At 45.7% G+C, this 461,373-nt stretch carries 385 protein-coding genes, 17 tRNA genes, 3 rRNA genes, 22 pseudogenes, 2 CRISPR repeat arrays, 8 riboswitches and 3 other annotated features (1 of these 440 running past the window's edge); of the genes and pseudogenes, 122 read left to right on the forward strand and 305 right to left on the reverse strand.

Translation table 11 applies throughout. The annotated features are described in order from the left end of the window. From eno to fdhF, 12 genes are all read right to left on the reverse strand, one after another. On the reverse strand, window positions 1-954 hold the 5' portion of the coding sequence (gene eno / locus NSU00_RS11615) for a phosphopyruvate hydratase (RefSeq protein ID WP_013860184.1). 342 nt of this gene lie to the left of the window's left edge; the window shows 954 of its 1,296 coding nt (coding positions 1-954); its start codon is at window positions 952-954; its stop codon lies beyond the left edge, outside the window. A gap of 399 nt (window positions 955-1,353) precedes the next feature. Then, on the reverse strand, window positions 1,354-2,889 hold the full coding sequence (gene gpmI, locus NSU00_RS11620; protein WP_340703708.1) for a 2,3-bisphosphoglycerate-independent phosphoglycerate mutase: 1,536 nt from the start codon (window positions 2,887-2,889) through the stop codon (window positions 1,354-1,356). Further along, the gene (gene tpiA / locus NSU00_RS11625; RefSeq protein WP_340703709.1) at window positions 2,882-3,643 is read right to left on the reverse strand and encodes a triose-phosphate isomerase; all 762 of its coding nucleotides are present in this window, start codon (window positions 3,641-3,643) and stop codon (window positions 2,882-2,884) included. The genes gpmI and tpiA overlap by 8 nt, the downstream gene beginning before the upstream one ends. 26 nt (window positions 3,644-3,669) lie before the next feature. After that, window positions 3,670-4,854, reverse strand: a complete 1,185-nt coding sequence (locus NSU00_RS11630; RefSeq protein ID WP_340703710.1) for a phosphoglycerate kinase — start codon at window positions 4,852-4,854, stop codon at window positions 3,670-3,672. Between the two features lie 89 nt (window positions 4,855-4,943). Continuing rightward, on the reverse strand, window positions 4,944-5,951 hold the full coding sequence (gene gap / locus NSU00_RS11635; protein ID WP_340703711.1) for a type I glyceraldehyde-3-phosphate dehydrogenase: 1,008 nt from the start codon (window positions 5,949-5,951) through the stop codon (window positions 4,944-4,946). 65 nt (window positions 5,952-6,016) lie between these two features. Further along, on the reverse strand, window positions 6,017-7,045 hold the full coding sequence (locus NSU00_RS11640) for a sugar-binding transcriptional regulator (RefSeq protein WP_017551321.1): 1,029 nt from the start codon (window positions 7,043-7,045) through the stop codon (window positions 6,017-6,019). Window positions 7,046-7,180: 135 nt separating this feature from the next. Continuing rightward, entirely contained in the window at window positions 7,181-7,426 is a 246-nt protein-coding gene (locus NSU00_RS11645) for a glutaredoxin family protein (RefSeq protein WP_340703924.1), read from the reverse strand. A 199-nt stretch (window positions 7,427-7,625) separates the two neighbouring features. Further along, a complete protein-coding gene (rpoN, locus tag NSU00_RS11650) occupies window positions 7,626-8,960 on the reverse strand; it encodes an RNA polymerase factor sigma-54 (protein ID WP_340702853.1) in 1,335 nt (444 codons plus the stop codon). Between the two features lie 194 nt (window positions 8,961-9,154). Beyond that, complete coding sequence (locus NSU00_RS11655) at window positions 9,155-9,280, reverse strand: hypothetical protein (protein WP_013860193.1); 126 nt, start codon at window positions 9,278-9,280, stop codon at window positions 9,155-9,157. 14 nt (window positions 9,281-9,294) lie between these two features. After that, window positions 9,295-9,513, reverse strand: coding sequence for a heavy-metal-associated domain-containing protein (locus NSU00_RS11660; RefSeq protein WP_013860194.1), 219 nt, complete (start codon window positions 9,511-9,513; stop codon window positions 9,295-9,297). Beyond that, window positions 9,506-10,012: a DUF1641 domain-containing protein gene (locus NSU00_RS11665; RefSeq protein ID WP_285958805.1), complete on the reverse strand. Its 507-nt coding sequence runs from the start codon at window positions 10,010-10,012 to the stop codon at window positions 9,506-9,508. The genes NSU00_RS11660 and NSU00_RS11665 overlap by 8 nt, the downstream gene beginning before the upstream one ends. Window positions 10,013-10,083: 71 nt before the next feature. Then, window positions 10,084-13,077, reverse strand: coding sequence for a formate dehydrogenase subunit alpha (fdhF, locus tag NSU00_RS11670; protein WP_340702854.1), 2,994 nt, complete (start codon window positions 13,075-13,077; stop codon window positions 10,084-10,086). Window positions 13,078-13,205: 128 nt separating this feature from the next. Between fdhF and NSU00_RS11675 the strand changes: the two genes are divergently transcribed. Then, window positions 13,206-13,388, forward strand: coding sequence for a PCI domain-containing protein (locus NSU00_RS11675; protein WP_340702855.1), 183 nt, complete (start codon window positions 13,206-13,208; stop codon window positions 13,386-13,388). Window positions 13,389-13,731: 343 nt separating this feature from the next. Here NSU00_RS11675 and NSU00_RS16075 read toward each other — a convergent pair. Together NSU00_RS16075 and NSU00_RS11690 are read right to left on the reverse strand one after the other, a co-directional pair. Beyond that, window positions 13,732-14,046: pseudogene (locus tag NSU00_RS16075) on the reverse strand (DUF4351 domain-containing protein); the annotation flags it as partial. A 204-nt stretch (window positions 14,047-14,250) separates the two neighbouring features. After that, window positions 14,251-16,347: a transglycosylase domain-containing protein gene (locus NSU00_RS11690; protein WP_340702857.1), complete on the reverse strand. Its 2,097-nt coding sequence runs from the start codon at window positions 16,345-16,347 to the stop codon at window positions 14,251-14,253. A 227-nt stretch (window positions 16,348-16,574) separates the two neighbouring features. Between NSU00_RS11690 and NSU00_RS11695 the strand changes: the two genes are divergently transcribed. Together NSU00_RS11695 and NSU00_RS11700 are read left to right on the forward strand one after the other, a co-directional pair. Then, window positions 16,575-17,078 carry a universal stress protein gene (locus NSU00_RS11695; protein WP_017553697.1) on the forward strand — a complete coding sequence of 168 codons (504 nt, stop codon included), beginning with the start codon at window positions 16,575-16,577 and terminating at the stop codon, window positions 17,076-17,078. A gap of 317 nt (window positions 17,079-17,395) precedes the next feature. Continuing rightward, window positions 17,396-17,473 (forward strand): annotated as a pseudogene (locus tag NSU00_RS11700) (YjcZ family sporulation protein); the annotation flags it as partial. A gap of 142 nt (window positions 17,474-17,615) precedes the next feature. On the opposite strand, the gene NSU00_RS11705 reads toward NSU00_RS11700, so the two are convergent. The 7 genes from NSU00_RS11705 to NSU00_RS11735 form a co-directional block, all read right to left on the reverse strand. Next, on the reverse strand, window positions 17,616-18,632 hold the full coding sequence (locus NSU00_RS11705) for an ABC transporter ATP-binding protein (protein ID WP_061566471.1): 1,017 nt from the start codon (window positions 18,630-18,632) through the stop codon (window positions 17,616-17,618). Window positions 18,633-18,768: 136 nt separating this feature from the next. After that, window positions 18,769-19,677: a C40 family peptidase gene (locus tag NSU00_RS11710; RefSeq protein ID WP_118498937.1), complete on the reverse strand. Its 909-nt coding sequence runs from the start codon at window positions 19,675-19,677 to the stop codon at window positions 18,769-18,771. Between the two features lie 162 nt (window positions 19,678-19,839). Next, window positions 19,840-21,450, reverse strand: a complete 1,611-nt coding sequence (locus NSU00_RS11715) for a peptide ABC transporter substrate-binding protein (RefSeq protein ID WP_013860204.1) — start codon at window positions 21,448-21,450, stop codon at window positions 19,840-19,842. Window positions 21,451-21,547: 97 nt separating this feature from the next. Continuing rightward, window positions 21,548-22,555, reverse strand: a complete 1,008-nt coding sequence (locus NSU00_RS11720; RefSeq protein WP_017553692.1) for an ABC transporter ATP-binding protein — start codon at window positions 22,553-22,555, stop codon at window positions 21,548-21,550. 5 nt (window positions 22,556-22,560) lie between these two features. After that, window positions 22,561-23,514, reverse strand: a complete 954-nt coding sequence (locus NSU00_RS11725) for an ABC transporter permease (protein WP_302469445.1) — start codon at window positions 23,512-23,514, stop codon at window positions 22,561-22,563. Between the two features lie 170 nt (window positions 23,515-23,684). Then, on the reverse strand, window positions 23,685-24,614 hold the full coding sequence (locus NSU00_RS11730; RefSeq protein WP_029142223.1) for an ABC transporter permease: 930 nt from the start codon (window positions 24,612-24,614) through the stop codon (window positions 23,685-23,687). 253 nt (window positions 24,615-24,867) lie between these two features. Then, window positions 24,868-25,572 (reverse strand): gamma-glutamyl-gamma-aminobutyrate hydrolase family protein, encoded by a 705-nt coding sequence (locus NSU00_RS11735; protein ID WP_019721259.1) that lies wholly within the window; start codon window positions 25,570-25,572, stop codon window positions 24,868-24,870. A gap of 273 nt (window positions 25,573-25,845) precedes the next feature. Between NSU00_RS11735 and corA the strand changes: the two genes are divergently transcribed. Further along, entirely contained in the window at window positions 25,846-26,796 is a 951-nt protein-coding gene (corA, locus tag NSU00_RS11740; protein ID WP_017553687.1) for a magnesium/cobalt transporter CorA, read from the forward strand. Window positions 26,797-26,878: 82 nt separating this feature from the next. Here the strand turns inward: corA and NSU00_RS11745 are convergent, their stop codons facing one another. Then, the gene (locus NSU00_RS11745; RefSeq protein ID WP_013860210.1) at window positions 26,879-27,148 is read right to left on the reverse strand and encodes a YhdB family protein; all 270 of its coding nucleotides are present in this window, start codon (window positions 27,146-27,148) and stop codon (window positions 26,879-26,881) included. Between the two features lie 355 nt (window positions 27,149-27,503). On the opposite strand from NSU00_RS11745, the gene NSU00_RS11750 reads away from it, so the two are divergent. Further along, window positions 27,504-28,913, forward strand: a complete 1,410-nt coding sequence (locus NSU00_RS11750) for a SpoVR family protein (RefSeq protein WP_340702858.1) — start codon at window positions 27,504-27,506, stop codon at window positions 28,911-28,913. Between the two features lie 95 nt (window positions 28,914-29,008). Here NSU00_RS11750 and NSU00_RS11755 read toward each other — a convergent pair whose 3' ends face one another. Continuing rightward, entirely contained in the window at window positions 29,009-29,992 is a 984-nt protein-coding gene (locus NSU00_RS11755) for an acyltransferase family protein (RefSeq protein WP_340702859.1), read from the reverse strand. A gap of 308 nt (window positions 29,993-30,300) precedes the next feature. Then, on the reverse strand, window positions 30,301-31,002 hold the full coding sequence (locus NSU00_RS11760; protein ID WP_327076414.1) for an SGNH/GDSL hydrolase family protein: 702 nt from the start codon (window positions 31,000-31,002) through the stop codon (window positions 30,301-30,303). Window positions 31,003-31,305: 303 nt separating this feature from the next. On the opposite strand from NSU00_RS11760, the gene NSU00_RS11765 reads away from it, so the two are divergent. Both NSU00_RS11765 and NSU00_RS11770 read left to right on the forward strand, forming a co-directional pair. Further along, window positions 31,306-31,734, forward strand: coding sequence for a disulfide oxidoreductase (locus NSU00_RS11765; RefSeq protein WP_035184051.1), 429 nt, complete (start codon window positions 31,306-31,308; stop codon window positions 31,732-31,734). Between the two features lie 19 nt (window positions 31,735-31,753). Continuing rightward, window positions 31,754-32,236, forward strand: coding sequence for a thioredoxin family protein (locus tag NSU00_RS11770; protein WP_237348414.1), 483 nt, complete (start codon window positions 31,754-31,756; stop codon window positions 32,234-32,236). Between the two features lie 64 nt (window positions 32,237-32,300). Here NSU00_RS11770 and NSU00_RS11775 read toward each other — a convergent pair whose 3' ends face one another. Then, complete coding sequence (locus tag NSU00_RS11775) at window positions 32,301-32,696, reverse strand: YhcU family protein (RefSeq protein ID WP_029141326.1); 396 nt, start codon at window positions 32,694-32,696, stop codon at window positions 32,301-32,303. Window positions 32,697-33,024: 328 nt separating this feature from the next. On the opposite strand from NSU00_RS11775, the gene NSU00_RS11780 reads away from it, so the two are divergent. The 4 genes from NSU00_RS11780 (at window position 33,025) to NSU00_RS11795 (ending at window position 35,615) form a co-directional block, all read left to right on the forward strand. Continuing rightward, window positions 33,025-33,645 (forward strand): DUF47 domain-containing protein, encoded by a 621-nt coding sequence (locus NSU00_RS11780; protein ID WP_340703712.1) that lies wholly within the window; start codon window positions 33,025-33,027, stop codon window positions 33,643-33,645. Between the two features lie 12 nt (window positions 33,646-33,657). Then, entirely contained in the window at window positions 33,658-34,656 is a 999-nt protein-coding gene (locus NSU00_RS11785; RefSeq protein WP_340702861.1) for an inorganic phosphate transporter, read from the forward strand. A 129-nt stretch (window positions 34,657-34,785) separates the two neighbouring features. After that, window positions 34,786-35,346, forward strand: coding sequence for a GNAT family N-acetyltransferase (locus tag NSU00_RS11790; RefSeq protein ID WP_340702862.1), 561 nt, complete (start codon window positions 34,786-34,788; stop codon window positions 35,344-35,346). 32 nt (window positions 35,347-35,378) lie between these two features. Further along, window positions 35,379-35,615, forward strand: coding sequence for a hypothetical protein (locus NSU00_RS11795; protein WP_061566479.1), 237 nt, complete (start codon window positions 35,379-35,381; stop codon window positions 35,613-35,615). A gap of 99 nt (window positions 35,616-35,714) precedes the next feature. Here NSU00_RS11795 and yhbH read toward each other — a convergent pair whose 3' ends face one another. From yhbH to queG, 5 genes are all read right to left on the reverse strand, one after another. After that, window positions 35,715-36,881, reverse strand: a complete 1,167-nt coding sequence (gene yhbH / locus NSU00_RS11800; protein WP_013860219.1) for a sporulation protein YhbH — start codon at window positions 36,879-36,881, stop codon at window positions 35,715-35,717. A 209-nt stretch (window positions 36,882-37,090) separates the two neighbouring features. Further along, window positions 37,091-38,986, reverse strand: coding sequence for a PrkA family serine protein kinase (locus tag NSU00_RS11805; RefSeq protein ID WP_017554414.1), 1,896 nt, complete (start codon window positions 38,984-38,986; stop codon window positions 37,091-37,093). A 507-nt stretch (window positions 38,987-39,493) separates the two neighbouring features. Then, on the reverse strand, window positions 39,494-39,967 hold the full coding sequence (gene trmL, locus NSU00_RS11810; RefSeq protein ID WP_026104866.1) for a tRNA (uridine(34)/cytosine(34)/5-carboxymethylaminomethyluridine(34)-2'-O)-methyltransferase TrmL: 474 nt from the start codon (window positions 39,965-39,967) through the stop codon (window positions 39,494-39,496). A gap of 35 nt (window positions 39,968-40,002) precedes the next feature. After that, window positions 40,003-40,884: an amidase domain-containing protein gene (locus NSU00_RS11815; RefSeq protein ID WP_340702863.1), complete on the reverse strand. Its 882-nt coding sequence runs from the start codon at window positions 40,882-40,884 to the stop codon at window positions 40,003-40,005. A 274-nt stretch (window positions 40,885-41,158) separates the two neighbouring features. After that, window positions 41,159-42,289, reverse strand: coding sequence for a tRNA epoxyqueuosine(34) reductase QueG (gene queG / locus NSU00_RS11820; protein ID WP_340702864.1), 1,131 nt, complete (start codon window positions 42,287-42,289; stop codon window positions 41,159-41,161). 320 nt (window positions 42,290-42,609) lie between these two features. Between queG and NSU00_RS11825 the strand changes: the two genes are divergently transcribed. Then, window positions 42,610-43,233, forward strand: coding sequence for a MarC family protein (locus tag NSU00_RS11825; protein ID WP_017554411.1), 624 nt, complete (start codon window positions 42,610-42,612; stop codon window positions 43,231-43,233). A 562-nt stretch (window positions 43,234-43,795) separates the two neighbouring features. On the opposite strand, the gene NSU00_RS11830 is transcribed toward NSU00_RS11825, so the two are convergent. Beyond that, window positions 43,796-44,725 carry a manganese-dependent inorganic pyrophosphatase gene (locus tag NSU00_RS11830; RefSeq protein ID WP_118498921.1) on the reverse strand — a complete coding sequence of 310 codons (930 nt, stop codon included), beginning with the start codon at window positions 44,723-44,725 and terminating at the stop codon, window positions 43,796-43,798. A 172-nt stretch (window positions 44,726-44,897) separates the two neighbouring features. Here NSU00_RS11830 and NSU00_RS11835 point away from each other — a divergent pair, with 172 nt between their 5' ends. From NSU00_RS11835 to NSU00_RS11850, 4 genes and pseudogenes are all read left to right on the forward strand, one after another. Beyond that, entirely contained in the window at window positions 44,898-45,362 is a 465-nt protein-coding gene (locus NSU00_RS11835; protein WP_258921196.1) for a ferritin-like domain-containing protein, read from the forward strand. A 195-nt stretch (window positions 45,363-45,557) separates the two neighbouring features. Next, window positions 45,558-46,355 carry an amino acid ABC transporter substrate-binding protein gene (locus NSU00_RS11840; RefSeq protein ID WP_340703713.1) on the forward strand — a complete coding sequence of 266 codons (798 nt, stop codon included), beginning with the start codon at window positions 45,558-45,560 and terminating at the stop codon, window positions 46,353-46,355. Then, window positions 46,342-47,035 (forward strand): annotated as a pseudogene (locus NSU00_RS11845) (amino acid ABC transporter permease). Before NSU00_RS11840 ends, NSU00_RS11845 begins: the two are co-directional and overlap by 14 nt. Before the next feature lie 12 nt (window positions 47,036-47,047). Next, window positions 47,048-47,785, forward strand: coding sequence for an amino acid ABC transporter ATP-binding protein (locus tag NSU00_RS11850; protein WP_328193474.1), 738 nt, complete (start codon window positions 47,048-47,050; stop codon window positions 47,783-47,785). Between the two features lie 65 nt (window positions 47,786-47,850). On the opposite strand, the gene NSU00_RS11855 is transcribed toward NSU00_RS11850, so the two are convergent. Then, a complete protein-coding gene (locus NSU00_RS11855; RefSeq protein WP_013860230.1) occupies window positions 47,851-48,687 on the reverse strand; it encodes a formate/nitrite transporter family protein in 837 nt (278 codons plus the stop codon). Window positions 48,688-48,844: 157 nt separating this feature from the next. On the opposite strand from NSU00_RS11855, the gene NSU00_RS16080 reads away from it, so the two are divergent. The 3 genes from NSU00_RS16080 to pflA all read left to right on the forward strand — a co-directional run bounded on the left by NSU00_RS16080 (window position 48,845) and on the right by pflA (window position 52,748). Continuing rightward, the gene (locus NSU00_RS16080; RefSeq protein WP_367587342.1) at window positions 48,845-49,255 is read left to right on the forward strand and encodes a DUF2705 family protein; all 411 of its coding nucleotides are present in this window, start codon (window positions 48,845-48,847) and stop codon (window positions 49,253-49,255) included. Between the two features lie 400 nt (window positions 49,256-49,655). After that, window positions 49,656-51,920, forward strand: a complete 2,265-nt coding sequence (gene pflB / locus NSU00_RS11860) for a formate C-acetyltransferase (RefSeq protein ID WP_340703714.1) — start codon at window positions 49,656-49,658, stop codon at window positions 51,918-51,920. Between the two features lie 90 nt (window positions 51,921-52,010). Further along, entirely contained in the window at window positions 52,011-52,748 is a 738-nt protein-coding gene (gene pflA / locus NSU00_RS11865) for a pyruvate formate-lyase-activating protein (protein ID WP_340702869.1), read from the forward strand. A gap of 267 nt (window positions 52,749-53,015) precedes the next feature. Here the strand turns inward: pflA and NSU00_RS11870 are convergent, their stop codons facing one another. The 5 genes from NSU00_RS11870 to NSU00_RS11890 form a co-directional block, all read right to left on the reverse strand. Beyond that, the gene (locus NSU00_RS11870; RefSeq protein WP_340702870.1) at window positions 53,016-53,573 is read right to left on the reverse strand and encodes an NADPH-dependent FMN reductase; all 558 of its coding nucleotides are present in this window, start codon (window positions 53,571-53,573) and stop codon (window positions 53,016-53,018) included. 18 nt (window positions 53,574-53,591) lie between these two features. Beyond that, entirely contained in the window at window positions 53,592-54,125 is a 534-nt protein-coding gene (locus NSU00_RS11875; RefSeq protein WP_017551797.1) for a DUF6241 domain-containing protein, read from the reverse strand. Window positions 54,126-54,243: 118 nt separating this feature from the next. After that, complete coding sequence (locus NSU00_RS11880) at window positions 54,244-55,224, reverse strand: ABC transporter permease subunit (RefSeq protein ID WP_035189491.1); 981 nt, start codon at window positions 55,222-55,224, stop codon at window positions 54,244-54,246. Next, a complete protein-coding gene (locus NSU00_RS11885; protein ID WP_340703715.1) occupies window positions 55,221-55,409 on the reverse strand; it encodes a hypothetical protein in 189 nt (62 codons plus the stop codon). Before NSU00_RS11885 ends, NSU00_RS11880 begins: the two co-directional genes overlap by 4 nt. 244 nt (window positions 55,410-55,653) lie before the next feature. Continuing rightward, complete coding sequence (locus NSU00_RS11890) at window positions 55,654-57,069, reverse strand: ISLre2 family transposase (protein WP_265115626.1); 1,416 nt, start codon at window positions 57,067-57,069, stop codon at window positions 55,654-55,656. 365 nt (window positions 57,070-57,434) lie between these two features. Between NSU00_RS11890 and NSU00_RS11895 the strand changes: the two genes are divergently transcribed. Then, a complete protein-coding gene (locus NSU00_RS11895; RefSeq protein ID WP_340703716.1) occupies window positions 57,435-58,595 on the forward strand; it encodes a transposase in 1,161 nt (386 codons plus the stop codon). A 228-nt stretch (window positions 58,596-58,823) separates the two neighbouring features. Here NSU00_RS11895 and NSU00_RS11900 read toward each other — a convergent pair whose 3' ends face one another. Both NSU00_RS11900 and NSU00_RS11905 read right to left on the reverse strand, forming a co-directional pair. Continuing rightward, window positions 58,824-59,054, reverse strand: a complete 231-nt coding sequence (locus NSU00_RS11900; RefSeq protein ID WP_237348429.1) for a hypothetical protein — start codon at window positions 59,052-59,054, stop codon at window positions 58,824-58,826. A 387-nt stretch (window positions 59,055-59,441) separates the two neighbouring features. Beyond that, window positions 59,442-59,877: pseudogene (locus NSU00_RS11905) on the reverse strand (DUF2935 domain-containing protein). A gap of 490 nt (window positions 59,878-60,367) precedes the next feature. Between NSU00_RS11905 and NSU00_RS11910 the strand changes: the two are divergent. From NSU00_RS11910 to NSU00_RS11920, 3 genes are all read left to right on the forward strand, one after another. Continuing rightward, window positions 60,368-61,678 carry a transposase family protein gene (locus NSU00_RS11910; protein ID WP_013858128.1) on the forward strand — a complete coding sequence of 437 codons (1,311 nt, stop codon included), beginning with the start codon at window positions 60,368-60,370 and terminating at the stop codon, window positions 61,676-61,678. Window positions 61,679-62,020: 342 nt separating this feature from the next. After that, entirely contained in the window at window positions 62,021-63,064 is a 1,044-nt protein-coding gene (locus tag NSU00_RS11915) for a sensor histidine kinase (protein ID WP_237348447.1), read from the forward strand. Further along, on the forward strand, window positions 63,036-63,722 hold the full coding sequence (locus NSU00_RS11920) for a response regulator transcription factor (protein WP_237348448.1): 687 nt from the start codon (window positions 63,036-63,038) through the stop codon (window positions 63,720-63,722). Before NSU00_RS11915 ends, NSU00_RS11920 begins: the two co-directional genes overlap by 29 nt. A gap of 179 nt (window positions 63,723-63,901) precedes the next feature. On the opposite strand, the gene NSU00_RS11925 is transcribed toward NSU00_RS11920, so the two are convergent. The 11 genes and pseudogenes from NSU00_RS11925 to NSU00_RS11975 all read right to left on the reverse strand — a co-directional run bounded on the left by NSU00_RS11925 (window position 63,902) and on the right by NSU00_RS11975 (window position 75,433). Continuing rightward, complete coding sequence (locus NSU00_RS11925) at window positions 63,902-64,921, reverse strand: thiazole biosynthesis adenylyltransferase ThiF (protein ID WP_237348449.1); 1,020 nt, start codon at window positions 64,919-64,921, stop codon at window positions 63,902-63,904. Then, a complete protein-coding gene (locus tag NSU00_RS11930) occupies window positions 64,918-65,685 on the reverse strand; it encodes a thiazole synthase (protein ID WP_237348450.1) in 768 nt (255 codons plus the stop codon). The genes NSU00_RS11925 and NSU00_RS11930 overlap by 4 nt, the downstream gene beginning before the upstream one ends. Window position 65,686: 1 nt before the next feature. After that, window positions 65,687-65,890 carry a sulfur carrier protein ThiS gene (gene thiS / locus NSU00_RS11935; RefSeq protein WP_237348451.1) on the reverse strand — a complete coding sequence of 68 codons (204 nt, stop codon included), beginning with the start codon at window positions 65,888-65,890 and terminating at the stop codon, window positions 65,687-65,689. Between the two features lie 10 nt (window positions 65,891-65,900). Continuing rightward, window positions 65,901-67,028, reverse strand: a complete 1,128-nt coding sequence (thiO, locus tag NSU00_RS11940) for a glycine oxidase ThiO (protein WP_340703717.1) — start codon at window positions 67,026-67,028, stop codon at window positions 65,901-65,903. After that, the gene (locus NSU00_RS11945) at window positions 67,012-67,617 is read right to left on the reverse strand and encodes a thiamine phosphate synthase (protein ID WP_340702879.1); all 606 of its coding nucleotides are present in this window, start codon (window positions 67,615-67,617) and stop codon (window positions 67,012-67,014) included. The genes thiO and NSU00_RS11945 overlap by 17 nt, the downstream gene beginning before the upstream one ends. Window positions 67,618-67,747: 130 nt before the next feature. After that, a riboswitch (TPP riboswitch) is annotated at window positions 67,748-67,857 on the reverse strand. Window positions 67,858-68,126: 269 nt separating this feature from the next. Continuing rightward, the gene (locus tag NSU00_RS11950) at window positions 68,127-69,353 is read right to left on the reverse strand and encodes an MFS transporter (RefSeq protein WP_237348453.1); all 1,227 of its coding nucleotides are present in this window, start codon (window positions 69,351-69,353) and stop codon (window positions 68,127-68,129) included. A 121-nt stretch (window positions 69,354-69,474) separates the two neighbouring features. Further along, a complete protein-coding gene (locus tag NSU00_RS11955; RefSeq protein WP_133537499.1) occupies window positions 69,475-70,860 on the reverse strand; it encodes an MFS transporter in 1,386 nt (461 codons plus the stop codon). A gap of 530 nt (window positions 70,861-71,390) precedes the next feature. Beyond that, a pseudogene (locus tag NSU00_RS11960) lies at window positions 71,391-72,274 on the reverse strand (DMT family transporter). Window positions 72,275-72,695: 421 nt separating this feature from the next. Continuing rightward, the gene (locus tag NSU00_RS11965; protein ID WP_133537497.1) at window positions 72,696-73,823 is read right to left on the reverse strand and encodes a zinc-dependent alcohol dehydrogenase family protein; all 1,128 of its coding nucleotides are present in this window, start codon (window positions 73,821-73,823) and stop codon (window positions 72,696-72,698) included. Window positions 73,824-74,214: 391 nt separating this feature from the next. Next, window positions 74,215-74,296, reverse strand: a tRNA-Leu gene (locus NSU00_RS11970). Window positions 74,297-74,413: 117 nt separating this feature from the next. Next, window positions 74,414-75,433, reverse strand: a complete 1,020-nt coding sequence (locus tag NSU00_RS11975) for an LLM class flavin-dependent oxidoreductase (protein WP_133537495.1) — start codon at window positions 75,431-75,433, stop codon at window positions 74,414-74,416. Window positions 75,434-75,609: 176 nt separating this feature from the next. Between NSU00_RS11975 and NSU00_RS11980 the strand changes: the two genes are divergently transcribed. Continuing rightward, window positions 75,610-76,074 carry a DUF421 domain-containing protein gene (locus NSU00_RS11980; RefSeq protein ID WP_237348454.1) on the forward strand — a complete coding sequence of 155 codons (465 nt, stop codon included), beginning with the start codon at window positions 75,610-75,612 and terminating at the stop codon, window positions 76,072-76,074. A 242-nt stretch (window positions 76,075-76,316) separates the two neighbouring features. On the opposite strand, the gene NSU00_RS11985 is transcribed toward NSU00_RS11980, so the two are convergent. The 19 genes from NSU00_RS11985 to NSU00_RS12075 form a co-directional block, all read right to left on the reverse strand. Then, a tRNA-Leu gene (locus NSU00_RS11985) sits at window positions 76,317-76,398 on the reverse strand. A 9-nt stretch (window positions 76,399-76,407) separates the two neighbouring features. After that, window positions 76,408-76,481: transfer RNA gene (locus NSU00_RS11990), tRNA-Cys, on the reverse strand. A 5-nt stretch (window positions 76,482-76,486) separates the two neighbouring features. Beyond that, window positions 76,487-76,561 (reverse strand) — tRNA-Gly (locus NSU00_RS11995). Window positions 76,562-76,564: 3 nt separating this feature from the next. Further along, window positions 76,565-76,636: transfer RNA gene (locus NSU00_RS12000), tRNA-Gln, on the reverse strand. A gap of 8 nt (window positions 76,637-76,644) precedes the next feature. Further along, a tRNA-His gene (locus NSU00_RS12005) sits at window positions 76,645-76,720 on the reverse strand. Between the two features lie 8 nt (window positions 76,721-76,728). Further along, window positions 76,729-76,802 (reverse strand) — tRNA-Trp (locus NSU00_RS12010). Window positions 76,803-76,809: 7 nt separating this feature from the next. Then, window positions 76,810-76,891: transfer RNA gene (locus NSU00_RS12015), tRNA-Tyr, on the reverse strand. 8 nt (window positions 76,892-76,899) lie between these two features. Then, window positions 76,900-76,975: transfer RNA gene (locus NSU00_RS12020), tRNA-Thr, on the reverse strand. 3 nt (window positions 76,976-76,978) lie between these two features. Further along, window positions 76,979-77,054 (reverse strand) — tRNA-Phe (locus NSU00_RS12025). A 20-nt stretch (window positions 77,055-77,074) separates the two neighbouring features. Continuing rightward, window positions 77,075-77,150, reverse strand: a tRNA-Asp gene (locus tag NSU00_RS12030). 12 nt (window positions 77,151-77,162) lie between these two features. Then, a tRNA-Met gene (locus tag NSU00_RS12035) sits at window positions 77,163-77,236 on the reverse strand. Window positions 77,237-77,245: 9 nt separating this feature from the next. Next, window positions 77,246-77,321: transfer RNA gene (locus NSU00_RS12040), tRNA-Val, on the reverse strand. An 11-nt stretch (window positions 77,322-77,332) separates the two neighbouring features. Continuing rightward, window positions 77,333-77,407, reverse strand: a tRNA-Glu gene (locus NSU00_RS12045). A gap of 13 nt (window positions 77,408-77,420) precedes the next feature. After that, window positions 77,421-77,510, reverse strand: a tRNA-Ser gene (locus NSU00_RS12050). Window positions 77,511-77,514: 4 nt separating this feature from the next. Beyond that, window positions 77,515-77,589 (reverse strand) — tRNA-Asn (locus NSU00_RS12055). 7 nt (window positions 77,590-77,596) lie between these two features. Beyond that, window positions 77,597-77,712, reverse strand: a 5S ribosomal RNA gene (gene rrf, locus NSU00_RS12060). Window positions 77,713-78,124: 412 nt separating this feature from the next. Beyond that, window positions 78,125-81,056: ribosomal RNA gene (locus tag NSU00_RS12065) — 23S ribosomal RNA — on the reverse strand. Between the two features lie 319 nt (window positions 81,057-81,375). After that, window positions 81,376-82,931, reverse strand: a 16S ribosomal RNA gene (locus tag NSU00_RS12070). Together the 16S, 23S and 5S rRNA genes with 15 tRNA genes alongside form the textbook arrangement of a ribosomal RNA operon. A gap of 216 nt (window positions 82,932-83,147) precedes the next feature. Then, on the reverse strand, window positions 83,148-84,020 hold the full coding sequence (locus NSU00_RS12075) for a nucleotidyltransferase-like protein (protein WP_013860246.1): 873 nt from the start codon (window positions 84,018-84,020) through the stop codon (window positions 83,148-83,150). A gap of 139 nt (window positions 84,021-84,159) precedes the next feature. Here NSU00_RS12075 and NSU00_RS12080 point away from each other — a divergent pair, with 139 nt between their 5' ends. Beyond that, entirely contained in the window at window positions 84,160-84,519 is a 360-nt protein-coding gene (locus NSU00_RS12080) for a YgzB family protein (protein WP_445684491.1), read from the forward strand. Window positions 84,520-84,642: 123 nt separating this feature from the next. Here the strand turns inward: NSU00_RS12080 and budA are convergent, their stop codons facing one another. Together budA and alsS are read right to left on the reverse strand one after the other, a co-directional pair. Next, on the reverse strand, window positions 84,643-85,392 hold the full coding sequence (gene budA, locus NSU00_RS12085; RefSeq protein WP_019720807.1) for an acetolactate decarboxylase: 750 nt from the start codon (window positions 85,390-85,392) through the stop codon (window positions 84,643-84,645). An 81-nt stretch (window positions 85,393-85,473) separates the two neighbouring features. Next, a complete protein-coding gene (alsS, locus tag NSU00_RS12090; protein ID WP_029713893.1) occupies window positions 85,474-87,162 on the reverse strand; it encodes an acetolactate synthase AlsS in 1,689 nt (562 codons plus the stop codon). A gap of 191 nt (window positions 87,163-87,353) precedes the next feature. Here alsS and alsR point away from each other — a divergent pair, with 191 nt between their 5' ends. Beyond that, entirely contained in the window at window positions 87,354-88,241 is an 888-nt protein-coding gene (gene alsR / locus NSU00_RS12095; RefSeq protein ID WP_328197938.1) for an acetoin biosynthesis transcriptional regulator AlsR, read from the forward strand. A gap of 46 nt (window positions 88,242-88,287) precedes the next feature. Here the strand turns inward: alsR and NSU00_RS12100 are convergent, their stop codons facing one another. The 4 genes from NSU00_RS12100 to NSU00_RS12115 form a co-directional block, all read right to left on the reverse strand. Further along, complete coding sequence (locus NSU00_RS12100; protein WP_340702881.1) at window positions 88,288-88,815, reverse strand: Crp/Fnr family transcriptional regulator; 528 nt, start codon at window positions 88,813-88,815, stop codon at window positions 88,288-88,290. Between the two features lie 446 nt (window positions 88,816-89,261). After that, window positions 89,262-89,717 carry a peroxide-responsive transcriptional repressor PerR gene (perR, locus tag NSU00_RS12105; protein WP_017551387.1) on the reverse strand — a complete coding sequence of 152 codons (456 nt, stop codon included), beginning with the start codon at window positions 89,715-89,717 and terminating at the stop codon, window positions 89,262-89,264. A 202-nt stretch (window positions 89,718-89,919) separates the two neighbouring features. After that, window positions 89,920-90,474, reverse strand: a complete 555-nt coding sequence (locus NSU00_RS12110; protein WP_340703718.1) for a cob(I)yrinic acid a,c-diamide adenosyltransferase — start codon at window positions 90,472-90,474, stop codon at window positions 89,920-89,922. Between the two features lie 318 nt (window positions 90,475-90,792). Then, entirely contained in the window at window positions 90,793-91,197 is a 405-nt protein-coding gene (locus NSU00_RS12115) for a potassium channel family protein (RefSeq protein ID WP_013860258.1), read from the reverse strand. Window positions 91,198-91,340: 143 nt separating this feature from the next. On the opposite strand from NSU00_RS12115, the gene NSU00_RS12120 reads away from it, so the two are divergent. After that, window positions 91,341-92,633: a glutamate-1-semialdehyde 2,1-aminomutase gene (locus NSU00_RS12120; protein WP_013860259.1), complete on the forward strand. Its 1,293-nt coding sequence runs from the start codon at window positions 91,341-91,343 to the stop codon at window positions 92,631-92,633. A gap of 418 nt (window positions 92,634-93,051) precedes the next feature. Here the strand turns inward: NSU00_RS12120 and NSU00_RS12125 are convergent, their stop codons facing one another. After that, window positions 93,052-93,684, reverse strand: coding sequence for an MFS transporter (locus tag NSU00_RS12125; protein ID WP_328014285.1), 633 nt, complete (start codon window positions 93,682-93,684; stop codon window positions 93,052-93,054). Between the two features lie 130 nt (window positions 93,685-93,814). Here NSU00_RS12125 and NSU00_RS12130 point away from each other — a divergent pair, with 130 nt between their 5' ends. Further along, window positions 93,815-94,195, forward strand: coding sequence for a hypothetical protein (locus tag NSU00_RS12130; protein ID WP_327077038.1), 381 nt, complete (start codon window positions 93,815-93,817; stop codon window positions 94,193-94,195). A gap of 218 nt (window positions 94,196-94,413) precedes the next feature. Here NSU00_RS12130 and NSU00_RS12135 read toward each other — a convergent pair whose 3' ends face one another. Beyond that, a complete protein-coding gene (locus NSU00_RS12135; protein WP_328193284.1) occupies window positions 94,414-94,689 on the reverse strand; it encodes a YqhV family protein in 276 nt (91 codons plus the stop codon). A gap of 236 nt (window positions 94,690-94,925) precedes the next feature. On the opposite strand from NSU00_RS12135, the gene NSU00_RS12140 reads away from it, so the two are divergent. After that, window positions 94,926-96,005: an aromatic acid exporter family protein gene (locus NSU00_RS12140; protein WP_234969646.1), complete on the forward strand. Its 1,080-nt coding sequence runs from the start codon at window positions 94,926-94,928 to the stop codon at window positions 96,003-96,005. Window positions 96,006-96,158: 153 nt separating this feature from the next. Here NSU00_RS12140 and NSU00_RS12145 read toward each other — a convergent pair whose 3' ends face one another. From NSU00_RS12145 to NSU00_RS12190, 10 genes are all read right to left on the reverse strand, one after another. Further along, window positions 96,159-97,025, reverse strand: a complete 867-nt coding sequence (locus NSU00_RS12145; protein ID WP_340703719.1) for a MurR/RpiR family transcriptional regulator — start codon at window positions 97,023-97,025, stop codon at window positions 96,159-96,161. Further along, window positions 97,025-98,494 (reverse strand): PTS transporter subunit EIIC, encoded by a 1,470-nt coding sequence (locus NSU00_RS12150; protein ID WP_340703720.1) that lies wholly within the window; start codon window positions 98,492-98,494, stop codon window positions 97,025-97,027. Before NSU00_RS12150 ends, NSU00_RS12145 begins: the two co-directional genes overlap by 1 nt. 17 nt (window positions 98,495-98,511) lie before the next feature. Beyond that, window positions 98,512-99,399, reverse strand: coding sequence for an N-acetylmuramic acid 6-phosphate etherase (gene murQ / locus NSU00_RS12155; RefSeq protein WP_019721552.1), 888 nt, complete (start codon window positions 99,397-99,399; stop codon window positions 98,512-98,514). Next, window positions 99,390-100,469, reverse strand: coding sequence for a DUF871 domain-containing protein (locus NSU00_RS12160; protein ID WP_340703721.1), 1,080 nt, complete (start codon window positions 100,467-100,469; stop codon window positions 99,390-99,392). Before NSU00_RS12160 ends, murQ begins: the two co-directional genes overlap by 10 nt. Before the next feature lie 626 nt (window positions 100,470-101,095). Further along, window positions 101,096-102,844 carry an ABC transporter ATP-binding protein gene (locus NSU00_RS12165; RefSeq protein WP_265114863.1) on the reverse strand — a complete coding sequence of 583 codons (1,749 nt, stop codon included), beginning with the start codon at window positions 102,842-102,844 and terminating at the stop codon, window positions 101,096-101,098. Window positions 102,845-102,945: 101 nt separating this feature from the next. Next, complete coding sequence (gene ntdP, locus NSU00_RS12170) at window positions 102,946-103,476, reverse strand: nucleoside tri-diphosphate phosphatase (protein ID WP_061566747.1); 531 nt, start codon at window positions 103,474-103,476, stop codon at window positions 102,946-102,948. Window positions 103,477-103,630: 154 nt separating this feature from the next. Beyond that, a complete protein-coding gene (locus tag NSU00_RS12175) occupies window positions 103,631-103,885 on the reverse strand; it encodes a YgaB family protein (RefSeq protein WP_017551406.1) in 255 nt (84 codons plus the stop codon). 147 nt (window positions 103,886-104,032) lie between these two features. Beyond that, window positions 104,033-104,263 (reverse strand): gamma-type small acid-soluble spore protein, encoded by a 231-nt coding sequence (locus tag NSU00_RS12180; RefSeq protein ID WP_017551407.1) that lies wholly within the window; start codon window positions 104,261-104,263, stop codon window positions 104,033-104,035. A 95-nt stretch (window positions 104,264-104,358) separates the two neighbouring features. Continuing rightward, a complete protein-coding gene (fabL, locus tag NSU00_RS12185; protein ID WP_013860274.1) occupies window positions 104,359-105,108 on the reverse strand; it encodes an enoyl-[acyl-carrier-protein] reductase FabL in 750 nt (249 codons plus the stop codon). Window positions 105,109-105,295: 187 nt separating this feature from the next. Further along, the gene (locus NSU00_RS12190) at window positions 105,296-106,201 is read right to left on the reverse strand and encodes a LysR family transcriptional regulator (protein WP_206691610.1); all 906 of its coding nucleotides are present in this window, start codon (window positions 106,199-106,201) and stop codon (window positions 105,296-105,298) included. Window positions 106,202-106,334: 133 nt separating this feature from the next. On the opposite strand from NSU00_RS12190, the gene gltB reads away from it, so the two are divergent. Both gltB and NSU00_RS12200 read left to right on the forward strand, forming a co-directional pair. Then, the gene (gene gltB / locus NSU00_RS12195) at window positions 106,335-110,900 is read left to right on the forward strand and encodes a glutamate synthase large subunit (protein ID WP_340702886.1); all 4,566 of its coding nucleotides are present in this window, start codon (window positions 106,335-106,337) and stop codon (window positions 110,898-110,900) included. A 289-nt stretch (window positions 110,901-111,189) separates the two neighbouring features. Then, on the forward strand, window positions 111,190-112,647 hold the full coding sequence (locus tag NSU00_RS12200) for a glutamate synthase subunit beta (RefSeq protein ID WP_340703722.1): 1,458 nt from the start codon (window positions 111,190-111,192) through the stop codon (window positions 112,645-112,647). A gap of 270 nt (window positions 112,648-112,917) precedes the next feature. Here NSU00_RS12200 and NSU00_RS12205 read toward each other — a convergent pair. From NSU00_RS12205 to NSU00_RS12225, 5 genes and pseudogenes are all read right to left on the reverse strand, one after another. Then, window positions 112,918-113,100, reverse strand: a pseudogene (locus tag NSU00_RS12205) (IS1380 family transposase); the annotation flags it as partial. A gap of 154 nt (window positions 113,101-113,254) precedes the next feature. Further along, window positions 113,255-113,509: a hypothetical protein gene (locus NSU00_RS12210; protein ID WP_003352739.1), complete on the reverse strand. Its 255-nt coding sequence runs from the start codon at window positions 113,507-113,509 to the stop codon at window positions 113,255-113,257. A 33-nt stretch (window positions 113,510-113,542) separates the two neighbouring features. After that, complete coding sequence (locus NSU00_RS12215) at window positions 113,543-113,869, reverse strand: phospholipase A2 family protein (RefSeq protein WP_328014282.1); 327 nt, start codon at window positions 113,867-113,869, stop codon at window positions 113,543-113,545. A 582-nt stretch (window positions 113,870-114,451) separates the two neighbouring features. Continuing rightward, complete coding sequence (locus tag NSU00_RS12220; protein ID WP_014097362.1) at window positions 114,452-114,610, reverse strand: small, acid-soluble spore protein K; 159 nt, start codon at window positions 114,608-114,610, stop codon at window positions 114,452-114,454. An 86-nt stretch (window positions 114,611-114,696) separates the two neighbouring features. Beyond that, window positions 114,697-115,677: a metal-dependent hydrolase gene (locus tag NSU00_RS12225; RefSeq protein WP_328014283.1), complete on the reverse strand. Its 981-nt coding sequence runs from the start codon at window positions 115,675-115,677 to the stop codon at window positions 114,697-114,699. Between the two features lie 177 nt (window positions 115,678-115,854). Here NSU00_RS12225 and mutY point away from each other — a divergent pair, with 177 nt between their 5' ends. Next, the gene (gene mutY, locus NSU00_RS12230; RefSeq protein WP_328014284.1) at window positions 115,855-116,973 is read left to right on the forward strand and encodes an A/G-specific adenine glycosylase; all 1,119 of its coding nucleotides are present in this window, start codon (window positions 115,855-115,857) and stop codon (window positions 116,971-116,973) included. A 209-nt stretch (window positions 116,974-117,182) separates the two neighbouring features. Here the strand turns inward: mutY and NSU00_RS12235 are convergent, their stop codons facing one another. Continuing rightward, a complete protein-coding gene (locus tag NSU00_RS12235; RefSeq protein ID WP_013860285.1) occupies window positions 117,183-117,500 on the reverse strand; it encodes a YfhH family protein in 318 nt (105 codons plus the stop codon). After that, the gene (gene recX, locus NSU00_RS12240) at window positions 117,481-118,296 is read right to left on the reverse strand and encodes a recombination regulator RecX (RefSeq protein WP_340702888.1); all 816 of its coding nucleotides are present in this window, start codon (window positions 118,294-118,296) and stop codon (window positions 117,481-117,483) included. The genes NSU00_RS12235 and recX overlap by 20 nt, the downstream gene beginning before the upstream one ends. A gap of 87 nt (window positions 118,297-118,383) precedes the next feature. On the opposite strand from recX, the gene NSU00_RS12245 reads away from it, so the two are divergent. Next, window positions 118,384-118,506, forward strand: a complete 123-nt coding sequence (locus NSU00_RS12245; protein WP_073193833.1) for a YfhE family protein — start codon at window positions 118,384-118,386, stop codon at window positions 118,504-118,506. Window positions 118,507-118,586: 80 nt separating this feature from the next. Beyond that, complete coding sequence (locus NSU00_RS12250) at window positions 118,587-118,769, forward strand: YfhD family protein (protein ID WP_061566697.1); 183 nt, start codon at window positions 118,587-118,589, stop codon at window positions 118,767-118,769. A 259-nt stretch (window positions 118,770-119,028) separates the two neighbouring features. Here the strand turns inward: NSU00_RS12250 and trpA are convergent, their stop codons facing one another. From trpA to NSU00_RS12295, 9 genes are all read right to left on the reverse strand, one after another. After that, window positions 119,029-119,820, reverse strand: a complete 792-nt coding sequence (gene trpA, locus NSU00_RS12255; RefSeq protein WP_340702889.1) for a tryptophan synthase subunit alpha — start codon at window positions 119,818-119,820, stop codon at window positions 119,029-119,031. A gap of 131 nt (window positions 119,821-119,951) precedes the next feature. After that, a complete protein-coding gene (gene trpB, locus NSU00_RS12260; protein ID WP_340703186.1) occupies window positions 119,952-121,157 on the reverse strand; it encodes a tryptophan synthase subunit beta in 1,206 nt (401 codons plus the stop codon). Further along, entirely contained in the window at window positions 121,135-122,559 is a 1,425-nt protein-coding gene (gene trpCF / locus NSU00_RS12265; protein WP_340703723.1) for a bifunctional indole-3-glycerol-phosphate synthase TrpC/phosphoribosylanthranilate isomerase TrpF, read from the reverse strand. Before trpCF ends, trpB begins: the two co-directional genes overlap by 23 nt. 114 nt (window positions 122,560-122,673) lie before the next feature. Then, window positions 122,674-123,699: an anthranilate phosphoribosyltransferase gene (trpD, locus tag NSU00_RS12270; RefSeq protein ID WP_340703724.1), complete on the reverse strand. Its 1,026-nt coding sequence runs from the start codon at window positions 123,697-123,699 to the stop codon at window positions 122,674-122,676. Further along, window positions 123,683-124,282 (reverse strand): anthranilate synthase component II, encoded by a 600-nt coding sequence (locus NSU00_RS12275; protein ID WP_340702892.1) that lies wholly within the window; start codon window positions 124,280-124,282, stop codon window positions 123,683-123,685. Before NSU00_RS12275 ends, trpD begins: the two co-directional genes overlap by 17 nt. Beyond that, window positions 124,263-125,645: an anthranilate synthase component I gene (trpE, locus tag NSU00_RS12280; RefSeq protein ID WP_340702893.1), complete on the reverse strand. Its 1,383-nt coding sequence runs from the start codon at window positions 125,643-125,645 to the stop codon at window positions 124,263-124,265. The genes NSU00_RS12275 and trpE overlap by 20 nt, the downstream gene beginning before the upstream one ends. A gap of 172 nt (window positions 125,646-125,817) precedes the next feature. Next, window positions 125,818-126,067 (reverse strand) — a binding site (T-box leader). A 45-nt stretch (window positions 126,068-126,112) separates the two neighbouring features. Further along, window positions 126,113-126,355: a binding site (T-box leader), on the reverse strand. 272 nt (window positions 126,356-126,627) lie between these two features. After that, complete coding sequence (locus tag NSU00_RS12285; RefSeq protein ID WP_315958997.1) at window positions 126,628-127,053, reverse strand: ABC transporter permease; 426 nt, start codon at window positions 127,051-127,053, stop codon at window positions 126,628-126,630. A 228-nt stretch (window positions 127,054-127,281) separates the two neighbouring features. Next, the gene (locus NSU00_RS12290) at window positions 127,282-129,693 is read right to left on the reverse strand and encodes a glycogen/starch/alpha-glucan phosphorylase (RefSeq protein WP_340703725.1); all 2,412 of its coding nucleotides are present in this window, start codon (window positions 129,691-129,693) and stop codon (window positions 127,282-127,284) included. 519 nt (window positions 129,694-130,212) lie between these two features. Beyond that, window positions 130,213-132,189, reverse strand: a complete 1,977-nt coding sequence (locus tag NSU00_RS12295; RefSeq protein ID WP_340702895.1) for a methyl-accepting chemotaxis protein — start codon at window positions 132,187-132,189, stop codon at window positions 130,213-130,215. 246 nt (window positions 132,190-132,435) lie between these two features. On the opposite strand from NSU00_RS12295, the gene NSU00_RS12300 reads away from it, so the two are divergent. The 3 genes from NSU00_RS12300 (at window position 132,436) to serA (ending at window position 136,563) form a co-directional block, all read left to right on the forward strand. Beyond that, a complete protein-coding gene (locus tag NSU00_RS12300; protein ID WP_340703726.1) occupies window positions 132,436-133,398 on the forward strand; it encodes a D-2-hydroxyacid dehydrogenase in 963 nt (320 codons plus the stop codon). Window positions 133,399-133,784: 386 nt separating this feature from the next. Further along, window positions 133,785-134,945 (forward strand): pyridoxal-phosphate-dependent aminotransferase family protein, encoded by a 1,161-nt coding sequence (locus NSU00_RS12305; RefSeq protein ID WP_061566745.1) that lies wholly within the window; start codon window positions 133,785-133,787, stop codon window positions 134,943-134,945. Then, window positions 134,938-136,563 (forward strand): phosphoglycerate dehydrogenase, encoded by a 1,626-nt coding sequence (gene serA / locus NSU00_RS12310; protein WP_013860303.1) that lies wholly within the window; start codon window positions 134,938-134,940, stop codon window positions 136,561-136,563. Before NSU00_RS12305 ends, serA begins: the two co-directional genes overlap by 8 nt. Window positions 136,564-136,654: 91 nt before the next feature. Here serA and NSU00_RS12315 read toward each other — a convergent pair whose 3' ends face one another. From NSU00_RS12315 to ilvD, 11 genes are all read right to left on the reverse strand, one after another. Continuing rightward, window positions 136,655-137,683, reverse strand: a complete 1,029-nt coding sequence (locus tag NSU00_RS12315) for a PTS transporter subunit IIC (protein ID WP_340702898.1) — start codon at window positions 137,681-137,683, stop codon at window positions 136,655-136,657. Window positions 137,684-138,041: 358 nt separating this feature from the next. After that, a complete protein-coding gene (locus NSU00_RS12320; protein WP_017552850.1) occupies window positions 138,042-139,172 on the reverse strand; it encodes an HAD family hydrolase in 1,131 nt (376 codons plus the stop codon). A 147-nt stretch (window positions 139,173-139,319) separates the two neighbouring features. Continuing rightward, window positions 139,320-140,372: a threonine ammonia-lyase gene (gene ilvA / locus NSU00_RS12325; protein ID WP_237349397.1), complete on the reverse strand. Its 1,053-nt coding sequence runs from the start codon at window positions 140,370-140,372 to the stop codon at window positions 139,320-139,322. Beyond that, window positions 140,329-140,919, reverse strand: a complete 591-nt coding sequence (leuD, locus tag NSU00_RS12330) for a 3-isopropylmalate dehydratase small subunit (RefSeq protein WP_013860307.1) — start codon at window positions 140,917-140,919, stop codon at window positions 140,329-140,331. The genes ilvA and leuD overlap by 44 nt, the downstream gene beginning before the upstream one ends. An 84-nt stretch (window positions 140,920-141,003) precedes the next feature. Beyond that, window positions 141,004-142,419: a 3-isopropylmalate dehydratase large subunit gene (leuC, locus tag NSU00_RS12335; RefSeq protein ID WP_340703727.1), complete on the reverse strand. Its 1,416-nt coding sequence runs from the start codon at window positions 142,417-142,419 to the stop codon at window positions 141,004-141,006. A gap of 163 nt (window positions 142,420-142,582) precedes the next feature. Continuing rightward, a complete protein-coding gene (gene leuB / locus NSU00_RS12340) occupies window positions 142,583-143,683 on the reverse strand; it encodes a 3-isopropylmalate dehydrogenase (RefSeq protein WP_340703728.1) in 1,101 nt (366 codons plus the stop codon). A gap of 19 nt (window positions 143,684-143,702) precedes the next feature. Further along, a complete protein-coding gene (locus tag NSU00_RS12345) occupies window positions 143,703-145,244 on the reverse strand; it encodes a 2-isopropylmalate synthase (RefSeq protein ID WP_340703729.1) in 1,542 nt (513 codons plus the stop codon). Further along, complete coding sequence (ilvC, locus tag NSU00_RS12350) at window positions 145,231-146,259, reverse strand: ketol-acid reductoisomerase (RefSeq protein ID WP_013860311.1); 1,029 nt, start codon at window positions 146,257-146,259, stop codon at window positions 145,231-145,233. Before ilvC ends, NSU00_RS12345 begins: the two co-directional genes overlap by 14 nt. A 29-nt stretch (window positions 146,260-146,288) precedes the next feature. Beyond that, window positions 146,289-146,810 (reverse strand): acetolactate synthase small subunit, encoded by a 522-nt coding sequence (ilvN, locus tag NSU00_RS12355; RefSeq protein ID WP_013860312.1) that lies wholly within the window; start codon window positions 146,808-146,810, stop codon window positions 146,289-146,291. Then, a complete protein-coding gene (ilvB, locus tag NSU00_RS12360) occupies window positions 146,807-148,522 on the reverse strand; it encodes an acetolactate synthase large subunit (protein ID WP_340703730.1) in 1,716 nt (571 codons plus the stop codon). Before ilvB ends, ilvN begins: the two co-directional genes overlap by 4 nt. Window positions 148,523-148,871: 349 nt before the next feature. Continuing rightward, on the reverse strand, window positions 148,872-150,572 hold the full coding sequence (ilvD, locus tag NSU00_RS12365) for a dihydroxy-acid dehydratase (RefSeq protein WP_013860314.1): 1,701 nt from the start codon (window positions 150,570-150,572) through the stop codon (window positions 148,872-148,874). 468 nt (window positions 150,573-151,040) lie between these two features. Beyond that, window positions 151,041-151,282: a binding site (T-box leader), on the forward strand. 57 nt (window positions 151,283-151,339) lie between these two features. Here ilvD and brnQ point away from each other — a divergent pair. Then, a complete protein-coding gene (gene brnQ, locus NSU00_RS12370) occupies window positions 151,340-152,686 on the forward strand; it encodes a branched-chain amino acid transport system II carrier protein (RefSeq protein ID WP_340703731.1) in 1,347 nt (448 codons plus the stop codon). Between the two features lie 220 nt (window positions 152,687-152,906). On the opposite strand, the gene NSU00_RS12375 is transcribed toward brnQ, so the two are convergent. Together NSU00_RS12375 and NSU00_RS12380 are read right to left on the reverse strand one after the other, a co-directional pair. After that, window positions 152,907-153,764, reverse strand: coding sequence for an STAS domain-containing protein (locus NSU00_RS12375; protein WP_061575748.1), 858 nt, complete (start codon window positions 153,762-153,764; stop codon window positions 152,907-152,909). 432 nt (window positions 153,765-154,196) lie between these two features. Beyond that, window positions 154,197-155,456, reverse strand: a complete 1,260-nt coding sequence (locus NSU00_RS12380; RefSeq protein ID WP_340703732.1) for a hypothetical protein — start codon at window positions 155,454-155,456, stop codon at window positions 154,197-154,199. A gap of 322 nt (window positions 155,457-155,778) precedes the next feature. On the opposite strand from NSU00_RS12380, the gene NSU00_RS12385 reads away from it, so the two are divergent. Continuing rightward, entirely contained in the window at window positions 155,779-156,012 is a 234-nt protein-coding gene (locus NSU00_RS12385) for a hypothetical protein (RefSeq protein ID WP_340703733.1), read from the forward strand. Window positions 156,013-156,138: 126 nt separating this feature from the next. On the opposite strand, the gene NSU00_RS12390 is transcribed toward NSU00_RS12385, so the two are convergent. After that, window positions 156,139-156,774: a Bax inhibitor-1/YccA family protein gene (locus NSU00_RS12390; protein ID WP_061086829.1), complete on the reverse strand. Its 636-nt coding sequence runs from the start codon at window positions 156,772-156,774 to the stop codon at window positions 156,139-156,141. Between the two features lie 151 nt (window positions 156,775-156,925). Continuing rightward, a riboswitch (SAM riboswitch) is annotated at window positions 156,926-157,028 on the forward strand. A 138-nt stretch (window positions 157,029-157,166) separates the two neighbouring features. Between NSU00_RS12390 and NSU00_RS12395 the strand changes: the two genes are divergently transcribed. Further along, the gene (locus tag NSU00_RS12395; protein WP_133537503.1) at window positions 157,167-158,270 is read left to right on the forward strand and encodes a 5-methyltetrahydropteroyltriglutamate--homocysteine S-methyltransferase; all 1,104 of its coding nucleotides are present in this window, start codon (window positions 157,167-157,169) and stop codon (window positions 158,268-158,270) included. Between the two features lie 103 nt (window positions 158,271-158,373). Here the strand turns inward: NSU00_RS12395 and NSU00_RS12400 are convergent, their stop codons facing one another. The 4 genes from NSU00_RS12400 to NSU00_RS12415 all read right to left on the reverse strand — a co-directional run bounded on the left by NSU00_RS12400 (window position 158,374) and on the right by NSU00_RS12415 (window position 163,768). Beyond that, entirely contained in the window at window positions 158,374-159,609 is a 1,236-nt protein-coding gene (locus NSU00_RS12400; protein ID WP_328004862.1) for an L-lactate MFS transporter, read from the reverse strand. Between the two features lie 447 nt (window positions 159,610-160,056). Beyond that, window positions 160,057-160,806, reverse strand: coding sequence for a LytR/AlgR family response regulator transcription factor (locus NSU00_RS12405; protein ID WP_340703734.1), 750 nt, complete (start codon window positions 160,804-160,806; stop codon window positions 160,057-160,059). Continuing rightward, window positions 160,766-162,466, reverse strand: a complete 1,701-nt coding sequence (locus NSU00_RS12410; RefSeq protein WP_340703735.1) for a sensor histidine kinase — start codon at window positions 162,464-162,466, stop codon at window positions 160,766-160,768. Before NSU00_RS12410 ends, NSU00_RS12405 begins: the two co-directional genes overlap by 41 nt. Window positions 162,467-162,772: 306 nt before the next feature. Further along, a complete protein-coding gene (locus NSU00_RS12415) occupies window positions 162,773-163,768 on the reverse strand; it encodes an asparaginase (protein WP_013860323.1) in 996 nt (331 codons plus the stop codon). A gap of 240 nt (window positions 163,769-164,008) precedes the next feature. Here NSU00_RS12415 and NSU00_RS12420 point away from each other — a divergent pair, with 240 nt between their 5' ends. From NSU00_RS12420 to NSU00_RS12430, 3 genes and pseudogenes are all read left to right on the forward strand, one after another. Then, window positions 164,009-165,577, forward strand: coding sequence for a multicopper oxidase family protein (locus NSU00_RS12420; protein ID WP_340703736.1), 1,569 nt, complete (start codon window positions 164,009-164,011; stop codon window positions 165,575-165,577). A gap of 295 nt (window positions 165,578-165,872) precedes the next feature. Continuing rightward, window positions 165,873-166,022 (forward strand): annotated as a pseudogene (locus tag NSU00_RS12425) (TetR/AcrR family transcriptional regulator); the annotation flags it as partial. An 8-nt stretch (window positions 166,023-166,030) separates the two neighbouring features. Then, a complete protein-coding gene (locus tag NSU00_RS12430) occupies window positions 166,031-166,372 on the forward strand; it encodes a YhgE/Pip family protein (protein ID WP_259299114.1) in 342 nt (113 codons plus the stop codon). Window positions 166,373-166,717: 345 nt separating this feature from the next. Here the strand turns inward: NSU00_RS12430 and NSU00_RS12435 are convergent, their stop codons facing one another. From NSU00_RS12435 to NSU00_RS12480, 10 genes are all read right to left on the reverse strand, one after another. Further along, the gene (locus NSU00_RS12435; protein WP_340703737.1) at window positions 166,718-168,013 is read right to left on the reverse strand and encodes a TIGR02679 family protein; all 1,296 of its coding nucleotides are present in this window, start codon (window positions 168,011-168,013) and stop codon (window positions 166,718-166,720) included. A 131-nt stretch (window positions 168,014-168,144) separates the two neighbouring features. After that, entirely contained in the window at window positions 168,145-172,257 is a 4,113-nt protein-coding gene (locus NSU00_RS12440; protein WP_340703738.1) for a TIGR02680 family protein, read from the reverse strand. Next, a complete protein-coding gene (locus NSU00_RS12445) occupies window positions 172,254-173,417 on the reverse strand; it encodes a TIGR02678 family protein (RefSeq protein WP_340703739.1) in 1,164 nt (387 codons plus the stop codon). The genes NSU00_RS12440 and NSU00_RS12445 overlap by 4 nt, the downstream gene beginning before the upstream one ends. After that, window positions 173,417-173,542, reverse strand: coding sequence for a hypothetical protein (locus NSU00_RS12450; protein WP_017554812.1), 126 nt, complete (start codon window positions 173,540-173,542; stop codon window positions 173,417-173,419). The genes NSU00_RS12445 and NSU00_RS12450 overlap by 1 nt, the downstream gene beginning before the upstream one ends. Then, the gene (locus NSU00_RS12455) at window positions 173,542-175,032 is read right to left on the reverse strand and encodes a TIGR02677 family protein (RefSeq protein ID WP_061564997.1); all 1,491 of its coding nucleotides are present in this window, start codon (window positions 175,030-175,032) and stop codon (window positions 173,542-173,544) included. Before NSU00_RS12455 ends, NSU00_RS12450 begins: the two co-directional genes overlap by 1 nt. A gap of 483 nt (window positions 175,033-175,515) precedes the next feature. Continuing rightward, window positions 175,516-177,207, reverse strand: coding sequence for a methyl-accepting chemotaxis protein (locus NSU00_RS12460; RefSeq protein WP_340703740.1), 1,692 nt, complete (start codon window positions 177,205-177,207; stop codon window positions 175,516-175,518). A 222-nt stretch (window positions 177,208-177,429) separates the two neighbouring features. Beyond that, window positions 177,430-178,281 carry a DUF817 domain-containing protein gene (locus NSU00_RS12465; RefSeq protein ID WP_340703741.1) on the reverse strand — a complete coding sequence of 284 codons (852 nt, stop codon included), beginning with the start codon at window positions 178,279-178,281 and terminating at the stop codon, window positions 177,430-177,432. Between the two features lie 2 nt (window positions 178,282-178,283). After that, window positions 178,284-178,499 (reverse strand): helix-turn-helix domain-containing protein, encoded by a 216-nt coding sequence (locus tag NSU00_RS12470; RefSeq protein WP_017554817.1) that lies wholly within the window; start codon window positions 178,497-178,499, stop codon window positions 178,284-178,286. Between the two features lie 10 nt (window positions 178,500-178,509). After that, complete coding sequence (locus tag NSU00_RS12475; RefSeq protein ID WP_061565000.1) at window positions 178,510-178,992, reverse strand: DUF2975 domain-containing protein; 483 nt, start codon at window positions 178,990-178,992, stop codon at window positions 178,510-178,512. A gap of 243 nt (window positions 178,993-179,235) precedes the next feature. Beyond that, on the reverse strand, window positions 179,236-179,598 hold the full coding sequence (locus NSU00_RS12480; RefSeq protein ID WP_061565001.1) for a hypothetical protein: 363 nt from the start codon (window positions 179,596-179,598) through the stop codon (window positions 179,236-179,238). A gap of 141 nt (window positions 179,599-179,739) precedes the next feature. On the opposite strand from NSU00_RS12480, the gene NSU00_RS12485 reads away from it, so the two are divergent. Beyond that, entirely contained in the window at window positions 179,740-181,152 is a 1,413-nt protein-coding gene (locus tag NSU00_RS12485; RefSeq protein ID WP_340703742.1) for an L-cystine transporter, read from the forward strand. 74 nt (window positions 181,153-181,226) lie between these two features. Here the strand turns inward: NSU00_RS12485 and NSU00_RS12490 are convergent, their stop codons facing one another. The 9 genes and pseudogenes from NSU00_RS12490 to NSU00_RS12530 form a co-directional block, all read right to left on the reverse strand. Beyond that, entirely contained in the window at window positions 181,227-181,709 is a 483-nt protein-coding gene (locus NSU00_RS12490) for a DUF456 domain-containing protein (protein ID WP_017554820.1), read from the reverse strand. Window positions 181,710-181,781: 72 nt separating this feature from the next. Next, window positions 181,782-183,248 carry a PH domain-containing protein gene (locus NSU00_RS12495; protein WP_340703743.1) on the reverse strand — a complete coding sequence of 489 codons (1,467 nt, stop codon included), beginning with the start codon at window positions 183,246-183,248 and terminating at the stop codon, window positions 181,782-181,784. Then, the gene (locus NSU00_RS12500) at window positions 183,245-183,739 is read right to left on the reverse strand and encodes a PH domain-containing protein (RefSeq protein WP_026104894.1); all 495 of its coding nucleotides are present in this window, start codon (window positions 183,737-183,739) and stop codon (window positions 183,245-183,247) included. The genes NSU00_RS12495 and NSU00_RS12500 overlap by 4 nt, the downstream gene beginning before the upstream one ends. 93 nt (window positions 183,740-183,832) lie before the next feature. After that, window positions 183,833-184,336, reverse strand: a complete 504-nt coding sequence (locus tag NSU00_RS12505; protein WP_340703744.1) for a kinase — start codon at window positions 184,334-184,336, stop codon at window positions 183,833-183,835. Between the two features lie 20 nt (window positions 184,337-184,356). After that, on the reverse strand, window positions 184,357-184,563 hold the full coding sequence (locus tag NSU00_RS12510; protein WP_017550109.1) for a zinc ribbon domain-containing protein: 207 nt from the start codon (window positions 184,561-184,563) through the stop codon (window positions 184,357-184,359). 320 nt (window positions 184,564-184,883) lie between these two features. Further along, window positions 184,884-185,879, reverse strand: coding sequence for a tRNA dihydrouridine synthase (locus NSU00_RS12515; RefSeq protein ID WP_029713771.1), 996 nt, complete (start codon window positions 185,877-185,879; stop codon window positions 184,884-184,886). A 190-nt stretch (window positions 185,880-186,069) separates the two neighbouring features. Next, entirely contained in the window at window positions 186,070-186,282 is a 213-nt protein-coding gene (locus NSU00_RS12520; protein ID WP_328192496.1) for a LysE family transporter, read from the reverse strand. Between the two features lie 103 nt (window positions 186,283-186,385). Further along, a pseudogene (locus NSU00_RS12525) lies at window positions 186,386-186,520 on the reverse strand (zinc ribbon domain-containing protein); the annotation flags it as partial. 17 nt (window positions 186,521-186,537) lie between these two features. Continuing rightward, window positions 186,538-187,242, reverse strand: coding sequence for an alpha/beta fold hydrolase (locus tag NSU00_RS12530; RefSeq protein ID WP_340703745.1), 705 nt, complete (start codon window positions 187,240-187,242; stop codon window positions 186,538-186,540). A gap of 92 nt (window positions 187,243-187,334) precedes the next feature. On the opposite strand from NSU00_RS12530, the gene NSU00_RS12535 reads away from it, so the two are divergent. Continuing rightward, window positions 187,335-188,497, forward strand: a protein-coding gene (locus NSU00_RS12535) for an IS3 family transposase (protein WP_371862244.1) whose coding sequence is annotated in 2 segments (ribosomal slippage) — window positions 187,335-187,578 and window positions 187,578-188,497 — 1,164 coding nt in all. Because the reading frame shifts where the segments join, the coding sequence is not laid out codon by codon here. Between the two features lie 285 nt (window positions 188,498-188,782). Here NSU00_RS12535 and NSU00_RS12540 read toward each other — a convergent pair. From NSU00_RS12540 to NSU00_RS12560, 6 genes are all read right to left on the reverse strand, one after another. Next, entirely contained in the window at window positions 188,783-191,119 is a 2,337-nt protein-coding gene (locus tag NSU00_RS12540; RefSeq protein ID WP_340702915.1) for a histidine kinase, read from the reverse strand. Between the two features lie 87 nt (window positions 191,120-191,206). Beyond that, window positions 191,207-191,815 carry a potassium-transporting ATPase subunit KdpC gene (gene kdpC / locus NSU00_RS12545; RefSeq protein WP_328192572.1) on the reverse strand — a complete coding sequence of 203 codons (609 nt, stop codon included), beginning with the start codon at window positions 191,813-191,815 and terminating at the stop codon, window positions 191,207-191,209. A gap of 32 nt (window positions 191,816-191,847) precedes the next feature. Then, a complete protein-coding gene (gene kdpB, locus NSU00_RS12550; RefSeq protein WP_328192571.1) occupies window positions 191,848-193,878 on the reverse strand; it encodes a potassium-transporting ATPase subunit KdpB in 2,031 nt (676 codons plus the stop codon). Window positions 193,879-193,891: 13 nt separating this feature from the next. After that, on the reverse strand, window positions 193,892-195,574 hold the full coding sequence (gene kdpA, locus NSU00_RS12555; protein ID WP_340703746.1) for a potassium-transporting ATPase subunit KdpA: 1,683 nt from the start codon (window positions 195,572-195,574) through the stop codon (window positions 193,892-193,894). Window positions 195,575-195,606: 32 nt separating this feature from the next. Beyond that, window positions 195,607-195,684, reverse strand: a complete 78-nt coding sequence (locus NSU00_RS16085; RefSeq protein ID WP_080612102.1) for a potassium-transporting ATPase subunit F — start codon at window positions 195,682-195,684, stop codon at window positions 195,607-195,609. Between the two features lie 161 nt (window positions 195,685-195,845). Then, on the reverse strand, window positions 195,846-196,253 hold the full coding sequence (locus tag NSU00_RS12560) for a hypothetical protein (RefSeq protein WP_161655352.1): 408 nt from the start codon (window positions 196,251-196,253) through the stop codon (window positions 195,846-195,848). 111 nt (window positions 196,254-196,364) lie between these two features. Then, window positions 196,365-196,526: riboswitch (cyclic di-AMP (ydaO/yuaA leader) on the reverse strand. 447 nt (window positions 196,527-196,973) lie between these two features. Here NSU00_RS12560 and NSU00_RS12565 point away from each other — a divergent pair. The 5 genes from NSU00_RS12565 to NSU00_RS12585 all read left to right on the forward strand — a co-directional run bounded on the left by NSU00_RS12565 (window position 196,974) and on the right by NSU00_RS12585 (window position 201,883). Next, the gene (locus tag NSU00_RS12565) at window positions 196,974-198,542 is read left to right on the forward strand and encodes an ATP-binding protein (RefSeq protein ID WP_017551733.1); all 1,569 of its coding nucleotides are present in this window, start codon (window positions 196,974-196,976) and stop codon (window positions 198,540-198,542) included. Next, window positions 198,529-199,230: a response regulator gene (locus NSU00_RS12570; protein WP_328192570.1), complete on the forward strand. Its 702-nt coding sequence runs from the start codon at window positions 198,529-198,531 to the stop codon at window positions 199,228-199,230. The genes NSU00_RS12565 and NSU00_RS12570 overlap by 14 nt, the downstream gene beginning before the upstream one ends. 207 nt (window positions 199,231-199,437) lie before the next feature. After that, window positions 199,438-199,596: riboswitch (cyclic di-AMP (ydaO/yuaA leader) on the forward strand. A 113-nt stretch (window positions 199,597-199,709) separates the two neighbouring features. Then, window positions 199,710-200,174, forward strand: a complete 465-nt coding sequence (locus tag NSU00_RS12575; RefSeq protein WP_061575815.1) for a hypothetical protein — start codon at window positions 199,710-199,712, stop codon at window positions 200,172-200,174. 68 nt (window positions 200,175-200,242) lie between these two features. Further along, on the forward strand, window positions 200,243-200,548 hold the full coding sequence (locus tag NSU00_RS12580) for a Na-translocating system protein MpsC family protein (protein ID WP_340703747.1): 306 nt from the start codon (window positions 200,243-200,245) through the stop codon (window positions 200,546-200,548). An 81-nt stretch (window positions 200,549-200,629) separates the two neighbouring features. Beyond that, the gene (locus NSU00_RS12585; protein ID WP_227277956.1) at window positions 200,630-201,883 is read left to right on the forward strand and encodes an aspartate kinase; all 1,254 of its coding nucleotides are present in this window, start codon (window positions 200,630-200,632) and stop codon (window positions 201,881-201,883) included. Between the two features lie 266 nt (window positions 201,884-202,149). On the opposite strand, the gene NSU00_RS12590 is transcribed toward NSU00_RS12585, so the two are convergent. Beyond that, window positions 202,150-202,428 carry a transposase gene (locus tag NSU00_RS12590; protein ID WP_041819479.1) on the reverse strand — a complete coding sequence of 93 codons (279 nt, stop codon included), beginning with the start codon at window positions 202,426-202,428 and terminating at the stop codon, window positions 202,150-202,152. A gap of 233 nt (window positions 202,429-202,661) precedes the next feature. Here NSU00_RS12590 and NSU00_RS12595 point away from each other — a divergent pair, with 233 nt between their 5' ends. Beyond that, window positions 202,662-204,227, forward strand: coding sequence for an IS5 family transposase (locus NSU00_RS12595; RefSeq protein WP_340703748.1), 1,566 nt, complete (start codon window positions 202,662-202,664; stop codon window positions 204,225-204,227). A 25-nt stretch (window positions 204,228-204,252) separates the two neighbouring features. Here NSU00_RS12595 and rlmD read toward each other — a convergent pair whose 3' ends face one another. From rlmD to cax, 6 genes are all read right to left on the reverse strand, one after another. After that, on the reverse strand, window positions 204,253-205,635 hold the full coding sequence (gene rlmD / locus NSU00_RS12600) for a 23S rRNA (uracil(1939)-C(5))-methyltransferase RlmD (protein ID WP_340703749.1): 1,383 nt from the start codon (window positions 205,633-205,635) through the stop codon (window positions 204,253-204,255). Between the two features lie 13 nt (window positions 205,636-205,648). Next, complete coding sequence (locus tag NSU00_RS12605) at window positions 205,649-206,512, reverse strand: DNA-3-methyladenine glycosylase family protein (protein ID WP_340703750.1); 864 nt, start codon at window positions 206,510-206,512, stop codon at window positions 205,649-205,651. An 860-nt stretch (window positions 206,513-207,372) separates the two neighbouring features. Then, window positions 207,373-208,161 (reverse strand): delta-lactam-biosynthetic de-N-acetylase, encoded by a 789-nt coding sequence (gene pdaA, locus NSU00_RS12610; protein WP_013860352.1) that lies wholly within the window; start codon window positions 208,159-208,161, stop codon window positions 207,373-207,375. A 142-nt stretch (window positions 208,162-208,303) separates the two neighbouring features. Then, window positions 208,304-208,501, reverse strand: coding sequence for an SE1561 family protein (locus tag NSU00_RS12615; RefSeq protein ID WP_017554110.1), 198 nt, complete (start codon window positions 208,499-208,501; stop codon window positions 208,304-208,306). 142 nt (window positions 208,502-208,643) lie between these two features. Further along, on the reverse strand, window positions 208,644-209,438 hold the full coding sequence (locus tag NSU00_RS12620) for a YfkD famly protein (protein WP_017551475.1): 795 nt from the start codon (window positions 209,436-209,438) through the stop codon (window positions 208,644-208,646). Between the two features lie 425 nt (window positions 209,439-209,863). Beyond that, window positions 209,864-210,925: a calcium/proton exchanger gene (cax, locus tag NSU00_RS12625; RefSeq protein WP_340703751.1), complete on the reverse strand. Its 1,062-nt coding sequence runs from the start codon at window positions 210,923-210,925 to the stop codon at window positions 209,864-209,866. 113 nt (window positions 210,926-211,038) lie between these two features. Here cax and NSU00_RS12630 point away from each other — a divergent pair, with 113 nt between their 5' ends. Continuing rightward, window positions 211,039-212,223, forward strand: a complete 1,185-nt coding sequence (locus NSU00_RS12630) for an MFS transporter (RefSeq protein WP_265114824.1) — start codon at window positions 211,039-211,041, stop codon at window positions 212,221-212,223. Between the two features lie 305 nt (window positions 212,224-212,528). Here NSU00_RS12630 and NSU00_RS12635 read toward each other — a convergent pair whose 3' ends face one another. Further along, window positions 212,529-213,371, reverse strand: a complete 843-nt coding sequence (locus NSU00_RS12635) for a YihY/virulence factor BrkB family protein (RefSeq protein ID WP_061566596.1) — start codon at window positions 213,369-213,371, stop codon at window positions 212,529-212,531. A 125-nt stretch (window positions 213,372-213,496) separates the two neighbouring features. Between NSU00_RS12635 and NSU00_RS12640 the strand changes: the two genes are divergently transcribed. Continuing rightward, entirely contained in the window at window positions 213,497-213,721 is a 225-nt protein-coding gene (locus NSU00_RS12640) for a DUF1128 domain-containing protein (protein WP_026104843.1), read from the forward strand. Between the two features lie 109 nt (window positions 213,722-213,830). Here the strand turns inward: NSU00_RS12640 and map are convergent, their stop codons facing one another. From map to NSU00_RS12665, 5 genes are all read right to left on the reverse strand, one after another. After that, window positions 213,831-214,583 carry a type I methionyl aminopeptidase gene (gene map / locus NSU00_RS12645; RefSeq protein ID WP_017554106.1) on the reverse strand — a complete coding sequence of 251 codons (753 nt, stop codon included), beginning with the start codon at window positions 214,581-214,583 and terminating at the stop codon, window positions 213,831-213,833. Window positions 214,584-214,733: 150 nt separating this feature from the next. Next, window positions 214,734-215,249: a type 1 glutamine amidotransferase domain-containing protein gene (locus tag NSU00_RS12650; protein WP_013860360.1), complete on the reverse strand. Its 516-nt coding sequence runs from the start codon at window positions 215,247-215,249 to the stop codon at window positions 214,734-214,736. A 134-nt stretch (window positions 215,250-215,383) separates the two neighbouring features. After that, window positions 215,384-216,208: a flagellar motor protein MotB gene (gene motB, locus NSU00_RS12655; protein WP_013860361.1), complete on the reverse strand. Its 825-nt coding sequence runs from the start codon at window positions 216,206-216,208 to the stop codon at window positions 215,384-215,386. Beyond that, on the reverse strand, window positions 216,201-217,004 hold the full coding sequence (gene motA, locus NSU00_RS12660; protein ID WP_013860362.1) for a flagellar motor stator protein MotA: 804 nt from the start codon (window positions 217,002-217,004) through the stop codon (window positions 216,201-216,203). The genes motB and motA overlap by 8 nt, the downstream gene beginning before the upstream one ends. Window positions 217,005-217,271: 267 nt before the next feature. Beyond that, a complete protein-coding gene (locus NSU00_RS12665; RefSeq protein WP_118497915.1) occupies window positions 217,272-217,646 on the reverse strand; it encodes a DnaJ family domain-containing protein in 375 nt (124 codons plus the stop codon). Between the two features lie 97 nt (window positions 217,647-217,743). Between NSU00_RS12665 and NSU00_RS12670 the strand changes: the two genes are divergently transcribed. After that, the gene (locus tag NSU00_RS12670; RefSeq protein ID WP_315958710.1) at window positions 217,744-217,902 is read left to right on the forward strand and encodes a hypothetical protein; all 159 of its coding nucleotides are present in this window, start codon (window positions 217,744-217,746) and stop codon (window positions 217,900-217,902) included. Between the two features lie 34 nt (window positions 217,903-217,936). On the opposite strand, the gene NSU00_RS12675 is transcribed toward NSU00_RS12670, so the two are convergent. Next, the gene (locus NSU00_RS12675; RefSeq protein WP_013860366.1) at window positions 217,937-218,287 is read right to left on the reverse strand and encodes a DUF488 domain-containing protein; all 351 of its coding nucleotides are present in this window, start codon (window positions 218,285-218,287) and stop codon (window positions 217,937-217,939) included. A gap of 114 nt (window positions 218,288-218,401) precedes the next feature. Here NSU00_RS12675 and NSU00_RS12680 point away from each other — a divergent pair, with 114 nt between their 5' ends. The 4 genes from NSU00_RS12680 (at window position 218,402) to mreBH (ending at window position 222,562) form a co-directional block, all read left to right on the forward strand. Beyond that, a complete protein-coding gene (locus NSU00_RS12680) occupies window positions 218,402-219,655 on the forward strand; it encodes an MDR family MFS transporter (RefSeq protein ID WP_013860367.1) in 1,254 nt (417 codons plus the stop codon). A 182-nt stretch (window positions 219,656-219,837) separates the two neighbouring features. Continuing rightward, window positions 219,838-220,605 carry a TraR/DksA C4-type zinc finger protein gene (locus NSU00_RS12685; protein WP_340703752.1) on the forward strand — a complete coding sequence of 256 codons (768 nt, stop codon included), beginning with the start codon at window positions 219,838-219,840 and terminating at the stop codon, window positions 220,603-220,605. Window positions 220,606-220,772: 167 nt separating this feature from the next. Beyond that, complete coding sequence (locus NSU00_RS12690; RefSeq protein ID WP_017553460.1) at window positions 220,773-221,288, forward strand: acyl-CoA thioesterase; 516 nt, start codon at window positions 220,773-220,775, stop codon at window positions 221,286-221,288. Window positions 221,289-221,551: 263 nt separating this feature from the next. Beyond that, window positions 221,552-222,562, forward strand: a complete 1,011-nt coding sequence (gene mreBH, locus NSU00_RS12695) for a rod-share determining protein MreBH (protein ID WP_013860371.1) — start codon at window positions 221,552-221,554, stop codon at window positions 222,560-222,562. A gap of 71 nt (window positions 222,563-222,633) precedes the next feature. Here mreBH and NSU00_RS12700 read toward each other — a convergent pair whose 3' ends face one another. The 6 genes from NSU00_RS12700 to NSU00_RS12725 all read right to left on the reverse strand — a co-directional run bounded on the left by NSU00_RS12700 (window position 222,634) and on the right by NSU00_RS12725 (window position 228,192). Then, window positions 222,634-224,148, reverse strand: coding sequence for a flotillin family protein (locus tag NSU00_RS12700; protein ID WP_029142371.1), 1,515 nt, complete (start codon window positions 224,146-224,148; stop codon window positions 222,634-222,636). Between the two features lie 12 nt (window positions 224,149-224,160). Further along, window positions 224,161-224,721 carry a hypothetical protein gene (locus NSU00_RS12705; RefSeq protein ID WP_340703753.1) on the reverse strand — a complete coding sequence of 187 codons (561 nt, stop codon included), beginning with the start codon at window positions 224,719-224,721 and terminating at the stop codon, window positions 224,161-224,163. Between the two features lie 271 nt (window positions 224,722-224,992). Next, window positions 224,993-226,123: a bifunctional cystathionine gamma-lyase/homocysteine desulfhydrase gene (locus tag NSU00_RS12710; protein ID WP_133536734.1), complete on the reverse strand. Its 1,131-nt coding sequence runs from the start codon at window positions 226,121-226,123 to the stop codon at window positions 224,993-224,995. A gap of 18 nt (window positions 226,124-226,141) precedes the next feature. After that, on the reverse strand, window positions 226,142-227,056 hold the full coding sequence (locus NSU00_RS12715; RefSeq protein WP_340703754.1) for a PLP-dependent cysteine synthase family protein: 915 nt from the start codon (window positions 227,054-227,056) through the stop codon (window positions 226,142-226,144). Window positions 227,057-227,074: 18 nt separating this feature from the next. Further along, a complete protein-coding gene (locus NSU00_RS12720) occupies window positions 227,075-227,545 on the reverse strand; it encodes an S-ribosylhomocysteine lyase (RefSeq protein WP_013860376.1) in 471 nt (156 codons plus the stop codon). 5 nt (window positions 227,546-227,550) lie between these two features. Then, window positions 227,551-228,192, reverse strand: a complete 642-nt coding sequence (locus NSU00_RS12725; RefSeq protein ID WP_340703755.1) for a class I SAM-dependent DNA methyltransferase — start codon at window positions 228,190-228,192, stop codon at window positions 227,551-227,553. Between the two features lie 159 nt (window positions 228,193-228,351). On the opposite strand from NSU00_RS12725, the gene NSU00_RS12730 reads away from it, so the two are divergent. Next, the gene (locus tag NSU00_RS12730; RefSeq protein ID WP_013860378.1) at window positions 228,352-228,915 is read left to right on the forward strand and encodes a beta-class carbonic anhydrase; all 564 of its coding nucleotides are present in this window, start codon (window positions 228,352-228,354) and stop codon (window positions 228,913-228,915) included. 602 nt (window positions 228,916-229,517) lie between these two features. On the opposite strand, the gene NSU00_RS12735 is transcribed toward NSU00_RS12730, so the two are convergent. Continuing rightward, a complete protein-coding gene (locus NSU00_RS12735) occupies window positions 229,518-230,207 on the reverse strand; it encodes an N-acetylmuramoyl-L-alanine amidase family protein (protein ID WP_328005021.1) in 690 nt (229 codons plus the stop codon). Between the two features lie 470 nt (window positions 230,208-230,677). Between NSU00_RS12735 and NSU00_RS12740 the strand changes: the two genes are divergently transcribed. Further along, a tRNA-Arg gene (locus NSU00_RS12740) sits at window positions 230,678-230,750 on the forward strand. A gap of 127 nt (window positions 230,751-230,877) precedes the next feature. Here the strand turns inward: NSU00_RS12740 and NSU00_RS12745 are convergent. After that, on the reverse strand, window positions 230,878-232,413 hold the full coding sequence (locus tag NSU00_RS12745) for a response regulator transcription factor (protein WP_340703756.1): 1,536 nt from the start codon (window positions 232,411-232,413) through the stop codon (window positions 230,878-230,880). 288 nt (window positions 232,414-232,701) lie between these two features. Between NSU00_RS12745 and NSU00_RS12750 the strand changes: the two genes are divergently transcribed. The 3 genes from NSU00_RS12750 to NSU00_RS12760 are packed head-to-tail and all read left to right on the forward strand — an operon-like array spanning window position 232,702 to window position 234,672. Further along, window positions 232,702-233,304, forward strand: a complete 603-nt coding sequence (locus NSU00_RS12750; RefSeq protein WP_340703757.1) for a DUF6230 family protein — start codon at window positions 232,702-232,704, stop codon at window positions 233,302-233,304. Window positions 233,305-233,328: 24 nt separating this feature from the next. Continuing rightward, a complete protein-coding gene (locus NSU00_RS12755) occupies window positions 233,329-233,751 on the forward strand; it encodes a DUF6114 domain-containing protein (protein ID WP_013860384.1) in 423 nt (140 codons plus the stop codon). Window positions 233,752-233,778: 27 nt separating this feature from the next. After that, on the forward strand, window positions 233,779-234,672 hold the full coding sequence (locus tag NSU00_RS12760; protein ID WP_258432769.1) for a hypothetical protein: 894 nt from the start codon (window positions 233,779-233,781) through the stop codon (window positions 234,670-234,672). Between the two features lie 22 nt (window positions 234,673-234,694). Here NSU00_RS12760 and NSU00_RS12765 read toward each other — a convergent pair whose 3' ends face one another. Then, window positions 234,695-235,609: a DUF1002 domain-containing protein gene (locus NSU00_RS12765; protein ID WP_340703758.1), complete on the reverse strand. Its 915-nt coding sequence runs from the start codon at window positions 235,607-235,609 to the stop codon at window positions 234,695-234,697. Between the two features lie 334 nt (window positions 235,610-235,943). Here NSU00_RS12765 and NSU00_RS12770 point away from each other — a divergent pair, with 334 nt between their 5' ends. Further along, window positions 235,944-236,795 (forward strand): MurR/RpiR family transcriptional regulator, encoded by an 852-nt coding sequence (locus NSU00_RS12770; protein WP_340703759.1) that lies wholly within the window; start codon window positions 235,944-235,946, stop codon window positions 236,793-236,795. A 155-nt stretch (window positions 236,796-236,950) separates the two neighbouring features. On the opposite strand, the gene NSU00_RS12775 is transcribed toward NSU00_RS12770, so the two are convergent. Then, the gene (locus NSU00_RS12775; protein ID WP_340703760.1) at window positions 236,951-238,096 is read right to left on the reverse strand and encodes a metallophosphoesterase; all 1,146 of its coding nucleotides are present in this window, start codon (window positions 238,094-238,096) and stop codon (window positions 236,951-236,953) included. A 227-nt stretch (window positions 238,097-238,323) separates the two neighbouring features. Then, window positions 238,324-239,625: a cation:dicarboxylate symporter family transporter gene (locus NSU00_RS12780; protein ID WP_061566115.1), complete on the reverse strand. Its 1,302-nt coding sequence runs from the start codon at window positions 239,623-239,625 to the stop codon at window positions 238,324-238,326. 204 nt (window positions 239,626-239,829) lie between these two features. Further along, window positions 239,830-239,977: riboswitch (cyclic di-AMP (ydaO/yuaA leader) on the reverse strand. Between the two features lie 228 nt (window positions 239,978-240,205). Here NSU00_RS12780 and NSU00_RS12785 point away from each other — a divergent pair. Then, window positions 240,206-240,826, forward strand: a complete 621-nt coding sequence (locus NSU00_RS12785) for a histidine phosphatase family protein (RefSeq protein WP_340703761.1) — start codon at window positions 240,206-240,208, stop codon at window positions 240,824-240,826. Window positions 240,827-241,510: 684 nt separating this feature from the next. Then, the gene (locus tag NSU00_RS12790; RefSeq protein ID WP_013860392.1) at window positions 241,511-241,930 is read left to right on the forward strand and encodes a helix-turn-helix domain-containing protein; all 420 of its coding nucleotides are present in this window, start codon (window positions 241,511-241,513) and stop codon (window positions 241,928-241,930) included. 119 nt (window positions 241,931-242,049) lie between these two features. Here the strand turns inward: NSU00_RS12790 and NSU00_RS12795 are convergent, their stop codons facing one another. Beyond that, entirely contained in the window at window positions 242,050-242,325 is a 276-nt protein-coding gene (locus NSU00_RS12795; protein ID WP_187287463.1) for a hypothetical protein, read from the reverse strand. Between the two features lie 325 nt (window positions 242,326-242,650). Continuing rightward, a CRISPR array of direct repeats spans window positions 242,651-242,943; the repeat unit is 30 nt; unit sequence ATTTAAATACATCCAATGTTAAAGTTCAAC. Between the two features lie 152 nt (window positions 242,944-243,095). Here NSU00_RS12795 and NSU00_RS12800 point away from each other — a divergent pair. Then, window positions 243,096-244,433, forward strand: coding sequence for an IS1380 family transposase (locus tag NSU00_RS12800; RefSeq protein WP_340703762.1), 1,338 nt, complete (start codon window positions 243,096-243,098; stop codon window positions 244,431-244,433). Between the two features lie 211 nt (window positions 244,434-244,644). Then, window positions 244,645-248,480: direct repeats of the CRISPR family, unit length 30 nt; unit sequence ATTTAAATACATCCAATGTTAAAGTTCAAC. Window positions 248,481-248,660: 180 nt separating this feature from the next. Here NSU00_RS12800 and cas2 read toward each other — a convergent pair. The 9 genes from cas2 to NSU00_RS12845 form a co-directional block, all read right to left on the reverse strand. Continuing rightward, window positions 248,661-248,954, reverse strand: a complete 294-nt coding sequence (gene cas2 / locus NSU00_RS12805) for a CRISPR-associated endonuclease Cas2 (RefSeq protein WP_017554269.1) — start codon at window positions 248,952-248,954, stop codon at window positions 248,661-248,663. Then, a complete protein-coding gene (gene cas1b / locus NSU00_RS12810) occupies window positions 248,954-249,955 on the reverse strand; it encodes a type I-B CRISPR-associated endonuclease Cas1b (RefSeq protein ID WP_118497898.1) in 1,002 nt (333 codons plus the stop codon). The genes cas2 and cas1b overlap by 1 nt, the downstream gene beginning before the upstream one ends. A gap of 436 nt (window positions 249,956-250,391) precedes the next feature. After that, window positions 250,392-250,886, reverse strand: a complete 495-nt coding sequence (cas4, locus tag NSU00_RS12815; protein WP_340703763.1) for a CRISPR-associated protein Cas4 — start codon at window positions 250,884-250,886, stop codon at window positions 250,392-250,394. Beyond that, the gene (cas3, locus tag NSU00_RS12820) at window positions 250,883-253,429 is read right to left on the reverse strand and encodes a CRISPR-associated helicase Cas3' (RefSeq protein ID WP_340703764.1); all 2,547 of its coding nucleotides are present in this window, start codon (window positions 253,427-253,429) and stop codon (window positions 250,883-250,885) included. Before cas3 ends, cas4 begins: the two co-directional genes overlap by 4 nt. A gap of 18 nt (window positions 253,430-253,447) precedes the next feature. Continuing rightward, a complete protein-coding gene (gene cas5b, locus NSU00_RS12825; protein ID WP_118497896.1) occupies window positions 253,448-254,197 on the reverse strand; it encodes a type I-B CRISPR-associated protein Cas5b in 750 nt (249 codons plus the stop codon). 14 nt (window positions 254,198-254,211) lie between these two features. Further along, window positions 254,212-255,159: a type I CRISPR-associated protein Cas7 gene (locus NSU00_RS12830; protein ID WP_013860399.1), complete on the reverse strand. Its 948-nt coding sequence runs from the start codon at window positions 255,157-255,159 to the stop codon at window positions 254,212-254,214. Further along, window positions 255,143-257,041 (reverse strand): hypothetical protein, encoded by a 1,899-nt coding sequence (locus NSU00_RS12835; protein ID WP_340703765.1) that lies wholly within the window; start codon window positions 257,039-257,041, stop codon window positions 255,143-255,145. Before NSU00_RS12835 ends, NSU00_RS12830 begins: the two co-directional genes overlap by 17 nt. Before the next feature lie 154 nt (window positions 257,042-257,195). Further along, the gene (locus NSU00_RS12840; protein ID WP_035188656.1) at window positions 257,196-257,903 is read right to left on the reverse strand and encodes a CRISPR-associated protein Cas6; all 708 of its coding nucleotides are present in this window, start codon (window positions 257,901-257,903) and stop codon (window positions 257,196-257,198) included. Between the two features lie 582 nt (window positions 257,904-258,485). Next, window positions 258,486-261,731 (reverse strand): DEAD/DEAH box helicase, encoded by a 3,246-nt coding sequence (locus NSU00_RS12845; RefSeq protein WP_340703766.1) that lies wholly within the window; start codon window positions 261,729-261,731, stop codon window positions 258,486-258,488. Between the two features lie 149 nt (window positions 261,732-261,880). On the opposite strand from NSU00_RS12845, the gene NSU00_RS12850 reads away from it, so the two are divergent. The 3 genes from NSU00_RS12850 to NSU00_RS12860 all read left to right on the forward strand — a co-directional run bounded on the left by NSU00_RS12850 (window position 261,881) and on the right by NSU00_RS12860 (window position 263,483). Further along, window positions 261,881-262,468: a nitroreductase family protein gene (locus NSU00_RS12850; RefSeq protein ID WP_019722097.1), complete on the forward strand. Its 588-nt coding sequence runs from the start codon at window positions 261,881-261,883 to the stop codon at window positions 262,466-262,468. 279 nt (window positions 262,469-262,747) lie between these two features. Then, window positions 262,748-263,242 carry a DoxX family protein gene (locus NSU00_RS12855; RefSeq protein WP_017554259.1) on the forward strand — a complete coding sequence of 165 codons (495 nt, stop codon included), beginning with the start codon at window positions 262,748-262,750 and terminating at the stop codon, window positions 263,240-263,242. 118 nt (window positions 263,243-263,360) lie between these two features. After that, on the forward strand, window positions 263,361-263,483 hold the full coding sequence (locus tag NSU00_RS12860) for a hypothetical protein (protein ID WP_013860405.1): 123 nt from the start codon (window positions 263,361-263,363) through the stop codon (window positions 263,481-263,483). A gap of 54 nt (window positions 263,484-263,537) precedes the next feature. Here the strand turns inward: NSU00_RS12860 and fni are convergent, their stop codons facing one another. The 6 genes from fni to NSU00_RS12890 form a co-directional block, all read right to left on the reverse strand. Further along, window positions 263,538-264,569 (reverse strand): type 2 isopentenyl-diphosphate Delta-isomerase, encoded by a 1,032-nt coding sequence (gene fni / locus NSU00_RS12865; RefSeq protein WP_340703767.1) that lies wholly within the window; start codon window positions 264,567-264,569, stop codon window positions 263,538-263,540. 93 nt (window positions 264,570-264,662) lie between these two features. Continuing rightward, on the reverse strand, window positions 264,663-265,331 hold the full coding sequence (locus NSU00_RS12870; protein WP_340703768.1) for an N-acetylmannosamine-6-phosphate 2-epimerase: 669 nt from the start codon (window positions 265,329-265,331) through the stop codon (window positions 264,663-264,665). A gap of 21 nt (window positions 265,332-265,352) precedes the next feature. Continuing rightward, a complete protein-coding gene (locus NSU00_RS12875) occupies window positions 265,353-265,583 on the reverse strand; it encodes an excisionase family DNA-binding protein (protein WP_013860408.1) in 231 nt (76 codons plus the stop codon). Window positions 265,584-265,806: 223 nt separating this feature from the next. Then, window positions 265,807-267,846 (reverse strand): Na+/H+ antiporter, encoded by a 2,040-nt coding sequence (locus NSU00_RS12880; RefSeq protein WP_340703769.1) that lies wholly within the window; start codon window positions 267,844-267,846, stop codon window positions 265,807-265,809. 309 nt (window positions 267,847-268,155) lie between these two features. Continuing rightward, entirely contained in the window at window positions 268,156-270,054 is a 1,899-nt protein-coding gene (locus NSU00_RS12885; protein WP_237348531.1) for a PTS fructose transporter subunit IIABC, read from the reverse strand. A 128-nt stretch (window positions 270,055-270,182) separates the two neighbouring features. After that, window positions 270,183-270,941, reverse strand: a complete 759-nt coding sequence (locus NSU00_RS12890) for a DeoR/GlpR family DNA-binding transcription regulator (protein WP_237348532.1) — start codon at window positions 270,939-270,941, stop codon at window positions 270,183-270,185. Window positions 270,942-271,204: 263 nt separating this feature from the next. Between NSU00_RS12890 and NSU00_RS12895 the strand changes: the two genes are divergently transcribed. Next, on the forward strand, window positions 271,205-272,308 hold the full coding sequence (locus tag NSU00_RS12895) for a glycerol dehydrogenase (protein WP_340703770.1): 1,104 nt from the start codon (window positions 271,205-271,207) through the stop codon (window positions 272,306-272,308). A gap of 47 nt (window positions 272,309-272,355) precedes the next feature. Here NSU00_RS12895 and NSU00_RS12900 read toward each other — a convergent pair whose 3' ends face one another. Continuing rightward, window positions 272,356-272,889, reverse strand: a complete 534-nt coding sequence (locus NSU00_RS12900; RefSeq protein ID WP_133536463.1) for a hemerythrin domain-containing protein — start codon at window positions 272,887-272,889, stop codon at window positions 272,356-272,358. A 165-nt stretch (window positions 272,890-273,054) separates the two neighbouring features. Here NSU00_RS12900 and NSU00_RS12905 point away from each other — a divergent pair, with 165 nt between their 5' ends. Next, window positions 273,055-273,234, forward strand: coding sequence for a hypothetical protein (locus NSU00_RS12905; RefSeq protein ID WP_340703936.1), 180 nt, complete (start codon window positions 273,055-273,057; stop codon window positions 273,232-273,234). A 39-nt stretch (window positions 273,235-273,273) separates the two neighbouring features. Here NSU00_RS12905 and yidA read toward each other — a convergent pair whose 3' ends face one another. From yidA to rlmN, 5 genes are all read right to left on the reverse strand, one after another. Further along, on the reverse strand, window positions 273,274-274,083 hold the full coding sequence (gene yidA / locus NSU00_RS12910; RefSeq protein ID WP_017554285.1) for a sugar-phosphatase: 810 nt from the start codon (window positions 274,081-274,083) through the stop codon (window positions 273,274-273,276). A gap of 110 nt (window positions 274,084-274,193) precedes the next feature. Then, window positions 274,194-274,511 carry a nitrous oxide-stimulated promoter family protein gene (locus NSU00_RS12915; RefSeq protein ID WP_340703771.1) on the reverse strand — a complete coding sequence of 106 codons (318 nt, stop codon included), beginning with the start codon at window positions 274,509-274,511 and terminating at the stop codon, window positions 274,194-274,196. A gap of 165 nt (window positions 274,512-274,676) precedes the next feature. After that, window positions 274,677-275,159 carry a PTS glucose transporter subunit IIA gene (locus tag NSU00_RS12920; RefSeq protein WP_013860418.1) on the reverse strand — a complete coding sequence of 161 codons (483 nt, stop codon included), beginning with the start codon at window positions 275,157-275,159 and terminating at the stop codon, window positions 274,677-274,679. Window positions 275,160-275,337: 178 nt separating this feature from the next. Then, on the reverse strand, window positions 275,338-276,867 hold the full coding sequence (locus NSU00_RS12925) for a sugar porter family MFS transporter (protein WP_340703772.1): 1,530 nt from the start codon (window positions 276,865-276,867) through the stop codon (window positions 275,338-275,340). 159 nt (window positions 276,868-277,026) lie between these two features. After that, a complete protein-coding gene (rlmN, locus tag NSU00_RS12930) occupies window positions 277,027-278,094 on the reverse strand; it encodes a 23S rRNA (adenine(2503)-C(2))-methyltransferase RlmN (RefSeq protein ID WP_340702947.1) in 1,068 nt (355 codons plus the stop codon). Window positions 278,095-278,260: 166 nt separating this feature from the next. On the opposite strand from rlmN, the gene NSU00_RS12935 reads away from it, so the two are divergent. Further along, window positions 278,261-278,506 carry a hypothetical protein gene (locus NSU00_RS12935; protein WP_014097178.1) on the forward strand — a complete coding sequence of 82 codons (246 nt, stop codon included), beginning with the start codon at window positions 278,261-278,263 and terminating at the stop codon, window positions 278,504-278,506. A 291-nt stretch (window positions 278,507-278,797) separates the two neighbouring features. Here NSU00_RS12935 and NSU00_RS12940 read toward each other — a convergent pair whose 3' ends face one another. Continuing rightward, entirely contained in the window at window positions 278,798-279,235 is a 438-nt protein-coding gene (locus tag NSU00_RS12940; protein WP_179234675.1) for a YwnF family protein, read from the reverse strand. Then, a complete protein-coding gene (locus NSU00_RS12945) occupies window positions 279,232-279,990 on the reverse strand; it encodes a GTP pyrophosphokinase (protein ID WP_014097176.1) in 759 nt (252 codons plus the stop codon). Before NSU00_RS12945 ends, NSU00_RS12940 begins: the two co-directional genes overlap by 4 nt. Before the next feature lie 289 nt (window positions 279,991-280,279). On the opposite strand from NSU00_RS12945, the gene gabT reads away from it, so the two are divergent. After that, complete coding sequence (gene gabT, locus NSU00_RS12950; RefSeq protein ID WP_013860425.1) at window positions 280,280-281,638, forward strand: 4-aminobutyrate--2-oxoglutarate transaminase; 1,359 nt, start codon at window positions 280,280-280,282, stop codon at window positions 281,636-281,638. 154 nt (window positions 281,639-281,792) lie between these two features. Here the strand turns inward: gabT and NSU00_RS12955 are convergent, their stop codons facing one another. The 4 genes from NSU00_RS12955 to dhaK form a co-directional block, all read right to left on the reverse strand. Next, entirely contained in the window at window positions 281,793-282,782 is a 990-nt protein-coding gene (locus NSU00_RS12955; RefSeq protein ID WP_014097174.1) for an aldo/keto reductase, read from the reverse strand. A gap of 523 nt (window positions 282,783-283,305) precedes the next feature. Beyond that, window positions 283,306-283,683, reverse strand: a complete 378-nt coding sequence (dhaM, locus tag NSU00_RS12960; protein ID WP_014097172.1) for a dihydroxyacetone kinase phosphoryl donor subunit DhaM — start codon at window positions 283,681-283,683, stop codon at window positions 283,306-283,308. Then, entirely contained in the window at window positions 283,676-284,266 is a 591-nt protein-coding gene (gene dhaL / locus NSU00_RS12965) for a dihydroxyacetone kinase subunit DhaL (protein WP_340703773.1), read from the reverse strand. The genes dhaM and dhaL overlap by 8 nt, the downstream gene beginning before the upstream one ends. A gap of 13 nt (window positions 284,267-284,279) precedes the next feature. Beyond that, a complete protein-coding gene (gene dhaK, locus NSU00_RS12970) occupies window positions 284,280-285,272 on the reverse strand; it encodes a dihydroxyacetone kinase subunit DhaK (RefSeq protein ID WP_340703774.1) in 993 nt (330 codons plus the stop codon). Between the two features lie 407 nt (window positions 285,273-285,679). Here dhaK and NSU00_RS12975 point away from each other — a divergent pair, with 407 nt between their 5' ends. Then, window positions 285,680-286,717: a PTS transporter subunit IIC gene (locus NSU00_RS12975; protein WP_029141834.1), complete on the forward strand. Its 1,038-nt coding sequence runs from the start codon at window positions 285,680-285,682 to the stop codon at window positions 286,715-286,717. Window positions 286,718-286,828: 111 nt separating this feature from the next. Here NSU00_RS12975 and NSU00_RS12980 read toward each other — a convergent pair whose 3' ends face one another. The 8 genes from NSU00_RS12980 to NSU00_RS13015 are packed head-to-tail and all read right to left on the reverse strand — an operon-like array spanning window position 286,829 to window position 292,491. After that, window positions 286,829-287,497 (reverse strand): HoxN/HupN/NixA family nickel/cobalt transporter, encoded by a 669-nt coding sequence (locus NSU00_RS12980; protein ID WP_019722117.1) that lies wholly within the window; start codon window positions 287,495-287,497, stop codon window positions 286,829-286,831. A gap of 43 nt (window positions 287,498-287,540) precedes the next feature. After that, window positions 287,541-288,359, reverse strand: coding sequence for an urease accessory protein UreD (locus tag NSU00_RS12985; RefSeq protein WP_328192285.1), 819 nt, complete (start codon window positions 288,357-288,359; stop codon window positions 287,541-287,543). Further along, window positions 288,356-288,970, reverse strand: coding sequence for an urease accessory protein UreG (gene ureG, locus NSU00_RS12990; RefSeq protein ID WP_013860432.1), 615 nt, complete (start codon window positions 288,968-288,970; stop codon window positions 288,356-288,358). Before ureG ends, NSU00_RS12985 begins: the two co-directional genes overlap by 4 nt. Window positions 288,971-289,005: 35 nt before the next feature. Next, window positions 289,006-289,689 (reverse strand): urease accessory protein UreF, encoded by a 684-nt coding sequence (locus NSU00_RS12995; RefSeq protein ID WP_029141836.1) that lies wholly within the window; start codon window positions 289,687-289,689, stop codon window positions 289,006-289,008. Beyond that, the gene (gene ureE / locus NSU00_RS13000) at window positions 289,682-290,131 is read right to left on the reverse strand and encodes an urease accessory protein UreE (protein WP_013860434.1); all 450 of its coding nucleotides are present in this window, start codon (window positions 290,129-290,131) and stop codon (window positions 289,682-289,684) included. The genes NSU00_RS12995 and ureE overlap by 8 nt, the downstream gene beginning before the upstream one ends. Window positions 290,132-290,144: 13 nt before the next feature. Then, entirely contained in the window at window positions 290,145-291,854 is a 1,710-nt protein-coding gene (gene ureC, locus NSU00_RS13005; RefSeq protein WP_340703775.1) for an urease subunit alpha, read from the reverse strand. Further along, on the reverse strand, window positions 291,851-292,174 hold the full coding sequence (locus tag NSU00_RS13010) for an urease subunit beta (RefSeq protein ID WP_013860436.1): 324 nt from the start codon (window positions 292,172-292,174) through the stop codon (window positions 291,851-291,853). The genes ureC and NSU00_RS13010 overlap by 4 nt, the downstream gene beginning before the upstream one ends. 14 nt (window positions 292,175-292,188) lie before the next feature. Beyond that, entirely contained in the window at window positions 292,189-292,491 is a 303-nt protein-coding gene (locus NSU00_RS13015) for an urease subunit gamma (RefSeq protein ID WP_029141391.1), read from the reverse strand. Window positions 292,492-292,972: 481 nt separating this feature from the next. Between NSU00_RS13015 and nfsA the strand changes: the two genes are divergently transcribed. From nfsA to NSU00_RS13035, 4 genes are all read left to right on the forward strand, one after another. Then, complete coding sequence (nfsA, locus tag NSU00_RS13020; RefSeq protein ID WP_340703776.1) at window positions 292,973-293,716, forward strand: oxygen-insensitive NADPH nitroreductase; 744 nt, start codon at window positions 292,973-292,975, stop codon at window positions 293,714-293,716. Window positions 293,717-293,958: 242 nt separating this feature from the next. Further along, window positions 293,959-295,293: an amino acid permease gene (locus NSU00_RS13025; RefSeq protein ID WP_340703777.1), complete on the forward strand. Its 1,335-nt coding sequence runs from the start codon at window positions 293,959-293,961 to the stop codon at window positions 295,291-295,293. A 311-nt stretch (window positions 295,294-295,604) separates the two neighbouring features. Further along, window positions 295,605-295,712, forward strand: a riboswitch (SAM riboswitch). 88 nt (window positions 295,713-295,800) lie between these two features. After that, window positions 295,801-296,757 (forward strand): sulfite exporter TauE/SafE family protein, encoded by a 957-nt coding sequence (locus NSU00_RS13030; protein ID WP_445684492.1) that lies wholly within the window; start codon window positions 295,801-295,803, stop codon window positions 296,755-296,757. A 484-nt stretch (window positions 296,758-297,241) separates the two neighbouring features. Continuing rightward, on the forward strand, window positions 297,242-297,631 hold the full coding sequence (locus tag NSU00_RS13035; protein WP_340703778.1) for a purine/pyrimidine permease: 390 nt from the start codon (window positions 297,242-297,244) through the stop codon (window positions 297,629-297,631). Between the two features lie 89 nt (window positions 297,632-297,720). On the opposite strand, the gene NSU00_RS13040 is transcribed toward NSU00_RS13035, so the two are convergent. Continuing rightward, window positions 297,721-298,839, reverse strand: coding sequence for an RNA-guided endonuclease InsQ/TnpB family protein (locus NSU00_RS13040; RefSeq protein ID WP_340702557.1), 1,119 nt, complete (start codon window positions 298,837-298,839; stop codon window positions 297,721-297,723). Window positions 298,840-298,926: 87 nt separating this feature from the next. Here NSU00_RS13040 and NSU00_RS13045 point away from each other — a divergent pair, with 87 nt between their 5' ends. Both NSU00_RS13045 and NSU00_RS13050 read left to right on the forward strand, forming a co-directional pair. Continuing rightward, window positions 298,927-299,067: a ribbon-helix-helix protein, CopG family gene (locus tag NSU00_RS13045; protein WP_003352379.1), complete on the forward strand. Its 141-nt coding sequence runs from the start codon at window positions 298,927-298,929 to the stop codon at window positions 299,065-299,067. Window positions 299,068-299,172: 105 nt separating this feature from the next. Beyond that, window positions 299,173-300,108: pseudogene (locus NSU00_RS13050) on the forward strand (purine/pyrimidine permease); the annotation flags it as partial. Between the two features lie 234 nt (window positions 300,109-300,342). On the opposite strand, the gene NSU00_RS13055 reads toward NSU00_RS13050, so the two are convergent. The 5 genes from NSU00_RS13055 to NSU00_RS13075 all read right to left on the reverse strand — a co-directional run bounded on the left by NSU00_RS13055 (window position 300,343) and on the right by NSU00_RS13075 (window position 306,640). Beyond that, entirely contained in the window at window positions 300,343-302,514 is a 2,172-nt protein-coding gene (locus NSU00_RS13055; protein WP_340703779.1) for an ATP-dependent helicase, read from the reverse strand. 517 nt (window positions 302,515-303,031) lie between these two features. Next, window positions 303,032-303,217 carry a type Z 30S ribosomal protein S14 gene (locus tag NSU00_RS13060; RefSeq protein WP_013860453.1) on the reverse strand — a complete coding sequence of 62 codons (186 nt, stop codon included), beginning with the start codon at window positions 303,215-303,217 and terminating at the stop codon, window positions 303,032-303,034. A gap of 820 nt (window positions 303,218-304,037) precedes the next feature. After that, complete coding sequence (locus tag NSU00_RS13065; RefSeq protein WP_019721639.1) at window positions 304,038-304,601, reverse strand: FAD-dependent oxidoreductase; 564 nt, start codon at window positions 304,599-304,601, stop codon at window positions 304,038-304,040. A gap of 103 nt (window positions 304,602-304,704) precedes the next feature. Beyond that, window positions 304,705-305,151, reverse strand: coding sequence for a GNAT family N-acetyltransferase (locus tag NSU00_RS13070; protein WP_340703780.1), 447 nt, complete (start codon window positions 305,149-305,151; stop codon window positions 304,705-304,707). A gap of 277 nt (window positions 305,152-305,428) precedes the next feature. Next, window positions 305,429-306,640, reverse strand: coding sequence for an ornithine--oxo-acid transaminase (locus NSU00_RS13075; protein WP_340702955.1), 1,212 nt, complete (start codon window positions 306,638-306,640; stop codon window positions 305,429-305,431). A 165-nt stretch (window positions 306,641-306,805) separates the two neighbouring features. On the opposite strand from NSU00_RS13075, the gene NSU00_RS13080 reads away from it, so the two are divergent. Further along, on the forward strand, window positions 306,806-308,152 hold the full coding sequence (locus tag NSU00_RS13080) for a sigma-54 interaction domain-containing protein (protein WP_340703781.1): 1,347 nt from the start codon (window positions 306,806-306,808) through the stop codon (window positions 308,150-308,152). 95 nt (window positions 308,153-308,247) lie between these two features. Here NSU00_RS13080 and NSU00_RS13085 read toward each other — a convergent pair whose 3' ends face one another. The 3 genes from NSU00_RS13085 to hsdR all read right to left on the reverse strand — a co-directional run bounded on the left by NSU00_RS13085 (window position 308,248) and on the right by hsdR (window position 314,855). Next, the gene (locus NSU00_RS13085; RefSeq protein WP_340703782.1) at window positions 308,248-309,699 is read right to left on the reverse strand and encodes a restriction endonuclease subunit S; all 1,452 of its coding nucleotides are present in this window, start codon (window positions 309,697-309,699) and stop codon (window positions 308,248-308,250) included. Then, window positions 309,696-311,126 carry a class I SAM-dependent DNA methyltransferase gene (locus NSU00_RS13090; protein ID WP_340703783.1) on the reverse strand — a complete coding sequence of 477 codons (1,431 nt, stop codon included), beginning with the start codon at window positions 311,124-311,126 and terminating at the stop codon, window positions 309,696-309,698. Before NSU00_RS13090 ends, NSU00_RS13085 begins: the two co-directional genes overlap by 4 nt. Window positions 311,127-311,642: 516 nt before the next feature. Continuing rightward, the gene (gene hsdR / locus NSU00_RS13095; protein WP_340703784.1) at window positions 311,643-314,855 is read right to left on the reverse strand and encodes a type I restriction-modification system endonuclease; all 3,213 of its coding nucleotides are present in this window, start codon (window positions 314,853-314,855) and stop codon (window positions 311,643-311,645) included. Window positions 314,856-315,391: 536 nt separating this feature from the next. Here hsdR and NSU00_RS13100 point away from each other — a divergent pair. After that, entirely contained in the window at window positions 315,392-316,873 is a 1,482-nt protein-coding gene (locus NSU00_RS13100) for an amino acid permease (RefSeq protein WP_340703785.1), read from the forward strand. Between the two features lie 181 nt (window positions 316,874-317,054). Here NSU00_RS13100 and NSU00_RS13105 read toward each other — a convergent pair whose 3' ends face one another. From NSU00_RS13105 to NSU00_RS13120, 4 genes are read right to left on the reverse strand one after another with little or no spacing between them, the layout of a single operon-like run. Continuing rightward, window positions 317,055-317,708: a TetR/AcrR family transcriptional regulator gene (locus NSU00_RS13105; protein ID WP_340702961.1), complete on the reverse strand. Its 654-nt coding sequence runs from the start codon at window positions 317,706-317,708 to the stop codon at window positions 317,055-317,057. 13 nt (window positions 317,709-317,721) lie between these two features. Then, window positions 317,722-318,945, reverse strand: coding sequence for an ABC transporter permease (locus NSU00_RS13110; RefSeq protein WP_340702962.1), 1,224 nt, complete (start codon window positions 318,943-318,945; stop codon window positions 317,722-317,724). Beyond that, the gene (locus NSU00_RS13115; protein ID WP_014097127.1) at window positions 318,942-319,046 is read right to left on the reverse strand and encodes a hypothetical protein; all 105 of its coding nucleotides are present in this window, start codon (window positions 319,044-319,046) and stop codon (window positions 318,942-318,944) included. Before NSU00_RS13115 ends, NSU00_RS13110 begins: the two co-directional genes overlap by 4 nt. Further along, window positions 319,043-319,768, reverse strand: a complete 726-nt coding sequence (locus tag NSU00_RS13120; protein ID WP_340702963.1) for an ABC transporter ATP-binding protein — start codon at window positions 319,766-319,768, stop codon at window positions 319,043-319,045. Before NSU00_RS13120 ends, NSU00_RS13115 begins: the two co-directional genes overlap by 4 nt. A 323-nt stretch (window positions 319,769-320,091) precedes the next feature. On the opposite strand from NSU00_RS13120, the gene NSU00_RS13125 reads away from it, so the two are divergent. From NSU00_RS13125 to NSU00_RS13140, 4 genes are all read left to right on the forward strand, one after another. Beyond that, entirely contained in the window at window positions 320,092-320,985 is an 894-nt protein-coding gene (locus NSU00_RS13125) for a fructose bisphosphate aldolase (RefSeq protein ID WP_340702964.1), read from the forward strand. A gap of 169 nt (window positions 320,986-321,154) precedes the next feature. After that, window positions 321,155-321,469, forward strand: a complete 315-nt coding sequence (locus NSU00_RS13130) for a hypothetical protein (protein ID WP_340702965.1) — start codon at window positions 321,155-321,157, stop codon at window positions 321,467-321,469. 373 nt (window positions 321,470-321,842) lie between these two features. After that, a complete protein-coding gene (locus tag NSU00_RS13135) occupies window positions 321,843-322,442 on the forward strand; it encodes a DUF6609 family protein (RefSeq protein ID WP_340702966.1) in 600 nt (199 codons plus the stop codon). After that, a complete protein-coding gene (locus NSU00_RS13140; protein WP_017554043.1) occupies window positions 322,442-322,576 on the forward strand; it encodes a hypothetical protein in 135 nt (44 codons plus the stop codon). Before NSU00_RS13135 ends, NSU00_RS13140 begins: the two co-directional genes overlap by 1 nt. Here NSU00_RS13140 and NSU00_RS13145 read toward each other — a convergent pair. Beyond that, a complete protein-coding gene (locus NSU00_RS13145) occupies window positions 322,571-322,960 on the reverse strand; it encodes a hypothetical protein (RefSeq protein WP_019720136.1) in 390 nt (129 codons plus the stop codon). The two genes, NSU00_RS13140 and NSU00_RS13145, sit on opposite strands and share 6 nt — an antisense overlap. 658 nt (window positions 322,961-323,618) lie before the next feature. Here NSU00_RS13145 and NSU00_RS13150 point away from each other — a divergent pair. After that, complete coding sequence (locus tag NSU00_RS13150; RefSeq protein WP_013858128.1) at window positions 323,619-324,929, forward strand: transposase family protein; 1,311 nt, start codon at window positions 323,619-323,621, stop codon at window positions 324,927-324,929. 189 nt (window positions 324,930-325,118) lie between these two features. Then, a pseudogene (locus tag NSU00_RS13155) lies at window positions 325,119-326,039 on the forward strand (IS110 family transposase); the annotation flags it as partial. A 713-nt stretch (window positions 326,040-326,752) separates the two neighbouring features. On the opposite strand, the gene ptcA reads toward NSU00_RS13155, so the two are convergent. The 5 genes from ptcA to NSU00_RS13180 all read right to left on the reverse strand — a co-directional run bounded on the left by ptcA (window position 326,753) and on the right by NSU00_RS13180 (window position 332,584). Next, window positions 326,753-327,763, reverse strand: coding sequence for a putrescine carbamoyltransferase (gene ptcA / locus NSU00_RS13160; protein WP_340703786.1), 1,011 nt, complete (start codon window positions 327,761-327,763; stop codon window positions 326,753-326,755). 61 nt (window positions 327,764-327,824) lie between these two features. Next, the gene (gene arcC, locus NSU00_RS13165) at window positions 327,825-328,775 is read right to left on the reverse strand and encodes a carbamate kinase (protein ID WP_340703787.1); all 951 of its coding nucleotides are present in this window, start codon (window positions 328,773-328,775) and stop codon (window positions 327,825-327,827) included. 82 nt (window positions 328,776-328,857) lie between these two features. After that, on the reverse strand, window positions 328,858-329,925 hold the full coding sequence (gene aguA, locus NSU00_RS13170) for an agmatine deiminase (RefSeq protein WP_445684503.1): 1,068 nt from the start codon (window positions 329,923-329,925) through the stop codon (window positions 328,858-328,860). Window positions 329,926-329,994: 69 nt separating this feature from the next. After that, window positions 329,995-331,365 (reverse strand): APC family permease, encoded by a 1,371-nt coding sequence (locus tag NSU00_RS13175; RefSeq protein WP_340703789.1) that lies wholly within the window; start codon window positions 331,363-331,365, stop codon window positions 329,995-329,997. Window positions 331,366-331,789: 424 nt separating this feature from the next. Continuing rightward, window positions 331,790-332,584 (reverse strand): MurR/RpiR family transcriptional regulator, encoded by a 795-nt coding sequence (locus NSU00_RS13180; protein ID WP_340703790.1) that lies wholly within the window; start codon window positions 332,582-332,584, stop codon window positions 331,790-331,792. 1,287 nt (window positions 332,585-333,871) lie between these two features. Between NSU00_RS13180 and NSU00_RS13190 the strand changes: the two are divergent. After that, window positions 333,872-335,184: pseudogene (locus NSU00_RS13190) on the forward strand (IS1380-like element ISBco1 family transposase). Between the two features lie 227 nt (window positions 335,185-335,411). Here the strand turns inward: NSU00_RS13190 and NSU00_RS13195 are convergent. From NSU00_RS13195 to NSU00_RS13235, 9 genes and pseudogenes are all read right to left on the reverse strand, one after another. Further along, window positions 335,412-336,913 (reverse strand): annotated as a pseudogene (locus NSU00_RS13195) (IS5 family transposase). 341 nt (window positions 336,914-337,254) lie between these two features. Beyond that, the gene (mcrC, locus tag NSU00_RS13200) at window positions 337,255-338,325 is read right to left on the reverse strand and encodes a 5-methylcytosine-specific restriction endonuclease system specificity protein McrC (protein ID WP_340703792.1); all 1,071 of its coding nucleotides are present in this window, start codon (window positions 338,323-338,325) and stop codon (window positions 337,255-337,257) included. Further along, a complete protein-coding gene (locus NSU00_RS13205) occupies window positions 338,312-340,726 on the reverse strand; it encodes an AAA family ATPase (protein WP_340703793.1) in 2,415 nt (804 codons plus the stop codon). Before NSU00_RS13205 ends, mcrC begins: the two co-directional genes overlap by 14 nt. Window positions 340,727-340,773: 47 nt before the next feature. Beyond that, complete coding sequence (locus NSU00_RS13210; RefSeq protein WP_340703794.1) at window positions 340,774-343,857, reverse strand: type I restriction endonuclease subunit R; 3,084 nt, start codon at window positions 343,855-343,857, stop codon at window positions 340,774-340,776. A 14-nt stretch (window positions 343,858-343,871) separates the two neighbouring features. After that, on the reverse strand, window positions 343,872-345,026 hold the full coding sequence (locus NSU00_RS13215) for a restriction endonuclease subunit S (RefSeq protein WP_340703795.1): 1,155 nt from the start codon (window positions 345,024-345,026) through the stop codon (window positions 343,872-343,874). Continuing rightward, complete coding sequence (locus NSU00_RS13220) at window positions 345,026-347,590, reverse strand: type I restriction-modification system subunit M (RefSeq protein WP_340703796.1); 2,565 nt, start codon at window positions 347,588-347,590, stop codon at window positions 345,026-345,028. Before NSU00_RS13220 ends, NSU00_RS13215 begins: the two co-directional genes overlap by 1 nt. A gap of 324 nt (window positions 347,591-347,914) precedes the next feature. Continuing rightward, window positions 347,915-348,223 carry an N-6 DNA methylase gene (locus NSU00_RS13225; RefSeq protein ID WP_071452125.1) on the reverse strand — a complete coding sequence of 103 codons (309 nt, stop codon included), beginning with the start codon at window positions 348,221-348,223 and terminating at the stop codon, window positions 347,915-347,917. A 309-nt stretch (window positions 348,224-348,532) separates the two neighbouring features. Further along, window positions 348,533-348,730 (reverse strand): hypothetical protein, encoded by a 198-nt coding sequence (locus tag NSU00_RS13230; protein ID WP_035189966.1) that lies wholly within the window; start codon window positions 348,728-348,730, stop codon window positions 348,533-348,535. A gap of 152 nt (window positions 348,731-348,882) precedes the next feature. Further along, window positions 348,883-349,527 carry a LysE family translocator gene (locus tag NSU00_RS13235; RefSeq protein WP_265114766.1) on the reverse strand — a complete coding sequence of 215 codons (645 nt, stop codon included), beginning with the start codon at window positions 349,525-349,527 and terminating at the stop codon, window positions 348,883-348,885. Between the two features lie 388 nt (window positions 349,528-349,915). Between NSU00_RS13235 and NSU00_RS13240 the strand changes: the two genes are divergently transcribed. Then, complete coding sequence (locus NSU00_RS13240) at window positions 349,916-350,389, forward strand: glutathione peroxidase (protein WP_340703926.1); 474 nt, start codon at window positions 349,916-349,918, stop codon at window positions 350,387-350,389. A 169-nt stretch (window positions 350,390-350,558) separates the two neighbouring features. Here the strand turns inward: NSU00_RS13240 and NSU00_RS13245 are convergent, their stop codons facing one another. After that, on the reverse strand, window positions 350,559-351,047 hold the full coding sequence (locus NSU00_RS13245) for a PTS sugar transporter subunit IIA (RefSeq protein WP_340703797.1): 489 nt from the start codon (window positions 351,045-351,047) through the stop codon (window positions 350,559-350,561). Between the two features lie 552 nt (window positions 351,048-351,599). Next, window positions 351,600-352,430 (reverse strand): annotated as a pseudogene (locus tag NSU00_RS13250) (family 4 glycosyl hydrolase); the annotation flags it as partial. Between the two features lie 109 nt (window positions 352,431-352,539). Here NSU00_RS13250 and NSU00_RS13255 point away from each other — a divergent pair. Continuing rightward, window positions 352,540-353,583 (forward strand): annotated as a pseudogene (locus NSU00_RS13255) (IS1380-like element ISBco2 family transposase); the annotation flags it as partial. Here NSU00_RS13255 and NSU00_RS13260 read toward each other — a convergent pair. The 4 genes from NSU00_RS13260 to NSU00_RS13275 form a co-directional block, all read right to left on the reverse strand. Then, complete coding sequence (locus tag NSU00_RS13260) at window positions 353,558-354,169, reverse strand: YqcI/YcgG family protein (protein ID WP_340702983.1); 612 nt, start codon at window positions 354,167-354,169, stop codon at window positions 353,558-353,560. The pseudogene NSU00_RS13255 and the gene NSU00_RS13260 sit on opposite strands and share 26 nt — an antisense overlap. Window positions 354,170-354,444: 275 nt before the next feature. Next, the gene (locus NSU00_RS13265) at window positions 354,445-355,020 is read right to left on the reverse strand and encodes a tyrosine-type recombinase/integrase (RefSeq protein ID WP_013860497.1); all 576 of its coding nucleotides are present in this window, start codon (window positions 355,018-355,020) and stop codon (window positions 354,445-354,447) included. 188 nt (window positions 355,021-355,208) lie between these two features. Further along, complete coding sequence (locus tag NSU00_RS13270) at window positions 355,209-357,344, reverse strand: heavy metal translocating P-type ATPase (protein ID WP_340702984.1); 2,136 nt, start codon at window positions 357,342-357,344, stop codon at window positions 355,209-355,211. After that, the gene (locus NSU00_RS13275) at window positions 357,337-357,705 is read right to left on the reverse strand and encodes an ArsR/SmtB family transcription factor (RefSeq protein WP_013860499.1); all 369 of its coding nucleotides are present in this window, start codon (window positions 357,703-357,705) and stop codon (window positions 357,337-357,339) included. The genes NSU00_RS13270 and NSU00_RS13275 overlap by 8 nt, the downstream gene beginning before the upstream one ends. A 223-nt stretch (window positions 357,706-357,928) precedes the next feature. On the opposite strand from NSU00_RS13275, the gene NSU00_RS13280 reads away from it, so the two are divergent. Then, window positions 357,929-358,825, forward strand: coding sequence for a LysR substrate-binding domain-containing protein (locus tag NSU00_RS13280; protein WP_340703798.1), 897 nt, complete (start codon window positions 357,929-357,931; stop codon window positions 358,823-358,825). A gap of 395 nt (window positions 358,826-359,220) precedes the next feature. On the opposite strand, the pseudogene NSU00_RS13285 reads toward NSU00_RS13280, so the two are convergent. From NSU00_RS13285 to NSU00_RS13325, 9 genes and pseudogenes are all read right to left on the reverse strand, one after another. Further along, window positions 359,221-359,381: pseudogene (locus NSU00_RS13285) on the reverse strand (SDR family oxidoreductase); the annotation flags it as partial. A gap of 83 nt (window positions 359,382-359,464) precedes the next feature. After that, entirely contained in the window at window positions 359,465-359,941 is a 477-nt protein-coding gene (gene nrdG, locus NSU00_RS13290) for an anaerobic ribonucleoside-triphosphate reductase activating protein (protein ID WP_328004743.1), read from the reverse strand. Continuing rightward, the gene (locus NSU00_RS13295) at window positions 359,938-361,809 is read right to left on the reverse strand and encodes an anaerobic ribonucleoside triphosphate reductase (protein ID WP_237348560.1); all 1,872 of its coding nucleotides are present in this window, start codon (window positions 361,807-361,809) and stop codon (window positions 359,938-359,940) included. The genes nrdG and NSU00_RS13295 overlap by 4 nt, the downstream gene beginning before the upstream one ends. 723 nt (window positions 361,810-362,532) lie before the next feature. Beyond that, window positions 362,533-363,612: a PRK06851 family protein gene (locus NSU00_RS13300; protein WP_340702986.1), complete on the reverse strand. Its 1,080-nt coding sequence runs from the start codon at window positions 363,610-363,612 to the stop codon at window positions 362,533-362,535. Window positions 363,613-363,749: 137 nt separating this feature from the next. Then, window positions 363,750-364,799, reverse strand: coding sequence for a 2,3-butanediol dehydrogenase (locus tag NSU00_RS13305; RefSeq protein WP_013860504.1), 1,050 nt, complete (start codon window positions 364,797-364,799; stop codon window positions 363,750-363,752). A gap of 295 nt (window positions 364,800-365,094) precedes the next feature. Continuing rightward, on the reverse strand, window positions 365,095-366,558 hold the full coding sequence (locus NSU00_RS13310) for a transposase (RefSeq protein WP_326242223.1): 1,464 nt from the start codon (window positions 366,556-366,558) through the stop codon (window positions 365,095-365,097). A gap of 786 nt (window positions 366,559-367,344) precedes the next feature. Beyond that, on the reverse strand, window positions 367,345-368,490 hold the full coding sequence (locus tag NSU00_RS13315) for a glycerate kinase family protein (protein ID WP_258922244.1): 1,146 nt from the start codon (window positions 368,488-368,490) through the stop codon (window positions 367,345-367,347). Window positions 368,491-368,627: 137 nt separating this feature from the next. Then, the gene (locus NSU00_RS13320) at window positions 368,628-368,861 is read right to left on the reverse strand and encodes a zinc ribbon domain-containing protein (protein WP_437177876.1); all 234 of its coding nucleotides are present in this window, start codon (window positions 368,859-368,861) and stop codon (window positions 368,628-368,630) included. A gap of 205 nt (window positions 368,862-369,066) precedes the next feature. Beyond that, the gene (locus NSU00_RS13325) at window positions 369,067-370,404 is read right to left on the reverse strand and encodes an IS1380 family transposase (protein ID WP_081355869.1); all 1,338 of its coding nucleotides are present in this window, start codon (window positions 370,402-370,404) and stop codon (window positions 369,067-369,069) included. Window positions 370,405-370,930: 526 nt separating this feature from the next. Here NSU00_RS13325 and NSU00_RS13330 point away from each other — a divergent pair. Together NSU00_RS13330 and NSU00_RS13335 are read left to right on the forward strand one after the other, a co-directional pair. After that, window positions 370,931-371,887, forward strand: coding sequence for a hypothetical protein (locus NSU00_RS13330; protein WP_340703799.1), 957 nt, complete (start codon window positions 370,931-370,933; stop codon window positions 371,885-371,887). A 126-nt stretch (window positions 371,888-372,013) separates the two neighbouring features. Continuing rightward, complete coding sequence (locus NSU00_RS13335) at window positions 372,014-372,652, forward strand: hypothetical protein (RefSeq protein ID WP_340703800.1); 639 nt, start codon at window positions 372,014-372,016, stop codon at window positions 372,650-372,652. Between the two features lie 184 nt (window positions 372,653-372,836). On the opposite strand, the gene NSU00_RS13340 is transcribed toward NSU00_RS13335, so the two are convergent. The 10 genes and pseudogenes from NSU00_RS13340 to NSU00_RS13385 form a co-directional block, all read right to left on the reverse strand. Continuing rightward, a protein-coding gene (locus tag NSU00_RS13340; protein ID WP_371862244.1) for an IS3 family transposase occupies window positions 372,837-373,999 on the reverse strand; the annotation gives its coding sequence in 2 pieces (ribosomal slippage) (window positions 372,837-373,756 and window positions 373,756-373,999; 1,164 coding nt in all). A 68-nt stretch (window positions 374,000-374,067) separates the two neighbouring features. Continuing rightward, window positions 374,068-374,244, reverse strand: a pseudogene (locus tag NSU00_RS13345) (DUF4351 domain-containing protein); the annotation flags it as partial. Next, window positions 374,241-375,143: an Rpn family recombination-promoting nuclease/putative transposase gene (locus tag NSU00_RS13350; RefSeq protein ID WP_042512562.1), complete on the reverse strand. Its 903-nt coding sequence runs from the start codon at window positions 375,141-375,143 to the stop codon at window positions 374,241-374,243. The pseudogene NSU00_RS13345 and the gene NSU00_RS13350, both read right to left, overlap by 4 nt. Window positions 375,144-375,525: 382 nt before the next feature. Continuing rightward, the gene (locus NSU00_RS13355) at window positions 375,526-376,140 is read right to left on the reverse strand and encodes a YcnI family copper-binding membrane protein (protein ID WP_328194508.1); all 615 of its coding nucleotides are present in this window, start codon (window positions 376,138-376,140) and stop codon (window positions 375,526-375,528) included. A 51-nt stretch (window positions 376,141-376,191) separates the two neighbouring features. Beyond that, window positions 376,192-377,553, reverse strand: a complete 1,362-nt coding sequence (locus NSU00_RS13360; protein ID WP_340703801.1) for a CopD family protein — start codon at window positions 377,551-377,553, stop codon at window positions 376,192-376,194. A gap of 213 nt (window positions 377,554-377,766) precedes the next feature. Further along, entirely contained in the window at window positions 377,767-379,077 is a 1,311-nt protein-coding gene (locus tag NSU00_RS13365; RefSeq protein WP_340703301.1) for a transposase family protein, read from the reverse strand. 170 nt (window positions 379,078-379,247) lie between these two features. Further along, on the reverse strand, window positions 379,248-379,553 hold the full coding sequence (locus NSU00_RS13370) for a copper resistance CopC family protein (RefSeq protein WP_340703802.1): 306 nt from the start codon (window positions 379,551-379,553) through the stop codon (window positions 379,248-379,250). 329 nt (window positions 379,554-379,882) lie between these two features. After that, the gene (locus NSU00_RS13375) at window positions 379,883-380,272 is read right to left on the reverse strand and encodes a hypothetical protein (RefSeq protein WP_340703803.1); all 390 of its coding nucleotides are present in this window, start codon (window positions 380,270-380,272) and stop codon (window positions 379,883-379,885) included. Between the two features lie 163 nt (window positions 380,273-380,435). After that, complete coding sequence (locus NSU00_RS13380; protein WP_340703804.1) at window positions 380,436-381,866, reverse strand: HAMP domain-containing sensor histidine kinase; 1,431 nt, start codon at window positions 381,864-381,866, stop codon at window positions 380,436-380,438. 23 nt (window positions 381,867-381,889) lie between these two features. Next, window positions 381,890-383,089 carry a beta-ketoacyl synthase N-terminal-like domain-containing protein gene (locus tag NSU00_RS13385; RefSeq protein WP_118499398.1) on the reverse strand — a complete coding sequence of 400 codons (1,200 nt, stop codon included), beginning with the start codon at window positions 383,087-383,089 and terminating at the stop codon, window positions 381,890-381,892. A gap of 336 nt (window positions 383,090-383,425) precedes the next feature. Here NSU00_RS13385 and NSU00_RS13390 point away from each other — a divergent pair, with 336 nt between their 5' ends. After that, the gene (locus NSU00_RS13390; protein ID WP_017554831.1) at window positions 383,426-383,626 is read left to right on the forward strand and encodes a cold shock domain-containing protein; all 201 of its coding nucleotides are present in this window, start codon (window positions 383,426-383,428) and stop codon (window positions 383,624-383,626) included. A 161-nt stretch (window positions 383,627-383,787) separates the two neighbouring features. Here the strand turns inward: NSU00_RS13390 and NSU00_RS13395 are convergent. Together NSU00_RS13395 and tnpA are read right to left on the reverse strand one after the other, a co-directional pair. Further along, window positions 383,788-384,096: pseudogene (locus NSU00_RS13395) on the reverse strand (helix-turn-helix domain-containing protein); the annotation flags it as partial. 11 nt (window positions 384,097-384,107) lie between these two features. Beyond that, window positions 384,108-384,504, reverse strand: a pseudogene (gene tnpA, locus NSU00_RS13400) (IS200/IS605 family transposase). 674 nt (window positions 384,505-385,178) lie between these two features. Here tnpA and NSU00_RS13405 point away from each other — a divergent pair. The 3 genes from NSU00_RS13405 to NSU00_RS13415 are packed head-to-tail and all read left to right on the forward strand — an operon-like array spanning window position 385,179 to window position 389,895. Further along, window positions 385,179-386,948, forward strand: coding sequence for a glycoside hydrolase family 3 protein (locus NSU00_RS13405; protein WP_235801717.1), 1,770 nt, complete (start codon window positions 385,179-385,181; stop codon window positions 386,946-386,948). Between the two features lie 15 nt (window positions 386,949-386,963). Next, window positions 386,964-388,619, forward strand: a complete 1,656-nt coding sequence (locus NSU00_RS13410; RefSeq protein ID WP_340703805.1) for a serine hydrolase — start codon at window positions 386,964-386,966, stop codon at window positions 388,617-388,619. A 13-nt stretch (window positions 388,620-388,632) separates the two neighbouring features. Continuing rightward, window positions 388,633-389,895, forward strand: a complete 1,263-nt coding sequence (locus NSU00_RS13415; RefSeq protein ID WP_328193987.1) for an exo-beta-N-acetylmuramidase NamZ family protein — start codon at window positions 388,633-388,635, stop codon at window positions 389,893-389,895. 153 nt (window positions 389,896-390,048) lie between these two features. Here the strand turns inward: NSU00_RS13415 and NSU00_RS13420 are convergent, their stop codons facing one another. The 7 genes from NSU00_RS13420 to NSU00_RS13450 form a co-directional block, all read right to left on the reverse strand. Then, complete coding sequence (locus NSU00_RS13420) at window positions 390,049-391,911, reverse strand: ABC transporter ATP-binding protein (RefSeq protein ID WP_340703806.1); 1,863 nt, start codon at window positions 391,909-391,911, stop codon at window positions 390,049-390,051. Next, window positions 391,886-393,640, reverse strand: coding sequence for an ABC transporter ATP-binding protein (locus NSU00_RS13425; RefSeq protein WP_340703807.1), 1,755 nt, complete (start codon window positions 393,638-393,640; stop codon window positions 391,886-391,888). The genes NSU00_RS13420 and NSU00_RS13425 overlap by 26 nt, the downstream gene beginning before the upstream one ends. Before the next feature lie 42 nt (window positions 393,641-393,682). Beyond that, window positions 393,683-394,141, reverse strand: coding sequence for a MarR family winged helix-turn-helix transcriptional regulator (locus NSU00_RS13430; RefSeq protein ID WP_013860517.1), 459 nt, complete (start codon window positions 394,139-394,141; stop codon window positions 393,683-393,685). 157 nt (window positions 394,142-394,298) lie between these two features. After that, window positions 394,299-394,442 carry a transposase gene (locus tag NSU00_RS13435; protein ID WP_340703808.1) on the reverse strand — a complete coding sequence of 48 codons (144 nt, stop codon included), beginning with the start codon at window positions 394,440-394,442 and terminating at the stop codon, window positions 394,299-394,301. 312 nt (window positions 394,443-394,754) lie between these two features. Beyond that, window positions 394,755-396,149: a C40 family peptidase gene (locus NSU00_RS13440; protein ID WP_340702995.1), complete on the reverse strand. Its 1,395-nt coding sequence runs from the start codon at window positions 396,147-396,149 to the stop codon at window positions 394,755-394,757. Between the two features lie 871 nt (window positions 396,150-397,020). After that, window positions 397,021-397,683: a TerC family protein gene (locus NSU00_RS13445; protein WP_340702996.1), complete on the reverse strand. Its 663-nt coding sequence runs from the start codon at window positions 397,681-397,683 to the stop codon at window positions 397,021-397,023. 279 nt (window positions 397,684-397,962) lie between these two features. Next, window positions 397,963-398,343, reverse strand: a complete 381-nt coding sequence (locus tag NSU00_RS13450; protein WP_017553073.1) for a YidH family protein — start codon at window positions 398,341-398,343, stop codon at window positions 397,963-397,965. Window positions 398,344-398,531: 188 nt separating this feature from the next. Here NSU00_RS13450 and NSU00_RS16090 point away from each other — a divergent pair. From NSU00_RS16090 to NSU00_RS13465, 4 genes and pseudogenes are all read left to right on the forward strand, one after another. Beyond that, window positions 398,532-398,683: pseudogene (locus NSU00_RS16090) on the forward strand (IS1380 family transposase); the annotation flags it as partial. Window positions 398,684-398,916: 233 nt separating this feature from the next. Beyond that, window positions 398,917-399,198, forward strand: a complete 282-nt coding sequence (locus NSU00_RS13455) for a hypothetical protein (protein WP_340702997.1) — start codon at window positions 398,917-398,919, stop codon at window positions 399,196-399,198. Between the two features lie 401 nt (window positions 399,199-399,599). Further along, entirely contained in the window at window positions 399,600-400,214 is a 615-nt protein-coding gene (locus NSU00_RS13460; RefSeq protein WP_340702999.1) for an AEC family transporter, read from the forward strand. A 74-nt stretch (window positions 400,215-400,288) separates the two neighbouring features. After that, the gene (locus NSU00_RS13465; RefSeq protein ID WP_237348592.1) at window positions 400,289-400,501 is read left to right on the forward strand and encodes a hypothetical protein; all 213 of its coding nucleotides are present in this window, start codon (window positions 400,289-400,291) and stop codon (window positions 400,499-400,501) included. A gap of 125 nt (window positions 400,502-400,626) precedes the next feature. On the opposite strand, the gene NSU00_RS13470 is transcribed toward NSU00_RS13465, so the two are convergent. Further along, window positions 400,627-402,168, reverse strand: a complete 1,542-nt coding sequence (locus tag NSU00_RS13470) for a bifunctional GNAT family N-acetyltransferase/carbon-nitrogen hydrolase family protein (RefSeq protein ID WP_019721568.1) — start codon at window positions 402,166-402,168, stop codon at window positions 400,627-400,629. A 144-nt stretch (window positions 402,169-402,312) separates the two neighbouring features. Next, window positions 402,313-402,419: riboswitch (SAM riboswitch) on the forward strand. 116 nt (window positions 402,420-402,535) lie between these two features. On the opposite strand from NSU00_RS13470, the gene NSU00_RS13475 reads away from it, so the two are divergent. After that, the gene (locus NSU00_RS13475; RefSeq protein ID WP_017553067.1) at window positions 402,536-402,715 is read left to right on the forward strand and encodes a YezD family protein; all 180 of its coding nucleotides are present in this window, start codon (window positions 402,536-402,538) and stop codon (window positions 402,713-402,715) included. 88 nt (window positions 402,716-402,803) lie between these two features. Here NSU00_RS13475 and ssuE read toward each other — a convergent pair whose 3' ends face one another. The 5 genes and pseudogenes from ssuE to NSU00_RS13500 form a co-directional block, all read right to left on the reverse strand. After that, window positions 402,804-403,343, reverse strand: coding sequence for an NADPH-dependent FMN reductase (ssuE, locus tag NSU00_RS13480; RefSeq protein WP_013860527.1), 540 nt, complete (start codon window positions 403,341-403,343; stop codon window positions 402,804-402,806). Between the two features lie 21 nt (window positions 403,344-403,364). Then, window positions 403,365-404,117, reverse strand: coding sequence for an ATP-binding cassette domain-containing protein (locus tag NSU00_RS13485; protein ID WP_013860528.1), 753 nt, complete (start codon window positions 404,115-404,117; stop codon window positions 403,365-403,367). 14 nt (window positions 404,118-404,131) lie between these two features. Further along, window positions 404,132-404,890: pseudogene (ssuC, locus tag NSU00_RS13490) on the reverse strand (aliphatic sulfonate ABC transporter permease SsuC). Between the two features lie 13 nt (window positions 404,891-404,903). Beyond that, complete coding sequence (gene ssuD / locus NSU00_RS13495; RefSeq protein ID WP_340703809.1) at window positions 404,904-406,037, reverse strand: FMNH2-dependent alkanesulfonate monooxygenase; 1,134 nt, start codon at window positions 406,035-406,037, stop codon at window positions 404,904-404,906. A 14-nt stretch (window positions 406,038-406,051) separates the two neighbouring features. Next, window positions 406,052-407,038 carry a sulfonate ABC transporter substrate-binding protein gene (locus NSU00_RS13500; protein ID WP_340703810.1) on the reverse strand — a complete coding sequence of 329 codons (987 nt, stop codon included), beginning with the start codon at window positions 407,036-407,038 and terminating at the stop codon, window positions 406,052-406,054. Window positions 407,039-407,461: 423 nt separating this feature from the next. Here NSU00_RS13500 and guaC point away from each other — a divergent pair, with 423 nt between their 5' ends. After that, on the forward strand, window positions 407,462-408,445 hold the full coding sequence (gene guaC / locus NSU00_RS13505) for a GMP reductase (protein WP_340703811.1): 984 nt from the start codon (window positions 407,462-407,464) through the stop codon (window positions 408,443-408,445). Window positions 408,446-408,822: 377 nt separating this feature from the next. Here the strand turns inward: guaC and NSU00_RS13510 are convergent, their stop codons facing one another. The 10 genes from NSU00_RS13510 to NSU00_RS13555 all read right to left on the reverse strand — a co-directional run bounded on the left by NSU00_RS13510 (window position 408,823) and on the right by NSU00_RS13555 (window position 420,198). Next, window positions 408,823-410,097, reverse strand: coding sequence for an MFS transporter (locus tag NSU00_RS13510; RefSeq protein WP_340703812.1), 1,275 nt, complete (start codon window positions 410,095-410,097; stop codon window positions 408,823-408,825). A gap of 20 nt (window positions 410,098-410,117) precedes the next feature. After that, complete coding sequence (locus NSU00_RS13515) at window positions 410,118-410,669, reverse strand: helix-turn-helix domain-containing protein (protein ID WP_326244479.1); 552 nt, start codon at window positions 410,667-410,669, stop codon at window positions 410,118-410,120. A gap of 775 nt (window positions 410,670-411,444) precedes the next feature. Then, complete coding sequence (locus NSU00_RS13520) at window positions 411,445-411,690, reverse strand: SMI1/KNR4 family protein (RefSeq protein WP_340703813.1); 246 nt, start codon at window positions 411,688-411,690, stop codon at window positions 411,445-411,447. Next, the gene (locus NSU00_RS13525; protein WP_328193966.1) at window positions 411,663-411,926 is read right to left on the reverse strand and encodes an SMI1/KNR4 family protein; all 264 of its coding nucleotides are present in this window, start codon (window positions 411,924-411,926) and stop codon (window positions 411,663-411,665) included. Before NSU00_RS13525 ends, NSU00_RS13520 begins: the two co-directional genes overlap by 28 nt. Window positions 411,927-412,515: 589 nt before the next feature. Then, window positions 412,516-414,813 carry a 5-methyltetrahydropteroyltriglutamate--homocysteine S-methyltransferase gene (gene metE / locus NSU00_RS13530; protein WP_340703002.1) on the reverse strand — a complete coding sequence of 766 codons (2,298 nt, stop codon included), beginning with the start codon at window positions 414,811-414,813 and terminating at the stop codon, window positions 412,516-412,518. Between the two features lie 327 nt (window positions 414,814-415,140). Continuing rightward, a complete protein-coding gene (locus NSU00_RS13535; RefSeq protein ID WP_013860534.1) occupies window positions 415,141-415,533 on the reverse strand; it encodes a cytidine deaminase in 393 nt (130 codons plus the stop codon). Window positions 415,534-415,603: 70 nt separating this feature from the next. Then, the gene (gene deoC, locus NSU00_RS13540) at window positions 415,604-416,251 is read right to left on the reverse strand and encodes a deoxyribose-phosphate aldolase (protein WP_340703814.1); all 648 of its coding nucleotides are present in this window, start codon (window positions 416,249-416,251) and stop codon (window positions 415,604-415,606) included. Between the two features lie 26 nt (window positions 416,252-416,277). Next, window positions 416,278-417,579, reverse strand: coding sequence for a pyrimidine-nucleoside phosphorylase (locus NSU00_RS13545; protein WP_340703815.1), 1,302 nt, complete (start codon window positions 417,577-417,579; stop codon window positions 416,278-416,280). 18 nt (window positions 417,580-417,597) lie between these two features. After that, window positions 417,598-418,791 carry a phosphopentomutase gene (locus NSU00_RS13550; protein WP_017554393.1) on the reverse strand — a complete coding sequence of 398 codons (1,194 nt, stop codon included), beginning with the start codon at window positions 418,789-418,791 and terminating at the stop codon, window positions 417,598-417,600. Window positions 418,792-419,244: 453 nt separating this feature from the next. Beyond that, the gene (locus NSU00_RS13555; protein WP_340703816.1) at window positions 419,245-420,198 is read right to left on the reverse strand and encodes a sugar-binding transcriptional regulator; all 954 of its coding nucleotides are present in this window, start codon (window positions 420,196-420,198) and stop codon (window positions 419,245-419,247) included. 326 nt (window positions 420,199-420,524) lie between these two features. Between NSU00_RS13555 and deoD the strand changes: the two genes are divergently transcribed. The 3 genes from deoD (at window position 420,525) to NSU00_RS13570 (ending at window position 424,383) form a co-directional block, all read left to right on the forward strand. Continuing rightward, window positions 420,525-421,226 (forward strand): purine-nucleoside phosphorylase, encoded by a 702-nt coding sequence (deoD, locus tag NSU00_RS13560; protein WP_013860540.1) that lies wholly within the window; start codon window positions 420,525-420,527, stop codon window positions 421,224-421,226. A 307-nt stretch (window positions 421,227-421,533) separates the two neighbouring features. Then, entirely contained in the window at window positions 421,534-422,733 is a 1,200-nt protein-coding gene (locus NSU00_RS13565) for a NupC/NupG family nucleoside CNT transporter (protein WP_340703817.1), read from the forward strand. 327 nt (window positions 422,734-423,060) lie between these two features. Next, window positions 423,061-424,383, forward strand: coding sequence for an NCS2 family permease (locus NSU00_RS13570; RefSeq protein WP_340703818.1), 1,323 nt, complete (start codon window positions 423,061-423,063; stop codon window positions 424,381-424,383). A gap of 274 nt (window positions 424,384-424,657) precedes the next feature. Here the strand turns inward: NSU00_RS13570 and pcp are convergent, their stop codons facing one another. The 6 genes from pcp to pxpB all read right to left on the reverse strand — a co-directional run bounded on the left by pcp (window position 424,658) and on the right by pxpB (window position 429,865). Continuing rightward, window positions 424,658-425,305, reverse strand: coding sequence for a pyroglutamyl-peptidase I (gene pcp, locus NSU00_RS13575; protein WP_061566243.1), 648 nt, complete (start codon window positions 425,303-425,305; stop codon window positions 424,658-424,660). Window positions 425,306-425,400: 95 nt separating this feature from the next. Continuing rightward, the gene (locus tag NSU00_RS13580; RefSeq protein WP_019721583.1) at window positions 425,401-426,354 is read right to left on the reverse strand and encodes a DUF979 domain-containing protein; all 954 of its coding nucleotides are present in this window, start codon (window positions 426,352-426,354) and stop codon (window positions 425,401-425,403) included. Next, window positions 426,351-427,040: a DUF969 domain-containing protein gene (locus NSU00_RS13585; RefSeq protein WP_013860546.1), complete on the reverse strand. Its 690-nt coding sequence runs from the start codon at window positions 427,038-427,040 to the stop codon at window positions 426,351-426,353. Before NSU00_RS13585 ends, NSU00_RS13580 begins: the two co-directional genes overlap by 4 nt. 368 nt (window positions 427,041-427,408) lie before the next feature. Beyond that, a complete protein-coding gene (locus NSU00_RS13590) occupies window positions 427,409-428,176 on the reverse strand; it encodes a LamB/YcsF family protein (protein WP_013860547.1) in 768 nt (255 codons plus the stop codon). After that, window positions 428,163-429,161 carry a 5-oxoprolinase subunit C family protein gene (locus tag NSU00_RS13595; RefSeq protein WP_019721584.1) on the reverse strand — a complete coding sequence of 333 codons (999 nt, stop codon included), beginning with the start codon at window positions 429,159-429,161 and terminating at the stop codon, window positions 428,163-428,165. The genes NSU00_RS13590 and NSU00_RS13595 overlap by 14 nt, the downstream gene beginning before the upstream one ends. Further along, the gene (gene pxpB / locus NSU00_RS13600; protein WP_061566256.1) at window positions 429,158-429,865 is read right to left on the reverse strand and encodes a 5-oxoprolinase subunit PxpB; all 708 of its coding nucleotides are present in this window, start codon (window positions 429,863-429,865) and stop codon (window positions 429,158-429,160) included. Before pxpB ends, NSU00_RS13595 begins: the two co-directional genes overlap by 4 nt. Window positions 429,866-430,665: 800 nt before the next feature. On the opposite strand from pxpB, the gene NSU00_RS13605 reads away from it, so the two are divergent. Continuing rightward, window positions 430,666-431,871, forward strand: a complete 1,206-nt coding sequence (locus NSU00_RS13605; protein ID WP_019721587.1) for an MFS transporter — start codon at window positions 430,666-430,668, stop codon at window positions 431,869-431,871. Window positions 431,872-431,886: 15 nt separating this feature from the next. Then, window positions 431,887-432,336 (forward strand): OsmC family protein, encoded by a 450-nt coding sequence (locus NSU00_RS13610; RefSeq protein WP_013860551.1) that lies wholly within the window; start codon window positions 431,887-431,889, stop codon window positions 432,334-432,336. Window positions 432,337-432,534: 198 nt separating this feature from the next. On the opposite strand, the gene NSU00_RS13615 is transcribed toward NSU00_RS13610, so the two are convergent. The 5 genes from NSU00_RS13615 to htpG form a co-directional block, all read right to left on the reverse strand. Beyond that, window positions 432,535-433,257 (reverse strand): amino acid ABC transporter ATP-binding protein, encoded by a 723-nt coding sequence (locus NSU00_RS13615; RefSeq protein WP_019721589.1) that lies wholly within the window; start codon window positions 433,255-433,257, stop codon window positions 432,535-432,537. Further along, window positions 433,250-433,909: an amino acid ABC transporter permease gene (locus NSU00_RS13620; protein WP_013860554.1), complete on the reverse strand. Its 660-nt coding sequence runs from the start codon at window positions 433,907-433,909 to the stop codon at window positions 433,250-433,252. Before NSU00_RS13620 ends, NSU00_RS13615 begins: the two co-directional genes overlap by 8 nt. 65 nt (window positions 433,910-433,974) lie before the next feature. Further along, window positions 433,975-434,742 carry a transporter substrate-binding domain-containing protein gene (locus NSU00_RS13625; protein WP_019721590.1) on the reverse strand — a complete coding sequence of 256 codons (768 nt, stop codon included), beginning with the start codon at window positions 434,740-434,742 and terminating at the stop codon, window positions 433,975-433,977. 116 nt (window positions 434,743-434,858) lie between these two features. Further along, on the reverse strand, window positions 434,859-436,040 hold the full coding sequence (locus tag NSU00_RS13630; protein WP_328192555.1) for a M20 family metallopeptidase: 1,182 nt from the start codon (window positions 436,038-436,040) through the stop codon (window positions 434,859-434,861). A 304-nt stretch (window positions 436,041-436,344) separates the two neighbouring features. Continuing rightward, window positions 436,345-438,222 (reverse strand): molecular chaperone HtpG, encoded by a 1,878-nt coding sequence (gene htpG, locus NSU00_RS13635; RefSeq protein WP_340703819.1) that lies wholly within the window; start codon window positions 438,220-438,222, stop codon window positions 436,345-436,347. Between the two features lie 165 nt (window positions 438,223-438,387). Next, a riboswitch (adenosylcobalamin (AdoCbl) riboswitch) is annotated at window positions 438,388-438,535 on the forward strand. Window positions 438,536-438,571: 36 nt separating this feature from the next. On the opposite strand from htpG, the gene NSU00_RS13640 reads away from it, so the two are divergent. The 3 genes from NSU00_RS13640 to NSU00_RS13650 are packed head-to-tail and all read left to right on the forward strand — an operon-like array spanning window position 438,572 to window position 441,310. Then, on the forward strand, window positions 438,572-439,972 hold the full coding sequence (locus NSU00_RS13640; protein WP_340703820.1) for a terpene cyclase: 1,401 nt from the start codon (window positions 438,572-438,574) through the stop codon (window positions 439,970-439,972). A gap of 6 nt (window positions 439,973-439,978) precedes the next feature. Beyond that, a complete protein-coding gene (locus NSU00_RS13645; protein WP_340703821.1) occupies window positions 439,979-440,734 on the forward strand; it encodes a DUF4430 domain-containing protein in 756 nt (251 codons plus the stop codon). A 12-nt stretch (window positions 440,735-440,746) separates the two neighbouring features. Then, window positions 440,747-441,310: an ECF transporter S component gene (locus NSU00_RS13650; protein ID WP_328013698.1), complete on the forward strand. Its 564-nt coding sequence runs from the start codon at window positions 440,747-440,749 to the stop codon at window positions 441,308-441,310. A 423-nt stretch (window positions 441,311-441,733) separates the two neighbouring features. On the opposite strand, the gene NSU00_RS13655 is transcribed toward NSU00_RS13650, so the two are convergent. The 4 genes from NSU00_RS13655 to adhP form a co-directional block, all read right to left on the reverse strand. Continuing rightward, window positions 441,734-442,339 carry a class I SAM-dependent methyltransferase gene (locus NSU00_RS13655; RefSeq protein WP_013860562.1) on the reverse strand — a complete coding sequence of 202 codons (606 nt, stop codon included), beginning with the start codon at window positions 442,337-442,339 and terminating at the stop codon, window positions 441,734-441,736. A 44-nt stretch (window positions 442,340-442,383) separates the two neighbouring features. Continuing rightward, window positions 442,384-443,505, reverse strand: coding sequence for an NAD(P)/FAD-dependent oxidoreductase (locus NSU00_RS13660; protein WP_013860563.1), 1,122 nt, complete (start codon window positions 443,503-443,505; stop codon window positions 442,384-442,386). Window positions 443,506-443,654: 149 nt separating this feature from the next. Next, window positions 443,655-443,810 (reverse strand): hypothetical protein, encoded by a 156-nt coding sequence (locus NSU00_RS13665; RefSeq protein WP_340703025.1) that lies wholly within the window; start codon window positions 443,808-443,810, stop codon window positions 443,655-443,657. A gap of 314 nt (window positions 443,811-444,124) precedes the next feature. Then, a complete protein-coding gene (gene adhP / locus NSU00_RS13670) occupies window positions 444,125-445,147 on the reverse strand; it encodes an alcohol dehydrogenase AdhP (protein ID WP_061566663.1) in 1,023 nt (340 codons plus the stop codon). Window positions 445,148-445,347: 200 nt separating this feature from the next. On the opposite strand from adhP, the gene NSU00_RS13675 reads away from it, so the two are divergent. Beyond that, the gene (locus NSU00_RS13675; RefSeq protein ID WP_061566662.1) at window positions 445,348-445,713 is read left to right on the forward strand and encodes a hypothetical protein; all 366 of its coding nucleotides are present in this window, start codon (window positions 445,348-445,350) and stop codon (window positions 445,711-445,713) included. 458 nt (window positions 445,714-446,171) lie between these two features. Beyond that, on the forward strand, window positions 446,172-446,960 hold the full coding sequence (locus tag NSU00_RS13680; protein ID WP_340703822.1) for an SDR family NAD(P)-dependent oxidoreductase: 789 nt from the start codon (window positions 446,172-446,174) through the stop codon (window positions 446,958-446,960). A gap of 179 nt (window positions 446,961-447,139) precedes the next feature. Here NSU00_RS13680 and NSU00_RS13685 read toward each other — a convergent pair whose 3' ends face one another. The 3 genes from NSU00_RS13685 to NSU00_RS13695 are packed head-to-tail and all read right to left on the reverse strand — an operon-like array spanning window position 447,140 to window position 449,149. Continuing rightward, on the reverse strand, window positions 447,140-448,513 hold the full coding sequence (locus tag NSU00_RS13685) for an LXG domain-containing protein (RefSeq protein ID WP_340703027.1): 1,374 nt from the start codon (window positions 448,511-448,513) through the stop codon (window positions 447,140-447,142). A gap of 4 nt (window positions 448,514-448,517) precedes the next feature. Further along, a complete protein-coding gene (locus NSU00_RS13690) occupies window positions 448,518-448,796 on the reverse strand; it encodes a DUF5344 family protein (RefSeq protein ID WP_328192551.1) in 279 nt (92 codons plus the stop codon). A 2-nt stretch (window positions 448,797-448,798) separates the two neighbouring features. Next, window positions 448,799-449,149: a YwqH-like family protein gene (locus NSU00_RS13695; RefSeq protein ID WP_328013694.1), complete on the reverse strand. Its 351-nt coding sequence runs from the start codon at window positions 449,147-449,149 to the stop codon at window positions 448,799-448,801. A gap of 519 nt (window positions 449,150-449,668) precedes the next feature. Here NSU00_RS13695 and NSU00_RS13700 point away from each other — a divergent pair. Further along, window positions 449,669-450,499: a DUF1835 domain-containing protein gene (locus NSU00_RS13700; protein ID WP_340703028.1), complete on the forward strand. Its 831-nt coding sequence runs from the start codon at window positions 449,669-449,671 to the stop codon at window positions 450,497-450,499. A gap of 642 nt (window positions 450,500-451,141) precedes the next feature. Here NSU00_RS13700 and NSU00_RS13705 read toward each other — a convergent pair. Continuing rightward, window positions 451,142-452,477 (reverse strand): annotated as a pseudogene (locus tag NSU00_RS13705) (IS1380 family transposase). A 760-nt stretch (window positions 452,478-453,237) separates the two neighbouring features. On the opposite strand from NSU00_RS13705, the pseudogene NSU00_RS16095 reads away from it, so the two are divergent. From NSU00_RS16095 to NSU00_RS13740, 6 genes and pseudogenes are all read left to right on the forward strand, one after another. Beyond that, a pseudogene (locus NSU00_RS16095) lies at window positions 453,238-454,134 on the forward strand (HesA/MoeB/ThiF family protein). 123 nt (window positions 454,135-454,257) lie between these two features. Beyond that, window positions 454,258-455,382 (forward strand): arginase family protein, encoded by a 1,125-nt coding sequence (locus NSU00_RS13720; protein ID WP_340703825.1) that lies wholly within the window; start codon window positions 454,258-454,260, stop codon window positions 455,380-455,382. Between the two features lie 65 nt (window positions 455,383-455,447). Beyond that, entirely contained in the window at window positions 455,448-457,133 is a 1,686-nt protein-coding gene (locus tag NSU00_RS13725) for an IS1634 family transposase (RefSeq protein WP_029143146.1), read from the forward strand. A gap of 258 nt (window positions 457,134-457,391) precedes the next feature. Then, the gene (locus NSU00_RS13730) at window positions 457,392-457,928 is read left to right on the forward strand and encodes an isochorismatase family cysteine hydrolase (protein WP_161655976.1); all 537 of its coding nucleotides are present in this window, start codon (window positions 457,392-457,394) and stop codon (window positions 457,926-457,928) included. Continuing rightward, window positions 457,912-459,141, forward strand: coding sequence for a hypothetical protein (locus NSU00_RS13735; RefSeq protein WP_161655977.1), 1,230 nt, complete (start codon window positions 457,912-457,914; stop codon window positions 459,139-459,141). Before NSU00_RS13730 ends, NSU00_RS13735 begins: the two co-directional genes overlap by 17 nt. A 24-nt stretch (window positions 459,142-459,165) precedes the next feature. Then, window positions 459,166-459,672 carry a S4 domain-containing protein gene (locus tag NSU00_RS13740; RefSeq protein ID WP_340703826.1) on the forward strand — a complete coding sequence of 169 codons (507 nt, stop codon included), beginning with the start codon at window positions 459,166-459,168 and terminating at the stop codon, window positions 459,670-459,672. Window positions 459,673-459,944: 272 nt separating this feature from the next. Here NSU00_RS13740 and NSU00_RS13745 read toward each other — a convergent pair whose 3' ends face one another. Further along, window positions 459,945-460,958 carry a hypothetical protein gene (locus tag NSU00_RS13745; RefSeq protein WP_013860571.1) on the reverse strand — a complete coding sequence of 338 codons (1,014 nt, stop codon included), beginning with the start codon at window positions 460,956-460,958 and terminating at the stop codon, window positions 459,945-459,947. Between the last annotated feature and the right edge of the window lie 415 nt (window positions 460,959-461,373).

A 461,373-nucleotide genomic window follows, 5' to 3' on the forward strand; every position in this document is an offset into this window, starting at 1 on the left:
GAACAGGTCATCGCCCACCAATTGGACTTTCTTGCCAAGGCGTTCTGTTAACATTTTGAAGCCTTCCCAGTCATTTTCATCCAAACCGTCTTCAATGGAGATGATTGGGTATTTCGAAATTAATTCTTCATACCAGTTGACCATTTCTTCAGCAGTCAAAGCTTTGCCTTCGCCGGCTAAATGGTATTTATGGTCTTCGTCGCTGTAAATTTCGGAAGATGCAACGTCCATTGCAAGCAAAACTTGTTCGCCTGGTTTGTAGCCGGCTTTTTCGATGGCTTCAATAATGGTAGAAAGGGCTTCTTCATTCGATTTCAAGTTTGGTGCAAAACCGCCTTCGTCCCCGACAGCAGTATTATAACCTTTTGCTTTCAAAACAGAACGCAGGTTGTGGAAAATTTCAGCACCCATGCGCAACGCTTCCTTGAAAGTCGGAGCGCCGGCAGGCATGATCATGAATTCTTGAATGTCCACGTTGTTGTCAGCATGCGCACCGCCGTTTAAGATGTTCATCATTGGAACAGGCAGTTGTTTTGCGTTGAATCCACCAAGGTATTTGTACAAAGGCAAATCCAATTCGTTTGCTGCAGCACGGGCAACAGCAAGGGAAACGCCAAGGATGGCATTTGCGCCAAGTTTGCCTTTGTTCGGTGTGCCGTCCAGTTCGATCATTGCTTTGTCAATGCCGACTTGGTCAAACACATCGTAACGGCCGATAATGGCTTCAGCGATCGTGTCGTTTACATTTTTAACAGCTGTTTCGACACCTTTACCGAGGAAACGGCTTTTATCGTTGTCACGGAGTTCAACCGCTTCGTATTCACCTGTAGAGGCACCGCTTGGCACCAATGCGCGGCCGAAACCGCCGTCTTCTGTGTAAACTTCTACTTCAACAGTTGGGTTGCCGCGCGAATCCAATACTTCGCGTGCATAAACATCAGATATTAAAGACATCTTCTTATCTCTCCTTTTTCAATGCATAAATGGGGGTTTTCATCACTTTGTGAACTACCCGCCATTAAAATGGCAAGTTTCCAGTTCTACGCAATGAACGGATGTCCGTTGAACGTATACACTGTTGGCGTGTCCAACACCACTACTGATTGAGCCTTTAGCTCATTCAGATGCTTTTTGCAGATATTCATTGTACCATTCGTCATTCAAATCGTACAAAGCGGTACTTTCCAGGCATGGCGCTAAGGGCATGTCCGCGGCAAATTTTCCCGGCATACCCCCGGGTGTCATCCCTTTCCATGCCCCAAGCACCATTCAGGCATGGCGCTCCCGTTTTCAGGGCGTCACTTTCACCGCATTTGGCCGGATTTTCCTTTTATCAGGCTTCCCCGTACAGGGTCATTTTTTAATCAGGCTTGTGCCTGTCATTTCTTTCGGTTTTTCAATGTTCAACAGATCAAGCATGGTCGGTGCCAGGTCGGCAAGGATGCCGCCGTCACGCACTTCAACGCCTTTTTTCGTAATGATGACCGGAACCGGATTTGTCGTATGGGTTGTCATCGGCTTGCCTTCCGGTGTCAGCACTTCATCCGAGTTACCGTGGTCAGCCGTGATAATGGCATAGCCGCCTTTTTCAAGGATCAGGTCCACTACTTTGCCGAGGCATTCATCGACAGCTTCGATCGCTTTAATGGTTGGTTCCAGCATGCCGGAGTGGCCAACCATATCCGGGTTTGCAAAGTTCAAAATGATGGCATCTTGTTTGTCATTCCGGATTTGCTCCAGCAAAGCATCCGTTACTTCATAGGCGCTCATTTCCGGTTTCAAGTCATATGTTGCCACTTTAGGGGAATGGATTAAAATTCTTTCTTCCCCCGGAAATGGTTCATCACGCCCGCCGTTCATAAAGAACGTCACATGCGGATATTTTTCAGTTTCTGCAATCCGCAGCTGTTTTAACCCGTGCTGTGCCAATACTTCGCCGATTGTATTGTCAAGGCTGACCGGTTTGAAGGCAACATAGCCTTTGACCGTTTCCGAAAAATGCGTCATGCAGACGAAGTACAAATCTTTCGGATGATTCGGGCCGCGGTCAAATGCACGGTAATCTTCATTCGTAAAAGCATTTGAAATTTGGATGGCACGGTCCGGGCGGAAGTTGTAGAAAATGACCGAATCATGGTCCTGAACCGTTGCCACCGGTGAGCCGTCTTCTTTTGTAATCACAGAAGGAATAACGAATTCATCAAAGATCCCGTTTTTATAGGAATCTTCAATCACCGCCATTGGGTTCGGATATTTCGGGCCTTCGCCGTATGCCATGGCACGGTACGCTTTTTCCACACGGTCCCAGCGCTTGTCACGGTCCATGGAATAGTAACGGCCGGTAATCGTTGCAAATTCGCCAACGCCGTACTCTTTAAATTTTTCTTCCGTTGCTTTGATGTATTTTTCCGCTGTTTTCGGGCCCACGTCACGGCCATCAAGGAATGCATGGACGTATACTTTTTTCACACCTTGATCGGCTGCGAATTTCAACAGCGCGAACATATGGCGGATATGGCTGTGCACGCCGCCGTCCGACAACAAGCCGAATAAGTGGAGGCTTGTCCCGTGTTTTTTCACATTTTCAACCGCGCCGAGGAAGGTTTCGTTCTTTTCAAACTCGCCTTCTTTGATCGACATGTCTATGCGCGTCAGATTTTGGTAAACGATACGCCCTGCACCGATGTTTGTATGGCCGACTTCCGAGTTCCCCATCTGGCCATCAGGAAGGCCGACGGATTCGCCGCTTGCGCCGAGCTGATTGTGCGGGAACTCTTTCCAGTAACGGTCAAAATTTGGTTTTTTTGCTTGGGCTACAGCATTGCCGTATGTTTCTTTCCGGCAGCCGAAGCCGTCTAAGATGATTAATGCCACAGGTGCTTTACTCATGGCTTACCGCCTCCAATAATTGCAAATAAGATTGCGGGTCAAGGCTTGCGCCGCCCACTAATGCACCGTCAATATCCGGTTGTTCCATGAATTCTTTAATGTTGCCAGGTTTTACACTGCCGCCGTATTGAATTCGGACACTGTCAGCAACATCCTGGCTGAATTGGTCCGCGATCACACTGCGGATATAGGCACAAACTTCGTTGGCATCTTCGGCAGTCGAAGATTTGCCTGTTCCGATTGCCCAGATAGGTTCATAGGCAACGACAACCTGTTTTGCCTCGTCGCCGGAAAGCCCGGAAAAAGCAGCTTTTACCTGTGAACCGACGATTTGTTTTGTTTCATTGTTTTCCCGTTGTGCCAGTGTTTCTCCCACGCATACGATTGGTGTTAAATGATGGGCAAAAGCAGCTTTCACTTTCTTATTGACTGCTTCATCCGTTTCATTAAACATTTCACGGCGTTCAGAGTGTCCCAGGATGACATATTCAACATGCAAATCCGCGAGTGCAACCGGGCTGATCTCGCCTGTAAAAGCACCGCTTTCTTCATAGTGCATGTTTTGGGCGCCAATTTTTACGCGGGTGCCTTTTGTTGCTTCCACCAGGCGTTCCAAAAAGAGCGCAGGCGCACAGATGACGCTGTCGACAACAGATTCGCCAGGTACCGAATGTTTTACCTCTTCGACAAAAGCCAGCGCTTCCGGCAAGGTTTTATTCATTTTCCAGTTCCCCGCAATGATCGGTTTACGCAATAAGGACACTCCCTTTCCTGATAAAATTATTTGTCATTTAAAGCTGCAACGCCTGGAAGTGTTTTCCCTTCCATAAATTCAAGCGATGCGCCGCCGCCCGTTGAAATATGGTCCATTTTTTCTGCCAGATGGAATTTTTCAACAGCTGCCGCAGAGTCGCCGCCGCCGATGATGCTGTAAGTGCCGGTTGCAGCCGCGAGCGCTTCTGCAACGCCTTTTGTCCCGTTGGCATACGCGTCCATTTCGAATACGCCCATCGGTCCGTTCCAAATGACGAGTTTCGATTCTTTGATGACTTTGGCATACAGTTCAACCGTTTTCGGGCCGATGTCAAGTGCCTGCCAGTCAGCCGGAATTTCTTCAATTGCTACTTCTTTTTTGTTGGCCGTTTCGGAGAATTCGTCTGCTACGACCGCATCAACCGGCATATAGAAGTTGACGCCTTTTTCTTTCGCCTTTGCCATAAAAGATTTTGCAAGGTCAATTTTGTCTTCTTCAAGCAGCGATTTGCCGATTTCATGGCCTTGTGCTTTGACGAACGTATAAGCAAGGCCGCCACCGATGATCAGGTTGTCGACTTTATCCAGCAAATTGTCGATGACGCCGATTTTGTCTTTGACTTTCGCGCCGCCGATAATGGCAGTAAAAGGGCGTTCCGGATTGGACAATGCTTTGCCGAGCACATCGAGTTCTTTTTGCATTAAAAAGCCGGATACTGCAGGCAAGTGATGGGCAATCCCTTCTGTTGATGCATGGGCACGGTGGGCAGCGCCGAATGCGTCGTTTACATACAGCTCAGCCAAAGATGCAAATTCCTTTGCCAGTTCCGGGTCATTTTTTTCTTCACCCGGGTAGAAACGGACGTTTTCAAGCAACAATATGTCGCCATTATTCATTTTGCTGATTTCCGCCTTAACCGATTCGCCGTAAGCTTCATTTGCTTTTTTGACGTCTTTTCCAAGCAGTTCACTCAGGCGTTTTGCAACCGGCGTAAGGCGCAGTTCTTCAACAACCTGGCCCTTAGGACGGCCGAGGTGGCTGGCAAGAATGACTTTCGCGCCGTTTTCCACCAAATATTTGATCGTTGGAAGGGCAGCGCGGATCCTTGTGTCATCCGTTACATAGCCGTCTTTTAACGGAACATTGAAGTCGACGCGGCAGAAAACGCGTTTGCCTTGCAATTCAACATCTTTAATCGATTTTTTGTTCATGGCAAAACGAACCTCCTTTTTATTCACGAGCATTGAAAAAAGGGAGAGGGGATTCTTCCCCACCCCCCTGCAACGTTTTATCGTTCAAATTAAAGGCCTTTAGAAGCGATGTATTCAACAAGGTCAACAACACGGTTGGAGTAACCGAATTCGTTGTCATACCAGGAAACAACTTTTACCATGTTCCCTTCGATAACCATTGTGGAAAGCGCATCGATTGTGGAAGAAACCGTTGTATGGTTGAAGTCACGGGATACAAGCGGTTCTTCGCTGTAAGCGAGGATGCCTTTCAATTCACCTTCAGCTGCTGCCTTCAATGCTGCGTTTACTTCTTCAACCGTTACGTCTTTGCCAAGTTCAGCAACAAGGTCAACAACAGAAACGTTTGGAGTCGGAACGCGCATTGCCATACCGTTTAATTTGCCTTTCAATTCAGGCAATACAAGGGCAACAGCCTTTGCAGCACCAGTTGTTGTAGGAATGATGCTTTGTGCTGCTGCACGAGCACGGCGGTAGTCTTTGTGCGGCAAGTCAAGGATTTGTTGGTCGTTTGTGTAAGAGTGAACAGTTGTCATCATACCACGTTTGATTTCGAATTTTTCATGCAGCACTTTTGCAAACGGCGCCAGGCAGTTTGTTGTGCAGGATGCGTTCGAAATAACGTGATGATTTTTAGGATCGTATTTTTCTTCGTTAACGCCCATTACGATCGTAATATCTTCGTTTTTGCCAGGAGCGGAAATGACGACTTTCTTTGCGCCTGCTTCAAGGTGTTTCGCAGCCCCTTCACGGTTTGTGAAACGGCCTGTGGATTCAACAACAACGTCAACACCGAGGTCGCCCCATCCGAGATTTGCAGGTTCGCGTTCAGCCAAAACTTTTACTTTATGGCCGTCTACAACAATGGAATCACCGTCAACAGTGACTTCTTCTTCGAGGTTGCCATGAACTGAGTCATATTTTAACAAGTGTGCAAGCATTTTTGCATCTGTCAGGTCATTGATTGCGACGATTTCAACATTAGGATTGCCTAGAGCAGCACGGAATACGTTACGTCCGATACGTCCAAATCCGTTAATACCAACTTTAACTGCCATTTGTATTTCCTCCTTGAGTCGTAAAAATTTTATATTTCAAAAGGGTTATCCCTTTTAAAAACAGGTTAGCGCCAAGCGAGAATTTGTTTTGCCGCCCCTTCGTCCGTAATCAGAACAGTGGATTCCGGCTTCGTGTTCATGTAGGCTTTAATGGCCTTTGCCTTGGATGCCCCGCCGGCAACCGCAAAAATATGGCGGATCTGGTGTAAATCTTCAAGTTGCAGGCCGATCGTCCGGACCTTGTGAACAATTTCACCATGTTCATTAAAATAGTACCCGAACGCTTCGCCGACTGCATGCCCGCGGATGATTTTCTCCATCTCTTCTTTTCCGGTCTTGCGGCGCTCTGCCATCGTCATGGCTTCGCCAATGCCGTGCAGCACAATATCCGCTTGTTTAATAAGGGTAAGAACTTCTTTAATGGACGGCTCATTTACGACCGATTTGTACACTTCCGGGCTGACCTGGTCAGGCACATATAATACCCTGTGTTTTCCGCCGGTCCTTTCCGCCATTTTTGCGCAGATCGTGTTGGCCTGGTTTGCGACATCTTCACCGATCCCGCCTCTGGCCGGCACGAACAGCAGCTGCCTCTTGGCACTGATATCGGGAGTTAACACATCTGCGACTGCGGCCATTGTCGATCCTCCGGTTACAGCGATTATATTGTTTCCCGTTAAGGCGGCTTTCATTCTTACAGCACAAGCCCTTCCAAGCTCGTTTTTTACCCACGGTTCTTTATCGCTGTCCCCTTGAACCACGACCACGTCTTCGAGGCCCAAAGCTTGTTTCAGCTTTTCTTCCGTTTCATTTATACCCGATATTTCTCTCATCATGCTTTCCATATTTTGTAATAAGGCAGCACCGTCATTTGTCACCGACATGCCCGAGGGTTTTACGTCAATGAGCTTTTGATTTTTCAAAAAATCCGTTTCGCTCCTCAGTACGCGTTCTGACATGCCGAGCATTTGCGCCAATGTTCTTCTTCCGACCGGTTCCGCAAAAGAAATGGAACGAAGGATCCGGTATCGTTTTTGCATGACAGCGAGGATATCGGGGTATAATTTTTTTTGAACCTCTATCAACGATCGCATAGACGATGTACTCCCTTAAATAATTATGTAGGTCGTGTTGAGTCCCATAGAGACATTTTTTGTCCCGCCTGCCTCAAAAAAAATTACCCTCGCTACATGTTTCATTCTAGCAGGATAAATTTTGCATTTCAACTATTATTGCTCATGAATTTCATGTAAGCGCTCCTTTATGGCAAAAAGGTGAATTCGCCCATATCCGAGCATTTCCCCTTTATACTCGACAACCGGGATCATAAGGCCGTATTTTTCCGTCCACGCATCGCATGATTCGATGTCTTTTTCAATCAGCCGGAACGGGATTTCCCTTTGCAGGCGTTGCAGCTGTTCTTTTGCTTCCGCACAAAGCGGGCATTGTTTTCTTGTATACAGCACCAGTTCCATTTTAAAATCATCTCCCTTTCCGGCCATTCGTGGCAGGAGCATGGGCTGTGCTCCCGGCATACACAAACAGGAATGGTTTTAAATGCACCGTTCGGTTATTTGTTTTCGCAAGGCGCGCGTTTGCCCGTTCCCGTCCGGTTCACCCTTTTTTTCCGGCAGAAGAAACGCGCAACTTCCGGTTTGAAAAATTTTTTCCTGCTTATTCGTACCTTTTTCTTTTGGAAGATGACGGAATGCCGAGCTGTTCGCGGTATTTTGCCACTGTTCGGCGCGAGATTTCAAACCCTTTTTCATTTAATACAGCCACAATTGCCTGGTCGGAAAGCGGCTTCCGCTTGTCTTCCCTGCTTACAAGTGCTGAAATTTCATTTTTGACCTCGGCGCTCGATGCCGCTTCTTCCCCGCCGGCAGAACGGATCGGCAAGGCGGTCGTGAAAAATGTTTTCAATGGAAAAGTCCCAAACGGCGTTTCCATATACTTTTCCCTCACTGCGCGGCTCACTGTCGACTCATGCATCCCGATTTCATCCGAAATTTCTTTCATCGTAAGCGGCTTTAAATGCCCTTTTCCATATAAAAAGAAATCCCGCTGTTTTTCAAGCAGTGCTGCACCGACTTTCAGCAGCGTTTCTTTCCGACTTTCGATGCTTTTTCGGATCCAGTAGTATTCCTGCGTTTTTTCTTTTAAATAGCGGGTGACGCTGGCATCTCCGGACGGATTCATGCTTGCATAGCTTTCATTCAAGCGGAGCTTTGGAACCTGGTTTTCTACAAGATACAATTCGAGCTTTCCCGCGTGATTTTTGACCAAAAGATCAGGAACGATGTATTGCGGCCGATCCGCCATAAAACCGGATCCCGGACGCGGGTTTAATGTCTGCACATAATCAGATACCCGCTGAATTTCCTGCAGGGAGATATCGAGTTTTTTCGCAATGCCTCTCCATTTTTTTTCGGCAAAATCGAGAAAATGGCGACTGATCAATTCTTCCGCATGCCCGGGCGCATCCGGATCCCTTTTTATCTGGATCAGCAGGCATTCCTGAAGCGATCTTGCGCCGATTCCGGCCGGATCCAGCGACTGGAGAATGCCAAGCGCTTTTTCGGCATCTTCTTCGGAAATGGCAGCCATTTTTGCCGCTTCCTGAACCTGGATTGTAAGATAGCCGTTTGCATCAAGATGGCGCGCATAAAGTTGGACCGCTTTCACGATTGCGTTTGGCAACGCTTTCATATCCAATTGGCTGATCAAAAAATCCGGGAGTGTTTCCGTCTGTGCAGGAATTTGTTCAATCCAGTTTTTGTCCTGGCTTTTTTTCTGCCCCTTTGCACGGCTCAAGCCGGAAAAACGGGAATCGACCAGTTTAATATTGGTGCTGGACAGTTCGATAAGAGGATTTTCTGCAGCTTTTTCTTCCAAAAAAGATGCGAGCTCCTGGGACGAGAACTGAAGAACCTCTATTGCTTGCTTTAATTCCTGGGTCATTGCCAGTTTCATTGATTGCTTTTGCCACAATCCGACTTGAAGATCCATAACATTCCCCCCTTGGCAATGATAGAAGGCTTCTCTTGCTTTTGTTTTTTATTTTACAACATTTTTGTGTTTTAGTATATGCAATGGCAAGAAGTCCCATGCTTTCGGGGATATGGGCAGCCGGCAATAAAGGCGCTATTTTTTCGGAAAATATGCGCATATAAATGGCGTTGCGATGCCGCAACGCCATTTGCTTAATTTTCATCTTCAAAATCGAATTTCCGGTCGGTCCGGCAGTTTTCACAGACATAAAGCACTCTTCTTGATTCCGCTTCGTTTTCTTCCGGTGCTTGGGAACCGCAGATTTCGCATACTTTCAAGTGCCTTCCTCCTTTTATGGTTCCATCATTTCGGCACGGTATCCCTGCTCCGTCACGGCTTGCACCATGTCGTGGCAGGATGCCGATTGGTCATTATAGGTAAACGTCGCTTCTTTTCTTGCCAAGCTTATTTCAATTTCGCGGACGCCCCAGACTTCATTCAGGGCGCGTCGGACTTTGGCGGCATCTTCTTCATTTACCATATCACTTACTTTCAACATCCCTTTAGCCAATGTCGGTTCCTCCTTTAGGAAGCGAATGGTTTTGCTCCATGGCTTCCCCCATCCCCGCCAAAACGCCAGCCATCATAGCAAGCGACCGTTTCACTTCCGGGGAGCGCATGCTTTTTCCGAGCTTCCACAGGCTCTCCTGCCCCCCGGATTGAGCTGCTTTTTCAAATCCGCTCGTGATGCCTGAAAGGATCGTTTGCAGTTGTTCCGGATCGATGGAACCTAAAAATTTAAATACGTTCATCCCGTTTTTGATGACATGGTACATGGCGGGCTGGTTCAGTTGCCCTAAAGCAATTTCGGCAACATCAACGCGGTTTTGGAGCAGGCCTTCCATCGCGTTGAGCACGCCCATGCCATCCAGCTGTTTGATGATCTCCAACAATTTAATCAGTGATTCCCCGTTTTCAGCGGCTGCCTTTACAACCGCCGACATAGACGCTGCCTGCCATTCTTCTGGGGCCGGATCCACTTGTTTAATTTGCCTGATCGCCTTCGCCATACGCTTTCCCTCCCGGCTTTATTAATTTCACGGCCGGGACAGAGCCTTCCCGCCCGCGGTATTCTTTCCGATTACCGGCCCGTCCCGTTTGCCTGGTCACCTTCGCCATCTGCTTTTCCTCCCGGTGAAAATAGTGCCGTGATCGGGATAAAGTCATCCCGCTTCCATTTTTCTTCCACTCTTACACTGATTTGCGGAATCCGGTTGCCGTAACGGTGGTTCACCTTTGGCAGTGGCGTTTTTCCTTTTTCTTCCAAAATCTCCATTTTTACGCCTATTTCTTTGTAGTTCGGGGTATGGGTCACCCGGTCATGATAGCTGCTCGTCAGCCGGTTCACCATTTCATTCTCTTTCCGGGCGTTCATCGTTAAGTACAATTCTTTTCCTTGAACCCGCCCGGTCACAACAGCCCGCACTTTCACCTTTCCGTAAGGCGATGTCAGCCGTACAAGCGCCCCGTCTTTTATCCCCCGTTCTTCCGCCGCCTCCGGTGAAATTTCAAGCCACGGCTCCGGCACTTTGTGATGAATGCCCGGGGAACGGTCCGTCAAATTTCCTTCATGGAACTGTTCTAGCAGGCGGCCATTGTTAAGATGGTAATCGAATCCCTCTCCGGCTGAAAAAGGCGGTTCCCAGTCAACCGGCACAAGCCGGGCTTTGCCGTCCGGAAAGGCAAAACGGTCTTGATACAGAAGCGGCGTGCTCGTACCGTCTTTTTTAACCGGCCAAATTTGGCTGTTAAAGCCTTCCAGTCTCTCGTAGCTGATGCCGGCAAAGTACTTTGCCAGGCTTGCCGCTTCCGCCATGATTTCGCCGGGATGCTGGTAATGCCACTGGGCGCCCATTTTGTTCGCGAGCTCCTGGAAGATGACCCAATCCGGCTTCGATTCGCCCATCGGTTCAAATACCTGGTAAAAGCGCTGGATGCGCCGTTCCGTATTGGTAAACGTTCCTTCTTTCTCAAGGCTCGGCGCAGCCGGCAGGATCACATCGGCAAATTGGGCCGTTTTGCTGAAAAACATATCTTGCACAACAAAAAAGTCGAGCTTTTCCAGATGTTCTTCCACAAAATTAATATTGGAATCAACGATCGCCATTTCTTCACCGAACAGGTAGAGCCCCCGGAGCTTGCCGCTTTCTATCCCGCCGATCATTTGATGATTGTCAAGCCCCGGGTTTTCCGGAAGTTTAACCCCCCAAGCTTTTTCGTATCGTTCCCTTACTTCGTTATCTTCTACCGGTTCGTAGCCCGGGAACCAGGCGGGCATCGTTCCAAAATCACAGGCGCCTTGCACATTATTGTGCCCTCTGAGCGGATATGCCCCCGTCCCAGGGCGGCCGTAATTGCCGGTAACCAGCAACAAGTTGGAAATGGCCGTGCTTGCATCAGTCCCGCATATGTGCTGGGTGATGCCCATCGCCCAAAGAATGCAAACGGATTTGGCTTCATGGATCATCGTTGCCATTTTGATTAAGTTCTCTTTGGAAATGCCGGTTTTTTCTTCGGCAAATGCCAGCGTGTATTTTTCCAGTGAAGCTCTGAACCGGTCTAACCCTTTGACCCTGGCTTCAAGAAATGCTTTGTCTTCCCAGCCCTGATCGAGAATGTATTTTGTCACAGCATTAAGCCAAATCAAATCCGTGCTTGGCTTCGAATGGATAAATAAATTGGCGCGGCTGGCCAGTTCGTTTTCCCTTAAATCGACGACCATAAGTTTTTGCCCGTGCAATTTGTGCGCCCGTTTTATGCGTGTCGCAAGGACAGGATGGGATTCGGCCGGATTCGCGCCCACCGTAACCACCAAATCCGCCTGCTGGATATCCCGGATGGTGCCGGAGTCCCCGCCGATGCCTACGGTCCGCAAGAGCCCTGACGTTGCCGGCGACTGGCAGTAACGCGAGCAATTATCCAAATTATTGGTACCGATGATCGCGCGGGCAAATTTTTGAAAGAGATAGTTTTCTTCGTTCGAACATTTGGATGAAGCGATAAAGCCAAGCGCGTCCGGCCCGTGCTGTTCTTTTATTTCCTGCAATTTGCTTGCGATCAGATTCAGGGCTTCATCCCAGCTTGCTTCAACAAATTCTTCCCCTTTGCGGATAAGCGGCTTTGTCAAACGCTCTTCGCTGTTGACGAAGTCCCACCCGAACTTTCCTTTGATACATGTCGAGATGCCGTTTACCGGCGCATGTTCCTGCGGCTCAACTTTTAAAATATGGCGCCCTTTTGTCCAAATTTCAAAACTGCAGCCGACCCCGCAATAGGTACAAACGGTTTTCGTTCTTTTGATTCTCGATTTCCGCATCGCCGACTCCATTTCGGATATGGCGAAAATTTCTTTATACCCCGGTTCGACTTCTTTTGTGAGATCAATCATCGGCTCCAGCACTTTTGGCGGGATGCCGGTTAAATACCCTGCTTCCCCGAGCATGGACTTTTCCATAAGCGCATTGCACGGGCAGACCGTGACGCAATGGCCGCAAGATACACATGAGGACTCATCAATAGGAACATCCTGATCCCAGATCACTCTTGGCACTTCCCGGTCCCAGTCAATCGTCAATGTTTCATTGACTTGCAGATCCTGGCAGGCCTCCACACACCTTCCGCAAAGAATGCACTGGTCCGGTTCATAGCGGTAAAAAGGATGGGATTGGTCCGGCGGGTAGGGTTTGGCTTCAAACTGGTATTTCTGATGCTCGATTTCAAGATGCTCGGCCGTGTTATGGACAACGCAATTGCCATTATTGTTGTCACACACAGTGCAATAAAGCTCGTGGTTTTTCAGAATCCGTGACATTGCTTCATATTGGGCATCTTTTACAGGTTTGGAAACGGACTCCACGTCCATTCCCGGCTTTGCCTTGGTTGCACATGCCCGTACCAAATTCCCGTCCACGTTCACAAAACAGGTATCACAAGTTTGAATTGATCCGAGATTCGGGTGGTAACAGATGGCGGGGATGTATATATCGTGGGCATTGGCCACTTCCAAAATCGTTTGCCCTTTACGCGCCGCCAGTTCTTGCCCGTTTATTCGAATCGAAAAGGTTGTTTCTTCCATCATCGGCCCCCATTTCATGCCTTTTTTATTAGGATTGCCAATTGGCTTTCTTCTATAACTGCTTTGGGATTGTTTCTTTGCCGTTTTGTGCATAATAAAAGCAGTTTTTTAAAAAAGGGGATTAAACCATGGAACAAGCGAAATTGTATGAACGAATCAAAAACATGATCATATCATCCACAAAAGAACCGAAATATACTGCACTGTCTGCTGTCAAGCTGGCCGATTTATTTGACACGGACCCTCGTGAAATAGAGAAGGCCATCAGGGAATTGGTTGAGCAAGGAAAACTGAAGAAATCCAAACTGTAGGGGCCGCCGCGCGCGGACATCTATTCTTTGCCTTGACTTGTCCCGCTCCCTGCATCCGGCAAAGCGGGTTCGAAAAAATGAAAAAACATGGATGGAGGCTTGCATAAACCGGCTGTGGATGCTACCCTGTAAGAGAGGATTAAACAGCTAAGGGTGGGGAATTTATGAACGGGTTTATGAAAAAACAATATTTGCCTATGGCAATCGTTGCCATCGCTTTGGGCATCGTGATGGCCCCGTTTGTTTTAAACTTGATTGCCTATCTTGCCTTGCGATAAATTTCATGGACAGCTCCTGTTAAAAAGCGGGAATTTTTCAGATTCCCGCTGCATTGTGTTGCGCCTTAGGAATGCTCCAGTTGCTGTTTTATTTTTTCCACTTCTGTCCGGCTCAGGTCGGTCATTTTAACAATCAATTGTAGTTCCAGGCCATTCTTGAGCATCCTGGAAACAATCGTTTTTCTCTCTTCTTTCCTTCCTATACCCGCGGTCAAAGTAGGAATTTGGCAGCTTCAGTACTTGTTCTGCTTCGTCCGTGTCCAGCATTTTAATGTTTTCATTACTTCCGCCTCCTCTTCTTCGTTCACTTTTAAATAAAAATCAAAGAAACCATACAACAGCCTCATTTTTGCCGGGTCAAGTTCCAACCGGGCCAGCATCCAATTATTTTCTTATTTTTCAGTTTTATTTAATAGGACAAATGTCCGTTCTTCAAGTGCTTTTCACTCTCCCAGGTTGCGGAATGAAGCAGCATACGGGGGAAAGCATGCAGTCCCCCGCAACCTTTTTGAAAGGCAATCAACAATTAAAGCCGAAACGCCTCCCCTGATTGAAAGACATTCCGGCTTTATAAATGAGTATGTTTACTGGCCAAGAATTCCTTTCAGCTGCTCTTTCAACTTATCTGCTGCACCTTTCCAGAATCCCTGGTTATCCTCGATTTTTTTCTGCAATTTATCAACTTGTTCTTTTATCGTTTCATCGATGTTTTGCAGTTTTTCTTTTAACGGGTTGCCGTTTTCCTTCTGGTCATTGATAGATTCCACCCCGAGGTCACCCGGCTTTGTATATTTTAGCGTGGCATTCATCACGCTGTTGAAAACCGGCACAATGCCCTGTTCGCTCAGGCCGTATAAATAATGGTTCCGGTCTGTATGGTCATATCCCATCCAGACCACCCCGACAAGATTAGGCGTATAGCCCGCAAACCATTGGTCCATTGTACCGTCAACCCCGCTGAACGGCAATTGGGTGGAGCCTGTTTTTCCAGCAATTTTATAACCGGGGACCGCTACCCCTTTGCCGGTTCCGGATTCCACAACATTCAGCAGCATGGATGTCATTTCCTGGGAAACTTTTTTCGATATGACCCTTTCCTGCTTGTCTTTATATGCTACCAAAACTTTTCCGGTCGGGCTCACGATTTTTGTAATGATATGCACTTCCGACCGTTTCCCGTTGTTTGGAAACGTGGTGTAGGCTTCGGCAATGTCTTCGGGGGAAACGCCGTTTTGAATATTCCCGAGCGCAATGCCGAGCTGCTTGTCCTTCTTGGTGACCGGGATGCCGAATTTTTTCGCCGATTCGTACCCTTTTTCCACCCCGATTTTATTCAACAGCCAGACGGCAGGAAGATTGAGCGATTTTTCGACAGCCATGTACATCGGCACTTTACCGAGATATTGGTTGTTATAGTTTTTCGGCGCATAACCGCCTTTAAACGTCATTACTCTATCTTGCAGCATCGATTCGGGGTTGTACCCTTCTTCAAGTGCCGGCGTATAGACGGTAATCGGCTTCATGATCGATCCAGGCTGCCGTTTCAGCTGCGTTGCCCTGTTGAAGCCGCGGAATACTTTTTCTCCCCTTCCCCCGACAAGACCGCGGACGCCGCCGGTTGACGGATCTACAAGGATTGCCCCGCTTTGGATGATCTGGCCGGATGTGCCGGACGGAAAGAGTGATGATTGCCGGTAAACATTTTCCAATGCCGTTTGAATATTTTGATCCATTGCCGTATAAATTTTATACCCTCTTGTTAAGATCTCTTCCTGTGTCAGGCCATATTGATCGATTGCCTCGTCCAGCACCGCATCGACGTAATATGGGTATTTGACCGTCAGCGCATCTGTTTTTTTATCTTTTAGCGCAAGCTTTTCGCTTTTTGCCTGTTCATACTGGGATTTCGTGATCATCCCGTACTCTTTCATTGCGAAAAGCACGACATTGCGGCGGTGAATGGCACGGTTATAATGGCGGTACGGGTCGAGTGCATTCGGTGAATTAACAAGGCCCGCCAAAGTTGCCGATTCGGATAAGTCCAGATCTTCCACGTCTTTTCCAAAATATTTATTGGCCGCTTTTTCAACACCCCAGGCGCCTTCCCCGAAATAGACCTGGTTTAAATACATCTCCAAAATTTCTTTTTTTGTGTAATGCTTCTCAATTTCAATCGCCAAAAAAAGCTCCTGAATTTTCCTTTTTAATGTCCGTTCCGGGGAAAGTAGCGCATTTTTCGTTAATTGCTGGGTAATGGTGCTTCCCCCGGCAGCCGCCCCGCCGATCCGGATATCTTTTAAAAGAGCGCTCAAGGTACCGATGATATCAAACCCGTGGTGTTTGTAGAAACGGTGGTCTTCGATTGCTACTACCGCATTTTGCAGGTCTTCCGGCATTTTTTTAATCGATACGCCTTCCGAGCGGTTTGCAGAAATTCTGCTTGCTGTGTCCCCGTCTTTGTCATAAATAACGGTCGTCTGTTCCAGCCCTTTTTTTAACTGCCCGACATTCGCGCTTTTTGCGTAATAAGCAAAAAAAGCTAAAAAGCCAAGCAATGAAAGAGAGGCGGCCAGAATGATAATTTGAGTCATATGGGCTCTTTTCCAAACTTTTTTGAAACCGTTCCAAAATCCCCAGAAATAAGGTCTGAATTTATCTATATAAGGTTTGAATTTGTTCATATCTGTCGATGTCCTCATCTTTCCCCAATCTGTGAAACTGCTATCTCAAACACCCGGCTGATTGGCCCTTAAGCAAAAGGATATTATGAATGGCCGGAAAAATCAATGACCCCTGTAGAAAATGCAGTTCTTAAAAACCAAAAAAATATGCTGAAACCGTTTTTTTCTTCTCGTTCCGGGTAAAGAAAAGAGGGTGTTCCAAGCCATACATGAGAGGATGATGGTACATGTATCAGCATATTGCCATTGCATACGATGACTCGGAGGGGAGCCGGAAAGCGCTGGACAGGGCCTGTTCATTTGCCCTTGCCTTAAGAGATATAAAATTATCCGTTGTCCACGTGAACCAGGAAAGTGAAGTGGCAGCACCGGTACCGGATGAAAACATCGGCGTGCCGCCAACCATTTCCGTTCCGGGGCTGGACGGGCGGGTTTACCCGGTTGACCCGCCGCCTGTTGATGAACCTTCCACACAGCAATTCATCCTGAACGATGCGGAGGAAGTCATGAATCATGCCCGCAAATTATTGGATGCAAAAGGGGTCAAAGCCGATACCCATATTTTAGAAGGCAAGGTGGCCGACAGCATCATTGATTTCGCCCGCAACGAGAATGTAGACTGCATCATTACCGGAAGCAGCGGAAAAAATGCTGTAAAAAGTTTGTTCATTGGAAGTGTAAGCAAAAGCCTTGTAAAAAATGCGGATGTGGATGTGCTTGTCGTAAAATAAGCCACCGGCACCGCTCATGGGAAAAACTGTAGGAAAAGCAATTCAAATAGACAAAAAAACTTGTTTGCCGGCGAACAATCCCGGACTGGCAAACATGGCCGCATTCTGGCGGAAAACCGGGGCGGACGTGCAGGAAAGCAGTGCCAGGGCCGCCCGGATCAGAATGCTTTTTTTCTATTCCTTGATAAACGTCCAAACTTCTGCCTTCCATCTTGCATACATTAACATTGCACGACGGAAAGACGGAGGTGAAAAATATGGGCTTTTGGGGCTGCGGATACGGCGGATACGGCGGCTATGGCGGTGGCTATGGCTGCGGATACGGCAACAGCTTTGCGCTGATTGTTGTGCTGTTTATTCTGTTGATTATTGTCGGTGCCGCTTACCTGTTCTAAGAACCGGGGCCCGGCCTTATTGGGCACGGGCCCGGCTTCTTTTTTCCAAACGCTTACAAGAAAACCATTCGTACGGCTTCTACATACCATTGCCCGCCCGCTGTTCCACCGGCTTGCCGCAGCTGCATGCCTTTTCAAGCAATCAAACTTTTCCAACCTGATTTGCGCCGGAAGAAACGGTTGCTGCCGGACTGCCCTTCCCATCGTAAAGATGGCATGCGACATAATGGCGGTCTTCAATCTCCAGCCATTCCGGTTTTACACGAGCACATATGTCCATTGCTTTCGGGCATCTTGTCCGGAATACGCACCCGCTCGGCGGCGTGACCGGGCTTGGGATTTCCCCTTTTAAAATAATTCTTTCCCGTTTATCTTCAATTTTCGGATCCGGAATCGGAATGGCCGACAGCAACGCTTCCGTGTAAGGATGCAGCGGTTTGCGGTACAGGCTCTTGCTCTCCGTCAATTCAACAAGATGGCCGAGATACATGACGCCGATCCGGTTGCTGATATGCTTTACCATTGATAAATCATGGGCAATAAACAAATAGGTGAGATTTTTTTCCCTTTGCAGTTTTTTCAATACATTGACAACCTGGGCCTGGACAGAAACATCCAGTGCGGAAATCGGCTCATCGCAAATCACAAACTCCGGGTCAAGCGCGAGCGCCCTTGCAATCCCGATCCGCTGCCGCTGCCCCCCGCTGAATTCATGCGGGTACCGGCCTGCATGCTCTCTGTTTAGCCCGACTTCTTCGAGCAATTCATATATTCTTTCAAGCTCTTCCCGTTTATTTTTAAAAATGCCATGGACTTCAAGCGGTTCAGCAAGGATCTCGCGGACAGTGGAACGGGGATTCAGGGAAGCATACGGATCCTGAAAAATCATTTGGACATTTCTTTTCATCAGAAAACGCTCCCGCTCATTCAGTGCATGGATATCTTTTCCGCCATAAAGGATTTGCCCTTCGGTTGGGGTGTAGATCCCCATCATCAGCCGCCCTGCCGTCGACTTTCCGCATCCCGATTCCCCGACAAGCCCGAACGTTTCCCCTTTATAAATATCAAAAGTAAGATCGTCCACTGCTTTTAAAAATTGTTTCTTTCCAATCTCAAAGTATTTTTTGACATGCTTGACTTCCAACAGTTTTTCCATCATGGCGCACTCCCTTCACCCGGCTGCCGCAACCCGTATTGCTTTTGCAGCCGGTTTGCCGCATACTCCCGGCCACCAACGCCGCGCTGCATTCCTTTCGCAACCCGTTGCGTTGCGGATTCCCATCTTATGCGCGACTTTACATCCAGTAACGCCGCGCACCGCATAGTTCTTTTTCGTAAATCGTTCCTTCCATATCCAGCAGTTCAACAGGCCGGCCTGTTTTCGGCGAGTGGAGCAGCTTCCCCTCCCCCGCATAAATTCCGACATGGTGGATGGCGCCTTTTCCTTCCTCATGGGCAAAAAATAAAAGATCGCCGGGTGCGATGCTTCCGAGCGGGACGGTCGTTCCTCCTTTTGCCTGTTCATGGGCATCACGGGCAATGGCCCTGCCTGTTGCAGCAAGCACCATTGTATAGGAAAATCCTGAGCAGTCATATCCATATCCGCTCATGCCGCCCCATAAATACGGGAGGCCGAGAAACATTTTTCCGGCGTCAAGCATATGCCTGCCCTGGCTGCCGGGACTGCTCCCCTTCAACTGCACATCCTGTTTTTTAAGCGATGCCGTTTTCCCCCGTACCGTTTTTACAACGAACCGGTCCTTTGTTTCATCCACTACAGAAAAGCGTGTTTGAAAGCTCACTTCAAATAAAGGGAGTTGATTTTCATCATAGAGCATTGCAAATGGCTTTTTAATGGCACAAACAGCAGTATCTTGCGGCCATTCTTCTCCCTGCCTCAGCTGGCAGCGGGGGACCCAGCCGGGATAGCCGTCCGGATGTTTGCTGGAAGGCTGTTCCGGAACGGAAATATACGCCCACTTCCCCTCTGTTTTATGGACAATGACTTTTCGGCCGTAGAGCACCTGTGTCTGGATTTTATTTTTCCGCCAAAGTTCGTGCCGCTGTTCCAATGAAAGGCCGGTGAGCCATTGCTTCATATTCGCCGGGTTCCGGAGGGCTTCTTCGTCTCCGGCACCCGGCGATTGTGCGGAAGTCCAAACGGTGGCGACAGGGGTATCCACCAAATAAACCTGCTTTCCCATGTTCCGCCCCCTTTCCCTCAGATTTCCATTTTTGGCACTATCAGGCGGGGAGTTTCCCCGCTGATAGTGCCTATTCTTTTCCATTCGTCCGGGCAGCCAGGCCGCTGACAATGCCCACCAAATGCTTTCCCGGGCAAACAGCCCCCTGCCAAAAACAGAGCATTATTTTACATTGGCCCATTTCAGCTCAAGATAGCCGACAGGATGGCGGACGATGCCTGTTACATGATCTTTTTGCAAAAATACCTGGTTGTAAAAATAGAGCGGGAAGATCGGCATGTCGTCAATGAGAATTTTTTCTGCCTCGTGCATCAACTCATAACGTTTCGTTTCATTGGTTTCATTTTTTGCTTGCTGGATCAATTGGTCATATTGCTTATTGCTCCATCCTGTCCTGTTCATCGCTTGCCCGGTTGTGAAGCTTTCGAGGAAGTTAATCGGATCCCCGTAATCAGCCAGGAATGAACTGCGGGACAATTGGAATTTCAATTTTTTCTGCTCAGCCTGGAAGACATTCCATTCCATATTGGCAAGCTTCACATGGATGCCCAGGTTTTCTTTTAGCATCTGTTGGATTGTTTCCGCAATTTTTTTATGGACCGGGTCCGTGCTGTAAGTGAGTGTGACCTCAGGCAGTTTTGTATACCCCTCTTCCTGCATTCCTTTTTTCAGGAGGGTTTTCGCTTCTTTTGCATTTGAAGTATACAAATTGCCGCCTTTTTTCCGGAAGTCGCTGCCGTCCGGTTCGGTAAACCCGTAAGAAACAAACCCGTAAGCCGGTTTTTCATCATTTTTCGTGACATATTTGACAATTTGCTTCTGGTCAATAGCCATTGCGAATGCTTTCCGGATATTTTTATTCTGGAACGGTTCTTTATTGACATTAAACCGGTAAAAATAGGTGCCGGCCTGATCCTCTACTTTCACTTTTCCTTCCTTAAACAGCCGGGCTGCCATATCTGCCGGGACATCTGAAACATCCAGTTCCCCGTTTTGGTACATTTGATATTCAGTGTTCGGATCGTCAACCTCTGCCCATTTCACTTTATCAAGTTTTACATTTTTGGCATCCCAATAGTTTTCATTTTTTTCCATGATGAAATGGTCATCGTGTTTCCATTCTGTGAGTTTAAATGGCCCGTCTGAAACATACGTTTTCGCTTCTGCAAACCATTTCGGATTTTTTTCGGCCACTTTCTCGTTAATCGGGAAGAAAGCAGGATTTGCGATGACGTTCAGAAAATAGGACTGCGGCCCGGTTAACGTGACTTCCAGTGTTTTGTCATCGGCCGCTTTCACTTTGACGCCGTCTTTTGATCCTTTTCCGGTGTTATACGCCTCCCCGCCTGCAATAAAGTATCCTAAAAATGCGGCAGGCGAAGCAGTTTTCGGGTCGAGCATTCTTTTCCACGCATATTCAAAATCACCCGCTGTCACCGGATCCCCGTTTGACCATTTTGCATTGTCCCGGAGGTGGAATGTATACGTCTTGCCTCCATTTGTGACATCCCAGCTTTTTGCAATCGCAGGGTGCGGCTTATTGTCTTTGCCAAGGCGCACAAGCCCTTCCATTAAATTGTTCAGTGCATTCCATGAAACGGAATCGAACCCGATTGGCGGGTCAAATGAGGTGGGCTCAGACCCGTTGTTTAAATTTAATACCTTTTCTTTGCTGCTTCCGCCCGGGCTGTCTTTTGAGCTTGACTGGCTCGTACAGGCAGCAAGCGAAGCAATAAGCGCAAAACTGATAACCATACTCCAAAATTTCTTCATACATTTCCCCCTTTTCTTTTCCGCATTGCGGGCAGCCCTGACCCGTTTGTCCCCCTTGCAGTATCCGGGCGCCGTCAATGCCTGCTTTCTATTTCATCTACAGGCGTACACCCGTAGTTGAAACCGCAAATTTGGCCCGTTCGTCCTGCAGCCAGCAGTAAACCTGATGGGAAGCTGATTTTTTCGCGCGAAAAGGCTCCACACGGCTGCATACTTCCATTGCCATCGGGCATCTCGCCGTAAACGGGCAACCGGGAGGCGGCGCAAACAAATCCGGCGGCGTGCCGGGAATCGGAATAAGTTCTTCCTCTTCCATATCGAGCCTTGGAACCGAGTTTAGCAACCCTTTTGTATAAGGGTGTTCCGGATGATAAAAAATTTCTTCTCTTGTGCCGGTTTCGGCAATCTTACCGGCATACATCACCGCAATCCGGTCGGCAACCTGGGCCACAACACCGAGGTCGTGCGTGATCAAAATGATGGATACGCCCGTCTCCCGCTGGATTTTCTTAAACAGTTCAAAAATCTGTGCCTGAATGGTGACGTCCAAAGCAGTAGTCGGTTCGTCCGCGATAATGATCTCCGGATTGCAAATCAAAGCCATCGCAATCATGATCCGCTGGCGCATTCCGCCGCTGAACTGGTGCGGATATTGTTTTAACCGTTCGTGCGGGTCCGGAATGCCGACCATGTGCAACATTTCAATGACCGTTTTTTTCGCTGCCTCGCGGGAAAGATTTTGATGCTCCTGTACCGCTTCGAGCAACTGGTTCCCGATGGACAAGGTCGGGTTCAGCCCTGTCATCGGATCCTGGAAGATCATGGAGATTTCCGCCCCGCGCATTTTCCGCATTTGCTTTTCGCTGTATTTTAAAATATCCGTGCCTTTAAAGCGGATCGAGCCGCTTAACTTCTTCACATTGGTATTGGGAAGAAGCTTGAGGATCGCTTGCGATGTCACGCTTTTGCCGCATCCGGATTCACCGACAATGGCAAGCGTCTCGCCTTTGTTTAAATAAAAGTTCACCCCGCGCACGGCCTGCACCGTTCCGCCGTATGTCGAAAAAGAAACGTGCAGGTCTTCCACTTCGAGAATCTTGTTCAATTCCGTCACCTCCTCAGCTTCGGATCGAGCGCATCCTGCAGCCCGTCGCCAAGCACATTAAACGCAAACATCGTCAGCGAAATAAAGAACGCCGGGAAAAATAAGCGCCACCACTCGCCCGTTAAAATCGCTGACAACCCGTCATCCGCCATCACGCCCCAGCTCGCATGCGGCGCCTGAACCCCCAATCCTAAAAAACTGAGGAAAGCTTCACTGAAAATGGCACTTGGCACGGTTAGCGTCATCTGGACAATAATTGGGCCCATTGTATTGGGGAGCAGATGTTTGCGAATAATCCGTGACGTTTTGGTGCCGAACGTTTTAGAGGCCATTACAAATTCATAGTTTTTAATCTGCAATACCTGGCCGCGGACAATTCTGGCCATACCGACCCAGCCCGTTACGGTAAGCGCAACAATAATCGTGCCGAGCCCCGGCCCCATCACAACCATCAACAGGATCACAACAAGCAGATAAGGAAGGCCGTACAGCACTTCAATAATCCGCATCATCATCTGGTCGATGCGACCGCCTTTGTAACCCGCAATGCCGCCGTATATCACCCCAATGAAAAATTCAATGATGGCCGCCATAAACCCGACAAACAGTGAAATACGCGCGCCATACCATGTTCTTGAAAACATATCGCGCCCGAGCTGGTCGGTCCCGAACCAATGCTCCTTGGAAGGCGGCAGATTCTGGTTCGTCAGTGACAGCTTCGTCACGCTCTCAGGCGCAATCAGCGGGCCGATTGTGGCCATAATGATCAAAAGAATCAGCACCACAAGGCCGAGCATCGCCAGCTTATTTTTGGCAAGCCGGTTCCATACATCATGCCAGTACGATATGCCCGGCCTGACAACGGCTTCCTGCATTCCGGCTTCTTTCTTTTTCGGGACAAACCATTCATCCGGAATCTCTGAAACGGTATCCACTTTATCCTGATTGGCTATTTGCAAGATGTCCACCCCTTACTGCTCTATTTTTATGCACCAGATTTTGCGGAATCGGGACGATGGCTCTTTTTAAATATGATTTTGCAGGCCATTGGCGCCGGATGTTACGAAAAGCCGGGGCCTGATGCCCTATCTCTATGCAGAGCCGGGCTGCTTCTTTTCGGAACCAGTGCTCATTGTTCCTTTTTATGTAACTTGATCCGCGGATCGAGAATGCCGTACGCAATATCAACGAGAAACAGCATGATAATCAAAAAAATGCTGTAAAATACGGTTGTCCCCATGATGACAGGATAATCCCGATTATTGATGCTTTCGACAAAATACTTTCCCATGCCCGGAATGGAGAATATTTTTTCAATGACAAAGCTTCCCGTCAAAATGCTCGCCGTCAATGTCCCTAAAATGGTAATCACCGGCATCAGCGCATTTCTGAGGGCATGTTTGATGATAATTTTTATTGGAGAAAGCCCTTTTGCACGGGCGGTTTTGATGTAATCCTGCGTCAGCACTTCCAATAGGCTTGACCTTGTCAGGCGGGCGATAATGGCCATCGGGCTGACGGCCAGGGCGGCAGTTGGCAGGATCATATGCGCCGGGGATGTCCAGGTTGCAGCCGGCAGGATTTTCAGATTGACCGCAAACTCCTGGATTAACATCGTTGCCAGGATGAAGTTCGGAATCGAGATGCCAAGCACGGCAATGGTCATCGCCAGATAGTCGATGATGCCGTTATGGTTCAAAGCGGCAAAAACGCCAAGCACGATGCCGGATAAAACCGCAACCAGAAGTGCTGTCATGCCAAGTTCAAATGAAACCGGAAACCCCCTTCCCAGCATATCGTTTACCGTCTGGGACGGCTGTTTGATGGACGGGCCGTAATCAAATAAAACAATGGATTTCACATAATACAAATACTGTATATAAACCGGCTTATCCAGATGGTATTGCGTTTCCATATTTCTTTGCACGGCTTCCGATGTGTTGCGTTCCTGGTTAAAAGGCGATCCCGGAATAGCCTGCATCATGATAAAAGTCAAGGTGGTGATCACCCACAGTGTGACAACCATGGCGGCGAGCCTTTTGAGTACATACTTTGCCATATGCAGACACCTTCTCATGTTTAAAATGGGCATACTGTTGTGTTTATATTTTTATTTATATACTAAATAGGCGAAAAATTCAATAGCATTCAATATTTATTTTAATTCTACAATAGTAATATTTTCGGAATATGGAAATCGCTTTTATTTTTTTCTTGTCCGCCACCGGCAGAAGTCAGGAGTTAAGCAAGAGCCTGCAAATTTTTCCGGTTTGCAAAAAGCGATAAGGAAAGCGCGATTACAATAAAGCGGACTAAATGTTTTTACAGGAAGCGATAAAAGCGGAAAAAAGGTTCAAGGAAACAGGATCCTGTATGGTGGCCAAAGCTTCAGGGTGCCACTGGACACCAAGCATAAAACGGGCGTTGCGATTTTCCACCGCTTCAATGATCCCGTCAGGCGCACGGCCGGAAACCGCAAGCGGCGCTTTCACGGTCCGGACTGCCTGGTGATGGAAGGAGTTCACTTTAATTGTTGCGCTTTTTGCCCACTTTTCCAGTAAACTTCCCGGCAAAACATGGACCGTATGGGAAAGATGGGAGCGGGCAGCCCGCTGTTTGTGCTGTAATAGCGGGGGTTTTCCCTGGCTATAAATATCCTGGAACATATCCCCGCCGGATGCAACAGCGAGAATCTGGATGCCCCTGCAAATAGCAAAAAGCGGCATATCCGCCTGGACCACAAACCGGCATAGCGCAATCTCAAATGCGTCGCGGCCGGGCTCAATTTCACCGAGCCCCGGAACCGGCTCTTCCCCGAACCAGGATGGATCTACATCCCCTCCCCCTGAAAGCAGGATTCCGTCCGTTTTGGACAATAATAAAGGGATGTCTTCTTCCCCGCCGGCCGGAAGCAATACCGGGACGCCGCCCGCCATGCGGACAGCCTTGATGTAGTCATCGGCCAAATACTGGGAAGTTTGATTGGCGCTGCATGTAATACCGATCACCGGTTTCATTTTTCATCATCCTTTCGCTTTTTCTTGTTTTAACAGCACGGGCGCCTGTCTTTGCGGCTGGCTTTTCTGCCGGGCCCGGCATAAATGGCCGTGACGTTTATGTTCTTGCCGCTTTCGGCGCAGCGGATGCCCATCTTTTTTGCGCCCGTTATCCCGGCAAAAGGACGGGCGAACCGCCTTTCATTTTGATTTAATGCAAGGCCGTCTGCGGCATAGTAAAATAATGCTAAACGGAAGATTGGCAAACCCCATGTGAAAAGGATGTGCCTGTTTATGATACATATTATGGCGATGACAAAAGAAAATGTACTGAAAGCCCCGGCTTCCATTGAAGAATTGGAAGGGAGCGGCTGGAAATGGTATTGGATTGATTTCGACCAGCCTTCGGAAGAAGAAATTTTAAAACTGCGCAATCCGCTCGGTTTCCATCCGCTGGCCATCGAGGACTGTATGCATAAGCTGCAACGGCCGAAACTGAATGATTACGAAGACCATGTCTTTTTTGTGTTCCAAAGCCTTAATCCCAACAGGCTGCAGAAAGAAGAATTGAACATGTTTCTCGGGGAGCATTTTGCCGTGACCTTTCACCATCTCCCGTCAAAAGAAATCAGCGAAGTGCGGGATAAACTGAAAAAAACGGATGAACCGGGCAGATGGGGGCCTGCGATTATTCTTTATGAAGTGCTGGACAAGATTGTTGATCATTATTTTCCTTATTTGTATAAGATAGAAGACCGTCTGAATGAAATTGAAGACAATTCAAAAAATGAATCGATGGAGGAACTGCTTGCAAGCCTGTATGCAACAAGGCATGATTTGCTTGTGTTGAGGAACACAATTATGCCGATGACGGATCTTGTCTACCGGATGCTGAATTCCCATTCGGTTCCCGGCATTCAGAAAAAGCTCGCGTACTTCCATGACATCCATGACCATTTGCTAAAACTATCCGGGATGGTGGAGTCTAATCGTGAGTTTACGACCGATATCCGTGACAGTTATTTGTCTTTAAACTCGCACCAAACGAACCGGGTAATGAAGATTCTCACCATTTTCACCACGATTTTTATGCCTTTGACTTTTATTGCAGGGGTGTACGGCATGAATTTCAAATATATGCCCGAACTGGAATGGAAATACGGCTATTTCGTCACTCTTATTGTGATGTTTCTGATCGGCGTCGGCATGACTTACTGGTTTTACAAAAAAGGCTGGCTGAAATGAGGGCAGCTGAATACCCCGCATCCGCCCGGAATGAAGCCGGGCACTAGGACAATGGGGAAGCAAAAAAGCGGAGGCGCCTTCTTCAGGCATGGCCCCCGCTTTGGTACAGAAAACCCGGTTCCGCCGCCCCGCTCCGGTCCGCCATTTCGTTGGCATGATCAATATAGCGGTGCAATGCAAACAGGCATCTTTCAATGACGTTATAATCATGCGAATAATGATAAGCATGTAAAACATGCTCAATTTTTTTGGAAAGAAAATCATCTTTCGTCCGCACCATCAAAATCAGCAAATTATCCCATTGCGAGCGGTGTGTGTAATATAAAGCGCGGTCATAATCAATGGGATTCATCCCGGCTCCCCCTTTCTTGTGCATTTGCTTTATTAAAAAGCAAACCCTAATAAAAGGAGTCAGCATTATTGTATGTGTTTTTATTGATTTTGCGCGTTGAAAAACTTGCCTTGCGGGAAACGAAAGGCTGTTATCATTTGGAACGTATTTTTCCGGTTTTCAGCCCGCGGCAAGCTTCCATGCAGCCGGACGAATCATTTGGATCTCACAGTCCCGGAAATGGCGGTGCCTGCTCGTGCGCAGGATGTTTTCATTTCGCGGATCATGCGAAAAATCCTTCTTCGTGTCCTCATGTTTTTTCCCTTCCGTTCATACATTGGAAAAAAGGGTGACTTTTAAAGGGGAGGAACATTTCATGCATGATCATGAAAGCCTGCAATATGCGATTGATGAGATAACGGAAATCGCGTCCGGTTTCGGGCTTGATTTTTACCCGATGCGCTACGAAATCTGCCCGGCGGATATTATTTATACTTTTGGCGCTTACGGCATGCCGACCAGATTTTCGCACTGGAGTTTCGGCAAGCAGTTTTTCAAAATGAAGTTACAGTATGATCTCGGGCTGAGTAAAATTTATGAGCTTGTCATTAATTCTGATCCGTGCTACGCCTTTTTGCTGGATTCCAACACGCTTGTCCAAAATAAATTGATTGTGGCGCATGTTTTGGCGCATTGCGATTTTTTCAAAAACAATGTCCGCTTTCAAAATACGAAGCGGGATATGGTGGAGAGCATGTCCGCAACAGCGGAAAGAATCCGGGCATATGAGCTGAAATACGGCAAAAAGGAAGTGGAACAATTTATTGATGCCGTGCTGGCAATTGAAGAACATATCGATCCGTCGCTCATGCGGCCGAAATTAAACTGGACGATGGAAGACGCGGAAGAATGGGATGAGGAACCGAAACGCAAAGAAGGGCCGTATGATGAATTATGGTCGCTTGATGACAAAAAGCAAGAACAGAAAGCGGCGAAAAAAACCAGAAAGTTTCCGCCGCAGCCGGAAAAAGATATTGTCCTTTTTATTGAACAATACAGCCGGGAATTGACGGAATGGCAGCGTGACATTATGACCATGATCCGCGAAGAAATGCTCTATTTCTGGCCGCAACTCGAGACAAAAATCATGAATGAAGGGTGGGCCTCTTTCTGGCATCAGCGGATCATGCGCGAACTTGATTTGACGACAGATGAAGCAATTGAATATGCAAAACTGAATGCAGGCGTTGTCCAGCCGTCCAAAACCGGCATCAACCCCTATTATTTGGGGATCAAAATTTTTGAAGATATTGAAGAACGCTGGAACAACCCGACAGAAGAAATGAAAAAACGGGGCGTACGGCCTGGGACCGGGCGTGAAAAAATATTCGAAGTGCGCGAAATTGAAAGCGATATTTCATTTCTGCGCAATTACTTGACAAAAGAACTGGCTACAAGGGAAGATATGTACTTGTTCCAAAAACAGGGGCGGGACTATAAAGTGGTGGACAAAGAGTGGGAGCATGTACGCGACCAGCTTGTCAATATGCGCGTAAACGGCGGGTTCCCTTATTTAACCGTGACGGACGGAGACTACCGAAAAAACGGGGAGTTGTATATTCAGCACTGGTATGAAGGCATTGAACTTGATTTAAAATACCTGGAAAAAGTGCTGCCCTACCTTTACCAGTTATGGGGCAGAAATGTCCACCTCGAAACGGTTGTGGAAGAAAAGCCGATTGTCTTCTCTTATGACGGAAGAAGCGTGCAACGAAAATATTTGTAAAAAGGCACGGGCCCCGTTTCATGCCTGGGGGCAGCCTGTAAAAAAGCGGCGAAAAACCATTTGATTTTCCGCCGCTTTTCAGATGTTTTATTTTTCTACAACCGGAGCTCAATAATTGGCCTTGTAAATTTCCGGATATAATAACTGCCAAGAAATAAACAGATGCCAAGTGAAAAGACAATCAGCAGCAGGTAATTGCCCGCCAGCCAGTCAAGCACATTGGGGGAAGCGGCTGCTTCTATTGTCTTTATGATAAAACCGTGCAGCAAATACACATAGAGCGTGCGCTCGCCGATCTTTGTCCACTTGTACCCTTTGCTCGGAATTAACAGGAAGAACCCGAGAATAACAAGCAGCGTGACAGCATATTGTACCAGCCGGATCAGCCCGCTAAACCAGTATTCCATCCCCATGCCTGCGTAAGAAGTATCGCCAAGGAGCCACGGCACGGCATCTTTCGGGAAAAATTGGCTGGTTGCAAGCGTAACCGCACACAGAATCAAAATGCCAGCTGCCGGCGCGTAAGGAATATTGCGAATTTTTTGCAAATGCCTTCCTTCCAGCAAAAAGCCGAGCAAAAAATACGGAAAAAATACGAATGTGCGGGAGAGGCTCAGAAAACTTCCGGCCTCATCCCAGTAGCCAATCCCAATGCCAAGCGCTGCCGCAGCCGCAAGACCGAAAAAGTGGAAACGGGCAAACAAATGGAGCATAAGGTTCCAAAAAAACAAACTCAGCAAAAACCATAATGTCCAGTGCGGTTCCAGAAAGTTTACCGTCAGGTGCGATTCTTCGCCTGTATAGTAATAATAAACGGAATAAATACATTGAAAAATGAAATACGGAACCAAAATCTTTTTAAAAGATTTTGAAATATGTCCTTTGTTTCGGTATCCTTTTGAAAAATAACCTGAAATAAGAATAAATGCCGGCATATGAAACAGGAAAATGACGGTATACAGCGTAAAGAGGAAATTGTCTTCGGTTTTAAACGGGCTGATCAGGTGCCCGAGAACGACAAGATAAATCAGAATAAATTTTGCATTGTCAAAATACGAATTTCTTTTTGCTGCTGACATCTGCCATCCTCCGTTCCTGTTGTACAGCAAGTGCCGAGATGTCGACGCCTTCCGTTTTCTATACCCCCTGCACGGCAAAATGAATCAATATTCATGCAGGAATCCCTGCGGTTCCTATTATACAAACTTTATATTACAAAACGGTAAAAATTCATTTAAACCAAGATGATTTTTAACAGCATTGCAAAAAGGCCGGTACCGGCCTTTTTGATCGCAAATATGGTTGGTTTGTTTTGTGCAAGGGGTGGGCAGCATCTGTGACGCTCTGGAACGGCCGGCCAGGAACCCCTCCTGCCTGCTTGTATTTCTTAAATTCCGCTCCCGGCTTTTTGCCCGGCAAATTGTGCAGTTAAGTCCGTATAAATTTTTTTCGCCATTACTTTATAACCTTCTGCTGTTAAATGGATGCCATCATCACTGATGAGGCCCTTCAGGTCACCGGCTTTTTTGATCGCTGTCCGAACATCAATGGCCGGGACGTTCAACTGTTTGATGAGTTTTTTCAGGCACCTGTTATATTGGCCGTGCCAGTGTTCAATGCCGCCCGACAATCCAATCCAGTGGCCGATGCTTTTCCCAAAGCGGGCGCTGATGGACTGGTAGTAGCGTTTCGGGTCAAGCGGCGGCAGCGTTAGCAAAACGGGCGTAATGCCCTGTTCTTTTACATTTTTGACTAAATGCCTGATATTGTCCGCATAACGCTCAAGGGGCACAACCGGGACATGCGTATCATCTGGTCTCTCTGCTACTTCGTTCCATTTGAAATTGCAGTCATTACCGCCAATACAGATCAGCACGACATCGGGATGCTCGCCGATTACATCTTTGCCGAGACGCTGGACAAGCAGGTCGGAATTATCATTGAACACCCCTTTATTGACAATCTCTGTGCTGCTGTCGCCAAAATACTGCTGAAGCACTGCGGGATAATTGTCTTTTAAAATCCGGAGCCTTCCTTTTATACAAGTTACACCTCTTGTAATACTATCCCCGAAACAAACAATTTTCATTTGAGGCCCTCCCTTGAATGCATAATCATGCAAAAAGTCAGAACGATAGACATCATTTATTGTAAACTTGCCGGGCTGATTCGACAAGTGATTGCACCGTCCACGGGCAAACGCCCTCCGCTTTTCTTTGTCCAGCTGTGGCTCCTAGCCCCTAGGGTCGAATAATCCGTCCGTCATGAAGTAGGGGCTTCATTCCGGCCGAAACATTCGCCGGCCGGGGCTAAACAGTCGCCTCCGCTTTTCATTTTTTGGGTTGGATACTATAATTTACAAGGAAGGGATTGATGAAAAGGAGGTAAGGGGTTGAGTAGAGGACGGAGGGAAGAGGTTTGGTTTTTTGCCTGGGCGGTTTCGGTGGTTGCCACGCTCGGCAGTCTTTATTTTTCAGAAATTAAAGGGTATGAACCGTGTGAACTGTGCTGGTACCAGCGCATTCTCATGTATCCGATGACGGTCTTGATCGGGATTGCCGTTGCCAGGAAAGATTACCGCATGTCGCTTTATACCGCTGTTTTGTCCGGAATCGGCATGTGTGTGTCACTTTACCATTACTGTCTGCAAAAACTTGCCTTTTTTTCGGACAGGCTTCCTGCATGCGGCCGCATCCCCTGTACGGCGGAATACATCAACTGGTTCGGCTTTATCACCATCCCCTTTTTGGCTCTCACAGCGTTTGTGCTGATTTTTATTTCAAGTCTCATCGTTTGGAAGCAGGCTCGCGCTTCCCATTAAACACAACTGGAGGATTATAATGAAAAAAATCATCCTTTTTTTGGCCATTGTTCTCATTGTTTTTGGCGGGATTGCCGGAATCACAAAGTACAAGCAATCCAGGCAGGCGAAAAACAACCCGTATGCACCTGCAAAAAGTGTGGGCAAATTATCGGCGGAAACGCGCGACCAGCTGGATGACCCCCTTTACCAGAATATTATTTTGCCAAAAGAATTGAATCATGATTTAAAATCCGGCAAAGCGGTCACCGTTTATTATTTCATGCCGACCTGCCCGCATTGCAAACGGACTACGCCTGTTGTATCACCGCTCGCGAAAGATATGGGCATCGATTTGAAGGAATTTAACCTGACTGAATTTGAAAGCGGCTGGGATGACTACAAAATCAAAGCGACACCGACGATCGTCCATTACAAAAACGGCAAAGAAGCCGCACGCATTGTCGGAGAGCATTCAAAACAGGAGTTCCGCCAATGGTTTAAAACGCATGTCAAAAAATAAGGCTGCGTGCTTGCGAAGTAAAAATCCCCAAAAAAATAATGCCCGGTTTTCCGGGCATTATTTCTTACACAAGCAGGCGATTGGCTGCTTTTTTAAACATGCTAAACGTATCCGTATGCTTCTTCTGAAAATGGGAAAACGAAAAAGGAAAGTGCAAGCCAAACTGTTCAAGCGTAAATTTATTAAATTCAAACAGGCCGGCGTAATGCTCGTCCCGCTTATGCTCTTCCGTTTCCAAAATAGAAATGATTGTCTGCAGGCTGGCAATCATCTGATACCCTGCTTTTAAAGTGCCGATTTGTTCTGTTGGGTCATCCGACAGGGCAAGCACCCTGTCGCGCTGGAATGCGATGATCTCCTCATCCGTAAAGTAATCAGGAAATACTTCCGTAAACATATGGCGGACCAGTTCCGCGATCTTATCCATCTGTTCTTCCGTAGCAGCATAAACGATCTTCACAGCAGTCCCACCCTTTGTGAAAAAATCCATATGTAAGCCAAATCGCCGGCGCAATATTTAAGTACAGCATAGCATAGGAAAACAGGAAAAAAGTATGGTAAATGTGACCATGGCCTGCACCCCAAAAGGATGGGATTTTTTCCGGAAAAGCTGAAGCCTCATGGCCGGACTTTCCTCCAATAAAAGCACCCTGTTCCGGATTTTTGATGAAAGTCGAAAATTGGAACCGGATACAAAATTTTATTTTCGACATTCTTCTTTTATCTTCGCATGAAATCAGATAAAATAAAGACGTTTGATAATGAAAAGGATATGAGGGGGCTCTTACATGGTATTTAAAAACAAGAAAGACAAGTTTACAGTGCTGTTTGGCCATATTTCGACCAACCTCCGGGAAGCCACCAATTACTTTGCCGACTATAAAATCCGTAATAAAGACGATTTAAAAATTTTTACTGAAAAAATGAAAGAGTATGAAACGACAGGGGATACTTACGTCCATGACATGATTCTGGAACTGAACGATGCCTTTATCACCCCGATTGAACGGGAAGACCTTTTGTCACTGACGAACAGCCTCGATGACGTGTTGGACGGCATTGAAGAAGTTTCCGGATTGTTTGAACTGTACAATATTTACCAGGCAGACGATTTTATGGTCGAATTCGTTGAAATGATCCGCCGCTGTACCGAAGAAATTGAAAAAGCAATCGACATCCTTTTTTCGAAAAAACTCGACAAGATTCGCCCGCATGCCATTAAAATTAAAGAATTTGAATTCCATTGTGACGAAATTTTAAGAAAATCATTAATCCACCTCTTTCAAAACGAAAAAGATCCGATCCGCCTGATCAAATATAAAGATTTGTATGAAAAGATGGAAGATGTGGCCGACTACTGCCAGACGGTGGCAAACATTTTAGAGACGATTATCATGAAAAATGCGTGAGGAGTCTGCTGAATGGATAGCATTTTAGTATTAACTGTCTTAATTGTGATTTTTGCATTTGGATTCGATTTCATCAATGGATTCCATGACACGGCGAACGCGATTGCAACGGCCGTTTCGACAAAAGCATTAAAACCCCGGCATGCGATTATAATGGCCGCGCTTATGAATTTTCTCGGCGCCATTTCATTTACAGGTGTTGCAGAGACGATTACAGAAAGTATTGTGAACCCGTTCACCCTTGCAAACGGGCAGATTGTCATTTTGTCCTCATTGATTTCAGCGATTATTTGGAATTTGATTACATGGTATTTCGGCATTCCAAGCAGTTCTTCCCATGCGATTATCGGATCCATTGCCGGCGCGGCGATCGCCTCGTCAGGATTTCATGTGATCGAATACCGTGGTTTTATCAGCATTATCGAAGCCTTACTTTTATCCCCGATCCTCGCTTTTACGGTCGGTTTTACGGTTTACAGCATTTTTAAAGTTGCATTCCAGAATTTTAAGCTTGCAAAAACAAACCGGCACTTCCGGCTGATTCAAATTTTCACCGCCGCCCTCCAGTCTTTCTCCCATGGGACAAACGATGCCCAGAAATCGATGGGGATTATCACAATGGCTTTGATTGCCAACCATTATATCGCTGATAACCATATTCCGTTCTGGGTCCAGTTCGGTTGTGCGGCGGCAATGGGGCTTGGCACTTCGATCGGCGGCTGGCGGATCATTAAAACGGTTGGCGGCAATATTATGAAGATCCGGCCGATTAACGGGGTTGCAGCCGACCTGAGTTCAGCTTTCATCATTTTTGGCGCGACATTTATCCACTTGCCGGTCAGCACCACCCATGTCATTTCTTCCTCCATTCTCGGGGTTGGTTCGGCCCACCGGATTAAAGGGGTCAAGTGGGATACTGCAAAAAGAATGGTGATCACTTGGGTCATTACCCTTCCGATTTCAGCCGTTTTGTCCGGTGCGATTTATCATATTGTAAGCCTTTTTTGGTAAAACGGGGTTAAAAAAGAGCAGCGTTCAGCGTGCTCTTTTTTTATACGAAAGAAATTTACATAAACAATTGAAGAATTTCCATTTTATGATACATTTTTAATAAACCAATCAGAACTGCGGGGGATAGACGTGAGAATCGAAGACATATACCGGAACTTGCCGCTGCTTGAAACGGACCGGCTTGTTTTAAGAAAGCTGAAGCGGGATGACGTGCTCGATTTATTTTCCTATGCATCAAGAAGTGAAGTATCAAAATACGTGACATGGGATGCACACCGGTCTGTCCGCGATTCGAAAAATTTCATTAATTTTGTGCTCGGCCAGTACCGCGAACACAGGATTGCCCCCTGGGGAATTGAAGACAAAAAGACACGGAAGCTGATCGGGACGGTCGATTTTGTATGGTGGAAGCCGGAAGAAGGAACAGCCGAGATTGGCTATGCCCTTTCTCCTGAGTACTGGGGAAAAGGCATCATGACAGAAGCCGCTAAAAAGCTGATTGCTTTCGGGTTTGAACGCATGTATCTGATCCGCATCCAGGCCCGCTGTTTTGCAGAAAATATTGCTTCCGCCCGCGTCATGGAAAAATCCGGCATGACCTATGAAGGCACTTTGCGCAAAGCCGTTTATAGAAAAGGAAAACATTGGGATATCAAAATCTATTCCATTTTAAGAGAAGAGCATTTTTAACGGCCATAGCATGAAGGAAAGGAGATATCCCTATGGAATGGACAATAGATGACAGAATTTATGATACATTTTGGGAAGCTGAGGAAGTAGGATTCTCTAGTGTTAGTGATATGGGGGAAGGAAGAGGATTCATTACGCCTGATTTGAAAGTTGCAAGTGTCCTTTCCTACGCTCTATGTGGATTACCGGATGTAACATACCTTGTTCATACAGAAGAATTTCGGGAAGATGGCATCCTTAAATATAAGATATGGGTAGAAAACTTATGAGCTCACAGCGCGCGGCGCATACCGACTCAGGCGAATCATCCATGTTTCAGCACCCGCAAAAAAGGGGCCCGCACCAGCCGTTGTGCAGCCCCTTTTTTCTTATGCCAAAGCTTTGTCCGCTTCCTTTGAAAAAAAGCTTTTCATCGCATGGAATACATCCGCTTTTTGCTTCAGCACGTAATATTTAAATTTTTCATCTTTAATATTTTTATAGGCCGACATGAGCGTGCTGTGGCGGTTGTACTGGTTCACTTCCCCGTAGTAGAACATATTCGAGACTTTCATGATTTCCTGGACAAGTTTCACGCAGCGCGCATTGTCTGATGTCAGGTTGTCGCCGTCCGAGAAATGGAAAGGATAAATATTAAAGCGGTACGGGTCATATTTTTCATTGATCAGGCTGAGTGCTTTCCGGTAAGCCGATGAACAGATGGTGCCGCCGGACTCCCCTTTTGAAAAGAAATCTTCCTCCGATACAACTTTTGCCTCTGTATGGTGGGCGATAAATTCAATTTCCACGGTCTCGTATTTCGTCCGCAAAAAACGCGTCATCCAGAAGAAAAAGCTGCGCGCCATATACTTTTCCCATATCCCCATACTTCCACTTGTATCCATCATCGCAAGGACAACCGCTTTTGATTCCGGTTTTTCCACTTCATTCCATGTGCGGAATTTGAGATCTTCCGGCACGATCGGGTGAAAGGCCGGTTTGCCATTCATCGCATTTCTTTTAAACGCCGACATCATCGTCCGTTTTTTATCGATATTGCCCATCAGCCCCGTCTTTCGGATATCGTTAAATTCAATCGCTTCAACTGTGTTCTCATCCCGCTCTTTCCTTTGAAGATTCGGCAGTTCCAATTGGCTGAACAATGCTTCCTCGATCTCCATCAGAGATACTTCCGCTTCATAATAGTCTTCTCCCGGCTGGTCGCCTGCTCCCTGGCCTTTGCCCGGGCCTTCCTGCGGGGAACCGTCGCGTGCAATGATATCCCCGACTTTGGAATCGCCCTGCCCCTGGCCGACATGTTTATTTTTATCATAATTATAGCGGATTTTATATTCGTCCAATGACCGGATCGGTATTTTGACAACATCCCGGCCGTCTGACATGATAATGCTTTCTTCTGTAATTAAGTCGGGCAGATTGTTGCGGATGGCTTCCTGGACCTTTTCCTGATGGCGGACCTGGTCATCATGCCCTTTGCGGTGGAGCGACCAGTCTTCCTGTGAAAGAACAAAATGCTTCTGATCCTGTTTATCCATGCTCATCCTCCCTTTTTTGAAAATGCTTGCGCCGTCACCATACCGGAAATCAATTCATATGCTATTTTGGCGTTTAAAAACCAGATTGGATTATAACATTTAAGATTACATCATCTTATGCAATAAAGCAGAATATTTGACATTTTTCTTTGAAAAACAGGCCACTACCGGGTAAGAAAAAACCGGGCTGATATCGCCCGGCTGCCGGATTACCGGTTCAGCAAGCTCCCGACATAGCGCAGCAGTTCATTGGCCGATGTGGAGTTATAGCCGTAATCATCAATTAAACGTGCCACCACTTCATTGATTTTCTTCAACTGTTGTTCATCCGGCGTTTTTGTAGATGTTGTAATCTTGACAACGTCTTTTAAATCCGCAAACAATTTTTTCTGGATCGCTTCACGGAGACGGTCGTGTGAATTATAATCAAACCGTTTCCCTTTCCTCGCATAAGCCGAAATGCGGATGAGAATTTCCTCCCGGAACGCTTTCTTTGCATTTTCCGAAATGCCGATCTGTTCTTCGATCGACCGCATCAGTTTTTCATCCGGGTTAATTTCTTCTCCTGTCAAAGGATCATGCAGCTTCACTTTGTTGCAGAATGCTTCTACATTGTCGAGATAATTGTCCATCAGCGTTTTCGCCGACTCTTCATACGAATATACAAATGCTTTCTGCACTTCTTTTTTGGCAATTTCATCGTATTCTTTCCGCGCTAAAGAAATGAAATTCAAATACTTCTCTTTCAATTCCGGGGTAATCGACGGATGCTGGTCAAGCCCTTCCTTCAAAGACAGAAGCACATCGAGGGCATTGATGGATTTCATTTCTTTTTTGATGATCGTAGAGGAAATACGGTTGATGACATAGCGCGGATCAATCCCGAACATGCCTTCATCCTGATATTCATTTTTCAGTTCCTTTACATCCTGTGAATTGTACCCCTCTACTGCCATCCCGTCATACAAGCGCATTTTCTTGAGCAAATCGATATCCGCCCGCTTCGGTTCGCGCAGCCTTGTTAAAATAGTGAACATGGCCGCAACTTTCAGCGTATGCGGAGCAATATGAATATCCGCCACGTCGCTTTCCCGGATCATTTTTTCATAAATTTTCTCTTCCTCGGTTACCCGCAAGTTATACGGAACCGGCATGACAATAATCCGCGAGTGCAGAGCTTCGTTTTTCTTATTGGCAATAAAAGAGCGGTATTCAGTCTCATTCGTGTGCGCGATGATCAATTCATCGGCAGAAATCAGCGCAAACCGGCCTGCTTTGAAATTTCCTTCCTGCGTCAGCGACAACAAGTGCCAGAGAAATTTCTCATCGCATTTGAGCATTTCCTGAAATTCCATAATGCCGCGGTTGGCCTTGTTCAGTTCGCCGTCGAAGCGGTAAGCGCGCGGATCCGATTCGGAACCGTACTCAGCAATGGTCGAAAAATCAATGCTGCCGGTCAGATCCGCGATATCCTGCGATTTCGGATCCGACGGGCTGAATGTGCCGATCCCCGTGCGCTTGTCTTCGGAAAAAAAGACCCTTTCAACGAGCACGTCTTCAATCCTTCCGCCATACTCTTCCTCTAGCCGCAGCATATTCAAAGGGGACAAATTACCTTCAATCCGGATGCCGTATTCCCCGTAAAAATCCGCCCGCAAATGTTGCGGAATCAAGTGGAGCGGATCTTCATGCATCGGGCAGCCTTTGATGGCAAAAACAGCACCCTGTTCAGTCCGCGAATACGCTTCAAGGCCCCGTTTTAACATCGTCACAAGCGTGGATTTCCCGCCGCTTACAGGTCCCATCAATAATAAAATCCGTTTTCTGACATCCAGCCTTTTCGCAGCCGGGTGGAAATATTCTTCCACCAATTTTTCAAGCGCCTCTTCCAAACCGAATAATTGATGGCTGAAAAAACGGTATTTTTTTACTCCGTCTACTTCCTCCACACCGGCATCCTTAATCATATTGTAAACTCGGGAATGAGCGGATTGTGCAACCCATGGCTTTTCTTTCAGCAAGTCAAGATAATCCCTGAACGTTCCTTCCCATCTCAGTTTTTCCTCTTCTTCACGGTAGTTTGTGAGTTTCCTCAGAATATCCATTTCGTACCTCCCCTTAGTCTTGTTGAAGAGACGTTTATATAATCTATGCCCCCAAGCGAGGGAACATGATAAAAAGAGACAACCTCATTCGGAGCGGGAGGACATCGGATGGCGGCGAAAGACAGAGATGGGAAAACTTGGTTTAGAGCCGGTGGATCCTGATGAAACCGATACGTTCAAAAATTGAAAATAGGTGCATCTTTCAGTGAAATGGGCTATAATGGGGTTCAAAGAAGGAAAAACAGGGGGAATGTCCAATTGAAAACGTTCCTTATTATATTGGTAGCGATTTCATTCCTGTCTGCCATTTTTACGGCCGGATACGAAGAAAAAGGGGAAAACTTTCGCGAGCAAGAACCGGAGTATTAAGTGCAAGCTTAACGTTCGAAAGATTTTTTTGTATCGGGCATCTTCCATGGGCAAAAGGCCGGATGTTCCCGAACCATTTTCGGCATTGGAGCTTTTCCGCAAACGAAAGGCCGGGAGATAAACCAGCCCGGCCCTTTGTCATTTTAATCCCGGATAATGCTGCTGCCGCAATGCTTCATACACAAGGATGGCGGCAGTATTGGAAAGGTTAAGCGACCGCACTTTGTCTGTCATCGGGATACGCAGGCAGCGGTCCTTATTTTTTTCAATCAAGTCATTCGGCAGCCCCGAGGTTTCCCGGCCGAACATGAAATATAAATTTTTGTCCGGATCGCTGAAGTCAAAATCCGTAAACGGCTTTTCGCCAAACGTCTCAATGTAGTAAATCTCGCCGTCCGCATTTTTTTCAAAAAATTCTTCCAGTGAATCATAATAGACAATATTCACATGCTTCCAATAATCCAGCCCGGCTCTTTTCAGCATTTTATCATCCGTTGAAAAGCCGAGCGGGCGGATCAGATGGAGCGTTGTCCCGGTCCCCGCGCAAGTGCGTGCAATATTGCCTGTGTTGGCGGGAATTTCCGGCTGGTACAATACAACATGCAAGCTCAACATTTGTCACCTCGGGACTTATTATAACACGTTTCTCAACTGTCATCTTCAATGGTAAAAAACTTGTACCGGATATTCGGCGTATAGGCGGAAGAGTCTTCATATGTCCAGTACCGTTTGCGGCTATTGGTCGTATGGGCATTCACAAGCGGCATGCCGTAATAATCATAGCCTGTGACAATGAGCGTATGGTCAAACCGGCCGTCCCCCTGGAAATCGATACAAATAACGTCGCCGTACTTCAGCTCCTGCGGGGACGAAACTTCCTTTGCGCGCAAACCGGTTTTAGAATACTGCAGGTATGTCTTAAACGAGTGCGCAACCGTCCAGCTGTAACTCCAATTATTGTGCATCATCCACCAGCCCTTTGCCCTGTCCGGGTATCCGCGCATCGGTGCCCCGCCGGCGTGAAGGCATTGCGAGATAAAGTTCGTGCAGTCATCCGTGAACGATTTGTAAGTCGGATTAAAACGGTTCCACCACTTTTCCGCATACTGGACAGCTTTCATGCGGTCATACACATATGCGATCCGTTCGCCGCCGGATGAAACAGCTTTCTGCTCTTTATCATCCGGCTGAGGGCCGCGCCATTCCGGAATATCCGGCACAAGTTCTTCATCTTCATAAAGCCTTCCATCATAAAAAGATGCTTTTCTTTCCTCCACTGCTTCTTCGATGTAAAAAGCCGCTTTTTGTTTGATCATATATTGCATGTGCACCGTATAATAAAGAAAGTTGTGGCTTCCCTCCTGGTCAGCCCGGGTTACTTTTGCTTCCGCTTTCACCTTTACAATCCGGGCATCCCGATTTGAAAGCCCCGTCTTTTTTCGTTCAATGTCTTCAAATTCCCGCTCTGTTCCACGCCCGGTAAAGTGGGCAAGCCTGTTTTCAAGATGTGCCTGGATTTGTTCTTTCAATCAGAAAACCCCCTCTCTTCATCACTATATGATGAAAAAACGGGGGAAATTAGTTTGAAAGCGCAATGGCTCTTTTGTTTTGCTGAAAATTTGCGTTGGCTCTGCTTTTGGCACATAAAAAGCGGCAGCCGAAGGAACGGTCCCCGGGCTTTCTTAACGCAGCAACGGATTTTCACCCGCATCCACCAAAAGAAACAGCATCACTGTCTATCCTAAAAATATGCGCCGGCTGGTTTTTATTCTCCTGCTGGTGCCGCGTTCACTGCGGCATGGGCTATTCGAAAAAGGCAAGGCCTTTTTCGATTTCATTGCGGGCATCCGGATCTTCTTCCTGTTCGCGTGCGGAAAGAAGTGCCGCTTTTGCTTCTTCCCCGCCGATTTTCCCAAGCGCCCAGCCAGCCGTCCCGCGAATAACCGGGCGCGGATCTTCCTGCAAAATCCGGATCAGTTCCGGTACCGCGCTTTCTTCCTTAAAATGGGCGAGCGCGATTATCGCATTTCGCTGGATCGGCTTTTTCCCGCGCCACGATCCTGCCATATGACCGAACCGTTCTTTAAACGCGCGGTTGCTGAGGCGGAGAATCGGTTCCAGAAGAGGTTTGGCCGTTTCCGGTTCCGGCTCCATTTCCTCATGAAAATGAAAATCCATCCCTTTGTTTTTCGGACAGATGGTCTGGCACGAATCACAACCGTACACGCGGTTGCCGATCTTCCCTTTAAACTCATCCGGCAGGTAATCTTTTGTCTGCGTTAAAAAGCTGATGCACCGTTTCGCATTGAGCTGCCCGGCAGAAACAAGCGCGCCGGTCGGGCAGACGTCCAGGCATTTCCGGCAGTCCCCGCACTGGTCCTCGACAGGCGTATCCGGTTCAAACGGAATATTGGTAATCATTTCGCCTAAGTACACATAGGAACCAAATTCCGGTGTGATGATCGAACAATTTTTTCCGCTCCAGCCTATGCCGGCCCTCTCGGCTACCGCCCGGTCGGAGAGTTCCCCTGTATCGACCATTGATTTGCAGCGGGCTCCTTCCACTTTTTCTTTAAGAAAATCTTCCAGTTTCGAAAGCTTGTCCCTTAAAATGGTGTGATAGTCCTCCCCCCATGAAGCCCGGCAAAAGATCCCACGGCGTGCGCCTTTTTTCCCTTTCGGCGGATCTTTGATTTTTGACGGATAGGCGAGCGCAACGGCAATAATCGACTGGGGCGAATCAAAAATCAAAGAAGGATTCACCCTTTTTTCAATATCTTTTTCCTCAAAACCGGACTGGTAGCCGAGTTCCTGCTGGCGGATAAGGCGCTGCTTCAGCTCCGTAAACGGATCCGGAGAGGCAAAACCGATTTTATCGATCCCGATCTTTTTGCTGAAGGCAATGATTTCTTTTTTCAATTCGGCCGTATCCATAATTCACCTCCCAAAAAACAAACAATCTATATAAAAAACAAATAAGTATTGCTGCTTGTTGCCCATTGTAAAAAGCGCCATCATGCAAATGTAAAAATGATGGTCACAACAAAAACGCAGGTATCCTCCCCCGCTTTCCGGGTGAAACACTGCGCTCTTTCTTGCATACATCAAAACGATATGAACATTATATTAAAGACATCCGCTTCTGTAAAGGCGCCCGTTCAAACGCGGGATCCGATCTAAAAACCGTTGGCCCTTGTTACATTTTCCGCCAACAGGGTAATGCTATAGAAAGTAAACGGAAAGGGGGGTGGAAATTGTTCGGCGAAATCATAAAACTTACGCTCGGTTTTTTTGCAGTGATGAATCCGATCGGGAATATTCCGATCTTCATTTCATTAACTGGCGGATATTCCTTAAAGGATAAACGGAAAACCGCCCGCAAAGCGGTCATTGTTTCTTTTATCATATTAACGGTTTTTCTTTTGATTGGAAAATTATTGTTCGAGGTCTTCGGAATTACGATTCATGCGTTTCGCGTTGCAGGGGGGATATTAATCTTCGGGATTGCCTACAGCCTGCTGCACGCTAAAAATGCAAGATCGCAAAGCCCGCATCCGAATGAGCGGAAAGAAGTCGAAGCGCGAGATGACATTTCCGTTACACCGCTTGCCCTTCCGATCCTGGCCGGGCCCGGGACGATCGCAACCGTCATGGCGCAAACGTCTTCCCATTCCCTGCCAAATTTGGCAAGTGTTTTAGTCGGCTATACGATTGTGCTTGCTTTAACCTTTGTATTGTTTTATTATTCATCTTCGATTATTTCCAAACTCGGGCAAAGCGGCCTTAACATTATAACGAGGCTGATGGGGCTGATTCTTGCCGTCATGGCGGTTCAAATGATCGCAAGCGGCATCCACGGCCTGTTCCCGAAGCTGTAAAACAGTCCGCTTCCTTATACGGAACATACGGATATCCGAAAGCCCTGTTCCGGTCCCGGGTGGTAAAAAATCTGGTCCATGGAAATTCGAAATACACGGCACAATATCCATACAAACGGGTATTGTGAACTACCCTCCACTTATCAACCTTACGGTTTGATTGAAGTGGGGGCTTCTCGACTTATCGTTGCTTTTACTAGCCAACGAAAAAAAAGAAAATGGGATTCCAACTAGAACAGCCGCAATCTTAGAATTGTTGAGAAAAGGATTGGAAAAATAACTTTGGCTAAAGCCAACCGAAATTCATCTCCCACCTACCCATTGGTGCTATTCGCACCTTCACATTCCTTGAGGATGGGAGACTTCTTTCGGAAAGCCGTTAAAATCCAGTTCCTTTCCCATGGGTTGAAAAAACCGGTACCATATTCGGTAACAGCAGGTATTCCGCAAGCAAGAATTTAAAAATACAGCATAATCCCCAGGAACATACGGGGATCTGAAAGCCCCGTTCCTTTCCTCCGGGTTAAAAAAAGCCGGTGCCATGTGCCGGCACCGGCTTTTTTCAGCCCTGAAAGGCTTTGGTTAAGACCGGAACAATTTGTTTTTTCCGCGATACAACGCCTTTTAAAGTGGCCGTGTGGTTTTCCAGCTTGACATGAAAGGCTTTTTCCACAATATCCGCCGATTTGCCGAGTGCAAGCGCGGCGGAATCGTTTGTTAAAATATCTGTTACAACAAACAGGAACAAATCAAGCCCTCTGTCTGCAATCTGCGCCTGGATCGCCTGTTCAATCTCCGCCTGTTTCACGAGCACGTCATTTGTATCAACGGCATTTACCTGGGCGATCATCACTTTATGGCCGGCCATATCAAATTCTTTGGAGTCAAGGGTAATCAGCTGTTCCACCGTTTTGTCACTTAAATCCGCGCCGGCTTTCAGCATTTCAAGGCCGTATGTATCTGCATCCACACCGGCAATTTCAGCCAGTTCTTTCGCCGCCTTCACATCTTCTTCCGTGCAAGTCGGGGATTTGAACAAAAGCGAGTCGGAGATGATCGCAGAAAGCATTAATCCGGCTGTTTCTTTGCTGATTTCCACACCGTTCTCTTTGTAAAGTTTCTTTAGAATGGTTGCTGTGCAGCCGACCGGTTCCGCACGGTAATAGAGCGGGTCGCTCGTTTCAAAATTGGCGATGCGATGGTGGTCAATGACTTCAAGGATACGCACGCTGCCAATGTCGTCCGCGCTTTGCTGGCGTTCATTATGGTCTACGAGAATGACATTTTCCACTTCGTTTGCAACCGTTTGGACAAGGCGCGGGGCTTCCCTGTGGAATGTTTCCAATACGAATTTCGTTTCATTGCTCAATTCTCCTAACCGGACCGCCTCCGCATCAACACCTAATTTTGTTTTTAACTCTGCATACGCAATCGCTGAACAAATCGCATCCGTATCCGGGTTTTTATGGCCGAAAACAAGTACTTTTTCCATTTCTTTACTCCTTTTCTTAAAAAATATGACGGAAATCTGGCATAGACATTTCTATTATAAAACATTTCGGGAAAATTTTTAAACATTGTCCGCCGGATGGATGAGAAAAAATCGTAACGATCCGCTTTTGCCCGTCATACGATATACCGGTTGAAAGTGAGGAGGGAATCCAATGTTTGTCCATCCGTTTGATAATCATGCCGGTTTGAGAAACACACAGCCTGACGCCGGGAACCAGCAGGCAGTATGGCTCGCCCATCTGATCCGGGCAATAAATGGCGAATACAGCGCCATCGCCTGCTACGAGCAAATCGCAAGAAGAGCCCCGTCGGCTGAAGCCCGGAACATCATTATGGAAATCCGGGATGATGAGATCCGCCATTTCCAGACATTTTCGCAGTTTTACACGAACCTCACAGGCAGAAGGCCACAGCCGCAAATCAGCGAAGCCTGCCCTTCCACTTACAAAGGAGGGCTTGAATTTGCCGTGGAAGACGAACAAAATACGGTCGATTTTTACAGGGAATTGGCGCGTTCCGCAAATAACCCTGCCATGGAGCAGGCGTTTCTTAAAGCGGCGGAAGACGAACAGCATCACGCCGTCTGGTTTCTTTATCTGCTCATCAATATCCGCTGACCGTCCGCTCAAACATCTTGAAAAACTGCCGGCTTTTTTTCAAGCCGGTTCTGCTTTATCCCCCCTTTCTGCCGCTAACCCATTTTACGATACAAAGCCTTTTTTCTGGATATTTTTTACCCCTTTGTTTACAACACAAAATGCTGGATAAAGCATAGGCATAGACTGCAAAAATCATGAAAGGGAGTTGGCAACATGAGAAAATACATCAAATGGCTGGCCGTGTTCAGCTTGCTGTTTGCTTTAACGGCATGCGGAAAAAATTCGGACAACCAGCAGGCTTCAAAATCCAATGACTTATACGGCCAGATCAAATCAAAAGGCGTCCTTTTGATCGGAACAGAAGGAACGTACCCGCCATTTTCTTTCCATAAAAACGGGAAATTAACAGGCTATGATATCGATGTGGCGAAAGAAGTCGCAAAACGGCTCGGATTAAAAGCCGAATTTAAAGAAACCCAGTGGGATGCCATGTTTGCCGGGCTCAATTCCAAACGGTTTGATATGATCGCAAACCAGGTCGGGATCCGCGCAGACCGCCAGAAAAAATATGACTTATCAACACCCTATACGATTTCAAAAGCCGTTGTCCTTGTCCGCAAAGACAACACGAACATCAAGTCCTTCGCTGATTTAAAAGGCAAAAAATCAGCCCAGTCGCTTACAAGTAACTATGCTGATATTGCCAAGAAAAATGGCGCCAATATCGTAAGTGTGGAAGGTTTTTACCAAGCGGTCCAGCTTTTGACTTCAAACCGTGTGGATGCCACCGTCAATGATTCCCTGACCTATCTGGACTACAAAAAACAAAAACCGAATGCTGCCATTAAAGTTGCCGCTACAGCAAACGAGGCAAGCAAATCCGCTTTTTTGTTCCGGAAACATTCAGGGAAACTGACAGACAAAGTAAATGATGCTTTGAAAGATATGAAAAAAGACGGCACGTTAACAAAAATTTCAAAGAAATGGTTTGGTGAAGATGTTTCCCAATAACCTTGCGTTTATCAGCAGCGACCAGCTGCATTTGGTGCAAAGTTCCCTTCTGTCGATGCTGAAGGGAGCTTTGCATTATACGATTCCATTAACGATCATCACTTTCTGTATCGGTCTTGTGCTGGCACTCGCCACGGCGCTGGCACGGATTTCCGGCATTAAAATACTGGAATGGATTGCCCGAATCTATGTCTCAGCAATCCGCGGAACCCCGTTGCTTGTGCAATTATTTATCATTTTTTACGGGCTGCCGTCTGTGCATGTTACCATTGGTTCTTTTCCGGCCGCCATTATCGGCTTTTCGCTCAATGTCGGCGCATATGCATCAGAAGTGATCAGGGCAGCGATTTTATCGATTCCAAAGGAGCAATGGGAAGCAGCGTATTCGATCGGGATGAACTATGCGCAGGCTTTAAGAAGAATTGTGCTCCCGCAGGCTGTCCGCGTATCGGTGCCGCCGCTTTCCAATACGTTTATCAGCCTTGTAAAAGATACATCTCTTGCTTCCTTAATTTTGGTGGCCGATCTGTTCCGTAAAGCACAGGAAATTGCCTCCACCACCCTATCAATATATGCTGCTGTATGTCGAAGCCGCCTTTTTGTACTGAGTGATTTGTTTGATTCTCTCAATAATCCAGCAAAAATTGGAAGGCCGTTTTGATAAATACATCAGCAAGTAAGGAGGGACCTGTATGATTCGAATAGAAGGGTTACATAAACAATTCGGCAACCTTGAAGTGCTGAAAGGCATTGACTTAACCATTGAAAAAGGGAAAGTGATCGTCATCATCGGCCCGTCCGGTTCCGGCAAAACCACGCTGCTCCGCTGTATGAATGCCCTTGAAATTCCAAATCAAGGCAGGATACAGATCGATGATGTATCCGTTGACTTTTCCCAGCATCCCGGTAAAAAAGAACTCGCAGCTTTGCGGCAAAAATCCGGCATGGTTTTCCAACAGTACAATCTTTTCCCGCATAAAACGGTTCTCGAAAACGTGATTGAGGGGCCGGTCATTGTAAAAAAGGAAAACCGCCAGGATGCAGTAAAAAAAGCGGAAATGCTGCTGGAAAAGGTGGGCCTGCTTGATAAAAAAGAGGCGTATCCAGCAAGCCTTTCCGGCGGCCAGCAGCAGCGCGCCGGGATTGCGAGAGCGCTTGCAATGGAGCCGGAAGTGATGCTGTTTGACGAACCGACATCCGCACTGGATCCGGAACTGGTAAGCGGCGTGCTGAATGTGATGAAGGAGCTTGCTGAAGAAGGCATGACAATGGCCGTTGTGACACACGAAATGCGGTTTGCCCGCGAAGTTGCGGACAAGGTGATATTTATGGATGGCGGCGTCATCCTGGAGCAAGGCAAACCGGAAGAAGTGTTCCATCATCCAAAAAACGCACGGACCAAGCAATTCCTGCAGCTGATCCAAAGCTGACGGGCCGGAGCGGTTAATCCCATATTAAAAAGAGCTGCCTGAATAAAAGGCAGCTCTTTTTAATATTACTTGATTTTTTCAGCAGAAAAAGGGGATACGGTGTGTGTGTCCACAACAGCAACCGGCACCTTTTCTTTTTTCTTTGACGTTAAGAAGGCGTACATGGCACCGACAAAGACGCCGCCGCCAATCATATTTCCGAGCGTTACCACGCCGAGGTTGTGCAAAATGCCAACGAGTGTAATCGTATCCGGGTGCGGGGCAGCAAGTGCGAGCGCGAACAGCACCATATTGGCAATGCTGTGTTCGTAGCCTGAAATGACGAAGCCAAACACGAGCAGCATCATCGAAGCGATTTTAGCCCCGTCCCCCTTTACGTTTATCGGAACCCAGAACCCTAAACAAACAAGCCAGTTACAAAGGATCGAACGGAAAAACATTTGGGCTGTTGTCAGGCTGATTTTTCCGCCCACAACCGACATTAAAAACTGGCTGTTATCCGAATCCGCATAGAGTCCGCTGTAATGGATAAACAGCGCGAAAATCGCCGCCCCCATCAAATTTCCGGCATACGTTGCCACCCAGTTTGTGAGCGCATCTTTCCAAGTTGTCGCTTTTTTTACCGTGCTCATCGTCATCATCATCGTATTGCCGGTAAATAGCTCGCCGCCGCCAAACATAATAAGCACGAGCGCTGCACCGAAAAATATGGAAGCCATAAAGGAAGTAACCGGAGACTTCGCATCAAAAAATGGCTCGGCAAGACGGTAACAAATAATAATGGCAAAACCGATAAACATACTTGCCAACACTGCTTTTGTCACATAACGAAGCAGGGATTCTTCCAGATATTTTTTCTTATTTAACGCCATTTGAACAACAGATTCAACGGCCTCGTACATAAACACCATCTCCAACTGAAAAATGTTAAATTGTGAAAAACATCACAAACAACTGCCTTTCTATCATATCCCCTTTTTCCCTGTTTGTGTTTGTATATATTTTGAACGTTTATGAAGCGATTACACAGGAAGGGGCTTTTGACAGCTATCATTACTGGTGTTCATTGGCTGCCAGTGCCTTATCAATTTGATCAGGGTTTTTTGGGGGCAAGTGAATGTAAATAATGGAATGGGAATATTGCTATTCAGTTATTTTTTGATGATCTATGTTATCATCAGCCTCCAGTCTCTTTTGAAAATGTTTTTAAATTCCCGCATTGCGTTTCTGATCGTCAATATTTATATCGTTTTTTCCTGCATTTCAATTAGTGAAAAAGGGCTGCCAAAGTATATTTATTATTTATCCCTTAGTAATTACGGAATGGGTTTCAAACAAAATTTAGGCAAAGTGAATAGCTTATATACAGACGATTTAAATATTCATTACAGTATATTTATTTTACTCGTTTTAGAAGTTGCCATTCTAATTGCATCAGCGCTTAAAGTTAAAAAAATGGATGTCATATAGGGGGGAATACCATGATCCAGCTTATAAATGTAAGCAAAAAATTCAAGCTTACACGAAAAATATACCGCAACCGTTTTCATCTGGCTGTGTCGATTTTGTGAAATATTGAGCATGTTACCAAATCACAAACTCTCCTCAAGAAAAATAATCATATGAAAAACTGATCAATTTGTGTTATAACACGCTTTCATCGCATTTTTCTATTATATATATACGGCCAAATGTTTTGAACATTCTTTGACAACTGCATTTTCCGGCCCTAAAATGTGAACGCTATCACTATCTTTTTAAAATCGCCCGTGCTAAAATGAAAGCGTAATAAGAAATGTTCACTATTTAACAAACAAACATCCAATTCTGAAGGCAGCTCATTAATAGGCTTAAAGGAGGCCAATTTAAAATGACTGAACAATTGCTGACAAAAGCACCGCTCTCCAAAAAACAATGGGAAGGCTTTAAAGGAGGAAACTGGCAAAAAGAAATCGACGTAAGGGACTTTATTTTGAAAAATGTAACCCCTTACGAAGGCGATGAAAGCTTCCTTGCCGGTCCGACTGAAGCCACTTTAAAATTATGGGACCAGGTCATGGAACTGTCGAAACAGGAACGCGAAAAAGGTGGCGTCCTGGATATGGATACGAAAATTGTATCCACCATTACATCGCATGGCCCGGGGTATTTAAACAAAGAACTTGAAAAAATTGTCGGTTTCCAAACCGATAAACCGTTCAAACGTTCGATGATGCCGTTTGGCGGAATCCGGATGGCAGAAAGCGCCTTAAAATCTTACGGATATGAAATTGATCCGGAAATCAAACATATTTTTACAGAATGGCGGAAAACCCATAACCAGGGTGTATTCGATGCCTACACGCCGGAAATCAAAGCTGCACGGCATGCCGGCATTGTAACCGGCCTTCCGGATGCTTACGGTCGCGGCCGCATTATCGGCGACTACCGGCGCGTTGCACTTTACGGGGTAGATTATTTAATTGAACAAAAGAAAAAAGATCTTGACTTAATCGGCTGCGGCTTGATGACAGAAGAAGTCATCCGCGAACGCGAAGAACATTCGGAACAAATCCGCGCATTGCAGGAATTGAAACAAATGGCACAAAGCTACGGATTCGATATTTCCGAACCGGCTTCAAACGCACGAGAAGCTTTCCAATGGCTGTATTTCGCGTATCTGGCTGCCATTAAGGAACAAAACGGCGCGGCCATGAGCCTTGGGCGCACATCCTCTTTCCTTGACATTTATATTGAAAGAGATTTGAAAAACGGCGTCTTGACTGAACGGGAAGCACAAGAACTCGTCGACCACTTTGTCATGAAACTCCGCCTCGTCAAATTTGCACGGACGGAAGAATATAATGAACTGTTCAGCGGCGACCCGACATGGGTAACAGAATCGATCGGCGGTATGGCTTTGGACGGCCGTACGCTCGTTACGAAAAACTCGTTCCGCTTCCTGAACACGCTCGACAACCTCGGCCCTGCGCCGGAACCGAACCTGACCGTGCTCTGGTCGACGAAACTGCCGGATAAATGGAAACAATATTGCGCGAAAATGTCGATCAAGACGAGCGCCATCCAGTACGAAAACGACGACTTAATGCGTGAAGAATACGGCGATGATTACGGCATTGCCTGCTGTGTATCGGCGATGCGGATCGGCAAACAAATGCAATTCTTCGGCGCCCGTGCCAACCTGGCAAAAGCTTTGCTGTATGCGATTAACGGCGGCGTTGATGAACGGTATAAAATGCAAGTCGCACCTCCGTTCCAGCCGATCACATCGGAATATCTCAATTACGATGAAGTCATGGAAAAATACGACCGGATGCTTGACTGGCTTGCAGGCGTTTATATCAATGCTTTGAACATCATCCATTATATGCATGACAAATACAGCTACGAACGGCTTGAAATGGCATTGCATGATCGCAATGTACTGCGCACGATGGCTTGCGGCGTTGCCGGCTTGTCTGTTGCGGCCGACTCTCTAAGCGCTATCAAATACGCGAAAGTAAAAGTCATCCGTGACGAAGACGGCCTTGCCATTGACTATGAAGTCGAAGGCGATTACCCGAAATACGGCAACAACGATGACCGTGTCGACCAAATTGCCGTCAATCTCGTCAAATCGTTTATGCAAAAACTGCAAAAATATCCGACTTACCGGAACGCTGTCCATACTTCTTCGATCTTGACGATTACATCGAATGTTGTATACGGCAAGAAAACAGGAAGCACTCCGGACGGCCGGAAAGCAGGCGAACCGTTCGCACCTGGTGCAAACCCGATGCATGGCCGCGATTCGCACGGCGCAGTCGCATCGTTGACATCTGTTGCGAAACTGCCTTATAAATATTCGCTTGACGGCATTTCCAACACTTTCTCGATTGTCCCGGAAGCGCTCGGACACGAAGAAGAAACGCAGGTCTCCAACCTGGACGGCATGCTGGATGGCTATATGGCGAAAAAAGCGCACCACTTAAACGTCAACGTCCTGCATCGCGAAACATTGCTGGATGCGATGGATCATCCGGAAAAATATCCGCAATTGACGATCCGTGTATCGGGATATGCGGTAAACTTCATCAAATTGACAAGGGAACAACAGCTTGAAGTCATTAACCGGACGTTCCATGAAATGATGTAAACTGATTCGGGCGGCATGCGCCTGCATGCCCCCTCCCCCCCTATTTAACACTTAACTTATGGGGAATCTATATAGAAGGATTTGATTGAGATGAACATGACAACGCGCATTCATTCCACTGAATCATTTGGCACGGTCGATGGGCCCGGCATCCGCTATGTCGTATTTACGCAAGGCTGCCCGCTGCGCTGCAAATTTTGCCATAACCCGGATACGTGGAAAATCAATGAAGGCAATGAAATGAGCGTCGAAGAGATTATGAGCGATGTGCGCGATTACCTGCCTTTTATTGAAGCTTCCCACGGCGGCATTACAGTGAGCGGCGGCGAACCGCTTTTGCACCTCGATTTTCTGATCGAATTGTTTAAAGCGTGCAAAGAAATTGGCGTCCATACTGCCATTGACACAGCAGGCGGATGTTTCTCGCGCAGTTCCCGGTTTATGGAAAAACTGGATGAATTGATGAAATATACAAATCTTGTATTATTGGACATCAAGCATATTGACCCGGAAAAGCATAAATGGCTCACCGGCATGTCAAATGAGCATATTCTCGATTTCGCCGGGTATCTCGCTGACAAGCATATTCCAGTCTGGATCCGCCATGTGCTCGTTCCCGGCGTCGATTCTGAAGAAGATTTGCAAAAAACATCTGATTTTATCCATTCGCTGCCAAACGTCGAAAAAATCGAAATCCTTCCGTACCATAAGTTAGGCGTCTACAAATACGAGGCGCTCGGCATCGACTATCCCCTCAAAGGTGTCGAACCGCCGACAAAAGAACAAGTTGCACATGCAGAACAGATTTTGAAAAGGGAATTGCAGTAAAAAAGTGCCGGCTGCCCGCCGGCGCTTTTTTTATTCTTCCTAAAGAACGATACAACGTTCAGAAAGCGTGGAAAAGTGTTCGCCTTCTGTCTATCCTAAAAAATTGCCCGAATTTTTCATCCTTCTGCTGGTGCTGCATGCATGCGGCAAGATAGCGGCAAAAATATCCGGCGCCTTCCTTCGCTTTAAGCACGCCTGCGCTAAGCTTCGCTGATGATACGCTACCGCCCGCGCGCAACGGCTGCAGCACCATGCTGCAAAAGTGCATCATCCCAAATTTCCAGGATTGCCTCCGGAGAAAGCTTTTCCCAATTGCAACAGTTCCTGCGCAAGCTTTCGGATGCGTGCCTGGATATCGGCATTGATGATTTCATTGTCCTCATTAAAATCATCATTGTGGATAAAAACATTGCGGACCGCACAGGTGGCCTTTAAAAAGGTTAACACCGGTTTCAGCTGGTATTCAGCAACAAGAAAATGTTTGTCCGAGCCGCCGTTCATCACAATGCCGCATACTTTGGACTGAAAAGCATCGCGGTGCAAATGGTCGAGCAAATTTTTCAAAGCGCCTGTAATGGACGCCTGATAAATTGGCGAGCCAAAAACAAGGATATCCGCTTCAAGCATTTTATTAACGGCCGCAATCGTATCATCATTGTAATAAGAAAGTGGAAACCCTCTTGCAAACTCCACTTCATAATCTTTTAAATCGAGCAGTTCAGTTTCCGCTTCCGGATCTTCCGCTTTAATTGCCATAAGCACCTCATATACACCAATGGAGGTCTTCTCACCGGTAAGCGAGCCGGATATACCTAAAATTTTCACCGTTTCCACTTCCTGATGTCATTTGAAATTTTCCTTAATATATGCCGCTTCTTCAGAAGGCGTCAGCCGCCGCTCCGCTTTTCCGATGTTGCCTTTCTGGTAGGCCCAAATCTCATTATGGGCCTTCACCGCATTGCTGAAATCGCCTTTTTTCCACGGTTTTAATATACCGAGCAGCATATCCTGCAGTTCTGTATCCGCAAAAGTTTGATTGCTAATTGCCGAATACAGGGCGTCCACCTTTTCTTTTGTGATTTCGGAAGCTCCCCATTTTTCATTTGCCGCCACTTTTTGATGCGTCATATTATGTACTTCCTGCACCAATGCTTCTTCGCTCATGCTTTTGTATGCCGAAAGTTTGCGCTCAGGCGTCTTCTGGCAGAAGCTTTCCTGTATAACCGCTTTTGCAGCCGTCTCTTCCTCTGCAGCCGGTTTTTTCGAAGGTGCTGCCTCCGTTGCAATCGCTTCTCCTTTGTTAAAGTAAAAATAAGTGACACCTGCAATAAACATAAACACAGCAATCCCCATCCCAACGACAAACCGTTGAAACACAGCATCTCCCCCTTTGCTTATCATACGAAATTCGTGCTGCCCCGTAAAAAATCCTGCTTTATCATTGTATTAATGCAGCGAAAAAATTTTACCGGAAATTGGCGGAATTCCGTTTTTCTTAATAAACATCCCGTTTTGTAAACACAACAAAAGAAACCACGAGCGAGAGAAAAAGCCACACAAGCAGCACAGCAACCGAAAATCCGAGCGTCATGCCTGCAACAGGCGGGCTTGTACCATTGAGATAATTTGTCAGCTGCAAATTCACCATAAACAAATATTTTGCGCTTGGCCATGCCGATACCATATTGGTCAAAATGGCGCCGGCAATCAATGAGGACAGCATAATCCCCATTACGGCGGCCGTGCTGCGCAACAAGACAGAAAGCATAAATGTGAGGCTGCCTGAAACGACGCCGACAAACCAGGCAAGGCCAAACGCCATGAGCAAATATTTCCATTGCGAAACAGCATGCACATGTGATGTAAGGAGCTCGTCCCCTTTTATCGTAAAACCGGTAAGTATGGGCATGTTCCAGCCGTGGTAGCCGAATACCAGTCCGGAAATACCATAGGTGAATACGGCAGTGCACAGCAAAATAAACGAAACGGACAGCAGCATGGCAATGTACTTGCTAAGCAGGATGCGCCATCTTTTCACAGGGCGCGTCAGCAATAATTTGATTGTCCCGCTGCCCGCCTCAGCAGACACGATATCGCTTGCCGCCACCATGACGAACAGCGGCAAAAGCATGCCGATCGCATTTTCAATAAATACCCGCATAAACGTCGGGGCACCCGGCGCGTTCGGATTGATGTTGTGGTTGAGATAATATTGTTCCTGACTCAATGTGATACGCAAATATTTTTTAAAATCATCAGAAAGGCTTGCCGATCCGAGCCGGTTTTGCGTATCGACAATTTGTTTCTGGAGCTTAACCCGCCAGTCGGTTGTCCCGATTTTTTCCTGCAGCGCTTTCGATTCTTTGTACTGCGCGTAGGTAAAAATGGGAACAAGGCAGGCGATAATCAAGATAATGACAAGAATCCGCTTTTTCTTCCAAAGCTTCAGCTGTTCATTGTATATGAGTTGGATCATTTTTTCCTGCCCCCTGTCAGTTCCAAAAACAAATCTTCAAGCGCCGGCAGCACGGCCTTCATTTCTTTCACCCGGACCCCGTTTTGAACGAGCATTTCGTTCCATAAAGCATTTTTTTCTTCATCATAAGGGGTATGTGTCAAGTTTTTCTCGACAAGGTTTAAATATCGGGTATTCCAAGACACTCTTTTTGTACACTTTCGGCTACCGTGCTTTACTTGCTCGGTGTAATTTTCGGAAAAGATGTAATATTTCCGTATAAAGATGGATAACGGGGATGTTGAGGCGCGCGAAATTCACTCGCTTTCCGCGGGCGGCCGGCGAGCCTCCTCGCTCGTACCTCGCTGCGGGGTCTCTCCTGGCTCGCTTTTCCCGCAGGAGTCTCGTAAATTTCGCGCGCCTCAACGATCAGTCCCCACTGAGCCAAGCTTAAAACGAAAGCTCTAATATTTTGCTTAAATGTCCCATTGCCGATGAACTGCTTGAATGCAGGGCAACTGATCCGTGCTTTACGCCCACTGACGGGCGTACAGGCTGCTTGAATAGTTGAGACATCCTGATGGATTGTTGCAAGCTCCGTTGCTTTCTCGCGCTTCTTGAACGGTGTTTCAGATAGGTTTCCTGCAATGTCCCGTTAAGCATGCCCTGTTTCACCTTTACCATGGCTTCGGCGCCAGCTTTACTCCAATGCATCCCCCTTTTCTTCATTCTGAATGAGATATGCCTTTGATTTGATTCCATTGCCCCCAGGCCTCTCGCACCTTCCGGTACGTTCTCTACCTTGTCCCTCCAGTCAAAAATGCGGTCCCAGTTTTTTAGGATGTACGAACGAAACTCCTTGACTTTCTTAAGGCTCTTTTCATCCGTCAATGTGCTTTCATGCGTATCCAAATACAATGTGAATTGGTCTAGGTCATGCGTTCTAATCGCTTTTCTAATTTGCTCTTTGATCTCGCTCTTTCCGCCCCCGAATGTCCTTACGATGGCTTGTGCAACGTGGTAGGTATCCAGCTGGTTGAGCACCGGAAATTCCGACTGTGAGAATGCTGTTTGAAACCGTTCAGCTGTGTACCCCGCACCTCCATCACTATTTGTAATGACACGAGCTTTTTCTAGGGAATAGGTGTTGGCTGCTACAGCTTGGACTTCATCCCAAAATGTCTGGATGGATTTCGTCGTCATGATAACAACGGGATGGTGTAGAGAGACTCTTTTGCCATTGGTTTCCCATCCTTCATAGAGAATGGCGTGGTGGACTTCCAAACCCTGTTTCTTTTCTAGTCCCCGGACGAATATACCATCAGCTTCGGAAAACAGGTAATCTACCTTCTTTCCCTCAGGTAGTGAATCAGCTATTTCTAGCTCTTCTACAAGTGCCTTGTCGGCTTCAGCTTGCGTTTTCCCTACGTGTTTCACCATGTTCCCTACAGTTGTGTGACTAAGGCTCACTGCTGTCCATTCTTTTAAAATATCAGCTACCTCCCGATAGGTGTTCTCACTTGCCAACTCTGCCACCTTTAACTCCACTAACGGGCTGTATCGTTGGTATGGTAAAAGCCCTAACCATTCATCCAGAGGATAATGTGAATTCCCTTTCTGGTCATGCATTAGTGAACGTTTAAAGGTCACATTTCCAAATAAAAACTGAATGCTTCTGTTATCACTCCGGCAGTACTCCCAGCCATCCTCCAGCTTTTTTTGCTTAATTGTTTTATCTAACGTCTCAAATATTTCCCCAACCCATTGCGTAAAGGCATTCTGGATCAGAATTTTAACTTGTTCTTCAAATTCAATAAGACTTTTTGTATCCTTTAATAATCTAGCAATTATTGATATAATATCCATAGGAAGACCTCTTTCTAAATGTATTCGCCCACAAGCGTACATTTAAATGATAGAGCGTCTTCCCATTTTTTTCCACCCATCTGCCCTTCGAGTAAAATTTTACACATACAAATTTGATTCCCCACAATTGGCAAGACTATGCTGATATACCCTTTGTCATTCCAGCCGTGTGTTTTCCATGGGAGATTTTTAAACCGGTTGAACGAGATTACTATACCCTTTTATACTTGCACTTAAAAAATGAAAGAGCACATAATCATTCTGATGAAATCCAGCCAGCACTATTTTCAATACCCGAGGAAGAAGATAAGTCTGCGTCTCCATTATTTCATCCCTCTCCCGCAGGGAGAAAACCACATCATTTCATGCCCTTTTTTCGTGCTTTTGAACGGGCCCCTTTACAATATATTGAAGTGATGGTTGAGAGTGTCTATTTACAAGTGAAATCAAACCCGCTATTTGCCGCCATGTGTGGTTTTACGGAGAAAATTCCGAGTTACCGTTCCTTTGCTCGCTTTGATCAAATCATGACAACAAATGATCTTTGGGAAAAAGCCCGGCTATTGGTGGTTGAATATAATACAGGGGAAGGCGTGGTTGAAACGGTTGAGGAAGCAGCCGCCGTGGATACATCACATATAGAGGCAGAAGCAACGTTGAATAAAACAAGAAAGACGTGTTCTTGCGAAGGGGATTGCGATTGCCCTAGAATTCTTACGGATGATAACGCGGGGGTAATGCGTAAAAGTACTGCAGTCTCCTATATTGCGCATAAATTATCAATGGTATGCGGGGTGAAATCCGGCTTGCCTTTGACGCGGGAAGTATTCAAAGGAAATACACCTGATGGGAAAACATTAGAAACGACATTGGAGACGTTTAAGGCGGAGAACCCCGAGATGGTTGAGCAGTTGGACTTTATCTTGGCAGATGGAATCTACCAAACGCCGGAAAATCAAAAAGTGACAAAGGATGTATTACAGGCGAAATTGGTGGCACCCATCAACCCACGGAACCGTAAAGATAAACCAACTGCCGCCCGGGGAATTGAAAAAATCAATCGGTATGGTATACCCGTCTGTATCAGTGAACATAAAATGGAACTTAGGGGATCAGATCGGGAAAAGGGGCAATATATTTACACTTGTCCTGTATTCCATCCAAATGCCAAACAAGAAGGACTCACCTGCCCGCTGGCGAATCACGTGGAATGTTGTAATAGAGCAGCACAAGGAAGAGTATTTCGGATAGACTTCGATCAAGCTCCTCAAGTAGATGTCGAGTTGCCCCAACATGGGCGTACATTTGAAATGTTATATAGTGCCAGAACGATCATCGAACGAATCTTTGGCATTCTAAAAGACGGATACAGTCTCCGTCGTGTTCACAAGCGTGGAAAACAGGCAGTTGAAGCGCATGTAGATCGATGTATGATATCTATGCATATCATGGCAAATATGGCGTACCATCAAACAGGAAAGGCCAATTGTGGATGGACACGCCATCGACTACAAAGAGCGAATTAAGTTATTCACAGGTGGATATGTGAATAAGTTCAATATAGCATCTCCTTTCCACAAAGGGCATTGAAAAAAACACCCATTTTGTGAAGGCAGGATACGTATGCCCTTTTTTGGAGAAAAATGCCCATTTTATTTCTGTTGAATTTGAAAATCTGGAAGAAAAGCAAAAAAAACGGGATCATTAATTTTCCAATGCCTCGTTTAAGGGGAATTTTTTATTTTGGCAGAGGCTCATAAGTAAATCGTAAATAAAGCCGCCAAGACAGCCATAACAAAGTAATCATTACTATCCATTTTCGTACCGTTTTTAACAAAAACACTTAAAGCCCAATGCAATATGGTTCCTTCAGCCGTCTTCGAAACGAATTTTTTGCCGATATTGTAATACAGCACTTTGAATAAGGCAAATGCAATTGAAAGGAACAAATAAAGCAAGATAAACTTACCAAAAAACAAAAGCATTGCCGTCACTCCTACATTTAGTATTCTTCAACCAATAACTTAATTTTATCAAAAATGTCTATAAGAGAAAAGGGGACATTTGTGATGGCTTTCGAAAATTTTTTCCACAAATTTTGTGCAGAGGTAAACAAAATTCTTGTTAACTTAAAGGTTTAAAGGATGTTTTCGACCCCCCGACCACCGGTATGCGCTCTTTTTTGTTCGTTCTACATATCTGGTTAAAAAAAAGATATCCGCGAGTCGTGTGCAGTTGGTGGGGAAAAGAGAAGAGTAAAAGAAAAAAGTTTTCAGCCTACCATCATGAGGTACCCTCCTTCAATCGTGTGAAGAAGGGGGCTGGGGCGCAAGATAAAAACACCCTCGCGCTGAAAATGGATGAACAGGGTGTTAAAGCTTCTTTAAACTAAGCTTGGAATTACGGCTGGTACAAAATGTCTGGGCTACACCTATAAAATATTCTGATTCACAATAATATGGTTCAACACCACTTTAGCTGTCGGGTTTGTGCTGATCGGTTCACTTGCTTCCATAAGCGTGCGACAAAACCGGATAAATTGTTCACTCTGCTGTAAGCAAAATTGGGTTAGTTGCAAAATATCTTGGTAGAGTGCTTGAGAAACTTGACCGTTTCAATATACCTTATCACGCGATGATGTGCCTTTGAAAAAGCGTTTTCCCATTCTTGTAATGCCTCCACATACTTTTGTTCGAGATTTCTAACAAGCTCCCGGATCACAATCGTATGTTCTTCTTCCTGGTGTTTCCAAAACTCAGCCTCATCCAGCACACGCAAAGGCATTTGATTCCCATAATAATAGTGCATAGCCGAATCCTCCATCGTATTCGTGTCTCAATTTATACATATTCAAAGGATTAAGTAGTAGAACATGATAAGGAGTATTGCTGCGTAATAACGCTCGATCCCCATGAGGCCGTACCGGTTGGACCATCTTTTCATTCACCATGTGCAAGACTACTTTTTCCCGGTAAGTGTCCGGACATTTTCTTTGATGGCCCATTGAACTTTTGCCCCAGCATACCCGCATAATCCGGAAAAACGAACGTTATAAAATGAAATAAAATTTTTCATGTCAAAATCAATTAGGATCAGGGCAGCTCTGAGGAGTAAAAATTTTTCGTGATAATTTAACTATTCCCCCCCAAAAATGCGGCTAAATATGTAATAATTTAAATAATTAGAGCTTGCTGGACGAATATTTTGGCATGGCTTAGTGACAAGTCGAATACAAGCTAAAATTTGATTCGTTCAGCAAGCCCTAATTAAACTTGGCTGTTTTGAGGGGGTTTTTATTTTGGTTACTAGAAAAGAAAAAAGAAATCGTGAAAAAGAAGCAAATTATTTTTTCGAGTTCCTTAAAATTCAGAAGCATTTTTTCAAAGACCTGATGAATAACCTAAAAAAGGTAGCAGACCACCGACATCAAAGCTATATCACTTATGGTCCAGAGGTCCTTTTATTTACGATGATGTTGAAAAATATGACCGGCCTAAAATCCATGAGAAACATGAGTGAGAGTTTTAATAAAGAAGAATGTATTAAAAATGTAGGGAAGGTGTTAGGCTTAGATTCTCTTGAAGAACTTCCACATTATGATACAATTAACGACTTTTTATCTGGCTTAGATGTAAATGAATTAGAAAAAATTAGAACGTATATGATTAAAGAATTATTGAAAAAAAGGTCTCTCGAGTCTTATCGAATTGAAGGAAAGTACTGGGGTGTCATCATTGATGGAACTGGATTACACACCTTTCATGAGAAACATTGTAAACACTGCCTGAGACGGGCATATACAAATAAAGAAACAGGAGAAACGAACGTACTTTATATGCACCATGTACTTGAAGCCAAGCTTGTCGTGGGGGATATGGTCTTCAGTATTGCCTCCGAATTTATCGAAAATGAATCAGAAAATGTTTCTAAGCAAGATTGTGAATTAAAAGCCTTCGACAGGCTGGCAAAGAAAATAAAAAAAATATTTAAAAGACTACCGATTTGTATCTTGGGAGATAGTCTCTATGCATGTGAAACGGTATTTAATCTGTGCAGGGCGCACAAATGGAAATATATATGCAGATTTAAGGAAGGGAGAATTAAAAGTATCTCGACGGAGTTTAAGGCAATAAAAGAGCTGGAACAAAGTAAGGATCAGAATTCATTAGTTTGGGTGAATGATATTGCCTACAAAGACAGAACGGTCAATCTGATGGAGGCCACAATGAAAACAGAGGATGGGAAATCGAAAGAGTATGTATTTATAACGGATATTAAAATCACGAAAAAGAACGTGGAACGACTCATCGCTGCAGGAAGAAGCCGCTGGAAGATTGAAAATCAAGGATTTAACGAACAAAAAAATAATCGTTACAATATAGAACATGCCAATAGCCAAAACTACACAGCCATGAAAAATCATTATTTATTAGTTCAAATAACAGATATTATTAGACAGCTGTTTGAAAAAGGTTCGTCAATCTTAAAAGCACTCAAAAAAACGGCAAAAGAAAAATCCTCAAATCTGTTGGAATCGTTTCGGACACGTATTTTAACAGACGAGGATTTCACCCATTTAAGTAAGCCAATACAAGTAAGGTTTACTTAATGGTTATATTATAGCAAAGGATGTGATGTAAAAAAAGGTTTTTTTGAAGTTATCCACAATTTTAAAAAAGAAATTTGCAAATTCGGCTCTTTTTGACTTTGAAAGCAGAAAAAATAGATGGAAAAATTTTCTAAATGTGGATAAGTCATTTTATCATAAAACATCTAAAAATTGATGAATTTACTCTTCAGAACTGTGATCGTGTCTTACATCTTGAAGATGGCAAGCTATTCTGGTAACATTAATAATCAGGGCTGTCAAGCAATCTTGGCGGTCCTCATTTTTTCAGATTTGACCTATCTTTTTTATAATTAAGGCAATAAACATAAGCAGGTGAAAACCTTGTCGATAAAGAAACGATTAATTTTTTCAAATATAGGGATGGTCGTTATTCCGATTATTGGTATCTTATTAGTAGAAATCATATTGGGATACTTTTTATTTGTGGTTTTTAACGGGAATCCCCACGGCACGGATTTAACCCTATTCATTAGTTTCCGATTTATTGCAATGGCCCTAATACTAGTCGTAACAAATGGATTACTAACTTATTATGTTTCCAAAAGCATTCTCATCCCCATCAAAAAACTGTCCATTGCGGCAAAGAAAATCAGTGAGGGTGATTTAGAATATAGTGTTGAATCCAATAAAAGGGATGAACTTGGTGAGCTTTGTAATACATTTGAAGGAATGCGTCTGAAACTTAAAGAAGCAAAGGATGCTCAGATACAATATGAACAAAATAGGCAGGAGCTAATTGCAAGTATTTCTCATGATTTGAAAACACCCTTAACCTCCATAAAGGGCTATATAAAAGGAATTCAGGATGGAGTGGCAAATACCCCGGAAAAGTTAGAGCGTTATCTGAACATCATTTATAAAACGGCAAATGATATGGATGGACTCATTGATGAATTATTTCTATATTCCAAGCTGGATTTACATCGACTACCATTCCATTATGAGGAGGTAGATCTGTACCCTTTTTTCGCCGATTTTGTTGATGAATTGGCATTCAACCTGGAAAAAGAACAAGGTACTGTAACCCTTATTGCAAATAAGAATGATTCCTATATAGTGAAAGCTGACAGAGATAAATTGAAACGTGCTGTTACAAACATTATCCAAAATAGCCTGAAATATATGGGGAAGAGTGATAAAAAGATCCAGGTACTGTTATTATCCAAGTCCAATGAGGTCATTGTAGAAATAAAGGATAATGGCATCGGCATAAGGAAAGAAGATATGCCCCATATTTTTGAAAGTTTTTACCGTATCGATACTTCGAGAAACTCTTCCACTGGCGGCAGTAGGAAAAGGGACAAGTATTTATTTCAAACTAAAAAAGGTGATGTAAATGCCAAAAATATTAATCATCGAGGATGAACGAATAATTGCAGAATTGGAACGGGATTATTTAGAGGTTAATGGGTTTGAAAGTGATATTGCTACAACTGGTGAAAAAGGATTAGAACTAGCAATGACGCAAACCTATAACCTTATTCTATTGAATTTAATGCTTCCTGGAATGGATGGATTCGAATTGTGCAAAAAGTTAAGAGAAACATTGGATATACCCATATTGATGGTAACAGCTAGAAAGGAAGATATAGACAAGATTAGGGGATTTGACCGAGGTGCTGATGATTATATCGTAAAGCCATTTAATCCGAATGAATTGGTAGCAAGGGTAAAAGCACATATTTCAAGATATGACCGTCTAATTCATCGTGAACATCAACAAGATGACCTCCAAATAAGCGGCCTTCTTATCCAAAGTGAATCAAGGCGGGTAATAGTAAATGGAGAAGAGAAAACATTGACCGCTAAAGAATTTGACTTACTACAATTTTTGGCGACAAACCCGAACATTGTATTCAGCAAAGAACATTTATTTGAGCGTATTTGGGGATATGACTCAATTGGAGATACCACAACAGTCACTGTTCATATTAGGAAAATCAGAGAAAAAATTGAGGAGGATCCTTCTAATCCAAAATTCATAGAGACTATTTGGGGTGTAGGTTATCGGTTTAAAAAATAGATTAGACCAGAACGCACCTAGGAAAGGATTGAAGAACGCTTGAAACCTTGTCGCATAAGGGGTGGGATCCTGGTTGTCCCTATTTAGGACACCATTTTATTTAGACAATCAATGGCCTCATTGATCAGACCCCTATAAGGCTGCGGTCCAAAATCAATTTGGATCGCAGCCGGTAGCCTTTAACCTAACAACTTATGATAAATCGATTTAGCCTCAGAAATATCCTTTGCTCCGTGAATCAAGACCCTGCCATCTTTAAAAATGATGATTCGGTGCGGACCTGTACGATAGGATAGAAGATAAGGATTTCGCTGAACAGTTCCCCCTTGGTTTGAAAGTATTCTTTCTAAGGTTTCTAAATCACGTGTGACCGGAGAGGGGGGGCGTATTTGAACAGTATCTCTTCCACATAGCATTGTCGTTTTTGTTTGGTTTTCAAATGTCAAAAACGGGTAGGAGCGGTTGTTTCCACAAGAAGGGCAATCTTCTTTCTTTAATTTGTCTACTTTTATTGTACGATGTTGATTTTTCCATAAATCAAACGAAACGAGTTTATTTCGCAATGATTCCAAGTCACCAACCAAAATTTTTAATGCCTCAGTGATTTGATTGGCAGCAACCATATTAACTGCCGGACCAATAATACCAGCAGTATCACAAGTTACCCCTCCAAGTGGTACTGTTTCTAACAAACAAGAAAGGCAGGGAGTCTTTTCAGGAATAATCGTATAGGAGACTCCATAGCTCCCGACGCAGGCACCGTAAATCCATGGCACTTTGTACTTCTGTGCTATGTCGTTTATCATCATTCTGGTTTCAAAGTTATCTGTCCCATCGATTATAAGGTCCGCTTTCTGTGCCCATTTCTCAAGTTCTAACACAGAAGCATCTGCGACGACTGCCTCGATGGACACGGAGGAGTTGATGGACGTTAAACGATTTTTGGCCGCAATTGCTTTTGGCAGTCTTTTTTCGGCGTCTTGTTCAGTATATAATTGCTGCCGCTGTAAATTTGACCACTCTACATAGTCCCGGTCCACAATCGTTAGTTGACCAATACCAGCACGTACAAGCGCTTCCGCATTTGCGGAACCAAGTGCCCCAGCTCCTATGATGAGGACATGTTTCGTTGAAATCTTTTCCTGCCCGTCTTTTCCGATTGGAAGGAAGAGCACTTGGCGTGAGTATCGATTATTCACCCGATGCTCATTCCTTCCATTGGACTGCTCGCAGCGGCATAGCGTTTTTTCTCGATACGGCCTGCTTCAAATCCTAACCGTCCAGCTTCGATTGCTAACCTCATGGCTTTTGCCATTTTAACAGGATCAGTTGCTAGTGACACCGCCGTATTTAATAAAACGCCATCGGCACCTAATTCCATTGCCAAAGCCGCATCGGCAGGCGAACCAATTCCAGCATCCACTATAACCGGAACGACAGCTTGTTCAATGATAAAACTTAAGTTAACTGGATTAAGGATGCCTTGACCAGACCCGATTGGAGAGGCACCTGGCATAACGGCGTGACATCCAATCTCTTGAAGCTTTCTGGCTAATACAACATCGTCTGAGGTATAGGTGAGGACAATGAACCCCTCTTTTACCAATTCTTCTGTAGCTTTAAGGGTTTCAATTGGATCTGGCAGCAAAGTTTTGTCACAGCCAATGACTTCCACTTTAATCATGTCGCATAGACCCGAAGCTTTTGCCAGTTTTGCAATTCGAACCGCTTCTGCTGCTGTTTTGGCACCAGCCGTATTCGGCAACAGGGTATACTTTGAAGTGTCCAACTGTTCTAAAAAGTTCGGCTGATTTGGTTCAAAAATATTCATCCGCCGAACGGCAAATGTAAGGATTTCCGTTTTCGAAACTTCAACCGCTTCTTTTTGGATTTCATAGCTTGGATATTTTCCAGTTCCAAGCAATAAACGAGAATGAAAGGATAATGGACCAATTTTTAACATATCATCCGCCTCCTACAAAATGGACAATTTCAATTCGATCTTTATCAGATAATCTAGTACGCTGGTGTTCTGTCCTTGTTAATATCTCTCCGTTGATTTCGACAACGACGACTTTATCATGAATTTCGTAGTATTTAAGTAAATCTGTGACAAATACAATCTGTTCTGGTAATGAAACGGACTCACCATTTATTGTAATAACCATTATAGACCTCCTAATGAACCTTTTGCTTGTTTCGATCAATCCTGAAAGCGGAGAGAAGCGTATCATCTGGATGGCCTTCCAATAAATCAGCTATCAGTTGACCAGTAACCGGGCTTAATAAAATACCGTTACGGTAATGCCCCGCTGCAATAAACAATCCCTTCTTAAACGGATGTTCTCCTATGTACGGGAGGCCATCCCCTGTTTGCGGCCGAACACCTGCCCATGCTCGTTCCCACTTGGCATCTTTTATTTGGGGAACCAATTGGATCGCTCTCTCTACTAATGAAGCAATTCCCCCAAGCGTCACTTTTTTATCAAACGTATTTTCTACCTGGGTAGCACCAATAAAGATTTCACCATTCCGCTTTGGTACAAAGTAGCATCTCTTATCGGAAAAAATCGTTCTCTTCAGGATAGGGGTATCAGATTTAACGGAAAAGCATTCGCCCTTTACCGGATAAACCGGCATGTCTATCCCTGTATCCTTCATCAACTGTGCTGACCATGCTCCCGTTGCAAGGACAACCTGATGGCAATGGATGTCACCGGAAGTCGTTTTAACCCCAATGACACGTTCCCGTTCATAGATGAACGAGAGGACTTCCGTGTTTTCAAGAATTTCCGTTCCAAAATGAATCGCTGCCTTTGCAAAGGCCTTCGATAAGGTTGCCGGCATGACGTGGCCATCATTAGGAAGATACATGCCACCAACGATGTTAGAGGAGAGGGACGGCTCCATTTCCAAACATTCATGAGAATCAAGCCACTTTATGGCTGGATCCCAATTTTGCTGGAAGGTCACCTGTTTTTTTACTTCCTCTGCGATAGCATCGGTTTCGGCAATTTTTATGATCCCTTTTTGGTCAAACTCTATATCGATTCCAGTCATTTCATACAGTTCGTTTGCAAGTTCAGGAAACATAGCTTGGCTTTTTAAAGCGAATTGGAACAGTGGACCGTCTTGTTCTATCTCCGCTTGTGCCGCAAGCATTCCCGCTGCCGCACTAGAGGCTTCACATGCTAATTGTTTCTTCTCAATTATGGCTACTTTTCTTCCTCTTTTTGAAAGTTGATAGGCGATAGAACTTCCGTTAATTCCGCCGCCTATCACGACAACATCAAATGTACGCGTCAATTTTTCCATCTCCATTTATTAAGGCATTGTAGTAATCCTTAACTGCTGATAAAGGATCACGAGCCTCAAGTATTCCTGACATGACGGCAATCCCTTTTGCACCAGCGTGAATAACACTTTGGGCATTTTCTGGCGTTATACCGCCAATCGCAATCACCGGTATGTCTAGTTGTGCCACTTTGGCTAATTGTTTTAGCCCCTTGGGTATCTTTCCGGGCTTTGAGCCGGAAAAAAAGATGTGGCCGAACAAGACGTAATCCGCACCATCCCGATTGGCTTTTACGCCTTCACGATAGGAATGAATCGATCGGCCAACTTTAAGAAAGGGAAACATGGTTTTGACAATCGAAGTTTCCAAGCTATGAAAGGCTAGCTGAACACCAGCTGCTTTCGCTGCCAAAGCGACATCTACCCGGTCATTAATGATCATTTTGGATAGGGGAATGTTTTGCGCTAGATACTCAATTATCTGGTAAAGTTCCCGTGCCGTTTTTTGTTTTTCCCGTATGTGGATGGCCGTTACGAACGGGTGAATATCGGTTAATATTTCATGTAACTGTGCAACGGGCATTTTGCCATTCGAGATCACATGTAATTCTTTAATACCGTTAGAAATTTAGCTCACCTCCTTGGAAAATTTCCACATAAATGAACCTAATGAAAAACAAAAAAGCCACTTTCTTCGGTAAGAAAATGGCTGATGATTTGAAAAGAAATCAAATATCCTGTTTCCACTTTCCTACGCTGGTATTACCCAGATCAGGTTCATAAGAGTCCCGAAGTATACTTCGATCTCAGCCTTTTAAAAAAGGCACCTCTAGCGGATGACTTCGTGTATTAAATTGTAAATATTGCCTATAGTTTAATAATACCACATATCTAGAAAAGGTCAACAATTTATATAGGCAGTTTGTCTTCTTCCATGCCCGGAAATAACTGTAGTAGACAAAGGCAGGTCCCGTGAAGCAAAATGTCTCGATAGAACATCGAGTCTTTTTTCAAGTATATGATAAAATCATCAAGTCCCCTGTCTTCCGGTCTGGCATTGAGTTGAGAAACTTCAAATGCACCGTGCAAAAACCTTATTACTCAATTATGTTAACTAGAAAATCGTTCCTTCTCCGGGTTCATTTTTCTTATAGACCGATCTAATAGTGGAATGAGGGCAACAAGGATAAAGCTTATTCCGCCAACTGTAGCAACCATTTTATATCCAAAAATCTCAGCCAAAGGAACTGCCATCACCTGACCAATGGGGATTGTAATAAAAGCTCCTAAGTCATCAAAAGCAAGTACCCGTGAAAGTTTATCACGTGGAATCGCTTGCTGTAATGTTGTATCCCAGCCGATTCCAGAGATCGTTTGTCCAACCCCCGCGATTGCTGTAACAATTAATAAATAAGGTAATGCGAATCCTTGGCCAAGGACGATCAGAGGTATTCCACCGAAAGCAACGGCAATCAAACTGTCCCGAAGAGGATACCGGAGTTGTAATTTCAGCATCACTAGACTAGCTATAAGAAGACCCACTGCTTTTATACTTAATGTTAGACCCCATCCAGTTGAACCAATGGTATTTTTAGCAATAATGGGTCCAAGCACTTGCCACACACCCATTTGGACTGCATTTATTAAAGCAAAAGCTCCCGTTATTAACCAAATCCAACGACGCCTTCGAAAGTAACTCCACCCCTCGCGCATTTCGTGCATGAACGAAGTTTTCGAAACAACAGGATGTGAAGGAATATGAACTCTACTCATAAAAATAGAGGCGATAAAAAAACTAATCGCATCAATTGCAATCCCCCATCCTCCTCCGAAAATTGCTACTAAAGTCCCTGCAAGAGCAGGACCAACAATTTTAGATGCACTCCGTGATAAATTTAACAGTGAATTAGCTTGTTTGATATGTTTTCTTTCCACCAATTCAGGGATAATACCTCGCATTGCAGGGGAAGTAAAGGCTCCTAATATACCATTTATAATTGCCAATGGGAAAATCGTATATGGATTTCCGCCTGCAAGGACGATAATGGCAATCCCCATTTGAGAACATCCGGAACCGAGGTTACTTAGGCGTATTAATTTATCTCGTCTGTAACGATCAGCAATACTGCCGCCGATAACCAGCATCAAAATATTAGGGAGAACCGCAGCCGCAAGTATATACCCCAATAGATGTTGGCCCTGCTTAACTTGAAGAATTGCAAAAGCAAGAGAAACAGGAGTCATCGCACTTCCGAATAAAGAGACTGTTTGCCCTAAGAAAAACCACTTGAACTTTTCACTAAGTGATAAAGTATTAAATATTGACTGATTTCTCAAGGCGAGCCCTTCTTTCAATTGTTATCGGATAGGACCCCTTTGTATGAGACTTTCTTTTGGTAAATGTCTGATCACTTTTCCAGCCATCAATATTCTGCTTGCCTGTATATTCTTTTTCATTTTAAAGGTGGACCCTGGTTTTCCCAAACAGTTGCGGTTCAGATAGACTCTCTATATTTTCGAGCGAACGTCCTGTCGTTTTTGGCGCCAGTAGTGCGATATCCAATACGACAATCAGCATTGCTATTGCAACAATAATAAACATCGCTGTTGCACCTTCATTTTCCAGTACCGGGAGCAGCATAAACGGCATAAGGCCGCTCATAATACGGCTGATGCTGTATGCCATTCCGGTAGCACTCGCACGGATTTCAGTTGGAAAGATTTCCGCCTGCAGTACGTGGAAAGCATTTGAAAAGATATTGCTGCAAAGTGTATAGGCAAATCCAAATACAATGACCAGAAAAGGCGAACCGCCGATTCCAAATAAAACGCCAAATACACCCATACAAACAGCGGAAAAGCACACCAGCCATTTACGGTCCATTTTTTCGATAAGCGGAACAGAAAGTAATGATCCGAGCGGGTAGCCGATAAATGACAAGGCGATATACTCCAGTGAATGCGTGACAGTGTAGCCTTTTGATGCGAGTACAAGCGGCGCAAGCGTCCCAAAGCCGTAGTAGCCAATCGTTTGGAAAATTTGAAAAATGTAAAGCATGACCGTACTTTTCCATAATCTTTTTTGAAAGACAGCACTCAAAGTACTTCCCTTTGGCATTTGGTCTGCAGGCTCAGGTTGTAATTTTGAAACCATCCCGGCCTCTTTCTTTCCTTTCTGAAATCTCTCCAGTAATGCAACTGCTTCCTGCATTCTTCCTTTAGTGGCAAGCCAGCGCGGAGATTCCGGAAGCGTACGCGCCGCCATCAAGACGAAAACACCCCCTGCCGCCCCAAGCAGGAACACCCATCTCCATCCATCCAATCCCATGGGGCTTAAAGGCACAAGGACACGGGAAAGAAATCCTTCAACAGGAACGGCGAGAAAACCAAGCGTATACGCCCAGGCAATATATTTCCCGCGTTTTACCGACGGAATCAATTCGCTTAAATATGTATCACATAACGCCGGCTGCGCGCCCAGACCCATTCCTGCCAGGAACCGGAAAAAGATGACCGTGACGACATTCGGGCTAAAGGCAATGAAAATAGTAAAAAGACTATAAATGCCGATATTTAGCATAAAAGCCCGCTTTCTGCCGTAACGGTCTGCAATATGGCAAAGGAAAATAGCCCCGATAAACATCCCCAAAAAGCTGGAGCCCAGCAGCAAAGGCATGAGCGAAGCCGAGACATGAAATTCTTCACCTAATACACTGGAGAGCACACCTGCAAGAAATAACTCAAAAAACTCGAAAAATAATCCCATTCCAATTACCGCGGTTGCCCGTTGTTGCACTTTTCCTACTGACAGCCTGTCCAACTGATGTCCGATCGTCTGATTCAACGGTCATACCTCCCTGAATTGTCATTTTCTTTAGCTGAATGAAACTTCAACTTAATTGAAGCGGTTGCTAATATTGTATGGATTTCTAACATTGCAAAAATTAAATATCTCTATATTAGTATTTTTTATTCAGCTCGTCAACCCTTTTTGCAGATTTTTTAGAGATTAAAAAAAGTTGAACCTTCTATTTTTGGCAATCAACAGGTATCCCAAATGGAAGGCGTGAAAGCGAAATGCAACAGCAATATTCGGGGTCCCATAAACGATTTCTTATAGCAAGCAATCCTTTAAAAAAGCGGAGCTGCACAGAAAAAGAACATGTATTGTGACCGGTAAAATGATGGTGCAGCTCGGCCATGTGAAAAATTGCCACGATTGCGGGCGGTGGTTGAGATGGCAAAAACAGATGTGCAGCTCGACGATGTGAAAAAGTGCTGCCGATTTTTTGCCCATAAACAATCCAACCAACAGCCCCCCCAAAAAAACAACCGATTCCATCCCTTGGATCAAACTGCGGATAAGAATCCAATTTATACTTGTCTTTGTGTTGCCGGGTCTTCCTGGCTGTTTTTTCTTACTGTATAGGAGACAGCTAAAAAGATGATGGCGATGCCGGCTGCCTGTATATAGGACGGTGCGAAACCAGTGATGAGAATATCAAGTAAAATGGCAACACACGGATCAAGATAAGAAAGGGCTGAGATGACGGACGTGCGCAAAAATCGGATGCTGCCATAAAACAGCAAATACACGATACCGGTATGGATGACACCTGTCAGCAAGCTGAATGTCCAGTTTCCGGGAGTCAGCCCAGTGTATTTTGAAAAATCGACAAAAGGTGTCAACATGATAATCCCAATGAATGTTTGCAGAAACGTGACGAGGTATGGCTTGCCTGTTTGATCCTTGTGCCGATCATCACGGTACACGCATAAAAAATCGCCGCACAAAATGCGTAAACCGACCCAAGCAGGAGAACGTGGCTGAACGCAGAGGAAGCTGTTACGGTAATCATGATGGTGCCGATAAAGGCCGCCAAAGTGGCAAGCAGTCCGCCCCATTGGAATTTTTCCCGGAACAACGTCCAGCCTGCAACGAGCACAATGAGCGGAGCTGTATTGTAAATGGAAATTGCGACGGTGACAGAAGTTTTTTCAAACGCCAAAAACAAGAAAAGCCAGTTGATAACAAGCGTAACACCGCCGCCTAAAATAAAGAGCATCTCTTTTATATTCCAGCGCTCTTTTTTGTACTGGCCGGTTGCAAGCCAGTAAACGGCTAAGATCGCTGAAGCACTCACACAGCGGACGAAAACAAGCTCCAGTGCGGGCAGACCCGTATACTTAGAGAAAAATCCGATTGAACCAAAAATCACCATTGAGATGCTCAGTTTTAAAAATGCCGATTTATTCATGAAAATAGACCTTCTTTTATGTATAAAGTCGTATTTTCAGTATAATTTGCATTAAAAAAATTGTAAATAAAAGGCTTGGCACGCTGCGCTGCGCCAAGCCTTTTGTAGACCACGTATACGACCTGCCGTCATCCTCCTCAAAGCGGATGCTGACGGTAAACGGATCAATACTGTATTCCTGCTCAAACCATTTGCAAATCGCAGGATTCAGTCAGGAAATCAAAAATTTTGTCGTTTTATAAAACGAACAAAATATCCTAGCTCTGTTGTCTGCTGTAACAAGTCGTCATCATGCAAATGGGTGCTCGGGCTTAATGTTAAAACTTAAGTTCATTTATAGCTGCTTGAACTCTTCTTTTAATGTGTTCTTAACATGGGGGCCACATTAGCGGCACGGGGCACGTTTTTTGGCAATCATCTTTTAGTCGAACCGAATCATGATTCTGGATGAGTCCCCTTTGGCCAATTTGTCGAAACCCTCATTTATCTCATCCAAAGAAATGACATCACTTACCAATTCATCCACTGGCAAGCGGCCGTTTTTAAAAAGCCGGATATAATTTGGAATATCCCTTTCCGGAACACAACTACCGATATAGGAACCTTTTAGCGTCCGTTCCTCGGCCGTCAGCGTTACATAAGGGAAAGAAAAATGATGTTTTGGATCCGGTAGTCCTGTCGTAACGGTTGTGCCACCGCGCTTGGTGATGCCATATGCCGTTTCCATCGCCGGGACTGCACCTGCCGTCTCAAAAACAGTATCCAGTCCCCCGCCAGTTGCTTCACGTATTTTCTCAACAACATCTGGATCTTTGGAATTAAATACATCTGTTGCCCCAAACCTTTTTGCCAACGCAAATTTATTTTCATTGACATCTACTGCTACTACACGGCTCGCCCCTGCTGATACAGCCCCGATTAAAGCGCTTAATCCGACGCCGCCCAAACCGACAACCGCAACTGTGCTACCCAACTTAATCCGGGCTGTATTCACGACTGCCCCGACTCCCGTTATGACAGCGCATCCAAAAAGGGCAAGCTTTTCAAACGGAATCTCTTTTTCAATCTTAATCAAAGAACGACGGGACACAACAGCATATTCTGAAAAAGCGGATACGCCGAGATGGTGCCTGATGTCTTCACCATTTGCATGCAGCCGGATGCCGCCCCCTGGTAAAGTGCCTGCCGCGTTTGAAGCCGCACCCGTTTCGCATAATGCAGGGCGTCCCTCCTTGCACGGCAGGCATTCGCCACAGCTTGGCACAAACACACAAACAACATGGTCACCCGGTGCAAGATCCGTCACGCCTTCACCGGTTTTCACCACTTCACCGGCAGCCTCATGCCCAAGAGCCATCGGTAAAGGCCGGGGTCTGCTGCCATTTATAACAGATAAATCCGAGTGGCACAAACTGGCCGTCTTCATCTTAACAAGCACTTCCCCTTGTTGCGGTTCATCGAGCTCCAATGTTTCAATTTTAATCGGTTTGCTTGCTGCATATGGCATAGCAGCACCTGATTCCCGTAGTACAGCAGCTCTGATCTTCACTCTCACCCATCTCCTCTGAAATTCGTTATGTATCAGCGCACTTGAACGGTTTTCAAAGTCTACGAATATCACTTATATGCTTTGTGTAAGGCGAATTGGGATTGCTGAACAAATCCGGAACGCCCGGAACTAGCGGGTATCGTACTTCATAACCTTGATAAGAGTACTGATTTGTGTATACATTCACTATTATCAAATTCTTTATTTTATTTTACGGCTGAATCGTGAAAAAAACAAATAAACAGCCTTTAGTAAACGCAAACCGAAATTCATCCCTTTCCTTTTACCCTTCACACGATTGAAGAGAGTATCTTCTACCGGAAAATGAAAAAACGCTCCTTACGGTATTGTAAGGAACGTTTCACCGAAAAACTGAAATGCGATCTTTTGATACCGGTGGTCGGGGTCGAACCGACACTCCCGAAGGAACACGATTTTGAGTCGTGCGCGTCTGCCAATTCCGCCACACCGGCATGATCCTATGAACCGCAAACAAAGCTGTTTGTTATGTCACTTTTATAATTATATCCAGATCGTAAAAAATGTCAATAACCATTTTGTGAAAAAGGGAAGCAAAACAGCTTCCCTCTTCAGGCATGACCTTCCTTCAGTTCACTTAGGATCTCATAAGACCGCAGCCGCTCTTCATGGTTGTAAATATGCGATACAAACATCAACTCATCGACCTGTGTATCATCCAAAAATTCTTCCATTTTCTCTTTGATTGTCTGTTTTGAACCGATAAAAGCATATTCAAGCTGACGCAATGCCGCTTCTTTTTCAAACGGGGTCCAAATCCCGTTCATGCTATCGACAGGCGGCTGCAGCGTCTGCGATTTGCCTCGGATAACGCCGAGGAAAAACTGGTACAGGCTTGTTGCGATTCTTTCTGCTTCTGCATCTGTGTCAGCTGCTACGCCATTCACACACGCAATCACATATGGCTTTTGCAAATACTTGGACGGTTTGAAGTTCTCCCGATAAAGGTATAAAGCATCAAACAATTGCGCTGGTGCAAAATGGCTCGCAAACGCAAACGGCAGACCGAGCCTCGCAGCAAGTGTGGCACTGTATGTACTTGATCCAAGAAGCCAAACCGGAACATCCACCCCTTCTGCCACGACGGCCCGTGCATAAGTCCTGCGTTCTTTATCCGAGAGAAAATAGTTCATCAGTTCTTGGACATTATCCGGAAAATCCATTTCCCCGCCCTTTAAATTTCTTCTGAGCGCCGCAGCTGTCAATTGGTCCGTACCAGGCGCACGGCCAAGGCCGAGATCTATTCTGCCTGGATAGATAGAACCCAGTGTTCCAAACTGCTCAGCCACGACAAGCGGTGCATGATTTGGAAGCATCACCCCGCCAGACCCGACACGGATGGTTTTCGTCCCTGCCGCTATATACCCGACTAAAACAGCCGTTGCAGAGCTGGCTACTCCAACCATATTATGGTGTTCCGCGAGCCAGTATCGTTTGTAGCCCCAATTTTCAACATGCTGTGCCAGGCTCAGGCTATTTTTAAACGAATCTGCCGGTGTCTTTCCAGATAAAACAGGGATCAAATCTAAAACCGAAAATGCAACATCATTTAACTTTTTTTGACTACCCATTGTCCGCTTCCTTTCCTTCTACTCGTGAAGATAGATCTATTGTAAAATAACAGATTCCCAAAACAAAATGATTTGCCTAACCTGTCCGGTGTATCCCATGATTAGAACGTTCGTTTATGACACTGATTTTAAGGGAAAATGCAAAAGAAAAAATCATCTAAAAAGAAGGTTCAACGATGCAAATCAGTATAGATTTATTAAAATTGATCATGGGCTTTCTTGCGCTCATTTTTTGTCTAAAATGTACCGGTGCCAAAAGTATTTCAAACCTTACGCCAATCGACTTCATCTGGAGCATTATGCTGTCTGAAATCGTCGGCAACGGCCTTTATGACCCAAGTGTAAAATGGTACTACATTCTCGCCATGCTTTCTGTTTGGGTCATCATTAAACTCATTTTTGATAGCCTCATTTACCGCTATGACAAACTGGAAAAATTCCTTATCGGGGATAAAACGGTGATTATCGATAAAGGAAAAATTAACAACGTCGTACTAAAAAAAAATAAAATTGATATGAATCAACTGTCAGAGTTATTGAGAAAGCAGGGCGTATTTTCGCTTGATGAAATTGACCAGGCCTATCTTGAAAAAGATGGGACGGTTACGGTGAAAAAAAGAAAAGACAACCCTAGTAAATAGTAGGCTGCCCAGCTCTTGTACTCATTATAAAAGGAAAATCTAAGATAGTATTTCCAAACCTTTCTTATTAGATCAATTCCCTTTTTGTACAAGTTAAAAAACTGTAGATACCCACAAGTGTACGCTTTCAAGCAGCTGCTTAAATGGCCTCGGCTTCAATAATATAATTGCAATAAAAAACGCTTCTCTTTATCTTGAGAAGCGTTCCGTTTGGCATCAGCTTTCAATGTAATACTGTGTTATACCGGTGGTCGGGGTCGAACCGACACTCCCGAAGGAACACGATTTTGAGTCGTGCGCGTCTGCCAATTCCGCCACACCGGCACAATATGATGGAGGCGGCAACCGGAATCGAACCGGTGATAAAGGTTTTGCAGACCTCTGCCTTACCTCTTGGCTATGCCGCCATCAATGGAGCGGAAGACGGGATTCGAACCCGCGACCCCCACCTTGGCAAGGTGATGTTCTACCACTGAACTACTTCCGCATACTGGGCCAGCTGGATTCGAACCAGCGCATGACGGAGTCAAAGTCCGTTGCCTTACCGCTTGGCTATGGCCCAATCAAATATGGGGCGGATGGTGGGAATCGAACCCACGAATGCCGGAGCCACAATCCGGTGCGTTAACCACTTCGCCACAACCGCCATCATAATGGCAGGGGCAGTAGGAATCGAACCCACACTGGAGGTTTTGGAGACCTCTGTTCTACCTTTAAACTATGCCCCTTTAAAAATGGAGGGGGACGGATTCGAACCGCCGAACCCTGAGGGAGCGGATTTACAGTCCGCCGCGTTTAGCCACTTCGCTACCCCTCCATATTGCGTGGTGCCGGCCAGAGGACTTGAACCCCCAACCTACTGATTACAAGTCAGTTGCTCTACCAATTGAGCTAGACCGGCCAATGGTGGCTCGGGACGGAATCGAACCGCCGACACAAGGATTTTCAGTCCTTTGCTCTACCGACTGAGCTACCGAGCCGCGATTATGTAAAATACAGATGGCGGTCCCGACGGGAATCGAACCCGCGATCTCCTGCGTGACAGGCAGGCGTGATAACCGCTACACTACGGGACCTTTATATGTAAATTGCGGGGGCAGGATTTGAACCTGCGACCTTCGGGTTATGAGCCCGACGAGCTACCAGACTGCTCCACCCCGCGATGATAAAATGGTGGAGGATGACGGGATCGAACCGCCGACCCTCTGCTTGTAAGGCAGACGCTCTCCCAGCTGAGCTAATCCTCCAAATATGTAAATGGTGACCCGTACGGGATTCGAACCCGTGTTACCGCCGTGAAAGGGCGGTGTCTTAACCGCTTGACCAACGGGCCATATGGATCATGACGGAGAGCAAGGGATTCGAACCCTTGAGACAGCTTTTAGCCGCCTACACGATTTCCAATCGTGCTCCTTCGGCCTCTCGGACAGCTCTCCATTATGGCTCCGCAGGTAGGATTCGAACCTACGACCGATCGGTTAACAGCCGATTGCTCTACCACTGAGCTACTGCGGAATATCGGGCCCGGCAGCGTCCTACTCTCGCAGGGGGAAACCCCCAACTACCATCGGCGCTGGAAAGCTTAACTTCCGAGTTCGGGATGTGTTCGGGTGTGACCTTTCCGCCATCATCACCGGACCTTAATGACAAGAAATAGTATAACACAGTTGCTGTTATTTATCAAGAGAAATAATTGTATTCCCTGAAAACCGGATGGGAGAAAAAACTGTAAACGGAGAATGCGTTTCTGCTTCTAACTTTGAGAATTGTCCAGCTCCAGCGCCTATCGGCTAGTGAACTTCCCGTCCCCCTTTCCTACGATAAGCGGGCATCGACTCGCCTTTAGGGCTCGTCGTGTTTCCTTTATCTCAGGCGGGGGCCTTGAAGTTCATACGCCGATGACCAAGGCGCTTCCGCTTTTCTATTGTCTAGCTCCGGTGCCTAGCCCCTCGAGGTCGAATCACCTGCCCGTCACGGAGCCAAAAGACGGCTCCATGCCGGTCAGAACATTCGCTTGTCGGGGCTAAACAAGGCACCTTCGCTTTTCTATTTGGTTAAGTCCTCGATCGATTAGTATCCGTCAGCTGCACGCGTCACCGCGCTTCCACCCCGGACCTATCAACCTGATCATCTTTCAGGGATCTTACCAGTTAAACTGTGGGAAATCTCATCTTGAGGGGGGCTTCATGCTTAGATGCTTTCAGCACTTATCCCTTCCGCACATAGCTACCCAGCGATGCCTTTGGCAAGACAACTGGTACACCAGCGGTGCGTCCATCCCGGTCCTCTCGTACTAAGGACAGCTCCTCTCAAATTTCCTGCGCCCGCGACGGATAGGGACCGAACTGTCTCACGACGTTCTGAACCCAGCTCGCGTACCGCTTTAATGGGCGAACAGCCCAACCCTTGGGACCGACTACAGCCCCAGGATGCGATGAGCCGACATCGAGGTGCCAAACCTCCCCGTCGATGTGGACTCTTGGGGGAGATCAGCCTGTTATCCCCAGGGTAGCTTTTATCCGTTGAGCGATGGCCCTTCCATGCGGAACCACCGGATCACTAAGCCCGACTTTCGTCCCTGCCCGACTTGTAAGTCTCGCAGTCAAGCTCCCTTATGCCTTTACACTCTGCGAATGATTTCCAACCATTCTGAGGGAACCTTTGGGCGCCTCCGTTACCTTTTAGGAGGCGACCGCCCCAGTCAAACTGCCTGCCTGACACTGTCTCCCACCCCGGTAAGGGGTGCGGGTTAGAATTTCAATACAGCCAGGGTAGTATCCCACCGATGCCTCCGCCGAAGCTGGCGCTCCGGTTTCCAAGGCTCCTACCTATCCTGTACAAGCTGTACCAAAATTCAATATCAGGCTGCAGTAAAGCTCCATGGGGTCTTTCCGTCCTGTCGCGGGTAACCTGCATCTTCACAGGTACTATAATTTCACCGAGTCTCTCGTTGAGACAGTGCCCAGATCGTTACACCTTTCGTGCGGGTCAGAACTTACCTGACAAGGAATTTCGCTACCTTAGGACCGTTATAGTTACGGCCGCCGTTTACTGGGGCTTCAGTTCAGAGCTTCGCCTTGCGGCTAACCCCTCTCCTTAACCTTCCAGCACCGGGCAGGTGTCAGCCCCTATACTTCGCCTTGCGGCTTCGCAGAGACCTGTGTTTTTGCTAAACAGTCGCCTGGGCCTATTCACTGCGGCTTCCCGGGGCATACACCCCAAAAAGCACCCCTTCTCCCGAAGTTACGGGGTCATTTTGCCGAGTTCCTTAACGAGAGTTCTCTCGCTCACCTTAGGATTCTCTCCTCGCCTACCTGTGTCGGTTTGCGGTACGGGCGCCTTTCACCTCACTAGAGGCTTTTCTTGGCAGTGTGGAATCAGGAACTTCGGTACTTTAATTTCCCTCGCCATCACAGCTCCGCCTTGGCGCGAAGGATTTGCCTCCGCACCGGCCTAACTGCTTGGACGCGATCAACCAGTGTCGCGCTTGCCCTATCCTCCTGCGTCCCCCCATCGTTCAAACGGTGAAGAGGCGGTACAGGAATATCAACCTGTTGTCCATCGCCTACGCCTTTCGGCCTCGGCTTAGGCCCCGACTAACCCTGAGCGGACGAGCCTTCCTCAGGAAACCTTAGGCATTCGGTGGAAGGGATTCTCACCCTTCTTTCGCTACTCATACCGGCATTCTCACTTCTAAGCGCTCCACCGGTCCTTCCGGTCCGGCTTCAACGCCCTTAGAACGCTCTCCTACCACGGACACCAAACGGTGTCCATCCGCAGCTTCGGTGATACGTTTAGCCCCGGTACATTTTCGGCGCAGCGTCACTCGACCAGTGAGCTATTACGCACTCTTTGAATGATGGCTGCTTCTAAGCCAACATCCTGGTTGTCTAAGCAACGCCACATCCTTTTCCACTTAACGTATACTTTGGGACCTTAGCTGGCGGTCTGGGCTGTTTCCCTTTCGACCATGGATCTTATCACTCACAGTCTGACTCCCAAGCATAAGTTTTTGGCATTCGGAGTTTGTCTGAATTCGGTAACCCGATGAGGGCCCCTCGTCCAAACAGTGCTCTACCTCCAAAACTCTCCGCTTGAGGCTAGCCCTAAAGCTATTTCGGAGAGAACCAGCTATCTCCAAGTTCGATTGGAATTTCTCCGCTACCCACACCTCATCCCCGCACTTTTCAACGTGCGTGGGTTCGGGCCTCCAGCAAGTGTTACCTTGCCTTCACCCTGGACATGGGTAGATCACCTGGTTTCGGGTCTGCGGCCTCATACTCTTTCGCCCTGTTCAGACTCGCTTTCGCTGCGGCTCCGCTTCTTCAGCTTAACCTTGCATGAGACCGTAACTCGCCGGTTCATTCTACAAAAGGCACGCCATCACCCGTTAACGGGCTCTGACTACTTGTAGGCACACGGTTTCAGGATCTCTTTCACTCCCCTCCCGGGGTGCTTTTCACCTTTCCCTCACGGTACTGGTTCACTATCGGTCACTAGGGAGTATTTAGCCTTGGGAGATGGTCCTCCCGGATTCCGGCGGGATTCCTCGTGTCCCGCCGTACTCAGGATCCACTCGGGAGAGAACGAAGTTTCAGTTACAGGGCTTTTACCTTCTCCGGCAGGCCTTTCCAGGCCGCTTCACTTACCCCGTTCTTTTGTAACTCCCATATGAGTGTCCTACAACCCCGGAAGGCAAGCCTTCCGGTTTGGGCTGTTTCCTGTTCGCTCGCCGCTACTTGGGAAATCGCAATTGCTTTCTCTTCCTCCGGGTACTGAGATGTTTCAGTTCCCCGGGTGTGCCCTTCCTGCCCTATGGATTCAGGCAGGAATCCTGTCCGATTAAAGACAGGGGGTTTCCCCATTCGGAAATCTCCGGATCAAAGCTTACGTACAGCTCCCCGGAGCATATCGGTGTTTGTACCGTCCTTCATCGGCTCCTAGTGCCAAGGCATCCGCCGTGCGCCCTTTCTAACTTAACCATAAAAGGTTTAAATCCAAAAATAAGCGATTCTCGGTTTACTTGGTTTATTTCTCCTATCCGGTTTTCAAAGAACACATACTGAAGGATTGGACCTTCAAAACTGAACAAAACGGAAACGCCAAACTTAATTTCGGAAAACCGAAGGTTTTCCTTTTATGTCTAGCTCCGGGCGCTATCGGCTAGCGTATTTCTACGTCTTCTCCCTACGATAAGCGGGCATCGATTCGCCTTTAAGGCTCATCGTGTTTCCTTTATCTCAGTCGAAGACTTCGAAATCCGTACGCCGATGAACGAGCGCCCTACGCTTTTCCCCTTAGAAAGGAGGTGATCCAGCCGCACCTTCCGATACGGCTACCTTGTTACGACTTCACCCCAATCATCTGTCCCACCTTCGGCGGCTGGCTCCGTAAAGGTTACCTCACCGACTTCGGGTGTTACAAACTCTCGTGGTGTGACGGGCGGTGTGTACAAGGCCCGGGAACGTATTCACCGCGGCATGCTGATCCGCGATTACTAGCGATTCCGGCTTCATGCAGGCGGGTTGCAGCCTGCAATCCGAACTGGGAATGGTTTTCTGGGATTGGCTTAACCTCGCGGTCTCGCAGCCCTTTGTACCATCCATTGTAGCACGTGTGTAGCCCAGGTCATAAGGGGCATGATGATTTGACGTCATCCCCACCTTCCTCCGGTTTGTCACCGGCAGTCACCTTAGAGTGCCCAACTCAATGCTGGCAACTAAGGTCAAGGGTTGCGCTCGTTGCGGGACTTAACCCAACATCTCACGACACGAGCTGACGACAACCATGCACCACCTGTCACTCTGTCCCCCGAAGGGGAAGGCCCTGTCTCCAGGGAGGTCAGAGGATGTCAAGACCTGGTAAGGTTCTTCGCGTTGCTTCGAATTAAACCACATGCTCCACCGCTTGTGCGGGCCCCCGTCAATTCCTTTGAGTTTCAGCCTTGCGGCCGTACTCCCCAGGCGGAGTGCTTAATGCGTTAGCTGCAGCACTAAAGGGCGGAAACCCTCTAACACTTAGCACTCATCGTTTACGGCGTGGACTACCAGGGTATCTAATCCTGTTTGCTCCCCACGCTTTCGCGCCTCAGCGTCAGTTACAGACCAGAGAGCCGCCTTCGCCACTGGTGTTCCTCCACATCTCTACGCATTTCACCGCTACACGTGGAATTCCACTCTCCTCTTCTGCACTCAAGCCTCCCAGTTTCCAATGACCGCTTGCGGTTGAGCCGCAAGATTTCACATCAGACTTAAGAAGCCGCCTGCGCGCGCTTTACGCCCAATAATTCCGGACAACGCTTGCCACCTACGTATTACCGCGGCTGCTGGCACGTAGTTAGCCGTGGCTTTCTGGCCGGGTACCGTCAAGGCGCCGCCCTGTTCGAACGGCACTTGTTCTTCCCCGGCAACAGAGTTTTACGACCCGAAGGCCTTCTTCACTCACGCGGCGTTGCTCCGTCAGACTTTCGTCCATTGCGGAAGATTCCCTACTGCTGCCTCCCGTAGGAGTTTGGGCCGTGTCTCAGTCCCAATGTGGCCGATCACCCTCTCAGGTCGGCTACGCATCGTTGCCTTGGTGGGCCGTTACCCCGCCAACTAGCTAATGCGCCGCGGGCCCATCTGTAAGTGGCAGCCGAAGCCGCCTTTCCTTTTTCCTCCATGCGGAGGAAAAAACTATCCGGTATTAGCCCCGGTTTCCCGGCGTTATCCCGGTCTTACAGGCAGGTTGCCCACGTGTTACTCACCCGTCCGCCGCTAGCCTTGTTAAAAGCAAGCTTTCAACAAGGCCCGCACGACTTGCATGTATTAGGCACGCCGCCAGCGTTCGTCCTGAGCCAGGATCAAACTCTCAGTAAAGATGTTTGATAAAAGCTCAAAAAGAATTTGACGTTTCGTTTTGTCCAGTTTTCAAGGAACAATCTGTTTTAACAGCAACTAAATTATTGTACCATAATAATGAAGCCTTTGTCAATAACTTTTTTACCTTTCGTCGTTGGTCTTTCAAGTTCATCAGCGACGTATATAACTATACCAAGTTATTTATTATACGTCAATACTAAATTTGATATTTTTTTATTGTTTTTTTGGAACCCGGTACCGCCTATGGAAGATTTCAGGCCCTTTTGTCGGCACTGTAATTTCTTCAATCATATTTTTTTCAATTAAAAATTCAAGCAGAACAGGCAAATCAATACTGTACGATTGAAGGCCGGGGTGGAAAAGCAGTTCATCAATTGTCCATTCTTCCCGTTCTTCCATCAGTTCCAGTAAATGCTGGGCGCCAAACGGTGTCTTCGAATAAATATGGAATTCACTCGCAAGAAAGAGCAGTTCCAGGCGTTTTTCCAGCGACTCTTCACTTGTTACCAGTTCTTCGTACAACTTAAAGATTTGCAGATCAATTTGCTTTACCTGGTTCCAGACGGTTATTTCCGGGTGAAAACCGTTTTCGATTACCGCGAGCCTGGCGAGATGGTGCAAGGCGTGGATGATGTGGTTATAGGCATCGAGGTACTGGCGCTGTTTGAAGAAGTCTTTTCCGTTTAAATACCGGCGGATCAATTTGGCAAATTCCGTTCCGATTTTGACCTTTCGTTCATGAAACGGAAAATCCCTTACTTCATCTTTTAAGCGTGCCATGTACTCATTCCGGTCAAATAAGATCAGCCCTTCTGTAATCCATTCGAAAATATTGTTGTTTGTCCCGTACAGCATCCACTCTTTCAACTGGTCCTCTGCCACGACATATAAGGCGGCTTTTTTGTCTTCATAGCGATAATGCTTGACGTAGAGCGGCTGGTCCTGCTCTTTGACAATGATGAAGAGAATGGCGTCGAACAAATTGGTTGCAGCATCTTCATCCGGCTTTTTTTCAATATACAGGACGGAAAGGGTATTCGGAAGGCTTGCCCTTTCCTGGTAAATCGGCCTTAAAATGTCTCTCATGCATCATTCCTCCATCATGCTTTCTATGAACGTATTTCTGCAAATCCCGGGGAATCCCCTGCAAATTTTCGCAACAAATTTCAGTATATTGCATTCCTTCTTTTTTCGCCAGTTATGTTATATTAAAAAGAAAGGGGGAATGGTGTTGGCGAAGTATTCAAGCAAAATCAATAAAATTCGGACATTTGCCTTAAGCTTGATTTTTGCCGGATTTATTGTCATGTATATCGGGCTGTTTTTCCGGGCACATCCGGTTGTTGTGACCCTTTTTATGCTGTTCGGCCTGTTCTTTATTTTATTGAGCACAGTGGTTTATTTCTGGATCGGCATGCTCTCGACAAAAGCAGTGCAGGTTATATGCCCGGGCTGCGGCAAGCCGACAAAAATGCTGGGACGGGTGGATATTTGCATGCATTGCAATGACCCGCTGACACTGGATCCCGAGCTTGAGGGAAAAGCGTTTGACGAATCATACAACCGTAAGCGGTTGCAGAAGTGACAGGCCGGATTAGCAGCTGAAAAGGCCGGGTAGAAAAAACCCAGGCATATTCAGGCAAGACCCGCCCCATTTGAAGAAACCCGCATCCGGTTTTCGCCGGATGCGGGCCGTCTTCGCCTTTGTTCAGCCTTCTGTCTTTTCCAGTTCTTCTGCCAGATTGGCGCGGGAAAGGTTCGCATTTAAAAAAGCGTCTGTTTCCGGAAGTTCCAGATGCATATGCGCTTTTTTGCTGATCCGGATTGTCCCGTAGTCAAGCACATAGTCAAAGACATGGCCGCCGCCGGTGCGTTTGTCGTCAATAAAATGGAGGTGGAAGCCGGCGACCGCGATTCCTTGCGCAAACATCGGCGTCCAAAAACCGGCAAGCGTTCCCTTTGTATTTTCAAACGAGTAAACCGGCTGGGATTTCACCGCTTCTGTCATGGGGACTGGTTTTTCCTGGTAGGAGACGGTTCTTGTGTTCATTTTTTTAAAAACACCGTCCACACGAATGGCATAAAATAAATTTTCGCTGCGGACGAGGTCTTTGATCAAGTCTTCCAGTTCCGGTTTTGCAAGGGGGCCTTCAGTTGTATAGGTGATATCCTCCGAAAAATGTGCAAGCGAGCAAAACGGTGACTTGTCTTCAGGCTGTACGCGTTTTGCCGTCCCGTCCTTCAGCTGATAAAATGCATTGTCAAACGCAATCAATTCCCCGTCTAAATGGTTGAAAGTGCCGATGCCGAAATCGCCGAACTTTTTCAATTCAGCAAACGTCTTGTCGCTTTCGTATACGCCGTCAAGAAGCGATGTCATTGTGGACAATTGGTATACTTCATCGGTCCGGCTTGTTGAAATTTGCTCTGCATTTTGATTTTCTGCAGCAGTACGCATGGTAAACCCCTTCTTTCTATCTGTATCCTGAAAATTTTTGCCGGCGAGGTCCGGTCGTGGCAGAGCCGCCGCAGCAAGTGATTATACCAATTGGTTTGGCAGCAATTTTTTCGCCAGTTCCAGGTTGTCGCTGTAATCAACCGGGACATCGACCACGACAGGGCCTTCCGAGTCCAGTGCTTCCTTCAGCACGGAAACCAGTTCATCCGGTGAATTCACCCGCAAGCCCTTTGCGCCGTAACTTTCCGCGTGTTTTACAATATCAACAGGGCCGAAGTCCGCTCCCGATGTGCGCCCGTATTTCATTTGCTGCTGGAACGCCACCATGTCGTACGTGCCGTCGCGCCAGACGATATGCACAAGCGGCGATTTTAAACGGACGGCCGTTTCAAGTTCCATGGCGGAGAACAGGAAGCCGCCGTCCCCTGAGATGGATACGACTTTTTCACCCGGATTGACAAGCGTTGCGGCAATCGCCCACGGAAGCGCAACCCCGAGCGTCTGCATGCCATTTGAAAACAGCAGGCGGTTCGGTTCATATACCCTGAAATGGCGCGCCATCCAAATATAATGGGAACCGACATCGCATGTTACGGTCACATGGTCATCAATCAACGAACGCAAATCGTGAATGAACTGGAGCGGGTGAACAAGATTTTTATCCGCCTTTTCCGATGGTTCGTCGCGCAAATTCAGCTGGTTGCGCAAGCGTTCCAAAAGTTCCATGGACTTGCCGTTCATATTTAAACGGGCCAGCTGTTCTTTGATGCTATCAACGCTCGCTGAAATGTCGCCGACAAGTTCGATTTCCGGCTGGTAATCATGGTCGATATCGGCGCGGATTTCATCGAGATGGATGATTTTTCTTTCCCCTTCGCTGTTCCAAAACTTCGGATCATACTCAACAGAATCGTAACCGATCGCGAGGACGACATCCGCATGCTCAAGCAAAATATCGCCCGGCTGGTTGCGGAACAAGCCGATGCGGCCGAAGAAACGGTCTTCCAAATCTCTTGAAATCAAACCTGCCGCCTGAAATGTTTCAACAACCGGCAATGCAATTTTTTTCAGGAGTGACCGGACCGCCTTCACAACTTCCGGGCGGCTTGCACGCATCCCGACCAGAATGACCGGCAATTTGGCATGCTGGATCGCTTTTACAGCTTCTTTTACAGCTTCTTCATTTGCTTTCCCGAGTTTCGGGCTTTTAAGCGGGCCCAAAGCTTTGACAGACGCCGGCTCCTTCAGCACGTCCTGCGGGAAGCTGATAAAAGCGGCCCCTGCCTGTGCCGAAGCGGCAGAACGAAATGCATTTGTCATCACTTCCGGTACTGTATCCGGGTGGACAACTTCCGCTGCGTATTTTGTAATCGGCTGAAACAGGGATACATTGTCCATCGACTGGTGCGTTTTTTTCAGCCTGTCTGCGCGCGGCACGTTTCCTGCGATCGCAACGACAGGATCGCACTCCGTATTCGCAGTGGCAAGCCCGGTGGCAAGGTTGGAAGCTCCCGGCCCGCTCGTTACCAGGCAGACACCCGGTTTTCCTGTTAAACGCCCGATTGCAGCAGCCATAAAAGCGGCATTTTGTTCATGGCGGCATACAATCAATTCCGGGCCGCGTTCTTTCAGTACATCAAATACGGCATCAATTTTTGCGCCCGGGATGCCGAAAACGTATGGCACTTCCTGCTTCTCAAGGCAGTCGACAACCAGGTCTGCAGCTGTTTTTTCCGTTGTATTGGTTGGATTTGAATTCTTTTTTTCCACAGTTCCCACTCCCAAGGACAGCCCTATTTAAACCTTCCCCCGTTTGTTACAGGGGAAAACGTTCATCTATAGGCTGAGCCAACTTGTTTCTATCTATACTTTACACTACACGGGGAAATGTTTAAAATATATTATTGTGCTATAAATAATATATTTTAAATATTAATCGTGATGGAAAGGAGGAAATACAGATGGAACTGCGCCATCTTCATTATTTTTTAACAGTCGCGGAAGAACTGCATTTCGGAAAAGCGGCAGAGCGGCTGCAAATGACCCAGCCGCCGCTTTCCCAGCAAATCCGGCAGCTGGAAGAAGAAATCGGGGTGGACCTGTTTATCCGCAATAAACGCCATGTTGAACTGACGATCCCGGGAAAAGTTTTTTTAAAAGAAGCCAAGCAGGTGCTTGAGCAGCTGGACAGGGCGGTGGAAAATGCACAGCGGGCTGAACGGGGGGAATTCGGGAATGTGGTGGTCGGCTTTGTCGGCTCGGCGACCTATGACATTTTGCCGGCCATCGTCCGGGAATTCCGGCTGAAATATCCAAAAACGGCCGTTTCCCTCCATGAGTTGTCAACCCCGGACCAGATTCGGGCGCTGCACCGGAAAGAAATCGATGTCGGCTTGCTCCATCCGCCGATCCATGATCCCTTAATTGAAACAGCTGAAATCCAGACAGGCGCGGCTGCCCTTTCCATGCCGAAAAGCCATCCGCTCGCCCAAAAAGAAAAAATCCGCATCGAGGATCTGGCGGACGTCCCGTTTGTCGTTGTGTCGCGCGATATTTGGCCGGGCCTTTATGATGAATTCCTGTCTCTTTTCAAGGATGCCGATTTCAGCCCGAAAATCGTCCAAGAAGCAACCGAGTACCAAATGGTCGTCGGCCTTGTTACAGCCGGAATCGGAATCGGGGTGCTGCCACGGACAGCCGAAAAATTATTTAATCTCGATATTGTGTACAGGGAGATTGAAGGGCCCCCGTTAAATGCCGTTTTGTCCATTGCGTACCGGAAGGAGGACCAAAACCCGGCCCTTGCCAATTTCTTAAGCATTTCCGGCCAGGTGGCAGCAGAATTTTAACGGATTGTTGAAAGGCGCCTTTACCCCTTAGATGGAGGGGTGCAGTTTACAATCGATGCAGGCGGAACATATCCGGTTTGTGGAAGGTAATGGTCTGCTTCTCAAACGAAATGGTGCCATTTCGTTTGAAGTCATTCAGAACATGGCTTGCGGTTTCCCTTGATGTTCCGGCAAGCTTGGCAATATCCGCGACGGTAACGGGGCAAAGAATCCGGATTTTGCCGTGATCCTTTATCCCGAGATCTTCAAGGAGCAGGCAAAGCACGTGGCGGACCCGCTCGGAAGCATTGCTGTTTGTCACAAGCTGCAGCCTCGATTCATGCAGGATTAAAATATCGGAGAGATGCTCAATAATATGGAGCAGCAACGTGTTATTTGATTCGGCAATTTTTTCAAATCCTGCCGTCGGAATATAAAACAGTTCGATATCCGTGACAGCGTATGCAGTATAATGATAATTTTCATCTTTAAACAAGCCGCCGTACGGAAAAAGTTCGTACGGCTTAATGTAATCGCCGTAAAAAGAAGCGGCGTTTTCGTCCATTTTGTCAATTTTGATATAACCATCCAGCAACAAATAAATTCTTTCGCACGGTCTTTAACTCGCCGATTTCCGACGTAATGTGAAGCGGGTACTTCATCTTTGTTTTTGGCTTTACGGCGGCTGTACTGGATAACGGTTTCATTTTCCATGGCTCCTTCCGGTACATATGATTAAATTTCCTTCATGAAGGATATCTTCTGTACATCTTGATCATCCCGCCCTGCGCCAGAGCAGACTGTGGAAAAGCCCACACGCGGAGTGTGAAATTCATCACACTTTCATTTCTAAAAATGTAGGCGGTTGCATAAATACAATGAAAAATCCGGCCTCCCAACGAAAGGGGAGCCGGATTGATTGCATAGAAGTGTATAAAGTTGCACTGCTAAAACTTTTAAAAAATCCTTTCGGTGTATCAGGGCCTGGGTTAAAGCCGCAAAAAAAGAACCGGACGAACCCGTTTCGCCGGCGTCTGCGTTTTATTTTGCTTCCAGATAACTGTGCTTTTTCATACATTCCGGACAGGTACCGTAAATTTCCATACGGTGGTGGCTTACTTTAAAACCGGTCACATGCGCGGCAAGCTGTTCCACTTCATCCAGGCCCGGATAGTGAAAGTCGACAATCTTTCCGCAGTCTTCGCAAATAATATGGTAATGGTTTGATGTGACAAAATCAAAGCGGCTTGAAGCATCTCCGTAAGTCAGTTCCTGTACCAATCCGATTTCCTTAAAAACGCGCAAGTTATTGTAAACGGTGGCCACACTCATATTCGGGAATTTTCCCTCAAGAGCCTTATATATTTCATCGGCGGTTGGATGTGACATGGACTCAATTAAATATTCCAATATCGCATGACGTTGAGGGGTAATACGAACGCCCGACTGTTTCAAGGTCTCCAGTGCTTTATTCAACTGCTGCTCGGACACCGCCATGCACCTCTTTTCTAACAATTATCATTCTTAATTTATAATCTTTATAAAAAGTTTACAAAATAAACCCCTGTTTTGTCAAACAAATTAGCAACTCAATGCGCCGGGAATTTCCCATTCCCACGCTCTTCAGGCTCAAAAAAAAGGAAATTCGTTCATTAGGATGGCTTTTTTCAGCCGGGAGTATGTAAAAGCAATACCCCGGCTATTCCTCAAGCGGCTGGAGCGGGCGGTCTTTCACCTCAAGACAGTGATTGATATATCTTGCCGCAACGAACAGAAAATCGGACAACCGGTTTAAAAACGACAGCACGAGCGGGTTTACGCCATCGACTGCAACGCTTGCCCGCTCCGCCCTTCTTACAACCGTGCGGGCCGCATGCATCGCCGCTGCTGCCGGATGCCCGCCCGGCAAAATAAAGGTTTTTAACGGTTCCAGTTTTCCATCCCATTTATCAATCAAAGCCTCAAGTTCATCGACATAAGCCTGTTTCAATTTCCAGTGCACTTCTTTTCCCTGGGGCGTGGAAAGCTCCGCACCGGCATGGAACAGCATCGTCTGGACCCTGCTGAAACATTGTTCCAATTCTTCTTTTTCCGGAAATGGTTCGCCGTGCAAAAAACTGAGCGCAACGCCGATCGCCGAGTTCGCCTCATCCACTGTTCCGTAAGCTTCAACACGCGGATCGTTTTTCGCTGCTCTTACCCCGTAAACGAGCGATGTCGTCCCTTTATCACCGGACCTTGTATAAATTCTCATCTTGTCCCCTCCGCATCAATTTGATGGATCAGCCTATATAAACGCCGCCGCGCTATTTTTTCAATCTGCACTTTAAAGGGATTCCCTATAAAACCATATATTAGTTTTGTATCACGAATTCGAAAAAATTGCCATAAAAAAAGAAACCGAACAAGTCGGCTCAAAGATATCGTTATTTTTTTGAGGAGGTAATATACACTATGAACCCGCGGCAAATCCGCGTGGACAAAAGCCGCCCCGGATACAAAAATAGGCGCCGGCCGCATTTTGATCTTCCCTGGTGGACAACGGCCGGCATGCGGGAATCCCCCTGCCAGGCTATTTTTTTTCCGAGTCAAAAGCGGATCTTACCACAAACGCCGCCGGGATGGTATAGCCGATTAACGCTTCAATGATAATAAGAACCCGTGCGGCCCCGATCGGAACAATATCCCCGTACCCGACCGAAAACAGCGTGACGGCACTCAAATACATATAATCAAGCAGTGTGCGGAAATCATGCCCTTCCAACAGCTTTCCGTGATGGAGCGCAATTTGGAATCCCATCATATCGAGCAGTAAAAACAACAACCCGAACCCGATCATGATATTGGTGTACGTAAAAGCAAGAAAGAGAAAACGTTCAAATGAAAGCTGCTTCGCGCGCCAGGATGCCGGATAAAACAAGGTGCGCAGGCTCATCACAATACAAAGGACAACCAATATGCCGAGAAAATAAAACATGCCCGATACCCCCGGCGCCTTTCAAGTTTGTCCTTCCATTGTATGCCCCCGCCGCCCGGCTTATGACAGTCTTTACGGGAAGAAAATGGAAGGCTACAATAGAATGGTGGAATTGGCCAATGCCAATGAGGAGGGAACGATAAATGGATTTTTCAAAATCTGAAAGCTTGTATAAAGAAGCACTTGAGCATATTGTCGGCGGCGTAAACAGCCCGTCCCGCTCGTATAAGGCGGTGGGCGGCGGAGCCCCAGTTGCCATGGAAAGGGGAAAAGGCGCGTACTTTTATGACGTGGACGGCAACCGCTACATTGATTATCTGGCGGCATACGGCCCGATCATTACCGGCTTTGCCCATCCGCATATTGCTGCTGCCATTAAAAAAGCAGCCGACAACGGCGTTTTGTTCGGCACGCCGACCCCGTATGAAGTGCAATTCGCAAAAATGCTGAAAGAAGCGATCCCGTCCCTGGACAAAGTCCGCTTTGTCAACTCGGGAACAGAGGCGGTCATGACAACGATCCGCGTTGCCCGCGCCTACACGGGCCGCGACAAAATCATTAAATTCGAAGGCTGTTACCACGGCCATTCTGACCTCGTGCTTGTCGCAGCGGGTTCAGGCCCGTCGCAGCTCGGCATGCCGGACTCAGCCGGCGTAACAAAAGCCATCGCAAACGAAGTCATCACCGTCCCTTATAATGATGTGGAACCTTTTAAACAGGCACTCGAAAAATGGGGCGATGAAGTTGCCGCCGTACTGGTTGAACCGATTGTCGGCAACTTTGGCATTGTGCCGCCGAAACCGGGATTTTTGGAAGCCATTAATGAACTGGCGCACAAAGCCGGTGCCCTTGTTATTTACGACGAAGTGATCACCGCTTTCCGTTTTATGTACGGCGGCGCGCAAAACATGCTCGGCGTTACCCCGGATTTAACCGCCATGGGCAAAATCATCGGCGGCGGACTGCCGATCGGGGCATACGGCGGCCGCAAAGACATTATGGAAGAAGTCGCACCGCTCGGCCCTGCTTACCAGGCCGGAACCATGGCCGGAAACCCGGCTTCGATGCTTGCCGGAATTGCCTGCCTTGAAGTGCTCCAGGAAAAGGGCGTGTATGAAAACCTCGACCGTCTCGGTGCCATGCTTGAAAAAGGCATTTTGGAAGCAGCTGAAAAACACGGCGTCACCATTACCATTAACCGCGTAGTCGGCGCCTTTACCGTTTACTTTACGGGCGAAAAAGTCGAAAACTACAAGCAGGCTGAAGCATCCGACGGCGAGTTGTTCGGGAAATTTTTCAAACTGATGCTCGAGCAAGGCATTAACCTTGCCCCGTCAAAATATGAAGCCTGGTTCCTCACAACCGCGCATACGGAAGAAGATATCGCAGAAACAATCAAAGCCGTTGACCATGCTTTTTCACATTTAAAAGGATAATCACCTTCTTTAAAAATTACACTGTCCCAGAAATGGGACAGTGTAATTTTAACTAATACCGTAATAGATATGGGAAACTTTTTATAACTCTTTGTTGTATTGAAAAGTCTCTGGTTTGTGTTAGAATAGAAATAGTCATGAAATCACTCCCTGGATATTTGGTCGTACTTATATCTTAACAAAGGAGTGGCTTTCATGGCTCTTTTTTTTTTCAAAAAAATCATCCTTTTCCGTTTTACAATATTTACCACAGGAATGAGTAGCTTAATCTATTGAAACCCGCCTAAAACCGACCAAAGTGGAAAAATTTAGACACTTATAATAAATAAATTTACCCCATTAAAATCAAAAACTCACAATTTCTTTTTACATTTGTCATAATGTTCCTACAAACGTCTTTTTTCTTTAGTGGAATAAATCAACGACCTTTAATTGTCTGACTGCTCACAGTTTCAGGGGATATAGCATTTTGGCAAGGGCTCTTAATAAAGACCCATGTTAAAAAAATGGAGACAGCGACCACAACCGGAAAAGCAAAAAACGTGCCGTACCATACAAGCAATGCGATCAGCGCCCCCAATATCGGAGACAGCACTTTGCCGAACCCGTTTGATGCTTCCACAAGGCCGAGCACCTGGCTTTCCTTGTCGCCTTTAAACAGATCCCCGGTCAGGGCCATGGCGATCGGCGCTGTCCCGGCTGCCCCGATTCCCTGAAGCGTGCGGCCTGCCATGATCCAGGCGAAAGCATGGGAAAACAAAGCGGCTGCGATTCCCGCCAGGATGCCGCCTGCCCCGTATAAAAACAATGCCGGCAAAATTACGGCTTTCCGGGAAAAGCGGTCGGAAAGATAGCCGAGCACCGGGATGAACACGGCGGCCACAATGGAGAAAACAGAGATCGTCAAACTTGCCTGAAAGGAGGTCAAGTGAAGTTCAGACTGCATTTTCGGCAGGACAGGAATCAACATGGAATTGCCAAGCGTCATAATTAACGGAATGGAGCCGATTGCTGCCACTGCCATCACAGAAGGTTGTTTGCTTGCCATAATATCCTCCCGGGATTTCAATTTTTGCTCTGTTAGATTATCCGGAAGCAAGCATTTTATTCTTTTGCCCAAAGGAATACTGCAGCCAATTACAGGAAGGATATGGTTACCTGTTACGCAAGGAGGAAAACACGTGAAATTATTTATGGAATACATTTTGGAGGAAATCGAAAAGATCGGGATGAAGCAAGGTTACAAGGTCTCTTTATCGCAAAAGAAAGACGAACAAAATTATATTCGCGGCGTGATGCAATTTTTCGACGGCGGATTTGACATTTATTATGCTTTGATTTTCAGTTTCCCCGAAAACCATCCGAAACTGCAGTATACGTTCTGGGTGCTGAACCAAACCGGGAACCGGGCTGTGATCGAAAAAGATGGATCCGGAGAAAAGATGATGGAGACGGTCAGGGAAACGGCATTGAAAGAAATCCATGTCAACCTGATGGAAGGCGGCGAAATCCGGCATTTGCTTAAAGAACTAAAGCAAACGATCGGCACTTGCCCGCAATAAAGAAGGGTTGCCGCTTCAGGGGGTTGAAAAACAGGGAGCCGCAGGGTTCTCCTCCCTCATTAGATGCGTTCCAGCCTAAAGGCACAGGGATTTATAGCCCGGATGATAAAACGGGGCTTTCGATTGCGGCGTTCCCCTCGGCAAAGACCCCCGCAGTACCCAGCATTGCCATCCCCACAAGCCGGCCGGTTGCTCAATCACTTCCCCTTTAACAAAGCTTACCCGTTGCTTTTGATCCCGTACAAAATGCAGCCTACCCCGGCCAGAATCCACAGCATTTTGGCAAACGAGATTTTATTGGAAATGCCGATCACCCCGATCGCCGTTGTCGTAATTAAAACAACAGGCCCGACAATAGCAAGAGAACTGTTGATGACGAGCGCCTTTTCCACTTGATTGTATTTGAGCATCAAAATGGCCGCGGAAATTTCGATCATTCCTGAGATCAGCCTGAGCGCAGCCATGCTAAGCACATGTTTTTCAATCAGCCACAAATTGTTTCCCCTCTTCATACGCGCATTTTGGATTCATTTACTCCATGTATATTCCGTGCCGGGCAAAAATAGGACAAATTCTCCGGCCGCATCCCCACACGTCTTCCGGCAAACATGTTATAATGACAAAATCAAAGGTTTGCCGTTTAAAAAAATTTTCGGACGGAAATAGTTTAATGCAGCCTTTTGGAACATATCATTTAAATATCTTTGCAAGGAAGAAAGGAATTGCCAATATGAGGGTTGGAGCCCGCATTGTCAAAACAGGAATTGCTATTACTATCGCGCTGTTTATCGCGCAATTATTAAAAATGCCGTCCCCGGTGTTTGCCGGGATCGCTGCCACTTTTGCGATTAAACCTACAATATACCGGTCTTACCGGTCCATTATCGATCAGGTCCAGGGCAATCTGATCGGCGCTTTGCTCGCCGTCATTTTTGTCATGGCCTTCGGCAACCATTTTCTCGTCGTCGGCCTCGGGTCCGTGCTGATCATCATTTTAATGTTGAAACTGAAGCTCGATGATACGGTCGGCCTTGCGCTTGTCACCATGATTGTCATTATGGAAACGCCAAGTGACAATTTTCTGCAGACGGCTGGGATCCGTTTTGCGACATTGTTTATCGGGATTTTCAGCTCGTTTCTTGTGAATTTGATTTTTCTGCCGCCGAAATACGAGGCGCGACTGTATGTCCGCCTCACCCATGTGACAGAAGAACTGCTCAAATTCATCCGGATTGCGGCGCGCCAGGAAGCCGATTACCAGCTTTTAAAAGAAGAACTTCCCGGCATTAAAGAGCGGGTGTACAAAGTGGAGCAGCTGTACACTTTATTTAAAGAGGAAAAAATTTACGGGAAAAGCAACAGGATCGAGCGGCAGCGGAAAGTGGTACTGTATAAAGAAATGGTGGCCATTTTGAATTTAAGCTATATTATTTTAAAACGGCTGCAGCAGTACAAGGCGGATATTGCCGGGCTGCCGGAAACGTTCCGGAGCATGCTCCAGGAACAAATGGAATATCTTGTGAACGAACATGAAAAAATGCTGCTCATGTTTCTTGGAAAGGTCAAAGCCCATGCGCAAAAATGCGATACGGCCGACAAACAGCGGAATGAGCTGATGGACATTTTTCTGCAGAACTTAAAAGATGAGACTTTCCGCACCGATCTCCAGTCTTACCACGTGATGAACCTGCTGGCACTGCTTGTGGATTACCAGGAAGAGCTTGAACATCTGGAAAAATTGATCACCGTGTCCCAAACCTATCACCACGAACAATCAGAACTCAATCTTGATGAACTGGAAGACCAATAGGGGACGGCAGGCCTGCCGTCCCCTATTGGATGCACCGCCCTGTTCCCATACGGGCCGGCGCTACTCTGTTTTCGCTTTTTAGCAAAGATTTTCCGTTTCCAAAACGGCCGCTTTGTTTGCTGCGCTTTTCACGCCGGGCTTAGGGGCCGGCTTTTAGTTGTTTTCTTTGCGGAAAAAGGTCTGGATATTGATTTTTGAGTTTTTTAAGCGGCCCATGATTTCATGGTAATGCTGCGCCACATAGGCGAAGTACAAAACATCAATCGTGAACAGTTGTGCTGCGAGGGATGTGGTTGCCGCGCTCCTCAGCAGGACCGCTTCCCCGCCATGGTGGATCAAAGGCACATCCACGATACTGGCAAGCGTACTGTCCCGTTTTTGTGTGATGCCCGCTGTAAAAAGCCCGTTCTGTTTGGCAATCTGCGTCAGTTTGATGGCTTCATTGGTTTCGCCAGAATTTGAAATGGCCACAAACATACAGTCTTTGGAGGCGTTGATTAAAGAAGAACCGAGCAGATGGTGATCCAGCGTGTGGACCACCGGCTTGCCGATTCTTGAAAACTTATGCATGAAGTCTTCAGCCGCCACATGGGAGGCGCCGATTCCGTATACGTATATGGCCGGGCTTTTATCCATCATGGCCGTTATCTTTTCAATGAAGCCGGTCTCGAGAAGATTTGCAGTTTGTGTGATGGACTGGTTAAACCGCAAAGCCAGTTTATCAGCAATCATTGCAATATCTTCATTCGGTGTGATATCCGTATAAATTTCCCGATCCAGCCCGGATGCGTCCGCGTACAATCTGATTTTTAATTGTGAAAAGCCGGAAAGCCCGATCGACCGGCAAAAGCGGACAACGGTGGCCGGGCTGACGCCTGCTTTTTTCGCAAGCTCGCTCGTATTGTCATTGACCGTTTCCACAGCGTGGCTGAGAATATACTCGCCGAGCTTTTTTTCTGATTTTGACAAACTGCTTAATTTGGATTTAATCTGTAGAATAATATTCTCTTCCAATTCCATCACTCACGATCTGCGTTGGTCTCCTTCATCGCATCTTTTGGAATACCAAAGAAATAAGTGGCAACGAAGCCCCCGATATAACCGGCTGCCAGCCCGGCGATATAACCGAGCCAGCGCCCGTGCGCAATCAGCGGAATTAAATCAATCCCGCTTGTGCCGATTGCAATCGCGCCGATATTGCCGATGCCTGCAATCACTGCCCCGCCGATGCCGCCGCCGATGCACGCGGTAATAAACGGGCGCCCAAGCGGCAAAGTCACACCGTAAATTAACGGTTCGCCAATGCCCATAATGCCAACCGGCAATGCCCCTTTAATCAACTGCACGAGTTTTTTATTTTTTCGGCATCTGATCCATAAAGCAATCGCCGCGCCGACCTGCCCTGCGCCTGCCATGGCAAGGATCGGCAACAGCGGGGTCATCCCTGTCTTATTGATCATTTCAATATGGATCGGGGTGAGAATCTGGTGCAGGCCGAACATAACCATCGGCAGGAAGACAAGCCCCAGTATAAATCCTGAAAAAGCGCCGCCGACTTTCAACACCCACGTGATCGACCCGACAAGAGCGCCTGATACCGCGCCTGCGACCGGCATGACAATAAAAATAGTAAAAAGTCCGACAACTAATAATGCAATCGTTGGCGTCACAATGATATCCACAGCATTTGGAACAATTTTATGCAGCCTTTTTTCAACAAGCGCTAAAATCCATACTGCAAAAATAACACCGATGATCCCGCCTTGTAAAGGGGAAAGGGCATCTCCGGTAAAAATATTTGGAAGCGGATTTTTCGGATCCATGCCGGTCAGCATCGTCACAGCCCCGATGACCCCGCCAAGGCCCGGTGTCGCCCCGAACTCATTTGCGCTATTGATCCCGACATAAATGACCAAATAGAGATACAATCCGTTTTTAATAATGTTTAATGTCGTAATAACGGACACCCAGTTCTGGCTGAGGGCTGAGGAGTCCGCAGCCATGATATTTTGGAAAATGGCGGCAACCCCGCCGATAATCCCGGCACCGACAAAAGCCGGAATAAGCGGTACAAATATATTGGAAATCGATTTTAAAGCCCTTTTGAAACCGTTACTTTTATGTTTCGCCTTTTCCCTTGCCTTTACTTCGGCCGCTTTGGCTTCCACCATTTCGCGGTTTGACCGCCCGGCATCTTGATGGCCCGTAGCCTTCGGAAAATTTTCCCCAAGTTTTACACCGGCCTGCTGTACCATAAGGTTGGCGACTTTGTTGACGATACCAGGGCCAAGCACGACCTGGAGCGTTTCATCCTCCACGACGCCGAGCACGCCATCAACCGCTTTCAGACCTTCGATATTGACTTTGCTGTAATCCGCAATGGTAAGCCGGACTCTTGTCATGCAATGGATGATCTTTTCGACGTTTCCCATGCCGCCGACATTTTCGTAAATTTCCCTTGCCAGTCTTTGTTCTTTCGTTTCGGTCATTTTTTTCATCCCCCGGTTTAAACGATTTTTCTAATAAAACCATTTGCCTGTGCCATTTTCTCCTCTGCCTCTTCCTTGGAAAGATTGGTTAACAACATTACAATGGCCAGCTTCACATTTTTGCCGGCTGCGTAAAAAGCCTGTTCAGCTGCTTCATAGCTGCATCCGGAAGCCTGCATAATAATCGATTTCGATCTCTCCACCAGTTTTGCGTTTGTCGGCTTTACATCCACCATTAAATTCCCGTATACTTTTCCAATTCCGACCATTGAAGCAGTTGAAATCATATTCAATACGAGTTTCTGGGCGGTGCCTGCTTTTAGCCGGGTTGATCCCGCCAACACTTCAGGCCCGGTTTCCACTTCGATCGGAATATCGGCATGGCGGCTGATTTCAGCATTTTTGTTGCAGGAAAGCGACGCCGCCACAGCACCGGTTTTTTTCGCGTAGTCCAGCGCGCCAATCACATACGGTGTTCTGCCGCTTGCCGCAATACCGACTACTGTATCCTTTTCCGATAAATGGATGCGCCTTAAATCTTCTTCCCCCATCTCTTTCGAATCTTCCGCCCCTTCAACGGCAACCGTCATTGCCGCACTGCCGCCTGCGATCAGCCCCTGCACCATGGAAGGGTCCGCACTGAATGTCGGTACACATTCGACAGCATCGAGAACACCGAGCCGACCGCTTGTACCTGCTCCGCAATAGATCAAACGTCCACCCTGGTTAAAAGAACGGATAACAGCTTTTACCACTTTTTCGATTTGTGCCAGTTCCTTCCCAACACGGATTGGAACCGTTTGGTCTTCCTCGTTCATCAATTGCAAAATTTCCCTTGTTGACAACGTATCAAGATCCATTGTTTTTTCGTTGCGCTGTTCTGTGGCGAGTTTTTCTAAGTCCATTCGTTTTCACCTTCATTGTCCGTCATTTTAAACCGTGTACCCGAACCAATAAAATCAAGGAGCGGCAAGTCGCGGCCGGCAATCTGCCCGATGATGTTTACTTTTGCATCGGCAGGCAGGCTCCGCTTTGTGATTTGCAATTCCCCTTTGTATCTTGCGTACAGGTTGTTGTCGAGCGTAATACTCCCTTTGTGGCGGGGAATGTTGTTTTCAGGCCCGATATCGTCCTTTTGATTGCATGTTCTCGACTGTTCGCTGCGGATGGCGTCCTTTGCCACATCCAGCCGGTTCCGGTGGGTTTTGAAAATATACGGGCGCCATTTCGGCCCTGCAGCCGTTGCATGAAGCAGTATGGTATCATGGCAAAAAAATTCCCTGATCTGGCTGCGGGATTGCGGCGTTAACTCCGGATCCCCGATATAAGCATGGTCAACCGCATAATCCCTTAACAGCGAGCAGATGGCTGCCAGCGGATTTTGATGGCGGTGGATTTCCAATGTCGGCAGGGATTCATATAAAGGAAATCTTAGTTTTCCATCGCCGGGTGCAAATGCCGTAATGCTGAATCCTTTGCTTTTCAGCCATTTGTTTTTTTCGTAAAACCAATTTTCATCCAGTCCGGTTCCGGGCCTCGGGTAATAATTATGCCAGGCCTCCAGCCGGCTGAAATCAGCGTCATGCTGTTTCAGCTGCTCATAATCCTGTTCCGTTAATGTGCTGGCGTTTAATCCGACCGTCATCGTGTTCGACAGGCGGGCAACCTGTTCCCAGCTGGCCCCGGCATCGATGCGCAAGCCATTGATACCGCTTTCAATAATGCGTGCAGGATCATCAATGGACAGCCCGATATGGCGGAGCACGTTTCCGGAGACATCGATCATGACTTTCATCTTGTTCCGTTTTGCAGCCTCCAAGAGCGGAGCAAGCCTTTTCCGGTATTGGGACGGGTCATCTTCCGGAAGTTGCAGGGATGTAAAAATTCCTTCCATTCCAATTGCTGCCATTTGGCGAATGCAGGCTTCCTTCCCTTCTGACCAGTCTTCATTCAAGTATATTGAAAATCCAAGCAATCATGCATCCCTCCTTTCATACTATTATATGCACCTTGAAACAATATTTCAACATATTTTTATTATTATATTTATAAAGGAAATTTTGTTTCATTTCCTGACAAAAAAACCGGAGACCCCGTCGTTGAAACGGGATCCCTCCGACGGGCAAGCGCCCTCTGCTTTTCTTTGTCCAGCTCCGGGCGCTGTCGGCTAGTGAATTTCCAGTCCCCTCCCCTACGATAAGCGGGCATCGATTCGCCTGCGGCTCATCGTGTTTCCTTTATCCCACATTAACGGGCAGTAAGACCCCCGCCAAAGGACATACAGAAAATACAACCCAATAAGCTAGGGGGTCAACTGCCCGTAAATGTCCGATTAGTTCAACTAACAAACAGCGGAGGCTGGCCCTCCGCTGTTTGAAGTTTCACGTTATCTCAGTTCGGGGACTATGAAATTCATACGCCGACGGGCAAGCGCCCTCCGCTTTTCTTTGTCCAGCTGCGGGGCGCTGTCGGCTAGTGAATTTCCAGTCCCCTCCCCTACGATAAGTCAGCATCGGTTCGCCTGCGGCTCACCGTGCTTCCTTTATCTCAGTTCGGGGACTGTGAAATTCATACGCCGACGGGCAAGCGCCCTCCGCTTTTCTAATCATCCAGTTGTTGGATTTGGAATAGGTTGTAATAGAGCCCTTGTTTTTCCATTAATTGTTCGTGGGTGCCGGTTTCTTTGATCTCCCCGTTTTCAATTAAGACAATGCGGTCTGCGTGGGTGATGGTGGACAGCCGGTGGGCAACGATTAAAGTTGTCCGGTTGCGCGCCAGTTTTTCAATGGCTTCCTGGATCAGATGCTCGCTTTCTAAATCAAGCGCGGATGTCGCTTCGTCGAGAATGAGAATCGGCGGGTTTTTCAGAAATACGCGCGCAATCGCAATCCGCTGCTTCTGCCCCCCGGACAGTTTAACGCCTCGCTCGCCCACCGTTGTTTCATACCCGTCGGCAAGATTCAGAATAAAGCCGTGGGCGTTCGCCGCTTTTGCCGCCTGTACGACTTCCTCGTCCGCCGCCTGCGGATTCCCGAGCAAAATATTGGATTTCACCGAATCACTGAACAAAATATTGTCCTGCAGCACCATTCCGATTTTATCGCGCAGGCTTTGTACTTTAAACGTGCGGATATCCTGGCCGTCCAGGTAAACCACCCCTTTTGTCACATCATAAAACCGGGGGATGAGGCTCACAAGGGAAGACTTGCCGCCCCCGCTCATCCCGACAAAGGCAACCGTCTCCCCTGCCCTGATCTCAAGATTGATATTTTTTAACACCGGCTCTTTTTCATCATCATACCGAAATTCGACGCCATCAAACCGGATATTTCCGCGTACATTCCGGCACTCTACCGCGCCCGGCCGGTCATCAATGTCATATTTTTCATCCAGCAGTTCAAACACCCGGTCCATTGAAGCGAATGCCTGCGTCAGCGTCGTGCCGGAGTTGACGAGCCTTCTGAGCGGGCTGTACAAATTATCAATATAAGCGATAAACGCCGCGAGCGTGCCGACGGTAAGGCTGCCTTTAATTACGAGATAGCCGGAAACAAAAATAATTAACAGCGGCGCAATATCGGTAATGGTGTTCACAACCGCAAACGATTTAGCCGTCCAGCTCGTGTGTGCCAGCGCTTTTTCCAGAAAATTGCGGTTATGCTTGTCAAACTGCTTTTGCTCATGGTCTTCAATGGCAAAACTCTTAATAACCGCCATGCCTTGCACCCGCTCATGGAGATAGCCCTGCACCTCCGCCAGCGCCTGCGACCGTTTTCTCGTCAAAAAACGCAAATTGCCGAAAAAATATTTGACCGAAAAAATATAAAACGGAAATACGGCGAGTGAAATCAAAGTCAGCCGGGCATCCATCATAAACATCATGACAATTGCAATCACGACCGTTGTCATGTCGAGCCAGACGTTCATCAGCCCGGTAATGACAAAATCTTTCGTCTGCTCGACATCATTCATCACCCGGGAAATGACTTCCCCTCCGCGTGTATTGGCATAAAACCGGAAACTTAATTTTTGAAGATGGGTAAAAAAGCGGCCGCGGATATCATACAAGATTTTGCTTGCCGTCCACTGCGCAAAATATTGCCGGTAATATTCAACGGGCGGCCGGACGATGACAAAAATGGCAAGCATGGCCGACATCACCCAAACAAGCTTATGTAGCTTCTCATCCGGTGAAAGCCCGTGGTTGCCGATAATATCATCGATCACATATTTAATCAAAAGCGGGATTAAAAGCGGGATCGCAAACTTGATGATCCCGATGATGATCGTCGCAACGATTTGAAACCAATACGGCTTTACAAATTTCATGTATCTTTTCACACTACCCATGCATTGAACCTCCTGAGCAAACAAAACGTACCATTTATTTCCCTCATTTTTTCAAAATTTACGCATACAAAAAACCTGTTGGCGTTCAACAGGCGGTTTGCTTAACGCAAATAGGTCAGATAGCGTTCGTACCAAATATCAATAAAGTCGGGGCTGAACGGGCCCTTCCGCTGCCGGATCCAGTGGATGAGAATGTCCACGTTCCGCTTTAAAATATGGTCGATGACATCGGGATAGCCCATTTTTTTGCGGTGGTATTCATATTCATCCTCATCCAGCAGCGTAAACGTCATATCCGGATAGACTTTGATGTCGAGATCATAATCAATATATTTTAACGCTTCACTGTCATAAACAAACGGCGACCCCAAGTTGCAGTAGTAGTAGACGCCGTCTTCACGGATCATGCCGATAACATTGAACCAGTGGTCGGCATGAAAGTAGCAGATTGCAGGTTCTCTCGTAATCCATGTCCTTCCGTCCGATTCGGTTACCAAAGTCCGGTTGTTTCCCCCGATCACCAGGCTTTTTGTGCCCTTCAAAACGGTTGTTTCTTCCCATATCCGGTGAATATGGCCGTTATGCTTATAACTTTGGATTTGGATTTTATCACCTTCTGCCGGGATTCCCATCATCTCATGCCCACTTTCATGATTGTTTATATGTAAACCTGTGCCCGTTATGTGCCGGAATGAAACTTATGTAATCAAACGATCTGTTTTCTATCTATTATAACGGTTTCTGAACGCGATTAAAACTAAACAATCCTATTTGAAATAGGATTGTTTATGTGCAAATTTTTGAACTGCGATAAACCCGGATCAGTTCAACCGTCTGCGATTCAAAAACTTTTTCAATTTCCTGCAATTCTTTATTCATCCGGCCGATTTCATCAAGGATATCTTCCGCCATTGTTTCCTCCTGCAACTTCAACAGTTCGCTTTTCACTTCGTTGCATCTCTCCATTTCCGATTGCAAAAACAGCAGCCTATCCATCGTGTCCATTTGCTGTGCCACAAGCCGATTAAATTCTTCCATCAAAGTTTTTTACCCCCTAAAGGATGAATTGAACTTTTCATTCACACATATTCTCGATGGAAGGGCAAAATCCTTTGACTTCTTTTGTCGAACTCCGAAAGCCTTAAAAGAAAAAAGAGGCCCCCGGTTCGGGAAACCTCTTTCTATCGGTTATTGCTGGCCGAATTGCCCGGCGTTTTGCGATTTTTTCGCTTCAGATTGCTGGTTTTGTTTTCTTACTTCCTGTGCGTTCGTTTCGCTTGCGAATTCAGAACCGAAAGAACCTTGGCCGGAAGCAGACTTCGCATTTTGCTTTCTTACTTCCTGCGCATTTGTTTCGCTGGCAAATTCAGAACCAAAATTTCCTTTGGCAGCTTTATTGAAGTTGTTGTTGTTTGCCATCGTTATCACCTCCACGGGTATTAATGTAACCAGAGGCGCAACGATTTATCCTTCCCATAAAAACTGGAAAATAAAGGAACTCAAAGCTGGCGTGCTCAACTTAAAAGAAGCGAGCGGCCGCCGTCCACAATGATCGTCTGGCCGCGGATCATAAACGCCTCGTCTGAAATTAAAAAGCGCACGGCGTTCACCATATCCTCGACCTCAACCATTCTTCCTGCCGGCGTATGTTTCCGCGCGTCTTCCAGTAGTGCTTCGCGGTTCGGGAAAGACTTGAGCGCATCCGTATTCAATACGCCGCCCGAAACTGCATTCACACAAATACTCGGCGCCAGCTCAACTGCCAAATAGCGGGTTAAAGCTTCAAGCGCTGCTTTCGACACACCGACCGCCGTATAATTTTCGATATAGCGGATCGAACCGAGCGAACTGAGGCTCACAATTTTTCCCCCGCCGTTTTCTTCCATCAGTTTGGCGGCTTCCTGCGCACAAAACAGGAGCGCCCTGCTGTTAATATTCATCGTCCAGTCCCAATGGCGTTCTTCCAGCTCCATTGCCGGGCGCTCGACACCTGAAGCGGCATTATTGACAAGCACATCAAGCCTGCCGTATGTATCCCGGATTTGCGCGAACATTTCTTTTATTTTTTTCACGTCCCCGACATTTGCTTTGATCAGAAGCGCTTTTTGCCCCAGCTTTTCAATTTCTGCTGCCACTTCTTCGGCTTTGGGCCGGCTGCGCGCATAATTGATGACCAGATCATAGCCGCTCTTTGCAAGATCGAGCGCAATCGCCCGGCCCAGCCCCTTGCTTGATCCGGTTACAAGTGCCACCTTATTTGCCAATGATTCCACCTTCTCCGTTTTCTTTATGATTTTTGCAACGCTCTCCCTTTTTCAAAAAGCCGCGATGCATCCTGCTCCTTATCACCCTGGAATGCGGCATTTTCCACGCCTGCCTGAAGCCCGGTTTACAGAAACGCGGCTGTCCCTTGTTCCGGAACCGATTCGGATTGCGCGGCGCTCCGCTGGCTTATCTTTGGAACCGGTTCAGCCTGTCATAAAATGATGTTAAAAATGCATAAAGGGCTTTTTCTGAAGCCGCCATTTCCCTTTTTTTCGGGATCATCACGCCGACCGGGCGCATCAGTTCTACATCGCTGATTTCCGCTTTTACGATTTCTTCAGACAGATTAAATAATAGCGCAGGCTCAGGCAGAATTGCAACACCCGTTCCGCTTGCAACAAGGCCTTTAATCGTCTCCATGTCCTCGCCTTCAAATGCAATCGCAGGCTCAAAACCGGACTTCCGGCAGGCGGAGAACAGAATTTCACGAATCGAAAAGCCCTCCCGGAATGTAATGAAACGTTCGTTTTTCAGCTGGGCGAGCCGGATCATTTCCTGCCCGGAAAGCGGGTGGTCGCGGCGGAAAAGCAGCATGAGCTTTTCCATGTATAAAATTTCACCGCTAACCCCGGGATGGTCATCCGGCACAGGAGAGGCAAGCGCCAGCTCAAGTTCCCCGTTTTCAATCAACCGGATCAAATAGCCGGGGGTCCCTTGCACAAACTGGTACTCGAGGCCGGGATGTTTTTCGCGAAACTGTGCCAACAGGGAAGAAAAGGTCTGGACCGATAACCCGGTCGAAAAACCGAGGCGGACCGTCCCGTTATCCGGATCGAGGAATTCCTGCATTCTTTGCTTGGCTTTATCAATTTCGAGCACGACTTTTTCAGCGTGTTCTAAAAAAACTTTTCCGATCGGCGTCAGCCTGACATTCCTTCCTTCACGCCAAAAAAGGGAAACGCCAAGTTCGGCTTCCAAAAGGGAAATTTGCCGGCTGATGGCGGATTGGGCGACATGCAGCTCATCTGCAGCGTGTGTCACATGCTCCCTTTTGGCGACTTCAATAAAATAAATTAACTGTCTTAACTCCATGCGAATCACACCATTCTCAATTTGAGATTAATTTCATCTTAACTATATATTGTAAGAAAGAATAACAAGAGGGTAAAATTTAAAATAATCTTACTTTTCGGACTCGACCTGATGATGGAAGGAATGTGAAGCAATGAATAATCAACATTATGGACTTTACCGACCTGAATTTGAACATGATGCATGCGGCATCGGCTTTTACGCGGACATCAAGGGCCGCGCGTCTCATAAGATCATCACCACTGCTTTGGAGATGCTGAGAAGGCTGGACCACCGCGCCGGTAAAAATGCCGACGGGACAACGAGCGACGGCGCCGGTATTTCAATGCAAATCCCGCACGCGTTTTTTGAGGCCGTATGCTCCTTCACCCTTCCAAAAAAAGGGGAGTATGCAGTGGGAATGCTTTTTCTGCCGCATGATCCGCATGCTGCGGAGGACATTCTGAATGAATTCCGCATCCAGGCTGCATCACTCGGCCTTTCAGTGCCCGGTGTCCGTGAAGTTCCGGTAAATCCGGAAGTTCTTGGGCGCCAGGCGGAAGAATCGCGGCCGCACATCGTTCAGATTTTCGTTTCTTCTTCTTCAAACGATAACACGGAAGAAGCGGTTTTTCAAAGAAAGATCTATATATTGCGGAAACTGGTTGAGAACAAATTCGGTTCCTCTTTTTATGCCGCCAGTTTTTCGAACCGGACAATTGTATATAAAGGCATGCTTTCGGCGGAACAGCTCCCTCTGTTCTACACTGATCTTGCGGACGAACGGTTTCAATCGGCCCTTGCGCTGATCCACTCGCGGTTCAGCACCAATACGTTTCCCAGCTGGGAGCGGGCCCACCCGAACCGGATGATCGCCCACAACGGAGAGATCAACACCATCAAAGGGAACGTCAACTGGTTCAATGCAAAAATCGAATTGTTTGCAAACGAACTGGACCTTGGCACATTGAAAAAAATCCAACCTGTGATCAACAAAAACGGTTCGGATTCGGCGATTTTTGACAATGTCCTTGAATTTTTAACAACAAACGGCATCTCCCTTCCACATGCGATCATGATGATGGTGCCGGAGCCGTGGGAAGACAACGAAGACCTGCCGCCTTACTTAAAATCATTTTATGAATACCACAGCCAGATTATGGAACCGTGGGACGGACCGATGGCGCTCGAGTTTACGAACGGAAAACAAATCGGGGCGGTGCTTGACAGAAACGGCTTGCGCCCGGCCCGTTACTACATTACCCATGATGATAAAATCATTTTTGCATCTGAAGTCGGCGTCGTCGATGTGGAGCCGGAAAACGTCAAAGAACGGCGCCATTTAAAACCGGGTCAGCTGTTGTTCGTGGATCTTGAAAAGGGGGCCCTTATCCCGAGCGACGAACTAAAAGCACAGGTCAGCCTTGAAAAACCGTATGCAGAGCATCTCGAAGATTCAGTGATAGACCTGGAGGAAAGCCACTTTATCCCGGCTGCATCCTGTCTTGAAAAAAATGAACTGGCTTATTGGCAGACATTATTCGGCTACACTTATGAAGAATGCACAAAGTCCATCGTGCCAATGGCGCAGGAAAAGCATGAACCGATCGGGGCAATGGGCGTCGATACACCGATTGCAGTTTTATCGGAGCGCCCGCAGCTTTTGTTCCATTATTTCAAACAAAGCTTCTCGCAGGTCACGAACCCCCCGATTGATTCCATTCGCGAAGCATACGTCATATCTACGGTTACCTGGCTCGGCCCGCAAGTATCGCTTGACGGCCATGACGATACCGCCCATAAAAAAATCCGGCTGGAACACCCGTTTTTAAGCACGGCCAAATTTAACGCCATTTTAAACCAGGGAATGAAAACGGCTTTTCTTCCTGCGTACCATTCGCCGGATATCAGCCTTGACCAGGCGCTGGAACAATTGCTCAGGGAAGCGGACGAAAAAATCGGGGAAGGTGTGGAAATTTTAATTCTTTCCGACCGTGCGCAAGGCCATCGTGCCGTGCCGATCCCTTCCCTGCTTGCCGTTTCAGCCCTGCACCAGCATATGATCCGCTCCGGCACAAGGCCGAAAGCAAGCATCGTGCTGGATTCCGGTGAACCGCGGGATTCACACCATATGGCCGCTCTATTGGGCTACGGTGCCGATGCGGTACACCCGTATCTCGCACTTGAAACGATTCAAAATTTAATCGGCGAAGGGCATATCGATCTGCCGTATAAAAAAGCAAGTGAAAACTATTTAACCACCCTTAAGAAAAGCGTCGTCAAAATCATGTCGAAAGTCGGGATTACGACGATGCAAAGCTATCGCGGGGCGCAAACTTTTGAAGCGCTCGGCATTGCGGAAAGCGTCTGCGACCGCTATTTTACCGGCACCGTCTCGCAGCTTGGCGGGATCGGGCTCGCGGAAATCGGCCAGGAATCATTGAAACGTTTTGAAAAAGCGCAGAAATTGCTTTTCCAGCACAACAAAGCGCTTGATCCGGGAAGCGAGCTGCAATGGCGGAAAGACGGCGAATACCATTTGTTCAACCCGCAAATGATGTACACTTTGCAGCAGGCAGCCAGAACGAACAACAAGGAACTGTACCGCAAATTTTCGGAAACGTACCACCACGGGCCGTACGCCACGATCCGGAGCCTGCTGGCCATCGAGAGCAACCGGAAACCTGTTCCGCTGGATGAAGTGGAGCCGGTCGAATCGATTTGGAAAAGGTTTAAAACCGGCGCGATGTCGTACGGGGCATTAAGCAAAGAAGCGCACGAAGCACTCGCGATTGCGATGAACCGCATCGGTGGAAAAAGCAACAGCGGCGAGGGCGGCGAAGAAAAAGAACGCTACACGCCTGATGCGAACGGAGATTCAAGACGGAGCGCCATTAAACAGGTGGCATCCGGCCGTTTCGGCGTCACCAGCCTGTATTTAACAGATGCGGACGAAATCCAGATTAAAATGGCTCAGGGTGCGAAACCGGGCGAAGGCGGCCAGCTTCCGGGCTCGAAAGTTTATCCGTGGATTGCCGAAGTCCGCGGCTCCACTCCGGGCGTCGGTTTAATCTCGCCTCCTCCGCACCATGATATATACTCGATTGAAGACCTGGCGCAGCTGATTTACGATTTGAAAAGCGCCAACCCGCGCGCCCGCATTTCGGTAAAACTGGTGGCAAAGTCAGGCGTCGGGACCATCGCGGCCGGTGTAGCGAAAGGCCTGGCCGATACGATTTTAATCAGCGGCCATGACGGCGGCACCGGGGCGAGCCCGCAAACGAGCATCAAACATGCCGGCATGCCATGGGAACTCGGCCTTGCAGAAACCCATCAGACGCTAACGCTGAACGGCCTGCGTGACCGTGTCGTACTGGAAACAGACGGTAAACTGATGACCGGGCGTGATGTCGTCATCGCCGCCTGCCTTGGCGCCGAAGAATTCGGGTTTTCCACTGCCCCGCTTGTTGTCCTCGGCTGTATCATGATGCGCGCCTGCCATCTTGATACATGCCCGGTCGGCGTGGCCACGCAAAATCCGAAGCTGCGCGCCAAATTCATGGGCAAACCGGAATATGTTGTCAACTATATGCGGTTCATCGCAGAAGAGGTCCGCGAAATATTGGCTGAATGCGGCTACCGCAGCCTTGATGAACTTGTCGGCGAAACCGGCTTGCTGAAAGTGAAAGATGAGGTTAAAAACCATTGGAAAGCGAAACAGCTTCATTTTGATAAATTACTGTTTAAAGCGGGTGATACACCATTTGCTGTGCAAGGCAAAACGGCGCAAAACCATAAACTGGAAGAACGCTTTGACAGCCGTGAATTGGACCATTTATCCGTATCCGTCCGGAACAGGCAGCAAACAGCGGTCACCTTGCCTGTGCGCAATACCGACCGGGCAATCGGTACCACTTTGGGCCATATCATTACAAAAACATACGGTGACGAAGGGCTGCCGGAAGATTTTATCCACATTCATCTGCACGGTTCAGCAGGGCAAAGCCTCGGCGCCTTTATTCCAAAAGGCCTAACACTGAACCTTGAAGGAGATGCCAATGACTATGTTGGAAAGGGATTATCGGGCGGAAAAATCGTTGTGAAGCCGGTTGCCGGATGGATCCGGCACGAAGAACAGGCCATCATCGGAAACATCGCCTTTTTCGGGGCCACATCGGGCGAAGCGTATATCCGCGGAACAGCCGGCCAGCGTTTCTGTGTCCGTAACAGCGGCGTACATGCCGTTGTCGAAGGCATCGGAGACCACGGCTGCGAATACATGACCGGCGGACGCGTTGCCGTGCTCGGCCCGATCGGCAAAAACTTTGCGGCCGGGATGTCCGGCGGGATTGCCTACATTTATACCGGCGCAATGGGCGAAGATGAAGTTTTATCCCGGATCAACCAGGAACTTGTCAGCATTGAAGGTGTGGATTCTGATGAAGATATGCGCGAACTTTATCATATGATCCAGAAACATTATCAATACACCGGCAGCCCTGTTGCCAAACGGATTTTGAAAAATTGGGAGCTGTCCCTGCATCAGTTTATCAAGATTGTTCCACGCGAATACAAAGCGATGATGGAACTCATCCAGTACTTTCTGGATCAGCAAATGCCGCTTGATGAAGCGAGGCTTGCCGCTTTTGAATATAAAAAATCCGGAAAGCATCTGCCGGAAATTGAAAAAGAAAAAGCTTTCCCGACAGAAGTAAAGTAGACGGGTAAATCCATCAGGAAGCGTCCGGATGGATTTACAGGATTGTGTGTGGATTGAAACGAAAAAAACGGAGACCTATCATGTCCCGGCAGCGGCCGGATAAGAAGCACAAAGATGGCTGCTTTTTAAGAAAAAGGCATCGCACGCAAATTTTCCGGAAGAAAGCCGGATTGTACTGCCCGGGCCATTTTCGTAATAGCAGGTTTTATCCAAAACAGAAAAAAGCTGAAATTGTACGGCATCTATATCCCTCCGGCAGCGGCCGGGTGATTTGTGAGGAGTGTGAGACATGCGCGGAACGACAGATTTTATTGAACAGAAACGCGAAAAACCGAAAGAACTGGATGCCGCAAAGCGGGTGGCTACTTGGAAAGAATATGTGCAGCCTTTCCCGGAAGAAAAATTGAGAACGCAGGCATCCCGCTGCATGGAATGCGGCACCCCGTTCTGCCAGATGGGGGAACTGATCGGCAGGCAAACGAGCGGCTGCCCTTTGTATAATTTAATTCCGGAATGGAACACCCTTGCCGCCCAGGGAAAATGGGAAGAGGCCTACCAGCGTTTGCTTTTAACCAATAATTTCCCGGAATTCACATCGCGCGCCTGCCCGGCACCATGCGAAGGCTCGTGCACAGCCGGGCTGGTCAGTGAACCTGTCACCATTAAAAGCATTGAAAGAGCCATCATTGACCGTGCCTGGGAAGAAGGCTGGATCAAGCCGAGAATCCCGCTGAAACGGAACGGCTTAAAAGCAGCCGTTGTCGGAAGCGGGCCGGCCGGATTGACGGCAGCTGACGATTTAAACCAGGCAGGCTACGATGTTACCGTCTTTGAAAAAGAAGACCGTTTTGGCGGGCTGCTCATGTACGGGATTCCGAATATGAAAATTGAAAAGCAGTATGTAGAGCGCAGAGTGGACCTGTTGCAGGCGGAAGGGATCACGTTTAAAGCCAATACAGAAATTGGCAAAGACATCACGCTTGCAGAACTGGAGGCTGCTTTTGACGCCGTCCTGCTTTGCATCGGCGCGGAGAAACAACGTGACATGGACATTCCGGGGCGTGATTTAAAAGGCATCTACCCGGCAATGAAATATTTGAAAGCCAGCACAAAACATCTGCTTGACCATGGAGAAAACGGTGAACCGCAAATTTCGGCAAAAGGGAAAAAAGTGATTGTCATTGGCGGCGGCGATACCGGTGCGGACTGTGTGGCAACCGCAATCCGGCAAGGGTGCAAGAGCGTTGTACAGTTCGGAAAACACGGAGAACTGCCGAAAGAACGCCCGGAACACGAACCATGGCCGGTGAACCCTTCCCTGTTCACGCTGGATTATGCATATGAAGAATCATTTAAAGTGTTTGGAGAAGATCCGCGGCAATACTATATCCAAACCACAGCATTTCTCGGTAATGATAACGGCGAAGTAACAGGGCTCGCCACCGTGCCGTTTTCGGATCATCGGGGAGCAGAACAGCAAGTCTGGGATGCGGATCTTGTGCTGATCGCCATCGGATTCCAGGGTGTCGATGATGCCAAATCAGCCGGCATCGAACTTCAAAACGGGCTGATTCAAACCTTGCCCGGAAGTTTCCGGACAAACCGGGAAGGCATTTTTGCCGCCGGCGATGCGAAACGCGGCGCAAGCCTAATTGTCTGGGCAATGCAGGAAGGAAAAAAAGCCGCAAAAGAAATAGACCTGTATCTCTCACAAAAAAACAAGGCGGCCTGCCAGCCATCTGCATAAAAAATGGCCCCAAGCAAAAGCTTGGGGTTTTTTGTTGAGTTGTATGGATGGCTTTATGCCTTACGGTTCCTGTTTTTTTGTCCTTCATAGCGGTTAAACGTAAAAGGGGCATAAATTTCATAAAGCCAATTCAAATATTAATTCTCATCGTGAATAAGTCTGACGTCTAGGCAACATCCTAATCAGACCATCTATGATCAAAATAGCGCTCCATATAACAAATATTAAGTTAAATTGCGGACTTTTATAAATTGGAATCCAATCATAAATTGGGCTTAGCACACCGTTTAAGCAAAGATGGGATTTTCCTTCAAAAACGAGAAGGGGGTGGTAGCTTTTTCTGCCCGGCTTATGGGGGTTCACCCCGATTTTCGCTCCCTCCTGGTTTCCATAAACCGTTTCGACACTTGAATCAAAGTCAAGAATGAGATTGGAATCCAGCCACGGTTTGATGCACGCTTTAGCGTGCTTCGGCGGAGCCGAAAGAGCCTCGCAGAGCCCACACTTTGCATCGCAAAGGTTTAGCCCCCACACGACTAGCCAGCTACCTCCCCAAAACAAGGGAAAACAAAAAGAACACACTTCTACTTAAGTGTGTTCTCAAAAACTAAAATAATTGAGTTGTTAAGAAATCTAAAAGATAACCAAAAAACATTACTAGAAAAAAACTAAAGAATGTTATGGTATTACCTATGATTAAAACTTTAGATTTTATACTTACCGCGAGAAGAAGCCCAATACCGGAAAAAACAAATGTTAAAATCCATAAAAATGATGGTTGTTGAAATACAATATTAGGTACCCAAAGCAATAAGGAAATAATTATCGTAATTGTAGCTAGAATTTTAATAATAGTATCCATATACTCCCTCCTTGCTTATACGTTTACCTTTCACTAAATAGGAACACAAAGAGTATTTTTGAAATAGGTTTTTATTGCAACAGCAGCAGCCTTTTCTTTAAGCTTCATTTTACTAAAGTGCTTATCTATATAATTAACAAGAGCTTTATCACAAGCGCAGCTGAAATAATGTCTGTCACCATAACATTTGTCATGTGCTTTACAACCAGCATCTAGTACATCTTTAGGTTTACCACTGCCATAACCAGGTCCACACCAATTTCCCCAAACTGGTATACTTATTTTAGCTTTTTTAATCGTTTTCTCGTTTGTTTGATCATCGGAATAATTAATCATTTGATCACTTATTTGATTAACCATGGTACCTATACCTGCTTCATTGCCGAATAGTAAAGCCGCTCCGTATCAAACAGCAGCCCATCCATATCAAAGATTACAAGTTTTACATCTTTCAATTAACCATCATCCCCTTTCTTGTCCTCTTATCCTCCTAATAGTATATGTAAAAAAACAAACATTCATTCAAACAAATGCCTTCCAATTTAAGGAAACCATTTGACATTGAGAGAAAATTTCGTCACGGATTCAGGTCTCTTTTTTTGGGAAATGAATTGAGTGATATTATCTGCATTACTGTGGGGTTTGAGTAACATTTTGGATTATCGACTTATGCGGTTTTTTTACAGTGTAAGTGCTTTCGATAAAAATTATAGTCTACGAGATTTTTCCTGTCAAGAATTTTTTTAATAGTGAATTTAATAACATGTTTTTAGTTATTGCATAAAAATAAATCCAAGCACGTGCCATTTTGGCTTTTATCCTTAGTAAAAAACTTGCAGCCAGTGGCCAAAAGGAGTGCGGTCCCCGGGCGAAATGCCATTTACAACGCTATTGTTTTGAAAAAGCAGAGGCTGCCGGTACAATCCCGGCAGCCCCTTTCTGTCAAGACTCTCCGCGGCGGCCGGATGCGTGCATGCGTTCTTGCGGGTGCGTGTTGGTTGTGCCGTCCGCGCGTTTCGAAGCATATTCAGCTTTTGCCCGCGGCTTGCCTTCATATACATTGTCATGATGGTACGGGAACCCTTTTTCTTTATTCCGCATGTTAACGCCCTCCTTAACAAAATAACCGGTGGGGAATGGCCCCCGCACCGGTTATTTTGCGCGTTTTCAGACGGAAAACCCGCGCCTTATCTTGGTACAACATCAAGTTTTTTCTTCAGCTTTTCTTTATTAAAAATCCAGCCGGTATAAGAACCGGTTATTTCCAGATCTTCATTCAATTTCACAACAGCAACAAACGGATAATGCCCGTTTTTCCGGTAGCGGAGGTCAGTAAAGCGGACTTCCCAGCCGTTATCAAGCTCTTTGATCTGCCAGTTATAGACAGGGGAAAAGCTTAAGAAAGCTGACAAATTTTTATCCTGCTTTGCCGCTTCAATAATTTCATTTTCCGGTACCGGAAGCCGTTTGAATTTGTCCAGAATGGTGACCGCCGACTTAAATGCGGATGCAACATAGTAGGCATCTTTCGTTCTTACGGCAATCTTCCATTGGTGAAAACGGACAGTCGGGGAAATAATGATTCTTTCCGCATCCGGAATCCTGGCCAGCACGGCTTTTTTTACATCGTGACGTGCCGCGAATCTGGCGATATAATATAAAAATATGAAGATGTACATGGCCAGAAAAGTCGGCCCCGGCTGCGCCCCGAACAACCAGGCGGCAATGCCGATCACATGGATGGTGAAAATGAAAGGGTCAAATGTATTGATCACGCCGAGCGCGACCCATTTATATGAGAACGGCCGCAATGCCTGTGTCCCGTACGCATTAAAGATATCGACGAACACATGCAGAAAAACAGCCAAAAAAGACCAAAGCCATAAATGAAGCGCATCCGTTCCAGGGAAAAAGATGCTGAGCACAGCTGTAATGGCAAGCGGCCACAGCAAGACGGCGGGAACAGAATGTGTAATGCCGCGGTGGTTGCGAATATAAACCGCATTATTTTTAAATTTAAGCAAAGTATCGATGTCTGGTGCCTGTGAACCTAAAACCGTGGCAATGAGAACGCTGTGAAAATGAACCGCATCTTGTGCGACCACAGGGTCCAACGTTGCCAAACCTCCAAGTGCAAATCCCATAACAACATGGGTTCCTGTATCCAATCTTATTCCTCCTAAAAATGGTTCTGGCTCCTTGTTAAAGCGCTTATTTCTTTCATATGCCTTCATCATATGGTAAATTAAAAAGAATTGCAATAGACAAAAGCGGCCATTCAGGATTTCCTAATTGTATTTTTCCCGTTCATAAATGTTATAGCAATCATTTGGGGGAGTTAAACATTGAAAAATTTGCCAATCGACGACTTTGATATACAATCTTTTCAAGAGGATCTGATCTCCTGGTTTGAGAGGGAACAGCGGAAACTTCCGTGGCGGGAGGACCGCGACCCGTATAAAATTTGGGTATCGGAAATCATGCTGCAACAGACAAGGGTGGACACTGTCATCCCCTATTTCCGGCGCTTTATGGAAAAATTTCCGACACTTGAAGCGCTGGCGGATGCCGGTGAAAACGAAGTGCTAAAAGCGTGGGAAGGGCTCGGCTACTATTCGCGCGTCCGGAATTTGCACGCTGCTGTAAAAGAAGTGAAGGAACATTACGGCGGCATGGTTCCGGACACGCCGGAAGAAGTTTCAAAGCTAAAAGGCGTAGGGCCATATACGGCCGGAGCGATTTTGAGCATTGCATACGGCTTGCCGGAACCGGCTGTGGACGGCAATGTGATGCGGGTGCTGGCAAGAATTTTATCAATATGGGAAGACATTGCAAAGCCTTCTGCAAGAAAGGTTTTTGAAGAAGCCGTCCGCAAGCTGATTTCCCGGGAGAATCCGTCTTTTTTTAATCAGGCTTTAATGGAACTCGGGGCGCTCGTTTGCACGCCGAAATCGCCGTCATGCCTACTTTGCCCGGTCCGGGAGCATTGCCGGGCGTTTGCAGAGGGAACCATTGATGAGCTGCCTGTGAAATCAAAAGGGAAAAAGCAGAAACAGATCCGGCTTCAGGCAGCCGTTTTGCAAGATGAAGACGGGCGCATTTTGATCCATAAGCGTCCGGATAAAGGGCTGCTTGCAAATATGTGGGAATTTGTTCAAGTGGAAGAAAGTGCCGTTTTGCCGGCAAGACAGGTGCTGAAGGACTATCTTGGAGAAATTTTTAAAATTGAAGCAGCGCTTGAAACCGAACATTTTACGGAAATACGCCATGTTTTTACCCATTTAATTTGGGATATTCGGGTGTACCGCGGGAGAATATTAAACCAGGTGCAGGAAACGGATGAATTAAAATGTGTGCCTCCAAGGGAGATTGAAACGTTTGCATTTCCTGTGCCCCATCAAAAAATTTGGAAAGCCTTCCGGGAACAGGTGAAAAGCGAAAAGGTGAAGGACATCAAAGGATAGGCTTCGTTTCAAAATGTCTTTCATAACCGGGATGAAAGACAAAAGGGGGTGAGCACACTTTCGTCTTTTTGCACCTCTGTAAAAAGACATTCCCGCGACAAGCGCGCTGTTGGCCCTTAAATCCTTTAAAACCATTTCGCCCGGCAACGCGCCCCCTTTTAACCCTGTAAACGACCTCCCAGCCGGCGGCAAAGACGCCCAATAAGCTTTCAATCCACCAGTTTCAGCATCGAAATCGGGAGGGCTTCGATCGGTTTGCCGCCGCTGACCCGGTAACCCCAGGCAAAGACGCCGTCGATATAATCAATTTTAAAATAGGCGCCGGGGTCTCCTTCAATTTCATAAATTTCCCCTTTTTGAAAAGAAGCCGGGTCCAGCAAATACGACTTTGCCATCGCAATTTTCCGCTCGAGCACGGCAAACTCATTCACAATACCAAGTTGTTCGGCCTTGCGCGCTTTTTCCGTCAATTGTGCAATCTCCTGCTTTAACTCATACTCGCTCATTTCACTGTATCTTTTTTCCATCTCCATCCCCCTCTTCCCGCAAGTAGCGGTCTATTAAATCAACCGGGAACCCTTTCCGGTATAAAAACTGCTTCATTTTTTGCCTGTAGGCGGATCCCGAAAACTTTCCGTATTTGCGCTTTGCTTTTTCCGCATGCTGAAGAAGGGCTTCCCACTCTGCTTCTTCATCCTTTTCAACATGAAGCGCCGCCATCGCAGCGGAAATCACTTCAGGCGGATAGCCTTTTACTGTAAGCCCCTGCTTCACTTTTTGTTTTAAAAGCTTCTCCGACAACCGGGCATGCTGCCTGGAAAGCTTTTCTGCCAGGACAAGGGCGTGTTCCACTTGCTGATCAGCATCAAAAATTTCAAGCGCCCTTTCGATCAGCTCCGGTGGAATGCCTTTTTGCTGAAGTTCCCTTTCAATGACAACAGGCCCTTTATGGGTTGTATTCATTTGTGTCCGCACGAAACTTGCGGCAAATTCCGCATCATCAAGATACTGCATTTCATAAAGCTTTAATATGACACTCCGGATGACTTCCGGCGCAAATTCCTTTTTTATCAAATCATCACGCACTTCTTTTTCCGACCGCATCCGGTAGGAAAGAAAATGGATGGCGGTATTGACGCCTTTCCGGATATCATCCTCGGCAAGGATTGCTTCAATATCAAGCTCATCCAATTCTTTCCCCTTTAAAAGCTGGTACCGTGCCAGCACTTCTTCATCAACACTGAACCGGTACTGGCCGTCAAGAAAAATATTGTAACGTTCTTTATTGTTTTTTTGAACCGAGATTTTTGTAATGACCGGCACACGCAACCCTCCCTTGTCTATTTTACCATTGAAAGTGTAGAAAGCGGTATTACCGGGAACAATAATCCAAAAAAGGAGGTTTTGCGAATGCCGAAAGATAAAAAAGTTCAGACGAAAAGCACATTAAGAAGCATGCAGGAAGTGACTTACCAGCACGAATTTAAAAAAGCCGACCGGGCCGGAGGATACACGGACAGAGGGCGCAAATAATTACCTGTTTAAGAAAAACCTTTTACGCAAAAAGTAGTTTTGCGGAGGCAACCGCAAACTGCTTGAAAGGGGTTTTTTAAATGGGCCGCGGGCATCAGCATAAAACACGCGATAAAAATAAAGCAACATTGCCGCAAGTACCGAAGAACATGAAAATAGACGGGAAAGACATTGAATATTCGAGGGAACTCGCAGACGGGGAAGACTTGGAAGCACAGGCCCGTTCCGAGGCTGCGGAAAAAAGAGCGAAAAACAGGCGGTAACATAAAAACGGGCGGCCTTTCCATGAGGCCCCCGTTTTTTGTGGATGATGTGCATAAACCTTTCAATGCCTTTATTGCCAATACGATTGGATGTGCATAAATTTGTGCACATTTTTCGTGTATAAAATGTGGATATTGTGGATAACCAGCAAAATCCCTTTTCTTTACCTGCCCGGGATGTGTATAAACCTGTGGGAAACCCGGTTGCAGCATGGACGCCTGTGTGCGCAACCGGTTCGGCGCGTGCGTCCAGGCATTTTTACAGCTGGTTTGGTGCTGCTTGTTGCTTTGCGCTTTCCACAAGCGCACGGATTTTTTCCGTTTCCCCGCGCTGGAAGAGCTCGATGATTTTGCTCCCGGCCACAACGCCGCTGCAGTAGCGGGTTAAACGGCGGACTTGCCCCGGGCTGGAAACGCCAAAGCCGGCGAGAACAGGTACCCGGCTGATGCTTGATAAGAAAGCCAGGTAATCCTCGATATTGTCGTGAAAACTTGTGCGGGTGCCGGTTGTGCCGGTGACCGTAACAGCATACAGAAACCCTTCAGAGCGGGAGGCGATTTTCTTAAGCCGGTCTTTCGGGCTTGTAATCGCAGCCAGCCGGATGAGCGCCAGGCCGCATTTTGCCAGTTCTCCGGCAATTACCTCTTCTTCCTCGATTGGCAAATCCGGAATAATCAGCCCGTCAACACCGGCATCCGCGCAGTCTGCTGCAAATTTTTCCAGACCAAAGGCAAAAACCGGGTTAAAATACGTCATGAGAATAACCGGAACTTGCCTCGGATGGGTTTTTAAATGGCCCAGCACTTTTTTCATGGTTGTGCCTGCTTTAAAAGCGCGGAGTCCAGCCGCCTGGATGACCGGGCCGTCCGCGACCGGGTCGGAAAACGGGATACCAAGTTCAATTGCCGTTGCCCCGCAAGCTTCTAAAAATGCAAGCCTTTTTTCCGTCTCTTCCATTCCGCCGTCCCCCGCCATAATATAAGGGACAAATGCTTGATCACCGCGTGCAAGAACCGATTCAAACTGTGCTTCCAATTTTTGTTTACCCATTGTTTTCTCCTCCAAACAAGCGGCTGGCCGCTTATCTATCTTTGTCCCCGCGCCCTGACAGGCAAACGGTAAACGTTTTTGCCGGTCTCGGCGCAAAATCGGTGGCATATACGTTTTCCAGTTCCGGAATTTTACCCATTGTTTTTCCCTCCAAGCAAATGGCTGGCCGCTTCTACATCTTTGTCCCCGCGCCCTGACAGGCAAACGGCGATCGTTTCGTCTTTCCCCATTGTTTTTGCCACTTTCAGCGCAAAACTGATGGCATGTGCGCTTTCGAGTGCCGGGATAATGCCTTCTGTTCTCGAAAGCAGGCGAAATGCATCTAATGCTTCATCGTCGTTCACAGACGTATACGTAACCCGGCCCGTTTCTTTTAAATAACTGTGTTCCGGCCCGACTCCCGGATAATCAAGCCCGGCCGATACCGAATAAGCTTCCTGGATTTGCCCGTCATCATTTTGCAGCAAATACGTTTTCATGCCATGAAGCACGCCGAGTTTGCCGTCACTTAAAGACGCCGCGTGCTTTCCGGTTCCAAGGCCGGCACCGCCCGCTTCCACACCGAACAATTTTACGGCCTTATCTTCCACAAACGGATAAAACATGCCGATCGAATTGCTGCCGCCGCCGACACAGGCGACAACTGCATCGGGAAGTCTGCCTGTCTGTTCTGTAATCTGTTTTTTCGTTTCTTTTCCAATCACACTTTGGAAATCGCGGACAATTTGCGGAAACGGATGAGGGCCGACTGCTGACCCCATAATATAGTGCGTGTCTTCCACATGGGCAACCCAGTAGCGGAGTGCCTCGTTAACCGCATCCTTCAATGTGCCGCTGCCCTGCGCCACACTTTCGACCTTTGCGCCGAGCAATTCCATTCTGAATACATTGAGCTTTTGCCGGCGGATGTCTTCTTCCCCCATAAAAATCATGCATTCAAGCCCGAGCAATGCGCACACGGTTGCTGTTGCCACCCCGTGCTGGCCGGCGCCCGTTTCAGCAACGACTTTCTTTTTTCCCATTCTAAGCGTTAGCAGTGCCTGGCCGACTGTGTTGTTGATTTTATGCGCGCCGGTATGATTCAAATCTTCGCGTTTCAGGAAAATTTTCGGGCCGCCGCCAAGCTTTGTTAAGTTTTCTGCAAAATAAAGCGGGGTTTCACGGCCGACATACTGCTTTAGCAGTTTCTCCAATTCTCTATGAAAAGCCGAGTCGTTCATGGCTTCATGATAAGCCTGTTCGAGTTCGTTTACAGCCGGCATCAGGGTTTCCGGCACGAATCTCCCCCCGAAAGTCCCGAAACGGCCGTTTGTATCAGGCAGTTTGTATGTTTGCATCATTGTCACGCTCCTCTAATTTTTGAAATGCTTTTCTTGCTGCTTGCACAAAGGCTTTGATTTTATCCGGGTCTTTTTCCCCGTTTGTTTCCACCCCGCTTGAAACGTCGACGATATGCGGCCGGACAGCAAGGATCGCGGCTTCGGCATTTTCCGGTGTGAGCCCGCCGGCAAGCACTACCGCCCGCTCATCCGATAGCGCCTTTGCCAGTTCCCAGTCAAACGCCTTTCCGTTACCGCCGCGGTATTTGCCGCCGGCACTGTCCAAAAGCACCAGATCGCACCGATAATGGTGTATCGCTTCGAGATCAGCATCTGTCCTTACCGGGAAAGCCTTGATCACCGGATAAGGCATTTGCGCGGCGTCCTCTGCTGTTTCATCGCCGTGCAGCTGCAGGTAATCGAGCCCGACCCGCTCTGCAATTTCCGCCATTTTTTCGGGAGATTCATTAACGAATACGCCCACTTTTTCGACATGTTCCGGCAACGCTTTTGCAATCTGTGCCGCCTTTTCTGGTGTAATCTTCCGTTTGCTTTCGGCAAAGACAAAGCCGATCATGTCCGCCCCCGCGCAGACAGCCGCCCGGGCCGCTTCAAGCGTGCGAATGCCGCAAATCTTTACCTTCCTTTTTTCCGGGACACCGGCCAGCTTTTTCATTGCCGTTTGCGGGTCGTTTGTGCGCATAAGCGTTTCTCCGACTAAAATCCCTTTTGCCCCGGCATGTTCAGCGCGAACGACATCTTTCCGGGTGCGGATGCCACTTTCACTGATCACCAGTACATCCGGATTTGAGATTTTTGGCGCAAGCTTTTCGGCAACGCCGAGATCAACTTCAAACGTCTTTAAATTGCGGTTGTTGATGCCGATGATCCGGGCCCCAGTTTTAACAGCGGTTTCCAGTTCCGCTTCATTGTGCACTTCAAGCAGCACTTCAAGGCCGGCGCCCCGGGCATAATCGTACAGCTGGCGGAGCCTTTCGGGGGAAAGAGCCGCTGCGATCAGGAGAATTACGCTTGCACCATATGCTTTTGCCCGGTCGATCTGGATTTCGTCGATGATAAAATCTTTACAGAGAACCGGAAGCCGGACTGCATCGCTTACGGCTTTCAAATCTTCCACCGATCCTTTAAAAAAGATTTCGTCCGTTAAAACGGAAATGGCGCCGGCGCCTGCTTTTTCGTAGGCAAGCGCCTGCCGGATTGGATCCACGGCCGTCCGGATATCCCCTTTTGACGGGGAGGCCCGCTTGATTTCCGCAATAATGCTTGTTTTTTCAGACTGCATAAAAGTTTCATAAAGGGACGGGGCTTTGCGCACATTTGTGGCAAAAGCCTTTCCAGCACCTTTTATACGGGCCACTTCTTTCTCTTTTTCGGCTAAAATCTTTTCCAAAAACGCCATTCAAATCGCCTCCTGTGTGAGTTTCAGGCTTATTTCAATAAGTGCGTGCAGTTCACACCCTGAAATTGCTCTTCTCGTTTCTTTTCCGGGTAAAAATGTTTCGGAAATTGCCATTCAAATCGCTTCTTGCGTGAGTTTCCGGCTCGCTTCAATGAGTGCGTGCAGTTTTTCAAGTGCTGCGCCCGAACGGATTGCCTGCTCCGCAATTTGGATCCCTTCTTTTACCGTCTCTGCCCGCCCTGCAGCAAAGAGCGCAAGCCCGGCATTGAAGAGCACCGTATCACGATAAGCACCTTTTTCCCCCTTTAATACTGACAGCAAAATATCGCTGTTTTTTTGCGCATCGCCGCCGCGGATCGCTTCAAGCGGGTAATACGGCAAACCGACTTGTTCCGGCGTCAGCGTAAACGTGGTAATTTTCCCGCCGTCGAGCAGCGCAAAATGGTTTTCCCCCGATAAAGATGCTTCATCAAGATAGCCGGCGCCATTGACAACGAGCGCGCGTTTTCTGCCAAGGCGGCCGAGTACTTCTGCCATTGTCCTGAGCATATCGCGTCGGTACAGCCCGAGCAGTTGTGTTTCCAGGTTCATCGGGTTTGTGAGCGGGCCGATCAGGTTAAAAATCGTCGGAATCCGCAAATCTTTCCGGATTTTCATCATTTTTCCGAGGGCCGGATGGACATTCGGGGCAAACAGGAAGACGATGCCGATTTCTCTCAGCAAGCCTTCAATTTCTTCCGCCGGGAAAGACAAGGAAATCCCGAGCTTCTCTAGGACATCGGCGCTCCCGGTCTGGCTTGAGACGCTGCGATTGCCATGTTTGGCAACTTTCACGCCGCTTGCCGCCAGCACAAACGCGGAGGTCGAGCTGATGTTAAAACTGTGGCTGCCGTCCCCGCCCGTCCCGCAGTTGTCCATAAGCCCTGGAACGTTGCATGGAACCGGCACGGCTTTTTCACGGATCACTTCGACCAGCCCGGCAATTTCTTCCGCCGTTTCGCCTTTACATTTCAAGGCGGCTAAAAATGCGCCCATCTCCCCTTCTGTCACTTCATCAGAAAACAGTGCGCGAGAGGCTTCCCGCATTTCTTCAACCGTCAGCCCTTCTTGTGCCAAAATTTTTTCAAGATACGGTTTCAACTTTCTCATCCTTTCTGATTTCGCGTAAAAAGTTTTCAAGCATCTGTTTACCGGTTTCCGTCCCGATCGACTCGGGATGAAACTGGACGCCGAAACACGGGGCGGATTGATGTTGAATGGCCATGATTTCGCCGTCATCAAGAGACTCGGCAACCACTTCCAGAACTTCCGGGATCTTTGTCCGGTCCATGACAAGCGAGTGGTAGCGCATCACTTCGACCGGATCCGGCTGCCCGCTGAAAATTCCTTTCCCGCCATGGCGTACAAGGGAAGTTTTGCCATGTTTGATTTCTTTTGCTTTTGTGATCCCTGCCCCGAAAGCTGCGGCAATTGCCTGATGGCCGAGACAGACGCCGAGCAGCGGGATTTGCCGGTAAAATGTTTTGACAGTTTCAATGGAAATGCCGGCATCTTCCGGCACGCCGGGCCCCGGTGACAGTACAATCGCTTCCGGCTTGAGCCTTCTGATTTCATCTATGGTGATCCGGTCATTGCGGAACACCCTTACTTCCTCCCCAAGTTCGCATAAATACTGGTACAAGTTGTAAGTGAACGAATCATAGTTATCGAGCAATAAAATCATGCGTCTGTACCTCCAGAATCGATCTCGCCTTGTTGAGCGTTTCTTCATACTCTTTTTCCGGATCGGAATCGTACACAATGCCCGCGCCCGACTGCAAATAAGCGGTGTTGTCTTTAATCAGGAGCGAGCGGATGGCGAGCGCAAAGTCAATGTCGCCGTTCAGGTTGATATAGCCGACCGCTCCCGCGTACATGCCGCGCTTCAAGCTTTCCAGACTGTTGATGATTTGCATCGCGCGGATTTTCGGCGCACCTGATACCGTGCCGGCCGGGAGACAGGAGATGAGCGCGTCAATTCCGCTAAAACCGTCCCGCAATTTTCCTCGTACTTCCGAAACGATGTGCATCACATGCTGGAACCGCTCGACTTCCATATATTTTTGCACCCGGATGCTTCCGGGCTCGCACACCCGGCCGAGGTCGTTCCGGCTCAAATCAACGAGCATTTTATGTTCGGCAAGTTCTTTTTCATCGTGTAAAAGCTCGTTTTCAAGGCGCTCATCTTCTTCTAAGGCATTGGCGCGCGGGCACGTTCCCGCAATCGGGTTCGTATATACCACACGCCCCTTCGTTTTGATCAGGCTTTCCGGCGATGCCCCGAGGACGACATAGCCGCCGAAGTCGAGATAAAACATATACGGGGACGGGTTCGCTTTCCTTAACTTCCGATAAAAATAGAACGGGTCGTGTGAGAGCGTCCCTTTCATGCGCTGTGACAGGACAACCTGGAAAATGTCCCCGTTTTCGATATGCTGTTTTGCGGTTTCGACCATCTTCATAAATGCCTGCTTTTGAATGGCCGGGGCAAAATCAACCGGGCCATAGTCGACAAATGGTTCTGCGCTCGTCTGCTGGCGAATCGCTTTTTCCATTGCCGCAAGATTTTTTTCTATTGCTTCTCCGTCTTCCCCGGTTGAAACAAGGTAGACGGTCTGGCTTTTATGGTCGTAAACAGCTATGTTTTGGTACAGCATCAAATGCAGATCCGGAATTCCTGTTTCATCTTCCGGCACATAGCCGATCTCTTCATACTGGCGGATGGCGTCATAGCCGATATAGCCGACCGCCCCGCCGTAAAACGGAAAAGGAAGCTGAATGCCAAGACGCGGCAACAGATCTTTGACAAGATCGAGCGGCTTTCCTTTTTTTATTTCGCGCCGCCCCGTCATCCGGTCAATCACTTCCAGCTCATCGTCCCGCCCGATGAACGCTTTTACCGGATCAGCCCCGATAAAAGAAAACCGGCCGTTGCTGTCATTTGGCAGCGAACTTTCGAACAAAAACTTGCATTTTCCTCTCAGCCTCGTAAAAATCATGACCGGCGTTAACACATCACCGTTTAGCTTAACCATTTTGTATTGCATCCGTCCGCTCTCCTTTTTTATTGAAATGGTAACTAGCAGGCCGTCTTTCGCGCTCCGGCTCTTCACCTCTGCACCGGCTGTATATCCTTCGCTTAACAGGCGGGTTCCGATCACAGATCCCGGGTCCCGGCTAAATAAAAAACGTCCTCTGCCCGCAGCTAGATGCTGCAGGACAGAGGACGTTTTCCAACGCGGTGCCACCTCTCTTGAAAGGATTTAAAACCTTTCCGCTCATTCGGGTACGGAGCAAGCCACTCTTTATACCCTATCCCTGTAACGGGGGAAGCCGTATTTCCCTACTGCACCGTTCAGGAAACCTCTCGTAAGCCCATTCTGCAAAGGCAGTTCGTGCCGGACTCCCACCCGCGCCGGCTCTCTGGAACGCTTGCCATTTGCATACTCTTCTTACTCAGCGATTTTCTTTTATGGAATTTTTTAACGGAACGCAAAAAGGGTTCCCAATCCATGTAAAGGACGGGGAACCCGCGGTGCCACCTTTATTGGCTTGATCAGCCCGGCTTTGACGGTATCAGGGAAAAACCGTAATACCTGCCTTTTGTAACGATAAGGCATTCGCCAAAGCCTACTCCGGAATCGTTTCGGTTTGAAAGCTCGGAAGCCCATTCGCCTGCACGTCATCACCGGTTCGCACCACCCACCGGCTCTCTTCGGAATCCATACAGGTTACTCTTCTTCTTCATCGCCTGAAAAATGTTTCATTGATTGATTATTATCTTAATGCTGAAAATAAGAATTGTCAACCTTCATTTCAAAAAATTTTTTATTTTTTTCAGCCCATTTTTCCAAGTAACATTTGGCGGACAAACCTTGTCTTTCTTGTGAAAAAGTGGCTTAGCCTGCCCGGGAAAAAATACGCGAAAGGGCACGCATGGCCACTTCGTTCGAAGAAGGGGTCCGGTTAGGACATTTTACTTTGCACATTCATCATTGTTTAGACCACTGTATTCTTCCAATCAACATCCTAACGCAAAATATCGATCAAGTTCTTATTGGCTGCATTTTTAGCCGGCAATATGCCAAATAGAATGCCGACAAAGGTAGAGACGCAAAAAGCGAGTAAAAAGCTTCCTACACCGATCACGGCACGGAAAGGTAAGAAGAGCGAAATGAGCCACGCGAGTCCACCACCTATCCCAAAACCAATCAAGCCGCCTATTCCCGTCAACAACACCGCTTCCAAAAGGAACTGGAATAAGATATTCTTTGGGGTTGCGCCGATAGCGAGACGAATGCCAATTTCCCGGGTACGTTCAGAGACAGAAATATACATCATGTTCATTACCCCAATCCCAGCAATAAACAGCGAAATCCCGGCAATTGCGCTAATGAAGTAGGTTAAACTGTTAATGACTGATCCAATGCCGTTTAAGCCCCTCCTGCCGGAAATCTATTGGATGATACTCGCCAAGCCGGCATCTTTTCCTGCAGAAAAGCAAAAATTCGGACAAAATTTAATTTCGGAAAACGGCTTATGCTGCTGGATGCCCGGTCCCCCCATGAAAAGCCCGGCCCTTGCCGGCTGCTTTTTAGCGGAAGAATTCCGGGCAGTATGCAGCAGCTGAAAGCAAACAGTCCTTTTCGAGTTTTCCCCTGCAGGAAGCCTTTCAGAAATCCGTTAAAAAAGCCTTGTTTTGCTATGCACGTTCCAAATCTCGCCGGCATACTTGAGCACGGTATAATCAGAGGAAAATACGCCGGCATTGGCAACATTGACGAGTGCCATCTCCTGCCATTTGAGCGGCTCGCGGTAAAGCTTGTCCACTTTTTTCTGCGCCAGCGCGTAATCCTCGAAATCTCTTAATACAAAAAACTCATCCCCGTATTTAATCAGGGAATCAAAGACATCTCGCCCTTCCGCCTGCGCCCCGGGAATCGAGCCGTCAATCAGCGCATCGAGCACACGGTGCAGCACCGGATTGTTCTTATAATAATCATAAGAATGATAAGAACGGTCATGGTAATATTGGAAAACTTCCTGATCGGTCAACCCGAAGAGGATAATATTGTCCTCCCCGACGAGATCGCGGATTTCGACATTGGCACCGTCCAGCGTGGCCAATGTGACCGCGCCATTGAGCATAAATTTCATATTGCTCGTCCCGGACGCTTCCTTGGATGCGAGTGAAATCTGTTCGCTCACGTCAGCCGCCGGGATGATCCGCTCGGCCAGCGACACACCGTAATTTTCAATAAAAACGATCTTCAGCCTGTCCCTCACTGCCGGGTCATGGTTAATCAGATCCGCCGCTGCGTTTATCAGCTTAATGATTTCCTTGGCATAGGTGTAACCCGGTGCCGCTTTGCCGCCAAAAATGAAGACGCGCGGGTAAATATCTGCTTCCGGATCATCCTTCAATTTAAAATACAAGCTTAAAATATGCAAAAGATTCAGCAGCTGCCTTTTATAAGCATGGAAACGTTTGACCTGCACATCAAAAATGGCATCTGTCCGGATGGCAAGCCCTGTCGTTTTCCCGATATAGTCCGCGAGCCGCTGCTTATTGGTTTGTTTGATTTCGGCAAGTTGCCTGAGTGCGCTTTCGTCGCGGCGGAAAGGTTCGAGCATTTTCAGGTCAGTCGGTTTCGTCGCCCACTCCCTGCCGATTTTGCTGTCAATAAAACTACGCAGCGGTTCATTGGAAAGCAGCAGCCAGCGCCGGTGGGTAATGCCGTTTGTTTTATTGTTAAATCTGGACGGGAAAATGCGGTAGAAGTCACGAAGCACTTTTTCTTTCAAAATATTCGTATGGAGCTTTGCCACCCCGTTGATGCTGTGGCTCCCGATGATCGCAAGGTGTGCCATCTTCACGCTTCCGTCCGAAATCACCCTTGTCCGCTCAATCTTATCCCGGTCATACAAACGGGCCATATCCTCTGTATAGCGGCGGTCAATTTCGCAAATGATTTGATAAATGCGCGGCAAAAGCTGTGCCATCATATCTGTCGGCCAGCTTTCCAGCGCTTCGGACATAATGGTATGGTTGGTATAGCTGAGCACTTTTACCGTCACATCCCATGCCGGTTCCCAGCCCATCCCTTCCTCATCCAGTAAAATGCGCATCAGTTCGGGGACACACAATGCCGGGTGTGTATCATTGATGTGGATGGCGACTTTTTCGGCCAGATGCGCAATCGGCAGGCCGAGTTTTTTATAGGTGCGGATAATGCTTTGAATGCCGGCCGAGACGAAAAAATATTCTTGCTTCAAACGCAACAGGCGCCCTTCATAATTGGAATCGTCCGGATACAGCACTTCGGAAATGCTTTCGATCCGGCTCTGCTGCTGAATAAAAGCATGGTACTCCGTGTTCGCATCCTGCAGCGGCATTTCTGCCGACCACAATCTTAAAGTGTTGACCGTGTTGTCCCCGTAACCGATTACCGGGGTATCATACGGCACGGCAAGCACCGTTTCTTCATTTTCATAATGGGGGACAAAATGTCCCGATGCGTCTTTCTCAAGCCGGACGTTGCCGTAAAACCGCACATTTACCGCCTTGTTCAGCCGGCGGGTCTCCCACACATTGCCATTCCGCAGCCAATTTTCAGGCAGTTCGACCTGGTAGCCGTTGACAAACTTCTGCCTGAAAAGCCCGTACTTAAAACGGATACCGTTTCCGTGCCCGGGGATCGCATGTGTCGCCATTGAGTCGATGAAACAAGCTGCCAGCCGGCCAAGGCCGCCGTTTCCCAGCCCGGCATCCAGTTCCACCTGTTCCAATGCCTCGAGTTCCATCCCCATTTCTTGAAGCCCCGCCCGGACTGTATCGAGAATGCCAAGGTTGAACAAATTGCTTTTCAACATCCTGCCGAGCAAAAATTCCATTGAAAAATAGTAAACTTGTTTCTCCCCTTTTTCCAAGTAACGCTGATTCGTGTTCCGCCATTCTTTCGCTGCATATGAACCGATCAATTTTCCGAGTGTAACATACTGTTCTGTCAAATCAGATTTTTCCACATCCATTGTGAAGCAGTCCGACAGCATCCTTTCGAAATCGGCCTTAAATTGTTCCTTTGTGAGTTCCATCCCATTTCCTCCCGTTTTTGCCCGTCCTGCAGCCCTTTCTCCGGAGAGGCCCAGAGCCGTTCCTGCACTATTTTTTCAAATGCTGATTCTTCATTTTCCTGATTTTCAAGATTTTATAAATCGCAAATCCGGCGGCACAGAGAAAAATAAGCCAGCCCAACTGAAAAACCACATCAGGCCAATTGACATATTGATGCATGCTTTTCTCTCCCCCCATATAAGGTCATTTCCTTTTTCAAAAAATTTGTTCATCCGCTTCATAGTTTTATTTTAAAGGACGCCGGAGCCATTGTCACCGAAAATATTTTGCCGGCGCTCCGAAGCCCTTTTGTGGCCGCTGCTCCATCGTTTTCTCTCGTGGCAACTGCCACGGCCGTTGTGCGGCGGGCAAAATTCATCCCCCAAAATTCCCGCACTTGCATTGCCTTTTGCTTTGCCCGGGCGGAACCCGTTTTCAGTTGAATCCATGCGCCAAAAAAAGCGCCCAAAGCCTAGATTCCTGCTTTGGGCGCTTCTTCTTTAAAACTTGTATTTCTTCACCATTTCCTGCAAGTACTCCGCCAGATAGGACAACGCTCTGGCCGAATCGCTGATGTCATCCATCGATTTCAGGTGGCTTTCAATGGAAGCGGCCATTTCTTCGGTTGCCGCCGCATTTTCTTCAGCAATTTGGGCAAGTTCGTTCGCAGTCGAGGTCACTTCCTGGACGGAGGCGGAAATTTCTTCCGAGATCGCCGCCATTTCTTCCACTTGCGGTGTGATCTCTTTCATCCCGTTCATGATCGTGTCAAATTTTCCGATCGAATCTTTGGAACGTGACACGCCGGTTTCCACATCTTTGGACACTTGTTCCATTTCGCGGACGGAATCTTCCGTATCATGCTGGATTTGCGTAATCAGCTTTTCAATTTCTTTGGTCGAGTTTTGCGACTGGTCGGCCAGTTTCCGGATTTCGTCTGCCACGACCGCAAACCCTTTTCCGTGCTCGCCCGCCCTTGCTGCTTCAATCGCTGCATTTAAAGCAAGCAAATTCGTCTGGGCCGCAATTCCTTTTATCACTTCTGTAATTTGGCTGATTTGCTTCGAATTTTCAAAGAGTGCCTGGATTTTTGCGTTAGATTGCGCGACAGAACCGGCAATGGACTTCATTTGCGCAACCGTCTCACGGACAGCCTCGCCGCCTTGCTTCGCATGTTCAAGCGTGGCATTGGACAAGCTGGAAATCGCCATCGTACTGTCGGTTACTTTTTCCATTGCTTTTGCGATTTCGCTCATCGCCTGTGCGCTGTTTTCCGTGCCGTTCGTCTGCGTTTCCGCACCGCTTGCAATCTGGGCAGCAGCGGAGTTGATTTCATGGCTTGCCTGCGTTGTATTTTCCGCATTTGCCTTCAGCTCTTCGGAAGAGGAAACGACCATCTCCGCGCTTTTATCGACCTGGTCGAGAAGGTCGCGCAGGCTGCCCTGCATTTTTTTAAAACTTACAGCCAGTTCGCCGACTTCATCTTTTTTCCGGATATCAATTTCCTCTGTTAAGTCCCCTGAGGAAATTTTTAATGCTGCTTCTTTCAGGTGGTTAATCGGCCGTGTCACAGACCGGATGACAAAATAGGCTAATACCGTACCGAGAACGAGAAAAATGACGATGACAAGAATCATCCGGTCAATGATCGGCTGTACAGCTTTGCCGACCTCATCGGCATACATTGTCCCTGCAATTTTCCAACCCGTCAGGCTGTCGGTTGTATAAACCATCACTTTTTCCTTCCCCTGATACGTATAGGAAGTGTGTCCGGAAACATGGTTAAATACGGTATCATACACTTTTTCTTTTGCATACGCCCCCGGTTTTCTTCCCGGCATCACGACGATGCGGCGCGCCGGGTCTACAAGCACCGCATACCCGTTTTTCCCGATTTTGATTTCTTTTGCCATTTTTTGGATCGCACTTATTTTCAGGGAAACTGCAACAACCCCGGAGTTGTCTTGCGTCGTTTTGGCAATGGTGACAATCGTTTTTCCCGTGGTCGCGTCCTGGTACGGGGCTGTCACAATCGCTTTTCCGGGCTGTTCCATTGCTTCCTTATACCACGGCCTTTGCCTTGGATCATAACCTGCAGGCAAGTTGCCATTCGGTTCGATCATCATTTTCCCGGAAGCTGTCCCAACGTAAACATTCAAGACATTGTTATGCAGATTTGCATATTGGCTGAACATCGACTTGATTTCGGACGGTTTTTTTTCCGTTTGGGCCGAAATTTTTTTAGAAAAATAATCCACATCGTCCATGCGCGGCTGGATCGCATCATGGATGATATTCTGCAACAGATTGACATTTTCCGTAGCGGCATTCAGCATTTGCGATTGGACTTCACTTCCTGCTGATTTGATTGAAAAATATCCGATCAGTACAGATGGAACGAGCAGGATCGCGAGGATAGAAACAATCAATTTCGCTTTCATATTCCATCGTACATGTTTTTCTACCATCTTTCGCATAACAGGGCAACTCCTTTAATCATTTTCATAGCGGATATCACTAATTCTTTTATCGTACCTTTTAGTCACTTTTTCATAGGGCTTTATACCTGGAAACATGCGTGCAAATAATTGATAAGGCTTACAGGCTGAAGGGATGGCGGTTTTTGCAAATGTGAAATGTTTATGGCAGGAATTACCAGAAAAAGCAGGAAATTTTTACGGTATATCGAATATATGATTTAATGGAATAAAGGAGGGAGTTTGATGGCGGAAAGAACCATGATTATTGCAGAAAATCTTGCCCCCGGCCTGCTTGATGAAATCAGGAAATTGGTTCCGGAATGGCGCATACTGGCCGGAAAAGATCCGGCGCATTGGCAGAGTGAAGTGAAGAAAGCTGAAGTGATTGCGAGCTTTCGAAAAAAAATGGAAAAAGATGCATTATCGGAAGATTCCGCTCTCCGCTGGGTTCAAAGCTGGAGTGCGGGGGTGAACAGTTTCCCGCTCGAACAATTTGAGAAAAAGGGGCTCTTCCTGACTTCCGCAAGCGGCATCCACGCCTATCCGATTTCTGAAACCATTTTTGCAATGATGCTGGCATTGACAAGGAAAATCCATACATATGTCAGAAATCAAACGAAAAAGAAATGGGACCATGCCGGGTTAAAGCTGGAAATGCATGGAAAGACGATTGGCATTATCGGTGTCGGGGAAATCGGGCTTGAAACGGCAAAAATTGCCAAAGCCTTCGGGATGAAAGTGCTGGGCGTGCGGCGTTCCGGTGCGCCTGCCGGGTTTGTAGACGAAATGTATACCAACGGGCAGCTCCATGATATGCTTCCGCTTTGTGATTATGTCGCCGTCTGCCTGCCGCTTACGAAAGAAACGTACCATTTATTCGGGAAAGAAGCATTTGCCCGCATGAAGCCGTCTGCATTTTTTATCAATATCGGCAGAGGGGAAATCGCAAATGAAAAAGAACTGGCCGATGCCCTTGCCTCCGGCGAAATTGCCGGCGCCGGGCTGGATGTGTTTGAAAAGGAACCGCTCCCTGAAGACAGCCCGCTTTGGGAGCTGAAAAATGTGATCATCACCCCGCACACCGCCGGCTCAACCGAACATTACGACGAACGGGTTGTCCGGGATATCTTCATCCCGAATTTAAAACGGTACCTCGCTGGCGGCAAGCCGGACATTCATCTTGTCGACTACAAAAAAGGTTATTAACCTTTTTGCGCGAATCAAAAAATACGATGATTTTTAAATTATTTCATTTTTCCCTTTACAGAACTAAAATCAGCTGTTAGAATATTTAGCACAGAGCAAAATGATATTCGAAAAGTAATGATGAAGAAGGCGTATTTGCAAAAAGCCGCAGAGAGTCGGTGGTTGCTGCGAACCGATGCTTTTGCTGATACAATGCCCAGCGCTTCTGAACTGGCCGGCCGAAAGTGATGTAGGCCGCACCCGGCATATGCCGTTATTTTCCCAGAGGCTGCCGTACGCAGCAAATGAGGGTGGCACCACGGTACATGACGTCCCTCCTCCACAAGGATTTCTTTGTGGCGGAGGGGCGTTTTATTTTAATTTTATATTGGAGGATTGACGTACTCATGCTTTTTTGTAAGGAATCGCTATTCACACCAGGCCCAACACCCGTACCGGACCGTGTAAAACAGGCCATGAACCAGCCTATGGTCGCCCACCGCAGTGAAGTCTTTTCAAATAGCCTGAAGCAAGTGGCGACAAAACTGATGCCGGTCTTTGGCACAAAAGAACCGGTGGTTGTCATTGCCGGCAGCGGGACATCCGCACTGGAAAGCGCCGTCTGCAACGTTGTCCATGAAGGCGACCATGTCGTTGTCGTTGTCACCGGCGTGTTCGGGGAGCGTTTTGCTTCCATTTGCGAATCATACGGCGCCCATGTCCACCGCCTCAATATAGAATGGGGAACCGCCTGCCGCCCGGAACAGCTGGAAACGTTCCTTAAGGGGCTAAAAGATCCGGTCAAAGCGGTTTTTGCCACCTATTGCGAAACATCCACCTCGGTGTTGAACCCGGTGAAAGACCTTGGCGCCGTTGTAAAACGGCTGACCGATGCCTTGTATATCGTTGACGGCGTCAGCTGCATTGGCGGCGTGCCCGCGGATATGGAAGATTACCAGATTGATATCCTTGTTTCCGGTTCGCAAAAAGCGCTCATGCTGCCGCCGGGCCTTGCCTTTGTCGCCGTCAATAAACGGGCCAAAGAGGCAATCAAGAACGGACCGGAAAAACGGTTTTATCTCGACTTGAACCGGTATATCGATTCATATGATGAAGCCGTGACAACACCGTTCACCCCGCCCGTTTCCCTCGTGTTTGGCGCGGAAGAAGTGTGCCGGATGATTGAGGAAGAAGGCTGGGGCAATGTCATCAAGCGCCATGAAATTTTGCGCGATATGACCCGCGCCGGCGTGAAAGCTTTGGGCCTTCCGCTCCTTGTCGAAAACGATGCGGATGCTTCGCCGACCGTCACAGCGGTGAAACCGGATGGCGAACAGGCCGGGGCAATCAAAAAATATTTGCAGGATCATTTTTCAATGGTTGTCGCAAGCGGGCAAAAGCAGTTGAAGGGAAAAATTTTCCGGATTGGCCATATGGGGTACAGCACCCCTTTTGACGTGATCAACGTTTTAACCGCGCTGGAAATGGCGGTACACGAACTGAACGGAAGGGATACATTCGGCATTGCAGTGAAAAAAGCGGAGGAGGCATGGAAAGCGCATGTTTAAAATTTTAGTAACGGATAAAGTAAGCGAAGAAGGCTTGAAAAAACTGTATGCGCACAAAGATTTTTTAGTTGAGCACCAGCCGGGCATTGCGCCGGAAGATTTAAAAGCCAGGATCGGCCAGTATGACGGGCTGATTGTGCGGAACCAAACAAAAGTGACAAAAGACATCATTGAGGCATCCGGCAATTTGCGCGTCATTGCAAGGGCCGGGGTCGGCGTTGACAATATTGATGTCGATGCTGCGACGAGAAAAGGGATTATTGTCGTCAATTCGCCGGGAGGAAACACGATTTCCGCAACGGAGCATACACTCGCCATGATGCTTTCCCTTTCCCGCAATATCCCGCAGGCACACAAGTCCGCATCCGCGGGAAAATGGGAGCGCGAAAAGTTCAAAGGCGTCGAGCTTTTCAAGAAAACGCTCGGCGTAATCGGAACGGGCAAAATCGGGACAGAAGTGGCGAAACGGGCAAAAGCATTCGGAATGGCCGTGCTCGGGTACGACCCGTATTTAACCGAAGAACGCGCGGCCAAGCTTGGCATCAAAAAAGCAACGCTTGGCGAAATTGCCGCCCGGGCTGATTTCATCACGCTCCATACGCCGCTGATGAAAGAAACGAAGCATTTGATCAATGAAGCATTTTTGGCAAAAACGAAAAAAGGTGTCCGCATCATCAATTGCGCACGCGGCGGGCTCGTTGACGAACAGGCGCTGCTTCAGGCGCTTCAGGAAGGCCGCGTTGCAGGGGCCGCCCTGGACGTTTTTGAAAACGAGCCGGACATCACACCGGGGCTTTTGGAACTGCCGAATGTTATTGTAACCCCGCATCTCGGCGCGTCGACCCGCGAAGCACAGGTCCGGGTGGCGGCGGATGTCAGCGACGAAATCATCCATATCTTTGAATCTGAGGAAATCCGCAATGCCATCAATATGCCGCAAACTTCCGGGGAAAACCGCGAACGGATGGAACCGTTCCTCCTTCTTGGCGAACAGGTGGCACAGCTCGGCATCCAGCTTTTGGATGAAGCGCCCGAAAAAATTGAAATTACGTACGCCGGCGAGCTTTTGGATGAAGATACAAAACTGCTGACAAGAACGATCATCAAAGGGATCCTGGCGCGCCACCTCGGCAGCACCGTCAATCTTGTCAATGCCCTTCATCTCTTAAAGGAACAGGGCTTGACATACAATCTGCAGCGCAATGCGTCGTTTAAGGGCTTTTCCAATTATCTGGAACTGGCGCTGTATAAAAAAGGCAAACAAGTGAATATCGGCGCTTCGATCATTAACGGGTTCGGCGGCCGCATCGTGAAGCTGAACGATTACCGCGTCGATCTCCGCCCGGAACAGCACCTTCTTTATATCCGGCATCTGGACATCCCGGGCATGATCGGCCGGGTCGGTTCGATTCTCGGCAGCAACGACACGAATATCGGCACGATGCAGGTGGGCCGGAAAGAAATCGGTGGGGAAGCGATCATGGTGCTCACGCTCGATAAAACCGCAAGCCGGCAAGTGCTGGACCAATTAAAAGAGATCATCGGCATTAAAGCCGTCCAGACTTTGGAACTCGCAACCGGCTATACCTTTCAGGAAGAACCTTTTGTAGAAGTATAAATAAAAAGCATTCACGGCAAAACGCTGTGAATGCTTTTTTTCGGATACGAGCAAAAACCGGGCTTGTACGGCCCGGCTTTACTTTCCGGTATTATTGGACTTCCATCCTGAGGTCGCCGGCTTTTGCCCAGCCAAACAATTTAAGGAAATGATAGATGCCGAGCGTCGTAAAAATGGGTAAAATCACACCCGCCGCAACATAAGCAAGCAACGCGCCGGTTCCCTGGTTGGCGAGAATATTAAGCGGCGCAATTAAAGAATTCAGACCGAGCCCGCCGAGTTCATACGGCACTTTCAAGTGAAACATCATCGTTGCAACCGGCGCACAAATGAGCGACGAAACAAACGGCGGAATAACAAGGCGCGGATTTTTCACCAAATTCGGGAACTGGACTTTTGGTGTAATCAAGGACTGTGCAATATTGCCGCCCCAGTCATTTTGTTTCAGCGACATTGCCGTAAAACCGACAAACTGGACCGTACAGCCTATCAGTGCAGCTGCGCTGGATACCGGATCAAGCTGCAGCGCAATGGCAAGCGCGGCCGAAGAAGCAGGTGACATGAGCAGGATGCTCCAGACGAGCGATACAACCATTGAACCGAAAAGCGGCGAACCTTGTACAGAGGCCGTAATTTCACCGCTCAGCCATTGCAAAAACGGCGTGGTGACAGCAGCAAGGCCAACGCCGGCAACACCGCCGGCAAGAATGGCGGCAAACGGAATTGCCATCATATCGAGCTTCGTTTTGCCGGACACGCGTTTCCCGACCCACGTTGCAACAACTGCAGCCAGCACAGCACTGACAGGCTGTCCGGTGACAATCGTAATCAAGCCGTCCTGGGTGGTGCCGATCGCATTTCCGCCGACCGCCGCACAAGCCATCGAACTGAAAATGACCAATGTATTGCCGCCAAGCTGATATGCAATCCCTGCGCCGATGGCCGGCGCCAACAGCGATTTTGTCGCTGCCCCGATCGTCAAAAAGCCGTCCCAGCCGAGGAATTTCCCGAACGTTTCAAACAAAAGGCCCAGCCCCAAAGTCACGAGCACAGCGTTTGCTACCCCGGCCGATGCTTTATATGCCCTGTCAATTACATAATCTTTAGTTGCTTGTTTCATCTTTCCCACTCCTTGAAATACTCCGAATTAAAAGATCACCGTTTCTGTTTTATTTTCAGGACTTCAACGATTTCCGCAAAATGAAGGTTCTTACGGGTTTCCACCTTGATTTCTGCTCCTTCTTTTGTGATGTTGAAATATTACATTAATTTTAAAATAAAGTCAACATTTAATTTTATTTAAAAATATTTTTCCAAACTTTTCATCCCGTTTTTATAGAGGAACTGGAAAAATTACACTATATTAATAAAGTGATCATGTAAGGTTTCCCTGCAAAAAAATTTTTTCGGAAATTGCCGTTTTTTACGGCGCGGAATATCCTGCGAAAAAGAGGCATGCCTCAGCATACCCCAGCAGTCTACAAAAATATGTTTTTGAGGCCTACTACATTCTCAAAAATATAATCTGCCCCGTGTTCTTCAAATTCGGCTTTTGCTTCTTTTCCGGACAAGCCGGTTAAGATGCCGGCAAATTGGGCGCCTATTTTTTTTGCAGCAAGCAGGTCCGCGAGCGAGTCCCCGACAATCAGGATTTCCTGCCCGTTTTCAAGCGGGAGGCTGCATTCCGCACAGTCGCGGGTGGGCGTGTTTTTCCCTTTTAAAGCAAGCAGGTAGGTAAAAGGATTCGGCTTTGCAAGCGGCGTATGGCCTCCAAGCTCCTCTTCCGCCTTTAAAACGTCGTCCGCCGTCACGATATGCGCCTCATGAAACAGCGGCAGCCAGCCAAGCGCCCGGAACGGCCCGTACGTTTCAAGCTGCGGCCTCCCCGTGCCGACGCCGAGTTTCAGCCCTTTCTCCGCCAAAAAGGAAAACAAGGCACCGATTTTTTCCGGTTCGGCAAGCGGGATCTCTTCATCGAGAAAGCCTTTTTTCCCCGTTTGCACGCTCGGCTTCCCGGTAGAGGCCATAATATTTTGGTCGCCGACATACCATTCCTGGGAAATCTGCTCGCACACCGACCAGAGCGCGCCTTTTTTGCCAAGCTGCGTATCTGTAAGCCCGAAGATTTCATAAGCAAGCTGGTCCAGCACTTTCAACAAATCCTGTTTTGTTTCGGGCCTCTTTGCAAACCAGTTTAAAAATATGCCGTAGTCGGTTTCAACCGGATAGTGTGCAAGCACCCCGCGGATTTCATGAAGCGTTTCATAATCGATTTCACGCGCCAGCCAGCCGCGGATCCGGCCTGCTTCCTCTTCCTTTATTTGCGAAAGCAAGTGTAACAGCTGGCAGGTGAACGTCAAATAAATCATATCCCAGTTGGCGTTCATGCCGCGCGATTTTAAAAACCGCAACACTTCATCATGCTGAAAAACATCAGCCCGGATCCGCCTGATTTCCTCATCTGTTAAGGCTGTTTTAAATTGTTCCGGTGCGAGCCCTAAATAATGGCCGCTATGTATCAATTCCCAGACGGTCAAGCCGGATGCGTCAAAATAACGTTCCTCGCTCAGCAATACCCCGTCCACATCAAATAATACCGTTTGAATCATCTCTTCACCTCTTTCCTACATCAGTGTAACAAAGGATGCTGTTTTTTTGTATCGTTTTTTCACTTTTCGGCCTGCATTAAAGAAAAGGCGCCCCGGGGCAAGCCTGGTGAACACGCCTGGCATGCCCCGGGCGGCTGGTGCCCGGTTCTAAAGCGAAACAACCTTATGTTTTTTTTTGCCGGCCGCAGCCAGCCGTTTGAAGTGGGAGATTTTATCCAGATCAGCATTTCCGCCGCTTACAACAATGCCAATATGCTTTCCCGAAACGCCAACTTTGCCGCTTAATACAGCCGCGAAAGCCGCCGCTCCTGCCCCTTCGACAAACATTTTTTCACGTTCGAGCATATAAATGATGGCAATGGCAATGTCTTCATCGCTCACCGTCACGACATCATCCACATACTTGCTGATTAACGGAAAAGTCAGCTGGCCGGTCTCTTTTACAAGAATGCCGTCCGCGATGCCCGAAACATGTTCGAGCCGACTGTTTCCCATCCCTTTAAAGCGGTTATAAACAGCAGGCGCCCCCTCGGACTGCACGCCGATGACGCGGATTTTCGGATCATAATTTTTCAGGAGGCAGGCCATGCCAGCAATTAAACCGCCGCCCCCGACCGGAATCACAACCGTATCAAGATCCGCGCATTGCTGGATCATTTCGAGGGCAATCGTGCCCTGGCCGGCCATCACTTCATAATCGTCAAACGGGTGAATAAACGTTGCGCCTGTGATTTGCTGGTCCAAAACAGCTGCTTCATACGCTTCCTGAAAGGATTCGCCGGTCAGCACGACTTCCGCGCCATACGCCTTTGTTGCCAACACTTTGGCAAGCGGCGTTTTTTCCGGCATATATATTTTTGCCTTCAACCCCTGTTTCGTTGCCGAAAAAGCGACACCCTGCGCATGGTTGCCCGCCGATGCCGCAATCACGCCGTTTTTTCTCGCATCCCCTGCCAGGTTCGTAATTTTATTCAGTGCGCCCCTGATTTTAAAAGACCCGGTGCGCTGCAGGTTTTCCATTTTAAAGTAAAGCCTTGTTCCTGCCATTTCATTGAATGTCGCCGATTCGTTCAACGGCGTCCGGTGCACGACCGGCAATAAATTTTCAAATGCTGCTACAATGTCTTTCGTTTGTAAGAAATCCCCATTGTTCTCGTCACACTCCTGCGTTTTCAGACGCTTCAAATTTTGAAATTTCATCTTCAAGCAATAATGTCAGCCCGATTTCATCCAGTCCCTTTAACAGCATATTCTTCGGATACGGATCAATGTCAAAGTGGATGGACTTTTCTCCCGTTAATACCACTTGTTTTTCAAGATCAACCGTTAAAACGAGCCGTTCTGCCTGTGCCTTGCCAATCAACTCGCGCACTTCTTCTTCCGGCAACTCTACGGTTAAAATCCCGTTTTTCAGACAGTTATTATGGAAAATATCAGCAAAACTTGTTGCGATGACCACTTTAAAGCCGTAATCCTGCAAGGCCCACGGCGCGTGCTCCCGTGAAGAGCCGCATCCGAAGTTGTCGCCTGCCACTAAAATCTGTGCTCCCTCGTATTTCGGATCATTTAAAGGAAAATCTTCCCTTTTATTTCCGTTTTCATCGAAGCGCCAGTTGTAAAACAGGCATTCCCCGAATCCCTTGCGCTCAATCCGTTTCAAAAACTGTTTTGGAATGATCTGGTCGGTATCGACATTTTTTCGGTCCAATGGGAATACGAGCCCTGAAAAAGTTTGAAATGGCTCCATTTGCTTTTGCCCCCTCTCTCCGTATAGATGAATGAATTTTCTTCTGCTGCCTGCTGCAAAAGAAGCAGCGCGCCATGCCGCCATTTAGCGGGCCGGCACAGTCTGGCCGAGCTTCCGGACATCGACAAATTTGCCGTAAATGGCGGCGGCTGCGGCCATCTCCGGGCTGACAAGATGCGTTCTGGCGCCAGTCCCCTGCCGGCCTTCGAAATTGCGGTTCGATGTTGAAGCGCATCGTTCTCCGGCCGGGACAATATCATCATTCATCGCAAGGCACATGCTGCAGCCCGACTCGCGCCATTCAAACCCGGCTTCCGTAAATATTTTGTCAAGTCCTTCTTCTTCCGCCTGTGCTTTCACGCTTTGCGACCCCGGAACAATGAGGGCCCGGACTCCTTCTCTTACATGCCGTCCCTTTACAATTTCCGCTGCAGCCCGCAAATCGGCAAGCCGCGAGTTCGTGCATGAACCGATAAATACATGCTGGACAGGGATGTCTGTAATCTTCATCCCCGGCTCAAGGCCCATGTATTGCAACGCTTTTTCAACCGCCTGCCGTTCGCCGGGATCGTTGATTTCAGCCGGATCAGGCAGTTTTTCACTTACCGGGAGGCACATGGAAGGGTTCGTGCCCCAAGTGACCTGCGGCTCAATTTCTGCTGCATCCATTTCAAGCGTTTTGTCATAGACGGCGCCTTCATCTGATGCCAGCGAGAGCCAGTATGCCGCTTTTTCTTCAAAATCTTCCTTCGGCGCATATTTCCTTCCGCGCAAAAAGGAAATGGTCGTTTCATCCGGGCTGATCAACCCTGCCCTGGCCCCTGCTTCAATCGACATATTGCAGACGGTCATCCGCTCTTCCATTGACAAATTGCGGATCGCTTCGCCGGTGTATTCGACAATATGGCCGGTGCCGACGCCAATCCCGAATTTGGCAATGATGGCAAGGATTAAATCTTTAGCCGTCACGCCCGGCCCCAGTTTGCCGTTGATTTTGATCTGCATCGTTTTCGGGCGCTTTTGCCATAATGTCTGGGTCGCCAACACGTGTTCCACTTCACTCGTGCCGATTCCGAAAGCAATGGCGCCAAATGCACCGTGCGTGGACGTGTGGGAATCGCCGCATACAATCGTTTTCCCGGGCTGGGTGAGTCCCAGTTCCGGCCCGATCACATGAACAATCCCCTGGTCTGGATGGTTGATGCCGGCAAGCGGGATGCCGAATTCCCCACAGTTTTTTTCCAAAGTGGACATTTGTTTTTTCGAGACCGGGTCTTTTGAAATCCGGCCCCTTGTTGTCGCAACATTATGATCAACGGTGGCAAAGGTTAAATCCGGCCTCCGCACTTTGCGGCCATTCATCCGTAACCCCTCAAACGCCTGCGGGGACGTAACCTCATGGACAAGGTGCAGGTCAATATAGAGCAGGTCCGGTTTCCCTTCTTCGCGGTGGACCAAATGGTTTTCCCATATTTTATCGATAATCGTTTTCGGTGCCATCGTATCACTCCCATCTGCCGCTTTTCGTTTTTTGGAGATCCATCTCCGTTTTGCCAATTCCTTTTTTCATGATTAAAAATCCGTGCTGTTTTTCCATCCAGAAAACGTGCACCGCTGTAAACTGCCACTTGCCAAATCCTTTTTTATTGAAAGATACGCCCTCTTATTGAAAAATGCGCGGGCGGGCTGCGCTGTTATTTAATTTTTCGATCAGCCGGTCTGTGAGCTCAATTGTACTGACCACTTTTCCGTTTGCCACCTGCAAATCGCCTGTACAATAGCCGTCTTGAAGCACATCATCCACTGCTTTTTCAATGGCCGCCGCTTCTTTCTCAAGTCCGAACGAATAACGGAGCATCAAAGCCGCTGACAGCACTGTCCCGAGCGGGTTGGCTTTTCCCTGCCCGGCAATATCCGGCGCGGAGCCGTGGACCGGTTCATACATGCCGAACCGGTCGGAACGGAGGCTTGCGGATGGCAACATGCCGAGGCTGCCGGTAATCACGGACGCTTCATCGCTTAAAATATCGCCGAACATATTCTCTGTTACAATGACATCAAATTGGCCCGGATTTGCAATCAGCTGCATCGAAGTTGAGTCGACAAGCATATGGTTCAATTCCACGTCCGGATACTTTTTCGCGGTTTCTTCCGCAATTTCGCGCCACATTCTGCTTGATTCCAGCACATTCGCCTTATCGACGGATGCCAGTTTTTTTCTTCTGATTTGGGCAAGCTGGAATGCTTTCTCAATAATTCTTTCAATCTCTTCCCTTGTATAGGCAAGCGTGTCTACCACTTCATTCTCGCCCGGCCCGCGCCTTTCACTCGGGCGCCCAAAATAGAGGCCGCCCGTCAGTTCGCGGACGATAACAAGATCGACGTTTTCCACACGTTCCCGTTTTAAAGGCGATGCATTTAAAAGCGGGGCATATGCTTTAACCGGGCGCAGGTTCGCAAACAGCCCCATTTCTTTCCGGAGCCCGAGCAGGCCTTTTTCCGGGCGGAGGGAAGCCGGGTTATGATCCCATTTCGGCCCCCCTACCGCGCCAAGCAAAATAGCATCGCTCCTGCGGCAAATGTCAAGCGTTTCTTCCGGGAGGGGCGTCCCCGCTTCATCAATGGCGGCGCCCCCAATCAGCGCATTTTCAAAAACGGCTTCATGCCCGTCATTGTCCAATACGGTTTTTAAAACGCGGATCGCTGCATCCATCACTTCCGGCCCGATCCCATCACCGGGCAGTACGGCCAGTTTCATTTTCATTGTCGTTCCTCCCCGAAAATCACACCTGTACTTGTTTTCTCGATTGCTGTTCCATTGCGTGCGCCCTGTTGATTGCATTTAAAAATGATTTTGCGGAAGCTTCCAGTACGTCTTGGGCAGATCCGCGCCCGCCGCATTCAAACTCCCCGCATTTCACTTTGACAAAAGCATCCGCAAGCGCATCCTGGCCGGAACCGACTGATTGCAGTTTATAATCTTTCAGCTCAATCGGGCCGTCAAACAGCTTGCTGATCGTATGGTAAATCGCCTCAACGCTCCCTGATCCGGTGCTGGCTTCTTCAACAAGCGTTCCTTCCGGTGTTTTGATTCTTACTGTGGCGGTCGGAATATTCAATGTGCCGTACTGCACCTGCACACTTTCCAGTTCATAATGGGCAGCATCTGCCGCATCGGTTTGCTTTTCGGCTAAAATGGCGAACAAATCGTCATCGGTCACTTCTTTTTTCTTATCCGTCAATGCTTTGAAAGCTTTAAACGCTTCGTTCAGTTTTTCCTGGCCAAGATCAAAGCCGAGCGCTGCTGCTCTTTCTTTAAAAGCGTGGCGGCCGGAATGTTTTCCGAGCACAAGCCGGTTGCTTGAGAATCCAACCAGTTCCGGCGTGATGATTTCATATGTCGAAGCCTCTTTTAACACGCCGTCCTGATGAATGCCGGCTTCATGGGCAAAAGCATTGGCGCCGACAACCGCTTTATTGCCTGGTACAACCATCCCGGTCAGTTTGCTGACCAATTGGCTGGTGCGTTTGATTTCATCCAATTTCAAGCGGGTTTTCTTCTTGTAATAATCCTGCCTGATGTGAAGGGCGACCGCCACTTCTTCGAGGGCAACATTGCCGGCCCGTTCGCCGATACCGTTGATCGTCCCTTCCACTTGGAGGACACCGTGTTCAATGGCTGAAAGCGTATTGGCCGTCGCCATCCCGAGATCGTCATGGCAGTGGGCGGATAAAATGACTTTATCAATGTTCGGAACGTGCTCCCGGATATAGTCATACAGTGCACCGTATTCTTTCGGCGTCGTATAGCCGACGGTGTCCGGCAGGTTGATGACATTTGCGCCGGCATTGATCACTTCTGTAATGATTCGGACGAGAAAGTCTTTATCCGATCTCGTCGCATCTTCTGCCGACCATTGCACCAGCGGGAATTTTTGCTTCGCGTATTTCACAGCCTCAACAGCGATAGCTGCCACTTCATCTGGCGTTTTTCGCAGTTTGTATTGCATATGGATCGGCGATGTGGCCAGAAAAATATGGATCCTTGGCTCGGCGGAATGCTTCAGTGCATCCCAGGCTGCATCAATATCCTGCTTGTATGCCCTCGCCAGGCCGGTAACGGAACTGTTCCGGATGGTTTTTGCGATTTTTTCAACCGCTTCAAAATCCCCTTTTGAAGAGGCAGGAAACCCCGCCTCCATGATATCCACGCCAAATTTTTCCAGCTGTTTGGCAATTTCGACTTTTTCCACGGTGTTGAGATTGACGCCTGCCGATTGTTCCCCATCCCTTAATGTCGTGTCAAAAACATTAACCTTTTGCATTCACAGCCACTTCCTTTTGTTTAATCGGATTTTTGACAAAAGGCATTAAATCGCGCAGTTCTTCGCCGACTTTTTCAAGCGGATGATTTTGCTCGCGTGTGTTGATGGCATTGAACATCGGGCGGTTTGTCTGGTTTTCAAGCAGCCATCCTTTGGCAAATGTGCCGTTTTGGATATCTTTTAAAACCTCTTTCATGCGCTTTTTCGTATCTTCATTCACAACGCGCGGGCCGGAAACGAAATCGCCCCATTGCGCCGTATCAGAGATGGAATAGCGCATATTTTTCAGGCCTCCTTCATAGATCAAATCGACGATCAGCTTCATCTCATGACACACTTCAAAGTAAGCGAGTTCCGGCTGGTACCCTGCTTCCGTTAACGTTTCAAAACCGGCTTTGATTAAGGAGGTCAACCCGCCGCACAGGACAGCCTGCTCACCGAACAAATCCGTTTCGGTTTCTTCCTTAAAGGTTGTTTCCAAAACGCCGGCCCGGGCAGCCCCGATTCCTTTTGCATAAGCAAACGCCAGGTCTTTTGCTTCCCCCGTCACATCCTGGTGGACGGCAACAAGCGCAGGCACCCCGGCCCCTTCTTCAAATGTCCTTCTGACGAGATGCCCCGGGCCTTTTGGCGCAACCATAAAGACGTCAACATTTTCCGGCGGGACAATCTGGGTAAAATGGATGTTGAATCCGTGGGCAAATGCGATTGCATTGCCGGGTTCGAGCCCTGCTTCCACTTCTTCTTTGTATACTTTTGTTTGCTGCTCATCCGGCAGAAGCATCATGATGACATCCGCTTCTTTTGCGGCTTCCTTCACAGGCTTAACGGAAAATCCGTCCTGTTCCGCGCGGTTAAACGACCGGCCCGGCCTGACGCCGACAACGACGTCAAAACCGTTATCACGGAGGTTTTGTGCATGGGCATGGCCCTGGGAACCGTAGCCAACAACGGCGATTTTTTTCCCTCTCAATGCTTCTTCTTTGATGTCTTTGTCAAGATAAACTTTTGCCATTTTTCATTCTCTCCTTAAGTTCAAGATTTTTATTTTAATAGGGAATACGAGCTTAAATCGGTTACTTGTTTTTGCGAGCCGCGCAGAAATGCGGTCATCCCGGTACGGACCATTTCTTTAATGCCGTACGGTTTAAGCAGGTCAACGAGCGCCTCCACCTTGTCGCTGTCGCCGGTTACCTGGATGGTGACAGATTCCCTGCTGACATCTATGATGGAGGCACGGAACGGTTCGACAAGCCCGCCGATTTCGCTTCTCGTCTGCGGTGTGCTCAATACTTTAATCAAAGCAAGTTCCCGTGAGACGATGGCCTGGCCTGTGATGTCCTGGACTTTGATCACATCGATCAGCTTGTTCAGCTGTTTTGTCAGCTGCTCCGCCTGCCTGTCGTCTTCGACATTGACGACAATGGTCATGCGCGAGATGCCCTCCGTTTCGGTGCGGCCGACCGTAATGCTGTCAATATTGAACTGCCGCTTTGCGAGAACGCCGGTAATTTTGTTCAGCACCCCGCTCTGGTTTAAAACAGTGGCTACAACAATCCGCTTCATGGCTTCACCCCCATCATTTCATGCAAGCCTGCACCCGGCGCGACCATCGGAAACACCGCTTCAAGCCTTTTCACGCGGCAGTCGACAACGGCAGGCCCGCCATCCTCGAAAACAGATTTCAGCACCTGTTCGAGTTCTTCGTTGTTTGTTGCGCGGCAGCCTTTGATGCCGTAACTTTCCGCAAGTTTGACAAAATCGGGCTGGACCGGGATCGTCGAATAGGAATAGCGCTCTTCGTAGAAAGATTCCTGCCACTGCCGTACCATGCCGAGATACTGGTTATTCACAATGAATATCTTGAGCGGCAAATTTAATTCTTTTACAACGGCAAGTTCCTGTAATGTCATCTGGAAGCCGCCGTCGCCGCTGATCGAAACCACCAGTTGGTCCGGACATGCGATTTGCGCGCCGATTGCGGCCGGAAATCCGAATCCCATCGTGCCGAGCCCGCCGGATGTAATCCACTTGTGCGGCTTTTCAAACCCGTAATACTGTGCCGCCCACATCTGGTGCTGGCCGACATCCGTCGAAATGATCGCATCCCCGTTTGTGTAATGATGGATTCTTTGAATGACATGCTGCGGAGACAATTCCTCGCCGTCATCTTCGTACCAAAGCGGGAAATTTTCGGCGTATGCTTTTACATGGCGGACCCACTCATCCGTGCCGGCGTTTTGCAAATCTTCCGAACAAATCTTCTGCAAGGCTTCCTTTGCATCTGCCACGATCGGGATATCGGTTTTGACATTTTTGCCGATTTCAGCCGGGTCGATATCAATATGGACAACCATTGCATTCGGGGCAAAGTGGGCTAAGTTGCCTGTCAGGCGGTCATCGAACCGGGCCCCGATATTAATGAGCAGATCGCATTCGCAAATGGCCATGTTTGCCGCATACGTTCCATGCATGCCGCCCATGCCGAGAAAAAGCGGGTGGCGGAACGGAAAACTGCCAAGGCCGAGCAGCGTGTTTACGACCGGGATGCGGCACTTTTCCGCGAACTTGAGCAAAAGATCAGACGCCTTTGCATGGAGGATGCCGGCTCCTGCCAATATGACCGGTTTTGCGGAATAAGAGACAGCTTCCACAAGCTTTTTAATCTGGAGCGGATTCGGGCTTGTATTCGGCTGGTAACCGGGGAGATATAATTCCCGGTTTTCTCCCATTTCCACCGTGCCCTGCTGGATATCTTTCGGGATATCGACCACCACCGGTCCGGGCCGGCCGGATTTTGCAATATGAAAAGCTTCTTTGACGACCCGCGGCAAATCCCGCAAATCCCTTACCTGGTAATTGTGCTTGGTAATCGGGGCCGTCATGCCGATAACATCGGCCTCCTGGAACGCGTCCGAGCCGATGACGGAAGTGCCGACCTGGCCGGTAAAGACGACGAGCGGGAGCGAGTCCATCATCGCATCGGCAATCCCGGTGATCAGGTTGGTTGCCCCCGGGCCCGAAGTCGCAATGACGACACCTGGTTTTCCGCTAACGCGCGCGTAACCTTCTGCCGCGTGAATGGCCCCCTGCTCATGCCGGGCCAGGATATGCCTGACCGGCTGGTTGTATAGGGCATCGTAAATCGGTAAAACCGCACCCCCCGGATAGCCGAACATGACTTCGACTCCTTCCCGCACCAATAACTGGACAAGCGCCTCAGCACCCGTACATTCTGCTGTTTTCACATTGCCATCCATTCTTGCTTTCGCACACACGATTTAACCTCCTATTCTGATTTGCGCAGGCTCCTTGATTTATCCCAATAAAAAACGCCTTTCTCTCCTTGAAAACGGCAAAAGGAATAATCGTTTTTGCCGGTTTTGCAGGGATGAAAAGGCATCTTTTCATGGTACCACCCAACTTCACAGCGTTCTCACAAACGCCGCCTCATGCAGCATCGTTTACAAAATGCTGCTTTTGGTAACGGGTCCTCCGCTTCATGCGGCCGACCCGGCAAGTCCTAGTAGGCAGAACCGTTCAGACTTGCACTCAGAGGCGATGTCGTGACCGGGGTATTTACCGGGCTCCCAGCATCCCCGGCTCTCTAAAAAATACCTGATCCGATCACTTTGTCCCCGTCAACGTTTTTTGCGGTAATCCGATTTTTAAAACCCCGCCTGTATTCGCGGAAGTCACGAGTGCGGAATATCTTGCCAGGTAACCGCTTGTGATTTTCGGCTCCGGCTGCACCCAATTTTGTTTTCTTCTTTGCAATTCTTCATTCGGAACATGGAGCTCAATCCTTCTGTTGATTAAATCAATCGTAATGCGGTCGCCGTTTTCAACAAGTGCGATCGGCCCGCCTTCCGCCGCTTCCGGTGAAATATGGCCGACGCAGATGCCGCGGGTTGCGCCGGAAAATCTGCCGTCCGTAATCAAGGCAACGGTTTTGCCAAGCCCCCGGCCCATAATGGAGGATGTTGGCGCGAGCATTTCCGGCATGCCCGGCCCGCCTTTTGGCCCTTCATAACGGATCACGACGACATGCCCTTCACGGACAAGGCCGCTGTCAATCCCTTTTTGAGCCTCTTCCTGGGACTCGAATACAATGGCCTCCCCGGTAAAGGTGTGAATATCCGGATCGACCGCTCCCACTTTGATCACGGCACCGTCCGGGGCAATGTTGCCATACAGGATGGACAAACCGCCGACCGGGCTGTAAGGATTTTCTTTCGGCCTGATCACTTCAGGATTGCGGATTTCCGCATTTTTCACATTTTCATAAATGCTTTTGCCGGTGATCGTCAGCCGGCCGGGGTGAATCGCCCCCTTAATCTTGCAAAGTTCATGGACAATTGCGCTGATTCCGCCTGCAAGGTGGACGTCGTGCATCGAGTAATCCGACGCCGGCATAATTTTTGCAAGATACGGGACTCTTTCCGCCACCTTGTTAATCCGTTCCAAATCGTAGTCAATTCCCGCTTCCCGGGCAATTGCCAGCGTATGCAGCACGGTATTGGTTGAACCGCCCATCGCCATATCAAGCGCGAAAGCATCATCAATCGCTTCTTCTGTGACAATATCGCGCGGCCGGATATCATTTTTGATACAGTTCATTAAATGACCGACGGCTTCCCGGATAATGCGGTGCCGTTCCTCCGACGTGGCAACGATGGTGGCGTTGCCGGGCGGCGTCAGGCCAAGCATTTCCATTAATGAATTCATCGAGTTTGCCGTAAACATGCCTGAACACGATCCGCATGTCGGGCAAGCGCTCGTTTCCAGCATTTTCAGCTCTTCATAACTGATTTTTCCGGATTTATGGGCACCGACGCCTTCAAATACCGATGTAAGGGACAACTGTTTTCCATCCGGCGCCATACCGGCTTCCATCGGCCCCCCGGAAACAAAGACCGCCGGCACATTTGTCCTCACGGCTGCCATCAGCATGCCAGGGGTGATCTTGTCACAGTTTGGAATGTAAAAGACCCCGTCAAACCAGTGGGCGTTGATGACCGTTTCGGCACTGTCGGCAATCAATTCGCGGCTCGGAAGCGAATACCGCATGCCGATATGCCCCATCGCAATGCCGTCATCCACCCCGATCGTATTAAATTCAAACGGGACACCGCCCGCTTCCCTGATGGCTTCTTTTACCACTTCCGCAAACTTATTGAGGTGTTTGTGCCCCGGGATAATATCAATATAGGAATTGCACACCCCGATGAAAGGCTTATCGAAATCTTCCGTTTTCAGCCCTGCTGCATATAAAAGGCTTCGGTGCGGGGCACGGTCGATCCCTTTTTTGATCATGTCACTTCGCATTCCATCACTCCCATTCTATTGCCTGCGGGGTTTTTCTTGTGCCCGGTGAAAATCCGGATTTTTAAATATCCGCCCAAGAGAATTTTTTATATTCTTTAATTGTTGTCAATCATACGACTTTTGGGCGCCGAGGTCAACCCTTTTCTGTCAACTTTTTTGACAATTTTGATTTGAAAATCTATTTGGAAACGCTTTCATTATTGATTTCATCGACTTTTTCCTTTTTCATTTTTTGAATTGCCCGGGGTTGGCCCCTGACTTCTTTCGTTTCATCTGCTTGCCGCTTTTTCAGATAGCTCTTGTATTGGGCCGGCTTTTGGCTTCTGTTCTTTCTTATCCCATTTCAGCAATTGATTTTGCGGCTTCTGTCCTTTTTGATGGCAGGGACGGGGCTAAAAAATTTTCTGGGAGAGATGTTGACAGATGAAATGTTCAGTGATAATCTTATTTTCAAATAATATAAAAAAACAAAAGTCGAGGACGGGAAGAGTAAGTTTGGATCTTGTTCCCCAGAGAGTTGGCATATTGCTGAAAGCCAATGTTCAAGGCCATTCCGAAGATCATCCCCGAGATGCAAAGCTGAAGTTTACAGTAGGCTTTGACGGCGATTCCCCCGTTAAGAAAGGAACACGTATGTTGGTACGTTGTATGAGGTGCCGCACGCTTTTGTGCGGAATAAGGGTGGTAACGCGAGCAAACTCGTCCCTGTTTCAGGGGCGGGTTTTTTGTTTTTCTCTATATTGCATCGAAAGGAAGCGGACATAGTTATGAAAAGAAACGAAGTATTGTTTATCGGCTTTATGTTGTTTTCCATGTTCTTCGGAGCCGGAAATTTAATTTTCCCTCCTTTTCTCGGCATCCAGTCGGGATCGTCTTACTGGCCGGCAATGGCAGGCTTTATCGTAACGGGGGTCGGGCTGCCGGTTCTCGTTATCGCGGCAGTCTCTTTTGTAGATGGCGGCATCCAGGCGATCGGAAACCGGGTCCATCCGGTTTTCAGTACAGTATTTACCGTGATTGTCTATTTATGTATCGGGCCGTTTTTGGCGATCCCAAGAAATGCAAACGTCGCTTATGAAATGGGGGTTAAACCGTTTCTTTCCGGGTCCGCCCACAGTTCGCCAGTCTCTTTGCTGTTGTTCAGCGCCGTCTTTTTCCTGCTCGTCTATTTGACCAGCCTGAATCCTGACAAAATGTCAAATACGCTCGGGCGCTGGATTACACCGGTATTATTGCTGGCAATGGCTGTCCTTTGCACAGCCGGCTTCTTTAAACTTTCTGGCCGCCCGTTTACGGCACCGGCAGCCGGATACCAGACCGGTTCTTTCTATAAAGGCTTTATTGACGGATACTCCACGATGGATGCGCTCGCTTCCCTGGCATTTGGCATCGTCATTTTAACAGCGGTCAAACACCGCGGCGTCGCAAACCGGAAACAAATGACGGCCTATACATTAAAAGCCGGGTTGATTGCCGGCGCGATTTTGGCGCTCGTCTATGTCGCACTCGGATTGATCGGCGCAAAAATGGCTGCAAGCGGCACGTTCCAAAACGGCACCGATGTCCTGACGGCAATGTCTTCCCTGCTATTCGGGCAGGCCGGAAAAATGCTGCTCGGTTTTATTTTTATGCTGGCCTGCTTTACAACCGTCGCCGGTTTAACAACAGCGTGCGGGCAATATTTTTCCAATCTGGTGCCGAAATTCAGCTACCATGGCGTTATCATTGCCGTTACCCTTACCGGCTTTACGCTTTCCAATCTCGGGCTTAATACCATTTTAAAATTTTCCGTCCCGTTTTTGGAAATGGCTTATCCGGTTACGATCGTGCTCGTTGTCCTGACATTTTTCCACGCGGCATTCCGCGGTTCGAAAAAAGTATACGGCTTTGCATTGTTGTTTACGGGCATGTTTGCTTTAATCGAAGGGCTGAAAGGGTTCGGCGTCCCGCTTGGCTTTATCGGGGCATTCGCCCAAAAACTGCCGCTTGCCGCCGCCGGCCTTGAATGGGTAATGCCGGCTCTTTGCGGAACGGCCATCGGGCTTTTATTCAGCCGGCTGGAACACCGCACAAAAGAAACACGTGCCGTCCAGGCAAGGGAACAAAGTTTGTAGCGGCCCGGAAAAGCTTCGAGGCGGCCAGCCTGGTCTCGCTTTTCCCACGGATCGGACCGCAATTCCCCCAGGAGGAACGTATGGGGAATTGCGGGCAAATTTTTCGCCCGGCGCAAAGCCTGTAATCGAATCATAAACGCTTTACGTTTTCAGCCGCAAAAAAAGGCCCCGCCTCCTGGAAAAGTGCGGGTCCTTTTTTATGATTTCTATAATATAACCTTTAATACAGCGTAATTTCCTTGTTTAAATCATCATATTGAATATATTTTTTCAATGCCTGCTGTAATGTCCCTTTTGTTTCTGCTTTATTTTCAAAGGAAAGGCCCCTTGTGACCATCTGCCTTACAATTTCCGGGCGCAGGCCGGTGATAACCACTTTGCATCCCATCATCGAAGTGCCGTCAATCATCTTAAAAATATGGTCGACTACCTCCATCTCTACTTCTGCAATGCCGGAGAAATCCATTATCAACGTTTGGACATGCAGCCGCCCTACCTCAAGCAAAACTTTTTCTTCCAAAATATTGGTGCGGAACATATCAATAGAGCCGATTAACGGCAAAATACAGACGCTCGATGTAATCGGAATGATCGGGACGGACAGGTTTTCCACCAATCTTTTTTGCTGGTCGATCAGTTCATCTTTATAGGTAGAATACCGGATAAAAAAGTGATTTAAAAATTGGTCAATACGGTCATTGATTTTTTTCTCCATGTTAAAAAAGTAGTCCTGGTCCACTTCAATCCCTTTTTCTTCCCCGTACTTTCTCAGAAATACCCATAATGTCCGGCGGATCGCCTGCACCCACTCCAGTTTCAGTCCGAGCGTCAAAGAATGCGTTGCCCAGGCAATCCCTTCCTGGCGGGCAAAAGTGACCAATTCCTCATCCTGCTGTTCGACGACATACGTCACAATTTTAAAGGCATTATTCAACAAATCAATGTTCCCTATTCTTAAAATTTCATCAATTTTATTTTTTACATTTACGGCCTCATTTAATAACTTCTGTTCGAAGCTGTTTCTATTTTTCTTAAGGTATGTGATAATTTCTTCTTGTTCATTTACAATCGATCTCATTATTCCACACCTCATCTATTATGATAAAAGGATGGCTGTTGAAGCGGCGGCCGCCCGCGTTTTTGCGGCCTGTCCGAAGATCAGCCAGGACAGGGAAAGATGGCCCCGCCTCTAAAAGAACACCATTCTTATACCCCATACACCAAATAAATTAACATGATGCTATATAAATGAACTTAAATTCCTCCCCAGGACCAGGCGCCAATTTGCATGAGGATGACTTTTTGCAGCAGGCAACAGAGCGGCAATATCATGCATAAGGGGCCATTATTTTCACCCGGGTCTCCGGCCGTGCAAAAAGCAGCCGTGGACAATTTGCACCAGCGTTGCGGGATGGGCGGCTATGCGCGAAAGGGGTCTCCCCTATGGCTTTCCCCATCCGGCCAGGTTTTTCCTTTCCAACCGACAAAAAGCCGCTCCATCCAAAGCAGCTTAAATGGCTGTTTCCCTTTTTTCTCTTGAAACCAATTGCGCGGTCATTTTCCTCCAGGCTGCTTTTGTATCCTGAAAATCGCGGTAATGCTGTCTGACGTTGCGGTGGTACTGCTCGAATTCCTCCAGTACATTCATAAAGTCATCCCGTCCGAAGTAGCGGCAAACTTTCGGAAGCGTCTCTTTCAGCCGGGCACGCACTTCCACCATTTTTTCTTCATAGTTTTCCCTGTCGGTGATATATACATAAAGCGGCTTGTACCGGATCCAGCCGACACATGCTTTGTAAAAACGCTCCACGACCTGTTTCGTATCCGCTTTAATATAGCTTAAATTGGTCGGCAGCACCCCGAGCAGCAAATGCTGGTAAGCGCCGAATCCGTCATGGAAAGTATAGGCCGGAACGCGCAGCACAGTCCGGTCTGCCAGGCATGTGCCTAAGAAAGTATCCTCGCCCCGTGCATTCGGCGGATTGTAAAACGGCAGCACACGGTCCGGATCTGTTAAATTCAGCGTCAAATTCGATCCTGAAATAAATTTTGCCCGGTTGATCTCCGGCACTTCTTCCGCTTCATCCTTTACAAGCACACCTGTATCGGCATATGTCACCCCGCCGTTTTTCATCACGGTTTTGATCGTATCCCAATTGACAATATCGTTGCTCAAGGCCTCAATGAGCGTGCGGAAATCTTTTTCTTGCAGGACGTCATTGAAAGAAATGAACGGAATCGGGGAAATGTAGCCGCAATGGTATCCGTTCGTAATATCGGCATTCCGGATATGTTCCAAATGCTTCCGGAGCACTTGCTGGCCCCCCCAGACAGCCGTTTGCCTGCTTTTTGTCACGGCAACCGGATACTCGTCATCATCAAGAAAAATGAGATAATCGATGCCTCTTTTCAACGCCTCATAAACGATGATATTGCGTTTGGACGCGTATCCTTCGCCGAACAAAAGGACTGCTTCTTTTCTGCTCATGCCCATTTGGGATACGAGTTCTTCGGTTGCTTTACGCGTCTCCTTCTCCCCGATGAAATAAGCCCGGTCAATATCTTCCATGCATTCCGTTTCAATATGTACAAAGTCTTCAGGCTCTGCATTTTCGTAGTGCAAATCATAGGCAACAAACAAATGCAGCTTGATCCTGTCGCTCTCCGTCAGTTCGGATTCCTTCAAGTTATACATATACGTTTTTAAAACATTTTTAAAACTTTTTCTTCCTGTTGCAAATCCGATGCCCACATTGATTTCCTTTGCCATTTTCTTCCCTCTCCTTTTGTATTTCTATTTCCTTATACCCTGTTTGGATGTGAACCGAAACATGGCATAATTTCGCCGGCTTGCGGGTAAACTTCGATTATGTTGCGTGCAATGTTTGAATGAAGATGAAAAAGTGTAAGAAGATAAAAAAAGGATGTGCCCTGTTTTTTCCGGAAGCAGCCGGGGAAAACGGGCACATGAAAAAAGGAGCAGAGCAATGGCTGGGCAAATTCCTAATGAAAAAACGATTGATGATACCATTGATTTGATGAAATAAGGGTATCTCTACATTAAAAACCGGACGGACGATTATCATGCAATTTTGTTTGAAACCCGTCTGCTCGGGCAAAAAGCGGTGTGCATCAGCGGCGAGGAAGCAGTCAAAATGTTTTATGACCCGGAAAAATTCAAACGAAACGGGGCTGTGCCAAAACGTATTCAAAAAACGTTGTTTGGCGAAAATGCGATCCAGACGCTCGATGGAAAAGAGCATCTCCACCGGAAAGCGCTGTTTTTATCGCTGATGGGGCCGGATGCGCAGCAGCATTTGGCATAAATGGTCCGGGCAGCATGGGAAGCGCGCATCCCCGAATGGGAGCAAAAAGACCGTATTGTTTTGTTTGACATCCAACATGTGAAAAAGAAAACGCCTGCCGGTGAATGGCGGGCGTTTTCTTTTTTCTCAATCGTCTCTTCCCAAAATGCCGAGAATTTGCAAAATGTAAATAAACAGGTTGATAAAATCAAGGTACAGGCTTAAAGCCAAAAGCGGGACCATTTCCTCGGAAATGCCATGGTGCTTCATTTGGTTAAAGTCAAAAACAACATACAGGGAAAAAACAATCGCGCCAATGAAGGAGTACGCGAGCATCCCGGTTGAGGTTAACGGGCTGAAAATGCTGAATATTCCGATGAAGATCAGCGCCAACAATGCGACAAGCAATGCGGTGCTTAAAAAGCCAAGATCCCTCTTGGTAACGGCCCCAATAACACCCATCACGGCAAAAATGCCGAACGTGGAACCAAAAGCGAGCAGGACGACCTCAGCACCGGCCTGGGATGCATAATAAGCTACAATCGGATATGTCGTAATACCGGAAATAAAGGTGAAAGCATAAACGAACATATACCCGACGCTCTTTTTCCTTCTTAACCAGAAAGCGGCGATGACCATTGCAATTTCTGCAACCATCAGCGGCATCATAAGCGCAGGCGGAATGAATCTCCCCGTATATAAACCCGCCGTTGCAAACAGCAGTGAAACGGCAAAGACGCCAAGCACTTTCTGGAATACAGACCTTGATTGTATGGCCTCCATAAAATCCCTCCTTTGTTTTTCTTATTACTATTATATTTTCACATCGCCCCTGATTTCAATCTTTCCGTCCCATTTTAAAAAATTTTGCGAATGCCCTTGACAAAAATAGGTGGAACATTTAAAGTGTATTTAAACTAAATAATATTTAAAATTCTTATCCAGAGAGGTGGAGGGACTGGCCCCTTGAAGCCTCGGCAGCGGTCTTTTTTAAAGAACTGTGCCAATTCCAGAAAGCAATTGCTTGAAGATAAGAAGAGCGGACGGTTCTGTTTTGCAATCCATACCTCTTCTTATTGCCGAAGAGGTTTTTTTAATGGGCCCATGCAGCTAAAAGCAATTTCTTTCTGCGCACAGCAGCTGTTTTAAAAAATATGCAGAAAGAGGGAATCATGATGACAAAAACATTAACAAAAGCGCCGTACAGGGCAGACATTGTCGGAAGCTTTTTGCGCCCGGCCCGGTTGAAGAAAGCGCGGGAAAAATTTGCAGCGGGAACCATCCCGGCCGAAGACTTGCGTGCAATAGAAGATGAAGAAATCCGCCGCCTGGTCGACAAACAAATTGAAGCCGGCCTCGAAGCGGTAACGGACGGAGAATTCCGGCGGAGGTTCTGGCATACAGATTTCATGGAACATTTAAACGGGGTAAAAGGATACGTGCCGAACCATGGATACCGGTTTGTCGGCATCGAAACGGAAGCTTATGACGTCCGGGTAACCGGAAAAGTCTCCTTTAACCCGGACCATCCGCACATAAAAGATTTTATTGCGCTGAAAGAAATCGCCGGGGACAGGGCGGTTGCGAAAATGACTATTCCAAGCCCGAATCAGTTTTTCAATGCGGGAATCCGCAATGAAGACATTTACCCGGATCTTGAAGAATACGCAAATGATATTATCCAAACTTACCGGGATGCGATCAAAGCTTTTTATGATGCCGGCTGCCGCTACTTGCAGCTGGATGATGTTTATCTTGCCGGCCTGTGTGCACCGAAACTGCCGTTTGCAGACAGTGAGCTCGAAAGGGAAAGATTGATTGATCTCGCTTTACATGTAGCAAACAGCGTACTGGAAGACAAGCCGGATGATCTGACCATCACAACCCATCTGTGCCGCGGCAACTACCAGTCGAAATGGGCTTTTGAAGGTCCGTATGATAAAATTGCCCCGAAAATCTTTGCAAATGAAAAAGTAGACGGGTTTTTCCTTGAATACGACGATGAGCGTTCCGGCGGGTTTGAACCGTTGAAATACATTCCGGAAGGCGGGCCGAAAGTCGTGCTTGGCATTTTTACATCGAAAAAGGGAGAGCTTGAAGATAAAGTGCTGATCAAAAACCGGATTCGGGAAGCATCCAGGTATGTACCGCTCGAACAGCTTTGCATCAGCACCCAGTGCGGCTTCTCCTCCACCCACCACGGCAATCTTTTAACAGAAGAGCAGCAGTGGGACAAAGTAAAATATATTGTGGATACCGCAAAGGAAATTTGGGGATAAACCGGGAAAACCCGCTGGGGCAGCCAGCGGGTTTTTTATCATGATGGAGGCACGAATCCCTTTCCTGTCTGCTTGTTCATGATCGAAGCACACAGCCCTTGCTTTAATGCGAATGCTGGGCACGGTTGACATTCCCCCGAACCCCGTGTGCGTGGGCTGCTTCTTCAGCCGGCGATTTAATGAAAAGCGTAATCGCAAAAGAGACCAGGCAGAGAATCGTGATCGCATGGAATGTCGGCATAAAGCCCCCGAGAAGGGAAGCGATGACCGATCCGGATAATGCGCCGATGCCGAAGCCTTGGTAAATCACTGAATAATTGGCGCTTTGATTTTTCAGGCCGAAGAAGTCTGAAATAATAGCCGGAAATACGGTGACATTTCCGCCGAAACCGAAAGCAATCGCAGCAACACAGATAAAGAACAGGGCGAAATTTAAGTGGGCATAGCTCAAAATGGAAACCGCAACGGCCGTCGCGAGCAGCGTCCCTGATACCACTTTCATTCTTCCCACATGGTCTGATAAACCGCCGAGAACGAGCCGCCCGATGGTGTTAAAGACGGCAATCAGCGCCACTGCATTGCTGGCCGTCGCAACATCCAGCCCGACAAGCCTCGTGCCGATGTCTTTAACAAGGCCGATCAGATATAAACCGCTCATACACGCCGTGAAGAACACGATGAATAAGAGGTAAGCTTGTTTCGTTTTGAGCATTTCTTTGATGGTAAAATCTTTTCCGGCCGGCTGTTTGGACACAGTACCGGATGTGGTTGTATTTTCTGCTTCTTTCAAGAGGAAAGATCCGCCGGTGATCATGGCAATTGCAATCACTCCCCAGCAAAGAAAAGCCTGTGTGACACCAAACGAACTGAGGACGGCACCGTTTATAAACTTAAATACCAGGCTGCCGGTCCCGTATGCCCCGACGGAGATGCCTGAAACGAGGCCTTTTTTATCCGGAAACCATTTCATTAAATTGGATAAAGTCGTGATATAAGCTGTCCCGTCTGCATAACCGACAATAAGGCCTGCCAACAGATAGAGCATCCAAAGTGAAGGTGCAAATGAACTCAAGATTAATCCTGCGCCAAGCAAAATGCCGGAAAAAGCAACCAAGCGGCGCAGCCCCCATTTTGCCTGCAATTTTGTCGCAAACAATGTCGATACTGCAAGTGCTAGGCTTAAAATAGAAAATGTCGTCGATACTGCACTCAATTGCCACCCGAATTTATCAACAAGCGGCTGGTTAAATAAACTCCATGTATAAACAGTCCCAAGCCCCATTTGTACAATCATCGTCCCCAATACAATCAGGCTGCGGTTTGCTTTTCGTTCTAACATGTCCGATTCCCTCCGTTTCTTCTGTCCTTTTCTACAGTTCAAATTATAGTACGAAAATAAGGAGGGAACTCATTTTCGGAACGAGAATGCTTTAAAAAGGAATAAACGGTATACAGAAAGGAATGGATGGCACAGGAACAAACCGCTTCTTGAAACTTTCCCGCGCAATGTCCATAAAAGATGGCATATGGATAAAATCAGGTATTCCAATTTATGCACAATCTTCCTGAAAAACGGTATTGCCGGAAGCAGGCCATGCCCGCTTTTTCGGCGCAACACCTTGGAGGATGGCAAATTGGAAAGCAGGCAACTTTTCACACGCGAACGGCCGCAGTGCGCAAAGTAGGCCATGCTATTTTTCACGCCCGCCCCGGCAAAAAAGGAAAAAGCCGGCATACACTTTTTGTTCATGCCAGCCGCTTTTCCTGCATGGCTGGGCGCTTTATATTAAAAATGCATCAGCGCTTTAAACTGTTTCACATTTCTTCTGCTTACCGGTATTTCCGCGTCCATCCCTTTTAAACGGAGCAAATACGTCTGATTGAACCACGGCACAATTTCCCGGATCTTCGTTAAATTTACAAGATAAGACCGGTGGCAGCGAAAGAAAAGATCCTCAGGCAAAAGGGACTGGAACTCGGATATCGCCATGGGCATTTCAAACGTTTCCTGTTGTGTATAAACAAGCGTGATTTTTTCCTGAGCGGCGCAGTAAAAAATATCGTTTGCATCCGCCACAATAATTTTCTCGCCCTTGCGCAAATTCACCCGCTCTTTCCGGTGAAGCCCGCCATTTCGCGGCACAGCCCCTTCTTCTCCCGGCAATGGATGCTCTCTTTTATACGCAGCCTCAAGCCTTTTCAACATGGCGGCAATTCTTTTTTCTTCATATGGTTTTAAAATATAATCAAATGCTTCCAGTTCAAAAGCCTGTACGGCGTGTTCCTTATAAGCCGTTGTAAAAATAATATACGGTTTATGCGCAAATTTGCTGATGCTTCCTGCCAGCAGCATGCCGTCCAGGAAAGGAATATTAATATCAAGAAAAATCGCATCTGTTTCATGTTCCTGTAAAAATTTCAGCACATCCAGCCCGTCTTCAAAACAATCGGTAATCTCAATCCCGCTGTACGTTTCAATCAAATACGCCAGTTCTTCACGTGCCGGTATTTCGTCTTCCACTATAATGGCTTTCATATTCTCCCACCTTCGGAACCTCAAAATAAACTTCTGTTCCGGGATTCAGCCTTCTGATGGCCAGGCCGTCTCCGTAAATCAGTTTGACACGGCGATGGACATTATAAAGGCCAATCTGTGTGACCGACATATTATCCTGGTAAACATGCTCAATCACTTCTTCCGGAATGCCTGCCCCTGTATCCGCCACACTGATGCGGACTTTATTTCCCACCTCCTTGACGGAGATTTTTACGATCCCCGGCCCTTTTACTTTTAAAATCCCATGGTTGATTGCATTTTCCACAAGCGGCTGGATAATCAGGCTCGGGATCAGCACGGATACGGCGTCAATCTCATATTCAACCTGCAGGCGGCTGCCGAATCTCGCTTTTTCAATCTCAATATAGTCGCGCACCTGCTGCAGTTCTTTATTGATATCAATAAAATCATCAGCCAATTCAAGATTATAGCGCATAAAACCGGATAAGTTCATGATTAATTTTCGTGCTTTATCGGGATTTCTGCGGGTCGTGGAGGCAATCGCATTTAACGCGTTAAACAAAAAATGCGGGTTGATTTTTGTCTGGAGCGCCTTCCACTCCGCTTTATTGGCTTCTTCTTTGATTTCTTCGATGCGCGAAATTTCCATGAGCGTTGAAATCATCTGGGCAAGGCCGATTGCCATTGTCTGCAGGGAGTAGGTGATTTTGTTCGCTTTTTTATAATAAATTTTCAATGTGCCGGTGACTTCATCCCGCTCCTTTAACGGAATAATCAGCAGGCACTGGATCTGCGGGGTCTGCTGGTCCTGGATATGGTTGCGGATCGTAATTTCCCCGCTTTTGATCGCAGTTTTTGTCAGATCACTAATAATTTCATGGCCGATCTGGTACCTTTCCTGTCCGAAGCCGACATAAGCCAGGATTTTTTTCTTATCGGTGATGGCAACTGCATCGGCGCGGATCTCATTTTTAATGATGGCGCAGATTTTTTCCAACGATTCTGCATTGATGGCGCGGAAATACGGCATGGTTTTATTGGCAATATCAAGCGCCAGTTTTGCCTGTTTTGCCGCCACAAATTCCTTCTCGCCCTCCACGCTCTTAATCAGCAGGACAATCAATCCAATATTGACGTCGCCCGCGATCATCGGGAAGGCAATTTTGGACACAATATCCACCCCGGTGCTGAACGGGTGGGCAAAAACAAGAATCAAAAGCATCGTTAATATTTCACAAAACATCCCGGCTGCGATCCCGACGAACCAGCGCCAGGAATTTTTCACTTTCCTGCTGATCAGGCCGGAAATGATGCCGGCTGTAATACTCGTAATCAAGCACGGCACGGAGGTAACCCCGCCAATATCTATTAAATAACGGTGCAACCCGGAGACGATGCCTGTGATAATGCCAACCCACGGGCCGAACAGGATGCCGCCGGATACGATGGCAATAATCCGCACATTGACAAGGGACCCGTCCACCTTAATGCCTGAGTAAGTCGCAAAGATTGCAAAACTGCAAAAGACTGCAGTGATAAAACTCAATTCAAAAACAGACGGCTGCTCCTGTTGAAAGATTTCTTTAAAACGCGGAACTCTCGTGATAAAAAATAAGCAGGTTAATAAAAGGGCAGCCCTCTCAAATATTTCCAGCAGCATTTCAAATGACGTTTCCACCGTGCTACCTCCCTCGCGAATGCCGGAAACCGCCCCTTTAAGGCCGGGCCTGGCGCCTGTTTTTTCATGTTTCCTAACTCCAGTTTACTCGATTCCCCGCGCAGTTGGTATGAAATTTAATGGAATTTATGGCGGCGGTTTTTTGTAAACGCAGAAACCCCGTTCTATATAGAAGACACCGGCTGAAAAAATGCCGGGAAAACGCTGCAAACGCGGGCTGTGCAACAGGATGCTCAAACGCATCGAACGGCAAAAAAAATTGCAGGCATCCCCTCCCGCAATCTTTCAGCCGTTTTCCGGCGCGCTTTACCCCCAATCCTGTGACAAATCATAAGCAAGCGGCGTTTCAATGATCTTTTTCACTTCAGCGGGATCATCCGTTTTGCCCAGCGCCCACATTAGTTTCGGCACGATCGCTTCCGTATTCATATCCCCGGAAACAATCACCGGATATTGCGCGACTTTTCTTCCGACTTCATACAAATACAAATCATGCCCTTCTTCCAAGCATTGCGTCGAAATCATAACAACAATCCCGGCATCGGTCAATTCCTTGATTTTTGGCAGCAAATTGCGCCCTTCAAACGGCACCCCGCCGTTCCCGAAACTTTCAATGATCACCCCGCGGTAATGTTCCTTTAAAAAATCAAAAATCTCCGGCTTTGTGCCCGGGTGCAATTTTAAAAGAAAGACATCCGGTGACAGGCTTGTCTCAATATGAAACGGCTGCTCCGGCGGTTGTGGCCTCCAATGATAGTGCACCTCGTCCCCTGCTACATAAGCCACATACGGATGATTGATGCTTTCAAACGCATCGTAGCTTTTCGTCCGCATTTTCACCGCCCTTGTGCCCATGATCACGCGCCCGTCAAACACGACAAAAACGCCGCCAATCTCCTCGCAGGCAAAGCGGAGGGCGTTGAAAAGATTTTTCTTGGCATCGGTCTTTTTAAAACTGATCGGCACCTGCGAACCCGTCAGCACAACCGGCTTATTCAGGCCCTGCAGCATATACGACAAGGCTGCCGACGTATATCCCAATGTATCCGTTCCGTGTGTAATCAAAAAACCGTCATACTGTTCATAATGTTCCGCAACTGCTTTTGCAATCTGCACCCAATGTTCCGGCTGCATGTTTGTGCTGTCGCGGTTCATTAATATCTTTGCGGTGACATCGGCAGACAAAGCAGCATGCTGAAAATATTTCAGCAAGTCTTCTCCCGAAAGCCCGGGTTTCAGCCCTTCATCCCCCTCAACGGAAGCAATGGTCCCGCCTGTTGCCAAGAGCAAAATTTTTTTCATTTGTGCCACCTTCATTTCTAACTGTCTCGGAAACCAATATAGCTTATTATATGATTTTTGCGGTTCCCGTTCAATTTTTTGTCTCGCCTCTAAAAGCTTTTTCAAACATGCCTATGTTTTTGATACGGGCGGGCCAAAAACGTTATCTCTGCCTCCAGTACCATTCGCCCTTTCCAAAAGCCTTGATGGTTCATATTCTGTTAGAAATGTACGTCATCAATTAATGAGGGAGTGGGGAGTTTGAGCCCGAATTTAGAAAAGTTTGTTGACCGCCTGCCGCTCGCGGAAAAAATCCGGCCAGTGCGGGAAGAGGGCGGGATCGCATATTATGACGTCACAATGGAAGAATTTCGGCAAAAGCTGCACCGGGATTTAAGGCCGACAAGGTTATGGGGGTACAACCGCCGCTTTCCCGGGCCGCTTTTTGACGTGCCGCACGGGAAAAAGATACGGGTGAAATGGACGAATCATTTGCCGCAAAGACATTTTCTCCCGATTGACCCCACCATCTTAGACGGGATGGGAACGGACTTTCCGGAAGTGCGGACCGTCGTGCATCTCCATGGCGGGGAAACCAAACCGGACAGCGACGGCTATCCGGAAGCCTGGTTTACGCGCGATTTTAACGAAACCGGGCCGGCATTCAAAAATGAAGTTTATGAGTATTCAAACAAACAGCGCCCCGCCACTTTGTGGTACCATGACCATGCGATCGGCATTACGCGTCTCAATGTGTATGCAGGCCTGGCCGGCATGTATATCATTCGCGATCAAAAAGAAAAGGTTTTCCATCTGCCATCCGGCAAATATGAAATTCCGCTGCTTCTCACGGACCGGACTTTTAACAATGACGGTTCCCTTTTTTATCCGCGCCAGCCGCAAAATCCGGGGCCCGGAACACCGGATCCATCCGTCGTGCCATTTTTCCTCGGCGATACGATTCTTGTAAATGGAAAAGTCTGGCCCTATTTGGAAGTGGAGCCGCGAAAATACCGGTTCCGGATTGTCAATGCGTCCAACACGCGGGCCTATCAATTGTACCTTGATTCTGGCCAGGCTTTTTACCAGATCGGCACGGACGGCGGGCTGCTAAGGCGGCCGGTGCAAGTCGGAAATCTGGCACTGGAACCGGCAGAACGGGCGGATTTGATCCTTGATTTTTCCGAATATGCCGGGCAGACGATTTTACTAAAAAATGACCTCGGTCCAAATGCCGATCCGGCCGACCAAACCGGCGATGTCATGCAGTTTCGGGTCGTGCTGCCGGTTTCCGGAGAAGACACAAGCCGCATTCCGCCGTCCTTATCTTCCATCCCGGTTCCTTCCAGCCAAAACGTGAGCGCCATCCGCCATTTAAAACTGACCGGTGCAACCGATTCATACGGGCGCCCGCTTTTGCTTCTGGACAAAAAAAGATGGATGGATCCGGTGACGGAAATGCCAAGGCTCGGCACAACTGAAATCTGGTCGCTTGCCAATACAACGGCTTTTACCCATCCGATCCATATCCATCTTGTCCAGTTTCAAATTTTGGACCGCCGCCCATTTGACTTGGACTTGTATAACGAAACGGGCCAAATTGTATATACCGGCCCTGCGACCCCGCCGGAACCGAATGAACGCGGCTTTAAAGATACCGTTGCCGCACCGGGCGGGCAAATCACCCGCGTCATGATGCGGTTTTCCCCGTATGCCGGCGACTACGTATGGCACTGCCATATTCTCGAACACGAAGACTACGATATGATGCGCCCGTTCCAAGTCATCGATCCGGATCTCCCAGAGTCAGACAGCCCCCTTTCGGATTAAAGGCTGCTAACAAACGAATGAAGCCCAACCGGTTTGCAAGGCCTTGAACGGACGGGGATTTACGAATCGCTTTTTGAATAAATCAAGCCCGAAACCCCGGTTTCCCGGATAAATCGTAATAGAATGCCATTTATCCGGGAGCCAAAAAACCGGCAATTAAAAAAATTGTCACATGCAATTTTGGCCATCGTCTGTTATACTAAAAATGGAAAGCGGATTCATTCCGTTATTTTTTTGCTGTATATATACTACTTGACCAAATCATTCATTTGGTCAAAAAAGGGAGGGGGTTGCAATGGCAGACAGGAAAAAGCTGATTGTGGAAGCAGCTGCGAAATCTTTTTCTGAATTCGGCTACAAAGCGACTACAATGGACCATGTAGCAAGAAGTGCAGGCGTCGGCAAAGGTACAATTTATACTTTTTTTAAAAACAAAGAAGAACTGCTTCAATTATGGCGCTGATTCAATTTTTGGTTACGTTTTTGCAAAATCCCGGCAGATTCCTTGCCATTGTTATTTTAATCCTGCAGCTGACGAGCAGCGCCGGGACTTTTCCATTGGAAGTCATTCCGAAATTCATCCAATGGTTTAACCCGCTGTTGCCGATGACCTACAGCGTGCGCGGATTTAAAGCGGTTGTTTCCAGCGGAGAGATGGGTGTGATGTGGCAAAACGCCGGCATCCTGCTGATTTATATCGTAGGTGCCGAAGTCCTCACCCTGTTGTACTTTGTCATCCGTTACCGCCGCCAGTACGGACAGTTGCATGAACATACAGTACCGGAAGAAGTTTAAAGATTTGATGCCGGGCCCTGGGATTTTTCCGGCCGGCTCATAACAAATTTAACAGGCTGCCCGGCGAGATGGCCGGGCAGCCTTTTTTCCAGCCCGCTCCGATTCCGGAAGCAATCTGTTGATTCTTTTAGATACCGCTGGTTTTCGGGGCGTGCTGCCAGTTTTTTGGATAAGCTTGCTGTTTTTAGTATTCCTTCACGTAGAACGCTCGATGTGAAGAAAGGCTGGGGCTTTTGCCGGGTTTATTCACGTATGGACTCTCTGCGTGAAGGAATCAATGCCTTTTTTCCCGGATATTTTAACACAGGGGCGTTCTATGCGAAGCATCCGAATTTCCGGCCCATGTCATATCTCTTTTCCGCCCGCCCATCTTTTTTTCAAATCTTCTACAAGCAAATCGGCAAGGCCTTCCTGGTACCCCGCTTTTTTCTTCAACCGCATTTCATTTGCCACTAAAAGCAGTTTAGGAGATTGAACCGCATCCAGCTTGGAAAGCCGGGCGGATATATCCTCTTCCGACAGAACCCGCAAGTATGCATCCGGGTCCATCCGCCAAAATACCGTTTGCCCGGGAAAACGGTTGCTGAGGCGCTCCGCCATGACAACGCCTTCCGGATCGAGATCGCCCGAATAATAAAAAGTACACCCGTTTTCCGCAAGACGCTGCAGCATGATCCAGGCAGCAGTGCGGAACTGGCCGTGCGTGCAAATCACAGGCGCATCGGGCACTTCATCAAGCACGGCCGAAGCCACGCCGGAATTCTCAATGATCCAGACTTTTTTTCCCACCCGCGGCCAAATGTTTGTAAGCTGCAATAATTCTTTCACCGGGACATTCATGACCGTCCCTAGAGCAGCTGCTTCCCGCCAGACCGGGTGCAGGCCGTTTTCCGTTTCCGCCAAAAATGCGCGGCACGTCACAAAACTCCATAAGTCATCCCGCATCAGCCCGGCATTTGCGTACAGTTCGTTCAATTCTTCCGTCGTTTTCGGCATCTCTTCGATCAGCCCTTTCAACAATTGGCTGGTGAACAAACAATGGACAAAGAGCCTGCCTTCGAAACGGTTCTGGTCAAAAAAATGCGGGTTCCCTGTCACACGCTGGGAAAAAAACGGAATTCGTTCATATTTCCCTTCTTCCGGCAGCATTGTGGAAGCTTTCAAGACGGTTGTGAGCTGTGCGGACAACGTATCCGGATCCTGCTTGTACGCATGCCAGATAAAACGCGTGTCAGCCGTTTTACCGGCAATCCGGCGCCACCACCAGTTTCCGCCCGGCATCGTCTCCGCCAGCCGCGCCAAAAACTGTTCCTCTTTCTTTTTCTCTATTTCCCCTTCTTCCGCTTTGGAAAAAATTTTTTCCCTCAAAACCGCTTCAAGCAGCTCAACCAGGGTGTACTTGCCGAAAACAGTCGGCGCCAGCGCCTTTTCAAATGCCCGCAGCGAAATTTTGTTTTTCTCTCTGAGCAAATCAGGGGACGTGCCGGTAAGACCTGCAATCGCCTCCAGTTCAGTGCGCGTAAAACCGGCAAGACTGACGGTTCCCCCGATATGGCCGAGCGAACGGTATTTTTCTTTAAAAAGGCGGAACAGTTTCATCATCCCTGGTTCCTTCCTTAACAGATCGATCGCATCATTCATCCTTCCCAACTCCTTTTCACAAGCTCTCTCCCGACATCTTGTTTCCCGCTTCCGGAACCTCTTTTACACCGGTCAAAAGAGGCCGGAATGGTTTCTTTCATCCCGGCCGCACACTGGCAAGTCTATGCTTTTCAAAGCAGGTCCGGAGCTCCTGCCAATGCTTCTTTCCGGTTCTCCACAATTGACCGTTTATGCCCGTCCCACCGGTAGCGGATTACTGTGACATAATTGGCGTTTTTCGGGCGGACAAGCTCGCAGATGGCAAGGCTGGAAATGGTGTCATAGTCTCCCCAAAGCGCCTGCGAATTCATAATATAATTGAATCCGAGCTGCTCGACGACTTCGAACATGTCGCGGATATTGTTTTCATCCACCCCGGCAAACGCTTCGTCCAGCGAAATGATATACGGCGCCATACTTCCTGCCTCCAGATAGCGCGAATATGCTGCGGTAAAAAGCGGAATATACATGGCCATCGCTTTTTCCCCGCCGCTGAATTTGAAAAATGCAGTATTGCTCAGCTCGCGTTTCGGCTCGCCGGCACGTTTGTATGACAGCACGAATTGGAACCATTTCCGGTAATCGAGCACTTCTTTTAAAACTTGATGGAGCGTCGACCCTTCATTGCGGATTTCAATCAGTTCTTTGGCAGCCGCAATCCGTGAGCGGAAGTGTTTTGTAATCCGGTTTAAATCGTCCTCGTTTAAAAACTTGCTGTTGCGCTGCAGCAACGCGACAAGATCTTTCGTATCGAGCTCGTCTTCGGACTCCGCCGTTTTTTCTTTCCAGGCAATCGAAAAAGTAAGTCCGGACGAATTATCCCGGTTTCTCATAATCGCGTCCATTTCTTTCACCCACTTGGCTGCCCGCTGGATCCGGTTCCGCAAGATGACACCAACCGTATTGACGATAATATCCTCGTACAGCCTTCTGTCCTGCTCATCCAAATAACTTTGCAAGTTTAAAAGTTCTTTTTCAAGAGACTCGAGTACCGTATACGGGCTCACCCTGCGGCCGCGGTATTCCATCTGGATGAGGCGGCGGCCCCGCAAACCTTCCCATTCCTTTTTGAACGTTTCGTAATAGTCATCGAGTTTTTCAGTGAACCATTCTGGCGGATCCGCTTCTTTTGTAAACTCGGACATGCGGTACTCTGTTAAATTCGATTGTTCGTTGAAAAAAATTTTTGTCAGGTTTTCATTTAATTTTGCGCGGTCATATTTTTCCAGCACGCCGGAAAACGCCGCCAAAATGCTTTCCGGTTCCGTATCTCCGCTTTCCACGAAGCCGAGTGAAAGCTCTTCTTTTACGAGTTTCTCCCATTCCGCGGCCATATTTGCCCAAAATGTGGCGCGCGTTTTCGCAAGAGACAAATCGGCTATGCACTTTTCAAGTTCTGCTTCTTTTTTCGGCTTCGTTTCGTAAATCTCCCTGATTTTTTCGTCCGTACTTGCATATTCATGCTGGACTGCCTGAATCCGGGCGCGGACCTCCTCAATCCCCCGCAATTTCAGCTGCTGCTCAATCGCTTCGATATCTGCCGCTGTTTTCTCCCATTCTGACCGGCGGATGTTCTCTTCACCGCGGATTTCATCGAGTTCCTGCTCTTTCTCAAGGATGTCCGCAGCAAGGCGCGCGAGCATTTTGCGCCTGGAAAACAACCGTTGAAAAGTGAGCTCCAGATTGTGAAGATGTTCTTCATAACTTTTCGCAGCAGCCAGCGCTTCATCGAGCGGGCCGCTTTGAAGTGCAAGATTCAGGCCGGCCCCTTGCTCATGCAATTGCAGCCGGATGTTTTGCAAATCCTGGTATACTTGTTTCCATTCGCGGTCGATGTCGCTCAGAAATTCCTGTTCCTGCTTCAGGCTGCGCGCCGTTTTTTCCATCTGTTCTTCAATGTCGCGCAAATCTTTGTCATCCGGAATGCCCGCTTTCCAATCTTCTGCTTCCTGTACTTTGCCGGCCCAGTCTAAAAGGCTGTTTTCCATTTGCAAAAGAGCAAGGCGGATTTCAGCAATCTTTTGCTCTGTTTCTTTGATTTTTTCCTGCTGGTACCGTTTCCGGGACGTTCTGCCGATAAATTTGGAAGGCCCTTCATCCGGGGCATGCCCAACGAGGCAGCCGATTGAAAAAGAGCCATCCGCGTCAATGTGAAAACCGCTCTCCGATGGTTCAAGCGGAATGCTGCGCAGCACTTCGTCAATGCGCGCGGCTGATACCGGGCTATCGTCATCCGGATCCGGCTTTAAGTAATCGGCAAGCGTGTATCCGAGAATGTGCGGGTTCGGGCGGATGACCCGGTCGTGGACAGGCGTAACCGGTTCTTCCGTAATCAGGCTGTCCAAAATCCCCGTCTGCCGGAGTGCCGCTTCAATTCTGGCTTTTTGGGCATCGGCCACATGATCCTGGAATTCCACCGCGGCATAAAACGGGAGATAGCGTTTCCCTGATTCATGGAGACGCGCACGGAAAGCCTCCGTATCTGCGGGGCGTTCCGGGTTGGCAAGTTTCAAGTTTTGCCAATACACAAGCGTTTCTTCGGCTTCGGCCAATTCCTGTTCTTTCGCCTTTTGTTCCTGCTCCGCGCGTGAAATTTCCGTCCGCACTTGCAAAATATAATCATTTGCCGCGTCCACAATTTCTTCCCTGACCGCTTCATAACGGTTTTCTTCGTACAGCCCGTCCAGCGCGCCGGCAATACGCCGGAGCCGCTCGTCTGTAAAAGAGAGGGCCGGATGCTGTTCAATCCACAAAAACACGGCATCTTCCAGCTCCTGCTTTTGTTCGGTAAACCAGTTTTCCAAATGGTCGAGTTGTTTCCGGAGTTCGTCAATTTCCTGCTTTTTGGCAGATGACTGGCGCTGCAGTTTCAGATGCGCTTCGTGAAGCCGCTCCACTTCTCCGGCCAGTTGCCGCAGCTTTTGCAAAAGTCCGCTGTGCTGTTTCGTTTCCCGCTTCCAAACCGAAAAATCAAAAGCTTCCCCCTCATGCCGCGAAAAATCCCCGGCGTTTATCCCGTGCCCGGTAAAAGCTGCATCCCCGGCATCCAGTGCCAGTTCATCCAGTATCTCCTGCATACTGGATTCATCCTTGCTGTTTTCTGTTTCCAACCGGTCCTGCTCCAGGCGGATGTCCAAAAGCTGGCTTTTCTTTGCTTCCCACTTTTTCTCCAGATCCGCTGCTTCACTTTTTAACTTTTCAGCCCTGGCCTGTTTCTCCCCTTTTTCTTTCTCAAGGCGCCAAACTTCATGGTGCTGCAGCCGTTCCTGTTCTGCTTTTAAAACGTCGCGTTTTTGTTCGTAATGCTTTTTCTCTTCTTCCAGATTTTCAATCACGCCGCGCAGTGATTCAGAGCGGGTTTCTAACGTGCTGGCGTCCTGCTTGGCGTCCTGCAGCCTGCTTTCGGCCTCCCGCCATTTTTGGGCGCGTTCCGCTAAAATATATTGATTGTAAAGATCGTATTGGCGCACCAGTTTCTTTGCCGATTCGTGCTCCCGTTCAAGCTGCTCAAGCTGCTGCTCCGTTTCGTCCATGCTTTCAATCGTGTCGGACAAATGGCGGAGCTCGTCATCCGTCAAAGGCGGCAGCGCGGACTCGAGGATTTCATAAATGACCGTCGGCTTGAAATCTTTTGACAGTTTCGGGCTTCTCAGCTGAATCAAAAGCTTGATTAAATCTTCAAAGGCTTCCATCGACTGAAAACCGAAAATATATTTGTTCACCAGTTCCATATATTCTTTCTGCGAGTGGACGAGATACCCCCCGGACCCGATCCGGTTTTCAAGCTCTTTTGCAGACAACGGGATCCGCTCTGACTGGCGGGTGTGCGCCAGTTCAAAATCGTAGCCGATCCTGCGGTTGTCGGTCAGGACGAAATACCATGATTTTAACGTTTTATGCCGCTTTGCCTGCATGCCGATGCCCGTTGTGATATACTGTTTTGTCCCCTGCTTTTGGTATTCCAGAAACAAGTAGCCGGTCCGCTCGTCATGGCCGGACACTTCCTTTTCCCCAAGCAGGTAATCTTCCATCTTCCTTGCTTTTGACCCGAACGGATCAAGCCGGTCAGGCGTCTTTTTTCCGTCCAGCAAAACCGGTAAAATGCTTTGCATCGTCACCGATTTCCCCGAACCGTTTGTGCCGCGCAACAACAGCTTTCCGTCCGCAAATTCAAAAATTTCATCGTCATAATACCAAAAATTTAACAGGCCGGCGCGGTTCATCACCCATTTTCCTTCTGTCACGGTTGCTCAACCCCTTTCTCAAAATCAGCTGGATACTCGCCTGCAAGCACGCCCAACAGCGGTTTTATCCGGATCAGCCCCGCCGCTTCATCCGCTTCCGCCATCATCCATTCTTTCATCGTTTCGACCAATTCCGCACATACCGCCTTTGTGCCGGCGTCCCGGAAATGTTTCGGCCATCCGCGTTCGAGGCGGGAGCGCATCTCGTCAATGACCGCTTCAAATTCGCCTTCCGTAAGCAAAATTTCCCCCGCTTCATTCGGAACGTATTTTTCCGGGTGGTCATGCAGCGTCTTTGACAACTGCAGCATCAGATCCGTAGAACCTTTTGCATTCGGGTAAACATGGTGGTAACTCCGCGGTTCTGCGGCAGATAAAAAGGCTGTGTTTTTAAAAACATGGAGCTTATAACGGCTGTGTTCTTCAATGTCCTCAAAAAGCCGGTTGCGGAAATTGCGGATATAAAGAAAATCGGGGTCCTGCGTATCTTTCCGGTGCAGGCCGGGGGAGAAAAACAATTTCCGGTACACCCGCTTGCGCCGTTCATCTTCCTGATTCTGTTTCCAGTCTTCTTCAAGGAGCCCGGTCCAGTCCGCATAACTTGTAAAATCATCCGGAAAGCTTCTTAGAAAATAGCGGCTGTAAACGGTCGCTTCATATAGGACTTCCTGGTCTTCGTAAGTGTCAAACCTGGAAATATCGCCGTCTATTGTCCGGATCAGATGGAATTCCATCAGTGCCCGGACCGCCCGGATGAGCGACTTCCGGTGAAGATAAAGCGTCCAGTCCAGCCCATCTTCCACAGGATAATCGTTTTGGATCTCCTGGCACATCTCCGACAAGAGGAACTGTTCATCCACCGCTTTTCCTTCCAGAAAAGAAAGCGCGCAGCAAAAAATCGCATAATCCATCGGCTCCTGAAAATGCGGGATGCCCATCCAGCTTTCCGGTTCCACCGGGATTTTTTCAAGTTTGATAAAATGCTGGTGGATGATCAGCCTGAGCCCGAATTTCTCGCTGATGTAACGGCGCAGCACTTTTTCGCGCTCGCGGATGAGCTGGTACCAGTCCGGGTGCTCAGACCGCAAAATCCAGTAATGATGGAATAACAGGTCCATCCCCTGCACCGCTTTTTCATCAAAAACTTGTAACGGATCCATCAGTACTCTCCTCCTGACAGTTCAAATATGGCATCCGGTGCCATCCCCGTGCCCATCAGTTCGCCGCGGATAAACCGGGCTATCCCCTGTACTCCTTTTTCAGCCAAAATATGTACCGGGTTCATCAGCGCTCTCCTCCCGATAATTCAAATACAGCATCCGGCATGATCAGTTTCCCGTCTTCTGCATCCAGTGTGATGATCCGATCCGGGTCAATCACAACTTTTACGGACATCCCGTAATCCGTTTTTACTTCATGGTTTTTCGCTGCCATCGATTTTCCGATCCAGCCGAGCAGCACTTTCCGGACAAACGGCTCCACTATCCCGATTTCAGCAAGGCGAATCTCCCCGTTTTTCATATATTTTTCAATCAGCTGCTTTTCCTGTTCGCGCTCTTTTAAATAGGCGAGCCGCTGCTTTTCTTTCTGCTCATGGTTAGAACGGAAAGCGCCTGGCTTTGTTTTCTCGCGGTACCGGTTCGTTCGCGGCTTGATTTCCCGCATCTCCGGCTGTTCTTCCCATGTCTCGGCATGAAGATTGTCCGTTGTCGCCTCCTCCAGGTGCAAATGCCGTACCGTCACCGTCCCGAACACGACGGATGACAATTGATGGGCCTCTTCCAGATTACGGCACCCGGCAAACCATTTGGAAAGGTGCAAATAATCTTTTTTCCGGCTCCGGAAATGTTGCTGGCGTTCACTGATCCGCTGAACATAACGGGCCATCCTCCGGATCATTTCATTTGTCTGCATCTGCAGCATTTCCAGTTCACTTTGGGAGGAGCTGGCCCCAAGAAACCACCGCCGCAAAGACTCCCAGTATTCCCGGAATTCTTCCAGCCATTCTTGTCCGGAAGCAGCCGTATCTTCCAAGCGGGGAATTTGGCGCCTGTGTTCCACGAGTTTTTCAAAAAGCGGCGCCAATATATGCGTATCCAGTTCCCGCAACCTTTCCCGGATTTGCAGCGATGTTTTTTGCAACGAGACGATAAAATCACGCAAATAAGCCGTGAATTGGTTTTTATATACGAGGAAGGCTTCCGTCTGCATCCGTTGTGATGTCTTTTCGCTATTGATATAGGCTATGTAATCCGCTGTATTTGTCCGGATGGTCCCGAAAAAGTGAAAAATGTCATCCCAAATGTGCATGTAGTGGGCTGCAGGTTTGTCCAACGGCTGTTTCAGTTCTTCTTCCAGTTTTGCCAAAGAGGCGAGCAGACGGTCAAATTGCGAACGTTCGAGCGATCCCTGGAACTGGTCCCCCAGTTTTTCAAGCTGGATCAGCATCCGCTCGATTTCCACTGTGTAAGGCGTACACTGGTAGCGGAATCTTTTTTTCTTATATTCTTCGATGGTTTTGGCATTTGTCATATCCTGGCGGGCAACCAGGTTATTCCATTTTACCAGTTGGGCCAACTGCTGGTGCAGCTGTTCTTCTTCATAATCGTGAAAAGCCGGGAGCGAGCGCAAATATTCGAGCACTTCCTCCGGCGAAATAAAGTCGCGCATCCTTTCATGCTGCCTGTAAAAGAAGCGCAAAATCACGCGGTACTGGGCAGCAGAATCCGCCGTCAGATAACTCGCTTCGACAACTTTCTTCATGATCTGGTCCATTCGTTTCACCACGTTTTGGTCGTATTACTTCTATTGTATAAGATTTGCAGGAATTTTGACATAGAAAATATGTTTTTGCAGGTTTGGAGCGGGCTGAGCCTTTCGTGCACATGTACTTTTTATGCGGGAACAGCAAAGGCTGCCGGTAAAATTTCGGCAGCCTTTTAGGTTACAGACACCTTTCCCCTGTTGATTTTCCTCACCACCGCAATGATGAGCCTGCAAATGAAAAATTTGCCCATCATACTGAAAAAAGAATGATACCATGTCCACCCTTTCTTCTGGATTTTATGGCTGGTGAAATTCACATGTTTATACACCATTCTTTCCACATCTCTGGATAACTTTCCCTCAAGTTCTTGCGGCGTGCAGGCTTTTGATGTAATTTTTTTGATTTTGCTTCAGAAGAAGTTGCCCCTTTGCCGCAGAAAGGTTGCCGGCTTTTGCCCTTTTAAAGGCGTTCGATCGGCGCGGTCCGGATAATTACAATTTAAAATGCTGGATGCCATCATGCAGGTCCTGGGCCAAATGGGCAAGTGCGTTAGAGAGGGACGAGATTTCTTCCATCGTTGCCAGCTGCTCCTCGGTTGCTGCACTGCTTTCCTGGTTGGCTTCAGCGGTCTTAGTGGAAATAACCGCCAGTTCTTCCAGCGTTTTTGTGATTTGGGCGCCCTGGTCATCCAATGACTCAACCGAAGCTGCCACTTCCTGCACTTTTCCCAACACATTGTTCATCGATTCAGAGATTTTGATAAATGCAGCGCCTGCATCCGAAGATTCTTTCAGCCCTGTATTGATCTGATGATGGCCTTCTTCCATCGCTTTGACTGCATGTGCCATTTCCGTTTGGATATTGGAAACCATTGTCCGTATTTCATCCGCAGAGTTTTTAGACTCTTCCGCCAACTTTCTGACTTCATTTGCCACCACCGCAAATCCCTGGCCATGTTCCCCGGCTCTTGCCGCTTCAATCGTTGCGTTTAAAGCCAGCAAATTCGTCTGCTCTGCAATGGACGTAATAATTCCCATGATCCGGCTGATTTCCTCGGATCTTTTCTCCAGGCTGCGGATAATGTCAGAGGCATTGGCAACTGTCTTTTCGATATGATTCATTTGGTTTTGAACATTTGAAACGGCCCTGTCCCCTTCTTTTGTCAGCGTATTTGCAATTTCAACCGCTTTTTTCATGTCTTCGCTGTTTCCGGCGATTTTGTGCAATTCCAGCGACATTTGTCCTACGGTTGCTGTTACTTGCTGGATTTGGACCATTTCGTGATCCGTCTTTTCAGCTGCCTCCTGGGTGACCTCGGCAATATGTTCAGAAGCCTGGTTGCTTTGTTCGACACTCGCCGCCAGCTCCTGGCTGCTGGCTGAAACCTGTTCGGAAGCTTCGCTGACCTGGCTGATGATCTTTCTTAAATCTGCAGTCATTTCATTTAATAAGCCGGCCATTTGCCCCAGCTCGTCCTTATTTTTCACATGCACTTTTTCTATATTCAAACGGCCTTCCGTAATGTTTTTGATGGCTTCGGAGACAACCCGTACCGGCCTTGAGATTGCCCGGCTCAGCAGCAGGAGCAGCACGATTCCGACCAAAATGGAAACAGCCGAGATGCTGCTGATCAGCAAAATAAGGAAGTGAACGGTTTTTTCATTTTTTTGCTTTTCAACATCCAGCACGTGGTTGATCCCTTTCACAAGCGCATCAGTTTGGTCGCCCAGTTCCTTGCCTATTTGCCGCCCGGAAGTAGATACAAGCTGCAATGCCTTTTTCTCCTGCCCATTTTGTTTATAGGCAATTTCCTCATCTAAGATCGCAGTGTACTGATTAAATAATGCTTGCTGCTCTTTAACATTGCTGATGTTTGATGGGTCGGTCAAGCGGCGCAGCAATGCTTTGCTTTGGGCTTTATAGTTGTTGGTCGCCTCTTTATAGTCATCTAAATAAGCCGGTTCGCCTGTCAGCAAATACCCCCGTACTGCGGCTGACTGTTCCCTCACACTGATCTTTATATTTTTGGCGGAATCCAGGTTTTTCGTTTGGATACCGACCAGCTTGGCATACGTGCTGTCCAGCTTGTTTAAGCCAATATAAGCGCCGGCTGAGACAATAATCAAGAGTGACAAGATGGATCCAAATACTAAAAATAATTTGCGGGACACGGTTAAATGCAAGTTCTCTACCTCTTTTCTGCCTTTATTTTACTTTCTATATTTATATCGGCAGAAGCGATGGTTTTTAGAGATGGATGGAAACCACAAATTTAACAATTTTGGTAAAGGCTAAAAGATGTCATGCTTGCATTTGTATGTTTTAAGCACAGCCGGCAATCCAGGAAAAAAACGTCCCTGAAATCCGTTTAGAGACACTTTGAAAATAGAATGAAGATTTTTGCATCATTTTTTTTCAACCACCCCCGCCTTTTTCCCGCCCGGCATATTTCCTTTTACCTGCTTCAATACCGCCACGATCAAAAAGCTGACAATCACAAGCAAGAGCCAGGAGCTTACTTTGCCGAAATGGACAGGGCTCCAGGTGCCGGCCTGATCCGGATATTGCCAGGCGCCAAAAAACGTTGCGATATTTTCAGCGATCCAAATGAAAAATCCGATCAGTACAAACGAGAGGGCAACCGGCATGCTGTAGCGGGTGCCGTTTACCATGTATGTAACCCGGGATTTCCAAAAAACAACGAGAACAAGCGCGGAAAGCCACCAGCGAATGTCGATCCAAAAATGGTGGGTAAAGAAATTCAAGTAAATAGCGGCAGCAAGCGGAAAAACGGCAAGAAATGGCGGCCATTTCACGAGCCCAACTTCAAGCCTCCGCCACGCCTGGCAAATGTAACTTGCGACGCTCGCATACATGAAGCCGCTGTACAATGGCACACCCAAAATTTTCACATACCCTTTTTCCGGATAAGACCAGGAACCCATATGAATTTTAAAAATTTCCAGTGCAAGCCCAATCAGGTGGAACAATGTAATAACCCTTAATTCGTCCACTGTTTCAAGCCGGGAATGCACCATCCACCATTGCATGAAAAGGCAAATGATGAGCAGCCAGTCATACCGTGGCAAAAATGGGAGCGGCACGATTTTTGTCAGCGCCAAAGACGCAAAAATCACAACAGGAAACAGGCAGGACAGGGCCTGCTCCCGGGCAAATGAGAGGAGTTGGATGAGCACCCGCTTCATTCGCAGCCTTGCCGTTTTTTTCTGAATATGCTTTTGAACGGTTGCCTCCATGGTCACTCCTCCTCTGTTCCCCGGTATTCCAAAATATCGCCGGGCTGGCATTCCAACGCCTTGCATATCGCGTCCAAAGTGGATAACCGGATCGCCTTTGCTTTCCCGTTTTTCAATATCGACAGATTGGCCATGGTAATGCCGACCCGCTCCGAAAGTTCCGTCACACTCATTTTCCTTTTTGCCAGCATGACATCAATATTGATGATGATCGCCATATTTTCCACCTCAGACCGTTAAATCATTTTCATTTTTCATTTCGATTGCTTCCTGCAAAAGCCTCTCAAGCACAGCGGCAAAGACGGTGATGACCGCTGATGCAAAAATAATGAAAAAACAAATGGCGAGAATCCCCGGGGCATCATCTCTATCCGCCATAAGATAAAAAAGCGGGCTGCCTGCCACGTACAACAGGCCGATCGCTGCGGCACAGGATTTAATTTTTTTCAGAGCTGTTACGGAATTTGCCGAAAAAGCAGTGTTTTTGTCTATCAAACCCAAGAGTATGAAAGCCTGGTACAATGCAAAGTAAAAAGGGAGTGCCGCCCCGTACATCACAAGCAGCACGAGAAATTCCATAAAAGCAAAATCCGGAACCAGGCGGGCTGCCAGTTTTCCGATTTCCGGTACCACAAAAATGCACAAAGCAAGTATCGGGATGCCAATCAAAATGACCGCCAGCCTTAAAAAGAGGGTTGATCCCCGTTTCATAAAAAAACACCTCACTGATGAATTGTCGTTTTGATTTTAGCACATGATTTATCGTTTTACAATAAATTGTTATTATATTTCAATTTATTTTTATCCTAATTCAATGTCTCATTCCTTTACCGGTATTCCCGCAGTACCCCCGGTAAACGGCCCGCCGCTTCATCGTGTTTGAAAAAAAAGAAAGCCGGAAACCATTGGATCCGGCTTAAAAGTTCCCGGTTTTAATCGGGGCGTTTCTTTTCATTACTCATCACAACGATCGCATTCATCCGGAATACCCGGATCTACTGTAATGTTCTGTTCATATCTTTGATAAACATGGCGCGGAACGTTTACAACATGTTTCCTGTTTACCTGGATGATGGGGTGCACATAAGTGACGTTTCTTTCAACATAAGTGTCCTTATAAACATACCGCGGTTCGCAAAATACCGTGTTGCTGGTACGATTGGATTGATTGCCGGTGCTGCTTACATTGCCGGTATGATCGTAACGGTCTTCAGGCTGTACAGCGCTGTTTCCTGCATTGGTATTGTCCGCTCTCCCATCGTCATGATGATCGTGCATCCAAGGGACGACTGGTGTCTTTTTCCGCCGTTTTTCCAAACTCTTCACCTCCCATTCTTTTTTCAATATATTAAATGAAAGAAAAGAACAGATTGAAACGGACAAGTACCCAATGGGAGATAAAATTCCGCCGCCAAATACCTCACTTGACATATCGGAATAAGATGATTAAGATGAAAAATGTTAACAAAAGGAGGGGAAAAGTTGGACATTTTATACATTATCATCAATCTGGCCGTCTTCATGATCCTTTTGGCCGGTTTGTATGCCATGCAAAGAAAACATGTTTCGTTTTCAAAACGCGTTTTCTCGGCATTGGGCATTGGCATCGTTTTCGGCATTATCCTGCATTTCTTGTACGGCACGGCGTCGTATGTGACCAACCATACGATCGACTGGCTTAATATTGTCGGCAGCGGTTATGTTTCGCTGTTGCAAATGGTCGTCATGCCGCTTGTCTCCATTTCCATTTTAGCGGCGTTTACGAGGCTGAAATTAACCAAAAACATAGGAAAAATCAGCTTTCTTGTACTCGCGTTTTTACTTGGCACAACTGCGATTGCCGCTGCGCTCGGAATCGGATCCGCGCTTCTTTACGGGCTGGATGGCATCCACTTAACGCAGGGTGCCGCTGAAGCCGCACGGAATGCGGAACTGAAAACAAGCGTCGCCAGCGTAAAAGACATGACCATTCCGCAACAAATCGTTTCCTTTCTGCCAAATAACCCGTTTGCAGATTTAACCGGCGCACGCCCGACTTCCACAATCGCGGTGGTGATTTTCTCCGCCATATTGGGGATGGCCTATCTCGGGGTAAAACGCAAACAACCTGAGCAGGCGGAACATTTTGCAAAAATTATTGATACTTTGTATACGATCGTGATGCGGGTGGTTACCCTTATTTTAAGATTAACGCCATATGGAGTGCTCGCATTGATCACCAAGGTCACAGCCTCAAGCGACTATGGCGCGATTGTAAAACTGGCAAAGTTTGTGCTGGCTTCTTATACAGCGATTATCGTCATGTTCCTGGTTCATTTGCTGCTTATCAGCCTGGCAAAATTGAGCCCGGTACGATATGTGCAAAAGGCGCTGCCGGCACTCACCTTTGCCTTTACTTCCCGTTCCAGTGCTGGCACGCTGCCGCTCAACATTGAAACACAAACAAAACGTTTCGGCATTTCAGAAGGGATCGCCAATTTTTCGGCTTCCTTTGGCCTGTCCATCGGGCAAAACGGTTGCGCCGGCATTTATCCGGCAATGCTGGCCATTATGGTTGCCCCTTCTGCCGGCATCAACCCGGCAAGCCCGTCTTTCATTATTACGCTGATCCTTGTTGTCGTTGTCAGCTCATTCGGCGTTGCGGGTGTCGGCGGGGGCGCCACTTTCGCATCCCTGATTGTCTTGTCAGTGCTCAACCTGCCGATTGCGATTGTCGGCCTTCTGATCTCTGTTGAACCGCTGATTGACATGGGCCGGACGGCATTAAATGTCAGCGGCGCCATGACTGCCGGTATTTTAACCGGCAAAATCACCGGCGAAATGGACAAAAAAATATATCAACAGGAAGATGCCGATCTTCTTGAAGCATAATAGAAAAAAGCCCTGTGTTAACGGGGCTTTTTTCTATTATGCAACCGGCTGCCGTAAAAGAAACCGAAAATCCGTTAAAAAGAAACGGCTAAACCAAACCAAACGATCATGACGATCTGTATGAATGCTTTGGCGATACTGCTGTTAAGAAACCCAATGATCGTGGCAACGCCCACTTTTACAGCCTGGACGGGATTTTTCGTCATCAGGATCTCCGTTATACATACACAAACAAACGGAACAAGGATAATTCCAAAAGGCGGAATGACAAAAGAGCCAACAATCGTTGCAACCGCAGCAACCCTTTCAGATATTTTGGACCCGCCGTATTTTTTTACAAAATATCCGTTTGCAATGATATCCGCCGCAATAAGGACAATGCTTAAGATGACCATGCTGATCCAAAACCAGACAGACAATGCATGCGGATTAATGAAAAACTGATAGACTGCAAATCCGGCCCACAGCATCACAATAGATGGAATGACAGGATAGATGATGCCTGCAAAACTTAAGATGAATAAAATCACAATGGCCGTCCAAAGGATAAACGTCAATCAGATCCCTCCTCTACTCCCGGCATGTGCCGGGACTGCATGAAAACCGTGATCATATGAAGGCCAAAACAGTCATTCCACTTTAACTTCCTTTCCCCGCCCCATATACCATTTGTAAAACATCCAGGCAAATTCGGTGGGGACATCCTTTACCCCGTTAAATTGAATCGGTTTTGCACGATTCATCGTTTCAATGGAGGCAAGGCCCAGCCATTTTTGAAAAAAGTTCCGGGAAACGCGCACTTCAATCACTTTTTCCCGCTTGGAAAGGAACAAAGAAGTCGTAAAAATGCCCGATTGTAACTGAATAAAACGGTCATTCAATACATATTTCGTATGTAAATAACCGATCCATCTTGCGACCAGTATCGATACGAACAGAAAAGCGGACAAAAGCCACCACGGAACACGCAAGCCGAAAATTTCTGGCTTCCAAAAATATAACACGACTGTGGCGATGATCCAAATCCAGCTCGGGGCAAGCAGCCGGACCCATAAAGATTTCTTGGGAAGCTGCCTCATCTCCTGTGCCACTTCATAGTCCGGCAATATCTCGTTTATGATTTCGTACGCCCTTTTAACCGGCAAAAAAGGATACAGCGAGTTTAATTCAAGTTTCTCCCCTTCAAAGTCAAGCCTTCCTGCACTCGTCAGCTTTACTTCCGCCAGCCCGAGCAGCCGTTTCAACAAAGACTGTTCCACTTCAACAGCCTGCACTTTATGCTTTTCGATAAAAAAAGACGTTTCTTCAATTACCCCTTTGGTAATATAAATCCGCTCATCATCAGAGGAGATTTCATATTTCCCATACTTCAAAAAGGTCCGTGCCATGCCGAAAATCACCGCAATAAGGGCCACAAAAAGAACAATACCCGATACAATCCACCAGGAACTGATTATATAAGAGAGCATCCCTCTCGCCTTTTTATCAATATCAACAATATCGTCCACATTCGAATAAAAAGAAAAAAATACAGGGATGACGGCAAGCGGGCTTAAAGATGTAAAACTTGCTTTTAACGTATCTTTTCTCGTCGGTTTAAAATGGACCACCCGTTCCTTTTCCTTTTCTTCCGCATCCGGTTCAAACGTTTTACGCTTATCATTCTGTACGATGTCAATGATTCTTTCCGCTTCTTTCCGGGTAATCACTTCAAATAACACGGCCGCTTCATCCCCGGAGATACCGGTTTCAAAGCTGACAGAGGTGACATGAAAAATCCGGTGAAAAAAGGATGTATGGCGGTTAATGTTTTGGATTTTCGAAAAAGGAATCGTTCGTTCTGTTTTGTTGAATATGCCTCTATACAGATGAAAGGCGCTTTCATCCAGTGCATATTTATGTGTGTACCATTTCAAAAAATGATATACCATCACGATTGCAAAAAAGAGCAAAAACAAATATCTGCCATATGTAAGCACGGGAGAATGGGAACCGGCATTTACGATAAATAAGATAATGAAAAGGATGAAATAGCTTTTTACAAAATCACCGATACGAAACAAGATCAAAAGGGGATGGTACCGTTTTTTCTTCACGACTCCACCTCCCTGATTTTTGCATAACGCGCAATTCGGTTTCTTAACGCAATGGCCTCCTCTTTAGGCAGAGCCGGAATGGTATGGGACGTCCCCATGGTGTCCACAGTCACGGAACAGAGCCTGTATTTCTTTAAAATGGGGCCTTGTTCGGTTGCAACCGATTGGATTTTGGTCATCGGAACCAAAGAATGTTTTTCGTTCAGCACACCCAATTTCATTTGTAAAAATTCTTCGTTCACATCGTAACGCCAATTTTTATAGCGAAAATACGAACTTATCCATGACCAGATCATACTGCCTATATCCAACACGAGTAAACCGTATAATATCCAGCCGATCCATGCCGGCCAGGCAAAGCGATGGTCGAGATAAAGCAACACGGCGAGAACCACAACCCCTGCTCCGGCCTCCAGCGTCTCACGTATGATCCAAACCTTTATTGCATCTTTGGATAATGTTTGTCGAGGTTCATTTATATCTGAATACATTCCATCACCTTTAAACATGTTTTCTTCATTTCAATTCCTGGCAAGAGATATGGCTTTTCGCTTTTCCCATGCAGCATATTCCGATATACAAAATTAAAGATCAATTTCCAGTTGATCCGCCATCAGTTTTATGATTTCATCCTGTGACATTTCATTTGTTAACATGGTTTCCCCTTTCACCCCCAGTTCGTCTCTCGGATTCCACCAGGTACGCAAAGCTTCTTCCCCGAATTCCGTTTTTTTCAAACGCATATTATGGCGTCTGACTGTTTCCCAAAACGTTAAGCGAAAATAATAAATATACGCCTTTGGATGGTAGAATTTCATTAAACGGGACAACATTTCCCCGTAACGGTTTTTGTTTAAAATGCCTTCGACAATCACAAATCTGCATTTTCCTTTGCCATATTCCGCAATTTGGCGAATGAACTCAACAGAGAGGTTTCCTTCTTTGTCCGGCACCTTTAACATTTCACGCCGGACAGTATCTTGTGAGACAAGAAGCGTTCCCGGCCCCAAATGGCTTTGAAGCCTTTTGGCGATCGTTGTTTTTCCGCTTCCGGAGTTTCCCCGTATGATAATCAGCTTCGTTTCCAATTATAAGCACCTCCCCGGATTTAGCCCCCGAAGAATAAGTCCAGAATATTAGAGGCGGTGGAAGTTTGTTTATGATAGAACTCCGAATAACCGCAGTTTTTGCAATACACGACAATGAATGTGTTGTTCTGGACATCAAATAATTTTGACAGACCTGTTCCCGTCATTGCCACTTCTTTTTTCCCCGCATGCTTAGACCCGCACTTCACGCACCCTTTTTCAGACATGGCACTTTCCCCTCCTCATCATTGTTACTTTTTTATACGGGCGGCAGCAGAAAAAGTTTCAGGCATTTCAACTGCATAAGGGGCAGCAGGGATTTCTGATCCGCCAAAACGGCTGAAAACCCAGAACGATGGGTTTCTTTTCTGCGGGAGCCGTTTCAACGGCTGAATCATATGCCGGTGCGGGTGCCGCGGCAGATGGAAAGAGCCGGGTGTATTGGCCTACGGGGCTTTCCTGCCGTTTGGCACAGCCGCGCATCTATTGCGATGAAAAAGATATAAAAACCGGGCTGTTTTTGTATCGGGGGTATTCAGGGGGAATGCTATACCGTTTCCCCCTCCATCTGTTTTGTTTCAAAGTGATCAAGCAAGGTGCGCACTTCATCTGTTGAATCTGTGCTCATTAGTTGGTTTCGCAACTCGCTCGCTCCCCGGAAGCCTTTGACATAGATCTTAAAAAAGCGGCGAAGCGGTGGAAACGGGCGCGGCTCCAGTTCTGTTGAATATTTGTCAAAGAGATCCAGATGCAGTCTTAAAAGATCAAGCAATTCCTTGCTGCTGTGCTCTTTCGGCTCTTTTTCAAAAGCAAACGGATTTTTAAAAATGCCGCGCCCGATCATAATCCCGTCGACACCGTACTGGCGGGCTAATCTAAGGCCGGTTTGGCGGTCAGGGATATCCCCATTAATGGTCAAAAGGGTATCCGGCGCCACCTCATCACGCAGTTTTTTGATCTCCGGAATGAGTTCCCAGTGGGCGTCCACTTTGCTCATTTCCTTTCTTGTACGCAAATGGATGGAAAGGTTCACGATGTCCTGTTTCAATATGTGCGTAAGCCAGTCCCGCCATTCATCCACATACGTGTAACCAAGCCTCGTCTTTACACTCACAGGCAGTCCGCCTGCTTTTGCGGCTTGTATGAGTTCAGCAGCAACATCCGGACGGCGGATCAGGCCGCTTCCCTTCCCCTTTGTTGCTACATTCGGCACAGGGCAGCCCATATTGATATCCACACCGCTGAACCCGAGTTTTTCCATGCCCATGCTCATTTGTCGGAAATATTCGGGCTTGTCCCCCCATATATGGGCCACAATCGGCTGCTCATCCGCCGTAAACGCCAAGCGGCCGCGCACACTTTGGTTCCCCTCGGGATGGCAATAACTTTCCGTGTTTGTAAACTCTGTAAAAAACACATCCGGCCTGCCCGCTTTACTTACAACATGGCGAAAAACAACGTCCGTCACATCTTCCATGGGTGCCAGTATAAAAAATGGCCGTGGTAAATCGCGCCAAAAATTTTCTTTCATAATAAAAATCATAACCTCCCCTGTCTGGTACCGGGCCAAACGTCCAACACAAAAAAATTTTAACCTCTTTTACACTTATAACATGGCTCGGTCGTTTTTATCAAACGGGATATTATTTTGAATGTTGTCAAATCAAAGCGGGCGATCGTGAAAGCCACACCTGGGGATGGAAAAAACCATGCCGTTTTACAGCAACGCCGCCTTAAACCAATGATTGAACAATATAAACCGCCATCCCCCACATGATGACTGCAGAAACTTTGTTTATGAAGCGTAAAAATCTCCCTGACTGGCCTAATCTCCCAATCCCTCTTCCCGCAATCGCCAATCCTGTGAACCAGATCCACGAAACAAGCATACAGGCAATGGAGAAAGCCGCTTTTTCCGCCCCTGCATAGTGTGAACTACCCTCCACTTATCAACCTTACGGTCTGATTGAAGTGGGGGCTTCTCGGGTAATCCCGTCTAATGACAGAAAATTGACCGAGCTAACCCTCTTGTTCCAAAAGTTTTGTTACTTATGATAACGCTAATAAGCGTATACCTTCATTTTTGATATTGATTGCTGAATTGTGATCGCGATCTAATACAAAGCCGCAAGAACATTTATATACACGTTCAGATAATGGCATTTCTTTTTCCTTGCCGCAACATTGATGCTAGTATAGTTTCATGGACACCCTTTAGTGAAATATAATATTGCAGTTTCATTCATTTGCCTGATAACTGGATAGGAATGGTCCCCCGCAATACAAAGCGCGGGCACTTTAATTTGCGGCAAGAACGGGGTGAAATCAATCCCCCTGACCGCCAGACGCTGTTTATACCATTCTCCAGATCTTTTTTGCAGCATTCCTTTTCGAATTGCACGATAAGCCAAGTCCCACTTATAATAAGTGATCTTCATCGAGCGTAAAAAGAATTCACCTGGCAAATAATACGAGAGCGAACTGATGAGATCGATCATGGAGACGAATTTGCCAAGCATAGTTGTCCTGACATTTATACTCAAGCAGTCTGAAATCACGATTGCGCTTACTTGGTTTGGATACAAATTCGAGAATTTCTGAGCAATGATTCCACCATAGGAAACGCCAACAATTACAGCTTTTTTAATTCCCAAATACCCCAGGAGGAGACTTAGATCCTCACACTGGGTTTCTATAACTCTTCCAACCGGAACTTTCAAATTTCCAGACTGTCCGTTTCCTCTCAGATCAAGGAACACAGTTTGATACGATTGTTTAAAATAATTTTTTTGAATTTCAAACATTTCATGTGTTAGTCCAAGACTATGAATAAAGACGAGGGATGTTCCTTGACCACAAACTTCATAATATAGCGAAGTTCCATTCACTTTCCAAAGTGGCAACATTCCCAACTCCTTTTCGTTAACATCTGATGCTAGTATAGTTTCATGGACACCCTTTAGTGAAATATAATATTAACGAAGGGATGTGTCCTGATATGGGTAACACAAGCGAAAAACGTAAAAGTTATCATGCTGAATTTAAAGAAATGGTGGTTGAGCTTTATCAAACTGGAACACCAGTAAAACAGATCTGCAGCGAATATGGCCTGTCTGAAACGACAATCTACAAATGGATCAGAAAACAAAAACCGGTTAAGCTGGATGACGGGAGCTCTTTTACCCCGGAAGAATTTCTGAACCTGCAAAAAGAATTGCACCGGCTGAAAGAGGAAAACGAAATCTTAAAAAAAGCTATGGCCATATTCGCAAAGAAGTAGATCAAACCACTGTTATATCCATGATTGACGAGATAAGAGCCAAACACCATTATGACCTTAAAACCATGTGTACGGTCCTTGGCGTGCCGAGAAGTACCTACTATCAATCCAAACAAAAAAAAGAGTCAAAAACAAAACGGGAAAACCGGGAGTTGACAGACAGAATACGAAAAATCCATACGGAAAGCAAGCAGAGGTACGGAGCGCCGAAGATCCGCCATATGCTTGAAAAAGAAGGGCTCAAAGTCAGCCTGAAACGGGTTCAGCGTTTGATGAAGGCTGCAGGCATTTATTCCATTATCAGAAAAAAGTACCGTCCCCATTCCAATAAGGGCAAGATGGAAGAACACGATAACCTGCTGAACCAGGACTTCTCAACGACAACCATCAACGAGAAATGGGTTACGGATATTACGTACATTCATACTTTGAGAGACGGTTGGTGCTACCTGGCTTCCGTAATGGATTTACATTCCAGAAAGATTGTCGGTTACGCTTTTGACCGCCACATGACGACTGAACTGGCTTTAAAGGCAGTAGAAAACGCTTATCAGGCACAACGTCCAGGTCCGGGATTGATCTTGCATTCTGATTTGGGATCCCAGTATACAAGCGAGAAATTTGCAGAATACATGGAAAAGAAGCAGTTCAAACACTCCTTCAGTAAAAAAGGTTGCCCATACGATAACGCCTGCATTGAGTCTTTCCATGCAATTCTGAAAAAGGAAGAGATCTACAGAGTCAACTATTTGAACTTTCAAGCTGCCAGAAGAGCCTTATTCGAATTTATAGAAGGCTGGTACAATCGGAAACGGATTCATAGCTGCTTGGGCTATATGACGCCACAAGAAACAGAAGACAGTATCAAAGGGGCAGCGTAGTGCTCTTCACAATTTTACAAGCATCCGCTTTACATGGAGTGGCGGGTGTGGCAGGCTTGTTTGCCATGCGAAAGAAATCATTGCCCCTTTCGCCCTTCGCATAACACCACGCCCGCAGAGGCTCCATGTCAAGCGACCAGCGATGTCATGAAAAATATGGCATGAGATCAAAATTAAATTTCACTTATTGGTGTCCAAAATATTGACTTAAATCCACATCTATTAACTTTTTTCCATTAACTATCTGCTAAAACGTAATTATTTTTCATGAGACGATAAGCTATGTTACCCTTCATCTTGATAATAGCAAGCCTCAATATCCGCAATCACCAACACATCCATATGGCGTCCATAACGCAGAATCGGCCTGATTACGGATCGTTTCCATATTTTTTCCCACAAGGTCCGCTTCGATTGCCCGACAATCATCTGCGTACTTTGGATATCGTTGGCTTTATTCAGCAAAAGGTATGGAATCTGCCTTCGGCTCCGGGCAAACAGCATCATAAACTTACCGCCCAACCGCGCTGTCAAGTCTTCCAGCACTTTGATGCGTTTTTTCAACTCATCAGCAACCTCAGCATGATCGTGAACATACGTTACAACCCAGTCAGCCTTCAAACGATAAGCAATTCGAAACCCCCGCCTGATTAAGCGCTCAGCATTGGTGCTTAATGTTACCCCGACGAAGACCGTCTCCTGCTTTCTCCAAGGTCCGCGAAGCGAATCGTTTCTTTCCCAGGCTTCCAATCGTTCGTCCACATCGTCAGCGATTTCCCGTAGCGCCAATTCACGCAAAGCAATCAAATTGCCCGTTCGGAAGAAATGATTCAAGGCCTGATCCACTTTATCTAGCGCATAGATTTTTCCTTCCCGCATTCGTTGCTGCAGCGTTTTTGGATCGACATCAATGAGCTCGACTTCATCGGCCATGCGCAACACGTGGTCGGGGAGGGTTTCCCGAACTCGCACGCCGGTAATCTGTTCAACCGCATCGTTCAAACTTTCCAAATGCTGTACGTTCATCGTCGAAATAACGGAAATGCCTGCGTTCAAAATGTCTATAATATCTTCGAATCTTTTTTTGTTTTTACTGCCGGGCACGTTCGTATGTGCCAGTTCATCCACGAGTACGACTTCCGGATTGCGGCGAATGATGGACTGGACGTCCAGTTCTTCCAGATTCGCTCCACGATACTCCAACTTCGCCCGCGGGATCGTTTGCAGCGAACCGACTTGCGCTAACGTTTCTTTTCGTCCATGCGTTTCGAGAAGTCCGATGACGACGTCAATGCCTTTCTTCTGCAAATCGTTCCCCTCGCGAAGCATCGCATACGTTTTCCCGACCCCGGGGGCGGCGCCGATGAGCACCTTGAATCGTCCTCTCCGGATTTCCCCTATTTTTCGCTCCACTTCCTGATCGCTTAGCCTGCGGTAGCGATCATCCGACCGACCTTCCGTCAGCATTTTGGTCGGCAGTATCCGCTCTCCTTCGTTTTCAGCACGATCCGCAACGAAGTAGATATCCGTATGTCTCGATTTTTTAAGGATGCCGTTTGTAATCGATCCCCGCCACAGCTCCTGCCAGCGATTTAGCTTGGAATGGCCGAGTACAATTCTCGTTACCTGATGCAAGGTTGCGTAACGAGCCAACATGCCGGGAAGCTTCCGTCTACTTGCCAAGGTGAGTTCTTCGAATTTAGCTCCTATTTTATCGGCCAATTTCAAGAGGGAACGCTTAAATGCAGTTTCTTCGCGAGACAGCATTTTTTTCGGATGGACAAATGTGACGATCATCAAATCTCCACCCAAGCGTTTGGCAATTTGTTGGCCGCGGCGGACATGAATGGATCCGTTCCAATGGTATTGCGCCGAGACGAGAATGCGTTCCGCTACTCCGGAAGGCCCGGTTAAACCTTGCTCCATGCGGTATTTTTCGTGGGAATCGTTCACATCTTCCGCCACTAGCCGCAAAGCCAGCTCCCGTAATTTTCCGATGTTGCTTCGCTCAAACAACATGGGCGAGGAGTCACCGTTGACATGCCCCTCCTCCAGCCGTTTCAGTATCGTTTCCGGCGATACGTCGATCAATTGGACTTCATCCGCCATCTCCAATGTGTTTGCCGGGACGGTTTCCTCCACCACGACACCGGTCCATTTTCTCGCCAGTTCCGTCGCGCCGTCGAGTTCGTACACGTTGACGGTTGTGATTACGCTGATGCCATGATTCAGCAAAAATTGGATGTCATCCAGACGTGTCGGAAACTGTGCTCCTTCCCGATTGCGATGGGCAAGCCCGTCAACTAATACCACTTCCGGATTGCGTTTGACCAGCGCCTCGAGGTTCAAGTCCTTACGCTCCATTCCATCCTTGATCCAGTGAATGCTGGGTACACGTTCCAAGTCTCCGAGTTGCTCCACCGTTTCCGGCCGCTGTCTTGTCGAAACCGCACAAATGACGACATCGATTCCCTGCTGCTTCAAATGCTGACCTTCCTGAAGCATGTGGTACGTTTTACCCGAACCGCTGACCGCGCCGATATAGATTTTGAGCCGACCACGGTGTAGCTTGGAAATGGAGTACAGGATTTCTTCCGGCGTCTTCCTGCGAAAACTTCCCACTCTTGTTCCCCCCTTGCGCAAGCTCTTTACTAAAATGCGATAACCCCGCCTATTTGGCCATAGGCAGGGCTCGCAGATGATATTTAACTATTTCATAAGTTCGCGCAGCGCGATGTTCAATTTCAACACATTGACTCTTGGTTCCCCGAAAATCCCCAAATCCCGTCCTTCGGTATGTTCTTGTACCAGTTTCTTGAGCTCGCTCGAAGACAAACCGGTCAACTTGCTGATACGCGGAATTTGCACGTAGGCGGATTCTGGCGTAATATCGGGATCCAGCCCTGAACCGGAGTTCGTGATTAAGGCAATCGGCAATTGGCTAACAGGAACGTCCGGATTGTTTGCCTTCCACGCTTTAACGGATTCTTCCGTCCTTTTCAGCAAGTCCGGGTTCGATGGCCCGTAATTGTTGGAACCGGAGGCTTCCGCTTTGTATTCAATGCTGGAGACCCGGCCTTGAAAATATTTTGGATCGGTAAAGTTTTGCCCGATTAATTCGGAACCGATGATTTCTCCGCTGCTGCTTTTGATCAAACTGCCGTTAGCCTGATCTGACATCAAAAGTTGCGCGATGCCGGTGCAAACGAGCGGATACACAATTCCGCATAGCAATATGAACAACAAACTGAGCCGAATCATGGAAAACAAGTAAGATCCGCGGGAAAGTCCCTGAACATGCTGCTCTGAATGATTCATTCCATTTCAATCCTCTCTGTATTCCGTTTTAACTACACCCATAAGTGAACGACCATGTCGATCAATTTAATCCCGACGAACGGCGCGATGACACCGCCCAATCCATAAATAAGCAGGTTCCGGCTGAGCAATTGGGCGGAACTCATCGGTTTGTAGGCAACGCCCTTTATGGCCAACGGAATAAGCAACGGGATAATGATCGCATTAAACACAAGCGCCGACAAAATGGCCGACATTGGTGATCCGAGTCCCATTACATTCAATACGTTCATTTCCGGAATCGCCTGCATGAACATGGCCGGGATAATGGCAAAATATTTGGCGATGTCGTTCGCCACGCTGAAGGTGGTCAGAGCGCCGCGCGTCATTAGCAGTTGCTTGCCGATCGCTACGACTTCAATGATCTTCGACGGATCGGAGTCAAGATCGACCATGTTGGCCGCTTCCTTGGCTGCCGTCGTGCCGCTGTTCATCGCAAGTCCTACATCCGCCTGCGCGAGTGCCGGGGCATCGTTCGTTCCATCTCCGGTCATGGCTACCAGCTTACCGGCCGCCTGTTCCCGCTTGATCACGGCAATTTTGTCTTCCGGCTTGCTCTCGGCGATAAAGTCATCCACCCCGGCCTCTCGTGCGATTGTCGCTGCTGTCAACGGGTTGTCTCCTGTACACATGATCGTTTTGATTCCCATCTTTCGCAACTGATCGAAACGCTCCCGCATGCCGGGCTTCACCGTATCCTTCAAATAAATGAGTCCGTAAATTCGATTGTCGACGGCAACGGCGAGCGGCGTTCCGCCCTCCGATGCGATCGCGTTCCCTTTTTGTTCCAAATCGGTGGGAATAACCCCTCCTTGTGCACTGACCCAAGCCTTGACTGCGTCAACCGCGCCTTTGCGAACTTTTCGTCCATTCGGCAAATCGATACCGCTCATGCGAGTTTCCGCTTTAAATTCTATGAATTCCGCACCTTCAGCCGCATTCGTTGGATACGTATACCCTTCTTTTTTCATGAGTTCGAGTACGGATCGGCCTTCGGGTGTTTCATCCTTCACTGAACTGACGGCTGCCCATTCGGCTACCGTCTCTACGGTCGTATCCCCAACCGCGATGAACTCGCTGGCCATCCGGTTCCCAAACGTGATTGTACCTGTTTTGTCCAAAATCATCGTATCGATGTCGCCTGCCGCTTCCACCGCTTTCCCTGACATGGCCAGTACATTGAAACGGGTTACTCGGTCCATCCCGGCAATACCGATTGCGGATAATAAACCGCCGATCGTTGTTGGAATGAGACATACCAGCAGCGAAATCAGAACGGGAATCTCCAATTTGATTCCAAGATAATCGGCCATCGGCGCCAATGTCACCACAACGATCAGGAAAATCAGGGTCAGGCTGACAAGCAGGGTATTCAGCGCGATTTCGTTTGGCGTTTTTTGTCTCTTTGCGCCTTCGACCAATGCGATCATCCGATCGATGAACGATTCGCCAGGGTCGCTTGTAATCCGTACGGTTATCCGGTCGCTAACGACCCGCGTGCCGCCGGTTACCGAACTGAAATCGCCGCCTGCTTCTTTGATGACAGGAGCGGATTCGCCGGTAATGGCTGACTCGTCCACGGAAGCGAGCCCATCAATGACCTCCCCGTCACCCGGAATCATCTCCCCTTGCGAGACAATTACAACATCGCCTTTGCGCAGTTCCGTGGACGGAACCACCTTCACGCTGTTGCCGGTCACTTTATTGGCCATGATTTCTTTTTTCGTCTTCTTGAGAGTGTCGGCCTGCGCTTTTCCTCTGCCCTCAGCCAATGCCTCGGCGAAGTTGGCGAACAGCACGGTAAATAGCAAAATTAGAAAAACCGCCAGATTAAATCCAACTCGTCCTTCGGTACCGAAGTAGCCCGGAAACAACGTCATTAACAACACGACGAACGTTCCTGCTTCGACGACAAACATGACCGGATTTTTCATCATGACAACCGGATTTAATTTGATAAAGCTGTCCAAGATCGCCTTTTTGACAATCTCTCCGGACAACATGCTTCTTCGTTTCGTATTCATGATCTCACCTCTTCTATTTCAGGAGCGTCAAATGTTCTGCGATCGGACCGAGAGCAAGGGCGGGCAAAAAGGTCAAAGCTCCGATAATCAGTACGATACCGACGAGAATACCCGTAAACAATTTGGTGTCCGTGCGGAACGTTCCGATCGTTTCCGGAACCCATTGTTTCGCCGCCAGAGAACCGGCTACGCCGAGCAATGCCACAATGGAAACGTACCGTCCGAACAGCATGACAAGTCCCGTAGAAACGTTCCAGAACGTTGTGTTGTCAGCCAAACCTTCGAAGCCGGAACCGTTGTTCGCGGCGGAAGACGTATACTCATAAAGCACCTGCGATATGCCGTGGAAGCCGGGATTGCTGATGGCCCCTTTCCCCAAGTCCGTCAAAAAGGCAATGGCCGTAGGCGCAAGAATAATAAGCGGGTGAGCGAGAATCGCGATGGCAACCAGTTTCATTTCTCGAGCTTCAATTTTGCGCCCCATAAATTCCGGCGTGCGGCCGACCATCAATCCGCAAAGGAAGACACCCAATATTGCGTACATAAGCATGTTGACCAAACCGACGCCGTCGCCACCAAACACACAGTTCAGCATCATTTGCGCCAGCGGGACGAGACCGCCCAGCGGCGTCAACGTATCGTGCATGTTATTGACCGAACCTGTTGTAGCCGCAGTCGTAACCGTTGTAAACAAAGCCGACTGCGCTATACCGAACCGAACTTCCTTGCCCTCCATGTTGCCTTGCGAAGCGTCGATTCCGAGCGCATTCAGCGCTGGGTTCCCTCGCAGTTCCGATGTATAAACGATGGACAGGAAGGAGACAAACAAGATGAGCATCGCGCTGAAGATCACCCAGCCCTGTTTTTGATTTCGCGCGAATCTGCCGAACGTATACGTCAGCGCGGCCGGAATGCACCACATGGACAATATCTCGATAACATTGGTTAGCGGATTCGGATTCTCAAACGGGTGCGATGAATTGGCGCCCATAAATCCCCCCCCGTTCGTTCCCAAGTGCTTGATCGATTCGAGGGAAGCTACCGGACCGATCGCGATTTGCTGCGTCCCGCCTTCAAGCGTAGTCGCTTGAACGGTCGGACTAAGCGTTTGCGGCACTTTCAACGCAACTAGTGCCAATGTCACGATGATCGCCATCGGGATAAGCAAACGGGTGTGCGCTTTGACAAAATCGGTGAAGAAGTTGCCGAGCGTTTTCCCTTTGCTTGTCAAACCGCGAATGAACGCGATCGCTACGACGATGCCGGATGCCGCTGATGTAAACATCATCATCATAATAACAGCCATTTGCGAAAAATAGGACAGACCCGTTTCGCCGCTATAGTGCTGCAAGTTCGTATTCGTCATGAAGCTGATGACCGTATTGAAAGAAAGCGTTGACTCCATGTTATCGATGCCGTTCGGGTTGATCGGCAGCCATTTCTGGATGCGTAAAATCAAATAACTGACCGCCACCAAAATAACGTTGGTCAATATCAAGCTGAGCGTGTATCGTTTCCAGCTCATTTCAGCGCGGTTTTTCAAACCGGTCAGTCCGTAGATCAACCTTTCAATCGGTCCGAATATTTTGTCGGTCCGGTTGGGTTCATTGGAAAATACATGAAAGATGTATGCCCCCAAAGGTTTGACCAAAAAAACTAAAATCACAATGACCGCTACCAGTTGCAAAATGGCCATTTCATGCCCTCCTCAAACATATACAGATCATATTAAAATTTTTCGGGATTCACCAAAGCAAAAACGAGATATAAAAAAATCAAAACCGTAAAAACAGCAACTATTATCATGAGCGTTCTCCCCCCGATTCACCTACAACTCGTCCGCACCAAGCTAAAAATAAGCAAAACAATCCATATACGCCACCTAGTGTTAAAATCATTGCGATATCCATCATGAATGATCATCCCTCCCTTCAAGCATGTAACCGGTACGTTTGCCTGATATGGATTCAGCTTTCGTTATCAAGCAGAAACGAAACATCATCGCTGCGGGTGTAAATGACATAGCTAGCGCCAAGTCCTTTGTAAATGAGTCTTGCATTGTTGCTGCCGGTGATGATATAGATCGGCTTGCCTGTCCAGGATCGGCAGATCTGAATGTATCGGCAAATCAAGGGCAAACTTGACTCAAACAAGTACACCTTCCCTACCGGTAACTCTGGAATGAGCCAGGTTTCCCGGTCTACAGTATCGACCATTAAGATGTGCTTGACGCCCAAATGTGTCAATCTCGACTTCTCTGTTTCATTATTGGTAATCGCTGCATAAGGTATTTCTTTGATTCGCAACGCTTTAATAAACTGCTCCCCGGTTTTGTTGGGCGCAGAGACGAGTACAAACTCATCTTGAGCTTCCATAGCCAATCTCCTCCATCCTGGTACAGGTAACAAAAAAGAAGCTTTCGGAAGAGGAACTCTTCGTCAGCTTCTTAGGCACGAAAAAACACCGTGTCTAATCACGACAATTGTTGCCTCTCTTAAAGACGCTTACGAGGTTAGCTGTCGGATTCGGGCGTAAGAGTCGCCCTACGCCGGATTTACCGGCGATTCACCCCATGAAGCCGACAAGACCGGCTTCGATTGGTTCCCCCGCTCCTTCGTGTTAATTGAAGAATTCAGCGATTGAAACGATGATTATCATGTTCACGAAACACCACAGAGGCATAAGCACTGTGGTCGAAACTTACGATCACAAGCTTCATCATCCTCTCTCTACAAGGGCCACACTTTTGAAAAGAGCTGCTTCCGCATTTACGAGTTTTGCTTATGGATTCGGGCGGTTAGAGTCGCCCTGCCCCTGCTTAAGTTTCGTATAAGCGGGGGAATTCATCCCTTACGGATCCGGTTGACTTGCTCTCACACAAGCACTGATCCGTAGTTGGTTCCCTCTTGTTCCTGAGTCACAATTAAGCAACTGTAAATGAAAAGCAATTCAATTCATGGACTTATTTTATTCATTATTTTGAGGTTTTTCAATCATTTTTACGAAATTTTTACGCCCAGTACCGGTTTATTTTACTCTTTTTTTACAGTAACCTAGAGAGGAGAGACACAAAAAAGAGAAGGATGTGTTTTTCTATGCATAAATGGAATGCGGTATGGATTTCGTTGCGATCGTACGTAAGCACGACTTTGCTGATCGCTCTCATGACCATGGTATTAAAACCGTTTGGTCTTGCTTTTGACTTGGTCAATATTGCTCTTATCTATTTACTCCCGGTTCTTTTCAATGCCGTCTTCGGGGGACTGCGTCCTGCTTTCTACGCGGCGATCCTGGGTGTCTTAGCCTTTGATTTCTTCTTCGTGCCTCCTGTACTGAGCTTTACCGTATCAGACTTGCGCTATCTGGTTTCATTTGGCGTCTATTTGGCGGTGGCAGCATTAACGGCCAGCCTAGCGGCCAAGCTGAAGCAGCAGGTCCTCTTTTCCAAGCAAAGGGAAGCTCACACAGCTGCGTTGTACGCGCTTAGCAAGCAGATGAGCGCGATCGCGGACATCCATTCCATGCTGGACAATTTTTCCCGACAAGTTTCGCAGACCCTTGACACAGAAATCGCGATCTATTTGGCGGATGACCAGAATACCCTGAAACTTGCCCATGAGTCTGCCGATCTTCCTGACTGCAGGCAAGAGAATACGGAAATGTCTATCGCAAAGCGAGTGTTTGAGCACGTCGAGACGGCCGGAATGGAAATTTCGCGTTTGAACGAATCTCCGGGTTATTTTATTCCGCTTCGGACCGAAGACCGCACATATGGTATCATCGCGCTCTATCCGAATGAAGCGCGAACCGGGATCACAGCCGAGCAAAAGCGGCTCTTCGAGGCTCTCGGAGGCTTGGCGGCCAGCGCAATCGCTCGCCTCAGGCTGGCGGAGGAAGCCCGAATTGCTCATCTAACAGCAGAGTCGGAACGCCTTCGTACTGCAATTTTGGATTCGGTCTCCCATGAACTACGCACCCCTTTGGCAACCATCATCGGCTCGGCAACCGGTCTGATCGAGGGCGGGCATATTTTCTCTGCAGAGGATCGAATGGAGCTTCTTGTCACGATTCGTGACGACGCCCTTCGTATGAATCGCCTAGTGACGAATCTGCTCAGCATGGTGCAGCTGGAGAGCGGGATGCTGCGCCTCAGGAAAAACTGGTGCGATGTGGAGGACTTGATCGGCGTCACGTTATCTCAGGTCAAAGACTTTCAACAACATCGAAAGCTGCGCACCGAGTTGCCGGATGACGGGCCCATTATGGTCCTGGGTGACGAAGTATTGCTAGAGCAAATGTTGGTCAATGTCGTGAGCAATGCGATCAAATACAGTCCGGATTATAGTGAAATCGTCCTGTCAGTGAAAACCGGGGAAGCAGGCGTTGTCATCTCGGTCTCCGATACGGGGATTGGACTGAACGAGGACGAATACGATCGGATATTCGAAAAGTTTTACCGTTCAACCGCTGCGAAGCAAATAACCGGTACGGGATTGGGACTTGCCATATGCAAAGGAATCGTCGAGCTTCATGAAGGAACGATATCGGCGCAGCCGAAGGAACCGCGAGGGACCATTGTAACGATAACCCTTCCCTTAAACAAGCAAGACGACTTGCTTGCAGCAGCTGAAGAAAGGGGAACCACGAATCATGACCATGAATGAACATGGGGCTCGCATTTTGATCATCGATGATGAACCCCAAATTCGAAAGCTTCTGAAGGTAACCCTGCAAGCCCATCAATATGCCATCTACGAAGCCTCGACAGGAGAGGAGGGCCTCCAACAGGCATCCTTGATGTTGCCGGACTTGATCATACTTGATCTCGGGTTGCCGGGCATATCCGGCATGGAAGTGCTCGGCCGCATCCGGGAATGGTCAAATTCGCCGATCATTGTGCTGACGGCAAAAGACAGGGAGGAAGATAAAATCGTCGCGCTCGACAGCGGCGCCGATGATTATGTAACCAAGCCGTTCGGGATGGGAGAGCTCGTCGCTCGAATACGTGTTGCGCTGCGGCACGTAGCCAAATCGTCGAATGAGCCCATCCTCCAGATCGGCGAGCTGACCATCGACCTGGCACAGCGAAGCGTGGAGTTGAAGGGAGAACGGATCAAGTTGACCCCAACAGAATACGATCTGTTGAAAATTCTCGCCTCCAACGCCGGGAAAGTAGTCACGAAGCGTCAGCTGCTCCAACAAGTATGGGGCAGCCACCACAATGAGACCGACAGCCATTATTTGCGGGTGTACATCGGACATCTACGCAAAAAACTCGAGGAAGACTCGACTCGGCCCAAGTTCATTCTGACGGAGCCGGGGATCGGCTATCGCTTCCTGTCCAGGGAGTAACAGAGTCGCTTACCTCGGCTACGTCCATCCTCCGTTCAAAAACGTAAGAACGGGACCTTCGTGTAGAAATATTGCCGTCTCCGTAAGTTTTTGTCCGATGCATCCGTTTTCGCGCACGAGAAAAGGCTAAAAATCAAAAATAGGCGTTGGATTCGGCTTTTACATTGTCTTGCAAAAAGCGTATGATCTCTATCAACAACTTCAAATTCATTTGAATCGCTGAATTCCCTAAGGGGAAACGGGGGAACCAACAGAAGCCATTAAATGGTTTCACGGGGTGAATTCCTTGTCTGCTTGGCACTTGGAAAGGGTACTCTCAAGCCCTAACCCGACAGCTAACCTCGTAAGCGCATTGAGAGAGAACCGTATCCGAGCTGCGTTTGTCTGATGGACTGACAACAGACTGCCCGAGAGCTTCGTTTCTCTGCTCTTCGGGCTTTTTGTCATACCCAAAAAAACATTTAGGGAGAGTGGCAAGCATGTTACACGTGCAAGAAGCGGATCCACTGCCGGGTCTTGAATCGCCCGGTTTTCGGTATGAGGAGAGAATCCGTTCCATCGAAGTATTTCGCTTCGATCAAGAGTTGACCCGGCGTTTATTTTTCGAAAACGAAAAAGGTAGCGTGTGCGGATATCTGAAACTATCCGGCAACGGGTTTAGCGGTTGGGGAGAATACCGATTGCCTAATACGAAAAAACCGTTCGACCTCGTCGGATGGGCATCCGTATATATGAATCTGAAAGGTCTTAACATTGCCCAAGCCTTTCAATTGCTACAGGGTAAAGAAGAGAATTGGGGAAGGATTCGAAAAGAGTTGGCCGAATCGGCGTTGATGGACTTGTCATCCACTCTCGAGACCCCTTTTCTTTTGCCACATCACGGTGATTTTCCGATAAAACAACAATATATCATGGAACATGCCGAATCTTACGTCTCATTCTGATCTCGTAACGGAAAGGAGAAATGCATGGTGCAGGAGCTTGTAAATCAACTGAAAGAGGCCTACTTGCAATGATCGGTGAACATCCGCAGGAGGTGGAAGTAAGAGTCATTAAAAACCATATCGTGATCATTGCCAAAGGAACTCCAACAATTGAGCATTCCATCTCTGTCCATACCATACGCGGCAGAAGCATTCATCAGACGATAGTCGAAATGGATCGCGACCGATTGCAAGCGCTGTCGAAACCTAAAGTGGCTGCAATTGTCGGTTGCCGCGTCACTTCCATTCAATCCGACATTTGCATCGGCACCGAGGAAAAAATGGAGCTGATTCATCTGGATTGCGATATCGAGCACAAGTATATGCATGATTAGGTTTGAAGAGACGTTTTATTCCAAGGCCTGTCCGTCAATTAAGTGGAACAGTATTCGAATTCATAATCGGGAGAGATAATGTTGTCATTATTGGTGATGAAATATGGCGGCAGTTCCGTAGGCGACGCCAAACGGATAAAGCGCGTTGCGCGTCGGATAGCGGACCGAAGGCAGGAAGGCCATCAGTGCGTCGTGGTGGTCTCCGCAATGGGAGATACGACGGACGATTTGATCGAGTTGTCCAAAGAAATCGCGGAGGCAACCCCTTCAGCGCGTGAAATGGACATGCTGCTCAGTACAGGAGAACAAGTTTCGGTTGCCCTGTTGTCGATGGCGCTGCACGCCCTGGGCGAACAAGCGGTCTCTTTAACCGGCTGGCAAGCCGGCATTCGTACAGAAGCCAACCACGGGAAGGCACGGATTATCGACATTCAGGCAGATCGAATAATGAATGCGCTAAATCAGGGGCGCATTGTCATTATAGCCGGTTTCCAAGGAGTGACAGAGAATGGCGAGATTACGACGCTTGGACGCGGGGGCTCCGACACGACGGCTGTCGCGCTTGCAGCAGCGATCCGGGCAGATTTGTGCGAAATATACACGGATGTGGACGGTGTTTATTCAACCGATCCGCGCATCGTCAAGCAGGCCAGAAAACTGAAGGAAATCTCTTACGACGAAATGTTGGAAATGGCTCATCTCGGAGCGGCGGTTCTTCACCCCCGTGCGGTGGAATGTGCCAAACAAAATAAAGTGAAGTTGGTCGTTCGATCCAGCTTTACGAACCATGAAGGTACGCAAGTAAAGGAGGAAACGGATATGGAACAAGGAATCGTGGTTCGTGGCATCGCGTTCGACAAGCCTATTGCGCATGTAAGCTTATTGGATATGCCTACAAACCCAAGCCGACTCGCTGCGGTTTTTAATTCGCTTGCGAATGACGACATTGATGTCGATCTTATCGTTCAAGGCGGAATAAGGAATGGCAAGGCTGACCTGTCCTTTACCGTTAGCCTCGCCGATCTGGAGAAGGCAAAAAGTGTGCTTTATCACATCCAGGCAGATGTTGGTTTCAAAAACTTGGAAACCCACTCCGATTTGGTGAAAGTATCTATCGTCGGGGCGGGAAATGTCAGTTCCCCTGGTCTTGCAGCGACGATGTTTCATACCATTGCCGAAACCGGCGTTAGCATTTACACGGTCAGCACGTCTGAAATTAAAATTTCGTGCGTAATCGAAGGGAGAAGGCTCCATGAAGTTATTCGATCCCTGCATACCGTGTTTGGACTCGACGAGCACGAATATGTCTTTGTAACGGACGTAAGTAATGAATGAATGTTACTCAACGGAAAAACACGCTGTATCTTAGTTCAGAGCCTCTGCCAAAATAAAAATATACACTTGAGCGAGGCTCTGGAAAATTAATTATCCCGATTTTTTTGCCTTTTCATCCAGATTTTCAATTCAATAGAAGTAAAACGGTCATTTTCCTTCAAAAAAAGGGCATACGTATCCCGCCTTCACAAAATGGGTTTTTTTCACTACCCTTTGTGGAAAGGAAACGCTCATTTTACTTATTCACATATCCACCTGTGAATAACTTAATTTGCTCTTTGCAGCCGATTGCGTGTCCATCCACAATTGGCCTTTCCTGTCTGATGGTACGCCATATTTGCCATGATATGCATAGATATCATGCATCGATCTACATGAGCTTCAACTGCCTGCTTCCCACGCTTGTGAACACGACGGAGACTGTATCCGTCTTTTAGAATGCCAAAGATTCTTTCGATGATCGTCCTGGCACTATATAACACTTCAAATGTGCGACCATGTTGCGGCAACTCGACATCTACTTGAGGCGTTTGATCAAAGTCCATCCTAAATACTCTTCCTTGTGCTGCCCCATTACAACATTCCGCGTGATTCGCTAGCGGGCAGGTGAGACCTTCTTGCTTGGCATTTGGATGAAATACAGGACAAGTGTAAATAGGGCTTGCTGAATAAGCAAAAATTCCAGATTTGACAAGGATTTTGGCTACTTTTGTCGAATATAAAGTGTAAGGATTTCAAAGGAAACACGTAAAAAACCTTGCACTTGGAGGCTGTTACGATGTACAAAAAGACCGAACATCAATTAACTTTTGTAGATGATTTTTTTCTACCATTCGGTGGGAAATTAAATAAAGAAAATCGCTGGGTCCGTCTTGCTGAAATGATTCCTTGGTGGATGGCCGAAGAAAAGTATGCCAAGTCCTTCAAGAAGAAATTCAAAGGCGAAAAGGCTTATTCTGTCAGAATCGCTCTTGGGGCTCTTTATATCAAAGAACGGCTTGGGCTGTCTGACCGGGAAACAGTCGAACAGATCACAGAAAACCCGTATCTTCAGTATTTTATCGGCTTGCCTGAATTCCAGGAAAAAGCCCCATTCGACCATTCTCTGATGACTCGTTTTAGAAAACGTTTGGGCGCAAATATCATCAACGAACTGAATGAATGGATCGTTCTGGAAGAACAAAAACGCCAATTGGAAGAAGCATCTAAGGAAAACGACAACAATGATGATCAGGATCACGACGATGAAGATCATGATGATGAAGATCGTAATGATCATGATCATGATCATGATCATGATCGTGGCGATCTTCAGCCTTCCGGTTCCGATTCAGAAAAGCATTCAACTGAATCGGCTTCTCCCAAAACGAAGAACAGAGGAAAGCTCATTTTGGACGCAACCTGTGCACCGGCTGATATTGCTTACCCTACAGACCTCGGGTTGTTGAACGAAGCCCGTGAGAAATTGGAACATATCATTGATGTCCTGCATGAACCACACAAAGGGAAATTACGTAAGCCACGGACCTACAGAAAAAGAGCCCGCAAGGACTATCTTTCTGTCGCTAAGCAACGTAAAGCTGGCGCCCGGAAAATCCGGAAAGCTGTAGGCAAACAGCTCGGATATGTGAAACGAGATCTGGAGATCATTAAAAATCTTGTTTCCCAAAGCTCTCTGTCTCTTTTAAGCAAAGATGAATACAGGCAACTTCTCGTGATTCATGAACTTTACCGCCAACAGGCAGAAATGTACAAAAAGAAAACACACCGGGTTGACCACCGGATTGTAAGCATTTCCCAGCCACATGTCCGTCCAATTGTGCGCGGCAAGGCAAAAGCGAACGTGGAGTTCGGTTCAAAAGTCGCCATCAGTGTCGTAGATGGTTATGCCTTGATTGAGCACCTCGACTGGGAAAATTACAATGAAGGGACCACTCTCAAGGAATCTGTTGAAAACTACTACAACCGGTTCGGATTTTATCCGGAAGCGATCTTGGCAGATAAAATTTACCGAAACCGTAATAATCTGGCATACTGCAAATCTCTTGGCATTCGTCTGAGTGGGCCAAGGTTAGGACGCCCATCCAGAACGGAAGACAAAACCTTGGAACGCGTCGCAAGGCAGGATGCCTCTGAACGTAATGCCGTTGAAGGCAAATTTGGCGAAGGCAAGCGCAAGTATGGGCTGGGCCTTATTCGAGCACGCCTTCAGGAGACCAGCGAAACAGTAGTAGCCCTTCAATTCCTCATACTGAATCTGGAGCGCAAGCTCAGGGTTCTTTTTTTGAAATTTTTACACAACACTATTTTATATTTTGATAATCGGAATTTGGCTTGTATCTGACCAAATTTGATTCGTTCAGCAAGCCCTATTTATCCTCTTTCCTTGACATCAATACCACCGTCTCCACATGCGCCGTTTGCGGGAACATATCCACAGGCTGCATGTACGCTACGTCATAAGCCTTGCTCAATATGTGCAAGTCCTTCGCCAAAGTGGAAGGGTTGCACGACACGTAGACAAATTTTTTCGGCTTTACCTTCAAAATTGTCCGTAAGAGGGCTTCGTCACAGCCCGAACGCGGCGGGTCGACAATGACAACGTCCGGGCGCCATCCTTCGTCCAGCCATTTCGGCAGGAGGACTTCCGCTTTGCCTGCGTAGTAATGGGCGTTCGGGATGTTGTGGGCGGCGGCGTTTTTTCTGGCATCTTCAATCGCTTCCGGAATCACATCCATGCCACGGATTTCAGATGCGCCGTCCGCGAGCCACAAGCCAATGGTGCCGACACCGCAGTAAGCATCCGCAATTTTCTCCTTGCCGGTCAACGCAGCGGCGTTTTTCACTTCATTGTAAAGCTTCACCGTCTGGATCGGGTTCAGCTGGAAAAAGGCGCGGGCGGAGAGTTCGTATGTGAATTCTTCGAGCCGTTCTTCAATGATTTCTTTTCCGGATAAATGAATCGTTTCGTCGCCGAAAATAACCGACGTTTTTTTGGCGTTCACATTTTGCGCAACCGATACGACTTCCGGCAGGCGCTTTTTGATCTCAGAAAGGATGACATCTTTGCGCGGCAGCTCCCGCCTGGCCGTAATCAGCACAACCTGGGCCTGGCCGGTCTGGGTGCCTACCCTTGTGACAATTGTCCGCACGATGCCTTTCCCGGTTTTTTCATTATACACCGGAACATGAAAATCATTTAAAATTTGTGTCACCACTTGTGTCACTTTGTTTGTCAGCGGATGCTGGACAATGCATTCCGGCACGTTGATCAGCCGGTGGGAATCGAGGCTGTAGAGGCCGGAAATAATTTTCCCATGGTCTTCGCCGAGCTGGAACTGGCCTTTGTTCCGGTAAATCCACGGGTTATCCATGCCAATCGTCGGGCGGATATCGAGTTCGTCTACTTTTAACTTTGTATGGCGTTCAAGCGCCTGGATGACAATGTCGCGTTTTTCGATAAGCTGCTGCTTGTACGCAAGGTGCTGGAGCTGGCAGCCGCCGCACTGCTCGTAAACCGGGCACGGGGGTTTTACCCGGTGGGGCGAGCGTTTTCGCACCTTTTTGGCAATGCCCTCCACGTATTTCGGGTGTATCCGTTTTGCTTCAACGACCACCTCTTCGCCCGGCAGTGCACCTGGCACGAAAACGACCGTCCGCTTAAAATAGCCGACCCCTTCCCCGTTGATGCCGAGCCGTTTGATCGTCAAGGGAAATTGCTGTTTTGGTTTAATGATGGCTTCTTTTTGCATAAAATCCGTCCTTCTATTCGATGCTGCGCCATAAGTACAAGGAGGCATAACTCAAATAAGGCTCCCAGTCTTTTGCGTAAGCGTCCATTTCTTCATAAGTAGGTTTTTTCTCAAGCTGGAAAAGTTTTTTCAATGCCTTCTGTATGCCGATGTCAGCTTTTGGAAAATGATTCAGGCGGCCGAGCCCGAACATGAGAAAATTTTGCACGGTCCACGGGCCGATGCCGCGGATTTTCACGAGCGTTTTTAAAATTTCCTCATCCGGTTCCTTCTCAAGTGCCGCCAGATCCAGTTCGCCTGATACCACCAATTTGGAAAGCCCGATTACATACTCTGCTTTCCGCTCGCTAAACTGCAGGGCGCGTAAATCTGCGACTTGCAATGCAGCCGTTTTTTCAGGAAACGGATAAAACCAGACACCGTCTTTTTGAAAACCAAAATGGTACACGAAACGCTCTGTCAGCGTATGGGCAAATTTCATATTGAGCTGCTGGTGGATGATGCATTTGACCAGGCAGGCATATGGCGAAAAGTCGAGCACAAACGGTGTACCGCAGTGTTCTTTAAAAAGCGGTTCAAGGGCGGTGCCGGTAAAATGGTTTGTGATGCCTGCGAGGTCTTCCTCCCACTGAAAAAGGTGAAAAATCCGCTTCTCAACGATTTCAGCGGTATCCGGATTTTCGCCTTTGATGAGAAATGCAGGTGCCTCCGTCGTGCCGGTTGCAGTGATAGCCGCTGTTTCCGGATGTTTGCCGTATATCGGGATTTTCACTGTCCGTCTAAGCGGATCCACCGCATGCAACGGGTCGAGGCTTAATCTTTCGAGCGCACGGTCAAAATTGTACGGGCCATTGATTTTAACGATTTTCTCCCACATGGCGTCCTCTCAATTCGTTTTTAAGTATTATAGCACAAGCGCTCGCCCTTTTCATTGCCGATTCAACGCGCATGAAAAACAACGCAAGATAAAGAGACCCGGCCTGTTACTTGTCTAATCAGAATTTTTATTTGGACAAACGCAGGTGAGCTGCGCGGCTATTTGTCTAATTAGGGCTTGCTGAACGAATCCGATTATGGCTTGTATCTGATTTGTCAGCAAGATCTACCTCAATATCATAGGAGAATGCATCTGCGAAAATGCTTTATTCTGTCCTCTCTGTATGTTGAATCAGCTTTAGAGTGCAAAGTTTTTCCTGCATTTTTTATAAAACCCTTGCATTTAAAGTTCGGCCAAAGCTGTCAGTATCCTTACCAAGTCTAGGACTTTTGCTTATTCAGCAAGCCCTAATTAGCCTTTTTAATTAGACAAAAGCGGAAGGGCTGCTCGAGCACTTGTCCAGTTAGAGCTCTGCCAATTAGACAATTGCAGGAGGGGTGCATGCTCATTTGTTTAATTAGCGTTTCCAATTGGACAAATGCAGGTGATCCGCCCGGCTATTTGTCTAATAAATCTGCCAATTAGACAATTGCAACAGACCCGCGCGAGCATTTGTCTAATTAGACGCCCATGCCGCTGTGAAAGCAGCACCAGCGGAAAAATAAAAATCAACCGGCGCATATTTCAGAATAGACGCCCATGCTGCAGTGAACGCGGCCAGCAGAAGAATGAAGATCAGCCGGCACAATTGTTTCCAATTCGTTCAACCCAACCCGGCAAGCCCTTTTCCTTCTGGCAAGAAACCAGCCTGTTGCGGCAAGAAAAACAGAGCTGCCCACTTTTCAGGCAGCCCTCTTTGGTTACTTTTTCAATTTTTCGGTTTTCATAAACTCATCCATGCTTTTGAATTTGTAGCCTTGTTTTTTCAAGTCTTTGATCACGCGTTCCAATGCGTTGGCATTGTCTTTTGACACAGTATGGAGCAAAATAATGGCCCCAGGGTGGATTTGTGACATGATGCTGTCATAGGCAAATTGTGTGCCGCGCTGGCGGTTCACATCCCAGTCGAGGTAAGCCAGTGACCAAAGGACATGGGTGTAGCCTTCTTCATTGCCCAGTTTCAGCGTCCGTTCACTCAGGATGCCGCGGGCCGGACGCAAATATTTCATTTCTTTCTGGCCGGTAAGGCGGGCGGTTTCTGCTTTCACTTTTTCCAACTCTTCACGTACTTGTGCATCGGAAATCTGTGTCATGTCCGGATGGCTCCATGAGTGGTTGCCAATGATATGGCCTTCTTTCACCATCCGTTTCACAAGATCCGGCTGTGATTTTAAATAGTGGCCGGTGACGAAAAAGATGGCAGGGACTTTTTCTTTCTTCAGAACATCGAGTATTTTCGGGGTATACCCATTCTCGTATCCATTGTCAAACGTCAAATACACATACTTGTCGTTCGGATTGCCCTTGTAAATGCCGCCGTATTTTTGCAAAAGAGCGTTATAAGCGGCGCCGGCATCCGCCTGCTGCCCGTTTTTGCCTTTGTTAAATCCCCAGTTGATCGGGGCGTTGGAAAGGGCAAAAGCATCTCGCTGCGGGCATATTGAAAAAAACAGGAAGACTGCAAAAAGTGTTGCAAAAACTTTTCTCATAACCAAACTCCTTTTTGTTGTTTTCCTTATCTTTCTCATTTCTGCAGCCGGAAATGCTGGCAGTATCTGTTCGTGCAGGAAAACAGGGCAATATCGTTCCAAAACAGCAGTCGTCCCCCGATGCCAGATAAAAAACCGGCCTTTACAAAGAAGGGGCCGGTTTGCGCTTTTTGAATTGGTCCATTTTCATTTCGATTTCATCGATCATTTGAATAAGCCGGTCAATATCTTCAAGGCCTGCCGCTTCCGGATCAATCGAATCCAGAACCTCCAAAAAGATATTCAGCCGTTCCATTAAATAAGTAAGTTGCTGGTCCTTGTCATATACCGCTTTCCCCAAAAAAATCCTCCTCACGTACTTCTTTCTTATTATAGTATACCCCATTTTCGGCACAGAAAAAAGCTGCCGTTCAGACAGCTTTTTCTTTATTAGCGTGAGACAGGCCTCCTCAGAAGCCGGCGAACCTGCCCAATAAACTTCCTTATTTCGGCTGTTCGCTCACGGAAAAGCCGAACGAAACATAGTCCTGAATCGGAATCCAGGCGCCAATGCCGTGGGAAGTGACGTTTTTCACCAAAATTTCCCGTTTCGTCCCTTTAAGGACAAGGTACACTTCGCCGTATGTCACTTTTCCTTTTTCGTTCACGGCCGGGGCATAAGCATACAAATAGCCGAGCCGTTTTGCCGGGACATTGTATTCATGGCCTTTTTTCGTGCCGGCTCCGATAATCGTGTCAAAGGAAAGCGGCAGCTTCGAGTTTTCCATTGCTTTTAACAGCATCATTTTCTTTACATCGTCCGCTTGCGGAATCCTGGCAGTCAGGCCGCCGCGCACGATCTTTTGCGCTTCCTGGACATAGTGCATTTTATAATTGGCATCGCCGCCGCGGTTATCAAAGTAGTTCGTATTGATTTTTTGGTATTGCCAGTTTGGCGACGTTTCGCTGGATTCATAATTCAGCGGCCATTCGCCCAGATAAATTTTCGCGCGCAAGCCGAGCGATAAAAACGAACGGTTCACGCTTGTTTCATTCAACATCCGCACGAGATTCGGGTTTTCAATTCTGACATTAGATGTTTTCAGCAAAGTTTCGGTAAACTTGCTCGGCTGCAAGTAAGGCAGATCCTGCGACGAGTTCGGATACGTATTTTCTTTTGTAATGTTTAGGACCGACTGTGGAATTTGCACCTGTTTATCTGCCGGCTTTGCTTCCCCTGCCGGCACAGCAAAAAGTACGGCAAGCAGGAAAATCAGGATCGTCCGCATCCATTTCATTGATGTTGTCTCCTTTCACAAGAGGTTACGAACGTACCGTTATTTTTTCCTGCCCGGATTAAAATATCCGTTCCATGCAAATAAAACCCGGCTCCTTTATACCACATGCATCACGGCACTCCGCCGCGATGTGCCAGCGTATTTTGCGCTTCACACGGCAATATCTTCCGGCGTTACTGAAAAAACTCCGGTTCACCGCTGGACTCCCGTTTATAACGGGCCGCAAGTTTCCGGCGTTATTGCAGATACCCCGTGTTCCTTTTATCTCGATGCATGAGCTTCACCAGTATTTGTCAAAGTATCACACATATTGCTTCCATTTATAATGGACATAAGCTTCCGGCGTTACTGCAACCCGATTTTCCTATATCCCGTTAATGGATCGCACGCATTTTTTCCGGCTATGATGGATACCGATTCCGGAATTACAGCAAGTAAAAACCGATCCCCATGATAATGTAGGCTGCCAGCATGGTGGCACCTTCAAACCAGTTTGTTTCCCCGTCATTTGCTAAAATGATCGTAAGCATGACCGAAGCGATCATCGAGACCAGCTCCGGTATGGAAAAGACAAGCGGCATGGCTTTTTCAAAAAACAAAGATGCGAGCACCAGGACGGGGACGACAAACATGGACACCTGGAGCGTGGAGCCGAATGCAATTTCAACCGCAATATCCATTTTATTTTTTACCGCCATTAAAATGGCCGAAGCATGTTCAGCGGCATTTCCGACAATGGCAACGATGATAATCCCGATAAACATTTCGCTCCATCCGAAACTTTTTGCAACGGACTCAAAAGTATGTACGAGATTTTCCGAAATATAGGCCACTGCAAGCGTCGCAAAGGCAAGCACAAAGATCGATTTCCCCTTTGACCATTCCGGCGCTTCATGTTCTTCTTTCTGCTGGGCCCGTGCTTCCCTGTCCTGATAGATCCCGCGGTGTGTCACCAGTTTAAAAAACAGGGCAAACAAGTAAAGCAGGATTAAAATAATGGAAATGCCAATGCTGAGGCTGACCGTCTTCCCTTCTGACATATTCATGGAAAAAATTTCAGGAATCACAAATGCGACAAAAATCGCGAAAATCAAAAGCCCTGAATTATGCCGCGCATCATACACGTTGAACTTTTGGCGTTTGTATTTGAGGCCCCCCAAAAAAAACGACATGCCTGCAACAAGCAGCAAGTTCCCGAGCACAGAGCCTGTCAAAGAAGCAAGCACGACCTGGTGCAACCCGGCCGCAAGGGAAAACAATGAAATAATCAATTCCACCGCATTTCCGAATGTGGCATTTAACAAGCCGCCGATCCGCGGACCCGCTACAATCGCGAGACTTTCGGTTGCCCGGCCCATAAAACTGGCCAGCGCAATGATGGTCAGGCAGTAAACGGCAAACATCAAAACGTTCGGCCAGTGCAAAAGTGCTCCAGCAACCGAGACGGGAACCCCGATCATCACCATAATGGCAAACATTTTATTCATGGCCATCCTCCTTATCTGCTTTCTATAAAATTTTACAAAAGAACGGTTGGCTTGCCAAATTTTTCTGAACTGATTATGCTATAGAGAGCGAATGCACAACGAGAACAAGCCGGGTGAGAGCAATGAATCGTTATGAAAATATGCGTTTTTGGATTTTGGTATTGATGACTTCTGTTTCCGGATTTACACAGGGCATGCTTTTGCCGCTGATTTCCATTATTTTTGAAAAAGATGGAATTGATGCATCATTGAACGGGCTGAATGCAACCGGCCTGTATATCGGCGTTTTATTTGCATCCCCGCTCATGGAAGCGCCGCTGCGGAAATTCGGATATAAGCCGCTTATTTTAACAGGCGGGCTGACCGTATTTGCCTCACTGCTTTTATTTCCGGCCTGGAAATCGTTATGGTTTTGGTTTGTTTTGCGCCTTTTCATCGGCATTGGAGACCATATGCTGAATTTTTCGGCGCAGACATGGATCACGTCTTTCTCCCGGAAAGGGCAGCTCGGGCGGAACATTGCGTTATACGGGCTTTTTTTCAGCCTTGGATTTGCCGTCGGGCCGTATATGACAAGGCTTGTAAATGTGGATGAGCGCCTTCCCTTTATTGCCTGCTCCATCATCAGCCTTTGTTTCTGGCTGGCCGTTTTTCTTTTAAAAAATGAGCACCCGGAAGCAGATTTGGAAAATGTTTCTTTTCTGGCCACATTTCAGCGCTTTGGTAAGGTCTGGAAACTGGCGTGGGTTGCATTGCTCCCGCCGCTCGGTTACGGATTCATGGAATCGTCTTTAAACAGCAGTTTCCCGGTTTATGCATTAAGAAACGGAATAAATGTCGATGCTGTTTCCATGATTATCCCTGCCTTCTCGATCGGAAGCATCGTTTTTCAGCTTCCGCTCGGCATGTTAAGCGACCGGCTCGGAAGGCGAAAAGTGTTGATTGCGGTCCTTTTGATCGGCTGCGCCTGTTTTGCGGGGGCTGCTTTTAGCAAATCAAACGTCATCGCGCTGTTTGCTTGCTTTTTCGTTGCCGGTATGGCCGTCGGCTCGACGTTTTCTCTCGGGATCAGTTACCTGTCCGATCTGCTGCCGCGGCCGCTCCTTCCCGCCGGCAACATCATGTGCGGCATTCTGTACAGCTTTGGCAGCATGGCCGGCCCGTATCTTTGTGGCGTGATCATTAAATATACAAAAGGGCCTGTATTTTTCCTGCTGATTTGCATGATATTGTTTGTTTTGTCCGTTTTGATTTTCCGTTTCAAAAAAACGCCCGCCCCCGTCCCCCGGCACTCCTAACGGCTGCGTGCTGCCGTGCACGTTTTGAAGACCCGGTAACTTTGCCTTTTGTCCGCCAAAATCGGCTGCCTGGGTTGCCGGGGATAAGATTTACCGGAAAAACCGGCCGCGATCTTAACCCGGGAGATCTCTCCGTTAAGAGCGCGCGAAATTTAGACTGCTTTCCCTATTTGTCCGCCTGTCTTCACTTGTAAAACAGGCGGAATTTGGAACGCCCTTCTTCACTCAGAATGCTTCGTTTCTTCATTAAGATGGCACGGCAACTTGCCGCTTTTTTAATATGCGCTTAAAAGCAGTTATCCAAATTAGCAATTTTTGTGCTTATCATTTAAAACTGCATTCAGTTCACCGCCAAAAATGAGGATGATGCCGCTAATATAAAACCAAAGCATCATGATGATCATCCCGCCGAGGCTTCCGTATGTGGCATTATAATTCCCGAAATGGCTGACATAAAACGATAAAGCGAGTGACGCCACAATCCAGCCGACTGTTGCAAAAATGGCTCCGGGGACAACCGTCAGGCAGCCGAATTTTTCATTCGGCGCAAAAAAGTACAACAAGGCAAACACAATGAACAGCAGGACCGGCGTGAGCATCCATCTTAAAATATTGATCATATTTTTCAAATCATTCGGCAGCCCGAAGTAAGAAAACACATAATGGATGAGTTGCTCACCGAAAACAGGAATTAAAATAACAGCTATAAACACGATGATCATCCCGAGCGTCAGTATCACCGACATGAGCCGCTGCATGACAGGCGGGCGTGATTCCTCTACTTTATAAGCCCGGTTTAATGCTTTAATGACCGCGTTCATCCCGTTGGAAGCGGACCACAAAGTCGCGATCATCCCAAAAGAAAGCAGGCCGCCGTGCCGGTTGGTCAGCACTTCTTTCAAGGTGGTTTCGATCAGCTTAAACGACTGGCTTGGCGCAAAATGCCTGACCATATTCAACACATCATCCGATTTAATCGGCAAATAAGGAAGCAAGGTAAACAAAAAAATCAATAGCGGAAATAGAGATAAAAGAAAAAAGTAGGATAACTGTGCAGCCATCCCGGTAATATCGTTCCGTTTTGAGTTCTCTAACAAAGCCGCAATGGTTGAACGTTTTTTTTCTGCCTGGAGTGCAATTTTATCCAATTTTCATCACCCTCTGTCCGTCCGGTTTACCATTATATTTCCCTCTCCGTTCCGTATGAAACGTTTCCGGATGGCACGCCATGCGGTATAATAAAAACATGAAAAACACGAAAAGGGTGAAAATGTTGGATCTTTCAGAAAAAACAGCGCAAAATATGGCTTATATGGTGCAAGCAATCACAGCGAAATTAAAAATGGTCAACACGGCGGCACTGCAGTCGTCCCAGTTTAGCATTGACCATTATGACGATTTGTTTGATTTGTACGAAATGGTGATGAAAAAAAATACATTCAGCCCGAATGAAATGCAAGCCATCGTGGAAGAGCTCGGCAGCCTGAAAAAAGATTAATGCCGGCCGGTTTCGGAATGTAAAAAAGCTGGGAGCCTTTATTCCTCCCAGCTTTTTTAGGTTTCCGGCGCTGTGCAGCACTCCAGCCGGATCCGGGTTCAGTGCAGCATTAATCTTCCTGATCCGTAATGATCACAATGCCGTCTTTTGTAACTGCAATGGTATGTTCATATTGGGCGGAAAGGGATCCGTCCCTTGTCCGGGCAGTCCAGCCGTTGTCGTCCATCTTCGTTTCGTAGCTGCCGATATTGACCATCGGCTCGATCGTGAACACCATGCCTTCTTTAATGCGCGGCCCTTTATGCGGCAGCCCGTAGTGCGGCACTTCCGGTTTTTCGTGGATCGTCGGGCCGATGCCATGGCCGATAAAATTACGGACAACCGAGAATCCCTGTGCTTCCACATAAGTTTGAATCGCATGGCCGATGTCGCCGATCCGGTTGCCCGGTTTGGCCTGTTCAATTCCTTTATAAAGCGCCTCTTTTGTAACCTCAAGCAGTTTTTGCGTCTGTTCGCTTACTTTTCCGACCGGATAACTCCAGGCGGAATCAGCCAGCGCGCCGTTCAGGTTGACAACCATATCAATCGTGACGATATCCCCTTCTTTTAACGGCGTTTTCCGTGGAAACCCGTGGCAAATTTCATCATTGATGCTTGCGCATGTCGCATACTGGTAGCCCTGGTACCCTTTTTGCTCAGGGGTTGCCCCGTGCTCCCTTAAATAACGGTCGACAAATTCCTCAATTTCCCATGTTGTAATCCCCGGCTTGATCATTTTTGCGATTTGCTTATGCGTATCGGCAAGCAGTTTGCCCGCTTTTTTCATCATGTCAATTTCTCTTTGTGATTTCAGTGTAATCATTGTCCGACTTCCTTTCGTTATGGCAACATTATTCTATGTAAAGGTTCATTTTCTGTTTCCCCGCTCCATTTATCATATCCCTAATTTGCATTGTGCGCAAAGTAAAAAAACTGCTGCCCGGAAAGGGGCAGCAGTTTTTTACTTAAAAGCTCATCCGTTCAGGATTTTCAGCGATTCCCTGTTAAATGCAGGGATGTCATCCGGCGTACGGCTTGTGACAAGCTGGTTCTGGCATACGACAACTTCTTCGTCGCGGAAGTTCGCGCCGGCATATTCCATGTCAACACGGATCGATTTGTAACCTGTGGCAGCCCGGCCTTCCAATGCTTTTGCCGTAATCAAAAGCTGCGGGCCGTGGCAAATTGCAAACACCGGTTTTTTCGAATCCATAAATTGTTTTACAAATTGGACAAAGCGATCGTCGGCGCGGAGCTGGTCCGGAGAAAAGCCGCCCGGAATCAGGAGGGCATCAAAATCATCCACGCTGACATCATCGATGCCTTTGTCGATATGGATTTCGGTGCCGTGTTTCCCTTTTACCGTTTTTCCGGCTTCCATTTCAATATTGACAATTTCATGGCCGGCTTCCTTATATGCTTTCACCGGTTCGGTGTACTCAGAATCTTCCACTTCATTGGTGACAAGTACAGCGATCTTTTTAGCCAATCGAACCATCTCCTTTTCTAATCTTTGGGACGTTTATATTTTACCTCGTTTGTGCGGTTTCAAACAAACAGTTTGCTTCACGGGATCATCGAACGATTGGAAAATACGGATCCGGGACGCTTTTTTTCCCGGTTTTACCGGCCGTTTCCTTTCTCATTTTTCGGGAGAATGAGCACTTCCACCCGCCGGTTTTTTGCCCGGCCGCCTTGCGTATCATTCGATGCAATCGGATGGTATTCCCCATATCCTTTTGCCGAAAAATATTTTGGATTTAAATTTTTATTTTCTAAAATGATCTTTAGAAAATTGGTTGCGCGCATCACGCTTAAGTCCCAGTTTGATTGGAAAACAGAGTTATGGATCGGCACATTGTCCGTATGGCCGCTGACGATAATGCTTCTTGGCGGGTCCATCACGAGCAAATTGGAAAGGGCTTTGGCAGTTTTGATATCTTCTTTCCGGACCTCCGCTTTTCCCGAATCAAACAGGACATTGTCGCGGATCGTAATCAAAAGCCCTTCGCCTGTCAAAGACGTTTTAAACTTTCCTTCCAATTTATTGTGCGCTATGTACGTGTTGATTCTTTGCTGGGTTTCTTTTAATTGGGCATCCCCTTGCCCATTTGATGTATCTGTTGTGCTGTTGCTTTTTGAACCATTCGTTGTGCTGTCCCCGTTTTTTTGTGCATCATTTTTCTTTTGCTCGAGAAATTTTTCTGTGTCGGATGTGCCGTTATCATCCCCGGATGTCTGCTTCGTATAATCGAAAAAGCTCGTCCCGCCGACAAACACGCCGTTTAAGACTTTAGAAAATTTTTGGAATTTCTGGGCGTCGATGGAACTCATTGCGAACAGGACGATAAACAGGGCAAGGAGCAATGTTAAAAGGTCGGAATAAGGCAGGAGCCATGCCTCGCTGTTTCCCTCTTCTTCTTGTCTTTTCTTCCGCTTTTTACTCATTTGTTGCCACGCTGCCTTCTGTAATCTCTTCCATCAGTTTGATCCGTTCTTCATTCGGCAAATAAGACGCCAGTTTCTGTTCGATCACGCGCGGGGATTCGCCTGCCAGGATGGAGAGAATCCCTTCCAGCATAATTTCCTTGTTTTTTGCTTCGTTTTTGGACTTCCGTTTTAATTTATTGGCAAACGGATGCCACAATACGTAGCCGGTAAAAATCCCGAGCAATGTGGCCACGAATGCGGCAGAAATGGCATGCCCGAGCACTTCTGTATCCGACATATTTCCGAGAGCGGCGATCAGCCCCAATACGGCACCGAGCACCCCGAGTGTCGGGGCATATGTGCCCGCCTGGGAAAAAATGGCAGCCCCCATCTGATGCCTTTCTTCCATTGCCTCGATCTCTTCGCTCAGCACATCGCGGATATATTCGGCACTCTGCCCGTCAATCGCAAGGCTCAGGCCGTTTTTCAAAAAAGCGTCATCGACCTCGTCCAGCCTTGCTTCAAGTGCCAGCAGCCCTTCTCTCCGGGCGGTCTGGGCCCAGTCGGAAAAAAAGCGGATCATTTCTTCCGTGCTCATCAGTTGTTGTTCCGTAAATATAATCTTCAACAGTTTCGGAATTTTTTTCAATTCACTCATTGGGAAACCGATAATGACGGTCGCAGCCGTTCCCGCCAGTATAATTAAAAGGGCAGCCGGGTTAACGAGGACAGCCGGGCTTACCCCTTTTAACACCATCCCGGTACCAATTGCCGCAACACCCAGAATTACGCCGATAATTGATGATTTATCCATTTTTTTCACCTGAATATCATAATGTCTTCTTTCATTATATCGGATGGATGGCGGCAATTTGTAGTAAAAAAAGCGGGAAAATATGATGCGGTTTTTAAACGCCCGGTGAAAGGGGCAGCCGGTTTCCGTTCCCCTGGATTTAGTAAGCGATTACAAATTAACGGCGCACTGTAACGCTCCAGAACGCCACCAAACCTGCTTTTTAAACGGGCTTCCCGCTTCTTGCGCAGAAACCGGCCCCACTTCCGGTTCTGTTCGCGGCGTCCCTTAATCAAACAGCCTTTTTTCAATTTTATCCTGGTAATTTTTAAACATGGCGCTGTTTGTTTTGATCCGTTTTTTGGAAAGCATTTGGTTGTACGCCAGCAGCTTCTCGCTCAGTTTCTTTTGCAAGCCTTCTTTTTCCATTTCATTTTCGGACTGCTTGATTAAATCTTCAATGGAAAGCAGTTCTTTCTTTAAATTGGCTTCTTCCGGGGAAAAACCGGCGTTCTGCAAAATCCGGTAAGCCATCCGCAAATCTTCCGGCACGCCGGAAAGCGGGTCTTTCGGGAGCGGCTTTCCGTATCCCGGCAGATTTTCAAATTGCCCTTCTTCATACGCTCTCCGGATTTTCTCCTCTGTCATTCTCATCAAATCCAAAGGTCGGCACCCCTTTCGCTTTTTTACCATTATACCGCATGCGGGTACACATTTCCTTCTGTTTAAGGGACGCTATAGGCAGGAAGGGGGAACAAGGATGGGACGCGGAGAAATGTTTGGCCACAAAAGAATAGGCCACCCGGGCCGTTTTCCGAAAGACCAGATGGCCGGTGAAAAGCAGCATAAAGACAGCAACTATGACGACGAGCAAACATTTCCGCACGAAGCGTTTAAAAACCGCATGCACAACCCGTAATAACAGGCGCCGCAGCGTATGCGGCGCCTTTCGATTATGACCGTTCTTCGAGATATTCTTTTAACACCACCGCCTGGTTGTGCTTTTCGTCTTTTGCCGCGTAGAGCAATGTAACCGTTCCAGCCTTTCCCCATTCGATCAGCCGGTCCAGTTCCGTTCTGTCTTCCAGCCGGTCCAGCTCTTCCTTATAAAGCGCGGCAAATTCAGCAAAAAAAGCCGGATTATGGTTAAATTTTTTCCTGAGGGAAGCCGTCGGCGCAACTGTCTTCATCCAGGCATCGAGTGCCGCTTTTTCTTTTGATATGCCGCGCGGCCAGAGGCGGTCGACCAGCACACGTTTGCCGTCCCCGCCGGGCTCTTCATAAATTCGTTTTATCCGGTACATCTGGCAATCCCCCTTTCAATGCCTTGCCCGGTCCTGTAACTTTCTTCATTGTTTTCCCCGCTTTTTCTGGTATCATAGGGTTGATACCAATTCTGGACAGATGAGGAAATTTTTATGAGAATACGTGACTGGGATCAAAATTTAAAAGTCCGCCTGCTTGGGGAATCCTTGATGAATATCACCTTTTGGATGTTTTTCCCCTTTCTGACCATTTATTTCACCGAGGCGTTTGGGGCCGGGCTTGCGGGTGTCCTGCTGATTGCCTCACAAGTTTTTTCCGTCATTGCCAATTTGCTCGGAGGATACTACGCCGACCGCTTTGGCAGAAAGAAAATGATGGTCGTGGCCTCAATCGGGCAGGGCGTGTCTTTTTTCATTTTCGGATTTGCCAATTCGCCATGGTTCCATTCCGCCGTGACAGCTTTTATTTGCTTTACGGCTGCCGGCGTTTTCGGTTCTTTTTATTATCCGGCAAGCCAGGCAATGATTGCCGATGTTGTGGATGAGAAAAACCGGAGTCATGTGTTTGCCGTTTTTTATACATCTATGAACATTTCCGTCGTCATCGGCCCGGCAATCGGCGGGATATTTTTTGCGGATTACCGTTTTGAACTGCTTGTTTTTGCCGCTCTTTCCTGTTTTCTGCTTGGCGCACTGCTCGTCAAATATACGCGCGAAACAGCACCGCTTTGGGCAGGCGGGCAGCAGCGCGTCCGTAAAAAATGGTACAGTACGCTGATGGAACAGGCCAAGAGCTACCAGGTGATTGTCAAAGATAAAATATTTATGTTGTTTATTTTTGCCGGAATCCTGATTTCCCAAACGTATATGCAGCTTGATTTAATTTTGCCGGTATTTACGAAGCAGGCCATTCCTGAAGCAGATTTGCTCCATCTGCTCCACTTTACCGGCGAGCAGCTGTACGGTTTTATTTTATCCGAAAACGGGCTGATTGTCGCGCTTTTTTCAGTAGCGGCGACGAAATGGGTGACGAGGTACCGGGAGCGGAATGTGTTTGTCCTCTCCTCCCTCCTGTATGCCGTTTCGATTTATTTGTTCGGCGTCTGGATTTCAAGCATCGGCTTTATTTTCTCGATTCTTTTGTTCTCGCTTGGCGAACTGATTGTGACCGGAATCCAGCAGGACTTTGTTTCGAAGCTTTCCCCTCCTGAAATGCGCGCGCAATATTTTGCCGCCGCAAGCTTGCGCAATACAATCGGGCGCACGATTGCCCCTGTTTCCATCCCGCTTGCCGGTTGGATCGGCTATAAATGGACGTTTTCCATCCTGGCCGTGCTTGCGGTAATGAGCGCGGGGATGTATGTGCTGATGTTCCGACAGTATGAAAAGAAACGCCTGTCTGCTTGAAAACGGCATGATCGATGCACAATAGGCTAAAAAAGTCTGTCTGTTTAAACGGGCAGACTTTTTTTCATGAACAGCAGTGTTTTGATCCATACTAGTCTTAGAAAAGTTTGCGGGCTTTTCCCGGTGGTAAATAGACTCTAAAACGATTGAACCCATCTTTTTTAAAGAAAGAAGTGGTGAATATGCTGACAAAAGAACAACTGGCGCATTTCCGTTCCATTTTAACCGCGCAGCTGAAGGAATTTGAAGAAGAATTCGGGGAAAACGGCCATTTCCAAACGGGAACGGCACCTCCTTACGATTCTGTCGGGGAACTGTCCAGTTACGATAATCATCCCGCCGATACCGGTACTGAACTGTTTGAGCGTGAAAAAGATATTGCCTTAAATGACCATGCTGAATATGAAATCGAAAAAATCAAAGCGGCCCTCAAAGCCATTGAGGACGGCACTTACGGAAGATGCAAAGAATGCGGCAATGAGATCCCGCTTGAGCGGCTTGAAACCCTTCCGTCCACGCTGTACTGCAAAGAGCACACCCCGGACCGGACCATTCCAAGACACCGCCCGGTTGAAGAAGACGTGCTGAATCCACCGTGGGGAAAATTCGTTTTTGATGGAGGCAAAGATGGATCGGTCGCTTTTGACGCGGAAGACGCCTGGCAGGCTGTCGCAAAATGGGGCACATCCGAGTCCCCTTCCGATTTTGAAACCCCGCCGGACAGTTACAATGATATGTATACGGAATCGGATGACCATGACGGCTATGTGGAAGATTTCGAAAACTTTTCCGGCAATGACATCAACGGGAAAAACGTGGAAATCTATCCAAATGAGGAATACAAAGAATACGAAGAAGAATTGGATGAAACCTGTACGATGACGCCGTTCGGGGATCTGCCCCGAAACGAAAAAGATCCTTATGTGGAAGACGAGAAAAAAAAGAAATGAGCATGCAAAAATCAGGTTAAGGTGCCGGGCCTGATTTTTCTTTTGAAAAAATTCCGGATGAAAGCCTTTTTTCGTTCGTATATGCCGACTGATTTTGCTATAATTTTTATATGGTAAAAGGAAATTTGAATCGCGTTTGACAGCGCCGACATATTGGAGTGAGACTTTTGGAAGACAGACCGAAGAAATACATGCGGGAAACCCGGACAGTAAAGACCAGTTATGTTTTTCCGCCGGACACAAACCATCTTGGCACACTGTTCGGAGGAAAGCTGATGGCGTATATTGATGATACTGCATCGATCGCCGCGGCCAAATTGGCAAGATGCACCGTTGTCACGGCTTCGACCGACTCCGTTGATTTTATCGCACCGATCCGCGTCGGAAACGTCGTTACAGTAGAAGCCATGGTCAGCCGGACAGGGCGGACATCGATGGAAGTATTTGTAAAGGTCAGTGCGGAAGATTTGAAAACAGAAGAGACAAAAATTGCCGCCATTTCTTTTTTGACCTTTGTCGCACTGGATGAGGATGGAAAACCTACACCGGTGCCGGAAATCATCCCGGAAACCGATGAGGAACGATGGTTAAACCAAACGGCCATCCAGCGCGCCGAACAGCGGGTGCTGCGAAAACAACAAAGTGAAGAATTGGCACGCTATTTGTCAAAAATGCCGCTGTGATTCTTGTTTAGAAAAAATTCCTTTTGAAACAAAAAGGAATTTTTTCCTGTCCTCCATTGTGAATAAAATTACAAAAAGATTAAATTTGGGGTGCCGGCTGAAGCTGTTTTTCGCATATTTTATGGACTTGCCGCGATCATATTTTTGTAACATAAGAGAATGGAAGAAAATGTAACCTTTCAGAACGAACAAAAAAAGCTATACTAAATGGGAGAGACTACAGTTAATCCGAGCGAAAAGACGATGAAGGTTAGGTGACATGCATGTTTTCAGGGAATGAAATTGGGATCGATCTAGGAACTGCAAATGTTTTAGTATATTCGAAAAAAGAAGGCGTTATTTTAGACGAGCCGTCCGTTGTGGCGATTGACCATTCGACAAGGCAGGTGCTCGCTTTCGGGCAGGAAGCCAAAGCGATGATCGGAAAAACACCTGAAAAAATTACTGTCATCCGCCCTTTAAAAGGCGGGGTAATCGCTGATTTCGATATGACAACAGAAATGCTGAAACAAATTATGAAAAAAATCAATCAGCAAAGCGGCATCTCGATCCGCAAACCGAACGTCGTAGTATGCGTCCCATCAGGCGCAACATCGGTTGAACGGCGGGCCATTGAAGATGTCGTCAAAAACAGTGGGGCAAAAACCGTCCATTTGATTGAAGAACCGGTTGCTGCCGCTATTGGTGCCGATCTTCCCGTGGACGAGCCGATCGCCAACGTGATTGTCGATATCGGCGGCGGCACTACGGAAGTCGCCATTATTTCCTTCGGCGGCGTCGTGACGTATAACACGATCCGCATCGGCGGCGATAAAATGGACGATGATATTATGCAGCATGTCAGAAAAACGTATAATCTGCTGATCGGCGAGCGGACAGCGGAAAAAATTAAAATGGAAATCGGGCATGCCCTTGTCGACCATCCGGAACAAACGCTGGATGTCCGCGGGCGCGATCTCGTGACAGGGCTGCCGCGAACCATCACCTTAAGTTCGTTGGAAATTCAGGCTTCGCTCCGCGATTCTCTGCTCCAAATTTTGGAAACGGTCCGGGCTACACTGGAAGACTGCCCGGCAGAGTTAAGCGGCGATATTGTGGACCGCGGGATTGTTTTAACAGGGGGAGGCGCCCTCCTTCAAGGCATGCAGGAATGGCTGAGCAATGAAATTTCCGTGCCTGTCCATCTCGCGCCAAACCCGCTGCAATCCGTCGTAGTCGGCGCAGGCCGCTCCCTCCAGTTCATCCATAAAATGACTGCGGGGGCCGGAAAATAACCGGACACATTTGTTTTTCTAAAGAAACGGCGTGCTTTTGCCTTTTAATTTGGCAGAAACACGCCGTTTTTTCACCCTTTTGTGCTTTGTTCCAAAGCTGCCGGTTCCGGTTCAGCTGTTTGTTGCAGTTTGATCCCGGAAAGGCCTTCCAGCATTTCCCGGACATCAATGCCGCTTGACGCTTTCAAAGTTTCCTGTAAGGTCGACATCAAATCGGTTGCATAGCCGGTGATCTTATTTGCACCGCCGTTTGCGCCGCTTCCGGTATCGACAACGGTGATTTGGTCAATATTGGAAAGCGGGGCCGCTACTTGTTTCGCATATTCAGGCAGCACTTTCAAAATCATATCGAGCACAGCCGCCTGGCCGAACTGTTCGTATGCTTCCGCAATTTTTCGTTTTGTTTCCGCTTCGGCCAGCCCTTTGAGACGGATGACTTCGGCTTCCGATTCCCCTTGGGCGCGCTGGGCATCGGCTTTAGCCGTACCATCAATGCGGACGCGTTCCCCTTCCGCTTTCGCCATCGCTTCCACCCGGTATTTGTGGGCGTCGGCTTCTGCCATTTGTTTCGTTTTTTCTGCAACGGCGGCCTGCTCAACCGAATAACGGTCTGCATCCGCTTTTTTCTTGACTTCGGAGTCGTATTGTCGTTCACGCCGCAAAATTTCTTTTTCTTCGAGCTCGATTTGTTTTTGCCGCTCGATGATCTTGATTTCCATTTCCTGTGCGGTGACTTCCTGTTTCGACCGGGCCGTTTCCAAATCGTATGCCTGGTCGGCTTTTGCCCTTGCGATATCCTGTTCGCGGCGGAACTCGGCAATTTTCAACTGGTTGAACTTCTCGGCTTCCGCAATTTCCGTTGCCCGTTCCAGTTCTGCACGTTTTGCTTCTTTTAATGCTTCCGCTTTCCGGATTCTCGTTTCTTTTTCGGCTTCTGCCGTGGCAATATCCGCATCGCGTTTGACCTGTGCAATTCGCGGTTTCCCGAGCGCATCAAGGTAGCCGTTTTTATCCTTCACTTCTTTAATCGTAAACGACACGATGATAAGCCCCATTTTTGCCAGATCCTGTGAGGCAACGCGCTGGACTTCCTGTGAAAACTTATCACGGTTTTTATAAATTTCTTCAACCGTCATCGAACCGAGAATCGAGCGCAAATGGCCTTCCAGCACTTCCCGCGCTTCATTTTCGCGATCCTCTTTTGATTTCCCGAGAAATTGTTCGGCCGCTGTCGCAATTTCGCCGATCGACCCGCCGATTTTAATAATGGCAATTCCGTCTGCCATTACCGGGACGCCTTGTTCGGTGTAGACTTCCGGGGTGGTCACTTCCAGCTTGCTCGATAATAAGCTGAGCGGTTTTGCCTGCTGGAATACCGGAAACACAAATGTACCGCCGCCACGAATAATTTTAATTTTATTTCCGGCTTCGTCGACATGGACATTTCTACCGCCAAGAAAACTCCCTGTTACAATCAATGCTTCATCCGGCCCTGCTGTACGATATTTTGTAATAAAAACGCCGATAAGGGCAATCACCAAAAATACAACAACACCGATGACAATCCAAATTCCGCTCGCAAACATGCGGATCCCTCCTTATAATTGTCTAAAGTTTTCAATTTTCAAACGATAATTCTCATAGGGCACAACATATAACACGCCATTTTTCACTTCAATCACCAACACCTGCGTCCCTTCTTTAATTTCCTCATCCTGTATGCTGGCTGCCGGCTTGGAGATCGTTCCTGTTTTGCTGTCAATCACCACTTCACCAAAACCGGCTTTCGGAATCGAAAGAATCGTTTTCCCGACCCTTCCTTTCAGGGATTCTTCCGTATAAGCAAGCGATTCCTCAGCCGAAGACAGCGGGACAAGCACAAACACATTGAGCAGGATATCAAGAATCACCGCGATCACAGCAGAAATGGCCATGATCAGCAGGTGGGAAAGCGGTGTCACCTTTTCCAAAATATACCCGCCTGCCGAGAAAAAAGTAAAAAATGCCAAAATCAGGGCTGGATGGATAAAATGGATGGCGTCTGCAATTCCGCCGAGCAAGTCATTGAACAACAGGTAAAGCACCGTCAGGCATCCCGCGACAATCAGCAAAGCCAAATACGCCATCTCTATCGGCACACCGAACACTTCCATAAACATTCCACCCCTTCCTTGATTGGGATTTTCTTTCAGATGATGCCGGCCATAATTGCTTACTAATCATTACGTTTAAAAATGGTTTAAGTTTCGTAAAAGAGGAAATTTTTTTAAACTGTGGAGCTGCCGCTGCGGATTCGCACGATGGTGATGTTTTACAGCAGGCAAAAGTATGGTGAACATTCCAGACCAGGCGGCAGGAAACAGAGCGGCAATATTCCGCCATTGATACCGTTACAAAAAGCCTGCTCCCCCATGAGAGCAGGCTGACTTTTTACCTTAGCGCGTTTTCCAGATCTTCCAACAAATCTTCGACGTCTTCAATGCCGACTGAGATGCGGATAAGCCCGTCTTCGATGCCAAGTTCGAGACGGCGTTCACGCGGAATGGATGCATGCGTCATAAGCGGCGGGAGCGAGATCAGGCTTTCCACCGCGCCGAGGCTTTCTGCCAAAGTAAAGTAACGCGTTTTTTTCAATATTTCAAGGGCTTTTTCCTGGGATGCCACTGTAAAAGAGGCCATGCCGCCGAATCCACCGGCCTGGGAACTGTGCACTTTATGCCCGGGATGATGTATAAGCCCCGGATAGTATACCTTTTCAACGGCAGGATGTGCGGCAAGAAAATCAACAATTTGCTTTGTGTTGGATTCAATTTCTTCCATGCGTATGCCGAGTGTTTTAATGCCGCGGATCAACAGCCAGCTGTCCTGCGGCCCGAGAATGCCGCCGGTTGAGTTTTGGATAAAATGCAAGTCTTCTGCAAGCGCCTCGTTCCGCACGGCAACAAGGCCTGCGACCACATCGCTGTGCCCGCCGAGATACTTCGTCGCGCTGTGCACGACGATATCCGCCCCTAAAGTGAGCGGATTTTGCCAATACGGGGTGCTGAATGTGTTGTCCACGATAAATGTCAGGCCGTTTTCACGGGCCACACCGGCAATGGCCCGCAAGTCTGTTATTTTCAGCAGCGGGTTCGTCGGCGTCTCCACGTAGATGGCTTTTGTATTCGGGCGGATCGAGGCACGGACCGTATCCAGATCGCTCGTGTCCACAAAAGTCACATCGATATGGAAACGGTTCATCACTTTTGTTAAAACGCGGAAAGTCCCGCCGTATACATCATCGGTTGCCAAAATATGGTCGCCGGCTGAAAACAGCTGGATCACCGCTGTAATCGCGGCCATCCCGGATGCAAATGCAAAACCGTGTGTGCCTTCTTCGATATCTGCAATCAGTTTTTCTAACGCTTCACGCGTCGGATTGCCGGTGCGTGCGTATTCATATTTAAAATGGCCGACACCGTCCTGCTTGAATGTGCTCGCATGATGGACGGGCACTGAAACTGCGCCTGTAAATGGATCACGGCTGATGCCTGCATGAATGAATTTTGTTTTTTTACGCATGACACAAACTCCTTCTCATCAAGAATAAATGCTGCAGCTGAGATACCGTTCGCTGCTGTCCGGAAAAATGGTGACAATATGCGTGCCCGGTTTTGCCTGCTTTGCTTCGCGCAGGCTCGCCTCCAGCGCAGCACCTGAGGAACTGCCGATCAAAAGGCCTTCAAGCCGGGCCGCTTCCGCAAGCCGTTTAAAAGCCGCATCGTCCGGAATCGTATGGATGGCATCAAAAAATGTGCGGTCCATAAAAGGCGGCAAAAATTCCATGCCGATCCCTTCCGTACGGTGGCTGCGCGGCTCGCCCCCGTTTAAAATCGAGCCTTCTGGTTCCACTATGGCCGCCTTCAAGGCCGGATTTTTCTCTTTTAAATAGCGGGCTGTCCCCATAAACGTTCCCCCGGAACCGGCGCCTGCGACAAAAACATCGACATGCCCATCAAGTGCTTCCCAAATTTCAGGCCCAAGCGTCTTATAATACGTTTCCGGATTGGACGGGTTTTCAAACTGTCCCGGGAAATACGCATTTGGTGTTTCAGCAGTTAGTTGTTTTGCTTCCGCAATCGCGCCTTCCATGCCAAGCGCGGTCGGCGTGTTCACAACTTCAGCCCCGAGCGCCCGCATCAGCGTCTGTTTCTCCACGCTGAATTTTTCCGGCACAACAAAAACAGCATGCACGCCGTAACGGATCGCAGCAAGCGCAAGCCCGATGCCCGTGTTGCCGGCCGTCGGTTCTATGATCGTCCCGCCGCGTTTCAGCCTGCCTTCCTGAAACGCGCGCTCTATTAAATAAGCGCCGAGCCGGTCTTTCACGCTGCCGCCCGGGTTAAAATATTCCAGCTTTGCAAACAGGCGCACGCCTTTTGGCAGATCAAATGCGGTTAATTCAACCAATGGCGTGTTGCCGATCAGTTCGTGTACGCTTTTCGCAACCTTCATTTCACTCGTCTCCTGTTATCAGGCAAATACTTGTGTCCACTCATCGCGTTTTGCTAGCATTTTCCGGGCAATTTCTTTTGCGCCTTCCAAAGAATGGCTTGCCGCCCAGCCGCACTGCGTTTCATTGCAGGCCGGCACTTCCGTGGCATTCAATACATCGCTTAATGTTTTTTCAATGATGCCAAGCACCTCGTTATCATCATCCAAATTGATAACGGAAAAATAAAAACCGGTCTGGCAACCCATTGGACTGATGTCGACAATTTTATCCGTGTAATTGCGGGCGAATTCCGCCATCATATGCTCGAGCGAGTGGAGCCCCGGCATATCCATATGTTCCTTGTTTGGCTGGCAAAAACGGATATCGTATTTGCGGATGACATCGCCGTGAATCCCTTCTTTTATTCCTGCAAGGCGGACATATGGCGCTTTGACTTTTGTATGGTCCAAATTAAAGCTTTCTACGTTCATTTTTTTCATCTCTGTCATGATGATCATGCTCCTTTCATTTTTGCATCCATTAGCCACACAAACCGGTTCATCTTCCGGAAAGAGACATCAAAACCATTTTCCTCAAAGATGGAAGATAAAACGGGAATGGTGGTGTAATATTCCGTTTCAAGATCTTCCGCAAGCCGGCAGAATCCTCTCTCTTTGGCTTCCCTGATCATCTCCTGTTTTGCTTCTTCCGTCTCAAAAACCGTATCGGCGAACACGATTTTGCCGCCCGCCTTTAACCGGGTGCGGAAAAGGGAAATGGCGGCCCTTTTTTCTTCGTTTGTCAAATGGTGGAACGCATAAGTGCTGGCAAATGTATCCGCCTTTTCCTGCACATGAAAATTCAAAAAATCCCCGTCTATTATTTTAACATCCGGATGCTTTTTTTGAGCGATTTTTCTCATATTGGCAGAAGGTTCTATCCCGATTATCTTCATCCCTTTCTCCAAAAGCTTGCCCGTCAAATTGCCTGTTCCCGGGCCGAATTCAACAACAAAACCGGTTGCCCGGTCTCTGACGGCATCCAAAATTTTATCGTATTGATAGAATACTTCTTCGTATTCGGCATCATGTCCGGTAACGGTTTGATCATAGGAGCGGGACCATTCATCGAACAGCGCATCAAACTCCCTTCCCAATCAAATCCCCCATTTCCCATAAAATAACTCTGAATTAAATGTAGCACGCCCCTTGTTTTTTCGCAAACAAAAATGTGAAGGATTTATTCCCATTTTTAACGTGTATACTTTTATTTCCTGCCATTGTATTTTAAAATATGCTTAAAGGAGTGAGATGTGATGACATTGTTAGATGAAGTACTTGCATTTAACCAGGAATTTGTGGAGAAAAAAGCGTATGAGCCTTACCTGACTTCCAAATTCCCCGACAAACGGATGGTGATTTTCACATGTATGGACACGAGGATCATTGAATTGTTACATAAAGCAATGAATATTCAAAACGGAGACGCGAAAATCGTAAAAAATGCAGGCGCCATTTTAACGAGCCCGTTCGACAGCACGATGCGGAGCCTGCTTGTCGCCATCTATCAGCTGAAGGCGGATGAAGTGTTTGTGATCGGCCACTATGACTGCGGCATGACCGGGTTAAAAGGCGAAACCGTCCTTGAAAATATGAAAAAACGCGGAGTTGAAGAAAATGCGATTGAAACACTCGTTCATGCGGGGATTGACCTCGACGAATGGCTGAGCGGTTTCGAAAAGGTCGAAAGCAGCGTGAAAAAGAGTGTCGGCATCATTAAAAACCACCCGCTGATGGACAAAAAAGTGCCGGTCCACGGGCTTGTCATTGACCCGGAAACCGGGAAGCTTGATCTGATCGTAAACGGCTACGAAAATTAAAACCGGTTTAATCCGGGCGTACGGGGTTCTCCTCTTTTTTTTAACCGAAACTTCATGAAATGATGATGTTGCTTTCATTGTTTTTTAGGGTCACTGGTTTACAATCAATCATGTAGCGAGGACAGCAGAGCAGGAAGCATGCTGGACAAATACCCACTGTTTTACCCCCTCTTTTTATGTCGGCCTGTGTGCCGTCTTTTTTTTGAGCAAAAATTTAAGGGAATTTTAAGAGTGGAGATCGGATAATAGCGTGTAGGAAAAATTATTATGAAACAGCTCCACCGCAAGCACGGGACCAGGTGTCAATCAGCAGTGAAGCCTACGAGCGGTATAACTGGCCATTTGCAGATTCAGGCACCGGTAATGCGTTTGGGGTTTTATGGCGGCAGACAGGATGGCGGAGGGCGATTAAAAGCACAAACCCGTTGCCGCTCTTCCCAATAACCCGAGCCCCGGACTTGACCAGCGGCAAAGCCTATGAACAGAATAACCGGCCATTTGCAGATTCAGGCACCGGTGATCCGGTGACCACCATATGGCTTTTACGGCGGAGGATGAATGGGGCTTCAGATGAAAAAAACGGGTAAAGGCCGCTTGTACGGCTACTTTACCCGTAATCTTTCCCCCACACGGATGGTATAATCATCATCCAGATTATTCCATTTTTTAATTTCTTTGATGGTTGAGCCGTATGCTTTGCTTAAAGCGTATACGGTATCCCCCTTAACGACTTTGTGATACGTTGCACCGCTTTTCTTTTTGAGCCCGAAAGCTTTTGCCAGCCCATTGACATGCCCCTGCGCCACATCCTCAATCCAGCTGCTTTGCTTCATTTTTTTCGCATCACTTGCCGTGTCAATAAAGCCGTTTTCAGTAAGGAGCGCAGGCATGATTGATTCCCTGAGCACATGAAAATCGGCCGTTTTTCTGCCCCTGTCTTTTAAATCATTCAGCTTCAGCACTTCCTGGTGGATGGTTTTCTGGTAGGTTTCTGTCGTGATGCCGGCTTCGGGATAAATATAGCTCTCAAAACCCGTTCCATTTCCTGAATTGATATGAATGGAAAGAAAAAAAGTGGCGCCCCAGCTGTTGGCGGCATCCGTCCGTTCTTTCAATGACACAAATTTGTCCGTCGTCCGCGACATTTTCACTGAAACATTTCGGTAATGGTTTGTTAGAATGTCGTGAATCTGTTTGGCAATCGCCAAAGTGATGTCTTTTTCCTCCATCCCGTTTCCCACAGCACCTGGGTCTTTTCCGCCATGCCCCGGATCAAGAAACAGTTTAAACAAATGCTTCACCCCTTTTCAATCATGCTCAATTTCTACATATCTTTTTTAAAGAGAAACGGTTACTTTCCCGCCCTGTTTTTTTTGCACAAATGGAAACCATCCGTTTTGCCGGCAGCAGGGAAAATTCCCCAATAACCTGGCAAAGCTAAGTGGGACAGATGCAAATGACAAGGGGTCGGATTATCGCATGGAAAATGAAGAACCTGGCCTGTTGCCTCGCACAATTGAACCTATCTTTACAATATCATATGTAAAGCATGTTTCATGTGTGACAGTATTGTCCGCCTGGATTCCGCCTGGATTTCTCCGCAATCGTTTTACGGAAAAGTTTATGTACTTGCTTCTTTTAGCGTTTTGCCAATTGAATTGCGGGAAGAACCATGTGTTTTGCTAAAAAGCAGGGGTATTGACACAAAACGGCAGATTCACTATAATATTTAAGGTGACTAGAACGGATATTATAAAGTTACGGCTCCGTAGCTCAGTGGATAGAGCGTCGGTTTCCTAAACCGTGCGTCGGAGGTTCGAGTCCTCTCGGGGCCGCTAAAAGAAGCGCCCGCAAGCCTTTAATAATAAGGGGTTGCGGGCGTTTTGCATTTTTTTCGTGCAAAATGAGTGCATCATTACTTTTCCCTTAAAAAAGTGCGGAGCGGAGGAAAATGAACAAAATTCAATGAATCAGTCCGAGCCGCATTGCTTTTACGGCGGCTTCCGTCCGGTTTCTGGCGTGAAGGCGTTTCATCAGGCTTGAGACATAATCCCGGACCGTATACTCGCTCAAATGCAGCATTTCCGCTGCTTCCGTCGTCGAGGCCCCGTCCGCCAAGAGCTGCAGAATATGGATTTCCCGGGCGGACAACTGGACAAGTTCCGGCTGCTTTTCGTCCCACTGGTTCGCTTTTAAAAACTTGGCCAGCAGTTCACCTGCGCTCTGGCCGAACTTCAACAGCGCTGTAAATGTGCTGCTGTCCACTTCAAAAAACTTTCCAGGCCCCTGGTCCAAAATGGCACCGCCAATTAACACCCCTTCTGACGGCACATAAATCGGGGCGACCACGACCGATTCCAGCTCAAACTCCTTCACATACTGCATCGGAAACTCTTCTGAAGCTTTTGGGATATACAGCGGCTGGAAATGCTGTACCATATTCACCTGCTGCCCCTTTCCTAGCAATATTTTAGAAATGGACGGAAAGCGGTCGATCGTCTCCTTTATATTCCGAATTGCCGTATTGTTAAAATGGTAGCCGAACAGGCCGAATCCCGCCGCATCGCTTTGCGAATAACGGAACAGGGCACAGCGCTCGAACGGCAAATATTGTGCGTAACCGAAAGCGATGTTTTGGATCGCTTCATTTAAATCCTGGGAGCGCATAATCCATTCGTTAAACAAAATGACTGCGTCTTTCCACTGGTCGCCCGCATATACCTTTCCGTTCCGTTCCTCCTCCATCTGCAACAAATGCATCGCATATGTCAAAAACGGGATAGTGGCCGAAACATCCTGGTCGCTCATACAAAAAATCAACGTCTCATTTTTCCACGGCACCGGAAACACATCCCGCCTTTCATCCGGTTTCCGCCGCGGCGTCCGCTTCAGCAGCGCTTCCGACAGCCAGAACCATGAAGGATCCACCCGTTCAAAAAGCCCGCTGTCAATCGCGTTCTCCTCCATCCCGATCACTTTCTTCAGCCGGTATCCCCCGTCCACATGGCTGACCCTTGCAATCCACTCAATCCGGAGCTGTTCGGATTTGGTGAGCTGCTCACAAAATGAATCCATATGAAAAGTTTCCTGTTTGGAAATGAGCAGCATTTCTTCACAAATTTTTGAAAACAGGTACTGGACGGAAGGATGCAAGTGAAAAGACCGGGTCGTGCTTTCTTTTATGGCTTTATGAACAGAATTTTCAATTAGGGTTAAAATAAAAATGAGAACATGCGGTTCCAGCGGGCGGCGGAATTCCTTCACCCATTGCGACCGGATATCGTCAATCAGCGTTTCAACCGATTGCTGGCCGGAACGGAAAAAGGCGACAAAACAATTGAAAGCGAATTCAAAAGCATCCGCGCTGCCTTTATGTGTTTCTCTCAAATACTGCAAAATTTCCGTGCATTCCGCAATAATTTGCTGCTGGTGCGACCGCAAAAGATCTACCCCGTGTTTCATGACCATGTTCATATGCGTATTTAATGACAGCGACACCTTTCTCCCTCCTTCGTCTAAACCCCCTTGCCAGTGTTTTTTCCTATAATATTATCATAATCGGGCCGGGTTTTCGCGTTAAAAATCAAACCGGTTTTCCGATACGATATTTGTAGGCCATAAGCCGTTGAATTCCCTACAATAATAGGAATATATTTTTTTGTCTAAAATGAATAAAATAAAGAAAAATGTAAGCGATACCATTCGGAGAGGAGGAACTTTTCCCACCAAAACATTTTGCATGCCATCTTTTTTAAATGATCAAGTATTAAAGGGGAGGATTGTTACATGAACGAAGGGGCATTAGTCTTACAAGGGAGAACTTCAAAAAAATGGTTTTTTACCGCTCTGCTTTCAGGCCTTATTTTTCTGGGGGGACTTTTAGCGGTACTCGGTATTAACGGGGTTGCCGTTGCAGCAACTGTCGGCGGCATCGGCAAATTCAATGTTTCATTCAAGGAAATGCAAGGTACCGGGTTTAAATTATACGGGAGTTTATATGGGGACCCTTCCAAAGGGCAGGACCATGTCAAGCCGGTCTTTGTCAATGAAATTGATAAAGTGACGATTCAAGACTTGGTTATTAAAAAAGATGTTAAGATTCCAGTTCTCGGCGAGTACCAGGTAAGAATTACGGCAGGCGACGGAAGCACACCTGTACACCTTGACGGGGTAATTCAAAAAGCTGCGCTTGTCCAGGGGGATGCAGTCTTCACCAATATGAATATTTCAGAAAATTATGTCACTTCCGATGACCCTCAAGCTGCTTCAAAGGCATTTACACAAGGGGCAGATACTTTAACGATCAAAGACGGCAGCCTGGATACACATTATCTTTTCCAAAAAGTCGCAAATCTGCCGAACCTCAAAGTGCAGTTTGTCAAAAAATAGGCTTTTCCTCAAGGAGTGATCATAATGGGCAAGTTCCATATGTTTCGCATGAATTTTAGAAACTGGAGAAGAAGTCGGCCATTCTGGGGGGCAACGTTTACGTTGCTCTCCGGGATGATCATTTTATATGTGCCTGTCCAACTTCTTGAAATTGCAGCCGCGCCCGGTAGCATGGTGTCGATCGGCCTTATTTTCGGCGGCTTGATTTTTCTGATCGGCGGAATGGGTTATTTTTTCCCGAAGTTTAATATGGTGTTCGGCATTTTGGCCATTTTCCTGTCTGTCCTTTCCATCATGGGGGCGATGGGCGGATTTTTCATTGGAACCCTGCTCGGTATCATCGGCGGGTCTTTATCTGTTTCATGGCGGGTAATCAGGCAGGAGGAAGTGCCGGCTAGTGTTGGGCCGATGGAAGAAATTGCCGCAGGGAGTGCAGAAGAAAGATAAAGACTATACACAGAAATGGTGAGGCAAGTGAAGAAAACAAAATCTTTCCTATTGACAGCCGCATTTATTGCATTTAATTTTTGCTTTTTTACAAACATTTCAGTGGCTGAATCCCCCGCAACAGACGGCTTCATCATTGAAGCAGACCGCGTGGAAGGCGTGATGCTTCCGCCCGGGATTACAGCAGGCGATACAGCAACGAAACAAAATCAGGTCATGCTCCGCCTGCAGTATGCGGATGTTACCATCTACGGCCTGAAAATCACAAAAGTGCTGCAAACGCCCGGGGGACCGGTGACAATCCATATGAATGCTCCCGGCCCGATCCAATTGAAAAATATGAAGGCCGATGCTACAAAGGTGGACTTTGGCAGCATTTACGTCCCGGAAAAAGCCGGACAGATCGGCATGAAAAACGTCCGCCTTGTTGCCCATCAACAGCTTGCCGACAATGCGGATCTGCCGGGCCTTGACCTTTCGATGGAAACCGGCGCAGCCAATATTGACACTTCCGGTTCCGATGAAGAAACGTTGCGAAAACAGGCCGATCAGCTGACACAACTGCTTAAGGGCGGGACTTCTGATCAAAACAAGGAAGAAAAAAACGGCAAGCCTGTTACGGCTGATAAAGCAAAGGCTGGCACGCAGGATAAAGCGAAAACAGAAACACAGGATACAGAAAAACATCACGATGCGAAAACGGATGGCAAGGTTACGGATCAAAATAAAAATAAAAAACCAGAAAACGCGGATGATACAAAAACAAAGAATGCTGAGGGAACAGAATCGGACAACACTGGCACAAAACCTGCTTCCGGCCAGGAGACGGAAAAGAATGGCACCCCTGCAAAGACTGCTCCCAGCCAGAGCAGCACAGATAAAAATGTTCAACAAAAAGAAGGCAGCAACGCCGGAAATTAGGGGCGCACTGCCTTCTTTGCCATTATTGGAATAATCCCCGGATCGCGTCAAAGATGTTTTGGAAAAAGTCTTTTACGCTTTGCCAAAAATCTTTGTCTCCGGCTGCTTTATTGATCTTATCGCTCAGTTTGTCCGACAAGGAACTCAACTCGCTTTTGACCGAGTCAAAATTGATGTTAAGCTTGCGCATCTGGTCAAATAAATCATACAGCAGCTGGCGGTCGGAATCGCTCAAATTGATGTTTAAATCTTTTAATTTATCATCGACGATTTTTTCAATATCTTCTTTTGTGGCCGGATGCTGGTCCGCAATTTCCTGCTTAATTTCCGTAAGAAGCTGGGTCACTTTTTCATTGCTTAACCCTTCCTTTTTCGCCAGATCCGTCGCAACATTTAATTCCTGGCTGGCCACTTCCGTCCGGTCTGAATCAAGTTTATCCCCGGATTTACTTGAATCGTCGTAAGCTTTATAAATACCGACAAGCGCTGAATGGCCGGTTACTTTGAGCGGAGAAGCCACTTCCACTTCCGCATTTTTAATCCCGGCAGTGAGCAGCGCATTTTTATACATATCCGCTGTCACTTCTGTAATATTCTCCGGTGTGACAATATGCACCTGGACACCGCCGGAATCCGTTCTTGTAATTTTTGCGGATGAGTACATATTCGAATTGCGGTTGCCGTCAGGAATGTAATGGACAAGATCATCACCGGTTACGGTAATCTCTTCCACATTGTTTGCATCGTCCACGCCAAGTTCCTTTTCCACCTCTGCCTTTTGCGAGGCAGAAAGCGCCGCACCGGTTACAACGATCGGTTTCCCGTATTTTTCATCGATCACTGTACTATTATCGCCAGATGCTTTTGCCACCCCGTTCATGCTGAATCCAAGCGCAATCATAGCGATGAACCAAATCAAGCCCAATCTTTTTAGCATTCTTTTTACGCCTCCTTTTTTGAAATGTTGCGGGCTTGCCGCCTGCCATTTCAAAAGATGCCTGCAAATCAGCCCATCGTGATGCATCATTTTTATTATACACGATTGCACCGTCCGTTTTCCCTAAAAATATGATGAGAAAACCCGGGCCTGGTGCGGGGGGATGCAACTGGATTGATTTTTCAGCGGCAGCAAAAGTATCGCCGGTTGCCCCGCTTGCTGGCAAGAGCGAAGAAAACTTGACCCATTCCTTTTATGGCAGCGGTTTCAAAAAGGAAGATTTTATACTAAAATAAAATCAGAAGGTACGACACAACAAGAAAGGTGTTTGAAGATGGGCACACAATTGCAGTCATTCCCGTGTCTTCATAGAATTCAAACGATGTACAGCGAATTTAGCGCAAAAGAACGGAAAATTGCAGACTACATCCTTGAGAACCCGCAGCGTTTGGTCCACAGCACGATCAACCAGGTGGCGGATCAGTTGCTTGTTGCCGATGCGACGGTATTCCGGTTTTGCAAGCGCATCGGTTTCAGCGGATTTCAGGCGTTGAAGATTGCGCTCGCTGCGGAAGCCGCCCGCCCCTGGAAAAATATGGACGAAGCAGTGAAAGATACCGACAATGAAAAAGCGGTTGCCGTAAAAGTGTTTGAATCCAATATCGAGACCTTGCGGGATACGATCCATACATTGAACCAAAAACATTTGCATGGGGCCGTTGAATGGATTTGCCATGCGAAGCATATTGTGTTTTACGGCTGCGGGAGTGCGTCCGTTATTGCCCTTGATGCCCTCGAAAAATTTTTGCAGACGGATTTGGCTGTCACGGCTTATACGGACCCCCATCTGCAGCTGTTGAGCGCGGCAAGATGCACCAAAGAAGATGTGGCGGTTTTCATTTCTCACGCGGGCGCGGACAAAGAGATGCTGAAGTTGCTCCAGGCCGTTCAGAAAACCGGGGCGAAAACGATCGCGATCACGCAATTTGCAAAATCGCCGCTAAGCCAGAAAGCCGATGTCCCTTTATTTACAGTTTCACAAGAAGCAGATTTCCGCTTTTCTTCCTTTTCCGCGCGGATCGTACAGCTTAGCCTCATCGACACCCTGTATGTCAATGTCATGCTGAGATATAAAGATACGAACGAAGAAATTTTACAAAAAGGAAAAGAAACGTACACCGTATGACAGCGCCCCGTTTCCCGGCAAACGGAGCCTGCACGCCCGTTATAATTTTCGCCGCAAATGGTAGAACGCCACGGCTGGAACCCGGTGATGTTAAAATTTGCCCCCTTTTTCCTTCACTTAAATACCCATGCCGCAACAATGGCGGCATGGGCAAATTAGTTTCGGCTATATAAAGTAAACTTGGATCCCAGTACGTTTTTTTGCAGTTCGGCGGTCATCCGGACAATATCCGGATCCGGCCTGACAATGGATTTTGCCTGCTGATTGTGGGTGGCATATACCGGTTTCGCCTCGGATTGCGCCTCCGTCATTTCCCACTTCTCTCCCTTTTTTTCCAAAGTGAGACTGATCACACCGAGATGGCTCCCCCACTTGCCGGGCATCACCGCAGGCACGCCATTGATCGTCCCTTTCCGGATATCGACACCGGGAACGCCTGCAAAAAATTCGCTTGGGAACACCCTGTGCTGATGCCCGAACAGAATGGCATCAATCCCTTTTACCTCGCTTAATAAATATACGGCATCCCCTGTATAAAACGGTTGTTTTGCAGCCGGATCCACACCGCAATGGGCGAGCGCGATGATCAGGTCGGCTCCTTCCGCCTTCATTCTCGGGACAAACCAGGCAGCCGTATGCAGGATGTCCTTTGCTTTGACTTTGCCGCCAAGGCTCGGTTTTTCCCATTCAATGACAGAAGGCGTGACAAACCCAATGACCCCGATTTTCAAATGATGAGAATGCCCGTGCCGGTCTTCCACTTTTTTATTCAAAATCACATAGGGTTTAAAAAATTTTTGGTCATCTGTATCATTTTTTTCGAAATTATAGTATATATTGGCATTCACAAACGGAAACTTCGCTCCGCTGATCGTCTGTTTCAAAAAATCAAGTCCGTAATGAAAATCATGATTGCCCACGGTCGCCGCATCGTAATTTAAATGGTTCATCACACGAATAAACGGGTGAATTTCCCCCTTTTTTAACGGGCGCCGGGCAGCATAAGCAGCCATTTCACTCCCTTCGAGCAAGTCCCCGTCATCAAACAGCATCGTATTTTTTGCCGCTTTCCTCTCCGCTGCAATGAGTGAAGCCGTGAGGGCAAGCCCGTAAGTCTCCGCCTCAGTGCGCGCGGCATAATCATAATTCAGCATATAGCCGTGCAAATCCGATGTCTCCAGCAAACGCAAATCGACAGTGGCCCGTTTCGGCTGAAACCAAAAAGCCGCATCCGCATGTTCCGTCCGGGGAAAAAGAGCGAGGGACAGTACCGCTGCCCACAGCAGCATTTTTTTGCCCATCTTTATCCCTCCAAAAATCAATACATGCTGTGAATAGTTTGTGCTCCGGGGTGCTCATTATTGCAGCCCGGCCGGTAACAATCCTTGGAAACAGAGGCACAATTTTTTCGGGCCCATGCAAAAAGGGGACACTGCCGGTGATCTTTCAACGGACAGAACATTCGCAAACAAAAAAGGCGCCCCGCCCCTGTTCCGGCAGTGCACCTTCTTTAACTTCATAGCTGATTTTAAGATTCCGTTACATATTTGTGATCTTTGGAATCGTGCCCGCCGCCGCTGATTTCAGCAAGGTACGCTTCCCCTTTTTCTTTGTCATATTTTCCTTCCCATTTTGACACAATAATGGTTGCCAGTGTATTCCCAACGACATTGCAGACTGTTCTTGCCATATCCAGAATACGGTCAATCCCGGCAATAAATGCAAGGCCTTCAATCGGAATGCCGACCGTTCCCAGCGTCGCCAAAAGCACGACGAATGAAACCCCCGGAACACCGGCAATGCCTTTTGACGTGACCATCAGCACGAGCACCAGAGAAATTTGCGCACCGATGGACATATGAATCCCATACATTTGCGCAATAAACAGCGCCGCCAGCGACTGGTACAAGGTCGAGCCGTCCAGGTTGAAAGAATATCCGGTCGGAATCACCAGTGTGGTGATCGATTTCGGGCAACCGAATTTTTCCATTTTCTCCATGAGCCTTGGCAGCACCGCTTCTGAGCTTGCAGTGGAATAGGCAAGGATCAATTCGTCTTTCAGGATCTTGAAGAGATTGAAAATATTTACACGGAAAAGCCAGCCAATCAGGCCAAGCACGACAACCACAAAGAAAATAATTGTGCCGTAAACCGTGAAAACAAGCTTGCTCAGCGGGATCAATGACTTGAGGCCGAATTGCGCAACCGTTACGCCAATAAGGCCGAATACACCGATCGGGGCCACTTTCATGACCAAATTGGTGACATAAAACATCGCTTCACTGACACCCTGGAAAAAGCGGAGCACCGGTTTTCCTTTTTCCCCGATGGCTGCCACCCCGATCCCGAACATGACAGAGAAGAAAATGATTGGAAGCATGTTCCCTTGTGAAAGGGATTCAAACAAGTTCGTCGGCACAATATTTAAGATCGTATCGACTATGCCATTGTGCTGCGTCTCTTTCGTTGTTTCCACATAACTGCTGATCGATGTTTTTGCCAGCGAACCCATATCCACCCCTGTACCCGGATGGAACAAGTTTCCGGCCAGCAGCCCGACTACAATTGCAATGGTCGTGACAATTTCAAAATAGATTAATGCTTTCAGGCCGAGCTTTCCAACCTGCTTCATATCTCCTGCACCGGCAACACCGACAATCAGGCTTGAAACGACAATCGGGATCACAATCATTTTAATCAAGCGCAAAAAGAAATCGCCAAACGGCTGGAGAATATGGGCCACGGTGTCATTTCCGTGAAAAATGCCGCCGATCGCAATACCGAGAATCAGGCCGATAAAAATCTGCCAGGCTAAACTCACTCTTTTCATGTAGGTCCCTCCCAGATGCCAATATTTTTTCAAAAAGCGCAGTACGCAAGCTGCATACCGGATTGTTTGTAAAACTCAAATTGCAGATACCACCGGTTTCCGGATTTCCATGTGGAAACCGAATTTGCGGATGAAAAAAAACCACGAAAGAGAGAAATTCCTTCGCAGCATTTTTGCTTAAAAGGCGTGTCCAAAAAACACACGCAGTTCTCTCCAGACGCTTACGAGGTTAGCTGACGGATTAGGGAATAAAGAGTTTCCCTACCTTTCAATGAAAGGTTTCACCCCTGGTGCCCAAAGCACCCGTTGGTTCCCCCGTTTACATAAACATGTAATTGAGCGATGATATGAAGTTTTTAAAAGATAAAAAACAACTCATCCTTCTCCAATGTTTTAGCGTCCTTTGCCATTATATAATATTTTAATATAATATAGCAAATAAATTTTTTTATAGCGAGAGGCCGGACGCATTCGCGTTGCATAGCCGGCATCAATTTGCTGGTCATCCGCGGGAGATAGCATTCCACGCTTCAATTTGCTAAAATAAAACCAGTCGATACTTTGTGAAAAGAGGTACATTATGACACTTTTTTATTTTGTGCGCCATGGCCAGACAGAATGGAACGCCGACCGGAACAGATATTGCGGGAGAAGCGATATCGGTTTGTCTGAGACCGGCGTGCGGCAGGCGAAACTGGCGGCAGGATTTTTAAAGGACATTCCGTTTGATGTGGTTTACGCATCAACATTGGGCCGTGCTGTCCGTACGGCAGAAATTCTCGTGAAGGGGCGGAATTTGGAAATACACCAGGATCCGCGTCTTGTCGAAACGGACTTCGGTGCCTGGGAAGGAGAACGGCAGGAAGACTTTTCCGTAAACTATGCGGATAATTGGGAGGCATGGCTACAAGATCCGGGCGCGACACATGCGGGTTATACGGGGGAAACGGCCGTCCAAGTCTATAACCGTGTCCGTGCCTGTATCAATGAGCTGGTGGAAAAACATCCGGAGGAAACCGTCCTTGTTGTGGCCCACAGCATGGCAATCCGCTTTTTCGTCGCCGGAACACTGGAAGTCCCGTTTAAAAATTACCGGATGATCCCGCAAGACAACACGGGCATTACAATTTACAAAGAGGCACCGGAAAACGCCGGATTTCTGGCCATTAATCTCAATACGCATTTATATGCAATAAAATGAGGGTTAGACATTTTCAGAATAACGATTGCCCATTGCTACAGGAACCCAGCCCATGCCGGTTGAATAACGGAACCGGCATGGGCTGGGTTATTTGAAAATGAACGTAAGCCATGATGCGTTTTTATAATTTGTTTCATCAAAAATCCGGGACAAGATTGGTGCATGAACCCGTAGGAAATGGAAATTTTACAAAGGCATGCAGCTGCCCTGCCTGCTTGAGGGGTTGCGATCTCTGGTCTCGGCAAGAAGACTGGCCGCTTTGCCCGGACTCCTCTTTGCACGCGAAAGCTGGTTCATGGCAAGCCAGAAACGGATTTGTTCATCAACAATGTGGATTAATGATGATGGAATGGCAGGGATCATTGGCCCGCCATTTTTATATGAAAGCGTTTACAATTTGAAAAGGGGTTAAAACCGCACCGTTTTCATGCTAAACTGGAAGGGAGACTGTAAAAATAGAGCCTGGAGACCGTATTACTCTTACTTTGAATTTGGGAACTGCAAGTAAGAATCATGAGAAAATAGGGGGGTATTTTTTGCTGAAGCTCTATTTTCTTCGTGTCTCCGGCTCTTTGTCAACTTTGTACAGACACTCATCAACAAAATAATTTCTATACACTTATATTATACACAATTATTTTGGAAGTCAACCATTTTTTTGATTTTTTTTAAGGAGCAGTAGCGATGGCCGATCACGGGAATGAAAACATGGATAACGTTAAAGCAATATTCGCAGCCCGTTTGAAAAAAGTGCGGGCAGCTCAAGGCTACAGCCAGCCTGAACTTGCGAAAAGGGTCGGGGTAAGCGACCGGAACATTTCGAACTACGAAACTGGATACAGTTTTCCTTCTATTAAGGTGTTATACCGGATTTCGCAAGTGTTAAAAGTATCCATTGATTATCTTTTAGGCCTTACCAACCATGTGGGCCTGAAGACAAATGAAGCGGTCAGTAATCCGGAAAAGAAACTGCTTGAGACGTTGAGCCATGAACCGGATTTATATCAAATGATGCTGAAAGATCCTGAGAAAATGGCAAGCCGGATTTATCAGACTTGGAATTTGATCAGGGAACTGGACGATGAGGATGACAGAAATACATAATCGGGGGCTGCTAAATAAGCAAAAGCCCTGGACCCGGTTCTGGGGACTATAAAAACAAGGGCAATTTCACAAAGAGGGTTTGTCACTGCTGCCTGCACGATCTGCGCCTCTTTTTGGATTTAAAGAAAAAAGAAGGCGGCATCAACCAGTTTTGCGGCTGAGCGAACCAGAGATAAAGCTTTGTCTGGTTCGCTCAGCAAGCCTTCAATGGGAAAAACTTTAAAATCTTTTTTGGGCAGGGCTGCTTGCTTCTGTTTTATTATTCCTGCAGGCGGGACTTGGGCTCTTTTCTTTCTGGCCAGGCAGCTGCATACAAGGCTGCATGGAACAGTAGGAACCGGAATTATTACCGGCAGCACTTCTGGCAGCAAAAAGAGTACGATGCGGTACACCAAACGATGTTTCCCAAAAAAGTGGAAAACGCGGGTCCTCTCCGATTCGCATGCATCAGATACACCCGGTTTAATCATTTATCTTGTGTTTTTGCTCGCTTCCCTTTCCGATTTTTTCTTAACATGGAGAGAGCACAGCAGCCGATTGAAAACAGAACAATAACCAACATCCCCGCCAGTCGTAGCTGTTACCGGCGGAGATGTCGGCTTAGGTGTTGCCGGCAATATAAACCTAAGGTGGACCCCATCGTCAAGACACAAATTTAAAATTTTTGTCTTGACGATGGGGTCCACCTTAGAAAGCGAACGAAGAAAATAAATCAAAGTAATTTAAATACATCCAATGTTAAAGTTCAACTATTGATTTTGGCCTTTTGCGCGGGAAAGAATACGATTTAAATACATCCAATGTTAAAGTTCAACTCTATTTGAAGCCGGCCTGATCCCGAATACAACGGAATTTAAATACATCCAATGTTAAAGTTCAACAAAAGCAGCAAAAGGGGCTACAGTCACTTTTAACGGATTTAAATACATCCAATGTTAAAGTTCAACGAAATTGGAAAAAATCCTTTGGAAAAGAGGTTTTTAATTTAAATACATCCAATGTTAAAGTTCAACAGGTTATATGGCCCATGGTTTTGGGCGGATAAATAATTTAAATACACCTGAATCCGTGACGAAATTTTCATTCAATCTCGAAAAACCCGCATGAAATCTAGTATAATATGGACAGAGTTCCATTTTAACCAATTCCACAATCAGGTGATTTCATGAAAAAGTTTATTATAGAAGCTACGAATGAACGAATTACTGCCCAAGCAGGATTAGCTATTGTAGGAAACCTACTAAATCAGACAAATTTAGATTCAAAGTTAAATGCCTATAAATTACCAAATATTCCTCGTAACCCTGAATATTCAAATGGTGATGTTGCCAAATCTTATATCGGCCTGCTTTGCCAGGGCAAAAGTGATTTTGACAGTATTGAAACCTTCCGTGATGATGCCTTTTTTCAATTTGCTCTGGATATAAAAGGGGCCCCTTCCAGCCCAACTTTAAGGCAGCGCCTTGATCAGGCGGCTTTGACAAAAAAGTGGAAAGAGGTTCTGCTTGAAGAATCGCTGGATTTGATCCGCCGAACCAATGCTAAAATTAGCCCCATTTACGCCAAAGAAAAAGCTTATATTCCGGTTGACATGGATGTTTCACCATTTGACAATTCCAAAACAAAAAAGGAAGGTGTCGAAAGAACCTATAAAGGCTGTGACGGCTATGCCCCCATGTTCGCCTATATCGGACAGGAAGGTTACTGCCTAAATGTTGAAATGCGAAAAGGAAACGTGCATTGCCAAAAAGGGACACCGGATTTTATTAGAGACACCCTTCCGTTTGCCAAAAAACTGACAGACAAACCTTTGCTTTTCAGGCTTGATTCCGGAAACGACAGCCGGGATAACCTCATCATCTTTCTGGAAAACGAGACAGACTTTATTATCAAACGCAATCCTCGCAAAGAAAAAGCGGAGGACTGGCTTGAAATCGCTCAAAAATACGGCATGTGCTGCGAAGAACGAGAAGGAAAGAAAGTCTACCTTGGATCCATCCCCGTAACCTTTCAGGTGAAAGGGGAAGAGCGAACCATCCGGAAAGTGTTCAAAGTGATCGAAAGATCGATCTCAAGGGACGGTCAAATTTTTTTGATACCGGAATATGAATTTGAAACCTACTGGACGACCTTGGATGTTCCGGCTCATGTGGTAGTCTCACTCTATCACGACCATGGTACATGCGAACAGTTCCATAGTGAAATTAAATCAGAGCTGGATTTGGAACGCCTGCCATCCGGAAAATATGAAACGAACGAACTCATTCTTCATTTTGGTATTTTTGCTTACAATTTACTTCGTATGATCGGACAGGAAAGCTTGAAAGAACAGGATACACCTCTTAAAAAGAAAGTGAAAAGAAGAAGAATCCGAACTGTCATACAGAACATGATTACCTTGGCTTCAAAACTTGTTCACCAAGGAAGGCAGTGGAAGCTAAAAATAAGTTCAACCAACAAATGGCTTCCAGTTTTCGGACGCCTCTACTATGCCTTTTTCTAATCAGGCATGAACCAGTACCAATACATTGCCGTAAAACTTGCAAAAAAATGGAAGTGGCAAGTTTATTTGTTGTGCCTGGAAAATCACCTGAACAGCTTTTTCAAAGATTGAAAACAAGAAAACTACTGTTTAACAAATAATCAGTCACTTACCGGAAGGCTGCACAATGAAATCTACCTATTAATGCCGCAAATTAGGTTTTTGTCACGGATTCAGGATACATCCAATGTTAAAGTTCAACGTACAATCCTATTCATGCAGGCGTAGATTCCTGGTGATTTAAATACATCCAATGTTAAAGTTCAACGCATCATGGTGTGTTTTGGAATCATGAAGAGAAATCCATTTAAATACATCCAATGTTAAAGTTCAACATCAAAGGCAAAAAGGATACGAAAAATGAGGAATATTTAAATACATCCAATGTTAAAGTTCAACAATTTTCGGGCAAGCCGCTTAATACGGCGGTGAATATTTAAATACATCCAATGTTAAAGTTCAACCTATCCATCCACGCTTAATCCCACGGTGAATACTAGATTTAAATACATCCAATGTTAAAGTTCAACTGGTTGCTCCTCCACCACAAGCAGGCTCATTTAATGATTTAAATACATCCAATGTTAAAGTTCAACTGAACTTTACCAAAATGGCAAGCATAGCCCGGAACAATTTAAATACATCCAATGTTAAAGTTCAACGCTTGTTCATTTCTGCCAATTGCTCCCGCATCCGTTATTTAAATACATCCAATGTTAAAGTTCAACCTGCATATTCGTCTTTACTTACCTCCACAAATCCATATTTAAATACATCCAATGTTAAAGTTCAACGGATCGCCAAAATAGGGACGCCCGCTGCTATCCAAATTTAAATACATCCAATGTTAAAGTTCAACTCCCAAAAGTACTTTTTTATCTTCTTCCCGCAAAGTAATTTAAATACATCCAATGTTAAAGTTCAACGCGCCGCCTCCGTCCTTATACGTAATCGTAATGTCATTTAAATACATCCAATGTTAAAGTTCAACAGGACGCCCCCCTTTTGAAATCCGAACGATACCGAATTTAAATACATCCAATGTTAAAGTTCAACAGTTAAATTCTTCAACTCTCGGATTGTATTTTTGCATATTTAAATACATCCAATGTTAAAGTTCAACGCGTTGTTTGACTCCGAAGTCGAGCGCATCGTTTAATTTAAATACATCCAATGTTAAAGTTCAACGCCCTGCTCAACGCCTGCGTCAACGATTTGCTTAAATTTAAATACATCCAATGTTAAAGTTCAACTTCCGGTAAGTCAGCGATCATAAACGGGTATGCGCATTTAAATACATCCAATGTTAAAGTTCAACGATAGATTCGTTTTATTTCCGCCTACGTTGCTGTAAATTTAAATACATCCAATGTTAAAGTTCAACAAAAAATGTAGAATCTAGATGGATTTACAAGGATAAATTTAAATACATCCAATGTTAAAGTTCAACAGACACCATATTAGACGGTTAAGGGGGTTGGCATGAATTTAAATACATCCAATGTTAAAGTTCAACAGAATATGACGGCAAAAAAATCTGCTCTATATATATTTAAATACATCCAATGTTAAAGTTCAACAAATCCTCAATAACTTGCGGGTAAAATTCCTGCGCTATTTAAATAAATCCAATGTTAAAGTTCAACAAGACCAAGTTTAGGTAATTTGATTTTATTACCTAATTTAAATACATCCAATGTTAAAGTTCAACGTTTACAGGCTGGACAGGCTTACGCGGTCTGTGCTATTTAAATACATCCAATGTTAAAGTTCAACTCGCTTGAGGAAGACGCATGGGATGTATTTACCATATTTAAATACATCCAATGTTAAAGTTCAACGGAAATATTTCCAGCTGTTACATTTCCAAGATTTGCATTTAAATACATCCAATGTTAAAGTTCAACATCAGCCCATTCCTGATCGTAATTGCCATCCGGATATTTAAATACATCCAATGTTAAAGTTCAACATCACAGGGCAATTGATCGGTGGAGTGCATGGAGCGATTTAAATACATCCAATGTTAAAGTTCAACCCACCCGGCACGTGTTCCGGTAGCTGCCCAGGTGCAATTTAAATACATCCAATGTTAAAGTTCAACCGGTGTGATCCCGCCGATGGTGTCCGTCCCTGTGCAATTTAAATACATCCAATGTTAAAGTTCAACCGACATGTTCCCCATGCTCCCGCCACCCTTAAGCTTATTTAAATACATCCAATGTTAAAGTTCAACTCAAGGTAGGTGTCCGTATGTTTTAGCATTTCCTCTATTTAAATACATCCAATGTTAAAGTTCAACACCATTAACAGGCGCTATAGTCGCAAGGGTACCATCATTTAAATACATCCAATGTTAAAGTTCAACCGAACATTTCGGAGAGATAGCGGAATTTTACCGGCATTTAAATACATCCAATGTTAAAGTTCAACAATCCCTGGAATTAAACATAATTCCGGCCTCATCTAATTTAAATACATCCAATGTTAAAGTTCAACTATGGCGCAACAACGCCAACCAGTCCCCAATCCGGATTTAAATACATCCAATGTTAAAGTTCAACCCCGGATTCGGATGAACCTGCAGGGGATCATATGAAATTTAAATACATCCAATGTTAAAGTTCAACAAAATAACAAAGCGTACATGGTCCGGATTTGTAAATTTAAATACATCCAATGTTAAAGTTCAACCTGTAATCTCGGGACCGATAGATTTTCTAATGTCATATTTAAATACATCCAATGTTAAAGTTCAACGTGGATGGTGAAAGGTTAAGCAGCATTGTTTTCAGATTTAAATACATCCAATGTTAAAGTTCAACACCAGTAGCTGAAACTTTGTCGGCTGTGCTCTGTAGATTTAAATACATCCAATGTTAAAGTTCAACCTCCCGTCTACCACACGGTAAAACCGGGGGACACGGATTTAAATACATCCAATGTTAAAGTTCAACATAGTCGGCAAACAAGCTGATTTGCAAAAGTCGCTATTTAAATACATCCAATGTTAAAGTTCAACGCTTAGTCAAGCCAAAACCGCGGACGGATCTAATATATTTAAATACATCCAATGTTAAAGTTCAACTCATCTATTTATGGGTCTTTGTCGCAGTCTGCTAAATTTAAATACATCCAATGTTAAAGTTCAACAGTTTTCTCCGTTTAAGAGCGGGACTACGTACGTTGATTTAAATACATCCAATGTTAAAGTTCAACGGCGCTGGCGGCGTATGAGTTAGTCAACAATATAAAATTTAAATACATCCAATGTTAAAGTTCAACTGTTTGCTGTCATGCTATCGATCATTGCGTCTTTGAATTTAAATACATCCAATGTTAAAGTTCAACTCTTATTTGCAATTGCTACTGGCGCCCGTTTCAGATTTAAATACATCCAATGTTAAAGTTCAACGCGTCTGCATCTGCTTTAGTGATTCGCGCCGCAATTATTTAAATACATCCAATGTTAAAGTTCAACCATCCGGATTGATTTTCTGCCAGATAAAAGATGATATTTAAATACATCCAATGTTAAAGTTCAACTTCTTTGTAAAGATAAATTGGCAGTTGAGCAACTGAATTTAAATACATCCAATGTTAAAGTTCAACTACAAATTGTTTTACTTTTCCATAGGCATTAGAAATATTTAAATACATCCAATGTTAAAGTTCAACACGGTGGATTTAAATAATCCGACTATGCCGCTGGAATTTAAATACATCCAATGTTAAAGTTCAACGCCGTCGATCAAGATGCCTTCGCTGCTGATGTTGATTATTTAAATACATCCAATGTTAAAGTTCAACTAAACCCGGCCTGCGCAAACTGCGGGCTGTACTCATATTTAAATACATCCAATGTTAAAGTTCAACAGGGTCTATTTCTACGCCTTTTTTAACAGTACAGTCATTTAAATACATCCAATGTTAAAGTTCAACTAAAGCCGGCGGAGCGCAAGGCGTGGATTAAATTTTATTTAAATACATCCAATGTTAAAGTTCAACCCCAGTATTTTCAACACTTACTGCAAGTATACCTCAGCTAGAGACTTTGGTACAAGTGGATTGTTTGTTTTTTCCCAACCGTTATCGTTTTTTTGATATGTCCATCCAAATTCCCTCAGAAGCCTTTTATACCAAGTGATCGCCGGTTGTGCCGTATTTATTCGGTTGGGAAAAAGTGAGTCATAAAAATATCGATTCTCCATCTCCCGGGTTTTTGCCGATTGTTTCTTCATCAAAGTAGAACTCACTTAAAAACTTAACAATAGAAATGAAGTCTTCATCTTTATGAATTACTTTATTAAGCTCTTTTTTAAGAGAAATTAGCTGTGATGGTGTAATAGCACCGCGAAAAACAGATTTTTGATGATGATATAAATATTTTTTACAAATTTTAAAAACCTTTTGTACTCTTCTTTCATTTATATCATAAAATAAAAATACATAGTTAAAATTAAGCGACTTTTTTGCCCCCACTATACCATCTCCTTTGCATTAAAAGGGATAAAGGGTTGATCCTCCAAAATATATTTAATTAATTTATAGGCATCCAACCGTATTGCTGTCTCTAATGTTACTTTTCTTTTAAGGCGCGGATGAAGAATTACACTTGATAACCTTTCTTCCAATGCTTCAATAAACACTTTTCTTCCGGCTTCATTTAATAACGCATAGTTCAAATCTTTGTCAAAATGCTTCCCGACCTGTAACTTCCGGTTATTTACAGTTTCAAAAATTGTTTTAAAAACAATAATTGGCTTAAACACCTCACATAAATCAAGTGACAAAGAAAATCTGCTCTCCCCAGGTTCATGCAAATAACTGATGGTTTGGTTTAAATGCGTACGGTATATCTGTGACAATGTTTTGCTATATAAAATAGTATTTCCAAAAGAAATTAAGGCATTTATCGGATTATCCGGAGGCCTTCGTACACGCTTATTCATTACAAAACTTTCAGGTAAAAACAGGTGAAAAGTACCATAAAAATTCCGCCAAATTTCTCCTTCAATAAATAATATTTGTTTGATTGAAATTTCTTTTTTTAGTAACTTTGGTACTTCTTTTTTAAGCCAATCAAGGTAAGGCTTCAAATCCGTTTTTCCATGCTTATAATAATGATACAAAACATAATGGATATTTTTCGCTATCCCGTTTACAATTGACTTAGCAACATCCAATCTTTTCGTCTCAAATAACTTTGCCTGCATTACTGTTAATTTCCCACTTACGAGCTGCTCTTTCGGATAAAAAGTGCCGGAATACTGTTGATAATAATTAAAAAAATGAACAATGACACCAGCGTTAGATAAAAAATGAAATAGTTTGCTATTCAAAGATATTTCATTTAAACAATAGATTTCTCTTACACTTTCAATAGGAATATAGGTATGGCCCCGTTCATTTTTAAAAACAAGTGAGTTATCTTTCTTTTTAAGCTCTCCCATGCTAAGTAAATATTTTGTAGATTTTCTCATTTCCCCCTCGTCTCCTTAAAACAGACTTGCTTACAAATCAGATTTTAACTTGTCCGTCATTCGTTTCAAATAGCAGAATAATTGACTCTCTTCTATACACTGATGGAAACAGATTTTGAAAGAAAGATTTCCTTCGCTTCCTAAAAATAGCTGTAAATGCCCACTTATAATTCCGCAAGATTTAGGACAATTATTTAGGGCTTGCTGAACGAATCCGATTTTGAGTTTGTCTGCAAACTCTGTCTCAAAATATAGCAGAATTTTTTTGCGAAAATTATTGATTTTATCTTCTCCATACGACGAATTGACTTTCGAGTGCAAGCTTTTCACTGGATATGTTGTAAAATCCTAGTATTTAAATGGTGCCAAAGCTGACAGCAACCTTTCTAAATCCAGGCATTTTACTTATTCAGCAAACCCTACTTATTGAACAAGTCTACACATAACAGTACTCAAAATATGCACATTTCTTGCACTTTTTGTCATTGAGGGGAGCTATTGGATATTCTTGCTCGAGATACGTATTCATATCCTTTAAAATTTTTTCTAGTTGTGTCTCCATCTCTTCATTCAGTTCAACATAAATCACTTTGTGATTTTGTTTATTTTTTTCTTCAAAAGTAATCTTCCCTTGCTTCTCAATCCCCTTATCTTTTAATACTTTAAGATAATAGAGAACCTGCCATCTCACTGCTTCCACATCTGCATCGGATTTCTTCATTTCCACGAGATACTTATCTGTAATCTTATCCACTTTAATATTCTCGATAAGCACTTCGGTATTTCTTTTTTTCTGAAGTTTAAGTTCATGAAGTACTTTTCCGATACGGACGTTCTCACTGTTGTCCTCCATGTTCACCCTGTTTGCAAATAACCAGCACTGACGTTTGCAATGGAAATAATAGTTGACCATTGTTCCCGTAATATTCATATGAAAATATCCTCACTCGTCTTTTGATATTTTTGCGGGTTAAACCGCTGCATGTGTGTAAAAGGATCAATTTCCATATACAATTCCCCTTTTTCAACAAAATAAAGATTGCCAAGTTGATCGTCATTTATAACAGGTTCACCAAAAATATTAAATGTAAAGTAATCCATGATTTGCCGCAGTTCGGATAATTTTACTTGGCGTTCAGCATAGTCCAGTTGACTGTCTTTTAAAACACTTTTGTATTGGTTCCATATTTCTCTTCCGTCTACTTTCTTCTGATTATCAAGCTCCAGCAAATATGCAATAAATAATGTATTGGTCTGTTGTTCGATAAGTTTCATTTGATCTGCTACCCCGCCAAAATTTAGGCTTTGAACCATATAGAGAAAATGTTCGATGTTATGATTATTCCTTTCCTGGCTTGTTTCTATCAATCTGCGAAAGACATTTTGATAAAAGCGATGAAAATCTTTATTGATCAAGTCATTTTGATATTCACGATCCCGCAAATCTTTTTCAAGACGGTAGTCATTACTGTTTTTCAATTTTTTTGAGACATCATCCAATAAAAAGAAGTAGGCATGGCAATCCTCCCTCAGGCAGGATCTGTTGATTCTTCCGATCATCTGCTCATCACTATCCAATGTTGAAATGTTTTTAAACCCGATATCCATATCAATATCCACCCCGGCCTCTACTACCTGGGTCGCAATTAAAATCACATCCTGTAATTGAAATACTCCTTCTTCTTTTTTATTTATCGCTTCAATTACTTTTTTTCTGTAATAGCTATGGTCGTCCCCGGTCAACAGTATGACAGGCCGCTTCTTTTCATATTTTTCAAGAATCCGGCGATGAAATTCACGAGCGGACCGTTTTGTTACAAATTCAAAAAGGATTCGTTTCGGCCCTTTTTCAATAATCAATTGGTCGAGGAACTCTTCCAATTCATCAAAATCCATCGTTCCTTTCTCTAAAAGTTCGAAATGAACGTGAACCCGATCCTTAAAAATGGGATTTTCATAATATTTTCTGGCATTTGGCAAAAGTTCAGCTGCTACTTCTTTTCCATGCAGGAGCAACCGGTCTAGCTTTGGCAAAGTGGCTGACATAATAATGATTTTCATATTTAACAGTTCACTTAAAGACTCCAGGAAATGAATAATTTCTATCCACCGATCATTCCGGTAAGACTGAATTTCATCTAAAATGACAACACTATTACAAAGATGGACAAATGGCAAATTGGATTCACGCCCCTGTCCGAAAAGATAATTAAAAAAATTAACATGGGAAGTGACCGTGATCGGATACTGCAACATCTGCCGCATAAGCACTTCTTCTTTTAAATCTATTGGTTTTTCTCCATGATTCCGCTTGTCTTCTTTTGTAATAATGGGTGTTACTGAATTTACCACTTTTATGGGGACTTTTGTCTGAAAGTGGTCCGGAAAAATCTGGTCTAAACTGGCCTTTGTCTGCTCTACTAAAGTATTAAACGGAAATACATAAATTATTTTATTCAGCGACTGGCCACTTTCCAGTAGCACTAAAGCAAGGTTAATTGACATATTTGTTTTCCCGCTGCCGGTCGGGCTCTCAAGATAGAAAATATTTTTATCCAGTCGATTAAGCAGTTGTGTTTCAGCTTCCAAAAAAATTTGGGACCTGAGCGAATTGATAGGGATATCATCAAAGCTGGAAGGATCTTGTTGAAAGCGCCGAATACCTTTTAATACTTCCGTATCTTCATATGTTTTTCTTAAGTCCTTAATGTGATGCTCTGTCAAATAACGAAATCCGGGTTTCTGGCCTCCGACATTATACGTATAAGTTGCATAAAAGTCGCATGCTACAAGTGCAGAGTAAAACAATTTCATTAAGATATAGAATGAAAAAGGTTCGTGGCTGTCCTGTTCTCTTTGGTAGTCCTCTACACCAGTAAGCTCAAATTCGGCAAATTTTTTTGCCTCCCGATAAAATTGAATATAGTACGGATGTCGTTGGATACGGCTGCAAAGTTCCTCCAGTGCATCAAAATAATTATCATCGCTTACATTTTCTAGATAAGTATGGTGTCTTGATATCATATAGGTAAAGCAATACAATACATGTGCCATAAAGGCTTGGTAATTTCTTGGAACCTTTTCTTCTATTTCTGAATAAAATATATCTAAAAACAGTAACGAAGAAAGCAACGAATGTTTTGAATCCATTTCTTTTTTTTGAATATCAACTTGCTCATTTTTCATTTTCTTACTTTGAAATGCCGGATTAATTTTTCCAAGGTCATGCAGATAAATTCCTTGATAAAACCATTCCGTGACCAAAGATTGCAGTGTTTCTGGCAAAGACTCACCTTTAAAACGCAAAGCATTAATACACCTTTCTACAGCCTCCTTCAATCCGTTTTCTTCTTCCAACAAATGCACAAAATCCATCACCAGCTTGGAATGCTCTTCCAATGTTTCAGGTTTTGCTCCTCCAATATGGGCCAATATTGGAGGAGCAGCATCTATATATTCTCTAATACGACGCAATGCCGCTCCCCCCCTCGATTAAAAGAAAAATAAATTTTTTTCTTCGGCACAATAAATTACATTGCTATTTTGTATCTTATTTACAACTTGATTTGTAAAAAACATTTGTTCAAAAACATAACTATTTAATATATCATCCATTTTAATAGGCAAAAACTCCTGATATAGATAAGGCCCCGTTCTGCTTCTTCCAAGGTCTACCCCCTTAGAACAAAATAAAGAATCGATACATGAACCCGGTGCCCATGCGTTTTCCAGTTCAACTTCACGTACTTTAGTAATAGAAGCTGGATGATCATTTTTTCCCAAATAAGGTAGATATACTGATTGATGGGATTTTAAGCGGTTAAAAAGTTCCATGCAAATCTCAGTTCCGTCATCCAGCAAATAAACAGTCCAATGTGGATTTTCTAGCCATTGTTCCTTTATAATAAGGTTCTGACCCTGTTCAAAACTGGCATATCCAACACTATTATTAAAAACCTGGATTTTTTTAGAGAAATAACCCCGGTCTCCATGTGGTACTATGCTTACTTTTAAATCCTTCAGTTTTTCATAAAACTCAGGATACCGGTTTGCCTCATTATCGCCGTTCGCTTTTATATCACGGCTTTGTGCTTCATAACCTTTAAGCCCGAGAATCGCCCCAAGCATTCCTAGAAGAGCGATCTTGTGAATGTGGCTGTAAGTAAAATAAATATTGGCATTCACGTCGGGTTTTTTAAAAAAGGCAGTTCTCCCCCTCAATTCAAATGCGAGCGCTCTCAATATTCCCACATCCTTTACAACTGCTCAAAGGTATAGATGTTTTTTTCTGCAAATAAATTTGTTTCTTTTTTCACAGCAATTCTTACAGGATTATAAAATACTTCAATCAATTCTATGTCGTCACCAAATTGGGAGAGAAATTGTTCTAAGGCCACCAAATTATAAATGATTTGGCTGCCTTCCTTCCAAACTTCCACATAACTGTCCAACTGCGGCAAAAACAGTTCACTACCCTCACGGCAAGTCACAAAAAGGGCCAGTTCGTTTTCACAGCCTGCTTTACTGTTTGTGTTTAACGCTGTCGCACCGCGCAGAAGTCCTTCCTTTAATTTTTCGTATGCTTCGATAGTATAGCCCTCAAATCCATCGAGAAGGGAAATATACTCATCATAATGATTATAATTTACGCTAAACGGATAGACGTAATGGGCTTCATTACTGACAATTTTTTTACCGAGAGAAGAGGCATCCGCATCAGACTTATTCGCGTTACGGAAAGGTGATAAAATATCCTGAATTTCCACATTTGTGTCTTCGTATTTATTTAGGCCCTGTCCAATCTGAACCGCACCGGTCAGACCAATATTTTGTTTTTTAACGGCGAAAGTAGCTCCGAAATTCATTACATCAACAGCGGAAAAAAGATTTTTCAGCACTTCTTTAGAAGGTGTTTTGTCAGTCAACTCAGTTTGGAATACTTCCTGATACCGCTCTGTCAAATCTTTTGGCTGCAGTTTTGCTTTGTCCCCACCTTTATCCTGAACAATATAAGATTTATAATAAAGCACCTTGTCACCTTGATTCACCCAGTACCGTTTAATACTATATTTCAGTGCCTTGTCACTGCCAAACACAATTCCTGTACTGGTTGTCTTGGGCCGACCTGTAAAATCTGCATTCCAGTTCGACATATATGCGCCAATTCCGGCAATCCCATAAATTCTTTTATTTAGCTTCGCCATCTTGTTTATCCTCCTCTTTTTTATTTGATTGCAGTAGCAAATTTTTCCCAATTAATCCCGCGAGCAAATAGTTCTTGTTCGTCTCGTCTATCCTTTCTCTAGAAGTTAAATAGCCAAGCACCATAGACATTGCATTTTTAACAGTCATATAATTAAATTTAATTGCATGGCTGTATGTTTCAAATAAATCTCTTAAATGTCGTTTTAATTGATCGGCATATTTTACCTGCATGATCGGTTCAGCCATCCCGAAGTTTTTGTCTTTCGCCTCGGATTGGAAAAGCAAATAATACCCCAGTTGCCCGGCAAGAAAATAAAATTCCGGATCACTTTCGCATTCTACAAATGTTTCTTTATCTTTTAGTTTTATACTTAATTTTTCATATAACGCTTTTGTAGTTGCAGCCAAAATGCTCCCCTCCTCATATCCAATGAATTTCATTAAAGCTGTCCGCAACAAAAAGGCTTCGGCCGTTTTTTTGAAATTAAGCCCTTTACTCGTTTTGCATATTTGTATTTCTATAAGCTGCCGCGAAAACTTTTTTATAAACGGCCTGATTGTTTGATTTGTTCCTTTAAAGATAAAGTCATACAATGCTTGCCTTGCCATGACATAAATCGTCTGCATTTCCCCCGGAAATTCATTTTCTTTTACTTTCGGGATGTCCGAATTAAAAAATCCGTATTTTAAATAATTATTAAAAAACAACTCATTGATCTGGTGGTACATTTGTCCTGTTGATTGAATTGGGTCATAATATTTAACATATTTTTGGGCGTTATCTTTTTCTTCAATTTGCAAAAAATTTTCAATTTCAATTAACAGTTTTTCCCTGCTTTTAAATGGCACTTGTTCAAAATATTCAATGCTTCCATTTTTATCCACACGCAAATGAATACTTCCAGGATCTCTCCGAAGCCGCCTCTCCCTGTCAATTGCAAAAGGATTGCTGCCCGGAAGTATATGTTCTTTAAATTTCCCTTGTTGTTCCAACCATTTAGAAAGATCTTTAATCACAAGTGCCTCCTCGACTGTCACACGGGTTGGCACCTTTGCTTTCATCGACTTTAGTTCTAAATAAGGTTTTTTTGCATTCATACTCACGTCATAGGCTGGCAGGCCCAAGATTTTTCCGTGATTAAGCTGATTATAATCATTTACATTAAAGATTCTTGGAAGTACATATATTTGGTATTCTTTCCGATAAATATCCTCATCAGCATCAAAAAAAATTTTGATATAGTTATCAATCTTATTTTCACGGATAATCTCTTGAATGATTAATAAAAATTGATCGAAATATTGTCTCCAAAAGTCTTGGACTTTCTGGTAAAGTTGTTTACGAGTTTCAGAGTGCAGATATTCAACTAATTTACCGTATTCTTTTTTAAAAAAATCCTGTCTATCCGCTAATTCAACAGATTTCTTATTTTTACTTTTCGATTGCAGCGGATACAAATCAAATAGTTTTTCCCCTGCTTTAGGTAAATAATCTGTATAAAACTTTTCCAAATGCGGGTATATTTCCGAAACCGGAAATTTTGCTTCCTTGTCCATAATAATATTTGACTTTACAAACAAGGTTAAGCCATTGGTATTATGAAACTTTTTTTGGTTATCCACAGCTTTATTGGTGCTATCATACAGCAGAGAGCTGTAATAATCCCTAATCTTAAACCACTTTACAATATCTTTTTTTGCGGCTCCAACTTCTTCTTTCTTTCGAATGATAGCATATTCAAGATTTGCAAGATTTTCTTCCAGCGTCCGATCTAAAAAAAGGCGAAAATAGGCTCCTTCTTTTAGATCATAGTTGTCCAAAATTAGGCCTGGGTGCTCATTTAACTCCTCAAAAAATTTGGGTACAAGATCTTTTAGCATTATTCTCCCCCTTTCCATAGCCTTCTCACGATTGAAAATGTTAGATTGCTATGATTATTGCTTCAGCTATGGAAGCAAAGCAGGTTAACCCATCAGTTTCTGAAGTCAATCGGATAATTCATGGCAAAAAGCACGCCTTGTCTCGTCGTTGTCCTCAGTTTAATTTTAAAAAATTCGCAAAGCAAAACGAAGTACCGAGAGAACTTCCTTTCTCTAGCAAACCTGCCCCCAAAACAGTAAAAGCCAGTTTTTGAGATGCCTCATCCGAATTAACAAAAATCCTTGCTTTATGTCCAAGCAATCGGATGTTTTTATAAGTCATCGCAATCGGTTTACGGTTTGTAATTTTCACCCTTTGTACAAACTGGGAGCAATTGAGCTCTTCTTTGTAAAACGTTTTATATTTTTTTTCTGCATTCATATGCATTCTTTCCACTAATAATCCAATACTGTGTTGATTTGGCATCCATGGTTTGTTGTCAATCGTGGCAATAAATGGTGTAATTGTAACCAATTCTGTTATCGGCTTATATGCCACTCGTTTCTTTTCTGTCGCAAGCACTTGGAACGTTTCGCTGCTAACTTCCTTCATGCAAGAAATCAGCGAAGTAATCATTTTTTCATCCAATGAGCGGATACGGAAAACATAGACCTTTCCCGCTTTATATAATTTTGACTGCGTTTCAACAGGATAAAGGCCTGAAAAGACATATAGTTTCGGCCTTCTCTCCTCATGAAATTTCTTTAATCCTTCTTCTAAAAGCATGCTTTGATTGATAAATTTCCCAAGTGTTTCTTGCAATTCAACAGCACGAATATTCCTTTTTAGCAGGGTAGTAATAATGTATTCAGTATAATTCATTTTCTCACCACCTTTCCAATTTTCAATGAACTATAATGGTATTTTAAACCATTTCAAAAAAATTGTAAATGGTTTATTTAATAAAAAATATACTTGATAAAGGTTTGTGAATACTTGACATTTACTTTCATGCCGCTATCCAGTAGAATAATGTTATCGTCTTGAACCATAACCTTTTATGTATTTAAACAGTATTTTTTTTATTAACTAACAATATTGTTGAACTTTAACACGTTGTGTATGGAAGCCGCTCGTAACAACAGGTAGCTTAAAAAATTGCATTTCACTTCAAGAATAGTTCTCCCCCATCCTCAAAAACCCCCGCAGCCAAATAACTGCGGGGGTTTTTCCACCAGGCTGGGAAAGTTCCAACCAGGTAATTCTCTTTTATACACCCAGCCATCTCACGGGGAAGGAAAAGCCTCGCAATCAGGAGGGCCGTGAAACATCCTTGCAGAAAGTGCCGGAGCTTCAATCCCGGGCCAGCTGCTTGGATTTTTAGAAACGCCGATCCTTGAACGTTCAAAGCCTCCTTATGCCAATCGCCACCCGGCCGTAAATGTAAATGCCGCCACATTCCCTTTACATGCCCAGCAGTTCTTTAATTTCCTCTTCATTCAGGCTGTTCAGCATGGTTTCGCCCGGCTGGATGACTTTTTCGATCAGTTCTTTCTTTTTCTGCTGGAGTTCGTATATTTTTTCCTCAATGGTGCCGCGGGCGATCAGGCGGATGACCTGGACGACGTTTTTCTGGCCGATGCGGTGGGCGCGGCCGGCCGCCTGTTCTTCCACAGCCGGGTTCCACCACAAATCGTACAGCACAACGGTATCGGCGCCGGTCAGGTTTAAGCCGGTGCCGCCTGCCTTGAGCGAAATCAGAAAGACATTTTTCTCGCCGCTATTAAACCGGTCTGCCATTTCGACCCGCTCGCGTGATGGCGTCTGGCCGTCGAGATAAAAGGAATCGATGCCCTCGCCGGAAAAACGCGACCGGATCAGCTGGAGCATGCTGGAAAACTGCGAGAAAATGAGCATCCGTTTTCCGTTTTCGATTGCCGCATGGGCCAATTCAACGAGCTGCTCGAGTTTTCCGGACTCGCCCCGGTAATTCTCCACAAACAGGGCCGGATGGCAGCACAATTGCCGCAGACGGGTAAGACCCGCGAGAATCTTAATCCGATTCCGGTTAAAATCCCCTTCAGCCAATGTTTGGGCGGTTTCATGCCGGATTCTGTCCAAATACGCCAAATAAAGTTCTTTTTGCGGTTTCGTCAGCTCGGACAATTGATTCGTTTCGATTTTATCCGGCAGCTCTTTCAACACATCTTTTTTGACGCGGCGCAAAATGAACGGCCGCACCATCCGCGAAATTTTTTCCTGCTCCATTTTCCGGAATTCGGATAGCGGCGGGAAAAAGCCCGGGAGAACCGCCTGAAAAATCGACCATAATTCATCAATAGAATTTTCAATCGGCGTTCCGCTTAACGCAAATCTTCTCCCTGCCTGCACATTCCGGACGGCGGCGGCTGTTTTTGTCGCATAGTTTTTAATCGCCTGGGCCTCATCCAAAATAAGGGTGTTGAATTCCATTTTTTCATACTCCCCGATATCCTGGCGCAGTGTCGGGTATGAGGTGATCAGCACATCCGGCAGCTCGCCCGCTTCAAAAAAGGCTTTCCGCTCGGAAGGCGTGCCGGCAATAACCACTGACGACAGCCCCGGTGCAAATTTTTCAATCTCGCTTTTCCAGTTGTAGATCAAGGATGCCGGCGCTACAACCAAGAACGGCTTGATATCCGGATTTGCTTCTTTTTCCGACAGCATGTAAGAGATGCTCTGCAATGTTTTTCCGAGCCCCATGTCATCAGCCAGAATCCCGCCAAGACGGTAATAAGCAAGCGACTTGAACCATTGGAACCCGGTCACCTGATAATCACGCATCTTCGCCTGAAGCCCTTTTGGCAGTTCAAAATCCGTATCTTCCGGATTTTTCAGCTGCTGGACAAGCTTACGGAACGCTTTGCCAAATTTAACGGCGTATTTATCACGCGTTTTCATCAGCTCTTCCACCTGGAGCCCGCGGTAAACCGGGACTTTGAGGCGGTTGTCTTCAAGCTCTTTTTTCGAGACATGCAGTTCATTAAGGAGCTGCCCGATATGTTCGAATTCATCGCTTTCAAGGGAGACAAAAGCCCCGTCCGGCAGCCGGTAATACCGTTTTTTCTCGATGACGGACCGGAGCACATTGCGGATTTCTTCTTCATCAATGCCGTCCATGTCAAAATTGACTTCCAGAAAATTTCCGCTCGTATCCATATCCACCGATGTAACCGGCGTGTAGCGGCTTGTCTGAAAATACGATTTTATGCCGCCTGCAATATACACTTCCGCTTCTTCTTCAAGCTGCGGTAGAATAGTAAAAATAAATTCGTACAGCGCTTCTTCATCGTCTTCCAAATACAGCTGTTTGCCGTTATATTTGAGCGGGGACTGTTCAATCATCGTCATGATTTTCTGTTCTTTTTCCACATCGCGCAGCAAAATTTTATCATCATCGGCGGTCTCTTCGTCCGTAAACGGATCAATGACACGGGAGCCGTAATGATGCTCAATCCGGAGCGTAATTTTTTCGTCTTCGTTGTCCATGAAAATTTTCGTTTGCAGTTTTGGCTGGACGATTTTCCCTTTGATTTCATTTGTAAGCTTTACTTTTCCGATCCGCTTCAGGCCTGGCAGCACATTGGAAAGGAACGGGCTCATCTGCTCTTGCCGGATCTCTACTTCATCGCCGCTGTTTTTGTAAAAATCTTCGAGCGCCTTTAAGAGAACAAGTTGCTCATCGGGCGTTTCATAAAAAACCCCTTTGTAAAATGCAAGCCCGTATTGTTCAAACAAAAGCAGGTCCCTTAAGCTCTTCAGCTGCAGTGAAAAGCCCGGGCCGCCCTGTCTGTTGCCGTCAAGCCGGAAAGAAAGCGGCAGTTCTTCTCCCGGTTGCACCGTAATCGAGTCTGAGGCATAACGCCCATATTCAAATTTGCACTTGCGGTTTGCCAGCTTTTCTATGAGCGGCCTTGCGATAAACGGAGGAATAACCAGTTCCCGCTCAAATGTATATCTGTACCAATTATCGATAGAAGCCTCGTACAGTTGCTGGGTGGAAAGCATAAAAAGCAGCATCTCCACAATTTCATGATCTTCTTTTTCAAACTCATATTCATCCGGATCATAAGTGAAGTTTTTCGTAAATTCATGCGGGTTCCCGTGGCTGACATGGCCAAGGAATTCTTTTATGTTGCGCACCACATATGTCCGGCCAGGCCCAATTTTAAATTCAATGGTTAAAAAGTGGTCAGAGCCAAAGCCGGAAATGTTCGTAGCTTTTAAAAAATATTCAAGACGAAGCGGCTTTCTCGCGGCATGGTGTTTGGTTTCCATCATGCTTTGCTGAAGGCCGGAAAAAATATTCATCAATTGTAAAGTTTTCATATTCTGGTGCGTCTCCGGAACATCGCCAATATCCGGTTCCGCCACCTCTTCCTCCCTATTTGCAATCGCAAGCATGGCCGCCACTTCATGCTTGCACTCGCCGTATTGTGCAAATGCCGGGCACGTGCATTCGTTTGCAAATCCCCCGAATTCTTCGTCATACCGAACGGTGACGTAATAGGTTTTGGATCCTTTTACGATTGCCGTCCAGGTAAATTCCATAGTAGAATCAGGTATCAATTTTTTTACCCGTCCTTCAAGGTAATACCTCATTCCTCTGCGGAAAATAGCGGGGGAATACATATCTTCAACATCTTCTTCAAAAAGCAAAAGCTCAACCAATTCAGATCATCCTGTTCGTATTTTCTCCTGAGTACCATTATACAATAACAGGCACATAAATACATTTTTTGCCCGAGTTGAATCGTTTGTAGATTGCGTTGGATTATTTTAATATAAAAAAGATATGACATCAATAAGGAGGAATCCCCATGGTAAAGACAACATCGCCGCGTGAAGCGCACTATGATATCGATCCGGTCTATTTGGAAAGATGGTCACCGCGTTCTTTTTTGGAAAAAGAAGTACCGGAAGAGGTGCTTTTGAGCTTGTTTGAAGCAGCGCGCTGGGCGCCGTCCGCTTATAACCACCAGCCTTGGCGCTTTATTCTTGCACGTACAAAGGAAGACAGGGAAAAGATTCTGTCGTTTCTCGGAGAGTACAACAGGATGTGGTGCAAGAACGTCCCAGCATTTGCGCTCATTCTCTCGAAAACGGAAAGTGAAACCGGCCCGATCGGTTCACATGCTTTTGATGCGGGCGCAGCATGGGGATATCTTTCCCTTGAAGCCGTCAGAAAAGGGCTCGCCACGCATCCGATGACGGGCTTTGATTTTGAAAAAGCACGTGAAGTATTGAACATCCCGGCCGATTATGCAATTGACGCCCTTATTGCCATCGGGTACCGTGGTGAAAAAGAGGCACTGCCTGCTTCCCTGCAGGAAAGAGAGACGCCTTCTGCACGCAGGCCTGTGAAAGAATCGGTTTTCGAGGGAAGTTTCGGAAATCCGGTAAAATAAAGTCGGCAGAAGGGATCCGGAGCTTGACCAAAGCAACAACGGATCCGGCAACGGCCGTGGGAAAGCTGTTTACAAATGGAAATGGAACATCGAAAAAAAGCGGTGAGCCTGGCTTGCTGCTTTTTTAATGTTTTGTTCGCAAATGTGAAATATATCACAAATTCTTGACAACCGTCCGGAATCCATTGTAATTCCGTTGCAAACGCTGTATTCTAAAAATGTAAGATATGTGAAGGAATTCACATGAAATGATCATTTTATCTTGAGGAGATGTTCAAAATGAAATGGTATCATGATTCCAAAGTCAGCATTATCTGGGCAATCATCCGCATTTGGCTCGGCATTCAATGGCTGGAAGCAGGTTTCCATAAATTGACAGGAGGGTTTGACGCTTCCGGATTTTTAAAGGGGGCTCTGGCAAAAACGGCTGGCGAAAATGCCGAAGTTCAAGGCTGGTACGCAGCGTTCCTCGCCCATTTTGCCGTACCGAATGTCCATGTTTTTAATGTGCTGATTCCTTATGGGGAATTGCTGGTCGGCCTTGGCCTGATTGTCGGGCTGGCAACCATCCCGGCATTAATTGCAGGCGCGTTTATGAACCTGAATTTTATGCTTGCCGGCACAACGAGCACCAACCCGGTCCTTTACACCGTCGCCATCATTCTGTTGTTTACAGGCAGCGCATCTTACTACTGGGGACTTGACCGTATCGCCATCCCGGCAATAAAAAATTATTTCCAAAACCGGGCCCATAAACCGCGCCCTGCCCATTAACCGGTCCATTTCAAAGCAAACCTTTTCCGGGTTTGCTTTTTCATTTTGGCTTTAAACTGTTTAATTCCGCATACAAGGGGAAAAGTACAAACATACGAAAAAAGAAGGGATGTGGTGGATGATGAAAAAATCAATGGCCATGACAGCAGTCGCTTTAGGTGCCGCCTATTTATTGCGGAATAAAAGATCACGCAGTAAACTGATGGACCAACTGTCTAACTTTGCAGGCGCGAAAAAGTGAAAAATCCCGGCCTCCCAAAAACGGGAGCCGGGGTTTTTTATGCAGCCGGATGGTTTACATTTTTTTCAAAAGCGGTGTTTGTTTCAAAGCGGACAAGTCTTTTGCCCCGATTCCGAACATGGCAATCTTCAGCTCAAGCTCTGTTTGTTCATAAGTAGAAAGCAGCGCATCCACTGAATGTACTGCGTCGTGCAACAGTTTTCTTCCGAATCCCGCCAAGTCGGCTCCGAGGGCGATGGCTTTGGCGGCATCCACCCCGTTTTTCAAGCCGCCGCTTGCGACCAAAGTGCCTTTTAGGCCAAGGTTGCGGGCCTGGGTAAGGCACTCTGCCGTCGGGTTTCCCCAGCCCGAAAATGCCTCTGCTGCCGCTTTTTTCAACGGATCGGACGTTAAATATTTTTCCACCTGGCTCCACGATGTCCCGCCTGAGCCGGCAACATCAACAAAAGAAACACCAACAGAATAAAGCTTTTCAGCGAGGCGACCGTTGATGCCCCAGCCGACTTCTTTGGCGCCGACCGGGACTTCCAGGCGGCTGCAAAGGTCTTCAATTTTCACAAGCAGATCTTTAAAATTCGTATTGCCGCCCTTTTGGAAGACTTCCTGCAAGGAGTTAAAATGCAGGATCAAGGCATCCGCCTCGGTCAGTTCCACAATCCGGCGGCACTCGTCAATCCCGTAGCCGTAATTCAGCTGGACGGCGCCAAGATTGGCCAAAACCGGAATATGCGGCGCAACATCCCGCACCTGAAAAGTATACGCCTGTTCCGGGCTTTCCAATGCAGCCCGTGTCGACCCTAACGCAAAGGCCCAGCCTCTTTTCTCTGCCGCCTGCGCCAGGTTCCGGTTAATGGTGCGGGCCTGGGCAGTGCCGCCGGTCATGGAACTGATCAAAAACGGGGCTTTCAACGGTTTGCCAAGAAAAGCCGTTTCCGTCGAGATTTCTTCAAAATCCAGTTCAGGCAGCGCCTGATGTTCAAAACGATATTTTTCAAAGCCGGTTGTTATATCTTTCCCGGCGACATTCTCCTCAAGCACAACACGGATATGTTCCGCTTTCCGCTTTGAGATAGATGAATCTTCCATTTTCACGTCACCTTTCGTATGGAAGCCATTCCTTCCTGTATCGGTTTGCAACCAGAAGCCGTTTCTGGCTTTACCCGGCATTTTCATCAAGCTCTATGCCCTCATCGCCTCTGCGAATTTTCTTGTAATCAGCTGCGGCCTTGTAATGGCTGAACCCACCACAACTGCAAACGCCCCGAATTCGAGCGCTTTTTTCGCTTCAGCCGGCGTATTGATATGCCCTTCTGCAAAAACGGGAATCGCCAAGGCTTCCACAAGCTTCTTGAGCAATGCAAAATCGGGCCCTCCCTGTTTCGGAGAATAGGAGGTGTAGCCGGAAAGCGTTGTGGAGACACAATCCGCACCGAGCCTTGCTGCCTGCAATCCTTCTTCATACGTCGAAATGTCGGCCATCACCGGTAGGCCGGCTTCATGGATATATCCGATTAAACCGGAAAGCGTTTCGCCGCCCGGGCGTTTCCGGCCGGTTGCGTCAAGCGCGATCATATCCGGTTTTACGGCAAACAGCTCGTCAATTTCTTTTTTTGTTGGGATAATATACACTTCTGAACCTTCGTAATCCCTTTTGACAATGCCAATGACAGGCAGCCCTGTTTCTGCTTTGATGGCCCGGATATCGTCAGCGCTGTTTGCCGGGATGCCGGCCGCTCCGCCTTCTTTTGCTGCGAGCGCCATTTTCGACATGATGAACGGGCTGTGCAAAGGTTCATCCTCCAGCGCCTGGCATGACACAATCAGCTTTCCTTTTACCTTGTCAAACATTCCAAATCCTCCAATATCCGTTTAGTCCTCGTCTTTGATGTCCGGATCTTCAGGAAGCGGTTCATTCAGCCATTCTTCCACAAGCTGCCTGTATTTTTCGAGCTGTTGCAAATAAATATCAAACTGATCCCGGTTAATCAAATACTGCTCTCCATCATGCACGGCGCGTATGCGTCTTTGCAGGATCAGTTTCTCAATCACCGGTTCCGGCAAAGACAGATATTCCGCTGTTTCCTGAATGGTTAAATACATTGCAGGCACCCCGATTCATCTTTTTTTGGAATACGGACAATACAACGAGGCTTTCAATCCCGGATCATATTCACTACACAAAATGAAGCCGGATTAACAATAGAAGGAGCCAGATTACGCCATTTTATATCAGCCCGTGTGCGGAAAAAGCGGCACAAAAGCCTGTCCTGATTAATTTGCGGATGCCGCATTCGTTCCGGCACGGCCTTCTAAGATTATTATATCATGCATGGAGTTGATGTTCTTCCATCCAATACACTTCCCGGATATTGATTTGCCTGCGGAGTTTGCAGGCAGTCTCCCTTGAAATTTTCCCCCGTTCAAACAGCGCCTGCACAGCGTTTCGCTCGGCCTGAAAAGCCTTTTCCTGCAGCTCCCTTTCCATCTGGGTATACTTCAGGGATGCCTCCATATTTTTCGGCTTGTTCAAAATCCGGATAAACTTCCGGTATTCACTGATGACAAGAAACGAAATTTCCCTGTTTTCCTCTGTCATTCCCGATTTAATGGCCCGGATCGCCGCTTCCGCCATTTCAATTTTAATTTGCCTGATTTTCGCATAACGGTTAATCCGCTGTTTGCGGCGTCTTTCCTTATTCGGGTAAAAGAGGAAAAGAAACCGGGTGGCGCCTTTCCGGAAAAGGGTCCATAAATTCAAAAACCTGAACTTCATTTTATCGGTAACGGCAATTTCCATCCGGTGAATATATTCAAGGAACAAAAAAGCCATCTCCTGGTCAATGCGTTTTGATTTCATCAAAGCATTAATATAATCCGTTTCCGCCTCCAGCGCCTTCATCCTTGTCTCCGTTTCAATCCGTTTGAATTCAAGTGAATCTATTTCACTTTTTTCCGCTTTTAATTGATGTAGCATATTTTGATAGTTGTCAATCACAGCCGCTGCCGCTTCCCGGTTCTCGTCATTCACTTCCTCACGCACAGACTGGACTGCCGCTTCCTTGATAAAGATTGAAGCATTTTTTTCCGCTTTACGCTCTGAACGATCTGCCTCATTTCCTTCCCGCTTCGCCAAAAGAGGCAGGAACACACTTGCGATCACAAGCGTCAGCAGGATGACACCGGCCGCAATAAAAATCAGCAAAGAACGATCCGGAAAAGGAGCTCCGCTTGCAATGGTGTACGGAATAGAGAATGCGCCGGCCAGCGTAACCGCCCCCCGGACGCCGGATATCGTTGTAATCGCCGTATGCTTTAGGGAAGGCTTTGCAAGGCGCAGTTTTTTTGACTTCCATCCGACCCACCACACGGCGTACACCCAGAGAAACCGGAGCAGCAAAAGGGCGGCCGTGACCACAACGATATACAAAATCACCGTGCCGTTATTAAAATCCGGGCTTGTCCAAATTTCGCCGAGTACTGCCGGCATTTGCTGGCCTAAAAGGACAAAGACAAGGCCGTTTAAAATATAGGATAAAACTGTCCAAGTACTGCGCGAAACGATCTGGTAGGAAAGATTTGGGGACTGTTCCCGTTCACGCTCAACGGCATGGACCATTCCGCCGGCGACAACCGCCAAAATGCCAGATAAATGAAAATGTTCCGCAACAAGGTAAATGAAAAACGGAGTTAAAATTTGGATGAGCATATGGATCGTGACATCTTCCATCCCGAGGCGGCGAATCAGCACCCTGAAACGGATAATGAAAAATGCCAGCAATGCGCCGCCTAAAAAGCCGCCGATCGAGATGAGCAAAAAACTGGCGCCGGCTTCAGCAAGCGAAAACGACCCAGTGACCGCTGCCGCAATCGCAAATTTAAATGCAACAAGGCTGGATGCATCATTTAATAGCCCTTCTCCTTGCAGCAGGTGCATGATCACGCGTGAAATTTTTACCCGCTCGGAAATGGCGCTGACTGCTACAACATCGGTCGGGGATAAAATGGCGGCCAGGGCAAATGCTGCCGCAAACGGGAGTGAGGGAATCATCAGATGGGTAATATACCCGACCGCAAACACCGTGACAAAAACAAGCCCGAGCGCAAGCAGCAAAATCGGATTCCGCAGCCTCCACATGGCTTCGCGGGATACGTTTCTTCCATCATGAAACAACAGTGGTGCGATAAATAACACGAAAAACAATTCCGGTTCAAGCGGGACATGCGCCCCGACCGGCACGGCTGCAAACGCAAGACCGAGGGCAATTTGAATAAGCGGCACCGGAATAAATGGGATAAAATGATTTAAAATATCGGAGATGCCAACAAGCAAAAGTAAGATCAATAAAATCAGAAACATGTTCATATGGATATTTTTCCCCTTATCCTCTTATGTTTATTAAATCCACTAATACAACTATACCCAAATATCCGTGAAAAGCGTGTAAAAAAACGAGCTGTAACGAAATTTTTGGCGGCGATGGCAATATTTTGATAATTTTATGTTAACGCGGACCGGCCGTTGCTTCAATCTTTTATCTGCCGAACAGGCCACCATCGCCGCATGGTAGCCGGGCACGGTGAAAAATATTAGAGAATGAAAAAAGACCGGCATGCCTAGCCGGTCTTTTTTCGTTACCTTATTTGCTTTATACAAAAAGCTTTGTTTTCTGCATTATCCGTTTTTCTGTGCAACAGGCCGTTTCCATAACCCGAGAATCAGGCCGGAAACAATTGCGCCAATGATAATGGAGACAAGGAACAAGACCGCATGGTTGGCAAGGAATACAACGAAAATCCCGCCGTGCGGAGCCGGTATGTTAATGTGCCAGAATTGTGTCAGCCCACCGGCTATCGCCGAACCAACAATGCTTGAACCAATGACACGGAGCGGATCGGATGCTGCAAACGGGATTGCCCCTTCCGTAATAAAGGACAGCCCGAGCACATAGTTTGTAATGCCTGCTTCTTTTTCCTGATTCGTAAATTTATTTTTGAAGAACGTGGTGGCAAGCGCAATCGCAAGCGGCGGTACCATCCCGCCGGCCATTACGGCAGCCATCATCATGCCGTTCGTGTTACCGCTCGACGTAAATACACCGATCGCAAACGTGTAAGCCGCTTTGTTGAACGGGCCGCCCATATCGATGGCCATCATGCCGCCCAGAACGATGCCGAGCAGTACGGCATTGCCCGTGCCAAGGTTATTCAAACCACCGATTAAACCGGTGTTGATCCATTTGAAAATCGGGTCAAAAATATAGTACATCAATCCGCCGGTAAGCAAGAGGCCTAAAACCGGGAAAATCAAAATCGGTTTTAATCCATTCAGCGCCTGCGGCAGCCCTGCAAATACTTTTTTCAAAAAGACGATCATATATCCGGCAAGGAAACCGGCTGCAAGTCCGCCGAGGAAACCGGCATTCGAGCGGGACGCAAGATAGCCGCCGACCATACCAGGCATGAGAGCCGGGCGGTCGCCAATGCTCGATGCGATAAATCCGGCCAGAATCGCAATCAGGAAGTGGAATGCCCCTGTATCGCCGCCTGCAATCGCACTCAGCATTTTGAAAATCGTGTTGTGTTCACCGGCTGTTCTTTCAATCAGGAACGAAATCGCTAGCAAGATCCCGCCGCCGACAACGAATGGCAGCATGTGCGAAATCCCGTTCATCAAATCTTTGTAAATGGTTCCCCATACCGACTTTTTCTCCGCCGGCCCGTCGTCCTGGCTGCGGTCCGTGCTGTCTGCATGGTAAACAGGCGCATTTTGTTCCAGTATCCGGTTGATCAAGTCTTCCGGCTTGCGGATGGCATCGCTGACAGGCGTTTGCAGGACGTGTTTGCCGTCAAAGCGCGCCATTTCAACTTTCTTGTCGGCTGCGACAATGACCCCGACAGCGCGGTCAATTTCATCTTTCGTCAGTTCGTGTTTGACACCTTCCGAGCCGTTTGTTTCCACCCGGATCGGAATGCCCATTTCTTCCGCTTTTTTCTTCAAAGAATCTTCCGCCATATACGTATGGGCGATCCCGGTCGGACAGGCGGTAACAGCAACGATCAATTTGTCATCCGAACCGTTGCCGGCACCCGTTTCCGCTGCTTCTTTTCCTTCTTTTTCCGCTTGTTTTTCATCGAACAGCCTTGCCACTTCAGCCGGCGTTTCAGCCTGTTTCAATTGCTGTACAAACTCCTGGTCGATCAAAAGCCTCGACAATGCCGCCAATGTTTGCAAATGCGTATCCGCTGCGTCTTCAGGCGCTGCAATCATGAAGAATAAATAGGATGGCTGGCCGTCCAGCGCCTCGTAATCGACGCCTTTTTTGCTGCGCCCGAATACGACTGTCGCTTTATTGACCGCTTTTGTTTTTGCGTGCGGCATTGCAATTCCGTCGCCGATTCCTGTACTCGACTCCTGCTCGCGTTTTAAAATCATTTCTTTAAAAAGAACCGGGTCATTGATGCGGCCGCTTTTTGACAGGCTTGCAATCAATTCGTCAATCGCTTCTTCTTTTTTCGTCGCCTGCATATCCATAACCATGGTCTCCTGGACCAATAAATCGGTTATTTTCATTTTAGTTCACTCCTTTTTCCAGTACAGAAAACAATACATCTTATCACGGCATCCAAACCGGGTGCTGAAGAGCCATTTGTTATTTTGTTTCAACTGCGTGCTTTTATCATGGCGGAGGAAAAACTTCCTTATGCTCCGCTTTGCTCACATATCACCTTCGTTTTGCTTAAAATGGAAGATTTTAAGGAATCCGGCAATTCATCCGTGATAATGGAAGCCTCCGAAATGTCAAACATCTTGCAAAAAGCCACTTCCTGAAATTTGCTGCTGTCTGCAAGCACATAACATTGTTCGGAAAGTTCTTTTGCCCGCCGCTTGATCAATGCTTCTTCCGGGTCCGGCGTGGTAAAGCCCATTTCAAGGTCTACGCCGTTTGCGCCGAGAAACGCTTTGTCAAACCGGAAACTGTTTAATGTCTGCATGGCGACACTGCCGATCACCGCCCTCGTCGTTCGTTTCATCATCCCGCCGAGAAGGTAAGATTTGATTTTTTTCTCGACAAGCGCCTCCACATGCGGGATCCCGTTCGTGACAACGATTACATTATTCCCCTCTATATAAGGGATCATTTCAAGCGTTGTCGTTCCGGCGTCCAAATAAATGCAGTCATTGTCACTGATCATTTTTGCTGCCAATTGAGCGATGATTCTTTTCTGTTGAACGTTTTTGAGCGTTTTCGTATCCATATCCGGTTCTTCGCTTCTGCGTTGCAAAATCGATGCGCCGCCATGGATGCGCCTGAGCAAATTCATCGCTTCCAGGTCCTGAAGATCGCGCCTGACCGTTGATTCTGAAGCATTAAGCAGGTTAACCAGCTCCTGCACTTTTACGATATGGTTTTCTTGCAAATGTTGCAAAATGATTTGATAGCGTTCTTCTGCTAACATCTTCATTCCTCCGTCTGATGTTATTTTATCATATACTTAATCATAATCAACCGTTTTCAATCAAAAAATATCATTTTTCTTCAAAACAAATCATATTCCTGTCACATTTTGTCGTGACAGCCTCATTTTACTTATTATCCCCCGAAAATTGAACGTTTTTGAAAAAGTATGGATGATGCGATGAAAAGGTTTTCTTTTTTGCAAAAATAGGTTATGATGGAGTTGTGTTTGTTATACTTTTCACAAAAAGAGGAGGCATTTTTATGACGAAAATCATTACCTCTCCAAGCAAGTTTATACAGGGCCCCGATGAATTGTCCAGGCTTTCGGCGTATACGGAAAGGCTTGGCAAAAAAGCGTTTATTATTGCGGATGAATTTGTCACCGGCCTTGTCGGCAAAACGGTTGAAGAAAGCTATGCCGGCAAAGAAACGGGGTATCAAATGGCATTATTCGGCGGCGAGTGTTCTAAACCAGAAATCGAACGGCTTTGTGATGCCTGCAAATCCCAGAAAGCTGATGTCATGGTCGGAATCGGCGGTGGAAAAACATTGGATACCGCAAAAGCCGTCGGGTATTACAACAACATCCCGGTGATTGTCGCGCCGACCATCGCTTCCACCGATGCCCCGACAAGCGCCCTGTCTGTCATCTACAAAGAGAAAGGCGAGTTTGAAGAATACTTGATGCTGCCGCTGAACCCGACGTTTGTCATCATGGATACGAAAGTGATTGCCTCTGCCCCTGCCCGCCTGCTCGTTTCCGGCATGGGGGATGCGCTTGCGACGTATTTTGAAGCGCGTGCCACTAAGCGGGCAAATAAAACGACGATGGCCGGCGGACATGTTACGGAAGCGGCGATTACGCTTGCAAAACTTTGCTATGACACGCAAATTTTGGAAGGGTTAAAAGCGAAACTGGCAGCAGAAAAACATCTTGTTACGGAAGCAGTGGAAAAAATCATTGAAGCGAATACGTATTTGAGTGGGATCGGCTTTGAAAGCGGCGGCCTTGCTGCGGCACATGCGATCCATAACGGGCTTACCGTGCTTGAAGAAACCCATAGCATGTACCACGGCGAAAAAGTGGCATTCGGTACCCTCGCCCAGCTGATTTTAGAAGATGCGCCGAAAGCGGAAATTGAAGAGGTGGTCTCCTTCTGCCTGAGTGTCGGACTTCCCGTCACGCTCGGGGATTTGGGCGTGAAAGAACTCAATGAGGAAAAGCTCCGGAAAGTGGCTGAACTTTCCTGCGCGGAAGGCGAGACGATTTATAACATGCCGTTTGAAGTCACCCCTGACCATGTGTATGCAGCAATCGTCACTGCTGATTCCGTAGGGCGGTATTATAAGGAAAAATGGGCATGATGGCAAAAAGGCTGCTCCCGGTTCCGGGACAGCCCTTTTTTGGAATTTCACTGTAATCCAGTTGTACAGATTTTTTCTTCCAGCTCGTCTTTTTCAGCTGCTGATAACAGGTTTTCAGCCATTGGAAACAGGACGTTTTCTTCTTTGAAAAAATGGCTTGTGAGCAGCTCATACATTTGAACGATATAGGAAGCAAGCATTTCGGCCTGGCCTTCATCCATGATTTTTGTGCCATTCAAGAAAATCTCAATATATTTTTCTGCTTCATCATGCTCGTATTCCATCACGGCGATCGGCCCGTTTTCGCGTCCAATGTAGCGGGCCATCATGGTAAACAGCACATTTTCTTCCCGTTCGGCATGGTGTTTCAGCTGTGCGGAAAAGGATTCAGTCCCTTTCCGCAGCGCGCCAAGGGCTTCTCGTTTATTTTCGAGTTCACCGTTTATCATCTGCTCTGCCGTTTCATACAATGCGCGTTTTACTTCATTCAAGTGCCCATGCTCATTTTTCAACTGGTTGAGGCCTGCGCACAATGCAACATCAGCCCCGCCGCTAATCATGGCACAATGTGGCATTTCCATGTTAATTCCCCCTCTTTCTTTGAGATTTCCTTTATTTTAAACAAGATGGCGTAAAAATGGCGTGATGCAGATCATAGTTTGCAAATTTGTCTTATTTGGCAGAATCCGTTCAGGGCGACCCAAACTGTTTTAAAGCAGGAAAAGGGACAGGAAGATTTTGGAATCGTGATGTTTTACTGTAAACGTTGCAACAAGACTTTTGATAGAGAATGGGAAACGATTTGGGATATGCAGGAGTTGACGCACGGCTATGTCGGGTATCATTTGTATGATATCTATATTTGTTGCCCGGATTGCGGAGAACTCGCTGAGGCACTGGAAGATCCCGGCCCGAATCCATTTTAAAGAAGGGTGCCTGCCTTCTGCCGGCGGGCACCCTTCTTTTTACGACAACACCAGTTTCTCAATTGCATAGGCGACGCCGTGTTCGTTGTTCGTGCGCGTTTCGAAATCGGCAATCGCCTTTACTTTCGGGACGGCATTGCCCATCGCCACCCCGCAGCCGGCGTATTCAATCATGGTCAGGTCATTTTCATTATCGCCGATACAAACCACTTCCTCGCGGCGGATGCCGAGATGGCTGGCAAGGAGTTTCACAGCATTGCCTTTGCTCGCATCTTTATGCAATATTTCATAATAAAACGGCATGCTTCTGACCATCGTGTACTTCTCCTGCACCCAGTCCGGAATCGCTTCAATCGTCCGGCTCAGCTTCTCCGGCTCGTCAATAAACATCACTTTCGGAATCACCATATCCCGCGGCAGCTCTTCCAACGTCCGGTAATGCACCGGCATCTGCGTCAAATAAGATTCCACAACCGTATAAGGACTGAGATCCCGGTTCGGCGTATACAAATGTTCCGGGTCAAAAAAATGCATCGGCGTTTTCAGTTCGAGGCTGAGCCCGTACAGCCGCACCAAATCGCCGTAACCAATCGACCGTTCCGCGACAACCCCGTTCGTATGCGTATTTTGCACGAGCGCGCCGTTATAGGCAATGACATAATCATCTTCTTCATTCAGCAATAAATCTTCAAGAAAGCGGCGGACGCCCCCGATCGGCCGCCCCGTGCACAGCACGATTTTGACGCCTTTCTTTTTCGCTTTATGTAAAGCTTCCCGGACTTCCGGAGTGACTTCATGCTGGTCGTTTAAAAGCGTTCCGTCCATATCAATGGCAATCAATTTATACATATTTTTCTGCTCCTTGGTGATGAGAAAATTTCATATGATTTTATCATAATACACTCAGCCGGTAAAATCCATTTATGTAAAATCATTTACAAATCATGCATCGCCCAAACTTATTTTTTTAATAAATGCCGGATGGAAAAAACGGGATGGTACAAAAGCATCCACGGGCCGGAAAAACGCATGACCGCCCTGATTTTTTCACGGTAATCTTTCCGGTAGCAATGGACCTTGCAGTTGGAACACGCGCTTTTTTCCTCGCCAAACCGGCAATAGGAAAGCCTTATTAAGCAATAGTTTTGTAAATCGAGGCATTCTTCGCAAAGCGTCTTGCGGTGGTGTTTTTTCCGGCAGTAAATGGCAATCATTTGTGACACGGTTTCCTTTTCTTTTTGGATGACCGGCCCGTTGTTTAATTCCCTTTTTGGCATGGCGATCGACCTCCTGTTTTCACCATACCACAGCCACAGAAAAGCAATTTTAACGATTTTTCTACAATGCACACAAAAATACCGTAAAGAACAAAAGCCTTTACGGCATTTCTATGTCCCTTTTAACAAACGGTAAAAAATGGGAGCCACCTTCTTTAAAAAAGATTATTCCCGGTTCCCTGATTTCATTTTTACCCGCATTACCCAGTCATCGAGGCCGATTGTCTGGGCCGGCGGGACTTCCATGCTTTCGACTTGATCCATATTGGCAACGGAGACAGAGGAGTAAAGATTTTCTGTTTTGGCATCTGTCAATTGAAAGGAAAATTCCATGAGCGGAGTTCCGGCGGTAATGTGATCGCCTTCTTTGACCATGATCACAAATTCTTCGCTTTCCATAGCGGCTTCTTCTGTATTGAGGCGGATTGTAATTTCAAGCCCCTGGTCTGTCAATATACTGATGGCGTTGTTTTCCGGAGAAATGTGCGTAATTCTTCCTGCTGCGGGCGAATGCACCCTTCCTTCAAGCGGTTGGATGGCAATGCCTTTACCCGGCTTGCCCGTATCTTTGCACGGAATCATATTGCCGGCTATCGGGGAAACAAGTGTAACCACTTTTGAATTTTTTCTTTTCAGCCAGTTGAACATCTCACAACACCTCCTTTAGTCAGTAAAATCTGTATTTTTCACTTCTATTATACACCTATTTTGAAACACTGTCTTGTTTGGCGTCAGGAAACTTCACATATTTTTGGAAAAACTTCTTATTCTATTATATGTATGGACAAACGAAAAGGGCCCGCGCCGGACCCTTTTCGAAAAATTTTTACCGGTCCATGCCGCTGTGATGCAAGTGCTGCGGCTGGTTGTTCCGGTTGAATGTTGATTTTTTTCTGCGCGCAAAGTAACGCTCCTTCCGCGCATGGAAGCTTTGCTCAATTTCTTCAAGCGACCGCCCCTTCGTTTCCGGGACGAATTTTTTTACAAACAGGATGGAGAAGATGCCAAGCCCGGTAAAAATGAAGAATGTTGCCGACAGTCCGATTGCATGGAACAATACCGGAAACAACAGGCCGACAAGGAAATTCGTTATAAACAGGCAGAAAACCGAGATCCCCATCGCAAGCCCCCGTAAATGGATCGGATAAATTTCCGACTGCATGAGCCATGTCACAGGAGATACGCCGCCCTGCTGGAAAGCGAGAAACATGACGGTCAAGCCCAAAACGAGAAATGGCAATGCTGCACTGTTTTTTAACGTGATCGAAAAAATCCCGATCAAAAGGAGCGCAGTGCTTGTCCCTGCAAGCCCGGTAATCAGCATTTTTCTTCTGCCGGCCCTGTCCAAAAGTGCAATGCCTGTAAGGGTGGCGAGAACGGAAATCAAACCGTTGGCAATATTTCCGATCAGTGCTGCGCCTGTCGAAAATCCGGATTTCTTTAAAATTTCCGTCCCATAATACATAATGGAGTTCACGCCGGTCAGCTGCTGGATCATCGCGATGCCGACACCGATGACAATGATGCGGCGGACAAATGGAAGTTTTAAATCTTTCAAGGTTGCCTTTTTCATTTTGGCATCTTTTTCGACTGTCTGGCGAATCTCATTCCATTCCATTTGTGCCCGTTTTTCTTCGCGTATTCTCCGCAACACATCGAGGGCTTCCCCAAATTTGCCTTTTGCGGCGAGCCAGCGCGGGCTTTCCGGCACAATCAGCATCCCGAGCCATAAAATGACAGCCGGCAATGTTGCGATTGCCAACATATATCTCCAAATGTTTCCGGCTTCCCCGAACGTATTGGCCAGTATCGCGTTAAACGTATAGGCAAATAGTTGGCCGGAGACAATCATCAGTTGATTTTGTGTAACGATACGCCCGCGGTGTTCGGCAGGCGACAATTCTGCCAAAAAAGTCGGGACTGTGACAGCTGTCGCGCCAACTGCAAGGCCCAAGATCATCCGGAAGGTAACCATGGCGGCCACATTCGGCGCCATCGAACAGCCAAGCGTGGCGATGACGAAAATAAAAGCGACGCTTAAGATCGTTTTCCGGCGCCCTTTCCGGTCAGAAAGCCTCCCCCCGAACACGGCACCGAATGCTGCCCCTAAAAGCAAGGTGCTTGTGACAAGCCCTTGCGTAAACGGCGTTAAACCAAGCTGGTCATCCCTTGACATGAATGGCAGCGCCCCGTTGACAACGCCTGTATCATAGCCATATAGTAAACCACCAAATGTTGATACGATTGTAATCAAACGCAGAAAAGTTTTTTTAGAAAATGATTCTTTCCTAGTTCCCGCTGCCTCGGTACGGACTGAAACACGCCTGCCCCCGTCTCCCTCATCTTTTCCTCTCATTACGCTCATTCCTTTCCTATCATGTATTCTTCGTATGTTGTTAAAATATTTTTTCAGCATATAATTGCTGTACCCTATACCTACCCTGTTTGTTCGTTTTTTTAAACGTAAAAAGCCCGCCCCGCTTTGGATAAAATCCAAAATACGGGGCGGGCTCTATTATGCCGTTCTGTTCGCTTTTTTGATCTGTTTGCTGCGGAGCTGGCCGCATGCCGCATCGATATCCGTGCCGTGTTCCTGGCGCACAACGCAGTTGATGCCATTTTTTTTGAGCGTATCGTAAAATGTCATAATCGATTCTTTTTCGCTTCTTTGATAACCGTGCTCGTTAACAGGATTGTAAGGAATGAGATTGACGTAAGCAAGATGGCGCTTGTCCTGCAGCAGTTTTGCAAGCTGCAGCGCTTCTTCCTTATGGTCATTGACATCTTTCAGCAAAATATATTCGAACGTGATTCTGCGATTTGTTTTTTCTAAATAATAATCGATCGCAGGCATCAGCTTTTCAAGCGGGTATGCACGGTTGATTTTCATGATGCGCGACCGGAGTTCATTATTCGGCGCATGCAGGGAAATGGCCAAATTCACCTGCAGGTCAAGGTCTGCGAACGCATAAATTTTCGGTGCAAGGCCGCTTGTGGAAACGGTGATATGGCGCGCGCCGATCGCCAGTCCCTTTGGCGCATTGATAATTTTAAGGAAGTTCACCACATTCTCAAAGTTATCGAACGGTTCGCCAATCCCCATGACGACCACATGGCTGACCCGCTCGCCCTTTCCGGCTTCATCAAAATGTTTCTGGACATACATAATCTGTTCTACAATTTCCCCGCTGTCCAGGTCGCGGTTTTTGCGGAGCAGGCCGCTTGCGCAGAACGAGCAGCCGATATTGCAGCCGACCTGGGTCGTCACGCAAACCGACAAACCATAATGTTGGCGCATCAAAACCGTTTCAATTAAATTGCCGTCCTTAAGCTGGAACAAAAATTTTACCGTGCCGTCCTTTGATTCCTGTTTCACCACTTGTTTTAACGTGTGAATATGGAAATGTTCCTCAAGCAACGCAAGGCAGTCTTTATTGACATTCGTCATCTCTGCAAAGCTTTTCACCCTTTTTTGGTACAACCATTCCCACACTTGTTGGGCGCGGAATTTTTTCTGTCCGTGTTCAAGCATCCAGCCGGTCAATTGATCTATCGTCAATCCAAAAATGGATTTCTTTTCCATTCTACCCCTCTTTTCTGGCGTTTTTCGCATAATTCCTATTGTAATCGAATTTGCCGCCGATTTCCACAGGCAGATGTTGCAAAATGGGCCGAAGCGAAAGCAGGAATTCTGGCGGCAGGGAACGAATATAGTTTAGATAACTACATTTTTTCAGGGAGAGACAGACATGGGCACAAAAACATTATTCCTGCCATACCGATGGACCGTTGTCATTCACGAATCATACCATTTGTACACAAATCAGGAAGACCAGTATGCCTTTGCCGTGCTGGATGGCGAACTGGATACGGTGGTTGCTTTCTCTGTTCGTGATGCATCCGTTCAGGTGTCAAACTGCGGATACGATGTGAACTTGGACATCAACGTGGAGACGCGCTTAATCACAATCGGGCACGAACCGGAAAGAGAATAGCTTTTTTAGGGTGCTTTTAAAAATTTGAAAGCGCTAATGTATGAAAAAGGGGCAGCCCGCTATATTGTTAGCAGCATGCAAAGTGTTTCGGTTTCGCCCGTTTTCCGGCTATTCTCACCAAGAAGCCGCATGGCGAGAAAAACTTGCATGGAAACGCCCGGCCTATCGAGCGGGCAAAAATCCCCACGCATCCAGACAAACGAGCGTAAAAATGCCGCAGGAGTGTTGGATTTTCCCATCCGTCCATAAAAATTCAAAGAATCCGCACGCCATCAACGGGCCGTGCGGATTTTACCAAAGCTCTTTTTTTCTGTTTTGCTCTTCTTCCAAAAAGTGGATAAAGTGGAGGAAAATATTCGTCGGTTCCTTTTCGATCAATGCCGCATAGCGTTTTTTCACCGGCTCCGTGACAATGCTGCTTTTTTCAATCCGCTTTTTCATATAGGAAAAACTGAGCTTCGTAATTTCTTTTCTCAAAACCCGCGCTTCCTGCGACAGCGCCATGCCGAACGCCCCAGCAACCGCACAGAAAAGGAGGAGCGGAATCGAGCGGTCCTCCGCCGGCATCACGAGAAGCAACAAAAACAAATTGAGCGCTGCCACAAAGATCAGCGGTTTGGACCAAAATGCATACTGGTTGGCTTTTTTCAGTTTCGGGGCGATCATTTCCCCTAATTTCTCCATTTCAAACCGGACAAATCCCGGCATTTCGTTCAAATTAATGATCAAATGGATCCCTTCCCATCCGTTTCATTTAAGGCCGCTTTTAAAAAATCTTCAGGGATTCGAAGCTTTTCAGTATCTACAATCAGTTGGTGCACGCTGTTTTCACTGTTCCGCTTTTTGACTTCCTTCATTTCTTTTTGGATATTCTCCATTTTTACATCGAGTTGTGCTGCCTGCAGTGCTGCTTCTTTCAGTTCTTCCTTCAAATGTTGCGGCACATCCTCATCGTATTTATAGTATATTTTATGCTCCAGGCTTGCCCAAAAGTCCATGGCGATTGTCCGGATCTGAATCTCAACATACACTTCTTCCGACCTGTCCGACATGAAAACCGGAATTTTGATGATCATATGGAGGCTTTGGTAGCCGTTCGGTTTCGGATTTTGAATGTAATCCTTGCACTCAATTAACTTTACATCTTTTTGTTGCTGGATCATTTTGCTGATCTCATATATGTCTGAAATAAACGAACATGTAATCCGAATGCCGGCAATATCGCGGATGTTTTCACGAATCGAATCAAGCGATAATGCACAACCCTTCCGATATGCTTTGTTCAAAATGCTTTCCGGTGACTTTAGGCGCGATTTTACATGCTCAATCGGATTGTAGTCATGGACGTACTGGAATTCTTCTTTTAAAATATCAATTTTTGTCATCACTTCATGGAGCGCGAATTTATACGACATCATAAACCGCGTCAGCTCTGTTTTGACTTCTTTCATCTGCTCAAAATCTATCGGGATGGCAACTTCCATTTTTGTCTCTCCTTCAAATTTGCAATGCAAATCCGTTATCCCCATCTTAAATGCAGGAGGGGGTTTTGTCAAAGAATCGCATTGCCCGCCTTATGTATATCAGGAGGGATCATGGCGGTTTTATTCGCTGTTTACCCGCTATCCAAAAAGATGAATCAAAAAACGATAAATTTTCCTTAAAATGCGTTTGTTTTTTTGCAATATTTGTAATATCATAATCTTGTAAAAGGCACCATAATGACAGATCGGTTACATCTATATCATCAACTAATAAAAAGGAAGCGTTAAAATGACAAATGCAAATGTATACTCTTCTCTACCGGGGCCGCTTTCGAAAGAACTGCTGGAAAGAAGGGAAAAAGCTGTTCCCCGCGGTGTCAGCAACGGCATTCCGGCTTTTGCAAAAGAAGCAAAAGGCGCGCTTGTTACAGATGTGGACGGCAATACGTATATTGATTTTGCCGGCGCAATCGGCACGCTGAATGTCGGGCATAACCACCCGAAAGTTGTCGCAGCTGTCAAAGAGCAGCTTGAACGTTTTATCCATACCGGCTTTAACGTCATGATGTATGAACCTTATATTGAACTGGCTGAAAAATTGGCAGCGCTCGCTCCAGGGAATGCGGAGAAAAAGGTCATCCTTTTAAACAGCGGGGCAGAAGCCGTCGAAAATGCCGTTAAAATTGCCCGCAAATATACGAAGCGGCCGGCCATTATCAGCTTTACCCGCGGCTTTCACGGCAGAACGTTAATGACGATGTCAATGACAAGCAAAGTAAAACCGTATAAATACGAATTCGGCCCGTTCGCTTCTGAAGTTTATAAGGCACCTTACCCTTATGCTTACCGGAAACCCGGCAATTTGACCGATGAAGAATATGAAGACTATATGATCCAAGAGTTCCGGAATTTCTTTCAAAACGATGTTGCCGCTGAAACGGTTGCTGCTGTGGTCATGGAACCAGTACAGGGAGAAGGCGGGTTCATTGTGCCAGGCAAGAAATTTGTAAAAGCGGTTTATGACTTCTGCCGGGAAAATGGCATTTTGTTCGTATCGGACGAAATTCAGGCAGGATTCAGCCGGACCGGGCGCTATTTTGCCATTGAGCATTTCGATGTTGTGCCGGATTTGATTACCATCTCGAAATCCCTCGCAGCAGGCGTCCCGTTAAGCGGGGTAATTGGGCGGAGCGACATAATGGATGCGGCAAATCCGGGTGAACTTGGCGGGACTTATGCCGGAAGCCCGCTTGGATGCGCAGCCGCCCTTGCCGTACTGGACATCATTGAATCTGAAAAATTAAACGAACGGGCGGAAAAAATCGGGAGACATGTGCTTGATACGTTCCGCAGCTGGCAGAAGGAGTTTACCTTTATCGGGGATGTGCGCGGACTTGGCGCCATGTGTGCATTTGAAGTCGTAAAAGACAAAACGACAAAAGAACCGGATAAAGCATTGACAAAGCGGATTGTGAAAGAAGCCAACAAGCGGGGGCTGCTTCTTTTGGATGCCGGGATTTTCGGCAATGTCATCCGCATTCTAATGCCCATTGTCATTACAGACGACCAGCTGCAAGAAGGCCTGGATATTTTAAAACAGTCCATTGCCGCTGCCGCAAACGTAAAGGAAGAAATATCTTTATTATGATATTAAAGGCCGTGCCCGTGGAAAGCGAAGTATTTTGACGGAGCGCTTCGTTGCTTTCTTATGAATAAATAAAAATCCGAATCATTCAGATAGAATGTCTGAATGAGTTCGGATTTTTCTATGAGTAAAATACTTCTGTCCCAGCCTCCTCTTATTAATCCTCCGGCGGGGCCATGAATTCAGGGCCAACGGGGTCTTTTACATTTTTATTTATGATATCATCGATTGTTTTCAAGTCTTCTTGTGTTAGTTTCCAACTGAAAACTTCCTTGACAGGGTTTAATTGATCGGGGCGGCGCGCACCCCATAAAGCGATGCTTGAACCCGGTTGATCAAGAAGCCAGCGAACAGCTAAATGAATAACTTGTTTGCCGTAAGCTTCTTGGACCCATTGATTTAATTCGTTAACGGCCGATAAATATTGTGGCAGGCGGTCCGGTTGAAATTTTGGATCTGTTTTGCGCAAATCATCGCCTTCGAATTTTCTGTCCGGTGTCATCTTACCGCTCAAAAGTCCCCGGCACAGGCTTCCATAAAATAAAGAAGTCATGCCTTTATCCACAGCATATGGCAAAACATCTTTTTCAATGTTTCGTTCAAACAAATTATAAGGGGGCTGTACCGTGTGCAGAGGTGCCACAGTACGGAATGCCTCCATTTGTTCCGGAGAAAAGTTGCTGACGCCTATGGCGCGAATCTTCCCGGAATCATAAAGTGTCTTCATGGCCTCTGCGGTTTCTTCAATCGGTACTTTCGGATCCGGCCAATGCACCTGATAAATATCTATGTAATCGGTTTGAAGCCTTTTTAATGAATCATCAATTTCTGCTAAAATCCGTTCTTTTGATCCATTTCTGAAAACTTCACCATTTTTCCATTCCAATGCAACTTTTGTCGAAATCACCACTTTGTCACGTTGTCCGACTTCAGCAAGGGCTTTGCCGACTATTTCTTCAGACCGGCCAAAACCGTATGCGGGAGCCGTATCAATCACGTTAATCCCTAAATCGATCGCAGCTTGAATCGTTTTGATGGATTCCCTTTCATCGGTTCCACCCCACATCCAGCCGCCAATGGCCCATGTTCCGAGGGCAACCCTTGATGCTTCTTGAATATCGGTATTTTTTATTTTCGTATATTCCACTTCATTTTCCTCCTTCTGAATAGAATAGAAAATGCTTGGTGCAAAACTATTTTATTCTTATTCATTTATGAGTGTAAAGTAATGTGCATTGCTAATCTTTTTAAGCTTACATGAACTCTGAAAATAAAAAGCCCCGAGAATGTTCGGGTCTTCTTGTAATAAAAAATTAATGCTTTGACTGGTATCATAAAAAAAGTTAATCTTAAAATTCCTTCTCATTTTTCGTGAATCTCTAACATGCATACAGCACCGGCGTCCTCTCGAATATAATAAAAAGGAGAACCGATTGAGTGAATCTCTAACATGCATACAGCACCGGCCCCGTTTTTCCTAAGGGCCTTTCGAACGCCATACAGCGCGGGCGGGCAAAAAAGGCTTTAAAATGGCCATGCAGGGCGCCCGTGCGTTTTGCGTGAAAACCTGATGAAGGATGCCACACGTTTCATTTTGGCGAGGCCCTTAATCCTATGTTTTTCCACAAAAAAGTAATGCCCGGACCGTTCATACCGGCCCGGGCTATTTTTTATTTTACCTTTAACGGTTCCAGCTGTTTTAAAATCTCTTCCAGTTCTGCATCTGCCTGGATCAGCGCGGCAGCCGTATAAGCACTTTCGACAAAGGCGGTGTCCATCAGGCGGATGTACTTATCCGACATCTCCATTGCCATTTCCAAATTCATTTTGGCGCTGCCAAGGTCATAAAAAGCAAACAGATCATCCGCTTCATTTTCGGCTATGGCGGCATTCATTTTGTCAAAACTGGTGCCAACCCCGCCGTCATCGGTGCCACCCGCATACGTAATGGAAACGTCTTTGGCCGCTTCCTTTAACAATGTGGCAAGGCCGGCCGCGATTTCAGGAATATGGGAAACAATGACAATGCCTACTGGTTTTTTACTCATCCAGAATCCCGCCTTCCAACAAAGCTTCAAACAAATAGCCGCTTGAAACCGCCCCAGGGTCAAGATGGCCAATGGAACGCTCGCCAAGATAAGATGCGCGCCCTTTTGTCGCTTTCATCTCTTTTGTCGCCTCTACGGCAGATTGAATGGCCTCTTTTGTCAGCGATCCGGACGCGAGTGCTTCACAGGCTGGTATCCAGACATCAACCATCGTTTTCTCGCCTTTTTCCGCTTTCCCGCGTTTTTGGATGCCTTCAAGCCCGGCTTTTACAATTGCCGCAACATCTTGTTCATTTTCCCCTGCCTGTTTTGCCATCGCAATCAGCGCTGATCCATACAGCGGCCCCGAGGCACCCCCGACTTTTCCAAGCAACGCCATCGCCGCTGTTTTCAGGACGTCCTGGACCGTGGCAAAACCGCCGGCTTCCAGTTTTTCTTCCATAGCCGCCACCCCGCGTGCCATGTTCGAACCGTGGTCGCCATCACCGATCACACTGTCCAGTTCGCTCAAATAGGCTTTGTTCTCATTGATTTTTTCTGCAAAACGATGCAGCCAGTCTGTTGCTGTTTCTGCTGTTAACATATTTCCGCCTCCTTTACACCCATGCCGGAACGGATACCGGCCGTTTTAAAAATTTAAGCCACGCCTCATCTTCCAGTTTTACAAGCGTGAGGGAAAGGCCGGCCATATCAATGGACGTCATCAAATTGCCCACTTTTCTAAACGGAACGGCAAGGCCTTCCCGGTCAAGCAGGGCATGCACATCCTTGGTAAAAATATACTGCTCCATAAGCGGCGTAGCCCCGAGCCCGTTGACAAGGAGCGCAAACCGGTCCCCTTCTTTCCAGTTGAACGCGGTTTTCAGCCGGGCAACGAGTTCTTCCGCGATCGCTTTTGACGACTTGATTTTTTCCCGCCGGTAACCCGGTTCCCCGTGAATGCCGACACCGTATTCCATTTCATCTTCCTGAAGGACAAAGCCCGGCTTTCCGACTTCCGGAACTGTTGCCGGCGAAATAGCGACACCGATTGTCTTCACATTGGGCACAAGCCGTTCAGCCAACGCCTTGATTTCCTGAAGCGTCTGCCCCTCTGCTGCTGCCGCGCCCAGAATTTTATGGACAAGAACGGTACCTGCAACGCCGCGCTTTCCTGCTGTATAGGTGCTGTCTTCTACCGCGATGTCATCGTCAACCACGATCTTCTCCACCTGAATATCTTCCATTTCAGCTAATTCCTGGGCCATGTCAAAATTCATGACATCCCCTGTATAATTTTTCACAATCATGAACACACCGGCGCCCTGGTCGGCTTTTTTTATCGCTTCAAAAATCTGGTCCGGCGTCGGCGAGGTAAACACTTCACCGCAAACTGCCGAAGACAGCATTCCTTCCCCGACAAAACCGGCATGGCTCGGTTCATGCCCGCTGCCGCCGCCGCTAATGAGCGCCACTTTCCCTTCATCCCGGAAAGTACGATAAATGACGCCTGTCCCTTCCAATCGCTCCACTTTTCCTTCATGGGCGTACACAAATCCATCCAGCATCTCATCGACAACTTTTCCAGGGTCGTTTATAATTTTTTTCATGGCGTATCCCTCCGCATCCTGATGTCCTTTCTTTTGCCCGGCACAACACATTCTAAAACACCACTTTTATTATACCGCTTCCATCGTGAAAAAAAATCATTTTTCATGCCAGGCCAGCAATCACGGATGCCCATTTTTTCTTCATCACCCCTATGTCTTTTGTTTCAACCGCTATTTTTTCAGTCATTTTCCGCTTTGAAAAAACCGGGATTGTTTTCGATCACTTTTTATCTAAAACAGCCTGCTTTTTAGTACTTTTATGCATATATGCACACACGCGGTAAAGTATTAAAAATTTTTGTTGACTATAATCTGAATGTTTTATATAATCATACGCAAATAAGACAAGCATCGGCGCTTATCCGGCAGCGCCGTCAGCGAGGTCAAAACAAATGGGGGCTCCAACAATGAAGGATTTTTTCAGTAAACTGTTAAATGGAATGAGCATAGGCATTGTCGTTTCTCTGATCCCAAACGCCTTGCTCGGGGAGATATTGAAGCTTATTATCCCGCATGCGCCTTATTTGCAGCATGTTGTGGATGCAACCGTTATCATCATGAGCATGCTGCCTGTATTGATTGGCGTGATGGTCGGCATGACCTTTCAATTGACACCGATCCAGATTGCAAGTGTTGGCATTGCCGCAATGGTCGGGAGCGGCGCCATCGAGAAAACGGCTGCCGGCGCATTTGCTTTAAACGGGATCGGGATTGTCATCAATACAGGGATTACTGCGGCATTGGCGGTTTTATTCGTCAAGTGGGTCGGAACAAGGTTAAAGGCTTATTCCATCCTCCTGATCCCGACATTAAGCATTTTAATACCAGGCATGATCGGCCTCACGATTTTGCCGTTTATTAAAGCGGCTACCGGGTTGGTCGGCGTCGGGGTGGCACATGTGACAAGCATGCAGCCTGTCGTAATGGGCGCGATTATCGCCGTCATTTTCTGCCTGATTATTTTATCGCCGATTTCAACAGTCGGCGTAGCAACCGTTATTATGCTGTCAGGTGTCAGTTCAGGGGCGGCAAATCTTGGCATTTGTGCCGCCGGGGTCGGGCTTGCCATCGCCAGCTATAAAGCCAACTCGCTCGGCACCGCCCTTGCCCATGTACTTGGCTCGCCGAAAATTCAGATGCGAAACTTCTTTATGAAGCCGAAAATTGCTTTCCCGATGCTCATCACCGCTGCCGTGCTCGGTGCGCTGGCCGGCGTCTTTCATATTCAGGGCACGCCTTACAGTGCAGGATTCGGGCTGTCAGGCTTAGTCGGCCCGCTCAATTTCATGCATCTTGCTGAAGGCGGCTGGACTGCAAAAAATATTGCCATTATGCTAAGCACTTTCTTCGTGTTGCCGCTTATCTTAAATGTCGGACTCATTTACGTTTTCTCAAAAAAATTAAGGCTCATCAAGTCAGAGGACTATCAGCTTAATTTCGAATAACAAAAAAACACTGCAGCCCTCCGATCAGGGTGCAGTGTTTTTTTGTTAATCGGACGGAAAATCCGGGACTGCGGAAGGACCAGCCTGTCGTGATACAGCAGCAAGAGACAGTTACAATGATTGCAACCACATTTTAAACAATCCTTCTCCTATCCCTAAGTTGTACATATAATAGATACCGAATACCGTACTAATGGCTCCAGTGATCTGCGTAAGCGTCTTATTTACCTCTACTTTTTTAGCGCTTATGATAAACGGGATACCCAGGATAGTTGTAAAGAAAAGCATGCCGAATATAGTTCCAATTCCAAATATCAAAATATAAATAGCTGATTCAACAACACTTTTAACAGTACTCATTGTCAGCAGTACCATTGCTCCGCTTCCGGCAAGTCCGTGTACAAACCCGATACACACTGATTTGATGTAGGAATAGTTGCGCTTATGGCCCGGTTCATGATAATGATGATTTATACGTACCCTTTTAAATGCAGACAACGTTGTAATGCCAAGATAAACCAGCATTATTCCTACAAGAAATTCAAGTGACATGGCCCATTTTTCCGGAATTTCACCCTTTATAATTAAAAGGCAAATTCCAACAATAAATAAGGTTGCCGTATGGCCAATCCCCCAAAAAACGCCTGCAAGGGATGACTGGGACAGTTTCTTGCTTCGGCTGGCAATTGTAGATACAGCAATAATATGATCCGGTTCAATCGCATGTTTAATTCCCAACACAAATCCTAAGGCAAGGACAGATATAAAACTTACATCCATTTAATACCACTCCCTTCATCCTGCTAACCGGAAATATATCTGACTAGTATTTTCTTAAAAACAGCCTGTCTTTATGAAGCAGTTCAGCCCTTGCAAATGAATGGGCAGTTTTCATAAACTGTTCAACTAATCCGGTATTGTAGCCCATTACCCGTAGCATCACACCGTACCCGGAAGGCAGACATGACAAACCGAACTTCAGGCCGGCGCCGGATTTTTCAAGCTTTTCATAAAGCGCCTCAAGAAATTTCCTTCCAGCCAGCGGATGGATGACGGCAAATGTGCCAAGATGTGTAAACCCGTCCATTTGCAATATATCGCCAATCCCCCGGTCCGGCTCTAAATTTAAATGATCAAATAAAATAAGCGCTCCGTCCATCCATACCTTTAATTTCGAACGGATCCAATCATATGTAAAAAAGCGGCCGTTCTGCGCCCATCCAGGGGTAATCATGTCCCGGTAGAACAAACTTGCACCGAGTTCCATCCGGACTTCAGTCTCCTGTACAAACCGGGCGCCTTCGTAAGCAATGAGCGGATCCGGCAAATATTCAAAGACACTGCCACTTTTTAAATGGAAAACCGTCTTTTGCGCTACCGGTTGCACCGGCGTTTTGTACACTTTTGCAGATGCCTGTGTCGTTGCGGTCATTCGGGCTCCCTCCCCGAGTTTCAGCGCCGTATAATAGTTGTCCCCGTCCACATAGCCTCCGCCAACATGAATGAAATAAATAAGCGGCATATCTTCATCCAAATAAATCGGGCGGCTCACTTTAAAAGCGCCTTCCTGGTAACAAGAGGAAAGAACCGTTTTCTTCTGTTTTTTTACTGCTTCTATTTCAAGCATGCCTGTCCAGTTCATGACTCTAATCCGTACAGCAGCGCATTTTGCTTAATCCAGGCCACGACTTCTTCAAGCCCGGTTTCATTTTTTAGGTTCGTGAATATATTTTCCTTCTCCCCCCTTGCCGCTATCGTATCCCGTTTCATTACCTCAAGGTCCGCACCGACATACGGGGCCAGATCAATTTTATTAATGATGAATAAATCGGATTTGATCATTCCCTGTCCGTTTTTACGGGGGATTTTTTCCCCTTGCGCCACGTCAATAATATAAATCGAAAAGTCGGCCAGTTCCGGGCTGAACGTCGCTGCGAGATTATCTCCACCGCTTTCGATAAAAATCAAATCCAAATCCGGATGCTTCTCTTTTAACTCATCAATTGCCGCAAAATTCATACTGGCATCTTCGCGGATCGCAGTATGCGGGCAGCCTCCCGTTTCAACGCCGATGATTCGGTCTTTCGGGAGGATACTGTTTTTTTCCAGAAACATTGCATCCTCTTTTGTATAAATATCATTTGTAACAACAGCCATGCTGAACTCATCCTGCATTGCCCTTGTTAGTTTTTCAACAAGCATGGTTTTTCCGGCACCAACCGGGCCGCCGATGCCAATCCGAACCGGTTCCATAAGCACATCTCCCTTTTTTATGAAAAATTAAGATATTAAGACATAAACAAACGTACATGAAGCCTTTCATGCTGCATCTGGGCAATTTCAAGCCCCGGGCAGCTGATCCCCAGATCATCTATTGTACAGATTGAAATCACGCCAAGCGCTTCATCAATTGCCGGCTGGATATTGGTTAAAATCCGTTGTCCATCCGTCTGCCCGATCGGAATTCCGCGGACAGCATTTTGCACAAGTGCGGATACAGCCGAAAACAGACAGACGCCGGTAACCACTTCTTTCGGTGCCTGAATGCCAAATCCGGTAAGTGCAAATACAATCGCCGGATGACCGCACAGCCTTTTGTCCAGGATCCCTTCCAAATAACCCGACAGCAACGATGAAGGATACAATTCCGCGCAAACCTTTGCCATCCGCTCTCCCATTCTTCGACCCGCTTCCCGCGATTCTTCAGCTAGGCAGGACGCAAACAAAATGCTGTCAATTTCCTCAACCATTTGGAGATCTTCTTTTTCTGCCGCTTCATACGCAAGCTTGCAGGCCAGGCCGTCTGTAAAAGCAAGCTGCCTGCGTATGTAGACAGAAATTGCTTTTTCAACATGTTCCCGGTCCTCCAGGCGGTTTTTTTGAAAAAAAGTTTCAAAACCGAGCGAGTGTGAAAAGGCACCTGATGGGAAATTAGAGTCACAGAGCTGGAAAAGCAGATACCAGTTATGCATCATGATGATGCCCAATATGGCGGAACGCTTGCTTCATCTTCCGTTTCTCCCGCCGGTACGGGATCCCGAGCCCTTCAAGCAATTCTTCCACCAAATAATCATACTGGACAATCATATCGTTTGCTTCAAATTGGGCCGGCAAATGGCGGTTTCCGAGCTGATGGGCGATTTCCCCCATTTGTTTCATTGACCGCGGTGTGATAGTCAGCACATCATCCTCCAAAACAGAAACGACAATCATATTGCGATTATCCATGTATAAAATATCGCCGTCATGCAGTTCCTGGTTTTCTTTTAAACGGATGCCGAGTTCATTTCCGTGGTCCGTAACGGCGCGTTTGATCCGTTTCAGCAGGTCATCGCTGTTCATGTACACCCGTTCCACATGCAAACCTTTATTCTCTAAAGTTTCTACATTTCCAATTACTTTTTCAATAATCATCTGATTCTCTCCCTCAAAACAAAAAGTAGCGTTGTGCCATCGGGACGGTTTCAGCCGGTTCACACGTTATCAGCTCCCCGTCCACTTCGACATCATACGTTTGCGGGTCTACTTCAATTTTCGGTGTCTTGTCGTTATATGGCAGGTCTTGTTTGGATAATTGGCGAATGTTTTTCACCGGCTTTACCTGTTTGTTTAAACCAAGTTCACGGTGTATGCCTTTATTGTAAGCCGCCTTTGACACAAATGTCAGAGAGGTCTTTTGCCTTGCTTTTCCAAACGCTCCGAACATATTACGGTAGAGAACCGGCTGCGGCGTTGGAATGCTTGCGTTCGGGTCGCCCATCAAGCTGTAAGCAATCATCCCGCCTTTTAAAATCAGTTCCGGTTTGACACCGAAAAAAGCAGGATGCCAGAGGACGAGATCGGCAAACTTCCCGGTTTCAACAGATCCGACATAGTCGGAAATGCCGTGGACAATAGCCGGATTAATCGTGTATTTGGCGATATATCTTTTGGCCCGGAAATTGTCCCCGATACCTGTATCCTCCGGGAGTTTACCGCGCTGTTTTTTCATCTTGTCAGCAGTCTGCCATGTTCGCATAATCACTTCGCCGACACGACCCATTGCCTGCGAATCGGACGAAATCATGCTGAACACACCCATATCATGGAGAATATCTTCCGCAGCAATTGTTTCTTTTCGGATCCGTGAGTCTGCAAAAGCGATGTCTTCCGGGATATTGGCATCGAGATGGTGGCAGACCATCAGCATATCGAGATGCTCTTCCAATGTATTGACGGTGAACGGGCGGGTCGGATTGGTAGATGAAGGTAAAATATTCGGATAACTTGCTGCTTTAATGATATCCGGCGCATGCCCGCCGCCCGCGCCTTCCGTATGGTATGTATGGATGACACGGCCCCCGATTGCCTTAAGCGTGTCCTCGACAAACCCTCCCTCGTTTAAGGTGTCTGTGTGAATAGCCACCTGCACATCATAACAATCCGCCACTTTCAGGCACGTATCAATTGCAGAAGCTGTCGAACCCCAGTCTTCATGCAGTTTCAGCCCGATGGCTCCGGCTTCAATTTGTTCATTTAGTGGCGCTTCTGCCGAACAGTTTCCTTTGCCAAGAAATCCGAGATTCATCGGGAAGGCTTCTGCAGACTCGAGCATCCGGTGAAGATTCCAAGGCCCCGGCGTGCACGTTGTCGCATTCGTTCCGGTCGCAGGCCCGGTCCCGCCGCCAATCATCGTTGTAATGCCCGATGCAAGCGCCGTTTCAATTTGCTGCGGGCTGATAAAATGAATATGCGCATCAATGCCGCCGGCTGTTACAATCAGCCCTTCTGCGGCAATCACTTCAGTTGACGCACCGATTGTGATATCGACCCCCTCCATTAAGAGCGGATTACCCGCCTTTCCGATTGCTGAAATAAATCCGTCTTTTATCCCGATATCCGCTTTATAGATGCCTGTATAATCCAAAATGATGGCATTCGTTAAAACAAGGTCCGGGCTGGCATTGCTGGAAGCATGCGGATGCTGCCCCATCCCGTCACGGATTACCTTGCCGCCGCCGAATTTCACTTCATCCCCGTACACGGTAAAATCTTTTTCAATCTCGATAAACAACCCCGTATCCGCAATCCTTACCGCATCTCCGGTAGTGGGACCGAATATATCCGCATATTGCCTGCGCGGCATTGAAAAAGTCATGCTTCCCCCTCCTTTTTAAGCGGGCCGTTTGTCTGGTTATTCAGGCCGTAAACTTCCCTTTTTCCAGCAAACGATACCAGCTCCACTTCTTTTTCATCCCCCGGCTCAAACCGGACAGCCGTACCCGCAGGAATATTCAAATGCATACCGAACGCTTTGGCACGGTCCATCACAAGCGCCTGGTTCACTTCATAAAAATGAAAATGTGAACCGACCTGCACCGGCCTGTCACCGCGGTTCGTCACAGTGATCCGGGCCGTCTTCCGGCCTGCATTACAGACAACTGGTTCATTTTTTAATATGTACTCTCCTGGGATCAATTCGAGCACCTCCTTTATCGGATCGGATTGTGGACCGTGACCAGTTTTGTACCATCCGGAAATGTCGCCTCAACCTGGATGTCAGGAATCATTTCCGCGACGCCTTCCATGACGTCTTCCTGTTTTAAAATTGTTGCCCCGAATTGCATCAGCTCTGCCACTGTCTTCCCATCTCTTGCTCCTTCCATCACTTCATATGTAATGATGGCGACTGTTTCCGGGTAGTTCAGCTTCAATCCGCGTTTCTGCCGCCTGCGGGCAAGATCCGCCGCTACCACAATCATGAGTTTTTCGGTTTCTCTGGGGGTGAGTTTCAACATAACACCTCCTCATCATAAAAATATCGGACGTTAAAAAAAATAACAATTAAATGTCACATCAGTTAACATCATCATACAACAGAAAAATATTTTGATCAAGATGAAATTTTCCGAATTATAAACCAAAAAGGCGCTGGAATTTTCCAGCACGATTTTTTCAAAATAAAATTTTGGAACGACCGCTCCGCTCCTGGCAATGCTTGAAAACATTACTTCACTCCATATTTATTTTTTCAAGAATCCGTCATCTTTGAAACGATTTATATTTTGTTCATCGTTCAAATGTACTGTTTGGGTTCTCCCGCCTTCGCACTTCGGGTATACCAAAACGAAAATAGGTTAATTTAGCCTTAATCCAAATATTTTTTGGCAGACCATCGTGGCCATGCTGGACAACAAGCACCTTTCATGCCGGCCGTTATTTTCTGTGCTATATTTGAACATACAATGGACTCACCAAAGACAGGAGTGTAAAAGAATGAACACAGTCATTGAAACGATTCTCAATCACCGGTCGATCCGCCATTATGAAGACCGACCACTATCTGATGAACAAATCCGCCTGATTGTGGAATCCGCGCAGGCAGCCGCCACTTCTCATTTCGTCCAGGCCTATACGATTCTCGGCATTCAGGATCCCGGGCGGAAGCAAAGATTAGCAGAACTGACCGGGAACCGCCATGTCGGAACATGTGGCCATCTGCTCATTTTCTGTGCCGATCTCCATAAACATGAACTTGCGGCGGAAATGGAAGGTGTAGATGCGCAAGATACACTTGAGACAACGGAAAAATTTATGGTCGCGCTCATCGACACGGCACTGGCCGCGCAAAATGCCGCGCTCGCTGCGGAATCGATGGGGCTTGGCATTTGTTATGTCGGAGGCTTGCGCAACCGGCTGCCGGAAGTGGCCGAACTTTTGAAAATCCCGCAATATGTCCTTCCGCTATTTGCGATGACAATCGGCTATCCGGCCGATCCGTCTGCGAAAAAACCGCGCATGTCGGCTGAGCATATTTATTTTGAAGATGAATACCCGGCTGATGAACGTCTTTTGCGCGATCTGAAGGAATACAATGAAACGGTTTCGCAATATTATACAAAACGCACAGACGGAAAAAGGAACGATACCTGGACAGGCCAAATGGCACAATTTTTTAAAGAACCATCGCGCGTTTTCATGAAGGAATTTGTAGAACGCCAAGGGTTTGATAAAAAGTAGAGGGAGCTGGCGCGTATTTTCCTCTGCCCGTCCCGGGGCACAAACTTAAACAGAACGGCGAGATACTACAATGAGTGGTGTCCCGCCGTTTTGTCATTTTGCTTTGGTGAAATGCGGGTGCATCTGTCATCCGGCGATTCCATTTTTTTGTATATCAATATTTCCTTTTTTCTGCTAAAATAGAATAAATGCTTTAGCACTGAAAAGCGTTTATCTAAAAAAGAAAAGTGAGATTGATAGAAATGGAAAAAAACCAACATCATTTGCAAAAAGGCTTGTCACCAAGGCATGTCCAGTTCATCGCATTGGCCGGGATGATCGGAACCGGCATTTTTAAAGGCAGCTCCGATACCGTCAGCCTTGCCGGCCCGAGTGTTGCCGTTTCTTACCTGATTGGCGGCGCGCTTTTATTCATTGTCATGTCAGCGCTGGGGGAAATGGCGCTCGTCCACCCCGGCCTCAACGTCCAAAATCTGATCCACAAAGCGTTCGGCAGCCGGGTTTCTTTCATTATTGGCTGGCTGTACTGGATTAACTGGGTCATTGTTACAGTCGTGGAACTGCTTGCAGCCGGGAGCTTCCTGCAATTCTGGGTTCCCCACGCGCCATTGTGGCTGCTCAGTTTGCTCTGCGCCGCTTTCATAGTCGGCATCAATTTAACTGAAGTGAAGTACTACGGCGAATTTGAATTTTGGATTGCCGGCATTAAAATCATCACATTGATCGTTTTTATCCTGCTTGGCGCGCTGATTTTATTCGGTTTATTCCCCGGGACATCTTCCACGCTGTCCAACTATACAGCGCACGGCGGGTTTTTCCCGAACGGGCTTCACGGCACGTTCAGCGCTTTTCTGATCGTGATGTTTTCATACGGCGGCGCGGAACTGATTGGCGTTACCGTTTCGGAAACGAAAGACAGCGAGAAAGTGCTGCCGCGTGTCATTAAACAGACCGTTGTCCGCGTCATGCTTTTTTATATTTTGCCAATCCTGATCATTTGCGGCATTGTCCCGTGGAACCAGGTTTCTTCCGTGGAAAGCCCGTTTGTGCAGGTATTCAGCCGCACGGGGATCCCCGCTGCCGCCCATGTGATGAATTTTGTGCTCTTGACGGCCGTTCTTTCTGCTGCCAACTCCGGCATTTATGCCACTTCGCGCACACTGTTCAACATGGCGCAATCCGGAGAAGCGCCGCGCGCCTTTTTAAAAATTTCCCGGAAAGGCGTCCCGCTCATCAGTATTTTGCTGACCTCGCTGTTTATTTTAGCCGGCGTGATTCTGGCCTATCTTACGCCGGATGAGGTCATCAGCTATTTGATGACCATCCCGGGATTTACCGTCGTCCTTGTCTGGATCGCCATCTGTGCAGCCGAACTGCGGCTCCGGAAGTCGTATGAAAAATTGCCTTCCTTCCGTGTAAAAGGGTACCCTTTCATGGTCTGGGTTGCGCTGCTTGCACTGGCAGGTATTTTCCTGTCCTTTTTGCTGGGCGGCGGCAACCCGATTGGTACAAGCGTCTGCCTCGCTATTTTAATCGTGCTGGTCGTCCTGTCACTGAAAATCAAAGCAAAGGAATAGGCTTGTGTTGATAAAACCGGTTCCCTTGGGCGTGCAGGGGACAGGCACGGGTGGATAGCGCGTATCAAACTGCCAGAATGGGCGGGCCCGCTAACCCGTTCGGACTATTGAATGGAAGCAACCATAATCCCCCCGCGCATCCTAAAACAAGCTTTTTAAAACCAAGCCGTTGAAAGAAAAAACTCCCGACAGAGCGTAATCTGATGGGGAGTTTTTTTCTTTATCCCCCCATTCGTATAAATCCGATAAAAAAACTTGCAATAATTATATTGACTTCCATTTATTTTCTGATAAAATTTTAAACAACAAATCACTTATCAAGAGCGACGGAGGGATCTGGCCCAATGAAGTCCGGCAACCTGCAGCGAGCAGCAAGGTGCCAATTCCAGCAAAATGGGTACCATTTTGAAAGATAAGCGCTTATCCTTTACTCGCTGTCTTTCCGTAAAATGGCGGAAAGATTTTTAATTTCTGCAAGGCCGGCCGTTTAAACCAGGATAGGCCCTGATGCGTATAATTCCTCTACATCTGGATGAATCAAATTTATGGATGAAGAAAGCGGGGAACATGAACATGCAAAAATTAATTGTCTTAGCACTTGTCGGCCTTGCCGCACAATTGGTGGATGGATCTCTCGGAATGGGTTACGGGGTGACTTCAACCTCACTCCTCTTGGCTTTCGGAATTGCGCCGGCTGTCGCATCAGCTTCTGTGCATTTGGCGGAGGTTTTTACAACGGCGGCTTCCGGGGTCTCACATATGAAATTTGGGAATGTCGATAAAGGGATCATTTGGAAACTGGTTGTACCCGGGGCTGTCGGCGCCTTTCTCGGGGCAACCGTTCTCAGCCATCTTCCTGCAAGCACATTAAAACCGTACATTTCTATTTTTCTGATCGCCCTTGGCCTCTATATTCTTATCCGGTTTCTGATCAACGCGCGCGGGGCGTTGAAAGTCAAAAAAAAGACCGGGTCTAACGTATTTTTTATCCCGCTCGGCTTTGTCGCAGGATTTTTTGATGCAACGGGGGGCGGCGGCTGGGGCCCTATCGCTACACCGGCTTTGCTGTCCAGAAATGACATCGAACCGCGGAAAGTGATCGGCTCGGTGGATACAAGTGAATTTGCCGTATCCCTGGCGTCAAGCATCGGTTTCCTTTTATCCCTCGGCGCTATGCAGATTAACTGGATCTGGACGATCGCCCTCATGCTTGGCGGCCTGATCGCCGCACCGATTGCAGCCTATCTGGTTAAAATTTTGCCGGCTCATTTGCTGGCTGTCATTGTCAGCGGCATGATTGTGTTCAGCAACGTGCAAACTTTATTAAAAATGGCCGGCGCCGGAAGCGGCTGGTACGGCGTTACCTATACAGCCATTGCGGCAATATGGGCAATCCTCATTTTCTATACAATCAGAAAACACAAGCGGGCAGTTGCCAGCGCCAGCGTAAGCGTCGCAGAATAAGGAACATGTTCGGGCAAGGGATCCATTGCCCGAATTGTTTTTTTAAAGCCGTTTTTGGCAATAAACGGGCTGAGGCGTTTCTATGTGAACGAACAACGCCATTTTTGCTTGCTTCCTTTATGCAGACGCCCTCTATGTGAAGGAAAGCGGCCCCGTTTTTTCACCTAATTCAGCCATCCCTTAACCAAGCACCGGCAAAAATAATTCATCACAAATGTTTTCGAGATCGCACACCTAAGTGAAGGCAGCGCAAACTTCTTTTAGCGGCAAATGCACAGAGGCGCATTTTGTGATTTTTTTGCGGGCCAAAACATGGCTTACCCGCGCCCGTCCGGTTTGCAGCCCCTGTTTATGCCGCCGTCCGCCATGCCCGCTTTCCCTCCCCCGTCCGCGAAATGTTTTATGTTTAAAATGTAAAATCTGTTTTGCTATAATTATATTTACTGGTATTTTCCATTTTTTGAACGGAAAGAACGGTGTGTCTATGAAAACATTGATTTCGTCGCTGCAATGGATGGCATTTATGATCGCAGGGTCGATCGCGGCCCCGATTGCCATTGCGGCTGCTTTCCATTTCAGTGCAGGTGAGACTGCCCTGTTTGTGCAGCGGACGCTTTTTGTACTCGGGATCGGCGGCCTTTTGCAAGGCATTTTCGGCCACAGAATGCCAATCAATGAAGGGCCCGCCGGGCTGTGGTGGAGCGTGTTTGCCATTTATGCGGGGCTTGTCGGCAGCATGTACAGTTCAAGCACTGAATCTCTGCAATATTTGGCAGGCACACTGATTGTAACCGGCATCTTTTTCTTCCTGCTCGCTTTTACCGGCCTTGTGGACCAAGTGAACTACCCTCCACTTATCAACCTTACGGTTTGATTGAAGTGGGGGCTTCTCGACTTATCGTTGCTTTTACTAGCCAACGAAAACTGACCGAGCTAACCCTCTTGTTCCAAGAGTTTTGTTACTTATGATAACGCGAATAAGCGTAATCCCTCATTTTTGATATTGATTGCTGAATTGTGATCGCGATCTAATACAAAGCCGCAAGAACATTTATATACACGTTCAGATAATGGCATTTCTTTTTCCTTGCCGCAACATGAACACTTCTTAGTGGAGGGAAACCACTTATCAATTTTCACAAGTTGTTTCCCTTGTTCTTTTAGCTTATACGCTAAGAAAGTAGTGAACATACCCCAGCCGTTATCATGAACGCTTTTCCCAAAGTGAAGGGCTTGAGACATCCCTTTCATGTTCAAGTCCTCAATCACGACAGCATCAAAGTTAGAAGCTAATTCTTTTGACTTATGATGAAGAAAATTCATGCGTTGGTTCGCCACTTTCTCATGTAACTTAGCCACTACTAGTCGTTGCTTGTTCCAACGTGCAGAACCTTTCTTTCTTCGAGAAAGAATTCGTTGTGCTTTTGCTAATTTATCTAAGGCTTGCCGATAGTAACGTGGGTAATTGGCTTTCTTACCCTGTTCACTCTCGACATATAGACCATCCATAGCAAAATCCAAACCAACAACTTTCTGTATGTTAACTGGACGAATATCTTTCTCATATTCTGTCAAAATTGAAATGTAGTATTTGCCTGTCTTTGTTTTAGAAATAGTGCAAGATTTGATTTTATAATCAGCAGGTATCTCTCTATGCTGTTTCATTTTTATTGGCTTTTTGATTTTTGGCAGTTTGATATGACCATTTTCTAGCTTAATATTTCCGTTGACCATATTAGTTGTATAGGATTGTTTTGCTTTACGATTTTTGAACTTTGGAAAATCCGCATTTCCTTCAAAGAAATTCTTATAAGCAGTCTGTAAGTTCATTTGTGCATTTGCCAAAGCTAAAGAATCCACTTCTTTTAGGAATGGAAATTCACTTTTATATTTTGCAGGAGTCGGAAACTTTTGCTTTTTAAGCAATTCTTTATCATCCTTGAACTTTTCATACGTTTCTTTGCGTTCAGCTAACATCTTATTGTAGACAAAGCGAACACAACCAAATGTCTTAGCTAATAATGCGGATTGTTCTTTGTTTGGTAACAAACGAAACTTGAAAGCTTTGTTTTGCTTGGCCATATCAATTCACCTCACTTTGTGCGGAAAAATTTCGTATATATTGATTATATCGTAAAAAATCCGTACAATCAATATGAGGTGATAATCATGAGAGAAGAGAAAGAACGTGTAGAAATTCGTATGCCTAAGACGATATTAGAAAAATTGGAGCAATATCAAAAAGAAAATGGGATTCCAACTAGAACAGCCGCAATCTTAGAATTGTTGAGAAAAGGATTGGAAAAATAACTTTGGCTAAAGCCAACCGAAATTCATCTCCCACCTACTCATTGGTGCGATTCGCACCTTCACATTCCTTGAGGATGGGAGACTTCTTTCGGAAAGCCGTTAAATAAACTGTTTACACCGGTAGTGACATTTATTTATTTGCTATTGTTGGTGCTGCAGTTGAGCGGCTCTTTTATGAAAGGGATGCTCGGCATTACGGGGGCCCATCAGGAAGTCCGGCCGCTTGTTGCTGTTTTGAGCCTTGTCACAGTATTGCTTACATTCTATTTTGGCCATGTAAAGAAACCGTGGGTCAAGCAATATTCGATCATGCTCGGTTTGATTTGCGGCTGGATTTTGTTCGCGCTTTTCGGTGAAGCGCCGGCCATTACATTTGGGAAAAGCTGGTTCTCTCTTCCTGCCGTATTTGATTTTGGAAGGCCGCATTTTGATTCCGGCGCCGTCACAACCGGTGTATTCATCGGGCTTTTATTAACTGCAAATATGATTACGTCTGTGCGCGTCATGGGAAATGTGACGGGAGTCCGCCAAGAGCGGGTGCGGAGCAGTCTGTTCATATCCGGCATCAACCAGCCGCTTGCCGGCGTCTTTTCCGCTGTCGGTGCGGTGCCGATTGCAGCAGCGGCAGGCTATGTTGCACAAACCGGCATAAAAGTGCTGAAACCATTTTTGTACGGCGCTTGTTTCGTTTCCATTATTGCGCTGCTCCCACCGCTCGTGCATATCATGTCTGCTGTTCCCGCGCCGGTCGGTTATGCCGTTACCTTTGTGGTCTTCACACAGTTGGTCGGCCTTGCCTTAAATGACCTTGAAAAAAGCCCGGACAAAGAGATTGCCCATACAACAGCGGGCATCTCCTTCCTGGTCGGAATCGGCGCAATGTTCTTACCCGCTCATGCGACCGAACATTTGCCAATGGTCGTGGCAACTTTTCTAAACAACGGCTTAATCCTTGGATCTGTAGTCGGCATTTTGACAGAACAGCTGCTGATTTGGAGGAAAAAAAGAAAAATGCAGGCAAACAGCATCCGCGAACAGTAAAAATCGGGAATACTACCAAACCGCAAAGAATTTTCTACTCCGATTTGCACAGGGTCCCGCCGGTTGGCACCTTTGTCGCAATCATCAAAATGGCCTGGGGCGTTCCAATTCAGTGAAAAGGGGCGCAGGACGTGATCGCTGAATCCCTTGCCTCTGTTGCGGCGGTCAGGGATATAAAAAATGCCGGGAATCTCCCGGCATTTTTTATATCCGCTTCCGTTTTTCCTCACACGATTACGAATCGGCTTCCTCGAGCAGCCCCTTTTCGATGCAGGTGAGAGCAGACAGTTTCACCGTCCGTTTTTCAAACCGGATGGCAAGGGTGTCGCCATCGATATCTACAATTTCACCATGGCCAAACACACGGTGCCGGATTTTTTTGCCGGCCACAAAAGCGGAGGCATCCTTCATTGCATTCGGGTTATACGGTATGGAGACCGTCTTTTTGCCGATCCGGACAACTTCTAGGTCTGGTTTCGTTTTTTCCGCCTTTTCAACATTGTTGACAATTCCCTTCACTGCTGCCACAAACGGCGAGTCCATTGTCCGGCTTCCGTCCCGTTTTTCATAGCTGACCATTTCCAGCGACTTTTTCGCGCGCGTCATTGCCACATAAAAAAGACGGACCGATTCTTCCATCAGTAAATCATTTTCTTTTTCATCGTCCCCGGGAATGATCCCCTCCACGAGATCGATCATATACACCTTTTCAAACTCCAAACCTTTTGAACTGTGGAACGTCGAAAGCGTCACAGCATGCCGGCCTTTGTTTCCTTTCGCCGTTTTTAAAATTTGCGCCAAGTGCTGAAGGCGGGCAGCAAACTCTTCCATTGTCACAAGCGTGTCCGCAATGTCTTCGAGCGTATTTAAAACGCCAATCAAATACTCTTTCCGGAATCCGAATTTCTTGCACATGTTTTCGAGTGCTTTTTCATAGCCGAGCCTGCCGCGGATGACATGAATCACATCCAGCGGTGGCATGCCCCGCATTTCCCGAAGTGTCTCCTTTACTTTACGCACTTTTTGGACCTGGTAATCCTTCAAATTTGCATAACGCACCAAATTGTCAAAAACAGACTGGTTATTACGGATCCCCTTTACCGCTTCCATCTGTTGTTTCGTAATATAACCGTCCAATTTCGAATGGACCTGCGCGAGGATATCCGCCCGTTTATCGGTAAACGTAAGCCGCATCACATTCAAAATATCCTGGACGACCCAGTGGGAGAAAAAGCGATTGTCGGTATCTTTGAGATAAAACGGAATCCCTTCCCGGTCAAATTCATTGATCAGGGCAATCGAAGACATATTGTTCCGGTACAGCACGGCAATTTCCGAAAAATTTTCGGACACGACAATGTTCTGGGCCAAATATTTTGCCTGGTATTTATAATCTGGCAGGCGCACAAACCGAATCGGCCCGGCAGGTGGGTTTTCCGTGAACATGTTTTTATCATAGCGGTGCTTGTTGCGCTTGATAAACAGGTTGGCAGTCGTGACAACCTCTTGAGATGACCGGTAATTTTGTTCCATAAATAAAATTTTCGCATCCGGATACACTTTATTAAAATTTAGCAAGTAGGACGGCTCCGCACCCCGCCAGCTGTATATTGACTGATCATCATCGGCGACAACGCACAAATTGCGATGCCGGCGCACAAGCTTTTCAACAATGGCATGCTGTACCATGGACGTATCCTGGCTCTCATCCGTCAGCACATAGTCATAACGCTTCTGGTACTTACGGAGAAGTTCCGGATCACGCCTTAACATTTCATTCGCATATGCCAGCATATCATCAAAATCAAGAAGCAGCTGACCGGTACCCTGCTTTTTAAACGCCTCATACTCTTTTAAAATCCGGGCAGCTTCCGGCACACTCGTCGCCACCTTCCCCCATTTTGCAGGCGGGATCATCTTGTTTTTGATATAGCTGATATACGTCTGCAGTTCCTCCAGCTGGTCTTCCGTGATCTTCTCTCCATGAATGGCCTTGTACACATTCCGCAAGATTTTTTTCTTATGGTACGGTCCTGCCTCGCCTTCAATCAGCAAGAAAGGAGCATTGTTCCGTCTGAAAAATACGCGGACGAGTTCAAAAGCAAGGCTGTGGATCGTTGAAAAATCAACGGGCGGAAGATTCGGAAAAAGCTTTCGGAACCGGTCTTTCATGTCAGCGGCAGCGGCCCGGCTGAACGTAATGGCTTTGATCCGTGCAGGTGCCACCCCTTTTTCTTCAATTAAATAGCCGATCCGCATGATAATTGTCGTCGTTTTTCCGGACCCGGGAGAAGCCAAAAGCAAAAGCGGACCTTCCGTTTGCTTTACGGCCTCTTGCTGCACTGCATTCAGCACAATTCCGGACTCCTCTTTTTTACGGGTAAAAAAGTCTTGTTTCGTGTCCATTGACATTACTCCGTTCCAAATGCTTTGGTTTAATAGTAGCATATTGGAATGGAGTGTTGACATAAAATCTAACCATTCAGTTTTGACAACTGTCTCATATGTATAAAAATAGTTCTCAATCGCATTCGAAGGCCGCCTTCAACATCTCACAATCGAGAAAAGCTTGACACATACCTCGTCATAAAAGGTTTTGCCTATGACGACATTTTCCTATGTCCTCCCCTTTTTTTTCATTTTCTATAAAAGAAAAATTTCTGCATGCATGCCGAAATTCCTTTTAAAAAAATCAGAAGGGAAAGCTTTTGGATTTCCAAGTAAACATGCCGGCTGTACTGGAAATCAAGGTACCCGCTCCGCCTACGCGGTGTACCGATGATGGCCACGCTTGCCATCCCCGCTGATTTTAGAGTACCACCGATTTGTTAAATTATGATGAAGAGGGATTAAAGAATTTACAAAGATGCGGAAAGAACGGGGATATGTATCCCGTGCCCCGAAAAAGGGGAGCGGGGAAGGCTTACCAGCTGGATTTCTTTACGCCCGGAATCTCGCCTTTATACGCAAGTTCCCGGAAACAGATGCGGCAAAGTTTGAATTTGCGGTATACCGAATGAGGGCGCCCGCACCGCTCGCAGCGTGTGTAAGCCTGAACTTTAAATTTCGGCTCACGTTTTTGTTTGACAATCATCGATTTCTTTGCCATGACGTTTGCCTCCTTTCTATGCGTTAACAGTTTATTTTACTATAAATTCAATAGAAAAGATAGTGGTATATTTTGGCAGATTCTTTCTAAATCATTTTACAAATAACATACCTATTGTTGGCTAATACCGTTTTTTGGAATTATAATTTGACCCGATTGTTTTCCTGGTTTCGGGAGCCGTGTTTATCGCAATAACATCCTCACTTATTCAGAATACAGATGCTCGCCGCAAAAAAAGCAGGCCCAACTAAGCCTACTCTACTTTAAAACTCATGAAATTTTTTTTGCCTTAGATTTCGCCCAATTTCTAAACCAAATAATGAAAGAGAGAATCAATAATAATATACCAAAAATCAAAAAAAATCTTGGAATCAATAATATTTGACTAATCAGCGAGTTTCCGAGCTCTACAGTTGAATAACCATCAACAAGATGAACCAAAAACATCATACATAGTCCTGTAAACGCCATCACAAATCCATATTGAAAAATTCGATACATGAACCTCAACTCCCCGTTTTTTAAAAATTCGGTTTATTTTTTGGATATTTTTATCTATTGTAATCATAAATTCCATTTTTAACAATCCTCCCATGGATGGGAAAGACGGCTTTCCGCAAAAAAGGTTTGATGATTGCCTGAATCTCGCGTGTACCGGCTGCATCCCCAGTGCCCGGCTTTGCAGTGGGTGGTTTGATTTTGGAAAAACAATAAGCATGTCAGAATGCTTATCTGCGACGAATTCTTTTCAGTTCCAGCCCGCATTGAAAAAAAGCAAATGAAAACCGGGCGGAGTTTTGCCCGGTTCGTTTGCAACGGCTTATTTTCCTAAAACATCGTGGTCGACCCAGCGTTTGCCGTCGATTTCACTGATGAGGTTAACAGCCACTTTAGCGCCGTCGCCTGCTGTGATAATCGTGTGCATGGAAACGCCGGCAACCGTACCGCATGCCCATACATTCGGGACATTCGTTTTTCCTTGCGCATCCACTGCAAAAACGGTTTTTACGCGTGGTTCTGTTGCCGGTTTGGTTTTGACGCCAAGGGCTTCCCCGAGGCTTGCAATCATGCCGGTTGCAAGAATAACGTATTTGCTTTCATACGACTCTTGTTCTGTTTTAATGGTAAAACCATTTTCCGTTTTTTCAATCGATTCAACTTTTTTGTCGACCAGTTTGGCACCGAATTGCGCTGCCTGTTTTTTACCGGTTTCGACCAGGTCTGGTCCGGTTATTTCTGTTACACCGTAGTGATTTTTCAGCAAAGCCCGCTTAGTAGCGCTCGTGCCGCCATCAAAAAGCACCGTGCTTTTCCCGGCTTTGGCCGTAAAAATAGCGGCACTTGCCCCGGCCGGACCAGCTCCAATAATGGCAATTTCATACATCGTACATTCCTCCCTTACCATTTTAAGTATAGACCGGCAGATGGGGAAGTTCAAAAAATACACTTTGGAACCGGATTACCGGTTTTTCTCATTCTCTTTTTTATCATAAATGCAGTTCCATCCATTCATCCACTTCCTGGAAACCGAATTTTTCATACAACGGCTTGCCCATTTCAGAAGCGCCAAGCCAGATGTTGGAGATGCCGGCCTTTTTCATCTCATCAACCAGTTTTCCCATCAATTCTTTCGCGATCCCCTGGCCGCGGTATTCTTCTTTTGTATACACATTTGTAATGTAGGCTTTCTTCCCGCTTTTATTCACATAGCTGGGCGGGAATTCGTAAAAAATGACGGCCCCGCAAGCAACGATTTCTCCTTCGTCTTCCGCAAGCCATTGGACCATGGAGCCTTCTTTTAATTTCTTTTGAAAAAACTTTTCCAAATCGGCATCAATGTCCGTCTTTGGTTCGATGCCCTGGGCAACCTGCTGCTGCTTTCTAAGCTCTATTAAATGATGAAGATCATCAAGATGGGCTTTCCGGAATTCCATAGCTGCGCCTCCTTCATCACGGTTATGAAAGACAAATCATAAGCGAACCGCCGCTTTCAAATACTTTTTGCTACCCAGGAGACAAACCTTTAAATATCCTTCGAGTACCCCACTCGAACGGCATATGATTTCCCAAATGAATGTATGGCGTGGCCCTGCCGGCAATGTATAGTGACTTTTGGCAGGCCACCCAAAAAACAGTTCGCATGTGCGGGCGCCTCTTATATACTTCCCAATTAAAAAAGCCGCCCCGCCGTTTGGCAGAGCAGACTCCTGATCATTTTTTCTCCTCGAAAACTTTCCGGATCCGTTCAATTGCCCATTCCAGCTCTTCTTCCGTTATGACAAGCGGCGGGGCAAAGCGGATGACATTTTCATGCGTTTCTTTGCAAAGCAGCCCTTCCTCTTTCAATGCTTCGCAATAGGAGCGCGCCGGTTCCGTGAGCTCCACGCCGATGAAAAGGCCGCGGCCGCGGATTTCCTTAATCGACGGGTGCTCGATTTCACGCAGTTTCTCCAGGAGCACCTGCCCAAGCCGGAGCGAGCGTTCCACCAGTTTTTCTTCTTCAATCACCTCAAGGCTTGTGATCGATACCGCGCATGCAAGCGGGTTGCCGCCGAACGTCGAGCCGTGCGACCCCGGGTTGAATACACCCAGTATTTCTTTATTTGCAGCTACACAGGAAATCGGCATGACACCGCCGCCAAGCGCTTTCCCAAGAATGAACACATCCGGGGTAACACCCTCCCAGTCAACCGCAAACAACTTGCCGGTCCGGCCTAACCCGGTTTGCACCTCGTCTGCCATGAAAAGCACCCGGGACGCGCGGCAAATATCCGCTGCTTCTTTTAAAAACCCGGCCGGCGGAATGTTGATGCCAGCTTCCCCCTGGATCGGCTCAACAAGGAACGCTGCCGTATTCGGAGTGATGGCTTCCCGCAGCGCTTCCGCATCCCCGTACGGAATGAGCTTGATGCCCTCAATCATCGGCCCGAAGCCGCGTTTATATTCTTCTTCCGATGAGAGCGACACCGCAAGCAGCGTACGGCCATGGAAATTTCCGGTACAGGCAATGATTTCCGCTTTATTGTCCGGCACGCCTTTCACATCATATGCCCAGCGCCGTGCAGCTTTGACCGCCGTTTCCACCGCTTCCGCCCCGGTGTTCATCGGCAGCACCATATCCTTTTTCGTCAGTTGGCACACTTTTTCGTACCATTCGCCAAGTTTGTCGTTATAAAACGCGCGTGATGTGAGCGTCACACGGTCCGCCTGGTCTTTTAATGCCTGAATGATCTTCGGGTGGCGGTGCCCCTGGTTCAGTGCCGAATAAGCACTCAGCATATCCATATAGCGGCGGCCGTCCGGATCCTTCACCCACACCCCTTCCGCTTCCGAAATGACAACCGGAAGCGGCGCATAATTATGCGCACCGAACTGTTCCGTTTTTTCAATTACTTGTTTCGCTTGCTCTTTTACTTGTGCCATTTTGTTTCCCCCTTCTTTTCAATGTCCCTATCCATTCATATGCAAAAAGAATGCCATCATGAAAAAAAGGCCTTCGTGCGGTTTTTTCAGTGAAAATGCAAAAAATTTTTGCATAAAGCCGCAAAATATTTTAAAATTTTTATCATCGAAGGGGGTGGACACAACATGGAAGAAACAAAAGATGTACTCCTCGCGTTGTACGAAACAATAATGAATCTCGTCGATGCCGGCATTCATGCAGTGGATGAAGAAGGGCGCACGATGATTTACAATCAAAAAATGCGGGATATTGAGGGGATGGACAGCCGTGAAGTACTGCATAAAAAATTGGAAGATGTTTTCCGCTTCCGCAGCAGTGAAGAAAGCACCCTGTTAAAGGCGCTCAAAACCGGAGAAGAAAGTCATCTTGTCAAGCAGACGTATTTTAACAATAAAGGCCGCGAAATCACCTCCGTCAACCATACGTATCCGTTTTATTATAAAGGGAAATTGATGGGTGCTGTTGAAATTGCGGAGGACATTACGAAAATTGAGCGCCTCATCCGCCGAAACCACGAGCCCCATACCGGATATACATTTCACCATATTATCGGGAAAAGCAAGGCGATTTCCGAAGTCATTGAATTTTCAAGGCGCGCCGCCCGCACTTCCTCCTATGTGCTGATTATCGGTGAAACCGGGACGGGAAAAGAGTTGTTCGCGCAAAGCATCCATTATGAAAGTGAAAGAAGCCGGGGACCGTTCATCGCGCAAAACTGCGCTGCGCTTCCCGACAATCTCATTGAAAGTATCTTATTTGGCACGAAGAAAGGGGCATTTACAGGTGCTGTTGACCGCGCAGGGCTGTTCGAACAGGCGGACGGCGGCACGCTTCTGCTCGACGAAATCAATGCGTTGAACATTCATTTGCAGGCAAAGCTTTTGCGCGTGCTGCAAGAGAAAAAAGTAAAACGGATCGGGGGCACGCAGGAAAAGCCAGTGGATGTGCGCGTGATCGCCACCATGAACGAAACGCCTTACGAAGCGATTGCAAATCACCGGCTGCGCAAAGATTTGTATTACCGGCTTGGTGTCGTGACGCTGTTTATCCCACCGTTACGGGACCGGCTGGAAGATTTGCCCCTTCTCACCGGCCATTTTATTCAAAAATACAATCCCCTTTTTCAAATGAATGTCAGGGGGATCACACCGGAAGTGCTCACTTTCTTCCGGTCGTACCGCTGGCCTGGCAATATACGCGAGCTGGAGCATATGATTGAGGCAGCGATGAATGTCATGCTCGATGAAGACATGATTGAACTCCGCCATCTGCCCATGCAGTACCGGCAGTCCGGCCACTTCAATTCGCCGGCGGAAAAATCACCGCTTTTAAAAGACCGGCTGTTTGAATACGAGAAGCATTGTATTTTAGAAGCGCTGGAGGCAAACGGGTCGAATATATCAAAAGCAGCAGAACAGCTCGGGTTAAGCCGGCAAAGCCTCCAGTACCGGATGAAACGGCTCGGGATTTGACGTGTGTAAAACACAGCCGGCTTCAAAGATCACCTCTAGCCAGGCAGTTAGAAAAAGGCAGGGGACTCAACAAACAGCCCCTGCCATGATTACGCTTATTTCACTTGTTCCTGCAGCACTTCTTTTAACAACTCGATCGCACTTTCTTCTGTCGGGTCGTTTGTTCCAAGCTCGCCGCGGAAGGCTTTGGAGAGGATGGATTGTTTTATTTCGTCTGTATTTATTTTGATTACATCTTTTATTTTACTTTCTTTTTTAAATATATTTTGTAAAGTGGTGATTATTACTCTCTGTTCTTCTAATGGCGGCAATGGAAAAATAAAGTCTGATATTAACGAGACACTCAAATTTTCTTGATTACCTCCCTTTGCCACCTGTCTAAACCTTTGATAGCCTTCCATAAAATAATAAAATATGAATTCTGGTGCTATATAATCATTAGGCAATAACGCACAAACAGCTTGATTACAAGTCGCTTCCACACTTAAAATAGCAGCTCTACCTCTTGTCAATCCCTGGCCATACATAGCAACCAAAACAGTATTTGGTGGAAGCAACTTTGCAGAACTATTTGCAACTGCTTCAGGAGTAATTTGCTCTTCACTTTCATTAATAGCATTCCATTTTATTTCACCGGTTTTAATCCATGGTATATTTCCTTCGTAATATTCTGGAATAGTTCTTTTTGGAGTGCCTCCAGAAGTAATTGTAAAGACATCTCCTAATCTTACCCATTTCCAAGTTGATGGAATGCTATACCTTAAGTCTTTAATATTAATTTCCTTTGATACTTTTCTCCGTATACTTTGAGATTCCTTTATTTTGACATATAATGACTCGGCATCTTCAATGTTTTTATTTTCCTCTCTCCACTTCCTCGTCAGCTCCCCCCGAAACGCCTTATCCAAAATAGCCGCCCTACGCAGTTCAAACGTTTCCTTCGCTTCCTCAATCAACCGTTTTGCTTCGTCGATTTTACTTAAAAGACGCTCTACTTTGTCTGCAATGCGTTTTTGCTCTTTTATTGGCGGTACAGCAATAGGGTAAGTTTCAACTTCTTTAGGTCTTGCTCTTGTAAGCGAACCACCTACACCTGATACATTTGATGTAATTAGTTTTCGAAAATAAGGAGACTTCAACAGGTATAGTAAATACTCAGAATAAATTGCTTTATTTTCGCTTATAACAATCCATTCTGTTGAAGCTAGCTGCCGAAACTTCCCATGGTTATTTAATACTTTCCATACCCTATTAATACGAGGATTAATTTTACACAACAAAATTTCATCTTTATTAACCAGCTGTTTACTAGACCCTATTTCATCGCCTTTAATAAATTCAGGAGATCCTTCAGGAAAACTAGGTACACTATATAATTCAAACGTTTCGTCTTTAAAGCTTTTTGGATCAATGTTGCGCTTTTTATCCTTATTAATTGTTTTTAATTTCACCCACACCCAATTCCCCGGCACTTCATACGGCTGCTCTTCCTCCGGCACCAATGCTTCTTCCAATAACTCCCCCATGGTCTTTTGCTTCTTCCTCACTTCACAGCCACCTCATCCACTTCCACGGCGCGCAGTTCGTCTACCACTTCGCCCAGTAAATCCATTGCCTGCTGTAGTTTTGCGATCGCTTCTTCTGCCGATTCAACCGGGTCTGGCAAGTTTTCGTAGGAGGACAATGACGCATCCGCGATCAGGCCGATGTCGAGGCTGTCACCTTTTTTCGCAATTTCTTCCCGTGTGAACACATTCCAGCGCTCGTCTTCCACTTTGGAACGGTCTTCGGCTTCGTATGCTTTCATGAAATTTTCGAAATGCGCCATCGTCAACTGGTTGCGTTTCCCGAATGACGGCATGTTCGTGCGGAGGTCATACACCCACACTTCTTTTGTGTTGTCCCGGTCGGTTTTTCCCCTTGTAAAGAACAAGACGTTTGTTTTGACCCCTTGTGCGTAAAAAATACCTGTCGGCAACCTTAAAATCGTGTGCAGATTGCATTTGTTCATTAAGTCGCGGCGGATTTGCGCACCAACGCCACTTTCAAACAGCACATTATCCGGCAAAACGACTGCTGCACGCGCTTTGCCATCATCTTTTAAGGCATTGTAGATCAGCTGCAGAAAATTCAATTGCTTGTTCGATGTGTCAAACGTCAAGTCATCACGCGATACCCGTTCGCCGCCTTTTTTTGTGCCAAAAGGAGGATTGGTTAAAATGACATCCAGATTTTTCATCCATTTCCCGTTGTTGGATAAAGAGTCGCCATGCTCAATGCGCCCTTCCATGCTGTGGAGCAGGGCATTCATTAATGCAAGACGGTGCGTGTCTTTTACCAGTTCCATCCCGGAGAAAGCTTCCTTTCTCTGGAATTCCGCCATTTGCGGATCCAGGTCAAAATAGTCATCCGTTTGTTGTTTTAAATAACGGTCCGCGGCAATCATAAAGCCAAAAGTGCCGGCTGCCGGGTCAGCGCAGCGCTCACCGATTTTCGGGTCGACCAGCTGCACCATCACATCAATCAGGACGCGCGGTGTAAAATATTGCCCCGCCCCCGATTTCTTTTCGCTCGCGTTTTTCTCAAGCAATCCCTCATACAGATTGCCCAGCCCTTCTTCTTTTGCGCTGTACCAGTCGAGTGCATCAATCGATTTAATGATTTTTTCAAGGTTCTTCGGCTCTGAAATACTGGTCGCTGCATCGCTGTAAATATGACGCAGCATTTCATTGCCGCTTGTGCCCAAATACAGCAGCAAGTGCTGATAAAATGTTTTCAGCTCCGTCCCTTCTTTTGCCACAAGGTCATCCCAACGGTAGCCTTCCGGGATGGCAGATTCTGTTTCCTGCTCTTTCATCATTTTTAAAAACAGCAGATACGTTAATTCCGTCACATATTGCTGATATGTAATTCCATCATCACGTAAAACATTACATAAGTTCCAAAGCTTTTGTACGATTTCCTGGTTGTTCATTTTTCTCCTCCTGTTTTTACTGCACATGTTACTTGCAATGAAACAAGCCCTTCTATATTCCAAAGAAAAGAACCCAGTCACTTTTTGGGAGCTTGCATTCAAAGGAGCTGGGTTCTGCCTGTATATGATATAGGCTGCCTTTACTTTCGTTCATTTTTGGTTTGAAAAATTTGCACGGATTGGTTTTACAGCATTTGTACTGTTTTTGCTTTTTGCCAAATTTGCCTCAGGCATCTTCGCTCTTCTGATGGCGAACCTGGTTCCAAAACCCATTTGATAAAAGCATCTTTTTCCTGCCTTGTTTCAAATTCAATATCTATTGGGGGGGGTTATGGAAACTATACAATCAATTCCTTAGCATACATCATTGTACATGTACAATTATATATGCAAAATCCTAAAAAAGTCCACGTTTCTATCAAGTTTTTCCCGGCAAGGTTTAAATATCGGGCCTTTCAAAACAAAGAAACCCAGTTCATCCAACCGCCAAAATCCGGCTGGATGAACTGGGTGTATTTATATCACATACAGATTATCATTAATCGTATCCACAATCCTATCAATTTCATCACCAAATTCCCGCTTCAAAATCTTATACCCGCCCTGGCTGCGGAACGGTTCTTCCCGAAATGCCTCTTCCGGATTTGGCGCCAGCACCGGCACTTGCAGCAGCTGCTTCTCAATCCGCTCCAGCCATTTTTTCTGCCGCGGCGTCCAGTCATGTAGGGCGTACACCTTTTGCATCGCCCGCCTGATCCGGGTTTCGTGATCAACAAGCGACTCCCCTAATGCGGCCTGGCGGATGAAACTGATGATATCTGCCGCAATGTCTTCGTTTTTCGTTTGTTTCCAGGCCGTTTGCAAGTGGGATTGCTTGAACCCTTTCGTCTCCAGTATCGTAATCAATTCACGCAAGTCTTGTCTTGTTAAATCTTTCGGGCGCGTGCAAACGAGGTGGAGCGCGGGAATTTCATTGATATTTTCTTTAATAAATTTTACAAATCCATCCAGGTAATCTTCCGGGCGCTCATTCCCTTCGCCATAGCCCCGGATGACCGCTGTTACCCGGTCCGCCTGATTGGAAATATAACGTTTGTCTCCGCCTGTCCGGTAATTTTCCATGTACTCAAACAAGAGGCTGTTCTGCTTTGCTTCCTGCGGCGTGTAATATTGAATTTCTTTCGCCCAGTCTTCAATATTTTTGCCATTGGACAGCTCTTCGAATTTCTGTTTTGCTTCTTCACTGAGCCTTTGTTTGCGCCGCTGGATTTTTGCGCCTAACTGACCGCGGTAAAATTCAGCTTCCTCTTCCGTTTGCGCATTCACAAGCGACTCGTACAGCTCGCCAATGCTGTCATTTTGCTGTTTCACGACCGGCTTCATTTCTGTATAAGGCTGCAATTTATCGTAAATTCCGACGGCATCATAAATATTAAAGTGGCTTTTCCCGATCTCAGGGCAAAGGCGGGTGGCGCGGCCAAGCATTTGATCATACAGAATACGAGATTGAACGCGGCGCAGAAATACGAGATTCGTAATGGCCGGCACATCTACACCAGTCGTGAGCAGATCAACCGTTACCACAACATTCGGCAGCCTTTCGTTTTTAAAACGTTTAATGGCATCCAGTGGCTTATAAATATACCCCGTAATTTTCATAATGGCATCATCTTCTATCTCATCGCCGCGTTCGGCATATGCCTCTTTCAATAAACGGACAACCAGGTCTGCATGTTGGTCGGTAGCGGCAAATATCAATGTTTTTTCTTTGCCGGACGGGTCAATATAATCCGCCAGTTTATGCAGCACCGCCCTGTTAAAAGATTCGGTGATCACTTTTTTGTTAAACTGCTCCACTTCAAAATGAAGGGTGTCTTCCATTTTTTCCAATTGAATTTCGCCGTTTTCTGCATCATACACTTCGACTTCTTCATCTTTCTCAAAAGTAATGCCTGCTTGCGAAAGTTCCGTTTTGAATACATAAGGCGGCTCATGGTCAACCAGATAGCCGTCCAGTACCGCTTCACTGTACGAGTATTTAAAGATCGGCATGCCAAAAATTTGCGTCGTGTGAAGCGCCGGTGTCGCAGTCAGCCCTAAACAGGCTGCATCAAAATAGTCAAGAACGCGACGGTACTGGCTGACATAATCATTTTGATCCCTGAACAAAAGCTCTTCTTCGGACATTTCCCTGTCGCTTGTATAGCCGCGGTGCGCTTCATCTACAATGATAAAATCGTACTGCCCGACGCTCGGAATCTTTTCTTCATTGCTGTAGAAAAGCCGGCGCACCATTCCCTGCACCGTTGCGATGTGCACTTTTGTTGCCACTTCCGGTGAAATGTCCCCGATCGACTTCACATCATAAATATCAGAGAATGAATAACCTTCAATCTTCGTATCTTTCAGGGCATCTTCCGTTTGTTTCCCGAGTGAGTTGCGGTCGACAAGAAAAAGAATGCGTCTGCATTTTTTCGATTTAATGAGCCGGTACATGAGTGCAATCGCGGTACGGGTTTTCCCGGTCCCTGTTGCCATGGCGATCAGCATTCTTCTTTGTCCGGCTTTCAGCGCTTCTTCGGCAGCCAGCACCGCCTTTTCCTGATACGGGCGCAATCCGAATATCGAGATGCTTTCTTCTTCGAGCCGCTGATTGGCATCCTCATCATCCTGGCTCAGCAACATTAGCAAATCATCGGGAGAATGCCAGCCTTCAAGCGGGCGGGCGTGTTCAAGCGGCTTACGGGAATCCCAAAACCAAATGCCCGATTCCTCTTGAAGCTGCCTGAGAAAAGGCCGGCCATTGGTTGCGTATAGGAAAGGCACCTTATATTCATTTCGCGTTTGCAAAATCTCTTCATTTTCAATTTGGCGCACTTGCCTTGCATACACTTTTGTCTGGCTTTCCAGCGCGCTTGGAATCGTTCTTTTCTTCGCCTTTGCTTCAATGAGCCCGACCAATTTCAAACCGATAAATAAAGCATAGTCCGCTCTGCCGCTGCCCACTTTCCATTCCGCAATGGCCATATTCCGGTTCTTTTCAGGCACTGTACCATGTGTATAATGATTCAACAACGTTGTATCTGCTTCCCAGCCGGCCGCACGCAACTTCTCATCAATAATGGCACGTGTTTCCGATTCCGTCAGTTCGTGGCGGCGCATAAAAGTTGCGGCTCTCTTTTTCCGTTTCGTTTTCTCTTCCGCATTCTCTTCAGAAGCTTTTGCTCTAATGGATTCTAACTCGTCTTCAAGCTTTTTCAGCTTCTCTTCGTATTCCTGTTGAAGCTGTTCCGTATCGACTTTCTTCTGCTCTTTCGGCTCTATGTATTCCGGCGCTTGAAAATCCCATTCTCCGTACACTTCCATAAACCATATGGACAGGCGAAAAGCGAGCCTAAGCAGTGCTTTTGCTTCCTCCGTTGTAAATTTCAACGCTTCGTGCATCGCCTGGTTGCCCTTACGGCGCAGCGTCTCAAAAATATCCAGCAGCTCCGGCTCAATCAAACCTTCCCTGCGCAGCGTATGGATACGATCCACTTGGGATGTCCCGTATGCTTCCTTAATATTTTCGGCTGCCAGTACGAACTTGGTCAACGTCTCGGCAAACAACCTAAGCTTCATAATCGTTGTATGGGGATCCTGATAAATATTTCTCTCAGCCGTCTCGCCCAAATTTGCAAGCACATCCCATTTCCCTTTAAAAAATGAAAAGTTGCTTTTCACTTTCATCACCGTTTTCTTTTTACTTTGCTTTTATTATACAACAAACTATTTATACTTTGGGCGCACAGGGAAACGTTGTCATTGGGTTGAATCAAAATACTGGGTGGCTGAACATATATCCCCTTTATTTTTGCGTAAAAGAGAGTCTGTGATGGCGTCTTCAACTGTGCTCAACTTTAAGGTGTACAAAATACCCCCTGATTTACAAACACAATGGCATTTTTATTAGCATCCCGGCAGAAATCGGGCCGCCGGGGTCTCATGTTCGCCATGTCTGTGTGTGACCCTCTTTTTGACATTATTTTAGCCGCATGCAAATGGATTTTGCATCCTGAAGGGAAATGCACTCGCGGCCCGCAACATAATCATGCCGGCGCCAAATCATGGTTCGCGCATGTGCAAAAAAATTTTGCATGCATCGCGTTTGCTTCACGAAAAACAGCTCCTCCGCCTTTGGCATGAAAATTGCAAAAAGTCCTGATATGAGAATATATACATTTTTGCAATCGTTCTCATGAAACGAATGAAGGGGGAAAAGAAAAATGGAATTGGAAAAGCAGCAGGACATCCATCTTCCAAAGCAGCAGGGCAGGACACTCCGAAAAGAACTGAAAGCACGCCATTTAACGATGATTTCGATCGGGGGCTCCATCGGAACCGGCCTGTTTCTCGGGAGCGGCGCGGCGATCCATTCGGCGGGGCCGGGCGGGGCACTTGTCGCATACGCACTGGTCGGGGCAATGGTGTATTTTGTCATGACAAGCCTTGGGGAAATGTCCGCCTACATGCCGACAAGCGGCGCGTTCAGCACATACGGGACAAAATTCGTCGATCCCGCTTTCGGATTTGCAATTGGCTGGACTTACTGGTTCAACTGGGCGATGACGATTGCTGCCGAACTGACCGCTTCGATTATGATCATGAAGTTCTGGTTTCCGCACAGCCCGTCGTTATTATGGAGCATGTCCTTTTTTGTGCTCATTTTCCTGCTCAATTATTTGACCGTCAGAGGTTATGGCGAAGGGGAATACTGGTTTTCTTTCATCAAAGTGGCGGCGATTATTCTATTTATTGTGGTCGGCTTATTGATGGTTTTTGGCCTTCTTGGCGGGGAAGCAGCCGGCGTAAAAAATTTCACTACAGGGAAGGCGCCGTTTCCGGGCGGGTTTCTCGGCACTTTTCTCGTCTTTATTGCGGCCGGTTTTTCGTTTCAGGGGACGGAAATTGTCGGGGTTGCCGCCGGGGAAAGCGAAAATCCGGCGAAAAATGTGCCGAAAGCGATTAAAAATGTTTTCTGGAGAATTCTATTATTCTATGTGCTTGCCATCCTTGTCATCGGGCTCCTTGTCCCGTATACAAACAGCAGCCTGGAAAGCGAAAATGTTCTCGTCAGCCCGTTCACGCTTGTCTTTAAAAAAGCCGGCCTTTCATTTGCAGCTTCGATGATGAATGCCGTGATCCTGGCCGCTGTTCTGTCAGCCGGCAATTCCAGCCTGTACGCATCCACGTGCATGCTTTACGCGATGGCAAAGGAAGGACAGGCCCCGCGTATTTTTTCAAAGCTTGACAGGCGCGGCGTCCCGGTGCCGGCCATGATTTTAACCGCAGTTGTCGGTATGCTTGCGTTTTTCACTTCCATTTTCGGGGACGGTGTTGTATATATCTGGCTGATGAATTCGATCGGCATCACCGGCTTTATTTTCTGGCTCGGCATCTGCGTTAGCCATTACCGGTTCCGCAAAGCTTTTCTCGCGCAAGGGCACGCGCTCAGTGAACTGCCTTACAGAGCGAAATGGTATCCATTCGGGCCGATTTTTGCCATTGCCGTTTGCCTGATTGTGACACTCGCCCAGGACTACCAGGCATTCCTCGCCCCGCATATTAACTGGGGAAATGTCATTGCGGCCTATCTTGGCATCCCGTTCTTTCTTGTATTGTGGTTCGGATACAAAATCGCAAGAAAAACAAAAATCGTGCCGCTTGATGCACACGATTTCCATGCAATCGCAGAACCCAATAAATAAACCGGGCTCTAAAGTCCTAGGCTTGGGAGCTCCGGCCTGGACATGTTTTTATAAAAAATGCCGGAAAAACTTTGCCCTTGAAATCGTCATGAAGCAACGCAAAGCCGGATTCGTTTGACAAGCCCCGAATAGCAGAAAAGAACCCGGAATTTCGGGTTCTTTTATTTTGCCGCAGATGCGCCTATCTGTTCCGCACCCCGTCCATGATAAACCGGACGGCGGATTCAATCTCAGCCTCTTCATCCTGGGATACGTTCAGCCCGAAGACAAACTTAAAAATAAATGTGCCGCCGATTGAAAAAAAGATATGCCTTGCCATGGTTTCCGCGGGCCGGTCTGAAAGCTCCCCGCGTTCCTGGAACGTGCGGATCACCTGCACCAGCCGGGAACCGATATTTTCCGCAAAATACGGCATCAGTTCATGGCGGATTTCTTCATTATAAAAAAACTCTTTTACGATGATTTGGAAAATCTCCCTGTTCTGTTTTAAAAAGAGAAGCCGGTCCCGGAGCAGGTTCCGCAAAAAGTCCTCAAAACCGAGGCCATGGTTTGACAGCAGTTTTTCAAAAAGCTCTTCCGCCATCAAAGGAATCGAATCTTTTAAAAACGGAACGATCAGCGAAACAAGCAAATGGTCTTTCGTGCCGAAGTGCCGGAAAATCGTCCCTTCTGCAACGCCGGCCGCTTTTGCGATTTCGCTTGTCGGCGTATTGCCATATCCTTTCTCTGCAAACAGAGAAATTGCTGCCTCCATGATTTTTTGTTTTTTATCCGTCAGCTTTGCGTCCGTCTTCGTTTGTTCCTTCATTGCTTCCAGAAGATTATATTTTGGCAAATTTTCTCCCCCTTTACAGCGCACGGTAACGCCGCAACGCGACAATATTGAGCAGAATAAAAATCACTGCAAAAACAACAAGCGCCGTCAAGTCTTTCCATACATCCCCAAGGCCCATGCCTTCATACATGACCCGCTTTAAGGCATCGGCACCGTAATAAATCGGCATCACTTTTGCAAGCGCCTGCAGCCAGACGGCCATCCCTTTTAACGGAATAATGCCGGAGAAAAAGATCTGCGGCACCACGACAAGCGGAATAAACTGTACCATTTGAAACTCTGAAGACGCAAAAGACGATAATAAAATCCCGAGAGACAGCGCCACAAGCGCGAGCATCAAATTAACGAGCAAGACATTCCAGAGTGAACCGGCAAGCACCATATCCAGCACGTTCACCGCGTAAAACACGACAATCACGGTCTGGATGACAGCAAAAATGCCGAAACCCACCAAATAAGCAGCCACAATTTCGCCCCGCTTGACCGGCGTTGCCATTAGGCGGTCGAGCGTGCCAGATGTCCGTTCTTTTAGAAGTCCGATGCCGGAGATTAAAAATACGAAAAAGAAAACGAAGAAACCAACCAAAATTGGGCTCAGCACATCAAAAAATACCGTATGGCTGCTGCCGTATACATATTTTGCCGATACATCCGGTTTAGAAAAGGCCACTTTGACCGGCGCCTGCAACTGTTGTTTCGTTTTTTCCGCCTGTTCTTCCAGCTGCTGCACTTTCCCAAAGGCCGGTGACTGCGCGGGAACCTGTTTCATCAATATATGCTGTGCCTCATTTTGCAAGGCAATGATTTTCTGCACACCTTGGAGCGTCTTTGCCTGTGCTTTGATTTGTTCGGCCAGCTGCTGCGTGGATTCCGCCGCAATCGCCTGCTTCACTTTCATCTGCAGCGATTTGGCAGTAGACGGATCATTGTTTTGCAAAGTGAGGACATACGCGCCGCCTTTTTTTACAAGCAGCCCGTCAAGATTTCCATTCAGCACGGTTTGCTCCGGATCTTTTACTGTTTCATAGTGTTTGATTTTCATATCCGCTTTATCCAACACTTTTACAAGGCTTGCGTCCACGTGGCTGATCCCGAGTCTCGGGCTGGTTGAGCTGCCGTTAAAGAAAAAGTACATAAGCGTCAAAATCAACAGCGGCGCGAGAAACAACAGCGCCAATGTGCGTTTGTCCCTCAGCATTTCCAACAAAATTCTTTTGATGAGTGCGGCTGTCCTCATTGCCCGTCCCTCCCTGCTTTCAGGAATATCCGGTTTGCATCATCTGTTTGAAGCAGTTCTTTTAATCCGGCCGTATCGAGCAAAAAGCTGGTTCTCTTCATTTTCCGGTCCTCCCCGCTTTCAAAAACACTTCATTTAAGCCGGCTGCTTCATACATTGCTTTCAACTCGCCCGGTGAGCCGTGCGCCAAAATTTTTCCTTCCCGGATCATGGCGACCGTATCGCATTTTTCCGCTTCATCCATCACATGCGTCGTGACGATCATCGTTTTGCCTTCTTCATTTTTGAGGCGGAGCAGTTCATCCCAGATATTTGCCCTTAGTTCCGGGTCAATGCCGACAGTCGGTTCGTCCAGAATGAGCAATTCCGGATCCTGGATCAGCGCAATCGCAAGCGACAGCCGCCGTTTCATCCCGCCGGAATAGGCAGACACTTTTTTATTGAGGTCATCCTGTAAATGGACAAGGCCCGCCGCGTAGGCAATCCGCTCATGCCGTTCCGCTTTCCCCATTTTATAGAGCGATGCGAAAAATTTCAGGTTTTCCTTCCCGGTCAGCTGCATATACAATGCGTCTGACTGCGCCATATAGCCGATATGCTGCAAAACTTCAAGATTCGGCATCTTTTCTCCCAGCACATGGACCGTGCCAGCATCCGTTTTTTCCATCCCGACAATCATTTTGACCAAAGTGGTTTTCCCTGCTCCCGACGGCCCGATCAAGCCGTAAATCCGGCCCTTCCCGATTTTCAAACGGATATCGTTTAACAGAGGCTTTTTCCCGAACTGCTTGCTTATATGTTCCATCACAACCGCAGCTTCCATCCCCGGCCCTCCTCTTTTAGATAAGTGAGTAATGACTCACTTACTATATTGCCATGAAGAAAGCTGGCTGTCAATAAAAAGTGAGTGGTCACTTTAAATCCGGCAAAAATCTGCCCCATTCTCCATTTTTTGCTTATTATCGGAGCCATTGGGACAATCTTAACATTAGAATATGGGAAACAGCGGAAACGATGCGCTAACGGAATATATTATTTTTTTCTCCCAATCAGTAGTGGTATGCTTATGCATAGAGGTTTCTTTTTCATTCATCGGGATATGAAGAAAAAGAGGCCCTTCAACAAACCTTATAAGGAGAGATCATGATGAACCAAACGCAGTTCGACAAAGTCAAGAACGGAAAAGGTTTTATTGCGGCGCTCGACCAAAGCGGCGGCAGCACACCGAAAGCGTTGGCAAACTACGGCGTGCCGGAAGATGCCTATTCAAACGAAGACGAAATGTTTGATCTTATCCACCAAATGCGGACAAGAATCATCACTTCTCCGGCTTTTGATGGCAAATACATCCTCGGCGCTATTTTATTCGAACAAACGATGGACCGCCAGATTGAAGGCTTGTACACTGCGGAATACCTGGCCGAGAAAAAAGGCATTGTCCCGTTTTTAAAAGTGGACAAAGGGCTTGCGAATCTTGAAAACGGCGTTCAGCTGATGAAGCCGATCCCGGATCTGGATGCGACACTCCGGCGTGCAAATGAACACCATATTTTCGGGACCAAAATGCGCTCCGTCATTAAGGAAGCCAACCCGAAAGGCATTAAAGCCGTGGTTGACCAGCAGTTTGAAGTGGCAAAACAAATCCTCGCGGCAGGCCTCGTTCCGATTATTGAACCGGAAGTAGACATCCATAGTGCAGACAAAGAAAAATGCGAGGAATTGTTAAAGGCAGAACTACTCAATCATCTGAACGAATTGCCGGAAAAGGATCATGTGATGCTGAAGCTCACCATTCCGACCGTGCCAAATGTCTACAAAGCATTGGTTGAGCACCCGCGCGTTATCCGCGTTGTTGCCCTTTCCGGCGGCTATTCCCGCGAAGAAGCCAATCAAAAACTGAAAGAAAACGATGGCATCATCGCAAGCTTTTCGCGTGCTTTAACCGGGGAACTCAACGCCAGCCAGACAGATGAAGAATTTAATGCCGCTTTGGAAAAAGCAGTAAAATCGATCTATGATGCTTCTGTCAATAAAAACTAACAGAAACCAGCAGGGCGACCGCAGTCCTGCTGGTTTTTTATTTGGATGATGGCGGCGGGAAGATTTTTTCAAACTGAAAAGATGCATTTTGCGGGAGAGACCGCGCAAAAAAACCATCATGTTTCCCCGCTTTGTGCATATGTATCGTAAAAAAGAAAGGAATGGCGCCATGACAAAATGGGATCAAAAAATGGATTGGCTTATCAATAGGCTCAAACAGGACCAGTCTTCTGATGGTTCATGGGCCTATCCGTTCGACACCGGCATCACAACCGATGCCTACATGATCATTCTGTTAAGGACGCTGGCGGTTCAGGAAGACCAATTGATCCGGGGGCTCGCGCAAAGAATTTTAAGCAAACAGTCCGATAACGGGGCATGGAAGCTTTTCGCCGATGAAGAAAACGGCGGCAATCTTTCTGCGACAGTTGAAGCATATTACGCCTGCAGCTTTGCGGGCGCTCATCCGGGAAGCGGCGGGTGACACACGAACGCGTGAAGCATGGGTGCCGTTTTGTAATCATAACTGGTTCACTCCAAATTGGTTTTGTTCATTAACATGTCCAATTTAGATGAAAAAAACGCTGTATTTTCTGGAAGGCACTGAAAAAGTTAGAATGCAAGAAAACGGTGAGGCACTTATTAATGGTGGAGTCCTGCCAGTTTTTTAGGCTTTTCCGGCGGTGGTTCTTAGGCATACTTTCGTGAAAAACAGCAAAATTACACAAAATTTTCTATTTTTTATTCTGCTTTTCGATTATACTTATATGTAACGGCTCTCTATTACCCATGGCTTGCGGCTCCCGCTGTTAAAAGCAGGTAAAAAGGCAGAAGAAAACATTCAAAAGGGGATTGAGATGATTTCTACATTACTTAAATCGTTAGGTTACGTAAAAGGCGAACCGCTCACTTTCTTGTCCAAAAGGATTTGCGGGCTGTGGCTGGTCTGGATTGCAGCGGTCATTCTCGTGGGCACCCTTTTCGGAGGAGCACAAATGATCAGCATCCCGATTTTTGCTACCGGTTATTTTCTCGGATTTGCCTTGATCCTGGCAAACAAGTGGGTTTACAAAAAGCTGGCATTCGGCCGTCCAAGCCGCTTTCAAAATCGAATGACCGTGATTTCAATTTTCCTGGCTGTACTTTTACTCATTGGAATGGGCGGGCCTTTTTTTGCCTCGCATCAATACCGGATGATCTGGCTTGCGGCCTTTTTGGCATTCGGCATCCACTTTTTCCCGTTTGCCGCCGTGCACGGAAAAATCATGCTGCCGCTTGGTGCCCTTTGTTCGGCAAACGCCATTGCCGGCATGCTGCTTTCAAACGTCCCTTTCACTACTTTCGCTTATGCGGATGTAGCGGTCATGGGCATTTTTGGGATCATTTTATTGCGTTCTAAAAACCCGCTAACCCTGGAAAAAACGGTATCAGAAACTTTAAAAGCAGATAAACCGTAATGAAAATGGCAAATAAAGCAGCGATACCTTCTATTGTCCGGGAATCGCCGCTTTTTCTCATGAAAGCTGAAATTTTTGCTCATAGGAATGGCGGAAAAATTCCGGGTCATCAGCAACAGCTGAATGATTTATGATTTGTTTTCCAGGTAAAAGTTCACTTCCAGTACAATGGGTTTGTCCGGTTTTACAAGGATCAGCCCTTCTTTCGTGTTCAGCGCTTCGTTTTTCGCGACCCATGGTTCGATGCAGACGAAAGGCGCATCCCCTTCCACCCAAACGACAGTGTAACGGAAATGTTCGTCTGCTTCAATGGCGAGATCCTTTGTGGCATGGAAAGCTGCCTTTACTGAACCACCTTCAAATATCACGGATTCTTTTAATCCCGCCATCTCCAGTTTCCCAGTAAGTGGCTTTTCTTTGTGGCCATTGTAATCGAAATAAGTTGTTGCAGCGGTCTCCAGTTCCAGCGCTTTATCCCGGATGGCAAAGTATGGATGGAATCCCGGGCAAATCGGCATCGGGCCTGTTTGTTTATTGCAAAATTAAAGTGCAGAGATGTGCAAAATTTCTATGCAAATGGTTATGCAGAGGGGCTTTACATGGAGGGGTAGCCATGATAACCTGTTTGGGTTTGCCAAATCTGTTACAGCTGGCCGCTTGGCAAAAGAATCATGGCTGCAGAGGCTCCATGTCAAGCCCTTAATAGCGAGAATTCAGATTGAATTTTTATGCGGTATAAACGAATTTATATACTGCAATACTCTGCACTTTTTTCTTGCAAAAAACACAGGGGAACAAATCGGCGTGAAAGATCAACATTTGCTTAGAAGCGTAGTAACTTGGTATGAGGCAAATGCATTCGGGATCCCGAAGTCCGGATCAAATCAGCTGCTTACAGTAACAACAATGAATTGATGTACAACATACTTTTGCTGTCATTTGCAGTTTCATTGGGAAGACCTGGATTCGGTTTTAATCAGCTCTGAGGAGTAAAAATTTTTCGTGATAATTTAACTATTCCCCCCAAAAATGCGGCTAAATATGTAATAATTTAAATAATTAGAGCTTGCTGGACGAATATTTTGGCATGGCTTAGTGACAAGTCGAATACAAGCTAAAATTTGATTCGTTCAGCAAGCCCTAATTAAACTTGGCTGTTTTGAGGGGGTTTTTATTTTGGTTACTAGAAAAGAAAAAAGAAATCGTGAAAAAGAAGCAAATTATTTTTTCGAGTTCCTTAAAATTCAGAAGCATTTTTTCAAAGACCTGATGAATAACCTAAAAAAGGTAGCAGACCACCGACATCAAAGCTATATCACTTATGGTCCAGAGGTCCTTTTATTTACGATGATGTTGAAAAATATGACCGGCCTAAAATCCATGAGAAACATGAGTGAGAGTTTTAATAAAGAAGAATGTATTAAAAATGTAGGGAAGGTGTTAGGCTTAGATTCTCTTGAAGAACTTCCACATTATGATACAATTAACGACTTTTTATCTGGCTTAGATGTAAATGAATTAGAAAAAATTAGAACGTATATGATTAAAGAATTATTGAAAAAAAGGTCTCTCGAGTCTTATCGAATTGAAGGAAAGTACTGGGGTGTCATCATTGATGGAACTGGATTACACACCTTTCATGAGAAACATTGTAAACACTGCCTGAGACGGGCATATACAAATAAAGAAACAGGAGAAACGAACGTACTTTATATGCACCATGTACTTGAAGCCAAGCTTGTCGTGGGGGATATGGTCTTCAGTATTGCCTCCGAATTTATCGAAAATGAATCAGAAAATGTTTCTAAGCAAGATTGTGAATTAAAAGCCTTCGACAGGCTGGCAAAGAAAATAAAAAAAATATTTAAAAGACTACCGATTTGTATCTTGGGAGATAGTCTCTATGCATGTGAAACGGTATTTAATCTGTGCAGGGCGCACAAATGGAAATATATATGCAGATTTAAGGAAGGGAGAATTAAAAGTATCTCGACGGAGTTTAAGGCAATAAAAGAGCTGGAACAAAGTAAGGATCAGAATTCATTAGTTTGGGTGAATGATATTGCCTACAAAGACAGAACGGTCAATCTGATGGAGGCCACAATGAAAACAGAGGATGGGAAATCGAAAGAGTATGTATTTATAACGGATATTAAAATCACGAAAAAGAACGTGGAACGACTCATCGCTGCAGGAAGAAGCCGCTGGAAGATTGAAAATCAAGGATTTAACGAACAAAAAAATAATCGTTACAATATAGAACATGCCAATAGCCAAAACTACACAGCCATGAAAAATCATTATTTATTAGTTCAAATAACAGATATTATTAGACAGCTGTTTGAAAAAGGTTCGTCAATCTTAAAAGCACTCAAAAAAACGGCAAAAGAAAAATCCTCAAATCTGTTGGAATCGTTTCGGACACGTATTTTAACAGACGAGGATTTCACCCATTTAAGTAAGCCAATACAAGTAAGGTTTACTTAATGGTTATATTATAGCAAAGGATGTGATGTAAAAAAAGGTTTTTTTGAAGTTATCCACAATTTTAAAAAAGAAATTTGCAAATTCGGCTCTTTTTGACTTTGAAAGCAGAAAAAATAGATGGAAAAATTTTCTAAATGTGGATAAGTCATTTTATCATAAAACATCTAAAAATTGATGAATTTACTCTTCAGAACTGCCAAAGTGATTGCACAGCTGATTAAGGACGGGCGATACTCCGTACCCAATCTCCTGGACGGCATTTATGCCGAACTGAGAGAAGGCGCCAAATTAAGAGATCAGCTCGTTAAACAGCTTATGATCACAGATGGCCGTATTCAAAACGTTATTCAGCGCTACTTTCCGGAGTTTTTTGACGTATTTAAAGACTGGGAAGGCAAAACGGCCCTTTGTACCTTAAAAAGTTTTCCATTTCCTTCACAAATCAAGGAAATGACTCCTGAAGAAGTGCTTGAGAAATGGAAGACACAGGTTAAAAGAGGTGTCGGCATCAAAAAGGCAACAAAGCTTGTGGAAGCAGCCAGAAAGAGTATTGGCATTCAAGCTGGCATGAAGTTTGCCAAACGGGAAATAGACTGCCTGCTTGAGCAGTATGAGCTTTACAATCAACAAATCCAACAGTTGGATCAAGAACTGGAAAGCCTGGTAGAAGATCTCCCGGGAGCCAGGCAAATGATGGCTATCCCAGGTCTGGGAAAGACCACAGTCGCTTTATTTTTCGCTGAGGTGGGTGACATTACAAAGTATAGCCACCCCCAACAGCTTGTAAATTTAGCAGGGCTCTCATTGAAAGAACATAGTTCAGGGAAGTTTAAAGGGCAAACAACCATCACCAAACGGGGAAGAAAGAGGCTTCGAAGAGCCTTGTATCTGGCAATTCGCCCGCTGGTTGTGCACAATCCGGCGTTTAAAGCCCTGCACCAATATTATACAAAGCGCCCTAAACACCCGTTGAAGAAACAGCAGTCACTCATAGCCTTGTGTTGTAAGTTATTGCGTGTCCTATTTGCCATTGGCAACAAGCAATGCGATTTTGATGGGGCAAAATTATTGCAAGGATTGCCTCAAATAGAAACATTACAGGTAGCTTAAAAAAGCAAGGTAGCTCTTAAATACAGCTTTATTCCGAATAAAAACACCAATAGTGCAGAGCCGGAGTTTATTTATTCCATTCGGGCATTATGACCCAGTCGAGGAGCATATCCGGCCTCCACCTCATGGATACGCAGGACGAAGGAATGTGTGGACCCCGATCCTGGGAGACATAGGAGGGTGAGCGACCGTGAGTTGTGTGGAGATATTATGCACGGTTATACCTTTTCGTTTACCAAATATATCCAATTTGGTTGTTAGGATGGACCTTACCCTGCAAGAAAATTCTGCTTATATCTATTTAGAGGTGTGACAACGATTAGGTGTAAATCAAATACCTATGAAATTTGGAGAATATGCGAGTAAATGAGAGATAATTGAACTTTATTGAAGGAGGATCCCTCATTTGCATGAATGATGCTTACACACCTACCGCGCTATCGCTTGGTTTCCCCCACCTTTTGAGAGCGATCTATGGATCATTCACAAAAGGTGGGGGTTCAATTTTGCCTACAATAATTTTACTCATACGTAAACCGGTTACTATAAGAAGCCTGTGATATTTTATTTCTTTAATTAATTCTCATGACATAAACTATAGGAGAAGCTTATTCCTTCTTTTTCAATAAAAAAGCAAGTGGAGAAGTTTTTTACTATTTCTCCACTTGCTACTCTTATTTGAAAGTTTCATACGATTGTTTGTGAATAGTAGTTTAAAAAATTCGGTTCAATTGTTCTTCCACTTGTGCTTTTACTTCATTTACTTTCCTTTGATCCGGTTGATCTAATCCTAACAAATAGACGAGTATTCCACGCATAGCCGTTAACCGGTTTTCAGCTTGGTCGAAAATAATGGAAAGATCAGAATCCATCACTTCATCCGTTACTTCTTCACCTCTCGTTGCTGGTAGACAATGCATAAATTTTGCATGGGGTGCTGCTTTTTTCATCATATCCATCGTAACTTGGTACTTCGGATAAAAAATAGCCATCCGCTTTTCTTTCGGTAATTCTGCATCGTATAATCCATACCATACATCCGTGTAAATGAAATCTGCATCTTTTAAAGCCTCTTCTTCATCATCGGTGATAAGATAGCTACCACCTGATACTTTGCAATTCTCGTCCAATATTTTTGTATGCTCTTCCCGAAGTTGGTAGCCCTTCGGACCAAAATGAACGAAATTCATTCCCATTTTTGTTGCAATAAAACCGAGGGAAGCACAAACTTGGGTTGCATCTCCAACGAATACAACTTTACAATCTTCTAATTTCTTGCCTTCTGGAAGATGTTCAATCATCGTGATGATATCTCCCATTTCTTGTGTCGGATGGTTGTAATCGGACATACCATTAATTACAGGAATCGTAGAATTTTTAGCTAGGTTTACGATCGAATTATGTCTATTTACCCGAGCCATTAAAATATCTACTAATCTTGAAAGTACTTTTGCTGTATCATACTCATTTTCATGTACACCTAATTGAATTTGACCAGGAGCCAAATATTGTGCATGTCCACCAAGTTGTTCCATTGCTGTTTCAAAAGAGACACGAGTTCTTGTTGATGTTTGTTCGAAGATCATACCTAACGTTTTATTTTTTAATAAAGGTGGATAGTATCCTACTTTGACACTCTTTTTTAATACGAGAGATAGATTAACAATATCCATTAATTCTTCTTTAGTAAAGTCATTTGTATCAATAAAATCTTTTACTGCCATCTTGCATTCCTCCAATCTGTTTTATTAGGTTAATTAGTAATTTTAATAACATCCACTTTGATTAAAATTCGTTCATTTCCTCGACAATTAATGTACCGGCTTTTCCATTTAAAGCAGCTAACGAATTTTCTAAAGAAGTAATAATTGCCTTTCTTCTCTTTCCACTCTTAACAAATTGTACAGCGGCTTGAACCTTCGGAAGCATACTTCCAGAAGCAAAGTGACCATCTTCACAATAAGTAACGGCCTCTTTAATTGTTAACTTAGACAAATTCTTCTGGTTACTTTTTCCCCAATTTATTGCAACCCGATCTACGGCAGTTAAAATCAATAAATAATCAGCATCAACCATTTCAGCTAGTTTTGCAGAAGCCAAATCTTTGTCAATTATCGCTGGGACACTTTTATATTTAGTGCTTTCCTGAATAACAGGAATTCCACCTCCCCCACAAGCGATAACAATATTTCCCTGCTTGATAAGTTGATCAATGATTGACATCTCCACAATCCCAACCGGTTTTGGTGAAGCAACCATTTTCCGATAGCCTCTGCCGGCATCATTGGCATAAACTTCATCAGGATGGGTTCTCATTAGGACTTTTGCTGTTTCTTCGTCGTAATAAACGCCAATCGGTTTCGTTGGGTTTTTAAAGGATGGGTCTTCCTTTTTTACGATAACCTGTGTTATTACAGTAACAACATTCGCTGGAAATCCTTGATTTTTCAGCTCTCCAATCAGTTCATTTTGTAAATGGAAACCGATGTATCCTTGACTCATCGCCGTGCATTCTGGCAAATCCATCATCGGAATTTTTCCATCCACTTTTGATGACTTCTCAAAAGCAAGTTGAATCATCCCTACTTGCGGACCGTTACCATGAGTCAAAATAATTTCATGTCCATCTTTAATCAATTGGACAAGTGATGAGACAGCTCCCTGAATATTGTGTTTTTGCTCATCGGGCGTATTGCCAAGTGCATTCCCCCCCAATGCAACGACAATCCTTGACATGAAACTTCACCTTCTAACCTAATTTTTTCCTGATTCGCCCCCTAGTTCAATGGCATACTCGGGGGCGAGTGTTTCTATCCTTTTATTTCTTTACTTTCCCTGAAGGTTGTTGTTGTGTAATACAATGAATATTTCCTCCACCTAATAAGATTTCTCTTGCATAAATTCCTACAACTTTTCTATCTGGATAAAGCTCTTTTAAAAGATTTATTGCCTTCTCATCGTTTGGGTCATTAAATTGAGGAACGATTACTCCTCCGTTTGCTGTATAATAATTAACATAAGATGCAGCTAAGCGATCTCCTTCCTTCCGTGGTAAAGTACCTGCAACAGCATCGACCCCTTCACTTTCTTCTTTCGTAATTAAAACTGGGGAAGGGACATGCAATTTATGCACTTTTAATTTTCTTCCTTTTGCATCAGTTTCATTCGTTAAAATATCGTACGCTTCTTTGGAAATTTCGTATTGAGGATCATTTTTATCATCTGTCCAAGCTAACACAACTTCTCCTGGACGAACAAAATTACAAATATTGTCTACATGGCCATTCGTTTCATCTAAGTAAATGCCTCGTTTCAACCAAATTACTTTTTCCAAGTTTAAATATTCTTTTAAGGTGTTTTCTATTTCTTCCTTCGTTAAGTGCGGATTCCGTCCAGGGCTAAGGAGACACTCTTCAGTCGTAATCAACGTCCCCTCTCCATCTACATGAATTGAACCACCTTCAAGTACAAAATCATCTAAACGATACCGATCAATCCTTTCAATTTCACAAACCTTTTGAGCGACTTGATCATCCGCATCCCAAGGAAAATACAATCCGTCAACAAGACCTCCCCATGCGTTAAAGGACCAATCGACTCCACGTACTTCTCCTGTTTCATCATTGACAACAAAGGTCGGACCACAATCTCGCATCCATGAATCGTCATTGGACATTTCAATTACACGAATATGATCAGGAAGCATATTCCTTGCGTTCCTATATTGTTGACGGCTAACTACGACGGTGACAGGTTCAAATTCAGCAATCGCAGCTGCTACTTGCACGAACACCCTTTGTGCTGGTTTTCCACCATTCCTCCAGTTATCGGGACGTTCGGGCCAAATAATCCAACAACCATCGTGATGTTCAAATTCCCCTGGCATTCGAAATCCATCTTTTTTAGGTGTACTTGTTAAAGTTTTCACTTTTAAAGTTCTCCTTTCCTGTTTTTGTTAATGTTTTTGTTTCATACTTTGGCTTACAACAATTTCACCAATCACTACTGCTAAGATCGTTCCAATCAATAATGGCAACTTTAATGAGAGTTCTTCACTACTTGTATTGAGTGGAACAACTGTAAAAAATAATGATGCAATTAACATAATTAAAGGTACATACGTATAAACCTTGATTAACCCATCGCTTCCTTTTACTTTATAAGGTCGTTTTCGGTCCGGATCAATCTGCCTTAATTTCAAAAAGGCTGGAAACATAAATGTATAGGAAGCAAGCAATGTAACCAAATTTAAAGCAAAGAAATTCCAGAATATATTTTCTAATCCAAAGTGAGTCATAATTGGCGCTATTAGCACAAGTATGGAAGCAATGATTCCATTAAGCAATTGACTTCCAACTGGCATATCCGTTTTTTTACTTTTCCAACGGAAGATTTTTGGTAAACTATGATTTTCACTTGCATAGAGGGCTACATAATTGACTCCGTATGACCAAGAAATTAAGTTTGCTCCCAAGGTAAAGAAAAACATTAAACCAACAATTGTAATAAACCATTCACCACCGGAACCGATTAAAATCGTAAGACTATCTAACAATCCGCTATCCGTGTTTAATTCATCGTATGGAATAGCAACACCGACACCAAATGCCGCTAACAAATAGAAAATAGCAATAAGCACTCCTCCGATTATTAGAGCCTTCGGAATTTCCTTTTGTGGGTTATTCATTTCCCCTGCGACAGATGTAACAACTTCAAAACCAAGGAAGTTAAAAATAATAACCGAGATAAATGAAAGACTATATAAATCAAAGGATGGAAGCATGTTTTGTACGGTATATTCATTGGCAACGCCCTTCGTGATCGCGATATAGATCCCGATTCCTCCTAAACTTAACATGATTAACACTTTAAAAATGGCTGCAATATTTAAAATCCACTTACTTTCGGATATTCGAAAGAAACCGATCATAACAACAACCCATATAAATAATAAGGAAATTATAATCGATGTTACTGTTCCAAATTCGTGCCCGGAAATTTGTGTGAAAATCTTAGGAACAAGAACTGCTAATGAACTCATCCACAACGGAAAGTTCAACCAATAATACCAGGCAACTCTTCCCCCATTTTTCGGACCAAAGGCTCGTTTCACCCAGTCATAAATTCCACCTTCACCATCATAAGTTGTCCCTAATTCCGCAGAAATCAATCCGTAAGGAAGAAAAAATGCTATCAATAACAATGCCCACCAAAAAAATTGTGAAGGACCGATCGCAGCTGAAGGAGCTACAGACTCTACGACTAATATAACTGTTACCGATAAAAGAACCGAATCAAATAGGCGAAGCTTTTTTTTCTCTTCCAATTGTTTTCACCCCAATTTTTAGAAAGTGTTAGTAAGATCAATCATTTTTTATGATCCTTTATAAACATCCTGCAGAATGTTTCACAATTACATTATAAATCGTTTCCAATCTTATTAAAATATGTTTCAACCATTTTGAATTTAAGTTAAAATAATAAAAAAAAATTTCGATTTGCGATATATGTTTCGCGATTTTTGTTATTTTTTTCACAATATGTAAAAAACGTTTCAAAACATGAAACAATTTTCATTTAAATTACATATCTCTTCCTATATTTGATAACGTACGTTTATTAGTAAAGGAGCGTCAAAAAATGCATAAAAAAACTCGATCCGTTTGGATTGAGTTTAAATGTTTTCTTAATTTGCTCTTTTTGTAGGACTTATTGGACAGCCCATTTATTTCTAAGATACTATTAAAAAATTATTCGTAATGGGGAATTCTTGATTCAAATTGATTATTTTGTTCAATATAACGGTAAGCTAACATTTCTATTAGGCAAATCATAGAAACTCGGGATGTTAAATCAATAGTATTAATTTTTAAGAAGTCGGCAAATATATATAGATTATAATGGCTAAGATTTTGAATAGAATTATTATTTGCAGAGGTAATTGATATAACGGTTGCCTTCGTCCTTACCTTAACTTGTTCAATATTTTCAATTAATTCTTTGTCTTCACCTCCATAGGAAAAAACGAATACAAGATCCGAATCTCGAATACCGTTAATTAACATTTTTCGAAAGTAATGATCTTCTGGAAAAGCGACTTCAAATCCAAGCCCGGAAAATAAGTATTCGAAATAATGCGCTACGCTTTTATTCAATCCTCTTGCCATAACAACAAGGCGAGGATTTTCGTTTAAATAATTAATAATTTCATCCACTTTATCTATATCAAGAACCCGTACGGATTCGTAAATATTTTTTAAATATTCCGCTCTATATTTTTCTTGAGTTACAAGAAAAGGATTGTAATTTTCTTGAATGTCAGGGTCCATATACTTTAAAATAGAAATAAAATCACTATATCCAGAAAAACCAATTTTGCGTAAAAAGCGAATAATGGTCGCAGGTGAGGAATAACATTTAGCAGCAAAATCCCGAATCGTCATTTTTTTTACTTCTTCCATATTATGGATAATATAGTTATAAAGTTCAATTTCATTTCTACTTAAATTTTTTATGTGTTTCGTTGTAATTTGAAAAAAATCCATTTTTTTCACCTCACTTATGTCAATTTGAAGTGAATCTTATCTTGGTAATCGTTTCATACAAGCTGAAATATAAATGTTCGTTTGACTTCCCATTGCATTTGTTCAAACTAGGGGAAAAATGTTTATATATAAACATTTTATCATAAAAATTGTATGAAAAGATAACGTTTTTATAGTCGAGCTTTTTGCGATGTACTGATTTTCTAGATTAGATTAAAAAAATTTACTCTAAAATTTTACCACATTTTCATTTTTAGGTATGATTTTCTATGCTTTTCCTGCCTTTAATGGTTTGTGTGTCTATTTTTTTACAAAAAAGGGCATACGAATCCTGTTGTCTTATCCACATTTTTTTTGCTTGTGGATATCTTTTTTACTTTTACTTATTCACATGTGGATAATTTTTTATACAGCACAAACAAGACTCCTCATATTTTGTGCTTGTTTTTCTTTTATTCTGCCTAGCGCCATGGCTAACATCACACAAATAGCTAATCCGCATCATACGGTCATTTTCTTTATCCCTCGTATCGTGTGATTTTCAAAACCAAACACCTGATCAATGCGGCTATTTACTCGTTCAACTGCTGTTCTTTTGTTGTATTCTCTTTTCCATTTGTAGCTGGCACGGTCAATTGGCGTAAATATTCTCCGGTCTTCTGAAAGCGGAATTCGAACGCCATTTACTGTTTTTTGCAAGAAAAAAGTGCAGAGTATTGCAGTATATAAATTCGTTTATACCGCATAAAAATTCAATCTGAATTCTCGCTATTAAGGGCTTGACATGGAGCCTCTGCAGCCATGATTCTTTTGCCAAGCGGCCAGCTGTAACAGATTTGGCAAACCCAAACAGGTTATCATGGCTACCCCTCCATGTAAAGCCCCTCTGCATAACCATTTGCATAGAAATTTTGCACATCTCTGCACTTTAATTTTGCAATAAACAATTTACCACCGGGCACTTTCCCATCCCCTCACAATTCATGCCATATTGTTTGGCGGGACAAAGTTTTCTTATGGTATTTCGATCTTTATCAAATCCACCACATGCCATTTCTCGTTCGATTCCTGTTGATGGACAATGACAAAATACATTCCCTTTATAATTATAGGTTACATTTTGTTTGTTATCCTGAATTATTCACAGAAATTCAGAAACTTATTATAACTTATGGATTACCAAGCCTTTTCGGCTTTATTGTAATTCATTAAAAAAATGAAAAAAGAATCCATTTCTGTTAAAGTTAAAGTAACCAAAACAAAAACCAAACAGAAAGGACTCTTTATATGGTTACTTTAACGCAAAAAACACTTGATTTCAATCATAAAATTAAATTGTCAAATGATGGAGGTTCTCTTTCCTCCGATACAGGTGAGTTTCTTTTTAGAGAATTCGATGAAAAAATTGGTTTTTCAAAGACTTTAGTTAAGTACTTGAGACTTAACGATTCAAGGAAATATTATCTTCATTCAAATGAAAACTTGTTACGTCAAAAAGTCTATCAACTCATTGCCGGGTATGCGGAAGATGATGCGGCTGATCAGTTGACTCATGATCCTGTGTTTAAGGAAATCATTGAAACTCCAACACTTGCTTCCCAGCCCAGTTTGTCTCGCTTTTATACACGATTTGATAAAGATTCAATTGAACAATTAAATCTGGCTAACCAAGAAATGCTTGATAAGATTCATTGTTTTCGACAATCGAAAGAGTTATTTATCGACTTGGATTCGACTCATTCGGATACATATGGGGACCAAGAATCTTCGTCATATAATACTCATTATGGCACGATGGGTTTTCATCCATTAGTCGCCTTTGATGGTGCGACTGGTGACTTTTTGAAAGCACAACTCCGTCCCGGAAATGTTTATACATCAAATGGTGTGGTGGAATTTATTCGGCCTCTCATTAAACATTATAACGAAATGTTTCCGGAAACTACCCTGTTTCTTCGTGGAGATAGCGGGTTTGCTGTTCCGGGATTATACGATCTGTGTGAAGAAGAATCTGTTTTGTATATTATTCGGTTGAAATCGAATTCACAACTACAAAGTTTAGCGAAGGAATACCATCCTTCTTCCGCACCTTTAGATGTTTCCAAGACGGAAACCTATTATGAAGAAACGATTTACCAAGCAAAATCATGGTCAAAACCAAGAAGGGTGATTATTCAATCGGTACGTCCTGCAGGTGAGCTGTTCTTTACCCATTCCTTTTTTGTTACTAACTTTGAATTAGCTTTTCCTCAAGATATCGTCCGAGCTTATCAAAAAAGAGGGACGATGGAAAACTATATCAAAGAAGCAAAAAATGGCTTTTACTTTGATCATATGAATAGCCACGCTTTTCTAGTGAACGAAGTAAAAATGATGTTAACACTTCTTGCATATAATTTGACCAATTGGTTACGAACTCTTTGTTTTCCGGAAGGTCAAAAAACTATGCAAATTGATACGATACGTACTCGGTTAATTAAAGCGGCAAGTAAAGTCGTGAAATCAGGCAGGTCATTTTACTTCAAACACATCCGAGTTTTGTGTATCAAAATTTCTTTTGGGATGTACTGAATCGAATTCAAAAACTACAATTGGAATGACCAATAGAATACTTCTCATAACTGAAAAAATAAATTTTTCAGTCAAGGGGCAAGTATGCCCAAAATACCAGAGTTGTTCTATTGAAAATTCAGTTATTTTATGAATTGGCTACGGTTCTTAATTAAATACCGTTATTTTCAACTAATTTAACAAAATTTATCAAATGGGATTTGTAGCTATGAATATTTCAGGGTTATTTAGGGCTTGCTGAACGAATCAGATTTAGTCAGATACAAGCCAAATTCCGATTATCAAAATGGAAAATAGTGTTGTGTAAAAAAATAAAAAAATAACTTTCCGCTCCAGATTCAGTATGAGAAATTGAAGGGATTTCGCTGGTCTCCTGAAGGCGTGCTCGAATAAGTCCCAGCCCATACTTTCGCTTCCCTTCGCCAAATTTGCCTTCAACGGCATTACGTTCAGAGGCATCCTGCCTTGCGACGCGTTCCAAGGTTTTGTCTTCCGTTCTGGATGGGCGTCCTAACCTTGGCCCACTCAGACGAATGCCAAGAGATTTGCAGTATGCCAGATTATTACGGTTTCGGTAAATTTTATCTGCCAAGATCGCTTCCGGATAAAATCCGAACCGGTTGTAGTAGTTTTCAACAGATTCCTTGAGAGTGGTCCCTTCATTGTAATTTTCCCAGTCGAGGTGCTCAATCAAGGCATAACCATCTACGACACTGATGGCGACTTTTGAACCGAACTCCACGTTCGCTTTTGCCTTGCCACGCACAATTGGACGGACGTGCGGCTGGGAAGTGCTTACAATCCGGTGTGTTTTCTTTTTGTACATTTCTGCCTGTTGGCGGTAAAGTTCATGAATCACGAGAAGTTGCCTGTATTCATCTTTGCTCAAAAGAGACAGAGAGCTTTGGGAAACAAGATTTTTAATGATCTCCAGATCCCGTTTCACATACCCGAGCTGTTTGCCCACAGCTTTCCGGATTTTCCGGGCGGCAGCTTTACGTTTCTTAGCGACAGAAAGATAGTCCTTGCGGGCTCTTTTTCTGTAGGTCCGTGGCTTACGTAATTTCCTTTTGTGTGGTTCATGCAGGACATCAACGATATGCTCCAATTTCTCACGGGCTTCGTTCAACAACCCAAGGTCTGTAGGGTAAGCAATATCAGTCGGTGCACAGGTTGCGTTCAGAATGAGCTTTCCTTTGTTCTGCGTTTTAGGAGAGACCGATTCAGTTGAGTCTCTTCCGAAGCAGGACCAGAAGGTTAATGATCACCACTACCATGATCGTCATCAACGTCATCATCATTGTCGTCGTGATGATCATCATCGTTGCTCTTTTCCTCTTCCAATTGACGTTTTTGTTCTTCCAAGACGATCCATTCATTCAGTTCGTTGATGATATTTGCGCCCAAACGTTTTCTAAAACGAGTCATCAGAGAATGGTCGAATGGGGCTTTTTCCTGGAATTCAGGCAAGCCGATAAAATACTGAAGATACGGGTTTTCTGTGATCTGTTCGACTGTTTCCCGGTCAGACAGCCCAAGCCGTTCTTTGATATAAAGAGCCCCAAGAGCGATTCTGACAGAATAAGCCTTTTCGCCTTTGAATTTTTTCTTGAAGGACTTGGCATACTTTTCTTCCGCCTTCCACCACGGAATTATTTCAGCAAGACGGACCCAGCGATTTTCTTTATTTCATTTTCCACCGAAGGGTAGAAAAAAATCATCTACAAAAGTTAATTGATGTTCGGTCTTTTTGTACATCGCAAAAGCCTCCAAGTGCAAGGTTTTTTACATGTTTCCTATGAAATCCATACACTTTATATTCGACAAAAATAGCCAAAATCCTTGTCAAATCTGGAATTTTTTCTTATTCGGCAAGCCCTACTTAACTACATGCCTCATGAAGCTTAATGCAAAGTCTTGAAAAGATTTTGGTGGAACAGCTCCTTGAACTTGTTGCTAGATTTTAGTAAGCATTCACAATCGACAGCAAGGCAATCCCATCAGTTTTTAAGCAAACCTATCTTCATTCCCCCTAAAAATAGGCAATCACAATGCTCATCCCATTACAGTTAACCTTTTATTTCTGTACCTCTAAATCCCTAGGCCTCCTTCTTTTCAACATCACCAAAATATGACGTTGCAATATGGTCCAGTTGCCCGGCAATGTCTCCAAAGGCAGTATTCAAATCCAACGTTTTCACACTAATTTTATTTCCACTCATGATAAAGTCGGAGTCTGGCACAATGGTTTCTTCGGTTCGGGCATACAACAGCATTCCCGCTACATTACCGGTATTGCCGATATCCTGATTCTTTACATAGGTAAAAATCTGATACAGGTTGTTGGAATGAAATGTCCTGCTGCCATACCGGTTCTGAACTTGCATGGTATGCGCATAGTATTTTGTATCGATGATCAGTACTTTGTTGCGGGATTTTAGTACGATGTCTGTCTGCATAACAGGCAAGAAATCAACCACTCCATCATCAATGTTCCATGCTATCTGTGAAGCGGCTGCCCGCAAGCTTGGATAGTGATACCGATAATACTCCAATACAAATTTTTCAAACAGACGTGACATTTGTTGATCACCCAAAAAAGTAGCCATTTTGTACTTGCCTTTGTCTGTGGAGAGCAGCAGGCCATCCAGAACAAAATAGCAGATGTTTATGAGCATCTTATAGCTTTGATTGTTTTTCTGAAACTGCAGGATGTTCCATTTAATGCACGTTGGTTCAATCATATCCACCCTATTAAAATGCAGCATCACTTTTTTCAAAGCTTTTCTTCGTTTAACGTTTAAAGATGGCTGCTGCATGAGTATGACAGATGTTGTTTTCAGGATTTGGTTGAATACATTATTTTCCGACAGCTCATCATATTCGCAGGAGAGCCTTTGCTTCCGTTGAAGTTTATGATGGATTGTCCCATGAATGTCCAGTTTGCCGCGTAACACGGAAAGGTTATCATAATGTGATACATATTCCTTATACAAGCCCTGTTTCAGTTGCCGGGCGATCCCTTTCGCAAGGATGGCAGCAAACAGATCTTGAATGTGCTCAAACTTTTCTGATGCCATTTCATCATAGTTTGATCGTTTCAGTACACGAAAGGCGTAAGAGAGCATATAATAGATATTTCTGATCAGAATGCCTTTATCTTTCGTCATTGAAAACACCGCGCAGTATGTTTTCCCAGCGCTGCAATTTGTCCGGTTCATCAAACCAGTATTCATGCAGCATCGGAAGAATATCGTATTCAACCACTTCCTTCAGCCATTCATCCGTACATTCAGCCTGTCCACAAAAATAACTGTGGCCAATACGAAAACCAGGCCCAAGTGAACTGTCAGCAGCAATTTCCTGATTCAGTTCCTTTATGCGTTCAATTAAAATGTTAAACGTGTCATGATCCAATGCTGACTGGTAGGATTGAAAACAGGCAGAATGAAATCCCGGTTCAATTTCAAAGAAGCTGAACCGGCGGCGCAAAGCATAATCGATCATTGCAAGGCTGCGGTCAGCTGTATTCATCATCCCGATCATGTACAGATTCTTTGGAACAGTGAACGGCATGCCGTTATAAGCAAGCGTTGCCTTTGTGCCGCGATAATCTTTTTCAATTAGCATGAGCAATTCACCGAATATTTTACTCATGTTGCCGCGATTGATTTCATCAATTATAAAGAAGAACGGTTGGTCCGGTATGTTCGCTGCCTTTTGGCAAAACTGGTAGAAAATGCCGTATTGTAATTCAAACCCATCCTCTTTAGGTTTATATCCCATCATGAAGTCCTCATAGGAGTAATTCTGGTGAAACTGAATAAACGCAATGCGGCTATCGTCTTTTAACCCCATCATTGCATAAGCAAGCCGCTTTGCTGCAAAGGTCTTGCCAACCCCCGGAGCTCCCTGCAAAATCAGATTCTGTTTATGCTTTAGCAAAGAGATGAGCGTTTCGTAACGTTCTTCAGTCATATAAACCTCTTTCAAAAATTGATCTTTGGAGTAAGCTTCAATGGGTTCTTTCCGGGCAACCGGGTTTTCCTCGCGAATCATGTCTTGAATAAAATCATATTCTTCCTTGGTCAGTTTGAAAAGACTGCCCTGTGGATTCTGGAAATATTCCATTTTTTCCAGCTCAGGACAATTTTTCAATGTTGCATAATCGATCGGTGTGGCAAGCCCTTCTGTTTTTTCAAAATAAAGATTTTCTCCATCACTTTCTTCAATCACTTTCGCAAGTGCTACAACCTTTTTCACCGGATAAGATTCATATCCAATAATCATGTCGCCAGCCTTCGCATCCAAAAAGTTTTGAAAAATGCGGCGTTTGTTGCCATTTTCATTATACAGTGTATATCGCTGCGTCTCGCCGATGTCGATATCCGAGAAACGCCAAATTTTAGGATTAGCATTGAGCCACCAGTAACCCTGCTTCTCTTTACCTTGGTTGATTTTAGCTTGTGGCTCCTCTTCATACAAAGGAATTTCAGAAAGGTCAAACTGATCCAGTGCTTTGCTCAATTCATCACGCAGTTTCCACATATAATTACCTGCCATATCTTTGTCTGCATGCTTTCCAACATATAAAATCGGCCACCACTTTGCATTATCGTTATGAGATGTCATCAAAGGACATCCCGTCATCTCGGCAACACGCTTTGCAAGAGCAGAAGATCCACTATTATAATAGTTCGGATTATCCCCATATTTTTCCGAAAGCTGCTTACAAGTGGCTATGCCGCCATGGTCTTTTATGCGCTTCATGATTTTAAGACTATTTGTTTTAAAAACACGTCCATCTGCAAGCAGGGCGAGCCATTCCTCCGTTGTGATATTTGGGTTATAATCCGTTGGAAACCATTCGCCATGATCTTCAGTAGACTTTTTTGTATAAAAACGGCTGATATAAAAGCCCATATCCATCGTCAATGTCTTCAATGCTTTATCAGGGTAGCAACGATCCGTAAGCACGGATTGCAGCATTTGTACCAGTTCTTCATCTTTTTTCAATTGTTCGCAAATTTCATTGTAAAGGTGAAAACCCCCTGTGAGATTACTAGAAGAGGATCCTTTTTTGGGAATAAAAGCACTGTCAAGCACTTTTGCCACATCTCGGCATTCTGAGTATTTGTAAATATAATATTTATCCGGATAACGGAGCCAAAGGTATGTGCTAATGGAATTCAGCGTTTGAAAATGTTGTTTCCATGTGCCTTGATCATATTTAACACGCATTGCTGCTGCATCGGACTGGAACTTCTCAACCCGTTCCACAAAATTCTTGGATTCATCATAGAGATTAATAAACATGGCTCTTGTCGCTTCTTCATCTGCCTCAGCGAACATCTGAATCATTCTTCTTGGGTAATTGTTCAAGGGTGCGAGTAGATTATTCGTTTTGTCTGTTGCTTTCGTGAACATCTCGAGAAAGTCAGAAGCATTGATATCCCAATGATCTTGGAAATGCTGTACCGCTTCCCATTTATATTTTTCATCTTCCCAGTGCGTTGGGAAGTTTTGTTTATATGCTGCTATGACAGCTGCTAACGAATTTTTGTTGATCATAAGCTATGCCACCTAAAATTTCATTGTATCTTTGATATCGTTCATGATTAGCTATACTTTTGCTTCGTCTCCGCAATCCATTCTGGCAACTTGGTCGTTAGTGTCATATTATGCTTTAATAAATTACCAGCCGTTTGATTGGTTGCTTTGCTGTAATCAACACTGCTTATGAGTTCATTGATGTAAGGAACAACATCAGGCTTTGAAATAGAATATGAATTCACTGCTTTTGCAAGTAGTTCACTATCTAAACCCCACTCCGAAGAAAATTGAATGACCGTATCGCGCAGCTTATCCGCTTTCCAAATTTCAAATGCCTCATCAAAGTTCAAATTGCTCGATAAGTTACCAGGTACAAGCTCAGTATCCACAAATTCCTTTAATAGTTGTGCTTGCTCATGGTCTCCCATGTTACTTAACTCTTGAATTTGTTCGTAAATAATGCGGAGGGTTTCACGATCCACCGTTTGCACGCCGTACGGTGAAGTAACTTTTGAACCTATTAATTTTATAATATGGTTTGCATCAATGACTTGTATTCCTGCCAATTTCGTTTTCCCAGCAAGCGGATGAACGGTTGATGGCGCAGGTGGGGTTCCGGGCTTCCTTGTTAAGTTTTTATAAGCACCGACATACTGCAGCCAAGTGTGCTCGTCAATTCCAAAAGTATCATCATTCCACTTAAATTCATAGTACTGTTCTACCAAATTTAACTGCTCACCAGCATCTTTAAAAGCAAGGATAAATGCTTCTTTTTTCTTCTCATCATGTTCAATATTTTGCCATTCAGTTGGATCAGGTAAAGTCGGAATCATTTCAGACACTTTGATTTTCAATTTCTTTACAGCCGTTTCGTAAGTATCAACAATGGCCTTACTGCTCTTTCCCCCGCTTCCATATAGCTTCAGGGCCTGATTCACCATTTCTTCAGTTATTCGGGGATACTGGAAGTTGATAATCGTTCCAAACTCTTTTTCTGAACCAAAGACACGATTGGTACGGGAGTAAGCTTGGATCAGGCCTTGAAGTTCAAGCGAACGGTCAACATAAAGCGTATTCAGACGTTTCGAGTCATAGCCTGTCAACAGTTGGTCTGCCACAATGACGAGGTCGATATTTTTCGGGTTTCGTCCACTGCCGCCTCGTGTCGCGCGCTCTACAAGATCCTCAAAATAAGCATCTTCACCGTGTTTTTTATCACCAGCTACAAACTCAATGCCAGTAAATGCAGCGTAGTCCTTAAACATCTCGTTGACAATTTGGGGATCTAATGGCGTGGGATCATTCTCACTACCGAAACTAAACGTCATCGCCACATTTAGCTTTTCCCCACGTTCTTTTAGTTGTTTTTTAAATTCATGATAATAAGCAATGACACGATCTTTATAGGCAACCGTCAAAATGGCATTAAATTCTCTTGCTTGTGATTGTGATTCCCAATTATTCAGAATTTCTTCTACTACCCGTGGAATATGTGTTTCGTCTTGGTATACAAGCAGTCCTCGTTTTTTAGCTTGCTTTTCAACATCCGCTTCTGACATTTCTTGAACTTGGCGTTCGATTTCTCTGTCCGTCCATTCAGGATGTTCTTCCTTCATTTGTTCAGCGATCTGGTCTCTTAAATCATCATAGCTTTTAAATTCTCCGGTGTTGATATAGTCAACGTGAAAGCCTAATACGTTTTTATCGGCAATCGCCTCGTCAATCGTATATTGGTGTAACATTGGCCCAAATAACTTTTCAGTGGTATTGATGACTTCACTTTTTTCATTGATCTTGCCTTTGACCTTATTTTCATCAAATAAAGGAGTACCGGTAAATCCAAAGAAAAGTCCATTTTTCTTGAAATAGCGTTTTATCGTTCCCATCATCTGCCCCATCGTCGTGCGATGGGCTTCATCAATGATAAATACCATTTTCTTATCTGCTAAACGATGATCGTGTGCTTCTTCCAGTTCCTTCACTAAAGCATTGAGTTTGAAAGTTGTCGTGACGACAATTCCATTCGTTGCTGACATCAGTTTCTTTTTTAGCTGGTAAGTGTGTTTTGTATCATCAACAGAAACCGGCTCATAGGCAGCATATGCTTTGAAGTTTTCACTGGTACGATTATCCAATTCACGTCTATCAACAAGGAAGACGACTTTATCAAATCCTGCTCTTGTCGATAAAAACAAAGCAGTCTTGAAACTTGTGATCGTTTTTCCTGAACCAGTCGTATGCCAAACAAAACCGCCATGAGGCATTTTTTCATCATTGTCCCATCCAAATGCAGCTCCTTCAACCGCTTGCAGAGCATGGACCTGATAGGGACGCATTAACATATGTCGCCTGTTTTCCTCATCTCTCGCTTCATCAATGACTAAGTAATCGCCAACCATCTGATGTGCCATTGGAATCATCAAAAATTGTTCAATTACTTTTTTCCAATCGTTTATTACATTGTTATCTTTATCTGCCCAATGAAAGACGAAACTAGGATTAAAATCTTCTATTGTTTTAGGTGTGGCAAAATAGCGAGTGTCAATTTCAGAAGTGATGACCATCATCTGCGAAAAAGCCATAAAGTTATGACTGTATTCGCCATCACGATAGTAGCGTTTAAACTGTCCAAATGCCTCGTCCAGCGTTTTGTCCGTGCGTTTTTGTTCGATATTGATTAAGGGCAAGCCGTTGATCAGCAGGACAATATCAAAACGGTTGTTGTTGGGGGTCTGTATTTCTCTCGCAATCCGATAGCTCGAGTCCCCACCACGTACTTCAGCTTTTTTAAAAATCGTCAACGTGATTTGTTTTCTCGTGATTTTCGGATTGTCATCACGGTAGATGCCATCGATCTTACCTTTTGATCCTTCAATAGCCAAAATCTTTGCAGCCTCATAGCTATTGCTGATTTGATTGACCTTTGCCATCACCTGTTTGAACTCATTATCGGTTAATTCCACGCCTTCAAGCTGGTCAGCATTGATACGGTTGAGTTCACTACGCCAGTGCGAAACCAAGTCAGCAACCGTTACTTTTTGCTTATTGCCGTTTAAGAACTCGGGTGCTTCCCATTTATATTTTTGCAGTTCTTTTACAAAATTCTCTTGAAAAGTTTTCTCAGCCGCACTCTTTGGTGTATTGCTCATTATTTGCTCCCCCTTTATACAAACATCTCATTGAGGTATGCTTTTTTGATGTTTTGTAGTTTTTCGAGCTTACGTTGATGGAGGGTGATGAGGTTGTCGAGTCCCACAAAAAAGCTTCCTATTTTTTTCTGTTCCTCTATTTCTGGAACTTTGTAATTATATACATTTAATTCATCACGATTGATTTTTGGCATTCCTGTCCGAGATGAAACAGATACTGAATATTTATAAAAGTCCTTAGTCTGTAGTATAGAATACAAGAAATTTTGTACCACTCCGTTCTTTGCATTCAATATATAAGAATCCGCACTGGCAAGCCCTTCACATGGCGCAATTGCATACTTTCCAAGCTGCGGATTAATCTTTCCATAGATTATATCACCTTTGTAAAAATGAAATTTTCCACTTATTAAATTGCTATCTTTAACTTTTAGTACATTATCTAAAATCTTCCCTGTAAATGACTCAATGTTTCCTGGACCAATATGTGGTAATTCATCATAAAGCCCTGTCCTTGGATCTACCATATTTGTAGATATATCTACAGTATCTTCCCACTTCCGCTGTTCCCAAGCTTGCGTAAATCCTGCAAATCTTCGTTTTGGCACACGCTCACCTTCAGCGGGAAACATTTCAGAAAGATAAGCGGATTTTATTGCTTTCATTTTTTCTAACTTACGTTGATGAAGGGTGATAAGGTGATCGAGGTTCTTGAAGAATGCGCCAATTTTGACTTGCTCTTCAACGTTCTTGGTTATCCAAGCACCTTGATTTTTAAGTATTGTGAAGTGACGTTTATAGCCTTGTGGTTCAGGTTTATATCTTTCTAGTAACGAAAACAGAAAGTCACCCTCAAGACCATCTGCACTCAATATTTTTACTCCATCAGTCGCAATAAAGAACGGTTTAGTCGGTTTGTAAAGCGATACTGTATGATCGCCAAACAGCGTTACATCCCGATAATTTTCAAAAGGTGTTCCATTAGTATATCCAGCAACCGGCCTATCTCCTTGTTGAATTACTTCAAAGTCTCCCTCAGCATTGGGCTCCGCTAAATATGGTCTGAATTGATGTGTTTTTACCACTTTCCCCAACTTACGCTGTTCCCAAGCGTCAGTGTTTTGAAATTCTTTAAATCGCCTTTTTGGCACCAATTTTGTTTGTTCCATTATTCTTCCACCACCAATTCACTCATCATGGCTTTAAGTGTTGATTCTGAGTCTCGAATTTCTTCATCAATTGCTGACAAGGTATCAGCATAGCGATTGTGTAGCATTTGCAATGTATCCAACTCTTTTTTTATCGGTTTCCATACCAAACCAACTATGGCATCCAGCGTGTTGCCAAACCATTTTTCATACATCAAGTTGTCAATTTCATCATTTGTCAAAGTTAAAATACGTTCTTGTACAGCTTCCTTGAGTGCTTTTTCATCCGCTTTCACGGCTTTGTTAAGCGCTGATTTATCTGCAAATAATGTTTCAACTTTTTTCAGTAGGTTATATTCAACGGTTTCCTTGCTTGCCTTTTTTAACGCAGCCTTGATTGATTTGCTTTCAAAAGCCTCACCTGCTTCATTCAAGCACTCGCCTAGAGCATTGGCTTCATCGCTATCTTCCTCTTTCGCAGCCTCAACCAACTCAGATAGCTCCGTTTCAATCTCCTGAATGCGGGCTTTCTTTGATTCAATTTCTTTTCGTTCATCACTGTATAAATTTTTTGCAATCAACTCATTTGGTACAATACTGCCAACCCAGCCGTCTTGTTCTTCACGTTTTTTATTTCCGGATCCTTTCGTTACCATATTGGGCTCACGCGTACGACCAGCTGTATAGAAACCACTTGATTTAATGATTTCCGCATCATGTGCCAGTGTATTTTTCCATATCTCCGCTACAATTTGGTAGCCGTCATACACATCAATATATTGGAAGGATGAAAGAATCTGCTTGATCTCAACCAGCATGTCGTCCATTAACTGCGTCAAGCTACTGCTTTTGTCAACATTTCGTAAAACGTCCCAGTATTTATCGATATAGTTTTTTGTTTTGCTTTCGATTTCTTTTGATATTTCAACAATGCGAGCGTCACTCAATACATCATTAGAAATTTCCTCAACGGGTTTTAACAGTTCGACATATCCTTCACGAATTTCTTTTAATGATCGTTTCAAAACATCTGGCACGGTAGACTGTAGAACCTTCAAATCGTCAATGTTCTTTTGAGGAATCCCGCCGAGTAGGTGAGCATCCACATCGTGCGGAATTTCTTCTTCATTCGCCTGGATATAACGGGGAATGTTCATATTATATTCATTTTTCCTTATTTCCTCACGAGTTGCCAGGTGACTGTACCCTTCCTCTTCTCTTCGTTCAACATATGTATCCACAATTTTTGCAATGTCCTTTTCTTGCAGGACATTTTGCTTTCCAACTTTAATAAAGCTATGAGATGCGTCAATGATTAAAACAGGATCGTCAAATTTTCGGTTCTTCTTCAAGATGATGACAACGACTGGGATCCCTGTATTGGTAAATAAATTACTTGGCAAGCCGATAATGGCATCGATGTAATTTTTTTGAAGCAATCGTTTGCGAATTTCGCCTTCTGCTGAACCACGGAACAGCACCCCATGAGGCAAGACAATCGCCATCGTCCCGTTTTGTCCTAAGTGGAATAATCCATGTAATAGGAAAGCAAAATCCCCTTTAGAATCTGGTGGCAACACTCCAGCAACTTCAAAACGAGGGTCACTAACTTTTAACCCTGATCTGTTCCAATTTTTCGCTGAATATGGCGGGTTCATCACCACTGCATCAAATTGTACGCCTTCATTTGGACGTTCTGGATCTTCTGGCCAGTCTTGAGAAAGTGTATCTCCGTTTTTAATGGTCATTTTTTCCGGCCGAACACCATGCAGCAACAAATTCATACGGGTTAAATTATAGGTTGCTGTGTTCTTTTCTTGCCCGTAATAACTCAGATTCTTTTGAGCATCTTCATCTAAATGCTTTCCAACTGTTAAAAGTAGCGAACCAGAGCCTACAGTCGGGTCATAAATTGACTTGATTTCTGAGGTTTTTGCTACAATTTGTGCCATGACTTCACTGACCTGTCGTGGCGTGTAGAATTCCCCGGCTTTCTTCCCTGACTCCATCGCAAACTGGCCGATAAGATACTCATACGCCTCTCCAAGTACATCGCCTTTTTGTAATTTCACCATGTTCAGGTCGGCAAACAGCAAAATCAGTGCCTTAATATTTTTGCTACGTTCATTTAAGTTGCTGCCTAAAGCGGTATCTGTTAAATCAAGCGTTGAACTTGAGAACAGTCCTTGAAAGTCATCTGAATCACCAGACACAGCAATCGTACGCTCAAAGTGATTCAAGCTGTCCGTTACTTTTTGAACTTCAAAATCTCCTGATTTAATGTCTTTTAACCAAGTCTGATAGAGATACTCAGGCGAAACATAATAACCGAGTACGTGCCGAATCATTTTCTCCAGCTCCTCGCCGTACTCTGCTTTTGCCTTTGTGTATTCTTCCAATAGTTCAAACTCAGACATTTGCCCAATACCACTGGTCACTTTGAACGTTTCTAATGTCTTATCGCTCAAAAACTTATAGAACATTAATCCAAGCATATAATCTTTGTAACGGCTGGCATCCATTGAACCACGTAGTTCATTTGCCCCATCCCATAATCTACGTTTAATTTCTTCTGATGTAATCAAGTTGTATCCCCCATTTGTTATATTTCTCGAATCACATATTGGCTGTATCAACGTCTAAGTCTAAATCAAATTCCATCGATTCATCCAATTTTTCTTGAAACATGTTGATATATATTGCAAAAAATCCTCACATGACGTGCAAACTTATTAGTATATCCATATTAATATGCCAGCTGTGGATCATCATTTTTCTTCCAAGCTGATTGTTGTGTGCTTTTTATTAGTACAGCTTAATATGCTTCTATTATATCAAAAATGGATTTCCTTCAATGAAAAATCTTGGTTCATCATAAGTTTTCATCTTACACCTCCATAAGATCTCCCTTACAGCGCTGTAATGACACCTAATTCCATTACCGATGAAGCTTTTATTTGTACCGGAAATACCCAGTTGGCCCTCGCGTTTATTTCCTGTCCAACCAGTTTTATTTTGCAACCATTTTCTTTTGCATAGCGGTAAGCATATGCCAAGAGGCGTCCGGTTCCAAAGCTTCCGTCATAGACTGTGCCTTCCTGAATGTTCAGCAGTAATGGAAGCAGTTTAGCGATAACTCGAGGAGTTATAATCTCTGCTCCTGTCTTTCCTGACCTGTGGACGATCAAGCAATTCATCAAATATTTCGGCATAATCATCTGAATTTGGTCTTGGATACTGATTCACAACTGTCGCAAACTGGTACAAAGCAGCGTCATCTAATTGCTCCGAAATTCGAACCTCTTGGAATACATTTTGCAAAAAGGGAATTTTTTCTTCGATCGTCTTTAAACTTTCTTGTAGTCGTTTTTTAATCCATAACCATTAAGCGTCATTTGGCTCCATAAACTGGATTCAGGCATTCCCGTTGCCAATTTGTCACTGCTTTCAATGTACAAATGTACCAAGGTAACGCAAGACCCGCCACCGCAAAAAAGCCCTCACTCTTAAAGAGTGAAGACCCGTTTTCAATGCATGCCTTTCCATTCTCCCTGGTTTTTGGAGGATTTCATTTTTTTTGCTTTTTCTTTGTGCATGCGATTGGCTGCCGCGCTGCCTGCCCCATCGCCCAGCTGCTGCAATTCCCTTGAATACTCGGAATCGGTTTTGGCTGAGTCAAAGCCTTCTTTGTTCTTTTGTTCGGCACCGTGCTTCCGTTTTGGCATATTCATCCCTCCTTCACCTCTAGTATGGGAATTGAAAAAGCAAATATGCGAAAGCAGGCATTGCGGAAGCGGCTACTTTTTTCTAAAAAAGAAAAAAGCCTTTTGTATGGCCGTAAGCGCGATGACTTCATGTAGCATCCTAAACCACCTGGTTATTCGTGGCCGATGCCTACTAAATACAAACTTTTCACGGCTTGATACCCGAAATGTATGCCAAATCCAATTAAGGCAATCCCGGCAATGACAGACAGCCATTTTAAAAAACGCTGATGAACAAATTTTCTTCCAAAGTGAACGGAAGAAGCTACCGTTATATCCCAGGCAGCTATCCCAATAAAAATCGCGCTGCTGTAAAGTAAAGCTTTTCCCGAATTTACCGTATTTAAAATTGTGGTTAAAACCGACCCATAAATGCCAATCCAAAATATAATATTCAGTGGATTAGAGATCGCAATCAAAAAGCCTGACAGAAAAGATTGCAGCAAATTTCCTTTCTTTTTCTCCTCTGGTATGGTGATTTCTCTAAAAGCATCTCTAATGCTCTCATAGCCTAAGTATACAAGAATGATACACCCGAAAATCCACATAATCAGCTTCGCAACTGGTGTAGTTAAATATGTAGATACACCGAAATAAATCAAAAACATTAAAACAACATCGGCGGACATCCCGCCCAAGCCGACAAACCAGGAATGCAAAAAGCCTTTCTTGATCCCCCTCTTAACCATTTCAATCGTAATGGGGCCAACTGGCACTGAGAGGGAAAGCCCTAAAACAATGTAGCTAAAAATATTCATGTGCTCACTTTTCTCCCTGCAATTAAAACTCCATCTGTCTCTGACAGCTAATACTGCCAACCCGCTGTTTGTTAAAATGGCATCTTCATTTACTGTTGATCAAAAAACGGGCACCATCATCCCCCCTTAAAAAATATGAGTGTGTATCTTCATACACCTATTTTAATATTTATCCAGTCTGAAATAAATCATTTTTTGCAATTTTTTCCTACTCCACTCATTTACTTTCACACCTTGAACAGTTGGTGTTGGAACCCATTTTGATATCGCCCAAACAACAGAGCGACAAAACCGGCCGTGATATCACCAGCCCATCATTTGACATGTATCCATATTCTCTTTACGATAATGACAAGAAATAAAATTTCCGGGGAAAAGGAGACTGATGATGTCCATTTACGACTATTCTTTTGAACGGCTTACTGGAGAAGAGAAAGAGTCTTTGGCCAAATATAAAAACCAGGTGCTGCTTATTGTCAATACGGCAAGCAAATGCGGATTTACACCCCAGTATGAGGGGCTGGAGCACCTTTACGAAAAGTACAAAGACAAGGGGTTTGCCGTGCTTGGCTTTCCGAGCGACAGTTTCATGAAACAGGAGTTTGACGAAAGCGAAAAAATTGCAGCATTTTGCCAAGCCAACTATGGCGTAACATTCCCGTTGTTTAAAAAAAGCAAAATGAAGGGAAAAGAAATGAACCCGCTGTTTGCCGAATTGCTCGAGCAGACAGGCGAGAAGAAAATCACATGGAATTTTAATAAATTTCTCGTCGACCGGCACGGCCATGTCATCGGCTATTACGGCTCGCGGACAAAGCCGGAAGACCTTGAGGAAAAGATCGAGGAACTGCTGCAGGTATAGCAATAAAAAAGCGGGAAGTTTCGGCATCCCGCCCGTAACGTTACGCTGATTTTGTCCATGCATTGAAATAGCGTAAAGAATATATCCTTTTTAATGGGAAGACATCGTTCCAAATGTATCCGTGCATTTGGATGGGCGTGTGTCTTCCCATTTTCCATCTGCAGGAAAACTATTTCATTTTCACCGTCAATAAAACCGATTTGCCACGTTTTACCGATGTTTCAGCTGTTTTGCTTAACGTGTCCACGGCATCAAAATTGGTGACGACGACAGGGGAGATGATGCTTTCCGCACGTTCCCTGATTTGTTCGAGGTCAAAGGTGACCAGTTTATCACCTGCTTTTACACGATCCCCCTGTTGAACAAAGCCTTCGAACCCTTCCCCGTTCAAAGCAACAGTCTCCATGCCGATATGAATCAATATTTCCAATCCGCTCTTTGTCTTCAGCCCAACCGCATGCTTCGTTGGGAAGAACTGGACAATTTCCCCGTCCACCGGTGAGACCACAACGCCTTCATCCGGTTCAATGGCTATGCCATCCCCGATCATCTTCCGGCTGAACACCTCATCCGGCACATCTTCTATTTGAACAACCTTCCCGCTCATTGGCGCAACAAGTTCCTCCACTGCAGCTTTTTTTGAAAAAAGTTTAAACATATGCTTCCCTCTCGTATTTTTTGAATACCCTTACTTTAACATAACAAGGAAAAAAATGGTGATCCTGCATCACCCGGAATACCCGTATGAAAATGAGCTGCTGTTTGAAATCATTTGCCTTGTTCCGGGGGTCTTTTAACCAGTTAGCACCAATCCTCGAATCTCCACGCTTCATGAAAAAGGCGAAAAGCTCGCATTCCTTTTCGCCCCTTCCATTATTTCAATCCCGGCCGGTATACCTCGTTCAACCTTCGCACTCCGGACCGTTTTTGAGAAAACCAACGCCTGCCGTCCCGCTTGACAGCCGCCTTAAATGTATATGTTTCACGGCCCTTTATTCATTCCCGGCAGTATTTTGGTTGCCTCAAGTATCCGGTTCGTTTAAAAGGAGAGGCTTTCGCTGTCCCACAATTGTTTGACAGCGCCTGCCATATAAGCTTATACAACTCATTATTCCATCCCCGGCTGGTATTCCGAATCTGGTTCGTTTTTAAAAGGGCCAGCGATGCTACGATGTTTGGCAGCTGCCTGCCGCATAAACCTGCGCGGCTGTTAGTGCAACTCCGGCCAGTATTCTTTGTTGGCTTCGATTAAATCATCCAGCAATGCTTTTGCGACTTTTGCGCTTGGCACGGTTTTTGAAAGGGTCAGCGCCTGCCACAACTTTTGATAGCTGCCTTCGACATAAGCCTGCACGACCAGTTTTTCCACGGTGACCTGCTGGTACATCAGCGCCCGTTCAAATTCCGGGATTCTGCCCTGGCTCAGCGGTTCCGGGCCGTCCGTTCCGACAATGCACGGAACTTCCACCATCGCATCATCATCAAAGTTTGCGATCGCGCCGTTATTTTCCACAATCATGACCATTCTTTCATGCGTATTGTAGGCAATCGCACGGGCAAGATCGACGATAAATGTCGCATGGCTGCCGGCAGAAAAAGATTCCTTTTCAGCGGTCCCTTTTTCAACGATTCTTTGAGCAGCGGAGAACACCTCTTTTTCCCTTCCGTCGATGACTTCGTTTGCCCGCGTGTAATGGATATCAGAATGTTCCACCACATAATCCGGGTAAAAGTAATATTTCAAGTACGTATTCGGTAAAAATCTCGGATCGACCGCCAAAAGATCTTTCGCTTTTTTGTGCGTTTCCTGCCAGCTTTGGTCCATATGCTGAGTATCCACTTCAACCTGGGTCAAATAACCATGTTTCGCGACATAATCGCGGATCTCCGGCAAATATTCATGGCCTTCTTTATCTTTAATACTCGTCCACCAGCCGAAATGGTTCAGCCCGAAATAGCGCACATCCAAATCTTTCGGCTGTTTGCCAATGATTTGCGACATTCTCCGCAAAGTCCCGACCGACATATCGCAAATATTTAATCCCAGATTACGAAAGTAAAATAGTAATTTAAAATAAAAAAGTGCCCCATCCTTTGGTATAATTGATTTTGAGAAAAAAACAATAACCAAGAAAGGGGGCACCTTTAAGGTGAATTATATCATTCCTGTCTCAAGAATTAAATATGAATTCAATTTAAAGAATAGTACAAAATTTAGTGGCATCCTCCCATTTCTGCAATTTCTGGAACGGATGAAAATCCAGCAGACTTTCCGGGGGTTTGATTGCTTAAAGAAAGACAATGCCAAATTTCCTCTAAGTAAAATATTTGTATATCTGATTGCGGGCTGGATGGCAGATTGCTCCCGTATGTTTCATTTTCAATCACTCCAGAATGACCCTTTGATTCGTGCTTTCTTAGGAGGAAAATGCCCGCATTATACGCTTTTAAGCAAGGATCTATTAAGGTTGGAGAAAATCGAGGATGCTGCCATAGAATTCAAAGAACGGGTGATGGACATCATCGAACCATGGCTGGATTCCGATCTCATTCTTGACTATGATTCAAGTGTCGAAACGGTTTATGGAAACCAGGAGGGAGCGAAAATCGGGGTGAACCCCCATAAGCCGAGCAGAAAAAGCTACCACCCCCTTCTCGTTTTTGAAGGAAAATCCCATCTTTGCTTAAACGGTGTGCTAAGACCGGGAAACGTCCATTCAACTGACAACGGAATTGAATTTGCCGAGGAAACCTATCGATTGCTTTCCGCTCAGTACCTTATCCGGTACGCCCGTTTTGACAAGGGATTTGGCGGAGAAAAGTTTTACAGTTATTGGGAGCAGCAGAAGATTAACTACGCCGGCAAACTGAAATGGACATCAAGATTGAAAAAGTATGTTGAAAACGACAATTCTCCGTGGATCCGGTATGTTGATGATGAGCTGATTGTTATAGAGGGAAAAACAGTCTACTACCAAGCAACTTCCTGGGAAAAGCCAAGAAGAGTTGCGGTCATCCGAAAAGCTGACAAGTATGAGGAAGACCAGCTTCAATTGTTTGATTTTCTCTGGGATTATGAAGCCATTGTGACAACGATGGACTGGGAACCTATGGATATTTGGAGATTTTACAATCAGAGAGCCTGTCTGGAAAACTATATCAAAGAGTCTAAATATGGTTTTTCGATGGACAAGACTGTTGACCCAATTTCGTATCAGCCGTAATATCGTCAAGTGTACCACGAGGTTGCATCGTAATTTCAAGACCATTAGCAGTAAATCTACTTTTCCTATCCGAATAAAACGGCGCCCGGCAAACTAAAAAGATGGGGTCTCCTCCAAAACAAAACTCCCATTCAGGATGATTTGGATCTTTTGGAATTTCGGAAGGCCAAGGTTCCGGATCATTTTCATTCAAAAATTTAACAACATTCCAAAATTGTTCTTTATAGTCTTCTGCTCGCAATTCATTTTCTGAAGGTTTAAAAAAGATAACTAGTGTCGTTCTTTTACCTATAGATTTGTAGCTTTTTATGTATTCATAAACTCCGTCTCTAATATTTAATAATTCATGCGTATCGTAAGCCGATTCAGCAAATATATAACGAATAAGCCCATTTTTTTCTGCTTCTACTGCAAAATAACAAGGATATGGAGCAGAATCATCAAGTAACGAGTTTCGAAAATCAGAATAGGTGGTAATCATCCATTCCTTTAGAATACCTTTTTCCATTCCCTCTTTGATTTTTTCTTGATCCAAAAGTGAACTAATTTTAATCATTAAGCTTCCCCCCTTTTTTACCAACCGTGTGTATGGTGATAATAATGAGATAATGCCAATTATTGAAAAATTTATATTATTTACAATATTTTTGTGTTTTTGACAATTTTTTCAACATTGCAGCCTAATAATGGTGGGTGCGCGCAGGAGATGTATGCCTTCGAGACTAGCAAACTGAAATAAGATTTGCGATCAGATTCGTAGAAATAAAAAAGAATAGCTACAAGCTATTCGGAGTAAAATTTTTGGACTGTCATTTTGTACAGTCCGAATTTTTATTTATCCTGAAACACGCTAAAATGTTTCAAGACATTTTGAGTTTCTTCTTCTGTGATCCCGATATAACGGAGAGTAACAGAAGGATGAGAATGGTTCAAAATCTCTTGCAACATGGCAATATCCTTCGTGGCTTTATAAAACCAATAGCCAAATGTTTTTCTGAGCGTATGATTACCAACATGCTCTACTCCGGCAAAATCAGCCGCCTTTTTCAGCTGGCGATAAGCCTGTGTCGGTGTAATCGGCCGGTTTCCTTTCCTGGATGGAAAGAGCCACTCACTGTCTAATCCAGCTGCGTATTCATACACTTCCTCAAAACAATGGCCAATATAAATATCGCGGATTTTTTGGGTTTTTCCTTCTTTTACTCGTAAAACCTTCTCTTTTTTGTTTTTCAGCCTCAGAATCGCTTCAGTTTTGATTTTAAGCAGGTCTCCAACCCGTAGGCCTGTTTCACACCCTAACACAAATAAAATGTAATCTCGGGGCAAACAGTGGCGTTTTAACGCCCATTTCATATCGTCTAATTGCTGCTGACTACGGATTGGCTGCACATTTTTTGGTGTCGTCATCTTTTCTCCTTCCCTTTAAAAATCAACGATTTGAATGTACGATTTTGTAGGATGTCTCAATCCTATCGAAGAAAAAGGGAAAAGACAAGAGAATAAGCGAAAATGAATGTATGTTTTTATACAAATTCATACATTGAACGAAATAAAAAGACCACCTTAGGTAAGATGGTCTTTTTCCTTGTTATTCATCATTCTTTAACCTTCAATAACCTTAAACTGTTTAGCGTTACAAGTAATGTTGCTCCCATATCGGAAAATATCGCTATCCAAAGCGTTAACCAACCGGGGATTACTAACAACAATGCTACTAATTTAATTGCTAAAGAGAATGTAATGTTTTGTTTGATGATAGATAAAGCCTTACGACTTAATTTGATGGTATATGGCAATTTACTTAAATCATCAGACATTAACGCAATATCAGCTGTTTCTAATGCTGTATCGGTTCCAGCTCCTCCCATCGCAACACCAACAGTTGAAGCTGCAAGAGCAGGTGCATCGTTCACACCATCACCGACCATTGCGACACCTTGATTTTTCCCTCGAAGTTCTTTAATGAAATTTAATTTATCTTCTGGTAGCAAATCGGCCTTAATATCAGAAACACCTACTTCTTTTCCGACGACTTCTGCTGTTCTTTTGTTATCACCTGTAAGCATAACAGTTTTTTCAATTCCAATTTGATGAAGTTTACGGATCACGGATTTCGATGATTCTCTTATTTCATCAGCAACAGCAATAAACGAAAGAATTTCTTTTTCCGTTCCTAACACTATCACCGTTTTCCCTTGTGTTTGCATCTTTTCAATTTTTTGTTTTTTATCGTTTTCGATACTACCGTGCAATTCTTCAAAAAGAGTTGGACTTCCTACATAATACATTTCATTATTTACTTTCGCTTTTACGCCTTTACCTGTAATGGATTGAAACTCTTCAACCGAAACTCCATTAATATTCAATCCATTTTCTTCTGCTTTTCTTATAATGGCTGTACCAAGTGGATGCTGGGAACCCTTTTCGATGGCAGCTGTAATCGTCATCAACTCATTTTCATTTCCACCAAATGTCACAATATCTGTAACCGCTGGAATACCTTTTGTAAGTGTACCTGTTTTATCAAAAGCAATAACCTTTAAGTGACCTGCTTCTTCTAAATGAATCCCACCTTTAATTAAAACACCGTTTCTTGCCGCATTTCCTATGGCAGTAACTACTGCAACTGGAGTTGAAACAACTAAGGCACAAGGGCAACCAACCACTAATACAGCTAATCCTTCATATATCCAGTAACTCCAATCTCCTCCGAATAATAACGGTGGAATAATCGCAATTAATGTAGCCAAAATGATGATAGCTGGTGTGTAATATTTTGCAAATTTATCAACAAATGCTTGAGAAGGTGCTTTCTCTGCTTGAGCTTCTTCTACTAAATGAATAATTTTCGATAATGTGTTATCTTCAACCCGTTTGGTTACTTTTACTTCTAATAATCCTTCTTCATTTAATGTGCCAGCATAGACCTCATCATCAATGGTTTTGGTTACTGGAACACTTTCTCCAGTGATAGCAGCCTCATTTAATGTGGATGTACCCTTTATAACTATTCCGTCCATCGCTAATTTTTGCCCAGGCTTGACGATCATAATATCACCGATTTGAATATCCTCCACGTGAACCATTATTTCTTCATTTTCACGGCGAATTAACGCTTCTTTTGGAGCGATATCCATCAACATTCCAATCGATTGACGAGCTTTATCCATTGAATAACGCTCTAAGGCTTCGCTAATGGCGAAAAGGATCACAACGGTTGCTCCTTCACCCCATTGTCCAATCAACGCGGCTCCTATTATGGCGATCGTCATGAGCGTATCCATATCGAATTTAAATTTACTTAAATTTCTAAGGCCTTCAATAAATAAGGAATATCCACCTATTAAAATCGATGCAGCATATCCAACCGTAGGGATAATATTATTTTCACCAAATTGCCTTCCTAGAAACCAACTAATAATGAGCAATGCAGCCGAAATATAAACCTTAATATTTTCTTTTTCCTTCCAAAAAGGCTTATACTCTATCCTTTGTTCTTTTTCATCCTGAATCTTTAAATTCTCAAAGGCCCCTGCTTTTTCTAATTCTTCAATCGTTGTTTCACCATAAACTGTAATTTTGGATGCTCCAAAATTTACTTTTGCGTCCTTTACACCTTCTAAATTTTTCACGTTATTTTCAAATTTGGCTGCACAATTTGTACAAGATAATCCTTGAACGCGATAGGTTTTCATTTCTTGTTCAGATGGTAAGGTTTGTTGATTAGACATTCACTTTCACTTCTTTCTTATGGGCTAAAGCAATCGTGATTAATTGTTTAATATGTTCATCTTCCAGTGAATAAAATGCCATTTTTCCTTCTTTTCGATATTTCACTATTCCTTGTTTATGAAGAGTCCGTAAATGATGAGAAGCTGTTGCGACAGAAGAACCAATAATGTTGGCAACATCACACACACACAATTCGTCATCCTGACAAAGTGAAAAAACGATTTTTGTTCTGTTTTCATCTGCAATGGCTTTAAATAATAGGGCAACACTACTTATATCGTGTTTAGCTAATTCGCCTTGTATTCGATTCACTTTTTCTTCGTCATAACAATAAATTTCGCAAGTGTCTTTGGTGCTCATTAATGTCACCTCTTTATATTCAAATGTTCATTTGAATATATTGTACCCCTTTCCTTTTGATAGTCAAACATTTATTTGAATTGATGCTAGTATAGTTTCATGGACACCCTTTAGTGATGTGAAGCGCTTAACAAACACCGGGGCCGTTTGCACAGAACGGGGAACGCGGGGATACCCTTTTTTGAACACAATGTGAATTTTTTTAATGGACGTGAGATTTTTTATGAACATCAAGGATTTACAATACTATAAAAAGCTGTATCAGGAAAAGCGATATACAAAAGTGGCCAATTTTTTCCATGTCAGCCAGCCGGCAATTACCGCTGCTATCCAGCGGCTTGAAAAAGAGCTTGGTACGCAGCTGATCATAAGGGACCAGTCCCATCACGAGATACGTTTTACAGAAAGCGGCCGGCAATTTGAAAGGCATGCCACCCAGATGCTGAAAGAACTGGATATTGCCCGGAAGGAAATCCAGGCATTAAAAATGGAAAAGGTCTCCATTGGCTTGCCGCCGATTATAGGGAACTATTATTTCCCGGCCATTTCCTCCATGCTCGCCAAAGAGAATCTGCTGCAGAATATGAATGTGTACGAGGATGGTTCACAATCGCTGTTTCACAAACTGCTAACGGGGAAAATGGATATGGCCTTGCTGGGCGCAATCCATCCGATAGAAGACGAGCACGTAACGAGCCATTTGCTTGCCCGCAAAAAATTTAAAATTATTGTCAGCCCGCAACATTCGCTTGCTACGAGAAAATCCGTGGCTTTTCAAGAACTGAAAGACGAACCGTTCATTCAGCTGAGCGACCATTTTATTCACCCATTGGCTTTTGAAGGGCTCTCAAAAAAGACCCGGACCCATCCGCCGGTTATTTACCGGACAAATGATATTCAAATCATTAAAGGCATGGTTGCTGAAAATGTCGGCATCAGCTTTCTTACAGAAATTGCCGTCCCGGAATACGCCCCTGTCATAGCATTGTCGCTCGCTGACCCCGGCCAGCCGGAATTTCTCATTTCCCTTGCCTACCGGTCCAATCACATTTTAACGCCTTTACAGCAAAAGTTGGTGGACGTGCTGACGAAGCAGGAGCAGCGAATAAACGGTTCCTGATCAATCTTTTTATACGGATTTCATATGCGGCTGCCGCCCATGCCAGAAACACAGCCTGGAGAAAAACATCATTTTTCCGATTGCCCATTTTCTGCCAAAAAAGTTGGCTCGCAAGCCTTGCCGCCGGACTTTATTTTGGATGCCGGTGCCGCGCCCGTTCCGGCATGGGCGTCTATGTGAAGGAAGCAGGGGAAAATTTTACGATGAATCTTGATGCAGATATTCAATCTGAAGAAAGACCGTGAATGTTGTTGGATATCTGAATGCAGAACGCCTAAATGTGAAGGAAGTCCGGATACATTTAATGCAGAACACTTCCAGTTATGGAACACGGAAACAATCCGTCCATAACCGTATGCAGCGCCCAATCTATGTAATTGGGCGCTGATTGCATTCTATTTTGTATTGGTAAACCCACCGTCAATACGGATGACTTCCCCATTTATGTACTCCGCTTTAGAAGTCAATAAGAAAGTGACCAGTTCTGCCACTTCTTCCGGCGTACCGAGCTTTTTTGTGGAATTCCGCGTGTTGCGTTCGCTTTCATTTCCGGATTTCCTATGATTCATCCGAACAAGCTAGATTATACACCGGCAAAAGCGGAGAGATGGGCAACCATCTCTCCACTTTTGCCTTTGATTAAAATGATCTTTCCATTCCCCGCTTTGTTGTTAAATCAATAATCCGCTGATTTCTGCTCCCGCGAAAGGATAAGGTTAAATCCCGCTCTGCCAATAGGAACGGACCATCAACGAGCACATCACAATATCGCAGCAATTCCCGTTTACAGGGATCATCGGAAGCGATTAATTGTTCAAATGTATAGCCTGAGTAAACCCAAATATTTTTCCCCAGTGCTTTTAATCGTTTTGCCACTTCGCACACTTCTTGCGCTTGAAAAAAGGGTTCACCGCCGGAAAAGGTTACATCTGTTAATGGATTGCCGGCCACTTCTGCAACGACATCTTCAACCTGCATCTCTGTCCCATTATGGATATTCCAACTCCTTGGGTTATGGCATCCCTTGCAAAAGTGCGGACAGCCTGCAAAAAAGATCACGGTTCGCAAACCTTCACCGTCAACAACCGAATCGTGGATGATATTCATGACCCTCATTGATGTTTCACCCTTTCGCTCTCTTCTGCACGTTTGGCCGAATTCCACCTTTTCATATCGCCAACCAGGTAACCGGTTATTCGTCTAATGCGCCCAATCCTACCTTCATCGGCATTATGGCAAACCGGGCACTCATTATCAATGATTCCCGAATAACCGCAGACGCCGCACTGGTCGACGGGATGATTGATGGCACCATAGCCAATATCATATTGCGCCATGGCTTTTACCAATCGATCCAAAGCACGGACATTTTTTGAAACATCCCCATCACACTCAATATAAGTGATGTGGCCGCCATTACATAATTTATGAAAAGAACCTTCAATTTTTATTTTATCAATCGCCTTGATTTGATAATAAACCGGAATATGGAATGAGTTCGTATAATAGGACCGGTCCGTCACCCCGGGAATTTTTCCAAACTCTTTTTGGTCATTTCGCGTAAACTTCCCTGATAACCCTTCTGCCGGCGTTGCAATTAAGGAAAAGTTTAAATCATAAGTCTCACTTGCTTTGTCCACTTTCTCCCGCATATGCTGAATGATACGATACCCTAATTGATAAGAATCATTAGACTCCCCATGATGTTTGCCTGTCAGTGCAACCAGTGCTTCAGCCAGTCCAATAAAACCAACACTTAATGTGCCATGTTTTAATACTTCTCCTACTTCATCATCCGGGTTTAAATTTTCGCTATCCTGCCAAATATTTTCCCCGTACAAAAAAGGAAAATGTTTCGCCTGCTTTTTTGCCTGGAAATGAAACCGTTCTAACAATTGTTGAATGGCAAGGTGAAGATAACGATCTAGTATGTTAAAAAATTCACATTCATTTTTAGCAATCAGCGCTATTTTTACAAGATTAATAGAAGTAAAGGACAAATTCCCGCGGCGGATACTATTTTCTTTTCCATGGCGGTTTGCCATCACACGGGTGCGGCAGCCCATATACGCAATTTCTGATTCCGGCGTGCCGTCATAATAGGGACGATTAAACGTGGAATCTATAAAGCTAAAGTTCGGAAATAAACGTTTTGCCGTCGTTTCAAGTGCTAATTGGTATAAGTCATAATTTGGTTCCCCGGGTTCAAAATTGATCCCTTTTTTCATTTTAAAAATTTGAATGGGAAAAATCGGTGTCTCCCCTTTCCCGAGCCCGGCTTTCGTTGCCAACAACATATTTTTTATGAGCAATCGCCCGGCTTTGGACGTATCGGTACCGTAATTAATAGATACAAACGGGACCTGCCCTCCCCCGCGGGAATGCATCGAATTGCAATTATGGATAAAAGCTTCACATGCCTGGTACGCATCCCGGTCGGTTTCTTCCCAGGCTAATGCCTCAAGCTCTTCGTCTGTATAGCTGGTGGCATAGGTTTTCAAACGTTTTCTATTTTTATGGAAGGTTTTCTCTATGTAAGGAGCAAGATCATAATCAAACATCGGAAAACTTTGCCCGCCATGCTGCATATTTTGATTGGCTTGGAAAATAATCGCTGCTAAAGCCATCGCGCTGCCAATGTCTTTCGGTTCACGCATATACCCATGTCCGGTATTAAATCCGCCCTTTAATACCCTGCCCAGCGGAATCTGGCAACATGTGGTCGTACCCGTTACCATAAAATCAAGGTCATGGGGGTAAATAAAATTGTCATCAATCGCCTTTACGACCTCTTTGCTAAGCAACATTTGCTTTGCATAACTTTTGCTGACTTCAGAAGAGATTTTTGACATTTGCCCCATTGGTGAAGAGCCATCCATATTTGCATTTTCTTGCATTAAATCATGATTACGGGAAAACACAATCTCATTTAAGGCATGCAGGGGAAAAACGCCACTGGTTTCTTGTTCATTTTTTGTCATCATTTTACTGGTTCTCCTTTCTAACGCACCGGTTTTGGGCATGAAAAAATAGGTGGCACATCATGCATTTTCAATGAAAAAAGGCTGCGGCGTAGCGGCTTAAAATTTCCGCAACATCCTTGCCCGACCAACCCGTTCAATCGCGGAATAAACGGCGGCCAAAACGGCAAAAATTCCGCCCTCCGAAACATCAAGTTATGGCAGGCCTGGCTTGTGCTTCTGGCCCTTCTGATGGGCAATACAGCCGAACAGTTTTGTAGGCAGCCCGGATTTAAACTGGATTCCCTTTCAGACAGATCTGCCACCCTCCCCCAAAACACCATATTTAGTATTGATTTCCTAGACAACTAACTACATATAGTATCCTACCATAGTGTGTTTTGGATTTCAATACGAAAGGGGGAGCGTCTCCGGAAAACGATTCGGGTCTTTCTTTTTCCCTTTTACGCTGGAAACCGGGAAACCGTAATGTTTTTCAACAAGACGATAGCCCCGTGGGGAATCATGTGTTGCCTTATGGAGGCAAATCGGTACCTGGGGAATCGCGTGATGCCTTTCCTTACTATCCTGGAAAATTGCACAGGCTGATTTTCATTCTTCTGCTGGTGCCGCGTTCACTGGGCATGAGAATCTACTTTGAAAAACACGGGCCTTCCCGAAAAACCCCGCAATGCCTTACATTTCCTCAAAAAAAAATGCCGCATTTCCCGGCGGCATCCCATTTTATCACGATTGCGTTTGCAGGCGTTCAGCTTCCTGGATACCTTGATTGATCTTGAGATAGATCTGGTCCGCTTTTGCGAAGTCCAGTGCCTCATCATAGTACATTTCCAGTTTATCGTTCAGCACTTTTGCCTCGTGCAACCAGGCGGTCCCTTCTTTCATTTTGTCTTTGTACCGCTTATGGGCAGCTTGAATTTCGTTTGCGTATTTTTCATCCGTACCCGGCGTCACCGCAGCCGCGTACATATCTATCACTTCGTCCCCATTTCGCTCAGGGAAATATTCGTGCGGATCGGTGCTGTCAAAAATGCAAAACCCGAGTTCCCTGACGATGACCATATCAAGGCTGTTTGGATCAAATCCGCAATGGTAAATCTCAGTCGTGAATCCTTTTTCTGACGCTTTGGCCGCAATTTTTTTCAGCATTGTGGATTTGCCGGTTCCGGACCGCCCCTTTATAAAATAGCGTTTCGATAGCCCCTCCGTCAGATTTGGGATAAAGTCAACTGCTCCGTTTGGTGTGGCTGCCCCGAGAAAACGGTGGTATACCGTTGCGCTCCCGCCCCCGGTTTTCTCGCCAAATAGCTTTTCAATCAGCTGCTGTGTCACCTGGCCTGCCTTTTCAAAATCCATTTCTTTTAAGTAAATGGCCTCCAAGTCATCATGATGGCGCAAACTTTCCGCAAACGATTTGTACGCAGATTGATAGGCTTCCTGTATACGGCGATTCAGCTGTAATACCTCTTTTTCATATTTGGCGTCCAATGCGTCCTCCAGGATCATAACCGATCCATTTGCTTTCGGTTCAATCGCATACGGCGCATTCCCATCCACCACTCCTGTTTTTAATCCTGGAATCATCAGGCCATCCAGCGAATCAGGGGCAGACGGGCAATGAATCAGTTCAAGATCATAACCTTTTTGCTTCCACGCTTCCGCCAGTTTTTCCATGATGTATGATTTCCCTGTCCTGCCATTTAAAATAAACACGCGATCCAAACCCTGCAAACTTGAATCCAAATAATGCGCAAACCCTTTCCCGGTATTGCCGCCTGCAAAATAATGCAACACTTTTCTAGCCATATCCCGCCACTCCTCTGTTTGGATAATTAACGGTTTTCCACATTAGCCTATGCGCCCCGCAAAAAGGTTGTGATTTCCTCTTGCAAAGAAAAGAGGCCGGCCCGGAATCAGCCCGGGCCGGCCTCTTCTTAAAAGGTTTATTTCTCCCCGCTCAATTTAACCAAAATTTTCGCCTGGGATTTGTCTTTTGTCAAAGCTTCGAAGCCTTTTTCAACGATTTCTTCCAATTGGATATGGCTGGTAACGACGTCTTGCGGTTTCAATTGGCCGGATGCAATCAGGTTAATCGTTTGTTGGAATGTTTTCTTCGTGTAAACAATCGATGCTGTAACGCTAACACCTGTATTCGTTAACTGCATCGGGTTCCATTCTATCGGGCGTGCAAAGATAGAAATGACATCGACAATCCCGCGTGCTTTCGTTGCATCAAGTGCTTGTTTGAAAGTCGGAGCAACGCCGGCCACTTCAAAGGATACATCTACGCCGCCCGGAACAAGATCACGGATGGTTTGGACGGCATCTTTTTCCCCGGAGTTAATAATGTCGGTCGCGCCTGCTTTTTTCGCCAGGTCCAGACGAGGTTGCGACAAATCCGCCACGACAATCCGGCTTGCACCTGCCGCACGTGCTGCAACAATGGTCAATAATCCGATCGGGCCTGCACCAAAAATCGCAACCGTATCGCCAAATCTTAAACCACTATCTTTCACAGCCTGTACAGCAACCGCGCTAGGCTCAACTAATGCAGCTTCCTCCAAAGACAAGGAATCCGGCACGCGGTAAATATTATTTTCTGGAATGTTGGCGTATGCCGCAAATCCGCCATTGCTATGTAATCCAATAAAAGCGTAGCCGTCATAACGATCGAATTCATCCGGTTTGATTCCGCGGGTAATCGTCGGGTTAATAACAACCCTGTCGCCTGCTTTATACTTGGTAACTTTTGATCCGACTTCTTCAATCACACCGGCAAATTCATGCCCCATCGTGAGCGGCGCTTTTTCACCGGTAAATTCATTTTCTTCGCCAACAGGAATAAATACCGGCCCTTCCTGGTATTCATGCAAGTCACTGCCGCAAATCCCGGCCCATGCTACTTTTACTTTCACTTCATTCTCTTTTAACGGGCGCAATTCAACATCTTCTACACGAATATCTTTTTCTCCGTGCCATACTGCTGCTTTCATTTCTTCCACTCACTTGCAAATTTTCCTTTGAATATCGTTTACCACAAATACATAGCAATATTATTATGAGCCTCTGCCAAAATAAAAATATACACTTGAGCGAGGCTCTGGAAAATTAATTATCCCGATTTTTTTGCCTTTTCATCCAGATTTTCAATTCAATAGAAGTAAAACGGTCATTTTCCTTCAAAAAAAGGGCATACGTATCCCGCCTTCACAAAATGGGTTTTTTTCACTACCCTTTGTGGAAAGGAAACGCTCATTTTACTTATTCACATATCCACCTGTGAATAACTTAATTTGCTCTTTGCAGCCGATTGCGTGTCCATCCACAATTGGCCTTTCCTGTCTGATGGTACGCCATATTTGCCATGATGTGCATAGATATCATGCATCGATCTACATGAGCTTCAACTGCCTGTTTCCCACGCTTGTGAACACGACGGAGACTGTATCCGTCTTTTAAAATGCCAAAGATTCTTTCGATGATCGTCCTGGCACTATATAACACTTCAAATGTGCGACCATGTTGAGGCAACTCGACATCTACTTGAGGCGTTTGATCAAAGTCCATCCTAAATACTCTTCCTTGTGCTGCCCCATTACAACATTCCGCGTGATTCGCTAGCGGGCAGGTGAGACCTTCTTGCTTGGCATTTGGATGAAATACAGGACAAGTGTAAATATATTGCCCCTTTTCCCGATCAGATCCTCTAAGTTCCATTTTATGTCCACTGATACAGATGGGAGTGCCGTACCGGTTGATTTTTTCAATCCCTCGGGCGGTAGTTGGTTTATCTTTACGGTTCCGTGGATTGATCGGTGCCACCAATTTCGCCTGTAATACATCCTTTGTCACTTTTTGATTTTCCGGCGTTTGGTAGATTCCATCTGCCAGGATAAAGCTCAACTGCTCAGCCATCTCGGGGTGCTCTGTCTTAAACGTTTCCAATGTCGGTTCTAATGTTTTCCCATCGGGTGTATTTCCTTTAAATACTTCCCGCGTCAAAGGCAAACCGGATCTCACCCCGCATACCATTGATAATTTATGCGCAATATAGGAGACTGCATTACTTTTACGCATTACCCCTACATTGTCGTCCGTAAGGACTCTGGGGCAATCGCAATTACCCTCACAAGAACACGTCTTCCTTGTTTTATTCAAGGTTGCTTCTGCCTCTATATGCGATGTATCCACGGCGGCTGCTTCCTCATTCGTTTCAACCACGCCTTCCCCTTTATTATATTCAACAACCAATAGCCGGGCTTTTTCCCAAAGACCATTTGTTGTCATGATTTGATCAAAACGAGCAAAGGAACGATAGCTCGGAATTTTCTCCGTAAATCCACACATGGTGGCAAATAGCGGGTTTGATTTCACTTGCAAATAGACACTCTCCACCATCACTTCAATATACTGTAAAGAGGCCAGTTCAAAAGCACGAAAAAAGGGCATGAAAGGATGCGGTTTTCTCCCAGTGGAAGGGAGATGAAATAATGAAGACGCAGACTTGTCTTCTTCCTCCGTTATTGGAAATAGTGCCGGTTGTATTTCATTAGAATGATCATGTGCTCTTTCATTTTTTAGGTGCAAATATAAAAGGGTGTAGTATTCTCGTTCAATCGGCTTAAAAATCTCCCAAGGGAAACACATGGCTGGAATGACAAATGGTATATCGGCATAGTCTTGCCAATTGTGGGGAATCAAATTTTGTTGTATTGAAAAGTCTCTGGTTTGTGTTAGAATAGAAATAGTCATGAAATCACTCCCTGGATATTTGCTCGTACTTATATCTTAGCAAAGGAGTGGCTTTCATGGCTCTTTTTTTTCAAAAAAAATCATCCTTTTCCGTTTTACAATATTTTCCACAGGAATGAGTAGCCTAATCTATTGAAACTCGCCCAAAGCCTCAAAAAGTGATAAAATTCTGGCACTTATAATAAGCAAATTTATCCTATTAAAATCAAAAACTCACAATTTCTTTTTATATTTGTCATAATGTTTCTACAAACGTCTTTTTTCTTTAGTGGAATAAATCAACGAACTTTAATTGTCTGAATGCTTACAGTTTCAGGGGATATAGCATTTTGGCAAGGGCTCTATATATAAATAGCAATTAATACGCTTACACCTCATGGATATCGCGTTAAAATAAGATAAAATTCCATAAAAAGCGGACTTTTATTTTAATCCAGTCAGACAAACATTCTTCCATAAAAATTTTAAAGAGTTGATAGAAAAAAATCCATTTCAGCTGTTTGATCTGTTCGAACTGGCATACCGGTTGCTACGCAGGTGAAAAGCGCAGCCTTTTTGCGGTCTGCGCTCGTTTGCGGCTTTGTATGGCGGTTTAGCTTGCACAATGGCTAACGTCCTGTACCGGAATTTTTAACGGCATCCATTGGTTTGCATCACCAGGGCGTCTATCCTGAAAATATACGCCGGCTGATTTTCGTTTTTCTGGTGGTGCCGTATTCACTGCGGCATGGGCATCTAATCACAGTTAACGGCTTGCTGCCGTTTCGTGAAAATATGATACGCCCTCTACTGTTTCGCTAGCACCAAAAGCCGCGCGATATTTTCGCATGTTCTCTCAATATTGGCAGCACCCGTTTGCAAAGCGTCTTCAAGCGCCATCGGGCGGGGCAGGATGCCAAAGATCGCATCAATGCCTTTTTCATATAAAACATCAATTTGTTCCCCGACATAACCGGCAACGGCAATTACGGGTTTCCCATGTTTTTTTGCTGCCCTGGCCACGCCATAAGGGGTCTTCCCGAACTGCGTCTGGAAATCGATGCTGCCTTCGCCGGTCAAAACGATATCAGCATCTTTTACTTTTTGCTCCAATCCGGTGTATTCCACGACAAGCTCGATGCCGCTTTTTAACACGGCATCCGTGAACACCATCAGACCGGCACCGAGGCCGCCTGCAGCCCCTGCCCCCGGGACCTCAGCAACATCTTTGCCAAGCTGTTCTTTGATGATGGCGGCATAATGCGAAAGGTTGGTATCCAAGAGCGCAACCATTTCTTTCGTCGCGCCTTTTTGCGGCCCGAATACATGAGAAGCGCCGTTTTCCCCGCATAAAGGATTGGTAACATCCGATGCGACAAAAATTTGCACCTCTTTCAAGCGCGGATCAAGGCCGGCCAAATCAATTGCCGCCAAATCCCCGAGTGCACCGCCGCCAAAAGGAAGCATCCCGCCCCTTTCATCTAAAAATTTTACACCGAGCGCCTGTGCCATCCCGGCGCCCCCGTCGTTTGTGGCACTGCCGCCAATGCCGATCAGAATCTGTTTTACTTTTTTGTCCAGACAGGCTTTAATCAGTTCTCCGGTACCATAGGTTGTGGTAACCAACGGATTTTTCGTTTCTTTTGTGACCAAATGGATGCCGCTTGCAGATGCCATTTCAATTACTGCCGTTTCCCCGTCTCCGAGAATCCCGTAACAGGCTGTGACCGGATGTCCGAGCGGCCCTGTGACGGTTTGCTGGTAAATCGTTCCGCCTGTTGCATCCACCAGCGATTGAACCGTTCCTTCCCCGCCGTCCGCCATTGGAACCTGAATGCAAACAGCATCCGGGATCGCTTTTTTAATCCCTGCTTCCATTGCGGCACATACCTCTTTTGCCGTCATGCTCTCTTTAAACGAATCCGGCGCTAATAAAAAGACTGGATTTTTCATCATTTCACCCCAGTGAACTACCCACCACTTATTGACCTTGCGGTCTAATTGAAGTGGGGGCTTCTCGACTTATCGTTGCTTTTACTAGCCAACGAAAACTGACCGAGCTAACCCTCTTGTTCCAAGAGTTTTGTTACTTATGATAACGCTAATAAGCGTATACCTTCATTTTTGATATTGATTGCTGAATTATAGTCGCGATCTGCCACATAACCGCACGAACAACGGTAGGTGCGTTCAGATAGTTTCACAGGTTTTTCTGCACCACAACAAGAACACTTCTTAGTGGAGGGAAACCACTTATCAATTTTCACAAGTTGTTTCCCTTGTTCTTTTAGCTTATACCTGAATCCGTGACGAAAATATAACAAACGCCGTTAATAGGTAGATTTCCCAAGAGTAAGGATATAGTGGTGTCCGACTATTCGATAAATGCACTTTTAGTGATTCAGTATGTAAAAATTCCCCTGTTTCATTCGTTTTTGTGCACGCCAAATAAATCTGCAAATTTCCATTTTTTTGCAAGTTTTCGTTTTTTTTATTTCTTTTTTCCTAGTAGTCTATTGATCGGGATGTTTAGTAAAAGGCTTGATACAAACGAGTAAAGACCGGTAACCATTTGTTGGTCTCCGCGACTTTTAATTTCCATTGCCGGCCACGGAAAACCAGCTTTGAGGCCAGTGTGATCATATTCTGGATGACGGTTCGGATTCTTCTTCTTGTTGTTTTCTTTTTCAATGGCGTATCTTGTTTTTTCAAGCTTTCTTGTCCAATCAAGCGAAGCAGGTTATACGCAAATACACCGAAATGGAGCACAAGGCCATTCGTTTCATATTTGCCTGACGGCAGCCGTTCGAGATCCAGTTCTGATTTAATTTCACTATGGAACTGTTCGCAAGTGCCATGGTTATGATAAAGAGAGATCACCACATGAGGCGGCACTTCAAGGTCCGTCCAGTAGGTTTCAAATTCATACTCGGGAATTAAAAAAATTTGTCCGTCTCTTGAGATGGTTCTTTCGGTCACTTTAAAAACTTTTCGGATGCTTCGCTCCTGGTCCTTAATTTGAATGGTTTCGGGGATGGATCCAAGGTAAACCTTCTTTCCTTCCCGTTCTTCACAACAGATCCCATATTTTCGGGCAATGTACAGCCAGTCCTCAGCTTTTTCCTTACGGGGATTGCGTTTGATAATAAAGCTTGCATGGTTTTCTAGGAGAATAATGAGATTATCCCGGCTGTCATTTCCGGAATCAAGCCTGAAAAGCAATGGCTGATCTGTTAGTTTCCGGGCAGATTGAATGGTTTCCTGGATGAAATTTGGTGTACCTTTTTGGCAGTGGACACTTCCCTTTCGCATCTCAACATGCAGGCAGTAACCTTCCTGTCCCATGTAAGCGAACATAGGGGCATAACCGTCACAGCCTTTATAGGTTCTTTCTACCCCTTCTTTTTTTGTCTTGGAGTTATCGAAAGGGGAGACATCCAGATCAACCGGGATATACGGTTTGTCTTTGGCGTAAACCGGGCTGATTTCCGCATTTGTATGGCGAATCAGATCCAGCGATTCTTCGTGCAAGATCGTTTTCCATTTTTCCACCAAGGCGGCCTGGTCCAATCGTTGCCTGAGAGTCGGGCTGGAAGGAACCCTCTGGATATCCAAAGCCAGTGCAAAAAAAGCATCATCACGGAAGGTTTCAATATTGTCATAATCACTTTTTCCCTGGCAAAGCAAGCCGATATAAGATTTAGCCACATCACCATTGGAACAAGCCGGATACCGGGAGATATCAGGGAGTTTATAGGCATTCAACCTGGAAACTAAATTCGTTTGATTTAGTAAATTTCCTACTATCGCTAAGCCAGCTTGGGCAACAATTCGTTCTTTTGTGGGTTCTATCACAAACTTTTTCATGAGATCACCTGAATGTGGAATGAATTTAATTTGTCTGATATACCAATTATACTAAATTTTATGCGATTTGTTTGCCTTTAAGCGGAAATTTCGTCACGGATTCAGGTTCTATTGAATTGAAAATCTGGATGTGAATTGAAAATCTGGATGAAAAGGCAAAAAAATCGGGATAATTAATTTTCCAGAGCCTTGCTCAAGGGTATATTTTTATTTTGGCAGAGGCTCTAAAATATAAATATAGAATGAAAGTGTAGTGGTTGGAACTTATTCAAAATATATTGACTTAGTTCTAAATACTTTTTATAATAAATTTAAAGAATTAGAACTAATTCGATAAAACTGAAGTTGGTTCCGTTAAGAAAAGAGGATTAGGGAGGAATATTTCATGCTTTTACGTAAAAAATGGTTCGGTTTGTTTGTTTTAATTTCCATTGCAATTTTACTTGGAAACAGGGGGACGTGTCCTGCGTACCTATAAAACTGGTTCTGTTACCTGCTAAAAATTAATATGGAGGGGATGGTTCCGATGTTAAAAAGGAGAAAGTGGACATTAAAAGAAACGTTCCTAAGTAAAACACGACTAGTTTTAATTTTGACGATAATTTTAACCGTTGTATTCAATAAGCTAGTTAATCAATTGTTGACAAGACATGTGCCTGTTGAGAACGGTTTATATAGCTATTATACTTACGAATACTCCCTTGGGATTTACGGTGTAGTGTTTGCAATTCCAGCCATATTTCTCAGTATTTTAATTGTACGTTTTTTCCTGAACCTTACAAACAAAAATCAATCCAAAACTTCACTTAGTAGAAATGATTTTATTTGGTATAGTCTGTATGGAAAAGTAATAGGACTTATTATATTTGTTTTACTAAGTAAAGTTGCTAATTTTTTCACATCCAAGATGGAAGTCACGAATTTATGGGAAGGATTCCAATGGTTTGGCTTGGTGGCCATCATTCCAGCTATCTTTGCTTTCTTTGTTGCAATGTTAACCAATAAGTACATGATTCGTTTGACTAGAACAAATAAAAGATTAGTTAATGAGATTGAGAGTGGGTTGTACGATACAAAACTCCGTAATGAAAAAACGAAAATTAGAGTGTTGAAGCGCCTGAAAAAGGGAAATGTTTCTACCATTCAAGGAGCTTTATGGCGAATTAGAATCATAGATTTCTTCATTTTTATCGGTATGACTTTACTAACTATCATAATGTTTATAGTAGAACTCTTTTCACCAAATAGTGCAGGAAGTTCAAGTTCTGTTGGTGACGGTATTCGAATGAACCGTCTACAGCAAAAACAAAAAACAGAATTAGAATTGAAAAGGCAAAAAGAAAAAACGGCCTATGCTGCTAAGGAATACGTTAAACAAATGAATTATAATTCCAATACAATTTTTGCGCAAAATAGAGCAGATGACCTTAAACGTGAATTGAAGAAACAGAAAGAGTTAGAAGAACAAATGAAGCGATTTTGAGAAAATCATTTTTGTCTAATCTTAAGTTTATTGATCTATAAAAATGAAAGATTTTTTATCAAGTTTTCTATCTGAATGGAAAAGGAAGTTTTTCCTACAATAATTAAAAGGTTAGGTGGTTTTCGTATGACAGCAGAAATCGTTCTTATGAATCCTAGAGGAGTTGCCTTAGCTGCCGATAGTGCAGTCGCTATTGGGAGAGAAAGAAAGGTATATCACTCAGCGAAAAAATTGTTTGAACTAGCTCCACATGTTCCAGTAGGGGTTATGATTTATGGTGTGGAGTCGTTATTCAATGTACCGTGGGAAACGTTGATTAAGATGTATGGCAACGAATTGAATAATCAGCGTTTTCCTACGTTAAAAGAGTATGTGCAAGGATTTATTCGCTTTCTAAATGATAATGAATATGAAGCGTTTATGTCTGATGTGAATGAAGTGAATTTTATCAATCGTACGGTGAATGAAGAAATTGAACGGTTATATGAAAAGTTATTGACAATTAGTAGGGAGTTATATGCTGGATATGGAGAACTACATCTTCAAGAGGAAATTCAGTTATTATATGTGGAACATGGTGGGAATTTTTTGAAAGAAAGTCTCCGTACTTTAGAGGAAAGTAAGTTTATTCCAGTTTTTGATGAAGAAGACTTTACTTTTTTACTAGAAAACTATGGGGGTGAGATTGAAAGATTAATAGAAGAAAAGTTTGAATCTCATTTGTTCGTTGGTGTGGATTTAAGTCAATATTTTGGACACCAATAAGTGAAATTTAATTTTGATCTCATGCCATATTTTTCATGACATCGCTGGTCGCTTGACATGGAGCCTCTGCGGGCGTGGTGTTATGCGAAGGGCGAAAGGGGCAATGATTTCTTTCGCATGGCAAACAAGCCTGCCACACCCGCCACTCCATGTAAAGCGGATGCTTGTAAAATTGTGAAGAGCACTACGCTGCCCCTTTGATACTGTCTTCTGTCTCTTGTGGCGTCATATAGCCCAAGCAGCTATGAATCCGTTTCCGATTGTACCAGCCTTCTATAAATTCGAATAAGGCTCTTCTGGCAGCTTGAAAGTTCAAATAGTTGACTCTGTAGATCTCTTCCTTTTTCAGAATTGCATGGAAAGACTCAATGCAGGCGTTATCGTATGGGCAACCTTTTTTACTGAAGGAGTGTTTGAACTGCTTCTTTTCCATGTATTCTGCAAATTTCTCGCTTGTATACTGGGATCCCAAATCAGAATGCAAGATCAATCCCGGACCTGGACGTTGTGCCTGATAAGCGTTTTCTACTGCCTTTAAAGCCAGTTCAGTCGTCATGTGGCGGTCAAAAGCGTAACCGACAATCTTTCTGGAATGTAAATCCATTACGGAAGCCAGGTAGCACCAACCGTCTCTCAAAGTATGAATGTACGTAATATCCGTAACCCATTTCTCGTTGATGGTTGTCGTTGAGAAGTCCTGGTTCAGCAGGTTATCGTGTTCTTCCATCTTGCCCTTATTGGAATGGGGACGGTACTTTTTTCTGATAATGGAATAAATGCCTGCAGCCTTCATCAAACGCTGAACCCGTTTCAGGCTGACTTTGAGCCCTTCTTTTTCAAGCATATGGCGGATCTTCGGCGCTCCGTACCTCTGCTTGCTTTCCGTATGGATTTTTCGTATTCTGTCTGTCAACTCCCGGTTTTCCCGTTTTGTTTTTGACTCTTTTTTTTGTTTGGATTGATAGTAGGTACTTCTCGGCACGCCAAGGACCGTACACATGGTTTTAAGGTCATAATGGTGTTTGGCTCTTATCTCGTCAATCATGGATATAACAGTGGTTTGATCTACTTCTTTGCGAATATGGCCATAGCTTTTTTTAAGATTTCGTTTTCCTCTTTCAGCCGGTGCAATTCTTTTTGCAGGTTCAGAAATTCTTCCGGGGTAAAAGAGCTCCCGTCATCCAGCTTAACCGGTTTTTGTTTTCTGATCCATTTGTAGATTGTCGTTTCAGACAGGCCATATTCGCTGCAGATCTGTTTTACTGGTGTTCCAGTTTGATAAAGCTCAACCACCATTTCTTTAAATTCAGCATGATAACTTTTACGTTTTTCGCTTGTGTTACCCATATCAGGACACATCCCTTCGTTAATATTATATTTCACTAAAGGGTGTCCATGAAACTATACTAGCATCAAAGATCCATACCCTCCTGCAACATTTTGATGGCAGTTGGAATCGTTTGTAACAATTCTTTTCTTTCTTCTTTTCTTCCTTTTTCTCTTCCTTCTTCTTTTCCCTTCCTATACCCGCGGTCAAGGTAAGAATTCGGCAGCTTTAGTACTTGTTCTGCTTCGTCACAAACCGGGCTCAATGCTTTTCCCCCTCTATCTGCCTTTTGATTTTCAGGATCTCCTCTTCACTCAAGCCGGATGCTTGGGCAATGATCTTCAAATCCACTTGATTTTTTAACAAGTTGGCAATAAATCTTTTTAACTTTTCTTCACCTTCTTCTTTTCCCTTCCTATACCCGCGGTCAAAGTAAGAATTCGGCAGCTTCAATACTTGCTCTGCTTCATCCGGATCCAGCATTTTAATGTTTTCCATTACTTCCGCCTCCTCTTTTTCATTCAGTTTTAAATAAAAATCAAAGAAACCATATAACAGCCTCATTTTTGCAGGGTCGAGTTCCATCCGGGCTAGCATCCGCAGAAACTCCAGTTTGACCTGCACCCGCTCTTTTTTTGTATACCCCATTTTGCTCAGCAATGCTGCGGCAACGGGATTGTTGCTCCGGATATAATCTCTCCAGTTTTTCTTAATCAGATGAATGGATAAATAGTGAAAACGAAGAATTTCGATGTTGTGGAAGGCAAAGGTGTACGTATCGGGGGTCTCTGTTTTCTCCTCATAACTGAATACGGCAATCGGCAATACTGGTTTACGGTGCCTGAGGCTGATCATCATGTAATAGCGAAATAGTCGCTCAGGAAAAAGTTTCTGGTAATACGACTGGGGCTCTACATGGATGAGAATCACGGTGTCTTTGCCTTTTACCTTCGTCTCGGCAAGGATGTCAACCCGTTTTTGTTCGCCGCCCGGAAAGTCCGTAAACTGTTCCTGCGACAAAAACCTCACACGGCGGTAGTCAAGATCCGCTGACACATCCGGGAAGAACGCTTCCATAAATTCCTTAAAAAAGTTTTGGATCAGCTCCTTAAACAAACGGTCATGCACGTTGTAACCGGCCTGCTTTTCCATTACCAGTTCCAATGGCAAATCGCTCACTCCTTTTCTTATTTTTCAGTTTTATTTTATAGGACAAACGTCCGTTTTTCAATACCTACGTCTAATTCGGAACATTTGCCATCAACGAATTGACAAATTTGGCTGACAACCTGTACGCGCTCAACGTGCTTTGCCCTTTTAAATACTTTTCTTATCAGGATATTGTAAACGGAGACGGCCATAACCCCCTTAACGCTCTCCTTGTACTGTTGCTGATTGCCGCCTTTTCCGCCTGCACTTATTGTTTTACCGGAAACGGGACTTAAATATTTGATATATAGCGGGAAATTCTTGCTTTACGGCATTCTGCCATTTACAATCCGTGAAAAAAGCGCCTGCCGCCCCGGGCGGTGACAGGCGCACATTTTCATTTTTTTCGAAATGCTGTGATCAAGGCAACCAGTGACAGCACAACCGATACGATTGACAAGATAAGCGGCAGGGTGTTGGATGAAGAGCCGGATGTTTTGCCACTGTTGGTTGTTGTATCATGGGTTTGGGATTGGCCGGTATCCGATCCCTTCACTATTTTTGTGATCGAATGAGGGTTGTCGCCGTTTTTGTCCTGCGTCCACTCGACAATGCTGCCGTCTTTGTAATATTGGTACGCGTCCCAGGCGATTTCGGTCTCATGATCTGGGTTTGCGGCAACAATTGTAAACTGCTGGAACTGGCCCGGTAAAATGCCTTTTCCATCAGCCTTAAAAGTAAAATTCTTGGTTTTTCCGTCTGATCCTTTTTCAGCCGAATAGGTCCACCCCGGCACCGGCTCATACGATTCAATTTCGACGCCCTTTGGTGTTTTAATGGTGACTTTGGTCGTTGGAATATTTTTTTCTGTCGGCACTTTAATCGTATAGGTTTCCCATGCGCCGGTTGTGGATGTGGCCGGGCTCACGGTTACGTGGGCACTTGCTGCACCTGCAAACAGAAATAAACCGAAAAATGCCGGCAGCACGACTCTGGCAAACTTTTTCAACATTCTTCATTTTCTCCTTTCATTGGAACCGCTTTTTGAACTCCGTCTTCCCCCTCAATCAGGCTGGCTGCCAACATGAACGGAGAAATCCGTGTCAATGGTATTCAAGTCTTTTTTCAAAACGTGGACATGCACATTCCAGCGGCCTGCCATATTGAAATCCATACCTTTTGCGCGGTAGTAACCGTCTTTGACTTTTTTCAATACTTTCGACTCGCTGCCCATTTCCATTTCAAGCGAAGTAAAAGTTAATGTCACTTGCTCGATGTGCCCAATCGGCCGTCCATTGCGGTCTTTCAGCGACAATGTAAATGTATTTTCCCCTATCACATTCGGAGTGGCCGAAAATGTTACTTCTTGTTGATGGACAGTTTTGGTTTCTTTGAACGGCCCGGGTGCCGCCATTGCAGTCGGCAAGTTCGTCAAAATGACAGAGAGGACGAGCACGGCAAGCCCTGTTGCCAGTTCACCCCATACGGAGGCAAAAATCCCTTTTTTCCTGCTCCGCCTTCCGTTCCAAAAATTCAACGCGGCAAGCATGACCATAACGAGAAACAAAAGGATTTTAGCAGACAGCACTTTCCCATAAGAGGTCGTTGCGAGTGACCGCAAGTTTGGCACATAGGTAATGCTGCCCGAAACGCCTGTCACAGCGAGCACAACGACAAGGGCAATGCCCCATTTTGAAAATGCTCTGATCATCCGGAAGTAAAGCGGCTTTGTATCCTCATGCCTTGCCAATGGCATAAAAACGGCGAACATGGCCAGGCTGCCAATCCAGATTTCTGCCGAAAGCAAATGGAGAAAATCCAGCGCCACCTGCCATACGGGATGCGGGGCTGAAGCAGCATGGCCAATGAACGCTTTGGTGAGCACCCATCCAAGGACGGGAACGAGTGCTGCAAAAAACAAAGCAGGGTTTTTCGTTTTTGAATGAAAAAATGCCAAAGCAGCCAGGCATAGCAACAGAGCAATCTGTATCAGCCATATATGCCCAAAAGCTGTATGTACGATAAAGCTTTTTAATATGCCGGCATGGAGCACATGGCGCCATGAAGTCGTCAGTTCAACGGAAGCCGATAAAGGCAAACTTAATAAAGTGCCCGCGGTCAGGAACAAAATACCTATTTGCAGCATCTTGCCGGCCGCTTTCTTCATATATTGATTGTGGCCGTACTCCCGCGGAACAATGAGCAGAGAAAAGAAAAGCATGCCGGCAATACAAGCAAAACTGGCATATTGCAGCCAGCGGATCAAAATCAAGTCTATTTTTGGTGTGTACCCCGTTTCCGTTCCGGGAGTGGATGGTTGCTTCGCCTGATGCCCGGATCCAACTTGAAAAGGGATAACGCCTTGGACAGGGTGCCCGTCACCGGAAACCGCTTTCCATTGGATTTGATATGTACCTTTTGGCAAGTTTGTGCGCAAGCCGCCAGTTCTGAAGAGTAAATTCATCAATTTTTAGATGTTTTATGATAAAATGACTTATCCACATTTAGAAAATTTTTCCATCTATTTTTTCTGCTTTCAAAGTCAAAAAGAGCCGAATTTGCAAATTTCTTTTTTAAAATTGTGGATAACTTCAAAAAAACCTTTTTTTACATCACATCCTTTGCTATAATATAACCATTAAGTAAACCTTACTTGTATTGGCTTACTTAAATGGGTGAAATCCTCGTCTGTTAAAATGCGTGTCCGAAACGCTTCCAACAGATTTGAGGATTTTTCTTTTGCCGTTTTTTTGAGTGCTTTTAAGATTGACGAACCTTTTTCAAACAGCTGTCTAATAATATCTGTTATTTGAACTAATAAATAATGATTTTTCATGGCTGTGTAGTTTTGGCTATTGGCATGTTCTATATTGTAACGATTATTTTTTTGTTCGTTAAATCCTTGATTTTCAATCTTCCAGCGGCTTCTTCCTGCAGCGATGAGTCGTTCCACGTTCTTTTTCGTGATTTTAATATCCGTTATAAATACATACTCTTTCGATTTCCCATCCTCTGTTTTCATTGTGGCCTCCATCAGATTGACCGTTCTGTCTTTGTAGGCAATATCATTCACCCAAACTAATGAATTCTGATCCTTACTTTGTTCCAGCTCTTTTATTGCCTTAAACTCCGTCGAGATACTTTTAATTCTCCCTTCCTTAAATCTGCATATATATTTCCATTTGTGCGCCCTGCACAGATTAAATACCGTTTCACATGCATAGAGACTATCTCCCAAGATACAAATCGGTAGTCTTTTAAATATTTTTTTTATTTTCTTTGCCAGCCTGTCGAAGGCTTTTAATTCACAATCTTGCTTAGAAACATTTTCTGATTCATTTTCGATAAATTCGGAGGCAATACTGAAGACCATATCCCCCACGACAAGCTTGGCTTCAAGTACATGGTGCATATAAAGTACGTTCGTTTCTCCTGTTTCTTTATTTGTATATGCCCGTCTCAGGCAGTGTTTACAATGTTTCTCATGAAAGGTGTGTAATCCAGTTCCATCAATGATGACACCCCAGTACTTTCCTTCAATTCGATAAGACTCGAGAGACCTTTTTTTCAATAATTCTTTAATCATATACGTTCTAATTTTTTCTAATTCATTTACATCTAAGCCAGATAAAAAGTCGTTAATTGTATCATAATGTGGAAGTTCTTCAAGAGAATCTAAGCCTAACACCTTCCCTACATTTTTAATACATTCTTCTTTATTAAAACTCTCACTCATGTTTCTCATGGATTTTAGGCCGGTCATATTTTTCAACATCATCGTAAATAAAAGGACCTCTGGACCATAAGTGATATAGCTTTGATGTCGGTGGTCTGCTACCTTTTTTAGGTTATTCATCAGGTCTTTGAAAAAATGCTTCTGAATTTTAAGGAACTCGAAAAAATAATTTGCTTCTTTTTCACGATTTCTTTTTTCTTTTCTAGTAACCAAAATAAAAACCCCCTCAAAACAGCGAAGTTTAATTAGGGCTTGCTGAACGAATCGAATATTAGCTTGTATCCGATTTGTCAGTAAGCAATGCCAAAATATTCGTCCAGTAAGCTCTAATTATTTAAATTATTACATATTTAGCCGCATTTTTGGGAGGTATATTTAAATTATCACGAAAAATTTTTACTCCTCAGAGCTGGCAAGCCGCATTCCAAAATAGTTCCATTGCGAAAGTTGATCCTTCCGTCTTTTCGGTCCACCCGCTTCCCATCCTCATCAAATACCTGAATGGAATCATTTACGGGCTGGATTTTCTCATCAAATTGGATTGTCACCTTTTTCGGCGGTGCTTTCCATACTTCATTTTCAGAAGGGCTGGATTTTACGATGTACGCATGCGCAGACGCCATGGAAGGAAAAAGCAGCACCCCGAACAAGAGTAAAGCGGCAAATAAAACGTACTTTCTGGTCTTCAAATGAACCTCCCTCCCTTCAAAATGAGATACGCGCTATTTTCCCGCGATCAAATCCATAATGTACTTGGAAAAATACAATGGGTGATGGAGGGCCGCTCCCTGAGGGCAGCCACTATTAGCTTAATATATGATTTCACGGTTTACAAATGAGAAGGATTTTCAACAAGTGTTTGTGAAAAAATACCTGCCACTTCCCGCAATCCGCCGCGTTTAATCCGGCATTTTACGGGGAGTGGCAGGCACCGTAACAGTAAATGCTGTTTAGGGTTTGCTTTTTACGGGGTGAAGGGATGGGGCCCTTTCGGATCATTTGTCAATGCCTGTAATGATTAGCCCTTTTTTACAAGATTCACCAATATTCCCTTGTTTTTAAACTTCGGGTATGCGATCAGCCGGTTCAGATCTTTTACGGTTAATGCAGAAGGCGGGATGGCGAGTTCGTATTCGCCCCGCAACTGATATACGAGTGACAGCGCATATTCCGTTTGTTTCGGTGTCAGTGAATCATCTTCCGCACTGGCATTTTCATAGGAAAATTGTCGCAGCCGGTATAGTATAATGAGTAAAAAAGATGGTTTGGAAGGAATTGGAATGGCCGTTACGATTCCTGAGTCAATCAGGTCTTCCGCAACAGCGGGAGAGCGCTGTTGTTCCGTGCGCTGAAACCATCCGGAAAGCACGGTTAGAAAGGAACGGTTTTGCGGAAGCAGGTCAGCCAATAAGCATTGCTGGGCGCAAAAGCAGGAAAAAAATCGATGTGCAAAAACGGCGGGACACTTTATGTTGCCCGCCGTTTTGGATGGCAATACGATGGAAATCCCCCGCCAGATTTGGCGGTTGCCGCGCATTTCAGGCTCCGGCCCGTTTTCCAAAAGCGAAGTGCTAGTCCATGTTTAATATCCCGTTTTGTGGAATCTCAATTTGGAAATGGGTTCCTTCCGCTGAACTTTCAACGATCCGGATATTGCCGAGATGCTCAATGATAATCTTTTTCACATAAGGCAAGCCTAATCCCATTCCTTCAGGTTTCAATGACAAAAAAGGGTTAAAAACACTTTCCCAGTGTTCCCGCCCAATCCCTGTGCCAGTATCTTTAAAATGGATCATAATCATTTCCTGGTCCACTTCAATCCGGATCGCAATCCTTTTGTCCTTTCTATCTTCGGGAATCGCCTCTATGCTATTCTTAATAAGATTGATAAAAACTTGTTTCAAATTTGCTTTATTTACGTACGCATCAAGGGAATGATAACAATTCAGCAGTTCAACTTCGATCTGATGTTTTGTTAAAATGGCTTGGGAAAACGCAAGAGACTCCTTGATGATCGATTCCAGATTTTCTTTCTTAAAAGTGGTGGAAGATGATTTCAAATAGGTCTTGTAGTTATCTACTAAGTCATCTAAATGCTCAGAAGTTTTTTCTATCATATTCAAATAAGCTTTATCTTTTTTATCCATACCAGCGCTTGCATTTAACATTTGGGAAAAGCCCTTAATGATTTGATTCGCATTTTTCACTTCATGAATCAGACTTCCGGCTAAGTTGCCGGTGTAGTCCAATTTCATCTGCCTTTCCATTATTTCATAATAGTTTGCCTTTATATTTGCACCTAATTTTATGAACTCCATGACGATCAAGGTTGAGAAAATGATAACCCCGATACTGCTGGAAATACCACCGGTTCCAGGAGAAAAGTTTAAAAAACCGAATATGTATAAAAGCAGGGAATACAGGCTAAACCTGGCCAGGAATCTTTTGATATTTTGGTTTACCATTCCTTTGGTCATCATGAATATAAGGATTAAAAACAGTAAGAAGCTGCCCATATGTAAAATATATAGCCAGATCAGCGGCCCGTATTCAGGAAATAAAAAGAGGGTATTTGCCCCATTTTTATTCGCCATATACAAGCCTTTTGTACCTAAACTTGTCCAGTTTATAAAATAAATAACCGTACTCCAGAAAATCAAAAAATATAAAACCTTTTTATTGAGTAAAACATTCGATAGTTTGTCCAGCCATTTCCGTCCTGCCAGAAGTGCCGGCTGGCCTTTTATGATAGAAAAAGCAATGTAATAGACAACCGGTATGGAAAAAGTCGTCCCGCCCCGAAGAAATTTGAAAAGAACAAGGATCGTTTCCTTGCTTAATACTTTTCCGAGAAAAAGGACGCCTATATCGAATTGCCAGGCCGTGATCAAAAGCATATAGAATCCCAATATCCGAGACAGCTTTGACTCTTTATAAAGTGATTGCATACTCACGGCCAAGACAATCGGAATGAATCCTATCGTAAAAATCAATACCCCCATAACGATAGTACCTCATCCCCTTTCTAACTCTTGGTGTATTTCTTCATATAGGCACATGCGTTATTGCCGCCAAATCCATGGTTGGTGATGGCCACTTCATGAATCTCCCGATAGAGGGTCTCTGTTACAATATTCATTTCTTCATACCCGCGCCTCGTTGTCCGAATCGTTGGCGGGATAAAGCCATGTTGCATGCTTAAAAGCGATGAAATGACTTGCAAAATACCAATGGCGCCAAAAGGGTTCCCATACATGCTTTTGATTGAAGTATAGGGAACTTCATGGTTAAACAACTGTTTGGAACAGTGCTGCTCGATTTGGTCGTTCAGTTCAATGCCAAGTGCCTGGCTGTTGATGTAATCCGGTTTTCTTCCCATTGTGACTTCTTTTAACGCGTTTAACATTTGGTCCCCGGATCCGTCCAATGAAAAAATGTTGATCCCATCATTATTGGAAACGACATCAACGATTTCGCCTTTTATATCCGCTTTTCGTTGAACGGCATCTTCTTCCCTCTCCAGCACGATTGCCCCTGCCGCTTCCGACATTGCAAACCCTTTGCTTCCTTTTTGAAACGGCACAGCGCCTTCTTCAAGCGTTTGGTTAAGCGGTATCGTTTTTGTTTTGGCAAACGCATAAGTTGTCGCATTGCATATCGGGCTGTCCGTTCCGCCGACAATGGCCGCATCCACTTTTCCGCTTTTCAAGTAAAGGATTGCATCTTCTACTGCTTCCAAACTGGAAGTGCAACCTGTTGTAATCGTTTTTTCGACGCCCCTGGCCCCAATATAATGGCCAATGGCAGCCGTAATACTATGGTAATTCGCATAGTGGGAGAATATGAGCGATACTTTTCGATACAGTTCATGATTAGCGTAGTGAATGGAATCCTGGTACAGTTTCTCTCCCGTAGCACCAAGGGATAATCCGAAAAACAAGCCTACTTTTTTATGCCGGACATCCAGCCTAGAAGACACGATTGCTTCTTTCACTGCAGCGGTCCCCATTTTTGTTACTTTTGGGAGGCGCTTTAGTTTATCATCTGCTTCTATTTGTTTCAATTCTTCATCCTGGATAAGCCCGGCAATGGTTGATTCTCCTTTTGGCCCCATGCCCTCCGCCACTTGTAATGTGCAGACGCCGTTTTTCAAATTAAACAAATACTGATCAATGTTCCTCGTATTTGGCGCAAATATCCCGTATCCGGTACATACTATTTTCATAACGGCCCCACCTATCGAGTATTTTACTTGCCTATTATAGCAAAAACACGCCCATTTTGATTTATTGTTTTGAAAAAATACAATGGTTTTGCAAATCGTGCTGCCCCTTGCAAAAAAGCGATTTCATTAAAAGCTGTCCATCAATGCGCAGGCGAATGGATTACATCAATTTTTTTAAAAAATAGTTGCAATCTCCTCCCGCCTGAGGTATACTAAAGAAGAATTATTTTTGTTCGGTGTAAAGAATGGCATAGTGAATGACTTTTCATCTTGATGACCACCTTGGACAAGGATAGTAACACATTGTGTGCAGTTGCACACCAGGAGGCAATATAAATGGAACAAGGTACAGTAAAATGGTTTAACGCAGATAAGGGCTTTGGCTTTATTGAACGAAATGGTGCAGACGATGTATTCGTTCACTTCTCTGCTATCCAAGGTGAGGGCTTCAAAACTTTAGACGAAGGTCAAAAAGTAACTTTTGATGTTGAACAAGGATCCCGCGGGCCACAAGCAGCAAACGTTGAAAAAGCTTAATGTAGAGAAAATGATAAAAACAGGCTCTTTATAAAGAGGGCCTGTTTTTTTATTTCTTCAAAAACCAAAACACGCTCACTTATGTAGCAGGAAATTGAAACAAACAGGCGCCATGCCAGTCGACAAATAGTGAAAATCCGTTGCTACAACCAGGATTATATCTTTGGAAAATCCGCATTTCCTTCAAAGAAATTCTTATAAGCAGTCTGTAAGTTCATTTGTGCATTTGCCAAAGCTAAAGAATCCACTTCTTTTAGGAATGGAAATTCACTTTTATATTTTGCAGGGGTCGGAAACTTTTGCTTTTTAAGCGATTCTTTATCATCCTTGAACTTTTCATACGTTTCTTTGCGTTCAGCTAACATCTTATTGTAGACAAAGCGAACACAACCAAATGTCTTAGCTAATAATGCGGATTGTTCTTTGTTTGGTAACAAACGAAACTTGAAAGCTTTGTTTTGCTTGGCCATATCAATTCACCTCACTTTTGACCTTGATTTTCAATATATTTTTTGATGGTATCTATTGGAGCGCCGCCTGTTGTAAGTAGGCAGAAACTTCTTGACCAAAACATTTTTTCCATAGTTTTTTTCTTATATGTGGAAAGTCTCTTTTTATCAGTCGAGAACTTGCACTCTTATAGGCGTTGATGAACTTTGATAGTTCAGAGTTAGGATTTGCTTTGAATAAGATGTGGATATGGTCTTTATCATGATTCCATTCCACTAAAGAAATATTGTATTTACTTCCAATCTCAGCGAACATATCTTTTGCAAAATCAGATATTTCGCTATCGAACACTTGTCTACGGTATTTTACAACCAATACAAGGTGGTATGCAGTAAGAATACTGGATGATTATTACTATCTAATTTCATTGATATATCAACCCTTTATTCCATCTAAGACTGGTTAGATCAAAACCTTTGGCTAAAGCCAACCGAAATTCATCTCCCACCTACTCATTGGTGCTATTCGCACCTTCACATTCCTTGAGGATGGGAGACTTCTTTCAGAAAGCCGTTAAAAAAGTGTATTGTGGCCCGGAAAAACATCTAAAGCCCCCCGAAACAGAACAATCAGGAGCAATTTACCAACTTGTCTCAGATACATAAATATTTTGCTTAAAGGATGCAATTGTTCAAGCAAACCCCATTCCTCGGCAACAGAAAAACAGGAGACACTTGGTAACATTTACTCGTATTTTGGAAAAGAAAAAATCCCCCCACCTTTTTGGTTGGTTTTTCTGAACAAACCTAATTATATCAGAGGTCCGGGCATTTTTTCACTTTAGCTGCTACTCTACTCTCTCCATTTCCATCATCCCTGTGCCCGCTCCCCCATTTGCTGCACTCGCCGTTCCCGATATGACAGGCATGCACATCCAGAAAATTTCCGGCTGGTTTTCAATTTTTCCGGCGGTGCGGTTTATCCGGATACATGAACATCTATATTAAAACCGTCCCGGCCTGGAAAACATAAGCAAAAAGACGGATGGACATGCTTCTTTAGGCTGGTAGACTAAAAATGAAAGGGATTACAAAAGGGAGGGATGGCGTTTTTGAAAAGATCCGGATTGTTTGTCGTATGTTTTGCGTTGTTGTTTTCGCTTATGCCCGGCTTCCGTGGACAAGCGAAACAGGATGGGCATTGGAGAACAAGGGCAAAAGAACGCTGGGTGTCTCATGAATTGAAAAAGATGACAGTCGAGGAAAAAGTCGGGCAGCTGTTCATTGTTCATGCTTACGGAAAAACACCGGAGGATCCCGCCTACGCCGAAACGAATATCGAAAAAGGGCGTGGCGGCACAAACTTCAAAGAAATCATCGAAAAATACCATATTGGCGGCGTCATCTATTTCAACTGGTCGGATAATATCAGCACCCCTGTTGATGCCAGACAAGTGCAGCAGTTATCCAACGGGCTACAGAAAATTGCGTTAAAACAAAAGCCCCGCATTCCGCTCTTTATTTCTACGGACCAGGAAGGCGGCGCGGTTGCCCGTGTACTCGAACCGGGAGCCGTTTTCCCGGGGAATATGGCACTCGCAGCAACCAGGTCTGCAGCCAACGCGAAAAAGGCTGCAGAGATCATGGCGGTAGAACTGAAAAGTCTCGGCATCAATATGGACTTTGCCCCGGATCTCGATGTCAATGTAAATCCGGCCAACCCGGTGATCGGCGTCCGTTCATATTCAGAAAATCCGGACCTTGTCGCATCACTTGGCATTGCCCAAATTGCAGGATTTCAAAGCCAAAATGTAGCCGCCACCGGTAAACACTTTCCGGGCCACGGGGATACGAATGTCGATTCCCATTACGGCCTGCCTGTCATCCATCACGACTTGAAAACATTAAATCATGTGGATTTAAAACCGTTTAAGGCCGCGATTGCTTCCGGCGTTGACGCAATCATGACCGCGCACATTGTTGTACCGGCACTCGATGGTTCCGGCCTGCCGGCGACGCTTTCGAAAAAGATCATGACCGGCCTCCTCCGTGAAAAACTGGGTTACGACGGGCTGATTGTGACCGACAGCCTCGATATGTCCGGCGCAAACGTCCTTCCTCCCGGCCAAGTACCGGTAGCAGCATTCAATGCGGGCGCGGATATTTTACTCAATCCGCCCGATGTGGAAGTGGCCTGGAATGCTGTGCGAAATGCAGTAAAAACCGGAGAAATCAGCCGGAAACGCCTGGATGAATCTGTCGCGAGAATTTTACGGGTGAAATATGAACGCGGCATTGTCCGGAACCCGTTTACATCTGAAAAATCGCTAAGCTATTTCGGCACCCCTGAACATTTGAAAGCCGCACAAAAAATGGCGGACGAAAGCATCACAATGGTTAAAAACGAAAATCAAATATTGCCGCTGAATCAAACGAAAAAAATATTCGTAACCGGCCCATCTGTTGCAAACAGCAGCCGCCTTGCCGGCCTTCTGAAAGAAAAAGGGTTTATAACCGAAAATACGAGCACAGCGGCTGCGCCAACACAGGCAGAAACAGCTACGGCAGTTGGAAAAGCACAAAATGCCGACGTGATTGTCGCTGCCGCTTACAATGCAAATACCAATACCGCGCAACAGGCATTTTTAAGAGCGCTGAAAAAAACAGGCAAACCGGTTGTAATGGTTTCAATGGGCAATCCTTACGACATCATGGGCGCGCCTGATGTGGACGCGAATCTTCTGGCCTATGGAAACCGCAGCGTTTCTGTACAATCCGCTGCAAAAGCGCTCACAGGCGAAATCAACCCCGGCGGAAAATTGCCTGTCACCATTCCGGGGTACGCTCCGTTCGGCCACGGTCTTCATTACTAAAAGGGGGGGACTTGCTTGAAGAACAAAGGGGTAAAATTCGTTTTATGGGTTGGATGCATCATTTTGTTGGCGGCCGGGGCCATTCCGTCTCTTGCCTTTGCATCCGGATATCATGGCCATCCGTCTTCCTGGGATGCACCCGGAAAAAGCTCAGCAGTACTGCATAAAGGAACGCCCGCGTCTGCCGGAATGTCCCAAGGCCCGCTCACAGACATTGACAGAGCGGTAAATGACGCGATTGCGCAAAAAGCCATGCCGGGCGCTGTTGTGCTTGTCGCAAGGAAAGGCACGATCGCAAAAGAACAGGCATACGGATATGCATACCGTTATACAGACGACCAGTTTACAGAAGCATCTGCCCCGGTCCTTGCAAAAACAAACACCATTTACGACATTGCTTCGATCAGCAAATTATTTACATCCATTGCAGCCATGCAGCTGTTTGAAAAGCGGAAATTTGCGCTTGATGACCCTGTCGCAAAATATATTCCTGTATTCGCGGAAAACGGAAAGGAGAACGTGACCATCCGCCAGCTGTTGACGCATACTTCCGGGTTTGAGGCGGGAATCCCGGTTTATAAAATGGGAACATCCCGCAAAGACCGGCTCGAAATCGTTCTGAAGCACGGGCTGCAAAATCCCCCGGGAACGGCGTACACGTACAGCGATTTAAACATGATTACGCTGGGCGTTTTGGTTGAAGTTGTGAGCGGGCAGCGGCTGGATGCTTATGTAAAAACGCACATTACCGCCCCTCTCGGCATGCGCGATACGATGTATAATCCGCCCGCTTCGTTAAAGGCGCGCATTGCCGCAACGGAATTTCAGCCGTGGACTGGAAGAGGGATGATCCGGGGGCAGGTGCATGACGAAAACGCGTGGGCGCTGGATGGCGTTGCCGGGCATGCGGGCGTTTTTTCCACCGCACATGACCTCGCTATCCTTGCGCAAACGATTTTGCAAAATGGCAAATATGCGGGCGCCCGGATTTTAAAACCGGAAACGGTCCGGCTGATGGAACAGAATATGAACAGCGCTTTTCCCGGCGATGATCACGGGCCCGGCTTTGAATTAAACCAGGGATGGTACATGGATGCGCTCTCCGATACAAATACAATGGGCCATACCGGCTACACCGGCACCTCGATGGTGATCAGCCCGAAAAACCAAACAACGGTCATTTTATTGACCAACCGCGTTCATCCAACCCGGAACACTGTCTCGACAAACGGAATCAGGCGATCTGTTGCCAGGCTTGCGGCGGACGCCATCCCGGTTAACGTTCCGGATAAACGCGGCGCATGGTTTGCCGGTTACGGCGACAATAGAAAAGCTGTGCTGGAGGCGGATGTTGACTTGAAAAGGCCGGCGTTTCTCCGTTTTTGGACCTGGTACCGCATCGAGCAAAACGCAGACTTTGGGAAAGTGGAGGTTTCAACAGACGGGAAAAACTGGACGAAAGCCGGCAATGCTTTAACCGGATCAAGCGGCAACTGGCGGAAAATGTCTATCCCGCTCCCTGCTGGCACGAAACATATCCGCTTTGTGTATGAAACCGACGGGTCAGTGAACGGCCGCGGCTGGTATGTGCTCCATCCGTCCATCGTCTCACACGGAAAAATTGCGAAAGTATCTTTTACAAGCCGTGATTGGGCTTTGCGGAACCGTTAAGGGGGGAAAATGGATGAAAAGGCTCGCTGCCATATTGGCGCTTATGATCGCTTTCAGCTGCCTGGCCGTGGTGCATGCGGCCCGGGGCAATCAGCCGCATGAAAAACAAAAACACCATTCTTTTCAGCTCGGTGTCGACGTTCTTTTGAAAGATAAGGTCCATTTGCTGAAAGGAAAACGGGTCGGGCTGATCACAAACCCGACCGGTGTCGACCAATCGTTAAATAGTATCGTCGACAGATTTGCCAGGAATCCGGATATTCATTTGACCGCCCTTTTTGGCCCGGAACACGGGGTGCGCGGCAGTGCGGACGCCGGTGCCTATGTTCCGTTTTATACCGATTCGAAAACGCGGCTTCCGGTTTACAGTTTGTACGGCGAAACGAAAAAGCCGACACCTGAAATGCTGAAGGATGTCGATGTGCTTGTCTTTGATATTCAGGATGTTGGCGCAAGATTTTACACTTATATTTACACAATGGCCTATGCGATGGAAGCAGCGAAGGAAAAAGGCATCCCGTTCATCGTGCTCGACCGCCCGAACCCGATTGGCGGCACGAAAGTCGAGGGGCCGGTGCTTGATCCAGCCTATTCTTCTTTTGTCGGAATGTACCCGATCGCGCTCCGCCATGGGATGACAGCGGGAGAGCTTGCCAAATATTTTAACAAAGAATGCGGAATCGGCGCAGGTCTCACAGTTGTGCCGATGAAAGGCTGGCACAGGGATATGTACGCGGATGGCACCCCGCTCCAGTGGGTGATGCCGTCCCCGAACATGCCGACATTGGACACGGCGATCGTCTATCCTGGTGCGGCGCTCATTGAAGGGACAAATATTTCGGAAGGCAGGGGTACGACCCGCCCGTTTGAGTTGATCGGGGCACCGTTCATTGACGGGGACTTGCTAGCGGAGAAATTGAATGCTCTCGGTTTGCCGGGCGTCCGCTTCCGGAGCGCGTCTTTTACACCAACAACCTCAAAATGGGCCGGCAAGCTCGCAAACGGGATCCAAATCCATGTCACGGACCGCAATGCTTACCAGTCTGTTGAAACCGGCGTTGCAATGGTCAAAACGATCCATGACCTGTATCCCGGCCAATTCGCTTTCCGGGCAGAAGACAAAAACGGCATTTCTTATTTTGACCAGCTGATTGGAAACGGCTGGGTCAGGCAGGATATCAACCGCGGCACTTCCCTTAAAACCATTGCCCAAAAATGGCAAAGGGACTTGGGTGCCTGGAAGAAAAAACGGGAAAAATATTTGATGTATGATTGAAAAAACGCCCCCAGCCTGAGCCGGATTGGGGGCGTTTTGAACCCGCTTCAGGAAATGGGGGGAACATATGTTTTTCCACGATCATTTTCGCCAGCAAATGGCCACGCCTGTCTCTTCTATTGAACAAATTACGTAAAGAAACAGGCTGTGTTTCTACCCCTCTTCCACATTCTTAAATTGGTTGTAAAACATGTGATAATACCGTCCGCGGCGTGCCATTAGTTCGTCATGGCTGCCTTGTTCAAGGATTTGCCCGCAGTCGATGACCATGATATGATCGGCATCGCGGATCGTATTCAGGCGGTGGGCGATGATGAAACTCGTGCGGCCCTCCATAATCGAAAGGAGCGCATCCTGGATATGCCGTTCTGTCCGTGTATCGATGCTGCTTGTTGCCTCATCCAATATAAGCAAAGCGGGCTTTGCCAGAAAAACCCTTGCGATGGCCAAAAGCTGGCGCTGTCCCTGGCTCAAGTTGCCGCCGTTTTCCGCCAAAACAGTTTCATATTTATCCGGCATCCGGTTGATAAAAATATCGGCATGGGCAAGCCGTGCCGCTTCTTCGACTTCTTCATCCGTCGCTTCAGGATTCCCGTATTTGATATTTTCCTTGATGGTGCCTGAAAATAAATACGTATCCTGAAGGACAAAACCGAAACTTCTTCTCAGACTATCCCGCGTATATGTCCGGATATCCGTGCCGTCAATGAAAATCCGGCCTTCCGTGACATCGTAAAACCGGGTCAAAAGGTTCACAATCGTCGTTTTTCCGGCTCCGGTAGGCCCGACCAGCGCCGTACGCGTGCCCGGCTTTGCCTCAAAGCTGATATTTTTTATAATCGGAACATCCTCGCGATACCCGAAGCTCACATTTTCAAACACAACATGGCCTTTTGGCTCCCGGAGCACGATCGCCTCTCTTGCATCTTCCGGCTCTTCTTTTTCATCGAGTATGTCAAAAACCCGTTCAGCCCCGGCAACTCCTGACTGGAGGACGTTAAAAATATTCGCCAAGTTATTGAGCGGCCGCACAAACTGCCGGGAATACGTCAGAAAACTTGCGATTACGCCGACAGTAATCATGCTCTTCAAAGCCAGAACCCCGCCGACAACGGCAACCATGGCAAAGCCGAAGTTGTTAATCACGTTCATAATCGGCATAAGAAACCCGGTCCAGATTTGCGCCCTCAGCCCGACCTTAAGCAAGGACTGGTTCACCTCTTCAAACGCCTTGATTGCTTTTTCTTCATGGTTAAAAGCTTTGACCACCTCAATCCCCGAGATTGTTTCTTCAATATGCCCGTTTAGCCGGCCGAGTTCCGCCTGGTTATTTTTAAACAGCACTGAAGTCCTCTTGGCAATTGTCCGCGTCAGCAAAAACACGAGCGGAACCGTACACAGGCTTGCAACCGTTAAAACCGGGCTTAAAATGATCATCATGATGAGAGTACCGAGAAGGGTAATGACCCCCGACATGAGCTGCGTCGCCGATTGGGAAATGGTATTGCTCACGTTGTCTATGTCATTCGACAGGCGGCTCATCAGTTCACCGTGGGGCCTCGCGTCAAAAAAAGCAACCGGGAGTTTTTGCAGCTTTTGAAACAGATGGCTGCGCAAACGCTGCACAATCCGTTGCGAAACACCGGCCATCAGCCAGCCTTGCAAAAAGGTTAAGGCAGCATCTGCAATATAAGCCGCTGTAAGAACAAAAACCATGATTTCAAGCAGGTTAAAATTGACCTTTCTGCCCGGCGGCATGGCATCAACGGCCCTGCCGATAAAATAGGGAATGCACAGCGTAAGGACGGAGTCGGCCACAATCAATGCAAGAATGACAGACAGCCAGTTTCTTTCCCTGCCAAAATAGGCCCAAAGCCGTTTTAACGTTCCTTTAAAATGCTTTGGTTTCTCGGCCGGGCCCCTGAACCGTGCCGCACCTCCCCCGCCCGGACGGCCCATCCGCAAAAAAAGCCCCGGTGCCTGATTTCCCTTATATCCGTTCGTTTGTCCGGCCATCCTGCAACACTTCCTTACCCATTTGCGATTGGTAAATTTCCTGATAAACCTGAGAGGTTCTGAGAAGCTCCTCATGCGTGCCCAAGCCCGCAACTTCCCCCTTATCCAACACGATAATTTTGTCCGTGTCCATCACAGAAGTAATGCGCTGGGCAATCAAAAGGCAAGTCAGCCCTTTCGCATATTTTTTTAACGCTGCCTTGATCCGCATTTCAGTCGCAACATCCACCGCACTTGTACTATCGTCCAGAATAAGGATTTCCGGATGCCTCACCAATGCACGGGCAATCGAAATGCGCTGCTTCTGCCCGCCGGAAAAATTGACGCCGCTCTGGCCAATCATCGTATCATAGCCTTCAGGCGCGGCCGCAATGAAGTCATGTGCCTCTGCCAGTCTCGCAGCCTGTTCGATCTCATCCATCCCTGCCCGGCCATTTCCCCATTGGATATTTTCACGGATGCTGCCGGTAAAAAGGATGTTTTTCTGCGGAACGATCGCAATTTTTTCACGCAGATCATGCGGATGAAAATGCCGGACATCCATACCATCTACTTTAAGGGACCCGCCCGTAACATCGTAAAAGCGCGGAATGAGATTCACCATTGTGCTTTTTCCCGATCCGGTTGAGCCGATAATGCCAACAGTTTCACCCGGATAAATGGTAAACGTGATATTCTTCAAAACCGCATCCTGCACTTGTCCGGTATAGGAAAAAGTGACATTTTCAAAATCAATTCTCCCTTTTTCACCCGTTACTTCATGTTTCAATCTGTTCGGGGAGGTTTTTTCTTCTATGGCAAATACTTCACCGATCCGAAAAGTGGAGGCCCTTGCCCGGACAAACATGTTAAACACCATGGAGATCATCATCAGCGATGTTGAAATTTGCGTCATATAATTGATAAAAGCAATAATATGGCCGACTTTCATTGTGCCATTGTCCACCCCGAAGCCGCCCATCCATAAAATTGCGACAATGCCGATATTGACCGTAAGCAAGATCGCCGGGCTGAAGATGGACATAATCCGGATCGAAGAAGCCGAGCGTTCTTGCAGGCGGCGGTTTGCCACGCTGAATTTTTCCACTTCAAATTGAAACCGGTTAAAAGCCTTCACAACACGGACACCGGATAAATATTCCCTCATGATGCCGTTCACGCGGTCGAGCGCTTTTTGCACCTTCATAAACAATGGAAAGCCCAATCTCATGTTCGTTATAATGAAAATAATGACAATCGGCACAACAACTGCCAGCACCACAGAAAGCTGCGGGTCAAGCCGGACTGCCATGATCAAGGCGCCGATTGCCAATAGCGGCGCTTTGACAAACATGCGCATTAAACCATTGATAAAGTTCTGTACCTGGGTGACGTCATTGGTAAGCCGCGTGATGAGTGAGGCCCGGTCAAATTGATTGATGCTTTGGAAAGAAAGCGCCTGGATTTTCCGGAACAAATCCGACCGCAATTCCGCCCCAAAGTTTTGCGACACGATGCTTGCGAGCGTGCTCCTTAATGAGGCGGCAACCGCGCCGCACGCTGTGATGAATAACATCACGCCGCCCATCTTTAACACATATGGCATATTTCCGGACGCCACACCGACATCAATGATTTTTGACAGGATCGCCGGCTGCATCAAATCGCAGAGTGCTTCACACATTAAAAAGAAAATAGCCGTACTAAAAAGTTTCCAGTACTTTTTGGCATACTTGCTTAAAAAATGCATCGGATCATTCCACCTTTTAACGTTGCGGAAATCAATTTTTGCTTACGCCTTTTTATCCGTCTGGTGATCGCCTTTTGACACTTTTAAATTCTCAGCAAGCCGCTGCAGAAATCCAATAAACAGTTCCTGCTCCGCTTCTGAGAATTGGCTTAATCCATTGCTCAGCTGCTGGAGATAAGCGGTTTTTGCTTCCTTAATGATTTCTTCTCCTTTTTCTGTCAGGGACACCATTTTTACGCGGCCATCGCGGGCTGACGCCACGCGCCGGGCATATCCCCATTTTTCAAGCCGGTCGATCATTTGCGACACCGTGCTCATGCTGACATTGAAATGGTCGGCAAGGCTCCCCATCGTGCACTGCCCGGACCTGCCGACATGCCGCAACAATATCCACTGTAAACGTGTAATCTTTTTATCTTCATTTGCCAGCCGCCCTTCCCGCAGATGCCGGTTAATATACCGCCAATGCGTAAGGAACTGGTCCATTTTGCTATCTTCCATAACGGAACGCCTCCTGGAATCAATTACTTTATTTAGTTTACTAAAGTAATTGGGGGCTGTAAAGCGCTGCATCAAGAAAAGATAAGCATTCCAGTTGTTTCCCGCTTTCATTTTATCAACTTTTTTGTTGCCTTTTTCAAAGACTTTGGGCATCTGTTCAAGAAAGAAAAGCGTTTCGCCACTGGCGGATTTGGTTTACATGAATTCCATGAGCAGCAGCAATTTCGTTCATCATTTTTTCTTCTTTTAAGACCTCTAGCACGACTTGAGTTGTAAATTCTGGCGTATATTGTTTTCTCATAAACCTACTTTAACATCTCCTCATTTCGTGTCTAGTTTTATGGGCCCATTATAGTTTTTTACGTGTTTCCTTTGAAATCCTTACACTTTATATTCGACAAAAGTAGCCAAAATCCTTGCCAAATCTGGAATTTTTGCTTATTCAGCAAGCCCCAACTTAGCAAAGAGAAATTAGAAAAATTAAAGGAGTTGTTACAGCGATCAGGACTGTTGCAGTAATAAAATAGGAATTCTTTTTAGAGATTTTCCGCTTTGTAAACTGTAACAGAAAACATTAAAACAAAAAGCCGGCATGCTGCCGGCTTTTTTTATCTTAATAGAGTCTCCTGATGCTGTTGAAATGGGAGTTCCAGTAAGGGTTGCTTAAGCTTTTGATTGAGACGCTCTTGTCCGAATCAGAGATAAACTGGTTGTTTCCGAGATAGATACCGACGTCCGAGATTCCGGATTTGTAGGTATTTTCAAAGAAAATGAGATCCCCGGGCTGCGGGTTGCTTACTCTGTAGGAGTTGCTGTAGAATCCTGCTGCATCCAGACGGCCAATGGATTTGCCGGCCTCGTTAAGTACATAGTAAACAAAACCGCTGCAGTCAAATCCGGCTGGCGTTGTGCCACCGAAACGGTATGGTGCGCCGATGTATTTTTGTGCAATTTGTGCCACTGCGGAGCCGCTGTAAGAGCCCGAATTTGAACTTGATGATACCGTGTTTTTGGAAACGGCTCTTGAGCTGCTTGTGCTTGCAGAGCTGGATGAGCTGCTTCCGGCGTTAGACGAACTGCTTTGAGCACTGGACGACTGACTGGATTGTGAGCTGCTGGTTGAGCCGCTTGCTTGTGAACTGCTTGCAGCACCGGACGATTGACTTGCTTGCGAGCTGTTGGTTGTGCTGCCCGAATTGTTGGACGAACTGCTTGCCGTGCTGGACGAGCCGCTTGTCTGTGAACTTGCGCTTCCTGCGTTAGAAGAGCTGCTTGCGGCGCCAGACGATTGATTGGATTGCGTGCTGCTTCCATTCGAGCTGCTTGCAGCACTGGATGGGCCGTCCACTTTTAAAGCACTTCCGGCAACAATCCAATCAGAGCTTAAATGGTTCCATTCTTTCAATTGAGAAACGGTCACGCCGAATTTTTGCGCAACGCCGGAAAGCGTGTCGCCTTTCACAATATGATAGGTGCCGTTTGGCGCAGTGCTTTTTTGCGTTGCAGCACTTTTGGCGGTGTTATTTGCAGCGCTGCTGTTGGCAGTGCTGTTGTTGGCGTTACGATTCGCAGTACTATTGGCAATACTGTTGGCAGTACTGTTTCCCGTACTATTGGCAGTACTGCTGGTTGTAGCGGAAGAACTGTTAATTTTCAGGATATCTCCGGCATAAATTAAATCAGAGTTTAAATGGTTCCACTCTTTCAATTGGGATACTTTAACGCCGTATTTTTTTGCAATGGCGGAAAGCGTGTCCCCTGATACAATTTTATATTTTTTTGGTGTATTAGACGGCACCTTAAATTTCTGATTCGGATAAATAATATCGCCTGTCAAATGGTTATCACTTTTAATTTGGGAAACCGTTGTATGGTATTGTTGGGAAATCTTCCACAATGAATCTCCTTTTTTGACCGTGTATGTAGCTGCTTCCGTTGATGCAGAACCTACAATTAAAGACGCTAATGTCATGCCGGCGGTAACAGACAATACTTTTTTTCGAGTCAAGATCGAAAACCTCCTGGATGTTTAAAAAAATTTTCATTGGCTATATATAAAGGGTCATGGTTTGTTTCACTCACAAACCCTATTTTAAAAAAATTCACCCCCACTTTCAATCATTCTATGAAAACGTAATTCAACTGTAATCTCATAGAAAATTTACCATTTTAGGAATATAGTTGTGATAAAACCAATTTATATAGGAAAAAGGTCACACTTCTATTCAATCCACAAAAAATCCCCCGCTTTGGCAGCGAGGAGTCATTCGGTTGTATAGGCGAATGTTCCCTGCATTCATTGGGAAAACGCGGCTGGTGGAAGAGGCCAGCAGATTGCCACCACACTGCCTGTTACCGGAACCGCCCCCCCTCTCACACATGATCATCTTCCAGGTTGATATTTTTTGTCCCATTCCTTCAATTCATCCACCATCATTTCAGTGGAAAGCAAGTTTTCAACCAGTCTGATTTCCCCTTTTAATGAATTTTATGATTTATATAAATTCATATTAACTTGTTTTGATCCGGAGCGCATTAGCCAAAATGTCAAATCATTCAGCAGAATCCTTTACGTTTTGTAAAATTGTTATTATTTTGAACAGATTTCCCATCTCTGTAAGGAAAACACCACAAGAAGGCTTATTTGTAAAAATCCCCGCAACAAAACACCCCCCTGGTTCGTGAGCGGGATCTTTCCCACGAACCAGGGGGGCTTTTTATTGTTATATGACACTCTAAGATTTGCCCGGCTTACGGGACTCCAATCCAGTATATAGCTGCAAACGCACCGGGCTGTTTGCTACCGGAAGCGGACTGTTTTTAACCTGTGCTGCTGGTCCGGACGTTCGCGCATCCCGGCACCGCTTTCGGAAAACTAATCAGGCCCTATTTCTTGCCTTAATCATGAATCCGATTAATATCAGAAAGATGGCGGTATCCAGTGCAATGAAGTTGATCCATTCGTGTAATTGAAATCCCCAAACTTTTTCCAGTAAGCTCACTGGGTATTTCATCATCGGATCTTTAAAGATGTCGGTGATTGCAACATGTGCAATCAAACCGCCGGCAACAATCTGTACCCATGAAATTTTGTCCAGTATTTCAGAAAAGAACTCGAAGAAAGCGAGTACGGTCGTTAAGCTTAAGGCTATGCCAGCCATCGTGTACAGCAAATTGGTGGAAATGCCGGACGTGATCAAAACGTTGTCCATACAGACGAGAAAATCAGCCGCAAGCACAATCAATAGCATTTTGACGACCGTGATGCTTGGAACGGGCCGTGCCTCGGAATCAGGCTGGATGGAGCTCACAAAACGGAAAGCGATGTAGAGAAGAATCATGCCTGCGAGCACACGAAATCCCGGGATCCCTGTTAAATACTGAATCATCACTACGTAAATCGTACGACTGACCGTTAGACATACAACGATATAAAAAAACAGCTGTTTTGGCTCGTAACCATACTTTCGAACCACCGTTGTAATAATAAGAAGATTATCCAGATCACTAATCAGGTTGAGCAAATAAATTTTTAAAATCACAAAAACACGTCACCCCTGCCTTTGCCAATCCATTTCGGGAACGAAAAAAACAGCATCGCATACCGGTCCCCCTATTAATATATTTGGACAGAAGCAAAAACAGACAAGCTAAGATTTTTCTGATTGAAAAAGGTACCAAAGAAATCAAGTAGAGCATTCCTGTAATGAAAGAAATTTGAGGTTTGCACAAAAAACCCCGCTGATATGGTTCAAGGTGTCCAAAGCTTCGAAGCAATTGATATCCAAGGAGGACCATGAATTATACTCAGAACAACAACATTACATAACCAGCAAAGACATGAGGTACACAAAAATCATAAAAATGAGTACAGTGAAGATGATGGTAAGAAAATGAACAGAAAAATTTGCCGGGACAAAAATGCCCTTCTCGATCTCTCTTCTTTTCCTTGCGTACTGCAACGCCGCCGTAATGCCAGTGATAAATCCGATCACACATGCGAAAATGCCCAAAAGGATGGCGAGTGTATTAATATATGGACTGGAGGCGATCCTTATGGTGAAGTGCAAGGAAGTCGTTAAAAAACCAACCCCGATAATGGAAATGGCTGTGCGGATCCATGCAAGAAATGTCCTCTCATTTGCCAGGTGCTGCTGGGCAAACTTCACACTGCCCTGCACTGTCTTTTTTTGGTTTTCCATAGACTGCTGCAACTCCAATCTGTGTAAAAATGCGTATATTTTTGAATTGTAATGGTTCTTCGATAACACGAAATCCCCTATCTATCAAGGTATTCAGTTAAACGAGCCATGTTTCAAACAAATGCAAAAAGAATCCATTTCTGATAAGGTTAAAACATCCACGAAATAACCATCAGAGGATTCTTATATTGGCTACTTTACCACAAAAAAGCTAAATTTCAATCGTCAAAATAATTTATCAAATTGTGAAAATTCTCTTTCTTCTGATATGGGTGAATTCATCTTTAGAGAATTCGATGAGAAAATTATTTTTTCGAAAACAATCGCTCAATTTCTTCATTTTCGTTGGTTGAAACTCACTCCCACCGAAACAGCCTGCCATTAAAAATTGAAAAATACAGGAAATTTGGACATGAGGAGTTCATTTATTTTTGTATCGCATGCGTCTTCAATATCGGAGTACTATTCATACAATGCGCCATACAGCCTGAAGCCGATTTTTCCCGGCATTTGTTTTCCATAGACCCATGGCAAAAAATATCGTATAATTTGTCGTATGAGGGAGGTGAAAAAGTGGATAAAGGAATTGACCAGAATGCGATTTTGCAGGCCATCCGTGAACTATCGGACCAAATCAAATCCGTGGAAAAAAATCTGTCCGAACGGATGAGTGCGCTGGAAAGCAGAATGGGGGCGTTGGAAAGCAGAATGGAGGCGCTGGAAACGAGAACGGCGTCTTTAGAAGAAGGCCAAAAAGAAATTAAAGAACAGGTCAGAAAAATTGACAAAAAACTGGATATCCTCAATCGTGATTTGCTTGACACAAGGGCAGATGTTGAATTCTTAAAAAAGTAAATTTCCCGTTTTTCTCTGCTCACATGAATAGCCGCAAGTCCCTCTTCTTACAAAAAGATTCTCAAAAAATGGTCCTCTTGGTTTGGTCCGGATCCCCGTTTCGAGATCCTTCACATCGCCAAAGAGGACTTTTTATATGCGTTGCCGGGATCACAATAGCCATGCAAGATCAACACTTTATATAGTGTTCACAAATTGAATTTACAAATCCTTTTCAATCACCCGCTCCCATGCCTTATATCCAAGAGTCTTTTTCCATCCTTATTTTAAGTGGAAGAAAAAAGAACCGGCACATTACCTGAAAAAAAGTTGTTGCCAAAAATTTTCCTTGCCGTTTCTTTCTCATTGTTTTTTAATGAAATTAGATCAAAAAGAAAACTGGGAAAAATGTGGGTGTTGTGTTGACGAAAGCCGCTTCGTTTATTTTGATCATTGTGCTCGGTTACATTTTGAAGCGGATTGGATTTTTTAAGCCGGATGATTTTCAGCTGGTTTCCCGCATGGTTTTAAACATTACATTGCCATGCGCCGTGATTACAAATTTTGAAAAACTCTCCCTTGAAACTTCGCTGTTAATGCTTGTCGCAATCGGCGTCATTTGCAATCTGGTGATGATTGCAACCGGCTATATCGTTTCCTGGCGCCGTACCCATACGGAAAAAGCCTTTAACATGATCAATTATTCCGGTTATAATATTGGCTGTTTTACACTCCCCTATGTACAAAATTTCCTGGGGCCCGTTGGCGTAGTGGCAACTTGCCTGTTCGATGCCGGCAATTCGGTTTTATGCACGGGCGGCACATATTCGATTGCTTCCGCCGTTGCCAACAACGAAAGAACAAATGCGGCATCTTACCTAAAAAATGTTTTCATCCATCCCGATGGATACCTATCTGATCATGCTTGCGCTGTCGCTTTTGCATATTACATTGCCGGCAGGCGTGACCGCATTTACCGGAATCATCGGACAGGCAAACGGCTTTCTGGCCATGCTGATGATCGGGATCGGTTTTGAACTCCGGCTTGAAAAAAGCCAGGTTGCGGGCATCTTAAAAGCCGTTATCATCCGTTACGGAATGGCCATCCTGTTTGCAGCATTTCTTTTATTTCCTGCTGCCGCTGCCGCTTGAAGTTCGGCTCGTGCTCGTGATTATCGCGTTTGCGCCGATTTACGCCGTCTGCACGGCATTTACCCAGAAATGCGGCGGCAATGTCGCCATGTCCAGCACGTTGAACTCGTTGTCCATTTTGATCAGCATTGTGTTGATGACCAGCCTGATGGTCGTGCTGAAGATCGCCTGAATCATGAAAAACCGCTTAGAGCTTCCATCCTCTAAGCGGTTTTTTGATACGGTATCCGGGTTTTCCAAGCAGCCGTTCAGGCACTTGGCGGCTGCCCGGCCGGTCTTGCGTCCAGTCCGTCATGCTCAGGACCTGGTGTTGATCTTAATCTGATACAAATCTCTTCTCCGGTCGGCCAGTTGCCGGACGGAGCCGCTGTTGCGGTTGCGGCGCAGCTTCTCAAGATCGACATCGCCGACAACGACGGTATCGACATTGGGATCGCATTCTCCGACAATGCCATCGCGGGCAAAGCCGAAATCGGAGGGAGAAAAGATCCCGGACTGGGCGTACTGGATATCCATGTTTTCCACGTGGGTCAGGTTGCCGACTGTTCCCGCAATACAGGTGTACACCTGGTTTTCAATGGCCCGCGCCTGTGCGCAGTAGCGGACGCGCAAATAGGCCTGGCGGTCGTCCGTGCAAAACGGGACAAAAATAATGTTCGCACCGTGGTCGACAGCGACACGGGCCAGCTCCGGAAACTCGATATCATAGCAAATCAGAATCGCAATTTTCCCGCAATCCGTATCAAATACATTGAGTTCGTTTCCTTCCGCGATCCCCCACCATTTCCGCTCATTTGGCGTAATATGGAGTTTGGTCTGCCTCTCAATCGTCCCGTCGCGCCGGAACAAAAAAGCGACATTGTAAATGCCCCCGTCTTCTTCCACAAAATGGGACCCGCCGATAATGTTGACATTGTAGCGTACGGCAAGCTCTGTAAACAGTTCAATATATTGGTCTGTGTACCCGGAAAGCCGGCGCACTGCCTGGTCAGGGCGTTTTTCTTCCAGGTAGGACATCAACTGCGTGGTGAAAATTTCCGGAAAAACGGCGAAATCAGAACCGAAATCCGCGGCCACATCGACATAATATTCTACCTGTCTGACAAAATCATCGAAGGAATCAATTTTTTTCATCATATATTGGATCGCTGTAATCCTGACCGGGAACGAAGCATGATAGACACGGCGGGACTTCGGCAAATAATCGACGTTATGCCATTCCATAAGCGTTGCAAATGAAGCGGATGCTGTATCATCCGGCAAATACTGCCTGTTGATCCGCATAATCTGGAACCCTTCAAGCAGCTGGAAGGACAGAACCGGGTCATAAATATTGTGCATCTCGACTTCTTCCACGTATTCGCGCGGGGTCATTTTGTCTTTATATTTGCTGTAATTCGGAATCCGGCCGCCAATGATGATGCTTTGAAGGTTCATTTTCCGGCAAAGCTCTTTCCGTGCCTCATACAAACGGTGCCCGAACTTCATGCGCCGGTATTCCGGGTCGATCATCACTTCAATGCCGTACAGGTTGAGCCCGTGCGGATTATGGTTGGTAATGTAGCCGTTCGCAGTGATCGTATCCCATGTATGCTGGTCTTCGTATTCATCGAAATTGACAATTAAGCTGGAGCAGGAACCGACGATTTTCCCTTCGTATTCCACGCAAAACTGCCCTTCCGGAAAAATCCGGATATGGCTTTCCAGCTGCTCGTGTTTCCACGGCTCCATCCCCGGAAAACATTTTTTCGACAATGCCATAATATCATCAATGTCTTCAAAGCGGATGTTCCGCACCTCGATTTTCTTCTCAAACTTGGATACATCTGTCTCTGGCACAATCTCACACCCTTAACACACTTTTTCTATTATCATACCCTATCCGAATCGGTTTTGCCCGAAAAGCAGCTGAAATGTCGAAAATATAAGTTGACAAATCGGAATAATATTATTTATCATAGTTTTAACAAATTATTTCTATACAGCTTATCAAGAGAGGGGGAGGGACTGGCCCGAGGAAACCTCAGCAACAGATTCTTTTTGGGAATACTGTGCTAATTCCAGCAAGCGCCAAGCTTGGAAGATAAGTTAAGGAGCCTCGCCCTCTTCTTAACTTTTCTTGAAGGGGGCCTTTCTTTTTTGGATCATCCGCATTGCCGGCCGGACCACCACGCACACACGAAATTTATTTTTGGGGGTATGAAAAATGGCTCATATTGATGAAACGAAAGTAGCCCGCATTATGGAATCATTGCAAAAACTGGAGTTTGGAACAGTGGTCATTTCGATCCATGAAGGAAACATCACACAGATCGAAACAACCGAGAAAGTCCGGTTTGCACTGGAAAAGAAAAAAGCGGCACTTCCCAAGCAAAAGATGGGATGACGGGCGCCGGCATTCCGGTTATCTCTTTTCCCGTTGTTCGTGCTACACGAATACCGGCATTTGGATATCGTCCAAATGCCGGATTTGTTTAAGAGTACAGCGGTATGGAAATTTGCGGAAATGCTGTTTTTAAAGCAGCATTCAGGCGGTCGGCTGCTTGCCTGTCCAGCTCATAAAAACCACCCCTCTTTTTCACTTGTTGGTCGAGAATAAACACCCCTTTTTCGATGCACGTTGTCCCGAGTGAGGCCAAAACCGGTTTCAAGGCGTAATCGAGCGCGAGCAAGTGGCCGAATGTGCCGCCCATGGCGAGCGGCAGCACCTGTTTGCCGGATAAGCCATTTTGCGGCAAAAGATCCAGAAACGTCTTGAGCAGTCCGGAATAAGACGCTTTATAGACCGGTGTCAAAATGATTATCGTATCGCCTTCTTCCACTTTTCCTAATGCCCCGGTGATGGGCGGGCTTTGCCGGGCATGCATTAAATCGCCGGCCGGAAGTTCCCGGATATTGATGAGCTCCGGTTCGTACCCGTGCCCCCTTAACCCGGCCCTGATATAATCACGGATCCCATTTAATCTCGTATACGCAGAAGGGCTCCCGTTCAGCAGTACTATTTTTTCCGCCATATGAATCCCTCCATTTCTTCCTTAATTTTTCATTGCATGCAAAACCGGGTGGCCGCTCCCTAAAATGCGGTTTAAAATATGATTGGCCGTTGCTGCAAAGAGGGCGTGGTCCCTTTTCCGCGGATAAGGGAGTTTTACCGGGCAGTCCATCGCAATTTCCCCTTCTTCGATTAACACTACCCGATCGGCGAGGGCGACTGCTTCTTCCACGTCATGCGTCACCAATATGGCTGTAAAATGTTTTTCGAGCCAAAGAGACTGGATCAGCGCATGCATTTCAATCCGGGTTAAAGCATCAAGCGCCCCAAGCGGTTCATCGAGGAGAAGGATGTCCGGCTCATGGATTAATGCCCTCGCCAGCGCCACCCTTTGTTTCTGCCCGCCGGATAAGGATGAAGGCCAATCATCCGCACGCCCTTCCAGTCCGACCTTTCTAAGCATTTCACGGGCCGCATGCTTCCAGTCTCCTGCAAGGCCCAGGCCGACATTTTGAAGCACGGTTTTCCACGGGAGCAGGCGGCCGTCCTGAAACATCATTTTCGCCGATCTATTTATGCCGGATAAAGGCGCCCCGTTTATAAGAATTTTTCCGCCGCTTGCCGCTTCAAGCCCTGAAAGCAGCCTGAGGAGCGTACTTTTGCCGCATCCGCTCCTTCCGACAATCGCAACAAATTCCCCTTTTCTTATTTTCAAATGAAGATGGCGCAGGACGCGATGGCTGCCGAATGATTTTTCCAGCCCCTCAATTTCCACAGCAAACACCTTATTCGTCATCGTTTCCTCCTCCTTTATTTTTGATATGACGGGTGCCACTTTAACAATCGTTGTTCCGCGATTTTTGCCAGCCAGTCGGAAAGTTTTCCAAGAAGGGCATATAAGACAATGCTCAAAACGACAACGTCAAGTTGCATGAACTCGCGGGCGTTCATGGCCATATAACCAATACCGGAGTTGGATGCAATCGTTTCGGCCACAATCAGGGTTACCTATGTGACCCCGAGCGCATAGCGCACACCGACCAAAATGGAAGGAAGCGCCCCCGGCAGGATCATATGCCAAAAAAGCGCCGGCCCTTTCAGCCCGTAAACCCCCCCCATTTCAATCAGCGCTCTGTCCACCGAACGGATGCCATGAAACGTATTTAAATAGATTGGAAAAAAGGTGCCGAGCGCGACGAGAAACAGCTTCGCCTCTTCCCCGATCCCGAACCATAAAATAACAATCGGAATCAGGGCGAGATGGGGAACGTTCCGGACCATCTGCACGGTACTGTCGAGCAGGCCCTCCGCTTTTTTGGACAGCCCGGTAAACAGCCCGAGCCCAAATCCGATTCCGCCGCCAACCAAAAATCCGACCAGTGCCCGTTTTGCGCTGGCGGCGATATAATCGAAAAGCTGCCCGGATTGTGTGAGGCTCCAAGCCGCTTTTACAACGGCAACAGGGCTTGGGAGCACATTGGATGGCAAAATGCCGGCCGAACTTGCAAGCTGCCAGGCAAACAGCAGGAAAACCGGCACCACCCATGGCATGACGCGTTTTTTCAACATCAGACCGGCCTCCTTACTTTAATACTTTCGGCAGTGCATCGTTCGCCACAATCTCGCCGAACGGGCTGATGATATTGGAAGCGGGGGCATCAGGCTGCTCAAGCGGCAGGTACGGGAACAACAGCTCAGCCGTCCGGTACGCTTCTTCAAGATGCGGATAACCGGATAAAATGAACGTTTCAATGCCAAGTTCTGCATATTCCTTCATTCTTTCTGCGACAATTTCCGGGCTGCCTACAAGCGCCGTTCCCGCCCCGCCGCGCACGAGCCCAACGCCGGCCCAAAGGTTCGGGCTGATTTCAAGATGGTCCCGGCTGCCGTTGTGCAGGGATGTCATCCGTTGCTGGCCGACCGAGTCAAACCGTGAGAAAATCTTTTGGGACGCTTGGATGAGTTCATCATCCACATACCGGATCAAGTCATTGGCAGCATCCCACGCCGCTTTTTCTGTTTCCCTGACAATGACATGGAGCCGGATGCCGAAACGCACTGTCCTTCCTTGTGCTGACGCCAGTTTTTTGACATGGCTGATTTTTTCCTTTACTTTTTCCGGCGGCTCGCCCCAGGTCAAATAGACATCGACATGTTTTGCCGCCACTTCCTGCCCGATTTCCGACGACCCGCCGAAATAAAGCGGCGGATAAGGCTGCTGCACCGTTGGGTAAAGCAGTTTGCTCCCTTTTACGTTTAAATATTTGCCTGTAAAATCCGCTTCCCTGTTTTCGAGCAAGTTCCGCCAGATTGTCAGAAATTCATCGGTCAGTTCATAACGTTCGCGGTGGCTGAGATGGAGACCGTCCCCCGCCAGTTCAACCGGATCCCCTCCGGTGACAACATTGATGAGCAGCCGCCCTTCGGAAAGCCTGTCAAATGTTGCGGCCATTCTCGCTGCCTGCGATGGAGACATGATCCCAGGCCGGACCGCAACGAGGAACTTCATTTTTGAAGTAACCGGAATCAGGCTCGAGGCCGCCACCCATGCATCTTCGCAAGATCTTCCGGTTGGGAGCAGCGCCCCGGTGTAGCCGAGGTGATCGACAGCCTGTGCCACTTGCTTTAAATAGTTGAATGTGACGGCCCGCCCGCCGGTTGTTACCCCCAGGTAGCGCGAATCGCCATGTGTCGGTATAAACCAAAATACGTTCATCCTTTATTCCCCCTTCATTTGGATAAAAATGCTTCTTTCACTTTGATTGGTTTCGGAATTAACTTCAGTTTGTAAAATTCATTTGCGATTTGCTGCTGGCCCTTAATCGTTTGCGCTGTGATTTTTTCAACGCCAAACTGTTTGCGGCTGAGCGCCAGTTCCAATGATTTTTTATCCATTCCAATCTGCGGCGCCAGGAATTCAGCCGCCTGCTTTGGATTTTTCTCCACCCATAGGTCTGTTTTCTCAAGTTGTTTAAAAATCACTTGGAGAACGTCCGCATGGTTTTGTGCAAACGGCTTTGCTGCCAGGAAAAACTCCCGGTTCTCGACAAGGCTGGTGCCGTCCACTATGGTGCGGGCTTTCGTTGCCAGCTGTGCATCAGCCAAAAACGGATCCCAGATCACCCATGCATCGACATCCCCTTTTTCAAATGCAGTGCGCGCATCGGCGGGCGCCAGAAAAACCGGATGGATGCTGCTGTAGGAAATGCCGGCTTTCTCCAATGCCCGTACAAGCAAATAGTGGACATTCGAACCCTTATTCAACGCAATTTTTTTGCCTTTTAAATCTTTGAGGCTGTGAATGTTGGAATTTTTCGGGACAATGATGGCTTCCCCTTTTGGATTGCTGGCCGAATTGGCAAAATATACGAGCGGCGCCCCTACCGCCTGGGCAAAAATGGGCGGCGCTTCCCCCGTGTGGCCAAAGTCCAGGCTCCCCGCATTCAGCGCTTCCAAAAGCTGCGGGCCGCCGGGAAACTCCGTCCATTTTACGGAATAGCCGAGCGGTTTCAGTGCTTTTTCAAGTGTCCCTTTCGCTTTTAAAATGTTTAAGGTCCCGAATTTCTGATAGCCAATCCGGACCACTTTGCCGCTTTTTGCGCCCGGTTTTGCCGCCGCTGCATCCTCTTTTGCGGTGCTGCATCCGCTAATGAGTAAAAAAATGGCTGTGATCAGCAGCAAATAGACCGGCACCAGCCGCTTTCCTTTTTTTAACATTTCCCTCTCTCCTTTCCTGTTTTATAGCATTATGTAGGAGGTACACATGGGCACCGTCTCCTTTCCTATCATTCCGATTTATTTAGTGGGTATAAGGCCGCAAAAAAGGCCCCTCATCTTTTAAATAAAGTGAGGAGCCTTCGGTTGACCGGCCGGCTTCAAAATATTTCAATTGTCTTTCCACATCTGTACCCGTCAGATGTGGTTTCCCGTTTGAAAGGTTAAATTCATTTTAATTCCACTATTCCGACATGTAAAGTATTATTATATTTTTTTAAGATTCGTGCTGGCCGCCGGCATCGGGGTGGATGGTGCACTTTCATGAAAACCTTTGACAATTGTAAAAAAATCAGGTAAAGTACCAATGTACGAACGTTTATTGAGTTATATTCAAATAATATTCGTTTTTAGGGGTGTAAGACCATGGATACAGTGTTTGATTATGAAGATATTCAGCTGATTCCGGAAAAATGCATTGTAAACAGCCGGTCGGAATGTGATACGAGTGTGGAATTGGGCGGGCGGAAATTCAAGTTGCCTGTTGTGCCGGCTAATATGCAAACAATTATAGATGAAAAAATCGCAGTCTACCTTGCGGAAAACGGATATTTTTACATTATGCACCGTTTTCAGCCGGAAAAGCGGCTTTCGTTTGTAAAGGAGATGAAGGAACGCGGGCTTTATGCTTCTATCAGCACAGGCGTCAAGCCGGAAGAATATGCATTTATTGAAGAGCTGGCTACAAGAAACCTGGAGCCGGAGTATATAACAATTGACATTGCACATGGCCATTCGAATGCCGTGATTGATATGATCCATCACATCAAAAAGCATTTGCCGGAAACCTTTGTCATTGCCGGAAATGTCGGCACGCCCGAAGCTGTCCGGGAACTGGAACATGCCGGGGCAGACGCCACAAAAGTCGGGATCGGGCCGGGGAAAGTATGCATTACAAAAATTAAAACCGGGTTCGGAACAGGGGGCTGGCAACTGGCGGCATTGCGCTGGTGTGCAAAGGCGGCAAGCAAACCGATTATTGCGGACGGCGGAATCCGCACGCACGGCGATATTGCCAAATCGGTCCGGTTCGGGGCGACAATGGTAATGATCGGCTCCCTTTTTGCCGGGCACGAAGAATCCCCGGGTGAAACGATTGAAATGGACGGAAAACTTTACAAAGAGTATTTCGGTTCGGCATCGGAGTTTCAAAAAGGGGAACGCAAAAATGTCGAAGGGAAAAAAATGTACGTGGAATACAGAGGTCCGCTTCAGGATACACTGAAAGAAATGGAAGAGGACTTGCAATCTGCCATTTCCTATGCCGGCGGTAACAAACTGGCGGACATTCGGAAAGTGGACTATGTCGTTGTAAAAAGTTCCATTTTTAACGGAGATCGGGTATATTAACGCCCGTCACAGTTGAACGTACCCTATTTAGGGCTTGCTGAACGAATCCGATTCTAAGTTTGCCTGCAAGCTCTGTCTCAAAAAAATATAGAAGAATTCTTTTGCGAAAATGGGTGATTTTATCTTCTCCATCCGTTGAATCGGCTTTCGAGTGCAAGCTTTTCCCTGAAATGGTTGTAAATCCCTTGCATTAAATGGTTGCCAAAGCTGTCAGCAACCTTTCCAAATCTAGGAATTTTGCTTATGCAGCAAGCCCTATTTCCGCCCCTAGCCAAGCATCCCAAAAAGGCAGCAAACACCCGCTGCCTTTTTTAGTTTGTAAGTGATCTGCAAGTAGCCGCTGGATGTAAGGCCCACCAAATGATCATCCATTGCAATTATTCGCCCGATACCACCACATTTTCTTTTTCCGGCTTCTTCATTTTTTTATCAATGGCGAGGAGTGCCTTGAACCCTTTCGTTCTAGTCGCGAGGAGCGAAATAATAACGAGTAAAGTACCGGAAATGGCAGTGACGAAGACGGCTCCCAAAAACCGGGAAAGCAGCCCTGAAATGACAATGCCCAGCAGCAGTCCGGTATTTGACGACATTTGTAAAATAGCCATCGCTCTCCCTCTATAAATATCCGGCGTCAGGCCAAGAAACAAACTGCTGATTGGGATATTAAGAAACGCATTGATTAACCCTATGATCGAAACCCATATATATAATGAAGGAATCGTATAAACGCCGGGAAGCTGCTGTAAAAGAACAACGAAAATCATCCATATCCCCATGAAGGCTGACGAAAAAAAGAGCAGATGTCCCGGTTTAAAGTGCAGGAGGAGAAACGGGCCCATTGCGGCGCCGATGCATGCACCTGCGCCTACCATTGCTTCAATCATGCCATAATGGAAACTGGAAACATGGAAATCTTGCAGCAATAACGAAGTCGATGTCGTATTAAAAATCCCCGCCGCAAACATCAATTGCATGATCAATGCAATAAGAAAGGTGAGGGGCGCTAAAGCAAAGACCGTTTTTACTCCATCTTTTGCAGAACGCCATATGGATGAAGACTGGCTTTGATTGTCATTGTGTGCTTGATGATAGTGAATCATTTTGACGGACACACCTGTCAAAAATGCCGATACCAAGAAAGTGACAACGTCAATGATCAGGATATTAGAGGCGGATGTCAGTACCAGGAGTATCCCGGCTGCACCCGGACCGGCAATTTGCATAATCGAATTGATGCCTTGAGAAATGCTCAACGCTTCCGTAATCTGTTGTTCTCCAACCAAATGAGGAATAAACGAAGACCTGGCTGGATAACTAATGGCATTTCCAATACCGGAAAGGAAAACGAGCATAATGAGCAGCCAAATCACATGTGTTGAAAAGATCATCGCAATCATTACAAAAGCCCGGTATAGATCCGTTCCAATCATGAGGAAGTGTTTAGGAAACCGGTCTGCCATGGTCCCGGTAAAAAAACCGAACAAAAGCATCGGCCCGTATTGTGCAAAAAGAACAAGCCCAATAAAGAACGGATCTTTTGATGTCGTTCCAATGAGATACAAAATAATCGTCGTCGTGATGCCGTCGCCAAAGCGTGAAATAAATTGCGCTAAGAAAAAGCAGAGGGAAGATTGTTGTTTGAGCACTGTCACAATGCAACTCACCATCCGTTTTAACGATTTTTGAAAACAGTCAAATGAATATGGTACTTTTCCCCTTCTTTTTGCGGATCCTGGCTTGCGTCTCTTAAAAGCAAATATATTTCTTTTAACATTCCGTTCAGTCTCTCAATTTCTTCCTTGTTTAGACGATAATCCCCCGTAACTTGCTGCATATCGGAAATATCATCAATGTCCTGGCTTGCCAACAATTGGGCTGTTTTGTTTAAAGATATCATCATGCTTTCCTTTAATCCTTCACCAAGAGACGGATTGCTTTTATTTATATAGGGCGTGATTTTTTCAAGAGAGATATTTTTCGCAACTGTACGATAAAACTTTTGGACAATACCATTTTTTTCCTCAGTCCTGTCAATTTTCACAAGCCCTACTTTTTCCAGCTCGGTTAAATGATATCTTACTTTTGACGGGGATAAATGCAATTGGTCAGCGAGCATTTTCCCCGTTTTGGAAACTTCGTCTATTTCCCACAAGATTTTTACTTTAAAAGGATCGCTTAACGCTTTTAATTGATCCAGGTTCTCTACATAGAAAACATCGTTCATTATCAACACATCCAAACGTATCATTTCGATTAGGGCAGATGGTGCATGCCAAGTTTTTTGGAGTAAGATCCCGGGCTTATTTTTCGAATTTGATAAGGGGGCTTCTTTTGATCATTTCTCTTTCTAATAGATGTGAATAGACTTACCGATATGTTGAGTCAAAAAAATTGGGAACTTGAGAATCGTCAGTACTTATCCCCATATGAAGTTCTCCCCTCGTGTTATTTTTTTAATACGTTTAAATTTATTAATACGATTTTAACACCTGTCTTTCCAGAAAGTCAACATTTTTTTAAAAATTATAAACTTCTTGTGGCAAATCATTTCAATCACTTAGTGAGAACGTATTAACGGATGCTGGAATTTTTTTGCGTTTTATGCGACTCATTCGGTAAATTGCACTTACGAGGACAACGCTTTTTCGGCATTACGATGAATCCCATATGGCTTTCATGTTTGGTTTTATTTCCCATAATATTGCTCATTTAGTAAGCTTTACTTACCGTTGCTTAGGTCCGGGGCTTTTCTTGCCAATTGCCACAGTAGCTCGTAAATTTGGTCAGTGGATTTCGTTTACAATTTCTTATTGCGCAAAGAAGCCTGTTTTAAAGTGGTGACAGACAGACCTACCCCATATACGCCCTCAGTGACAAACTGTTTCGGGTTGTAAGTAACGAACCGTCACCCGCCGTCGATTCCATCTGCACTGATAACAGTTTTATCTATAGAATTACTTCCAGCAATACCTTTTTTGTCCGTCGAAAAAAGAGGGATTCTATATTTCTTGTTGGACGAGATCTAATAAGAAATCTCCAAAGTCATTTGCGATGACTTTGTATTGCTGATTTTCTAAACTTATTCCAGGAATAAACGATACCACTTTTGGCTCTTTTTTATTTCCAACATGATTAAAGTCAAGACAAAAAAGCTCGTCCTCCCCAGTGTCATAAATAACAAGAAGATGCATAGGAAGGTCACTTTCCTTTCTTTCTGTTAAGGTATACCAAATTGCATCGGGCACTGAAGAGTTTTCAAAGTCCTCCTTAATGATTCCGTAATGATTCCGTATATCTCTTGTGATCCGAAATTTCCTGCTCCAAAGGATAATAAAAAGTCCCTATATAAATTGGAAAATGTTAATCCAAGCTTTTCCTCAGCCATTAATATTAAATGGTTATTCCGGCCACCTACAAAGTCTGCGATTTTTTCATTTTGATAGATTAGTTGTTTTGCCTTTTCGTAGTTTTCTATGCTCAAAATCTATTCCTCCATTTCCAAAATATAATCATTCGCCCTGTGTTTCCAATAGCCAGCTCTCCGTTTATTAGTCTACGTTAAGGAAGCGTGCGAAAATGGCGTTGTTCCTTTACATAGAGCATGTCTATGTTAAGAAAGCATGCAAAAAAATCGTTGTTCCTTAACATAGAGCATGTCTACGTTAAGGAAGCATGCAAAATTGGCATTGTTCCTTCACATAGAGCATGTCTACGTTAAGAAAGCGTGCGAAATTGGCCTTGTTCCTTTACATAGAGGCTGTCTACGTTAAGGAAGCGTGCAAAAATGGCATTGTTCCTTTACATAGAGCATGTCTACGTTAAGGATGCGTGGAAAAATTGTCTTGTTCCTTTACATAGAGCACGTCTACGTTAAGAATGCATGTAAAATTGGCCTCGTTCCTTTACATAGAGGCTGTCTACGTTAAGAAACCGTGCGAAATTGGCCTTGTTCCTTCACATAGAGGCCGTCTACGTTAAGAAAGCATGCAAAAATGTCGTTGTTCCTTAACATAGAGCATGTCTATGTTAAAAAAGAATATGAGCCAATGATGGCCCATATCCTTTCGCTTTTACTTGAGCTGTAAATGTTTTTCCCTGACTTCTTTCGTCGCTTGGACAAGATTTTTAAGTGCAGGAATCGTTTCTTCCGGTTTTCTTGTTTTCAGGCCGCAGTCAGGATTGATCCAGAATAATTTAGGGTCAATCACGCGAAGCGCACGTTCAATGCTCGTCTTGATTTCCTCGACACTTGGTATTCTGGGGCTATGAATGTCATAGACACCGAGGCCGATCCCTTTATCGTACTGATGGTCTTCAAAAGTGGAAATGATTTCCCCATGGCTTCTGGCAGCCTCGATTGAGATCACATCAGCATCCAGTTGGTCGATGGCATCAATGATTTCATCAAATTCCGAATAGCACATATGTGTATGGATTTGGGTGCTATTCTCCACATAGCTGGTTGCCAAACGGAAAGCATAAACAGCATCATGAAGATACTTTTCTTTTTTCTCCTCTTTTAATGGCAACCCTTCGCGAATAGCCGGTTCATCTACTTGGATCATCCGAATCTCATTTTCCTCAAGGGCCTGAATTTCTTTTTTCAGGGCAAGCGCAATTTGATTGATGACATCAAATGGGCGAATATCATTTCGAACGAATGACCAATTATAAATCGTAACAGGGCCGGTGAGCATGCCTTTGACCGGCCGGGTTGTCAGACTTTGGGCATAGGTGCTTTCTTTTACGGTCATTGGCGATTCCAGGTCCACATCGCCAAAAATAATCGGCGGCTTGACACATCTGGAACCATAGGATTGAACCCAGGCAAAACGGGTAAAAGCGAAGCCACGAAGTTTTTCGCCAAAGTATTCGACCATGTCATTCCGTTCGAATTCACCATGGACGAGCACATCGATGCCGAGGTCTTCCTGAATTTTAATCCATTTTGCGATATTTTGCTGAATGAATTGCGCATACTGGCTTTCCGTCCATTCACCCTTGCGCCATTTTTGCCTGGCTGAGCGGATCTCTTTGGTTTGCGGCAGGCTGCCAATGGTTGTCGTCGGCAGAAGCGGCAGTTGCCACTTCTTTTCTTGTATGGCCTGCCGCTTGGAAAATGGCAACGGACGTGCTGGCATGCTATTTCCAAGCGATTGAATTTCCGCTTTAACCGAATCAATGTTTCGATGTGATGAGCGGTTTAATGCCTGTATCGCTTCTTTGCTTTCTTTTATTTCTTCAAGAATGGCATCGCGCCCTTCATTCACGCCTTTTACAAGTGCCACGACTTCTTTCAGTTTTTCATCTGCAAAGCTGATCGCATTTTTTAAAACAGGCTCCAGCTCGTTTTCTTGGCGGACCGTGACGGGAACATGCTGTAAACTGCAGGATGGCTGAATCCAAAGCCGTTCCTGATCCACAAAATGGAGGAGATCATTTACTTGATGTAATGCTTCATCCAGATCGGTGCGCCAAATATTTCGGCCATCTACCATTCCGGCGGCAAGCACTTTATCTTCCGGAAAACCGTATTTTTTAAGTGATTCAAGATTTGCGCCGCCATCATATACAAAATCAAGGCCAATCCCTTGGACAGGGAGGGCTGTTACGTCCTGATAATGATCAATAGATTCAAAGTACGTTTGAAGTAAAATATTCAAATTGGGAACAGCTTGATGAAAAGCTTCGTACGTTTCTTTAAAGCAGCCAAGCTCTTCCTTGTCAAGCGTTGTCGAAAGAATGGGTTCATCGACTTGAATCCATGTTGCTCCCGCTCTTTGAAGATCAGCAAAGACTTCGATATAAAGCGGGATAAGGGAGCGCAAAAGATTCGGGAAGTCCTTCTTTTCAAACCCTTTTGATAGTTTTAACAAGGTAACGGGGCCCACAATAACCGGCTTTCCGTCAATATCCAGCTCTTGCTTCGCTTCAAGATAAAGATTGAGCAAACGATTTTCAGTAATATAAGGTTGAGTGCCGGCGTTTATTTCCGGGACGATGTAATGGTAATTGGTATTAAACCATTTTGTCATCTCGGAAGCAACCGCGTCAGAATTGCCGCGGGCTATACTAAAATATGTATCTAAGCTGACAGCGCCGTTTTGATGGTGAAACCGTTCAGGGATAAGGCCGAAAAGAACTGAAGTATCGAGAATATGGTCATATAAGCTAAAATCACCGATAGGAATCAGATCGATCCCGCTATTTTTTTGCTTTTCCAAATAACTCAAGCGCAATTCCTTTACCCGTTTTAAAAACGCTTCTTCAGAAAGCTTTTTTGACCAAAATTGCTCGAGCGCCTGTTTCCACTCCCTTTTTTCTCCAATTCTGGGGTAACCTAAGTTGGAACTTTTTACTTTTGACATCGTTCTCCTCCTTGTTCGTGACCCTGTATAAGGGGTTCTGCCGCGAAGTTATGAAAAAATACCGAAGTTATGAAAAATACTGAAGTTATGTTTCTTATTGTATACAGGCTGGTGCCTGAATGCAAGGAAAAATTGGATTCGGCGAATACGTTGGTGATTATTTTCGAGGGAAAATCGTTCGAAATGCCATTTTAAACGGTAAAACCGTACGAATGATCTTTATGCATTCCAAATAATTGCAGGAATCCGCTGCATATAAGTGCATGCTGGTCCCGCATATCGCCGCACAAAAACAGGCAGCAAACATGTTTGCTGCCTGTTTTTGGCTTACATATCGTCTTTGGAAAATGCGCCGGGGAGGAGTTCTCCGACAGTGGTTAGCCGCCTGTCGCCTTTTGTGTTGACAAGCAGGACCGGCATATCTTTCCCGCAAAATTCGCTCATCACTTGGCGGCATGCCCCGCATGGCACAATGGGTTCATCCGTATCGCCGGCGATGACCATGTATTGAAATTCCCTTTCCCCTTCGGATACAGCTTTAAAAATAGCCGTTCTTTCCGCACAGTTGGATAATCCGTATGATGCATTTTCAATATTGCATCCTAAATATTCCTTCCCGCTTTTTGTAACAAGGCAGGCACCGACCTCAAAGTGGGAATAAGGAACATAGGCGGCTTTCCGGATTTCAATGGCATCTTTGACCCATTTTTCAACATCCATGTCTCGCACTCCCTTTCTTAATCGCTTAAGATTTGCACCGGCCCGACAGCCAAAACGGGCGAACCCCCGCTTACGATTCGCTCACAATTTTCACGCCAGAGCTGGCCCCGATTCTTGTCGCGCCGGCTTCAATCATGGCTTCCGCTTCTGCTTTTGTATGAATTCCGCCCGAAGCTTTGACGCCGGCTTTGTCCCCGACTGTTTGCCGCATGAGTTTTACATCCTCTACCGTGGCACCCCCTGTTGAAAATCCGGTTGACGTTTTGACAAAATGGGCGCCAGCCTTGACAGACAGCCTGCAAGCCAATTCTTTTTCTTCGTTTGTCAATAAGCAGGTCTCAATGATGACCTTGACCAATTTTCCTTGTGCCGCTTCCACGACCGCACGGATATCCGCTTCCACGGCTTCTGTATTGCCGCTTTTCAATGCGCCGATATTGATGACCATATCAATTTCATCCGCGCCGTCCCCGATTGCTTTTTTCGTTTCAAAGGCTTTTGTCTCCGCCGTTGTGGCGCCAAGCGGGAAACCGATGACGGTACAGACTTTCACGCCTGTTCCAGCCAGCTCTCTGGCAGCCAATTTCACCCAGTAAGGATGAATGCAGACAGATGCAAAATGATATTGTGCGGCTTCTGCTGTTAATTTTAAAATGTCTTTTTCGGTTGCTTCCGGTTTTAATAAGGTATGATCAATATACGCTGCAAGGTTCGTCATAAAATTTCCCCTTTCAATAGGATCGATTATTCTGTAATGATTTTATGGATCAGTTTTGGTTCCTCGCCGTGATCGGAGATGGTGATATTGTCGTATATTTTTTCCTTTACTTCTTCGACTGCTTCCCGGTTTGCATAAATCGTGGCGAGCGGTTCCCCGGCTTCTACCCGATCCCCGACTTTTTTCCGCAAAACGATTCCGACTGCAAAATCAATTTTATCTTCTTTCGTGGCGCGTCCTGCCCCCAGCATCATTGCCGCAACCCCGATCTGGTCTGCAACCATTTTGGAAACGTACCCGGAAGTTTTTGCCGGGAGATCGATCGCATAATTCGCTTGCGGCAGTTTTTCCGGATGGTCAATCACAGAAGGATCCCCGCCCTGGTTGGCGACAAATTTTTTAAACTTTTCAAGACCGGCGCCATTCGCGATGGCTTCTTTCAGCATCTTCCTTGCTTCTTCCAATGTCGTTGCTTTTCCGGCAAGCACCACCATCTGGCTGCCGAGCGCAAGCACCAGTTCCGTTAAATCGTCAGGGCCTTCTCCTTTTAGCGTATCGATGGCTTCTTTTACCTCGAGGGCATTCCCGATGGCATATCCGAGCGGCTGGGACATATCGGAAATCACGGCCATGGTTTTGCGGCCGACATGGTTGCCGATCCGGACCATTGTTTCAGCGAGGCGGATGGCATCTTCTTCATTTTTCATAAAAGCGCCGGCGCCTGTTGTGACATCTAAAACAATGGCATCTGCACCCGCAGCAATTTTTTTGCTCATGATTGAACTTGCAATCAGCGGAATGGAGTCCACCGTCGCAGTGACATCCCTGAGTGCGTACAGCTTTTTATCAGCGGGGGCCAGGTCAGCGGTTTGTCCGATAATCGCGACTTTTTCCCGGTTCACCAAATCAATAAACTGGTCTGTCGTAATTTCAACATGAAACCCTTGAATGGATTCCAGTTTGTCAATGGTACCGCCTGTGTGCCCCAAGCCCCGGCCCGACATTTTCGCTACCGGGACGCTGAGTGCTGCGACAAGAGGGGCCAGGACAAGCGTTGTTGTGTCACCGACACCGCCGGTTGAATGTTTGTCCACTTTGATGCCGTGGATGGCGGACAGATCAAGAGTCTCCCCGGAATGGACCATCGCCATGGTCAGATCCGCGATTTCACGGTCTGACATATCCTGGAAATAGATGGCCATAGCTAGGGCGCTTGCCTGATAATCGGGAATGGTGCCTTCTGTATACCCCTTCACAAAAAAGTTGATTTCTTCTGTTGCCAGTTCTTTGCCGTTCCGTTTTTTTTCAATAATATCGATCATCCGCATGGCTCGTCACCTTTCTTTTCAGCGTAGTTCGTTCAAAAAGCTGGTCCCGATTTTGGGCGCACGGACACCGAAGTTCTCTGCGACCGTTGCGCCGAGATCGGCAAACGTCTGCCTTACAGGAAGGGCGCGGCCTTCTTTAAAACGCGGGGAGTAGACAAGCAGCGGCACGAATTCCCGTGTATGGTCCGTTCCTTTAAACGCCGGGTCGTTTCCGTGGTCAGCTGTAATAATCAGTAAATCTTCTTCCGACAGTTCCGGCAGCACTTCATCCAGCCGTTTGTCAAACGCTTCAATCGCTTGTCCGTAACGGATCGGATCACGGCGGTGGCCGTATTTCGCGTCAAAGTCGACAAGGTTTGTAAAACAGAGGCCGTGGAACGGTTTTTTCAGTTCGTCTACTAATTTATCCATGCCGTCCATATTGCTTTCCGTGTGGAATCCTTTTGTAATCCCGTGACCGCTGAATATGTCGTTGATTTTGCCGATGGCGATGGAATCCAGCCCGCTGTCTTTGATAAAATCCATCACAGTTTCTTCCGTTGGTTCCAGTGTAAAATCTTTCCGGTTGGATGTTCTTGTAAAATTATCGGCGGACGTTCCGACATACGGCCTTGCAATGACGCGCCCGATCCGGTAAGGCTCATCAATCGTCAGCCCCCGCGCATATTCGCAGATTTTGTACAATTCTTCAAGCGGGATGATTTCTTCATGGGCCGCAATCTGGAGAACAGAATCCCCGGAAGTATACACAATCAGCTCCCCTGTCTCCATTTGCCTTTCACCGAACTGCTTAATGATTTCCGTGCCGCTTGCCGGTTTGTTCCAAAGCACTTTGCGGCCGCTAAAATCCTCGATTTTTTTTATCAATTCATCAGGGAAACCTTCCGGAAACGTGTGCAGCGGGCTTGTGACAGGAAGGCCCATCATTTCCCAGTGGCCGTCCATACTGTCTTTCCCTGCAGAAATTTCCTGCATTTTGGTGAAGAAAGCTTTCGGATGCTCCTGAACCGGCACCCCAACGAGCGGATTTTCTGGACGGATATTGGACAATCCCATCGCTGCCATATTCGGGACGTTGAGCCCGTTCATTTTTTCGGCAATATGGCCGAGTGTGTCGCACCCTTCATCGCCGTACTTTTCTGCATCGGGCGCTTCTCCAATTCCGACCGAATCCAGTACAATAATCGATACTCTTTTAAATTTTTCTGCCATCATTGTTCTCTCCTTTATGCCAAAACATGGTTTGAAAACTCACTTGCCTCATTTGCTGGTACTGCTCAGGCACCCCGTTGTGAAAACAGAATGACAGCCACATTGAAAGGTTTACCTGAAAAAACGGTTGGCCGGCAGGCAGCAAGGAAGACCCGGAAAACGCGGTAAATATTTTTACCTGCTGTAATCGCTTCCTTTCGCCCCCATCATAGCCCTCTGTTTTTTCTTTGTCAATATCTGGGACACAGCGATATTGGGGGCGCCTGTTTTTTCGCGCGTTGCGTCCATTCAGGATTGGCTTTATTGCAAGCCGGCAATCTGGAAAATCCAGCCAATCAGCACACCCGTTTTCCGCGGACCTTTTATCCCGGCATTTGTATTGCGCTATGTTGCTTGGCTATCACAATGCAGGAAACCGCATGCCTGTTTTCTTCTTTTACCGGAACCCCTACTTTATCCCTGTTCCATGCCCAGCAATTGTTTGGCGGTATGTTGATCGGTAATCAATACGTTTGCATAGCCGGCTGTAAGTGCCGTATGGGCAGGAAGGACTTTCCGCCTGCCGCCCGCAATGAGGATGGACCATTCTTTTTTGCGCAGTTCCGCAAGTTCAATGCTCACCGTCCGCCTGTCAATCGACGTGTCGCATATCTTTCCGTTTCGGTCTATAAACCGTGAGCACACATCCCCGACCGCTTTTTCCATCAGTTTTTCTTTTTCTGCTTCGGTAAAATAACCGAGCTTAAACAGCAAGGCCTCTTCATCTGCAGCCCCGACCGTAAAAATGGCTGCCTGGGCTTCCCTGCCTTTCTCTATAATTTTTTGGATGGATTGATCTTGCATGACGATTTCCATGGCTTCCGCCTTTTCAAACAACAGCGGCAACGGAAAATAGACAGGGAGCGTCTGCAGGGCATTGCCGAAAAGCATTAACGTTTCCCATGCGTACGTGTTTACATGCGAGAAACTCGTCCCGCCTTTTAACTGTACCACTTCTGCCCCTTTTACATGCATTTTCGGAAGTTTTGCCGCGACCTCATAGATGGTCGATCCCCAGCTGATGCCGATACTCATACCGTTTCGGATCAACCCGCTTAAATATTCGGCCGCCCGGATGCTCACATAATGCAGAATGGTTGCCGGATCTGATGCAGGTGAAAACGCGACACACGCCTCTTTCAGGCGGTATTTTTCGGCCAGCTGCTGCTCGAGTTGCTGCAAATCCACGAAAGGATCCGCAATTTTAATTTGCACATATCCTTTTTCTCTCGCGTATTGCAGCAATCTGGAAACCGTCGGGCGTGATATTTTCAAATGTTCAGATATCTCTTGCTGGCTGTAGTTCAATTGATAATAGAGCTCTGCCACTTCAATGCTTAACTTGCTTTTCTCCATTTCTTTCTTCATCAGGTTCCCCTCCCCGGCCTGACACGAAAATGGCGCTTTGTGTAAAATTTTTTTGGAAAATCGTGCAGCGCGGCAGCATGGCTTGGCATGCAAACATGCAGCAGCCCTTTCTGCCTTTATTTTAACCATTCTTCTTTTCATTTGGCAATCGGGTTTGTGAAATTATTTTCATGTCCGCGTTTACAAAATTTTTCGGGCGTGTTATATTGGCACTAGAATTCAAGATGCATCTTGGTTTGACTATCTTTTCACCTTTTTCAACAATTCAGGCATGCTGCATCCGGCCATTTTTACGGATGACAATTTCAGTAAAGGAGCATCATAAAATGAGCACACATATTGGCGCAAAACAAGGCGAGATTGCTGACACGATCCTGTTGCCGGGAGACCCGCTCAGGGCGAAGTATATTGCGGAAAATTTCCTTGAGAACGCGGTATGCTATAACGAAGTGAGAAATATGTTCGGATTTACGGGAACGTATAAAGGCAAAAAAGTATCGGTCCAAGGCACAGGCATGGGCATTCCTTCCATTTCGATTTATATCACGGAACTGATGAAGGATTACGGTGTGCAAAATTTAATTCGTGTCGGGACATGCGGCGGCATTCAAAAAGATGTCAAAATCCGCGATGTCATTCTAGCCATGGGGGCATCGACCGACTCCCAAATCAACCGGAAAATTTTCGGTGCAATGGATTACGCACCGCTGGCAAATTTTGACTTGCTGAAAAGCGCATACGAAAGCGGCGTGGAAAAAGGATTGAATTTGAAAGCCGGCAATGTGTTCAGTGCAGATTTATTCTATGATGACTACGCTGACCACGAAAAATGGGCACAATACGGCATTTTGGCCGTAGAAATGGAAACTGCAGCCCTTTACACGCTGGCAGCCAAATATGGCAGAAAAGCACTGGCAATTTTAACGGTCAGCGACCACCTGTTAACTGGGGAAGCGACAACGGCCGAAGAACGCCAGACTACATTCAATGACATGATCCGCGTTGCTTTAGATGCTGCTGTAAAGTAAGCAAAAAATGTTGCCGGCCGGTTTATCGGCCGGCTCTTCTTTTTCCCGGAATCTATTGCCCTCCCTGGTTTTTCTTCCCTTTCCTGTAAACTGAAAATTTAATCTTTGAAAATAATTTTATGCTTGCGTTTACTATTGTTCAATTCAGTGTTATATTCACTTTGTGAAACAGAACACAGCCACCATGTTTTTGTATGATTTTTTTCCGAAAACATTTGAAATTTCAGATGTAACCGGAAGCGTACAAGGGACATGCTGAAAGCTTCATAAACGTTTTGTTTATCTTAATGGAAAGAAGGTCTGTGCCATGTTCGGATATTTGCTTCTCAACATCGTTGGCATTTTGGTATTTATTGGCGTCGCTTATTTATTGTCAAAGGATAGAAAGAATATTCATTGGAAATCCATTTCCGTGATGGTTATCCTCAATATTTTCCTGGCCTGGTTTTTAATCCGTTTTCCGGTAGGGCGCGCCATGGTGCATGGGGCAGCATACGGTTTTAACTGGCTCGTGCAGACGGCTTACGACGGCATCGGGTTTGCATTTTCCAGCTGGGTGCATGTCAAACAAATGGACTTTTTCGTCAGTGCGTTGCTTCCGATCCTGCTCGTCGTTCCTTTATTTGACATTTTAACTTATTTCAATGTATTGCCTTGGATTATCGGCAAACTCGGATGGATTTTGTCCAAAATTACCGGCCAGCCGAAATTCGAGTCGTTTTTCTCTGTTGAAATGATGTTTCTGGGCAATACGGAAGCGTTGGCGGTTTCCAGCCTGCAAATTAAAAAGAACAGCCCGGAGCGGAATTTAACGCTGGCGATGATGTCGATGAGCTGCATTACCGCGGCTATTATCGGGGCCTATACACAAATGGTGCCGGGACAGTTTGTGCTCTCTGCAATTCCGCTCAATATTATCAACACCATTATTGTGGTCAACATCCTGAACCCTGTAAAGATAGATCCGGATGAAGATAAAGTGGTGGAAGTCAAAAGAGAAGAAAAAGAACCTTTCTTTTCTTTCCTTGGCGACTCCATTCTGGCAGCGGGCAAATTGATTTTGATCATTGCCGCTTCTGTTATCGCTTTTGTCGCACTTGCCGCATTGATTGACAAACTTCTGATGCTCATAGCCCCTTGGCTGACACTGGAATCGATTTTGGGCATCATCTTGTTCCCGTTCAGCTTTTTGCTCGGGCTGCCGGCAGACCAGGCTTTCCATATGGCACAATATATGGGGACAAAGCTGGTTACCAATGAATTTGTCGTAATGGGTGAAATTGCGCCAAAAGTCAATACGTTCGCACCACATTTCCGCGCCGTCCTTTGCACGTTCCTGATTTCTTTTGCGAACTTCTCGACGCTGGGGATGGTGATCGGTGCGTTTAAAGATTTGTCGGACAAGGCCACCGTCAACCATATTTCGAAAAATGCAGGCTATTTAATCCTTTCCGGTATCCTTGTCTCACTCATGAGCGCCGGCTTTGTCGGTTTGTTTGTATGGTGATAGGATGATCATGTGTAAAATTTCCCCTGAAAACAGGGAGCTTCGTTCCGGAAGAATAAATATAAAAAAATCCGTGCACCCTTCCTGTTCGCGGATGGGGTGTACGGCTCTTTAGATGAGGTCTCCTTCTCTATCTGATACCTGGACAGATGGTGAAGAGATGTCGAAGGAGCCGCTCGTTTTCCGACTTGTTGCTGGCTTTTCATCTTTCTGCTGTTTGAAAAAACGGTTTCTGTCTGTTCATGCCGGCGGGAGGTGTAGCAAACATCCCGTTCTAAACAGGGCGGTTGCCAATAGAACATACAAATAAAAAGGGAATGAATCAAAATGTCTCATCACCAGCTCTATCATGATCGCACGCTGTCTTCCGGCCGGCCATCCTTATGGCAGGCCTTTTCTGATAAATCCATTGTAAAAAGGGAAATCACAGCCGGAATAACCGGTTTTTTTGCCATTTCGTATATCATCATTGTGAATCCGATGATTTTGGCGGATGCCGGGATTCCCGTCAACTTGAGTGTATTTGCCACCATTTTATCTTCCGTGGCTGGCTGCCTGATTATGGGGTTTTGGGCAAATGCACCCATCATCCTGACGCCCGGAATGGGAGTCAATGCCTTTTTTACGTATACGATTGTGGTCAATATGGGATTGCCATGGCAACAAGCGCTTGCGATTTCCATGCTGGCCAGTGTGCTGTATATGCTTGTGGCTTTTACAAAACTGGGCACAGTGTTATCGGCGGCCATCCCGGCTTCCTTGAAAACCGGCATTACAGTCGGAATCGGGTTGTTTCTTGTTGAAATCGGGCTGGAAAAGGCATCTTTGATCCAGCCGGGGAAAGCTTCATTAATCGAACTCGGCTCTCTCACCAATCCGAATGTCCTTCTTTTCTTGTTCGGCCTTTTTGTCAACTTGATGCTTTTTATCAAAAAAGTTAACGGCGGATTTTTGATCGGCATTGCAGTGACAGCTATTGCCGGCATCCTGTTTGGCATCCGCGGCAGCGAATCCGCGCATGTGTCCTTATCCAATTTTACGGGCTATGGCGCGATTGTTGGGAAAGGGGATTTCTCACACCTGCTTTCTCTCCCGTTTTTGCTTGCAGTCTTTTCCATGTCGATGATCCTTATTTTTGAATCGATGGGCATGCTGGAAGGAATCCTCCCTGATAAAAGGAATTTCAAACGGACTTTCGAAGCGAGTGCTGCGACAAGCTTGATTTCGGGTATATTGGGCACAAGCCCGACCGTTGCCGCTGCAGAAAGCGCGGCCGGAATCGAAAGCGGCGGCAGAACGGGGATCATGGCGGTAACAGCCGGCATTCTGTTTGCCTTATCGCTTTTCTTTACGCCGCTGTTGGGTTATATTCCGCAGGCTGCCATTGCGCCGATTATCTTCATTACCGGCGCAATCATGATGCAGCAGTTAAAAGACCTTCATTTCGATGATTTCAGCAGCTGGTTTCCGGCATTTTTGATCATCGTGCTGATTCCTTTTACGTCCAGTATTTCCACCGGCCTTTCTTTTGGTTTTGTAGCTTGGCCCGTTCTGAAAATCCTGGAAGGGAAGGCAAAAACATTGCACCCTGTAATGATTTTATTAGGGGCTTTATTTCTGATCAACTTGATCTGCAGTGCTTTATTATAATAGGAAGAAAAGCGAAAAACCCGTCAGGAAATGAACTTTCCAGGCGGGTTTTTTTGTGGCGCCGCGATGCCGCGGGAGAACATTTCGGATAGGAAAATTCCTGGAAAATCAAACAGTGTCCCGCAAGCCGGCTGGCAGCGGGACACTGTTTGATTTGCTACAATTTTTCTCCGTTTGTTGCACGCTGACGATCATTGCCCTGCCCAGACACCCCTGTTGAAAACATTTCTGACTGCAGCCCATGCCGTTTTGCCCTTCATCCGTTCGCCCCGTCTTAGTGCAGGGCTCCGCCTGTTTCCACCAGATCTTTTTCGGTCGTGGCGGAGACGGAAACAGCAATTTCAAGCGCTTTGACGATCGTTTCAAGGGACATGCTTGGAGCGCCTGTTTCGGTTGTTTGTTCCGGAATATAAGGCACATGGATAAAACCGGCGCGGGCCGGTATGTTGTTTTTTGCCAGATGGTGCATGACGCCGTAAAACAGGTGGTTACAGACAAATGTGCCTGCTGTGTTGGAGACAGCAGCCGGGATTCCCGCCTCCCGCAGCTGCCTCGTGATCGTTTTAATCGGCAGCGTCGACCAATAAGCCGCGGGGCCGTCCGCTGCAATCGGGTCGTCAATGGGCTGATTATGCTGATTGTCCGGGATGCGGGCATCATCGATATTTATCGCCACACGTTCCGGCGTGATTTGCGTGCGCCCCCCTGCCTGCCCGACGCAAATGACAACATCGGGCTTTTCGCGTTCAATGGCCTCAGCAGCGATCCGGATCGATTCGTGAAATACGGTCGGCACTTGCTGCGTGACAATGTGAATGCCTTCCATATTTTTTCCGTCCAATTGCTTGATGGCTTCCAGGGCAGGGTTTACTTTATCCCCGCCAAAAGGATCAAAACCGGTTAAGAGTACTTTTTTCTCCATTTTCCTCTCCTCCTTCAATAAAGTGCAATGATCTCTCGTTTAATCTCGTATTCTCCAAATTTCAAATGGATATAAGCAGGGTAAGGCCCAGCCTCCTATTTGACTAACAGATACATCAATACAATGTTAAATGCAAGTGTCAGCAACGCGGTTGGCACTTGTACACGGATGACATGGTTTTTATCTTTTAAATCAAGCAGCGCAGCCGGCACAATATTAAAATTTGCTGCCATCGGGGTCATGAGCGTGCCACAGTAACCGGCGAACATCGAAAGGGCTGCAATCTGGTCCGCATTGGCACCGAACCGCTCGATCAAAAACGGAATCGCAATCCCGGCCGCCATCACCGGAAAAGCGGCGAACGCATTGCCCATGATCATCGTAAAAAGTGCCATCCCGACACAGAAAACAAACACGACCCAGAAAACCGAATTTTCCGGAATCACTTTTGTAATCAGGCCTGACACCACTGTACCGACCCCTGCTTTTGTAAAAATGGTACCGAGCGTCGCCAGCATTTGCGGAAGGACAACAGCCCAGCCGATTGCTTCCAAAAGGCGCCGTGATTCTTTAAACGTGGTTTGCGGGCGGCTTTTTGTCAGCATCATTGCGGTAAGGATGGCAATCATACACGCCACCCCGAGCGCGACAAGCGTCGGATTGGAAGGATCCAGCAAAAGACGCGAGCCAATTTTTACATTGGCCAGCAATTTTGAGCCCAATACGGTTAAAACCGGGATGAGAATTGCCGGCAGAAAAAGCTTGTTTCCCAACCGCTTGCGGCTTTTTTCCCGCTCATCCGCACTCACCCCGTTGTAGCTTCCCTTTTGCAGGCCGCCAAATGCGACAATTGCCACCATGGCAAGCACCATTAACCCGGTGTAAAAAGGCGGGATCACTTTTCCAAACAAGAGTGTAACGGCATAAATCAGGTAAAAAAGGCCGGACGGGATGCGCCTGCTGTTTGCCTGATCAAAAAAAGTGTAGGCAGAGCAGAAAAAGCAAACGATTCCCATGATGATATAAATCCACTCAGTTGAAATGATCATTTTTCCACATCCTTGCTTCCGGTTTTTCCAAGCTTGCGGTCCAGTTTCCGGTCAAAGAGACGGAGCCGGATGGAATGGACGATAAATACAAATATGGCTGTCGGCAACCCCCAAAGCGCCATCGAAATCGGATCCGCTTTAATGCCGTTTTGGTCAAAAAATCCTTTCATTAAAAGAATGGCGCCGACCGCAACAAAGATATCTTCTCCGAAAAACAGGCCGATATTATCGGCAGCAGCCGCCTGGGCACGGATTTCTTCTCTGTCTTCTTCCGGAACATCGCCGTATTTTGCTTCCGCCGCCCCTTCAGCCATCGGCGCGATGAGCGGCCGCACTGTCTGCGGGTGCCCGCCAAGGCTGTTCAGGCCGAGCGCTGCGGCAATTTCACGGATCAGCAGATAAAACGTGAGGATTTTACCGGCCGTTGCTGCTTTGATTTTGGAAACGAGATGTTTCGCCTGTTCCTGCAACCCGCTTCTTTCCAAAAGGCCGATCACCGGCAAGGTAATAATTAAGATGGACATATAGCGATTTGTTGTAAAAGCTTCCCCGAATTGCGTAATCAGTTGTTTCAGCGGGAGGCCCGCGATCAATCCGGTGACAAGGCCCGAAACGGTCACAACGACCAGCGGGTTAAATTTGAGTGCAAATCCAATGATAATCAGTGCAACACCGATCAATACCATACCCGTTCACTCCTTTTCTATATACAGATAGCCCCCACCCGTACTTTTTGTTCTGTAATCTTTAAGGCGGGGGAATTCACGTGTGATGGGAAAATGTATAATTTCAATCAGCAGCAGTTCCGCGGTGATTTGTTAAACCAATCGGGCATATGCCGTTGTGCTGCTTGTTTTCTGCCAGCAGTTGGTTGGGCCCGGCTTTGCGAGGGAAGGTTATGAATGTTTAACCCCTGCAGACTCGGGAAATATATTGGTCATAGCATTGGGCCCGGTTTTACGCGGAGAGACTGCGATTTTTCGGGATAAGCCGTTGTGCTGCTTTCCTCCCATTCCAAGGGTGGCGATCGGAATTCCAGTTGGCGCCACCCTGTTCAGCTCAAATGGCTGATTTTTTCTATCTTGATTCCTTCCCGTTCAAGCGACTGGCGGATAAATTCCGCGAATGCAAGCGCCTGTCTGCCGTCGCCGTGGATACAGATTGTATCCGCACGGACGCTGACATCTTCTCCTTGCACGGAGGTGACCACGCCTTCTTTGATCATCCGGATCACCTGTTTTGCCGCCGTTTCACGGTCTTCAATCAAGGCATTCGGTTCGCGCCGCGGTGTCAAAGAGCCATCTTGTTGATAAGTCCGGTCGGCAAAAACTTCGCTCGCCGTCTTTAAGCCGGCTTTCTCTCCGGCTTTCACAAGTTCCGAGCCGGCAAGCCCGAATAAAATCAAGCCGGGGCTGACGTCATAAACCGCCTCCGCAATGGCTTCGGCGAGTCTCGCATCTTTGGCTGCCATATTGTAAAGTGCGCCGTGCGGTTTTACATGCCGGACGGTACTTCCTTCCGCTTTTGCAAACGCAGCAAGGGCACCGACCTGGTAGATGGTCATATCATAAGCCTCTTGCGGGGAAATTTGCATATTCCGGCGCCCGAACCCCATCAAATCCGGGAGCCCGGGGTGCGCGCCGATCCCAATCCCTTTTTCAGCCGCCATCCGGACCGTTTTCCGCATCACAGCCGGATCGCCGGCGTGAAAACCGCACGCAATATTGGCGGAAGTGACCAAATCCAGTATTTCTTCATCTCTCCCAATGGTATAGGCACCAAAACTTTCGCCCATATCACAGTTCAGATCAACGCTCAGCATGCGTGCCCCTCCTTCTCGCCTGATAGGCAATTGTTCCCTTCAACATGCGAATTTGTTTTTCTCTTTCTATATAAAGCAACTGTGCTTCCTGCAACGTTATTTTTTTGAACCTGAGCTTATCACCCGGCTTCAGCTGGGCGAGTAACGGCAAATCTACAAAAGCAACCTGGGCGATTTTCGGATATCCCCCTGTCGTTTGCCGGTCTGCCAACAGGACAATCGGCTCCCCGCCGGACGGCACCTGGATGGTTCCAAAGCTGACACTTTCAGATAACATCTCCTGCGCCGCTTTTACCGCCAGTTTCGGACCTTCGAGGCGGTACCCCATCCGGTCGGAATTTTGCGAAAGGCGGTATGGTTCATGGAAAAATGTTTCAATACTTTCTGCGGCAAATAAATCGTGATGGCGGCCCGGAATGACCCGGATCGTTGGAAACGGACTGTAATCCGGCAGCATGTTTTTCGATACAGACCATGCCGGCGGGTATTCAAGAGATGCAGCCAGTTGCCTGGAGACTTCCCCGGGAGTCCCGGTTTCGAGCACATCGCCCGCCTGGAGCGCCCTGCCGTTGAAACCGCCTATCCTTGCGCGCAAATAAGTTGACTTGCTTTTCAGCACTTCCGGAACAGATATCCCGCCGGCCACTGCCAAATAGACGCGGCAGCCGGTCCCGCCCTGCCTCAGTCTGAGTTCACTGCCGCTTTTCACTTTCACGGGGCGCCATAGCCCGACCGGTTTCCCGTCCAAAACAGCATGGAACCCGCTGCCGCAAATGGCAATCAGTGTATCGTTCTGAAACTCCAGCACCGGCCCTGTGAGCGTAATTTCCAGTGTTGCTTCATTTTCCGGATTGCCGACAAGCAAGTTTGCGACTCTGTGGGCAAAAGCATCCATTGCCCCGCTTTGGACAACCCCGTATTTTTGGTAGTGCCGCCCGAGATCCTGCACCGTTGTCAGCATGCCCGGTTTGATGATTTTAATCATGACGGCATCTTCTCCAGTTCCTGGTATTCTTCAAGGCTCACCGGCCGGAAGCGGATTTTGTCGCCCGCTTGCAGGAGGCTTGGCCCATCCCGGTCCGGCCGGAACAGTTTGACAGGGGTCCGGCCGATGATTTGCCAGCCTCCGGGTGTTTCGATCGGATAAATCCCGGTTTGTTTCCCGGCGATTCCGACCGATCTTTCCGGTATTTTGAGCCTCGGCGTTTTTTTCCTTGGCGCTGCGATTTTTTCAGGCATGCCGCCGATATAAGGAAAACCTGGTGCAAATCCGATCATGTATACGGTGTAGTCGCCGGAAGCATGGATGCGGATCACTTCTTCAGGGGTAAGGCCGTTGATGCGGGCAACATTTTCGAGATCCGGCCCGAATTTGCCGCCGTAGCATACCGGGATATCGACTGTGCGCGGTTCCGGGATAAATGCAGGCTGCGCTTTTTCAAGAAGCCGGGTGAAATAGCGGGATACATATCTGTAGGGATATTCGCCAAATTTTGCATAAACTTTGAAAGGGTCATACAGAACGGTGACTGTTGTGTAGGCGGGAATATATTCAATCATCCACGCAGGCGCCGCTTTTTCGATTAATGAAACGATCGCCCGGATTTTCCTGTGGTTTGCAAGGCTGATTTCTTTCCCTGCTTCAATCAGGATTGCGCCGTCGCCTTCCGGAAACAATTGAAAATCCATATAGACGCCTCCATCCTTGTATTCATTTAAAAAGATTATTATCATATAATAACAAATGTTTTCTATTTTGTCACTGAAAAAACCCAGCCGGTAATGCCACAGCATTTCGTTTTGATTTGCTGCAAGAAAGAAGTAGCAGTTGGCTGCTTTAACGTTTTTCGAACCCTTTGTTTAAGCAGCGCAACCGTATCCGGTTTCAAGATTGTTTTTTAAAAAATCTGTCTCCCGGCAAACCGGTTGCGGGAAGCTTGCGGATGGAAAAGCCGTGCTGATAGCAGGCGTTTTGACAGCCATGAGAATAATATTTTGTGATAACTTTGGAAAGTATTTCTATATTTAAATTATTCACTTTGTAAACATTTATATTTCAAAGTATACACCGGCATTAAGGGATAAGGCAACGATTGCGCATGTGCACGTTTCCCCCATGGTAAACCATCGGACCGAATGCTTGTTCTGACTTTGTAATGTTCTTCGATGGCGCTGCGTTAGAAACGCAAGGGGGCTGCTGAAAAAGTGTGCTTGGTAATCTTTCTCGCTGGGTGCCGCACCCCCTGAAGCATGGGCACCTATATTAAAAAATTGCGTCGGCTGATTTTCATCCCTTTGCCGGTGCTGCACTCTTTGCAGCACGGTTCTGCGCCGGGCACCCCCACCATGCCAGGTGGAAAATGCGGCATGGACATATTCGAAGAAGAGCTTCTGTTATTTCTGGTATAGAAACACATTGAATATTCTTGCTGAAACGTTCTATAATGAAGTTACCTGTTTTTGTATGTTAGAAATGGGGGGTACTTCCTTTGGATAAACCGAAATTGTGGACGAAAGACTTCATTATGATTTCTTCCACAAATTTTTTTACGCACGTTGTATTTTACTTGTTAATGACCAGTATTGCCATGTATGTCACAACCGCCTACCATGCAAGCCAGGGGATGGCAGGGCTTGCGGCGGGAATATTTGTGCTCGCTTCGCTCATTGCACGGTTATTTGCCGGTAAATATTTCGACAAAATCGGCCGCAAGCAGATGCTGGTCAGCGGATTGGTTGTTTTTCTGGCGGTGATGTTGCTTCATTTTAAAGCTGACAGTCTCCTGCTTTTGATGGTTTTGCGCTTTATCCAGGGAGCAATGCACGGCGTGATTACGACAGCGGCCGGCGCCATTGTCGCGGATATCATCCCGAATGAACGGCGCGGGGAAGGCACCGGCTATTATGCGACAAGCATGAATTTAGCGATGGCGATCGGGCCGTTTTTAGGGATTCTGATTACCCGGTTTGCCGATTTTCAGATGATCGTGCTGGTGTCAAGCATCATTGCATTCATCGATCTGATTTCTGCCATTTTGTTATCCGTTCCAAAACCGGCGCCTGCGAATGCACAAGTGAAGGAAATGGCCCGTTTTAAAGTAAAAGATTACTTTGAACCGGCTGCCGTGCCGATTTCTGGTGCAGTTTTTGCGGTTACGCTTGCCTATTCCAGCGTGCTGTCTTTCTTATCTTTGTATGCAAGGGACATTGGACTAACCGGCGCCGCCACTTATTTTTTCCTTGTATATGCGGCAGCGCTCGTCATTACAAGGCCTTTCACAGGCAGATGGTTTGATGAACGCGGGGAAAATGTTGTCGTTTACCCGCTGTTTATTTTGTTAATTGCCGGTTTCGTCCTGCTCAGCCAGGCGCACAGCGGATGGATGCTGCTTTTGTCAGGAGCTTTGATCGGGATCGGTTACGGCACCGTGCAGTCCAGTTTCCAGGCAATTGCCATTCAGCTTTCGCCGCCGAACCGGAAAGCCCTGGCAACTTCGACGTTTTTCATTTTTCTTGACCTGGCAAGCGGATCTGGGCCTTATCTGCTCGGGACAGTTGCCGGTTTGATGGATTTCCGGATGTTGTATCTTGCGGTTTCGGGCTGGGTTGTCCTGTGTATTGCCGTTTATTATGCCGTCCATGGGAGAAAAGCAGCAGCCAGCAAAAACACAACAGCAGCAGAAAGTAAATTTTAACAGGAGGGGTTGCACATGGCAGAACATCACTTTCATTTAAAAGCAGACTGGCCGGGGCTTCGCAATGATACAGGGAACATCGCATGCGGAAATCTGGTGGCAAAAATTTCCATTCCTCCGGAGATGGGCGGTCCGGGTGCCGGCACAAATCCGGACGAAATGTTGCTCGGGGCTGCCGCAACATGTTATATCATTACGCTGGCGGCGATGATGGAACGCAGCAGCCTGGAGAAAGAAAGTTTGACAATGGCATCAGAAGGGATCGTCGATGTGACCGGCGGCGTATTTACGTATAAAAAGATCATCCACCGGCCGGAAATTGTGCTGAAACCGGGCGCATCCGAGAGCGACGTCCGGCTCGCGCGGAAACTCGCGGAAAAAGCCGAAAAATCATGCATGATCAGCCGGGCCATTCAGGGAAATGTGGAAATGGAGCTTGAAGTTACGGTGAAAACAGCCGGCTGACTGGAACGGCAGGCAACTGTGAAAAAAGAAAAAGGCTGCCCTGCTGTTTGGGAAGCCATTGGAAAAGTGATTTTGCATGTCAGTATACAACATATAGAACGGAAAAAGACGTTGAGGCGGTGTCCCAACGTCTTTTCTTAGCTTTTTTGGGAGCTGCCTTCGTTTCCAGCAGCTCCTTTCGGTGAACAACTGTGTTTTTTACAATACTTTGTCCAAAAAGTCCTGTGCCCGGGTTGTTTTCGGGCGCGAAAAGAACTCATCCGGTGTGCTGTCTTCCAAAATTTTTCCGCCGTCAAGAAACAGGACGCGGTCGGCCACTTCGCGGGCAAAGCCCATTTCGTGTGTGACGATGACCATCGTCATGCCGGTTTGGGCAAGGTCTTTCATGACGTTCAGCACTTCTTTGACCATCTCGGGATCAAGTGCGGATGTCGGTTCGTCAAACAGCATCAGTTTCGGTTCCATCGCCAGCGCGCGCGCAATCGCGACACGCTGCTTCTGCCCGCCGGAAAGGCTGTCCGGATATGCGCCTTCTTTTTCCGTCAGGCCGACTTTTGCCAGCAATTCGCGCGCTTTTGCTTCGGCGGTATGGCGGTTCATCTTCTTTACTTTCATCGGCGCGTAAGTCAGATTGTCCAGCACCTTTTTATGCGGAAAAAGATGAAAGTGCTGGAACACCATTCCAATTTCCGAGCGGACTTTCATTACATTCGTTTTTTTATCGGTGATTTCTTCCCCGTCAATCCAAATCCGCCCTTTTGTCGGCTCCTCCAGGAAATTCAGGCAGCGCAGAAAGGTCGATTTGCCGGATCCGGACGGTCCGATGACAACGACGACTTCCCCTTTTCCGACTTCTGTTGTAATATCTTTTAAAACTTCATTATGCCCGAACTGCTTATGGAGATGTTCGACTTTAATCACTGTATTTCATCTTCCTTTCCACTTGTCTGCCAAGCATGGTGAGGATAAAGACAAGCACCCAGTAAATCGCGGCAACAAACAGCAGCGGTTCAAAATTGTGATACGTTTGCGCGCCGACAACCTGGGCACGGCGCATCAAATCGAGATAACCGATGGTCGATACAAGGGCAGACTCTTTTGTCAGGGAAACAAATTCATTCATCAACGCCGGCAAAATATTTTTCATCGCCTGCGGTAAAATCAAGTCTTTCATCATTAAATAATACGGTACGCCGAGCGCCTGGGCAGCTTCGGTCTGGCCTTTGTCGACCGCCTGGATCCCGGCCCGGATGATTTCCGAAACGTAAGCGGCGGAGTTCAGGCCGAATGCGAGAATTGCGGACGGAAACGGCTGAATATCGTAACCGGTCAGCTGCGGGATGGCAAAATAAATGAGCATCAGCTGCACGATAAGCGGCGTGCCCCGGAAAATCGATGTATAAATATCGCCAATCCATTTTAATGTTTTAATATGTGAAATTTTAAAAAGGGCAAAAATCGTGCCGAGCACGAACCCGAAAAGGATCGCAAAGAATACAAATTTTAAAGTTACCCATATTCCTTTTAAAATAAAAGGAATATAAGGCACAATTTGGCTGAAATCCAAATTCATGCCTTACACCTCACTTTGATTATTTTGAAAAAACAGCGCCCTGCTCAGCAAGACGCCTGCATGCATTACTGTTTGTCAAGTTTCCATTTCTTTCTCAGCTCATCCAGCTTCCCGTTCTTTTCCGCTTTTGCCAGCACTTTGTTGACTTTTGCCGTCAACTTGCTGCCTTTTGGAAAGGCAACCGCCATACCCGGGGAACTTGAGGTCGGATCATCAAAGCCGGCCAGGTTTTGCTTCTTGATATAACCTTCTGCGACCGATTTATCCAGATAGGCTACTTGAATCCGTTTTGAAAGCAATTCTTCAATTAAGTTTGTGGAGTTGTCCAGTTTTTTGACCGTAAAATTGTACTTCCCTTTCAGCTTGTCCGCGCCCTCTTCCTGAATGGTGCCGAGCTGGACGCCGACAGTTTTGCCTTTCAAGTCATTCAGTGTCTTGATAGGGGAACCTTTTAACGTAACGAACATTTCCCCTGAATGATGGTACGGGGTGGAGAAGTCGACGTTTTTGGCGCGTTCTTTCGTTGCGGACATCCCGGAAAGGACCATGTCAACACGGTGCGATTGCAGCGCCCCGATCAATCCGTCAAATTTCATATCTTTAATTTCGAGTTTGTATCCCAGTTCTTTTGCAATATAGTTGGCGAGATCCGCGTCAAATCCAATGACTTTTCCTGCTGTGTCCCTTGTTTCAAACGGGGCAAAGTCGGCTGAAGTGCCCATGACGAGCGTTTTTTCTTTTTTCGCGGTGCTTTTGCTGCTGTTCGTTTGGCCGCAAGCTGCCGCAATCACCATTGAAAATACAATTGCGATGCCTAACACGATCTTTTTCACAATGTTTCCCCCTATGAATATATCATTCTTGGTAAGTATCTTTATTCAACAAAATGTATTTTAACACGATGCGCAATGTTCGAAAAGATCCCTATTTTAAAAAGGATTGCCATTTTTCAGCTGCTTACCGGTATTTTTTTAACGGTTTCTGCAAACTCGCCTTTTACTTTTTCCAAAAGTTCCCCATTTGTGAGAAGGTCAAATCCGGTCATGGCCAAAGCCAGCGCGCCGCTCGATAAGATCTGATGCGCATTGTCCGTAATCGTCATATCGGCAAATGCTTTTGTATGCGCGACAAGCCCCGGGGCATCCAGGCCGATATACGGGTGGATCGCCGGCACGACATGGCTGACATTGCCCATATCAATGGATCCGTATGAGGTTTTTGGCGGATTGACTTTTTTCACTTTTGTTTGTAAAAGGTTTTCCGTGAACATTTTCGACAATGTCTTGTTGGTGATCATATTGTCATAGCTTAGTTCGTAATTGGATATTTGCACGGCGGCACCGGTCATCATCGCCGCACCCTGTGCGATTCTTTTCACCTTTTCAACCACTTCGTTTAAAACAGCGCGTGCTTTGGCGCGCACATAAAACTGGGCTACCGCCTTATCAGGGACAATGTTTGCGGCAATGCCGCCTTCTTTGATAATGCCGTGGATACGGACATCGGAAGTGACATGCTGGCGGAGCGCATTTACGCCGTTAAACAACTGGATCGCCGCGTCGAGTGCGTTAATGCCGTCTTCCGGATTGGATGCCGCATGGGCTGATTTCCCGCGGAAGTCAAACTGGATCGCGTCCATCGCAAGCGACTCGCCGCTTTCATACGACTCATCGGCCGGGTGGACAATCATCGCGGCATCGATCCCATTGAAAATGCCCTGTTCCGCCATCGCAACTTTCGCGCCGTTCGTTTCTTCCGCCGGTGTCCCAAGCACCACCACGCGGCCGCCGGTTTCACCAATGATTTTGCTTAAAAGCAAGCCCGCACCTGCGCTCATCGTTCCGATCATGTTGTGGCCGCAGCCGTGGCCGACACCCGGAAGCGCATCATATTCGCATAAAAAGGCAACTGCCGGTCCCGGTTTTCCGCTGTCATAAACGGCTTTAAAAGCAGTCGGCCTGCCGACAATCCCTTTGTCCACCGAAAAGCCGTGTGACGTAAGGTAATCCGTGAGCAATTTCATAGACTGGTATTCCTGGTCGCCAAGTTCGGGATGATGATATAAGTAGTCGCTCATTTCCCAGAGCTTGGACTCGATTTGACTCAAATGGTGTCTAAGCTGTTCCTTCATTGGATGGCCCCCTTGTATTGTTCGTGTGCGCCAAAGTTAATATTTATAAATAATATGTTATAAATATACATCACCTTTCCCATTCGGGCAACCCTTTTTTTATAAAAAATACAAAAAGACCCCATCTTGCTTCAGATGGAGCCTTCTTCGTCATATAAACTACTGCTATTCATGAAATGTTCCAGCCATACGGTTTGCAAATGTCCCGGTGCTCACCGGCACGGGCACAGCAACCATGCCGGCCGTCGCGGGGGCCGTAGATTTGCTGGATGTCCCGTGGCTTTTTTGCAATATGCGGGCTTCCTTATGCCATCATTTTGCAAATATCATTTGAAAATGCAACCGGGTCTTCAATCTCGAGCCCTTCAATCAGCCGCGCCTGGTTATACAACAGGTTTGTATAAAGCTTGCATTTGTCCTTGTCATGGGCGAACGCCTCTTTTAATGCGTTAAATACATCATGATGGATGTTAATTTCGAGCACTTTATCGGCTTTCACATTTTGCCCGTTCGGCATGGCGCTCAGCACCTTTTCCATTTCAATTGACACTTCGCCGTCCGTGGTGAAGCAGACCGGATGCGATTTTAAGCGGTGCGAGGCGCGGACATCTTTCACTTTTCCGTCCAGTGACTCTTTCATAAATGCAAAGAGATCTTTGTTTTCTTTTTCCTCGGCATCGGTTTCTTTTGTGTCTTCCGTTTCAAAGCCGAGGTCGCCGCTTGACACGGACCTGAATTCTTTTTCCTTATAATTCATGAGCATCTTAATCGCAAATTCATCAATATCTTCCGTAAAATAAAGGATTTCGTATCCTTTATCAAGCACAAGTTCCGTCTGCGGCAATTTTTCAATCCGGTCGATCGACTCGCCGGTTGCGTAATAAATGTATTTTTGGTCTTCCGGCATGCGACTTACGTATTCATCAAGCGTAACAAGCTTTTTCTCTTTTGAAGAATAAAACATCAGGAGATCCTGCAAATCTTCTTTGTGCGCGCCAAATTCATTGTACACACCGAATTTCAGCTGGCGGCCGAATGATTTGAAAAACGCTTCGTACTGCTCGCGATTCTCTTTCAAAAGGTTTGCCAGTTCGCGTTTGATTTTGCTTTTGATATTTTTCGCAATCAGCTTCAGCTGACGGTCGTGCTGGAGCATTTCCCGCGAAATGTTCAGAGACAAATCTTCGGAATCGACCATCCCTTTGACAAAGCTGAAGTAATCCGGTAAAAGATCCGGGCATTTTTCCATAATCAGGACGCCATTCGCATACAGTTCCAACCCTTTTTCATATTCCGGCGTATAATAATCGAACGGAATTTTTTCCGGAATGTAAAGAATCGCATTGTAACGCACAGTGCCGTCGACTTTGATGTGGATATGCTTAACCGGTTTGTCAAAGCCGTAATGCTTTTCCATATAAAATTGCTCATAATCTTCGTCTGTCAGTTCGTTTTTGTTTTTGCGCCAGATCGGGACCATGCTGTTGAGCGTTTGTTCTTCTTTGACCTCTTCGTACTCATCTTCGCTGCCTTCTTTCAGGCGCCTTTCCGTTACTTCCATTTTAATCGGGTAGCGGATAAAATCAGAATATTTTTTCGCGATGGCCCGCAGCCGGTACTCTTCCAGGTACTGATCGTAGTCTTCATCCTCTGTGTTTTCTTTCAGCTTCAATATAATATCCGTGCCGTTGCCGTCTTTTTCGCACGGTTCAATTGAATAGCCTTCCGCGCCTTTCGACTGCCATTTATAAGCCTGATCGCTCCCTGCAGCCTTGGAAATGACGGTAATTTCATCTGCCACCATGAATGCCGAGTAGAAACCGACGCCGAACTGGCCGATGAGGTCATATCCGTCTTTCATTTCATTGTCATTTTTAAACGCAAGTGAACCGCTTTGCGCAATGGTGCCGAGATTTTCTTCCAGTTCCTTCTCTGTCATGCCGATCCCGGTATCGGAAACCGTCAGTGTCCTGTTTTCTTTGTCCGGGGTAATTTTAATGTAGTAGCTGTCTTTATCAAATGTTAAATTTTCATCTGTCAAAGCTTTGTAATAAATTTTATCGATTGCGTCGCTGGCGTTGGATATCAGCTCGCGCAAGAAAATTTCTTTTTGCGTGTAAATCGAGTGGATCATCATGTCGAGAAGCCGTTTGGATTCTGCTTTAAATTCCTTTACCGCCACTTCGATCTCTCCTTTATATGTATAAATGATGGCAATGCCCCTTTAGCACTCCGAACGCAAGAGTGCTAACATCTTATTTTTTAGCACAGCACCGCTTGTTTGTCAATGAAACAGTGGCAGAAATTGTCCTTTCCAACAGGCAGGGGTTGTTCTATAATTAGTAACTGGCATCTAAATACGGGCTTGGGCGATGGAAACAGGTGAAATTCCTGTACGGTCCCGCCACTGTGATGGAAAAAATTTTCCTAAGTCAGATCTTTCTCCCAAGCTGCCGGTTTATTTGAAGCCTACGAGGTATAGGCGAAAAATTTTTGCCCTTGTATACCTCTTTTTGTACAGGGGTTTTTTTATGGAAAGGAGAGCGGTAATGGTGGGGAAAAAATGGTTCGGGATTCTCTGGGGAATTGTTCTTATTTTTGTGTTATCTTTCCCGTCCGAAAGCTTTGCAGCAGTATCTGTCAGCAAAGACATAAAGAATACGGCATCATATTTTAAATCTTCCGCTTTAAACTCTGATTTTGCAGTAGCCGCACTGGCAAAGGAGAATTTGCTAACAGCCAATGAGATAAAGCAGTACCGGAAAGTTTTAACAGACCGGGTGAATGCCAAAAAGGTAACCGGTACGGAACTCGTTAAGACCATCATCGCTCTAAAAGCGATTGGAGAGGATCCGGAAAACTTTCAAAAGCAGAATTTGATCAAACGCGTATACGATACGGCGGCAGAAAGCTCGGTAACCGGATATGCCTATGATTTAATCGCTTTGAATACGGATGACTATGAGATTCCGAGTGATGCACCGAATACTCCTGCTAAAATTGCAGCAAAACTGGTTGATGCGGAACTTCCGGACGGCGGTTGGAGCTGGAGTTCTTCCGCCAAAAATTCGGATGTTGACTCAACCGGCATGGTACTGACCGCACTTGGCACTTATCAGGATAAACATGATATAGATGTGAACCAGGCAATCCGGGACGGCATCAAATACTTGAAGGCAGCAGAAAAAGAAAACGCCAGCTTTGACAACTACGGCATTAATTCGTGCACAACCGCCCAGGCCATCATCGGTCTTGTCTCTGTCGGCGTTGACCCGACAACCCGTGATTTTGTTAAAAAAGGCACGAATCCTATTTCTGCACTCAGCACATATAAAGATTCCAAAAACGGCGGATACAAATGGAAAACGACAAGCGAATCTTCAGACAGCTTTTCAACAGAACAGGTTTTCCAAGCCCTTGTCGCCTATGACCTTTTTCTAAAAGGAGATACCCTGTATAACTTCAGGAATATTAGCAGATCCCATGCCGGCAGTACGGGCGCAACTGATTCGGATGCTGAAGACAAAGATCCAGGCAAAAGTCCCGGTCACAGCCCGGCTGCAGCTCCTCCGAGAGTGGTTGAAAAGCATACGAAAGAAGTCGTAACCAAAACGAACATCATTACGAATACGAAAGACCATACGATTACGCATAACAACACCACTACAAAAACCAATACGGTGGAAAAACCGGCCGCAGCCAAAAAACAAACGCCGGCAAAAACAAAAACAGCTTCAAATGCAAAAAAAGAGGACAAACCTGCAACTGCAGCTGCCCAGGCACCCCCTGCAGAAGATGCGCAGCAAGAGCCGAAAAAAGTCGTCATTACCAAAACAACGGGTGTTTCTCCTGTGCACGGCTGGGTCGGTTCCCTTTCTGCGGGTGCAGGCGTCATCCTGCTAATCATCCGTAAAAAATTTCTGGGGGTATGAGCAGGAATGAAATATAAAAGTATCATTATTGATAGTATTGCCGTTTTATTGATTGCATTCGGCACCTGGTTTTTTATCGACGGTTTCCATTTTGAATCGAAAACCGTTAAAACTTATTCTGAAACAACACAAGTTGCAAACACTGCAGCAAAGGAAAAGGATACGGCAGCAAAAGACAGTACAACCGGAAAGAAAACGGACGCCGCCGGCAGCAACAAAACGGATGAAAAAAGCAATACGGGCGGATCCGAAAGCAATGCGGCGGATTCAGCTGCCCACTCCAAAAATGCTGAAGAAAAGGCTTCTGCAGACAGCAAGACGGATAAAGCACCTGCCACAAATACCAAAACGGCGGTCACAACCAGCACATCAACGAAAACGACAACCGGGGCTTCTTCGTCCGGGTCCGGCAGCAGCCACGCTTCCGGCAACACCGCAGCGCCATCTAAAGCAAAAGCCGAAACGGTTTCCTTAACCGTAAAGGGCTACAAAGGGCCGGTTTTCAGCGGCAAATACAGTTATAAAAGCGGAGACACTGCATTTTCCGCTTTAAAAAAAGCCGCCGCTTCTGAAGGCGTAAGCCTCGATTATTCCGGGTCCGGTGCAACCGTCTATGTAAAGGGCATTAATGGACAGTATGAAGGGGATCAAGGCGGCATGAGCGGCTGGAAATATAAAGTAAACGGAAAAGAGCCAAACGTTTCCGCAGGGTCGTATAAACTAAAAACCGGCGATCAGGTTGTCTGGTTCTATTCTAAATAGGAGATGCATAAAATGGGGAATCAGCCGCTTGAAAAAAGGAAGTCAGCGAAAACCGCTTCACGGCTGACAAGGAGAATGGCGCTTCTTGCCATGCTGGCGGCCCTGAGCGTCGCCGGGCGGATTTTGATGGCATCGGTCCCGAATGTCCAGCCGTGCACCGTGATCATCATTTGCAGTTCTTTTGTTTTCGGCATCCGCTTCGGTTTGGCGCTTGCCTTTTTGACGGTCTTCGGTTCCGACATGTTTCTCGGCATGGGGCTGTTTGCGATCATGCAATTTCTTGCGTGGGGGAGTATCGCGGTGCTTTCCGGCCTGCTCGGCAAGAAAGAGTTATACAAAAAAATCCCGCATCTCGTGTTATGTCTGTATGCAGCTTTTACCGGCTTCCTGTTCGGCTTTATGGTTTCATTAAATTATTTATTTATCGGCGGGCCGTTTGCATTTTGGACATACTACCTCGGCGGGCTGTTGTTTGACAGCTACCATGCCGCGGGAAACTTCTTCTTTTATTTAATTTTAGGGCCGGTTTTAATCAAACTGATTGCAAAAGAAAAAACGCGAATCGAACGCATTTAGCCTAAGGCTGCCTGTTTCACGCAGGCAGCTGCCTGTTCAACTATATTACATTGCCTTAAAAGTCTTCGTTCTCTTCATCAAGAGGATTTTTATCTGGCGGCCATACCACCATACTCTGCTGGCCTGCATTTAAAACAGCATTCACTTCCTTCCAATACGAATTCTTTTGACCCAGTCCATCAACGATGGCCATTTTTCAGGGGTATGGCTGGCTTTTACCTGGAAAAAAGCTTTATACCAGACATATGCCGTTCTGCGGCCATGGTGTCATGTCCGTACAATTCGGAAATTCGATGTCCTCAGCGGCTTTTTCAATATCTGCTGAGTGGGCGGGGGAAGGCGGATCAAAGTAAGCCTTCTCTTATCCAAGCATTCACTTCCTATGAAACCAAAGCTGAGTATCCATTCATTTCACCATCATCCTCACGCAAGCCGGTACACGACAAATTTTTCGTATGGATTATGCTTGTATAAAAGCGTTAGCGGGACTTCGAGTTTTTTTTCAAATGGTGTATGGTCTTCAAGGAAGTAAATATAGCCCTGCGACGGATAATATAAAATAATGTCTGTTTCCCGGTATGCTTCTTCCACCGAGCGTAAAATATTTTGCACAACCTTCATAAAGATTTGAACAGAAAACGGATTAAAAAAGTAAAAACGGTTGTCGTCCGGCAGTATCTTATAATTTTCGGCAAGGCAGCATATAAACCGAATACGGGCGGGCTGGACCGGGAATTTTCTCTCATAGCGTTTCTTGTTTTCGAGGGCTTCCCGGTACAACCATTCATTCATTTCAATGCCGGTCACGGTTGCGCGAAACAAATGATGGATATAAAAATTGAGCCGCCCTTTGCCGCAACCGAAGTCTACCACATGGTCGCTTTTATCCAGTTCATAATGATCGAACAGTTCATCAAGCGCATGATAAGGCGTCGGCTCATAACGGTTGTAATGCAGTGATGCATTAAACCCTTTTTGCTCACCGGTTGTTTTGATATGCAAAATTCCGTCAAAGTAGGAATCGTTCATTGTTTCGCTCCTGTTTTTTCTTGATAAAAGACCGGCCCTGCTGTTTATAAAGGGGCAATTGCCTGTTCCAGCCCGTACGGTGACAAATCCAGTTCTGTTTTCCGGCCGAGCGCAATCCTTGCAAGCTCAGCGCCGAGAAAAGGGCCGGCCGTTAAACCGGATGCCCCGAGCCCGTTTGCGCAAAGTAGCCCATCATAACCGGGCCATGTGCCGATCACAGGCAAAAAACCCGGCGTGAACGGCCGGAATCCGACTTTCACATCAACAAGGGAAGCTTCAGCCAAACCCGGTGCAACCGGCAGCACTTTATTTAAAACTTCGTGGACCCCTCCGGCTGTTGTGTGCAAATCAAAAGCTTCCGTGTTTTCATGGGTGGCGCCGGCAATGATACGGCCGCCATCGAATGCCAGCAAATACTGATCATTCGGCGGCATGACGACCGGCCAGCTGCTTGTGTCCATACCTTGCAGTTTTAAATGGAGAATCTGCGCTTTTTGGTGGCTGACTTGAAAAGCCGCACTGAGCGGTTTGAACAAATCTTTTGCCCATGCACCCGCTGCCACAATTGTTTTGTCCGCATGCAGCGTGCGGCTTCCGACTTCAACCCCGATGACTTTTCTGCCTTCCACAAGCAGCCGGGCATTGCCATGAATGACTTTGGCTCCACGTTTGCAAGCAGCATTTAACAGGCAATTGCGCAATGCCTTCCCGTTTACGCGCGCGGCACCGCCGGCATAGACCGCACTGAACCCTTCGTCCAGAATCGGGAACATGGCATGCGTCTCGGCGGCAGACAGCCGTTTTACTTCCCCGATTTCAGGCGCATCTTCCCTTCGCTTTAACGCGCGTTCCTGCATTTTATCAAGCTTTTCTTCATCTGTATGTATGCTGAGGGCGCCAGTCCGTTTATAACCGGTTTCCGTCTCCCCGTCTTTTTCCAATTGGGCAATTAAATCAGGATAGTATTTTGCACCTGCTTTTGCGAGCCGGTACCAGTCTTTGTTGCGCCGCTGCGACAGCCACGGGCATATGATGCCGGCAGCCGCTTCCGTTGCCTGCCCGGGATCCGCCCGGTCAACCAGTGTAACAACTGCGCCTGCTTTTGCAAGATGGTATACAGCAGATGCCCCAAGCACCCCGCCGCCAATTACGATATATGATAGCATGAGTTACGCCTGCTTTCTGTAAAATAAGATTTACTGTGAACTACCCTCCACTTATCAACCTTACGGTTTGATTGAAGTGGGGGTTTATCTTGTTCAAGACCACTTCATCTTCCATACACAGCCCCGTTTTTTGCAATATTTTTCAATATTTAGGCACGTTCCTCGTTAAGATTTGCATACAAACGATACGCCAGCATTCGTTTTACATTCAGGGCATTTTCATTTTTCATATCCATGACGATGCCGGTTGCAAAAATCTGCGCCTGAAATACAGTAGGGGCCTGGTTCAGATCAATAAGATCCACATCCTTATTTAATCTATCTGCAAGTTCCTGGGCAAATAAAAAACATTCATAGGGTGCCAGTATACCGCCTTCTTTGTAAAAGCGATGTCAACATCACTATCCGGCCGGGCATATCTTTTGCATACGAACCGAACAATGATAAAATCCGGATCTATTTTTTCTTTTAAAAAAGCAATGATTTCCCTCCGCAAGTTCGGCGCCTCCCTGTACACGGTACTCATCCCTATTATACGAACAAACCGGCAAAAAAGCGAAAAATCCCCGTGCAAACAGGGATTTTCATTTTCGCTTACTTTATGATGTTTTGCCTGCACTTATTTCAACGACATATCCAGAACCATCCTGCCTTGTATTCTGCCTTCTTCCATTTCCTTAAAAACATCTCCAACTTCTTCCAGCCTGCGCGTTTGCACAACCGGGACGACTTTTCCTTCCGCACCGAACATAAAAGCTTCCTCAAGGTCTTTTCTTGTGCCAACCAAAGACCCGACGACTTCTATCCCGTCAAGGACTGTTTTCACAATTTCAAGATCCATTGTTTCCGGAGGGAGCCCGACAGCAACGACTTTTGACACCGGCCGTACGGAGTGGACAGCCTGGTTGAATGCCTGTTTCGAAACAGCCGTTACCACTGCAGCATGCGCGCCGCCAACTTCTTTCTGAATCCACTCAGCCGGATCGCCATCCGTTTTGGAATTAAAGGTGAGATCAGCACCGACTTCTTTTGCCAGTGAAAGTTTGTCGTCATTGATATCGACCGCAATGACTTTCGCATTAAATACATGTTTGGCGTACTGGACAGCAAGGTTCCCGAGGCCCCCTGCTCCATAAATGGCAATCCATTCGCCCGGCTTCACATCTGCGACTTTAATAGCTTTATAAGTGGTTACACCGGCACAAGTAATGCTTGTCGCCTGCCTTGGATCCAGCCCTTCCGGCACTTTTACGGCGTAATCCGCTTTGACAATGCATTGCTCTGCCATGGCCCCGTCGACACTGTAGCCTGCATTTTTCACATTACGGCAAAATGTTTCATTTCCCGTTAAACAGTATTCACAATGCCCGCAGCCTTCAAAAAACCAGGCAACGCTTACACGATCGCCCACTTTAAGAGAAGTGACACCATCCGCGACTTCCCTGACAATGCCGACCCCTTCATGGCCGAGAATGCGTCCCGGCACATCGCCAAAGTCGCCCTTTGCCACATGCAAATCCGTATGGCAGACACCGCAGTATTCGATATCCACCAAAGCTTCCCCGTACTCAAGCGGACGCAACTGCACATCTTTGACCTCTACCAGCTTTTGCTTATCAGAACTGACGACTGCTGCTCTCATGCGGATCCCTCCCGGAAAACTAGTTTGATACTTTGCAATCTTCATTTTTATTATAATGGCCTCTCTCTGGGCGATCAAGATTTTTTTGGAAAATTTTTCGGTTTTTCCACCCCGTATATGTCTGGCTTACCTTCTTTGAAACAGGGTATAAAAATAAAAACCTCTCTGCCATACTGCGATGAGAAAATAGGTGAGTACGCATGAATATGGAAAAGCTGAGTAAAGTGACCCCAGGTATTTATAAAATTGAAGAAAATTATGTTGGCGAAGCCATGAAGAACCTTCAGGAAAACCAATTGATCATTCAAGGCGATATTTTTTGGCACAGCCATGTAACAAAGAAAGTGAAACTGATGAAGCGTGCCAGTTATTTAGTCGGATACAATCCGTTCATGAAAATGGATTACGACTATTTAATAGAATTAAAAAGTTTGCTGGAAATTTTGCTTGAAGACAAAGATCCTGACCTCGTCCATTGCACAATTAAAAATGCCAGATGGATTACAAAAGATTATATATACACGATCACGGATAACAAAATCAACATTGAAGTGAACCTGGCTTAACTTTTTAGGGCAGGGCCTTTGTGAAGGCTTTTACAAAGCAGGGGGCCCGGAGCCTCTGGGCCCCGGCGCCGAAATCCAGATCATGAAAGGAGCGCAGGCAAAGACAAGGCTTTAATTTAAACTTACTTGAATGAACAGACAGGCTTGGCGGTTTAACCCCCGGGCCTGTTTTTATGATTTAAAGTGAAATAGGCATTGGTTTTTAAACCACTAAAACAAAAAATTTATCATTTTTTCAAGCTGTTTTAGAGGCAGACAAAAAAACATCCAAATTGCCAAACGGTATCAGCGGTTTATGAGATTGGTGGTATAAGAACTGCACCTATATTCGGGTAAACCCGGACCAGCTTTTGCCGGTTACACACGCCAAATTTTTTACAAAGCGGTGAATGTCTGCAAAAAAACATGAAAGCGGAAACAAAAGGGCGTATACTTAGATCAACATATTGGAGGTGTTGATGATGGCAAAATTAAAAGGAAAAACTGCCCTTATTACCGGCGGATCGCGGGGCCTTGGGGCGGCAATGGCCGTTACGTTTGCAGAAGAGGGCGCAGAGAATTTGATTCTGGGTGATGTGCTGCAGGAAGAATCCAATCAGACTGCCGGAAAGATTAAAGAACAATTCAGAACTAATGTCCTTCCGGTTCAGCTTGATGTAAGTTCGGAAGAAGATTGGGCGAAGGTTATGGAAACAATCCGGAGAACTTACGGAAAGCTTGACATTCTCGTCAATAATGCCGGCATCAATAAGCGGGCCAAGTTTGCCGATTGTGAGCTTGAAGATTGGAACCGGGTCGTTGCCGTTAACCAAACGGGCGTCTTTTTAGGCATGAAGCACGCCTGCCAGCTGTTAAAAGAGCAGCAGCAAAGCGCAATTGTGAACGTGTCCTCGATTGCCGGCCTGACCGGTTATTTTGCCGTGCCTTACACTGCAAGCAAATGGGCAATCCGGGGGATGACAAAAGCTGCCGCAATGGAATTCAGCGATTGGGGCATCCGCGTTAACTCCGTCCATCCGGGATTTGTTTATACGCCGCTGACGCAAGCTGCAAGCAAAATGGTGGATGCTTTCAATGAAATCACAGCCCTGGAGCGTCCGGGCGAACCTGAAGAGATCGCCAAAGCCGTTGCCTTCCTGGCTTCTGACGACGCTTCCTACATCACCGGCGCCGAACTGGCAGTGGACGGTGGAATGACAGCAGGCGGCGGTCCAAGACATATTGTAAAAAATTTAAACTTACTTTAACCAAAACACACAGGCTTGGCGGTTTAACCCCCGGGCCTGGTTTCAGGATACAAAGTGAAACAGGGTTGGGCTTTTTAAACCACAGAAACAAAAAATTTATCATTTTGACGAACCTCGAGGATGATGTTTTCATGTGTGCGTCGTAAACGAATTCATCCCCTTTTTTGCATAGAGAACTTTTATGTTGCCTTCTGAATCCTGACTCCCAGCTCATCCATCACATTATACGGAATTTTTACAGGCCCTGCCCCGGCCGCTTCAAGTGCAGGAGCAAAACCTGTATTGACTTTCAGCTTCCCGGCCTTTTCTGCCAGATTTCCGGTCTTGGCAATTTTCGCCGTTGTGCCCAGTTTGCTGAGGCCTTTGTCGCCAAGAAGAGAAATTCCAATAGAAGCAAGCCCGTAGGTGAAGAACTCAGTCCGGCTTTTGGCATCGCCGTGGATGACATCCCGTTCAAAAGCTTTTTGGACAGCAAGCCCCATATACTTTGCCATATCGACCGATTTATGTGCCGTGCTTTTCAAGGTTGCAATTGGGGAGGATAAGCGCTTGTTTCCATCATTTCCGAGTGCAGCATAAGTATCTTGATCTAAAACGGACTTTCCTAATGATACAAGACCAGTGTAAATTTCACCGACGGTCTTTCCGGCGCCGTCATAAAATCCATTCCAAACGTCAACCAGCAGCGGGTCGTCCGGATTTTCTGAACCGGGGATGGCCTCTTTTGGGATTTCATTGACCAGTTCATAATAGGGCTGCTTGCTCGCGGGCTTGCGGTATTCCATCACCATGGCTCCGTCTTCATAGAAATGGAACTTAACGGACAAATGGCCTTCAAAGTCCTTGCCGTCTACGGTTTGAACCGGTTTTACGCCGGCTTTCTGAATGAGCCCGCCTTCCAAACTGCGGTAGGCTTCGGTTGTGACAAACTGTTTCGGGTTGTAAGTGGCAATATCAAACGAACCGTCACCCGCCATCGATTCCATTTGCCGGACAAACTTCACCATTGCGTCGATGTCCTGGTCTAAAGCTTCGAGGGAGCGGGTGGCTTTTGTATCAAAGTCATACAGCTGTTCCAGCGTCCTGGTTGCTTTTTTCCGCGCTTTTTGGATTGGATACAGTTTTTCATCAATGTCCAGTTTGGGCAGTGCAACAAGATCCGGAACTTCCTGTATTGCAGTATTGGCGTCTTCCAGCAAGTGTCCAACGGTATTTTCCAGCTTTTTCAGTGCGGGGATGACGCTGTCCTGGATAAAAGCTTCTTGAATATAGCCGTTCGGATCGGGCTCGAGAGTTGATAAGTCTTTAAGAATCTCGTTCAGCTGCCCGTTGTACCCGGCTAAAAATGACTGCAGGTATATGAGAAACGGCTGGTGAAAATCCCGGAAGTAGCCGCGTATGGCATTCCCGGCCTTTCCTTTAAACGCATCTTCCATATTTACAAAAGAGTCGATTGCCTGCTGGAGGCCCGTGATTTGTTCAGCCTTCTCCTTCAGAGCCCTTTGCGTGTCCGTGACCGCTTGTTCAAATGCTTGGACATCAAGAATTTTCATTGCTTCACCTGCTCATCGCCCGGCCTTCGAAACCTTTTTCCAATTGTTCATCATATTCTTTCATGGCATGGACGGCTTTTTTAGCTGCAGCCTCATTTTTTAATGTGACGGCCTGATATGCAGTGAACAGGTTCTCCAGTTTTTGGTTCAAATAAGCAAGCTGCTGAAGGGAAGGTAAAGGATACGAACCCCTGCCATCCATTGAAATGTCCAAATTTTGGGCTTGTGAGCGAATCTTTGCAAGCGACTTTTCAACTGATTCGAACTGGATTTTGACTTCCATCTTCACACCTCTTTTTTGCGCATTTTTACAATTTCGGCTTGGATGGCTTTTTCAATCTGGATGTTTTGAGTGATGAGCTTGCTGATTTTCTCGTCCAGCAGTTGCAGGGCTGAATTGATTTGCTTTTCCGTTGCGTTATAGCTTTCAAGCAGTTCGTTTTTTCGGACTGCCTGGAACTGCTTCGCGAGTTGCCCCTCCCATGTTGAGGCGGACAGGGCGGGCTGGAGAGAGCGCTTTTCTTTCTCCGCCAGTGCGTGCTTTGATTCCAGCAATGCCTGTTTGCTTTTTTTCAGACGTTCCAATTCTTCCTGGTTTTGTGAGAGTTGAAGATTCATTAACGGAATGATACTCATGTTTACCCCCGGATTTCGTAATATTTTGGTTTTATTATCCAGCGAAGCGGAAACGTTGTCAATTTGGTGAACGGCGGCACATAGGTAAATGGAAGGGGGAGATGACAGAAAAACACAGAAATATGCACTTATTTGAAAGCCAATCTGACTCTTTTTCCATAAAATTTTCCAAATAACGGCAATAAAATAGGCCATTCGATGCAGATTTTAGAATGGCCATTTTGCAATCTTTCATTGTGGCACACAAAAGTTTACAGGGGGACTAGATCTTGCATAACTCGGCATAAAAGCATCACCTCTTTTTTCTCCAAAATTAAATGTTAAAATAGAAGAAAAAAATAAATGGTGTGGTTCAACTCACCTGAAGGCTTAACGAATCTCTCTTATCATATACGACACATGAAGGATTTGATAGGTTTTCTATTCGATCTGTATCCAATAGAAGGTTTCTCGGGCAATTTCTGGTTTGGTTTGGATGGAAGGAAGGAAAACGGCAAAACTAAAGGAGAAAGATAAAGAATGATACATATTCTATTTGGTGCCTCCGCTTCAGGCAGCTTGAAACATGCATTAAGAAAAATGGGGCTTGACAAGAAGGATAAGGTCATCTCCTTTTCGGATATATTTTCCATTGGCCCCATTTACAAGTTAAATAAGGAAATCGGAGTTAAGTCCAGATTTAAGTGGATGGAAAAGTGCATGAGTGATGAATTTGATGAACTTCCAGATTATCTCAAAGAATTTAAAAGATCACTCAATCAGATCATCTCAGTAGCTGAAGGGGAACATGTAACAATTTGGGCCGCTGATAATGCACACGAACAAGCAGGATTGCGATTTGCTGTATATCTTTTAAAAGATAAAAATATTGATATAACCGTTATAAATACGTCAAAAGAGTATGAAAAGCGATTTCCGGTAAAAAAGGTCAAATATACATTGCTTCATTCAGGCGAAATGATCCCTGAAAAATTCCAACACTTATATGAACATGGAACTGGAAATCTGTTAACGGACCATGATAGAATAAGTTTGAAAAAAGAATGGCTTAATCTTGCAGAAACCCGGGAGACTTTACGGATTTGGCAGAATGGAAGAATATTTGGCGTTTCAGAAGACTATTTCGATGAATTTATTACAGGCAAAGTAAAAAAACTGCATGGTACAGGAAAGGAAAGAGCATTTATAAAATCAGCCCGGGTCATTGGTGAGGTAATTGGGCATTTAGACCAATACGTGGGGGATTCATTTCTCGAATATCGCGTAAGAAAGCTAATTGAAGCTGGCGTATTTGAATCGAAAGGCCGACTTGAAGCGATGCGCTTTTACAGCATAAGACTTAAATGCTGACATTATGGTTGCAAAGTATAAATGATTGCTTCCTGGAATAGAAATGCAGAATCATAACATAAAAATGTTCTCCATGGTCTTGCACGAAAACTGCAGCGAGAACCGGATTCTAAATAGGCAGTGATTACCAGCAACAGAGGAAGCAGCAGATCTTTTTCCCTCTTTTCAACTAATGATTCCATGAAACAGTACATTTATTTCATTGCCCCTTCCCCGGTTTTTCCGGGGAAGGGCCTTTAGTATACCCAACTTTTGTGAATTAACGCGGCAGCCTTGCCCGCCTGTCCGGAATCGGGTCCAATGCCCCTTCTGCGCAATTTTGATACCAATACGCAACGGTTGACACGTCATCTTCCCTTTCAAATAGGTGAATATCATCATTTCCTATTTGCTGTAATGTTACTTTTAAATTTTCCCTGAATCCGTGACGAAAATATAACAAAAGCCGCTAATAGGTAGATTCCCAAGAGTAAGGATATAGTGGTTTCCGACTATTCGATAAATGCACTTTTAGTGATTCAGTATGTAAAAATTTCCCTGTTTCATTCGTTTTTGTGCACGCCAAATAAATCTGCAAATTTCCATTTTTGCAAGTTTTCGTTTTTTTATTTCTTTTTCCTAGTAGTCTATTGATCGGGATGTTTAGTAAAAGGCTTGATACAAACGAGTAAAGACCGGTAACCATTTGTTGGTCTCCGCGACTTTTAATTTCCATTGCCGGCCACGGAAAACCAGCTTTGAGGCCAGTGTGATCATATTCTGGATGACGGTTCGGATTCTTCTTCTTGTTGTTTTCTTTTTCAATGGCGTATCTTGTTTTTTCAAGCTTTCTTGTCCAATCAAGCGAAGCAGGTTATACGCAAATACACCGAAATGGAGCACAAGGCCATTCGTTTCATATTTGCCTGACGGCAGCCGTTCGAGATCCAGTTCTGATTTAATTTCACTATGGAACTGTTCGCAAGTGCCATGGTTATGATAAAGAGAGATCACCACATGAGGCGGCACTTCAAGGTCCGTCCAGTAGGTTTCAAATTCATACTCGGGAATTAAAAAAATTTGTCCGTCTCTTGAGATGGTTCTTTCGGTCACTTTAAAAACTTTTCGGATGCTTCGCTCCTGGTCCTTAATTTGAATGGTTTCGGGGATGGATCCAAGGTAAACCTTCTTTCCTTCCCGTTCTTCACAACAGATCCCATATTTTCGGGCAATGTACAGCCAGTCCTCAGCTTTTTCCTTACGGGGATTGCGTTTGATAATAAAGCTTGCATGGTTTTCTAGGAGAATAATGAGATTATCCCGGCTGTCATTTCCGGAATCAAGCCTGAAAAGCAATGGCTGATCTGTTAGTTTCCGGGCAGATTGAATGGTTTCCTGGATGAAATTTGGTGTACCTTTTTGGCAGTGGACACTTCCCTTTCGCATCTCAACATGCAGGCAGTAACCTTCCTGTCCCATGTAAGCGAACATAGGGGCATAACCGTCACAGCCTTTATAGGTTCTTTCCACTTCTTCTTTTTTTGTTTTGGAGTTATCAAAAGGGGAGACATCCAGATCAACCGGGATATACGGCTTGTCTTTGGCGTAAACTGGGCTAATTTCCGCATTTGTATGCGGTCAGATTCAGCGATTCTTCATGCAAGATCGCTTTCCATTTTTCCGTCAAGGCGGCTTGATCCAATCGCTGCCTTAAAGTCGGGCTGGAAGGAACCCTTTGGATATCCAAAGCCAGTGCAAAAAAGGCATCTTTGCCGAAGGTTTCAATATTGTCATAATCACTTTTTCCTTGGCAAAGCAGGCCAATATAGGATTTGGCTACATCAGCATTGGAACAAACGGGATTTCTGGAAATATCAGGGAGTCAATAGGCATTTAACCTGAAAGCTAAATTCATTTGATTTAGTAAAATTCCTACTAACGCTAAACCGCTTTGGGCAACAATCCGTTCTTTCGTGGCTTCTATCACTAACTTTTTCATTAGATCACCTGAATGTGGAATGAGTTAAATTTAATGGATATGCTTATTATACTAGATTTCATGCGAATGGGTTAACGTTAAGTGAAAATTCCGTCACGGATTCAGGTTATTTTTTAATGTTGCACCTCAAAAGGGTACCCGTTATACAGTAACAGGTACCCTTTTCTTCTCAGCTAATTTCGGTGATGCAAGGATACCAACGTTTGGTAAGCTATCAAATGGTAACCTGTGAATGGGGTATGAGGAAATGTAAATGGGTGAATGATTGACCCAACTTACCTGAAGACTAATCTTTCTCCCTCATTATCATGATGCAGCGATTTCATATACGACGCATGAGGAATATGGAGGATTTTGGAGTATCCTTTAGAAAAAAAGAGTAATATGGGGATGGGGCTTTATTTTTGGGGGAATATTGCCAAATTGAAGCCTAATTAGGATTTTACAAATATTTATATTCTATGTACAATTCTGTATATAAGATAAAACACAAAGACTAGGGGGAGGTATTTTGAAGTATCCATTAGTACGTAAGCATCTCATGATGGTACCCTTCGGTAAGAAATTGTCTATAGGAACTACTCCTAATGTGGCAATTGAAATTGAAGATCCTGATGGAGTGATTTATTCTGTATTATCCATTTGTGATGGAAAAAGAACAGTAGAGGAAATACATAGAACTGTATTGGACAAATTCCCCCATACGACATTAGAGAATGTAATGGAAATAATAGAACAGGTTTCATCAATGCCTTATATTATGGATGATGCAGCACTCGCTGAAGAATCCAATTTGAATGAATATTTAAGGGAAAGGCATAGCAGAAATATTAACTTTTTAACTAATTTTGACCCCGACGGTAACAAAAAGTTTGAATATATGCGAAAAATCATAAATACTACTGTTGTTTTAATAGGACTTGGCGGGGTAGGTTCTTCAATTTTATATAATCTTGCCTCACTTGGAGTAAAAAAAGTAATTGGAATTGATTTTGATAAAGTAGACCTATCAAATTTAAACCGTCAGATTTTATATAGAGAAAAACATGTTGGTATATATAAAACAGAAGCTGCTTCAGAAACAATTCGGGAATTTAATTCTGACGTTGAATTTATTCCTATTAATATGAAACTAAATAATTACAATGATATTTTAGACATCCTCAAGGAACATGATGCCGATTTTGTAATCTGTGCAGCGGACAAGCCGCCCCTTTGGATTTAAAGATGGACAAACCAGGCATGTTTGGAAATGAATATACCTTGGATTTATGGGGGGAATAGCGAAACCACTTCTTATTTCCAGACGATTATTCCTTATGAATCCGCTTGTTATCAATGTAAAGAAAAATATATTTTTGCTAATTTTCCAGAGGCCGTAGAGAAATACGAGTCGATTTTAGCTGGAGGATATGAAGCACAAAATAACTGCTTGACTGCATCTTCAAATGTCCTTGGTTCTTTTATTATATTTGACTTCATTAGAATTAGGACAGGTATGGCGCCTCCACTTTCAACAAATAAGTTGACTTATTTTAATTATAAAACATATGAAATTGATAGGGAAGATGTACCCATTATGGATACGTGTGATTGTCAAAGAGGAATATTGAAAGGGGGTGAAACCAATGAAAATCACAATCAAAGTATTAAATGATGTAGAGTTGACAAAACGTGGCGGACGCAACACTCTTAACCCAGAATCTTAATAAGTTTTTTCTAAACCGGACTATTGAATGGCAGTTCGATAGTCCGGTTTTACTAAAAGGGAGGAATATTTATGCTAACTCTCAACAAAGAAATTATTTCTCTAAAAAAAGTTAATGATTATTATCATCTGAATAATATAATAACGGGTCAAGGCATAGAAATAAACAAGGAAACTTTGGAGTTCATTCGAGGGTTTGAAGCTGAATTATCTCTTAAAGATATAGAAGGGAAATTTGGATTGGATCTGAACGAAAGCAAAAATATTATAGAAACTTTGGTAATGTTGGGTTTTCTTAAAAATAGTCAAGTATCAGAAAACGTTGAGATTATTAATAACTCACTTTTTGAGAAACGAAATAAGAATAATTTATTTTTTGACAGTTCTAGTGAGCCAAGTAATGAGTATCAAATTGGTTTGCTTGGTATTCCATATGATGGTGCTGTAACCGGTATTCCCGGAACAAAATTAGCACCAGACAATATTAGACAATTTACCTCGGGGTATACCTCCAATATTACTAATATTGACGGAGTCGAAAAAGTTTATACTTTAAGTTCAGCTCTATACAACCAACAATTAACTTTCGATTTAGGTAATATTCTTTATATTCCAGGGGAATCTTCTTCAAGTTTACATAAAAGAATTGAAACTGCATACCGCTTTTTAAAGAAATCATTCAAACAGGTATTCTTTGCTATCGGAGGTGATCATTCAATAACTACACCAATTTTGAAATCGTTCGATGAAGAAATTACCTTAGTTAAAATAGATGCCCATTATGATTCAGTGATACCCTTTAAAAATCAGCCCATAAACCATAATAATTTTATAAATTATGTACGGGAAATTGAAAATATAACAGAAATTATACATATAGGTGTAAGAGAGCCTTTAACCCCTTCTATGATATTGAAGAATGATAAGGTAATTACTTCAGAAGAGATTATTCACACTCAATGGAAGGAAAAGTTGGAAAGGTCTATTAATAGAAATAATAGTATTTACATTTCTATTGATATAGATGTATTAGACCCTTCAGAATCTCAAGGTACAGGGTATTTGGTTCCTTTTGGACTTAAACTAAATCATTTGATTGAAGTAATAAACTTTTTGACTGGTTATAAAGTAATTGGAGTTGACCTTGTTGAATCGCATATTCCGCACGTAAATTTTTCCATTTTAAGATTTTTTTAAAGGAATTTTCTCCTTCTTTGTAGAATTGAATGATTATCTAATTACGGGAAGATGAGGAAATTTTTATGTCAGATCAAATTTTAACCTTACATGTGGGGCCGTCTCAACTTTTATCTAAACTGTGTGATGAAATAGAACTCGAAAAAACCATTAATGATTTAGTCAAATGGGATTCTGTCCGTTGTCATATCTCACCCGGAACAAGGATTAAAGCCCTTGTCTTAAACATTTTATGCAGTGGCAAGCCCCTTTATAAGGTTCATGAATTCTATCAAAACCTAGATTCTGAGATGCTTTTCGATACATCGGTTTCACCCGATCAATTAAATGATGATGCATTAGGAAGAGCATTAGATTACTTGTATGAAGCCGAAGCATGGAAAGTCTATTCCACCCTTGCATTAAAAGCACTAAAAAAATTGAATCTTCCTATTGGTATACTGCATAACGATACAACCTCAATTTCTGTTTACGGCGAATATAAGCAACCGAAGGAAGATGGACTGCAAATTACGTACGGGTATAGTAAGGCCCATAGGCCTGACTTAAAACAAATCGTTCTGGGGATGGGGGTCACACCTGAACGAATTCCTATCCTTGCAAAAGTAGAAAATGGGAATACTTCGGATAAATCTTGGAATGTGGAATTCATTCAAAAGATGAGAAAAATCCTTTCCCATGAAGATTGGAAAAATCTCATTTATCAAGCCGATTCTGCATTAATCACAACGGAAAATCTAGCGGAAATTCAACAACAAAATTTATCGTTTATTTCCCGTTTACCTGATACATTCGGTTTAAGCACAGAACTAAAGAAAGAGGCATGGTTGCTCAATAACTGGGAAAGGGTAGGCTCACTTAGCAATAAAAAAGACGCAGCTATTTACCAAATTCAAGCTTTTGAAAGACAAATTCAAAACCTTCCTTACCGGTTTCTTGTTGTCCACTCAAACAATTTAGATCAACGAAAAGAGAAAACCCTAAATCGGGCGATCGAAAAGGAAGAAATACAATTAAAAAAAGAGATAGAAAAACTGAGTAAAGTTATCTTTCATTGTAAAGAGGACGCACTAGAAGCAATTCAATCTTTTAAGAAAAAACAAAAGGCTTCATATTTCTGTTATAAACTAAACGTCCAGATGAGTGATCAACCTATCAAACGAAAAAAGAGAGGAAGACCTAAAAAGGACGAACAGACAAAACAAGAACAAATCTATCAAATACAACTGGAATCGTTTGAAAAAGATCATGATTTTATCGAAAATAAGAAAAAAATGCTCAGCACTTTTGTTTTAATCACAAATAAATTAGATGAGGAGACACTATCCAATCAAGAAGTTTTGAGGGTTTATAAAGGACAGTCGGCCGCTGAGACCCGTTTCCGATTAATCAAAGATTCACAAATGATTGATGCCATTTACTTGAAAACCCCGGAAAGGGTTGAGGCCTTAGGTATTGTGTATGTGATGGCTTTATTAATCTATGGAATTTTAGAATATCGAGTTAGAAAAGAACTGAAAGAAAAGAACCTATCTCTAATCTTGAAAGGAAAAAGGAAACTCTATCAACCCACAGGCCAAGCATTGTTAGAGCAATTAGAAGATATTACCGTGATCCTTATAAATCAAAATCAACAAAAAATAAGGCTCTTACCCGATAATATTGATTCACAAGCCAAAAAAATCATTGAATTATGCGGGTATGATGTATCAATATACGTGTCAAAAAATGTCGAAAACAAAGGAGAATAACACACAATAGGAGGAATTCATGAAAAGAATGTCGAATTGAAAAGAATTTTATCGAAAATTCCTCAAAAATAAGAAGATATCATCCCACCAAGCCATTTAAATATAGTTCATTCAAAAATTAGAATAAACTATATTTAAGACGTGCGAAATGTGGGTTGAATTTAATCCATTATTGGATAAGAACAACCAAACAATGTATGTACTATTGAATGTTATTGAGAATACTATTAAAAAACTGGTTAAAAAGGAGATTCTTTTATGAAAGCACTACTTGTTTTAGATATGCAAAATGGAATATTAGAAATGAAAGACTTTAGTGAAGAAAGGAATAAAATCAAGAACATTATAAAAAGGTTTAAAGATGCGAAAGATTTGGTGGTATTAACAAAACATATAGATAAGGATCCAAATAGTCCGTTAGCCGAAAATAATGAAAAGAGTGATATTGATAAGGAATTTGCTCAATATGCGGATCTTACTATAACCAAAACCACTCCAAGTGCATTTTTTGGTACAAAGTTAGATTCTATTTTAAAGGAAAAAAATATTGATCATCTATATATTACAGGATTTAATACAGAGTATTGCTGTTTATTTACTGCTATAACTGCATTTGAAAAGGGATATAAAGTCACTTTTATCGAAGATGCAACAGGAACTGTTAATGATGATGATACCTATGAAATGAAGGGATTGGATATAAACGATTTTGTAGGTTGTATATTGGATTGGTCGGGTATAATTGAGGTTCTTTACTACGAGGAGTTTGAAGAGCAATATGCTGCATCAATATGAGAAGGCTATTGTATCAATAAATAGTGACCAGGATGTATCTTGTGAATTTTTTGAGGACTTAGTTGTAACCGATGAAGGTGAAGAAGAGATTTATGTCGGAAGAACCTTATTAAATCGTTTCATTTTAGTTCCAAGAATTGCTGGAGAAATTATTAGAGAGATAAAAAGTGGGAAGTCTATAGCTCAAGTTTCTTCCCTTTTGGATAAAAATAAGATTGAGGTTGACTTGAAAGATTTTCTTACTAATCTAATACACTTGAATTTTATAAAAAGGGTAGGTACTATTGATTTGCCTTCTGAAGAAATACCCAAAAGTGAAGGTATCACTTTTAGATTTATTAAACAAAAATATGTAAAGTGGATTTTTACTATACCTACTGGAATTGCCTATTTAATTTTTGTTTCTGTATCGCTCTTTTTGTTAATAAGTGGAAGAACGGGATCACCAATACCTACATTTGATGAAGTGTTTTGGAGTAAATCATTGTTGAAAGTGGTTTTAAGTTTAATAATACTTGATGTAATTTTTAGTTCTTGTCATGAATTATTTCACTTTTTATCAATAAGGGCAATTAGCGGCGGTCTTGGTTTTATGTCCCTTGGAAGGAGACTTACTCATTTGGTTTTTCAGACTAAAATCGAAAACATATGGGTAATACCCCGGAAGAAGAGATATATTATTTATTTATCTGGTATGCTTTTTGATTTATTTTTAATAAGTATTTTTACGTACGTTGCGTATTTTCAAGTTGGAGAGCAAAATTTGATATATCATTTATCAAGATTTTTGATCTTACTATTAATAATGGGAATGATATTTGAATTTCGATTTTATATGAAAACGGATTTATACTACGTAATTAGCGATTTATTAAAGTACCCAACTTTGTTTGAAGAGTCACTTGAAATTGTTAAAAGTATGTTAACATTTAGTAGGATTAAAGGGAACTATTTGAAAAAGGTTTGGGTCTATTCTCTATTTATGTTTTTGGGGAGCATTATTGATATTTGGATTACTATTAAATATTTTATTCCATCAGTTTTATCTGTGTATTCTAATATAACAGATTCATTTGTTTCGGGTAACACTGGAGAAATCATTGCAAATATATTAACAATATCACTAATAGGAGTAGAAGCGCTATTCGTCATTTATTTCTTTTTGAGAGATAAATATAAACAAAAGAAGCAAAGATTAGTAAATTTAAAATGAAAATTTCCATTGAGGTGTGTAACGATGAATATTATTACCTACAATTGGTCCATTCATAACGGGGAGAAAGTTGAAACTGTGGTCAAATATTGCCCAAATTGCGGAAAGGTAGTAAATTTTTATGACACATTAATGAGAAGACATAATTCAAACGGAAAAAATATTTATAAATTTACTATTTTTAAATGCGAAAAAAACCACACTTGGAATAGAAAAGAGAAAATCTTTAAATCGTATGACCCTAAGTTGGAAATTAAAAATAGGGATTTTCCGAATGAAGCACCTCGGAATTATAACGAAAAAATCAACTTGGTTACACACTTAAAAAACGGTTTTAATAAGATTTGTATTAATATAAATTATTTAGATAAACCTGTTCGTATCGATAAGTTGCTTGGAAATCACCTCATTGATATAAGTAGGAATCAAATTTGTTCATTAATTAAAGAAGGGAAAATACTATTAAATAAAAATATAATTAAAAATAATACTCTTGTTAAAGAAAAAGATACAATAGAAATATTCATTTGATAAGAAATAAATTTATTTAAAGAGAAATAAAAAAGTAAATGATTATTTTCAGGGGATCAGTTTTATATTTTTATATTTAACCTGTAAAATTGAATAAGGAGATACCAAATCTTAACAGTATCCGAAATCCCATTGTTTTAACTTCTGATTACGAATATAGGAATCTACCACCTCTACCATCCCAATTACCAACCTTCTTACAGGTGAATATACGGAACCAAGGATTGGCGTGCCAATCCTTGGTCCTTGTTGAAGAATGTTACTGCATGTCTTCATTTATTGTTAAATTCGCCGTTTTCTTTTAAATATTGATAGGTAAATTGCAGCTCTTCCCTCGGCCTTATGCCTTTTTTTACAGCCGCCTCGTATTCTCTTAGCCAATAATCTTTCTGATTGTATGTTTTAAGCTTATTAAGCAATCTAAACAATGCGTCTTCTTTAGATTCTTCCTGAATATTGCTTTTAAAATAACGGATAGCTGACTCATATTCACACAGTTCCATCTTTAGTTTGAAAACCGTTTCAACCAATTCATTTATATTTCGCTCCCGGCTATATTCGTCATCCTTCCAAACCCATGTCTCTTCTGGCGTTATCGTTCGCTGCTTCAATCCCATTAGAAACTGATGGCATTGTTCGATTGCTATTTCTTTAGCATCCACAGTTCTCAAATTCGCAATGAACACGTTGAATAAATATGACCGCAGTGTATCCATGTCGAGATGATAATTAATAATTTGTTTCAGGGCAGAACTTATAGTTTCTTTGTTAATCCCCATACTAAATTTTCTTTTTAGAATAATATCGAATAATTCCACTTGCTCCATACCAATAGATCTAAAGGGATTGTCTGTGTTAAAGATGTAATAGCCACACCCATAACATAACATTTCATATAGTTTTTCGAGTAAATCTGTAGCACGCTTCCCTTCGTTTCCTTCAACGGGTACCTGTTGCAATTGTTTTATGTATGATTTGACCTTGAATCGCCACTTGGGACGTTCCTTTTTGCTAACATACCGATTTGGGGCAATGTAATTTTGTTTATAAGCATTTTGAATGAATTGCGTAATTTCACGTTCCAAATCATTAAGGTCAACATGTTTTTCTTTCTCTTTTTTTATCTTTTCAGCTTCTTTGTACTGCTGAAAATCTTGCAACATCCCATCAATTTCTTTTTCATCACGCACTTTTTTCGGTATCGCCTTATACAATTCAATCATCATTTTGCTTAAGTCGTCCTTACTGTATTTTTCAAGGAGCTCTCTCAGCTCAGTGACACGCATTTAACATCCCTCCCATTCGTTTAAAAAACTCCCGGATTCCCGGCATTTGCTTGTTTCAATCAACAAATGTTACTCAATGGTATCTATTTTATTTACCATGTAACCCTCTGTTTAAATAAAAATTTTAAGTGATAAACTTCGAAGGTAAATTACTTATAACAAACTGTTTTTATGTTTTCATTGGATATAGTTTTTCCTATCTGGTTCTTTCATTATATTTACACTCCTTTCATTTTTCAATATATCTTTTATAAGTTCACATTTTTATTTGAATTACATAATTAATCCGCTTTCATCCAGCTTTTAATCCTTTTCTTCGGTATCACACTCTTCACATCTGTCAAATCTATGGAAATGTGTATGTGCAAACCATAAGTTTAAAAAAAGGGTGTGATACCCAGAGTGATTAAAGTGT

Origin of the sequence: Weizmannia sp. FSL W8-0401 (assembly GCF_038009125.1) — a bacterium.
Classification (GTDB): domain Bacteria; phylum Bacillota; class Bacilli; order Bacillales; family Bacillaceae_C; genus Weizmannia; species Weizmannia coagulans.

Coding starts and splice junctions, on each gene's coding strand:
- NSU00_RS12765 (WP_340703758.1), bottom strand. CDS start 235,609: ATGCTAAAAAGATTGGGCTTGATTTGGTTCATCGCTATGATTGCGCTT.
- NSU00_RS13305 (WP_013860504.1), bottom strand. CDS start 364,799: ATGAAAGCAGCAGTATGGCACGGAGAAAAAGATATTCGTGTAGAAGAT.
- NSU00_RS13030 (WP_445684492.1), top strand. CDS start 295,801: ATGCGTATAATTCCTCTACATCTGGATGAATCAAATTTATGGATGAAG.
- NSU00_RS11785 (WP_340702861.1), top strand. CDS start 33,658: ATGGATAGCATTTTAGTATTAACTGTCTTAATTGTGATTTTTGCATTT.
- NSU00_RS12700 (WP_029142371.1), bottom strand. CDS start 224,148: ATGTTTGCGAGCGGAATTTGGATTGTCATCGGTGTTGTTGTATTTTTG.
- NSU00_RS12290 (WP_340703725.1), bottom strand. CDS start 129,693: ATGGAACTCACAAAGGAACAATTTAAGGCCGATTTCGAAAGGATGCTG.
- gltB (WP_340702886.1), top strand. CDS start 106,335: ATGAATAATCAACATTATGGACTTTACCGACCTGAATTTGAACATGAT.
- NSU00_RS12850 (WP_019722097.1), top strand. CDS start 261,881: ATGGTAAAGACAACATCGCCGCGTGAAGCGCACTATGATATCGATCCG.
- NSU00_RS13420 (WP_340703806.1), bottom strand. CDS start 391,911: ATGGCCGGACAAACGAACGGATATAAGGGAAATCAGGCACCGGGGCTT.
- dhaK (WP_340703774.1), bottom strand. CDS start 285,272: ATGAAAAAAATTATAAACGACCCTGGAAAAGTTGTCGATGAGATGCTG.
- NSU00_RS13260 (WP_340702983.1), bottom strand. CDS start 354,169: ATGATTAAAATTAGTTCACTTTTGGATCAAGAAAAAATCAAAGAGGGA.
- NSU00_RS12465 (WP_340703741.1), bottom strand. CDS start 178,281: ATGGAGGCAACCGTTCAAAAGCATATTCAGAAAAAAACGGCAAGGCTG.
- pdaA (WP_013860352.1), bottom strand. CDS start 208,161: ATGAGAAAAGTTTTTGCAACACTTTTTGCAGTCTTCCTGTTTTTTTCA.
- NSU00_RS12750 (WP_340703757.1), top strand. CDS start 232,702: ATGAACGAAGGGGCATTAGTCTTACAAGGGAGAACTTCAAAAAAATGG.
- NSU00_RS12470 (WP_017554817.1), bottom strand. CDS start 178,499: ATGGCGATCATCATCAATATTGATGTCATGCTGGCAAAAAGGAAAATG.
- leuC (WP_340703727.1), bottom strand. CDS start 142,419: ATGGCACCGAAAACGATTATCGATAAAATATGGGAAAACCATTTGGTC.
- thiS (WP_237348451.1), bottom strand. CDS start 65,890: ATGGTTATTACAATAAATGGTGAGTCCGTTTCATTACCAGAACAGATT.
- NSU00_RS11735 (WP_019721259.1), bottom strand. CDS start 25,572: ATGAAACCGGTGATCGGTATTACATGCAGCGCCAATCAAACTTCCCAG.
- hsdR (WP_340703784.1), bottom strand. CDS start 314,855: ATGAAAGTGAAAAGCAACTTTTCATTTTTTAAAGGGAAATGGGATGTG.
- NSU00_RS13070 (WP_340703780.1), bottom strand. CDS start 305,151: ATGGAATTCCGGAAAGCCCATCTTGATGATCTTCATCATTTAATAGAG.
- NSU00_RS11695 (WP_017553697.1), top strand. CDS start 16,575: ATGTATCAGCATATTGCCATTGCATACGATGACTCGGAGGGGAGCCGG.
- NSU00_RS12715 (WP_340703754.1), bottom strand. CDS start 227,056: ATGAAGGTTGCGAAAAGCGTACACGAACTGATCGGCAACACGCCATTG.
- NSU00_RS12670 (WP_315958710.1), top strand. CDS start 217,744: ATGGGACGCGGAGAAATGTTTGGCCACAAAAGAATAGGCCACCCGGGC.
- trpCF (WP_340703723.1), bottom strand. CDS start 122,559: ATGGCGTTTTTGGAAAAGATTTTAGCCGAAAAAGAGAAAGAAGTGGCC.
- NSU00_RS11665 (WP_285958805.1), bottom strand. CDS start 10,012: ATGGCGAAGGCGATCAGGCAAATTAAACAAGTGGATCCGGCCCCAGAA.
- NSU00_RS13690 (WP_328192551.1), bottom strand. CDS start 448,796: ATGGAAGTCAAAATCCAGTTCGAATCAGTTGAAAAGTCGCTTGCAAAG.
- NSU00_RS13595 (WP_019721584.1), bottom strand. CDS start 429,161: ATGATTAAAATCATCAAACCGGGCATGCTGACAACGGTGCAGGATCTC.
- NSU00_RS13565 (WP_340703817.1), top strand. CDS start 421,534: ATGTTCGGATATTTGCTTCTCAACATCGTTGGCATTTTGGTATTTATT.
- guaC (WP_340703811.1), top strand. CDS start 407,462: ATGGATACAGTGTTTGATTATGAAGATATTCAGCTGATTCCGGAAAAA.
- NSU00_RS13640 (WP_340703820.1), top strand. CDS start 438,572: ATGGAAAGGAGAGCGGTAATGGTGGGGAAAAAATGGTTCGGGATTCTC.
- NSU00_RS13380 (WP_340703804.1), bottom strand. CDS start 381,866: ATGGGGGTATTGATTTTTACGATAGGATTCATTCCGATTGTCTTGGCC.
- mreBH (WP_013860371.1), top strand. CDS start 221,552: ATGTTTTCAGGGAATGAAATTGGGATCGATCTAGGAACTGCAAATGTT.
- NSU00_RS12595 (WP_340703748.1), top strand. CDS start 202,662: ATGTACAAAAAGACCGAACATCAATTAACTTTTGTAGATGATTTTTTT.
- NSU00_RS11705 (WP_061566471.1), bottom strand. CDS start 18,632: ATGATGGAAAAACTGTTGGAAGTCAAGCATGTCAAAAAATACTTTGAG.
- brnQ (WP_340703731.1), top strand. CDS start 151,340: ATGAAAAGAAACGAAGTATTGTTTATCGGCTTTATGTTGTTTTCCATG.
- NSU00_RS12895 (WP_340703770.1), top strand. CDS start 271,205: ATGACGAAAATCATTACCTCTCCAAGCAAGTTTATACAGGGCCCCGAT.
- kdpB (WP_328192571.1), bottom strand. CDS start 193,878: ATGAATACGAAACGAAGAAGCATGTTGTCCGGAGAGATTGTCAAAAAG.
- NSU00_RS12445 (WP_340703739.1), bottom strand. CDS start 173,417: ATGGATCCGTTACAAGTTTTTGATGAAAAAGCGGTGCAGGGGATGGAC.
- NSU00_RS12830 (WP_013860399.1), bottom strand. CDS start 255,159: ATGGCGAAGCTAAATAAAAGAATTTATGGGATTGCCGGAATTGGCGCA.
- gabT (WP_013860425.1), top strand. CDS start 280,280: ATGACAAATGCAAATGTATACTCTTCTCTACCGGGGCCGCTTTCGAAA.
- NSU00_RS12120 (WP_013860259.1), top strand. CDS start 91,341: ATGGATTTTTCAAAATCTGAAAGCTTGTATAAAGAAGCACTTGAGCAT.
- NSU00_RS13355 (WP_328194508.1), bottom strand. CDS start 376,140: ATGTTGAAAAAGTTTGCCAGAGTCGTGCTGCCGGCATTTTTCGGTTTA.
- dhaL (WP_340703773.1), bottom strand. CDS start 284,266: ATGTTAACAGCAGAAACAGCAACAGACTGGCTGCATCGTTTTGCAGAA.
- NSU00_RS12685 (WP_340703752.1), top strand. CDS start 219,838: ATGCTGACAAAAGAACAACTGGCGCATTTCCGTTCCATTTTAACCGCG.
- NSU00_RS12855 (WP_017554259.1), top strand. CDS start 262,748: ATGAAATGGTATCATGATTCCAAAGTCAGCATTATCTGGGCAATCATC.
- NSU00_RS12675 (WP_013860366.1), bottom strand. CDS start 218,287: ATGTACCGGATAAAACGAATTTATGAAGAGCCCGGCGGGGACGGCAAA.
- NSU00_RS11795 (WP_061566479.1), top strand. CDS start 35,379: ATGGAATGGACAATAGATGACAGAATTTATGATACATTTTGGGAAGCT.
- pxpB (WP_061566256.1), bottom strand. CDS start 429,865: ATGGATTTTCAATTGTTTCCGGAAGGCGACGGCGCAATCCTGATTGAA.
- NSU00_RS13055 (WP_340703779.1), bottom strand. CDS start 302,514: ATGGACACGAAACAAGACTTTTTTACCCGTAAAAAAGAGGAGTCCGGA.
- gap (WP_340703711.1), bottom strand. CDS start 5,951: ATGGCAGTTAAAGTTGGTATTAACGGATTTGGACGTATCGGACGTAAC.
- serA (WP_013860303.1), top strand. CDS start 134,938: ATGTTTAAAATTTTAGTAACGGATAAAGTAAGCGAAGAAGGCTTGAAA.
- NSU00_RS12115 (WP_013860258.1), bottom strand. CDS start 91,197: ATGTTTTATTTTCTCGGCATATTGGTTGTCCTTTGTATTGTGATGAGC.
- NSU00_RS12250 (WP_061566697.1), top strand. CDS start 118,587: ATGGGCCGCGGGCATCAGCATAAAACACGCGATAAAAATAAAGCAACA.
- NSU00_RS12985 (WP_328192285.1), bottom strand. CDS start 288,359: ATGAACTGGACAGGCATGCTTGAAATAGAAGCAGTAAAAAAACAGAAG.
- perR (WP_017551387.1), bottom strand. CDS start 89,717: ATGGCGGTGTCCGAGCAGCAGTTGAATAAAGCACTGGAGACCTTGAAA.
- NSU00_RS13315 (WP_258922244.1), bottom strand. CDS start 368,490: ATGAAAAATCCAGTCTTTTTATTAGCGCCGGATTCGTTTAAAGAGAGC.
- NSU00_RS12400 (WP_328004862.1), bottom strand. CDS start 159,609: ATGTTAGAACGAAAAGCAAACCGCAGCCTGATTGTATTGGGGACGATG.
- NSU00_RS12210 (WP_003352739.1), bottom strand. CDS start 113,509: ATGGATACTATTATTAAAATTCTAGCTACAATTACGATAATTATTTCC.
- arcC (WP_340703787.1), bottom strand. CDS start 328,775: ATGTCAAGGATTGTCGTTGCATTGGGGGGGAATGCACTTGGCAATACG.
- NSU00_RS13650 (WP_328013698.1), top strand. CDS start 440,747: ATGGGGAATCAGCCGCTTGAAAAAAGGAAGTCAGCGAAAACCGCTTCA.
- kdpA (WP_340703746.1), bottom strand. CDS start 195,574: ATGGCCATTTTGCAACTGGTAGCGGTCATTGTGATTTTAGTTTTTTTG.
- NSU00_RS12835 (WP_340703765.1), bottom strand. CDS start 257,041: ATGCTAAAAGATCTTGTACCCAAATTTTTTGAGGAGTTAAATGAGCAC.
- motB (WP_013860361.1), bottom strand. CDS start 216,208: ATGAGTAAAAAGCGGAAGAAAAGACAAGAAGAAGAGGGAAACAGCGAG.
- NSU00_RS11895 (WP_340703716.1), top strand. CDS start 57,435: ATGCCCTTTTTTCGTGCTTTTGAACGGGCCCCTTTACAATATATTGAA.
- NSU00_RS13590 (WP_013860547.1), bottom strand. CDS start 428,176: ATGCTGAGCGTTGATCTGAACTGTGATATGGGCGAAAGTTTTGGTGCC.
- NSU00_RS11770 (WP_237348414.1), top strand. CDS start 31,754: ATGAAAAAAATCATCCTTTTTTTGGCCATTGTTCTCATTGTTTTTGGC.
- NSU00_RS12560 (WP_161655352.1), bottom strand. CDS start 196,253: ATGGAAGCTCAAGATGAGTTTGTACTCGTCTCTGCGCCCAACAAAACC.
- ilvD (WP_013860314.1), bottom strand. CDS start 150,572: ATGCGAAGTGACATGATCAAAAAAGGGATCGACCGTGCCCCGCACCGA.
- NSU00_RS13265 (WP_013860497.1), bottom strand. CDS start 355,020: ATGACGACACCAAAAAATGTGCAGCCAATCCGTAGTCAGCAGCAATTA.
- NSU00_RS12775 (WP_340703760.1), bottom strand. CDS start 238,096: ATGGGCAAAAAAATGCTGCTGTGGGCAGCGGTACTGTCCCTCGCTCTT.
- NSU00_RS13205 (WP_340703793.1), bottom strand. CDS start 340,726: ATGATCAACAAAAATTCGTTAGCAGCTGTCATAGCAGCATATAAACAA.
- NSU00_RS12590 (WP_041819479.1), bottom strand. CDS start 202,428: ATGGACTTTGATCAAACGCCTCAAGTAGATGTCGAGTTGCCGCAACAT.
- NSU00_RS13100 (WP_340703785.1), top strand. CDS start 315,392: ATGGAATTGGAAAAGCAGCAGGACATCCATCTTCCAAAGCAGCAGGGC.
- NSU00_RS12880 (WP_340703769.1), bottom strand. CDS start 267,846: ATGAACATGTTTCTGATTTTATTGATCTTACTTTTGCTTGTTGGCATC.
- NSU00_RS12180 (WP_017551407.1), bottom strand. CDS start 104,263: ATGGCAAACAACAACAACTTCAATAAAGCTGCCAAAGGAAATTTTGGT.
- NSU00_RS11980 (WP_237348454.1), top strand. CDS start 75,610: ATGCAAATCAGTATAGATTTATTAAAATTGATCATGGGCTTTCTTGCG.
- NSU00_RS13695 (WP_328013694.1), bottom strand. CDS start 449,149: ATGAGTATCATTCCGTTAATGAATCTTCAACTCTCACAAAACCAGGAA.
- rlmD (WP_340703749.1), bottom strand. CDS start 205,635: ATGCAAAAAGAAGCCATCATTAAACCAAAACAGCAATTTCCCTTGACG.
- NSU00_RS12870 (WP_340703768.1), bottom strand. CDS start 265,331: ATGTTTGACAAGGTAAAAGGAAAGCTGATTGTGTCATGCCAGGCGCTG.
- NSU00_RS12705 (WP_340703753.1), bottom strand. CDS start 224,721: ATGTTTATGGAAGTGTTCGGTGTGCCGATAGAGATGGCGTATTTGGCT.
- NSU00_RS13500 (WP_340703810.1), bottom strand. CDS start 407,038: ATGTTAAAAAAAGGAAAGCGGCTGGTGCCGGTCTATTTGCTGCTGATC.
- NSU00_RS12720 (WP_013860376.1), bottom strand. CDS start 227,545: ATGACAGAGATGAAAAAAATGAACGTAGAAAGCTTTAATTTGGACCAT.
- NSU00_RS13040 (WP_340702557.1), bottom strand. CDS start 298,839: ATGGCCAAGCAAAACAAAGCTTTCAAGTTTCGTTTGTTACCAAACAAA.
- ntdP (WP_061566747.1), bottom strand. CDS start 103,476: ATGGGAATCCCGGCAGAAGGTGATAAAATCCAAATCCAAAGTTATAAG.
- NSU00_RS12200 (WP_340703722.1), top strand. CDS start 111,190: ATGCGCGGAACGACAGATTTTATTGAACAGAAACGCGAAAAACCGAAA.
- ilvA (WP_237349397.1), bottom strand. CDS start 140,372: ATGAAATTTCAAAATTTGAAGCGTCTGAAAACGCAGGAGTGTGACGAG.
- NSU00_RS12395 (WP_133537503.1), top strand. CDS start 157,167: ATGACAAAAACATTAACAAAAGCGCCGTACAGGGCAGACATTGTCGGA.
- NSU00_RS13210 (WP_340703794.1), bottom strand. CDS start 343,857: ATGAGCAATACACCAAAGAGTGCGGCTGAGAAAACTTTTCAAGAGAAT.
- NSU00_RS13545 (WP_340703815.1), bottom strand. CDS start 417,579: ATGCGGATGATCGATATTATTGAAAAAAAACGGAACGGCAAAGAACTG.
- NSU00_RS13075 (WP_340702955.1), bottom strand. CDS start 306,640: ATGGCACAAGTAAAAGAGCAAGCGAAACAAGTAATTGAAAAAACGGAA.
- NSU00_RS13090 (WP_340703783.1), bottom strand. CDS start 311,126: ATGAACAACCAGGAAATCGTACAAAAGCTTTGGAACTTATGTAATGTT.
- NSU00_RS12575 (WP_061575815.1), top strand. CDS start 199,710: ATGTTACACGTGCAAGAAGCGGATCCACTGCCGGGTCTTGAATCGCCC.
- NSU00_RS11880 (WP_035189491.1), bottom strand. CDS start 55,224: ATGATCCAACTCATATACAATGAACAGCTGAAGCTTTGGAAGAAAAAG.
- NSU00_RS11920 (WP_237348448.1), top strand. CDS start 63,036: ATGCCAAAAATATTAATCATCGAGGATGAACGAATAATTGCAGAATTG.
- NSU00_RS12435 (WP_340703737.1), bottom strand. CDS start 168,013: ATGAATGATGCGATCGATCTGTTAAGGAAGGAACCAGGGATGATGAAA.
- NSU00_RS12605 (WP_340703750.1), bottom strand. CDS start 206,512: ATGTGGGAGAAAATCGTTAAAATCAATGGCCCGTACAATTTTGACCGT.
- NSU00_RS12945 (WP_014097176.1), bottom strand. CDS start 279,990: ATGGAAGTTGCCATCCCGATAGATTTTGAGCAGATGAAAGAAGTCAAA.
- NSU00_RS13080 (WP_340703781.1), top strand. CDS start 306,806: ATGGAAGAAACAAAAGATGTACTCCTCGCGTTGTACGAAACAATAATG.
- NSU00_RS12405 (WP_340703734.1), bottom strand. CDS start 160,806: ATGAAAGCCATTATAGTGGAAGACGAAATACCGGCACGTGAAGAACTG.
- cax (WP_340703751.1), bottom strand. CDS start 210,925: ATGAATAAAATGTTTGCCATTATGGTGATGATCGGGGTTCCCGTCTCG.
- NSU00_RS13295 (WP_237348560.1), bottom strand. CDS start 361,809: ATGATGACAAAAAATGAACAAGAAACCAGTGGCGTTTTTCCCCTGCAT.
- NSU00_RS12485 (WP_340703742.1), top strand. CDS start 179,740: ATGTTAACAAAAGGAGGGGAAAAGTTGGACATTTTATACATTATCATC.
- NSU00_RS12110 (WP_340703718.1), bottom strand. CDS start 90,474: ATGAGAATTTATACAAGGTCCGGTGATAAAGGGACGACATCGCTCGTT.
- NSU00_RS12415 (WP_013860323.1), bottom strand. CDS start 163,768: ATGAAAAAAATTTTGCTCTTGGCAACAGGCGGGACCATTGCTTCCGTT.
- NSU00_RS13405 (WP_235801717.1), top strand. CDS start 385,179: ATGGCGTTTTTGAAAAGATCCGGATTGTTTGTCGTATGTTTTGCGTTG.
- NSU00_RS13390 (WP_017554831.1), top strand. CDS start 383,426: ATGGAACAAGGTACAGTAAAATGGTTTAACGCAGATAAGGGCTTTGGC.
- adhP (WP_061566663.1), bottom strand. CDS start 445,147: ATGAGAGCAGCAGTCGTCAGTTCTGATAAGCAAAAGCTGGTAGAGGTC.
- aguA (WP_445684503.1), bottom strand. CDS start 329,925: ATGCCAGGGGAATTTGAACATCACGATGGTTGTTGGATTATTTGGCCC.
- NSU00_RS13475 (WP_017553067.1), top strand. CDS start 402,536: ATGGCTCATATTGATGAAACGAAAGTAGCCCGCATTATGGAATCATTG.
- NSU00_RS12165 (WP_265114863.1), bottom strand. CDS start 102,844: ATGGGTAGTGTGAAAAGATACATGAAATTTGTAAAGCCGTATTGGTTT.
- trpB (WP_340703186.1), bottom strand. CDS start 121,157: ATGCAAACATACAAACTGCCTGATACAAACGGCCGTTTCGGGACTTTC.
- NSU00_RS13045 (WP_003352379.1), top strand. CDS start 298,927: ATGAGAGAAGAGAAAGAACGTGTAGAAATTCGTATGCCTAAGACGATA.
- fni (WP_340703767.1), bottom strand. CDS start 264,569: ATGGAAGATTCATCTATCTCAAAGCGGAAAGCGGAACATATCCGTGTT.
- NSU00_RS11840 (WP_340703713.1), top strand. CDS start 45,558: ATGAGAAAATACATCAAATGGCTGGCCGTGTTCAGCTTGCTGTTTGCT.
- NSU00_RS13585 (WP_013860546.1), bottom strand. CDS start 427,040: ATGGTATTGATCGGTGTTGCACTGATTATCATTGGATTTGCACTCAAA.
- NSU00_RS13720 (WP_340703825.1), top strand. CDS start 454,258: ATGCTAACTCTCAACAAAGAAATTATTTCTCTAAAAAAAGTTAATGAT.
- NSU00_RS13275 (WP_013860499.1), bottom strand. CDS start 357,705: ATGAGCACCAAAGACACTTGCGAAATTTATTGTTATGACGAAGAAAAA.
- nrdG (WP_328004743.1), bottom strand. CDS start 359,941: ATGAGGGTCATGAATATCATCCACGATTCGGTTGTTGACGGTGAAGGT.
- NSU00_RS12300 (WP_340703726.1), top strand. CDS start 132,436: ATGGCGGAAAGAACCATGATTATTGCAGAAAATCTTGCCCCCGGCCTG.
- map (WP_017554106.1), bottom strand. CDS start 214,583: ATGATTACACTGAAATCACAAAGAGAAATTGACATGATGAAAAAAGCG.
- pflB (WP_340703714.1), top strand. CDS start 49,656: ATGACTGAACAATTGCTGACAAAAGCACCGCTCTCCAAAAAACAATGG.
- NSU00_RS13515 (WP_326244479.1), bottom strand. CDS start 410,669: ATGAACGATGTTTTCTATGTAGAGAACCTGGATCAATTAAAAGCGTTA.
- NSU00_RS12925 (WP_340703772.1), bottom strand. CDS start 276,867: ATGAGAGGAAAAGATGAGGGAGACGGGGGCAGGCGTGTTTCAGTCCGT.
- NSU00_RS12770 (WP_340703759.1), top strand. CDS start 235,944: ATGGGCACACAATTGCAGTCATTCCCGTGTCTTCATAGAATTCAAACG.
- NSU00_RS13550 (WP_017554393.1), bottom strand. CDS start 418,791: ATGGCAGAAAAATTTAAAAGAGTATCGATTATTGTACTGGATTCGGTC.
- NSU00_RS13485 (WP_013860528.1), bottom strand. CDS start 404,117: ATGACGAATAAGGTGTTTGCTGTGGAAATTGAGGGGCTGGAAAAATCA.
- NSU00_RS12885 (WP_237348531.1), bottom strand. CDS start 270,054: ATGAAAATAACCGATTTATTGGTCCAGGAGACCATGGTTATGGATATG.
- NSU00_RS12245 (WP_073193833.1), top strand. CDS start 118,384: ATGCCGAAAGATAAAAAAGTTCAGACGAAAAGCACATTAAGAAGCATG.
- NSU00_RS12450 (WP_017554812.1), bottom strand. CDS start 173,542: ATGAACCCGGTACATATTTTGGCTGAAAAAGGAGTACAGGGGATAGCC.
- gpmI (WP_340703708.1), bottom strand. CDS start 2,889: ATGAGTAAAGCACCTGTGGCATTAATCATCTTAGACGGCTTCGGCTGC.
- NSU00_RS16085 (WP_080612102.1), bottom strand. CDS start 195,684: ATGATAATAGTTGCTGTTTTTACGGTTTTGATTTTTTTATATCTCGTT.
- NSU00_RS13535 (WP_013860534.1), bottom strand. CDS start 415,533: ATGGATGTTGAAAAATGGGTCAAAGATGCCATTGAAATCCGGAAAGCC.
- NSU00_RS12515 (WP_029713771.1), bottom strand. CDS start 185,879: ATGATTTTTATTATGAAAGAAAATTTTTGGCGCGATTTACCACGGCCA.
- NSU00_RS12800 (WP_340703762.1), top strand. CDS start 243,096: ATGAAAAAGTTTATTATAGAAGCTACGAATGAACGAATTACTGCCCAA.
- NSU00_RS11730 (WP_029142223.1), bottom strand. CDS start 24,614: ATGGCAAAGTATGTACTCAAAAGGCTCGCCGCCATGGTTGTCACACTG.
- NSU00_RS13240 (WP_340703926.1), top strand. CDS start 349,916: ATGTCCATTTACGACTATTCTTTTGAACGGCTTACTGGAGAAGAGAAA.
- NSU00_RS12075 (WP_013860246.1), bottom strand. CDS start 84,020: ATGAGAGACATTTTAAGGCCGATTTACCAGGAAAGGGCAAGCCTTCCG.
- NSU00_RS13225 (WP_071452125.1), bottom strand. CDS start 348,223: ATGATTATGCCGAAATATTTGATGAATTGCTTGATCGTCCACAGGTCA.
- NSU00_RS12935 (WP_014097178.1), top strand. CDS start 278,261: ATGGGCACAAAAACATTATTCCTGCCATACCGATGGACCGTTGTCATT.
- NSU00_RS13120 (WP_340702963.1), bottom strand. CDS start 319,768: ATGGAAGCTGCGGTTGTGATGGAACATATAAGCAAGCAGTTCGGGAAA.
- NSU00_RS11645 (WP_340703924.1), bottom strand. CDS start 7,426: ATGGAACTGGTGCTGTATACAAGAAAACAATGCCCGCTTTGTGCGGAA.
- NSU00_RS13435 (WP_340703808.1), bottom strand. CDS start 394,442: ATGAGAAAACAATATACGCCAGAATTTACAACTCAAGTCGTGCTAGAG.
- ilvN (WP_013860312.1), bottom strand. CDS start 146,810: ATGAAGCGGATTGTTGTAGCCACTGTTTTAAACCAGAGCGGGGTGCTG.
- NSU00_RS12295 (WP_340702895.1), bottom strand. CDS start 132,189: ATGCGAAAGATGGTAGAAAAACATGTACGATGGAATATGAAAGCGAAA.
- NSU00_RS12785 (WP_340703761.1), top strand. CDS start 240,206: ATGACACTTTTTTATTTTGTGCGCCATGGCCAGACAGAATGGAACGCC.
- NSU00_RS12570 (WP_328192570.1), top strand. CDS start 198,529: ATGACCATGAATGAACATGGGGCTCGCATTTTGATCATCGATGATGAA.
- leuD (WP_013860307.1), bottom strand. CDS start 140,919: ATGGAGCCATTTCAAACTTTTTCAGGGCTCGTATTCCCATTGGACCGA.
- NSU00_RS12860 (WP_013860405.1), top strand. CDS start 263,361: ATGATGAAAAAATCAATGGCCATGACAGCAGTCGCTTTAGGTGCCGCC.
- metE (WP_340703002.1), bottom strand. CDS start 414,813: ATGTCAAAAGTAAAAAGTTCCAACTTAGGTTACCCCAGAATTGGAGAA.
- NSU00_RS12680 (WP_013860367.1), top strand. CDS start 218,402: ATGAGAATACGTGACTGGGATCAAAATTTAAAAGTCCGCCTGCTTGGG.
- NSU00_RS13675 (WP_061566662.1), top strand. CDS start 445,348: ATGAATATGGAAAAGCTGAGTAAAGTGACCCCAGGTATTTATAAAATT.
- NSU00_RS12315 (WP_340702898.1), bottom strand. CDS start 137,683: ATGAAACAAGCAACTAAAGATTATGTAATTGACAGGGCATATAAAGCA.
- NSU00_RS13570 (WP_340703818.1), top strand. CDS start 423,061: ATGTCTCATCACCAGCTCTATCATGATCGCACGCTGTCTTCCGGCCGG.
- NSU00_RS12390 (WP_061086829.1), bottom strand. CDS start 156,774: ATGGAGGCCATACAATCAAGGTCTGTATTCCAGAAAGTGCTTGGCGTC.
- NSU00_RS11715 (WP_013860204.1), bottom strand. CDS start 21,450: ATGAAGAAATTTTGGAGTATGGTTATCAGTTTTGCGCTTATTGCTTCG.
- NSU00_RS12980 (WP_019722117.1), bottom strand. CDS start 287,497: ATGGATGTAAGTTTTATATCTGTCCTTGCCTTAGGATTTGTGTTGGGA.
- NSU00_RS13245 (WP_340703797.1), bottom strand. CDS start 351,047: ATGTTTAAACTTTTTTCAAAAAAAGCTGCAGTGGAGGAACTTGTTGCG.
- NSU00_RS11630 (WP_340703710.1), bottom strand. CDS start 4,854: ATGAACAAAAAATCGATTAAAGATGTTGAATTGCAAGGCAAACGCGTT.
- corA (WP_017553687.1), top strand. CDS start 25,846: ATGATACATATTATGGCGATGACAAAAGAAAATGTACTGAAAGCCCCG.
- NSU00_RS11890 (WP_265115626.1), bottom strand. CDS start 57,069: ATGGATATTATATCAATAATTGCTAGATTATTAAAGGATACAAAAAGT.
- rpoN (WP_340702853.1), bottom strand. CDS start 8,960: ATGGATCTTCAAGTCGGATTGTGGCAAAAGCAATCAATGAAACTGGCA.
- murQ (WP_019721552.1), bottom strand. CDS start 99,399: ATGGACTTAGAAAAACTCGCCACAGAACAGCGCAACGAAAAAACAATG.
- NSU00_RS13230 (WP_035189966.1), bottom strand. CDS start 348,730: ATGCCAAAACGGAAGCACGGTGCCGAACAAAAGAACAAAGAAGGCTTT.
- NSU00_RS13300 (WP_340702986.1), bottom strand. CDS start 363,612: ATGGCTAGAAAAGTGTTGCATTATTTTGCAGGCGGCAATACCGGGAAA.
- NSU00_RS13620 (WP_013860554.1), bottom strand. CDS start 433,909: ATGAATTTGGATTTCAGCCAAATTGTGCCTTATATTCCTTTTATTTTA.
- NSU00_RS13725 (WP_029143146.1), top strand. CDS start 455,448: ATGTCAGATCAAATTTTAACCTTACATGTGGGGCCGTCTCAACTTTTA.
- NSU00_RS12730 (WP_013860378.1), top strand. CDS start 228,352: ATGACATTGTTAGATGAAGTACTTGCATTTAACCAGGAATTTGTGGAG.
- cas4 (WP_340703763.1), bottom strand. CDS start 250,886: ATGAATATTACGGGAACAATGGTCAACTATTATTTCCATTGCAAACGT.
- NSU00_RS13145 (WP_019720136.1), bottom strand. CDS start 322,960: ATGCCGATTTGCCCGGGATTCCATCCATACTTTGCCATCCGGGATAAA.
- NSU00_RS12710 (WP_133536734.1), bottom strand. CDS start 226,123: ATGCGTAAAAAAACAAAATTCATTCATGCAGGCATCAGCCGTGATCCA.
- NSU00_RS12565 (WP_017551733.1), top strand. CDS start 196,974: ATGCATAAATGGAATGCGGTATGGATTTCGTTGCGATCGTACGTAAGC.
- mcrC (WP_340703792.1), bottom strand. CDS start 338,325: ATGACGAAAGATAAAGGCATTCTGATCAGAAATATCTATTATATGCTC.
- NSU00_RS12995 (WP_029141836.1), bottom strand. CDS start 289,689: ATGCATAACTGGTATCTGCTTTTCCAGCTCTGTGACTCTAATTTCCCA.
- NSU00_RS13065 (WP_019721639.1), bottom strand. CDS start 304,601: ATGTATGAAATTGCCATTATTGGAGCTGGTCCGGCCGGGGCAAGTGCC.
- NSU00_RS12510 (WP_017550109.1), bottom strand. CDS start 184,563: ATGTCTGAAAAAGGGTGCGTGAAGTGCGGGTCTAAGCATGCGGGGAAA.
- ssuE (WP_013860527.1), bottom strand. CDS start 403,343: ATGGCGGAAAAAATAGTACTGCTGAACGGGAGCCCTTCTGCGTATACG.
- NSU00_RS12220 (WP_014097362.1), bottom strand. CDS start 114,610: ATGCGGAATAAAGAAAAAGGGTTCCCGTACCATCATGACAATGTATAT.
- NSU00_RS11850 (WP_328193474.1), top strand. CDS start 47,048: ATGATTCGAATAGAAGGGTTACATAAACAATTCGGCAACCTTGAAGTG.
- NSU00_RS13425 (WP_340703807.1), bottom strand. CDS start 393,640: ATGCATTTTTTAAGCAAGTATGCCAAAAAGTACTGGAAACTTTTTAGT.
- NSU00_RS12145 (WP_340703719.1), bottom strand. CDS start 97,025: ATGGAATTGGAAGAGAATATTATTCTACAGATTAAATCCAAATTAAGC.
- NSU00_RS11640 (WP_017551321.1), bottom strand. CDS start 7,045: ATGCGATCGTTGATAGAGGTTCAAAAAAAATTATACCCCGATATCCTC.
- trpA (WP_340702889.1), bottom strand. CDS start 119,820: ATGGGTAAACAAAAATTGGAAGCACAGTTTGAATCGGTTCTTGCACGC.
- ptcA (WP_340703786.1), bottom strand. CDS start 327,763: ATGGCAGTAAAAGATTTTATTGATACAAATGACTTTACTAAAGAAGAA.
- NSU00_RS13555 (WP_340703816.1), bottom strand. CDS start 420,198: ATGAAGAAAGAAATGGAGAAAAGCAAGTTAAGCATTGAAGTGGCAGAG.
- NSU00_RS13685 (WP_340703027.1), bottom strand. CDS start 448,513: ATGAAAATTCTTGATGTCCAAGCATTTGAACAAGCGGTCACGGACACG.
- NSU00_RS12580 (WP_340703747.1), top strand. CDS start 200,243: ATGATCGGTGAACATCCGCAGGAGGTGGAAGTAAGAGTCATTAAAAAC.
- NSU00_RS13655 (WP_013860562.1), bottom strand. CDS start 442,339: ATGAACGATTCCTACTTTGACGGAATTTTGCATATCAAAACAACCGGT.
- ureG (WP_013860432.1), bottom strand. CDS start 288,970: ATGGAACCGGTTCGGATTGGCATCGGCGGCCCGGTTGGTGCCGGAAAA.
- NSU00_RS13135 (WP_340702966.1), top strand. CDS start 321,843: ATGATTTCTACATTACTTAAATCGTTAGGTTACGTAAAAGGCGAACCG.
- NSU00_RS11750 (WP_340702858.1), top strand. CDS start 27,504: ATGCATGATCATGAAAGCCTGCAATATGCGATTGATGAGATAACGGAA.
- rlmN (WP_340702947.1), bottom strand. CDS start 278,094: ATGGAAAAGAAATCCATTTTTGGATTGACGATAGATCAATTGACCGGC.
- alsR (WP_328197938.1), top strand. CDS start 87,354: ATGGAACTGCGCCATCTTCATTATTTTTTAACAGTCGCGGAAGAACTG.
- NSU00_RS13060 (WP_013860453.1), bottom strand. CDS start 303,217: ATGGCAAAGAAATCGATGATTGTCAAACAAAAACGTGAGCCGAAATTT.
- NSU00_RS12150 (WP_340703720.1), bottom strand. CDS start 98,494: ATGACCGAAACGAAAGAACAAAGACTGGCAAGGGAAATTTACGAAAAT.
- NSU00_RS13645 (WP_340703821.1), top strand. CDS start 439,979: ATGAAATATAAAAGTATCATTATTGATAGTATTGCCGTTTTATTGATT.
- NSU00_RS12900 (WP_133536463.1), bottom strand. CDS start 272,889: ATGGAAATGCCACATTGTGCCATGATTAGCGGCGGGGCTGATGTTGCA.
- NSU00_RS12755 (WP_013860384.1), top strand. CDS start 233,329: ATGGGCAAGTTCCATATGTTTCGCATGAATTTTAGAAACTGGAGAAGA.
- NSU00_RS13025 (WP_340703777.1), top strand. CDS start 293,959: ATGGAAAAAAACCAACATCATTTGCAAAAAGGCTTGTCACCAAGGCAT.
- NSU00_RS13330 (WP_340703799.1), top strand. CDS start 370,931: ATGTTAAAAAGGAGAAAGTGGACATTAAAAGAAACGTTCCTAAGTAAA.
- NSU00_RS12875 (WP_013860408.1), bottom strand. CDS start 265,583: ATGTATTTAACCATTCAGGAAACAGCGGAATATCTGTCTTTGCCGGAA.
- pflA (WP_340702869.1), top strand. CDS start 52,011: ATGAACATGACAACGCGCATTCATTCCACTGAATCATTTGGCACGGTC.
- NSU00_RS13325 (WP_081355869.1), bottom strand. CDS start 370,404: ATGAAAAAGTTTGTGATAGAACCCACAAAAGAACGAATTGTTGCCCAA.
- NSU00_RS13730 (WP_161655976.1), top strand. CDS start 457,392: ATGAAAGCACTACTTGTTTTAGATATGCAAAATGGAATATTAGAAATG.
- NSU00_RS13740 (WP_340703826.1), top strand. CDS start 459,166: ATGAATATTATTACCTACAATTGGTCCATTCATAACGGGGAGAAAGTT.
- NSU00_RS13280 (WP_340703798.1), top strand. CDS start 357,929: ATGAACATCAAGGATTTACAATACTATAAAAAGCTGTATCAGGAAAAG.
- NSU00_RS11900 (WP_237348429.1), bottom strand. CDS start 59,054: ATGCTTTTGTTTTTTGGTAAGTTTATCTTGCTTTATTTGTTCCTTTCA.
- NSU00_RS11830 (WP_118498921.1), bottom strand. CDS start 44,725: ATGGAAAAAGTACTTGTTTTCGGCCATAAAAACCCGGATACGGATGCG.
- NSU00_RS13415 (WP_328193987.1), top strand. CDS start 388,633: ATGAAAAGGCTCGCTGCCATATTGGCGCTTATGATCGCTTTCAGCTGC.
- NSU00_RS12320 (WP_017552850.1), bottom strand. CDS start 139,172: ATGATTCAAACGGTATTATTTGATGTGGACGGGGTATTGCTGAGCGAG.
- deoD (WP_013860540.1), top strand. CDS start 420,525: ATGAGCACACATATTGGCGCAAAACAAGGCGAGATTGCTGACACGATC.
- NSU00_RS13335 (WP_340703800.1), top strand. CDS start 372,014: ATGACAGCAGAAATCGTTCTTATGAATCCTAGAGGAGTTGCCTTAGCT.
- NSU00_RS13700 (WP_340703028.1), top strand. CDS start 449,669: ATGATACATATTCTATTTGGTGCCTCCGCTTCAGGCAGCTTGAAACAT.
- NSU00_RS12380 (WP_340703732.1), bottom strand. CDS start 155,456: ATGGCAAAGGAAATCAATGTGGGCATCGGATTTGCAACAGGAAGAAAA.
- NSU00_RS12430 (WP_259299114.1), top strand. CDS start 166,031: ATGGCGCTGATTCAATTTTTGGTTACGTTTTTGCAAAATCCCGGCAGA.
- trpE (WP_340702893.1), bottom strand. CDS start 125,645: ATGCAATACAAAATGGTTAAGCTAAACGGTGATGTGTTAACGCCGGTC.
- NSU00_RS12190 (WP_206691610.1), bottom strand. CDS start 106,201: ATGGAGTTAAGACAGTTAATTTATTTTATTGAAGTCGCCAAAAGGGAG.
- leuB (WP_340703728.1), bottom strand. CDS start 143,683: ATGAAAATGAAACTGGCCGTACTGCCCGGTGATGGGATCGGGCCGGAA.
- NSU00_RS13610 (WP_013860551.1), top strand. CDS start 431,887: ATGGCAGAACATCACTTTCATTTAAAAGCAGACTGGCCGGGGCTTCGC.
- kdpC (WP_328192572.1), bottom strand. CDS start 191,815: ATGAATCATTCAGAGCAGCATGTTCAGGGACTTTCCCGCGGATCTTAC.
- NSU00_RS11780 (WP_340703712.1), top strand. CDS start 33,025: ATGGTATTTAAAAACAAGAAAGACAAGTTTACAGTGCTGTTTGGCCAT.
- yhbH (WP_013860219.1), bottom strand. CDS start 36,881: ATGGATAAACAGGATCAGAAGCATTTTGTTCTTTCACAGGAAGACTGG.
- NSU00_RS13125 (WP_340702964.1), top strand. CDS start 320,092: ATGAACCAAACGCAGTTCGACAAAGTCAAGAACGGAAAAGGTTTTATT.
- NSU00_RS12890 (WP_237348532.1), bottom strand. CDS start 270,941: ATGTTAGCAGAAGAACGCTATCAAATCATTTTGCAACATTTGCAAGAA.
- ssuD (WP_340703809.1), bottom strand. CDS start 406,037: ATGAACGTATTTTGGTTTATACCGACACATGGCGATTCGCGCTACCTG.
- NSU00_RS13310 (WP_326242223.1), bottom strand. CDS start 366,558: ATGACTATTTCTATTCTAACACAAACCAGAGACTTTTCAATACAACAA.
- NSU00_RS11975 (WP_133537495.1), bottom strand. CDS start 75,433: ATGGGTAGTCAAAAAAAGTTAAATGATGTTGCATTTTCGGTTTTAGAT.
- NSU00_RS12530 (WP_340703745.1), bottom strand. CDS start 187,242: ATGTTGCCACTTTGGAAAGTGAATGGAACTTCGCTATATTATGAAGTT.
- fdhF (WP_340702854.1), bottom strand. CDS start 13,077: ATGGAAGAAACAACCTTTTCGATTCGAATAAACGGGCAAGAACTGGCG.
- NSU00_RS13580 (WP_019721583.1), bottom strand. CDS start 426,354: ATGATCATTTCAACTGAGTGGATTTATATCATCATGGGAATCGTTTGC.
- NSU00_RS12920 (WP_013860418.1), bottom strand. CDS start 275,159: ATGTTCAACTGGCTGAAAAGAAAAAATTCAAAAGTGGTTACACTTGTT.
- yidA (WP_017554285.1), bottom strand. CDS start 274,083: ATGTATAAATTGATTGCCATTGATATGGACGGAACGCTTTTAAACGAC.
- NSU00_RS13235 (WP_265114766.1), bottom strand. CDS start 349,527: ATGAATATTTTTAGCTACATTGTTTTAGGGCTTTCCCTCTCAGTGCCA.
- NSU00_RS12915 (WP_340703771.1), bottom strand. CDS start 274,511: ATGCCAAAAAGGGAATTAAACAACGGGCCGGTCATCCAAAAAGAAAAG.
- ureC (WP_340703775.1), bottom strand. CDS start 291,854: ATGACTTTTTCAATGCCGCGCAGGCAATATGCGGATATATTCGGTCCC.
- NSU00_RS13130 (WP_340702965.1), top strand. CDS start 321,155: ATGACAAAATGGGATCAAAAAATGGATTGGCTTATCAATAGGCTCAAA.
- cas1b (WP_118497898.1), bottom strand. CDS start 249,955: ATGAGAAAATCTACAAAATATTTACTTAGCATGGGAGAGCTTAAAAAG.
- nfsA (WP_340703776.1), top strand. CDS start 292,973: ATGAACACAGTCATTGAAACGATTCTCAATCACCGGTCGATCCGCCAT.
- NSU00_RS13630 (WP_328192555.1), bottom strand. CDS start 436,040: ATGAAGGAACAGCTTAGACACCATTTGAGTCAAATCGAGTCCAAGCTC.
- NSU00_RS13110 (WP_340702962.1), bottom strand. CDS start 318,945: ATGAGGACAGCCGCACTCATCAAAAGAATTTTGTTGGAAATGCTGAGG.
- ureE (WP_013860434.1), bottom strand. CDS start 290,131: ATGATTATTGAAAAAGTAATTGGAAATGTAGAAACTTTAGAGAATAAA.
- NSU00_RS11760 (WP_327076414.1), bottom strand. CDS start 31,002: ATGAAAATTGTTTGTTTCGGGGATAGTATTACAAGAGGTGTAACTTGT.
- NSU00_RS13385 (WP_118499398.1), bottom strand. CDS start 383,089: ATGAAAATAGTATGTACCGGATACGGGATATTTGCGCCAAATACGAGG.
- NSU00_RS13115 (WP_014097127.1), bottom strand. CDS start 319,046: ATGAAGAGAACCAGCTTTTTGCTCGATACGGCCGGATTAAAAGAACTG.
- queG (WP_340702864.1), bottom strand. CDS start 42,289: ATGGATACGGCCGAATTGAAAAAAGAAATCATTGCCTTCAGCAAAAAG.
- NSU00_RS12840 (WP_035188656.1), bottom strand. CDS start 257,903: ATGAATTATACTGAATACATTATTACTACCCTGCTAAAAAGGAATATT.
- NSU00_RS12235 (WP_013860285.1), bottom strand. CDS start 117,500: ATGGAAAAAAGATACAGTGAAATGAGCGAGTATGAGTTAAAGCAGGAG.
- NSU00_RS11835 (WP_258921196.1), top strand. CDS start 44,898: ATGTTTGTCCATCCGTTTGATAATCATGCCGGTTTGAGAAACACACAG.
- NSU00_RS11745 (WP_013860210.1), bottom strand. CDS start 27,148: ATGAATCCCATTGATTATGACCGCGCTTTATATTACACACACCGCTCG.
- NSU00_RS12215 (WP_328014282.1), bottom strand. CDS start 113,869: ATGGTTAATCAAATAAGTGATCAAATGATTAATTATTCCGATGATCAA.
- NSU00_RS11690 (WP_340702857.1), bottom strand. CDS start 16,347: ATGAACAAATTCAAACCTTATATAGATAAATTCAGACCTTATTTCTGG.
- NSU00_RS12140 (WP_234969646.1), top strand. CDS start 94,926: ATGAGGGTTGGAGCCCGCATTGTCAAAACAGGAATTGCTATTACTATC.
- NSU00_RS13140 (WP_017554043.1), top strand. CDS start 322,442: ATGAAAATGGCAAATAAAGCAGCGATACCTTCTATTGTCCGGGAATCG.
- NSU00_RS11675 (WP_340702855.1), top strand. CDS start 13,206: ATGGAACAAGCGAAATTGTATGAACGAATCAAAAACATGATCATATCA.
- ilvC (WP_013860311.1), bottom strand. CDS start 146,259: ATGGCAAAAGTTTATCTTGACAAAGACATCAAAGAAGAAGCATTGAGA.
- NSU00_RS13680 (WP_340703822.1), top strand. CDS start 446,172: ATGATGGCAAAATTAAAAGGAAAAACTGCCCTTATTACCGGCGGATCG.
- NSU00_RS11710 (WP_118498937.1), bottom strand. CDS start 19,677: ATGGGAAAGCAGGTTTATTTGGTGGATACCCCTGTCGCCACCGTTTGG.
- NSU00_RS12375 (WP_061575748.1), bottom strand. CDS start 153,764: ATGAGATCGATTGTAAATGAACAAGAAGAAATTATCACATACCTTAAG.
- NSU00_RS13450 (WP_017553073.1), bottom strand. CDS start 398,343: ATGGAAAACCAAAAAAAGACAGTGCAGGGCAGTGTGAAGTTTGCCCAG.
- budA (WP_019720807.1), bottom strand. CDS start 85,392: ATGCGTACTGCTGCAGAAAATCAAAATGCAGAGCAAATTTCAACAAGC.
- NSU00_RS12780 (WP_061566115.1), bottom strand. CDS start 239,625: ATGAAAAGAGTGAGTTTAGCCTGGCAGATTTTTATCGGCCTGATTCTC.
- NSU00_RS13430 (WP_013860517.1), bottom strand. CDS start 394,141: ATGGAAGATAGCAAAATGGACCAGTTCCTTACGCATTGGCGGTATATT.
- NSU00_RS12305 (WP_061566745.1), top strand. CDS start 133,785: ATGCTTTTTTGTAAGGAATCGCTATTCACACCAGGCCCAACACCCGTA.
- NSU00_RS12345 (WP_340703729.1), bottom strand. CDS start 145,244: ATGCAAAAGGTTAATGTTTTTGACACGACATTAAGGGATGGGGAACAA.
- dhaM (WP_014097172.1), bottom strand. CDS start 283,683: ATGAGTAAAAAACCAGTAGGCATTGTCATTGTTTCCCATATTCCTGAA.
- NSU00_RS12500 (WP_026104894.1), bottom strand. CDS start 183,739: ATGTATTCAGATATAAATGAACCTCGACAAACATTATCCAAAGATGCA.
- NSU00_RS12080 (WP_445684491.1), top strand. CDS start 84,160: ATGGTGTTGGCGAAGTATTCAAGCAAAATCAATAAAATTCGGACATTT.
- NSU00_RS12475 (WP_061565000.1), bottom strand. CDS start 178,992: ATGAAACGGGGATCAACCCTCTTTTTAAGGCTGGCGGTCATTTTGATT.
- NSU00_RS11930 (WP_237348450.1), bottom strand. CDS start 65,685: ATGTTAAAAATTGGTCCATTATCCTTTCATTCTCGTTTATTGCTTGGA.
- NSU00_RS13745 (WP_013860571.1), bottom strand. CDS start 460,958: ATGCGTGTCACTGAGCTGAGAGAGCTCCTTGAAAAATACAGTAAGGAC.
- motA (WP_013860362.1), bottom strand. CDS start 217,004: ATGGATAAATCATCAATTATCGGCGTAATTCTGGGTGTTGCGGCAATT.
- NSU00_RS13035 (WP_340703778.1), top strand. CDS start 297,242: ATGAAAACATTGATTTCGTCGCTGCAATGGATGGCATTTATGATCGCA.
- NSU00_RS13215 (WP_340703795.1), bottom strand. CDS start 345,026: ATGGAACAAACAAAATTGGTGCCAAAAAGGCGATTTAAAGAATTTCAA.
- NSU00_RS13735 (WP_161655977.1), top strand. CDS start 457,912: ATGCTGCATCAATATGAGAAGGCTATTGTATCAATAAATAGTGACCAG.
- NSU00_RS11755 (WP_340702859.1), bottom strand. CDS start 29,992: ATGTCAGCAGCAAAAAGAAATTCGTATTTTGACAATGCAAAATTTATT.
- NSU00_RS11855 (WP_013860230.1), bottom strand. CDS start 48,687: ATGTACGAGGCCGTTGAATCTGTTGTTCAAATGGCGTTAAATAAGAAA.
- NSU00_RS12455 (WP_061564997.1), bottom strand. CDS start 175,032: ATGGACCAGATCATGAAGAAAGTTGTCGAAGCGAGTTATCTGACGGCG.
- NSU00_RS13660 (WP_013860563.1), bottom strand. CDS start 443,505: ATGCTATCATATATCGTAATTGGCGGCGGGGTGCTTGGGGCATCTGCT.
- deoC (WP_340703814.1), bottom strand. CDS start 416,251: ATGACGAACCTTGCAGCGTATATTGATCATACCTTATTAAAACCGGAA.
- NSU00_RS12620 (WP_017551475.1), bottom strand. CDS start 209,438: ATGAAATGGATGCGGACGATCCTGATTTTCCTGCTTGCCGTACTTTTT.
- NSU00_RS12275 (WP_340702892.1), bottom strand. CDS start 124,282: ATGATTTTATTGCTCGATAACTATGATTCGTTCACTTACAACTTGTAC.
- NSU00_RS13270 (WP_340702984.1), bottom strand. CDS start 357,344: ATGTCTAATCAACAAACCTTACCATCTGAACAAGAAATGAAAACCTAT.
- pcp (WP_061566243.1), bottom strand. CDS start 425,305: ATGGAGAAAAAAGTACTCTTAACCGGTTTTGATCCTTTTGGCGGGGAT.
- NSU00_RS11805 (WP_017554414.1), bottom strand. CDS start 38,986: ATGGATATTCTGAGGAAACTCACAAACTACCGTGAAGAAGAGGAAAAA.
- NSU00_RS13180 (WP_340703790.1), bottom strand. CDS start 332,584: ATGGATTTTTTTCAAATTACAACGAAACACATAAAAAATTTAAGTAGA.
- NSU00_RS12975 (WP_029141834.1), top strand. CDS start 285,680: ATGAAGGATTTTTTCAGTAAACTGTTAAATGGAATGAGCATAGGCATT.
- NSU00_RS12790 (WP_013860392.1), top strand. CDS start 241,511: ATGGCCGATCACGGGAATGAAAACATGGATAACGTTAAAGCAATATTC.